This is a genomic window from Salinibacter grassmerensis, from assembly GCF_947077765.1.
GTDB classification, from domain to species: domain Bacteria; phylum Bacteroidota; class Rhodothermia; order Rhodothermales; family Salinibacteraceae; genus Salinibacter; species Salinibacter grassmerensis.
Genome location: NZ_CAMTTF010000001.1, coordinates 346,030 through 807,402, shown reverse-complemented (window position 1 = coordinate 807,402; position 461,373 = coordinate 346,030). Strand labels below are relative to the sequence as shown.

The window sequence follows — 461,373 nt, the reverse complement described above, 5'->3', positions numbered from 1 at the left end:
TATCATGAAGACTGGCGTCGGTGCCACCGTATCCCCGCCGGTTTCGTCCATCACATGGGCGAGACGAGACCGAGGAGAACTGTTCTGCACCGGGCCCGTCGCGACCATCAGCAGCGGTGGGCCCCGTACGGCATTTTCATGACGTGCGCTGTCGGCTTCCGCCCCTCTCGTACAGAACATTCGGGCATACTGCAACGACTTCGACACGGTGTGGCACCTGAGAACTGAAGGACCGTATTGGAGACCTAGGATAAGATCCCTTTGACCTTGGAAAACCGTTTTCAACTCTAATCGTGCTTTTTGCCATAATCCCCTGACAGCCATGAAAGCCACCTGGAACGATGTTGTCCTCGCTGAGAGCGACGATACCGTCGTCGTTGAGGGCAACCACTATTTCCCGCCCGAGTCGCTGAACAAGGACCACTTCAAGAAGAGCGAGCACCGCACCACCTGCCCGTGGAAGGGCAAGGCGCACTACTACGACCTGGTCGACAATGGTGATCGCGCAGAGGACTCCGCGTGGTACTACCCGGATCCGTCCGACGAGGCGTCTGAGCTCAAGGACCACGTCGCCTTCTACGGCAGTCAGGTGGAGGTGACAGAGTAGAATTGCTCCTTGCGGTCCGGCATCGCCGGGCCGCTGCCGATCGTTCTCGTGCACGACCGCCTGCCTCAGATGTCTTCTCCCGCTTCCTCCACCACACCCGCGGCAGATAAGGCCGAACACTACGACGACGCCCGTCGTCGCATCGGCGCGCTGCTGGACGGCCCGACCGACTGGATGTCGGCGATGGCCACCGTGGCGTGCGAACTCCACCACTCGTTCGACCACTACGACTGGACAGGCTTCTACCGGGCGGTGTCCGACGAGGAACTGCTCGTGGGTCCGTACCAGGGCCCACACGGCTGCCTCCACATCGATTTTGACCGCGGGGTGTGTGGAGCGGCGGCGCGGACCCGCGAGACGCAGCTGTGGCCGGACGTGTCCGAGGCCCCGGACCACATCGCGTGCCAGTCGTCCACCCGGTCGGAGGTCGTCGTGCCCGTCCTTACACCAAGCGACGATCTACTGGCCGTGCTCGACGTCGATTCCGACACGCTCGGTGCATTCGACACGACCGACCGAGAGCACCTGGAGGCGCTGTGTCGGGACCTCGGGGAGCAGTTCGCCGACACAGCGCTGAGGTAGTTCCGTGGAGCAGCCCTCCTTCCTCAGCGGGCGTGTGCACCTCGGCCACGATGCGCAGCCCCCGGTTCCGCACATTGGGCCTCCCCCGACTGTCGTGCTACCGCCTCCGCCTTCCCTCCTATCCTCCTTCTGACGCTTCTCAAAGCCCGCATGAGCGAGAACGTCCCGTGGATTCTCAAGATGGCCTGGCGCGACAGCCGCGGCAGCCGCGCACGACTGGCCCTCTACCTCTCCGCCATGGTGCTGGGCGTGGCGGCCCTCGTGGCCATTCGCGGCTTTGGGGAAAACCTGACGCGGACGGTCGACCAGGAGGCGAAGACGCTCCTGGGCGCCGACCTGAAAATCGAGAGCGACTCGCCGTTTCAGGACTCCACCGAGGCGCTCCTTGACTCGATTGGGGGCACCCAGTCGCGCCGCGTATCGTTCGCGTCGATGGCCTACTTTCCCGCCACCGGCGGCACACGGCTCTCCGCCGTGCGGGCCGTGGAGGGGGGCTTTCCGTTCTACGGCACGCTGGAGACGCAGCCCGACGACGCGGCGGCCCGCTACCGGAGTCAGGACGGGGCTCTCGTGGACGGCGCGCTCCTGCGTCAGTTTGGGGTCGAGGTGGGCGACTCCGTCCGCGTCGGGGACACACAGTACCCCATCCTCGGGGAGCTGAAGCAGGCCCCGGGCGAGTCGAGCTTTACCTCGGCCGCCAGTCCCCGCATTTACCTGCCTCGTGCCCGGCTCGATACCTCCCTCTTCGGCCGCGGGAGCCGTGTGGAGTACGAGGTGATGTTCGAGTTTGAGGAGGCCCGAAATCTGAATGAGCTCATCGCGGGGATCGACCCCTATCTGGACCGGCACGATCTCGACCTCGATACCGTCGAGGAGGCCGCCTCGGGCTGGCAGGATGGCCTCAGCGACCTGTATCGCTTTCTGGGCCTTGCTGGATTCATAGCGCTGCTACTGGGGAGCCTCGGCGTAGCGAGTGCGGTGCACGTGTACGTCCAACGCCGCCTCACCTCGATCGCTGTCCTGCGCTGCCTGGGGGCGAAGGCCGGGCCCACGTTCCGCATCTACCTTGCTCAGGCCGGTGTGCTCGGCCTGATCGGGGCCGGGTTCGGCAGCCTTCTCGGCGTGGCACTGCAGGCCTTCGTGCCCCGCCTCCTCGCCGACTTCCTGCCCGTCGAGGTCACCTTCGCGGTGTCGTGGACCGCTGTGGGCCTGGGGCTGGTCGTAGGGCTGGGCGTGACGCTTCTCTTCGCGCTGTGGCCGCTGCTGGAGGTACGGGGCGTCTCGCCGCTCCAGGCGCTGCGAACCGAGGTGGAGCCCTCGACCGGCGGCTGGCGCGACCCCGCCCGGTGGGCCGTGGCGGCCGCCGTAGCGGCCACGGTGTCGGGCATCGCCGTGCTCCAGGCCCCCACCTGGGAGATTGGGCTCGGCTACGCCGTCGGCGTGGGCGCCGTGTTCGGGGTGCTCGCCCTCGTGGCCCGCGGGATCATGGCGGGGGTGCGCCGTTTCTTTCCGACCTCTTGGTCCTACCCCTGGCGGCAGGGCCTGGCCAACCTGTACCGGCCCCATAACCAGACGACGGTCCTGTTGCTTACCCTGGGCCTGGGCGTCTTCCTCATCACGACCCTCGTGCTCGTCGAGCGCACGCTCCTGGAGCAGATCCAGGTGGCGGGGGGCGAGAACCGCCCCAACCTCGTGATGTTTGGCATCCAGAACGACCAGATCGACGGCGTCCGCAGCGCCGTGGAGGAGGCGGGCGCCCCGGTTCTGGCCAGCGAGCCCATCGTGACGACGCGCCTGCAGGCCCTGCAGGGCCGCCCCATTGAGGCCCTGCGGCAAGATTCGACGGTCAACGTGAGCTGGGCCTACGAGCGCGAGTACCGCGTCACGTACCGCGACCACCTCACCGAGAGCGAGACGATCGTGGCGGGCGAGTTCGTCGGTGCCGTCGAGGGCAATCCGATGCAGTCCGGCGAGGCCGTTCCCATCTCGATGGAGCAGGAGATGGCCCGGGAGGAACTGAACGTGGGCGTCGGCGACACCCTCACGTTCGACGTGCAGGGCCGGCCGATCACGACCTACATCTCCAGCCTGCGCAATGTGAACTGGCAGCGCATCGGCACCAACTACTTTGTGGTCTTTCCCGAGGGCGCGCTCGAGGCGGCCCCACAGACCCACGTTCTCCTCGGGCGCACCCCGAACGACGACGTGGCGGCCGCGGCGCAGCGGAACGTCGTGCAGGACTACCCAAACGTGTCCGCCATCGACCTGTCCCTCATCCTCTCCACGTTCCAGGACCTCTTCGGGCGCCTCGCGTACGTGATCCGGTTCATGGCCCTCTTCAGCGTGTTCACGGGCCTCATCGTGCTGGCCGGGGCGGTGGTGGTAAGCCGCTACCAGCGGGCCGAGGAGAGCGTCCTGCTAAAGACACTGGGGGCTTCGCGCCGCACCGTACAGACCATCATGACGGTGGAGTATCTCTTTCTCGGGGCCTTCGCGGCGGCGACGGGCCTGCTTCTGGCCCTGGCGGGCGCATGGGGACTCTCGTACTTCGTCTTCGAGGGGCCCTTCGTGGTCGCGCCGCTCGTGCTTCTCGCGGCGTTCGTGCTTGCCGTGATCGTGACCATCGCCATTGGCCTCTGGAACAGCCGCGGCCTCTACGACCGTCCGCCGCTCGACGTGCTCCGGACGGAGACGTAGCGGCTTTGCATCGGCTCCGACGACAGCACCGGTCCGGCGGCCTTCCACGGCCCACCCGGCCGGGTGAAGCATCAGCCCCGGACGGGCGAAATAATGAGGACCAGAGGTTCTGCCCCGCGCCGCGGTGCTGACGGAGCAAGCTAAGATCGAACCGACGACGGGTGGAAAGAACCTGGACAGCAGAGCCCCAGGAATCCGCCCGTAGCCTCCCACTCGCTATTTTCTCCTCAATGTCCCCTACGCCGTGAACGTCCGCGAGCAGACATTTACGTGCCCGCACTGCTGGGAAACAACCGCCGTGCTCGTCGACCCGTCGGTCCGCGAGCAGACCTACATCGAGGACTGTGGCGTCTGTTGTCGCCCCCTGCGCGTCCACATCGTCGCGCAGGGCGGCCGCGTCGTGTCGTTCGACGTGCAGCCGACCCAGTAGCCGCTCACCACTCTAAACGGAGCAGGGTGTGCGTGGGCTCGTCCGGCCGCAAGGACTGCCCGCACCGGATCATGTGCGCCCACACCGAGATACCAATACCCGGTTCGTAGACGCTTCGCAGCACGCAACTTTGCCCCGCACATGAGCAAGATTCCGGATGCTACGCCGGAGGTGGAAGCCCAAATCCGCCCCGAAGTCGTACAGGAACGAGTCGAGTCCATCCGTGGGCGCATCGCTCAGGCCTGCGACCGGGTCGGGCGGTCTCCCGATGAGATCACGGTCGTCGCCGTCTCCAAGACGTTTCCGATGCAGGCCATCGAATCCGGCACGGGCGTGGGCCTGGAGCACTTCGGCGAAAACCGGGCCCGGCAGCTCCGCGACAAGGCGAAGGCCCGCCCGGGCGCCTTTGAGGACGGCGACGTGAAGTGGCACATGGTGGGCCACCTGCAAAGAAACAAGGCCAAGTTCATTGCCCGCCACGCCGACTGGTTCGACGCGCTCGACAGCCCTCGCCTCGCGGAGGAGCTCAACAAACGAGCCGCCAAGAACGACCGCGTACTGCCGTGCCTAGTGCAGGTCAACGTCACGGGCGACGAGCAAAAGTACGGGCTCGCCCCGTCCGAGACGCACGAGTACCTCGACCACTGCGCGCAGTACGATCACCTTGCCATCGAGGGGCTCATGGCCCTCGGCTCGTTCGTGGACGACCCCGAGGACGTCCGGGGCGAGTTTCAGGGGATGCGGGAGCTGTTCGACACCTACGACGCGTCCGACAACCCGCAGGTGGAGATGAACGAACTCTCCATCGGAATGAGCAACGACTTCGAGGTCGCCATCGAGGAAGGAAGCACCATGATCCGGCTCGGCACATCGATCTTCGGGCCGCGCGATTACGACTAGGCGATCTCCCGGCGGCCCAGCCCCCTCGAAGACCGCGTTGCCCCGAAACAGTGTTGGGGCAGCCCGGTGAACACACGGTAAACCTGTGGGTCTCGCTGCCTCGCACGACGGACCGCAAAGGACCGTCGACTCGTCTGAGGCCATCGGTCCACCCGCTGTTGTACCCGTTTCCAGATCCAAGCCGCAGACGCCATGAACCTCACGCCGCTCGACATTCGAAAGCGAGAGTTTGACCGCAGCCTGCGCGGGTACGACCCCCAGGAGGTCGACGCATTCCTCGACATGGTGGCCGAGCAGTGGGAGGACCTGGAAGACGAACGCCGCCGCCTGAAAAACAAGGTGGAGGAGCTGCAAAGCCGGATGGACCACTACCAGGAGGTCGAAGAGGCCCTCCAGCAGGCTCTGGACCAGACGCGGAAGAACGCCGAGGAGACGCTCGAAAATGCTCGCGAGAAGGCCGAGCGCATCGTGGAGGACGCCAAGGCGGAAGCGGCAGACATTGAGCGTGAAGCCGAGCGCATCGTGGAGGACGCCCGGGATCAGGCCGAAGAGATCAAGCGCGACGCGGAGAGCGAGCGCGAGAAGCTGAAGGCCGACGTCCGTCATCTCCACAATCGGCACACCGAGGCCGTTGCACGGCTGCGGGCCTTCCTCAACTCGGAGCTTGAGGTGCTGGAGGCGCACGAGCAAGAGCGCGACCCGTCCGGCCCGGCGTCGGCGACGCCCCCGGAGCCGCCGACCGACGAGACTCCTCCATCGCCGTCCAGTTCTGGCTCGCCGTCCGGCCCTGGAGCGCCGTCCGACGCCCCCTCTGCTCCGGGTTTAACACAGGCGGACGACGATGCTCCCGATCCCGCCACGGAGTCGGCCTCCGACGCAGAGCCGGCCCGCCCCAATGCGTCGTCGTTTGAGCCCACAGACCCGGCGGACCCCGATGCCTCTTCCGCCTCGGGCCGCGTCGATGACGCTGATTCGTCCGAGACGGACCCGACTGCCGATTCATCTACGGAGAGCCCCCCGGACACAGACGACCCGGCCTCCCCCGAGGAGGACGTTCTCGCCGAGACCGAACCGCTGACTAACGCCGCCCCTTCGACCGAGGGGTCATCTGCGGACCGCACCCCGTCGGAGGTTTTCACGGACGACGTCGCAAGCGAGGCCGCCCCCACTCCTCGCCCTTCTTCGGAGCAGGACACCCCGTCGGAACGGCCTCCTTCCGAGCCCGAGGTCTCCGACGATCGTCCCCATGAGCAGGACGAGCCGTCCTCTTCACAGGCCAACGCGCCGGATCAGCCTACCGATGTCCCGGCCCCATCGGAGCAGGAGGTAGGCGATGTCTCCGATCCCCAGGCGTCCAATGCCGAGCAGACGGAAGAGCCGGAAAAGAGAAATCGCTCCGGGGACGACCAGGACGACACCTCCGAGGAGATCGAGAAAATCTGGAGCATCCTCGAAGACATGGAGGATTAGTCTCGGGTCGTCTCGCTCCCCTCTACGTCACGCGTTTTCCAACCCACCCTCCGCATGTCTACGGCCTCCGACGCCTCCGCCCTCACCGCCGACGGAACCGCCGCGTATAAACAACAGGTCGACGCGGCGGCGGCCGCCCTCCCCGATCTGGACACCTCTTCCTCGACGGTCGCCGTCATGCGCGACATGGATCTCGACGGTGTCCTTCAGGCAGGGACGGTCGAGCACACGATTCCATACACCAACCTCCCACACTATCCGGCGTCGGATGGTGCGCTCACGGTCGGCACCCTTGGCGGGACGCAAGTCGTCGAGTTGGACCAGGAGTCCCATCTCTACGAAGGGCACACGCCCCGGGAGGTTGTCTTTCCCGTCCGCATGCTCGCAACCGCGGGTGTTGACTCGCTTTTGTTGGCGGCCACGGCCGGCAGCGTCACCGCACAGGCCAGTCGCGGGGACCTGATGCTGCTGACCGACCACATCAACTTTCAAGGCCAGAACCCGCTCGTCGGGCCCAACGTGCCCGACTGGGGGCCGCGCTTTCCCGACATGACCACCCCTTACGACCCGGCGCTCCGGCGACGAGTCAGCGGCGCGGCGCGGAATGAGGGCATCTCCCTGCGAAAGGGCATCTATCTGGGCCTTCTTGGCCCCCACCACGAAACGACGGCCGAGCACCGAATGGCCCATCGGCTGGGGGCCGACGCCGTGGGGACAAGCGTGATACCCGAAGTGATCGCGGCCCGCCACATGGGGGTGGATGTGATGGCCCTTGCGCTTCTTACCGCGCAACACCTGACAGGGGGACAGGCCTCTCCTTCTTCCGACGGCACCTCCCTGCAAACAGGTCGCTCGCAGATTCACCGCCTTCTCACGGCGACCGTCGCTGACAATGCGCAGGCGGAGCCCCAATAAAGGCCTTCCGCCTGCCCCGGCCGCACGGAAGCGACCGGCGCCGTTCTTCTCCGGGTCGAGATTGACACCGTCACCCGTCACGGGTCCACCCCCCTAACGCTCCTCCTCCTCCTCGCATGGAATCGTCCGAGTCTGCACCCACCGACTGGCGGGTTCATAAGTTCGGCGGCACCAGCCTTGCCGACCCGTCCCGCATCCGGCACGTGGCCGACCTTCTCGAGACCCGCTCCCCTCCGGTTGCGGTCGTGGTCTCCGCCATGAGCGGGGTGACGGACCGCCTGCTTGCCCTCGCCGAGAAGGCCCACACCGATGCCGACGGGCTGTCCGATCGGCTTCAGGCCCTCCGCGACGATCAGCGGGCCGTGGTCACCGATCTGCTGGACGGAGACGCCGCCGCCTCCGTGCTTCGCACACTGGACCAGGACATGGACGACCTGGCCGATGTGCTCCGGGCCACCCGCCTCATGGGCACGGCCCCCAATACAACCCGCGACCTCGTGGCCGGGTACGGCGAGCTGTGGTCCGCCCGCGTGCTTGGGGGGGTGCTGCGTAGCCGGGGACTATCGGCCGCCGTGTGCGACGCCCGCGACGTGCTCGTCGTCACCCACGAGGAGCTGGGCCCAGTGGTCGATGAGGCGGCCACCCAGGCACGCTTTGCCGACTGGCGGGCCGCGCACGACGACCCCGACGTGATTGTCGCCACCGGCTTCATCGCCACCACGCCCGACGGGGTGCCCACGACCCTCGGACGGAACGGCTCCGACCACTCCGCCGCTCTCTTCGCCGCGCTGCTCGAGGCCGACGCCCTCACGATCTGGACGGACACCGACGGGGTTATGAGTGCCGACCCGCGGTACGTCCCCGACGCCCGCCGCCTCGACGCCCTCTCCTACGAGGAGGCGATGGAGATGGCCTACTTCGGTGCCGGTGTCATTCACCCGCGCACGCTGTCACCGGCCGTCGAGCACGAGATTCCGATCACGATCCGCAACACCTTTGCGCCGGACCGGCCCGGCACCCGCATCCACCTCAACGACGACGGCGCGTCGGTCGTGAAGGGCTTCTCCACAATCGACGACGTGGCCCTCCTCAACCTGGAGGGCAGCGGCATGATTGGGGTGCCCGGCATTGCCCGGCGCCTCTTCGACGCGCTGGAGGATGAAGGGGTGTCGGTCATCTTGATCTCGCAGGGCAGCTCCGAGCACTCGATCTGCTTTGCCGTGCCACAGGCCCAGGCCAAGGTCGCCCGTGAGGCCGCCGAGCACGCCTTCTACGCCGAGTTGGACCGCGGCCAGCTCCGGACGGTCGAGCTGGTGCCGGACTGTAGCATCCTCGCCGTGGTGGGGGACCAGATGGCCGGCACGCCCGGCGTCGCCGCCACCTTCTTCGGGGCCCTTGGGGAGGCCAGCGTCAACGTGCGGGCCGTCGCTCAGGGCTCCTCAGAGCGCAACATCTCGGCCGTGGTGGACGGGGACGACGCCCGCCGTGCCCTCAGGGCGGCCCACGCAGGCTTCTACCTCTCGAAGCGGACCCTGTCGGTCGGTATTATCGGGGCCGGCAATGTCGGTGCGGCCCTGCTCGACCAGATTCACACTGAGGCCGACCGGCTCCGCGACGAGCAGGACATCGACCTCCGTGTGCGCGGCATCGCCGCATCGTCCCGCATGCTCCGGGCCGAGCAGCGCCTCGACCTCGAGACGTGGCGGGCCGACCTGTCTGCGGGGGAGGCGACCGACCTCGACGCCTTCGTCGACCACGTGCAGACCGACTACCACCCGCACACGGTGATTGTCGACTGTACCGCCAGCGCCCCCATCGCCCGGCGCTACCAGGGCTGGCTGGAGCGCGGCATCCACGTGGTGACGCCCAACAAGAAGGCCAATACCGACGCGTGGGACACGTATCAGGCCCTTCAGGCCGCCAGCCGCGGGCCCGGGCCCCAGTATTTGTACGAGACGACTGTGGGGGCGGGCCTGCCCATTCTGCAGACCCTGAACAGCCTTACCGAGACGGGCGACCAGGTGCACCGCATTGAGGGCATCCTCTCCGGCACGCTGTCGTATCTCTTCAACGCATTCGATGGCGACCGGCCCTTCTCCGCCATTCTCCGTCAGGCCAAGGACGAGGGCTTTACTGAACCCGACCCCCGCGACGACCTCTCCGGCATGGACGTGGCCCGCAAGGTCGTCATCCTAGCGCGCGAAATGGGGGTGCCGCTGGAGCTGGACGAGGTGTCCGTGGACGGGCTTGTGCCGGAACCGCTCCACGACGGCACGGTCGAGTCGTTTCTCGACCGGCTTCCCGAGCACGATGCGGACATGACCCAACTCCTTCGGGACGCCCAGGCCGAAAACAAGGTGCTCCGGTTCGTAGGTAGCGTCACGCGGGACGGCGACGCATCGGTGCGCCTGCGCCGCTACCCCGCCGACCACGCCTTCGCCCGCATCAACCACACGGACAACATCGTCCGCTTCCAAACGGACCGGTACAACGAGACGCCCCTCATCGTGCAGGGCCCCGGTGCTGGTCCCCAGGTCACCGCGGCAGGCGTGTTTGCCGACCTGCTTCGGCTGATGTCGTAGGTCCCAAGGAAGACGAAACGGCAGGCCACTGGTTCACAGAGCTGCCTTGCAAGAGGGCGCCTCCCCGTTGGAAGCACTCAGAAAACGAACGAGATCATGAGCGATGCGGTCACTGTCTTTGCTCCCGCCTCGATGGGCAATGTTGCCGTGGGGTACGACGTCCTGGGGGGTGCCCTCGACGGCCTCGGCGACCGGGTGACGGTGCGGTGGCTCGATGAGCCTACGGTGCGGATTGGCTCTATTACGGGCTGCGTCACCGACCTGCCCACCACGCCCGCCGACAACACGGCCACCGTCGCCCTGCAGTCCCTCCGGGATGCCGCGGGCATGGACGGGGGGTTCGAGGTTTCCATCGAGAAAGGGATCCCGCTCGGGTCCGGGCTCGGGGGCTCGGCCGCCTCCGCCGTGGGCGCGGTCGTGGCCGGGGCCGAGTTGCTTTCAACGTCCTGGTCGCAGGCGGATTTGCTGCCCCACGCGTTGGCCGGGGAGGCCGTGGCAAGCGGCGACCTGCACCCCGACAATGTCGCCCCGTGCCTGTTCGGGGGCCTCGTGCTGACCCGCGAGATGGCCCCCCCGGACGTGGTGCCCATTCCGGTCCCGTCCGGCATCCGCTGTGTCCTTGTCCGCCCGGACCGGGTCATTCCAACCCGAGAGGCACGGGCGTGCCTGCCCGACACCATTCCGTTGTCCGAGTCGGTTCGGCAGACGGCCCATCTGGGCGCGTTCGTGGCGGGCTGCTACCGCGACGACCTCGCACTCATCGGACGCGCCCTGCGCGACCTCATCGTGGAGCCCCACCGGGCCGCGCTCGTGCCCGGCTTTGCGGACGTGCAGGACGCAGCACTGGCAGACGACGCCCTGGGCTGCTCCCTCTCGGGCGCCGGCCCCACGCTGTTCGCGTGGTGCAAGGGCCCCAGTCATGCCGAGCGTGTGCGGGACGCCATGATCGAGGCCTTCGCGCAGCACGACGTGTCCACCGAGGCCTGGATCTCTCCCATTTCCCCTGAGGGGGCCCGCGTCGCCGCCCCCACGCCCGCGGACTCGCAGTCGCCATAGGCGCGGCGATGCAGGAAATCACCCTGCGGCTAGACTTCTTCACGCGGTTTCTCTCTGCCTCACCTCCCGGTAGATGCCCCTCACGCAGAACGCCCCCGCCAAGATTAACCTAGGGCTGCACGTCCTCCGTCGGCGCCCAGACGGATACCACGACGTCGAGACGGTCCTGCACCGGATCAACTGGGCCGACACCGTCACGGCGGCGCCCGCCGACGCCCTCTCCCTCACGTGCTCGGACCCGGCGCTCCCCACGGACGCAGACAACCTGTGCCTCCAGGCGGCCCACCGGCTCGCGTCGGCATTTGGCGTGACTGCAGGCGCCGACCTCCACCTTGAGAAGCGGGTGCCGTACGGCGCTGGACTGGGCAGTGGCTCTAGCGACGCCGCAGCCACGCTCCGGCTTCTCACGCGGCTGTGGGACGTCGACCCATCTCCCGAGACCCTCCAGGAGATCGGACGTACGATCGGGGCCGACGTGCCGTTTTTCCTCCAGGACGCGCCGGCGGCTCATGCCACCGGGCGTGGCGACACGCTGTCGCCACTTTCCAAAGACGGCGCGCCCTACCAGTTGCCCGGCCCTCTTCTCGTCGCCGTTCCGGCCGTCGAGGTCTCCACCCCCTGGGCCTACGACCAGGTGACGCCCACGGAGGCCGACCGCCCCAATTTGCGACGTCTCGTACTCTCGAATGACCTGTCTCGCTGGAAAGAGGACCTCACCAACGACTTTGCCCTTCCGGTGACGACGGCGGAACCGGCAGTCGATGCGGTGCGGACGGCCCTGCGGAAAACAGACGCTGCGTACACCTCCCTCTCCGGATCCGGCAGTGCCGTGTACGGGCTCTTCGAGGAGACAGGTGCGGCCAGGGCGGCGCAGGAGACGCTCCAGTCACGGGATCTACTGAACATCCGGACTCACCTCACACCGGCACCAAATTGACTTCGGTCACAATCCGAAGCGCCGTGGTTCACCTCCGTCCAGAGCAGGTACGGGTAAGGTGTTCCCTCGGAAGCACTCCCCCCAGAGCGGTACAGCGAACGGCGTGGGACCGGGACAACAAAGGGCGTCAACTGCCGTCAGATGCGGCTGTAGTACTGATCGTCGTCGTCCCCTTCATCGTCGACCATATAGTCATCCGAGGGAACCTCGAGGTAGGCCATGAGCCAGTCGAGGGCCCAAACCTGCTTCTCGACGCCGTCCCAGTTGTACCCTTTCTCGATCCGGTCGGTCACTTCTTCCCAGTCGACCGTCCAGTCCTCGAAGACCTCAAAGGCAAAGTGGTGATCGTCGGTCTCGAAGTGAAAGGCTCCCTCGCCGGGATCGTAAATGGTGGTAGAACCGTCGTCCTCGCGGGCGAGTTGAGCTCCGAGCACGACCAGGGGGACCTTGAAACGATAGTCCATCTTTTCGACCTGCTCGGCCTGGCTAATCAGGAAGTTGGCCAGGGTTGCACAGCCGTCGCTCACCTCCATGGCCGCCTGGGCCGCCTGGTAGGTGGTCGGGTCGGCGTCAACCTTGTCGAGGGCCGCCTCAACCAGCGGCCACACTTCGACGGGCTCTTCCTCCTTGGTCGTGTCTTCCTTTCGCGGGACGACTACGGTGCGATTTTCGATATCCACGGGTGTTTGATGCGTTGATTGCGAAACTGTTCGTACGGCTTGCGGAGCCGTACGTCCCCAGCTTCGAGCACGGAATGAATGATGGGATGCGCATAAGATGGAGGTAGGTGGGCGAACATTCAACCGTGCCTCGGCACGACGGCGTCAATTACAGATTTCGCACGATCGGCTCAAGGAGAGGACGGGCTCAGGAGTCGCCCTGTGGGCTCCTCGGGGAATGATTCTCACCCAGGGTTCGTCTCGTCGGCGTCCAGCTCTGCCTTAAGTGACAGGGCCGTCTCCACGAGGTCGTCCTCCAGTCCCGACAGCTCGTCGTGCTGCCCTACGTACTGGCGCACCGCTTCCTCGAGCCCGGACTCGCGCGTGACCGCCGTCCGTCGTTTGCGATCGGCCGGGTCCACCGTGCGTTCGATTCCGGCGACCGTATCGGCGTCTGCCAGGGCCTCTCGAACCTGTTCGGGGTCGACCTGCGCCACTTGCTCCTCTCGCACGCGGTACCGAACCCGCACGATGGCGTCGGCGACATCTCGTTCGTGGATCGCCGCCAGAACGCGCTCGGTCGGGGCGTCTGCGTCTCGGGCGTCGACCGACACGGCGACGAACGGACGGGCGGGGGTTTCGACGAAGGTCGTGTGGGTGATCGGGTCGCGTCCCGGCTCGATGTCTACCAGTTGAACGCCCTTGCTCTCGTCGGCCTCGTTGAAGGTCACACGCTCGATGCTACCGGAATAGACGACGGGCGGGTGGCCCTCCTCGTTGCGGTTCTGGGGCCGGTGCACGTGGCCCAGGGCCACGTAGTCGATGGGCTGCACGGCGAGTTGCCCCACGGTAAACTTCGGCTCCGACGCGATCGTGGTGGTGTGCTCCGAGCCGGACAGGGCGGCGCCCTGCACGGTCACGTGTCCCGCCAGCACGGTGGGCACGTCGGGCGACAGGGCGCGCTCGGTGCCCCCCGGCGTGACGCCGGTCTCCTCATCCACAATCTCGGTGGCCCGGCGCTGAACGTAGGTCACGTAGTGCTCCTCCACGAACTGGCGAAGCTCATCCGGCGACATGCGGCGGTACTCGTCCTTCGCCAGGATCTGGCTGCGGATGGGCCAGGGCAGCGGAATGACCTGGAGCGGCCCGCGTTTCGTGTCAAGGACCTGGACGCTGGACGCCGGCTTGCGGTAGCAATGAACCTCGCCGGCGATGTGGTCGAAGATGTCAAGCGATGAGGCGCGGCCGAACGTGACAGGGTGGTCGTGATTGCCCACGATCAGCACGACCGGGATGTCCGCGTCGGCGAGGGGCCGGAGGCACTGAACAAAGATGTCCTGCTGCGTGGGGGTGGGGTCTGCGGTGTGGTAGGCGTCCCCGCAGAACAAAAACGCGTCCACGTCGGCGTCGAGGGCACGCTGGACGACGGCCTCCAGTGAGCGCCGCACGTCGAGGAGCCGTGTGTTCAGGCCCGTGTCCGCGTCGCGCTGTCCGTGTGTCTTGAATCCCAGGTGGATGTCGGCGGTGTGGAGCAGCTTCACGACGTCGGGCGACCGGATTCGAGAGACCGATGAAAGGGACCAGGATGGAAAAAGTCGTTCGGGCGTCGCGATGCAACGCCCATCGGCCCGCTCCTACCACCCGACGCGCCCGCCGTTCTGGCTGCCGGTCGTGTCTTCCGGGGCGCCGTATCCCTGCACGAGCGGGAAGGACGTTTCCGCGAGCGACACCTCGTCCGCCTCGGTTATGCGCCGGTAGTAGTCGCCGACGAGGAACAGCGCGGTGTGGGCCCCCTGCCCCCAGAAGCCCGTTCGGAAGGTCAGTCGCTGGTCCTCAAAGCCCACCCAGGAGCCGCTCACCAGCTCGGGGTGCATGAGCATAAACCACGTGTCCGCCGCCCGGTCGGTGGTTCCCGTTTTCCCGCCCAGGTCGTACTCCCCAAGGTCGAACTGCGTGCGGATCCGCACGCCGGTGCCATAATCGATTACCCCGCGCATCATGTCGACGACCGTGTAGGCCGTGCGCTCGGAAAGGGCCTCCCGCGGACTCGGGGAGGCCTCCCAAAGAACATTGCCGTACCGATCCTCCACCCGAGTAATCGCTACCGGCTCGTTGTAGAGCCCTCCATTTGCCAGGGTGCTGTAGCCCGCAGCCATGTCGAGCAGCCGCACGTTGCTGGTGCCGAGTGCAATGGACGGAACCGCCCTCAGGGTTTCTTCCGGAATGCCCATTCGGCGTGCGTACGTGGTGACCGTCTGCGGATTCAGGTCGAGCGCGAGCCGGGCCGTGATCGTGTTTTTGGAATTGGCCAGCCCCTGGCTCAGGGTCAGCATCTCCCCGGAGGACTCTCCGTTGTAGTTCTGGGGCGACCATGTCGTGTCCGCCCCCGCGTCCTCCCAGGTAAACGTGCTGTCCAGAAGCGTGTCGTAGGGGGAGTAGCCGTTGTCGATGGCGGCGGTGTAGGTGAACGGTTTGAACGTCGATCCCGGCTGGCGCCGGGCAATGCCGACCTTGTCGTACTTCTCGGTCTCAAAGTCGCGTCCCCCGATCCACACCTTCACGTGCCCGTTCCGGGGGTCGAGGGAGATGAGGCCCGCCCCCAGTCGACTCTTCGTTGTCTTCAGCGAGTCGAGGAACGACGGGGCGCCACGAAGCCGGTCCACCGCCGCCTTTGGCCCCATCCCGCGGGCCCGCAGCGTGTCGTAGCGGGTCGTCTGGCGGATGAAGTCGTCTAGGACCTCAGGGTTCGACTCCCAAAAGTGGGCGAACGGCTCGTAGTCTTCGCCCGGCGTCAGCGACCGGTAGTCCGCCAGCGAGCTGCTGTAGAGCCCGGGCGAGGGCTCGCTCCACTGGTAGCCCACCACCTTCTGGAGCGCGGTCATGTTGTGCTTGACCGATGCTCGGGCCAGCTTTTGCAGCTTGGAGTCGAGGGTCGTGTACACCCGCAGCCCGTCGCCGTAGATGTCGCGGCCGTGGAGGGGGTGGTCGCTGTATTTCTCGTTCGTGGCCCAGTCCGACAGGGTGGTGCGCACGTGCTCGGCAAAGTACGGAGCGAGGCTCGCAGAGAGGCGCGAGGAGTGGTAGTCGGCCCGCACCGGGTCGTCGACGTGTTCGCGGTAGTAGGCAGCGCCGATGGCGCCCTGCTCCTGCATCAGCCGCAGGACCACGTTGCGCCGTTGCTTCGCGTTTTGCGGGTTTCGGACTGGGTTGTAGTAGGAGGTCGCCCGCAGCATGCCCACCAGGGTGGCGGCCTGAAGGGGATCAAGCTGCGCGGCGCGCCGGCCAAAATACGTCCGGGCCGCGGACTCGATGCCGTATACGTTCCCCCCAAAGCTCACGGTATTGAGGTACATCTCCAGAATCTCCCGCTTCGTGTAGCGCCGCTCGAGCTCCACGGCGGTCACCATTTCTCGGACCTTTCGCGGGATGGTGACGGCCCGTCCCACCTCCTCGTTGTACAGGTTGCGCGCGAGTTGCTGCGTGATGGTCGACGCCCCCCGGAAGCCCCCGGTTAAGATGTCGGCCACCGCGGCCATGATGGCCTTCGGGTCCACGCCCCAGTGCCGGTAAAACCGCCGGTCCTCGGTCGCGATGAGCGCGTCGGTAACGTGGGACGAGATGCTGTCGTAGGGAGCCCACGAGCGGTTCTGTCGGGCGTACCGGGCCAGTTCTTCTCCGTCGGCCGTGTAGGCGATGGTGGCCAGCTGCATGGTGGGGTCTTCCAGGCGCTCGGTCGACGGGATGTCGTCGGTCAGGGTCCAGACGTACGTTCCTGCCGCGAGCATCCCCATTACCAACAGTCCCGTGAGGACGGAGAGCACGGCGGCGGCCTGCGCCATCCACGGGTCCGAGATGTGACGGTGAAAGAAGCCACGGACACCGGTGGTCGGGCGCTCGTGGCCGTTCCCTTCGTCCCCCGATGGGCCGCCCCCTGAACGATTATCTTCTCGAGCGGACCGGTCGCGAAAGTACTGATCGAGCTCCTCGTCGGAATAGGACCACTCAGACATAGACCCGCAAGCCGGTGCAGGAAAACAAGCGAAAGGGGGAGGTTGCGCCTCGTCACAGCGGAACGGATTCAATGCCCTGAGCGCGCGTGCCGTTCCAGCGCTGGAGGTGCAGCCCCCCTTCGTCCAAACGGGCAAAGGTCCGTCGTTCGTACCAGTTGCCGGTGTTGAGATACACCCCGTCCGGGCCCCGGTCCAGGACCGGCACGTGGCCGTGTCCCAGGACGACCCCGTCTAGCGTCTCGTGCCGGAGGAGCCCGTGGGCCTGCGTTCGAAGGCGTGCAGGCGTGGCCGCGTCCTCCTCGTCCGGATCATGGAGCCGCCGGCTCACCCAGCGGGCAAGGCCAAGCCCGATGTCTGCAGGCAACAGCGACCGGTAGAGCCACACCGGCACCGGGTGGCGGAACAGGGCCCGCACCCAGGAGCGCGGCGGGTCGGTCGCCACAAGGCCGTCTCCGTGCGCGAGGTGGAGGCGTCGCCCGAAGTGCGTGGCCTCGACCGATTCGGGAACGAGCGTAACCCCCAGTTCCTCCGAGAAGTGGTCCTGGTGCCACGGGTCGTGGTTGCCGAGCAGGTACGTCACCGGAATTCCCCGATCGGTCCAGCGCGCGAGCAGGCCCTGAAACCGGACGAACCCTTTCGGGACGAGGTGGCGATATTCGATGTACCCGTCGAACACGTCCCCGAGCAAGTACAGATGGTCGATGTCTGAGGCGTGGGCCTTCAGACACTCGACGAGCGCCGCCTCCTTCGTTCGCTCTGTCGAGCGGGCCCCGCGCCCAAAGTGCATATCGGAAACAAAGAGGACCACGGGACCGAACAGGAAAACGACGAGTGATGCAGTGGTAGTAGGAGCTTGTCTTCCCCAGCCGCCCGAACGCACGGACTCGCAAGTCGTACGATTGCTAAGTAGAGTTGTGTTGCTGTACAGACCCCTTCCCCCAAACAAGACGCTCCGAGCGCATGCCGCGACGCACTCAGTACCGGCCGCCCACGCGGGTCTCGATGATGCCGCCGGTGATTAAGAACCTTCTCATCCTCAACGGCCTGTTCTTCCTGGCCCAGTTTGTGGCGGCCGAGACGCTGCCGCCATCCTCGATGCTGGCGAGCGTGCTGAATCTCATGCCGCTCTACCCACCCGGCACCGCCGGTCCCGACTTTTGGCCCTGGCAGCTGGTGTCCTACGGCTTCCTACATGGGAGCTTTGGCCACTTGTTCTTCAATATGTTTGCCCTTTGGATGTTTGGGGTTCAGGTCGAGAATCGATGGGGCTCCCAGCGGTTCGTATTTTTCTACTTCGCGTGCGTCATCGGCGCTGCCCTCACGCACCTCGCGTTCGTGAGCGCGGCCATCCCGACGGTGGGGGCCTCGGGCGGGGTGTACGGTATCCTTCTGGCCTTCGGCATGATGTTTCCGAATCAGCCGATCTACATCTGGTTTCTGTTTCCAATCAAGGCCAAATGGCTCGTCGCCGGGTTTGGGGCGCTGGAGCTCTACTCGGCGGTCACGGGCACGCAGGCGGGGGTGGCCAACTTTGCGCACCTCGGCGGCATGGTGATTGGCTTTCTCCTCATTCAGTACTGGCGGGGCAAGCTGCCGATGCAGCCGGACCGCGTGATGCGGTGGTAGCCAGCCCTTCTTGAGCGGGGCCGCACAGGCACGCGTCGCCCGCCACGAACTTGAGCATTGCCCCTCAGCCCCGACTTTCCCAGGCATTCCATCCGTCGAATCCACTCCGGCAAACCTTGCCCCCACTCCGTGGTATAAGCCGGCGTATCCGGCGGACGGACCGTCCGAAACGGTGCGTTCTCCTCTTTTGCCTTTGATTGGGGCCAACAGCCCAGCAATCGACCGTGTACGACTTCAAGACGTGGTACTACCAGCAGCCGTCGGCGCTGCGCACCATCATCACAATCAACGTGGTGGTGTGGGTGGCCCTGCAGTTTCTGAACCTGTGGAGCACCGGGCTCTTTTTCGTCCGGTCGCACTTGGCGCTGCACCCGGTGTTTCCGGACATCCTGCTGGAGCCCTGGCAGCTGGTGACGTACAGCTTCATGCACACCGGGCTGTTCCATATCGGGATCAACATGCTTCTGCTCTTCTGGGTGGGGCGCGAATTTGAGCGGATGCAGGGGTCGGAGCAGTTCTGGAGCGTGTACCTCACGACGGCCGTCGGCGGCGCGCTCATCTGTCTGCTCCTGAGCCCGATCGCGCCCGGCATTTCGGGCGGGATGCAGGGCGGACAGAGCATTCCGGTGCTGGGGGCCTCTGCCTCGGTGCTCGGCGTGCTGACGACCGTGGCGATTCTGTACCCGTACAAACAGATCCGACTGCTCTTCTTCGGGGTCGTGCCCCTGCTGTGGGTCGTCGTCGGGTTTCTCGCCATCGACGCGCTGATGGCGCTGCGCCCCGGCGGCAACACGGCCGTCGCGGCCCACTGGGGCGGCGCCCTCACCGGCTTCCTCTACGCCAAGAATCAACAGGGTGCCCTCGGGACGCTCCCGGGAATCGGCGTTCTGTTTCGGGGCCGCTCCTCCCGCCGCTCCGGCTCCGGACTGGTGGCCCGTGTCACGGGCTGGTTTCAGTCCTCGTCTTCCTCTTCCTCGGACCCCGCCCCCACTCAGCGTCCCGGCGACACCAATGGGGCCTCGGGCACGTCCGCCGGCCACACCAAAGAGGTCGACCGCATCCTCGACAAAATCAGTGAGGAGGGATACGATGCGCTCAGTGAGGAGGAAAAGCGGATCCTGTACGAGGCCAGCGAGTCCTGATGCCCCTAGAGCATGACGGGCCGCGCCATGTAGCGGTCCAGGCCCGCCAGGATCGACCCGAGAGCCATCCCGGGACGTGCCGATACAGCGTCGACCGCGGATGCGCAACGTGACTCCCCTTCGCCTTCACACCTACTTTCGCTACTAAATTCGCTTCGGTCTATGGAACGTCCTCGTCGCTCATCCCGCCCCGTCCAGGTTGGTGATGTCCAAATCGGAGGAGAAGCGCCGATCTCTGTACAAACCATGACCGTCTCGAAGACGCACGAGGTGGAGACGACCCTCGAAGAAATTGAGCGGGTGGCGGACGCGGGCGCCGACGTGGTGCGCGTGGCCGTGCCCCGTCCCGAAGACGCCGACGCACTGAAAGACATCGTGCAGGGCGCGCCCGTGCCCGTCGTGGCCGACATTCACTTCAACTACCAGTACGCCCTCAAGGCCATCGAGGCGGGCATCGACAAGGTGCGCATCAACCCCGGCAACATTGGCAAGCGCGAGTGGGAGCGCGAGGTGCTGGAGGCCGCGAAGGAGGCCGGCGTTCCGATCCGGATTGGCGTCAACTCCGGGTCTCTGGAAGAAGATATTCTCGACAAGCACGGCTACCCAAAGCCGCAGGCCCTCTTCGAGAGTGCCATGCGCCACGTGGAGGTCTGCAGGCGCAACGACTTCGAAGACATCGTGATCTCGGTGAAGCACTCCGATCCCTACATGATGATTCAGGCCTACCGCAAGGTGGCCGAGGAGACGAACTACCCGCTGCATCTGGGGGTGACGGAGAGCGGCACGCTCGACACCGGCACGGTCAAGAGCTCGATCGGGATTGGGTCGCTGCTGGCCGACGGCATCGGCGATACGATTCGCGTCTCCCTGGCTGCCGATCCGGTGGAGGAGGTGAAAGTGGGACACCGCATCCTCAAGTCGCTGGGGATCGGGCGGCCCGGCGTCAACATCATCGCGTGCCCCACTTGCGGGCGGCTCGTGGGCGACCTCTTCACCGTCGTGGAGGAAGTAGAGCAGGCCGTCGCGGAGCGGGGCTTCGACAAGAACCTTGACGTGGCCCTGATGGGCTGCGCCGTTAATGGCCCTGGGGAGGCCGAAGGGGCCGACCTCGGCGTCTCTCTGGGACGAGGCCGCGCCCACTTCTTCAAGCACGGCGAGGTGGTGGACACGGTCCCGGAGGACGAGATCGTGGACACCGTCCTGGAGGCCATCGAAAACTGGGACGAGGAGGACGAGGCGGGCAACGACGAGCCTGCCGCGGCCACCACTGGGGACGGCGCCCCCACCGACGACGAGGCCGCCGCGGATGAGGACGCCTCGGAAGCGTCGGGCGTGACCAAGCCGGACCTCCCGACGTCGTAGATTCTGGGCGCCAGTTCTGTTCGCCCCGGGTCTCTCACCGGCGGTCGCTACGTCCCCACCTTTAGATCGGCACGGCTCTCGCGGAGGGCTTGAGCGGATTCGCGGAGGGCCTCTCGCTCCCCGTCGCTGAACTCCGGGTCCACACGCTTCTCCATGCCCTCCAGTCCCACGACGCACGGGACGCTCAGGCACACGTCATCGATGCCGTACGCACCGTCGGTCCGTGTGCTGACGGGCAGCACGTTCTGCTGATCCTCAAGCACGGCGCGGACGATGCGGGCGATGACCAGGCCAATGGCGGTGTCTGTATGGCCCTTCCGGTCGATAATTTCGTAGGCTGCGTCGCGCGCCTGCTCGAAAATCGACTGCATCGTCCCTTCGTCCCACTCCTTCCCCAACACGGTCTCTCCGTGGATCTCTTGCCCCCCAATTGTGGCGTTGCTCCAGATGGGGACCTCGGAATCACCGTGCTCCCCAAGAATGTACGCGTGCACCGAGCGGGGATCCACCCCGTAGTGCCGCCCCAGTAGCGCCCGGAAGCGGGCCGTGTCCAGCAGCGTGCCGGTGCCCAGGATGCGTCGGTTTGGCCGGCTGCTCATCTCCTGGCAGATGTAGGTGAGCACGTCGACGGGATTCGTCGCCACCACGAGGATCGCGTTCGGCGCGTGCTTGTCGAGCTGGATGATGATCTCGCGGAAGATCTTCGCGTTGCGCTGTAGCAGATCGAGACGCGTCTCGTCCGGCGATTGCTGACTCGCCCCCGCCGAGAGGACAATGATCTGGGCGTTGCTGAGGGCCGAGTACTCGACCGCGCGGCACGTGATGCCTCCCACCAGTTGCTGGCCGTGCATGAGGTCCATGGCCTCCCCCTCGGCCCGGCGGGTGTCCTGGTCGAGGAGCAGGATTTCACTGGCGAGGCTCTGGTTGAACATGGCATAGGCGGCCGCGGTGCCGACGTTGCCGGTGCCAACGATGCCGACGGTGCGTCGCTGAATCATAGAACAGGGGCATTGTGAGGGTGAAGTGAGAACGCTTCGCCGGGCTATCCGGCGAACACGATGAGCGCGATGGTGGCGATAAAGCTCAGCACGGCGAGCAAAGACACCGCGAGCGAGAGGGTCGTGCTCGTTCGGGCCTGTGTGGCCGGCCCCGCGATCCGGGCCGACGCCCGCGGGCCCTCGGCCTCCGGGGTCTGCTCCTCGTCGTCTGCCGGCGGCGCGACGGCGAACGGAACCGAATCGCTCCAGGGCCCCGGCTCGGCCACGCGGAAAAGCGGGCGCACGCGCCAGTGAAACGACGTGCCCTCTCCGGACAGCGTGTCGTAGAGGGTGACCGACGTGGTCTGGTCAACCGTGAGGTCGACGATCGGGTCCTCGGGAGTCTCGGCCGGAGCCACCTGCAGTTGGTAGCCCGTGGCCTCCGGCACGGCCTCCCACGTGAACGGAACAGCACTCTGATCGAGCGGGGGATCCTGGTCGCTCGTGGGGTGAAGCGGCACCGGCGGCGCCTCCACCCGGACTGTGCCGTCGGCGTCCTCCAGTCCCGCCGACGGAACCGAGAAGCGGGCCGGCTCGCCCCAGTCGGACCGGGCTTCGTCCGCCCCCTCCGCCCGCACACGCCAACAGGCCGTGGCGACCTCGTCGGGGAGGACGGCCCCGAGGGACACGGCGGTTCCGCGATCCATTGTCTCGTCGTAGTGGACGGCCTCGAAGGCCTCCGTGCCCGCGATCTGGACCCGATAGCGGGTCGCGTCGGGCACCGGTGTCCAGTCGAACGCCGGCGCGTCGGTGTCGACCGGGCGGCCCGCCACGGGCTGAGTGGGAGACGGCGCCGGAAGCGTCGCGGGGGGCGAGTCCGGGGACGAGGAGGGAACGGTTGTGGGCATGAATGTGCAAGCTAATGCAGAAGGTCAGCGAACGGTGGGAATACCAACGTAATGAAGGCGGCCGACGGCGTCCATCCCGGCGGCGAGTGGCGATCGTTCGACCACGGACTGCGGGCACGACTACGCCACCTCGTCGGGCGGGGTGAGAAGCGACGGCCCGGAGGCCCGCAACAAAAACAAGGGACAGGCCACTCGCCCCAGCACCCGCGTGCCGACCGGCCCAAACGGGCCTACTTCGTCGTCGTTGCCATGGGCCGAAAGCACCATTAAATCCACGTCGGCCTGGTCGGCAAAGCGGCTGATCTGATCCGCGGCGTCACCGTGCGTAATGTGGGGCTGCACCTGCACGTCCGCCGCCTCTCCTTCCTGGAGAAAGGCGCGAAGCCGGCGGCGCCCCCGGCGCTCCGACAGCGTCGTGGCTCCTAGCGAGAGCCGATCCGTGGGCGTAAGGGCCACGTACGGAAGGGACTCAATCACGTGTAGGGCGTCGATGGTGGCATCGTACAGGCGTGCCAGCGCTACGGCGTACCGGAAGGCACGGAGGGCGCAGTCGGACAGGTCGGTGGGCACGAGGAGACGCTGAATTGCGTCCGGGTCGCCCTGTCGCTCCACAACAAAAACGGGGCAGTCGAGGCGCCGAGTGAGCGCCTGAGACACGTCGGTGGCAAACGGCGGAACCGGCCCACGGTCGCGCGGGGTGTCGGCCACCACGAGGTCGATGTCCTGGTCGCATGCATACTGGAGCACCGCCGCCACGGAGCTGGGCTGCGTCTCGACGATTCGTTTCGGTATCGCCGCCTCTTTCACAGAGGCTGGGGTCGCTCTCGTCGCCCCGGTGGCGGCCGGGTCGGAGGATGGGGGAGACATTATGTGAAGCGTCGCCCCCAGGCGACGGGCCAGGTGCGCGGCCTGCGTACCAACCGCCGACGTGGGCGACCCCAGACACAGAATGTGGGCGGCGTGGAGCATGGCGGACCGGAACGGGTAACAGGAAGGCACTACCGCCAACAACGACAGACGAGACGAACTCTGCCCCGCAAAGAACATTAACAAAAAGCGCTGTGCGGACTGCTTCATCGGTCCGGTGGTCACCCCATTCCGTCGTAGGAACTCCCAAAAAGCGACCGTGGGGACATTTCCCACGCCCACTACACCACGCCGCAGTTTCCTCGTCGCTCCCGGCGCCCCTGTTCTCCGCCCGCCCCCCATTTCCCCGCATGCCCCTTCCCTCGCGACGTGTTCTGCTCTACGTCGGCCTCGGCCTGCTGTCTGGGGCACTGTTTCTCCTGGATTGGATGCTGCCGATGGGGGCGACCGTAGAGATGCTTCAGGTCGCGGTCATCCTGCTGACCCTCTTCCTCGAAGGACGGGGCCCCGCGATCGGATTTGGCCTTCTGACGACAGTGTTCGTCGGACTCGGGTATGCCCTCCAGTTCGAGGCCTCCGTTCCGGCCGAGGCACTCATGGAACGCGGCCTGGTGCTGGCCGGCCTCTGGACCGCAGTAGCGGTGGTGCTCCGCCACAAGCGCGTGCGGCAGGACCAGCGCGAGAGCGAGGCGAAGGCCCAGGCCGTCCTCGAAACGACGGTCGACGGCATCATCACAATCGACGCGGATGGGCACATCGAATCGTTTAACGAGGCCGCCGAGAACATCTTCGGGTACGACGCCGAGGACGTGATTGGGGAAAATGTGAAGGTGCTCATGCCGCCTCCGTACCGCGACGAGCACGACGAGTACCTTCGAAACTACCACGAAACCGGGCGTAGGCGCATCATCGGCATCGGGCGAGAGGTGTGGGGCCGTCGCAAGGACGGATCGACCTTCCCAATGGACTTGGCCGTGAGCGAGGTGGAGCTGGGCGATCGGCTTCTCTTCACCGGCATCGTGCGCGACATTAGCGAGCGGCGCCGGCTCGAGAAGGAGATCCTGGAGATCAGTGAAGGGGAGCGCCGCCGCATTGGACAGGACCTGCACGACGGCCTCGGGCAGATGCTGACGGGCATCGGCCTGCTGAGCCAGGACCTGGCCCGGCAACTGGAGGAGGAGGGCCACGAGCGCGCCGAGGACATGGCCGAAATCACCGATCACGTCAAGGAGGCCGACCAGTACGCCCGCGACTTGTCGCACGGCCTGATTCCGGTGGACGTGGAGGGCAACGGCCTGACCGAGGCCCTGCGTCGCCTTTCCCAAAATGCCGTGCGGATGTTCAACGTGGGGTGTTCGTTCCGGGAGGTCGACACCGTTCTCGTTCACAACAACACGGTCGCGACGCACCTCTACCGCATCGCGCAGGAGGCCGTGAGCAACGCCGTGCGCCACGGCGAGGCCGACGACCTCAAGATCGTTTTGGCCTCCGGCGACGAGCAGATCCGCCTCCAGGTGCGGGACGACGGCACTGGCTTCGACCCCGACGTGGCGGACAGCTCCGGGATGGGGGTCCACATCATGCAGTATCGTGCCCGCATCATCGGGGGCGGCCTCGAAATCAAAAGCGAGCTCGGGGACGGAACGGTGGTCACCTGCACAATCCCCCGGACGGCCGACGTGGTCGTGGACGAGGACCGGGCTCCTGTACCGGCCGAGTCGTAGTGCGCGTCGAGAACAGCCTCTCGTCGGGGGATCCCCCACAGGGAAAAACGACAGCCCCCCGATACAGATGACCGGCCCGACTCGATACTTTCCGTTCCCCGCAATACACGTTATCCTGTTTGCTGCCTGCACGAAGCCACGTGAATTGGAGCAGGGATGCACGTCCTCCTTCTTTTGCCACCGCACCGTGCCCTCCCATGAAAGACATCGTACTGGTCGACGACCATCCGCTCCTGCGAAAGGGCCTGTCCCGCACCATTGAGGCGGAGGCCGACCTCAACGTGGCCGGCCAGATGGACAGTGCCGAGGAGGTCCTCAGCGAAATTGAGGACCTGTCCCCCAGCCTCGTCATTGTGGACATTTCCCTGCCCGGCATGAGCGGGATGGAGCTGATCAAGCACCTCCAGTCGCGGGCCCCTGACGTGCAGATTCTGGTCGTCTCCCGGCACGATGAGACCCTCTACGCCGAGCGCTGCATCCGGGCCGGGGCTCGGGGCTACGTGATGAAGCAGGAGGCCGGCGACGACATTGTGCAGGCCATCCGGAAAGTGCTCAACGGCCGCATCTTCGTAAGCGAGGAGATCAACGAGCGACTGCTGCAGAGCATGGCCGAGGGCGGGCGCGAGCGCATCATGCAGTCGCCGCTCGAAGTGTTGAGCGACCGCGAACTAGAGGTGTTTGAGCTGACGGGGCAGGGCCTCTCGACGCGCGACATCGCCGAACGGCTCCACCTGTCCGTCAAGACCGTCGAGTCGTACCGGGCCCGGATCAAGAACAAGCTCAACTTCGACTCCGCCAACGAGCTCATGAAGCACGCCGTGCAGTGGGTGGAGAGCGAAGAGAGCACATAATCTCGTTTCCTCACCGTTTCGTCTCTGATTCTGTACCCCTTCCGATGCTCAACATTGACACCATTCTGTTCCCGACCGACTTCTCCTCGGTGGCCGAGGACGCGTTCGCCCACGCCGCGCACCTAGCGCTGCGGTCCGGCGCCACCATCTGTGTGTTCAACGTGGTGACGCCCGACGAGGGAGACGCATCCAACCCCATGGACTTTCTGCCGGTGACGCCCGTGGAGGGGGATGCGGTTGACAGCGCGGCCCCGCAGCGCATGGAGGTCCAAACCGTGACGCAGGAGCGCGGCACGGTGCCGGTCGTGTACGCCCAGACGGACAGCACCGCGCCCGAGACGGCGATCGTGGAGCAGGCCACCGAGCAGGATACGGACCTCGTGGTAATGGGCACCCACGGCCGGAAGGGCATGGACCGGCTGCTGAGTGGGAGCGTGGCCGAAGAGGTGGTACGCCAGGCACCCTGCCCGGTCTTCACGGTCCTCGCGGACGACGGGGACGCCCCCGCCCAAACCCCGATCGACCGTGTGCTCGTGCCCGTCGACCTGTCGGAGCAGTCGCCCCTCGTGGTGGACCACGCCACGGCCCTAGCGGATGCCTACAGCGCGTCGATCGATCTCCTGCACGTGGTCGAGGAGGCGACCTTCCCGACCGCGTACGGCATCGATCCGCTCGCCCCTTCCCAGCCCGACGTGCAGGAGCGTGCCCGGGAGGCCCTCGAAGCGCTGGTCGCGGACCTCGACGACGTCGACGCGCCGATCGACATGCACGTGCTCGCCGGCTACGCCGCCCGCGACATCGTGGACTTCGCCGAGGATCATGCCGCCGACCTCGTCGTGATGGCGACGCACGGCCGCACGGGGCTTCAGCGCTTCCTCATCGGGAGCGTGGCGGAAAAGGTGACCCGGAGCGCCTCCTGCCCCGTCTTCACCGTGAAGAGCTTTGGCAAGTCGCTCGTCCCCGCTCGCGATGGCGAGGACGCGTAGCGCACACGCGGACCGGCACGCTGTCTCGCCGGTGGAGGAACGGGCGGCCCTCCGCGTCGAACAGCCCCCTCACCCTCGGAACTGCCGCCAAGCCCTCTGCGCGCGGCTAAGCAGAGACTGTGCCTGACCACGCATCCATGACGCAAGCGGCCCAAGGGCATCCCCGAGCCGCCGGCGCAACTCTTCGCTCGCCAGCATCAGCCGCGCGCGTCGCCACGCCACACTGTCCCGAAACTGCTTCGCCACCTCCTCCTCCGACATGGTGGTCGGCAGGTGAAGGGATCGGCGGACACGACGGGCAATCTCCGCCTCCCGGTCGGTGAGAGGACGAGGACCGTTCGGGCCGGAGGGGCGGGGCCTCATCGGTGGAGGAATTGGTTGCGAGTGTACCAGGTGGGAACGCGGCGAAGAAGTATATCGTGGTCCCGAGAACGTTCATTGGTCTCCACCGAGCCCCCCAAGATGTTGGGGGATGGTAACGCTTGTGAGGAGACACTGCCACGACCCGAGAATTACAGAAGGTAGGTCTGGTGGCATCACCAGTACCTGCGCTCTCTCCTCTCTTCCAACTCAATTCTACACCCAACCATGGCCAACGAACAGAAGTCTCTTCTCGCTCGCCTGCACGCAAAGCCCGACAAGGTGGAGGAGGTTCGCACCTTCCTCGAGGACGCCCTTCCGCTCGCGGAGGACGAGGAAAAGACCGTCTCCTGGTACGCCCTCCAGATCGACGATACCACCTTCGGCATCTTCGATACCTTCGCGGGCGATGAGGGCCGACAGGCACACCTCGACGGCGAGATCGCCGCGGCCCTGATGGAGCATGCCGACGAGCTTCTTGAAGAGCCGCCCCAGATTGAGCACGTAGACGTCCTCGCAGCCAAGTAGCAACGTTGGTGGCTGGACCCCGGCGGAGACCTCTCGGAATCGCGACGGACCGTCGGAGCTCAGCCCTCAACTTTTGATTTCACCTGCGCGCGAGCCGGCGACCGATGCGCAACCGACAGCGTCCCCGTGCCTCTTCCATCTCCGAGCGCGGGCACCCATTAGAAAACAGCCCGCCTCTCCTTCAGGACACCGACACGCGCGAGAGCTCATCCCAAAAGCCCGGGAACGACACGCGGGCGCACTCCGCATCGGAAATGGTGGTGGTGCCGTGCGCCACGAGGCCGGCCACCCCCATCGCCATGGCAATGCGGTGGTCGTCGTGGCTTGTCACCGCGGCCCCCAGTAGATTGGGGCCGTTGCCGTCGATGATGAGGCCGTCTTCTCGCTCCTGCACGTCCGCCCCCAGCGCCTCCAGGTTCTGCGCCATGGCGTGGAGGCGGTCGGTTTCCTTCACGCGTAGCTCTTCGGCGTCCCGAATCTCGGTGCGCCCCTCCGCGCAGGCCGCGGCCACGGCGATGACGGGAATCTCGTCGATGAGATTGGGGATGAGACTTCCCCCAATGTCGATGCCGGAGAGCGACGCGGAGCGGACGGTGATGTCCCCAACCGGCTCGCTTCCCTGCACCCGCTCATTCTCGACCGTGATGTTGGCCCCCATCCCGTCCAGCACCTCAAGCAGGGCTGTGCGCGAGGGGTTCAAGCCCACGTCGTCGAGGCGCAGCTCGCTATCCGGCACCAGCGTGCCGGCCACGAGGAAGAAGGCCGCCCCCGAAAAGTCGCCGGGCACCGACCAGTCGACCGCCGGCACGGTGTGATCCTCCTCCACGATGATGCGGCGCTCGCCGCCCACCTCCTGCACCTCCAGGCCCAGCATGCGTTCGGTGTGGTCGCGCGAGGGGGTCGTCTCGATCACGACGGTGCGCCCCGACGCGTACAGCCCGGCGAGCAGTACGCACGACTTGACCTGAGCGGAGGCCACCGGCAGCCGATACTCAAGGGGCCGCAGTCCCTCCGGGCGCTGCGGGCGGATGCGGATGGGCGCGTGCCCGCTCCGCAGATCAATTCGCGCGCCCATGGCCTGCAGGGGGTCGGCAATGCGCTCCATCGGCCGCTGCTGGAGGGACTCGTCCCCGGTCAGAACGCTGCCAAACTCCTGCCCGGCCATCACGCCCGAGAGTAGGCGCATGGTGGTGCCGGAGTTGCCACAATCGAGCGGCTCGCTCGGGGGGTGCAGTCCGCCCAGCCCACGGCCGTGGATCGCAAGCACCCCTTCGTCGTTGCGGCCGGCTTCAATCCCGAGGGTGCGCACACAGTCGAGTGTCGACTGCGGATCGGCCGAGTTGGGAAAGTTATACACCCGGGAGCGCCCCTCCCCGAGCGCCGACAGGATGGCGGTGCGGTGCGAAATCGACTTGTCGGCGGGCAGGGACACGGTGCCGCGCAGGGAGGCGGCCTGATCGATTGTCTGAACCATGGGCGGTACGGCAGTCAAAGCGGGAAACGAACAGGGTGCATGATAGGCAACAGGACGCTCCCCGACAATCCTGCGCTGGAGGCTTTGGATGTCCTACACACAGGAAACCGCCGGGATGGGAAGCAATCGGTTCGCACTCTCGCGCGCCGCCTTCGCTCCTACCACAGCGGCGTCTCCGAGGTCTCCGCCACCGGAAAGTCGTCCGTGACCGACCGGAGGAGGTCCTGCTTTTGCTGGTGCGGCAGGAACCCGTACCGGAACCCATTGAGAGCGATCTCACGGAGATGACGCACCTCCAGGTTGCAGTGCTGGTACACGCGCCAGAGCTCTTTCGTCACTGAGGTGCGGCTGAAGAGGCGATTGTCGGTGTTGACGGTGACCGGGATGTTGGACCGCACGTAGGTCTCGATGGGGTGGGCCTCCAGGCTCGGCACCGCCTGCGTGTCCACGTTGCTCGTCGGGCAGATCTCGAGCGGGATGCGGTGGTCGGCAAAGTACTGCATGAGTTCCGGGTCCTTGCGCAGCGAGATGCCATGCCCGATGCGGTGCGCCCCGCAGTAGAAGAGCGCCTGGCGGATGGAGTCGGGTCCCCAGGCCTCCCCGGCGTGGATCGTGAGGTTGAGGAGGTTGTTGCGGGCCCGGTAGAACGCGTGGAGGTGCCCCTTCGGCGGATTTCCCGCCTCGCCCCCTGCTAGGTCGAACGCCACGACCCCTTCATGCTGGTACTCGATGGCCAGCTCCGCCAGCCGCATCGACGCGCTCTCGAACCGATCCCGAAGGCCACAGATGATGAGAGAGGTCGTAAGGTCGAAGTCCGCCTCCGCGCGCCGGAGGCCGTCGATCACGGCGTCGTTTACCGCTTCGAGGGACAGATCCGACTCAACGTGCAGTATGGGCGAGTACCGCACCTCTAGGTACCGCACGTTCTCCGCCGCGTTGTCCGCCGCTAGCTCGTAGGCGGTCCGGCGGAGCGCCTCTTCGGTCTGAAGCAGCGGAATCGTGTAGTCGAACCAGGCAAGGTACGCCTCCAGGGTTCCGGACGCCTCCACCTGCCGAAGCTCGTCGCGGAGCCCCTCCACACTGTCAGCGGGGAGCACATTCATTTTGCCCTGCTGCTTCGCCAGGTCGAGCATCGTCTCCAGCCGCACCGAGCCGTCGAGGTGGCAGTGCAGTTCGGCCTTCGGCCAGCTCCGGATGTCGTCTTGGGTAAGCGTCTTGGCGTCGGGGGCGGTCGTCGAAGACATCGGCGTGGGGAGGAAGATGGCGAAGAACAAACGAGCCTCGCCGGTCCCGGAGCGAGCGGACAGGGGCGCACGGCGAAAAAAGTTTTCCACCGATACATGACCGCACGGGGGGCTGTTTCGGGAAGCGCGTTCATCTTTGCGGAGGCCACACAGGGCTGGAACCCCCATTCCCCCACCTCGTTTGCGTCGCGTCCAACTGAAAGTTGCTCATCTGGCACCGTCGGCAGTGCCTGCTTGCCTCAAGGCAGCCGGCAGTCCGGAGCGCGCTCTCTTTTTCTTCCCACCAAGCTCTCCACGACCCCCATGGGCGGCATCGGCTTTCCCGAACTGATTATCATTTTCCTGGTCCTGCTGCTCGTGTTCGGGGCAAAGCGGATCCCTGAGATCGCGCGCGGCATCGGCAAGGGCATCCGGGAGTTCAAAAGCGCGACGAACGAGATCTCCCGCGAGATTGAGAACGAGAGCCAGGGCCGTCAGATCAACGAGCCGCAGGCCCCGCAGCAAGGCGCTCCCCAGCCCCGTCAGGACCCCCAGCAGCGCTCCCAGGAACAGACCCGGGCGCGCTCCTCAGAGCCGGCCGCCGAAGAGTCTGCCGACAACGGCTCACAGTCTCCGGACGCCGCCGGGTCGAACGTCCAGGAGCAGGAGAAGGAGGCCTCGTAGCCGCCGCCCGAGCGTGCCTGATCCGGGCCGCCCCATCCACATCTGTTTCCCCCCTCCGCTGCGCTCCCTTCTCCGCAGAATTTTCCCGTCTACGCATGGAGTACCCGACATTTGCCGACGCCCGTCGCGCCCTCGACGCCGGAGAGACCAGCTGCGAAGCCCTGGTCTCTTCTTTTTTGGAGCGCATTGACGCGCGTGACGATGAGATCAACGCATTTACGAGCGTCGACCAGGACGGCGCTCTCAACCACGCCCGATACCTCGACAGCCAGCGTGAGCGCGGCAACCCCCGCCCCCTTGCGGGCCTCGTCCTGGCCGTGAAGGACAACATTTGCATCCGGGGCTACCCGGTTAGCTGCGGGTCGAAGATGCTCGCAGACTTCTCGTCGCTCTACGACGCGACGGTGATCGACCGCCTGCGCGACGCCGGCGCCATCTTCATTGGCAAGACGAACTGCGACGAGTTTGCGATGGGCTCGTCGAACGAGACCTCGCACTTTGGCCCCGTGCGCAACCCACATGCCCCCGAGTACGTGCCGGGCGGGTCGTCGGGCGGGTCGGCCGCGGCGGTGGCCGCCGGCATGTGCCACGCCGCCCTCGGCAGCGACACGGGCGGCTCGGTGCGCCAGCCCGCCGCGTTCTGCGGCACGGTGGGCCTGAAGCCCACGTACGGCCGCGTCAGCCGCTCCGGCCTCGTCGCGTTTGCGTCGTCGCTCGACGTGGTCGGGCCGTTGACCCGGAGCGCGGAAGACGCAGCGACCATCCTCAATGTCATTGCGGGCAAGGACGAGCGCGACGCCACCAGCGCCTCGGTCAATGTGCCCGACTACACGGAGGCCCTCGGCGACGGGGTGGAGGGCCTTCGCCTCGGCCTTCCCGAAGAGTACTTCGCCGAGGGCCTCGACGCGGACATCCGCCGCATGGTGACGGAACAGGTCGACCAGCTCGAAGACGCCGGCGCGACCGTCGAGGAGGTGTCCCTCCCCCACACCGAATACGGCGTCGCCACCTACTACCTCGTTGCCACGGCGGAGGCCTCTAGCAACCTCGCCCGCTACGACGGCATCCGCTACGGCCACCGGGCCGACCTGCAGGAGACGAAGCAGGCCCTCCAGGAGCGCCGCGAGGAGCTGAAGGAGGATCTCGCCACCGCCCGCGCACAGGGCGACGAGGCGCGCGTGGACACCCTCGAGGCGCAGCTCGACGACGAGCAGAGCACCCTCGACGCCCTCTACACCCGCAGCCGCACCGAGGGCTTCGGCGAAGAGGTGAAGCGCCGCATCATGCTCGGCACCTATGCCCTCTCCGCCGGCTACTACGATAAGTACTACGAGAAGGCCCAGCGCGTGCGCACCCTCATCCGCCACGACTTCGAACAGGCCTTCGAGGACGTCGACGCCCTCGTCACGCCCGCGACGCCGACCCCCCCGTTTCGGCTCGGCGAGAAGACCGACGATCCGCTCGAAATGTACCTGAACGACATCTACACCGTCACGGCCAACCTCGCGGGCCTGCCCGGCCTCACGGTGCCCATCGGCGAACACCCCGACACGCCGGGACTGCCCGTGGGGCTGCAACTTCTCGGGCCCCACTTCGACGAGGCGCTGCTCCTGCGCATCGGCGAGACGATCATGGAGTGAAGAGCGAGACGTAATGCATGAGACGAGGTGCGTGACACCACGAGCCTGAGGTTCACAGGGCACGTTGCATAAATCACGAACCCCAGCCCCGCCTTGCTTCACGGCGGATGGCGACCACCGCCGACGGGTCCCCTCCGTAGAACCGTTCCGTCGATTTTGGCTTTTTTTCGTCCTCGCCCCTAGCAGTTGTTGGCGATGCTCGTTAGGCTGCGGGTGACGCTACGGCCGGGCACAGGCCCTCCCTTCCACGCTGAGACCTTCCATTTCAACCTTCTGGACGCATGAGTATTCTCGTCGACGACGGCACGCGCGTAGTGGTGCAGGGCTTTACGGGCTCGGAGGGCACCTTCCACGCCGAACAGATGATCGACTACGGCACCAACGTGGTGGCGGGCGTTACCCCCGGCAAGGGCGGACAGACGCACCTGGACCGGCCGGTGTACAACACCGTCGCCGAGGCGGTGGAGCAGGAGAACGCCAACACGTCCATCATCTTCGTTCCGCCTCCGTTCGCGGCCGACGCCATCCAGGAGTCCGCCGACGCGGGGGCCGAGGTCATCATCTGCATCACGGAGGGCATTCCGGTGGCGGACATGAAGCCCACCTACCAGTACGTCAAGAAGAAGGGCGCCCACCTCATCGGCCCAAACTGCCCGGGCGTCATCACGCCGGGCGCGGCCAAGGTGGGCATCATGCCGGCCATGATCTTTGAGCCCGGCTCCATCGGCATCATCTCGCGCTCCGGGACCCTCACCTACGAGGCCGTCGACCAGATCACGCGGGCCGGCTTTGGGCAGAGCACGGCGGTCGGCATCGGGGGCGACCCGGTGATCGGCACGCGCTTCATCGACGCCCTCGAGCTGTTCGAGGACGACCCCGACACGAACGGCATCGTTCTGATCGGCGAGATCGGCGGCACCGACGAACAGGAGGCCGCCCGCTACATCCAGGACCACATGGACACGCCTGTCTTCGGCTTCATCGCGGGGCGCACGGCGCCTCCGGGCCGCCGCATGGGCCACGCCGGGGCGATCGTGTCCGGCGGCTCCGGCACGGCCGAGGCCAAGTTTCAGGCGCTCGACGAGGCCGGGGCGACGGTGGTCAAGAATCCCGCCCTCATTGGCGAGACGGTAAAGGACGTCCTGTAACCCAGTGCAAGGCACGCCGTTTTGCCCGACGGTGCATCCCTGCCATCATGGAGACCGAAGAGCCGCCGCGTCTACAGGCCCGGCGGCTTCTTCTCTGGTGCGCCCCTCGTCCAGAAACGTGGCCCGTTTTTTACGGATGTGCCCTGCACGTAGCAGGGGCTTCTGTTGTATTTAGTTGATCTACGCCCGCCCAGCCTCCACTGCTTCAGCGACCGAAACGTCCATACCATGGAGTCTCTACAGACGCGCTTCCTCAACGATCATTTCGAAAAGGCCCTGATCTTGGAGGAGCCGGACCCGAGCCTCGACACGCTCCTGCGCGAGCAGGGCATCGAGCCGGATCGGGTGCCCAAGCCGGAGTGCTACGACCAGGACGCGATGGTCGACCGGCTGCGCGAGGGGCAGCACGATCTGATCTACAAGCGAAGCAAGTTTGTCGTTGACGAGCCCGTGGTGCAGGCCTCCGACAACCTGGCGGGCGTCATGCTGTGCTGCATCGGCGACGACACGGTCGACAAGCAGGCCTGCGCCGACGAGGGGGTGCTCGTGCTCAACGATCCGGTCAGCAACGGCCGGTCGGTCGTGGAGATGGTGATGGGCGAGATGGTCGTGCTGGCCCGTCGGCTCTACACCGCCAACGAAACGGGGCGCCGGCACCTGTGGACGAAGGACAGCACCCGCCGCTACGAGCTGATGGACAAGACCCTCTCCGTCATCGGGCTCGGCAACATTGGCAAGCAGCTGGCCCGCCTGGCCGACGCCTTTGGAATGAACATTCGCTTCTACGACGAGGCGGACGTGGCCCGAGAGGTGGGGACCACGCTGGGCTGGACCTCGTGCTCCAGCCTTGCGGAGGCGTTCCGGAAGGGCGACTTCGTGACGGTGCACGTCTCGGCGGAGGACCCGCAGGGACAGCCCAACAGCGGCCTGCTCGACTACAGCCACTTCCGCCAGCTCGGCGCGGACCGGCCGGACAACAGCCCGCGCGCCTTCATCAACGCGGCCCGCGGCTTTCTGTACGACCCGGGCGACCTCAAGCGGGCCATCGACGAAGATCACGTGCGCGCTGCGGCGGTCGACGTCTTTCCCGACGAGCCGGGCAGCGCGGACGAGGACTGGACCAATCCGTACGCCGAGATGGACAACGTCTTTACCACGCCTCACATCGGCGCCGCCACCCAGGAGGCCCAGCCCCGCATTGCCTCGCGGATGGGCACCTCTACCCGGCTCCTAAACGAGCAGGGCACCGTCCGCGATACCGTCTTCGGGCAGGGGCACACGATCGGCGTGAACGCCGAGCTCCCACACTGGGTCTTGGCCGTGGTGCACAGCGACGTGCGCGGGACGAAAAAGGCCATCGACGACACCATCTACGAGGCCGGGGCCAGCAACCTCCAGTCCAGCCACCGCGACTTTCCCGACCTCGGCATCGCCTACGACGTGAACGCGATCGATCAGCCCCTGAGCGACGACCAACTCCGTCAGATCATCGACGCGGCCACCTCCCTTTCCGATGACCCCAATGCCATCCGGGCCCTCCGTCAGTTCAAGGTAAACGACACGGCGTAGCGCCGGTCAGCGGGCTGTCTTTTCGGCAGGACAGAAGGCGTTTTGCGGACAAGCCCCCCGTCTCGGCCTCAGAACGAGTGATGCGTGTAGCGTACGGAATTCGGTCGCGCCGCAGCACTGCTTAGGACGGATGGTCAAGCATCGGGCACCACCCGGATGCCAGTCGCCGCAATCTGAACCTCCTGGGCGGGTGCCGGCGGGGCTCCGTCCTCGGCAAGATGCTTCTGCGTGGCGGCGTCGAACTCGACGGTCTGCAGCGTGCCCGTGACCGTGGCCCGGCCAGATAGTGTCGTCGGCACCGTGAAGTCGTATCCGTCGTCGGTACGCGGCACGAGCACGCGGATCGGCGGCGCCGTGCCCGTATCCAGCGCGAGCCAGCACCCTTTCTTCTGGCACACCGTCGAGATGCGTCCCTGAACCGTCACGGTCGTGTCGTCAAGCTTCGACGGCTTCGCCGCCACCTCCGCCACCGTCCGCGCCGACGCCGCATCGACGGGCGCCCCGTAGGTTTCTGCGTCCTGTGCTTGCGCAGCCGCGTCCCGGGACGACGCCGGCTCCGGCTGGCAGGCGCCAGCAAGTACGGCGAAGCAGACAAGCGCAGAAAGGAAGCAGAGACGAGCCGGTGTGGACATTGCGTTTCCACGTTCGGCGAGATGAGCGAGGGAAAGTTGCGCCCGAGAAATGCGTGTTTTCGGAATGGGGTTCCCGGTTCGGGCAAAGCGACGGCCGCGCCGCTTCTGAGAAAAGCCGTGCCTGCCCCTGCTGTCCGGAGGCCGAAATTGGCTAGACGCCTTCCCCGATGGCCTGCCGAGCGCGGGTCCAGGCCCGAGGCGAGCGATGCGTCCAACGGGGACGATGGCCCGTTTCCTTGCACGGTAAGGTTTTCGCTTCCCACGCCGCCGAAGGACGAGCCTTGGGGACCCCTGGTCCAGGAGCGTTTCGCGTCGGGAAAGCTATTCCCATCAGGCGAGAGATGCGCGCGACTGGGAACGCAACACCGTGTCCCTTCCGCACGCCATCTCCCCTTGGGCACTACACCACGGCGGGCTCGGTTTCGAGCGTGGCAGCGATGTGGTCCGTGATCTTCTCGGCGTGGACGCGGCCGTTCTCAATGAACCACCGGCTCGTGTCGCAGCCGCCACAGATGGTGCCGGCGAGGTACAGGCCGTCCCGGTTCGTTTCAAAGGTGCCTTCCTCGTCGTGCACCGGCGTGCGGGCCTCGTCGTTGCGGATGGCAATGCCGAGCCGCTCCAGGAAGTCGTAGTTCGGCCGGTACCCCGTCATGGCGAGGACGAAGTCATTGTCGATCGTCTGCGGCCCGTCGGGCGTGTCGAGGTGGAGGGTGTCCGACTCGATGGCCGAGACCGTCGTATCGAAGTAGGCGTCGATGGAGCCCTCCGCAATCCGGTTCTCCACGTCGGGCCGGAGCCAGTACTTCACCCCGTCGTCGATCTCCGAATCGCGCACCACCATCGTCACATTCGCCTCGTGGCGGTAGCAGTTGAGGGCCGCCTTCACCGCCGAGTTGGCCCCGCCCACGATGGCCACGTCCGTGAGGGCGTACGGGAATGGCTCCTTGAAGTAGTGTCGCACCTTGTCACGGTCCTCCCCCGGCACCCCCATCTGGTTGGGCACGTCGTAGAAGCCGGTGGCCACAACCACCTTGCGGGTCTCGTACGTGTCCTCCTCGGTCACGATCGTGTAGTGCCCGTCCTGCCCTCGGAGGTCCGTCATCGGCTCGTACAGGCGCAGGTTCAGGTCCTCCGTCGTGGCGACGCGGCGGTAGTAGTCGAGCGCCTCCTCGCGACGCGGCTTGTAATCGCGGGTCGGGAACGGGTGTCCGCCAATCTCCAGCGGGCCCGGGGTGGAGAAAAACTCCATTCGGGTGGGGTACCCGATAAACGAGTTGCAGAGGGCGCCCTTTTCGATGAGGAGCGCATCGAGGTCGCGGCGCTTGGCCTCAACACCACAGGCGAGCCCGACGGGGCCGGCCCCGATAATGATTACGTCACGCATAGGCACCGAGGGGTGGATTCAAAGGCGATACTCAATATTCAAACCTGTCGGCGCAAACGGCAGTTTCGGGGCCCGCGTTGGAGAATGGAAGAATGGGGGAACGAGCGCGGAGAGCCTCCGGGCACAAGGGGCTTGTCGATCAGCTTGTCCCGATGCCGCTACTCGTCTACGCTGCTACTCGTGTACGGAGGCGTCGCCCGAGGGCGTGGCGTGGCGCGCGATCGGGAGCGTCATGCAGCGCGGCCCGCCCCGTCCCCGTGACAGTTCAGTTCCCCCCAGCTGGATTGCGACCTTCTCTCGACCGGGGTGAAACTCGCCGGACTCGAAGTAAGACAGAAAGCTCTCGGCGGACACGATCCGGTAGCCGTGCTTCCGCAGGCGCTCGAAGGTGCGACTGTTGCGCTCGTAGCCCAGGATCGCCCCCGGCGCCGCGGCAAACACATTCGCCCCGTCCGTCCACTGCTCGCGCTCCTGGTGGAGTCGCTCCGTCCCGCCGCAGGGGATAAACGTCAGGTCGCGGTCGAGCAGCTCGTCGAGCACGTCGCGCAGGTTGCGGCGCATGTCGGTCACGAACCGCCCCGTCTCGTCCGCGGCGGTGAAGTGCATCGCGTACCCGAAGCCGTGGGTCTCAAGGAGCGGGGGGAAGACGATCACCTCCTCCGGCGACGCGAAGGTAAACACCGTGTCGAGGTGCATGGTGGCCCGCCGCTTGGGCAGGTCGACGGCGAGGACGTGCTCGATCGACGTGCACTCGAACAACTCGTGCGCGATCGCCATGATGGCCCCGAGTGAGGTCCGCTCCGAGTGGCCGATCAGCACCGTGTCGGGGCTCGCCACGAGCAGGTCGCCCCCTTCGAACGTGACACCCGGGGGCAGCTCAATCACCTTGTCGCTGTGAGGGGCAAACCGGGGGTGATGGTGCAGAATGACATTAATAATGATGCTCTCCCGCGTCCGTGCCACCGTCGCCGCGTGGCTCAGGATAATGTGGTCGTGCACCACCGCCGCGAGGTCCCGCGTGAACATAAGGTTCGGCACCGGCTGGGCGCGAATGGCCAAGTCCGACTCGCCAGTAAGAGCGAACTGCTGAAGCGCCTCGGGAGAGAATCGCTTCAACTCGTCCTCCACCGCCCCCAGATTTTGCTCCGGCAGGCTTCGGCATAGCTTCTCCACGAAGGCGTGCCGCGCCTCCTCCGCCGCCTCGAAGGTTTCGAGCAGAAGGTCCTTGATTTGGAGCACCGCGTCGGGACGGCCTACGATTTTCTCGAAGACCGAGCACATGAGCAGGTGCTCCTGCCGCGCATGGCCCACGAAGAGAATGTCGTCGAAGAGCAGGTCCTCCCGGTTGGCCGGCGACACAAGCTCCATCTCTGACCCAGGGGTGTGGACGATGACCTGTTCGAGCAAGTGGGCCTCGGCGGGAATGCTATAGGCCGATGATTGCTCGACGGAAGGAGTAGAGGGCGCCTGGAGCGTGTCCACGGGAAACGGGGCTGGTTCGAAGAGTGTCGACTATTCGCAAGGTCGAAACCAACCCGGAGAAAAGCCACCTACCCCGACCGCACGCCCTCTAGTACACGAATCACGAGAAGCACCACGAGTGCGACGGCGCCCGCCTTCAGAACGAGCTGGAGCAGCGCCCCCGCCACATCCACCAGTACGCCCACGAGGCTGAGGCCGATGAGCGCAATCACGCCAATGATAAGCCAGCGAAGAACGGTGCGGATGTCGAGATCCATGGAGACACGGTCTTTTGTGAGAAACTGGGTCTCAAATAACGCGCCGCACCCCCGTCTTTGTTACACCTTCGCCGGATGCATTTCTGTCGGGACCGGAGTGTCCCGATGAGGTTTTGTAGGCGATCTGGGGTGCCGTTTCCGTCATATTTTCTTGATTCTCATTTTATTTTTTCTTTCTTTGATGTACGCTAAAGTCGCCTCAGTGGGCCCGAACGGATTCCGTTCTGAGACACAAGCGTTCTTATTTTTTCGTTAAGCCCCAACGTTCTTCATGGTACAAGCACCGTACCAGAACGGGCTTACCGTTGTCACCCCCGTCCGGTCGGGGCACGACACCCCCCTCACGGCCGTCCTGGAGGAAATTAGCGAAGCCGTCCCCGAACACAAGGATGTTCCGTTCGGGAAGCTCACGCGCGTGCACTTCATCCGATGGGTGCTGCTGCCCGCTACCACCGACGACCTCGGGCGCGAGACCTCCACCCAACTTGTCCTATCGACCAACTACGACGAGCCGCGGGACGCGCACCTGGAGGAACTCGTGGACGTGGGCGGTTCGGCGCTCGACCGCGTATACCAGCATTGTGAGGGGTACCCTGCCCCGGACGAGCGCTCCCCGGAACCCGTGATCGCATACTTGAACGCCCACGACATCGGGTACGACACGTTTTACGTGGGGACTCGGGGACGAACCGTTGAACAAATTCACCGCGAGGCCGACCTGCGAACTGCCATCCAGCAGTTTCTGGATGAGAAAGGCCGGACGGACCCGTCGTTCCGCGACCAGGCACCCAAAGCGATACGGGCGTCGATTCAAGACTTCGTGTGGTCAGATCCAGATCTCGACCCGGAGAATCTCCTGCGGTCCCATTCGAGCTTCGCCTGGGCCTCCTGTGCTCCGCCGAACGTGCCCTCGCGGTGGCCACAGCCGTGGGACAGCACCTTCTTCGCCCTCCTGGCAACAGCCGTCCTTCTCCTCGGGGTCGTTCCGTGGATCTCCAACGCAGGATGGGCGGTGCTGGGCCTGGAGGCCGCTCTTCTCCTGGCTGGCGGTGGGGCCTACAGGGCTTGGCTCCGGCGGCGCGAGCGGCGCGACGACGAGCACCCGCCGGTGACGGACTACGAGCACGTCCGACGCCTTGCGGAGAAGGAGGACCGGATCGTCCAGAACCAGATGAGCAGCGTTACGACCGTGAAAGCGGGCCTGCTTCGTCGGGCCACGCTATACGCCGTCCTCTGGGCCATCGACTTTTTTGGGCGGTACGTGTACACCGAGGGCCGGCTCGGAGGCATCTCGTCCATCCACTTCGCCCGCTGGGTCGCCATCGACGACGGGCAGCGGCTCGTCTTCTTCAGCAACTTCGACGGGAGCTGGGAAAACTACCTCGGCGAGTTCATCGACAAGGCGGCCAGTGGCCTCACGGCCGTGTGGAGCAACACCGTCGGGTTTCCCAAAACCCGCTTCCTGGTGGGGGCTGGAGCACGCGACGAGAAGCGATTCAAGGCCTACGCCCGCAACAGCCAGGTGCTCACGCAGGTCTGGTACAGTGCCTACCGGGACCTGACAGTACAGAACATCAACAACAACTCGGCGATCCGCGCCGGCCTCTTCGGCGAACAGACTCCGGCGGAAACCCGGATGTGGCTCCGCCGTCTTTGAGGCTGATTCACTCTCCTGGACCACCCTCTCCCTCCCGACATGGCGTCTCTAGAACTTACAGACATGCAGGGGTTTCTGGCCCGGGGCTACGGCGGGCTCCCCGAGGCTACATTTCTTCTCCTCCGCATCGAGGACGCGACGGCCGCGCAGGCGTGGCTACGAACCATCCCCGGTGACGTGACGCCGGCCGCCCCCAAGCCGTCCGACTCAGCCCTGCAGGTGGCCTTCACGGGCGACGGCCTGCGGGCACTCGGGCTTGAGGCGGACACCCTTCAGACGTTCGATCAGGCTTTCTGGGAAGGGATGGATGCGCCCTACCGGCAGCGCATTTTGGGAGACGATGGGGAGAGCGCGCCCGAGGAGTGGCGCTGGGGAAACGAGGAAAACCCCGCTCACGCCCTGATCATGCTGTTTGCGATCGACGCTGAAACCCTGGAGGCCCGCATTGAGTCGGTACGCGACGGCCTGCAGGGCCTTGCGGAGACTCGGCGGCTCGACACGACCTCGTTCGAACCGGCCCGGGAGCACTTCGGCTTTCGAGACGGCATCAGCCAGCCGATTGTGGAGGGCCTAAGTCGGTCCGGGTCACCCGACAATACAGTGCCCCCTGGCGAGTTCTTTCTCGGCTACCCGAATGCCTACGGCGAGCGCCCGGTCCGCCCCTCCGTGGATCCCGCCCGCGACCCGGAGACGATCCTACCCCGCACGGATACGGAACGCGACGGCGTCCGGGGCGACCTTGGGCGCAACGGCACCTATGTCGTCTTTCGACAGCTCAGCCAGGACGTGCAGGGCTTCTGGAATTTCGTGACCGAGGCGAGCGAGGACGTTTACGGCTCCGACGAGGAGCGGCATCGCCTGGCGGCCAAAATGGTTGGGCGCTGGCGCAACGGCGCGCCACTGGCCCTCTCCCCGGACGACCCCGAGGCCCCCGCACGGGACGACTTCGGCTACCACGAAGAGGACCCCGACGGTATGCGGTGTCCGTTCGCCTCCCACCTGCGCCGCTCAAACCCGCGCGACTCGCTCGAAGGCGGCCCGGAACAGTCCACCATAGTCTCCAACCGCCACCGCCTCGTGCGGCGGGGGCGCCCCTATGGCTCCCCCCTCGCCGAGAACTTCGATGTGGACGAGATGGTGGCCGCGACCGACGGCGCCGAACGGGGCCTCCACTTCCTCTGCCTGTGCGGCGACATCGCCCGTCAGTTTGAGTTTACGCAGCAGACCTGGATCGAGAGTCAAAAATTCAGCGGCCTCTACGACGACCCCGACCCCCTTATGGGAAGTCCCCAGGACGAGAGCACCACATTCACGATCCCCGACACCCCAGTGCGGCGGCGCGTGACGGATATGCAGCGGTTCGTGGAGGTGCGGGGCGGCTCGTACTTCTTCATGCCGGGCCTCACGGCACTCCGGTTTTTGGGCCAGGCCGATCTTTCCGCATGAACATCTTTTTCCTTCCTTTTCGCTCCAGCCCATGACCCTCGACCGGCTCGACTTTAAGACGGACGTGTTCCCGTTCATCATCGCCACGGCGGGGGAGTTCGCGGCACTGTATTTTTGGCTCCAGTTTTTAGACGCGGGCCAGTTCGTACAGGCCAACGTCGTGCTGTGGGCGGGCTTCGCCGTGGAGCGGATTTCGGTGTATCTGTGGATTCGGTACATCTACCGGTCGCGAGGCGGCGGGCCCGTCGAGCAATCCCTCTGGGTCACCGTGGCCGGCCTGTTCGTCATCACCCTGAGCGAGGTGCTCATCTGGATCCTCTGGATCGCCCTCGCCGACGGAGAGATCGGGGCGATCGCGGCGGCGCCCGCGACGAACATGGCCGTGGCGGGCGTCGTCCTCATGGTGCTCATGACCATCGAGCACAGCGTGGAGATGGGGGTGCTGAAGCGCACCAACCCGCTTGCGTACGTCACGAGCCCGAGCACCCTGCTGTTTACGTTCATGGAGGTGGCGGGGGCCGTGGGCTGGCTCGCTTTCGTCCGTGCCGATCGGCCCCTCGTCGGCGCTCTCGTTCTGCTCGCGGGCCTGTCGATCGAGCACGTGCTGCAAGGGAGCGACCTTCGCCCGGATACCGGTACGGAACGCCCGGCGCCCGCTCCGGCATAGGCCGCCAGACTACGACGCCCGTCCCTCTTCTACAGCCGGCACGAGCGGGGAACCCTGCTCGTCTTCGAACAGCGGCTGCTCGTACCGGACGGCCTCCAGCACCAGCCCCTCCGGGGGCATCGACGGGCCGGCGACCCGCCGGTCTTGCGCCGCCAGCACGGCCGGAAGGCTGTCGGCAGCGCGCTTCTCGTGCCCAATTTCTACCAGGGTCCCAACGAGGGCGCGCACCATGCCGTGCAGGAACCGCGTGCCGACCACCTCGAACCGCCAGCACCCGCGCCGGGCCTCGTCGACCCACCGCAGATGCGTAAGGGTACAGACGCGGTTCTCCGTCTCGGATTGCGTCAGGCAAAACGAACTGAAGTTGTGCCGCCCGAGCAGGTCGGGGGTGGCGGCCCGGATGCGCCCAAAGTCGGGCGCGGGCCGCACCGGGGTGCGCACTCGCCGGCCCAGGGCGCAGGGCTGGGTGTGCAGGTAGTAGTGGTAGCGACGCCGGCGGGCATCGTAGCGGGCATGAAAGTCGCCCGGCGCCCGCTCCACCCGACGCACCGCCACGGCGTCGGGCGTGAGGCCATTGAGCGAGCCCCGCAGCCGATACGGATCACGCGCCTCCGGCAGGTCGACGTGGGCCACTTGATTGCGGGCGTGCACCCCGGCGTCCGTGCGTCCGGAGCCGGTTACCCGGCATGCCGCTCCGACGACCGTTTCTACCGCCTCCTCCAGCGCGCCCTGTACGGTTGGCACGGTCGGCTGGATCTGCCACCCGTGGAAGTCGGTTCCGTCGTACTCGATAAGCAGTCGATACCGGGGCATCGTTGAGCGGGGAAGCCTGGAGGCGCGTGCAGGAACGTGCCGTACGACGTCGGGCGTTGAGTGGTCTCCCTCAGGAGACGACGCCCTCGCTCACAGCCCCTTTTTCCTTCCGAACTTCAGACCTTCCTCCATGCGCGTTTATTTGACTGGCTTCATGGCAAGTGGCAAGTCCACCGTGGGCCCGGAGGCCGCGGCCCGGCTTGGCCAACCGTTTCTGGACCTCGACCGCCTCATCGCCGCCCACGCCGGGCGCTCCATTCCCACCCTCTTCGCGGAGGACGGGGAGGAGCACTTCCGCGAGCTCGAACGCGACCTGCTCCGCCGAACAGCCGCGACCGACGACCTCGTCGTGGCACTCGGAGGGGGGGCCCTCGTGGACGACGAGAACCGGGCCTTCGCGAAGGAGCATGGTCTCGTGCTGTACCTGAACGCTCCGGTCGACACGCTGGTGGATCGCGTGGCGGACGACGACACCCGGCGGCCCCTCCTTGAAGACGACACCGGCACCCGGCTGCCGCGAGACGAGCAGCGCACCCGCATCGAAGCGATGCTGGAGGAACGGCGGTCCACCTACGAGGCGGCCCACCACACCCTCGACGCCGACCGCCCGGTCACGGAGGTCGTCGCCCAGGTCGTAGAGGTTGTCTCCGAGCAGGCCGAACCCGCATGAGGACCGCGTACCAACGTTAACGTCACGCATCTGCGGAAACCTCGGCTGGCTCCCTTGTTTGAATACAGTTGCTTGTCTACTGCACCTCAGTCTTTGCTCCCTCCCCCATGAGTGCCCTCGCCGACGCCGATTTTGCCGACGTGGCGGCCGGCGACGCCATTCGGTCACTCGACCCATCGATTCGGTCCATTTGGACGATCAAGATGGCCGCCTTTTCGATGTTTCTCTTTCTTCCCGCGCTGTTTTACGACCTCACCCACCTGTTTTCGCCTGACTCCTGGCTTCCCTTTGGGGCGCTGTCGGGAACGGTACTCGTGGGGGGGGTGCTCTACTGCGTGGCCTGGCCGCGCCTTCGCTACCGGGCATGGGGGTTCGTACTGCGGCCCGAAGAGCTCTACATGGAGCATGGGGTGCTGCAACACGTCCGCACGATCGTGCCGCTGCGTCGCATCCAGCACGTCGACGTGTCCCAGGACCTGATCGAGCGGGAGTTCGCGCTCGGCCGCCTGGTGGTGCACACCGCCGGGTCGCGCAGCAGCGACGTCGTGATTCCCGGCCTGCCCCTGTCGGAGGCCGAGACCATTCGGGACAAGATCAAGCGCTTTATCCTCGAAGACCCGCTCACTGAAGAGCCGGTGTAATGCCGCCCTCTCCCCCCGCGGAGCCCAATTCCGATGGGCGCCCGGATACGCCCCCAGCGCCGGACCGCCCCGCGGACGATGCGGAGGCTGCCTCAACCGATACGGCAGAGGATGCCTCGGCAGAGACTGCCTCGACGGACGCGGCGGAGGACGCGGCCGCGACGACGCTCGGGGCCGTCCGTGAGCCGCAGCGCCTGCATCCGCTCACGCTTCTCCTGCGGGTGGGCGCCAGCCTGCCCGCCCTGGTGATCATCCTGCTCCCGATTCTCCGCAACCCTGGCTCCACGGAAAATGTCACCTCGCTGGTGCTCGGTGCGCTGTACGGCGCGTTTGCCCTGCCGGCCATCCTGCTCCAGTACTGGCGGTTCAGCTACCGCATCACGCCGAAGCAGGTCGTCATCCAGAGCGGCGTGTTCAACCGGAAAAACCGGAGCATTCCCATCGAGCGCGTCCAGAACATCCAGATCGAACGCAACCTGTTCGCCCGGCTGTTCGGGATCGCAAAGGTAAAGCTCGAAACGGCCGGAAGCACCAGCACCGAGGGCAGCCTGGAGTACGTGCATCAGGACGAGGCCCGCAAGATCCGCCAGGTCGTCCGGTCGTTCCAGCGGGACTCGCAGGAAGCCGACGCGGAGGCGAACGCAGACGCGGAGGACGCTACCGAGACGGATACACTGCTCGACATGCCGCTGCGACGGGTGCTGCTGTCGGGGGCCTTCCGCTTCTCTCTGCTCTACCTCGCCGTGATTTTCACGGTGCTCGAGCTGTTCAACCCGGAGGCGCTGGTCGAACGGGTGCTTCGGGCGCGAGGCCAGATGGAGTGGGTGTCGGAGGTCATCTTTAGCCATCCCGCCCTGGCCATCCTCGCGACGGTGGTGGCCGCCATCTTTCTGGGGTGGGTCAGTGGCATCGGGGTCCACGTGGCGCGCTACTACAACTTTCGGCTGTGGCTCGACGGTGACAAGTTGCGCAAGCGCCATGGCCTGTTCACGGTGACGGAGGGCACGATCCCGCTCGACAAGGTGCAGGCGCTGATCCTCCGCACCAACCCGTTCATGCGGGCCTTCGGGTGGTACGAACTGAAGGTCCAGACGGTGGGACTGGACGTGGAGGAGCAGGGCCACCGGGTCATCGCGCCCTTCGCCGGAGCAGAACGCATTCTCGAGCTGGCCCGCCAGGTACGCTCCGTCAAGCTGCCCGAGTCGTTCACGCATGTCTCGCGCCTGACCATCCGGCGCCGGTTCATTCGCTACACGGCGGTGCTCTCCGCCCTTCTCCTGCCCACCATTTACTTCTGGCCGGCGGACTGGCTGCGCCTGGGCGGCGTCGTCCTGCCCTGGTGGGGCTTCGGGCTCGTGCCGTTCATTCTGGGATGGGCCGTCCTTCAGTACCGCAACCACACGTACGCCAGCGGCGAAGACGGCTTTTACATCCGCCGGGGCGTGCTGTCGCACTACCTGTGGATTCTGCCGGTCGAGAAATTTCACGTCTTCAACGCCACCGCGTCGATCTTTCAGCGCCGGCTCGGCCTCAAGACGCTCTTCGTGGACACCGCCGGGGCCGCAACGTTTGAGTACCCCGAGGTGATCGACGTGCCCGCCGCGGAGGCCGACGCCCAGTTCGACACGCTCTACCGCCGCTTTCGGCGGCTGTACCGGGGCCGGGTGGAGGCCGCCACCGGCGCCCCCGACACACGGCTCGCCCCCGACGAGCGGCCCCACCTTCCAGTCGACGAGGATCTCGAGTGAGCCGCGCCGCGGACTTCTCCCGGACGCCGACGCGCCGTCTGGACATTTTCGTCTCTGTTCCGTTGACTGGAACGGCGTGCCCCAATACTGACGCCCCCCTCACCAACTGTTCCCCTCCGTGGATTCTCGACGCACGAGCGGCCTTCTCCTTCCCGTCAGCGCCCTCCCCAGCCGGTACGGCATCGGCGATCTTGGCCCGGCCGCGTTTCAGTTTGCCGACCTTCTCACCCGCACCAACCAGCGGCTGTGGCAGGTCCTGCCGGTCGGGCCCATCGGGCCCGGCGCCTCGCCCTACTCCAGCCCGTCCACGTTTGCCGGCAATCCGCTTCTAATCAGTCCCGAACCGCTCGTGGAGGACGGGCTGCTCACAGAGGACGACCTCGCCCCCCTCACGGAACTGCCCGACGACCACGTCGACTACGCGCGCCTCATTCCCCGCAAGCGGGAGGTCCTTCGCACGGCCTTCCGCCGATTTCGCGCCAACGTGTCGACCCCGGAGGCGACGCGCGTGCAGCAGTTTCGGAAGTCCCAGTCCGCCTGGCTCGACGACTACGCGCTCTACGCCGCCCTGAAGGACGCCCACGGCGGGTCCGCCTGGACCGAATGGTCCTCGGCCCTCGTGCGCCGCGACCCGGAGGCCCTTCAGCGCGCCCGCGATGAGCACGAGACGGCGATCGAGCGGCATGTCTACTGGCAGTACCTCTTCCACCGCCAGTGGACGGCCCTGCAGGCCTACTGCCACGCCCGTGACATCCGACTGTTTGGGGACCTTCCGATCTACGTCGCCCCCGACAGCGCGGACGTGTGGGCGCACCAGGAGTTTTTCCGGCTCGACGACGACGGCACACCAACGTCGGTGGCCGGCGTGCCGCCCGACTACTTCAGTCCCGAGGGCCAGCGGTGGGGCAACCCCCTCTACCGATGGGACCGGATGGCGGAGCACGGTTTTGAATGGTGGACGGAGCGGCTACGGCGCGCGTTCGAGCTGTTCGACCTCGTGCGGCTCGACCACTTCCGAGGCTTCGACGAGTACTGGTCGATTCCCGCCGGGCACGACACCGCCATCGACGGCTCGTGGGAGGATGGGCCGGGGGCCGCGTTCTTCCACGCCATGGAGGACGAGTTCGGAGAGCTGCCGGTCGTTGCCGAGGACCTGGGCATCATCACCGATTCGGTGGGGGCGCTGCGCGACACGTTCGACTTTCCGGGCATGGCCGTCCTGCAGTTTGCCTTCGGCGGCGGCCCCGACAACGACTTTCTGCCGCACCATCATCGCCGCAACCTGGTCGCCTACACCGGCACGCACGACAACAACACCCTCGTCGGCTGGTGGCGGAAGGACCTCTCCGACAAAGAACGAGAGTTCGCGCGCTCGTACCTCAACCTGCCCGACACGGACCCCGATGACGGTGTCCACCGGCAGGCGCTCCGGGCGATGATGGCGTCGGTCGCCGACCGCGTGGTGACGCCGCTCCAGGACGTGATTGGGCTGGGCAGCGAGGGCCGCATCAATACGCCGGGGACCATGGGGGGCAACTGGGCATGGCGCTTTACCCCTGACCAGATCACCGAGAAGGACAAGAAGTGGCTTGCGGAGCTCACGCACCTGTACGGCCGGGCGTCCGGCTACAAGTAGTCCCTTGTCACTTCGAGGTCGCAATGCCTCAGGCGTGACTTCGTTGGGTGGGGCCCTTCCGGTCTCCCTTGCACAAAGATGACCTCTGGAAAACGTGGAGTGAACGCCGCTCTTCCCCAATACGGCCCTCTCACCGGCCGTTGATATCCGTACCACCAACGACGTTTTGCCTCCGTCTCGCATGTCTTCGTCCTTTCCCGTCCATGGCGCCCACCCCCACGACGACGCCGTCACGTTCCGCGTCTGGGCCCCGGCGGCGGACGCCGTCACCCTGGCGATCGACGGCGGGCCGTCCCTCGCCCTGCCGGAGACCGAGGACGGCCTGTTTGCGCGGACCACCGACGCGGCGGCCCCCGGCACGCGCTACCGGTTCCGGCTCGACGATGACGGCCCACTTCCCGACCCGGCCTCGCGCCACCAGCCGGATGGCGTGCACGGCCCCTCGGAGGTCGTTGACCCGGATGGCTACGAGTGGGGCGACACGGGCTGGGACGGAATTTCCCGGGAGGACCTCGTGGTGTACGAGCTGCACGTGGGCGCCTTCACCGAGGCGGGCACCTTCGACGGCGTCCGTGAGCAGCTCGCGTACCTGCGGGACCTGGGCGTCACGGCGATCGAGCTGATGCCGGTACACGACTTTCCCGGCAGGCGCAACTGGGGCTACGACCCGGCGGCCTGGTTTGCCCCGGCACACACCTACGGGCGTCCCGACGACCTGCGCCGCCTCGTGGACGCGGCGCACCAGACGGGCCTCGCTGTGATCCTGGACGTTATCTACAACCACCTGGGGCCGGACGGCGCCTACGCCAACGCCTTCGGCCCCGTCCTCACCGACAAGTACGAGACGCCCTGGGGGCCGGCCATCAATCTCGACGATGCGGGGGCCGAGGGGGTCCGGCGCTTCTTCGTCGACAACGCGCTGCACTGGCTCCGGGAGTACCACATCGACGGCCTCCGGCTCGACGCCACCCACGCCCTGCACGACGAGAGCGATCCGCACTTCCTGGCCGAGCTGTCCGCCGCCGTGGAGACACACGTCGATGGGCCCACGCGCCACCTTATCGCCGAGGACCACCGCAACCTGAACACCCTGGTGCAGCCGCGCGATGCGGACGGCTACGGCCTCGACGCCGTCTGGAGCGACGACCTGCACCACCAGCTGCGCGTGCTCACGGCCGGCGACACGGAGGGCTACTACCGCGACTACCAGGACACGACGGCCCCCGACATCGCCACGACGATCCGGGACGGCTGGTTCTTTCGGGGCGGGTACTCCGAGCACCTCGACGGGCCCCGCGGCACCGATCCGGACCCGGTGGGCCGCGCGCAGTGCGTCACGTTCATCCAGAATCACGACCAGGTGGGCAACCGCCCCACCGGCAATCGGCTCACCGACGATGTGTCGCCGGCCATGTACCGCGCGCTCTCGGTTCTAATCTGTGTCGTGCAGGAAATCCCCCTCCTCTTCATGGGCCAGGAGTGGGCGGCGTCCACCCCGTTCCAGTTCTTCACCGACCACAACGAGGAGTTCGGCCCGTCCGTCACCGAGGGACGGAAGGAAGAGTTTGCGGACTTCTCCGGCTTTGACGGCGAGGTGCCCGACCCGCAGGCCCCGGCCACCTTCGAGCGAAGCGTGCTGGACTGGGACGAGCCGCGCCGCCCCCCGCACGACGGCGTGCTGGCCCTCTACCACGACGTGCTCGCCCTGCGCCCCCGGCTCGGCGATGAGATGACCGTGGCGGCCCCGAGTGACACGACGCTGCGGCTGGAGCGCCCCCCGTTTCACGTCGTCGTGAATCTGGGAGGGTCGGCCCAAGTGGAGACGCCGTCGGGGCTTACAACGGTACTTCACACCGAGCAGGGCGGGTACACCCTTGCCCCGCGGCCGCCGGCGTTCACGGACGACGCGGTGTCCTTTTCTCGAGCAGGGGCCGTCGTGTTCGGGGCAGGATAGCAGCGCCTCTCTCAGCTCCGACCCATCTCATGACCGCTACCTACCGACTCCAGCTCACGCCCGACTTCGGGTTCGCCGAGGTGGAGGCCCTCGTACCGTACCTGAAGGCGCTCGGCGTGAGCCATCTCTACCTCTCTCCCATCACCGAGGCACGGCCCGGCAGCACGCACGGCTACGACGTGGTCGACCACACCCAGGTGCGGGCGGCCTTCGGGGGACGCGAAGGGTTCGAGTCGCTACGCGAGACGGCCGCCGAGGCGGGCCTTGGCCTCGTGCTCGACTTCGTGCCCAACCACGCCGGGGTGGGCCCGGACAACGAGGAGTGGCAGGATGTGCTCGCCTACGGGCGCCACTCGGCCTACGCCCACCACTTCGACATCGACTGGGCGCCGCTCAAGCCGGAACTCCAGGGCAAAGTTCTCCTCCCCTTCCTCGGAGACACCTACGGCACAGTGCTCGACGACGGCGGCATTGGGCTGTCGTACGAGGACGGAACCTTCTACGCCACCTACTACGAGCACCGCTTCGCCCTCAGCCCACGCACCTACCCGACGGTGCTCAACGCGCTTCTGCCCCAGTTCGAGCGTACCGAGGCGTACTTCGACCTCCAAGACGTGCGCGACGCCCTGGCGGAGCTCGCCCCCGACGCGCGGGACCGGGCCGCGGCCCTCTGCCGCCGCCTCGACGCCGTGGACGTCACGTTTGACCCGGAGGCGCTGAACGATCTCCTCGACCGGGACACGCTGCACGAGCTGCTGGAGGCCCAGCACTGGCGCCTTGCGTACTGGAAAACCGCCGGGCGCGAGATCAACTACCGCCGCTTCTTCACCATCAACGACCTCGTGGGCCTCCGAATGGAAGACGAGGACGTGTTCTGGGAGACCCATCGCCTCCTCGGCGACCTGCTGGCAGAGGAGGCTGTGGACGGCGTGCGCATCGACCACATCGACGGCCTCTTCGACCCCCACGAGTACCTCGGCCGCCTCAAGGACCTGGGCGCCGATCGGATCTGGGTGGAAAAGATCCTGGCGCCCCACGAGACGCTGCCGGAGGAGTGGCCCGTAGAGGGCACGACGGGCTACGACTTCCTGAACGACGCGATGGGGGCGCTGCTGTACCCGAAAAACGAAGAAGCGCTCCGCCGCACCTACCGACGCGCCGTCCCCGACGCTCAGGACTACGAGACTGCCGTCTACCACAGCAAGCTGCTTGTCATCGAGCAGATGCTCTCCAGCGAGCTCACGCGGCTGTCGCAGGAGCTCGATCGCCTCTCGGAGGCGGACTACCACACGCGGGACGTGCCGCGCGCCGCGCTTCGCGAGGCGCTCCGGGAGGGGATCGCGGCCCTCGACCGCTACCGCACTTTTCTTCCCCACACCCCCGACACGGCGCGTGAGGTGATCGAAGAGGCCCTCCACCGGGCCCTCCAGCGCAACCCCGCCGCCGAGCCGATCGTCTACGCGTTTGTGGAGCACGCCATTCTCGGCGAGTTGCGGGCGGACCTGCACGGCGGGCAGCGCGACTGGGTGGGCCGCCTCCAGCAGTACACGGGCCCGGTGGCGGCGAAAGGCATTGAGGACACCGCCCTGTACCGCTACGTCCCCCTCACGGCCCTCAACGAGGTCGGGAGCGAGCCCGGTGCGTTCGGAACGCACGACCACGCCGTCCACGCTCGCAATCGGTTCCGGGCGCGGGAGTACCCGGAGACGCTCCTCACCACCGCCACCCACGACCACAAGCGGGGCGCCGACACGCGCATGCGGCTCCTGGGGATCGCCGAGAGGCCGGAGCGCTGGGCCGAAGTGGTGGCATCGCTCACGGAGCTCGGAGACGACCACCGCGGCCCACACGGGCCGTCAGACAAGGACGCCTACCTGTTCTTCCAGACCCTGGCGGCGCTCTGGACGGACGCACGCGGCACGCCCCCCGCCGCGGGGGCCCGTGACGACCTGGCCGATCGGATCGCGGCTTACATGGAAAAGGCCGCCCGGGAGGCAAAGCAGCAGACGAGTTGGATCAACCCGGACACCGACTACGAGGCGGATCTGAAGGCCTTCGTCCGCGGCGTGACGACGGACCCGGAGACGCCGACGGTGCTCAACGACTTTGCCGTTCGGCTCGCGGAGGCGGGCTTCGCCAACCGGCTGAGCCAGCTCGCGATGAAGTGCACCGCCCCCGGCGTGCCGGACGTGTACCGGGGCACTGAAGGTGCCGACCTCTCGCTCGTGGACCCCGACAACCGCCGTCCGGTCGACTGGGAGGCCCGCCGGTCGGCCCTCAACGCCCTCGGCCCGCTGCTCAGCGACCCCAGCGTGGCGGCCGTGCAGGACCTGTTCGCGGACCCGGACCCGCGCGCCTACCTTTACCTCACGGCGCGGCTGCTGCGGTGGCGCCGCTCGCATTCGGCCCTCGCGGCCGCCGAGGGGTACGTCGAACTCACGCCGGAGGGCGACGGCGCCAGCAACGGGTTCGCATTTGGCCGCTTCACGGGCCCCGAGGATGACCCGGACGCGGCCCTCTTGACTGTCGTGGCCCGCTACCCGCTTGCCCACAACCGCGACGCGCCAGCGTCCTTCCCCCTCCCTGAAACGCTTGCCAAACGCTGCTGGACGGACGTGTTGACGGGCACTTCCATCGACGCCGTCGATACGATACGTCAACAGCACATGCCAGCAGCTCCCGTAGCGGTTTTGGCCTCTGAGTAGTTTGACTTCCGAGTGACCAGGCTTCAGGCCGAGTCGCTTGCGCTTCGGGCCAGGGTGCTTGCCGGCACGGGCCCGCGCATCGTAGACCGCCACTTTCACACCGAGAACGAAGACTTGCGCCGGCCCATCGGCCGCCCCACCACGCCGCGAGGCGGGGCGGTTACGGACGCGTTCGACATGCGGGGCCAACGCGAACCGGTCTCCGACCAATCCTACAATCCAACCCGACGTTTTGCACCTGTGAACACCTACGCCGCCTTGATCCTCGGCGCCCTTCTGGCCGAGTACGTACTCAACCTCGGTTCGGACCTCTTAAACCTCCGCCACCTCCAGCCCGAGTTGCCGGCGGAGTTTCGGGACACGTTCGACGAGGCGGAGTACGAGCGCGCCCAGGAATACACCCGGGCCCAGACTCGCCTCGGGCTCTTCTCGTCCACGTTCGGCCTTGCGGTGCTGCTCGTCTTCTGGTTCGTGGGCGGGTTCGAAGGGCTCGACACGGTCGTGCGCGGCTGGGGGTTCGGGCCCGTCGTCACGGGGCTGTGCTACGTGGGCCTCCTGGTGCTCGGCCGCGGGGCGCTGTCCCTGCCGTTCTCGCTCTACTCCACATTTGGGATCGAGGAGCGATTCGGCTTCAACGAGACGACGCCCCAGACCTTCGTGCTCGACCTGCTGAAGAGCGTCGCGCTCGGCGTGGCCCTCGGGGGGCCCCTCTTGGCCGCGGTGCTCTGGTTCTTTCAGTCCACCGGCCCGTACGGCTGGGTGTACGCCTGGGTCGTGGTGACGGCAGTGATGCTGCTGCTCCAGTTCTTCGCCCCGCGCTACCTGATGCCCCTCTTCAACGACTTCGAGCCGCTGGAGGAGGGCGAGCTCCGCGGCGCCATCTTGTCGTACGCCGACCGGGTCGATTTTCCGGTCGACGAGGTCTACGTGATGGACGGGTCGCGCCGGTCGAACAAGGCGAATGCCTTTTTCACTGGTTTCGGAGCGAACCGGCGCATCGTGCTCTTCGACACCCTCGTGGAGCAGCTGTCCGTGGACGAGCTGCTGTCGGTGGTGGCCCACGAAATGGGGCACTACAAGCTCAACCACATTCCTCAGCGCATCGCCACCAGCGTGGTGCAGACCGGCGTCCTCTTTTTGATGCTCTCTGTCTTCCTGCAGGTGGAGGGCCTCTTCCACGCCTTCTACGTCGACCAGCCGTCCGTCTACACGGGGCTGCTGTTCTTCGGCCTGCTCTACTCGCCGGTGGACCTGCTGCTCACGGTCCCGCTCAATGCCTGGGCACGCCGCCACGAGTTTCAGGCCGATCGCTTTGCGGTCGAGACCACCGACCGGGACGGGCCGCTCGTGGGCGGGCTGAAGCGCCTCGCGGAGACGAATCTCTCCAACCTCACGCCCCACCCCCTCAAAGTGGCGCTGGAGTACTCGCATCCGCCCCTCTCAAGGCGCATCGAGCAGATTCGCGCCGCGGCCCGCTCGGCCTCCACGACCGGATAGCCAGGCGGGCCCCTCAGTCCCGCTCCGCGACGAGGGGAAGCCGGATCCAGAACGTCGTCCCCTCGCCCTCCGTCGTCTCGTAGCCGATTCGCCCCCCAAGCTCGTCGATGCTCTTCTGGGCGATGGCCAGCCCGAGACCCGTGCCGCCCGTCTTCGTCGAGAAGTTGGGTTCGAACACCTTGTCCTGCACCTCCGGCGGCATCCCGGTGCCGTTGTCGATCACCTCGCTGTAGACCGACGGCCCGTCGCCCTCGTGATGCTCGCTCCGCGCGGTTACCCGAACTCGCCCCTCCCGGTCATCGGGGAGGGCCTGCAGGGCGTTTTTGAGGAGGTTGATGTAGACGCGACGCAATTCTTCGCGGTCGGCCTCCACCACCAGCGGCTCGCCTGGCAGGTCGAGGGCCAGGGCCTCGGCGTTGGCCGCCCCCTCCTCCATGAGCGACGCGGCCTCCCGAATGACCTCGATCAGGTCGATCGGCTCGGGGACGCGGGTGGGCAGCCGGGCAAAGGTCGAGAACTCGTCGGCGATGCGCACGAGCGACTCGACCTGCGCCACGAGCGTGCTCGTGATGCGGTCGAACACCTCCGCGAACTCGTCCGCGCCCGTAGCGTCATCGGTGCGCTTGAAGGCCCGGCGCAGGTGCTGGATGGACAGCTTCATGGGCGTGAGTGGGTTTTTGATCTCGTGGGCGACCTGGCGGGCCATCTCGCGCCACGCCAGCTCCCGCTCCTGGCGGGCCAGCTTGCGCCGGCTCTCGGCGAGCTGGTCGCGCATCTCGTTGAACGTCTGCACGAGGTCGCCAATCTCGTCTCGCGTGCCAACGGAGAGGGAACGCGTGAACCGGCCCTCCCCCACGGCCTCCAGGCCCTGTCGGAGCTGGGCGATGGGCCGGGCCAGGGCGTTGGCCAGGACCACGCCCGTGAGCATAACCACCACGACGAGCAGCAGTAGCGCGCCGAAGAGGTAGGCAAGGGTGCGGGACTTTTCTTCCTGCAGCTGCTCCTGCTGCGCGAGCGTGGGAACGCCAACGACCACTCGGGGACGTCCCGCCTCGTCGACCAGCGCCCGGTACCCGACCCGGTACCGAAACTGCCCGATGGACGCCTCCGCGGTGACAAACCGGTAGGCCTCGTCGTACAGCTCGTGGTACACGCCCCCCGGCAGGCGCTCGTCCACCAGCCCGTCGCGGCGGAGGCGGGGCTGACTCGTGCGCGTGAGCTGCCCTTCGTCGTAGAGGTGCAAGTCGAGCCCCACCCGGGCGGCAAGGGTGTCCACGTCCATCCGCTCCGCCGCCCGCCACAGGGGCTCGTCGGGGCGGGCCTCCAGGGCCAGCGTCTCTTCGACGCGGGTGAGCTGGTCGTACATGCGCCGCTCGATGGCCCGCTCGTTCTCGCCCGTCACCACGCGCACTCCCACCACGCCCACGGCCACCATCGAGACGATCCCGACGACCAGGAAGGCGTTGAGAACCTTGTCGCGGAAGCGCACGCGCGAGGCCGGCAGGCGCCCCCGTCGGTGCCGCACGTAGAGGCCCAGCAGGTAGACAACGAGCCCGACACAGAGGCCGGCGACGGTGAGCCGGAGCAGGTAGTAGAGGTGGTCGAACGCCAGGATGGCCGGGATGCGCACCGCCACGGTCGAGGGGGTCGTCTCGCCCGTGGGCACGAAACGGCGGTAGTGGGTCAGGTACTCGCGCCCCCGCACCGTCTCGTTCCGCCACACGCCCGATTGCCCACGGAGAGCATCACGCTCAGTGGGCTGCAGGCGCGCCCGGCCGAAGGCCTCGCCCGCGCTCCGCACGAGGCGCCCCTCCCGGAACTCCGCGAGCGACAGATCGGCGTACAGGTCCCCAAATGAGCCGTCCGGCAGTAGGACCCGAGACAGGCCGAACCCCGTCCCGGGCAGCACGGACTGCGGCTCGATCCGGACCAGCACCCAGCCCTCCACGAACTCGCCCTCCGCCGGCATCCCCAACAGCCCGGCGTACTGCACGCGACGCGTCTCGGCGGTCTGGACGCCCCCCCTCGACGACAGCTGCTGGACCACGGGCCCCGGGCGCTGCCCGTAGCGCGACGAGAGGCCCTCGAACGCCTGTCGGGCCGCAGCCTCCGTCCGCTCCCCCGCCGCCACGGGCCCGTCGGCCGTGTACTGGCGGCGCACCGTCCCGTCCCACTCCAGCACACTGAGGCGCACCTCGTACGTCGCGAGGGACGACAGCAGCGACTCCCGCACGACCCGGGTCGCGGCCGAGTCGGTCCGGGCCGCGGTCGCGAGGTCCTCGGCCTGGATGGACGGGCCCAGTGCCTCTGACGCCGACCGGAGCACCCGGCGCACCGAATAGAGGACGCGGGGGTCCTGGCCTTGTTCAAACGAGCGCGCGGCGTCGACCATGTGCTCCTGCCGCTTCGCGTCCATCCCGGCATGCAGCAGCGGATAGAGCAGCAACGTGACCGCAAAGAGCCCCCCAAGCAGGCCCCGAAGCGTGAGGGCCTCATCCCCATCCTCCTGCCCGATGAGGCCGTACGTCGCCATCGCGGCGACGCCCCCGAGCAGGGCCAGCACGTACGGCAGCGACACGAAGGCCTGCACGTCCGTCCCGAGGTACAGCGCGGCCAGTGCCCCGCCGTATAGCCCCGTGCCGAGCACGAGCCCGATGCCCCGCGGCCAGCTGCGGGGGCGGTGGTGCAGGAGGCGGCGCAGGGCCACCCACGTGCCCCCGACCCCCACGAGGATGCCGGCCGCCACCAGAAGAAAAAGGCCGCACAGCACCCCCAGCACGAGCGGCTCTGGAAGCAGCCCGGTGCGGGCGAAGAAGTCAAGGGTGCTGTCGAAGACCGCCCGGCGCACGATAAAGGCGAGGGCTACGACCGCTCCGAGGCTTCCCGCCACGAGCCCCAGCAGGGTTCCAAGGTAGCGAGCGGCGTGCGGCCGCTCCGGCATGTATCGGCGAAAGGCCGCCGGAAGCCCACTCAACGCCTCTGCCTGCGGGCGGTAGTGCCGTGCCAGGTACACTCCCCCAGCGGCGAGCGCCCCTGCCCACACGCCCGAGAGGAGCAAGTCTCCGATGGACCGAAAAAGTCCACCCCCGAGGGTGGAGGCAAAGTACGTCGGGTCGAAGAGGGGATCGAGGCCCGAGCCGGGCTCCGCCCATCGGGCCGGCACGTCAAGCCCCAGCATCGCGTAGCGTGCCCCGACCGCGAGGAGCGCGACGAGACCAAGTCGTCCCGCCGCCGCCCGCCGGGCCCGCCAGTGGCGGCGAAGCCCCGGTCGCCGGGCGAGCCGGAGGTACCAGTGCCCACCCAGAATGAGAACCCATCCAATGAGCCCAACGGCCCCGGCCGCAAGGAGATCTGTGTAGAACGCGGACGTTCGGTCCACCAGCCGGTCGGGAGAGGGCGGCTCCACGGACGCGTACCCCAAGACGGCGCCGTCCCGGCCCCGAAGCACCCGATGAGGCGTCGCGGGCGGGGCCCCGGTCCAGCGCACCCGCACCAGCTCGCCGGTCGCGCGGCTCCACTGGGCCTCCAGGCTCGTCCCCTGCACGTATCGGTTCTGCACGGGCGGCTGGTACCGAACGACGCGCGCAACCCGTACGCCCCCCAGCTGCGTTCCCCCACGCGTCACCGGTGCCCAGGCCGCCAGGGCCCATCGGCCGCTTTCGTCGCGGACGACGGTCGTGCGGGGCCGGGCGACCTGCCCTTTCTCCACCCGTGCGCTGTCGATGGGCACCTGCGGCCCCGCCCAGGCAAGGGCAGCGCCGTCCGGGGCGTATACCTCAATTGCCGTGCGAGCCTCAGGCGGGCGGGCGGCCACGTAGTGGGCAAGCCCCGATGGGCGTGTGCCCTGCTCTCGCCAGCTCCGTAGGTCCATTCGGATGCTCGAGTCGGCGGCGAGCCCCTCCGCACGGTCGTGCAGGCGCCCGCGAAGCCTCGCGAACCGCTCCTCGATCGTCGTGAGGGCCGCCTCCATCGCCGCCTCCTGGCGGGCCGTCGCGTCGGCCTCAATCTTCTGCACCGCGTACATGCGGAGGCCGGCCGTCACCAGGATCCCTGCGCACAGCCCAAGGCCCACGCCCCAGGCCCACGGGCGACGTCGGAGCATGCGAAGCAGGCGATCCATCACGCGCACCGGAGACACGAATCCACAGACGAGCGAGCACGGGCACAGTCGGCGTAGGGGCCCACGACAGGCCTTCCCTCAAGGGGTAGCGTTTGCCCCCCATCACTCAGCATGTTCGATCCGAACCTCGTGCAGGTTCCACAGGTCTTCGCCCTGTGGCTGGTCGAGCCGAACATAGACGTGATGCCGGCGGGCCATGCGGGCCTCCTCGTACTCCCCCCGAACGAAGAAGCTCGTCCCGGCTGCCATCACGTCCCCCATCGCAAAGCGGCCGGAGGGATGGCGCCGAAAGAACTCCCGCAGCACGTACACGGCCTGCGAGTCGCTATAGAACGTGCGGTTGCCGAAGAGACTGATCTCGACCCGATCGGCCGACGGCGTGAGGAGCCGACGGGCATCCCCCTCCGCGAACGCGGTTGCCACCCGCCGTGCCACCGCGGGCGTGTCTTCGGTCGTCGAGTCCGGGACCGACGCAATCGAGTCTGCCGCCTGTCCCTGAACGACGGATGGGGCCCCTCCAATTCCAACTACCAGGAGCACCATCAACGATTTTGGGACGGACATGGGCGCAGGAAGCCAACCGGCAAGGAATGAGTGACAGTGCGGTGGATTTAGGCACAAGTGTGCACCCGCAAAAAACGAACCGATGCCACCCTGCAGGCTGATGGCCCGATCCCCCGCCGCCAACTGTCCGCCGCCCCACACAGGGACGTCCACCGGACCGATCAGTCCAGAAGACACCGGCGGCCTACACGAGGCGATGCGGCACGCTCTCGGCCCCCTCTAGAAACGCCGTGATGGAGTCCACGCACATCTGGGCCATCTGCATGCGGGTGTCGGTGGTGGCACTGCCCAAGTGGGGCGCCAGGACCGCCCGGTCCTGCTCCACCAATCCCGGGTGCACGTCCGGCTCGTCCTCGAACACATCGACCCCCGCCCCGGCAATCTCGCCATCCGCGAGCGCATCGACCAGCGCCTCCTCGTCGACGACGGGGCCGCGGGCGGTGTTCACCAGCAGGGCCGACGCCTTCATTTTCGCGAAGGCCGCCGCGTCGAGAAGGTGATGGCTCTCGTCGTTGTGCGGGCAGTGCAGCGAAACGACGTCGCTCGTCTCCAGCAGCTCGCCCAGCTCTACGTACCGGGCGTTTACCTGGCGCTCCACGGTCGGGTTGGCCCGCGTTCGGTTGTGGTAGACCACCTCCATGCCGAAGCCGAGGGCGCGCCGCGCCACCGCCGTTCCGATCCGCCCCATGCCGACGATGCCGATGGTCTTGCCGGACAGCTCCGTGCCCATCAAGAGGGTCGTCTCCCAGCGCTCGAAGCGGCCGTCGCGCACGTACCGGTCGGCCGCCGGCACGTGCCGGGCAGCGGCCAGCAGCAGGGCCCACGCCTGGTCTGCGGTCGCGTCGGTCAGCACGCCGGGCGTGTGGGTAACGGCCACGTCGTGGGCCGCCGCCGCCTCCAGGTCGATGTTGTCGACCCCGACGGCGTACTGCGACACCATCTGCAGCCCCGGGCGGGCCTCGAACAGCGCCTCCGTGATCGGGTCGGCGAGCACGGACAGCAGCACATCGGCCCCGTCGGTCAGGGCGACGAGGTCGTCAATGGAGCGCGTGCTGCCGTCGGGCGGGTCGCAAACCGTGAGGGTGTGCTCGCCTCGCACCCCGGAGAGCCCCCCGTCGATGAGAGGACGCGTCGAAACGATATGGGCCATCAGTGGACGTGCTGTTGGGAAACGTCGTCGAGGGGATGTGTCGTCGATTTGGGCTACCGCCCACGAAGCTACAAACCGGCGGGCATTTCGTCCAACGCGGAGCATTGGAGGCTGGCGTCCGGTGCGGGTGCGAACGGCGTGCCGCTTCCCGGTCGATGGAGCCTCCCCGACTCAACGTCAGAGGTCCACCTTCGTCACGCCCGCTCCGCCCTCCTCGATGGGGGCCTTGCGGTAGTCCGCCACATCGGGCCGGTCGGCAAGCATCTCGTGGAGGGCGGAACGGAGGGCCCCGGTGCCCTTCCCGTGGAGGATCTCAACCGTGTCGAGGTTGGCCGCCACGGCGTCGTCGAGGAAGTGCTGCACCTGCCGCCGGGCCTCGTCCACCCGCTGGCCCCGCACGTCGATCGAAGGGCTCGCCTCCAGCGCCGCCATGTCGGTGCTCCCGCCCGTGTCTTCGTCCTCGGGCTCCGGCCCGCCGACGCGGGTCAGGCGGCCGAGCGGCACGTGCATGTGCATCGAGCCCATCACGACGAGCGCCTCCCCGTCCTCGATTTCCTGCACCTCCACGGCGGTCGAGCCGTCGTCCACCACCACCTGATCGCCCTCGTTGATGGGGCCGACGGAGGCCTCGGAGGAGGTCCCGTTCGCCTCGGCGGGCGCCCGATCCGGCTCCGCCTCGGCCTCTTCGCGCCGCGTCTGGAGACTCTGCTTGTAGTCCTCAAGCTGTTGCCGGGCCTCCTGGGTGGTCTCCGAGTCGGCCTGGGCCTCCTTGATCTCGCGGATCGTGTTCTCGATGCGGGCATTGGCCTCCTCCACGATGCGCTCGGCCTCCTCCAGGGCCTGCTGGCGAAACTCGTCGCGCTCCTTTTCTAGCTTCTCCAGCTTCTCTTCGTACCGCTGCTGCTCCGCCTCGGCCTTCTCGCGGGCCTTGCGGGCGTCGTAGAGCTCATCCTCCAGCTCCTGCGTGCGCCGCTCGAAGGTGGTGATGAGGTTCTCCATCTCCGTCTTTTGGGTCCCGGCCAGGCCGCGGGCCCGGTCCAACAGGTCGCCCGACAGGCCCATACGCCGGGCAATCTCGAAGGCGTAGGACGACCCGGGCACGCCCTCCTGGTAGCGGTGGGTGGGGCGCAGGGTCTCCTGGTCAAACTCCATCGACCCGTTCTCCACGGCCTCCGCCTCGTGGGCGTACGTCTTGAGCGTCCCGTGGTGGGTGGTCGCGATCGTGCGGGCGCCCGCCTCCGTGAGCCGCTCGAGCACCGCCTGCGCCAGCGCCGCCCCCTCATCCGGGTCCGTGCCGGTGCCCGCCTCGTCGATCAGGACGAGCGCGTTGTCCCCGGCCGCGGAGAGCATGTGCCGGAGGTTGGAAACGTGCGAGCTGAAGGTCGACAGGTCGTCCTCGATCGACTGCTCGTCCCCGATGTCGGCCACGATCTGGTCGAAGAGCGGAAACGAGGAGTGGGGCGCCGCCGGGACGGGCAGCCCGTAGGCGAGCATCAGCGAGAAGAGGCCAACGGTCTTCATCGTCACCGTCTTGCCCCCCGCGTTGGGCCCGGTGATGACGAGCGTGCGGAAGTCGGCGCCAAGTTCTATGTCGAGCGGCACCACCTCCCGCGGCGGGAGGGCCTCCTCCTCCCCTGGAGCGCGCCCGTCGGTCTCGTCGTCAAGCCCTTCGAAGTGCAGCTGCAGGACCGGGTTCCGGCCCTCGTAGATCTCGACGTGGCCCTCGTCGTTGAGCTTGGGCACCACGGCGTCCAGGCGGTTGGCGAAGCGGGCCTTCGCCCGCAGCAGGTCGAACTGGGCCAGCACCTTCAGATTCTCCTCGATCGCGTCGCTCTCGGTCCGTACGTGACTGGTCACCTGGCGCAGGATGCGCTCAATCTCGTCCTGTTCGGCGCTCTGGAGCTCGCGCAGCTCGTTGTTGAGCTCCAGGCAGGCCGCCGGCTCGATGTAGACGGTCTGCCCGCTGGCGGAGCGGTCGTGCACGAAGCCCTCCACCTTTCCTTTCGCGCTGGCGCGGACCGGGATCACCATGCGCCCGCCGCGGAGCGTGGCCTGCTCGCCGGTAGCGTGGCCCTCCTGGACGGCATGGCGGAGGGCCTTGTCGAGCGTTCTGCGGAGCTCCTTCTCCTTCGAGCGAATCTGCTGGCGCAGGCGCCGCAGCTCCGGCGACGCGTCGTCTCGGATGGAGGCGTCCTCGTCGAGGATGGACGCGACGTGCTCCTCGAGGTCCGGGAGCGGGGTGGCCCGCGCCACGGCGTCGGCCAGCCGCGGGTAGTCCTCGCGCCGCGCCTCGAAGTGCTTCTTCAGCCGGCGGAGCGTGACGAGAGTCCGTCGGGTTGCCATCAGGTCCTCCGGGTCCACGTAAGCCTCCTCCGGGGCGGCCCGGCGGAGGGCATCCCGCAGGTCGTACATCGGGCTCAGCGGCACCGAGTCGCCGTACTGAAAAGCGCCCTGCAGCTCCTCCACCCGGCCGAGTTCGCCCCGCAGCCAGCCCATCGTCCGGGCCGGCTGCATGGACGCAAGGCGTTCCTTGCCCAACGGGCTCTGCACGCGGGCCGCCAGGCGGTCGCGCACGACGTCGAAGCCGAGCTTCTCATCCAGCGAGTCAGGGTACGTCTCCATGAGGGCGTGCGGCACGCGAGAGTGAGGGGGACATTCGGGAGCCCGTGAACCGGGGCGTGAAAACGACCTCTGCCCTTGAAGAGGGGCATTCGCCTTTCACACACTTCCGTTCACGGCGGGACCGGCCCGTTGCTTCGCCGACCCGACGGGCCATCCGGTATATGGTGTGGGGGCATAAACAATTGGCCGGCTCGCCTGCTCCAAAACCACGCGGCACAGGCGCCCTCAGCGCCGCCAAATGCCATAGTCCACCCAAAATCCACACGCTTGCGTCGCGCGCAGGCAGTGCTTTTAGACCCTGCACGGTCGTTCGTGGGGCTGGCGCCCCGCATGCGCCCCAGGCTGCGCAAACGCGGGTCTAGCTGCGCAGCTCCACGTTGATCTGGGAGTGGTCGCCCACGTTGATGCTCTGGACCTGCTGGTCGACTGCGGCGTGGCGCCCCACGACCGAGTCGGCAAGCACCGCGTTCTCGACCGCGCCACCGGCGAAGACAATGCTGTCCCGCACCACCGAGTCGGAGACGGTCGCCCCCTCTTCGATCGAGACGTGCGGGCCCACGACCGCGTTCTCGACGGTCGCGCCTGGGCCGATGTAGACCGGGTCGTGGATGACACTGTCCTCGACGGTGCCCTGGTGCCCGTCCTCCGACTCCCGCTCCAGGACGCGCCCGGTGGTCTCCAGCAGGGCCGGAATCGTGCCGCAGTCCATCCACGCGTCCACGCCCGCCGTGGTAAACACGTCGCCCTCCTGCAGGCGGTGGTCCAGCGCGTCGGTAAGCTGGTACTCGCCGTCGGCGCCCTTCATGTCGGTCTCGATGACGTGGTCGATGCCGGCCTTTAGGTCGGCCAGCTCGCGGAGGTAGTAGATCCCGATCAGGGCTTCGTTGGACACCGGGTCATCCGGCTTCTCAATGAGCTCGGTGACCTGCTCCCCATCGCGCACGGCGATGCCGAACCGGCGCGGGTCGTCCACCTCGCGGACGAACGCCACCACGTCGGCGTCGCCGAGGGTGACCTCGCCCGATAGGCCGAAGAGCGTGTCCGCAAACACCACGACGCCTTCGCCCTGAAGGTGCTCGCCCGCACAGCCGACGGCGTGGGCCGTGCCGAGGGCCTCCTCCTGCACGGGAAAGTGCGGCGTGATGCCCCGCTCGTCGCAGAGCGCCGTGAGCTGGTCGCGGATCTCGTTGCCGAAGTCGGGCCCCAGGACGAACACGCCGTCGTCGGGAGGCTCCGGGAGGACGCGGGAAAAGGTATCGACGATGCGCTCGACGATGCTCCGCCCTCGCACCTTGAGAAGCGGCTTGGGGGTGACGTGCGAATGCGGGCGGACGCGAGTGCCCCGGCCCGCCATGGGAACGATGAGCTTCATAGACAGAAATGATGCGTTGCGCAGAAGACGAGAGGAATATCCGTGGGCGCCCCGATGGATCACCCGTGTGTCGAGTGCTGCCTCGGCGCGGCGCCCACATAAACATATAGCCACATAACAATAACGAGATCGGGCGCCGAATGCCAGCGCGCCCGCCGCGGTCTGCGCCTGCGCCGCGCTTCTTTCTCGCCGGGGAGGAGATGTCCTCCATTCTGGACAGCGCTGCGCAGTGCCGCCTACGGCCCACTCCCGCCGCGCCCCGTCCCATTTCGCCGACGTCATCTTCACACTTTTGCTCGATCCAGTCGGCTGAAGCGGACTGGGCTTCCTTCATCCGGCAGGAGGGCCCCGAACGCAGGGGCATGTGGAACGGGGGGGCCGCATGATCACCCTGCTGGCTGGCCCGACTGCGCCTCCGGCACAGACGTTGTACCTCTTGAAAATTGAGACTGAAACAGCGGGCTGCATCCCACACACCCGCTCATCCCCCGTCGGCACCGGGCCGTCGGTTCTGGAAACAAAAGTCCGGGGCACTCCTATCTCACTTGGTGTTTGATATCGGCAGTTTTTTCATCCTTTCCCGCAACCAGTCCTTCACTCATGACCACCCCCTGGTTCCCTCGCGCTCTCGTCACTCGTTGGACGGTCGTCGCACTCGCTTGCCTGCTCGGGCTCCAGCTCGGCATCGGGAGCGTGCGCGCCCAGAGTGAGAACTCCCTGTCCGCCGAACAGCAGAAGAAGCTCAAGAAGGAGCTGCAGCAAACCTACAAGGAAGGCGCACAGGCCGGAAATTCGGAGAACTACGAGGTGGCCGCCACGCGGTTTGAGGAGTCCATTGAGCTGGCCCAGAAGCTAGGGGTCGACGACCTCGTCGGGAAGATTGAAAACAACCTCATCGAGAGCCTGAAGGGCGCGGGGAGCGCTGCGCTCAAGCAGGAAAACTACGCCGAGGCCCTGTCCCACTTCAAGGCGCTGCAGGAGTACACGGACGCCGACCCCACCGTCCAGTACAACCAAGGCCTCGCTCTCATCAACATGGAGGACAGCACGGAGGCCGGCCTGCAGTCGCTTCGCCAGGCGATCGAGGTCGGCAACGAGGTGGGCAACACCCGCGTGGCGGGCCTGGCCACCGAGCGCATCCGGGACGAGTTTCTCGCCCGGGCGTCGGAGGCCCTGCAGGGCGACAGCCCGTCGCAGGCTCAGATCAATGAGGCGCTCGGCGCCCTCGACGAGATGGAGGAGTATGTGGAGCCGAACGCCAACGCGATGTTCTACCGCGGCACGGCCCTCTACGAGAGTGGACAGTTCCAGTCGGCGATCCAGGCCGCGCGGCAGGGACTGGACCTGCACCAGGGCAGTCGCAGCGACGCCGCGAAGTTCCACTTCGTGATCGCCGAGTCCCAAATGGAAACCGGCAACAAGGCCTCCGCCTGCGAGACGTTCAACAACGCCGCCTACGGCGACTACGAGGCCCGCGCCAACCACTACCTGGAGAACGAGTGTGACGACGTGTAGCGCGCCGTCTTTACGCCATTCCGATTGCCTCCTAGAACGCCCGTGCCCGCTCCCGGCACGGGCGTTTCGTGTGGAGCGCGGGCCGTCGCGTTTCCAACGCTGACCAATCAGACGAGGCAGGAAGGGATATATGCCTCCTTCCCACGGCGTGAGACGGGCGGCACGCGCGTCCGTCAGCAACGTGGCGCCCCCTGCCACGGGAGAGAAGGCCCATCAACGGCGCCCTGAGCGGAGCGGGGACGTGCAGTTGTGTTTCGGCCTGCACTCAGAGCGGGGCGGGAGCATGCCTCCAGGTCCCCTCGAAGCGGGGAGAGGCTGGGGCTACACCGTCTCCTGTGCCCCCCAGTAGACGAGCACGACGAGGAGCACGGCGGGGACGAAGATGGCGGCTAAGGTGAGCCACTCAATGCCCGTTCCGACCGGCGCGTCGGCCTGGAAGGAGGCGGCGCGTTGAAGAAGGGCGACGGGAGGCATCATGGGGAGGGTTGTGCGTTTCGTGGGAGAGAACGGGCGGCAGGAAGCCCGGCGTCCATGCCAGCGCGAGTAGCCCGTGGGGCCTCGCGCTCGCTGGGGCCCTATTCTTTGGGCCAGGCCGTGTCCCCCGGCAACTCCGCGTCGGGGGGCTGCAGGACGAGCTCGTCTGGCAGGTCGTTGACCTGATCGTCCGGGTTGACCACCGACACGAGCGGCAGCGCCAGGGCGGTGAAGAACTTGCCCATGGCGGCGAGGAGAAACTCCTGCTGAAGCTCTACCATGTCCTCCTCCAGGCGCCCGTCGTCTCGGGCATGCCCCTGAATATCGAGGTACAGGACCCGTGGCCAGTCTGGAAACTCCGCCTGGGCTTCTTTGAGCAGCGCAAACACGTCCTGCGCCGCCGCCTCGAAGTCGTCCTCCGGCCCTACGACGTGGTAGAGCGAGACCGTGTTGTCGAAGTTCATGTGCAGGCCGGGCGCATCCGGCTTGTTGTACTCCGGCACGAAGTCCGGGCGGTCCGAGGACGTGCTCATGCGGGGCAGAAACCAATTTGCGAGAACAGGCTCGTCTTGTAATGCCCGTTCGCCCCGAGAGATTCAGCCCTTACGCCCGGGCCCGTCGCCGGACGCCCTGGGCCTACGCCTGCGCTCCACACGTGGAGACGGCACCGGTCGCCTCTGTCGCGGCCTCCTCGGCAGGCGTCTCTGCGGCCTCGTCGGCCCGCTGGTGCCGCTGGCGCTCCACGGAGTGGGCCAGGATCTCTTCGAAGAGGGTTTCGGCGAGGTCGGGGGGCAGGCCCGCCTCGCCTGCCACCGACCGGACGTGGGCCAGCAACTCGGCCTCGCGCTCCGGATCGCGCACGGTGCGGCCGGCATCGGCCTTCATTTCGCAGAGGGCATCGACAACGGCCTGCCGCTCGGCGAGCAGCTCGACGACCCGCTCGTTGATCTCATCAATGCGGGTGCGCGCCTCCTGGACAGTCGTTGGGCTGGTAGACGTGGGCATGGGTGGGTCGCTGGAGGGTTGAGAATGCGTCGGGGACCCACCGGACGCGGCGCCATCGACCCACACACGAGAAAACCCCGCCGGGGCCGAGGGCGATCGGCCGGCGGGGTGCAACAACAACGTGGTACGCGCGCTCTACGAACCGCTGGCCGTTAGGGGGTAAAAATAGGTATACACATAGCCCAGATAGAAGCGGGCAAAAGCGCAGAAGCCCTCGGGCGCGCCGACGTGGGTGTCGGCCGCGGAAAAATCAGCGGATGTGAGAGTGCGTCTGTTCATGACTATTGCACGGTACGGTACACGGGCAGGGATGTCAATGTCCGCCCAACTCTACCCAAAACCTTAACATTTCTCCTCTCCGTTTCAGCCAATATTGTTTCTCTAGACCGGTAGAGAACACAAATCCTGAGCACCGACCGGTCCTCAAAAGCGATTCGGAATGTCCAGTATTACCTCGGACGTGTCTCGTTCCTCATCGGCAAAGAAGCGGATGCTTCTCTCTTCGGTGACGATCCAGACCTCCTTGGCCCCCGCCTCGCGATAGAGCGCACGCTTCTCGTCCATCTCGTCCAGGTCGTTCGACTCGGACATGACTTCGATGCACACCTCCGGAGCCAGAGTCGGAGGATCCCCCGTCTCTTCCATCTCGTCCCTCCGCGCGGCCGTGCACCAGACGACATCGGCGACCTTTGTCCCCTTCGCCGTCACGACGGGGAACTCCGGCCGAACGCGTCACCCATCCGCATGCTCGTGCAGAAGAGCGATGAGGTCGCCCTGCGTGTCGGAATGCGAAGCGGAGCGTGGACTCAAAATCAGCTGTCCTCTACGGTTGGTTTCGACCTTATAGGAAAGCTCACGGAGAACGGGATCCGAGCGAATTTCCGCCCACCGCTCTTGCCGATCCTGTTCTGCGGTCGTGGATGCAGACATGGCTGTACAATTGGGATCTGTATGTATGCATATACCGGAACGCTCAGCTCCGCAACAGGATCCGTTCCCTTCCTCTGTTGTCCACTCCACCCGGCCGTTCATTCCTCCAGCCTAGGGGCCCAACGGATCGTACAGACCCCGCCACGTAAGGCCGACCCGCACGCCCACACTCTCCTGTCGAAAGTCACCGGTATCCACGGCCACTCCTAAGTCGTAGGAAAGCTGCTCCATTCCGGGCACCCGCCCGAACGCCTCCACCAGGAACGACCACTGGCCGGTCCGCGAGAAGCGGTCGTCGAGCAGGCGCGTGCAGTCGGAATCCGAGCACAGGCTCTTCGAGCCGCTGTTCTCGCTGTAGGTGCCCGTCAGTCGGTAGGAGAGGCCCGGCCGCACCGTACCCTCCACGGCGACGTGGTGGGCCACGACGAGGCTGTTGGCGATGCCGGGGCGATCGTTGGGGACGCCCGGCGTATTGGCGGGAGGCGTCACGAGCGGAAGGCCCAGCGTCCGGCCCCGGTAGGTCCAGCCTGACCGGTAGAGGCCCTGGCTGAAGTTTCGGTCGGCCCCCGGCCGCTGCCCCTCCGCGTACTTGGCGTTCTGGCGGATGAACCGAAAGTGCTCGTACAGGACCGCTTCTAGAAGGGCTGACCCGTCCGTCCGCCGCAGACTCGCGCCCCAGAGCCCGTCCCACACGTTCCGGAACCAGAGGCCGGGCTTGTCCTCGAAGAAGAACTGGCGGTAGACCCGCCCTTCTACAGGCCCGGCCGTTACGTCGACGCTGAAGTCGTAGTTGCCAATGTGATCGGGACCGACCTCACCGGAGCCCCGCAGCGCGAAGAAGACGCGGCCAAACTGCCGGAGCCCGTCCCGGAAGGCGCCCGCTTCCTCTCCGGCCACCGCCTCCGTAGGCGTCCCGCCCCAGAGCGCATGGTGGATCAGTCCCGCGTGGAGCGTCACCGGCCACTCGGGCGGCAGGAGACGCAGGTACCCGTACTTCTCGTGCAGGAACGCATTGCGCACCACCCGGCCGCTCCCCATCCAGCCGTGGCCTAAGTAGCCCTTCACACCCAGAAACCCATCCGTGCCGGGGACCGGCACGTAGCCGGGCGTCGACACGCTCACACGGGGCAGGGGCGTCGCGTTTTCGCTGCGCGTGATGCCGCCGAGCGAGCGGGCCGTGTCGACGCGTCCGACGGTGCGCTTCTTCCACCCGGCCGTTATCTGAATGGAACCGTACCGGAGCTGCCCGTAAAGCTCCTGCACGTGGAGCGTGCTGTTGGAAGAGGCCCGTCCTAATAGATCTATTCCGACGGCGTATTCTAGTCTCCCGTCCGGGCTCGGAAAGGGACGCCGGGCCGCGAGGCGTGCCCCGAGGGAGCCCCCGGTTCGATCGTACCGTCCGAATTGATTTGCGTCCAGCCAGAAGGGCAACGCCTCCGTGCTCGCCCCCGCCCCGAAAACCGACACCTCCGACTGAATCGGGCCCCCGCTCTGCCCCTGCGCGGGCCGGGCGGACGCCCCCATCAGCAAGGCGCAGAGGCCCGCCCAGACGATCAGCCCGGCCGGGAGGGTCCCTGTGCACCAAGTTGTGCATCCAGGGTGGGCACGTTGGGAAGAAGCAGTCATGGGGGCGGACGGAGTGTTCGCAGTCGGCACGGTGAGGCGACGCGTAGAACGCCCGTGTCCATCGGCGTGGACGCTCCTTGTTCCGACTCGTCGCCCGAAGCACTCACCGTAGGCAGTGCCCCTCGATCGTCCCCAATCCATCAGGACACGGTCCCATGGACGATTGCCCCCTAGGAACAGGGGCATCGTGGGCGTGCAATGGCATCATTCGACGTGCCCTGTTCGAAAAGAGTGCAGTCCATGCACCTATCTGCCATCGCACCGACGTTCTGGGGGACCCTCGCAGTGGGATCTGTACTACGCTCCAGTGCTGCCACGTGAGCCTTCGGTCCTCATCCCGACTGAGCATCTACGCAACCCTCTGGACGCTCAAGTTTCCGCATCAGGGCCGCGTACGCCTGGACTGCGACTGGGTCCGCGTACGAGCCCAAAGGGTTCCCTCGCACATTGGCTCTCCCGCGCCTGACCTCGGCTACGAAGACAGTGATCCTTACGGCGCGTTTCTCCTGCCCCCGCCCGAAACCAACAAGCACGGGGAGCACGAATTCATGCGTGCGGTCGTGTTCGTAACGGAACAGACGAGCAAGGGGACCAAGCGAATTCCCCAAGAGTGTGTCGATCCACTGCTGGTGCTGACGGGAAAGGCGCATGCCCGCCTCACGTTCGTAGAGCTTCATCGGCACCTCTGCGACGCTCTTCGAGACTATGTGCCTCAGAGACATTCGAGAGACTGAGTCCCAACAGAGTTGATCGGACCTACGTCCCGGCCCTTGACAACAATGGCTTCCGTCTCCAGATCGACGGACTGGACAAACGGCCGATCCGCCAACGCATCCAGCAGCGAAGGGAGGAAGGTCGCTACGTCCATTCCGCTTGCACCTCTTGGTAGTGGGCCTTAAGCGTTTCGGCCTCCTCCCACTCCCAGAGGTCCTGTTCCGCCAGTCGGCGCTTGAAGGCAGAAAACTCCATGCCCCACTTTTCTTCCTTACGCCTAATCGAACGCTCAAGACTGTCGATCTTCAGAGACAAGTACTCCGAAAAGACCGTTTCGAAGGCCGCGTCGAGATCTTGAGAACTCGTCGCCTTCAGCAGGTGGGCTCCTCGGGGGAAGACTGGGCATGGTCAGGCGGCGATCTCGTGACGACCTTGGTGTAAAAGCAACGTGCGACACTGTTTTGCCCCACGTCGCACAACAGTCGATACATCGCCAGATTCTGCCCCCGGACTCCCCTACAGAAACTGAATCTGTTGGCGCAGGTCCTCCCCCTCCCTCGCGGACGTCCGACCGGCGCTCCATTCTCACTCCAAGCCCCGGGCGTGGGTCAGCTCCCGCGACTGAACCGGGCGCACCTCCTCCCGGTCGACGGTCAGCACGGCAACGGGGTCTCCCGTGAGGGTGACGAACTCAACCTCAAAGGCCTCCCCCTCAGAATACACGTGGACAACCGTTCCGACGTCCCCCGGCTCCAGTCCCGCATCGGATTCTTTCGTCGTAAGAACCACTCGATTGTGTTCTTCGATCATCTGCCTACCGGTCCGTTGAAGAAAGAGGATACGCCGTTACCAATCGAGGCCCCGGCTCTGATTGATTCTGTTCAACAATCCAAACCGTCCGCACCTCCAGGCGGTTTCCCGTCGGAGTTTCGATTGCCCCCTCGACCACATAGCGCGTTCCATGGGATGACTCTCGAACTGTCGTCACTTCCGAACGCCGGGCCTGGTTTCGCAGCGCATTTGCGAGCCGACGCCACTGGGACCGTCGAAATCCACACTGCTTGAAAAATCGCGCTTTGCTCTGCCCGTCGGGATGTTCCTGATTGAGGAGGTACCCCAAAATCTTGGTGCGTTCAACCCGAGCCTGATCCGGGTTCGGAATGTGCATGGGAGACCCTCCCTATTTGGCTGATACAATCAGATTCGTCCTTCTATATCTACCGGCTGCTCGATCCTGAACGCAGAGCGCTTAACCTCTCATACCTATACTCTCACCGCTCGTGCACCCTCCCCTCTCACTCAACTCACACGTCCAGCACCGGCCAGTCCGCATAGCAGGCGTTCACCCAGTCAGCGAATTTTTGGAGCCCTTCGTCGATTGGCGTCTCCGGTGCCCAGTCTAGCAGAGCCTTCGCCTTCAAGATGTCCGTGGACGTGCGCCTCACGTCGCCCGGCTGGGCCAGCAGCCGCTCAATCTCCGGCGTGACGTCCATCGCCTTTGCAGTATCAGTAATTAGGCCCTTGAGCCATGTGATCTACACTCCGGCAAATTTCACGCTCGGGGGCGTCGAGCCCTTTGGCGCGGCACAGGCTGCTCGCGATGCCGTCGACGATGTTGGCCACGTAGGTGTAGTCGCGGCGGGAAGTGCCGTCGCCGCACATCGTGATGGGCTAGGGCGCACTCTAAAAGCACCTCCTCGTTTCACTCAGGGTACAGCCAGGGGCCGTAGACGAGGAAAAAGGCCAGGCCGTGAACGATGATGTCGTAGAGGAGGTAGAACACACGCGTCAATAGCCCACCGGGTCTTTTCATCGCGGCGTACAAGGAGATGTGTTCGCGCACCGCCCCTCTCTTCGACAGGCCTCCCCCCAGCAGTCGTCGGAATCAGGACCGGTTCCCATTCCGCACATCGGCCTGGCATGAGGGGTAAGAACCAGGCGAGAGACGGCGGGAATGCCGACCGGCTAGGTTGTCCGGGAAATAAAGGACCTATCTGTTCACATCCTCCAGCATGGCCTTCACCGTTCGCTTGAGCCGCGGCAGGTCCTTCTCGATCACGTTCCACACCTCATCAAGGTCAACGCCCATGTAGTTATGGATGAGCACATCCCGAAATCCCGCCACTCTGCGCCATTCCACATCAGCATACCGGTCTCGAAGATCGGGAGAGAGCTGTTTCACTGTCTCCCCGATCACTTCGAAGGTGCGCATGGCCGCATCCTGAAGAATTGGCGATGCGTCAAAGGCCTCTCGCCCCTCCTGGGCGCACGTTTCAAGACGTCTAATACCAAGTGCTGAGGATCACAATGCAGATTTGTTAATTCAGGAGGTTTGGAAAGTGCTTTGCAAAAAACGCCTCCTGCCATGTACAACCTTCCAGAGATCTCCGAGTCCGCCGAGCGGCTCGAACGCCTTGTTCGCAAGGAGCGAGACGCCCAGATCCAGCGCCGCTTCCACATGTTGTTGCTGTTGAAGACCGGAGAGGCCTTTGGGCCCTAAGCGGAGCGGCCCGCCGGTTGGGCGCCTGTCGCAACACGATTGCCGATTGGATCGGGCTCTACGAGGAAGGTGGCCTGGAGAAGCTTCGCGAGATTGGAGAACCAGGCCCGGAGCCTGGCCAGCAGTCGATTCCCCCTACTGTAATGGAGGATCTTAAGGAACGCCTCTCTAAGCCGGAGGGCCCAAAGCAGCTACAAAGAGATCCAGCAGTGGCTTGCTGAGGAGCAGGACGTAGACCTCTGCTATTCGACGGTGCATGGCATCGTGCGGTATGATCTCGGGGCCAAGCCGAAGTCGCCCCGGCCGAGCCATCCCAAAAAAAACGAGCAGGAGCAAATAGACTTTCAGGAAGGCCTTCCCGGCCGCCTTGACAGCGTCAAGACGGAGGCGAGTCGGCCTGTTCGATTGTTCTGCCAGGACGAGTGTCGGTTCGGACTGATGCCGGTAAAAAGGCACCGGATTACTCTCCCTGGCGTGAAGCCGATTCAGGAGGCAAAGCCCGGCTACGAGTACTTCTACCTCTACGGAGCAGTCGAGCCGGAGACGGGACAGCGTTTTCCCGCAGAACACGACCGACTCAACAGCGACTGCTTTCAGGTATTCCTCGACCGGTTTGCAGAAGCGTTTCCTCGCAGCCACGGGCGCCAGTCGTCCTGGACAATGGCGCATTCCATAAGGCGAAGAAGCTCTCGGTTCCAAGGAACGTCCGGCTGATTTTTCTCCCGCCGTACAGCCCAGAGCTAAACCCGGTCGAGCGGCTCTGGCAAGACCTGAAGGATCAAGTGGCGTTTGACCTCTACGAGAGCCTGGCCGCCCTTCGACAGGAGGTTCGGAGCGCGGTTGCCACCTACACCGAGAAAGCGGTTGCCTCCCTCACTGGGTACGGATATTTGGTTGACGCCGCAGGTGCATTATCATCCTAGGCAATTGGTATAATGCGCTCTTGAATGTGCTCAAGGTACAGTGCGTCCGACTTATCGGCACTCATTGAAGGGAGACGGCCTCTCGAAGCACCCGATCGCGAAGCCCCGGGTGCAACGACGCTTCCGTGACGACATCAACGTCTCGTCCCAGTAGATCTTCGAGGTCTTGTTTCAGGGCGACGTGATCTAGTAAACTTCGGCCGGACTCCATTTTGACCAAGAGGTCAAGATCACTGTCCGGATGATCTTCACCGCGGGCGGCCGACCCAAAGAGCCGCACATTGTACGCCCCGTGCTCGCGAGCAAGCTGCAGGATTTCGGTCCGGTGTTCGCGAGTGACTCTCGCCATGAACACGTTCCACCTGGTTCGTGCGGTTCTGCACTGTCCCCGCCAGGCAAGTCACCGTCGGCTATAGATTGAAGACTCCACCTGACATATGTCTATCCGGTTGTGATCGACACTACGCCCCCTGCGGGGCGTCGTTTCTTCCAGCCCAATAATAAGTTCGGTTCTCTCTCACCCTGCCCGCGTCTCGAAGCGACCGGTGCGGTTTCTTTCACGTCCCCACTCCCTCCACACCTGCGTTCCAGTCACACATCCAGCACCGGCCGGTCCGCGTAGTAGTCTTTTACCCAGTCGGCAAACGTCTGAAGGCCCTCGTCGATCGGCGTCTCCGGCGCCCAGTCGAGCAGCTCCTGCGCCTTCGAGATATCGGCGTACGTCCGCTTCACGTCGCCCGGTTGCGTCGGCAGCTGCTCAATCTCCGGCGTGATGTCCATGGCCTCGGCAATGCCGGAAATCAGATCCTTGAGCTGCGTGGTCTCCGATCCCCCGAGGTTGATAATTTCGTACTCGGGCTCGTCGAGCCCTTTTGCACGGTGCAGGCTGCACACGATGCCGTCGACGATGTCGGCCACGTAGGTATAGTCGCGGCGGGAGGTGCCGTCGCCGTACATGGTGATCGGCTGGTCCATGAGGAGCTGCCGGGCAAACCGGTGGATCGCCTGGTCCGGGCGCTGGCGCGGGCCGTAGACGGTGAAGAAGCGCAGGCAGTGGACTGTTAGCCCATAGAGGTGGTGGAACGTGTGCGCCAGCAGTTCCCCGGACCGTTTTGTGGCGGCATACGGTGAGATCGGCTCCCGCACCGAATCACTCTCCGCAAGGGGGACCGTGTCGTTGTTGCCGTACACGGACGAGGAAGACCCGTAGATGAATGTGTCGACGCCAAGCTCCTGGGCTACCTCCAGCATCGACCGGGTCCCCCCGACGTTCGTCTTTTCGTAGGCCCCTGGCGCTTCAATCGACGGGCGCACGCCGGCTCGGGCGGCGAGGTGCACGATCGCATCCACGTCGCGGGCGTGCAGGGCCTGCAAGAGGGTGTCGGTGTTACGGATATTCGTCTCGATGAGCGTAACTCGCTCCCGCGGGACGTCCGCAATGCCCTCCTCTTTCATGCTACGGGGGTAGAAGGGGTCGAAGTTGTCGATGGCCGTGACGCGATGGCCGTCGTTCAGGAGACGGCGGCAGAGATGCCCTCCGACGAACCCGGCGCCGCCGGTGACGCAGATGTGCATAGGTTTTCAGGCGTGAGTGACGAGTGAGAAGTAGGCAGGGCCCAACCCCTGCATCTCGAGCTGTGACAGAAGACGAGCAATAACCATAGCAATGATGGGAGTCATTCCCCATAGAGGTTATAGTCCACCTGACAGAGACTCACTATACTCGTGCTGGAGATGCCAATCGACCGTCTTCCGAAGCGCCTCCCTGTTTGACACCGATTGCTCAAATCCTTCTTTCCGAATCTTGCTGGCGTTGAAGTTCGTCGATCGGTTGAACTTTTCAATTCGGGCAGCGGTGATCGGAAAGTCTACTCCAGTGAGGTCCGCCGCCCAGTCAGATACCGTCGCGATCGGTGACGCGACACTTAGCGGGATGTGCCACGACGGCGGTGATTTTCCAAGTAGCTTATAGATGCGTTTGACCAGCGTCCCAGTCGTGAGAGCAGGATCGTCGACGTAGATGTAGGTTTGAATACCACATTCCATCCGATCCATCAGGAAGAGTGTCGCTTCCAGTAGGTTTTCGATGTATGAGGTCGACTTGATGGCATCGCCCGATCCCACCATCGCGAACCGGCAATTGTAGATGGCGTCGACGAGGCGATAGATGTTCGTGCTCGGTGGATTACCCGGACCATATACAACCGATGGGCGAATGACCAGAACACGGGCCTCCGGATTGTCCCTGGCGAACTCCTGAAAGAGCTTTTCGGCATCGGCTTTGGACGCACCATAGGGGTTGATGGGATTGAATTCTGCCCTTTCTCCAACCGCCCGTCGATGAGGACCCAGAGTGGAGACCGTACTGTAGAAGACCCAGTCTTTCACCCCAGCTTCCACCCCAGCCTCAATGACGTTCCGGGTGGCCTCCAAGTTATCCCGGTAGTACTCTTCTTCGGAGATTCCCCAGTCTCCTTTCGCAGCCGCAAGATGGAGAATCGCATCCGCCTGGTCGGCCATTCCTCTCAGGCTTTTATCCTCAACGAGATCAGCCTGCCGAAACTCGTCAACGTCCTCTCCTTCGTATGAAACGCGATCAACTCCGAGGATCGCATGGCCTCGTTCTTTCAGCGCAGGAATCAGGAAGCTTGCGATATACCCACTACAGCCTGTCACCAGAATCGTCATTGCAGAGACCCCGATCATGAAGCAGAAAACAACACGACGACACCCAACACATGCTCACCCTCTCTCAGGTACGGGCCTCATATCATTGGGCTCTCTCCCATAGATGTAACGGGAGAGCACCGCGTCATATCGTTCGGCGGCGGCTGAAAGTGTGAAGTTTGCTTCGAACGCTTCCCGACCTCGCGTGCCCATACCTTCAAGAAGATCGGGCTCGTTCAAGAGGGTTTCTAAGCTCTGTGCAACTTCGGTTCCCGACGGATCTTCCAGGACATACCCGCAGTCGTTCTCCTGGATGGTTCGTCCGATCTCACTTTCTTTGTCGAGGAGGCCCAGAAGAGGCGTTCCGCTGGCCATAATGCCGTAAGTCTTACTCGGAACGGACATCCCGGTAAATCGACTCTCAAGGCAGACGACCGCAATGTCCGCTGCAGCCAGGACTGTGTCGAGCTTCTCCATGGGCTGGTACGGAAGAAACATCACATTTTCCAGACTCCGTTCTTCTGCCATGCGCTGCAACTTCTCTTTCTTATCCCCCCCCCCGATGAATTGTAAGAGGACCGGCCGATCGGTGAGTTGGCTCGCAGCTTCAATTAATGGCTCTAGATTGTGCGTCTTACCATGCCGTCCGGCATACTGCACAAGCATCCGATCTCCAACGTCATTCTCGCGCCGAAATGGATTTTCATTTCGTGGAACCGGCTCAACGACTGTCTCATCCGACCAGTTCGGAATGAGCTGCATGCTCCCGTAATTCTTCCGCCTCATCTTCTTTTGAACCAGCTCGGCCATATCTCGACCAATGACAACCGTGCTGGTTGCCTCGTTAAGGATGAGACGCGTCATCTGCTCCCATAGCCCCGACAGCACTCCATTTTCGGCAATCACACCGAGTTGTTCGGCGATGTCGGGGTATACGTCATAGACAAGTTGAACGTACGGTTTCCCAAGCACCTTCGAGGCAAACCACCCTGCAAGCCCGATGAAGGGAGGATTCGTAGTGACTAGTAAGCCGTCGTACTCGTCCCGATCCTGAATAAGAGCCCGCGTTGTCGACGCAACGTACGTGAAAGCCAAAAATAGTCGCGACACTGTGGACTCTCGTTGGTCACCGACTGTAGGCATTCTCTTAATCCGTATGCCTTGATGCGTCATTATAGTCGGCACCTCTTCTTCCCCTTCTTCAAGAGCCGGCTGCGCACAATATACGGTGATCCCCCATCCGTGCTTTCGGAGCCGACGAGCCAACTCCGTCATGTGCATTCCCGTTGACACCATCTCCGGATAGAAATGCTGACAGACCAGGGCGAGATGCTTTTTTTCCATAAGATGAAAGCTGGATTGGAGCAAATGAGCAAAAAACTGGGCCAAAGCAACAACCAATCATTAGTGCGCCACGGCGAACCGGCTGGTCGTCTCCTTCTCGATGTGGTGCCGCATCTGCTCCTCGATCCACTCGGCGGTCACCTCCATCCCGTCCCGCAGCTTCGTCGGCGGCGCCCAGCCCAACTCCTGTTGGATCTTGGTGTTGTCCGAGTTTCTACCGTCCACCCCTTGCGGCTTGGTCAGGTCATACTCCCGGCCCAGGTTTACCTCAACGGCCTTCTCGATCACGTCGACTAATCCATTGATCGTCACCAGCTCGTCGGAGCCGAGGTTGATCGGCTCTGTAACAGAAGAGTGCATAATTTTCTGCGTCCCCCTCACGCAGTCGTCGATGTACATGAACGACCTCGTCTGCGTCCCGTCGCCCCAGATCACGATGTCTCCGCCCCCGGACAGTTTGGCTTCGACGGCCTTCCGCGTCAGCGCCGCCGGGGCCTTCTCCCGCCCGCCATCGTAGGTGCCGAACGGGCCGTACACGTTGTGGTAGCGGGCCACACGGGTGGTGAGCCCGAAGTCCTCCCGGAAGTGCCGGCACATTCGCTCGCTGAAGAGCTTCTCCCACCCGTAGCCGTCCTCGGCGAGGGCCGGATACGCGTCCTCCTCCGAGAGCGGCTCCACGTCGGGCGTGTCCTGCTTTTCCTGGTTGTAGACGCAGGCGCTGGAGGAATAAAAGTATCTGTCGATATCGTTGTCCCGGGCAGCCATGAGCAGGTGCGTGTTGATCCGCACGCTGAGCATGCAGAGGGCCTTGTTGTTCTCAATGAAGCCCATTCCGCCCATGTCGGCGGCGAGGTTATAGACCTGGTCTGCGCCCTCCAAAGCCCGGTAGCAGTTTTCCTTCTCCCGGAGGTCCAACGACCGGTTGTCCGCCTGATCGAACTTCTGGAACCACTGGCTCGGCGGCTTGATGTCGACGGCCCGGACCGTAGAAAAGCCCTGGCGAAGCAGGTCGGCGACGAGGTGTCCGCCAATAAAGCCGCCCGCGCCGCAGACGACGACCGTGTTTTCCGTATCGACATCGCCCTCGAAAATCGGATCGGCGGCAATCCGCTCGTCGGGATCCGAGGAGAGAAAAGAGCCGTGATCGGAACGGCCGTTTCTAGAGATGGTCATAGGACGAACATAGTCTATTTGACAAAAGCTACCATTTCTTTCCCTCCTCATACCCCAACTCGATCAAGAGATCTCCTATTTCTTCCTTGTACAAAGTCTTGGTATCACTTGTAAAATGGGATCGCCAGTCTCCAGCGATCCCCTTTCGCACAAAGCTCTGGGCATCTTGCTCTCCACGCGAGCGTCCGCCCGTCACATTTTCAAAGCGGTGAGCGTCAACAATCTCCCGAACCATTTCTTTTGAGTTGTCTAACCCAAAATGTGAGGCAGCCTTCCAAAAGTAAGTTTCAGTATCGTCCAATAGATCCTCATATCGGAGTGCGAGGCTCAACCTGGCATCTCTATTTGCGTTCCAGGAGCGGATCCAGTTTCCGAACTCCGGAAGAAGAGTTTTTCCGAAACGGCGGATTCCCTCAGTTATGGACAGTTCCTTATATTCTGGATATTCCGGATGCCACGGTGTGCGGCGCACGTAGAAGTAATGGCTGACCGCCACATCCCGAAGATCCCGGTACATGACCAAGTAGGGAATCTCTTGTTGCCTTAAGATATCAATATTGCGAGGCGAACCGGGGGCGTGTAGCTTCAAAACTGTGAGCGCATTCTCAAATCGTGACGCAAGATCTGAGGGAAGCTCGTAATCGTGACTTCCGGCTGCCTCCAATTCATACTCGACAGCCTCCGGAATCATCGTGTGGTGAAATCCAGGATAACTGGCGAGCATACTTTCCATCCAACTCGTCCCGCTTTTCGGAAGACCTGCCACAAACAGCAGGTTATGTGGATATCTTTCTCCGTATTTCCGGTATCCTGCGTGAGAACGACGTTTTTGACGCCAGTAGCGCCAGTAGGTAAATAACCTTCTGGCGTACTGCGCCCCTGTAGGAGGAGCATATGATCGTGCAAAATTCTTGAGGAGATGTTCTAAGCTCACCACAAAAGCATACCATTCGACGTCATAGCGAAATGCAAGACCCCCTACGCAGAATCCTCTCGACGCTGCTGTATTGCTTGAACCATTTGCTCAGCAACCGACTCGGGTCGGTAGCTCGACCGCACGTGACTCGGCCCATTTCTCCCCATTTTCTCTTGCAAAGAGGGCGAGCTCAAAACCTTCCCGAGGTACTCCGTGATTTCGTCTTCTTCAAGCGGAACAGAGATGCCTGCTCGTACCGCATCGGCATTCTTTGCTACGCCAACCTCTTCGGAAAGCAACACTGGCGTCTGGGACGCCATCGCCTCAACCGCTGCCATCGCGAAGTTCTCTGTATACGAAGTCAAGATAAACATATTTGCATCAACAAGCGCTTCGAGGCGCTCAGCAGCATCCACAAAACCAGTGAATGTCGTTGCTTCTCCAATTCCCAACTCAACTGTAAGCTCCTGCAGCTGCTGTACATACTCCTCTTCTCCTGGTCCAGCAACTATGAAGTGAGCATTTGGCACATTGCTTCTGACTCGCGCAAAAGCACGAAAGGAAAGTTCAAGTCCTTTTCGAGGCTCAATTCGACTCAGAAACAACAAAAGAGGGGCATCCTCCGAGATCCCATATCGTTTTCGGAAGTATCCTGCATCAGGCAACTGATCAAACTCCGAAAAATCCATGCAATTTGGGACGACAAATCCCGGGACATCAAACTTCAATTGCTCCGATTCTCTCTTTTCAACCTCCGTGGTATAGTGAATGGCCCAGGCTCCTTCAAGATACTGGTATCCGAAAAGCCAGAGATATGCCTTTTTTCGAAGCCACCCCTGCTGTAAGGGCCACTCCATAAGCCCAGTTCGCGGAGATATGATATACGGCACGTTTTTCTCTCGACAGGCTGCCCCTGCCGCAATTGCTGGGTAGTTCCAAATTCCGTAAACATACACGTAGTCGAACTCCTCAACTCTTCTCCGACAAGCGTCTCGAAGATCGGAGGACCAAAAAAACTGATCTCGTATCGTGGATTGATCGAAATAGGTGACAGGCACTCCATCCTGATCAATGGGCTGCCCCGTTTCCACATTAAGCTTATCCTCCCCATTCGCATTGGTCGTCATCACTTCCACTTCGCATCCGCGCTGCGCCAATCCCTCACATAAGCCGGGTATACTCCGAGTCGGCCCCCCGTAGACGTGAGCGGGCTTGTAGAATGGCGTAATGAAGAGCAGCTTCACAACGACGTAGGGAACTGATTAAGAATGTGTTTTCGCCAAAAGGACTTCGTATACATCTAGAAACTCCCTCATGGTGGCCTCTTCAGAAAACTGGTTAACAAGGAGTTTCCGTGCGTTCTGTCCGTACTCTCGAAGTAGTGAGGGATTCTGCAAAAGGTCTACCGCTTCACTTGCTAGCCTGTCGGGATCCCGTTTCGGAACGAGCCGTCCCGTTTCCTCCTCTTGAACCACGGTGGACGGCCCCCCGCAGTCCGTACTCACAACGGGGATTCCACAAGCCATGGCTTCTAAGATAACGAGACCAAGGCCTTCTTCATCCGAAGAAAGGAGAAACAATTTTGCCTCCTGGTAAAGCTCGACGAGCCGATCATACGAGACGTCTTCTATAAAGGTAACGTGTTGACGGACATCGCACTGCTCGGCTACCTCCCAAGCCTCGCTTGAGGGCCCCGTCCGGCCTGCAAGAATAAGTGGAGGCGCCTCATCACCCAGAGCCTTTCGGATCCGAGTATACGCCTCGAATAAAAGAGGTGCGTTTTTTCGGGGGTCACCAAATCGTCCGACCGAGAGGATGTAGTCGCGCTCCGTGAAAGATGTTGACGACGGTACGAAGGTATCGACATCCATCCCAGGAGGGGCAAAGACCGCCTCTGTCGATGGAGCGGTCTCTTGCACGTAATCGTACATCCAGTCATTTTCGACAAATACCGCATCGACCTGATGGAGGGCTCGGTCTCCTATCCACGTCGCAACTTTCGTCATCCATGAGCGCCACGTTCCAATGAGTCCTCCTCCCTCTTGTCGCTTCATTGCCCGCTCAACATTTGCAAGCGTGGCAACCTGCAGAGCAACTGGTTGATCTACATTTCCGGCCACTAGTGCCCAGGCCGGATGTCCCGCTACGACCTGAACCAAATCGTATTCGTCGAGAATACGCGTGAGTTCGGGTCGAGGTCGATATCGTTGAAACTCGAACTCTGTGAGAAACGCACCGACGTGACGGTAGGGATTACTCTCATCCGTTCCATTCTCAATCTGAATGCCAGAGGTCCATGTTGCGGGGTCTACGATTCGCACGCTAGCGGAGTCATCCCGTCGGGTTGCAAGAGACACATACTGTGGATTGTATCCGGGCTGACGTTGAAGGCCTCGGTATAAAAATCGAGCAACGTTTGAAACTCCTCCCCCAGTTGGCAGAGAAGGAACTACAATAGCAATGCTGAAATCCATCTATCAGGACCGATCAGAAGAAAGAAATACCAACGAAAAGAAAAGCCAGTATCCTAATACTGAATAAACATAATATGTTGAACCAAATACTCCGGAGGCTGCCGTTATAATAGCAAAAACTACGCTCAAAATATACGCTTCGTAAGATTTTTTATCGATGGAATACCAAGAAATAAAAAGGAATAGAAAATGAAAAAGAATCCCAAAAACCCCATGCTTTGCCAGTACCTTCGTGAAGAAGGACTCGTTGGAGGCAGTTAGCTCCCTTCCGACGGTATCTCCTGCCTCAGTTACCATACTCGTCTCTGCTCCAGTCCAAAAATTTTCAAAGAACAACTCCAGGTGATACAGCCAGGTTAAAAAGCGCCCCGCCGTGACGTCCTCCTGGCCAGGAGAGATTTTCAAAAGCCTCCCAAGAAATCCCTCAGTCCTCAACGACTCAAATATTACAATTGGAGCAAGATACATGGAGAGCCCAGCCAAGAATGTTATCAAGACGCCCAAGTATGGGCTTCGCATTATCATACGACGCGCTGTTCCCGAAAACCAGAGCGCGACTGCCGCTAATGCTGCTGCAATAGAGCTCCGACTACCCGAAAATATAATTAGATACCAACCTATCAAGAACAATTGGAAATATCTTAGCCCCCACCCCCTCTCTTGTGAAAGAAGAAGGCTCACGAAAAGAAAAAATAACCCTCCCCATCCTGTAAAGTGGGGCGACTTGATCAGTACTTTCCAGCTTTCACCTGAGAATGGAATCAACCCAAATTCACCACGAGTACCAGGTGCTCCTGTTACTTCGAGTATCACCCCAGATATTAACACTGTTGCCGTAAAGACAAAAACATCTTTTTTCTTCAAGGGATAACGCTCAGCAATCAGAAAGTAACCCGCAACCCCCCCGAAGAACGCAACAAAGTCAATGAATTTCGAGATTTCTCCGGATCCTAAAGCGTTCGTAACCGCAACAGTAGACAGTCCAAAAATGAGCAGTGTTGCTTTTAACGGCATTCGCCTTTGTAGAAAGCGACTAACAATCCTTTTCGCAAGAAGACCAACCCCAAACAAGACGATTGCAATCCGCGCAATATATCCCGCTATCGACGCGACGTCGAGCATGGGTACCAACAACGAGTACCACAGCGCAACTCCTACAACCAAAAGACCAGACTTCCTCACCTTATACCAAGATGTGTTCTGATGAGCATACGTGGTATTCATCTCCGAATCTGGGATTGACCCACTTTAAACGACAGTTGACGGCTTTCAAGCCGCGACGGGCAATCGAGGTCCCTCGCGAGTGGTCTCGGGAGTGGTACTCTTCTTCGTAGCGCTATGACGACCAATAGCCAAGATCGGGGTGCAAACATTCGGGATTGTACCGGTCCTCGATTAACTCGAACCGAGAAACGAACCTTCCATTTTGTAGCAAACGCTCGATCAGTTTACATTCGATCTTCGTGGAGACGAGCTTGCACATAGCATTGGATAGTAGTCTTTAACTGCCCCCTCGAAGTCGCACGCCGGCCTCCTTACAGCGCTTGACGAACCGATCGCTTTGTAGTGAGCCCGTGGTGCGTTTTCTCTTGATTGAGGTGGTGAACATCTCGCCTGAACGTCACCGCTTAGCGATCATACCCAGTGCTTCGAGGGCCAGTTCAGCCTATATATCATTGGTGACAACCTTACCGCTTTTGGCATCGGGAACGACTGCCGTGTACAAATAGCCCTTATACCTCGGCACGTAAGTGACATCTGTTACCTAGGGCCTGTGGGTGCTGTCAGCAACAAAGTCACAATCAGAGATTAGGAGCAGGGCGCCTACGGTCACTTCTGAAGGTCATGGAAGGCCGTCCTCTCCATCAAGACTACACAACGCAGATTGAAAGTTTGGCCTAAGGGATGCACATCTCGAATACGACGATTTAAGATGTACTTCTTCCTTCTACCGGGCGAATTAGGACGTCGCCTTAAAAAGTTATGTTCTGCTCCTGGTCCAACTCATGCGGCTGTTTCACTCGTCTGTAGAGAGCCACTCATTCCTCTTATTGATAAGCTCGACTCAGCCAGGTTCGAATTGTTGTCTCGGTGGATTCAAACTCCTCGGCCAGGTTTGAAGGCATTCGTACATTTGAGGCCATATCGACGATCTGAAGTCTAAACTTCTGTGACTGTCGAGAACGTGTAGTTGGGAAAGTAAATTTACATCATTTCAGGTGAAAGGACGTCCACCAAACACTTTCCAAATTTGACTACTGGATGAGTTGTCTTTAATACTTTCCCAGAAATAGAGAAGTATTAGGCACCAACACTACATGGGGCAATAGTACATTTTGGAACTGGGAACCTGCACTCAATCCGAGTTCTGGTTATTGCCGAAAAGACGCAATCGCAATCGACTCAAAGCACGTTGCGGCTCAGTAAGAAACAGGGAGCCTTGATCTTTGAATAAATGTGTAATGCCAGTGAATGTAATACTCAAGACTTTGGTGAGTGTCTCAATGGTACCTACATCCTTCCCTCCGGAAAGGTCAGGATACACCTTTTGAAGAAGCTCTTCGTCCACCAGCCATCGAACCGATGCCGCCTCCTCGGTTGTCAGTTCGTTAACAAAGTAAAAGACACGATCACTATTCAGGCCTCTTTCATCACTCTTCTTGTTGTACGGAGTCTCTGACCGGTTAACATGGGGGATATCTAGGAACGAGTCGGTATAATCTATGTCTAAAAAAGACGATACTTTTTTTAATTCTCTATTTGGTTTTTTTACTATATCTTCGTACTTTACTATCAGTATTTTTTTATCAAGTTTGTCTCCAACGTTATATGCTTTTCGCACCCCTCTAGACCAGCCCCAAAGGGTACGAAACCATTTCTCCTCATCGCCCCTTCGCTTTTTAGATGCCGCAATGTCCATCGGGTTTCTTACGACAAATATGAATTTTGAACTTGGCAACCTATCTATTATATCATCTACGTAGAATATATATGATGTAGCTTTCTGGGCCCACCTTTTGGAATTCTCTTTTTTTGCAAAATAACGTTTTCCTTCTTCATAAACCTCATGTATGGATTTACTTTTAATACCTTCTGAATTAAACTCTGTGTATATATTGCTACCTCTTCTTTCGCTAGCCTCTGAGTCCATTCCTCCTATTACTTCTTCGATTATTCTATCAAACTTCTTTTCATTATTTTCTATTTTTTTGATGGAATTATATTTTTCGAAAAAGTGATCTTCTCCTCGATATGAACGTATATCTGGATGCCTTCCTAGCATATCTGTAAGCATTGTATTCCCACTATGTGGGCGACCTATTATAAAAATCGGCCCATTACTGCCTTCCATTATATTTTATTTTTTATTTTACGAAACTGAAAAAAGCACTTAGCAATGCAATCCAAATTTAGTCACCCCCTTATTATTTCGTCAATGGTTGCTTCAGCTTATTCTCCATTTTTAAAAGCCGTGACCAGTAAATTTTGGCTCATGGCGAGGCTCTCGGCTCCAGGAGACTCCACGAGTAATAACAGTTTCAGAACGGGAGTCATCACTTCCCAGAGCATCCTTCTGCCCAAGCTCGGAATACCGTGAACAACAGGCTTATCCTCAAAGACGCTCACGTTCGTAAAGCCTGTTGTTCGCAGCAGCTGCCGAATGGATTTCGGAGAAAAGGCCCGCTCATGGGTCAGGTCGCCATAGCGAACACGCATCCCGAAAATCCCCTGAGCGTTTGGAACATGTATAATACACTTCCCCCCTTTCCGTAAAACCCTGCATACTTCATCCATGACTGAAAATGTCTTCTCCTTGTTCATATGTTCTATTATGTCTATCATAAGCACTACATCAACGGATTCATCTTTCTCTTCTTCAAGAAAACTCAAAGCCTGTTTTCTTTGTATATTTTTTAGACCATTTTTTTTGGCCGCTTCTACCTGCTCTGAAGATACATCCACTCCCTTTATTTTTTCGTAGCCCCTCTCTTTTAGTTCTTTCAAATATATTCCATATCCACACCCTATGTCTATTACCCTACAACTTTTATCTTTAGGTACGTGCTCATCTATTACTTTTTTTACCTCAACTAGTCTACCCCCATCTATACTTACATTACCTGCTTGCCCAGAAGATACATATTTTTCGTATACTCTATTTTTTTCATTATTCATATTTTAGTAATCTGTCTTTTCAATTTCTTTATTTATTTCCTCGTTTATTATACATTTAGCCTCTTTACTTATTTCATTTTTGTATTTTTTGTTTATTGTCTTTCTTATAGGGTGCCACTTTTTGGATGCTTTCGAACCTAAAGGAATTTTATCATTCTCGCTTGGCAACATATTATCCTTAAATTTCAACCCACAAAGAACTGACATTTCCCTTATCTTTTCTTTGGGTTCTTCCAGAAACTTCTCAAACTTAATTCTGATCCAGTCATCCCTAGCTCCCAAATCATCGAGTGCGATTCGGTAAGTGTTTCCCCAGTGCTGTGCGGCCAAGCGAAGCCCTTCTTCGAAAGATGGCCGCTTGTTCCATAGACGATATTTATGATCTGGGCGGCGAGTCACTTCACGCCAGCACATCACATAGGGATTTCGAGTCACAACAATGAACTTTGCCTCAGGAAAGAATTCTCGCAGAAGGGGGACCTTCAGCGAGTAGCTCTGTGACATATCTAGGAAACGCGACTCCCTTCCGTCCTCCGAGTACGCCCTGATACTACGCCGAATGAAGTTTTTGAACTCCCGCTCGAGTTTCTCCGAGTAATCGTCGCGAGTCATCCGGTAGCGCGGAAGCAACTCGTCCGTGGCGTATGCCCAGCTACGCTCCAATCCGAATATGGGGTGATCCTCCTCTCGGCCTGTCATGTTGTGGTAGCCTGGACTTCGTAGGGCCATTTCGTCGGGCAGTGATTCATGTCCAACGTGAAATTTATCCATCTCGTCATTGCCCATCCAAAAGGCTGATCCACCTCCGATCATGACGAACTGGCCACTCCGACGCAGTGTCCGAGAAACAAGAGTAAGTCCCCCTCCTTGAGTGCCCAGAAAAAAGACAGGACGCTCGATACTCACGGAGTCGAGGGGAATGTACGTCCGGCGTGGCGTCCAAACCGGCTTCCAATTCTGCAGGGCCCTCACCCCACGATTGAGCAGAAATTTAGCTGCGCTCGCTATGCCCTCTTTTTTCGCCTTCTCAACTAAGAATGACATCCATTGTCGTTATTTTTGTACTTTACTGTAGTGGTAATGTATGACTCCCCAAGAGGCAATAGCCCCTCCAATAAAGCCCGCTGAAAGACCTGCCGAGAGAAGAACTCCTGCATTCAACAAGTCGATCGCTGCTAAGGAGGCCGCTATTATAATCATAGTGTACTGAACACCCCTCCCCCATACTATAAAGGTTGTGACTTTATCTATTGCTTTCAAATATACCTGTACTGTTCCGAAGATTGGCATTCCTATAATGACCCCTATCATGGCAATAAGCATAGGTACAACGGAACTCCATTCCTCCCCAAAAAGCCACGGGACAATGGGATCAGCTAGTAACCAGCATGCTGCAGCCAAAATGGCAAGGACCCCCCCTTCAATGGCGAGTCCCCTCCAAAGCGTCGAATATCTTTCATCCTCGGATATCCGATTACTGAAATAGTTAAAGGCCATCCTGTAAGAAAAAGGACGGAGGATCTGATTCGGAATAATGGCAAGCCTTCTCGCTTGATAAAAGTATCCTGTCGTTTCCTCCCCCGCAACCCTTCCAAGGATCATCACGGTGACTCGGTCAAACATGCGTTCCAAAAGCCCGTCAGCCCAGAATCCACTCAATCGACGAATATGTATTTCCCAGTCTTTCAACGAAAGCCAGCGGAAAGGCAGTGAAGTGAGGCCACCAAGTTGGCGAAGTCCCTCAAAGACGATGGTCTGCTTAATAGCTTTTCTCAAATACAACACGAGAGGCCCCATTCCGAAAAAAGCACCCAGAACAGCGAACGACCGACTCAGGACGTGAGCGGTCGTTTCAACGTAGGTAATGTTTTTATACTCGAAGTTCCGCTCGTAGAGTTTGACCTCCGTATCGATCCAAATAGACATCAGTGAAGAGCCGAGGAGTACCACTGCCCCCAGCGTAATTAGGTCTAAGACCCATAAGGTTATAATCCCTCCACCTGTAATGAGCAAAGTTTCGACAATCAAAGCACCGGTATAGCGGCTCAATTGGTAAGGCTCCAAGTGTTCTTCTGGAGCTTGTACGATCAGAGGACCCGTCTGAAAGTTTACAATGGCCGCCACAAGACTGATGTCTGCTTGAATAATCGCAAATCGACCAAAGTCCTCTGGTGAAAGAAGACGAACAAGAGCAAGATTGGCTAGAAAAGCAATTCCTGCCCGAAGTACTCCTCCACTCACCAACCAGTTGGCGCTCCTGGATGCCTCACTCGAGAAGAACTCTTTTAAATCGCGGAAATTTTTCTGCACCTATCTCTCGTATCCGTACAAAGTTGCAAGCCAGCCCGCCACAAACCATACCATATTTTTTTCGTTCTCAGATAGGTTCCTCTTCCATTTCTCGTCCAGCTCTATTTTTGTATCCTCCCACCTCATTTTGTTACCTGATACTGCATGGTTTTTATACCCTCTTATCAATCCTTTTTTCTCATCACGGCTGAGCTGGCCGGGCACGTCCAACCATTTCTTGATATCAGACAACATTTCCGAGGGATGGGTTGCAATGTCTTCGTATCGACGGTGAAGGACTGACGCATCCCCGAAATGAATCTTCGTAAGTGCCGACTGTATGAAGTTATCAACAGCCCAGCGACCAGCCCATCGTATAACGTCGCGAACCGAATACGAGTCATGCCCGCGTGCCATCGAATAAACGTACGCTCTAGGATCTTTCGTCAAATGTACGACCCGGAGGTTGAATCTTCCGGAGTAAAGAAGCCAATATAGACGGTACGGATCCTTCGAGGCATCTATCAGCCATTCGACTGTGCTGCTACCTTCAACCGATGCCTGTGCTCTGACAGCAGCAAAATACTTAGCATTTACCGCTCCATACTCTCGAGCTGCCCGGGCCTGAACTGAGGTGATACTTCCACTGAGTATGGAGGTCACTTCACGCCATCGGAGTGTTATCCGTCTAGAATAACTTTCTCGGAAGTACCCGATCGGATAAGGTCTATCCTCGTCAAGAGAAATCCGTGGAACCACCTCATCCCAAAAGTCACACTGCGAAATCGGATTCCCACACCCGCATGGTGATCTTTCATCGCGAAGTTCATAAGGCAGCATCGAGGCCTCTCCCAGCGTCCAAAAGCCGGGAAGGGAACCAAGAAGCAGATCAGTCAGCGTGGACCCGCTTCGTCCACTACTCAAAATGTATACAACGGAAATTTCCTTATCTCTCATTATTATTTATTATTTCAGAGTATTTTTTAAAAACTCGGTCCCCATAATCGTCCCAGGTAAAGTTACTGTGTATCCGATTCTTTGCCCTCCTCCCCATTTCGGTACACTCGCCACGGTTCTCGTAACACCATTGTATTTTTTCTTTTAAAGCTTTCACGTCACGAATAGGGATAACAAATCCTTCTTTCTCTTCACGTATAAGGTCACTACCCCCAGTGTTAGGAGTGCAGATGAGTGGAAGTCCGCAGGCCATCGCCTGCGGTTGCACCATCGCCAACCCCTCTTCAATCGAGCACATAGCAAAAACTGTCCCTTGAGAATAGTACTTATAAAGCTCTTTTTGGGGTTTGTGACCAACAAACCTGAAGGAGCCTTCATATTTTTTAAAATAAGGATCTATCTCAGGTCTCTTGGAGCCAATCAACAATAATTCCGAATTTGGCAAGTCTAACTCGGAGAACGCCTTCAAAAGGTAATGAACTCCTTTTCGTAGCATCATTTGGCCAGCAAAAACCACCCTAAATATATCATCTTTTTTCTCGACGGGGCTAAACTCCTCGACATCTACACCAAAAGGTATATTATGTACTTTCGATTCTTTAATACCTTTATCTAAGAATGATTTTTTTACGAACTTAGAAGGAACAATTATCAAGTCAGATTTTTCGTACTCTCTTTTTTCTTTTTCTACATATTTGTTACTAGGCATATCTATATCTATACCCTCTCTCTCTACCTCTTCTTTGAGCAACCTTTTTTGATATTCTACATGCGACGAGCCTCGCTCTAGTATAGGTATAATATCTAACTTTTTCGCTCTTTTCAGTCCCCTCTCCGATACACCAGATAGACCAACAAATATATCATCATTTTCTGATATATGACGTGCTGCAGCGTTTTCAAACCTCTTTTTTACCCAATACTCAAACTTATGGAGCTTAGGTATCCATCCTGAAAAGCGTCCCAAAATTCGTTGCAGCGCCTCGTAGTGTGGAAGTGAATGTATTCGATCTTTTGGAACGCCAAACTTCTCTGCCTCACTTGCAGGATAGCTTGTAACGAGACTACGTAGACAACCTCTTTTATGAAGTTGATTAGCCAAATTAAATGACCAAAACCTTCCAAAAAATGAAACCGTTACGTCCATCATCACAATATTCTATCCTTTGCTCTTTCGATTATCTTCTTCATAACATCCTCATTAAAGTGCCCATTCTCAATGCATCGTCGCTGTCCTTCCTGTGCAATCGCTTGACGTCGATCTTCATCGGCAAGCAACTCGAAACAGCGGTCCGCACACTCGTCGGCGTCGTCCCAGAAGACTGCCTCTTCCCCTTCCTCGTAGAGATAACGGTGTTCCTCCGTCCGTTCGGCACAGAACAAACTTCCAATATATGGAATCTCAATTGAACGCTGTGTGTGGAGATCTCGATTCCCTTTCGAGAGGAGCCCCAAACAAATCTCCGCACACTGCAGAGCCTTCGTATAGTCTTTTCCCTGCACTGCTGTCCCGGCCCAGTGGGGCTCAATGTCTTTCCATTCGTCCGCTTTTTCCCAATCGTTTCCACGAATCGTAAGAGGGACACCTCGATCAATCAATCGCTTCATAAAGGGCCCACGTTCAGGGAACCAGGTTCCTATGAATGCAACCTTACTCTCCCATTTCTTCTCCTCCTCCTTACTTAACTCCAATGGGGCGTGCACAACCTCATCGGCGCTGCGGTAGACGCGAAGCACATCCTTCGCTCCATGATCGTAGGCCTCCTGCACGTTGGGCTCTCGTACTACGGTAATCAGATCATATTCTGGCACTGCCTTTAAAAAGAGACGCCACTTCCAACCGTCGCGGTCTCCAAAAGGATCGTCGATAACATAGCAAGAGACTCGCCCGAATTTTCGTCTGAGGGCTTCGACTGCTGAGGGACCCACAGCAGCAATGTCGTCCACGTGAACTAGGTCGAATTCTCCCTCCCACTTCTCGCTATTCTGCATTGCTCGCAGAAACAGCCTCTCCAAGAGAAGCGCCCCTGTGTACCGGATCCACCGCGATAGCCAAAACTGTGTAAGGCCAGGAACCTTATTCACGAGCACTCGACGCGGATTGAGAGTTCTCACCTCATGCCCAAGACGGCGCAGGGCTTCCGCTCGGTGGTAGGATGTACCAGTCCGGCGTCCTAAATAAAGTATTCTCATATTGCTTTTCATTCAGAAGGAGAATCCCTATTCCCATTCTCGCTTCAACGCGTTGACAACCCCCCTGGCTGATTCTTCTATGCTATAGTTTCCCACATAGCTGCGTATTTTTTTCCTCATTTCTTGTCCTCTTTCGTGCTGAGACTTTACTTTCACCATTGCCTCTCGCAACTCACCCACGTCTCCGCTACGAAAGACTTCACCGGTGGTCCCTTCGTCAATCAAATCGGGAGCACATCCCACCTGGTCGGAAACTATGGCGGGGACACCGTGGTGAAGGGCCTCGTTCACAACTAATCCCCACGTTTCCCCTCTCCTACTTGGAAGCACAAACGCATCCGCAGCGTGGTAGAAGCGACTCAGACGACTTTGCTTCTGAAAACCTGCAAAGTGTGTATCAACTCTTCTCTCCTGGGCCTCTCGACGGAGGTCGTCTTCCATCTCCCCCTCTCCCACAAAGAGAATAGTCCATTCCTGCCGTTCCTGATCACTAAGGCCCCCAGCGGCCTTAATGATCAAATCGACGCCTTTCCTTTCGGAAATCTTTCCGACATACAGAAGCACAAACTGATTTCTTGATCCAATTTCTCTCCGAACCTCTCTTCGTAACTCTTCTCTTTCTTTTTCGCTTTCAGAGAAAACATCAGTGTTGACACTGTAGGGGGAGAATGAAAGAGACTTTTCGTCCATCCCGAGCCTTTCATAATGATTTCTTGACCTCCTCCCAATGTAGGCAAAGTGATCACAGAAACTATATAGAAAAGAGAGTAAAAAATCTCTCAAAATTTTCGTTAGTTGACCTCGGTTTTCGGCGTGGTCGGTCGTCTCTGCACGAAGGAGTAACTTGGGGTCTTGCCCGAAGGTGTAAGCGATCGTGATCAAAAAGGCAAGGCTATGAAATTGGGGATAATAGGCTGACAACATTATCGCGTCTGGCTCCACCTCCGACAAGACTCGCCAGAGATCTCCTACGCTCGCTTCACTCACCGAACTCGCCCCTTCTTCCTCACTTCTCTCAAGAAAGCGCACCTCATACCCAGAAAGCAGGTCCGTTTCCCAAGCGACCGACGTTCCGAATTCTTCGTCCTCATAGCCTGCTATGCTAAAATCCGACGCGTATATCGCCGTGACCGGAATCCCCTGTCGCTGCACTTCTCGATAGAGGGGGGCCAGGTACTGGATTGGATGGGTATGGATTACCGCAAGTCTTTTCTCTTCCTTCACGCTAAGCTTTTAACAAGGATTATACATTGAGAATCACTTATACTTTCTCATGCCACCGTTCCGGAACGAGATTCCTTTTTACCTCCTCGATTTTCTCACGCTCTTCGGAGCTCTCTTCAGTCTGCTCGATGAACGATTTTCCGAATGCTCCACCGATTCCAAGAGCTCCACCTAGGGCAAAAAAGATCAAGACAATCTGAGTACGCTTCGGCGCACTCCGTTGCATCGGGGGTACCGACTTCTCGACCACCGTTACCACGGGCTGACGACGCTGAAGATCGAGCCGTGTCTGCGTCAGTTGACTCTGAAGACTGCTATATAGTTCTTCTTTAAAGCGGACCTGCCGCTGAAGACGATCCCGGCGAAACTGGAGAGTTGCCGTCGTCGGGTTCTGATTGCGCTCCAAAAATTGCGCCAGCTCGTCCTCCGCTGCTTCCAGCTCCTGCTCAGCTTCCACAAAGCGACCCTCCACAAACTGCAACCGCTCCCGCACCTTTTCCGTCCGAATCTCCCGCACCCGCGTCGTGAAGTGATCGAGGAAGCTTTCCGCGAAGGCCGACGCCAGCTGCGGCCCCCCAGCCGTCACCGAAATGGTCATCAAACCCGTCTCCTCATTCACCGACGCCGATATTTTCTCGGAGACGGACTTTAACGCCGCATCCTCGTCCTCACTCGGAATCATCGGCTCCCCCGCGTCCGTCGTTCCCGCCGGTGCCGGAGATCCCGAGATGGCATCCCTGAGCGCACTCTTGAGCGTCCAGGGCAACCAGAGTGTGTAGTTCATCACCGTGCTCAGCGGCCCCGCCGGGCGGTTCATGTAGTCGACATACGTCATCGGTTGCCCGGCGTCCGGAAAGCGGAACGTATCTCGCACCACGGCCAGCCGTACCTCGCGGCTCTGCAGCACGTCCGGAAAAGCCGCCGGCGTGAGACCACTCGCACTCCCTCCCAGACTAATGCCAAATCCCGAGAGCGCCCCTGGTGAAATCCCCCCTGGCAGATCACCCCCCCCCTCCGTTTGCGCTTCCCGCACCACCCGCGCTTCCGACTTGAATTTCTCCGGCGCCAGCAAAGCATAGGTAACGCCCAGCAATGCGAAGACAAGCACCGTCCGCACGATGAGGGGCTTATGACGGGCCAGGACGAGCAGGATGTCCAGCAGGGACACCTCGTCTTCTTTCCGAGGACCGTAGCCCGGCTGTTCTGCAGGTGACCCATCACCAGGTGGTGTCCCCGGAGGACCATCTGTCTGGTTTTGGTCGTCGGCAGTGCTCATCCCAAAAGCGAACTAAATCAATGTCTACAGCAGCACAGAGCGGCGCGTCCTTAAGACCACCGGTCGGCCTTCTTTACGCAGATAAAAACAGATGAACCGTGACGTTCAGCTCGTCGGTTCTCGCCCAGGTTCGTATCGCCCCCTTCCTCTACACACTTTCCTCTCCTCCCCCACGCCCATCCGCTCACCCCGCCCCCAGCAGCGTGATCTTCTCTCGCAGCACCGGAGTTTCAATCTCGCCGAGCGCGTTACGGGTGTCGACGATGGCCGGCGCATGCTCCGCGACAAGGCCCGCGTCCAAAGCGTCGTGGTCCGTCACGATCACCGTCGCCTCGTGGTGTCGGAGCGTCTCGGGCGTCAGGTCGATCGACGGCACCTCTTCGGCCGGTCCGTTCGTACCCTCAGACACATTATGAGCGTCGACGTGGGGATCATAGTACCGAACCTGGCCGATGTCTTTCGCCCGGAGCAACCGGATAATTTCATTGGCGGGGGAGCGGCGCGTGTCGGATACGTTGCCCTTAAACGCCACGCCGAGCACCAGCACCTCCGCGTCCTGCAGGCGCACCGGCTCGCGGGCAATCGCCTCGATCACCGCGTCGACCACGTGCCGCGGCATCTGCTCGTTGACCTGGGCGGAGAGGGTGATGAAGCTCGTCTCGAAGTCGTGCGTCTTGGCCACTTTTGCCAGGTAGTGCGGGTCGATCGGGATGCAGTGTCCCCCCACGCCCGGCCCGGGGTAGAACGGCATGAACCCGAACGGCTTCGTCGCCGCCGCGTCAACCACCTCCCACATCGACAGGTCGTCCACCCGTTCACAGAGCTGGGCTAGCTCATTGGCCAGGGCGATGTTGACCGACCGGAAGATGTTCTCCAAGAGCTTTTCCATCTCGGCCACCTTCGGGCCGGAAACCGTATGCACGTCGGCAATGATCTGCCCCAATGCCCGTCGGGCCAGGTCCGTACAGGCCTCTGTCACGCCCCCCGCTACCACGGGCGTGTTTGCGGTCGTGTACTCGTCGTTTCCCGGGTCGATGCGCTCGGGGCTGAACGCGAGAAACACATCCTCCCCCAGTGTCAGGCCGCTCGGCCCCTCCTCCCGCAGAATCGGCGCGACGACATCTTCCGTCGTGCCCGGGTAGGTGGTGCTTTTCAGGACCACGAGCTGGCCGGGCCGAAGGTGCGGCGCGATCGAGCGGGTGGCCGCCTCGATGTAAGCGGAGTCCGGCTCGTTGGTCTCCGTCACGGGGGTTGGTACGCAGAGAAACCACACGTCCACGTCCTCGCTCTCGTCGTAGTGGGACGTGGCCCACAACCGTTCCATTTCCACCAGGCCCTCGATCGCCTCGTCGTCGAGGTCCTCAATATAATTATCGCCCGCGTTGAGGCGCTGGACGCGGTCCTCGTCCAGGTCCACCCCCCGCGTCTCGAAGCCTTGCGTGGCGTACTCGACCGCCAGCGGCAGCCCCACATACCCCAGCCCAACGACCCCGATGGTCGCCTCGGTCGTATCGAGGCGCTGGGCCAACTGCCGGGCCGCGGCGGACCCGGACCGAGTCGTCTTCGCGGCGCCGTTGGAGGAGAGGTCCTCCGAGGGCGGCGGGTCGAGATCAGGGACCTCCATGTTGTCAGGAGTCGCCATTTTGGGAAAAGAGACGCTGAATGATTGGAGGAAATGCGTCTTCGGCGTTGATTACGCAGCAGGCGGGGTCGCACGGCCAGAGTAGTCGGCCGCCTCGCGCTCCGGCTGGAGCGGCGTAAGGCGCACGTCAAATGACCGGCACTCCACACCGGCCTCTGCACACTGCCGGGATACCTCCTGTTCGGGACCTGGGGCGTCGGTCGCCACGATCACCTCGTCGACGTCGTGTTCCCGGCAAAGGTCGCCACAGGCGTCGATTCCCCCGAGAACCGGGAGCCCCTGGACTACTCGATCCTGTTTCGAGGCGTCCGGGTCCACAAACCCGACCGGCACGCGGTCTATTTCTTCCGCGTCTCGGAGCGCCCGTAGGGCGAGTATCCCTTGCTCTCCTGCTCCGCAGAGGAGCACGTTGGAGGCCGCTTCGGAGGACTCAAGACGAGATTTGTAAAACGAGATACCCTGGCGCAGCCCCCGAAAGCCTAGCCGAGTACCAAGCAGTCCCACGATAACGATCAACCCGTCAATCGTCAACAGCGGCCCGGCGAGTGCACCGGATCCGTACACGAGCGCCAGTCCCCCCGCAGCCGCTCCCTCGGCCAGAAGCGCCGTCCCAACGATCCGCGCGATGCCCGGGGTGCCGGCGTGTCGCCAGAGGCGCCGGTAGAGCCCCATCGCGGCAAACAGGGCGAGCTTTCCCCCGCCGACGAGAAGAAGCCCCTCGACGAGCGGAACCACCGAGGCACTGTCCGCCCCGCTGAGGGCGTGGGCGGCCGCGAAGGCGCCGCCGACCAGAAGCCCGTCGCCAATTAGGCTGATCGATTCTTTCGGCCATGCTTCCAGTCCGCTCTGCGCGTCTCGTGACGAGCCCGGCGCGCCGTCTCCGCCCACCCGGACCGCCGTCTGCACATCGAGCCGGCCCAGGTGTATCCCCAGGATCCCCAGCGCCACCGTCCCCAGGGCGCACGCAGCGTAGAAGAGCGTCGGATCCACGACCAGCGCCAGCAGTCCGAATCCACCAGCGCCTACGCCGATCCCGTGGAGCGCGCCGACGGACGCCTGTTCCGGGAGCCCGGCCGAGACCAGCCGGTGCGACGTATGATCCTGTCCCCCATCCGCCACCGAGCGACCCGCCCGCATTCGCGTTACGGTGACGAGGGTCGTGTCGAGGATGGGCACTGCCAGCGCACAGATCGACGCGAGGACCGCCACGCCGGGCCCCGTCTCCACCGCCCCCTGCCCCATGACCGCCAGGGCGGCCACCCCGTACCCGAGGACCAGACTCCCGCAGTCGCCCATGAAGATGCGGGCCGGCTTTGCGTTGAACCACAGAAACCCCAAGGCCGCCCCCCCGATCGTTCCTCCTAGAAGTACGGCCGGCAGCGACCCGCCCGCCGCCGCAAAGGCCGTCAGCGCCACCGCCGCAATGCCTCCGATGCCGGCCGCGAGCCCGTCCATGTTGTCGAGCAGGTTCACGGCGTTGGTGATCCCGATGACCCAAACGAGCGTGACTGGCCCCGACACCCACAGCGGCCACTCGGGGCCAAACGTATAACCAGCGGCCATCAGAAGACCGGTCGCTCCGACCTGCGCCGCAAGCTTCGCGGCGGGCCCCATCCCCCACAGGTCATCGACCAGTCCGACGGCGAATAGCAGCGACGCCCCGCCCCAGATCACCCCCACGTCGGCGCCCGCCCCTGACAGGGATCCCAGGAGGAACAGTGCAATCGTTCCCGCTCCATACATGGCCATACCACCCATCAGGGCGGTCGGGGTAGTGTGCCAGCGGTCTACCTGCGGGTAATCGACCCAGTCAAACGTGTACGCCACCTTGATCATGGCGGGCGTGAGCAGCAGCGTCGCTGCGCCCGACAGGCACGCGGCGGCGACCGCCCAAACGCTCACCGACAAGTGGGATAGACTCGAAAGCACAGTCCGTCTTCAGTTCTTGATCGAAAATCTTTCGTGTCCACACAGGCAGGTTTCGGGATGGACGGTTCCCCGCCTCAATCACATAGAGTTTACGCGACAGCCCCAGCTTCCTCGTCTTTCGCTGCTCCCACCTCCTCGATCACGTCACGCAGGATGTCGTCGACGGTGCGTTGGGGTTCGTATCCGGTGAGGTCAGCAAGCTTTGAGCAGTCCGGCGTCCGGCGCTTCATGTCTTCGAACCCGTCGCCATAGACCTCTTCGTAGGGCACGTGCCGGACGTCCGCGTTCGAACCCGTGAGCGCCAGGACCCGCTCGGCTAGGTCGTTAATGGAGATCTCCGTCGGCTGTCCGACGTTGACCACCTCCCCCTCAGCCGCCGGCGTATCCAGGAGTTGGACGACCGCCCGAACCGCATCGTCGATGTGGGTAAAGCAGCGCGTCTGGGTGCCGTCTCCGTGGATATCGAGGGGCTGTCCGCTCAGGGCCCGTTCGACGAACGTCGGGATCACCATGCCGTACTGTCCGGACTGCCGCGGGCCCGCCGTGTTGAAGAAGCGGACGCAGGTCACCGGAAGGCCGTACTCGTCGTGGTAGGCCTGGGCCAGAAACTCATCCATTGCCTTCGTGCACGCGTATGCCCAGCGCCGTTTGCCGGTCGCCCCGAGGGTCCAGTTGTCCGTCTCCGAAAGGGCCTCGAGGTCTTCGTTCTCCTGCATGGCCTTCCCGTAGACCTCGGAGGTGGAGGCCGCCAGAACCTTTTTGTCCTCCTCGGCGGCCCGCTGGAGCACATTTTTCGTGCCATCGACGTTGGTGTGGATCGTCTCCACCGGCCGATCCAGAATGCGCTTCACGCCCACCGCCGCCGCCAAGTGGACGACCCGATCAGCAGCGCCGATTTCTCGGTCCAGGACATCCTCGTCGAGAACGCTCCCGGTCGTCAGCGTAAACTCGTCGCGGCCTTCCAGGTGGGCAATGTTTTCTCGGCGCCCCGTCGAGAGGTCGTCGAGGACCCGCACACGGTGCCCGTTTTCGATGAGGCGATCGGCAAGGTGGCTCCCGATAAATCCGGCGCCCCCCGTGATTAAATATGTCATGCAGAGACGGCCTGAAGTGAAAAAGTGAGCGTCGGAAGACGCGGAGGAACGATGCCGCCCCGGTAGATCCGGGTGCGTTCGAGCTCCTTCCTTACTGTAAACGTAAAACCCGCAGTGGGATGAAATGACCAAGATGTCCCCTCGCCCAAACACTTTAATCAAACTTCGTTCCACGTATCAGTTGAAGGCCCGGCCCGCAAGCACCAGCACGGAAAGCGCACTCGACAGGATCTGGGTCACGTTGGAGGCAATCTCGGTGTAGTTGATCTCCTGCTCCTGCTCGGGCTCGGGCTGCACCCGGATCACCGCCCCGTCGTCCACGACCGGCGCGCGCCGGAACCAGCCCGTGTTGACCTTGAACGTGGCACCGGATGCCTGGGTGAGGAACACATCCTGCGTGTTCTCGCGCGTGCCGCCGGCGCGACTGAGGTAGTAGTCCACGCGCCGCCCGTCTTCGTGCTTGATGAGCCCCTCGTTCGCCACGTTGCCCCGGATGGCCACGGTGTTCGGCTGGGTCGGGATGACAATCTCGTCGCCCGGGCGCAGGATCACATCCTCCGCCGGGTTCCCCCGCACGGCCCGCTCCATCTCAACGATAACCTGCTCGCCCTCCCGCTGCACCCGGAAGTCCTGGTCTGCCTGTGCCTCCGGCCGGACGAGCCGCCCGCCCTTTAGGTAGCCGGTCGGCAAGATGCCTCCGGCCCGCTGGATGACGTTGGAGAGCCGCTCGTTGTCGCGGAGCAGCGTGTACTCGCCCGGGTACTGCACCTCTCCCTGGACCGAGACGGTTTCCTGCGGCTGAAACGAGGGGTTCTTCCGGATGAAGATGCGGTCCCGGTGCTGCAGGTCAAAGTTGTCGGCGGCCTCCAGCGCACGGGCCGTATCCCGCACCGAGAAGTTCACGCTCTTGGGGTCCACGTCCCGGTCGACCAGGGGCACCTCCACCGTGCTGGCGCGCCGTCCCTCTCGCCCCTCCCGCTCTACCATCCGGGTCACACTCACCTGCCGGAGGGAGGCCCCCTCGGTGAACCCGTTCGCCTGCAGGATGGCGTCCTTGAGCGTCATGTTGTCCCGGAACGCGTAGCGGCCGGTGTCCTGCACCGCCCCACTGATCTGCACGAATTTCTCCTCCAGGCGCTCGAGGGTCGCCGGGTAGATGCGAATCTCATCTTCGGGGCGCAGTTTGCGATCCGCCATGCCTTCTCCCGCCAGCGCGTCGCCGAGGTGAAACGGAATCACCCGCTCCTCGTCGCCGTCGCTCGACACCCGAAACAGATCGGCCCGGCCCAGAAAAACCTTCTTGAGGTACTCGTCGTCGGTCAGCCCGCCGGCTTTGAGCAGAAGGTTCTGCACCGTCATGCCGGGGCGGTGGCGGTACGAGCCCGGATCGCGCACCTCTCCGGTGATGCGGACCTGACGGTCCGCCTCCATCTCACGGACGGACGCCACGTGCAGGCTGTCGCCCGGGCGGAGGACGACGTTCGACTGGGGTCGATCCTCCATCGCAGACTGGAGGTCGAGGGACTGACTCGTCTCGCGTAGGCTGTCGTTGATGCGCACGAGGGTGGCCTGCTCGCGGTAGGCGTCGCCCGTCAGCCCGTCCGCCTGCTCGATCAGGTCCTTGACGGTGCGCACCTGGCCCCCAATCTCGTACTGGCCCGGCTGGAGGACCGCCCCCGTGACCTCCGCGGCGTCAACGCGCGCCTTGACGGCCGGGGCCTGGGCCTCCGAGATGGACAGGACCTTGACGCGGTCGCCGTCGGCCAGGGGGACCTCCGCGGTGTCGGCGCGGGCCGCCTGTAGGTTGGCGTCGAGTACCTCACGGGCCACAGACGGGTCCTCCCGCTCGGCAAACGGCACGATGCGCTCGATCTGGAAGCGTTTCGTGTAGGCGTTCGGCTTGAGGCCGCCCGCGTAGTCGAGCAGGTCCGCCGCCGTCTCGTCCTCCCTCATCTCGTAGTACGCCGGGCGCTTCACGGGCCCGGTGATGGCGACGGTCTCTCCACGGGGTGGCACGAAGATGTAGTCGTTGCTCTGCAGCTGCACCGGGTCGGGACTGTATCCCCGCAGCAGGTAGTCGTATAGGTCAACGGTTTCGACGACCTCCCCGTCGCGGATGACGCTGATGTTGCGCAGGCTTCCGCGGCGCAGGGGCCCGCCCACGCTGTAAAGGGCGTTAAAGACGGTCGAGTAGCCGCTCACCACGTACCCGCCGGGTTGTGCCACCTCGCCGAGCACAAAGACCTGCGTGGGCCGCACACGGGTGAGCGTGAGGTCCATGAAGACCGTCGGCGGGTCGCTCGTAAGCCCCGAGTAGCTCTGGGACAGCCACTCCTTCATCTCCGTCCGCAGTTCCTTCAACGATTTGCCCGAGACCGTAAACTGGCCCACATTGGGCACCGTCACGCGCCCGCCCTGGTCGACCGGCAGCTCGTACGTAAACTCCGCTCCCCCCCACACGGTGAGGCGCAGCTCATCGTCCGGCCCCACGACGTAACCCCCATCGGCGGGCCCGCCCGGCTGGGGCGTAAAGGCCTCCGGGATGGTCTTAAACGTGTCGTAGCCGAAGTACGTGAGCGTATCCCGGTCCGCCCGGGTCGTGTCCCGGTCCGGAAGCTCCCCCTCCGGAAAAATCGTAAGGCGACGGCCCGTGGCCAAGGTCACCGTCGTGTCTCGGGTGGAGGCCCGTACGAAGAGGCTCCACGTGCCGTTGCTCGTGTCCTTCGGAACCGTAAAGTCGCCCCGCCACGTGCCGTTGATCACCGAGCCACGGACCCGCTGAACATTTTGCGCCTGCACCGAGTCGCCCCCCGCCGTAAGGAACCCCGGCTGGACCCGCCGGATCTGATTGCTGCTTCGCAGCGGCACGCGCACTTCGATGTCGCGGGGCAGCTGTCCCACTGAGATGCTGTCGGGGTCGATCTCGGGGGTGCCGGCCAGAACCGGGTAGGGTGGGTTGCGGGGAACCTGGCGCTGCCCCATTCCGACCCCCGTGGTATCTTGGCTTTGCCGCTGGCGGGCCGCCTGCAACAGAGACTGGATGCGCGCCTCCGGCACGCCCAGCTGTCGGGCCCGGCGGGCCGCCTGCTCTGGGTTGTTCGGGTCGATGCCGAGCTGGCGCAGGCGCTGCCGCGCCTCGTCGATCGTCATGCCCCGTTCCTCCAGCTCCTGTCGCGCCTCCTCCGGCAGCTCCTCGCGCTGCTGGGCCTGGGCCGGGCCGGGCGTAACGGCCAGGGCCGTCAGAAGAACACAAAGCACCGAAAGGATCCAGCGCATCGCAACGGCGATCGAATGATAGGGAGACCGGAAGGAGCCGAACAGCAGCCGCCGCACTATAACCGCGACGACGGCAGCGGGAGTAACCCGAAGGTAATTGGTAAGTGGCGCCGGGCAGAAAGGCGAACGCATCCGCGCCGTCCCCGACAGCTTTTTCGAATATTCGCCTCTACGCCGCTTCGTAGGCCGCCGGGCCGTCGCGCTTTGGGGCCGCCACCGATGGGAATGCCACTGCGGTTTTGAGCACGCTTGCCCGTCGTGCCGAGCACAAAGGGTAGTGCGCCACCGCACGGACACTGCAATGGTTCCTTCGGGGGGTTCTTTTCCGACGGATACTGCCCGGTCGACGGCCAACCACGGGCGGCACCCGAGAATTCCCCTGTCTTGACCTTTTGCTGCAAAAGAGTCGCGGGGCGTCCGGTCCACCTCTCTTGGCGAGAAGTTTCCGTCTCCCAATGCAGGAGGGAGTTGTCCCTTCACACGTGCCCCATGCTTCGAAGTCTAGCTACATGAGGTTCAGCTATATCTCATCCGGGAAGTCCGGAGCGAATTCCGAACGCCCCAGCTCTTCCGGCCCGAAGAACTGGACACGGTCGTTTTCGTCAACGACCCACACCTCTTCGGCCTCAGCCTCCAGGTACAACTCTCGCTTGGAGCGCATCTCGTCCCAATCATTCGAGCCGCTCATCACCTCGACGCAAACCTCCCGAGCAAGGGTCGTGGGGTCTCCGGTCTCTTTCATGTCCGTGAGCCGACCGTCGGACGCCCAGACCACGTCGGCCTGTTTTGTGCCCCCGCTGGTAGCAATTGCCAGTTCCTGGAACGCCTCGCCACCTGCAAGCAACCGGTCCAGCTTCTTTTGAACGGCCTTCTGCTGAAATGTGTGACGGTTCTTGCGTAGGCTCAGGGCGACCTGGCCTCTGTGGTTGGTCTCAACTTTGTAAGGGAGCCTACCGAGCAACGGGTCGCCCGCGATCTCTTGCCATCGCTTCTGGTGATCTTCAGCCTGCGTGGCTGCATGGGGCATGTTGACTTCTCCCCCGGCTAATCCAGCTGTCGCTTTGCGGGGGATTCTACCGTTCATCCAGCGGTGCCGACGACTTCAAACGCGTCGGTCTTATCCAGCTGTCCGGGTGCTTGAATTCGGGTCTGCCCGACCCTACTCAGGTTTTTTGCTGCGTTAACATCTCTGTCGTGATGAGCGCCGCATTCGTTGCACGTCCAGTCTCGCACGTCGAGAGGCTTCTTCCCGTCGACGTGGCCGCATTCAGAGCAGCGCTGGCTAGATGGAAACCATTTGTCAGAAACCACAAGAGTACGCCCGTACCACTCGCATTTATCTCGGAGCCGTCGGACAATCTGGCCCCATCCCGCCTGAGAGATATGACGGGCAAGGTTCTTGTTTTGCTGCATACTCTTCACCGACAGGTCTTCGACCACGATTATGTCAAAATTCTCCACGAGACGTGTGGTCAGCTTCTCGATGAAGTCCTTGCGTCGGTCTTGAATGCGCTGGTGGACCTTCGCCACGCGCTTTCTCTGCCGCTCCCAGTTGTTCGATCCTTTCTCTTTGCGGGAGAGTTTCTGTTGTTCGCGGCGAAGCCGCTCCTGTTCGTTCTCGAACCAGCGCGGATTCCCGACTTTCTCGCCCGTGGAGAGCGTCACGAGACTCTCGATACCAAGGTCCACTCCGACTGGCTTTAGGTCGCCATCCTCTCCGTTGACTCTCGGGAGAAGTTCGACTTCCTCGGTGCAGACGAAGCAGACGTGGTATTGGCCTGCGGCGTTTTTCGTGACGGTGCAACTGCTCGGCTGAGAGGGAAGCTCTCTGGACCACCGGATGTTGATCAGTCCGGGCATCTTCGAAAGACGGAGCTTCCGCTTCCCGTTCTCTTCTCGGATGTCGAACGCGGTGCCCACGTACCGAGCAGTCTGATCTCCTTTTTTCGACTTGAATGATGGGTACTCCGCCCGGCCCTCAAAGAAGTTGGTGAACGCCTGATTCAAGTTCCGAAGGCTTTGTTGGAGCGTGACCGCACTGACCTCCGACAGCCACTTGGTCTCGTCCTCCTTCTTCTTGGAGGTGAGTCGGCTGGAGAGACCCGTGAACGAAAGGGACTCTTCGTCCTGATAGTACGCCTTTGTTTTGGTCTCAAGCGCCCAGTTGTACACCCATCGGCTACACCCGAACGTACGGGCGAGTTCAGCTTTTTGCGCCTCGCTTGGATACAGGCGGTATCGGTATGTGCGCTTGATCTCGTTTCTCATTGTTTTATCAACAATAACCGTGGGTTGATAGGGTTTCGAAGAGCGCGTGTCCGGCCCGCTCTTCGCCTACGAGAAGGGTTTTCTGCAGGCCGGCTAAAGCCGGGAATCCTTGTAGCGACAGCTTCCTAGCCCTTCCCGCGCTCTACCTAATACTATAGAGTAGCTGACTGTTTGAGGCACTGCGGAAACGCAAGCGTAGCGGGCTGGGTTCTCAGTCAGCCCCAGGTCTAAACCCATTCCCCTACGCAGAAGCTCTACGGCCAAGTCAGCGCCAATGGGTGCGCCTTCGCGGTTGGACACGAACGCACCGCAAGGTAGTCAGAGACCCCTGACGCGAAGACAATGCTGGCGGCCGGTAAGCTGCTCTCGTGGGAGCTCGTTGGGGGATCAGGGTCAGTCCTCCACGACCGCTGTCAGAATGCGATCAGCCTCGGAGGGGCCAGGAGGCGCGACGAAGATAATGGATCAAACGGACGCAAATGGCGCCTTCGGGGTGCCCTTCTCCGTACCAATCCGCTCGCAGAACCGATCCAGCTGCGCCGTCCACGTCGTGGCCGGCAGGTCAAAGGCGGCCCGTGCGCGGCTGGAGTCAAGCACGGTGTAGGCCGGACGGGGAGCGGCCGTGTCGTACGCGTCCGACGAGACGGGCTCGACCGCCACGTCCGTACGGCCAAACTGCGCGAAGACCGCCCGGGCGAAGCCGTACCAGCTCGTCTGGCCGGTCCCGGCAAGGTGGTAGCACCCTGCCTTGGACGCGCCCTCGGCCCCAAGAAGGGAGTTGCAGATCGTGGTCGTCGCCTCGGCGAGCCAGCCCGCCCAGGTCGGCACGCCAAGCTGGTCGTCCACCACGGTCAGCCGGTCGGTGTCGTCGGCCAGGCGCAGCATGGTCCGCACGAAGTTCGAGCGGCGGCGGCTGTACATCCAGCTCGTGCGCAGGATGACGTGGCGCCCGCCGACCGCCTGGATGGCCGCCTCCCCGTCCCGCTTCGTTCGGCTGTACACGTTGATGGGGTTCGGGGCGTCGTCTTCGGTGTACGGGGCACGTTTCGTCCCGTCAAACACGTAGTCCGTGGAGTAGTGCACCAGCCAGGCCCCCGTCGTCTGGGCCGCCTCGGCCAGCACGCGGGGCGCCTCGGCGTTGATGGCGGCGGCGCGGCGCGGCGCGTCTTCGGCCCCGTCCACGTCGGTGTAGGCCGCCGCGTTCACGATGAGGTCCGGACCGATCTCGTCGACGGCCCGACGGATGGCGTCCGGGACCCTGAGGTCCACCGCGGCTCGGCCTGGCGTGTGCACCGCGCCGAGCGGCGCGAGGGTGCACCTGAGTTCGTGGCCCACCTGGCCGGTGGCGCCGAGCAGTAGAATGGAGGCGGTCGCGTCGGGCATTGCGGGTCGAACTTATCGAACGGCGTCGAACCGAAGGGCCTCGCGGGGCATCGCGTCCAGCGTGGAGGCCCCCGCATCCTTCTCCGAGAGAACGGGATCGTTCACCGGCCAGTCGATGTCGAGGGCCGGGTCGTCCCACCGAATCGTCCGGTCGGCCTCCGGGTGGTAGAAGTCGGTGCACTTGTAGTGGAAGAGGACGTCGCCGCTCGTCGCCACGAAGCCGTGGGCGTACCCCTCCGGCACGTACAGCTGCCGCGCGTTCTCTGCCGACAGGACCTGCCCCTCCCACGCCCCAAACGTGTCCGCATCGGCCCGCACGTTGACAACGACGTCGTAGACGGCCCCCTTCAGCACCGAGATCAGTTTTCCCTGCGGCCGGGGGTTCTGGAAGTGCAGCCCCCGGAGCACCCCCTCGCGGGACCGGGACAGGTTGTCCTGAACGAAGGTGACGTCGAGGCCCTGGTGCCCGTAGTCTCGAGCGTTCCAGAGTTCGGCGAACGAGCCGCGATCGTCCGTGTAGACGTCCGGTTCGATAAGGCGCACGCCGGGGAGGGTGGTCTCGGAAACAGTCATCGGACGGCAGGGCGAGACAGAAAGAATGCTAGGTGGAAGTGGGCGTGGTGTCGCTCCGGACTCGCTCCACGAGGTCGAGCAGGTACTGGCCGTAGGCGTTGTTGTCCATCGATCGGCCGATCCGCACCACGTCATCGGCCTCGATCCAGCCCTGGGTCCAGGCCACTTCCTCCGGACAGCTGATCTTCAGGCCCTGGCGCTCCTCGATCGTCTGCACGAAGTTGGCCGCCTGGAGCAGCGAGTCGTGCGTGCCGGTGTCGAGCCACGCCATGCCCCGCCCCAGGGTTTCGACCTGGAGCTCGTCCCGCTGGAGGTAGTGCCGGTTCACGTCCGTAATCTCCAGCTCGCCTCGACCCGAGGGCTCCAGGCCCGCAGCGACGTCGACGACGCCCGCGTCGTAAAAGTAAAGCCCGGTGACTGCGTAGTTGGACGGGGGCACGTCGGGCTTCTCCTCTATAGCGAGAGCCCGGCCCGCCTCGTCGAAGTCCACGACCCCGTAGCGCTCCGGATCGTTCACGTAGTAGGCAAACACGGTCCCGCCCGACGGCTGCCCGGAGGCGCGGCGCAGCTTCTCGCCCAGTCCGCCCCCGTGGAAAATGTTGTCGCCGAGGATGAGGCACACGTCGTCGCCGTCGATGAAGTCCGCTCCGATCGTGAACGCCTGCGCGATGCCCTTCGGCTCCGGCTGCTCGGCGTACCGGAGGTTGAGCCCCCACTGCGCCCCGTCGCCCAGCAGGTCCTCAAACCGGGGCAGATCTTTGGGCGTCGAGATGAGCAGGATGTCCCGGATGCCCGCCCGCATCAGCGTCGAGAGCGGGTAGTACACCATCGGCTTGTCGTAGACGGGCAGCAGCTGTTTGCTCACCGCCCGGGTGGCCGGGTATAGCCGCGTGCCGGCGCCGCCGGCGAGGAGGATGCCCTTCCGAGTGCGGGCCGTGTTGTGTGCGTCGCTACTCATGTCGTTCACGCTATTCAGCGATGAGAAGACCTCTCGTCACGGCACGTGATGCGCGAATGTCCGGAGCGGCTTTTCCCCGTCTCACAATACACGGTTCCCATGTCAACTCACGTCTCCTGTCGACTCCTCGTCGGCGTTTGCCCCAACAGCCTCCACCCAGCCCCGGTGCTCCACGTACCAGTCGACCGTCCGGCGCAGGCCCTCTTCAAAAGGCACCTGCGGCGCCCACCCCAGGTCCGACTCGACCTTGCTCGCGTCGATGGCGTAGCGCCAGTCGTGCCCCGGCCGGTCCTCCACGAACGTGATCAGGTCGTGGTGGCTTCTGGTATCAAGAGCGCCACTCGGGGGCCGCGCCTCGTCGAGAATGTCGCAAATCTGTCGGACGACCGCAATGTTCTCCCGCTCCTGATCGCCGCCGACGTTGTACGTTTCTCCCACCTCTCCATCTGTTAGCACGCGCAGTAGCGCCCGCACGTGGTCCTCCACGTAGAGCCAGTCGCGCACGTTCTCGCCGGTGCCGTAGACCGGAATGGGCGCCCCGTCCAGCGCGCTGCGGATGACGACCGGAATGAGCTTCTCCGGGTGCTGACGCGGGCCGTAGTTGTTCGAGCAGTTGGTGATGAGGACCGGCAGGCCGTAGGTGCGCTGCCACGCCCGAGCGAGATGGTCGGCCCCGGCCTTGCTGGCCGAATACGGGGAGCTCGGGTCGTAGGGGGTCTCCTCGGTAAACGCGCCGGTCTCGCCGAGCTCCCCGTACACCTCGTCGGTTGAAACGTGGAGGAAGCGAAATCTCTCGGGCCTGCCCTGGTCCTCCCAGTAAGTCCGCGCCGCCTCCAGTAGCACCTGCGTGCCCACCACGTTCGTCTGCACGAAGGCGGCCGGGCCATCGATGGAGCGGTCCACGTGCGACTCGGCCGCGAGGTGAATTACCCCGCCGGGCTCGTGCTCGCGGAAAAGGCGGTGCATGGCCGGGGCGTCGGTGATGTCCTCCACCTCAAAGTGGTGACGGGGGTGGCCTGTGACCGGCGCGAGGTTCTCGCGGTGCCCGGCGTAGGTGAGGGCGTCGACCGTGACGACGGTCGCCTCGGTCTCTTGGATCAGGTGGCGCACCACCGCCGAGCCGATAAAGCCGGCCCCGCCGGTCACGAAGAGAGTATCGTTCATGCGAGCAAAATGGTTATGGGGATGACGGGTCGACCCTCTACAGCCAGACTAGCGAAATGATGCCCACCGACGTGCCCATCACCAGCAGGGTGACCGGCCAGCCCACGCGGGCGTAGTCGCTGAACCGGTACCCCCCCGGTGCCATCACCATCAGGTTCGTCTGGTACCCGATGGGCGTGAGGAAGCTCGCGGAGGCCGCCACGGCCACGAGGACCCCAAAGGCAATGGGCGGAGCCCCGAGGCTCGACGCCGCGGCCATCGCGATGGGTAGCATCAGCACCGCCGCGGCGTTATTCGTGATGATTTCGGTCAGGAGGTTGGTCAAGAGGTAGAGGGCCACGAGGACGGCCACAGGCCCGATCGGCTCGGCGACGGAAAGCACGCCCTGGGCCGCCGCCGTCGCGAGGCCCGTGGTCTCGATGGCCGTCCCAATGCCCAGTGCCGCCGCAATCACAACCAGCACCTGCACGTTGAGCGCCCGCTGCGCCTCCGCCACCCGGATGCACCCGGCCAGGATCATGAGGAGGGCCGCGATGAAGGCGGCCGTGACGATGGGCACCAGGCCCGTCGCCGCCGCGAGCACCATCGCGCCCGTCAGGCCCAGGGCGATCGGCGCCCACCCCGACCGATCCGTCTCCTCATCATCTTCGGGTGCCCCGCTCCGGCGCGCCCGGCCGTCGCGGGGCGCCACGAGGTAAAACTCCTCCCGGCTCCCGCTGCTCCACCGCTCCTCGAAGTCGTCCGGCGCCTCCACGATCAGCAGGTCGCCCGCCTGCAGCTCCGTCGTGCCCACCGGGCTCGTCACCGGCTCGTCCTGGCGCTGGATGCCGAGGACGACGCCCTGGTATTGCTCGCGGAAGTTCGCCTCCCCGAGCGTGGTGCCCACGAGGTCCGAGGACTCGGCAATGACCGCCTCGTAGAGCGGCAGGGTTTCGTAGCGGGCCGGGGCGCCGTGGGCCCCGTCCGGGTGGGGCAGGGTCCGCGTGAGGCCCCGGCGCCCCAAAAGCCGCTCGCGTGCGGCCAGGCTGCCGTTGAAGGCCAGGATGTCGCCCTGTTCGAGGGTGCGGTCCGGGCGGCCCTGCAGCACCTCCTCTCCCCGGCGGACGTGCGTCAGGTAGGCGTCGCCGAGGTCGCGCAGGCCCGCCTCGGCCACCGTCTGGCCCACGATGGAGGACGGCGCGGTCACCGTGACCTCGAACATGTTCTGGCCCAGCTGCCGCTCGGCCGCCGGGGCGGAGGCGCCGCGGTCCGGCAGCAGCCGATGACCCCCCAGGACAAAATAGGCAATCACGACCAGGGCCGCGGGGACGCCGACCCAGGTAACATCGAACAGGTGGAGCGGCTCGTAGCCCTCCGCCTCCATCAGGCCCGCCACGATGAGGTTCGTGGAGGTCCCGATGAGCGTCATCATGCCCCCGGTGATGGCCGCATAGGAGAGCGGGATCATCAGCTTCGAGGCGGGGATGTCCTGCGCATCGGCCCATTCCTGCAGGCGCGGCGTGAGCATCGCCACGATGGGCGTGTTGTTGAGCAGCCCGGACAGGACGGAGGTCGGCACCATGAAGCGGGCCAGAACGGGGCCGAGCCGCGTGGTGTCGGGAAAGAGCACCCGGTCAAGCCTCGAGAGGGCATTCGTCTGTTGCACGCCCCCGGCCACCACATAGAGGGCGCCCACGGTGAGGACGGCGGAGTTGGAAAACCCGGCGAAGGCCTCCCCCGGCGACACGACGCCCGTGACGAGCAGCACCGCGAGGCCGCTCAGCAGCACGAGGTCCGGCCGTCCCACATCTGCCATCAGTGCCCCGACCAGTCCGACCACCACGGCAACGGTGATCCAGGCATTGAGGCCGAGACTGCCAAGCGAACCCACGAGAAGGACTATCGAATGAGAAGCGAAACGCGGTCAGTTTCTCAAAGAAGTTGAAAAAACCTTTTTGGTCGAAGTGGTGTGCTTCTCAAAGAAACTGGGAGAAGACGGAGCGGAGCTGTTCAATCTCATCGAGTCGGTGTTGAATCGCCTCGTATACAATGTCACGGTCAATGTCGAGGTAGTCGTGCACGAGCGCGTCCCGCAATCCAACCATATCGGTCCATTGCTCGCGCATCTCCTCCCCGATCAGTCCTTCGGACTCGAAGATGTCGGGCAAATCCTGAGCCCGTTCCACGGCCCCGAGGTTCTCATCGACGACCACGTGGCTGGCTATATCGTTGATAGATTCAATCGACAACTGCAGAAATCGCTCAGCACTTCCGTAGAGGCAGGGGTCTTCGACGAACTCCGAGCGCGAGTACTATTGCGTCGTCCTCAGAATATCGAGGTACTCGCTGAGCTTCTGCAGCCGGCGCCGGATCACGTTTGGGTCAACCATGGGCCTTCTCTCGCAGGCGTTCTTTGAGGGCCTTGCGCTGCCGCCGGAAGTGGGGCTCAAAATCCCAGCACATGCGAGCGACCTTCGAAAAGAAGCGACCGTGATGGAAGTCGTCCCGGGCATAGAGAAGAACATTCGGCCGCACAGCCTCAAACTGCAGCACGAGGGGGGCGCCGTTGAGCACGACGAGGTCGATCCAGTCCCGCTCCGCCGCCTCCATGCAGTCGGTGACGAGCGGGACCTTGTCGTCGGTGACGAGCGGGACCTTGTCGTCGGTGGGCTTCCACCGATCGGAATCGACGACGATGCCGAGATCAAGGTCGCTGCGGTCTCGTTCGCGATCGCCCGCGACGAATCCGAAGACGTATGCCGCCCGCACGGCAGGGTGATCCGCAAAGACATTTCGGAGCCGATCCGCAGTGGTCTCGGAAAGCATGACGGCGGGGAGTCTGAGACAAGGGGGAGTCTGTCGACCTGAACGAAGCGTCCCCAGGAAAGATCACTGCCCCGTCCGTCCCCCCCCCAGTCGGTTAGACAATGCCGCGCGCTTCGAGGGCCTCGACGATCTGATCGGCGCACGCGTCCACGTCGTTCTCGTCGGTATCGACCACCACGTCCGGGTCCGCCGGGGCCTCGTAGGGCGCCGAGACGCCGGTAAAGTTGGCGATCTCGCCGGCCTCGGCCTTCGCGTAGAGACCCTTCGTGTCCCGCTCTTTGCACACCTCCAGCGGGCAGTCGACGTGCACCTCCAGGAAGCGGTCTCTTACGTCCTCCGGCAGCAGCTCCTTCGCGCTGTCCCGGTCCTCCTGGTAGGGCGAGACGAACGAGCAGAGCGTCACGTTGCCCTGCTCGAAGAAGAGCCGCGCCACCTCGCTCACCCGGCGGATGTTTTCCTTCCGGTCGGCGGGCGCAAAGCCGAGGTCGCCACTCAGGCCGTGCCGCACGTTGTCCCCGTCGAGCATCATCGTCTGCACGTCCGCATCGAACAGGCGCTCCTCCACCGCCTTCGCGATGGTGGACTTGCCGGCACCGGACAGGCCCGTCAGCCACACGACGCCGGCCTTGTGGCCGTTTTGCTTCTCGCGCTCCTCCCGCGGAATCTGGAGCCCCTCCCACACCACGTTCGGGGAGCTCTGCGGCTCGTCCTCCGTCTGCGGCTCCGCGTGCTCGCCGAACGGCGTCACGTCCTCGGCCACGCCCCGAATCATGCCGGCGGCCACCGTGTCGTTGGTGTCCGGGTCGATGAGAATGAAGCTGCCCGTCGCCCGGTTGAGCTTGTACGGATCGACGAACAGGGGATCGGCGGTCTCGATCTCGACCCGTCCGATGTCGTTAAGCTCAAAGGTGTCGGCCTCCTCCCGGTGGAAGGTCTCCACGTTCGTCCGGTACACAATCTTCGACACGTAGGCCTGCGTGCGGCGCGTGGTGTGCTGCAGGACGTAGGGGCGGTCCTGGCGCATACCCTCCTCGTTCATCCAGCAGAGGTCGGCGTCCAGCTGCCGCGTCACGTCCGGCTTGTTGCGGCTCCGCACGATCATCGACCCACGGCTGACATCGATCTCGTCTTCCAGCGAGAGGACCACCGACTCGCCGGGCCCCGCCTCGTCGAGGTCGCCATCCAGGGTCGTGACCGCGTCCACCTCCGAGGTGTACCCGGACGGGAGCACTGTAATCTCTTCTCCCGGCCGCACCTTTCCGGACGCCACCTGCCCGGCGAAGCCCCGGAAGTCTTGGTGGGGCCGGATCGTGGTCTGGACCGGGAACCGGAAGTCCACCTGGTTGCGCGTCGATTCCGTCCGGACGCTCTCCAGTCGGTGCAGGAGGGTCGACCCCTCGTACCACGGCATGTTATCGGAGTGGTGCACCACGTTGTCGCCCTTCAGGGCCGAGATCGGGACGAAGGTGATGTCCTGCACGTCCAGGTTGTCGGCGAAGGCCTCATACTCGGCCACGATCTCACGGAAACGTTCCTCGCTGTAGCCGACCAGATCCATCTTGTTAACCGCCACGATGACGTGGGGGATCTGCAGCAGCGAGGTGATGAAACCGTGCCGCCGCGTCTGCTCCAGCACCCCGTTCCGGGCGTCGATCAGCTCCACGGCCAGCTCCGCCGTCGAGGCGCCGGTGACCATGTTGCGGGTGTACTGCTCGTGCCCCGGCGTGTCGGCAATAATGAACTTGCGCTCCGGCGTGGAGAAGTACCGGTAGGCCACGTCGATCGTGATGCCCTGCTCGCGCTCCGCGCTAAGGCCGTCGGTCAGGAGCGCCAGCTCCAGCTCTTCGTCGTCCCGCTGGGTGTTGCGCTCGATCTCCTCCATCTTCTCCTCGAAGATCTCCTGCGTGTCGTACATGAGGCGCCCGATGAGCGTGCTCTTGCCGTCGTCGACGCTTCCCGCGGTCGTAAACCGCAATACATCCATGTCCTGCGTCTCCATCAGATCAGTGTCGATTGTCGAGATGCGAATGTCGAGTTGTGGGGTCGTGCCTTCGGGCCGCGCGCACTGGCCGATGCATGAGACCGGCCGATGCCACCTGGCCCTCCCAACGCCCAAATTAGGCGGTGGCCGTAATGTCCCGGGGCCTAAAAGTAGCCTTCGCGCTTGCGTTCTTCCATGGCCGCTTCCGCGCGCTGGTCGTCGGCCCGGGCCCCGCGCTCGGCCTGCTGCGTCGTGGCCACTTCCGCGATCACCTCGTCGAGCGTCGTCGCCGTCGACTCCACCGCGCCGGTGCAGGTCATGTCCCCAATCGTCCGGAAGCGGACCATCTTCTCCACGTAGTGCTCGTCCGCCCGCAGATCATTGTAGGGCGACTTCGGAAGCAGCACGCCGTCCCGCTCGAACATCGTGCGCTCGTGGGCCAGATACAGACTCGGAATCTCAACGCCCTCCTGCTGGATGTACTGCCACACGTCCAGCTCCGTCCAGTTACTGAGGGGGAAGGCGCGGAAGTGCTCGCCCTGCCGGCTCCGGCCGTTGTACAGGTTCCAGAGCTCCGGGCGCTGGTTCTTCGGGTCCCAGTTCCCGAATCGGTCCCGGTGGGAGAAGAAGCGCTCCTTGGCCCGCGCCTTCTCTTCGTCCCGGCGCGCCCCGCCCAGGGCCGCGTCGAAGCCCTGCTCTTCAATCGTGTCGAGCAATGTCACGATCTGGAGCTTGTTGCGGCTCGCATCCGGCCCCTGCTCCTCCTTCGCCCGGCCCGACTCGATGGTCTCCTCCACGCTGCCCACGATCAGGTCCAAGCCATGCTTCTCCATCAGGTTGTCCCGGAATTCGATCGTCTCCGGGAAGTTGTGGCCCGTGTCCACGTGAAGAATCGGAAACGGCACCTTCGCCGGATAGAACGCCTTCCGGGCCAGGTGGATCATGGTGAGCGAGTCCTTCCCCCCACTGAACATGAGGACGGGATTGTCGAACTGGGCCACAGTCTCCCGCATGACGTGAATCGCCTCCGACTCCAGCCAGTCGAGGTGCTCGGAGGTGTCGTTGGAAATGGGCATGATGTGTAGCGCAGGGCTTCTGAAAGAGTCAGGCGCGAGGGGACGCGCCGTACAGAAAAGGGCGTACCGGGGCACATTCGGGGACGTCCGTCCCTCTTACCCCCCAGGAGCATCAAGGCCTATGCCGCAGGTGGGTTTTTCCGCGGTGCAGAGAGCGTCCCATGAGGTACGAAATATACAGGGCGCGTCGGGCGTGATGCCATTGGAAATGATACAAACCACGCGTGAACGTCGGGAACACGATCCGGAAAAGCAATGCCTACCTTGAGTCATTGATGCCTCACACTGCCCACGACGCGGGCCGAACGGGCCTTGATCCGTCGTTTTTTCACGTGGCGACGCTCCCAACGTCCAGTTTCGACTTTGCCGGACACTTTTTTATGTTACGTTTAGATACCCAAAAATTAATTTTCCATTCACCCAACCCGGCGTGTCTAAAGACACAGCCCATTCTGCATCTACACTCCCGCTCGCGCGGCCGGACGTGACGAGCCACGAACGGGAGCGGGTGCTGGAGGTGCTGCGCTCGGGCCGCCTCTCGCGCGGCCCCGCCCTTGAGGCCTTCGAGACCGCAATGGCCGACCGGTGCGGCACCGCCTACGCCGTCGCGGTCAGCAGCGGGACGGCCGCCCTTCACTGCATCGTGTCGGCCCTCGACCTGGCGCCGGGCGCCGAGGTCCTCACGACGCCGTTCAGCTTCGTCGCGTCGAGCAACGTGCTGCTGTACGAGGACCTGCGGCCCCGCTTCGTCGACGTGGCCCCGTCTACCTACGCCCTCGACGTGGACCGCGTGGCGGGGGCCCTCACGCCGCGGACCGAAGCGATTCTCGCGGTGGACGTGTTTGGCGTGCCCGTCGACTGGCCCGCCCTCGCCACCCTCGCCGACGCGCACGACCTTCGGCTCATCGACGATGCCTGCGAGGCAATCGGGGCGTCGGTGCGGGGACGTCCCATCGGGGCGTGGGGGGACGCTGCGTCCTTCGGGTTCTACCCGAACAAGCAGGTCACGACCGGCGAGGGGGGCTGCATCACGACCGACGACGCCGACCTGGCCCGCCGGTGCCGCGCACTCCGCAATCAAGGACGGTCTCAACAATCGTCGGGCCGGATGCGCCACGACCGACTCGGCTACAACTACCGGCTCGACGAGATGTCGGCGGCCCTCGGCTGCGCCCAGCTCGACCGCCTGGACACGCTCCTCGACCGTCGCGCCGCCGTCGCCGCGATGTACGAGGAGGCCCTCGCGCCCCTGGCCGACGGTGTGGCGCGCCCCGAACCGACGGACGACGCCGAGCGAAGCTGGTTCGTGTACGTCGTCCGCCTGCGCGATGACTTCGCCCCCGGTGCCCGCGACCAACTGATGGACCGCCTGCAGGCCCGCGGGATCGGCTGTGCACCGTACTTTCCGCCGATCCACCTGCAGCCCCACTACCGAGACCGATTCGGCTTCGCGCCGGGCGACTTTCCGGTGTGCGAGTCGGTCTCAGCGCGGACGCTGGCCCTGCCCTTCTTCGGAGACATGACCCGCGCGGACGTCGATCGCGTGGCCGAGGCCCTGACCAAGATTCTTCCGACCCTCCCCCGCCAGCCCTGACGCCCATGCCTGCACCGTCCTCTGCATACTCAGTGACCACGCGGATCCTCGACGCCATCGGGGCGGGCCTGCTTCTCATCGGGCTGTCCCCGCTGCTCGGCCTCGTTGCCGTAGGCGTCTGGCTGGACGACGGCCGACCCATTCTGTTCACCCAGACCCGGATCGGCCGCGGCGGCGTCCCGTTTCGGGTGCTCAAATTCCGCACGCTCACGCACGAGCCCGACGACCCCACACGGCCCGCGGCCCACACAACCGGCATCGGACGTGTCCTCCGGCGCTGGGCCCTCGATGAGGTGCCGCAGCTCTGGAACGTTCTGCGCGGCGAGATGAGTCTCGTCGGCCCCCGGCCCACCGTTCCCGATCAGGTCGCGCAGTACGGCCCACGCGAGCGGCGGCGGCTCCAGGTGCGCCCCGGCCTCACCGGCTGGGCCCAGATCCACGGCCGCAACGCCCTCTCGTGGCCCGAGCGCATCGATCTGGACGTGTGGTACACGCGGAACCGCGGCCTCCTGCTCGACCTGCGGATTCTGCTCCACACGCCTCTCATTTTGATTCGGGGGGTGGGCGTGTACGGGGTTGACGCGAAGAATCCTTCGTTCCCTTCTGGCTCTCAGTTGCATGTCTGATCCTGTTCCCCTCCTCCTCGTCGGCGCGGGTGGATTCGGACGCGAGGTGGCCGCGCTCGTGGAGGACCTGAACCACCAGGCCCCAACATGGAACCTGTGCGGCTTCGTCGACGACAACACGGCGCTCCACGACACCACCGTCATGGGCATCCCGGTTCGGGGCAGCGTCGACTGGCTCGTCCGCCAGACCGACTTCTCCGTTTCCCCTACCATCGGAAACGGAGCGGCTCGCCGGTCCGTGGCCGACCGCCTCGCCACCGCCGATCTCCAGCCTGCGACGCTCGTCCACCCGGCGGTTTCGGTGCACCGCACTGTCACCCTTGGGCCGGGCGCCATTCTCTGCCAGGGGGCCGCCCCGACCGTGGACGTTCAAATTGGCCCCTACACGGTTCTTGACCAGCACTGCACTGTGGGCCACGACGCCGTGCTCGATGCCTTTGTCTCGCTTCGCCCTGGGGCCCGGGTTTCCGGATCGGCGCATTTAAAGCAGGAGGTCACTGTGGGCGCGGGGGCGGTTGTGCTGCCCAATGTGACGATCGGCGCCGGCACGACAGTGGGGGCCGGGGCGGTCGTCACCAACGACCTCCCTCCCAACTGTACCGCCGTCGGGAGGCCCGCTCGTCCCCAATAGGCTTGCTCCTATGCACATCGCCGTTTTCCTCCAGCACTACCACACGCCGGACTGCCCAACGGCGGGGCGGCCCTACGCACTGGTGGAGCGGCTGGGGCGGGACCACGAGGTAACCGTGATCACGACACGGGCCTGGGAGGACACGCGGACGGCCCACCGGTTTCCGTGGGCGCCCTCGGGCGTTGACCTTGTGCGGTTCGACGTGCCCTACGCCAACACAATGTCGGCCCCGAGACGACTGGGCGCGTTCCTGCACTATGCCGCCCGGGCCGTCCGGAATGGCCTACAGATGTCCCGACCGGACGTAATTCTCGGGTCCTCGACGCCCCTCACCGCGGCCGCCGCCGCGGGCCTCGTGGCCCGGACACGCGGCGTCCCGTGGATTTTTGAGGTGCGCGACCTCTGGCCCGCCTTTCCCATTCAGATGGGCGCGGTGCCGGACGTCGGCCTGCACGGGCTGCTGCGGTGGGGGGAATCGAGACTGTACCAGAGCGCGGCGCACGTCGTGACGGTGTCCCCGGACATGGAGCGACACGTTCGCGTCCGGGCACCCAACGCGCCGGCGACGACATTGGCGTACGGGGCCGACCCGACGGTTCTCGAGACGGTCGGCGAGGAGGCACGCCGAAGCCTGACGGAGCACCTCTCCCCAGAACGACGCTTCTTGGTGCTTTACGCCGGCACATTTGGCCGCGCCAATGCCATTCCGACACTGCTCGACGCGGCCCGCCGCCTCGTCGACGCCCGCTCGGACGTGCTCGTGGCCCTGACCGGGCGGGGCCACCACGCCCCGCTGGTGGAACAGGCCGCCCGTCGGCACGACGCCATCCGCCGCCTTCCGCCCCTTCCCTATCCCGACACCCTCGCACTGTTCGAGCGCGCCGACCTCTCGCTCGTCCCCTTCCTCGATCGCCCCGTATTGGCCGCCAACGCGCCCAGTAAATTTTTCGACAGCCTCGCCGTCGGGACGCCTGTCGTGGTGACGAACCCCGGGTGGACACGACGGTTTGTGGAGCGGCACGGGTGCGGGTGGTTCGTCCCGCCCGAGTCCCCCGAAGCCCTCGCCAACCGCGTTCGAACCGTCCTGACGTCTCCCGCCGATGCTCGCACCCGGGCCGTACACAATGCCCGCGACGCGGCCCGGCGGCACTTCGATCGGGACGTAATGCTCGATCGGTACACCGCCCTGGTAGAGGACGTCGCCGAGGGACCACCAAGCCGGGAGTAGCCTCACCCCAACGACCAGATTGGATTCCAGAACTAAACGACCAGATTGGATTCCAGAACTACCGGTGCTTGCGCGTTTGATGTTCTCTTTCGACCCGGACATAGAGCACACCACAGGCGGAACGTGGCTCCGCGGTTGGGGGCCGCTCCTGCTGGCCCTTCCGGATGCGCTGCTCCTGTGCGGGGGCCTACTTCTCGGCTATACCGTTCACTTTGGAGGCGCGGTGTTCTCACACGCAGCCGAATGGGACATGGCCTCCCTTCTCATTCTGGGCGCATACGGAACTGCGCTGGCCGCGAGCGGCACCTACTGCCGCTCGCCCCGACGGATGAACGTGTCGGACCTGTTGCGCCTGGGGGCGTGGCTCGTCGGCGCGTGGAGCGGTACGGTTGCACTGACCTACGCGGTCGACCCGGCCGCCATGCCGCCCCGACGCGTCCTCACAGTGCTGGGCGTCGTCGCCCTCATCGGCATTCCGGGCGTCCGGGTGGGGGTACGGGGCCTTCTCGCCATGCAGTCCGCTCCATCCGTTGGTCCGGATCCCGACGTGTCGCCCCCGAGCGTGTGCCTGAACGACCTCGTGCCCCGCGAACCGGTGGCCGTGGACCGGGCTGCCCTGCACACCGTGCTGTCCGACCGCACGGTGCTCGTCACGGGGGCGGGCGGCGCCATCGGATCGGAGCTGAGCCAGCAGCTGCTGGCCCTGGAGCCGCTCCGAATCGTGCTCGTGGACATGAGCGAGCGCAATCTCTACCGGCTTGAGCAGACCCTGCGGGCCGACGGCTACCGCGGCGACCTGGAGGTGTGCGTCGCCGACGTGCGCGACGCCCCCTTGGTAGACAGTCTTCTTGCCCGCCACCAGCCCGACGTGGTGATCCATACGGCGGCCTACAAGCACGTCCCCCTCATGGAGCGTCATCCCACCGAGGCATTCCGCAACAACACGCAGGCCTCCGTCCAGCTCCTGCAGCTCTGCGAGCAGCACGCGGTGGACCGGTTTGTGTTTGTGTCAACCGACAAGGCCGTCCACCCATCCAGCGTCCTCGGGACGACCAACCAACTGGCCGAGTGGTACGTGCGCACAGGACCGGATTCGACGCAGTGTACGACGGTACGCTTCGGAAACGTCTTCGGAACGGACGGGGGCGTCGTGCCCCGGTTCGAAGAGAAGCTTGCCGCGGGCGAGCCGCTCCCCGTCACGCACCCGGACATGGAGCGCTACTTCATGAGCCCGGAGGAGGCCTGCGGGCTCGTCCTACACACCCTCCTCCTCGACGCCTTCCCGACCTACAGTTTTCGCATGGGCGACCCCATTCGGATTCAGTGGCTGGCCGAGCGCCTCATCCGACGCCGGTACCCGCACGTCGCCCCCGAGACGATGATCACGTACGTGGGGCGGCGCCCCGGCGAAAAACTCAGCGAGCGGCTCGTACGGGACGACGAAACGATGCGCGACACCGAGCACCCGAACATCCTCGGCCTGGACGGGCCGGTGCCGCACACGCGTGCCGTGCTCAACGCGCACCTCCAGCGGCTGCGGTCGGTGGCGGCACGCGAGCCGCCGGCCCGGCTGCGACATCTGCTCTTGAAAACGAACCCCGGCATCCAGCCCCGGACGAACGGCGCCCGGTCGTCCCCTCTCAAATCGTAGATGCCACGCGTACTGCCTCATAACGTCGCCCGACCCATGTCTTTCGCTCCCTCGACCCGAGAGACCACTGCGTCATGGGCGCCTTCTCTTCTCTCGAGCCTCCGTGTGAAGCGATATCACCGGAGGGACTCAGAACGGTCAAGGATTCCGGGTTCGTTGAGATGCGGCCGAACAATATCGATTTGATTACGATCTGCCGGAACCATGCTTTCGCGACGGCGGGTTCTGAAAAGCGTTGTTGTCACTTCTGGAACCTGTTCACCTCACCGTGATCCCCGATTTTCTGCTGCCTGAGTGGGTGCCGAACGCACATCCTCTCATTGTGCACTTCCCCATTGCCCTTATTTTTGTTTCCATTGCCGCCGACGCACTCGCCCTGTGGCTTGGGGAGCGATGGGAGACGGGCCAGGAGGTAGCAACGGGGCTCTACGCAGCGACGGGGCTGAGCGCGATCGCGAGCTACTACAGCGGCACCTGGGCAATCGACACGGTTCCGATCGTGACGCCCGGCGCCGCCCAGACCCTGTCGACGCACTCATTCTGGGCGTGGTACACAATGGTGTCGACGAGCGGATACGCCCTCCTTCGGACCGCCGGGCTCTTCATCCCCTGGGTCCGAGCTCGGCGCTCCGCCCACGTCGTCCTGTTCCTTCTTGGACTGGGGACCCTGGTGCCGATGCACGAGACCGGAGAGAACGGAGGGGCCATGGTGTACAAGCGCGGCGTTGGCGTCACGCGCACTCAGGAAGTGCCGTCCACGTCCTCTCCAGCCGCGGACTCCACACAGCGAGACACCACGGCGCAAGCCTCCGAGTCCGCTGCAGGCTCGTCTTCCTCCGACGCCGAGAGTCCGTAGCACCCTCGATGCCCGTGGGTCGGAGGGGAGCGTGGGCCCAGGGCACTCCTAAAAGGCAGCGAGGTCGCGGGCCGCTTCCAGAATGCCCTCGTCGCTCGGGAGCACGCTCCGCTCGAGGGAGTGGGCGAACGGAATGGGCGTAAACTCGCCCGCGACGCGGCGAACAGGGGCGTCGAGGTGCGTGAACGCGTCGTCGGCAATCTGGGCGCAGAGCTCGGCCCCAAAGCCGATGAACTCGTGATCCTCGTAGACGACGAGCGCACGGTTTGTCTTCCGGACCGACTCCAGGACCGTTTCCGAGTCGAGCGGCACGATGGTGCGCAGGTCCACGACTTCCACGTCCACGCCCTCCTGCTCCAGCTCCTGCGCCGCGTTGAGCGACTTCGGGGTCATCATGCCGTAGGTGACGATCGTCATGTCCGACCCCTCGCGGGCAATGCGCGCCTCGCCGAAGGGAAGGGTGTAATCCTCCGGCGGCGTGGGGGTGCGGGCCGACGCGGCCCGGTAGAGCGCCTTGTGCTCCAGGAAGAGCACCGGGTCCTCCGAGCGGATGGCGGTGGCGAGAAGTCCCTTCGCGTCGGCGGCCGTGGAGGGGAGGGCCACCTTCAGGCCGGGCGTGTGGCCGAAGATGGACTCGACGTTCTGCGAGTGGCAAAGGCCACCGTGGATGTAACCCCCACAAGGCACGCGAACGACCATGGGGCAGCCCCACTCCCCGTCCGAGCGGTAGCGGAAGGGCGCCACCTGGTTGCGCAGCTGCTGCATCGCCGGCCAGATGTAGTCGGCAAACTGGATTTCGACGACCGGCGTGAAGCCGCTCGCGGCGTACCCCACCGCGGTGCCGATAATGGACCCCTCGGCCAGCGGCGAGTTGAAGCAGCGATCCCCGCCAAATTCGTCGGTGAGGTTTTTGGTTGCGGTAAAGACGCCGCCCTTGTCGCCCGCCACGTCCTCGCCGTAGACGATGACCGACTCGTCACGCGCCATCTCTTCTTTGAGCGTGCGGTTGATGGCGTCGACCATCACCATCGGCTCGGCGTCTTCGTCGAGGTCGTCTTCGGAATTGTAATCGAGGTCGAGGTCGCCCTCGAAGAAGACGTGATCGTTGGCGGTCTCGGGGGACGGGTCGTCCTGCTGTTTCGCCCACTCGGTCGCCTCGTCGACCTCCTCGTGGACCTCGTCTTGCAGGGCCTCCGCGTCCTCCGCTGTCAGGATGCCCTCGTCGATGAGGGCCGCCTCCAGGCGGTCAATAGGGTCAATTTTGCGGTCGGCCTCCAACTCGTCGGGCGTGCGGTACTTGGTGTGGTCGTCGGAGGAGGAGTGAGGCAGCAGGCGCACCACGTCGGCCACGAGGCAGACCGGCCCCTTGCCGTCACGGATGTGCTGGATGGCGGCCTGTGCGGCAGAGGCACTGGCAAAGAAGTCCGTTCCGTCCACCCGCATCCGGCTGAGTCCCTCGTAGCCCGCAGCCAGCTTGTACGGGGTGCCGCCCGCGGTCTGCTCCTCGATGGGGACGCTGATGGCGTACTTGTTGTCCTGTACCAGGAACAGGGCGGGCGCCTGCTCCCGGGCCGCCCAGTTGAGGGCCTCGTGGAAGTCGCCCTGTGAGGTGGCGCCGTCGCCGCACGAGATGTACACGTAGTTGTCCTCCCCGCGCTGCTGGATGCCAAACCCGAATCCGACCCCAGGATTGAACTGTGCCCCGACCGAGGAAGCCGTCGTCATCACGTTGAGGTGCTTTAGGCCGAAGTGCTCCGGCATCTGGCGCCCCCCTGAGTTCGGATCGTCGGCCTTCGCGAGGTGGGCGAGCAGGGCCTCCTTCGTCGTCATCCCGAGGGAGAGCGCCATGCACAGGTCTCGGTAGTAGAAGCAGAACCAGTCGTAGCCGGGGCCCTCTCCGGGTCGTGAGTAGCGGCTGATGGCCGACTGCATGGCCTCGTGCCCGGCACACCCGATGTGAAAGTGCCCCTTGCCCTGCTTGAGCAGCGTCATCATTTTCTCGTCGAGCCGCCGCGAGAGCATCATCGTGCGGAGCCGCTGCCGCAAGTCATCGGGCTCGAAGTCCGCGGGGGACAGCTCGTCGACCTCGATCGACCCGTCCGAGGTGATGGACGGGATCTGGGGAATGGCCGCGTGGCCGTCGCCGTGCATGAGGTTCTCGGCCGGAATCTCTTCGGCGGCCGTCTTCACAGCCTCCTCCGCGTCGGGAGATGCGGACGGGGGGCCGTCCGACGACGCATTCGTCTGGGTGTCAAGGTCCGAGTCGTTCGTATCTTGCATCTCGGGTGTAGCCATTGGTCGAAGCCAGCTAGATAAGTCGACACGGCATCGAGCGCCAAAGGATCCCCTCGCTCATTCGCACATCGACCGTCCCCGCACGTGCTTTTTTTCAGACGCCGTCACGTCTATGAGGGTGGTCGTTGCGTCAGTCAGCCTTTTGAAAGCGCTTCCGAAAGGTCTGTTCTCCAAAAAGTAAACGGCTGAACGACTGACACCCCCATCATACAAAATTCTCTGGACTCCAAAAAGGATCTCCCACAAAGACCTGGCAAGAACGTGGGGCGACGAGGCAGGGGCGACCGGAGGCTGCACGACGGGCTACGCCTCAATGGCCTCCGGCTCGGGCTCAGGCTCGTAGGGAAGTTCAAACCAGAAGCGGGTCCCTCGTCCCTTGGTGCTCTCAACGTGGATGTCTTCACCGTGGGCCTGGAGGATCTGCTTGACGATGCTGAGCCCGAGCCCGGTCCCGCCACTCTCGCGGGAGCGGTCCGGGTCCACCCGGTAGAAGCGTTCGAAGATGCGATCGAGGTGATCTTCGTCGATGCCCTGTCCCGTATCCACGACCTCTACGCGGACTTTGTCGAGGCGTCGCTGCACCCGGCACCGCACCGATCCGCTGCCCGTGTACGCGATGCCGTTCTCAATGAGGTTGGTCAGCACCTGGCGGACGCGGGAGCGATCGGCGTGGACGAAAAAGCGCGATACGTCGGCCTCGAGGTCGAGGCCTTTTTCCTCGGCCTTGGGCCGCAGCATCTCGGCCACCTCGTCGACTAGGTCCTTCAGGTCGAACGCCGACCGATTGATGAGGTCCTCCTTGTATTCGAGCCGGGCAATGTCGATGAGGTCGTTGAAGAGGTTCTGGAGGCGATTCAGGTTGGTGAGGGCCTTCTCGGAGTACATCTTCCGCTGCTCGTCGTCGAGCCCGGACGTCCCGAGGGCCTCCAAGTACCCGCTAATGGAAAAGATGGGGTTGCGGACCTCGTGGGAGACGTTGCCGATGAACTCGCTCTGCAGCCGGGTCATGCGCTCCAGCTCCTCAATCTTCTCCCGGAACGTGTCGGAGGCCCGATTGAGGCTCTCGGCGAGGTCCTGAAACTCCGCCGCGCGGGACTCGACCTGGATTTTGCCGGTCAGCTTCCCATCGGCCACCCGGCGGGCCGTTTTGCTGATGTGCGTAAGGGGGGTGGTGATCTGGTAAGCCGCGATGAAGCTCCCGATGAGGGCCAGCATGAGCGCCAGAATCATACCCAGTACGAGCACGACCTGGGAGCGTTGGGCAAGCCAGTACAGCGGCGGGGGCGGCTGGCCCACCTGCACGACTAAGTCAGAGGATGGGCGGTAGAGGGCCGCCAGGAAGAACTGCTGGCCGTCCTCAGGCTCATACCGGGCAAACCGGACCGTCTCGTCCGCCATGTCCTGGAGGGCCGACGCCTCGACCAGCGTATCGGCCGGGAAGGGATAGGCCGTCCGGGGGGACGGGCGGTAGGTTGTATCGGGGGTGACGAGGGTAACGTGCAGGTCTCGCAGCTCCGTCAGGTTGTCCACGATGCGCCCACGCCGCACCGGATCCGGCTCCTGCTCCACCTGCACCGCAATCCGGTCGGCCTGCTCACGGAGCGTCTCCTGCATGGCCGTCCGCATCTCTCCGCGGAGGACCAGCACCACGTAGAGCCCCACGCCTACGACAGCCGTGCCCACGAACAGGGCGAACGTCAAGACCATCCAGGTCTGCGTCGAGGCCCGGCGGGGCAGGAGCGCGTCTCGAATTGACCGAACGAAAGACATACGGCGCAAGAGAGAGACAACTCCCGCAAATCAACACGGAGTGCGGTGGGGTTATGCTTCGGCCGACTCCTCCTCCTGTACGAATCGGTACCCAACGCCCCGAACTGTCTGGATGTGCTGGGCGAATTCGCCAAGCTTCTCGCGCAGGTTCTTGATGTGTGCGTCCACGGTTCGCTCGGTCACCATCATCGCGTCCTTCCAGATGGTTTCCAGCAGCTGCTGGCGGGTAAAGGCCTTGCGCGGGTGACGCACCAGGTAGCGAAGAAGCTCAAACTCCGTCAGGGTCAGGCCAAGATCCTCCCCGTTCAACTCCGCACGGTACTCGTCCTCGTAAATCTTGAGGCCATCCACCTCGAGGATGCTGCTCTCCTCTACCCCGGAGCGTCGCAGCACAGCCTTTACGTGCGCCACGAGCACCTGCGGCGAGACGGGCTTGGTGAGATAATCGTCGCCCCCGAGCATGAGGCCCTCAATCTGGTCTTCCTCTTCGGTCTTCGCACTCAGAAAGACAATGGGAATCTCCTCGGTCTCGACACGGTCTCGGAGCTCTCTGCATACCTCGTAGCCGTCTACGCCCGGAAGCATGATGTCCAGGACGATCAAGTCGATTTTTCCCGAGGCCGTTTCGAGGGCTTCCTCTCCGTCGAACGCCGTGTGAACAGTGTACCCTTCTTCCTCAAGAAAGTGACCTACAACTTCGACGACATCTTTCTCGTCGTCAACAACGAGGACATCGATGTCACTGGGGTCGGCAGTAATAGGCATTGGTTACAAGTAGATTAATGAGTAGAAATAAAGCTCTACAGATCGTTCTGATCGCGGATCGGTGAAGAATGGTTCATTCGCCACCTTACATCCTATGCGACAGCCATAGGACGGGATGCAGCATCCGCATCGTGACTGCCGACTCAATTGTAAAGATTTCGTGTATCGTTCATCCGCCTGGCGGGGCGGTCCGTGCCGGAGAGGACAATGCCGGGGCTTCGTCCTCGCAATTTACGTGCCGCCGGGGCACGCGGGGAGACACCCCGCACAGAATCTCGTACGGGATGGTGTCGCTCCACTGGGCCACGTCATAGACAGTGGGGCCGGCGGGGCCAAACAAGACGGCGTCATCGCCCCGGTCGACACGCGTGGCCGGGGCCTCGTCCGGCGGGCCAAGGTCGACCATACACATGTCCATGCAGATGGTGCCCACGATGGGACACAGGGCGCCCCCGATCCGCACGGAGGCGTGGCCGGAGCACCGGCGCGGATAGCCGTCGCCGTATCCGACTCCCAACGTCGCAATGCGGGTTCGACGGGGGGCCTCCCATGTCGCCCCGTACGAGATCGGCGTGCCGGCCGGGACCGTCTTGAGGTGGGTGACCCGGGCCGTGAGCCGCATGGCCGGGCGCAGGTCGAGACGGGCGCTCAGCTCCGGGGTCGCCGCCAACCCGTACAGCGCAATGCCGCTCCGCACGAGGGACGCGTCGAATTCGTAGGTGGGCGTCCCGATTGTGAGAAGTCCTCCTGTGTTGGCTGCGTGCACGTGCTCGACGTCCACGTCGACCGCGTCCACCACCTCCCGAAAGCGATCGAGTTGGGTCTTCGCAAACGAACTTCCGGGGGCATCGGCCGTCGCGAAGTGGGTCCACAGCCCAGCGAGGCGGACGCCCGGCGCGTCGGCCAGGCGCGTCATCACCGCTGGCGCGTCGTCGGGGGCCAGCCCAAGACGTCCCATGCCCGTGTCGACCGTGACGTGAACTCGGAGCGGGGCCGTCGGCGATGCGTGCCGCACGACTGCAGCCGCAATGTCGGCCGAGGGGACGGTCAGGTCGAGATTGTATTCGGCGTACTGCGGCAGTTGCGCTGGGGCCGGGGCCCCAAGGACGAGAATGCGGCCCTTGTGCCCGGCTTCTCGCAGGTGAATGCCTTCGGGCAGCCGGGCCACGCCGTAATGGCGAATCCCTGCCTCGCATGCCGCTCGGGCCACCGGACGCGCCCCATGCCCGTACGCGTCGGCCTTAATGATGGCCATCACGTCGGCCTCCCCCGCCCGCTCCTGCAGGACGCCCGCGTTGTGACGAATGGCCGCCAGGTCCACGGTGGCGGTCACTGGCGCCTCCTCGACTGTGTGTGTCGGCCGATCGATGGCGAAAGGGAAGGACTGCGCGTGAAAATAAACGAGCAAACGCATGATAGGCGTCTGTCTGCACGATGGTTCCCCAAAGTCCCCACCAGTCCCGACGACATAGCAAAGCGGCTCGCCGGGGCCGCTGGCCTCGCAACCCGAGTGCCCTCGACCAGTTGAGACAAGCAACGTTGCAAATTTCCCGCAAGACGAATATGTTCTCGGCGATTGTGCCGGTCGTTTCTCCCCCACCAGTTCACGTTCCTTGATGACTCGCCGCGTCACCCTTTCGCTCGTTGCTCTTCTGGTGCTCTCCGTCCCCACGGGTCCGGCCCAGGGCCAGGACGGCCCCGAGTTCACCCTCGAACGCATCCACGCCTCGACCGCGCTTCGTGCTAGCACCTTTCAGGGCGGAAAATGGGCGGACCAGGGCCCGGTCATCACGTATATCGAGGCCGCCGACTCCGCCGACGCGACGCACCTCATGCGATACAACCTGCGGACGGACGAGCAGACGCGGGTGATCGACGGCACCAACCTGTACGCAGGCGACGTAGACCGGACCGTGCCAATTGAGGACTACACCTTCAGCCAGGCGGGCGACAAGGTGCTGATCTACACGGACTCGGAGGAAGTGTGGCGCGCCAACACGAAGGGCTACTACTACGTCTACGACCTCGACGCGAAGACGCTCACCCCGGTCTCGGATCGCGAAAAGGGGTATCAGATGTTCGCGAAGTTCAACCCCTCGGCCACGAAGGTGGCCTTCGTCCGGAAGCGAAACCTGCACGTCGTGGACCTGGCGACGGGAACGGAGACGGCCCTCACGACGGACGGCAGCGAGGGCAGCATCATCAACGGCACATTCGACTGGGTGTACGAGGAGGAATTCGGGCTGCGCGACGGCTGGCAGTGGAGCCCGGACGGCCGGCGCATCGCGTTCTTCAAGCTCGACGAGTCCGAGACCCGCTCGTTTCCGTTGACGAACAACACCACGCGCTACCCGGAAACCACGGAGTTTCGCTACCCGAAGGCGGGCGAGCAGAACAGCGAAATCAAGATCGGGGTGGTCGACCTCGCGGCGGTCGACACCACCGCCCAGGGCCAGCCGCAGGCGACCCAGTACTTCGACACCAACACGTGGAATGCCGGGGGCCGGACGCACGAGTACCTGGCCCGCATGGGGTGGACCCCCGAGATCGACGGCACGCACCGGGTCTGGATGTATCGCCTCAACCGAAACCAGAATGTCCTCGATCTGCTGTACGGCCATCCCGAGACCGGAGACACGGACCAGGTGCTCCAGGACACGCAGGACACCTACATTGACGTCACGGACGACAAGCTCACCTACCTCGACGGCGGCGAGCACTTCGTCTTCCTGTCGGAACGGACCGGATACAATCACGCCCACCTGTACCGTACCGACGGCACAGAGGTGGGCCCTATCACCGAGGGGAAGTGGGAAGTGACGCAGTTCCATGGCGTGGACGCGGAGGCCTCGACGGCCTACGTCACTGGCACCCGCGACACGTCGTTGGAACGGCATCTCTATACGACCGGCGTGTCGTTCAGCCCGCACGAGGAGGCCCAGCCCGCCCGCAAAGTGACGTCGCGACCGGGCTGGCACTCCATCAACCTGTCCGCGGACCGCGACTACTACATTGACCAGTACTCGGCCGCGGGCACCCCTCCCTCCTGGTCCCTCCACGAGGCGTCCGGCGACCGCCTCACGACTCTTCAGGCCAACGACACCCTCGAAGAGCGCCTCGACAGTCTCGACCTGCCCCCGAAGCAGTTCACGAGCCTCCCCGGGGCCGACGGCACCGCCCTCAACGCATCCATCATCAAGCCCAACGACTTTGACCCCTCGCGGGCGTATCCGGTACTGATGTACGTCTACGGCGGGCCCGGCGTGCAGACGGTAACCGACCAGTGGGGGAGCAGCCGACAACTCTGGCACCAGTACCTGGCCCAGGCCCACGACGTGGTCGTCGTCAGCGTCGACAACCGGGGCACCGGCGGGCGCGGAAAGGCGTTTCAGGACGTGCCGTACCAGCGCCTCGGCCAGCCGGAGTCGGCCGACCAGATTCACGCGGCACAGGCCCTGGCCGACTCCGCGTGGGTGGACGACGCCAACATCGGCATCTGGGGCTGGAGCTACGGCGGATACATGACCCTCATGTCCATGCTGACCGACGAGGGCCCGTCCACGTTCGACACGGGCGTCTCGGTGGCCCCCGTAACCGACTGGCGGCTCTACGATACCATCTACACCGAGCGCTACATGTCGACGCCCGACCGGAACGCAGACGGCTACGAGAACGGGGCCCCGCAGGCCTACGCCGACCGCCTGCACGAAGACCAGAACCTACTGATCGTGCACGGCGACGATGACGACAACGTGCACTTCCAAAACAGCGTCCAGATGGTGAACCAGCTGCAGTCGGCCAATAAGCAGTTCCAGTTCATGATGTACCCGACCCACGAGCACGGCATTGCGGGGGGACGGACGCGACTGCACCTATTCACCATGCTCACCAATCACATCACCGAACACTTGTCCTCGGACGAGCCCGCACAGCACACAGAATAGCCTTCCTCAGACGGAGTCTCCCTCTTCAGGATGACGCCTGCCCTACTGCTCTGCCTTCTCGCCACGGTCGGAATCGGGATGCCCGCCGCGACACAGGCCGCCCCTCCCCCCGACTCGATGGCCCCACCGGACACCTTCGACCTGCAGGGCCACCGGGGGGCCCGCGGCCTCGTCCCCGAGAATACAATCCCGGCGTTCCGTCGGGCGCTGGCGATCGGCGTGACGACGCTGGAGATGGATGTCGTCGTGAGCGCCGACGGGCAGGTCGTCGTGTCGCACGAGCCGTGGATGAACCCCGACATCTGTACGCTCCCGTCCGGGGACCCGGTGCCCGAAGGCAGCGCCCGCGAGCACAACCTCTATCAGCTGTCGTACGCCGAGATCGAGCGCTACGACTGCGGCCGACGGCAACACCCGGACTTTCCCCAACAGGCCTCCCAGCCGGCCGCCAAGCCCCGCCTCCGCGACGTGATTGCGATGGCGGAGGCCTACGCGGCGGAGCACAATCGCCCCCCCGCGTTCTACAACATTGAGATCAAGTCGCGGCCCGAGGGAGACGGGACGTTTCACCCCGAACCAGAGGCCTTCGCACAGCGTGTCCTGAAAGTGGTCCGTGAGCACGGGGTCGCGGCCCGGACCACGATCCAGTCGTTCGACGAGCGGGCGCTCCGGGCGGCCCGGCGCCTGCGCGAAGACCGGGACGCGGACACGGCCGTGCAGTTTTCTCTCTTGGTGGCGGACGGCACGGCGGAGTCCCTCCCCGACCAGATCGACGCCCTCGGCTTTACGCCGGCCATATACAGCCCTGCCTATTCTGCGGTCGACGATGCGCTGCTGCGGGCCGCCCGCGACCGTGGGCTCCAGGTGGTCCCCTGGACCGTGAACGAGCGCGACGCGATGCGCCGCCTGATTCGTCTCGGGGTCGACGGCCTCATCACCGACTACCCGGACGTCGGCGTGGACGTCGTGGAAGCCCTGTCCGCTTCAGACTAACGTCCTTCGGGGCTGCCAACACCGCCCTTCATCGTCAATCCGTTTCTCAACCCTCCTTTCCTCATGGCACGCGATGACACGGACGCGCTCGCGGATCAGCACTATCGGAACTGGAAGGTCCTCGCCCCCCTCGGTCTCTTGGCCACCGGCCTCGGCGCCAGCGGCGTCGGGCAGTCGACCCTCCTCAAGGGCCGTGACGAGCCGACCTGGAAATGGGTGGCCGCCGGCACGGCCAGCCTCGTGGCGCTCAACGCCGGCCTGTGCCTCTTCGGCGACGCCATCAAGCACCGCGCGCTGTACGAGCAGGCGCGAGAGCAGCAGGCCGGGGCCGATGATTCTGAACAGACGGATGCCCTCCGGTGAGGAGGTGACGGAACGAGCCGTCCATCGCAGGGCATCCGGCGTGATCAAAGACACCCGTCGTTGATCTTGCCTTCGTTCGCCCGCACCGGTATGCTGGTAACGCTCCCCACCGTGTACGGCGCCCGCACATGCCCCGACCGTCGCCCGGGGCGGACCCAGTGCACAATCACTGCTTCTCTGATCATGCAGCCCCCATCGCCTTGAGCCTGACTGTAGTCGCGAATCGTGTTCCCATTCGGCAGACCGACGACGGCTGGGAAACGTCGGTGGGCGGCCTCACCACTGCCCTTCTTCCCGTGCTCGAAGAGGAAGGGGGCATGTGGGTGGGCATGGGCGAAGACCCAGACCTGCCCGAGCGCCAGGAGTACCCGTCCGACGACCCTGACTTCCTCGTGCGGCGCGTGCCCCTGAGTTCGAAGGAGCTTGAGGGGTACTACTACGGCATGGCCAACCAGATTCTCTGGCCCCTCTCCCACTACCTCATTCAACACCTCAACCTGGACGACGCGTTCATCGAGACGTACCGCCAAGTGAATGAGCGCTTCGCCGAGGCCGTCCTCTCAGAAACCGAGAAGGGCGACGAGGACGTCATCTGGATCCAGGATTACCACCAGATGCTGTCGCCCAACCTCATCCGGCAGGAACGCCCGGAGGCCACGATCGGGCACTTCTGGCACATTCCGTGGCCCGCCATGGAGATCTTCCGGATCCTGCCGTGGTCGCGCGAGCTGCTGCGCGGCATGCTGGGGTGTGACCTCATCGGGTTCCACGTGCAGGAGTACGTCGACAACTTCATTGAGAGTGCCGAGGTGCTGCTCGACGCCGAGGTGGACGGCCACCGCGTCCGGTACGACGGGCAAGAGACCCGGGTGGAGGCCCACCCCATCGGAATCGACGTGGACCGCTTCAAGGAGATGTCCCAAGACGAGTCCATCGAGCAGGACGCCCGGAAATTTCGCGAGCGCCTCGGCTCCGACCACATCGTCATTGGCATCGACCGGCTCGACTACACGAAAGGCATTCGGTCGCGCATGCTGGCCTTCGAGAAGTTTTTGGAGGAGAACCCCGCGTATCACGGCAACGTGAGCTTCTTTCAGATCGCCACCCCGAGCCGTACGGAGCTGGAGTCGTACCAGCAGATCCGGCGTGAGGTGGACGAGGTGGTGGGCCGCATCAATGGCCGCTTCGCCCAGGAGAACTGGGTGCCCGTCAACTACCGCTACCGGACGTACACGCAGTACGAGCTGTGCGCCTTCTACCGGGCGGCCGACGCGGCGCTGATTACGCCCCTCCGCGACGGCATGAACGTGGTCACCCAGGAGTTCGTCACCGCCTCGCAGGACGGCGTGCTCATCCTCTCGGAGCTCACCGGGGCCGCCTACCTGCTGCCCGAGGCCGTGCAGGTCAACCCCTACGACCACGGCGGCGTGGCCGATGCCATCCGCACCGCCCTCGAAATGCCGACCGGCGAGCGCGAAGAGCGGCTCGCCGGGCTCAAGGACACCATCGAAACCCTCGACGTCCACAACTGGGCTGGAAACTTCCTCAGCTCCATTCAGCGCGAGGCATGAGGAATGATGCGGGCGCAGTGGCAACAGACGTGGGTCGTGGACAACACCCCTCACGCAACACGGGTCGCGACCCGGAAAGGACACGAGCAGACGAGACGCACCATCCCCGCAGTCCAATGCCTCCTGTTGTCGAACATCCGCTTTTCTTCCTTGACTACGACGGGACACTTGCCCCCATCGTGGACGACCCGGACGCGGCGGTGCCCCACCCCGAGGCCCCGAACCTGCTCCGGAAACTCGACGCGCAGTTCCCCCTCTGGATCGTGACGGGGCGCGATCTGCAGGCCCTCTCCTCATTTCTCGATCGCCCGTACTCGGCAATTGGGCTGCACGGGGCGCAAGAGGGCGTCGTGGGCCGCGACGCCCGCAGCCTCATGTCGGACGCCGCCGCCGAGGCCCTCCGTCGCCTCCGCGAGTCCGTGCCGGCGGTCGACGGGCTCCGGATCGAGGACAAGGACCGTTCCTTCGCGGTCCACTACCGCGCGGTGGCGGACGAGCAGGACGCACGGGCGCACCTCCGGGACTGGCTCGCCAACCTGCCGGAGGTTCTCGACGCCATCTGGGGCAAAAAGGTGGTGGAGCTCCGCCCGGACGGATTGACGAAGGGCACCGCCGTGCGTCGCATCGCGGACCAGCACCCCGATCACGTGCCCGTCTACCTGGGCGACGACGTGACGGACGAGGACGCATTCGCGGCGCTCCAGGACATGGACCGGAACGCCGTCTCCGTGAAGGTCGGCCCCGGCGACACGCGGGCCGATGCCCGACTCGATGGCCCCGACGCCGTCATGGACTACCTGCGTCGGTACGTGTAGGCCGTCGCGCCGAATCGGGCGGTCGGGCATGAAAGACCGGAGACCGGCGACGACCGGACGCCGCCCTGGTCACACGTATTCCTCAAACTGGTGGGCATGGAGGTACTCCACCACCTGCTTGACCTGCTGGGCACTCTCACGGTCACACACCAGCACCGCATCGCCGGTGTCGACCACCACCTTGTCGTGGATGCCCACGAGCACCACCAGCCGATCTTCGGTCTGGACGTAGCAGCGGCTGGAGTCCTGCATGATGACCTCTCCCTCGATGACGTTGCCGTGCTCGTTCTTTTCGCTCAGGTCGTAGACGGCCCGCCAGTCGCCGACGTCGTTCCAGTCGAACGTGCCCGGCACCACGTGAACCGTCTCGGCCTGCTCCATCACCCCGTAGTCGATGGAAATGCGCGGGCTCTGTCGAAAGGCGTCGGTGAGCGTGTCGGGGTCGGCGGCGCCGTCGGCCTCGCGGACCGGGGCAAACGCCTCGTGGGCGTCGGGCAGATGCGTCTCGATCTGGTCGAGGATCGTGTCCGCCCGCCAGATGAACATGCCGCTGTTCCACAGAAAGTCGCCGGAATCGATGAACCGCTCGGCCGTGGACTGGTCCGGCTTCTCGGCGAAGGTGCGCACGGGATAGGCCTCCAGGGCCGGGTCGTCCGCCCCAGGTCCGTCGTACTGAATGTAGCCGTACCCGGTGGCCGGGTAGGTGGGATCGATCCCGATGGTGACGAGGGCCTCACGCTCCTGGGCGGCGTCAAACGCCACGTCCAGCGTGTCGTGGAACCGCGCCACGTTCCCGATGACGTGGTCGGCCGGGAGGACCGCCATCGTCGCGTCCGGGTCCCGCTTCGCGAGCGTCGTGGCCGCATAGGCGATACAGGGGGCCGTGTTGCGACTGATCGGCTCTGCGAGGATGTTCTCCTCCGGCACAGCCGGCAGTTGCTTCTTCGTCTTCTCCACGTACCGCTCGTGGGTGACCACCAGGCAACGCTCCGGCGGCACGAGCCCCTGAAGCCGCGCGATGGTGTTCTGAATGAGCGTCCCATCGCCGAAGATGTCCAGGAATTGCTTGGGGTGCTCCTTGCGACTGACGGGCCAGAAGCGCGTGCCAATGCCTCCGGCCATGATGACGGCGTACTTCATAGATATGCAGCGTCGGATTGGAGGGAACGGAAGAAGAGGAATTGCCTCAGCGGGTGGTGCCCCATACGAAGCCGTGGGGACCCGCAAGAGGGACTCGCAAGAGGAACCCTAAACATAGGTCTCGACGCGGGAAGTTGCACACCTCCAGTCAGCCGTCGCCCGCCTCTTCACCGAGAAGCGGATGTGCACGAGTCCACGCCTGTCGGAGTCCTCGCACGTGCCCCTGGAGGGCCGCCCGGCTATCCGGCCTAGAAGACGTGACGAGGGCGATGAGCTGGCCCAACACGCTCCACCAAAACGCGAGGCGGTTCAACGGTTGATCCATGTTCTTTTGGACAAACCAGTACCGCCGGACGAGACGCTCCCGCGTCGTGTCCGCGGTGTCGCGACGGTTCCGGTCGGAGACGCGATGCACACACCGCGCCTCCGGCACCACGGCAAGGGGGCCGTCCCGCGCCACCCGAACCGAAAAGTCGAGGTCCTCGAGGCGGGGGGATGGTCCCTCCACGGCAGGATCAAAGCGGTGCCGATCGAACACCTCGGCCCGGTAGCTGGACGCACACGTGCTAAGCCACGCGGCGGGTTGCACGTCTTTTTTCCCGGTCGGCCACGCCGGCGTCGTTTGGCCGGAGGGGAGCACACGACTGGGGTGGTTCGTCCGCAGGAGAAATAGGCGGTGTTTCCAAGTAACCCGGGGGCGCGGGGAGGTGTCTTCGGCTTCTGCAATGATGCCCCCGACCCCGAGGAGATGCCGCCGTTGATTCAGGACCTCGCACAGGCCCTCGAAGTAGCCGGGCCGCAGCGTCACGTCGTCGTCGATGAAATGAACAGCACGGATCGTCGCCGGCAGCAGGTCGACGCCGGCATTTCGCTGGCGCGCGCCGGCCGGCGCCTCAGTGTAACGGTGGTAGTAGAATGGCAATTCTCGACCGAACCCGTGCCGGACAACGTGGGCCGTTCGGCGAGCCTCGTCCGGCTCACTTCCGTCTACCACCACCACCGGGCGGTCGTGGGCTCGGCGCTGTTCAGCAACACTCCCAAGGGTTCGGGCAAGGGCCTCGGGACGGTTTCGGGTGCAGAGCACGACCGCCTCGGACGCCGAAGAGAGTACGTCCGGACGAGATTCTGCAGAGCCGTCTCTGTTGTCACGCACGGGACCATCTCGTTTCTCAAACTCCACGACCCACGTCTCCGACCATCAAAAGTCTACGGTCCTCCACCTTTCTGGGATGATGTCGGAGTCTCTCGCGCGGCCAGGCAGCCACTGAGCGGGCGCGAGGACCGTCTTCCTCTCATTGCGGTTCAGCCACGCCCCCCACCAGCTAAAGGTGCTATTGGAAATGATGTTGTGGGAGCAGGCCTTCATGAGGCGAAGGTCTTCGCACGCCCTCTCTTCATTTCCCTCCACGAATCGGACATTTTCATGACTGATCCCGTCCGGAAGAAGCGCACCGATGTGCGCAGTTACCCAATCCATTTCGTCCGAGAAGAAAAACAGACGCGGACGCTCAATTGTGCGTCTCATTTCTTGGATCGCCGACCGGTAGTACGCTGGGGGCAAGGTCCACCCTTGCCTCGTGTAATCGCCCCGGCGAACGTGCACGCTCACTGATTTCTCCTCTTCGATCCGCGATTTCCATCTTTGGTTCTCTCCGTCCGGCCCGTCCCGCAGCGTTAGCTCCGTCCTCAACGTGTCCGCAACCGGACGGAAGTATCTTTCGGACTGGTAGTATCCGTATAGCAGCGACGAGCCAGGGGCCTCCAGCACGTGCGGGGCAAAGTGGCGCGGACATTCCAGGTCCCGGTGCACCCTGCATGTCTGTAGGGCAAGCCTGGGACTTGCGCGCCTCAGAAGCGTATACAGTTTGAATCGTCCTTCCAAAAGAGCCCGGTCTTCCACCGAGTCTCGGATGAGTTGCCCCTGTACAGAAAATCGAGGGAGACGAAGCGTACGTGACACACCTCCGGAGGCTGAAGAACGGGCAAACGTGGACGTTTCCAGGTAGAGCCTAGCCCCCGTTTTGAGAGACAGAGCCCTGCCGGCCGCGTACTGAAACAGTTGATTCCCCACTCCTCCGTGCACAATCACTGTCGGCATTGCTGGGCGTCTTGGGCTCAGAAAGTTCGGCTTAGACCCTCGATTAGGGAGGTGCAAGTACGGAGGATCTGCTGCCACGAACCGCCCGGTAGGCTCCAGGTTCAACGTTCCCGTTTCCGGCACGTCCCTCTCTTCTCGATCCGCAACAGTTCTTGGCCTCACGATGGGACGAGAGCACGAGCGCAACGTCCGAGCCCGGATCGTGCACATGACGACGGTGCACCAGCCGTTCGACCCGCGCATCTTCTACAAGCAGCTCGCTTCGCTCCACGACGCCGGCTTCGACACGCACCTTATCGCCCCGCACGGATGCGACGAGGAGGTGCAGGGCGTCTCGATTCATGCCCTCCCCCAACCGGACACCCGCTGGTCCCGGGTTGCCCTCCAGCCGCAACTCTTTCGAGAAGCTCGGGAACTGGACGCTGCCTTGTATCAGATTCACGACCCGGAGCTTTTGCCTCTCGCTTTGCTCCTGAAGAAGACGACCGGGGCCCGAATTGTCTACGATATGCACGAGAACTACCGGGCGAAGGGCGCCGTGTTGGGGCGGGCGCTCCGAGCGCTGGAGCGCTGGGCGTTCCGGTGGCTCGACCACGTGCTGATCGCGGAGGCGAGCTATCGGTCGATCCTGGACGGCCACGCGGTGCCCCACACCTACATCGCAAACTATTTCCGTCCAATCGGGGACGAGCGCCCGGACGAGGCCCCGGCGATCCGAACACCCCCGACGCGACTGCTCTACACCGGCACCCTCTCGTCCAGTCGCGGCCTTCATGCGATGATCGATCTGGCCACGTCAATCAAATGTGAGAACCGCGCGGGGACGATCCGACTCGCCGGCATCTGTCGCTACCCAAAACAGCGCGCCCAGGCGGAGGCCCGACTTCGAGACGCGGGGCTCCACGAGGTCGTCGAGCGCATCGGCTGGGACGCCTACATGCCCCCCTCGACCATGCCTTCGCATCGCCGCTGGGCCGACGTAGGACTCGCTCTCTTCCACCGACACCCCAACCACGTGGGCTCGATCCCTACGAAGTTCTACGAGTACCTCCACCATGGCCTGCCTCTCATCTGCTCGGACATTCCCCTGTGGCGACGCTTCGTGGAGCGGCACGAGTGCGGGGCCGTAGTGCCACCGGGCGATGCGGGAGCGGTGCTCGACGTGCTCGACACATGGCAGACCGCCCCAGACCAGTATCGGCGGTGTGCCGAGAATGCCCGGGCCGCCGCGTCGCAGTATCGCTGGGCCGAAATGGGCGAGCGCCTCGTCACCCTCTATCGCCGGATGCTGGGCGCCGCCACTGTCTCGGTCACCGGATCACGCTGATTTTTTCGACGTCGCCCCGGAAGGTCGTCTCGGATCCTTCGATGTTGACCCGATAGAGGTACACGCCGGTTGCCACCCGATCTCCGTCCTCGTCCCGCCCGTTCCAGCGCAGCGTATTCCACCCAACGCGCAGGGGACTGTCGAGGTGGCGGTCCTCCAGTTGGCGCACGAGGCGGCCGGACAGAGTGTAAATGCGTAGAGAAAAATCACGAAGTGCCTCATTCCGTCCTCCCTCCACCCGGAAAGCAAACGTTGTGTGGGTGTTCATCGGGTTCGGGTAGGGGTACACGTCCCGAATCACCTGCTCCTGCTGCACGCGGAAACTGCCCTGGTAGGGCTCCACGGCATTGCCGCGTGTGTCCTGGGCCTCTACCTTCAGAGTATACGTCGAGTCCCGCGGGGACAGTTTGGGAGAGAACTGGAGCCGGAGCGGGTCGGTCGTGCCGGAGTCCGGCGGCACGAACGTCAGGGCGTCTTCGGCAAAGGAAATTCGGCGGAAGTCGCTCTCCAAGCCTGGCCCGCGACTGGGAAGCCCACCCTTCAGATATACGTCGACGTAGCTCGTGTCGTCGAGGGCAAGGTAGGGATTATCGTCGCGCACGAGAACCTCAAGCGTCGGCTCCGTAGAGACAAACGGCAACTCGGGGGCCTGAAGCCTGGTCACGTCGCCGGAGGTCGGCGGGAGTTTCCGTCCGTTGGCAAGTACGCGGAGGGACGGCCCCTCCTCGTCCGCTTGCACGTAGAGGTTTCGGACCACGGTGTTGTTGCTCGGCAGGCGCTCCGGCGGCCCGTCCGTCGCGGCCTCGGCCCGGAGCACATTGTCGCCTGGGAATTCTGCGCTCGACACGGCGAGGGTGCTCGTGTCTCGGCCCCCGTTTGGAGGGAGGGCCGGAAGGGTATCGGTGAGCACGGTCGTAGCTGCATTCGAGGCGTCCTCTAGGGACGCACGGACGCGGACGGGACGGCTTTCCACGGGCCCGAGGTTGACGATGGGAAGGGCGGCCGTGGCGCGCTCGCCCTGCCGAACCGTATCGGGCAGTGTGGCCGGGCCGGATGGGTCTAGCACGAGTTCGGGAACACCCGTGTACGACACCCCCCATCGGTCGAGCTGTGGGGCAGTCCGGGCCGTCGTGTCCGACAGCGTGGCGCGGAGGTACAGGTAGGGGTGCGCCGCCGCGTCAATCGCCCCGAGGGACTGCCCCCCCGACGGCCCGGTGAGATTGTCGATGAGAACGGTCGAATCCGCGGCGAGCACGTCGATCTCAAGTGCGTCCGCCGCGTCTGAGACTGCCCCGTCCCACTGAACCATTCCCCATTCGCTGGCGGGACCGATCCGGGGGGAGAGAGTGACCCCAGAAGCATGTGGGAAGTCCGGTTCTGATTCGATCGTAACCTCATTCACCTCACCCGCCTCCGAGGGTGGAGAGACCCGTTCGACGGTTTCGCCCGATTCTCCCTTCCGGGTCTTCAATGCCCAGACGTGGTTGTACGTGAGTGTGTCGATGGCCGACGACCCCAAGTTTTGGAAGAGGGACTTTACCTCTTGCGGAATCGATGCGTTGCTCTGCCGAGCAAGGTGTCGGGTGCGGACGAATATGTAGTCCCCTCGTTCGGGTACTTGGTCGAGGAAGGTCGAGAGCGCATCGATCGCCTCTTGCTGATCGCCGATAAATTCTCCTCTCTCTTTTAGATAGTTCTCCCACTGCGTCGGAAGATCATAAGTCGGGAACGACTCGTTCCCCTGTACCTCTCCCGTGAGACCGTCTACGACAAGCACTCCGAATCCGAACTTCAGATACTCGTAGTCAGAGGTCCCGTCCACGATGAATCCATCTGTCCTGGAGCCCTGTCCTCGTTCGGAGAAGACCAGCACATTTCGGGCGTACTCCTCAAATTTCCACGATCGATCTGTGCGTTGAAGCCGGGTGTTTGTGTTCGCCGCGAAGAACCGCTCTCGCTGGAGCCAGGAGCTGTTGCTCTCCTCGGGTTCCACGGTAAATCGAGACGTGCGCCACGCCTCCGCGTCAGTGTCGGCCAGTCGGGCGCGCCAGTAGTAGGTTTCGTCGGCGGACAGGCCGGACGGCCTCCACGTACCGCGCAGCCCGTCCACCGCACGCCGCACTTCCCGCCGGGCCGACGACGAGAAGTCGGGCACCGTGTCGAGCTGGAGGACGACCGCCCCCCGGTCGATCGCCGGGCCGGACACGATAAACTCCAGTGACGGCTGCTCAGCCTCCACCGTCCCGTAGTCTCTCGGGGCGAGGAGCGAGACGCCCGCGTCGAACACCACCTGGCTCCGCTCAGCCGTGTTGTTCGTCTCGTTCGCCTCCTTATACTCGTTCGACGGATCGGCCGTGACGCGGAACGTATTGGTGCCGATGGCGCGCTCGTCTAGGGAGTCCGAGAACGAGAGCGTCCGCTCGAGCGCAAACCGGTCGAGGCGGCGCGTGCGGCGGGTCGTGCCCCCGTCCGGTTGCTCCCAGGTTAGGCGGGTGCCAACACTGTCGGCGGGAATGAGGCCGCGATTCTGCACCCGAACCGTGGTGGTGAGCTCGTCGGAGGGCACCGGGGCCGTGGGCTCCGTCGCGATGAGGTCCGGCGACACGTGCAGGTCGGGCTTGGCGGGCAGGGCCAGGTTCGTAGCCGGGTCTCCGATCAACCCGTACTGCAGGAGGTGCTTCACGTAGAAGTCGCTGCTGCCAAAATCGGCGTCGATCTCCGCCTTGGCCGACCGGATGGCCTCACCGAGCACGCGCATCGTGTCGACGAAGACGCGCCGCACGAGGGCGTCGTTGAGCCGGGCCGAGGGGACGAGGTTGCCGAGGGCCGATTCCCCAAAGTGGGCGATGCCGCCGTTGAGCCCCCCGTCGCGCGGGGTGCCGTCGGGCCGCACGGACCCTACGACGAGCTGCTCCCCCAGCGACGGCGCGCTCTTCTCCTCAAAGCGCCCCCCGGCAAACGAGCCGGTGCGACAGCCGAGGGACACGACGACCGGCAGTCGCCCGGCGTTGTCAAACTCCGCGGGCGGGTCCGTCACGATCTCCCAGGTCTGGGCGGCGGAGTGGCCAAAGTAGTTGAGCCACCCGGCGCCCCGCTCCAAGTCGACGGCCAGGGAGTCCTGGAAACTGGCGTCGAGGGGATCGTTCGCGCGCTTGTAGTACTGAAGGGTGTCCGCCCCCGTATGCACAGGGCCCGTGTACCCGCGAGTATCCGCCGCCGTGCCCGCCGCGATTTCCCCCCACCAGTTCGACCAATCCTGTAGGTCCTCCTGCTCCCCCTCGTCGGTGCCCCCCGCAAGGAGGAGCATGCGCTTCTGCCACCGCTCCAGGGGCGCCGCCTCGTAAGTCTGGATCTTGTCGACGAAGAGCTCGCCCTGCGCCACGGACCGAACCGGGATGCGCCCCACGGCGAGAAGCTCCGACCAGTCGTCGGGGCCGTCGCCCTGCATGGCAAACCAGCCGTCGGAGGGGGCGTAGCCGAACGACGGCACGCTCCACTTCGGATAAAGCGTGTCGACCGAGCCGTCGCGGATGGGATACTGCGCGTCGGCAAAGATGGCGAGAAACTCAGGAGCGGTGGCCCACGCCTGCGTAGACCGCACGAAGCGCCGGATGGCGATGGGGGTGGGACGCCCATAGTCGAACTCATCGAAGACGTTCTGGACGAGGGCCACCTCCACCTCATAGCCGTCGTGCGCCCGGCGGTAGTCGGCCAGCTGCTCGGCGGCGGGACGAAGGGCCTCGGTGGTAAGCAGGAGGTAGTCGGCCGCGTGGGCGTCGGGGGTTGACCAATTGCTGGACGCGTCCGTCTGGATAGCGGCGGGCGTCCTGTACCCGTCCGCCCCCACGGCCCAGTGTGGCGCCGGCGCCGCCAACGGGTTCGCTCTCACAAACGTGGTATCTTCCTCGATGGGCACCTCGTACCGACGGGCGTCGACGGGGCTGTACACGCGCACCGAGTCGCCCGTATGTCCCGTCAGGGCAACAGTTCGGGCGTCGGGTGTCGGAACCACGAAGCGCTGCTCGTCGCCCTGGGCCGTGAGGACACGCGTGTAGGCCGCCTCCGCCCAGTCGAACAGCACATAGTTGGGGGTGTCGGACGGAGGGGGACAGTTTAGATCGCCCGAAAACCCGTCGTTGTAGGAGGTCAGGCGCAGCTCTAGTCCCCCGTCGGGGACGCGGTCCTGCGCGACGGACGCCTCGATCGTTCGCCGGGCGAGGTTCTTCCACTCCGCGGTCTTGAGCGACTCAAAGGCGCGCGACCCGCCCGGCTGCCGGAGCCGTCCCTCTACCTCCACACGGTGGCACGAACTGGAGGCGGCGTCGACCCGCACCCGCAGGTCAAGCGACGCGTCCGTGTCCGCACGCCGCCCCACCGGGAGCGTGTAGGTGGCCGACCGGGGCGACGTGTCGTTGTGCCGAAACTGGCGCCAGTAGTACCCTTCCGACTCGGTGTAGAGGGGATTGCCGGTGCTGCTCGGGCGCCCGAAGTAATACGTCTCGTCCCGCTCGATGCGCGCCGTGTCGCGAAGGGCCTGCGTTACGGCAGACGCGCCCGGTGCCGCCTGCGCGTACCGGCGCCCGTCGCTCCCGCCCCACGTCATCCAGTAGTGGGTCGTGTCGCTGTAGAGGCTACGGTGGGTGCTGCTCTGTGCCGAGGCCTCTCCGTCGTAGGCCCAGAGCTCATCCGCCCCCCGGTTGCGGCGCCCCACGAACGTGATTGTGTCCGACGGGTCGATCGTCCCGTCCGCCGCTCCCTCAATCTGGATCGGAATCTCCTCGCCGTTCTCAAGGAGCCGGATGGTTTTCGGGGAGATGTCGGCCAGCCTCGTCCCGTCCGGCAGCGCCTCCGTCAGTGCACTGGCCGACACGCGGTACACCCCGTCGGTGGTGACGCTAATTTGGAGATGGGGCGCTTCCGGGTCGTACCACTCAGAATCAAAGCCGTCGCTCGTCTGCCCGGTGGCCGCCACGGGCACCAGAAACAGGAGGCCCCACCCCACCCACCACACGAAACCACGGAGGTCGACCATGACGAGAGCAGAAAAAAGAGCGAGGTCGCCCCGATCAGGCAGCACGGGCACGACGGTAGAATGATTGCGTGCGCCGAACGAAGGGGGCCGGTCCGTAGCGGGTCACCGCGTGTGCCCGGATGCACTCAGCGTCGTACGCGCCCCACCGGTTCCGAATTGTGCAGAGGGCCTCCGCCAGGGCGACCGGAGCGTCGGGGGGCACGAGAAGGCCCGTCTTCTCCGTCACAATGTCGGCGGGCCCCCCGCACCGGGTCGCGACGACCGGAAGTCCCGTCGCCATCGCCTCCACGAGCGCCACGCCGAACGTCTCGTGCCGGCTCGGCAGCACGAAGGCGTGGGCGCCCCAAAGCGCCTCGCGCACGCCCGACCGGCCTTGTTGTCCCCGAAAAGCGACCTGGTCCTCAACGCCAAGCCTGCGCGCTCGCGCCTCCAGCGCCGCCCGCCGCGGGCCGTCGCCCAAGATGGTAAGCGACGCTCCGTTCGAAGCCTCAAAGGCCTGCGTGAAGGCATCGATCAGCCCACCGATGTTCTTTCGCGAGTTCAGCCCGGCGACCGTCACGAACCGGAACGGCGACTCTGACGGACGCCCCTTGGGGGGCCGCGTGAAGAACGAAGCCCGGACTGGATTCGGATGGACCGCCACGTCCTGGGGCACAACGCCTTCTCGACCCGTGAGTGCATCTTTGAGGCCCGCACTGACGGCCGCCAGGCCGCTCGCCTGACGGAGTCCCCGGTCCACGAGCGGCCGGCGCCACGGCAGAATGCTCCCGCGCTGGAAGCCGCTAAAGTGCTCAGTTAGCACGTACGGCACCCCGAACGCATCGCTCACCCGGGCCGCGGCCGCGCCGGCCCAGCGGGCGCTGTGGGCGTGAACTACATCGGGAACGCCGCGTCGGTCCACGTACTTGCGCGCGAGGCGCACGGCACTGCCGATTCGGCACCGCAGACCAGGGGGAACCTGCCACCATACGTTCCATCCGTACCGGCGGAGCGTTGGGATGCCGTGGTCCGTCGTCCATTCCGTCTGGAAGTGCTTGTGCCCGAAGGTCGTGGCCGCGAGTCGACGCAGGCTCTGGTGCTCCGGATACACCACCCCTACGTCCATCCCGTGTGCCTGCAGGCAGCGGGCCTGCTCCGCAAAGTAAATTCCGTCCAGCGGCGCCTCCGTGGTGGGATACCAAGACGGAACCACGAGGACGTGCACGAAAGTGGAACGGTTTATTTTGGACCTGAACAATGATCACACGATGAAGATACACCGCGGCCTGGTCGGTGTTCGGATAGAGGCCCTGGCGTTTAGCCCTTTCCAACGAGATGCACTGGGCGCAATTCGGAGCGGCGTGAAGGGCAAAACTGAACCTTCCCAAGCACTCGCATTTACAAGGGGCACTGCCTTGGAGAGAGGCGGTGTCCTCGTACGCTCCCCCATGCACCGGGCCTCGACTGTGCTTCCCGAACGGATTCCCATTCCCGAGTCTCTTTACTCCACCGAGACCGAGGCCCCGATCGCCACGTGCCTCGCCTGCGATGCGCCCCTGCTGGAAGGGCCCACCGAGTACCTGATCGAAAAGGGCTATCGCCAGTACGAGGCCTACGACGTGCAGGAGACCGTCTTCGAGTACGCCATCTGCATGGACTGCCACACCGAAATGCGGCAGTCCTTTTCCGACCCCTCGAAGCGCCGGTGCCAGGCGTACCTGTCCGAGCACGTGGACCTGGCCGCTCGCACTGGGCGGCTCCTTGACACCGACTCACAGGACCCGGCCGACTGGACGCGCCAGTGTGTGGTGCACGGCACGCCCCGGGAGGAGCTCGAGGAGTATCAGGTCATCGCGCACTGTCAGGGGGACGAGCTGCTGCTTACCCACCTCCCCCTCTTGATGGGCGGCCCCGCGATCGACGCCCTCGTGCAGCGTCTCTCCAGCGAAACGCTCGACGACCTGGGCGGCTTCCGCGACGAGCACCTTGGGCTCCCGCCCGAACTGAAGCGCGACCTCCAGGGCCCAATTGTCGCGTAGTCCTCCCTTGCCCTTCATTTCTTCAGGACCTTCCCCTCCATGAAGCCCGCAACGACCCTTTCAACACTCGTTCTGGCCCTCCTGCTGGCTGGTTGCGCCGGAACCCGCCCCTCCAGCACGTCGCCGGCGTCCGACACCACCGCGGTATCGAGCTCGGCGGACCCGGATACGGCCACTAAGGCAACCGCCCCACCGGCTCCCTCTCGCGCCCCGCGGGACTGGTACCACCTCGATCGCGTCCCACGAAGCGGCCCCGGCCTTGACACCCGGGCGGCCTACCAGGAGGTGCTCCAGGGCCGAGCGCCGCAGGATACCGTCCAGGTCGCCGTCATCGACTCCGGCCTCGACATTGACCATGAAGACCTCGCGGCCACGACGTGGACCAACGCCGACGAGACTCCCGGCAACGGCGTCGACGACGACGGCAACGGCTACGTCGACGACGTGCACGGGTGGAACTTCATTGGGGGGCCCAACGGCAAGAACGTGGAGCAGGACACGTACGAGCTGACCCGGATCTACGTGAATCTTCAGGAGCGCTTCGCCGGGGTCGACTCGGCGAGCATCGGCCCCGACGCTCGGGACTCGTACCGGCGGTATCAGGAAATCAAGCGCGCGTTTCAGAAGAAGCGGCGCGAGGCCCGCAAGCGGCTCGCGAGCGTTGGGAAGGCCCAGAAGGCCGTGCAGGCGTCCGTGGACGTGTTGAAGTCCCACCTCGACACCGACAGCCTCACCCAGTCGGCCGTCCGGTCGGTAGCGAGTCCCCGCCAGGACGTGCGCCGGGCTCAGCAGACCCTCCAATACTTCTACGACCAAGACCTCTCCCCCTCCGACCTCAAGGAGTACAAAAACCAGCTGGAGCGTCAGGTCGAGTACAACTACAACCCCGATTTTAACCCGCGGTCCATCGTGGGCGACGACTACGCGAACAAGACCGAACGGCGGTACGGAAACGGGGACGCGGAGGGCCCCGACCCCGGACACGGCACGCACGTAGCGGGCATCATTGGGGCCACCCGCGACAATTCAATCGGCGTCGACGGCGTCGCCCGGGGCGTCCGCCTCATGTCCGTCCGTGCGGTGCCGAACGGAGACGAGCGCGACAAGGACGTCGCCAACGCGATTCGCTACGCGGTCGACAACGGGGCCGACGTGATCAACATGAGCTTCGGCAAGTCGTACTCGCCGCACAAAGACGTGGTCGATGCCGCCGTACAGTACGCCGACTCGATGGGCGTCCTGATGGTCCACGCCGCCGGAAACGATGGGGCCAACGTCGACTCGACCGACAACTTCCCGTCACCCTACTACGCAGGCGGCGGCCAGGCGCAACGGTGGATCGAAGTCGGTGCCTCCTCCTGGAAAGGAGGTGAGAAGCTGGCCGCCTCGTTCAGCAACTATGGCGCCGAGCGCGTGGACGTCTTTGCGCCCGGGCACTCCATCTACTCCACCGTCCCCGGCGACGCGTACGACCGCAACGACGGAACGAGCATGGCGGCCCCTATGGTGAGCGGCCTCGCCGCCCTGATCATGGCCCACTACCCGTCCCTGCCCGCCACGGATGTCCGAAACATCATCCTCGAGACGGCAACGTCCTACCGGGACCGACCGGTCGCTCGTCCCGGCGACGGCGAGACCGTGCCGTTCGGCACGCTCTCCGACACCGGCGCCATCGTGAACGCCCGTGCGGCCCTCCGGCGGGCCGCCGACAGGGTCGCCGCGCAGTAGGGGCACGCCGACTCGTTTGGGGCAAGCGCTCTCTCGCGAGCGGGCGCTCCGCAAGATGGGCTCGGGCTTCTCCTTGACCGCCCATCGCCCCCATCAAACACGAAAAGCCACGCGCCGGCGCAGGGCCGGGCGTGGCTCTCGCGTGCAACACAGAAGCCACCGGGGAATTCTCGGGGCCTCTCGTGCACAACCACAGCACCGCAGCGCTGCTCAAACGCTGCGATCAGGTGTCCGGGTGGACGGCGGGCTGAGACCCGACAGGACCGGGCCTGCCCAGAATGAGGGCAGTGCCCCGCCGTGGCACCGAACGACCTGTGGTGGGGCTGGAGGGCCCACTTTTTTATGCGGTCGAGTGTCGGCGTTCGAAAAAAGCATGGGGGATCGCATCGTGGTTTGCAGCGGTCTGTCCCAGATCGACACTCAACGCACACACGTCAACGCTACGTAGTCTCAATGCTACGTAGTCCAGTGTCTCAGTCCATCATCTTGCGGAGGAACGCGGGCGTGTCGGTGTCGTCGTCGGGTTCCTCGTCGTCGGAGCGGGAGCGCTCGTCGCGATCCGTCCGCTCGTTCAGGTCGTCAGCCTCCAATCGGCGAATGTTGGGGTTGTCCTCTTCCCCCTCTCCGTCCGTCTCCTCGCTCGGCTCGTCCTCCGACGGCTCTGAACGAAGGGGCGCGTTGCGGCGCTCATAGGCCGGCGTGTCGAGCTGGCGGAGATTGGTTTCGCCCTTGTAGTCCGCCGGGTCGTCGTCCTCACCCTGATCCTCGAGCGGTACCGTGCGCCGCCCGTCGTCGCCGTCGTCCTCCGGCTCTTCGTCGCGGTCGAAGCCCGTGGCGATGACGGTCACGCGGAGCTTGTCCTCGATGTCCTCCTCGATGACGGTCCCGAAGATGACCTCCACGTCCTCGCCGGCCTCCTTTTGAATGACGCTCGTGGCCTGTGTGGCCTCGCGAATGCCGAGCGACGGGCCGCTGGTGATGTTGACGAGCACGTTGGTGGCACCGGCGATGGAGAGGCCGTCGAGCAGCGGACTGCTGATGGCCTGCACGGCGGCCTTCTCCGAGCGGTTCTCGCCGGTGGCCGTGGCCGAGCCCATCAGGGCCGTGCCGCCGTCCTTCATCGTCGTCTGCACGTCGGCAAAGTCAAGGTTGATCAGGCCGTGGACCGTAATCAGGTCGCTGATGCCGCGGGTGGCGTTGTAGAGCACCTCATCGGCCTTTTCGAACGCCTCGATGAGGCTCGTGTCCGGGTCGGCAATGTCGAGCAGTCGCTCGTTGGGGATGACAATGAGCGTGTCGACGTTCTCGCGCAGCAGCTCGATCCCCTCGAGCGCCGTGTTCATGCGCCGCGATCCCTCGCAGTCGAAGGGCTTGGTGACGATGGCGACGGTCAGGATGTCGAGGCTGCGGGCGATGGCCGCCACCACGGGCGCGCCGCCGGTGCCGGTGCCGCCCCCCATTCCGGCCGTGATGAAGGCCATGTCGTAGCCTTCGAGGGCCTGCCGGACTTCTTCACTGCTTTCTTCGATGGCCTCGGCGCCGACGCTCGGCCGCGCCCCGGCCCCAAGGCCGCTGGTCAAGTCCTCGCCCGCCTGGATTTTCTGGGGCGCGCGATTCTCGTTGAGCGCCTGGGAGTCGGTGTTGACGGCGATAAACTCGACGCTGCCGTGGATGCCTTTCTGCACCATGTTGTTGATGGCGTTGCCGCCTCCGCCGCCGACCCCGACGACGCAGATCTTGGCTTCCTCATTCGCGGCGTCGTCGAACGAAAATTTTGAGCTAAAGTCTTGGTCCATGGTCCCTCCAGTGGGTCTGTGGTTTTGAGAGTATGAGAGTACAGCCCGGCGGGCCTGAAGTGAGCGGCTCCAAGCGCGTGCGTGCCGGCCTGTCGAAGTGGTCTTGTGCTAGCTAATTGGGGAGTGAAGGTCTGAATGTGGAGGGCGAGCGGTGTGCGTGAGGGTTGGCGGAACGAGGGACCGCTCCGTCCTGCACCGTGCCCGTCGTCGTCGATTTACAATTCGTCGAACCAGGCTTTCATGCGGTTGGCGATGCGGGCCATGAGCGTTTCCCCACCGGCCTGCCCGTTCTGATGGGAACGCACCTCCTCGGAGAGCGTGGTGCCGCCGATAATCTCAGGGCGCATGCCGTAGAGGACGAGGCCCACCCCAGTCGAAAATTTCGGGTCGCTCACTTCCTCCACGAGCCCGCCGCTCAGGCCCATGGGGCGCCCCACACGGGCCTCCATGCCGAGCACCTCGGCGGCCAGTTCATCGGTGTAGGGGACCAGCGCCCCGCCCCCGGTCAGCACGGCGCCGACGCCCAGGTGCCGCCCGTAGCCGCTGCGCTTGATTTCCATCGCCGCGATCTCCAGAATCTCTTCCAGGCGTGGCTGGATGATCTGGGCGAGGGCGTCGCGCCCAATCGTCTTCTCGTCCCGCCCGCCGATGCCGGGAATCTCGATTTTCTCGTCCGAGTCCGCCTCCCCAGCGAGGGCCACGCCGAACTGTCGCTTCAGCTGCTCGGCCTGGTCCCGCATTACGCCGAGGCCTTTTCGGATGTCGTCGGTCACCTTGTCGCCGGCCACCGCGATGACGGCCGTGTGGCGGATCGTGTGGTCCTCGAAGACGGCAATGTCGGTCGTCCCGCCCCCGATATCGATCAGGGCGACCCCCACCTCCTTCTCGTCCTCGTGCAACACGCTGAACGAAGAGGCGAGCGGCTCGAGCACCAGGTCGGACACCCGAAAGCCGGCCTTCTCGATGCAGCGGTAGATGTTCTTAGCGGCGGAGACGAGCCCCGTGATGATGTGCACGTCCGCCTCCAGGCGCACCCCGCTCATGCCCACCGGGTCGGCCACGCCGTCCTGCCCGTCCACGATGAACTCCTGCGGGATGACGTGCAGGATCTCGCGGTCGGCGGGCAGGGCGACGTGCGTCGTGTCCTCCAGGAGGCGCTGCACGTCGTTCTGTGTAATCTCGTTGGCGTTGATCGTCACCACCCCTCGCGTCTGGAAGCTCTGCACATGATCGCCCGCGATGCCCACGACCACGCTCTGCACCTCCACGCCGGCGGCCCGCTCGGCCTCCTCCACCGCCTCCCGAACGGCCGCCACGGTGCGGTCGATGTTGACGACCACCCCGCGGTTGAGGCCGTCGGAGGGGGCCATGCCCACCCCAAGAATGTTCACGCGGTCGAGGTCGTCCTTGCCGGCGACGACGGCACAGACCTTGGTCGTGCCGATGTCGACTCCTACGACGATGTTTTCATTCATGGCAACTTGGGGGTCAATGTCAGGCTGGATCGTGATTCGTGACGCGTGATCGCGCGGGCCGTCTCACGACGCACGCATCGCTCATCACTGAGCAGAGCACAGCGCACTATGGGGAATGGCTCGCATGCATTATCCGTCGAGCGGTTGCGTTCGGGTTACCACTTGTCCGTCGAAGCGAAGGTCAATGTGTTCGATCGGCTCATCGGGGGACGATGTGAGTACCTGCCGTGCAAAGGCGCGGAGCGTACGCAGCTTTTGGGGCACGTCGCCGCTCCCGAGGTGCACCGGCAGGGCGTCATGCGGGCCGATCGGGGTCGTCGTAAGTCGGATGGTGTCGCCGGCCTGTATCTCGATTTCGGCCACGAGATCGGCCACCCCCGCCTCGGGGAGGGCCCTGAGCACCCGGCGCAGCGACGAGGGACTCTCTGCGGTGTCGGGCCGCGTCCAGGGGGCCTCCGCCTCGAGGCCCCGCACGAGCGGCACGTCGTACCCGGTGCTGTCGGGCAGCGGCATCGCGTGGCCGTTCCGGTCGAGGTAGTAGGCCGGCCGGCCCTGCGCGTCCACCGCGAGTGCCGCGGGCGTGCGCTCGGTCACCGCAAGCGCCAGGACGCCGCGCATCCACTTGGGCTCCACGGTCGCCCCCTTCACCCACGGATGGCGGGCCACCCGATCGGCCACGAGCGTCGGCTCCACGGCCGTCATTGCCGCGCCGCGGTCCACGCGGGCCAGGCGGCGCAGCGTGTCGGGCGGGGCGTGCCGCGTTCCGGTCACCGCCACGCGGTCCACCGTCACGTTCGCCCGCCACTGCCAGCCTAGCAGGCCTAGGGCCACGACGCCCGCCACGAGGAGCCCAATCCCCGCAGCGCGGCGGGCGTGGCGTCCAAATGTAGAAGCCTTGTCGTGAGCCATCCGTGTGGAAAGACGGTCGTACCTGTTGAGTGGGTCGAGACAATCGCAGTGTGCGAACCGCGAGTCGTGCTCGCGGCCCGAACAGCAGTTTCGCGGGATGCCCGTCCCGTCGTTCGTCGCGTTCAGTTGGTCACATTCTCAGTGCTGTTTCCGAGCAGGTCCACGAAGGCCTCGCTTTCGCGCCAAATGTCACCCGCCCCCAGCATCAGGACCACGTCCCCCGGCTCCGCGAGCTCTTGCAACCGGTCTGGGAGGTTGGTCTCGTCCGGCACGTAGTGCACAGCCCGGTGCCCGAACTGCTCGGCCCGCTCGGCCAGGCGCCCGCCGGTCACCCCCTCAATCGGCTCTTCGCGCGCCCCGTACACGTCGGTCAGGACGAGCATGTCGGCATTGAAGAAGGAGCGGGCGAACTCATCCATAAAGTTCTGGGTGCGGGAGTACATGTGCGGCTGAAAGACCGCGACGACACGGCGGTCGGGAAAGCCCTGATGGGCCGCGTCCAGGGTCGCCTCGATTTCGGTCGGGTGGTGAGCATAGTCGTCGAGCACCGTGATGCCGCCGACCTCCCCCTTCTTCTCAAACCGGCGGCGGACCCCAGTGAAGGTGCTGAGCCCGTCGCGCACCCTTTCGAATGAAATCTCGAGCTCCTGCCCCACCGCCACGGCGGCGAGCGCGTTGCGCACGTTGTGCATGCCCGGCACGTGGAGCTCAAGGGTACCGAGGCGCTCTCCGCGCACCACCACGTCGAACCGGGTCGTCATGCCCTCGCGCCGGATGTTCTCGGCCCGCACCTCGGCCTGGCGTGTCGTGCCGTAGGTCACGACGCGGCGCTCCACCTCGCCGACAATGGCCTGCACGTTTGGGTCGTCGAGGCAGAGGATGGCCGCCCCGAAGAACGGCACGCTGTTGGCGTACTGGGTGAAGGCCGCTTTGATGTCGTCCAGGTCCTCGTACACGTCGAGGTGGTCCTCCTCGATGCTCGTGATAACGGCCAGCGACGGCGTGAGGCGCAGGAACGTGCGGTCGTACTCGTCGGCCTCAATCACGAGGACATCGCCCTCCCCCGTGATGGCGTTGGAGCCGAAGGCCGTCACCTTCCCCCCCACGATCACGGTCGGATCAAAGCCGCCCTCGGCCACGACGAGCCCCGCCATCGAGGTCGTGGTGGTCTTGCCATGGGTGCCGGCCACGCCGACGCCAAACTTCATCCGGATCAGTTCGCCCAGCATCTCGGCGCGCGGAATGAGCGAGATGCGGCGGCGTTCGGCCTCGCGGGTCTCCGGGTTCTCGTTGGGGTCGACGGCACTGGAGTAGACCACCACGTCGGCCTTGCCCACCTGTTCGGCGGCGTGGCCCTCGTGGATGGTCGCCCCCTCCGCCTCCAGGCGCTCGGTCACGTCGCTGCGCTCCAGGTCCGAGCCCGTCACGTCGTAGCCGCGGTTGAGGAGCACCTCGGCGATGGAGCTCATGCCGATGCCGCCAATGCCCACCATGTGGACCTGGCGGATGCGGCCCAAAGCCGGTTGTGTTCGGAGTTCAGCCATCGCGTCAATTTGGGTTCGGTCGGATCGTCGGCTCCGTGGGGCCCGGGCAGGTGCCCACGGGCCGGTGAGAAAGAATACGAATTAGTTCGCGCGGTAGCGATCAGCAAGGGCAAGGACGTCGCGGGCGATGGTCTCCGCGGCGTCGGGGCGCGCCCGGTCGTGGGCGGCCTCGGCCATCTGGGCGCGCCGGTCGGAATCGCCGAGTAGGTCGAGCAGCACCGCATCTAGTTGGGCCTCAAGGTCCGCCTCGTCCAGCCGGACGGCGGCGCCGGCCTGTTCCAGGCTCCGTGCGTTCTTGGTCTGATGGTCGGCCGTCACGTTGGGCGAGGGCACGAGCACCGCGGGCGTGCCCGTGACCGTCAGCTCGCTGCAGGTGAGCGCCCCCGCCCGGCACACCACGAGGTCGGCCACGGCGTAGGCGTGTCCCATCTGGTCGATGTACTCGACGACGCGGAGTCGCGGGTGCTCGTCGAGATCCGCCATCAGGTCGTCGTAGTACCGGGTCCCCGTCTGCCATATCACGTACACGTCGTTCTCGGCCAGTAGGGTGTCCAGGGCGTGCTGGATCGCCCCATTGATCGCCGCACTGCCCAGCGACCCCCCCATCACCAGCAGCACGCGCCCGTCTTCCGGAACGTTGAAGTCCGCCCGGGCCGCGGCGGGGTCTGCGTCCCGCAGCGACTGGCGCGTGGGGTTTCCGCTCACGACCGCGTGCTCGGTGGGCACCCAGCCCTTCGCCTCCGGAAAGGCGAGGTGGATGCGCAGCGCGAGCCGCGCGAGCACCCGGTTGGTAAGGCCCGCGTAGGCGTTCTGCTCCTGAACCAGAAGGGGCCGTCCGCGCAGCCACGCCGCCATCAGCACCGGGGCGGCCACGTACCCGCCCGTGCCCACCGCCACGTCCGGCTCGATGGCGCCCACAAGCCGCCAGCTCTGCATCAGGCCCTGCGCCACGCGGATCGGCAGCAAGAGGTTGGACGCCACGGCCCGCCGCTGAAGGCCCTGCGCCGTGATGGGGTGGAGGGCATACCCCGCCTCCGGCACGGCCCGCGCTTCGAGCCGGTCCTGCGTGCCCGCAAACACGATTTGGGCATCCGGGCGGAGCGCCCGCACCGCATCGGCAATGGCGATGGCCGGGTACACGTGTCCCCCGGTGCCGCCCCCAACCATCAGTATGTGTGGCGCACGCGTGCTCATGGCAACTCGAAAATCGTCAGCGGGCCCAAAGGCCCAGAAAGATTTTGAAACGGAGCAACTCAAACCTGCTCGGCGGAACGCTGTCCCGCGTGGCGGGAGATATTCAACAGGACTCCAATCATGATGCCGTTGGCCAGTAGAGACGTACCTCCGTACGAGACAAACGGCATGGGCAGGCCCGTCACCGGCAACAGCCCGCTGGCCACCCCGGCGTGCACGAATCCGTACGTCACGACGAGCGTGGTCACCCCGACGGCCAGAATAAGCCCGAGCGGGTCCGGGGCGTCCCGCGCAATGCGAAGGTATCCACGAAAGAGCAGTACGAAGAACCCGGCCAGCAGGGCCAGGGCCCCAAAGACGCCGTACTCCTCCGCGATGATGGCGAAGATAAAGTCGTTGTAGGGCTCCGGAAGAAAGTCGCGCTGAACACTCTTTCCCGGCCCCACCCCGGTAAGCCCCCCGGCCGCAAAGGCCATCCGGGCCTGCCGAGACTGATACTGCTCCCCCCTCACGTCCATGACCTGCTCCGGGTTGGTATTCGGAAACAGGTCCATGCCGAGGTACGCCTCCAGGCGGGCGGCCCGGTCGGGCGACGTAGACAGGACGCCGAACGCCATCACGCCTCCCAGCACAGCGAGCCCCCCGATCTGCAGGACACTCACGCGCCCTACGAAGCTCATCAGCAGCACGCCAAGCAGCAGCACGAGGGCCGTCGAGAGGTCGTCGACCGCAATGAGTCCCACCGTCAGTCCCACCCACACCAGCACCGGCAGAAACGTGCGGCTGAAGCTCTTCACGTAGTCCTGCTTCTTCACCAGCAACACCGCCACGTAGAAGACGAGCGCCACCCGCGCGAGCTCCGACGGCTGAAACCCAACCCCGGCCACCTGCAGCCAGCGGTCGGCGCCCCCCGAGAAGAGGCCGACGACCTTGACGGCGACCAACAGGAGCAGGGCCCCCACCAGCGCCACCCGGCTGTACCGGGCCAGCGTGCGGTAGTCGATGAGGCTCACCACGCCCATCGCCCCGAGGGCAATCCCCACACGGGCCAGGTGCCGGAGCAGGAAGTGCACCGGCTCGGTCCCGGCCCGCACCTCGGCCAGGTACGTGACGGCGCTATACACCGCCACCACGCCCACGGCCGACAGCGCCAACACGACCCACACCACGTACTTGTCCGCCGGGGCGCGGTCGGTCACCTTCTGTGTGAGAAATTGGACGATGCTCATCGAACGGTAGTGATGGAAATAATGGGTCGAAAGGTCGAGTCGTCGGTTCGGATGTGGTGCGTATTTCGTGTTGCGCACGCCGCCAGAGAGACGACCGGATGCGCGATACACAGCACGTGATGCGTTATGGCAGCGTGTCCACGAGGCGGCGGAAGGTGTCCCCCCGTTCCTCATAGTTCTCGTACATGTCGAAGGAAGAGCACGCCGGGCTCAGCAGCACCACGTCACCCGGCTGGGCCGCGCGCTGGGCCTGGCTCAGGGCATCCTCCATGGTGTCGGCTCGGCTGTGCGTGCCGGCCTCGTCCCCGAGCTCCCGAACCACCGTCCCGGCACTTTCCCCGAGGGCCACCACCGCCCGCACCTGATCGCGAACGAGCGGCTTGAGGTCTGTGTAATCGTTTCCCTTGTCTCGCCCCCCGGCAATCAGCACGACGGGCCGGTCGAAGCTCTCCAAGGCGTACCAGACCGCATTCACGTTGGTGGCCTTCGAGTCGTTGACGTACAGCACGCCACCCACCGTGCGCACCTCCTCCAGCCGATGCGGCACGCCCTCAAAGCCGGACAGGCTCTTGCGAATGACGTCATTCTCGACCTCCATCACGCGGGCCGAGACCGCAGCCGCAAGCGAGTTGTACATGTTGTGGCACCCTCGAAGGGCAAGCTCGTCCTGAGGCATAAGTGAATCGTCTTCGTCGTCGGCTCGGAGCACGACGCGACCGTCTCGCAGTCCGGCCCCGGTCGCCGGCACCCCTTCTCCGGTGATGGCCATCGGGCGGACGCCCTGCTCCGCGGCCGCCTGCTCCGCGGCGTCCCGCACGTCCCCGTCGTCCCGATTGTAGATCACCACGTCGCCTTCGCCCTGATTGCGGAAAATACTGTGCTTGGCCTGTGCGTAGGCCTCAAAGTCGTGGTCGTAGCGCCCCAGGTGATCGGGCGTGATGTTCAGCAGCACGCTCACGCGGGGACGGAACGTGTCCACGTGGTCGAGCTGGAAGCTGGACACCTCCAGCACCACCACGTCCGTCGGCTCCGTATCGAGCACGTAGTCGGAAAACGGATACCCAATGTTGCCGGCCACGATGGCCTCGCGGTCCGGGTCGTCCGCGAATGCCGTTCGAAGAACATGCCCGGTGAGGCTCGTCGTGGTCGTCTTGCCGTTGGTGCCAGTGATGGCCACAATGGGCGCGTCGCAGAACCAGGACGCCGCCTCAATTTCGGAGTACACGTCGAGCCCCGCCCGCAACGCCTGTTGTACGATGTTCGACTGCGTCGGGACGCCGGGACTGAGCACAAAATAATCTGCATCGAGAGCCTCCACCGTATGCCCCCCAAACTCGTACTCGACGCCAGCCTCCTCGAGGGCCGCCGCGGCCCCGTCCGATGAGGCGTCCTGCTCGGTGAGAAACACCTCGCCTCCAGCCTCGGCCAACAGCCGGGCCACGGCGCGCCCACTTCGGGCGCCGCCCACTACGGTGGCTCGTGCTGTACGGACCTCGTCCGGGGTCATTGGGGGGGAAGCGTCGGTTCAAGTGAAGGAAGGTCGAGCCCACGCCGCGGCGTGGGATTCGTCATCGAATGCGAAGGATGAGCAGGGCGGCGATCACGGTAATGGCGGTCACAATCCAGAAGCGCGTTACGATTTTCGCCTCGTGGAGCCCAAGCGCCTCGTAGTGGTGATGCAACGGCGCCATCCGGAAGACGCGCTTGCCGGTGCCGGTGCGGCGTCGTGTATACTTGAAGTAGCTCGTCTGCACGATGACCGAGACCGCCTCGGCGAAGTACACGATGCCCAGCAGCGGCAGCAACAGCTCTTTGCGCACCATGAGGATCGTGCTCCCCACGGCCCCACCGAGGGCGAGAGCGCCGGTGTCGCCCATGAAGACGGTCGCCGGGTACCCGTTGTACCAGAGAAACCCAAAGCAGGCCGCCGTGACGGCCGCCACGAACACCGTCAGCTCCCCGGTGCCCGGCAGGTACATGACGTTCAGAAACGTCGCAAACTCCGCGTTGCCGGAGACATACACCAGCGCAACGAGCCCCAGCGATACAAACGCTGTGACGCCGGTCGTCAGGCCGTCGAGCCCGTCGGTCAGGTTCACGGCATTGGAGACCGCCGTCACGATGAAGACGACCACCGGAAGGTAGACGGCCCACCCAAGGTCGACGCCCAGTTCTAGAAACCGGAAGAGGTCATAATCGAGTACCTGGTCTTTTAGGAAAGGAATGAACGTGAACGTGTTGTAGGCCGCAAAGTCGGGATGGAAGTACAGCACCCCCCCGACGAAAAGCCCGACGGCAACCTGTCCCACCACCTTGTACCAGGCATTGAGGCCGTCTTTTTGCTTCTTCACCGTCTTCACGTAGTCGTCGGCAAAGCCCACCACGCCGAGCCCACCCATTGCCACGAGGGAGAGCCATACGTACGTGTTGGCGACGGCCCCCCAGAGCAGCGTCGCCCCGCCCACGGACAGCAAAATGATGATGCCGCCCATCGTGGGCGTGCCCGCCTTGTGGGCGTGGCTGATGGCCCCGGCGGCCTCGCCCTCCCGCACCTGTTCCCCGAGCTGCTGCCGCCGCAGCCAGCGGATGATGCCTTGGCCCGCCCCCATCGCAATGCCGAGCGCCGTAATGGAGGCCAGCGCCGCCCGCACGGTGATGAACCGAATCACCTGAAACCCCGGCGGGTGGTAGAGCCGCTCAATGTAATCGATGAGGTAGTAGAGCATCGTGTGTGGGCACCTGGGCGTGCACCGGACCCCGGTCGCACTCGTCCAGGCGCGTCAGCCAAAGTATTGTCGTGCCATCTCGCGATCGTCGAAGGGGCGCGTGTCGGTGCCGATGGTCTGAGTCGTCTCGTGGCCCTTGCCGGCGATCACCACTACGTCGCCCGGCATCGCCTCGTCGGCCGCGGCCTGAATGGCCTCCTCCCGGTCTACAATCCAGCGCATCGACTCCGGCCGCTCCACCCCCTCGCGGATGTCTCGAAGAATCCCCACCGGGGCTTCCGTGCGCGGGTTGTCACTCGTCACGATGACGCGCTCGGCAAGCCGCTCGGCGATGCGGCCCATCATGGGCCGCTTGCCCGGGTCGCGGTCTCCCCCGCAGCCAAATACGCACCAGAGCGCAGCGTCCGCCGGCCTCGTGTCGCGCACGGCGCGGAGCACATTCTCCAGCGCGTCGGGCGTGTGGGCGTAGTCGACGATGACCGTCGTGCCGTCCTCGAAGCGCAGCGGCTCGACCCGGCCGGGCACCGGCGGCGCATCGGCCAGGGCGTCGGCCACAGCGTCCGGCGCGTGGCCGAGGGCCGTGCCGGCCCCATAGGCCGCCGCCAGGTTGAAGGCGTTGAAGCGCCCCGCCAGCCGAACGGCGCGCTCCCGCCCGTCGAGGCGGAGCCGCAGGCCGTCGAGCCGGGCCTCCAGCACAGTTGCCTCAATGCCCGCAGCCGCCTCCACCGCAAAGGACACGACATCGGCGTCCGTGTCGGCCACCATCGTGGGGCCGGCCTCGTCGTCGGCGTTGTACAGGGCCGTCGCGTCAGGCCCGAGTGCGTCGAACAGCCTCTTCTTCGCCGCCCGGTAGTCGTCCGGCGTGTCGTGGTAGTCGAGATGGTCGACCGAGAGATTGGTGAAGATTGCCACCTCGTAGTTGAGCCCGTGCACGCGATCCTGGTCGAGGGCGTGGGAGGACACCTCCATCGCACAGGCCGTGCAGCCCCGGTCTACCATACACCGCAGACGGCGGTGCAGGACCAACGGCCCCGGCGTCGTGAGCTCCGGGGCGGTCGTCCCGCCGCCCGTCCGAACCTCGATCGTGCTGAGCAGCCCAGCGGTCCCCCCAAGCGTCTCCAGCAGGTGGTGGACGAGATAGGCGACCGTGGTCTTTCCGTTCGTCCCCGTCACGCCCACGAGGGACAGCTCGTCGGCCGGGTCGCCGTACAAGGCCGCGGCGCCCTCAGCCAGGGCCGTCCGCGTGTCCGTCACACGGGCAAACACGACCCCGGGGAAGCGCTCACGCGCCTGGGCCGGCAGCGCCTCGCACACGACGAGACGCGCTCCGTTTTCTACCGCCATGTCAATGAACGAGTGGCCATCGGCGTCCACGCCGCGAATCGCAACGAAGCCGCCGCCCGGCGTGACCGCCCGACTGTCGTCCGTCAAGCCGTCAATCGCAAGCGTGTCGGGATCAGGAGCCTCCGTCCCCACAATCGTTTCGTTCAACAGACTCGTTTCCTGCAGCCGGCGCCGGAGCGCCGACCAGGAGAGGGGATCGGGCTCCAACTCCGAAGTTCGCTCAGTTTGTGCAGACGTGGGGCCTGGCATCGGCTCACTGGGCCGCCGTGAGAAGGGCACGAGTCTTCGGGAGCGGGGCCCCAGGACGAGGCCGCTGGCGCACAATCTCCCCTTCTCCATCGAGCTGCGGCTCAATGTCTCGCTCCCGCAGCCACGCCACCGCCCGGCGTGTGCTGAGTCCAGTCAGGTCGGGCATCGCGGCCGGCCGCCCCGACGGAAGCGTGTCCGCCGACGGGGTGGCACTCGTCGGTGCCACGGTCGAGGCGGGCGACGAGTCCGGCGTCATGCGGTCCACCACCGCGGGGAACGTGCCCGCCCACCGGCGCGCCACCCGCCGAAATACCGGCGCGGCCACCTCACCGCCGTGGGGGCCTCCCTGGGGCGACCCCAGCACCACAAGCAGCGCCACCTCCGGCGCGTCGGCAGGGAAAAACCCAGCAAAGGAGGCGCGGGTCTCGTCCGCAGAATACTCCCCGTCCGCGAGCCGGAGGGCCGTGCCCGTCTTCCCCGCCACGCGGAGGCCGTCGATCTGGGCGTTGGTGCCCGTCCCGTCCTCGACGGCGCGCTCAAAGGCGGAGCGGAGCGTATCGGCTGTCTCTTCCCGAAAGGCCCGCCGGATGGTCTCCGGCTCGTTCTCCCAAAGGGTCTTCCCCGTTACGTCCCGCCGCTCGGCGACGACATAGGGGCGCTTGATGAGGCCACCGTTCGCCAGCGCGCTGTAGGCCGTGATTAGTTGCAGCGGCGTGATCGATACCTCGTAGCCGATGGCCATCGAGGTCTGAGTCGTGGCGCTCCACTGAGGCGGCCGCTTCAACACGCCCCCCACCTCCCCGGGAAGGTCGATCCACGTGGGCTGACTGAAACCCATGTTGCGGGCGTATTGATAGTAGGTGCCTGGGTCGAGCTCCTTCACCGTCTTGGCCATGCCTACATTGCTCGACTTCGCAATGACGTCGGCAAACGAGATCGTCCCGTGCGCCTGCACGTCCTTCATCGTGTAGCCGTGGAAGACGGCCCAGCCGTCGCCGGTCTCTACCGAGTCGTCGAGGGACACGAGGTCCTGCTCGATGGCCGAAACGGCCCCGACGAGCTTGAAGGTGGAGCCCGGCTCGAACCGATCGGTGAGGGCCCGATTGCGCCGCGCCCCGCTGGGGGCTCGGCCGGGACGATTGGGATTGTAGGTCGGCACATTGGCCATGCCGAGGATGGCGCCGGTGCTCGGGTCCATCGCCACGGCCGTTCCCCACTCGGCCCCGCTCTCCCGCACGCCACGGCGAAGCTCATTTTCGAGCGCCGCCTGACGCGTCAGGTCAATCGTGAGCACGAGGTCGTCGCCCCGCTCCGGCTGCACCACCTTCCCCCCCACATGCGCCTCGATGCGTCCGCTCCGGTCCCGTCGCACGATGCGGCGCCCGGGCGTGCCGGTCAGCGTGTCGTCGTACGCCAGCTCCAGCCCGGCGAGGCCGTTCCCGTCGCTCCCCACGTGTCCGGTCACGTGGGCCGCCGTCGACCCGTAGTTGTAGCGCCGGCCGAACTCCGGCGTGAGAATCACGCCCGGCACGTCCCACCCCCGAATGGTTTCGTACTGGCGGGGCGTGAGCTCTTCCCGTAGCTTCACGTACTGCGGACTGTGCCGGTCGCGCACCTGCCGCCGGTACTGCGACGCCGACGCGTCGGTTAGGCCGGCCAGCTTGTCAAAGAACGTCCTCGCCTGCTTCTGAAACCCGTCCACCGTGGGGTCCACGGCCAGGTCGTACCGGGCCGTGTTGGTTGCGAGGCCCCGCCCGTCCCGGTCCAGAATGGCACCGCGCATGGCCGGAATCGTCACCGATGAGCGGGCCTGCGCCCGCACCTGATCGCGGAGCGCGTCCGTTTCGGTCACCACAATCTGGCCCATCTGCACCGCGACGGCCAGCGGGGCGAGGCCCAGCAGCGTCAGCGCCACGTACATCCGGGCCAGAATCTGGTCTTTGGGCTTCATGGGCATTTGCGGTTGGGGTGGAAAAGAACGCAGGCGCGTCAGGGCGCCTCCGTGTGCCGTTCGGTATTATTCGACGGGTTCGACAGTAATGGGCGGTCCGTACGTGACGCTCCCCTGTAGTCCAAGTTCGCGGGCACGCTCGTAGATGACCGACGGGCCGACGCGGCGTCCGAATTCGCCCTGGAGGCGGTTGTGCTTGAGGTGCAGGCGCTGGTTTTCGGTCCGGGCTTTCTGAAGCTGGTTGTACAGATCGGTCGTGGCGTGCACGTGCCCTACGTAAAGGGTAAACACCGCCGCGACCGCAAGGATGAGGAGCGAAAATCGAAGGGTCGACACGTTTTCCAGGAATGCCCCCTCGGGCGTGTTGCGGCGGCGATTCTGAGAGGGCTCGAGGTCGGTCCACCCCGGAAGCGCCGTGCCGTGCCGCACCCAGCCGTCGGACGCGGCGCCGGAGACCGCACTCGACGCGGCGGAGTCGCTCGGGGCCCCGTCCCCACGGCCGTGCCGCAGGGGGGACCCAGTAGAAGATCGTCCTGTACGTGCGGAGCCGTTTCGTCTGCTCATGGTGCTGTGTCGGATCGAATGTTGCGAATGCGAGTTCGCCTCACGAGAGCGGCGGGACCGGAGACCCGGCCTCATCGTCGTCCCGTCGCTCGGCCACCCGGAGGTGCGCGCTCCGTGCTCGGGGGTTGGCCTCCACCTCCGAATCATCGGCCTCGATGGGACCGCGGGGCGTCTCGGCCCAGGGCGCCACGAGGGTGCCATACAGGTCGCGGCGCGGCTTGCCCTCAAAGTTGCCGTAGCGGAGATATCGCTTCACCCGCCGGTCCTCCAGCGAGTGATAGCTGATTGCCGCGATGCGCCCCCCCGTGCGGACCACCTCCGTGGCCTGCTCCAGCACAGTCTCCAACTCGTCGAGCTCGGCGTTCACCGCGATGCGGAGCGCCTGGAAGACGCGGGTTAGGGTCTTGACCGTGTCGGGGGGCGGCACGCAGCCCTCCACGACCTCCGCCAGGGCCCGCGTCGTGCTGAGCGGGCGGGCGTCGCAGAGGGCCCGGGCAATTTGTCTCGCCCGCGATTCTTCCCCGTACTCGCGGAGTACATCGCGCAGGTCACGCTCGCCCCAGTCGTTCACGATTTGCTGCGCGGTGAGACCACGCTGCGGATCCATCCGCATGTCGAGCGGGCCCTCCTCCCGGAAGCTGAAGCCCCGCTCGGGGGCGTCGATCTGATGGGACGAGACACCGAGGTCCAGCAGCAGCCCATCGATGGGAATGAGGTCCTCGGCCGCCAGCACATCCCGCAGATTTCCAAAGGTGCCATGCACTGCCTGGAAGCGCTCCCCGTCGCGTTCGTCGGCGAGGCGGTCACGGGCCGTGCCCAACGCCTCCGGGTCCCGGTCGATGCCGAGGACAAATCCGTCGGGGCCGAGCACGTCGAGCAGGGCGCGGGTGTGCCCTCCCCCACCGAGGGTCGCGTCTACGTAGCAACCGGACGCGTCGGTGACGAGTCGGGCCTGTACGTCGTGTGAAAGAACAGGTGCGTGAAAGTCAGTCGCGTACCGGCGAGGGTTCCCCGCCGGAGCAGAATCGTTCTGAGAATCGTCGTCTGACATCGGTTCGTGGCCGGGTCCCTGCGGGAAGTCGTCTCTACCTCATAACGCTCTCGGCAAGCGTTTCGTAGTCGTTGGTCTGCTCGTTGAGGTACCCGTCGAACTGCCCCGGGTCCCAGATCTCAATGTGGTCGAACGCCCCCAGAATGAGGGCCGAATCGTCGAGCCCGGCAAAATCGATCAGCGAGTTCGGGATGCTGATGCGCCCCTGTCCGTCGAGGGATACCTCGTTGGCCCATCGCATGATGAGGCGCACGAAATTTCGAACCTCTCGGTCGTACATGTTCAGCTCGTCGATCTCCTCCTCAATATCAGCCCATTCGTCCATCGGGTAGAGGAAAATGCAGTCTTCGAACCCCCGCGTAACGGTAAACGTCTCATTCGCGGCGGGCGACAAGGACTTCCGCATCTTGGCCGGGATGGCGACCCGGCCCTTGCTATCGACGGAATATTCAGCCTGTCCTTTGAACGCCATGACTGGAAACGCCCCACGAGTGGCCCGGCGGAACGGCAAATGAGAACAGAGAAGCGGAAGACATCTTGGGACGGTTCCCCACATTTCCCCACGCGCCCCACAATGTACGCGGTTCCGGGCCAATGTCAAGGCTCAGCGGCGCCAAAAGGCGATTATCGCCCCCGTTTTCCCTCGACTGAGCCGCCCGCACATGTGGAAATGCGGACCAACTCCGTCGTCTCGACGACGTAATGAAAACATTTTCACCCACTAAAGAAAATATTTTCACCTCTTTTTTCTTGCCCCGCCGGGGCGGGCGCACATATGTTTGCAGTCCCTCGCGATGACATTCCTGCACGCCCCGCACGCTCTCCGCCCGTCCCCCCAGCTCTTCTCGCTCTCATGAGCAAGGCCCCCCTTACCCAACGCCAGAATCAGGCGTACGACTTTATCGAGCAGTACCTCGACCGCCACCGGAAGCCCCCCACCCTTCAGGAGATTGGGGACGCCCTGGACATCGCGTCGACGAATGGCGTCTACAAGCTTCTCCAGAAGCTTGAGGAGAAGGGCTGGATCGAGCGCGAGAAGCACAAGGCCCGGAGCATCCAGCTTGCGGAGCAGGAGCAGGACCCGCTCGGGCGGGGCGGAGGCCCTCCGAACCTTCCCATCGTGAGCCGCACGCCCAGCGACCACCCGGAGCGGCTCCGGGAGCGGCCCGCCGGCACCCTGTCCGTCGATTACCAACTCCTGCGCAATGCCCGAACGCCCGACGACTGTCTTCTTGGGCGGGCCGGCGACGATGGAATGACCGAGACGGGCGTCCAGAAGGGGGACCTCTTGCTAGTTGAAGAGATGGAGTGGGACGACCTGGACAACAGGACCCTGGTGGCCGTTCTCCTCCAAGACCAGTTGCTGGCGCGCGAGTTCGAGTTCGCCAACCGAAAGATTCACCTTCGTCCCACCGCCCCCCACTACGCCGAAGAAACGTTCTCACCGACGGATTCCGACTACTACGTCATCGGCCGCGTGCTGGGCCTCATCCGTACACTGTAGTTCTCGTTGCAGGGCCATCCATCCCGGCCGTGGAGGACCTTCTCGATGCGGGCCTCATCTGTGTCCCGCGCGGCGGGGCAGACGACGTTCGGCCCTTCGTGCCCGAGAGACGACGCACGTGCTGGTTGGCAGTTTGATGTGCCGATCGGGGCCCCCGCTCGTTTCGTTCAAACCACAGCGGTGTGGTTCGCTTTTCGGGGGGCCCTTGTGTCCCTCTGCCCTCCGTCCGCACACACCTGGCGACTACATGTCGACCGACGCGAGGGGGACCGCCTTGCGCTCGGGCGGCTGGGGTGCGGTGACGAGGTCCTCCTCGTGGGCGTAGGACGTGCAGGCCCGCACGAACGATTGAAACAGCGGGTGCGGATCCCCCACGGTGGTCCGGTACTCCGGATGGAACTGCACCCCCAGGAACCAGCGCTTGTCGGGCAGCTCCATAATCTCGACCAGGTCCGTATTGGGGTTCACGCCGCTGAAGCGCATGCCCTCCTCCAGCAGCTTGTAGCGGAGAACGTTGTTCACCTCGTACCGGTGGCGGTGCCGCTCCTGCACCATCTCGTCTTCGTAGATCTCGCGGGCGCGCGAGTCCTTCTGAATGCGGCAGTCGTACTGTCCGAGGCGCATAGTGCCCCCCTTGTCGGAGATCTCCTTCTGCTCCTCCATGAGATTGATGACCGGGTAGGCGGTCTCCTCATCGAACTCGGTGGAGTGGGCCCCGTCCCATCCGCATACGTGCCGCGCAAACTCGACGATGGCGCACTGCAGCCCCAGGCAGATGCCGAAGAAGGGAACGTCGTGCTCGCGGGCGTACTGGGCTGCCAGAATCTTGCCCTCTACACCCCGGTCCCCAAAGCCGGGGGCCACGAGAATGCCCGCCACGTCCCCGAGCTGCGACTCCACATTGCCCGGCGACAGGTCCTCCGAGGGCACGTACTTGACCTCCACCTGGACCTCGTCGGGCACGCCGGCGAGGATGAAGCTTTCGGTGATGGACTTGTAGGCGTCCTGGTGCTCCACGTACTTCCCCACGAGGGCGATGGGAATCGTTTCCTCCGGATTCTTCAGGCGCTTCAAGAACCCAATCCAGTCGCCGAGGTCGGGCGTGTCGCTACACCCCTCATCGTCGTCGCCCCTCTCGGGGTAGAAGCGATCGACGACGAGCTCCCCCATGCCCTCGTCGCGGAGCAGGAGCGGCACCTCGTAGATCGACTCTGCGTCGAGCATCTGGATGACGGCCTCCTCCTCGACGTTGCAGAAGAGGGAGATCTTGCGCCGCACCTCCGTGGTGATGGACCGCTCCGACCGGCAGACGATGGTGTCCGGCTGGAGGCCGTGGGCGAGGAGCTCCTTCACGGAGTGCTGCGTCGGCTTCGTCTTCAGCTCGCCCGCGGCGCGCAGGTGGGGGATGAGCGTAAGGTGGGCAATCATCGTGTTGCGCGGGCCCAACTCATTGCGCAACTGGCGGATGGCTTCTAGGTAGGGCTGCCCCTCAATGTCGCCCACCGTCCCCCCGATCTCGGTGATGACAACGTCATAGTCGCCCGTCTCGCCGAGCTTCAACATCCAGTGCTTGATCTCGTCGATGATGTGGGGCACCACCTGTACGGTTTTGCCCAGGTACGCCCCCTCCCGCTCTTTGCTAATCACCTCCATGTAGACCCGCCCGGTGGTAACGTTGTTGGCCTGGCTGGTGGGCTGGTCGAGGAAGCGCTCGTAGTGCCCAAGGTCGAGGTCGGTCTCAGCCCCATCGTTGGTCACGTAGACCTCGCCGTGCTCGTACGGGTTCATCGTCCCCGGGTCAACGTTGATGTACGGGTCGAACTTCTGAATCGTCACGTCGAGCCCGCGGTCGGAAAGCAGTCGCCCCAGGGAGGCGCTGAAGATGCCCTTGCCGAGAGAAGAGGTGACGCCACCGGTGACGAAGATGTACTTGGTCTGCACGGCACGAAAGAGGATTGGAGGGGGGAAAGACGACTGGGACTTCGATCTACGGGAACTACTTTTAAGATAGGGGGCCCCGCAGGGCTTTATCAATTCGCCCCCTTGGCCTCGGGCACACACCGTACAATCATGACCTAGTTTTCTTCGTTTGGGACCAGGGCCTGGTGGTCGAGGGGGGAGACCATATACAGGGACATTCCGGTGGGATCGATTCGAAACCCCGTGTCCCACCGGCCCTGCGCATCCGCCAGGACGTGACATTCCCCTAGGCCCGTCTCGTCTCTCGGCACGTGACCGGTTTCACCGCGCACCGTTCTTGCCTGTGGGCCACGGATGAGTCCCAACGGAAGCCGCCTCGCCACGAAGCGCCCGCAGAGGGGTCCGTATCCAGCCCCCATTCCGCCGTCAGGCATTCGCTTGGCGACGAGTGTGGCGCCCCTTCGCGTTGACTGCTCCGGGCATCATCCCGGTGAGGGCAAACGCAAACGGTCCCCACTGCTTCACGCCGACGCGTCCATCGAACTCACGGTCGTATCGCTCACGCCTCCTCCGACACGTAATACTCCAGCATGTCCTTCCCGGTGACGATGCCCAGGAGGTCGCCCTCCTCCACCACCGGCAGCGACGACACCCGGTTGTCGAGCAACGTCTGGGACGCCTCCTCGATTGGCGTGCCGGGCGCGACCGTGATGGGGTCTCCCTGCATGATTTCCGACGCCGGCCGGCTGAGCGTCTTCACGTCGCGATGCTTCTCACTGTAGGTGTCGAGAAAGGGACTGATCGCCTTCAGAACGTCCCGGTCCGAGATCACACCACAGAGCGCTTCGTTCTCGACGACGAGCATGTGGTTGAATCCGCCTTCCTGAAGGCGCTTTCGGATGTCGATGAGGGCCGCGTCCGGAGCGACCGTGACGACGTCGCGGCTCATGATGCGGTCTATGGTCATGGTCAAGCGGGGGTCGGGGTCAGGAGAACGTGATCGGACGGCCGTTCGATCGGCGTGCGGGTGGAGGAGTCGCCCGTCTCATGACAGAAGAACAGGAGAGGCGTGTGAGGGTGCGGGATGACACTGGGCCCTCCACAGCGCTTTGTGTACCGCCGTCCGCAACCGGCCAATCGTGCCGGTGTTCGCCGGAGGCGGGGCGTGCAAATTCAGTGTTTACAAAGGAGATATGAACACTATGTGAGGCTACGGCCCGCCCAGTCCCCCGTTCCGCTACTTGGACTCTGGCGGGCGGCGGGCGACCATGAAAAGCCCCGTTCCGCGTGCATTGTCGCGGGTCACGTCGGTGGCGTTGAGCAGCAGGCCCACGGGCAGTGCCGCGGCGTAGTAGAACGGAAGCGCGAGGAGCGACGCCCAGGTGGCCCCCAGCATCTGCATGGGCCACTTGATGAGCCCCCGCCATGCCGCGGAGCCGTACGGCCCGTAGGTGTAGAGGCCCCGCACCGGCTCCAGCCCCGCCGCCCGGAGTTTGTCCGCGAGCTCGGCCCGTCCGTAGCCTTCCCGCACATGCTCCCCGATGAAGCTCTCGTCGGCCTCGTCCTGCACGTCCGAGCCGCCCCGGTCCGACGGCGTGTTGATGATGACGTGCCCCCCCGGCCGCAGCACGCGCTCGAAGTGCTCGAATACCGTCTCGTCCTCGGGAATATGCTCCATCACGTCGACCGCCAGGATCAGGTCGAACGGCCCCTCCGACTGCAGGTCCGTCAGATCGTCAATCGCCCAGTCCACCTGATCGGCCTGCGGGGTCTGATCGACAAATGTGCGGGCCCGCTCCAGGTACTCGTGCTTCACGTCGACGGCTCGCACCTGAGCAGCCGGGAACGTACGGGCCACAAAATAGGCGTACTGCCCGAACCCTGTGCCGGCGTCGAGCACCCGCACCGGGCGGTCGCCCGCCTGGGCGCCGAGGAGCCGCCGCACCTCCCGCCGCACGTACCACGCCCGAAGAAAAAGCAGGTTGAGGAGCCCGAAGAGCAGTCGCTGCAGCACGGGGTGGCGGCTCGCAAGGTCACCGAGCCGGTCCTTGATTGGGTCGTACTTCATGGGGGCGGTGGGGCGCGCCTGAACGGAGGGGAGCGCGGCTGATCACAGGAGAACGAACACGACGAGGATGTGAGACTACAGTCTGTACCCTGAAGCATCAACTCTGTTCGTCCCTGCGCTCGTCGACTCTCCCATAGTCGCCCCCATGACGCACGTGGAAGCCGGTGTCACGATCGAACTGACAACGGGCGACATCGCGGAGCAGTCCGACATGGAGGCCGTCGTCAGCGCGGCGAACGCACAGCTGCGGACGGGCAGGGGCGTGGCCGGCGCCCTCCAGGCGATCTTCGACGCGGCCCCTGATCTCGCATCGGTTGCCCACGTCCGATTCGTCCTCTTCGACGAAGACGCCCTTTCGGTCCACGAGCAGATCCTGGCCGCCGTCCAGGACGAGACCGACTCATAACACGGGTTCCATTCTCACCATCGCCCATGCCTTCTCCCATCACCTGGACCGAGACCGTCCCGGTCCGCTCTTCCGACCTCACCCCACACGGCACCGCGTCGATGCCCGCCCTGTGCGTGTACCTACAGGAGGCGGCGGGCCATCACGCCGACGCCCTGGGTGTGTCGATGCGGGACCTACGCGAGAAGGAGCAGGCCTGGGTGCTCTCGCACATGTACCTCCACCTTGACCGGCTGCCGCAGGAAAACGAGACGGTAGCCGTCGAGACGTGGCCGTCGGGGCTGGACGGCCTCCACGCCACACGCGAGTTCGTTCTTTCCGTCGACGACACCGAGATGGGGCGGGCCACGAGCCGCTGGTTCGTCATCGACACCGAGCGGCGACGCCCCGTACGCCCACCCCGCCTGCTTTACGACCTGGACATGCCCGACCGCCCGCGCCCGCTCCGCCAGGCATTCGATGACCTGCCCACCCCGGACCGTACCGACCACGAAACGACCTGGACGGCCCGGTACCACGACCTCGACCTGAACCGCCACGTCAACAGCGTCCGCTATCTGGAGTGGGCCCTGGGCACCCTCCCCGACGCGCTGCTCGACGCCCACCGGTGCACGGGCCTCGCCCTGCAATTTCGGGCCGAGGCCACGGCCGGCACGCCCGTCCACACCACTGCCCAGGTTGACACGGCCGACGACGGCCCAGCGGCCCGCCATGCGCTTCACCACGCCGAGACCGACGACCTCCTGGCGGCGGCCCGGACCACATGGGCGCCCCGCGACTGACGCGCCGCCCTATCCCTGAAACAGACTGCGCAGGACGAACCAGACATTCTCCTTCTTCTCGCGGAGGCGACGGGTGAAGTACGGAAACCACTCGGTGCCGTAGGGCACATACACGAGCATGTTGTATCCCTCCTGGGCCATCTCGCGCTGCGTGGTGCGGCGCAGGCCGTAGAGCATCTGAAACTCAAAGTCGTCCCGGTCGATGTCGCGACGGTCGACGAACGACTTGGTCGCCTCGATGAGCTGATCGTCGTGGGTGGCGATGCCGGAGTAGTCGGTGTGCTGCAAGAGCCGCTCCGTGTAGTCGAGGTAGCGCTCCCGGATCTGGCTCATGTCCTGGTAGGCGGCCGCCGAGGGCTCGGCGTAGGCCCCCTTGCAGAGGCGCACGCTCACGCCGAGCTCGCACATGCGGTCGATGTCGCGGTCCGTCCGCTTCAGCATGGCCTGCAGGACCGGTCCCACGTGGTTGGGGAAATCGGGATAGACGGCTTCAAAGAGGTCGAGTGTCGACTGGGTGAGATCGCTGCCCTCCATGTCCAGCCGCACGAACAGGTCGTGCTCGGCGGCCACCTCCAAAAGCTGCCGCAGGTTCTCCTCGCAAAAGTCCTCGTCGATGAGTTGGCCCATCATCGAGAGCTTGATCGAGATGCGGTTGCGCTGCCCATGGTCGCCCCGCTCGGCCATCGTGCGGACGAGGTCGATGTAGGCGTCTCGGGCCGCGATCGCCTCGCTCCGGTCCTGAACGTGCTCGCCGAGCTTATCGAGGGCCACGTGGAGCCCGTCCTGATTGAGATTGTCCACGACCGGGAGGGAGCTCTCGAGCGTCTCGCCCGCCACGAAGCGGCTCGCGAGGAAGAAGGGCAGTTTCATACAGCATAGAGCAACGATTTGGAATGGAAGCGCTATCATCCTCAACACCCCGAAATCAAAGAAGTTGGAGGGACGACGTAAAGTGGCCCGCAATTTCCCAACTGCTTCTTTCGATGTCTTCCTCTACGGAAACCGACGCCTGGGTGGTCGGCGCGGACGGCTTTCGGGACGGCTGGGTCGTCGTCCTCCACCGCCCCCGCACCGGCACGACGCGGTGCCGCACCGTCGACGGCGCCGATGCCTTGTTCGACCTGCCCGAGGCCCCGGCCGTGCTTGGTATCGACATGGTAATTGGCCTGCCCGACCGGGCCGTTCCCGGCGGGCGCACGTGCGATCAGGCCGCCCGACAATTGCTGGGCCACCCGCGGGGTGCCAGTGTCTTCTCGCCCCCGGCGCATGCCGCCCTCGGGGCCGAGACCTACGACGAGGCCCAGCGCCGCAATCACGCCAGCGGCCCCGACGCCCCGGGCCTTACGAAGCAGGCGTTTTACCTCCTCCCCAAGATGCGGGCCCTGGCCGACCGCATGACGCCTGCCCTACAGGACCGCGTCCGTGAGGTGCACCCCGAGCTCGCCTTCTACGCGATGAACGGGGATGCGCCCGTCGAGGACAGCAAACACACCGAGGCGGGGCGGGCGGCCCGCACGACGCTCCTCGCCGCCCGCGGGTTTCCGGAGGTGGAGACGGTCGCCGCGCACCTGTCGGGCGGCCCGGTCGGCGCCGACGACGTGCTCGACGCCCACGCCGCGTGTTGGACAGCCCGCCGCATCCACGAGGGCACGGCCGAGCGGTGTCCGTCTCAGGATGCCTCCGCGCCGCGCAACGACCGCGGCCTGCGGATGGAGATCTGGCGGTAGCCCCGCGTGGGGACCGGGCGGAGAGACGGCCGTATTACACCCCCGCAAAAGATGCAGCGCGGCCGAAACGAGGGGCTACACCGGGGCGTTTTCAGCTTGTTGCTTTCTACCACAACTCGTCTCACACATGTCCAAGCTCGCTGATTTACGCCAGGAGTACGCCCGGGCCGAGCTCTCACGCGACCACGTGACCGACGACCCGATCGAGCAGTTTCGGGCCTGGTTCGACGAGGCCGAAGACGCGGAGCTGGAGGAGCCGAATGCCATGACGCTCGCCACCGCCGCCACGGATGGCACACCCTCCGCCCGCATCGTGCTGCTAAAGGGCCTCGACGACCGCGGCTTCCACTTCTACACGAACTACGAGAGCCGCAAGGGCACCGACCTGAGTCAAAACCCGCACGCGGCACTCGTCTTCCTGTGGAAGCCGCTCGAACGGCAGGTGCGCATCGAGGGCACCGTCGAGCGCCTGCCCGCCGAAGAGTCGACCGAGTACTTTCATCGCCGTCCCCGCGGGGCCCAGATGGGAGCTTGGGCCTCCCCCCAAAGCCGTGTGGTGGACAGCCGGACCGAAATCGAAGAGAACCTGGCTACCGTAGAGGCCGAATACGGAGAAGAGGACGAGATCCCCCGGCCCTCCCATTGGGGGGGTTACGTGGTACGCCCCACAGAGATCGAGTTCTGGCAGGGCCGTCCGAATCGCCTCCACGACCGCCTCCGCTACCGCCGCCCCGCCCCGGCGGACGACTGGACCCTCGAACGCCTTGCGCCCTGATCGAAGGGAAGAAGTAGTTTCAGACTGCGTCCTAACCGAAGAGAAGCAGTCTCGGGGTGCGCGGCGACCGACGGGCACAATCAGATCGCACGTTTCACCGGATGTCGCTGCGTTCCCACGCCGACCGGACTCTCTGTGTGGGGACAGCGGTGCGGGCTACGCCAGCAAGAAGTAGAGGATGATAAGCAGGACCGCAGCGGCCCCGAGCACACCCGCCACGCCGCCCGTCGACATCGTGAGGTCTGCCGAGCCGGTCGCCTCGTCGGGCTCGGCCTGTCCCTCCACCGGCTGCGGCAACAGGTCGGCGACATCAAGCGCCTCGTAGGCGTCCTGGGCCGCTCCGCTCATGCCCACCAGCTTCACCCCGTGTGGGCGCTGCATTTGCGGGTGCATGCCGCCGGCGTCGTCGGCCTGCACGAATGCCTCGATGTCCGACTCCCGCAGGTACTCCTTGGCCACCTCCGCGTCGCGGCGGGTCGAGTAGATGGCAAACACAGTTGTCTTTTCGGTGGAGCGGTCGCGGGGCACGGCATCCGAAGAGGCTGATGAACGAGGACTGCTGCGGCGTCGGACCGGCTTGAGTCCTATGTTATGATTAACCGTTTCTTTGCAAAACGTCAACTCCACCGACGAAAAACCCCGACGGCCCGCTCGCCTCGGGACGCGGCCCCTTTCCCCTACTGTGTTTCTCCGCCGAACTTCTTACGTTGAGTCTGTCCCGGCGGGGCGACGCACGCTCGATTTGGTTCAGACGCACTCACTCCGATGACGGTCTACTTCAACGGCAGCTACATGGACAGGGCGGACGTGTCCGTCTCCCCCAACGATCGGGGGTTCGTGTTCGGGGATGGGGTCTACGAGGTGGCCCGGGCCGAGGACGGCGCCCTCTTTCGGCTGGACGCCCACCGGCGGCGCCTCGCCCGCAGCCTGGAAGCGATCCGGATCACCGACATCGACACCGACGTCCTTTGGGAGCGCGTCCACGGGCTGCTGCCCCGAAACGGTCTTGACGAGGGTCCCGCAAAGGTGTACCTGCAGATCACGCGGGGGGCCGCGCCGCGACAGCACGCTTTTCCCGATGCCTCGACGGAGCCGACCGTCTACGCCCGCGCCGCGGCCCACGAGCCGCCGCTTGAGAAGTGGCGCGACGGCGTCAAGGTCATCCTGCGGCCCGACCAGCGCTGGGACCGCTGCGACATCAAGTCCCTCAACTACCTCCCCAACGTGCTCGCCAACCAGGCCGCCCAGGAGGCCGGGGCCTACGAGGCGCTCCTGGTCCGCGACGGGTTCGTGACGGAGGGCTCCCACTCCAGCGTGGGGGCCGTGTTCGACGGGACGGTCGCGGTCCACCCGTTCACCAACCGCACCCTGCCCGGGATCACGCGAGAGGTCGTGCTGGAGCTCTGCGAGGACCTCGGCATGCCCGTCGAGAAATTTCCGGTGGCCGTCGACGACCTGCCCGACGCCGATGAGCTCTTTCTGATGGGCACCACGACGGGCGTCATGTCCATCGTGCAGGTGGACGACTGGACGGTGGGCGACGGCACGCCCGGGCCGGTGGCGCAGGAGCTGCTGGCGGCGTTTCGGGCGCTGGAGGCGGGGTGACTCCGTCCTTTGACCACCTTGAGCGCATCGTGGAGATCTGGGTGGCGGACTAAAACCGGCGCTGCACGGACCGCCTGGCTGCACTGTTTGAAGCGCGCGCCGAATTCGTGACCGTAATCGGCCCGCGACGGCACGGCCGTGAGGCGATCCGACCGATTGGACTTGCTTCTCCTCCGCCCGCATTCCCAGGCTCCTCTTCTTACCCGATCACCCGCAGGTTCGCGTATTTGAGCTTCAGCTTCTTGTTTCCCACGTCCGCGCCGAAGAACACGACCGCGGTGGCCTTCTCACCTTCACCCTCGACGGACTGCACCTTGCCCTGCCCAAACTTCTGGTGCTCCACCCGGACGCCGGGCACGATGTTGCCCTGGCCCTCGTCGTAGACCACGCGCCGCCCACCGCCCCCGTCGGTCGACTCGATGCGCCGGAGGCCATCCGATGAGCCGCCCGAGTTGCGGTCGCCGCTCAGGTCCTGGCGGTAGTAGTGCGGGTCCATCTCGTCGTACTCCTGATCGCCGCCGGACCCGTTGCCCGCGGAGAAGCGGTCCGTCTCCTGCTCCAGCTCACCGCCCGCCTCGGTGCGCACCACGTCGGAGTCGACCTCCTCCAGGAAGCGGCTGCGCGTGTTGGAGGTCTGCTCGCCGTAGCGGTAGCGGCTGCGCGCCCAGCTGAGATAGAGACGCTCCTCCGCCCGCGTGACGCCGACGTAGAAGAGGCGCCGCTCCTCCTCCAGCTCCGCCTTCTCCTGGGTCGCCTGCTCCAGCGGGAAGAGGCTCTCCTCCAGGCCCGCGACGAACACGACCGGGAATTCGGTCCCCTTCGCGGCGTGGAGCGTCATCAGCGTCACCTTGTCGTCGCCCTCCTCGGCCTCGTCCTGACCGGTCATGAGGGCCACCTCCTGCAGGAACGTGCTGATGGTGGCGTCCTCGGTAGACTCGACGTACTCGGCCAGCGCGCTGATCAGCTCCTGCACGTTCTCCCAGCGCTGCAGGTTTTCGCGGGTGTGCTCCTTGCGCAGCTCGCTGAGGAGGCCGGCGTCCTGGATCAGGTCGCGCGCCAGTTCGTCGGCCGGCACGCTGCCGGTGCCCGCCTTCGAGGCGTAGCGGGCGATGAGGCGCCGAAACGTGCCGACCGCCCGCTCGGCCCGCGTGCCCAGCGTCTCGATCTCCTCCACCCGCTCGACGGCCTGCCACAGCGAGAGGCCCTGCTGCTGGGCGTAGCGCTGAAGGCGCTCCTGCGTCTTGTCGCCGATGCCACGCGTGGGGTAGTTGATGATGCGCTGCAGGCTGGCCGTGTCGTTCGGGTTCACCAGCAGCTTTAAGTAGGCGAGCACGTCCTTGATCTCCTTCCGCTCGTAGAAGGACGTGCCCCCGATCACGCGGTACGGCACATTCTCCTTGCGCAGCGCCTCCTCAATGGCGCGGCTCTGCGCGTTGGTGCGGTAGAGGACCGCAAAGTCGCCGTACTCCATCCCGTCGCGTAGGTGCAGGTCCCGGACGCGGCGCTCAATCTTCTGCGCCTCGTCCTTCTCGCTGAGCGCCTCCATGAGCGCCACGTACTCCCCCTTCGCGTTGTCCGTCCACAGGCTCTTCTCAATCTGGTCGTCGTTCTCCTCGATGATCGAGTCGGCCAGGCGGATGATGTTCTCGGTGGAGCGGTAGTTGCGCTCCAGCCGGATCGTGGTGGCGTCCGGGTAGTCGTTGTCGAAGTTGAGGATGTTGGTGATGTCGGCCCCGCGGAAGGCGTAGATGCTCTGCGCGTCGTCGCCCACCACGCAGAGGTTGCTGTGGCCCCCGGACAGCTTGCGGGCGAGGACGTACTGCGCCTGGTTCGTGTCCTGATACTCATCGATGTGGACGTACTGCCAGCGGTTCTGGTACTTCTCCAGGACGTCTTCGTGCTGCTCGAACAGATCGATCGGCTTGAGCAGCAGGTCGTCGAAGTCGAGCGCGTTGGCCTGCTTGAGGGCGCGCTCGTAGGCGGGATAAACCTCCGCGACGATCTCCTGCTGGTCGCCCCGCGCCAGGTCCGCGTACTTCTGCGGGTCGATCATTTCGTTCTTGGCGCTGGAGATCATGCGCTGCACCGACCGCGGCTTCACCACGTCGGTGTCGAGGTTGCGCCCCTTCATCTGCTGTCGGATGAGGCGCTTCGAGTCGGAGGTGTCGTAGATCGAAAAGTCCTCCGAGTAGCCGATCTTGTCCCCCTCTATCCGCAGCAGCCGGGCGAACGAGGAGTGGAAGGTGCCCACCCACATCCCACGGGCGTCGTCGCCCACGAGGGACTCCACACGCTCCTGCATCTCGTTCGCCGCCTTGTTGGTAAAGGTGAGGGCCAGGATGTCGCGCGGCTGCGCCTTGCCCGCGGCCAGCAGGTAGGCGATGCGGTGGGTCAGTGCGCGGGTCTTGCCGGAGCCCGGCCCGGCAATGATCATGACCGGCCCCTCGGTGGTCGTCACGGCCTCGCGCTGCTTGTCGTTGAGGCCGTCGAGGATGCGCTGCTCGGCCTCCGGGTCGGGGTCGACCTGGGTCGAGGACGAGGATCGGCGAATCGGAATGCGGCGCATGCGGCGGAGCGGGGATCGGTGTGAGATGGATACAACGACACACTTCTGTACGCCCGGGGCGCGGTGGCGTTCGGGCGCCGGGTCCGTGTCGGGCCGGCCGTTGTGTCCGGCCCTAACCATGCTTTAACGTTTTCGTCATTCAAATTCGCCCACAGAGGGATTACGTTACGTAGCACTGATGCTTTTCTCATCAACCCCTCCCCGTCATGCGTCTCCGTCCTCGCCTGCTCACCAGCGTCTTGGTTGCGGCGCTCGTCCCCATGCTGTGGGGCACGGCCCTCGCCCAGCAGTCCCCCGACCAGGTGCCCGAGCACAACCTTGAATCGTTCGAGCCGGTCGACTTTCCCGATCCGAACCGGTACCGGGACGCCGACGGCAGCCCTGGCCGCGCGTACTGGCAGAACGCCGCCGACTACCAGATCGACGTGGCGCTCGACACGGCCAGCAACCGGGTAACCGGGACCGAGACGATCACCTACACCAACAACGCCCCGGAGGCCCTGGAGCGGCTCTGGGTGCAGCTGGAGCAGAACTACTTCAAGACGGGCAGCCGCGGCAACGCCGCCGTGCCCGCCGACGCCCGCTTCGGAGGCTTCTTTGAGGAGGCCGGGTACGACCTCTCGAACCTCCAGATCCAGCACGGCGGCGAGACCACGACGCCCGACACGCTCGTCGACGGGACCCGGATGCGCGTGTCGCTCGACACCCCGCTCGCGTCCGGCGACAGCCTCCAGCTCTCGTTTGACTTCGCCTACACGCTTCCGGAGGACGGCGCCGACCGCCACGGCCGGATGCAAATGGAGGACGGCACCGTCTACCAGTTCGCCCAGTGGTACCCGCGGATGTACGTCTACGACGACGTCAACGGCTGGAACCCGCTTCCCTACCTGGGCCAGGGCGAGTACTACCTGGAGTACGGCACCTTCAACGTCAACATCACCGTGCCGCGCAACATGATCGTGGGCGGCACCGGGCGCCTCCAAAACCCCGACGAGGTGCTCACAGAGACGCAGCGCGAGCGGCTGGCCGAGGCGCGCCAGAGCCGTGAGCCGGTCATGATCATCGACAGCACGGAGGTGGGCGCCCCCAACACCCGCCCCGAGGGGGAGGGCCGCCTGACCTGGCGGTACGAGGCCGACCGGGTGCGCGACTTTGCGTGGGCGGCCTCCAGTGCCTTCATCTGGGACGCGGCGCAGGCCAACGCCGGGGACCGCACGGTGCTTGCCCAGTCGCTCTACCCGAAAGAGGGGCTCGGCACCGACCAGAACCCCGGCTGGGAGCGGTCGACCGCGTACACGCAGCACTCCGTCGAGTTTTACTCCGACTTCGTGGCGCCCTACCCCTACCCCAACGCGATCAACGTGGCCGGGCGGGTGCAGGGCATGGAGTACCCACAGATCGTGTTCTGCGACGTCAATTCGCGCGGCCGTTCCCTCTTCCAGGTCACCGACCACGAGTTCGGCCACGCCTGGTTTCCGATGGTCGTAGGGTCCGACGAGCGCCGCTGGGTCTGGATGGACGAGGGCCTCAACACCTTTATGAACCAGTACTCGGCGCTCGACTTCTACGGCCAGGGCCGGGTGCCGCCGGCGAAGGTGATGGGCGGCCTCTCGAAGTACGTGACGAAGCAGATGGACTCGCCCTTCGGGGATCAGCCGATCATGACGTACGCCGACCGCATTCGAGACGACGCCCTCGGGTTTCTCGCCTACCTGAAGCCGGGCTACGGCCTCATGGTGCTGCGCGAGCACGTGCTGGGGCCCGAGCGCTTCGACTCGGCCTTCAAGGAATACTTCGACCGTTGGGCCTACAAGCACCCGAAGCCCGCCGACTTTTTCCGCACCATGGAGGACGTGAGCGGCGAGGACCTGGACTGGTTCTGGCGCAGCTGGTACTACGAGACGGACGCACTGGACCAGGCCGTCGACTCGGTCGCCCCCGGCGACACGACGATGGTGACGGTCTCGCAGAACGAGGAGCTGATGCTGCCGGTGACGGTGCAGCTCACCTACGAGGACGGCTCTACGGAGCAGCGGCGGGTCCCCGCCGAGGCCTTTTTCACGCAGGACACCAACACCCTTCGCGTGACCGACGGCCCTCTGCAGCGCATCGCCCTCGACCCGAATCAGATTCTGCCGGACATGAACCGGGGCAACAACATTTGGACGCCGTCGGACGCCACAGAGTCGTCCACGGGGTCCTCTTCGGACTCGGGTCGCTAGAAGAATGACGCTCCGTTTCGGCAGTCTTCCTCAAGGGCACCGGGCTTGCGCCGGGTGCCCTTGATTTTTTGGCGCGGCGAGTACGCAGGCGGGGGCGACTTGTGTTCGCGTCCATGGTGGTTATCTTACGCCCGGTTCGGAGGGAGGGCTCTGCCGTACTCCCCTCGTCTTACAGTCATACGCGCCTCCATGTCGTTTCCCGTCGCCCTGCTTCGCGGCCTCATCGGCCTGACCGTCTTCATCGGCATCGCCGTGCTGTTCTCCACCAACCGCAAGGCCATCAACTGGCGGCTCGTGGGCATGGGCATCGGGCTGCAGCTCGTCTTCGCCCTCCTCGTGCTGAAGACCGGTCCGGGGGAGGCCCTGTTCGACACCCTCGCCACCTTCTTCGACACGCTGCTGTCGTTCACGTACGAGGGATCGGAGTTTATTTTTGGCGACCTGGGCAACCCGGACGAGGGCAACAACTTTGCCTTCCAGGTGCTGCCGACGATCATCTTTTTCGCCTCGCTGATGGGGGTGCTCTACCACCTGCGCATCGTGCAGCCGCTCGTGAACGGCATGGGATGGATCATGCAAAAAACCCTGCGCATCTCCGGGGCCGAGTCGCTGGGCGCGGCGGCAAACGTCTTCATCGGGCAGACCGAGGCGCCCCTGGCCGTGAAGCCCTACGTGGAGGACATGACGCGCAGTGAGATCATGACGCTCATGACGGGCGGCATGGCCACCATTGCGGGTGGGGTGCTGGCCGCCTACATCGGGTTCCTGGGCGGGGACTCGCCCGAGTCGCGGCAGCTTTTCGCGAAGCATCTCCTGTCGGCGTCGGTGATGAGCGCGCCCGCGGCGATCGTGATGGCGAAAATTTTGGTGCCGGAGACCGAAACCCCTGAGACCAGCGGCGGGGCCGAAGTGCAGGACACGGAGGAGGCGGACAACGTCATCGAGGCCGCCGCCAACGGCGCATCCGACGGCCTGCGCCTCGCCCTCAACGTGGGCGCCATGCTGCTCGCCTTTCTGGCCCTCATCGGCACCATCAACGCCGGGTTCGAGTGGGCGGGGGCGCCGGTGGTGTACGGCGTTGAGCTCTACAACGTGAATGAGCTCGTGGCGCAGGCGTCCGGCGGCCGCTTCGACGCGCTCTCGTTGGAGGCGGTGTTCGGGTTCCTCTTCGCCCCGCTGGCGTGGGCGATGGGCGTGGGGACGGCCGACATCCTGCAGTTCGGCACCCTGCTCGGCGAGAAGGTGGCCGTGAACGAGTTCGTGGCCTACGCCTCGCTGCGCGACCTCCAGGGGGCCATCAGCGAGCGGTCCACGATTATCGGCACGTACGCCCTGTGCGGATTTGCCAACTTCTCGTCCATCGCAATTCAGATCGGCGGCATTGGGAGCATCGCGCCCTCGCGCAAGAGCGAGATCGCGGCACTCGGCCTGCGGGCCGTGCTCGGGGGCGCGCTCGCCTCGTGGCTCACCGCCACGGTCGCCGGTGTCCTCGTGGCCTAGTAGGCTGGGAGAGGGCCTGTCTTCCGGCCGTGCGTCCCTAAACACACTCGGCCCCTCCACGCGAAGCAGAGTGGCCGAGCATAGAGGTCGGTGCCGGGCGGGCCGCGGGTCGGAAACCGATCCTACCGCATCTGGAACGGAATGTCGAACTGGACCCAGCTCTCAGTCGGGGTCCAGCTGCCATCTTCCAGAACGTAGGCGGGCTTCCACGTGGCCTGCGTAGCGGCTTTGAGGGCGATTCGGTTGAGCGTCGGGTGCGGCCCCGAGAGCACCTCCACGGCGTCGGCCCGGGAGGTCGCATTTTCCCCCTCTCCCTCAACGCCAAGGTGTACCTGCAGCTGCACAACGCCGGAGTACTCCTCCGACCGCAGGCTGTCGGGCCAGGTAATGTTGTCGGGCGACTGATCCCGCTGGGGCTCACGGAAGTACTCAGTGATCGCCTCGTAGGCCACCTTCTGGTTCTTGTTCAGCAGGTCCGACTGCAACTCTCCGTTGCTCTGCAGAACGTTTCCGCTCAGGTCCACCTCCTCCAGTTGCGGAGTGGCGTACTTCCCGAAGAGGGAGTCCACGACCATGGGGTTGTTGCGGTAGAGCGGCAGGAGGCTGCGCTTAATTGCTGACTGGAACTGCTCCTGGTTGACGTCACCACTCGCTGACAGTTGCACCTTTGCGTTTTCAACGCCCATGCCGGACAGGCTGTCGAGGTTAATGAACACCGCCGAGGTGTCTACCCCCTCCGCCCACCAGTGCATGTCCGAGTTCTGCCAGCCGTCCGGCGGCGCCGTGGGGCTGCTGCCTCCACCACACCCGACGACAAAAAAGAAAAGAACGCCGACGAGCGCTGTGGCAATGTTGCGGGTCGAAAACATGATACGATCTTGTAATCGGTGAGATGGGTGAAATTGTGCTACGGTGTTAGGAGCCCGGTCCGGAGGCGTTCCCGGTCCGTGGCCGTACTCGGGCGGTCTCAGGCGGTTGCGGTCACTCGACGAGCACCGGCGTCCCGACGCGCACCTGCTCCCAGATCACGTCCATGGCCGCGTTGCGGATGGCCACGCATCCCTGTGTCCAGGCGGTTGCGTCCCCCGTCCCGTCGCCGTGAATCTCAATCCACCCGCCCAGGTCCGTGCCCATGGGCGGCATCCGGTGCTCTTGCTGGGCCTGCCTGATCGCCTCGTACTGGGAGCGGGAGATGAGCCCCGCGTCCAGCCCCCGGCGTGCGTCCTCTACCTTCGGGTAGTTGAGCACGAGGGCCTTGTAGAACTCGCTCTGCGGGTTTTTGTGGACCACGTAGAAGGTCCCTTCGGGCGTGCGCCAGTGGTCGGGACGGTTCTCGCCACCGTTTCGCTTCTTGTCGGCGAAGGAGTTGTAGGCCATGTCCGCCTGGAAGGCGTGGACGAGCTCGGCCCCGCGGTACACGTAAATGCGCCGCTCCCTCTTCGAGACGCGGATCCACATGTTGGACAGGGCCTCGGCGGCAACGTACCCGGTCGTGCCCCCGTCGGTCCGCACCCGGCACCAATCTGCCTCGCACGACAGGCGTCGGACGGGCGTGCGCATCGACAACCGGGTCACCGGGGTGTTCAGGCCCGAGCGGTTGTGAAGGGTCGCCGTCTCCCCGGCCACGTAAAACAGCGGCGTCGACCGGAATACGCCCCTCCGCCCTTCGAGAACGTCCGGGCTCGGGGTCGGCGATCTTGGCGAGGCGGACGTCCGCGTCGTGTCGGACGGGGCACTCGGTTGGGCGGCGACCGAACACAGGCCGCTCGCCAGTCCCGCGGCAAGAAGAAGCACCCATCCTGTCGTGCGCATGACACGTCGGCTAGCAAGGGGGGCACGGACACCCGGAGCGATGCCCGGCGGGATCCGAATTATGAGTCGTTCTGGGCCCGACAGTATCGGTAGGCCTCCAGGGTGCCGTCAAGAACCGTCCCCTCCGTGACATGGTCCACCTGGGCCCGCACCGTCGCGTCGGCGTTGGCCGGGGCGAACGACGTTCCCACCGCGTCGAGGGCCTCCAGGTCGGTCTCGGCGTCGCCGATGTACGCCATCTCGGTCAGCGATAGGTCGAGGCGGTCGGCCAGCCACTCGACCCCATCCCGCTTCGTAATGCCGGGCGGGACGACGTCCACCGAAATGTCGGTCGCAAAGACATGGAGGCCGGGCGTCTCCTCGGCCACGAACTGCTCGGTCCGGGGCTGCAGAGCCTGAATCTCTTCCACCTCCGGCGAGACGACGCCGGTCTGCGTGCGCTTGGCGTAGTCGATCGAGATTTGGGTGCCCGGGACGCACTCCGTCGCGAACCAGCGCTCCACGGCGTGGAGCTTGGCCTCCACCTCGTCGGTGAGGTGCGGGCTCCAGGCGGTCTGGGCCGCCACCGGATCGAACTGCCCCCCACCGGCCTCGAATAGCACCGGGGTGCTAAGGTCGAGCGCCTGCGTCATGGCCTCGACGTACGGGTAGGACCGGCCCGAGCAGATGGTGAGGGCCGGGGCCGTGTCCGCCTCGTCCGGGAGCCGCCGGAGCGTATCGAGCCCCGTCAGGTCGTACGCCTCGTAGGGCGCGGCCAGGCACCCGTCGATGTCGGTGATGAACAGTTTGATCATGTGGGCTGGGTGGAGCATGCATCGGAAGTTGGGGCACCTGACGGGGATCGGGCCCGTCGGCACCGTTACGTCTCCGTGTCCTCCCCCGAGAGCGAGTCCTCCATCGCCTCCACAATCTTGTCGGAGATGCCCATGCTGGCGAAGCCGCCGTCGTGGTAGAGCGTCTGCATAGTAACCATGCGCGTGAGGTCGCTGAGAAGCGTCACGGCGTAGTCCGCGCAGCTGTCGGCGTCGGCGTTGCCGAGGGGGGCGACGCGCTCGGCAAACTCGTACATTGCGTCGAAGCCGTCGATCCCGGAGCCGGCGGTCGTCTTCGTAGGGCTCTGGGAGATGGCGTTGATGCGGATGTCGCGTTCGCCCAGCCGAGAGCCGAAGGAGCGGACGATGCTTTCCAGCAGTGCCTTCGCGTCGCCCATCTCCGAGTACTTCGAGAAGATGCGCTCGGCCCCGATGTAGCTCATCGCCAGGATTGACCCGCCGTCGTCGATCGCTTCGGTATTGAGGGCGTGGTTGACGATGCGGTGCAGGCTTACGGCCGACACGTCGAGCGTCTGCTCGTACCAGTTGTAGTTAAGGTCCTCGTAGGGCACGTCCTTGCGCACGTTCACGCCCATCCCAATGGAGTGGACGATGAAGTCGATGGAGCCGTGCTCGTCTTTTACCTCCTCGAAGAGCTCGGCGAGCTCCTCGTCGTCGGTGGCGTCGGCCCAGATGATGGAGCTGTCCGTCTCGTCCGCCAGCTCGTCGAGCGAGCCGAGGCGGCGGGCCACCGGGGCGTTGGAGAGGACAAAGTCCGCCCCTTCGCGGTGACAGGCCTGGGCGATCGACCAGGCGATGCTGTCCTCGTTGAGGGCCCCAAAGATGACGCCCGTCTTTCCGTCGAGCAGGTCGTAACCGTCCATGTCAGTCGAAGTCGTAAGTTGGAAGAGAGTGAGCAAAAGAAGGCTCCGCGGGCCGCCTACAGTCGCACGTCGTCCATCGGGGCCAAGTGGCCCAGCAGGTCGGCGTGCACCGGCCCATTGGTGGCGCACATCTGTTGGTCGAATACGGGCGTGATCCCGGCGTCATCGTGGTAGTTTGTGACCCGCCCGCCGCCCTCGCGCACGAGCAGAACGCCCGCCGCAATGTCCCAGGGACTGAGTCCAGTCTCGAAGAAGCCGTCAAACCGGCCACAGGCCGTCCACGCCAGGTCAATGGCCGCGGAGCCGTGCCGGCGCACCCCCTGAGCGTCACGGAGAACCTCAGCCAGTACGTCCAGGTACTGGTCCGTGTGGTCGAAGCGGCGATAGGGAAGCCCCGTCGCCAGAAACGCGTCCCCGAACGCGTCCGTCGCGCTCACCCCTGCCTCCGTCCCGTCCACCTGAAGCCCGTGCTCCGCCACGGCCGTGAAAAGCTCATCGTGCGGCACGTCGAGCACCACGCCGACCACGATCTCGCCCTCCTCCTGCAGCGCGATGCTGACGGCGTAGGGCGGCACCTGATGCATGAAGTTCGTCGTGCCGTCGATCGGGTCCACAATCCAGCGCCGCCCCGACACGACCGGCGCGTTCTCGCCGCCTGCCGCTCCCTCTTCGGCGAGGATGGCGTCTCGGGGGAAGGTCTCGCGGAGATACTCAACGATGACCGCCTGGGCTCGCTCGTCGGCATCGGTCACGAAGTCGTTGCGCCCCTTGTCGCGCACGTCGCCGGGCCCGCCGGCCTGCTCCCGAATCACGGCGGCGGCCCGGCGGGCCGCCTGTACGGCCGTGTCGAGGAGCAGATCGTACGGCGAGTCGTGCGTAGGGGAATCCATCTGTGCACGGTCGATTGCGAGCATCGGAGGCCGAACGCCCCGAAGACTTTACGAAGCCCGTTGCGCGGGCCGAAACTTTTGGCCGGTTTCGGGCTAGCGGTACCGGAATCCGCCCCAACATATAAATCGACGATGAGTGATGCAGCCCGCCCCCTCCAAACGCGCCCGTTTTTTACATGTCATTGTAGGCGGGTGGCTCCTGGTGGTTGGGGGCCTGGGCTGTACTCAACCTGTCGCGTACGAGGGAGAGTACGCTGCGTTCGGCGCCCTCGACACGATTGAGGCCGTAGACGCATCCCGCGACTCGGTCCTCACCGTCCTTGCCCAGCTCAACCGGACGGCATTCGATTCGGCCTTTGCCCGTCTCGACGCGTACGCCGTCACCCGGGACGTACGGACCGAGCAGTTGGATACGACCGGGGCGACCACCGCCTATCGGACGCGAACGCTCCGGTATCCGCCCGGCACGGACCCTGGGATGATCCAGCGGGCCGACTCGACCGGCCAGTTCCAGTCTGGGGGGCTGCTGGCGGGCCTTGCCCCTTCGCAGTCCCGCCGCGCCCGCCCCAGCAACCTGGCGGGACAAGTCCTTTCCGATACCTCGGATAAGCCGGCGTACCTCGCCCCCCGCACACAGGAGTCCTACCGGTACGCCCTCCGCCGCGACTCGCTCCTGGACGGCACGCCGACCCACGTGGTGGAGGCGAAGGTGCGCTCGGACGAACGGGGCGCCGACCGGAGCATCCGGTACGCCCGCCTTACGATCGATCGCGCGTCGCACGCACTGGTGGGCCTCACCACGACCCGGGCCAGCCAGATTCTGCTGTTCCGCGAACGGAGCCAGATCACGCTCCGCCTCCGCCGGGCACCCGACGAGGCCTGGGTGCCGCACCTGACCCGCGTCCGGGCCGTCGTGGACGTGCCCCTTCGCGCCCCGCGCCAGTTCCGCACGGTGTCGGCGTACCACGGGTACGCCCCCCGTTAGCAGGGCGTCCCCGAAATAACGTCCGCACCTTGTCTCTATTTTTCCACATCGACGCTTTCGTCTCATGCCCCTCTCTCTCGTCGAGGACACGCAGGGGCGGCTCTCCACCGACCGCCTCGGCCGGTCGATGCGCGGATTTGAGGAGGTCGGTTCGACGAACGAACGGGCGGCGCAGTGGGCAGCGGAGGGCGCACCGGAGGGCGCCACGGTGCTTACCGAATACCAGACGACCGGGCGGGGACGGCACGGGCGCGACTGGACGGCCGACAAGGGCCGCAATCTTCTCTTCTCCGTGGTGCTACGTCCCACACTGCCGCCGGACCGGTTCGGTCTCTTCACCGTGGCCGCGGGCGTGGCCGTCGCCGAGGCCGTTGAGAGCTTCGTCTCCCCCCATTCGGCCGCCCTCAAGTGGCCCAACGACGTTCTCCTGGAGGGCCGCAAGGCCTGTGGCATCCTGCTGGAGTCGTCCCTTGCCCCGCCCAACACCGACGCCGTGGTCGTGCTGGGGGTCGGCCTCAACGTAAACCAGACCAACTTCCCCGACGCCCTCGCCGACACGGCCACGTCGCTCCGCCTCGCCACCGGCCGCCCCGTGCCGCGCCCGCCACTCCTGGCCCGGCTGCTCGAGTCCCTCGAACATCGGTACGACGCCGTGCAGCGCAACGGGGCCGAATCGGTCCGCAGCGCGTTCCGGGAGCGCCTCGCCTCCCTCGGGTCGTCCCTGTCTCTACGCCTTCCCGGCACCGACGAGGTCCTCTCCGGCACCGTGCAAGGCATCACGGAGACTGGAGCCCTGCGGCTGCACACGGCGGACGGTGCGGAGAAAATCGTGCACGCAGGCGAGGTCACGACCCAGCGCTGAGCCCCAAATCCCTCTTCTTCCCAGGCATGCTTCTCGCCCTCGACGTCGGCAACAGTGCTGTGAAGGCGGGCCTTTTCTCGGGCGACGAGCTCGTCCGCGCGTTCACCGTTGCCCCTCCGGACGACGACGCCCCGGCCCCCGCTCACTGGCGGGCCGGACTCGCCTCGGCTCTCGCCGACGTGACCGTCAGCCACGTGGGGCTCGTGTCCGTCGTCCCCGCCCGCACCGACGCTGTGACGCGTGGACTTCGGGGCTTCGTGGACGCCCCCTTGACGATCGTTGAACCCGGACTGGCACTCCCCTTCGCCCTCGACTACGACACCCCCGACACGCTGGGCACCGATCGGCTGGCCGCGGCCGCCGCCGGGTGGGCCCGGCACGGGCGCGATGCCTCCCGCAGCGTCGTCGTGGTGGACGCCGGGACGGCGGTCAACTACGAGGTGGTGCACCAGAACGGCACCTACCAGGGCGGGGCGATCGGCCCGGGGCCAGTCCTGATGCGGAATGCCCTTCAGGGCGGCACCGCACAGCTGCCGGACGCCCCCTTGTCCCTTCCGGAGACACCGGTCGGCGCCTCTACCCAGACGGCCCTACAGAACGGCATCCTGTGGGGCCTCATCGACAGCGTTCAGGGGATGACCACTCGCCTCGCGGACCGGCTTCCCGACACGCCCCAGGTTGTCCTTACGGGCGGCTGGGGCGGCCTCCTCATCGAGCGCCTCAGCATCGAGGCCACGCACGCTCCTCATCTCGTGCTGCGGGGCGTGCGGCTGCTTGCGGAGAGAAATCGGACGTAGCTCCCCGCCTGGCGGGTTTTCAGGGCGCCGGCGCTATGCCTGCAGCGTTCCCTGCTCCACCAGTCGGAGCAGTTCCTGAATCCGCGACATGACCATCTGGATGGCGACCTCGTTGTGTCCGCCCCGTGGGATAATGATGTCGGCCTCCCGCTTCGAGGGCTCTACAAACTCGAGGTGCATCGGGCGGACGGTCCGCTCATACTGGCGCAAGACGCCTTCGATGGACCGGTCCCGCTCCTGCATGTCTCGACGAATGCGGCGCATGAGCCGAATGTCATCGGCCGCGTCGACGTAGATCTTGATGTCCATCCGCTCCTCAAGGGCCGACTCGGCCAGCACGAGGATGCCCTCGATGATGATGACGGGGCGGGGCTCTACGGTCTCGGTCTCCTCCTGGCGGGTGTGTGTGGTGAAGTCGTACACCGGCTTCTCGATCGCCTTCCCATCGATCAGGCGATCAAGGTGCTCGCGCATGAGCGACGTCTCCAGCGCGTCGGGGTGGTCAAAGTTGAAGCGTGCCCGCTCCTCCGGAGAAAGGTGGGCGAGGTCCCGGTAGTATGCGTCGTGGTCGAGGATTGCGATTGGGTCCGACCCGAACTCCTCAATGATGTGGTTTAGGACCGTCGTCTTTCCCGACCCGGATCCACCGGCGATGCCAATAACGACCGGAGGATTCATAGACATCGGAACACGGGGGAGGGACATGCGCGGGCGGTGTGCGAGTCAGAACAAGACCTGAGGGGCTCGCGGACGCTTCGGGTTACTCTTGTACCATGACGATCCTCCAGGTTTTCGTGTCCTCGTCGTAGGTGGAGGCGTCCTCGTCGAACGTGAGTTCGTCGGACTCCTCTTCCGACCACTCCCGGAGGTCTTCCATCTCCTCGGCCGTCTCCTGCACGATGAAGTTCACGAACTGGCCGCGCTGCACCTCCAGGTCTTCCCCGGTGATGGGGACTCGCTCCCCGTCCTCGACACGTTCGAACTGCACCTCGACGCGGGCCGTGTAGGTGTGCTCGTCGGTCCAGGCGTTCCGGTGCACCTCAGGGAGCAGGTCCCACACCCACCGGTCTTCGAGGCTGTCGTTGAGCATGGGGCTGATGATGGGTCCCCAGTAGTCGGCCACCGGTCCCACGTCCGGCAGGGACGCCCCCATGCCGAGCTGGTAGTTCGGGATCAGGTCGTCGGGACGCAGGAGCCCGAACAGCCCCGACAGGATCACCCCGTTTTCGAGGAGACGACGCTGCGCCCCCGTTGGAAGGTTCGCGAAGTCCATGGCGGCGTACATCACGCCTGGGCTGAACCGGTCAAGCGCCGACATGAGCGGGGCATCGTAGATTTCACCGTTGACGCGGATGGCCTCTTCCAGTTCGTAGCCCTCTACCCCAAACACCTCGCCGAGCGCCTCCTCGTCCTCCGCGTCGACCACCTCCTGCAGGGTGTCGATTAATTCGCGCCGGTCGGGATTCAGATCGTCGAAGTAATTGAACGTCCCCGATGTGCGGTAGTCGAACATGTCCGGGGCAAACGGATTTCCGCCGGGCTGCTTCTGGTCGGCGGGGGAAAGCAGGACGGTCAGGTCTGGCATGTAGGGGTCGGTCGGTCAATCGATGGCGACAGAAAGGAGAGCGGGGGCGAAGAGAAGGTGTGCCCCGACACGAGATGCGAGTCAGTCTGTGTCGTCGGCCTGCGACGCCTGGCGGAGCTCGTCCATCAGCGCGTCAATGTCATCGCGGATGTGGTCGGCTCGGGTTTCTGCGTCTTCCACGACGGCGGCGCTGTTGCGGCGCCCTTCGCTCTCCCCCCCAGACCGAAGGAGCCGACGGAACAGCATTCTCGTCTGCGCCGACAATTGTTCGAGCTGGTACGCGATGCGACGGCGTGCGTCGGGGCCCCGCTGCGGGGCGAAGAGCATGCCTAGGGCAAATCCGACGGCCCCTCCCGCCAGCGCACTGCACACCCCAATTCGAGTCATGCGTTTCCGTGACGTCTCCTTCATGAACAATCGGCGTACTGGGCGAGAAAACGTGTGAGGGAATTGAGCTTTTTTCTACCGTACAGCAGCGGTCCAGTTTCTCTCAACCGAAGATCCTGCATGGCTGCACGGTTCTCATCCGTCCCCCGGCCGAATCACGGCTCTTCCCTAAATCTTCGCTTCGTTCGTCGTTACGCCCGGGCGGGGCGGGGAGAAGAACGAACCCTTTTACATTCAGGGCTTTGAATATTACCGACCTCGTGCGTTTCTTGCAACACGCAACTGGGAATCTACACGGCCTTTGCCTACGCGCGTCGGCTGATCTTGCTGTTCCCCACCGACCGGGTTGGGGCTTCCCCACCCGTCTCTGTGACGGTACCCCGCAGGTCGTACGCGTCGCCCTTCGTTGGGGCCTGAGGGTCGTTCCGGGCGCTTCGCCGCCGGGAGCGATGCTCGGCGCGGCCTCGAACTGCCCCGCCCTCATTGACGACGAGTCTACGACGTATGCACGAAACCCCCTTTCCCATCCACGAAACGGGCTCCTTTCGGTACAATGCGGAGGGCCCCGCCGACTCTTCCCTGCCTCCGGTCGTTCTCCTGCACGGCATGCTGGGGGACCTGAGCAACTGGGTCGATACCGTGGAGGCCCTCTCGGACAACGGCTACCGGGTGCTCGCCCCAGTTCTTCCGGTGTACGACTTCCCGCTGTCGGAGACGGGCGTGCCGCGCCTCACGACACACGTCCGGGACTTCGTGGACACGCTCGACCTCGACAGGATTGTCCTCGTGGGCAACTCCCTCGGGGGGCATGTCGCTCTCCTGTACGCCCTGAACCACGTGGAGAAGGTCCACGCCATGGTGCTCTCCGGGTCGTCCGGCATCTACGAGACCACGATGGGCTCGTCGTTCTTTCGGCGCCAAGACCGCGAATTCATCCGGGAACGCACCGAGATGACATTTTACGACCCGGTCCACGCCACCGAGGAGCTGGTCGACGACATGCTTGAAATCGTGAACGATCGGCCGCGGGCCTTTCGGCTGCTCAAAATTGCCCGCTCGGCCGATGAGGAGACCGTCACGGAACAGCTTTCGCAGCTTGACATGCCGTCGCTGCTGGTGTGGGGCCGCGACGACATCGTCACGCCGCCCGAGGTGGGGGAGGAATTTCGGGATCGGATGCCGGACGCTCGTCTCGAGTTTATCGACAAGTGCGGGCACGCCCCGATGATCGAGCATCCGGATACGTTCAACGCGCTCACGCTCGAGTTCTTGGAGGAGCTCGCCGAAGAGGCCCCCCTCACGTCCCCGTCTGGGCGGTAGACGCCCTGCGCTGTCCAATCGGCCGGACAACTGTGTGACGAAGCGCACGCCGCCCCCTCCCGCAGGCGGCGCTCGTTTGCGGATGCGCCGGCTAACGCCTGCCTGGCACACACATTGCACGTCATCTGTCATACAGCGTCGGTCGCGTGCGCGGTCACGTTGTGCGGGACGTCACAGTCCCCAGGAGGCCTCCATCCTTGCCGGGCAGATGCGTCTTTGGGTGAGCGCATCTGCCCGGTTTTTTTGTTCTGAGGATTCGCCGTGGGGGGCCAGAATGCCTGAAGACAGCGGGCCTTGCTCCCTTCCTTTTACGCCCGTTCTCTTCGAATCTTGGCCCCACTCCGGGCTGTTCTGCGCGTTTGCCTCAGGGGTTATGCTGCGGACCATCCGTGTGTCTGTGGAACGAATCAGGGCCCGCGCTCTTCTTTTGGCGTTCGCCTGCGCCGCGGCGTCGTCTCGGGACACTTTTCGCGACTCGTCGTATAGAGAACGGAACCACAAAAAGAGCTCGGGCGCTCATCGATCTTCGAACAACACGGCTAGGTGGTCATCATGGCACGCGGAGTCAACAAAGTTATTCTTATCGGCAACCTCGGCGACGATCCTGAACTCCGGTACACCGGCAGTGGGACGGCCGTCTGCAACATGTCGATCGCAACCAACGAAACCTACACCGACAACGACGGCAACGAGGTGCAGAACACCGAATGGCATGACGTAGTGGCGTGGGCCCGGCTCGGCGAGATCTGCAACGAGTACCTCAGTAAGGGCTCTCAGGTCTACTTCGAAGGAAAGCTCCAGACCCGCTCCTGGGAGGACCGTGACAATAACACGCGCTACTCGACGGAGGTGAAGGCCCAAGAGATGATGTTTCTCGACAGCAACCGCCAGGGCGGGGCGGACATGGACGGCTTCGACCAGACCCGTGAGGACGAGGCCCTGGACCAAACCCGCCAGGAACAACCCGCCGGCTCCTCCGGCCCGCAGCCCGGGCAGCAGGCGTCTTCTGGAAGCGAGGACGAGGACACGTTCGAGCCGGACGATGATCTTCCCTTCTAGTCCTGGCGCTTTCCGACACAGCTCCATGCGATCTTGTGTCTCGAGAGGAGGAAGGCCGAGTGCACCTCGGTCTTCCTCCTTTTGTGTATCTTCCCCTCTTTTTTTGCGCCTCGCAGGCGCACACACGCGGAAGTTACATCTTTTCCCGATCTAACCCGGGCGATTTGTTGCAGCTTCGTTTGCAGATCCCTTCTCTGCGGTCGATCTTCTCCATTGTATGCTCGTTGCGATAGAGCGAAAACACGACAATCATATTCCGTCACGGCCCTTAACTTGGGCTCGCTGTCTCCCTGAGACCCCAGTACAATGAGCATCGCCTCTTACCTGTCCGAAGACCTCGGGACCTCCGTCGAATTCGACACGTTCCGGGACGCCTTCCAGAAGAAGCTCCACAAGGTCTTCCGAATGCGCGGCGACTTCGATGCGGTCAGCACGCAGCGAGGCCTTCCGCCGTTCATGATGCGGGAGATTCAGTCGATGACCCCGCTCTCGGTCTTCATCCCTGAAGAGTACGGCGGACGGGGGGGCCACGTACACGAGTGCCAGTCCATTTTGGCCACGGCCTCGTACGAGTCGCTCGCCCTCTCTCTCACCCTGGGCATCAACGGCGCTCTGTTCCTTCAGCCCCTCACGAAGTACGGCGCCGAGTCCATCAAGCCCCCAATTTTTGAGCGCTTCATCGAGGAGAAAAACCTGGGGGGGCTCATGATTACGGAGCCGGACTACGGGACCGACGCCCTCAGCATGGAGACCTCTTACACGGAGACGGGGGACGGAGACTACCACCTCACGGGCACCAAGCACTGGGCTGGCCTCACGGGCTGGGCCGACTTTTGGCTCGTGACGGCCCGGCGTCAGGGCGCCAACGGCGACCTGGGGCGCGACATCGACTTCTTCGTCGCCGACATGAACCAGCCCGAGCAAATGATCGAGGTCGAAGAGTTCTACGAGAACCTCGGCCTCTACATGATTCCGTACGGGCGCAACCATGTCGACATTCAGGTCCCCGCGCAGCATCGCCTTCAGCCCGAGAGCACGGGCGTCAAGATGATGCTCGACACCCTGCACCGGAGCCGGATCGAGTTTCCAGGCATGGGCATGGGCTTTCTCCAGCGCATTCTCGACGAGGCCCTGGCGCACTGCAAGGAACGCTTCGTGGGCGGCAAGTCGCTGCTCGAGTACGACCAGGTGCAGCGCCGGGTCGCGGACATCCAGGCCGCCTACACGGCATGCTCGGCCATGTGCCTCCACACCAGCGAGCACGCCCACACCGACAACAACCTGGCCGGCAGTTCCCTCTCGGCCAACGCCACCAAGACGGTGGTCACGGACCTCATGCAGAACGCCGCCCAGTCGCTCCTGCAACTGACTGGGGGCAAGGGCTACCGGCTCGACCATGTGGCCGGCCGCTCGGTGGTCGACAGCCGCCCGTTCCAGATCTTCGAGGGCTCGAACGATGTCCTCTACCAGCAGATCTCGGAGTCGATTCTCAAGTCCATGCGTCAAGCGAAGGAGCGCAACCTCCGCTCATTCTTGGAGGACCACGACCTGACGGCCCGCGCAACCGACTACTTCTCCGGGGCGCTCGACTTTGAGGTCGACCAGTCGCTCTCGCAGCGCAAGCTCGTGGACCTGGGCCGCGTTCTCGGGCGCGTCGTCACGATGGAGATGGTCATCGAGCTCGGCGACCGGGGCTTTCGGAGCGACCTGATCTCCAACTGCCTCCAGTCATTCCAGGAGAAGGTCGAACGCCTGCTCGCGTCCTACGGGCGCTCACAAACGCCGTCTGTGATTGACGACTACGTGGAGGGGAGCGCGTGGCTCGACTTTGTGGAGGCGTAGCCCTGGACCTCTGGGTTCACGGCACGGATTTCGGGGCCCCTGCGAGCCGTTCTCTTCAGGTCCAGAACCTGTTTTTTGACCATCCCCCTACCGTCTCATGCCCGCCCGCTTCGGTGTCATTGTCTTTCCGGGGTCGAATTGTGACCACGACGCCTACCACGCCGCCCACGACGTCTTCGACCAAGAGACGCGCTTCATCTGGCACGAGGAGGAGACGCTCGGGGACGTGGACGTGGTGATCGTGCCGGGTGGGTTCTCGTACGGCGACTATCTGCGGTCCGGTGCCGTCGCCCGCTTCTCGCCCATCATGCAGGACGTGATGCAGTTTGCTGAGGACGGGGGGCCTGTGTTTGGCATCTGCAACGGCTTTCAGGTTCTCTGTGAGGCGGGCCTCCTCCCCGGCACCCTCATGCGCAACGAGTCACTCCGCTTCGTCTGCAAGGACACGCCGCTCCGGGTCGAAAACGCCGACACGCCCTTCACGAACGCCCTGACGGAGGGCCAGGTCGTCACGATCCCCGTTTCCCACGGCGAGGGCCGCTACTACGCCGACGAGGACGTGCTCGCCCGCCTCGAGGCCAACAACCAGGTGCTCTTCCGCTACTCTACGGCGGACGGTGAGATCACCGACGACGCCAACCCAAACGGCTCGGTCCGCGGCATTGCCGGCCTCGTCAACGAGGCGGGCAACGTGTGTGGTCTCATGCCCCACCCGGAGCGGTGCGTGGAGTCACTGCTCGGGGGCGACGACGGTCGGCTCATCTTCGAGTCGCTCCTGAACCACGTCTCGGCCGTCACGGCGTGACGCACACACTGCGACGGCCAGCACAGAAGAGGCGTAGCCGCTCCCCCGTTTCCGTAGGTGCCACGCGTCTCGTGACGTGCAGAGGATCCGTCTTCGGGGCCGTCCCCGTTCTCCCACTCGCCCATCTACAAACGGAATGGAGCGTCTTCTTCAGGCCCCTATCACACTCGCACTACTGGTCTCCAACCTGGGTGTGAGTCTATACGCCTTCACCGACCCGTCCCTCCTCCGCGAGCTGTCGTTCCGGCCCCACCGCATCCAGACCCACCGGGAGGGCTACCGGTTTCTCACGGCCGGCTTCGTGCACGCCAGCGGCGCGCACCTGGCCTTCAACATGATCACGTTCTACTTCTTCGGGCCCCTGTTGGAGGGCATCTTGGGGATCGGGGCGTTTCTGATGCTCTACTTCGGCTCCGAGCTCGCGGCCCATGCACTCACGTTCGCCGCGCACCGTGACGATCCAAACTACTCGGCAGTGGGGGCGTCCGGTGCCATCAGTGGGGTCGTGTTCGCGTTCTGCGTGTTCTTTCCACTGCGCAACCTCTACCTGTTCTTCGCGCTGCCCATTCCGGCCATCCTCTTCGCGTTCGGGTATGTGTTCGGATCGATCTACGCAATGGGGAGCAGCGACCGGGGCGGCGCGCGCGGCAGCGTGGGCGACTGGATTGCACACGAGGCCCACGTAGGGGGGGCGCTCGCGGGCGTCATACTCACGATCCTCCTCGAGCCGCGCTCCGTACAGGTCTTCCTGGAGTCGTTCCGGCAGCTTCTCGGGTAGGCCCTCAGAGCACCCGGTCGCGCAGCTCGGCCCAGTCCGAGAAGGTGAAGCCCCGCTCATTGGTCGAGTGACCATTGGTGCCGTTCCGGGTGTACCACGCCACCCGCCATCCCACCGGCTCTGCGCCCTCCACGTCGGACCGGTAGGAGTCCCCCACGTAAAGCACGTCTTCGTAGGACACCCCCACCGTCTCTGTGGCGTGATCAAACACCTCCGGATCGGGCTTGAGGGCGCCGACGTCTTCACAGATTACGAGGGCGTCGGACCGCTCGCGAAGCAGGGGGAACTGGTCGAACTTCTTCTCTTGCACCTCGGCGAAGCCGTTCGTGATCACGCCCACCGGGTGATGGTCGGCGATGGCCTCGAACGCCTCCCGTGCCCCCGGAATAAAGGCCCAGTGCTCGGCGTAGCGCTGCATGTAGTACCGGGCGATCAGTGTTGCGTCGGCGTGGGGGGCATCCACCGCCTCCAGCAGCCCGTCGAAACGTCGCTGCTGCACCGTCCGCTTGTTGATCTCCCCATCGGCGTACCGGCGCCAGAGCGGGGCGTTGATGGTGTGGTAGGTCTCCTGCAGCTCGTCGACCGATCGGGCCCCGAAGATGGTCAGGTAGCGGTTCCGCACGTCGGCCAGGGCCTTCCGCTCGGCCTCCTGGTGGTCGAGCAGTGTGTCGTCGAGGTCGAAGTATACGAATTCGGGATCCATCGTCGTGGGGCAGCTTTCGAAGGGCAGGCGTCAGGGTGCAGTCGGTCGGTCGCGTCCTCAGTCGTTCTCGGAAAGGGGGGTCTCGAACATTGCGTATTCCTTGTCGACGACGGCCCCCAGGGACTCGACGTGGTTTTTCAGCCGGTCGTTCGTGTCGAGCACCCAGCTCATCTCGCAGGCCGCGTAGCCGTTCGCCGGTCCATTCTCGATGGTGGCAAGGACGAGCATGCTGTCCAGTCCTTTGCCCTGGTAGTCCTTCCGAACGCCCATGAGCGGCATGCGACACTCGTGGACCCCGTACTGCGTGTGGAGGAGCAACTTCACGAGGCCGGACGGCACGCCGTACGGAAAGAGGCGCCCGTCGGGGACGTGCTGTAGCGCCTGATTCATGTCCGGGAGCGCCACGGAGAAGCCGACCGGCGTACCCTCGTGCTCGACGAAGAACACGATCTCCGGGTCGACAATCTGCTTCAGTTCGTCGGCGAGCTGCTGGAGCTCCCCCTCCGTCATGGGCGCAAACCCCCAGTTGTCGGACCACGCGTCGTTGTAGATGTCGCGAACGGTGCGCACCTCCTCTTCGAGGCGATCCATGTCGAGCGTGCGCAGCGAGAGGCCCGGCGTGCGCCGCTTGACGAGATCCACGCCCCGCTGCAGTCGTTCGTACTCCGCGTACTTCTCGTGGAGGTAGTACGCCCACATCGTCATCGCCCGCTCCAGGCCGTAGCGCTCCAGGAAGTCCTCGTGGTACGGCGGGTTGTAGGGCATGAGCAGGGACGGCGCCCGATCGAACCCGTCCACCAGCAGGCCGGCGGTGTCGTTGAGAGACGGATTGGCCGGGCCGCGCATGCGGTGAAGGCCCTGCTCGCGGAGCCAGTCGGCGGCGGCGTCGAAAAGCGCCTCCGCGACGGCGTACTCCTCCACGCACTCGAAGAAGCCGAAGAAGCCGGTCGCGTCCTCGTGCTTCTCCAGATGCATCCCATTGACGATGCCCGCAATGCGCCCGACGACCGCGCCGGAGGCATCCTCGGCCAGAAAGAGCTGCATGTCGCCGTGCTCGAAAAATGCGTTCGAGGACGGGTCGAGCGTGTCCTTCACGTCGCGGCGCAGCGGCGGTACCCACTTCGGGTAGCGCCCCGGATAGAAGTCGTACGGAACGTCGATGAACCGGGCCCGACCGCGCCCTCCATCGACGGGGCGGACGGTCACGGTGGAGGTCGAAGCCGGCATGCGAGGCGGACAGAGACTGTGGGGAACCATGCGAAAACGCCGCCGCTTTCCGACGGCAAGCCGGAAAACGACGGCGTCATTACGGACCGAATGGGGCCGCTGTTCGGGGGCCAACTACACGCTCACGGACACGCCGTGGCCGTTTGTCGCGATCACGCCCAGCTTCTTGCCCACCCTGTGAAAGGCGTCGAGAATCTGGTCGAGTTCTTCGTCGGTGTGCGTGGCCATGTAGGAGGTTCGCATAAGGGCCTGCCCCTTCGGCACGGCGGGCGGCACGACGGCGTTCACGAATACGCCCTCGTCGATCAGCTCCCGCCAGAAGCGGAAGCACAGCTCCATGTCGCCGATGACAACGGGGATGATGGGCGTCTCGCTCTCCCACACGTCGAAGCCCAGGTTGCGGAATCCGTCGCGCATGTAGTCGGAGATCTCGTGCAGTCGGTCGAGCCGCCCCGGCTCCTCCTGAAGGATCTCCAGGGACTTCAGAACGGTCGCCACGGTCGACGGCGGCATGGACGCACTGAAGATGTGGGTCGACGCCTCGTGCCGGATGTACTCGACTACGTCGCGGTCTCCTACGCAGAAGCCCCCGATGGAGGCAAAGCTTTTGGAGAAAGTGCCCGTGATGAGGTGCACGTCGTCCTTGCGGCCAAATGTGGAGGCCGATCCACGCCCGCCGTCGCCGATGACCCCAATCGCGTGGGCATCGTCGAGCATGAGGGCCGCGTCGAATTCGTCCGCGAGGTCGAGCAGTTCGGGCACCCGCGCAATCTTGCCACTCATGGAAAAGACGCCGTCCGTGGCAATGAGCTTGCCCGCGTCCGGGCGCTCCTCATGGGCCCGCTTCAACATTTTCCGGAGGTGATCAAAGTCGTTGTGGCGGTACCGCTTGGTCTCCGCAAGGCTTTTCTGCGCCCCCGCATTGATACAAGCGTGGTTGTCTTTGTCCGAGAAAATGATGTCGCCACGGCCCGCCACGGCTTCGAGCACGCCTTCGTTCGTCATGTAGCCGGTAGAGAACAAGACAGCTTCCTCCTTCCCCATGAACGTGGCGAGCTTCTCCTCCAGCTCCAGGTGCAGGTCGAGCGTTCCGTTGAGGAAGCGGCTGCCGGTGCAGCCGGTGCCGTACGTGGCTGTTGCCTCCTGCGCCGCCTCCTTCACACGAGGGTCCGCGGTGAGCCCAAGATAGTTGTTCGACCCTGCCATCACGAGTTCATCGCCGTTCATGACGGCCCGGGACCCTTCACTCTCCTCAATGGGCCGGAAGTAGGGGTACAGGTCCGCTTGCTTCAGCTTGGCGTAGTCGCCCGACGGGTCGAAGAAGCTGTGACACTTCTCAAACAGAGAGGGATCCTCCTCGGTGGACGACGTCTGCTCGGGCTCGTCGGGACGGGTGGACTGGCGGGGGGGACGATCAGGTGTCGTCATAAAAGCGGGAACGCAGTGCGTAGTTCAGGACGCGAAGAACGTAAGGTATGCCGCGCGTTGATGGGTGCCCGCGACTAAATACATAAGTACAGTCTTTCTGCACTCGAATGATGCCGCACTGCCCCGAACGAAAGTAACACGCGACGCCCGGGGTCTCCCGCTGTGTGGGATGCCACAGTTCTCGGGTCCGGGTACTAACTAAACGTGATTGATCAGTACGTCTCTCGGCGCAGGGGTTTCGCCGATTCCCGAAATCGAAGCGCTTCCACCCCTCTCCCTGACTGATATTTTGGGGCAGTTTTACATCTCGTTCGCCGCGGGCATAGGTCCCTCGCCACTAAAATTGCACGTGGAGGCGAAGCCCAACCCCATTAAGACTTCGGAAAGACAATTCCTCGGGGGCGCGGCCGCGTCCGCCCTGCCGTCCCGCAAGCACGGGCTCACCTCCGCTCGGGCGCACGTCGAGCGCGACATCCCCGACGTTGAAGCTCAGCAGGTGTGCACTGACGTACGCGTCCAGGACGGTTAGCGCGTAGAACAGGCCCGTGCCCAAAATTGACAGGTCCCGCCAGCGTCGATACTGATCACGCTGATCTCGGAGTTCGCGCCCCCCAACGCTGCTGCTCTGCGGGTCCCCCCCTAGTCGCACGACGGCCTCGTCGTACTCTCCTTGAAACTGCCCGTACGGATTGGCGCCGCCATTCTCCTGTGCTCGGCCCCTCCCAATCACGTAGAGGTTGGCGTCCCGGAACAGGCGATAGCGCTGGGTCAGGGTGTAGATGGCATACCCACCGCCCGCCAGGCCCGCATAGACGAACGGCGTTTTGTAGTACTGACGGTTGTAGAATTGCCCCCACCCCGGCACGGCGGCTGCCCGCCAGAGGGCCCCGCGGGGAGAGTGATCCGGTGAAAATCCCTGCTCCTCCAGGATGGAAGCGCGCACGCTGTCCGGCTGCGCGGAGGCCGTGCCGGTGACCAGGCCCGCTCCCAGCGCCACGATCAGCAGTCCCAGGCCGACTCCAACACGGAGCATCTGGATCGTAGGCACCCGATCGACGAACGAAATAATGTGGTCCTTCACCAGGGGAAGCGTCTTCTCTCCGACAGTGTGCGTCCCTCGGTCTAGGGAATGTCTGCACTCTCTCTTGCCTCTACCTCCGGACGACGGGCACCCGCCTATTCGTCGGCTAGGAGCTCCACGAGGCGGTTCAGGTCCTCCTCCGAGTAGTAGGAGATTTCGATCGTTCCCTCGCCGTCCTTTTGGTGCTGAATCTGCACCTGGGTACTAAACCGGGAGCGGAGCCGATTTCGAAGCTCCTCGAACTGGAGATCGTCCCGATCGGGGGTTGCCTCGGGGGTCGAGTTCTCATCGGACGATTTCTTCGCGGTCGGGTCGTCGTCCTCCTCCTCGTCCTGGTGCCATTGGCGGGCCCGACGCTCCACCTCACGCACCGACAGGTCTTCCGCGATGGTTTCCTCGAGCAGCGCCACCTGGGCCTCATCGTCGTCCATCGCGATGAGGGCCCGGGCGTGGCCCATGCTCACTTGCTTGTCCCGTAGCGCGGCCTGAATGCGAGGCGGCAGGCGAAGCAGGCGGAGGAAATTGGACACCGTCGCCCGGCTCTTGCTCACGCGCTCGGCCACCTCCTCCTGCGTCAGGTCGCACTCCTCGACGAGGCGCTGGTAGCCAAGGGCAATCTCGACGGGGTTCAACTCTTCGCGCTGGACGTTTTCGACGAGGGCCATCTCGAGCATTTCCTCCGAGTCGGCCTCGCGGATGAATGCCGGCAGGCGCTCCATGCCCGCCCGCCGGGCCGCCCGCAGGCGCCGCTCACCGGAAATGATCTCGAACTCACCGTCCCCCAGCGCCCGCACCGTGATGGGCTGGATGATGCCGATCTGCTCTATGGACGCCGCCAGTTCGTCGAGCGCGCCGTCCTCGAACTCTTGCCGCGGCTGGTACGGATTGGGCCGGATGCGCTCCACCGCCACCTCCGCAACGCGCCCCAGCAGCCGGGTCCCGTCCTCGAACTGATACAGCTGATTCTGCTCTTCCGGCGCCTCGTCGGATTGCTCCTCGCCGTCCCCGGACGCCTGCTCATCCCGGTCTTCGGGCAGGAGCGCGTTGAGGCCTTTGCCTAGTGCTGATTTCTTACCCATGCGAAACCGGGGATCGACGAAAAAGGAGAACGAAGCAATCAGGTGCGACGATCGCAGCGTGCAGGGCTACATGGAGAACTCGTCGGCCGGCGTGGCGGCGTCCTCATCGGCCTCGGATGACGCCCCGATCGCATCCGACAGGGTTTCTTGACCGTCGGCGGACGGCGTCTCGATGGTTTCCGCGTCGCCCCGGCCATTTTTGTCCGGTGTAGACTTCAGGTACTCCTGGTTGTTGTCTAGGATCTCACGGGCAAGGGCCATGTAGTTTTGGGCCCCGGTGCTGGAGGCCTCGTACAGCAGGGCGGGCTTTCCGAAGCTGGGCGCTTCCGAGAGGCGCACGTTGCGCTTCACGATGGTCTCGAAGACCCGCTCGCCGAAGTACCGGCGCACCTCGTCGGCCACCTGGTTGGACAGGCGGAGGCGCGTGTCGAACATGGTCATGAGCACGCCTTCGATGTCCAGGTCCGGGTTCAGGTGCTGGCGCACAATCTTGATCGTATTCAGCAGCTGCCCCAGTCCCTCCAGGGCGAAGTACTCGGCCTGCACCGGGATGAGGACCGAGTCCGAGGCAGTGAGCGAGTTGAGCGTAAGCAGACCCAGCGAGGGGGGGCAGTCGATGACGATGAAGTCATACTTGCGTCGAATGCGGGGCAGGGCGGCACTCAGCAACTCCTCGCGCTGGGTTTCGTCGATAATTTCGACCTCGGCGCCCACAAGGTTGATGTGGCTCGGCATCATGTCGAGGAACGGCATCGCCGTGCTCATCACCGCGTCGGAGGCATCCACCTCTCCGATGAGCACCTCGTAGATGGAGTCGTCGACCTCGTCGGACTCGATGCCAATGCCGGAGGTGCAGTTGGCCTGCGGATCGATGTCCAGCAGGAGGGTGGGGTGCTCCGTGGCCGCCAGGGAGGCGGCTAGGTTGATTGCGGTGGTCGTTTTGCCCACGCCGCCCTTCTGGTTCGCGATCGCGATAACTTTTCCCATAGTAAACTACCGAAGACAATCTCGCTCGCAAAGAGGTTCATTTGGACCCATGTTTGACGGAGGGCCCACATCGGATAATCAGTAACAGCAACCTACGAACCATGCCCCCCCAATGTCCACCCCTCGTCACCGGATCACTCGTCCCGTTACGAAGGTTTAGTACACGGCTTTTGCTGTTCGGGCCCTCATCATAGGACGGTCTCCCAACCGGCCGCTGCCGGTCAGTGTTCTGCCCACCGAGGGGCCCCGAGCCGTGCCGATCCGGCTTCTCTGCCCCGTCGTTGTCTCGCCCATCCCCCGCTCCCCACCATGGCGCGCCGCATTGTACTGTCGTCGGACCGGGACGAACCGTCGGGGTCGACCGAGGACCTCACGATCGAGTACGCGGAGGACCTCAACGATCAGCAGTACGCAGCGGCGACGGCGGGCGAGGGGCCGCTCCTCATCGTGGCTGGGGCGGGCACCGGCAAGACGCGCACCCTCATCTACCGCCTCGCCTACCTGGTCGAGACGGGCACACGCCCCCGGCAGATCGTGCTGCTCACCTTCACGCGACGGGCGGCTAAGGACATGACGGCCCGCGCGTCTGATCTGCTCGACGGGCGCTGCGAGAAGGTGCGTGGCGGCACGTTTCACGCCTTCTGTTTGGAGGTGCTGCGACAGCACGCCGAGGCCCTCGGCTTCCCGCGCAACTTTACGGTCCTCGACGCGGCCGACGCCGCCGACGTGCTCAGCGTCATTCGCGCCCGCGGCGAATACGGCGACGGAGAGGAGCGCTTCCCCCAGAAGAACACCCTCTACTCAATGTTCTCGTCGGCCACGAACCGCGACGAGACGCTCAACGAGACAATTACGAAGCGCTACCCCCAGTTCACGAGCCTGCACGCGGAGCTGAAACGCCTCCGCGACGAGTACCGGCGGTACAAGAAGGAGCACGGGCTCATGGACTTCGACGACCTACTGGAACGCACGCTGGAGCTCCTCGAAACGAACGACGACGTGCGGCACCAGGTGGCTAGCCGCTGCCGGCACGTGCTGGTCGACGAGTACCAGGACACCAATGCTCTCCAGGCCGAGCTGGTCAAGAAATTCTCGTCGGTCCACGGCAACGTGACCGTGGTGGGCGACGACGCGCAGAGCATTTATAAATTCCGGGGCGCCGACTTCCGCAACATCTTCCGCTTCCCCGATGAGTTCAACGACACCGAGGTCTTGAAGCTAGAGCGCAACTACCGCTCGACCCAGCCGATCCTGGACCTGGCCAATCACGTCATCGAGCAGGCCGAGCGCTCGTACGACAAGACGCTCTTTACCGAGAAGACGGAGGGGGAGCTCCCGGCCCTGGTCCCGGCCGCCGACGGCGACATGGAAGCCCGATTTGTGGCCGAGATGGTGTTGCGCCTGCGCGAGGAGGGGGTGTCCCTCAGTGACGTGGCGGTGCTCTTTCGCAGCAGCCACAACGCATACGACCTAGAGGTGGAGCTCAACCAGCGCAACATTCCGTTTGTAAAGTACGGCGGGATGAAGCTTAACGAGGCGGCCCACATCAAGGACGTGCTGGCCCACCTGAAAGTGGTGGAGAACCCGCAGGACGCCGCCTCCTGGAACCGGGCGCTCCAGCTCATCCACGGCATCGGGCCCAAGACGGCCCAGTCCCTCATTGAGTGGACGACGGAAGCGGCCGAGGACCCACTGACGCTCGGGGACGGCGCCCCGTTCTCCGACCGGTACGCGGCCCGACTCAAACAGCTCTTCTCGACGCTCCGCCACGTCCGCTCCGACGATACGTCCGTCACCGAGCAGGTGGAGGCCATCCTCGACTACTACCAGCCCCTCTTCGAAAACAAGTACGCCGACGACCATCCGAAGCGCGCTCCGGACCTGGAGCACCTGGCCGGCCTCGCCGCCAACCACGAGTCGCGCCAGCGCTTTCTGTCCTCGCTCACGCTCGACCCCATCGAGCTGACCGCCCTCGATCAGGAAACCGGGGAGGACGACGAGCCGCCCCTCGTGCTGTCGACCATCCACTCGGCGAAGGGCCTCGAATTCCACACCGTCTTCCTGATTCGGGCGCTCGACGGCACCATTCCCTCGCGCCACGCCCTTCGTGAGCCGGGAGGGGTCGACGAGGAATTGCGCCTCTTCTACGTGGCCGCGACGCGGGCGGAGGAAGACCTCTTCATCTCCTACCCGATGACGCAGTACCGACGGGGACAGGGCGAGTACATGACGAGCCCGAGCCGCTTCGTCGAGGACGTGCCCGAAGATGTTCTCGAACCGGCGCAGCTTGTGGAAGAAGACGCCGTAGACGGGGAGGCCCCGGACGCATCAAACTCGTCCGGGGCGAACGACGAAATGCCCGCCTTCCAGAACGGAGAGGCCCCGGCGTCCACCGAATCCGCCCACGATGACGGTCCCCCCGAGGACCCGACTGACGTCGACGGCCTCCCGTTTTAGCCAACCCGCTTCTGACCGCCCCGATCGCTTCATCATGAGGACGCCGCACGAGCACTCTACTTCGCCCGAGGCGCACGAGGTGGCCGAGGTTCCCCTCGAAATCGTGGAGGTGGGCATGGAGCGGATTGATGCAATCCGCCGCCTCAACGTCGCTATCTTCGACGACGCCCACATCATCGAGACGTTTGAGCGAGACGACCTGCTCATGCTGCTCGCCCGGTCGGGCGGCACCAACGTGGGCTTCAAGCTGGGCTACCGGCTCAACGAGGCCGCGTTCTACAGCGCCAAGGGCGGCGTCCACCCCGCCCATCGTCGCAACGGCATTGCCCGGGCCCTTCTCTACGACATGCTCGACGTCGTGGCCCGCCGCGGCTACGAGCGATTCGTGTACGATACGTTTCCGAACAAGCACCCCGGGATGACGGTCCTCGGCCTCGACGAAGGGTTCGAGGTGATTCGGGCCGGCTACAGCGCCAAATACGAGGACTACCGGCTTCGCTTCGCCTGGACCTTCGACGAGGCGTAACCCTTGGGCGGGTCCGGCCCCGCGTCGAGGACATCAGGTCCTAGGCAGCGCGCGGGCCTCTCCACAATACATCTCCGTAACTATACTCCCACCACTCACCTCCGCTTCTATGGATCGCGACACCGCCAAGCAGGCCGCCGCCGGGGCCGCCGTTCAACTCGTCCGTGACGGCATGTGCATAGGCCTCGGCTCCGGCTCTACCACCGCGTACGCCCTCGAATTTCTCGGCCGCCGCATCCGGAAGGAGAACCTCGACGTGCGGGGCGTCCCTACGTCGTTTGCCACCGAGCGTCGCGCCCGCACCCACGGCATCCCACTCACCTCACTCGACGACACCCCGACCCTCGATCTTGCGCTCGATGGAGCCGATGAGGTCGACGGCGCCTTCCGCCTCATCAAGGGGGGCGGCGGGGCACACGCCCGCGAGAAGGTGGTGGCCCACCAGGCCGACCGGTTCGTGGTGCTGGTCGACCCGACGAAAGAGGTGGACCGGCTCGGCACCCAGTTTCCGGTGCCCGTGGAGGTGCTCCCCATGGCCGCGACGCCGGTGATGAACGCGCTGGAGACAGCCGGGGCGACGCCGACGCTCCGCACGGCCCACGCAAAGGATGGCCCGGTGGTCACCGATCAGGGCCTGTGGATTATTGACGCACGGTTTTCTGACGGCATCGATAACCCCGGCGACCTCAACCGCCAGCTCTGCGACCGCCCGGGCGTGCTCGACCACGGCCTGTTCCTAGACATGGCCACCGACGTCCTTGTGGGACATCCCGACGAGTCGGTAGATCACCACTCGGTGTCCTAGCCCGTGACCGTGACGACCCGCGTCAGTCACGCAGCCCCCAACAAAAACGCGCACCGCGGGCATTCCCACGGTGCGCGCTCAAACGGATTAACCGAAAGTCGGGGGACGCGCTACTGAAGCCGGAACGTCACGGGAAGTGACATCTGGACCTTCACGGCCTGACCACGCTGTTTCCCCGGCTTGAAGCTTTGCTCCTTGACGGCCTTGACGGCTTCCTGGTTGAGAAGCTTGTGGACACCACGCGTCACACTCGGGTCCCGCACGTTGCCCTGCTCGTCTACGACAAACTGGACGATTACGCGCCCCTCGATCCCCGCCTTCTTCGCGAACTCAGGGTACTCGACCGACTGTTGGAGTGCCCTCATGCCGCCGACCAGCTCTGGCTGGTTCTCAACGACCATGAAGATCTCCTGCTCTTCCTCCTCCTCTTCTTCCTCGTCGTCGGGCGGGCCTTGACTGGTATCCAGCCGCTCGTCCATGTCGAGCGAGGCGTCGAAGTCGGTCTCATTTTCGATTACCTCATTGTTTGGCACCTCCTGGGGAACCGGCGGCTTCGGCGGCGGCGGTGGCTCCTTCTCCTGCTGGGTCTGCTGGATCTGCTTCATGTCCACGGTTTCCTGCTCCTCCATCTGGACCTGGAACGAACTCTCGTTCGAGAAATCGGCCCGAAAGGCCACGATGAGGAGCGTGAGCGAGAGAACCAGGCCGATCTCTACGTACAGCGGGTACTGTTTGCGTAGATCCGCCCCTTCTTTCTTGCGCAGGGCCATGGTGGATTACCTTATTGTGAGACAGTGCAAACGCCGCCGCGCGGATACACGGCTGCTTCATGTGATAACGCGTGTCACAAGAAGAGCTACATCGACCCTTCCTCGATGTTTCATCTTTGAGGTGCTCTTGGTAATGGGTGTTTACCACCTCAGAGGACTCCGACCAGCCTGCCCCCAGCGTATCGTCACGGCTCAGGCCGATGCTCGGTCAGTCCGGCGCACATGGTAGACGTAGTATCCTAGAAATGCAACGCCGAATCCAAGGAGGTCCGCTGTGACGTCGTAGGGGTCCGCCATCCGCCGGATGGGCAGCAGTTGTTGGTAGACCTCCGTCCCCACCGCAAATAGCAGCCCTCCGACAAAGAACAACCCGCCGCGCCGACGGAAGCACGCCGAGAGCCTTTCGGTGTCCGGTGGGCACAGGCCCCGCAGCCAGAGAATCCCGAATCCAGCAAAGAGCCCTGCGTGCACGACCTTGTCGAGGCCAGTGGTCTGCGCGTCCGGCATGCTGCCGGTGGGGAGGGTCAGCGCAACGAGAATCCCCACCGTCCAGAGCGCCGCAAGTAGGCGGTAGTGAACAGTTCGGAGCGACGACAAAATACGCATCGGGCGGGAACGTATGAGTGCAAAGGGATTGCAGGAGAAGAGATCGATTCAGTTCTGCCGATGCCCGTCCCCAAACCGTTCGGCGGCCACACGGGGAATCGTGTCGAGCAGATCGGTCGCCACCATCGACCGGGGATCGTGGGTGGCCCCGTAGCGCTCGGCCGCAGCCCCCCCTACGTGCAGGGCCGCAGCGGCAGCGTTGAGCGGCGACACTCCCTGGGCCATGAGCCCCACGCACTGACCGGCCAGGACGTCGCCCGTGCCCGCCGTCGCCAGGGCCGGCGTGGTAATGCTTCCGAGGAAAGTCCGACCGCCCGGCCCGGCGACGACGCTTGGCATGCCTTTCAGCAGGCACACGGCGTCCCACCGCTCTGCGTAGGTTTGCGCGACGCGCACCCGGTCCGTGAGGGTCCCCTCCTCCCCGGCAAGGCGCCGAAATTCACCGGCGTGCGGCGTCAGGACCCACGGGGCCTGCCGCTGACCGGCCAGCTCGTCGATGTGGCCGGACAGTGCGTTGAGGCCGTCGGCGTCGAGGACGAGGGGCGTGTCGGCCGTCCGCACCAGTCGTCGCACGAACTGCGCCGTTCCCGGGGCGCGCCCAAGGCCCGGCCCCACGAGAAGGGCATCCGCAGTGTCCGCGGCGTCGGCCAGTGCATCAGGGGCCGCGTCGGGATCGATGCCGTTGCCGTCCGCGGTCGGGAGCGGGAGTGTAGGAATCGTCGTGAGGGCACCGGCAAGCGTTGAGTGGATGGTCTCCGGCCCGGCACACCGCACGTACCCGGCGCCGCTGCGCCCCGCCGCCTTCGCCGCCATAACCGGCGCCCCTGTAAACTGGGGCGCTCCCCCAATGACCAGGGCCGTGCCGACACTGTACTTGTACGCGTCGTCTTCCCGCGCCGGCCACCACGCCTGCACGGCCGCGTCCGTTGTCTCTCGCGCACAGCCGGTCTTCTCCGCGGCACGGTCGAGCACGAAGGGAGGCATGCCAATGTCGACCACCTCGACTGTGCCGGCCCGCGTGGGTCCCTCCCCGACCCGCAGCCCCACCTTTGGCGCGGCCATCGTCACCGTACGGTCGGCCCGGACGGCCACGCCGAGCACCGCTCCGGTGTCGCTGTGGAGGCCAGTGGGCACATCGAGGGCGACCGTGGGGACCTCACGCTCATTAACCCACGTGACGAGGCCCCGAATAGGCTCCCGCACGTCACTCGTGAGACCCGTGCCCAGGAGCGCGTCGACATAGAGGCACGGCCGAAGCGGCGCCACCGCCTCCGTCAGCGCGTTTAGGCCCTCCAGGGTGCCGATCGTCAGTCGCTCCCCGGCCGTCCCATTCGCCTCAAGTTGTCGCAGCAGCGACAGGTTGTGGGCCGCGTCGTCGCTCAGTGCATCGGGGGCACTCGCTAGGACGACGTGCACCCGCGTCCCCTCAATCAAGAGGTGCCGCGCCACGACGAGCCCGTCCCCCCCGTTGTTGCCCTTTCCGCAGAGCACCACCACGGCCTCATTCTCCAGGGGCCCATAGGCGTCCTGAATGTGCTCGGCACAGCCGCGGCCGGCCGTCTCCATGAGCGTAAAGCTGGGCAGGCCGTACTCGTCAATCGTGTAGCGGTCGGCCGCCCGCATGGCATCGGCCGTGAGGGCAGGCGTGCACAGCGATTCAGCGTCGGACGAAGCCATCATTTCGAACAGCGAGTCGCATTCAATCGATCGTTCAAAGGTCGTCTCAGCGGGTTTGCCCGGCGGGTCCGGACGTGTCGGGCGCCGGCGCGAGCACCGGAATCCGCAACGGGGCCGGTAGCTCCGTCGTCCATCGGGGGCGCGCCTCCAACGGCTCTCGCAACCAGGTTGCCGGCTCCGCGGGCACGTACGGCTGAATCTGGCCCCTGTCCCACCGTCCATTCTCGTTGCGGTCCAGATACGCCCGGAACCGATACCGCCCCTTCGGCAGCTCTGTAAACTCAAACAGACTATCGGGCAGCGTGGTCAGTCGGCGGGGCGCCACCGGAATAGAGGACTTGACCGCCGTCAGGTCAACCGCGACGGGGCCGCCATCTAGCAGCGAATCCGGGGGCGTCTCGTCCCGCTGCGCCTTTAGCGAGTCCTCTGAGGCGGTGAGAGAGTCGGCCCGAACCGAATCGGCACGGACGGGGGACGGGCGGGCCGCCGGGGGGTCTGCCTCCACTCTCCCCGCCTCTTCCGATGCACGCGTCGTGTCGGCAACGCGGACACGACCCGCAAGCCCACCGAGCACCCGGCCGGTGACGCGCCGGAAGCGACGACGAACGGTCGTGTCGGGCTGGGCAAATACGCCCCCCACCACCCTCACGTCAATGACCTGCCCCGAAGAAAGGGGCGGGTCGAGCCGAAGTCGGTAGGTAGTGCCATCGTCGGTCGCAAACGAAAATGACCGGGGGGCGCCGGTGGTGTCCTGGACGCTGATCCCCTCCCGCAGCGCCGCACTGTCCGGGGCCTGATTAAACCGGACGCCCGGCCGCACACTCGGCAGGACCGGGCGGGCGCCCGTCGAATCTTGCCCCAGGCCGGTCGGCACAAATTCTCGGAACCGTGTGCGCAGGGTATCGGCCTGCGTGGCTGCTCCGAACCGGACCGTGTCCGGCTGCAACGGCTGCCCCAAAGTATCCACCACCGCTCCCTCTCGCAGCGGCAGGACGTGGCGTGCGTCGGGCATCGAGTCCGTGCGCACCACGACCGCAGTCGGGCGGTTGGGGGCGTTGTACACTCCCTGGACCGGCACGGGCGCGCCGGTGGCCGAGTCCTGCGGGGCCCAATCCCCTGGCGCCTGCGTCCCGAGTCGCACCGGCTCGTCAAAGCGCAGGCGCAGGCGCCGCTGACTCACCGGCCGTACCTGCTGGAGTTGCGGGCCAGTCGTGTCACGTCGAGCCAGAAGCCAGGGCACCGGCACCGCCGCGGCCCCACTGTCGGCCCGAATCGACAGCCGGGGCGGTACGGCAACGGGCTCTTGGAAATCGGGCTGGCGGTTGCGGTTGTTGTCACGGAGGGCCAGGACGTAGTAGGGCCCTTCTCGCATGTAGTCGAACGAAAAGCGCCCCCCCTCGCCCGTCTGCGTGCGGTAGCCGGGCGCATCGGGCAGCGGCCGAACGGCCCCCGCTCCCGATGGCAGGGCGTACGCGAACACATCCACGCCCTGCTGGGTGGTGCCCTCCCGGCCATCTACGACACGTCCTTCAATCTGGCCCCGATTGATGCGCTCCCCCGTCGAAAACGCCACCGTGATCGGGGTTTCGAGCGAGACGCCGCGGGCGTCGCTCAGGTTCGTATCGAACGTAAAGATGTACGTCGTGCTGTCGCGAAGGGCGGACGGAAATTGAATTTCGACCGCCTGTCCGTCCCAGCTAAACTGGGGACGTTGCTCGAAGGTCGGGGTGATCGAAAGCGACTGCGAGAGGGTGCTTCGCTCGACGTACTCCGAAAACTCGACGCGCAGCGCCTCCGCGTCCGTGGACACGTCAACGGTGTCGCGCACGGGGCGCGTCTCGACGACCGAGGGCGGCGTGCTGTCTCTCGGCCCCCCACTTGGGGCCTGCGGATTGGCACAGGACACGAGAAGGCCAACCAGCAGTCCCAAGACACTCCCAACGGCGAGCCGCCCCCTCCCGATGTCTCCACTCCAGCAACACCCGCTACTACTCGACACCGGCGGTCCGTCTATCGTCATCACGCCCATCAATCGAGGCCAGAGAACTGCGCAGTTGGGGGATCGGTTCGTCCTCTACGCGTAGATCCCGCGCATCCGAAGCGCCTCGGCCACCCGTCGGATCCCAACCACGTACGCCGCGATGCGGAGGGACACGTCGTATTCGTCCGCCGCCGTGTAGACCTTGTCGAACGCCTCCCCCATCATCCGGTCGAGGCGGCGATTCACCTCCTCCTCGGTCCAGAAGAAGCCCTGTCGGTTCTGCACCCATTCGAAGTACGACGCCGTCACGCCCCCTGCATTCGCCAGGATGTCCGGGATGACGAGCACCTCCTTTTCCGCCAGCACTTCGTCAGCTTCGGGATGGGTGGGCCCGTTCGCCCCCTCCACTACGATCCGGGCGCCAAGGCCCTCGGCGATCTCGCGGTCAATTTGATCTTCCTTAGCCGCCGGCACGAGGACGTCCACGTCGAGCGTCAGAAGCTCTTCGTTGGTGATGTGCTGCGCCTCCTCGTAGCCCGCCAGCGTGCCCCCATTCTGCTGCGTGTAGGCCTGCATCGCCTTCAGATCAAGCCCGTCCTTGTTGTAGTACCCCCCCGTAATGTCGCTGACGGCCACCACGGTGCAGCCCTGCTCGCCCAGCAGGTCAGCAGCCGTGGCCCCGACGTTGCCGAAGCCTTGGACGGCCACGGTGCAGTCGCCCGGCGCGAGGCCGATCTGCTCCATCGCGGCGAGCGTCACGGTCATCACGCCCCGGCCGGTGGCCTGCCGACGCCCCTTTGACCCCCCGAGCCCGACGGGCTTGCCCGTCACGACGGCATTCTCGGTCCGGCGGGCATGCATCGAGTACGTGTCCAGCACCCACGCCATGATTTGCTCGTTCGTGTTCATGTCGGGGGCCGGGATGTCCTTGTCCGGGCCAAACACGTCGAAGAGATCGGCGGTGTAACGGCGCGTGAGGCGTTCCAGCTCCCCCGGGCTCATCTCCTCCGGGTTGCACGACACGCCTCCCTTCGCTCCGCCAAAGGGCAGGTCCACCAGCGAGCACTTCCACGTCATCCAGCCGGCCAGCGCCTTCACCTCGTTGAGCGTCACGTCCGGCGCGAAGCGGATGCCGCCCTTGCTGGGCCCCAGGACGTTGTTGTGGATGACCCGGTACCCTTCAAAGACCTTCACGCGGCCCGAGTCCATCTCCACGGGGATCGACGTCACGTGCATCCGTGCCGGGCGGCAAAGATAATCGTAGAAGCCGGGACTGAGCTCAAGGATTTCGGCAGCCACGTCAAACCGCTCCATCATGGACTGGAACGGGCTGTCGTGGTCGATCGGGGCCGGCTCACGGTACGCCGATCGTTCGTATACGTCGAAGTTGAACGGCATGGGACTGTGGGACGAAGTGCGACGATGGTGAACAGAAGGCCCATTTGCCTCCTTGGTTCAAGCGGGATGGAGGGGTATAAGGATCCGGATTCTCCGCCAAAAAGTCGAACGACCGGTCGTCGCCCCTGGAAAGAACGAACGATTTGCGACGCCCTCAGTTGCTCCGCCGTCCGCCATTCTCTTTCCCTCTTGTCGATCAATTTTCATGCCCACGTCCCTGTCCAACCGCCGACGCAAGGCCATCGCCGCCCTCACCCGCCGCCGGGGCCGCCGCCGCCACGACCGGACGCTCGTGGAGGGGCCCCGCGCCCTTCGGGCCGCCCTCGACGCGGACGCCCCCCTCGTGGAGGCCGTCGTTACGCCCGAGGGGCTCGGCGACTCGACCGTGCAGGTTCTTCTAGAGCAACTGTCGGTCTCTGTGTACGAGACGGACCCCGATACGATGACGACCCTCACCGACGTGGAGACGCCTCAGGGCGTCGTGGCCGTGGCGGAGCGTCGTCTTCGGGATCCCGATGCAGTGCCTGAGCACCTCGGCGAGACCGGCACCGTCCTCATACTGGACGGGGTGCAGGACCCGGGCAACGTGGGCACACTGCTCCGGACGGCGGCGTGGTTCGGCGCTCGGGCCGTCGTGGCCGGGCCCGGCACCGCAGGGCTGTACGGCCCCAAAGTGATGCGCGCAGGAGCCGGCAGTCACTGGGCCTTGGAGCTGGCCCGTACGGACTCCCCAGGCCCCCTCCTCGACCGCCTTCGCCGCCATGGTGCGGCCCTCTACGGGGCCGACCTCCAGGGCACCCGCGCCGATACTTGGGGGCCCGACCGCCCCTCTGCGCTCGTACTGGGCAGCGAGGCCCACGGCCTCAGCGCCGCTGTCCTCGACCGCCTCGACCTGACGGTTTCCCTCCCCGGCGCCCCCGGTCGTCCCGCCGCCGAATCGCTCAATGTAGCCGTCGCCGGCGGCATTCTTCTGTACGAATGGCTCGGCCCCTGACCTCATGCCTGCTGAACGGGATAAACATTAAGAAATAAGAAACGACGTTAGATCATCGGACACCCGCGTGTCTACTAGGCGCATTTCTTTTGGGATGCATTTCTCCCAAAGCCCGGTCTCTTGGTGGGGGTCCGGGCTTTTTCTTTACCGGTACGGGATTTTTGCTCTCCCTTCCCGAACGATTCGTCTCTCGCGACGGCCTGGTCGACGGGGCACCGGAAACGGCGACGATCCGCACGCATTGGGAGTCGATGACTGTTCGCTTCATATCCGTGTCTCTCATTCTTCCTTCGCTCCTATGCCCACCTATACGATCATCGGCTTCGAGAAGGACGGCTTTGATCCATTCTCGAGCGTCGCGACCGCCGATACCCCCACCGAGGCGGCCCAGAAGGCCATCCAGGATACGTTCATCAAGACCCAGGGCCGGCGCCCCCCCAACACCGAGGCGCTCGCCCAACTCGAAAACGAAACGGGCCTTTTCGTCGTCGGCATCGTCGAGGGCGAGCACGACAATCTGAACGAGATCGTCGATCATTACGAGCAGTGGGACTAGGGCCTTGTGACGGACGACTCGGACAGTGAGGACCGTCCTGCTTCGTGAACCGCGTCCCGTGGATGGAATCGCCGGGAGCGGGACACTACCCCGACGCGAGAAGACTGTCCAGAGCTGCGCTGATCTCTTCGAGGCACCATCGGTAATCGGCAAGGGATCCACCGTAGGGATCAGGGATGGCCCAGGTAACCACCGCATCCGAGGCCAGGTCGTGATCGTCGCAGAGCCGGCGCGCCACCGCTGGACTCATGGCCACGACCCGCTCGGCCGCCACCAGATCCGCCTCGGACACATCGCGGGGCGTGTGGGAACGAAGTGACAGGCCCCGTGCCTCACGCAGGGCCCGATCCGCATTGGGCGCCGCCCCGTCGCCCGCAGCCGCAGATACCCCTGCACTCCCGGCCGACACACCTCGGGCCTCCGAAAGGGCTTCGGCCAGGGGGCTTCGGCATGTATTGCCGGTGCAGACGAAGAGAAGTTGTACGCTCATAGAAGTTGTATGCTCGTAGCAGGTCGTCAGGGATCTGACTCGGCGTTGAGCGGACAAGCGAGCGGCTGACGTGTGGCACCTTACGCCCCCCGGATCGCCCACCCGACGCGGACCACGGACGCCGCGAGGTATCCCCCGTAGACCAGGAGTCCAATCGTGGCAGCATCCCCGAGGGTTGCCGGGTCTACCGACGGATGGAGGGCACGATGAAGCTTCCGCGGGGGCTCCAGCCAGGCCGCACAGACAGGGTTCTCAGCAGCATCCCAGCCGCACCGGAGCGCGGGCACCGTGAGTAGCAGACTCGCGCCACAGAAAGCCGTGGCCCCCGCTCGCCACCGCCGAAACCAAGTCGCTGCGGCTCCCTCCCCCAGAGACATCGGCCCGGGCACGGAAAGAACGTCACCGGCGTGGAGCGCGAGCGGGATCGCAACGAGGGCTGTGTTGCCCGCCACGAAGGCCCCTGGGCGACCGTCTACCATCAAGTACACCGTCACCATCAGCAGCGACGAGGCCCGCCAGTAGGCCAGAAGACGTCCCCGCACCGCGGGCTGCCGCACCGACGCAAGCAGGAGCCCCAGCGGCGCGACGACCAGAAGCGCCGTGGCGAGAACAAAGTCAAGACGGATGAGGAGGGGAAGCACGGCGCAGCGTACTGCATCAAACGGTTGGCCACGAATGGTGCGCTGTATTCATGACAGCGTGGATCCCGACCGCCAGGTAGGGCGACGAGACGTCACGCGCGCCATTCGTCTTTCACACATCCCGGGCTCTGCGGGCCGAGGGACATCAGAAATACAACAAGCCTCCGGATGTCCGGAGGCTTGGGAGAAAACAGTGGGCCCTCCTGGATTTGAACCAGGGACCTCTCGCGTGTGAGGCGAGCGCTCTAAACCGCTGAGCTAAGAGCCCGTGTAGAATCGAGGTACCCAAACGGAGATGGTTGAGCCGTGTTCAACCAAGATGGGGCAAAGTCCTCCGCATCGACCTCAGCGCTCCCCAACCGTCATGAATGTTGGCACCGCGCGGCCCGTGTCGGCACTCGGTGCCAGGGCGTCCATCGGAAGCGTGAAGAGACGGTCGCCCGACGAGAGCGACGAGGGGCGCGACGTGCGGCTCCGGCCCACTCCACTTCGTCGCGGCGATGCTTCTTCTCGCACCTCCGATGGCACGGCCTGTCGCTCAACCGCGGTGGCCGGCCCAGACGAAAGTGTGGACGGCTCCACGAGCATTGATCCGGCGAGAAACCCCACGACGAGAGCAACAGCGATGGACGACGCAAGCCCCAGGGCCACGACGGGCCGGCTGGCCTCCTCCGCCGAGAACAGTTGTGGGGCGGAGTCTCGGCGAAGATCCCCTTCGACCTCTCGTGTAGCGTCCTCCATTGTGGAGGTCTGCGGCGCTACCCCTGCGTCCTCGCTCCCGCAGAGCAGCTCACGCGTCTGGCGGAGGCGTTCTATATGGGCTTTCAACTCAGGGTTGGCCTCCACATACTGCTCAAACACGGCCTCGACCGAGGGATCCATCGTTCCATCCACGTACTCGCAGAGCCACTCGTCGAGCCACTCGTAGGAAGAGGCCCCATTGCCGGACGCCTCTCCGTTAAAGGGTCGCTCGGGGAACTGCATAAGGCACTGATCGGCCGGATGTACGTTTGCGTTGGGTGCGTCAGTGTAAGGTTCTTCACTGAATTACCTCCCCGTCCTGCAATTCGGGGCGGGCGAGGTAATCCCCCTGTGCGATGCGGGCACGCGCCATGAGTTCGTAGCGCGAGCCGTCGTCGGTACATATTCGAGTTGCGCACTCCTTGTTTCCGTGAATTCCGGTCCTGACCGGCGTAGACGGATCCGAGTGGCACCCTGGAGACGACGGGGCGGCGATCGGGCCTCTTGCCCCCCTACGCCGCCACCGGACGAGAATCTGGCGGAAGCAACCGCCGCAACAGGAGCGTCATCACGAGCGAAGCCTCGCGGGACGCCCCGCCTTTGAGCTCGTAGTCCGCCGCTACGAGAGCTGAATAGGCGTCGGCAATCGCCGAACGGTCGTAGCGCTGGGCAGCGTGCTTGTACTCCTCTACGAAATAGGGGCTCACCCCGATGTAACCGGCAAGGTCATACTTGTTCTCGCGCAGGGCCCCGGGCTTCTGCAACTTCCAGAGCTTGTCGAAATAGCCGTTGAGCACGGCCACCATCATGATGGACTCACTGCGCGGGTTGGACGCCTGCTGCAGAATGCGGTCCACGATGCGCTGCGCATCGGCGGGACGCCCTTCCCCGAGAGCACTCTGTAGCTCGAAGACGTTGAACTCGCGCGTCTGGCCGCTGGCGGCGAGCACATCGTCGGCCGTGAGCTGCGTGGTGTCACCGGCAAACGTGATGAGCTTCTCGATCTCGCTGGCCGCCCGTTGCAGGTCGGTGCCCACGTAGTCGGCGAGCATCTGTACGGCCTTGGGTTTAATCTCGTACCCCTGTCCCTGCACGTAGTCTTGAATCCAGCCCGGCATCTCGTTGTCGTACGGCGACTCAAACTGGGACCATTCGGCGTGCTCCTTCAACGCGCGGTACGGATGGGCGCTCAGGTTCGGTTTGCTGGTGCAGGCGAGCAGGACGATGGCCTGCGGATTGGGCTGTGTGGCGTAACTCTTAAATTGCCGGTTGTTCTCGAGCTTCTCGAACTCGCGCACAACGACAACCCGCTTGGGGGCGCCCGCCGGGAAGCCCTGGCACAGCCCGATGACCTCCGAGGCCTCGGTCTCCGACCCGTACACCACGTCGAGGTTGAAGTCGTGCTGGCTCGGCGCGAGCGCCTCGCTGATGAGCAGTTCCTGCAGCTCGTCGATCAGGAACGTCTCCTCTCCGAAGAAGAAGTAGAGGGGGTCGAAGTTTTGGTGCCGAAAGGCCGTGGCCAGATCATCGTAGGACGGGCCCGTGTCTTTTGCCATTGGCGAGGGTCGACTGCCGGATTACGAATGAAAACGCTCGTGCGCCTCCCCTCGGCGCGCCCCGTTCGAGGGTCGCGCTTGCTAGGTCGGCAGGGGCTCGTCGTCCTCGGAGAGATGAGCCCCGTGCAGACGGTAGCCCAGGTCACGAAGCCGCTGGAAGTCGTCCTTCGTCATGCGGTGGACCAGCCCGAAGAGGGTGAGCGTCTCATCCCCCAGCGTGGCGGCGCGGTGCCAGGCGTCGAGGGGCAACTCGTCCAGCCGTTCGGTGAGGGCGCGCCGGGCCGCCTTTACCTCCTGCAGAATGTCGTCGATGGCACGTTCATTCCAGTCCGCGTCGTACACCTCCGCGTCAATGTCAACTGGCGCCAGGACCGGCTCCTCCTCATCAACAATCCGGTCGACCCGCGTCCGACGCACCTCTGCGTCGAGCGTAGCGATGGCGCCGTACAGCTCCTTCATCGTAAGGGCGTCGGGCTCAGGGCGCCCGCCGAGAATCTCATCGGGCAGCCCCCCCGCCACCGTCCGGAGTGCCGTAATCTCGTCGACGAGGTACCGAAACTGGTCCACCAGGGCCTCTCGCAGGGCCTCAGGATCCTCGGCCCGTGCCTCAGCAATGTTAATGGTCTCTTCCATCTGCGTGTGGGGGATCTCCGTGTGGAAAGGGGAAGGAGTGGTGAGGGGAGGGCATCTGTTCCACCCCGACCGTGACGACCGTTCCGGCTTCACAGTTGCCGCCTGTCCAGCCGGCCCGCGCCTACTCCGCGGCGTGCTTGGTCTCCGGCGGGCCCTGCCGGTCGGCGCCCCAGCCTTGATCGCCCTCCGTAGCCATACGGTCCTCACGCTGGTGAGTGGTATCCAGGTCGTCCATGCCCTCCTCGGCCAGCCAGTCCAGGAAGTGCTGGTCCTTCACGCTGTGGAGGTTGTTCTCCTTCTTAAAGTCCCACTGCTGCCCAAACTGCTTGTTCTTGTACTGATCCAGGTACTCGAGGCGGTCCTGCATCTGCTCGCTCGGCCGCAGCAGGTCTTCGAGGTCAAAGACGGCCTCGTCACGGCTCTGGAACGTGAGGTCGTGCTCCTTCGACATGACGATCGCCTCCTCCGGGCACACCTCCTCGCAGAAGCCACAGTAGATGCAGCGGAGCATGTTGATTTCAAACCACTCCGGCTCCCGCTCCTTCACGTTGTTCACCTCCTTCGACTGCATGGAGATGGCGAGCGGCGGGCAGGCCCGGGCACACAGGTTGCAGGAGACGCACCGCGGCCGATCGTCCTCCTCCACGAGCACCGGCCGCCCGCGGTAGCTGTCCGGCGGGTACCACTGCTCCTCCGGGTACTCGAACGTGTAGGTCGGTTCGTTGGCCATCCGGTCGAACGAGTAGCCGAGCCCCTTGAACAGCTCCGGAAGGTAGAGGCTCTCCCAGAAATTGAGGTCCCGCTCGTTCTCTTTCTTCGTGTTCTCAGGGGTACCAGGCATGGGCGTGTTGCGTCGTGAGGGAGTGCTGCGTCAGAGCAAGGTGGACAGTCCAGCCATGCTGCTATAACGTATGCGTGCTGCGGCACGAAGGATTCCACCCCGTAATCTCCGGCCCGTCAAGAGCCGATTCATTCCTTCAGTCCGCGCCTCAGTTCATGCGGGGGTCGTCGGGAAAGTTGGCGAGAACGGCGTACTCGCCACCCATCTGCCGCAGAATGGTGCGCCAGAGCTGATCGGGATTGGTGTCAAAGACGAACTCGGCGGCGCCGGGCGCCGGAATCCAGGCCTCCTCGCCAAGCTCTCCCTCGAGCTGGCCGGGCCCCCACCCCGCGTAGCCGAGGAAAAACCGCAGGTTCTCGGGCGCGGCGTCCCCGCCCTTGGCAAGCTGCTGAACGGCCTCGAAGTCGCCGCCCCACGTCATGTCGCCGGGCAGCGCCACGCCGCCCGGAATGTCCTCCCGTGTGTGCAGGTAGTGCAGCGTTTCGCGCTGAACGGGCCCCCCCATGTACAGCGGCGGGTCGTAGGTGACGTACTCGTCGAGCACGTCGCCGAGCTGGACATCGAGCTCGCGGTTCAGGATGAGCCCGAAGGTGCCCTCCCGATCGTTGTGCTCACAGAGAAGCACCACGGACCGGCGGAAGTTCGGATCCTGCATCATCGGGGCCGAGATGAGCAACGTACCGGGGCCGAGGTCGACCTCGTCGGAATCAGGCATCGAACGAAAAGAAGACAAGTTGGCCGAAAACATCGCGCTACGCGCTACTGAGCAGGGTGCTACTGATGCCCCAGGCGCGTGGTTCACACCCCGCAAATCTGCGGCCATCTTTGCCCTTCTGTCCCGCTCCCCTCGACGTTACCCGAAGAACCGCCGCGTCCAGGCCTCGATTGCACCGACGCCGAGGCCCCAGGCCGCCCCGAGGTAGACGGCCGCGTACGCCGCCACGACGATCGGCGCCACAACGAGCACATGCCAGTTCGGGAGAAGCCCCCACACAGCCGCCCCCGGCCCAAGCGACACGAGCGCGAGGCCCAGCATGCGCCCGGCGTTTCCCCACGGAATGCGGGCGTCGGGGAGCGGTCCCTGGAGCCAATGCCGCAGCGCCGCCACCTCGACCCATGCCCCGACTGTTGCCCCTAGGCTGAGCCCGAGCGCCCCCAGGAACAGCTCGTCGCCTGGGAGCGGCCCGACGACGGCCGCGAGCGGAATCGTGTCGAGCCAAAACATGGCCGGCACCGCCACGATCGTGGAGACCGTGACGCGCAGGACGGCGATCCAGGCCGGCGTCGTGGTGTCGCCAATCGCGTAGAACGCGTTTTGGAGGAGGCGCGACAGCGTGGTCGCCAGGATGCCGAGGCTGTATCCGCCGAGCACGATCGCGACGAGCCATGTGCTCCCGGCCTGAAACTGCCCGGTCCGGAAGAGCGCCCCCACCAGCAGCACGCCGAACACAAGGTAGCCCACCACCGTGGGCACCGTGAGGAACGCAATCTGCCGCAGTGAGCGACGCAGGCGCGCCGAGAAGGCCGCCGCCTTTTCCTGCGTTAGGCGCGAGAGCTCCGGCAGCTCCGAGGCGGCCACCGACATCCCGAAGAGGCTAATCGGCAGCATATACAGCAGCTGGGCGTAGCGGAGCGCACTGAGGGCCCCCACCGCCAGCCACGACGCCAGGAAGAGATCGAGGTACGCCGAGAGCTGCGCCACCCCGCGGCTGGCCACCACCGGCCCAAACGCGCTCAACGCCTCGCGCACCCCCTCCACGCGGATCGACAGCGAGAACGAGAAGCCCTTCATCTGTCGCACCACGAACGGCAGCTGCACCCCGAACTGAAGAAGCCCACCCCCGAAGGCGCCCACACAGGCAACGAGCAGCAGGCGCGTGAGGGCATCGCTCGACAGGGCGCCCGGCACGCCGGGCATGCCCGCCAGCATGTACCCGCCGCCGAAGAGGGTGGCGATGATGGCCACATTCCACAGCGCCGGGGCCACGTACGGGACGAAGAACTGCCGGTGGCTGTTAAGCACTCCTAATGCCCACGCCGAGAGCACGAGCACCCCGGCCATCGGAAAGATAATGCGCACCGCCCGCACCGCGAGGTCGAACCGGTTGAGCGACAGCGTGCCCGCGGCCACCTGCGCCGCGTCGTCCAGAAAGCCCGGCGCCAACACCGTTACGATCGGCTCCGCGAACACCACGCCGAGCAGCGCTACGCCCGCCGCCGCGGCCAGGAGCAATCCAAAGATGGCCCCGGCAAAGCGCCCTGCCGCTTCCGGCCGCTCCTCGTCGATGAGGCGGCTGTAGATGGGGATGAAGGCCGCCGAGATCGTGCCCTCCCCCAGCAGGTTCTGCAGCAGGTTGGGCGACTTGAAGGCCACTTGGAGGACATCCGCGTGGGCCCCGACCCCAAAGAAATAGGCCACCGTCCGCTCCCGCAGCAGCCCGAGAATCCGGCTCAGGAAAATGCCGCCGGCCACGGACCCAGCCGCACTTTCCTCGCCCGACTCCGGCGCCTCCTCCACCGCCGACGCTGTCTCCGACTCGTCACTCATCCCGTGCCTTCGTGTGTTTGTTCTACCACAGCCGATCCACGACGAGGTGGCTCAGATACCCCACCACCGCCGCCCCGTAGAACGGCAGCCCCACGAGGGGGCGCCCCGGCACGTGCAGGTACGGCAGGATGAGCAACGGCGACGGCACCAGCACCATCGCCCACCAGGTGTGCGTCCACCCCCGATGGGTGCTAAGCACCAGCAGCACCGCCACGAGCCCCAGGTAGGCCGCCGCTCGAAACTGCTCCGTGACCACCAGGAACAGGTCCACGGCGAAGAAGATCGAGTAGAAGATCTCCTGTCCTTTTGAGTCGGTGTCCACGTCGGGCCAGAGGCCAAACAGGAGCGCCAGCGCCAGGAGCGCAAGGGGGTATCCCACCTGCTCCAGCGCTGTAAATTGTCGGTAGGCCGCGTCGACGGAAAACGCGTACCCGAGGGCCGCCAGGTACCCGCCCCCGAAAACCGTCGCGCCCGCAATGTGACCCTTGTAGCCCGCCATCTGGTCAGGAACGAAATGCAACTGTCTAACGACGAACGAAGCGGTTGGAAAAACGCTCCCTGCGGAAGTGGACACCCTCTCTCTTCTTCACCCCCTCAGGCAAAAGCTCTTACCAAAACTGGCTCCGTCCGCACAATCTGGAGTACGCGCTGCGCACCGCTCTCTATACATCACGCTTCACGGCCCACGAAGTACCCCACCGCCAGCCGATACCCGTCCGCCCCAAAGCCGCTCATCTGCCCCACGCAGGCCGGGGCGATCCGTGACGTGCGCCGGAAGTCCTCTCGGGCATGGACGTTCGAAAGGTGCACCTCCACCACCGGTGGCTCGATCGCGGCGACCGCGTCGCGCAGGGCGACGGACGTATGGGTGTACCCGCCCGGATTGAAGACCACACCGTCAACTTCGTCCTCGTGCGCGGCGTGCAGATGGTCAATGAGCGCGCCTTCGCTGTTCTCCTGCGCGAAGCGGAGCGTGACCTCGGGAAACGACTCGGTGAGATCGGACTGAATGTCGGCAAGCGTCGTGGTGCCATAGGTCTCCGGCTCGCGGGTGCCGAGCAGGTTCAGGTTGGGGCCGTTGAGGACGAGGAGGGGCACGGAGCGCAACAGGTCGTGATGGATAAAACTCTCCCCAATCAATTGCCGACCGGGCGGAAAGATTCACCGTTCGTCTTGCCCAGCAGAATCGTAGGCCGGCACCTCTAGGGTCAGCCCGTCGTGGGCGAGGTGGATGTCGTCGGGCAGGGCCGCCTCTGCCTCGGCGTGGCGCACGTCGTGGGTCATATGGACGAGGTACGTCCGGCGCGCCCCGATGCGGCGGGCGGCGGCCACGGCCTCGTCGAACGAGAAGTGGGTCGGGTGCGGCCGGGGGCGAAGGCCGTCCAGGACGAGCGTGTCGATGCCCTGCAGCTGCCCGTAGCTGGCCTCCGGGATGGCACTCGCGTCCGTCAGGTACGCAAAGCGGCCCAGGCGATAGCCATGCACCGGCACGTCGCCGTGCTTCAACAAGATGGGATCGACGGGGACCGCGGTGTCGTCGGCGGCGCGGCTCGGCACGCGGAACGGGCCGTCCACGACCTCCAACTCCACGTTCGCGGCGCCGGGGTACGGGTCCACGCCGAAGACGTAGTCGTAATTGCCCCGAAGCACCGCGGCGGTGTCGGTGTGGGCGTAGCACGGCATCACCCGCCGGTTGTCCCGGAAGAAGGGACGCAGGTCGTCGAGCCCCACGACGTGATCGAAGTGGTGGTGGGTGTAGCAGACCGCGTCGATGCGGTCGATGTCCTCGCGGAGCGCCTGCGCCCGGAAGTCCGGGCCCGTATCGATCAGGAGGCCCATGTCGCCCACCTCTACGTAGCAGGCGCAGCGGGTGCGCGTGTCGCGGGGATCAGTGGAGGTGCACACCTCACAATCGCACCCGATGACGGGCACCCCGGTGGAGGTTCCTGTCCCCAGCAGGGTGGCAGTGACCGGAGGCGTATGGGCGTGGCGGTCGGCCGGCGAAACGTCTGTGGACACGCTGGGGCTAGTCGTCATGTGGAGCCTCCGCCGACACCTCCTCCGTCCAGGCCTCTTCGAGGGCCCGCCGCACCGCCGGCTTTAAGTAGATGGTATCGAGCGGGGCGTCCCGCAGGGCCTCGGCCAACACCACCAGTTGCGTCTCGGGCAAGTCGTTCGTGTTGAGCATAATCACTTCCTCCCCCTCCACGACACAGCGCCCCCCGCGGAAGTTGCCGGGCTCGGCCCGCACCTCGATCCCCAGCCGGCCCGCAACCCCTTCCAACTCGTCGATGATCGTAGCAGTGTCCATACCGCACAGTCACACTCCAACAAAAACGCACGCCACTTCATCCCAGGCCGCCCCCCAGTTGTTTCGCCATTGCCAGCCTCCGCTATGGCGATTCCGGCAGGGGGTCGCCGGACTTGTCCGTCGCCCGGAAGGTGTGCGGCGGGACCTCTGCGTCCTCCTCGACGTGGACCCGCACCAGGTGGTCCATGAACCAGCGGGTCGTGTACGTGGGCACGGGGCGCCGCAGGAACGCCGCGACGAATGGATGCACCTGGAGCGTCACGGCACGGTGGGCATCGCTGTGTGCCACGAGCCACTGCTCGATGTCTTCGACAAGGTCCTCGGGGACAGCGTCGTCCCCTGCCGACGCGGTGGATTCCTCCGCGGGGGACGGACGAGACTCTGCGCTCTCCGCCACCTGCTGGGCCCGGGCCGCTTCAAGCTTGTCTTCGAGCGCCTGAATTTTCTGCCGCAGGGCCGTCACCTCTTCGTCCGGCGTATCGTCCTCTTCCTTCAGGCGCTTCACCTCACGCTCGCGCTTCTTCACCTCCTTCTCCAGGCTTTGAATTTTACGCTCGGCCTGGCGAAGCTCTTTGGGGTCGGCCCCGTCACCGCCGCCATCGTCGGACGGCGTCCCGTTGGCCGACGAGAAGGTCGTCGTGATACTGGGGCGGAGCCGCTGGCGGGTGATCTCGACGAGGCCGAAGTCGCTCATCGGCAGCACCTTCGTCACCGCCCGGTCTTCTTCGAAGCCCTTCTTGACCTCGTCGTAGACTTTTTTCTTGTCCTTCTCGCCGCGCAGGTCGATAAAGTCGACGACGATAATGCCCCCCAGGTCGCGGAGCCGAATCTGCCGCGCAATCACGCGGGCGGCCTCCAGGTTGACGTTGAGCGAGTTTTCGGCCTGCGATTTGCCCTTCCCGGAGCGCCCCGAGTTGACGTCGACCACATGCATCGCCTCGGTCTTCTCGATAAAGAGGTAGCCCCCGGAGGGCAGCTCCACGCGGTCCTTGAACGCGCGATCGGCCCCGTGCTGGATGCCCACCGACTCGAAGACCGGCTGGTTGCCTTTGTACAGCTCCACACGGTCGACCAACTGCGGCCCCACAGCCCGCACGTAGCTCTGGATGCTGCTGTGCAGTCCCTCGTGGTCCACCAGGATGCGATCGTACTCCTCCGAGAACTCGTCCCGCACAATGGAGGAGGCCATGTCCACGTCTTCGTGCACAAGCTCCGGGGGGCTCGGCTTGTCTTTGAGCCGCTTCTCCACGCGGCGCCACCGTTCCATCAGCAGCTTCATGTCCTTGTCCAGCGACTTGGCGTCGCGGTCCTGGGCAACGGTGCGCACGATGACTCCCACGCCGTCGGGGACGAGGCTGCTGGCCAGGGACTCAAGACGGCGGCGCTCTTCGTCGTCGGTAATCTTGCGCGAGACGGCAACGTAGTTCTGGAGGGGCACTAGCACCAGGAAGCGCCCCGCAAGCGAGATGTCCGTGGAGATGCGGCTGCCCTTGTTCGAGATGGGCTCCTTGGTGACCTGGACGAGGATCGTCTGCCTGCGATTGAGGATGTCGGACGGGCGCTTGTCCCAGTCTTTTTTGCCCGTAGGCACGTCGATCGCCTCCACCTTCGGCTTTTCGAGCCCGAGGAAGTCGAGCAGATACGGCAGGTTGTCGGACAGGTCCGAGAAGTGGAGGAAGGCGTCCTGTTCCTGTCCGATGTCGACGAAGGCCGCCTGAATGCTGGGCATCACCTTTCGGATCTGCCCCAGGTACAGGTTGCCGATCGTACGCTTGTGCTCGGCATTTTCAATGTAGAGCTCGACGGGCTTGCCATCTTCGACGATGGCGATGCGCGTCTGCTCCTTGCCGACGTTGAAGACAATTTCTTTGGACATATGTGGGGTCGGGGTGTGCCTGCCCCTGTGCCGGCTGGCGGGTGTGGGCCCAACGGGAACTTCGCAACATCAGTACAAACGGAACAACGGCGAAGGGACCAAGCGGAACTGCCACCAGGGTCGTCCAGGCGTGATGCCACGACTGGCTGCGGGGCACCGCCGTGCGGCGCCCAACAAACCCTGAACCGGCACCGAGTGCTCGGGCACGGATTGACTCGTGAGCAATGGGTTCGAACGGGGCTGTCTCCCGGCGTCAGGACACAGCCAAATGGAATGGGATGCGGGCCAGCAGGCGGAGCCGAACGGAGGCCGCGACGGGGCGTAGACCGCGACTCTGCTGTGCAGAGCGTCCGGCCCGCGCGTCATCGTACCTCGGCTCGCCCCGCGAGCCATGCCGTTTTCTGTTGTGTGTTTCCGACTGCTCGCGTGCATGGATGCATCCCTTGACACCCCCGGGAACGCTTCCCGTGAATGCCGAATGTCACCTAAGAGTATTGTCTTTCCGGCTCGAATGATCCCCAGGAGGGCATGAGGCAACTGATGGAGCCCCAGGACCTCCCTTAAATCAAAATTCGTGGGGCCATCGCGCCGTCGTTTGTATAATGGGACAACTCCAAACGTTGCTCTGCAGTGGGAAGAACCCTGCGCCGACGGCACCTTTGGGGCTTTTTGCAGAAGCGCCCCCACGAGAGATCGCGAGGCGGGGTACTTCCGCCCCGCTCTCCTGCGTCCTGCTTCCCAGCGCCCTTGCCCGTCTGCGTCCACGTCCCTCCGGCCGTAACGGCCACGCTGTCTCCCTTCCACTTCGGCTCTCAACACATACGACACTCGATATGGCTGACCAAGAATCTGTAACGGAGTTGACAACTGACGAGGCTCCCATCAAGGCTCGGGGGCTCGAAGGCGTCATCGCTCTCGAATCGGAGCTGTCCTCAATTGATGGGGACAAGGGCCAACTCATCTATCGCGGCTACGACATCCACGACCTCGCCGAGCATGCCTCGTTCGAGGAGGTCGTGTACTTGCTCCGCCACGGCGAACTTCCGACCCAGACCGAACTCGACGACTTCTCGTCTCACCTGCGCAGCGAGCGGGCCCTCCCCGCGCCCATCCTGAACCTCCTGCGCGAGACGCCCGCGGACGCCCACCCCATGGCGGTCCTCCGCACAGCGGTGTCTGCCCTCGCCCTCTACGACGAGGAGGCCGACACGATGGGGGAGGCCGCCAACCACCGCAAGGCCGACCGCATCCTCGCCCAGATTCCGACGATCATCGCGGCGTTCGACCGCCTTCGGAAGGGAGAGGAGCCGGTCGCCCCGCTCGACCACGGGTCGATGGCGCACAATTTCCTTTACATGCTGAACGGCGAGAAGCCCGGTACGGCCGCCGAAGAAACCTTTGACGTGTGCCTCGTGCTACACGCCGACCACGGCCTGAACGCCTCCACCTTTACCAGCCGCGTCATCGGGTCGACCCTCTCGGACATGTATTCCGCGGTTTCCGGGTCGATCGGCGCCCTCAAGGGGCGGCTGCACGGCGGGGCCAACCAGGAGGTCATGCGCATGCTCCTCGACATCGACGAGAAGGGCGCGGACCCGGCGCCGTACGTTCGAGACCGCCTCGAGGCCGACGAGCGCGTCATGGGCTTTGGCCACCGCGTGTACAACACCATGGACCCTCGCGCCGCCATTCTTCGCACCATGGTGAAGGAACTCAGCGAAGAGGCCGGCGACATGAAGTGGTACGAGTACACCACGAAGATCCACGAAACGATGGAGGAGGAGACGGGCATCGACCCCAACGTCGACTTCTTCAGTGGCCCCACCTACTACCAGCTCGGGCTCGATCCCGACCTCTTCACGACCATCTTTGCGCTGAGCCGCACGGCCGGCTGGACCGCCCACCTTCTGGAGCAGTGGGCTGACAACCGCCTGATCCGTCCACGCGCCCAGTACGTGGGGGCCCGCGACCGGACTGTGGCGCCCATCGAGGAGCGGTAGGGACTGTTCGGGGACGGGGGAAATCTTCGGTTTCCGAAACCTCTGCCTCTCCCCCTCCATTCTGACTCTTACCACGGGTGCTTCCATGCGGGGGACGTACGAGACCCGCCACGGGCACCCGTTCACCCCGGCTGTTTTGCCACGTCACAATCCCCATCAGGCCCATGGCCGTTGACACCAAAGAACGCCCCTCGGCGACCCAGGAGACGGACGCGACCGCCGAGCAGGAAAGTCGGTTCCAGTCCTATCGCATCCGGACCGGCATGTTTGCCTGGATGATGCACCGCCTGACCGGCGTGGGACTGGTCGTGTACCTCATCGTCCACATCTGGGGCCTGACCGCGCTGACGGACCCGGAGACCTTCAACGCGCTCATTGCGAAGTACCACAGCCCCATCTTCAAGGTGGGTGAGTTTGCCCTCCTGGTGGCGGTGGCCTACCACGCGATGAATGGCCTTCGCCTTGTGCTCATCGACTTCCTGGGGTGGAGCCCGAAGCAAAAGAAACTGTTCTGGACGCTGGGGGCCGTCACGGCCGTCATCATTGCCGTGGGCGGCTGGCCGTCGATTTACGCACTCGGCGAGTGGCTCCTCGGGCCCGGATCGATGCCGACGCTGTTCCTCTAGCGTCCCCGGCCCGCCTTCTCATCCCACCGGCTCACCCTCAGGCCCCCGTTTGCCATGGCTCAGACCAACGCCCTAAACTGGTTCCTGCACCGCATCACCGGCACCTTCCTCATCTTCATGCTGATCACCCACTTCTGGGTGCAGCACTACGATCACCAGGCCGCTTCGGTGACCCACGAGGTCGTGACGGAGAAGAATGAGATGCCGGACTACCCGGAGGAGGCGAAGGAGGGCGTGGAGGCCCGCTTCGGCCCGGACGCCGAGGCCACTCCGTACCAGGTGGTGATGCAGCGGCTGGCCGATCCGGTCTACGCGGTGCTGTGGAAGGGGTTCAACATCCTCTTTCTGGTTGTGGCCCTCCACCACGGCTTCTACGGCCTGAACAACGTGATGACCGACTACATCCGTGACCCCATGGGGCGACTGATTGCCAAGTCTCTGTCATGGACGGTGGCCCTGGGGCTGCTCATCATTGGAACCTACTCGGTGCTCACCGCCGGGTGGTGACGCGCCACCAAGAGACGAGAATGGGGTGGAATGAGGCTGATTTGCCCCACCAGACACGACACGTCCATCGTGAGACGCAAGGGCGACAGCCTGTAGCGGGATTCTTCCTACGTCCTACGTGTCATTCATCATGCATTACGCATCACACACCACGAACCATGAATTTTGAGCACGACGTCGTCGTTGTTGGAGCGGGCGGATCTGGCCTGATGGCGGCTCTCTATGCCCGCGAGGGCGGGGCCGACGTGGGGGTTGTCTCGAAGCTGCACCCCCTCCGCTCCCACACCGGGGCGGCGCAGGGCGGCATCGCCGCGGCCCTCGGCAACGAGGAGGAGGACCACTGGCTGTGGCATGCCTTCGACACGGTGAAGGGCAGCGACTACGTGGGGGACCAGGACGCCATCGAGGCGCTCTGCAAGGACGCCCCCCGCACGATCGTGGAGCTCGAGCACTACGGGGTGCCCTTCAGCCGCAACGAGAAGGGCAAGATCTCGCAACGGCGGTTCGGGGGCCACACCCGCAACTTCGGCGAGGCGCCCGTCAAGCGCTCCTGCCACGCCGCCGACCGCACCGGCCACACGATCCTGCACACGCTCTACGACCAGTGCACGAAGCAGGGCGTCCGGTTCTACGATGAGTTCCAGGTGCTGGACCTCATCATGACGGAGGACGGAGAGTGCGCCGGCGTGGTGGCATACGAGATCCTCACCGGCGAAATCCACACCTTCCACGCCAAGCAGGTGTGCTTCGCGACCGGCGGCTACGGCCGTGCCTTCGAGACCACCTCCAACGCACATGCCGGCACAGGCGACGGCATGGGGATCATGCTGCGCAACGGCATCCCGCTGGAGGACATGGAGTTTGTGCAGTTCCATCCGACCGGTCTCTACCGCCTTGGGATTCTCATTACGGAGGGCGCGCGCGGAGAGGGCGGCATCCTGCGCAACAGCGAAGGGGAGCGCTTCATGGAGCGCTACGCCCCGACGGTGAAGGACCTCGCGCCCCGCGACCTTGTGAGCCAGTGCATCTATCAGGAGATCCGGGAAGGGCGGGGCGTGCAGGGAGAGAACTACGTGCACCTCGACCTTACCCACCTCGACAACGCAATCCTCGACAACAAGCTGCCGGAGGTCACGGAGTTCTCGCGCACTTACATGGGCGTAGACCCGAAGGAGGAGCCCATTCCGGTGGTGCCCACCTGCCACTACGCGATGGGCGGGATCCCGGCCAACGAGGACGGGCATGTGGAGGTAGGCGAGCGGGGCGAGTACGTGCCGGGCCTCTACGCAGTGGGCGAGTGTGCCTGCGTAAGCATCCACGGCGCCAACCGCCTCGGCACCAACGCCCTCTTGGAGCTTGTGGTGATGGGGCGGCGCACCGGCATTGAGATGGCCAAGCAGGTGCGTCAGGGCAAGGACTACGCTCCGCTGCCCGATAAGCCAGAGGAGGACACGCGCAACATGCTCGACGACCTGCTCTCTAACACCCGCGACGAAGGCGAACCCATCGTCAACGTGCGGAGCGAACTGCAGGAGACGATGATGGAGAACGTGTCCGTCTTCCGCAACGACGATACGCTCTCTACGGCCCTCAACGACCTGCAGGGCCTTCGGAAGCGGGCGAAGAACGTCGTCGTGGACGACAAGAGCAAGCGGTTCAACACCGACCTGATGGACGCGGTGGAGGTCGGCTTCATGGTCGATTACGCCGAGGCCATCGCCGCCGGCTCCCGTCACCGCACGGAGAGCCGAGGGGCCCATTCCCGCGAGGACTACGAGGAGCGCAACGACGAAGACTGGCTCAAGCACACGCTCTTCCATAGCGACGGCAACGGCAACTACGAGTTCGACGACAAAGACGTCGTCATCACCCGGTTTGAGCCGAAGGAGCGCAGTTACTAGGGCGCCTGACTCAAAGGCGGGCCCGGCCGATCCGGCCCCGCACCCTGTCTCCGCAGATGTCTCCACACACGCACAGCGTTTTTTGGACTTATGGCTGAGATGCAGCTCAATCTTGAAATTAAGCGATACAACCCCGAAGAGGACGACGAGCCGCACTGGGAGGCGTACGAGGTGCCGGCCGATCCGCTCGACAGTGCCCTGTCGCTCCTGCTCCACGTAAAGTGGCACATCGACGGCACCCTCTCGCTGCGCAAGAGCTGCGCGCACGGCATCTGCGGGTCCGACGCCATGCAGATCAATGGGGAGAACAAGCTCGCCTGCTCGGTGCTGGTGCAGGACTTGGTGGAGGAGGACGGCGACACGATCACGTACGCCCCGCTTCCCTCCGCCCCGGTGGTCAAGGACCTCATCATCGACCAGAGCCGCTTCTTTGAAAAGTACCGGGAGGTCAAGCCCTGGCTCATCACCGACGGACCGGCCCCGGAACGCGAGCGGGAGCAGAGCCCGGAGGAGCACGCCATGATCGAGGACGCCACGAAGTGCATCATGTGCGGGGCCTGTACGCACGCCTGCCCCTCCACCTGGGCCGACCCCGACTATCTTGGTCCCGCGGCGATGTTGAAGGCATACCGCTACACCTTCGACAGTCGCGACGACGGGGCGGAGGAGCGCCTCGACGTGGTCGACTCTCCTGACGGCCTTTGGAAGTGCTACACCATCTTCAACTGCAACGAGGCCTGCCCCAAGGACATCGACATTACACGCTGGCTCTCGGCCCTGAAGCGCCGCGCCGCCACGTCTCAGGCATCCACGAAGGCGTGATCGCTCTTGGCTGAGTGGCCTGGTCGTTCTCAAGGCCGTGCCGGTTTCTTGTCTCCTTCGACGCCCCCTGCTCCCTCCCGAGCAGGGGGCTTTTTTCGTGTCCCTGCTTCTCTGCACCGCCGCTCCCACCCAGGGACGACCGGAGGGCACGCTCGGGTCCCCGGAAATGGCTCCGAGGACGGAGTGCCTCGTTTCGGTCGATCTTTTCTTTTTGTAGAAGTCGCGGGCCAGGCCGCACCTTTAGACGGTTCTCGCACGATTTTTGTATCTGATTTTTCATAGTTCCACACTTGTCTGGTAGTGTCTCGGGCCCCCCAGGGGACATCGCGCCATTGTGTCGTGGCCCTTCGCATCTGGGACACTTTTGTATGCTGTCTGCCGGTCTGGTCGGCACCGCCAATAACACCCTTCCAACTCTCGTGCCGTCGTGCTTGCTCAAGCATTTTCCACATATGGCTGGGTCGGCCTGCTCGTCACAGGTTTCGTTGCCCTAGGGTGTCAGTCCGACTCGCCCCCTCGCACTCTTACCTCGGCAAGTGCGGTCGAGACCGCGGCGGAAGACGAGACGCTCTACGGAGAGCCGGTCACACTGGACGGAATTGTCACGTATTCGGACTCGTCTCGGGGACGCCTCTTCGTGCAGGACGAGACGGGAGGGCTTGCACTTAATCCGCGGCAGGCGGTGCCCCCCGTGGGCCACCGGGTTCAACTCACGGGCGTGGTGGGGACTCCGGGCTCCAGCATCGACTCCCTCCACATTGAGGCTACAAGTCCGGACTCGCTGCCCTCTCCTGCCCCCCGCTCTCTCAGCACCATCACACTGGCCCAGCACAGCGGGGACTGGATTTCGACGGAAGGAGTCGTTCGGTCGATAGAACGGCAGTCCGGTCGGCTTGCGCTCACGCTAGAAGACGAGACTGATCGGATCCCCGCACAGGTACTCTCGTCCGTGGATTCCAGCTTTGCGTCTCTCCTTGGGGCCCGCATTCGAGTGCGTGGCGCCGTCGGGGCCGAGTGGGATCCGGCGGCCGAACAAGTCCGCGGGGTCCAGCTCCAGCTCTCCTCCCTGGACTACGTTGAGGTGAAGCGGAGCCCGCGAACCAAGCCCTTGACGTCGGTTCGCGCCGCACAGACTATCCAGCCCCCATCCGGTCCTATGGTACGGACGCGGGGCGTCATTGCCGCTAAGACCGCCGGGGCGGTCTTACAGCTGCGGGACTCGACGGGGCAGATTCAGGTCCAGCCGCGAGCGCCCCCGTCGGTCGGGGTGGGCGACTCGGTCGAAGTGATCGGGATTCGTGCCGAGAGTTCGGACGCCGCATATCTCCGCAACGCCGTGGTCCATTCCCTCGATGGTGCCTCCCAGCCCGCGGACACAGCAGCTGGGACGCCCCCTCTTCTCACCCGGGCATCTTCCATTCTTGAGCTGCCGCGTGAGGAGGCCCGCCAGGATGCCCCCGTTCGTCTCGAGGGCGTCGTCACGTACGCCGATCCGTCATGGAAACTTTTATTCATACAGGACGAGACGGCCGGTATCTTTGTAAAGACGGATTCGGTGGCGTGGGGCCGCCTCAAGGCCGGTCAGCGCGTGGCCCTGGACGGCACGAGTGGCGCAGGCGCCTTTGCCCCCATCGTGGAGGCGGAAAACATTCGCCTCCTCGGAGAGGGAGCACTTCCGGACGCTCCTTCTACCCCCCTTCAGCGATTGCTCTCCGGCCAAGAAGAAGCCCAGTGGCAGCAGGTACAGGGGCTGGTCCGGGCCGTCCGGAAAAGCACCCGGGGGCGCATGTTCGTCAAAGTGGACCTGGGCCCCGATCAGTTCGAGGCACAAATCCCCCCTCATCTCGCCCAGGATTCCCTTCCAGATCAGATCGTGGGGGCCCGGGTGGAACTCCAAGGAGTGTGGAGCACGGTCTTCAATGACCGCGGCCAATTCGCGGGCACGAAAATGTTTGTGCCCGGCTGGTCATTCATCGACGTCCGCACACCCGGTCCGCCCGACCCCTTTTCCATCTCGGCGGTCCCGATCGAGGCCCTTCTCCGCTTCCTCCCCGGCGGAAGACCCCGATCAATAACCCGGGTTGACGGCATCGTCACCCACCGTACTGACGATGGCACGCTACACCTTCAAGACGAGACCGGCGCCGTTCTCGTGAGGACGCAGGACAGTGCGGCTGTCAAGGTGGGCGACCGGGTATCCGTCGCCGGGTTCGCGACCTCCGGGCCGTACCATCCCATCCTGGAGGATGCGCTGTACCAGAAAGGGGAGGCCACGACGCCCCCTGCCCCGCTGTTGTTGTCCACCGAGGATGCACTCGACGCCGCGTACGACGAGCACCTTGTGCAGCTGACGGCCGAGTTGGTGGACCGCACCTCTCTGGGAAACCGCCAGATCCTCACCCTGCGAGCAGGCCGCCATGTGTTTGATGCCATCCTCCGTCGAAACACGATGCCCGCCTCCCTGGACGCGATTCGTCCCGGGAGCCAGCTTCGGATCTCCGGCATTTACGACGTAGAGCTCGACGAGAAGGGGGGAGCCATTTTGCCCCTGTCTTTCTCGTTGACACTCCGCGATGCCTCGGACGTGGCCGTGGTGCAGGCGGCCTCGTGGTGGAACTGGGAGCACACCGTCGGCCTCATTGCGGTATTGGTGCTGCTGGGGCTCGGCGCCACGGCCTGGGGCGTCACGCTTCGCCAGAAGGTGCGCGCCCGCACCGAGGCCCTGCGTGAACGGGAGGAGATTCTGCGCACCCTCATCGACCACCTCCCGCAGGCCATTTACGTGAAGGACGCGGACGGCCGCTTCGTGGTGGCGAACGCGTACACCGCACAGCTGGTGGGGGCCGATGCCCCGTCCAACCTGACCGGCAGGACCGACTTTGACTTCTACCCTGATGAGTACGCCCCGGAGTACTACGCCGACGAGCAGGAGGTCGTCGAGACGGGCAGACCGATTATCGATCAGGAAGAGACCATCGTTCCCCCGTCCGGGGAAGAGCGGGTCGCTCTGACCACAAAGGTGCCCCTCGTGGGCGACCACGGCGACGTCCACCGCATTGTGGGCATCACCTACGACATCACAGAGCGCAAGGAGATGGAAAGAGAACTGCGTGCGGCTCGGCAGGAGGCCCTCTCCGCCGCACGGGCCAAGAGCCGGTTTCTGGCCAACATGAGCCACGAAATCCGCACGCCGATGAACGGGGTCATCGGGTTTGCCGACCTGCTGGCCGGTACGGACCTGTCGGCCGAGCAGGAGGAATTCGTTGCTGCCATTCAGAACAGCGGCACCGCCCTGCTCTCGCTCATCAACGACATCCTGGACTTTTCGAAGCTGGAGGCCGGGGAGATCGACCTCGAGGCGCGCCCCGTCCGGCTCCGGTCGGTAATTGAGGAAGCGCTCGACACCCTGTCCACGAAGGCGGCGGAGAAGGGGCTGGAGATGACCTACCTGATCGATGAGGCGGTGCCCCCCGTGGTTGAAACCGATGAGACCCGCCTCCGGCAGGTCCTGCTCAACCTACTCTCCAACGCCGTAAAATTCACCGAAGAGGGCGAGGTCACCGTCCGGGTCACCCCGGCCACTGTCCCCGATTCCGGCATCGCACACGCATTGCAGTTTCGGGTGTCGGACACCGGAATGGGCATTCCGCAAGACGAGCAGGAGGAGCTGTTCGACTCGTTCACGCAGGCCGACGCCTCCACCACCCGAGAGCACGGCGGCACGGGGCTGGGGTTGTCCATTTGCCAACAAATCGTCGACGCGATGGACGGAAACATCTGGGTGGACAGCAAGGTCGGCGAGGGATCAACGTTCGCGTTCGCCATCGAGGTGAACGCCGCGGAGGGGCCTGCCGAGGCGGCCCCGGATGTCCGGGACGATTATCCATCGCTGGAAGGGACACGTGCCCTGATCGTGGACGACACCGCGACGAACCGGGACCTGCTGCTCCAACTGTCCCGCCGGTGGGGGCTGGACGCAGAGGCCTTTGCCTCCGGCCCGGACGCGCTTGCGCACCTGAAGGAGGCAGCCCCCTCGTACGACCTAGCCCTCCTAGACATGCAGATGCCGGAGATGGACGGCCTCACCCTCACGGAGCACCTTCGCGATGCGCTCGGCGCACTTCCGGTGGTTGTCCTCAGCTCGGTACACCGCCCACAACGACAAATGGACGCGGGCGTCGCCTGGATGCACAAGCCAATCAAACAGTCAAGCCTGCAGAACGCCCTTTTCGATGCCCTCGGCCGGGACACTGCCTCCTCATCTGGGGAGGAAACCGAGGCCCCTCGTCGGGACATCCTTCTCGTGGAGGATGACACGGTAAATCGGAAGATGGCCACACAGCTCCTCAAAACGATGAACCATGAGGTGGAAACGGCCGAAAATGGAGAGGAGGCCCTCTCGGCCCTCCGCGAACACTGCTACGAAGTGGTGTTGATGGACGTGCAGATGCCGGAGATGGGCGGGCTGGAGGCCACGCGTCGCATCCGTGCGGATTGGCCGGCGGACGAGCAACCGTACGTGGTGGCCCTGACCGCGGCGGTACTGGAGCAGGATCGTGAGCGCTGTCAGGAAGCGGGGATGGATGCGTTTCTCAGCAAGCCCATCCAGCAGGACGACCTGTCGGGCGTGCTTCGGTCGGTCCCCAACGGGTCGTCGTAGGCGCCAGCATCCCCTCGGCCTGTGTATGCATCTATGATCCGGCTTGGCTGTTTGGCCCCCGGCGTCTCATGCAACCACCGGTACGAGTCTCGCCGAGGGCAACCGCCGGAGGGACCGTATCGATTTCCACGGGCGCGCCCCGGGAACTTATCGCTATGACAATCGGGCCTCTGGGGACGCAAAATCTGCCACGTGCAGGTAAGAATGGTGCACATGTACATACATCTGCCGCGTCACCTTGCGCGGTTTCGCATCCAGCTCTGTTTCGCCTACAGTCGAGGTGGAGCCCAGGCCTGCTGCGTTTTACGGTTGAAATTTTTCTTTCCAGAAATATCTTCGAATGACGTCGTCGAAGAAGTCAGTCTGGTCTCGTATTTGTTGACAATACATATTTTGGACGCAGAACACACCAGAATATCTTCGGCGAATGTCTCTTCGCCGTGCACCGAAAAACGTTCTTTGTGCGAATGCATCGACAACTGCCGCTGAGGACCTACAGAGCCCTCCTGGCGTGTGCAGCCGTTTTCGGCCTCGTTCTGCTCTCGGGCCCGGCGACTGCTCAGGGTCAACGCGTCACCACTTTCGAGACGGAGGACGGCCTTCCGAAGATGCAGGTATGGGATGGGCTTCAGGGTCCGAGGGGATACCTGTGGCTGGGGCTCTACGGTGGGGGGCTAGCTCGCTTTGACGGCCACGAGTTCAAGCGCTTCACGATTGAAGACGGCCTTCCGGGCAACTTGACCACAGCCGTCCACACCGATTCGACGGGCGCGATCTGGGTCGGGACACTGAGCGGACTGGCACGCTACGATGGACAGGAGACGACAACGTTCACGGCGGAAAACAGCACGCTCGCCCAGAATGACGTTCAGTCGATTACTGGGGGGAACGACGGCACGCCAGTGTGGGTGGGCACCACCGACAACGTATATGCCCACGATGGAGACGGCTTTCGTGCTCTCGCCCCGGACCGCCTCCAGAACCTCTACCCAGGTAGTCTCGCCAGCCGAGGCGACACGCTGTGGGTAGGGACAGACAGTGGCCTGTACCGGTACACCGATTCTACACTCACCTCCCTGTCCATCGCAGGCGGTGAGACCACAGCGTCTGTCACTACGCTTGCCGCCCCTGCAAACGGTCGCCTCTGGGTCGAGACAAAGCAGGGACTGTTTCGGCGCGATGGTTCCCGCTTCGAGAAGCTCCCCGGCACATCGGACCAAGATGTGCTTTCCATCCTGGACCCGTCGGGGCGGGCCCCCTGGCTCGGAACGCGTACCGGTCTGTATCGCTGGCAGAGCGGGCGGCTCCAGTCTACCGCCATCGACGATGTATCTGTGCAGGGGCTTTTCAGGGACCAGGAGCAAAATGTCTGGGTCACCACCGATTCGGACGGCCTCCACAAGTACCCGCATACCCCCTTCGACTACTTTTCTACGGCCGATGGCCTGGCGGCAGACATCTCTTGGAGCCTCGACGAGGGGCCGAATGGGGACTTATGGATCGCGACACACGACGGACTAAGCCGCTACGACGGCACCACCTTCACCGACGTGCCGGGGCCCGACAATCAACTGCAGCAGGAACTCATCTCAATCCATTGGGCGCAGAACGATGTCCTCTGGATCGCAGCCCGGTCGACGCTCTTTCGGTACGACGGACGCACCTACACCTCGTACGATCGGGTCGAGGGGGACCCCATCGGAACAGTGACCACCATCCAGGAGGCCCCCTCCGGCACGCTCTGGTTCGCAACCACCGAGCGGGGACTTCTGCGCTACAACGGTTCCGGCTTTACTCGTTTCACGACCGCCGACGGGCTGACGAGCGACCAGGTCCGGAGCGTCACGATTGACAGCACAGGCCAGGTATGGGCTGGCAGAGGCGTGAGCCGCTTCGATGGAAAGTCGTTCCGCCCTACTCCGGCCGTTGAAAGCGCGGGGCTCGGGGCCGTGCTGAGCCTAGAGGTTGACCCAGAAGGCCATCTGTGGATCGGGACTCAGCACGGCGTGTCCGTCCACTCGCCCCCGCAGCAGGGACGAGCAGACTCGCTCCGACACATAACCCCCGAGGATGGGCTCAACGGCACAAGCTCGGTCGCCTTTCATCTCGACCAGCAAAACAACCTCTGGGTCGGGAATGAAGGAGGCTTCAACCGGATTGACCTGGACAGGTACCACCGGACGGGGAGCGTATCGATTCGCTCGTACGACAAGGACGTCGACCTGCGAGGAGGCGTGGCGACCGAGCACGCGACCTACGAGGACGACAACGGCCTGCTCTGGTTCGGGACGAGCACGGGCCTCGTGCGCTACCACCCCGCCCGGGACCGGGGGCAGACGGCCCCTCCCCAGACCCACCTGACGGACCTCCAGCTCTATCCCGAAGATCCGGACTGGAGCCAATACGCGGACGGCACCACCCCTTGGGAACAGCTCCCGACCGGCCTGTCGCTCCCGTACGACAAGGACCACCTCATTTTCCGCTTCGTCGGCATCAACCACACCGTTCCGGAGCGGGTTACGTACAAGTATAGGCTAGAGGGGCTCGATGAGAGGTGGTCGAAGGCCACCAAACGGCAGCGGGCCACCTACTCCAACCTTCCCCCCGGCTCGTACACCTTCGAGGTCAAAGCAGCCAACAGCGATGACGTCTGGGGGCCAGTGGAGGCCTATTCCTTCACCATCACGCCCCCATTCTGGCGGACGACGTGGTTCTACCTCCTGTGCGCCTTGGGCCTCATCGGGCTCGTCGCCGGCGCCATTCGCTGGCGCACCCGTGTCTTGGAGACACGGAAGCGTCGACTGGAGGACCAGGTCGCCCGGCGCACCCAGGAGCTCAAGGACGCCCAGGAGGAGGCGCTTGCGGCCTCGAAGGCCAAGGGCGAGTTTCTGGCCAACATGAGCCACGAGATCCGCACGCCGATGAACGGGGTCATCGGCTTCGCCGACCTGCTCTCCGACACTGAACTGACGCCCGAGCAGCAACAATTCGTGGACGCCATCCAGAGCAGCGGGACCACGCTCCTTTCGATCATCGACGACATCCTCAACTTTTCGAAGCTGGAGGCCGGAGAGGCGGAGTTGGAGGAGCATCCCATCCGCGTGCAGACCTGCGTCGAGGAGGCACTGGATCCACTCGCCGCCCGGGTAGCGGAAAAGGGCATCGAGTTGACCTACCTGATCGACCCGGCGGTTCCTTCTGTGATCCACGGCGACCGGACTCGGCTTCACCAAATTCTTCTCAACCTGCTGTCCAATGCGGTCAAGTTTACCGAGAAAGGGGAGGTCACGCTCCGGGTCCGGGTGGCGTCGTCGCCCGCCACGCCGAGGGGGAAGTACGAGCTCCACTTCAGTGTGCAGGATACCGGCATTGGCATCCCAGAAGAGGAGCGCGACCGGCTCTTCGAGTCGTTCCGTCAAGTTGACGCGTCGAAGAGCCGAGAGTACGGGGGCACCGGGCTCGGCCTCTCCATTTCCCAGCAACTGACAGAGGCAATGGGAGGAGAAATGTGGGTCGAGAGTGCGGTCGGTGAAGGGTCCACATTCCATTTTACGATTGAGGTGGAGAAAGGCGAGCGGACCGACAGAAATGTGGGTCCCACCGGGTCGTCTTCGGCCATGCAGGGAGTGCAGGTTCTCATCGTTGCGCCCAACGACACCAACCGTGCACTCCTCCGGCAGCAGACGGAGGCGTGGGGCATGGAGGCGAGCGTCTTCGCATCGGGGGACGAGGCGCTCCAGCAGTTGGACACGGGCATTCCCCACGAGGTGGCCGTGGTGGACGAAAAACTGCCCCAGATGAGCGGACATGCCCTGGCGTCTCAGCTTCGAGAACGAGCATCCGGGACGGATCTTCCGGTCGTTCTCCTCGGGGTGGGGCGGGCCGCCGCATCCGACCTCTCGGCCCCTACCTCTCGGCTCCACAAGCCGATCAAGCAGTCGGGGCTCCACGACACGCTGACCGCGCTTCTGGACGGTCGTGAGGACGACACCTCAGGTAAGGACGGCGACCAGTCCGACCCCGAGGTTCGGTCCCGTCGTGTGCTCCTCGCGGAGGACAATGCCGTGAATCGGGAGATGGCGACACAGTTGCTGGAGAAGATGGGGCATGAGGTTCACACCGTGCCCAACGGGGCGGACGCCTTGACGGCCGTCCACGATCAGACCTACGACGTTGTCTTGATGGACGTGCAGATGCCGGAGCTGGACGGACTGGAGGCGACGCGGCGCCTCCGCGACGACGTGCCGTCCGGAGAACAGCCCTACGTGGTGGCCCTCACCGCCTCCGTCACGGAGGAGGACCGCAGGCGCTGCCTGGAGGCGGGAATGGACGCCTTTCTCAGCAAACCGATCCGGAAAGACGAGCTGTCCAGGGTCTTGGCCCCTGGCACCACGCCCGACGAGGCAGGGACGGCGGCTCCTTCGTCTGGAGACCGCGCGGGCCCCGATGCGTAGTCGCCGTGGGAAGGTGAGCGGTCGGTCCGGTCCACGAGAACGTGCACGCGACTCGGGTCCCAACTCGAAAAGTAGCGCATCGCCGGACGGTGGGAGAACGAGGGCGCACGGCGGGCCGATCAGGGTCAGCGGATCCGAACCGATTGCGGCCTGCTCCCTGCACAGAGGCCCGTCTACGTCGGGGGCAACGACGATCCGGCCTCCCGCGCCACCGTGAGCACGTCGGCTAGCACCCCCGCGGCCGTCACGGATGGGCCCGCACCCGGTCCGCGCACGACGAGAGGGACATCGGCGTACCGGTCCGTCGTGATTTCGAACAGATTCTCTTGCGCCCCCAGTTGCCCGAAGGCCGTATCGCCCGGCACGGACTCAACCCCTACCTCAATCCCCTCCGGCGAAAAGTGGCCCACGTACTGGAGGACCGCGTCCTCGACCGCCGCGGCCGTCGACCGCTCCCGCCAGTGCGGGTCAACCGTAGAGAGACGATCAAGAAAGGCGTCGTAAGAGTGATCGGCCAGTGGGTCCGGCACCAGCGACTCGACCTGCACGTCCGAGGGTTCGACGGCGTAGCTGGCAGTGCGTGCCAGGATCAGAAACTTCCGCGCCACGTCCGTCCCGGAGAGGTCGTCGCGCACATCGGGCTCGGCGTACCCCCGGTCGACGGCGGCCCGCACGGCCTCGCTGAAGGAGGCCCCGTCTCGCAGCGCGCTGAACAGAAAGGTAAGCGTCCCGGAGACGCCCCCACGGATCGAGTGAACGCGGTCGCCGGTGGCGACGAGGTCCCGCACGGTCTGGACCACGGGCAGCCCCGCCCCGACGGTCGTCTCGTAGCGGTACTGCACGCCCGCCTCCGCCGCCGCGGCCTGCAGCTGGTCGAACGTGGACTGCGAGCGGGTATTGGCGAGCTTGCTCGGGGTGACGACGTGAACTCCGCCCCGGAGGAGAACCTCGTAATGGGCCGCTACGTCGGGGCTGCCGGTGGCGTCCACGAAGACGAGCGGGCGCGGTGTCTCCTGCGTGAGGCGATCCACGATGGCCGGCCAGTCGGGCGGCGCGGCCTCTTCCAGGCCGGTGAGCAGGGCCTCCGGGCCACGATCGGGAGCGACCCATGCGGCCCGACGCGACGTGCAGGCCCCAATGAGGCGGAGATCCTGCCCATTCTCCTCCCGAGCATCGATCTGTCGTAGTAGGGCGGCCCCAACGTCCCCCACGCCCGCTACATACACGCGGATCGGGGGGGAGGATGTCGACGGGGCGGCGGAGCGGGAGGTCGAGAACGAATGAGAGGTCATCGTGTCGGCGGATCAGTGAAGGGTCACCCCTGAGCGAGAGTCGGGGCTGGAGCGATTCGGGTTCCCGGGGCCTCGGGGCGGTGCGTGCACCGGACACGGAGCGGAATGCCGGCGTCGATCAGGGGATCGAGCGTGGACGGATGCATGCCGAGCCGTCCGGCTTTTGTCCAGGCGCGTGCCTGCTCGAAGTCGATGCGTTGAAGGTGCTGCGCGTCGCTGTGCTCATCCGGGTCACGGGTGTACAGGCCATCCACGTCGGTCCAGCGTTCCATTCGGTCCGCCCCCAGTGCCCAGGCAAGAACGGCGGCGGATAGGTCGCTCCCCCCTCGGCCGAGCGTGGTGGTCTCGCCGTCGGCCGTCCCCCCGACGAAGCCCGTAGCGACCGGCAGGCCGGCGGCCCGCCCCCGATGCCAGTCCCGCACCTGTCGCCGGGTGGCGTCCCACTGCACCGTCGCGTTGCCGTGGGCGGCGTCGGTGCGGATGAGTCTCGCCGCATCGACGGCCCGTGATGCACACCCGCAGGCGTCGAGCGCGGCGGCCACCAGCGGCACCATCAGCCGTTCGCCAGCGGCCAGCACGACGTCGCGGGCCGCGGCGGCATTCGGCCCCGACATCCTCTGCAGTGCACGGCGTAGCTCCGAGAGCTCTGCCTGCAGGGCGGTGGCGTAGCGGGCCCGCAGCGCCTCGTCGCCGAGGGTGTCCGCGGCGAGGGTGCGGTAGCGCCGCCCTACGCGCCGTGTCCAGGCCTCGACAGGGACGCAATCGGACTGGGCTTCCGCGGCGGCCTGTGCGAGGTCGTCCGTGGCCCCTGCCGCGGCGGACACCACGACGACCGGCCGGCAGGTCTCGGTGGCGGCGCGCACAAGGCGGACCGCGTTCTTTATGCCCTCGGCGGAGCCGACCGACGTGCCGCCGAATTTGAGGACACGAACGGGGAGCGACGTGCATTCCGTCGACGAAATGGGGGAGTCCGGCATGACAAGTCAGTGCCCTGTCGTGGTGAATGGTGCGTGAGGAGGGAGGGATACGGCGGCATGCTACACCGCGGGGGCATTTCCGTGTGGTCTGTCGGCCCGGCGGCGAGGGGCTGCCTCTCAGTGTCCGCGTTCGGAATTCGGCTCAGGCCGCGACGGACGAACAGATGTTGGCCCGCCACGTCGTCACGAGGTCATTGAGGGCATCGAGCTCAATGAGGAACGTGTCGTGTCCGTGCGGCGCCGATAACACCTCCAGGGTGGCGCTGGGCAGGTGCTCTACGAGCTCCTCCTGCTCGGACAGCGGATACAGCACGTCCGAGTCAATGCCCACGACCAGGCTCGGCTGCTCGATGCCCCCTAGCACCTCTGCGTAGTCGCCACGACCACGGGCCACGTCGTGGGTGTCCATCTGCCGGGTCAGGGTGACGTAGCAGTTTGCATCGAAGCGATCGACGAGCTTGTCGCCGTGGTGGTGCAGATAGCTCTCCACGGCGTAGGGCGTGCCGTCCTTCTCCGGCATTGCATCGCGGCCGAACCGCCCCTCAAGGGACGGCTGCGAACGATACGACACCATCGCCATCATGCGGGCCGTGGCAAGGCCGTCCTTCGGGGGGTCGTCCGGCGGGTATCCTCCGTCTCGCCACTTCGGGTCGGCGAAGATGGCCTGCCGCTGCGCCTCGCCCCACCCGATCTGCCAGGCCGTATGGCGCCCCCCCACGGCAATGGGAACGAGCGACCGCACGAACGGGGCTCCGCCATCGGTCGTCTCGAAGGCCCACTCCAGCACGTGCATGCCGCCCATCGACCCGCCCATGGCGCACGCCACCTGCTGCACGCCAAGGCTCTCCAGCGCGCGCCGGTGGAGGCGAACCGTGTCGCGGATCGTAAACGACGGGAAGTCGGCCCCGTAGCGGTCGCCGGTCTCCGGATTCGCCGTTACCGGCGCCACCGAGCCGTAGGGAGACCCCGGGACGTTCAGACACACCACGAAGTCTTCCATAGGATCAAGGGCGCGGCCGGGCCCGAAAAGCCCGTCCCACCAGTCGGCCACATCCGTATCGCCGGTGAGGGCGTGGCACACCAGGACGGCGTTGGTGCCGGTTGCGTTGAGGGCGCCCCACGTCCGGTACGCCACGGGCACATTCCGCAGCGTCGTGCCATCGTCGAGGGTGAACGCAGGAAGGGTAAGGGTCTTTGACATCGGAGCAGACGGATGGACTCGGCGGAGCACACGAGGACCTACACAGGGCGCGTAGTGCGTGCCGCGTCGGGGCACCTGGAGAACTTCCCCAGGGACGGATGCGCAACGCGGAGTACGCACTACACAGGACTACGCAGCCGTCGTCGACGGAAGCGCCGAGAACGCCTGCGCGAAGTCCGCCTTGATGTCGTCAATGTGCTCGATCCCGACGGACACTCGCACCATGTCGGGCTCGACGCCGGAGGCCTGTTGCTCCTCCTCGGTCAGCTGCTGATGGGTGGTAGAAGCGGGGTGGATGACGAGCGTCTTCGCGTCCCCCACGTTGGCGAGGTGACTGGCCAGCTCCACGTTCTCGACGAAGCGCTTGCCGCCCTCGACGCCCCCCTCGACCCCAAACGTGAGCACCGCGCCGTACCCATTCTCCAGGTACCTATTGGCCCGCTCGTGGTAGGGGTGGTCCTCCAGTCCCGGGTAGCTGACCCACGATACCGCGTCCTGCTCCCGGAGCCACGTCGCCAGCTCAAGCGCGTTGTCGCAGCTCCGCTGCACGCGCAGGGAAAGCGTTTCGAGGCCCTGCAGCAGGAGGAACGAGCCGAACGGGTTCTGGGCCGGGCCGAAGTCGCGCAGGCTTTCCACGCGGGCCCGCATCGCAAAGGCAACGTTCGTATCGAGCACGCCGTCCGGGCCGAAGGTTTCCCAGAATTTGAGGCCGTGGTAATTGGGGTTCGGCTCGGTGAACTCGGGGAAGCGGCCGTTGTCCCAGGGGAACGTGCCCGCATCCACGATGACGCCACCGATGGTGGTGCCGTGCCCCCCGATCCACTTCGTCGCACTGGCCGTGACGATGTCGGCCCCGTGCTCAATCGGGCTGCACAGGAAGCCCGCCGCGCCGAACGTGTTGTCCACCACGAGGGGCACGCCGTGGTCGTGTGCGATGTCGGCGATCCGCTCGAAGTCTGGGATGTTGAAGCGCGGATTGCCGATCGTTTCCAGGTAGACCGCCTTCGTATCCTCGTCAATCAGGCTTTCGATCGAGTCCGGGTCGTCGCCGTCGGCAATGTGGACGTCGAGGCCGCGACGGGGAAAGGAATTCTTGAACTGGTTGTAGGTCCCGCCGTAGAGGTAGCTCGTGGAGACGATGTTGTCGCCGTGCTCGCAGAGCGTGTTGAGGGCCAAGAACTGGGCAGACTGCCCACTGGCGGTGGCGACGGCCGCGACGCCGCCTTCGAGCGCGGCCACCCGCTTTTCGAAGACATCGTTCGTCGGGTTCATGATGCGGGTGTAGATGTTGCCGAACTCCTCGAGGGCGAAGAGGTCGGCCCCGTGCTCCGCATCGTCGAAGGTGTAAGAGGTAGTCGCGTAGATGGGCACGGCCCGGGCGTTGGTGGCCGGGTCCGGCTCCTGCCCCGCGTGGAGTTGGCGGGTTTCGTAGCGGGGCACCTCGGGGGCGTCCGGCTGCTCAGGATTGGAGTCGTGCTGTCCGTTCTCGGTACTCATAGAAATATCGGCTCTCTGGATGCAGAGGACTAGAACGCTCATCCAGAAGAGCCGAGGACAGGCCCGGAGGGCAATCCTTTATGCGCCAACACGACCGAGGACAAAAGAAAATCCCCAGCCGCCAGGAAAGCAGATGGGGATCAGCAACCAGAAGGGTCGCGGGTCCCACTCATCTTTCCTCGACAGCGGTCGAGGCAGGATGGGGCACCTTTCCGTCGGAGGGGCCGATGGCGGTTGCCAGGGCTTCAGAGGGCCTGCTCCCTCCACCCTTCTGGATGAATGTAGTGCTACCAGTGGTATATCGTAGCAGTATAAACGGTACGCGCTGTCTCCGGCGATGTCAACGCTCGATTGTGAAGAAGCCGACAGGCCGGTTTCCGATGCGTCGCCCCCACTACTGCTTTTGTAGTGCTGCTTTTTGCGCTACTGCTTTTCAACAGTGACACTCTTCAGCATGTCGCTCTCCTCAATTGCATCGACCACGTCCTGGCCGTCGGTCACATCGCCGAACACGGTGTGCTTGCCGTCAAGGTGCGACTGCGGCGCCCGCGTGATGAAGAACTGACTGCCGTTCGTGTTGGGGCCCGCATTCGCCATCGAAAGGACGCCCGTCTCGTGTGTGAGCGGATTGTCGTCGATCTCGTCGTCGAACTCGTAGCCGGGTCCGCCGCGGCCCGTCCCAGTAGGGTCGCCGCCCTGCACCATGAAGCCCTCGATGACGCGGTGAAACGCAATCCCGTCGTAGAAGCCCTCATCGGCGAGGAAGGCAAAGTTGTTGACCGTGTGCGGGGCATGCTCGGGGTAGAGCTCAGCGTGGATCGTGCCCTCACTGGTCTCGAAGGTCGCCTCGTAGACGGCATCGGTGTCGATTTGGAGTTCGGGAGGAGAGTCCCACTGTTGATGATCGGCCATGACAAAAGAGGAAATCAGCAAAAAGGCGCACGCAATTGCTCCTGTCCGACGGCAGGCACAGGGTGGTGTTTCGGGGCCGACGTCGTCTTTCCGGAAAGCCAATTGCCGCGCTGGAGGACGACTGGGCAGTCTCTCCCCCTCCGGCTACACCGCAAATCCCCCTCAGCTGCCCCCCCAGGCGACGTTCCTCATTACACAACAGTTAACCATTTGGTTGAACCAGGCGGTTGCCCCGCGGTTGCAGTGGGCGTTCTTGCACCAGATGCCTCCCTCATGGCCGACGTCTCCACCTCCCTTTCCGAGTATTCCGAGACAGAGCGGGAGATCTTCGACGCAGCCCTTCGGGTATTCGCCCAAGAGGGGCGGCGGGGCGCCCGGATGCAGGCCATCGCCGACGCCGCCGACATCAACAAGGCGATGCTGCACTACTACTTCCGCAACAAAGACACCCTCTACGAGGAGGTCTTCGCCTACACGACGCGACAGTTCATGGCGTCGTTCGACGAGTCCCTGAAGCAGGCCCCGACGTTTGCGGAAACCCTCCGTGCGTTCATCGACGGGTACATCGACTTCGTCCGCTCCAACGAGGCGTGCATGCGGCTGATGGTGCAGGAAAATCTCGCTGGTGGCACCCTGCTGGGTGAGCACATTCGCGAGGCCGCCACCTCCGGAGAAGCCCCCCCGAAGATTTTGGTGGAGACCATCGCGTCCGCTGCCCGGACCGGCGAAATTCGTCCCGTGGACCCCGACCAGGCGGTCCTCTCGGTAATATCGACCTGCCTCTACGCCTTCGTGGCGCAGCCCACCGTACAAATCATGCATCCCCCGGCAGCGGATGATTGGGACGCGTTCGTCGAGTCCCGGAAGGAGCATGTGTTCGACCTGATTTACCACGGCCTCGCGCCTCGTTCGGAGGGAGACAACGATTCTCAGGCTTCGCCCCAGCCGGAATGAGGCGATGGTCTCGGAGCACGCTCCACGAATAATCGTCCGACGTTCCAGTTTAACGCCAAGCGTTCTCAGATGAAGACTTCTCGCCGCACCGCGGCCGCGCTCCTGACGGCCGTACTCGCAATTGCGGGCTGCTCGATGACCCCGGAGATGTCTACTCCGGACGCCGAACAGGAGCTCCCGGACCGGTTCGAGGCGCCCCCCAGCGACACCACCCTGCCCGCCGCGGCCGCCGACACGACCGCGTACGACGCCACACGGTGGTGGACCGCGTACGAGGACTCCTCCCTCACGGCCCTCGTCGACACGGCTCTCGCCGCCAACCTCGACCTCGAGTCTGCCCAGGCCCGTGTCGAGGAGCTGGCAGCACAATTCCGGATTGCACGGGCTCCATTGTTTCCGAGCGTCACGGCCAACGGGCAGGGCAACTACCAGAACCAGCCCGCCAACACCGGAATCGGGGGCGCCATCGGCGGGGGCCAGGGCCCGGACCGCTTCGAGTTTACCGACTACCAGGCCACGCTCGGCCTCTCCTACGAGCTCGACTTCTGGGGGCGCGTGCGGAGCCAGCGCAAGGCGGCCCTCAGCCAATACTTCGCCACGGCCGCGGACCTGCAGACCGCCCGCCTCTCGGTCATCGGTCAGACGATCTCGACGTACGCCCAGATCGCGTCTCTCCGGCGGCAGGTGCGTCTCGGGGAGCGCACTGTCGATCTCCTGGAGGAGCGGGTAACGGTGACCGAGGACCGGTATGCACGGGGCCTCGTGCCATCGTTTCAGCTTTACACCGTCCGTCAGAACCTGCAGGCCGCCCAGGCTGAACAGCCGGATCTGGAACGCCAGCTCTACGAGGCCCAGAGTCGCTTTGCGACGCTTCTCGGCCGCTTTGCCGGGGAGCAGCGCGCGCTCCTTCCGGACTCGATGACCGTTCCCCTTGCCCCTGAACCCGTGCCCGCGGGCCTGCCCTCGGACCTGCTCATGCAGCGGCCCGACGTGCGCGGGGCGGCGCTCCGTCTGGAGGCGGCCCGCCAGGAGATCGGCGTGGCGCGGGCCGAGATGCTACCGAGCCTGTCGCTGACCGGGCAGGGCGGGACACAGAGCACCGAGCTGGCCGACCTGGCGGACCCCGGCCAGGTGTTTGCCAGCTTCGCCGCCCAGCTGACGGCGCCCCTGTTTCAGGGCGGCCGGCTCCGCGCCAACCTGAACGTCGCCGAAGCGCGTTACAAGCAACAGGCCGCTGGCTACGAGCAGACGGTCCTCACCGCCTTCCAGGAGGTGAAGGCGTCCTTGGTGGCCTACGAGAAGCAGCGGCGGCGGTACCGCGAGGTGGAGCGGCAGGTCGAGACTGCACGAAATGCCTTCCAGACCCAACGCGGCCGCTACGAGCGCGGCGTCGGCAACGCACTCGCCCTGATCGACGCGGAGCGCACCGTCGTACAGGCGCGAACGCGGCTCGCCGGGGTCGGGCTGGCCGTCGTGAACGCGCGCCTCGCGCTCCACCGCGCCCTCGGCGGGCCATGGACAGATGCGGAGTCGCCCGACGATCCGCGCCTCTTCCAGTAGCCTGGGCATTCCAGATTCGTCATCGTCCGGCTCTTTCTGACTGACTTCCTCGACCTATGGACATCAGCACCCTCAAGTGGCCCCTCATTGGGGGCGGCCTCCTTCTCGGAACCGCCGCCGTTGTGGCTCTCCTTACCGTATTTGCCCCGGAGCCGGAGACGAGCGACCCACCGCCGCAGTCCCCGCTGGTGTCGACGGCCCCTGTGGAGGTGCGTGCCGGCAGCCTGCTCGTGCGGGGCACCGGGACCGTGCGGCCCGTCCGCGAGATTGAGCTGACCGCCGAGGTCGGAGGGCGCCTCGTCGACGTCTCCGACGCGCTCGTGAGTGGCGGCCGGTTCAACGCCGGGACGACCCTGGCCCGCATCGACCCCGCCGACTACCAGAGCGCCGTGCAACAGGCCGAGGCGCAGGTGACACAGGCCCGGGTGCAGCTCCTACAGGCTGAGGAGGAGGCGGGCGCGGCCCGGGAGGACTACGAGCGCCTCCAGGGCCGCACCGGGGAGACGCCCGCCCCCGACAGCACCGAACTCGGGCGGCTCGTCTTTAACGAGCCCCAGGTGGCACAGGCACAGTCCGCCCTCGAGAGTGCCCGGGCCGCCCTCCAGAACGCGCGCACCAACCTCGAGCGCACCCGCCTCCAGGTGCCCTTCGCCGGCATGGTGCGCCAGAAGCAGGCCGACCTGGGCGCGTACGTGGCCCCTGGCACGCCCGTCGCCACGGTCTACGGCACGGAAGAGGCCGAAATCGTCGTCTCGCTCCCGTCCCAAAAGGCGGCCCTGATCGACAATCTGTGGGCGACGGGCGGGCAGTCCCGCGACGCCGGGCTTCCGGCCACCGTGACCAGCACGTACGGCGGGCAAAGATACGCGTGGGAGGGGCGCGTCCACCGGGTCGAGGGCGCCATCGACGAGCAGACCCGCACGGTCGACGTGGTGGTGCGCGTGCCAGATCCGTACGCCCAGGCCCCGACCGTACAATCCCGTCGCCCCGAAGAGCCGACGGAGCCGCGGGGCCGGACGCGTCCCCCTCTGGCCATCGGCACCTACACGACGGTCAATATCGAAGGCCGTCAGAACGGCACCTACCACGTGGTGCCCCGCCGGGCAGTCCACACCCGCGAGGCCGACCAGCCCCCGGTGGTCTGGACGGCGGTCGGGGACTCGATGTTGGCCGAGCGCACCGTCGAGCCGATCCAGACGGTAGAGGAGAAGACCTACCTCGCCCCGACGCTCGACCCGGACACCCGTGTGATCACGACCGACCTCCGCGTGCAGACCGACAGCATGACGGTTCGCCTGGCCCAGTAGTCCATTTGTGGATCGAAAACGTGGGGCCGACCTCTCTCAATCTGCACACCTGGAATTTCCCGATTCTCAACCGATGAATAGAGCAATCGACTGGTTCGCCCGCAACGGCGTGGCGGCCAACTTGCTGATGGTTCTGCTCCTCATAGGGGGTGGGGCAGCGGCCTTTACGACCGTCCAGGAGGTCTTCCCCGAGTTTAGTCTCGACTCGGTGCAGATCCAGGTCACCTACCCCGGCGGCTCGCCCGAAGAGGTGGAGCAGTCCATCGTCCGCCGCATCGAGGACCGCATCGAGGGCGTCGAGGGCATCGACCGGATCCTGGGCACCGCCACGGAGAACGCGGGCGTCGTGACGGCGGAGCTGAAGCGGGGCACCGACCTCTCGCGGGCCCGCACCGACATCAAGTCGGAGGTCGACCGCATCACCGCATTTCCGGAGGAGGCCGAGCAGCCGATCGTCACGGAGGTCACCAACCGCCAGCAGGCCCTCCAGATTGCCCTTTACGGCGACGCGAGTGAGCGCACCCTGAAGGAGCTTGCCCAGCGCGTGAAAGACGACCTCACGCGCAATCCGCAGATCTCCTTTGTGCGCATCGGGGGCGTCCGGGACTACGAGATCTCCGTGGAGGCGTCCCGCGAGGCCCTTCGCAAGCATGGCATGAGCTTGGCCGAACTGTCACAAATCGTGCGGGAGGGGAGCCTCGATCTGCCGGGCGGAAGCGTGGAAACGGATGAGGAGGAGATTGTCATTCGGACGGAGGGGCAGAACTACACGAAGCAGGACTTCGAAGACATCGTGGCTCTCACCCGCGACGACGGCACGAAGGTGCGCCTCGGGGAAATCGTAAACGTCCGGGACGGGTTCGCGGAAAACTCCGACCTCATCACGCGCTTCAACGGCGAGCCGGCCGCCATTCTCAACGTCTTCCGCACGGGGCAGGAGCAAGTACTCGAAATCGAGGAGACGGTCAAGACGTACCTCGATGGGGACCTTCAAGCCTCCCTGCCGGCCGGGATTGAAACCGCCATCTGGCAGAACCAGGCCGAGAGCCTCCGCAGCCGGCTCAACCTGCTGATCGAAAACGGCATTCTGGGGCTCATCCTCGTCGTGGTCACGCTCACGCTCTTCCTGGCGCCCCGACTGGCCTTCTGGACCTCGGTCGGCATCTTCCTGTCGTTCAGCGGCACGTTCATCCTCATGCAGTACCTGGACGTGTCGATCAACCTGCTGTCGCTCTTCGGCTTCATCCTCTCCATCGGCATCGTGGTCGACGACGCCATCGTGGTCGGCGAGAACGTGTACGCCGAGCAGGAAAGCAAGGGAGACCCCTTGGAGGCATCAATTCGGGGGACGCAGCGCGTCGGCATCCCGGTCATCTTCGCCGTCCTGACGACTGTGGCGGCCTTCTCGCCCCTGCTCTTCATCGGCGGCACGATCGGCAAATTTCTCGGGGACATTCCCACGATTGTCATCATCGTCCTGCTGCTGTCGCTCGTGGAGGTGCTTCTGATCCTCCCCTATCACCTATCGGAGCGACCGGACCAGGAGCCGGGCACCCCCAATCTTGCAATCCGCACCCTCAACCAGGTGCGGCGGTGGGTGGCCGCTCAACTCTGGGCCTTCGTACGCGGCCCGCTCACCACGGCCCTCCGGTTTGCCACCCGTCGCTACGGCATCACCATCGTGGCCGGCGTGTCGCTGCTGTTCATCTCCTTCAGCTTCGCCAGCAACGGGTACATTGGCTTCTCCTTCTTCCCCAGCGTGCAGGGCAAGCTGGTGGCGGCCCAGCTGGAGATGCCGGTGGGCACCACACCGGAGGCCACCGAGCGCATGACGGCTCGGCTGCAGGAGACCGGATACGAGGCCATCGAGGAGCTCGAGAGAAAGGCCGGGCAAGACCTCGTCGAGAACGTGTACGTGGCCGTGGGCCGGCAGCCACAGGCCAACAGCGACCCCGGCGCGGGCGGCTTCACCGCCACGCAGGCGAACGTGGCCGAGGTGAGCTTCGAGATGATCGACCCCGAAGAGCGCGACATTACCTCCTCGCAGTTCGAGGAGCAGTGGCGAGAGGAGACCGGGCGCGTGCCCAGCGCACGCTCACTGTCGTTTACCGCAAACGTCGTGTCGGTGGGCAAGCCCGTCTCGGTGGAGCTGTCGGCCTCTACCCCCGAGAAGCTCGACCGGACGGTGGCCGCCGTGCAGGACTCCCTGGCCCGCTTCGGGGGCGTGTTCGACATCAAGTCGGACCAGGAGCAGGGCAAACAGGAGCTGGAGCTGGCGATGAAGCCGGGCGCTCGGACGCTTGGGCTCTCGCTCAATGACCTCGCCGGCCAGGTGCGCGCTGCGTTCTTCGGGCTTGAGTCCTACCGGCTCCAGCGCGGGCAGAACGAGGTGCGCGTCTACACCCGGCTGCCCGACGACCAGCGCAACTCCATCGAGGACCTGAACGACTATCGCATTCGCACGGCCGCCGGGGCACAGGTCCCCCTGGAGGAGGTCGCGGACGTGTCGTTCGGGTATAGCCCCTCGCAGATTAACCGGCAGGACGGCCGCCGGGTCGTCACGGTGACGGCCGACGTGGACCCGGGGGTTACGACCGGCAATGCAGTCAAGTCGAGCTTGGAGAACCGCGTACTCCCCAACATTCAGCGCGAGATTCCGGGGGCGACCTTCGGCTTCGGCGGGCAGCAGCGACAGCAGCGCAAGGCGCAGAGCGCCCTCGTCATCGGGTTCCTACTCGCGCTGTTTGCGATCTATGCCCTGCTGGCCATTCCCTTCCGGTCCTACCTCCAGCCCCTGGTCATCATGAGCACCATTCCGTTCGGCTGGATCGGGGCCCTGCTGGGTCACCTGATGCTCGACATCCAACTCGGCCTGCTTAGCATCTACGGCATTGTCGGGCTCAGCGGCGTCATCGTGAACGACGCCCTCGTAATGCTGGACTTTGCCAACGAGGAACGGGCCAAGGGCCGCGACTGGCCCGAATCGCTTGTCCGGGCCGGGCAGATGCGCTTCCGCCCCATCCTGCTCACGTCCCTGACGACGTTCCTGGGGCTCTTCCCCATCATCATTGAGCAGAGCGTGCAGGCCCAGTTCCTGATCCCGATGGCCGTGAGCCTCGGGGTCGGCATCGTCTTCGGCACCGCTGTCCTCATGATGATTGTCCCCTCGATCGCCATGCTGCAGGACCGCGCCGTCGGGTGGGTGCAGACCCGCCTCCTCGGCTACGACGAACCGGTGAAGCACTTCGGGCCGTACGAGGAAAAGGCCTTGAACGAGTAGCTCTCCGGGAACAGGGAGCGGCAAATGTTTCCGTCTCTCGGTTCCCACTTCCGGACTGGACTGCGCAGGTACCGGCCGGCCCTCGGATTATCCTATGAGTGTCTTAGTGAGTGCTGGCCCGATGTCTGAGGACGTGCCCCTGGCCCAGCCAGGGAGGACCTGGAGATGGTACGGTCATTGCGGAGATGTCTTTGGTAGAATCGAGTACGTTTCCGCTCCGCCCCACCCGGTTCTTCGAGCGCATGATCTCCTCCACCGTGCAGCACCTCGACGACGACGAAGCACTAAAACGAAGCACCGTCCTTGAGCGCGTGAGCGAGGGCATCGTGGCCCTCGATACGGATCTCCGGTATACCTACGTCAACGACCGGGCCGAGCAGATCCTGGATGCCGACCGGACGCAATTGATCGGCCAGCACGTGTGGGACGCCTTCCCGGAGTCGCGGGGAACCGCCGCGGAGAATGCCCTCGACGCGGCGATGGCAACTCAGGAACGGCAATCCTTTGAGCGATTCGACCCGGGCCTAGACCAGTGGTTCGAAGTACGCGTCTATCCCGACAAGAGCGGACTGTCGCTCTACTTCACCGACATCACGGACCGGAAAACCTCGGAACAGGAGCTCGCGCAGAAAAACCGTCAGCTTAGCGCGCTCGTCGAGAACACCGCACAGGCCGTGTACCTCAAGGATCGTGCGGGGCGCTACCAGTTCGTGAACGAGGCGGCCGCCGATCTTGTCGGGCTCACCCCCGAGGAGGCCGTCGGGAAGCGCGCCGAAGACCTGTTCGACGCCGAGAGTGCCGCCGAAATTCGTAGGGTCGACGAGCAGATCCTCGCGGACGGGAACGCAGAATCCTACGAGGCCACCCGGTTCATCGACGGTGAGAAACACGTCTTTCTGGAAAATAGGTACCCGCACCGCGACGAGGACGGCACCATCGTGGGCATCGTCGGCATCAGCCGAGAGATCACCGAGCGGAAGCGGCGTGAGAAGACCCTCGAGGGCAGTCGCCAGCGCCTGAAGTCGCTGTTCGAGGATCTTCCCGACTCTGTCGTGGTCCACGACGCGGAGGGAAACATCTTAGACGTCAACGAGCAAACGGTCGACGAGCTCGGCTACACGTACCGGGAGCTGCTGTCCATGAACGTGGCGGACTTCGAGGTCGGCCTGTCCCAGGAGGAGCTGCGGGAGACCTGGACAACCATGGAGGTCGGCGACCGCGCGAAGAAAAGCGGCCGCCACCGCCGTAAGGATGGCTCCTCGTTCCCAATCGAGGTGTGGGTGGACAAGACGGAAATCGGCGGCGAGAAGCGTTTCATCGCCCTCACCCGAGACGTGACGGAGCAGCTCCAAAGAGAACAAACCCTCAAGGCGCTCAGCGAAGAATACCACGCACTTCTCGAGAACGCCGAGGACGCCATTTTCTTCGTCGACGTGGAGGAGGAGGAGGCGGGCATGGAATTTCGCTTCGAGCGCCTCAACCCGTACCACGAGGCCGCGACGGGACTCGACTCGGAATCCGTCCGGGGAAAAACCCCCCGGGAGGTTCTCGGCCCGAACCTCGGCGCCGAACTCGAGGCGAACTACCACCGCTGCGTAGAGGCCGGGGAGCCCATTTCCTACCAGGAGGAGCTCGACATGCCCGCGGGGACGCAGATCTGGCAGACCAAGCTCGCGCCCGTCATCGTTGACGACGCGGTTACCCGCATCGTCGGGATTGCCCGCGACGTCACTGATCAGGTTCACCGCGAAGAGGAACTTCGCCGCAAGAACGAACGACTGGACGAGTTTGCGGGCATCGTGGCCCACGACCTCCGCAACCCGCTCAACGTCGCGCAGATGCGCACCACGCTTTCCGTCGAGGATCCTGCCTACGAGGAGCTCCACCGCGAGAAAGTACACCAGGCCCTCGACCGGATGGAGGATATCATCTCCGACACACTGGTCCTCGCCCGGCGGGGCAACGAGGCTGAATCCCTCGAGCCCGTTTCGGTAATGGAGATCGCGGAGCAGTGCTGGGACATGGTCGAGACCGACGGGGCGTCCCTGGATGTCAACGACGAGCGCACGATCGAGGCCGATCCGGACCGCCTCCGACACGTCTTCGAAAATCTCTTCCGGAACGCCGTGGAGCACAGCGAGGGCGATGTGACGGTGCGGGTGGGGCGTGCCGACGACTCCACCCTGTACGTGGAGGACGACGGGCCTGGGGTGTCGCCTGAACGCCGCGAGAAAGCATTCGAGCCCGGGGAAACGTCGCGGGAAGAGGGGACCGGCTTTGGTCTCTCAATCGTGAAGCGCATCGCCGAGGCACACGGCTGGACCGTCCGCCTCACGGACGCGGACAACGGGGGCGCCCGGTTCGAATTTACCGGGGTAAAGATCATTTCGTAGCTCTCCCGATCCCGCAGAAGGCGGGAGCGCCTCCGGGCCCCCTGCACATGACCAATTCTGGGCCCAGTCTCTTCATTTCTCTATTCCTCTTCGTCTCTCCAGTGAGCAACAAGCAAATCTATATTTTTGCGCAAGTCGGCATGTTTTTTGCAAAAGGTAATCTAGAAGATTATAAAGCCTTTTCCAGAGTTCCGATACGGAGCGTCTGGCCCGCGTCCTCCCGCACCATCCCATAGGCTCGTTCGCATTCACCTGACCGTCTCACTCCGGCAGACCGAGGAGTTCCCCGATCCGTCTCTTCCCCCGGTGACAGACTGGTTCTGCGTGGTGGACCGGGCCCCCGCGACGACCGAGGGGCAGTGCACACTTGCCGACGGAAGCGTCGTGCTGAGCTTCTCGGCAACTCGTTCCGACGCGGCGGCAGTAGCTGACCTAGAAGGCATTGGCATTATCCGGTACACCCAACTGTCCGGTCCCGACCGGTCGGCCTTTCGCAATTACCTCGCCCACTACAGCCAGGGCGACGACTAGAAAACACCTTGCCCGTGCAGACCAGAGGCTGTTTTTAGGTCAGAAGCACTATCAGCGAGGGCGCGCCGCCTGGTCATCCTGTCTTTTTCTCGATCCCCCAGCACTTTTCTCATAATGGCCAGTTCCTCTAGCTCATCGACGCCGTCTCCGAGCAATGACAAGAAGAAGTATGTGAGCCTGGACCCCAGCCGACTCCAGGCCCTGCGCCGCTACGAGATCCTCGACAGCCCACCGGAGGAAACGTTCGACCGCATCTCGGACCTCGCGGCGGCCCTGTTCGACGTGCCCGTAGGACTCATCACGTTTGTCGAAGACGACCGGCAGTGGCACAAGGCCTGCGTGGGCTTCGACGCCCCGGAGCTTGACCTGGACTCCTCTTTTTGCGTCCACACTCTCGAGGATGGCCAGCGGCTGGTCGTGGAGGACGCCACAGACGACGAGCGGTTTGAGGGAAACCCCCTCGTGACGGGCGACCGCCACATCCGCTTTTACGCCGGCTCCCCGATGACGACACCGGACGGCCACGTGCTGGGCACCGTCTGCGTACTCGGCACCGAACCTCACTCGCCCTCGGAAAAGCAGCTCGCGGGGCTCGATGAACTGGCACAAATGGCGGTCGACCAGCTGGAACGGCGGCGGCGCCAGAAAATCCGTGCAGCCGGGCAGACTAGTGGCGCTGAGTTGGACGAAACGCGGCTGAACGAGCTGCTTGCCTCACTCGACGATGTGGTCTGGGAGGTCCAGGTTTACCCCGAAAGCTCGGCCGCCACGGGCTCTCGCCGCAAAGAGCTGCTTTACACCAACAGTTCGGAAGAGAACATCTTCGGCCGACCGACCGATGCGCTCGTCCAGGACCCGATGCTTGCGCTGTCGGCGGCCCATCCACGGGACCAGCCGGACCTTCCCGGTGTCGACGCCCTGCTCGAACGCGGCAGTTGGCGCGGGGAGTACCGAATTCTCCAGCCGGACGGATCCCCTCAGTGGGTGGAAACCTCTGTGCAGGTTGTTGGGCGCACCTCGTCTTCACCAGGGGAAGACGAGACGCTGACGTCCCCCGTCAAGCTGGCCGGCGTCACCCGGAGTGTCCACCGCCGCCATCAGGCGGAAGCGTCTCTTCGAGAAAAGAGCACGGCGCTCTCCGAGGAGAAAGCACGTCTCCGCGTGGCTCTCGGGGCCGCCGATGCCGGGGTGTTCGAGTGGTCCGTTCCGGAAGACCGGCGCACGTGGGATGAGCGGGCCCGGCAGCTCTTCGGTCTCGACGCAGCCCCCCGCACAACCGGCGAGCTCATCGAGCACGTCCACCCGGATGATCGGGGACGTCTCCAGGACGTGATGGCTCGCGCACTGGGCGACCCCGACCGGGAAACCTGCCAGTTCCGCTACCGCGTCCAACACGCCGACGGAGACACCCGGCGCGTCCATGCCCGAGCGAAGATTCTTCGGGACGAGAAGGGAGAGCCAGAGCGGCTGATTGGAATCTATCAGGACGTGACTGAGCGGTGGAAACGGACCCGGCAGCTACGTCGCAGCGAGCGGCAGTTCGAGGCGGTCTTTCAGGACCCGAACATGTTTGTCGGCCTCCTCGACCTGGAAGGGACACTCCGGGGGGTCAACGACACGGCCCTGTCTTTTATCCAGGAGGCCCGGGACGACGTGCTGGGCCAGCCCTTCTGGGAGACCCCCTGGTGGGACCACGACGCCGCGCTTCAGGCGGACCTTCAGGAATGGATTCAGCGGGCGGCCGGTGGGGAGTACGTGGCCTACCAGTCCCAGCACGTGGACACCGATGGGCTCGAGTATACGATCCGGGGTAGCATCCGTCCTGTCACGGACGAGGACGGTGCGGTCACCGCCCTCATCGCCTCGGGCCGCGACGTGACAGCCCGGGAAGACCAGCGGCGGGAACTGGAGGTGCTTCATCAGGCCGTCGAGGACGCCGCCGACGGCATGGCGGTGTTGGCCGGGGACGAGTATGTGTACGTCGACCAGACCCACGCCGAACTGTACGGCTTCGACGACAAAGAGCAGCTTCTCGGCAACACCTGGCGGATGCTTTATGGGGACGAGGAGGTCGAGCGCTTAGAGGATACGGTGTTTCCGGTTCTCGAGGAAGAGGGCCACTGGCAGGGGCTCGTGACCGGACAGCAGCCGGACGGTAGCACCTTTCCGGCGGCACTGTCCCTTACGCTCACAGAGGCAGGGCGGCTCGTGTGCACCGTGCGGGACATGACTGGGCGCCAGGAGCGAAGCCGGAGGCGCCAACTCCTGCTCACTGCGAGCGAGACCGGCATTGCCGAGTGGGACCTCCGCACCGGCCAGGTTCGGTGGGACGGCATGCTCCGCGATTCCTTCGGACACGCGCCTACGAGTACCGAGGAGTTTTTCGCACTGGTCCCCCCGGACGACCGTCCATGGGTGCGGGAACGGTTCGAGTCCGTTGCCGAAAGCGCGTCTTCCTGGAACGGCGAGTTCCAAATTGAGGACGGGGACGGGCGCACCCGCTGGGTCGAGGCCCTGGTGGTTCCCATCTTCGACGACGGGGAGGTGGCACGCCTGCTCATGGCGGGGACGGACGCCACGGAGCGAAAGCGACACGAGCGCGAGCTCCGGATCAAGGAGCGGGCGATGAACGAGGCCAACGTGGGCATTCAGATTATCGACCCCACTCAGCCCGAACACCCACTGGTCTACGTAAACGAAGGCTTCGAGGAGCAGACCGGCTACCACCGAGACGATGTCTTGGGCCGGGGCCACCAGCTTCTCCAGGGCCCGGACACCGATCCTGGCACGATCGAGACAATCCGATCGGCTATCGACGCCGAGGAGCAGGCCACCGTCGAGGTCAAAACCTATCGGGACGATGGCACGCCGTACTGGAGCCGGCTCTCCCTTGCCCCGGTGTACAGCGAGGAGGACACACTCCAGAACTACGTGGGCATCCGCCAGGACATCACCGAGCAGCGCCGTCAGACCGAGATGCTCAGGGAGCGTCAGCGGAAGCTCGACCTGGCGCTGGCAGAAACCAGCAGTGGGCTTCTGGAATGGGACTTTCAGACCGGGGAAGTGCGGTGGGACGAGACCCTCCAGGACCGATTTGGGCATGCTCCAACAACCTTCGACGCCTTCACCGATCTCGTTCACCCCAATGATCGTTCTCGCGTGGAAGCGGCCCTGGAGGAGATGATCGATACCGGCACGCCGTGGAGCGGGGAGTTTTGGGTTTTCCACCCCGATGAGGCAATTGCCCGGATGAAGCTTCGAGCGACGCCAATCTACGAGGATGGGGAGGCGATCCGTGCCCTGGGCATCGCGACCGACGTCACGACGCAGCACAAACGCGATCGGGCCCTGGCGGCCAGCCGCAAGCGCTACGAGGAACTTCTTCAGGCAACCCCCGACCCCGTCTTCCTGGCCGACGCAGACACAGGCCGGATTGTAGAGGCGAACGCAGCGGCCGCGGATCTACTTGGGCGTCCCCTTGAGGAAATTGTGGGAATCCACCAGACCGATCTTCATCCGTCGGGGCAGTCCGAGGCATATGCCTCTTTGTTCGAGAGTCTCGAAGGGAACAGTCCGATGCGGACCACCCCCGACGGGACACAGATAGAGGTCGTGACCGACGACGGCACGACCGTCCCCGTTGAGATCAACGCCACCACCGTAGATCTCCCCGACGGCCGCGTGGTGTATGGTGTTTTTCGGGACATCTCCGATCGGAGGACCATGCAGGAACACCTGACCCGCCGAGAGCGCCGGTTCCGAATGATGTTCGAACACCACAGCGCTCCGATGCTGCTGATCGACGAGGACACGGGGGCAATCGAGAGGGCCAACGCGGCGGCCGTCGAGTTCTACGGCCACGACCCGGCTACACTGACGTCCATGTCGATTCAGGACATCAACCAGCTCCCCGCGGAGGAGGTGTCCCAGGAGCGACGCAGGGCGGCGGCCGAGGGCGAGGAGTTCCTGTTCGAACACGAACTTGCCTCCGGGGAGGTCCGGACGGTGCGGGTCCTCTCCGCACCGGTTCCGGACCTGGACCGGGGCGGGACGCTCCTCTTCTCGGTGATCCACGACGTGACCGAACGTGAGACCCACCAACAGGACCTAGCCGACCAGAAGGCGTTTCTGGAGCAGATCCTTGACACGATCGACGACGTGTTCTACCTGCTCGACGAGGACGGCGACCTCGTTCTCTGGAACGATAGCCTGAGCGCGGTCACTGGCTACACGGATGCGGAGCTCGAGACCATGACCGCCCTTGACTTCTTCGGAGACGACGCGACCCGCGTCCACGACGCCATCGAGGCAGCCGACACGGATGATTCCGTCCGGGTTGAGGCATCGATGACAACGAAGGACGGACGAAAGGTGCGCCACGAGTTTACGGGAGATGTCTTCCAGGACCCGGAACGGGGCCGGGTGTTGTGCGGAATCGGGCGTGACATTACCGAACGAGAAGACCGGCGCCAGGCCCTTCGGCACGCCAACCAGCGGTTCGAGCAGTTCGCGGAGACCGTGCCGAATGCACTCTTCATCGTCTCTCTCGAGTACTCAGAGCTTTACTACGCCAACGGCGCGGTCGAAAAGCTATACGGCGTGAACCGGGACACCCTCCACGAGCACCCCAGTGCCTGGACCCGCCACGTGCACCCTCAGGACCTCTCTGCCCTCCGGGCGGCCATGGAGGCGCAGTCCACGGACGAAGCACGCTGGCCGCAGCATCAGGAGTTCCGGGTGCTGCACCCCACCCGCGGCCGCCGGTGGCTCTCGGTACGGCTGGACGTCATTGACAGTGACGATCCGCTCCAGCGGCTTGCCGGTGTGGCGACCGACGTGACCAAGCGCAAAACTCGGGAGCAGCGCCTCCGGGTGCTCCACCGCACCACACGGGATCTTCTGGACGTGACCACGAGGGCGGGCGCCGCGTCCATCGTGGTCGACGCTCTCAGCGGCACCCTTGGGCTCCAGGAGGCGGCCGTGTATCTCCGAGACGGCGACCTGCTCAAGAAAAGCGGCGCGGCCAACGGCGGCGAGGTCGGAGCGGTGCCTCAGGTTGAGAAGGGACACTCCCCGCTCTGGACCGCTTTCGAGACCGGAGAGCCCCAGGTGTACCCTGATCCCGATACGATCGACGATGGCATCGACCGGTCGAGCCTGAAGGCCTGTGCGTACGTTCCGGTGGGAGAGCACGGCGCTCTCGTGGTGGGCACAAAGGCCCAGAACCGGCTCGGCGAGGGGGAGGTGCGCCTTCTGGAGATCGTGGCCCGGACCCTTCGGGACGCGCTCAACGGGCTTGGCAAAAAGCGTGATCTGGTCGCGCGGGAGCGCCGCTACCGCACCCTCGCCGAGAACATCCCCAACGGGGCGGTCTTCCTCTTCGACGACGACCTCACCTACACGCTGGCAGTCGGGGAGCTAATCGGCACGTATGAGCTGGAGGAGTCCGACCTCATCGGCGCGCAGGTCGGCACCGTTCTCATTGGCATCGAAGGGGGACGACACCCCATCGTAGACCGCTTTGAGGCCGCCCTGGATGGGGAGCGGACGGACCGGCGGGTCGGGGTCGGGGGGCGCACGCTCCGTGTTCAGATCGTGCCCCTACAGGGCGAGGCGGAGGCAAGAGGCCTCCTGCTGGCCCAGGATGTGACCGAGGAGGTCCGTCGCGAGCGCGAGCTTTTTAACGCCAAGGAGGCCGCCGAGGAGGCCAATCAAATGAAATCGACCCTGCTGGCAAACATGAGCCACGAGATTCGCACGCCCCTGACCTCGATTCTCGGCTTCGCGGAGGCGATTGAGGAGGAAACCCAGGACCTGACGTCTCCGGTGGAGGCGCCCCTCCTCTCGTCCCTCGAGGAATTTGCGGGCCTGATCCAGCACAGCGGCCAGCGGCTCATGGACACCTTTACCGATGTGTTGAATCTCTCCCGACTGAAGGCCGGAGACATGGACCTGCCCGCCGAGGAGACCGACTTGTCCGAGCAGGCCCGGGCGGCCGCCGAGGAGCTCCGGCCCCAGGCCGAAGAGAAAGGGATCGGGCTGGAGATCGAGACCGGCGAGGAGCCGATCCGAGCCCGGGCCAACGCCGACGGTGTGCAGATTGTGCTCCGCAACCTGGTCTCCAACGCGATTAAGTACACCGACGACGGGAGTGTCTCCATCCGTGCTCGTCGGGAGGACGAACACGCTCTTCTAGAGGTCGAGGACACCGGCATCGGGATGGACCCTGAGGTGGTGCCCAGCCTCTTCGAAGCGTTTCGGCAAGAATCCGAGGGAATGGGGCGCGAGTACGAGGGCGTGGGGTTGGGCTTGACGGTCACGAAGAGGGCCGTCGAGCGGATGAACGGCTCGATCGAGGTGGAGACGGAGAAGGGAGTAGGGAGCCGGTTCATCGTCCGGCTTCCACGGCCGACCACGTCTCCTCAATCTTCATCTCAAGGACAGTCCCTGGCCGCGTAGCTCTCTCTCCAGCACCGGACCGGGTCGGGAAAATTGGCCCGCAGGACGATGCCTCCAGCGTCAGGGACGACGCCGGCGTCATCACGGGCCTCCGTCATTCGGATCGGGTATATTGTCCTGTACCCGCGCCCTGTATTTGGCCCGTCCGGAACCGTCCTCTGCTCAGTATGAGCAGGAAACTTGCTCTTCGAAGACCACCTATGTCCGCAACCCTACCGATTGCTTTGTTACAATCGCACAGAAGGTGGACTCTTTGGAGGGCGGGTCCTTAAAGGGATGTCCTCTAGGGACGATATATACTACAAGCTCGATAAGCACACGTGCGTCCTGCATCGTTCTGCACCTGCAGTGGACAGCTGCTTCGCTAGACGCCATTGCCCCTCAGGCTCCCAGCCGGCACACCTGCATCCCCCGACTCTCCTGGACACGGCGCCCTTCGTTGCCGGCATTTCCTGCGCCAACGCCCGCTGCCGGTCAGCGACCATGATCGCGGCCCCGTCGCCACGTGGCCGGGGCCGCAACCACCGACGGCGGGGGCGGGGAAATTGCCGTGAAGGAAATTGCCGTGAAGGGATGCCGCATGCGCAGGACGTACGCTTGGACAACCGGCACCAAAGGCCGTCGTCCCCGCTTCACTGCTGGTGGCTGCCAGACACGCAGGGCCCGACCAGGGCAACCAGGCTGTTTCTTAAACCGGGCCGCCCTGCGTCTTCTCACACACAGAACCGAGGCGCGAACACCGTAGGACTCGGGGACGCGGCCAGCAGGCCGAGAGATTCTTAGTTCCGGGGATGGGACGACGGGCTTCGCCTTTGAACCAGTTGTTTTAAGAATCGAAGATGGTCGTCGTGCATTTTGCCCCCAGATAACCCCTACGCTGCCGTGGCGCCCACATCCCCCATGCCATTCTCTCTGCTCCGCCCGGACGACGACGCGCTCTCCTCACGGGAGAAGGCCGTGGTGCAGACGCAACGCGTCTTTTGCCTCTTGGGCGCCGTGCTGGTGTTCTTGACCGGGCTTCTTTCGACCCAAATCCATCCTGAGGCCACGGCGCTCTACTGGGGACGATTCGTGATTGCCGGCGGGCTTGTGGGACTGGTCGTCGGCTCCTTCACGTGGCGGTTCGTTCGGCACACCCATTCGACCTGGATAAAGGGGGTCCTGTATCTTCTGATGGGCTGGTACGCCCTGCAGGTCGTCCAGAACGGACTCGGGGGGGCACGGGACACCGGGCTGCTGGTCGTGTGCGCCATTCTCCCAATGGTTGCGGCCATCGGTGCAAAGTCCGCCGGTCCGATCCTCCGCTTTCTGAGCATCGGGGCAGTGGTAAGCATCGGAAGCCTCGCACTGGGCCCAATTCCGCCCGCCGAGGCCCTCACGTTGGGAATCGGCATCGTGACGATCATGCTCATGGAGGGGGTCGCGGCCATCGCACACCTTTCGATGCGTGGCCGGCTCCACGAGAAGAATGAGCAGTGGCAAAGCCTTCTCGACAACCTTCAGGAGGCGGTCGTCATCTCAAAGGACCGCGAGGTCGAGTACGCCAATGCGCGGGCCGCGGATCTATTTGGCGCATCGACGACAGACGCCCTCCAGGACTACTCGGTGTCCGCCCTCGTGGCGGAGGAAGAAGAGGAGTCCCCCCAATCGCTCGACGCAATCGACGGCTTCACCTCGTCGGAGCCCTTTGAGCATCGCACCTCGGGGCTCGACGGGAAGGAGCGCATTGTCCAGTCCCAGTCCGTACCGGTGCAGCGCCACGGAGAAGACGCGGCGCTGACCATTGTTCACGACATCACGGACCAACGGACGGCCCAGAACCAACTCCAGAGACGGGCCGAACTCGAGCGCCTGATTGTCGAAATCTCCACTGGGTTCATCGACACGCCCCTGGAGAACCTCGACGAGAGCATCGAGAACGCACTGGGGAAAATCGGATCCTTCGTCGAGGCGGACCGGAGTTATGTATTTCTATACGACGGCGACCCGGAGAACGCCCCCCTGAGTGAAGTCACAACCACCAACACCCACGAGTGGTGTGCACGGGGCGTCCGGTCGGAGAAGGAGAGCCTGCAGAAGACTCCCTGTTCGGAGCTTCCGTGGTGGACCGAACAGATGTGCGGGGGGGAACCAGTCATTGTCCCGTCGGTCGCCAACCTGCCGAAGGAGGCGGCCGCGGTGCAGGAGACCCTGGAGGCGCAGGACGTCCAGTCCCTCGTCGCCCTGCCCATGACGCAGGACCAGCGCTTAATCGGCTTCGTGGGCTTCGACGCGGTGACGTCCGGGGACGAGTGGGACCCGGAGACCATCACGGTCCTTCGGGTGTTCAGCGACGCGGTTACCAATGCCCTCCACCGCAAGAAGGTCGGGACGCGCCTCCAGGAGACGAAGAACTTCTACCGAGAGGTTCTCGACCAACTCCCGATCAAGTTGGGAATCTTCGACACGGACGCCCAGTGCAGATACATCAACCCGGAAGGCATTAGCGACCCCGAACGGCGAGACTGGGTTCGGGGAAAGACCTACGATCAGTATTGTGACCACTACGACTTGGCCCCTGAACTCGGCCGTCGCCGCGACGAGGCCATCCGGACGGCGGTCCGTGAACGGAGGACGGTCCGCATCGAAGAGACGGTGGAGGCGGACGACGGTCCACAGCATTACGTGCGCTTCTACAAACCCGTGAGAGGCGCCGAGGGGGACGTTCGAAGTGTTGTCGGCTGCGGCCTCGACATCACCAGCCGTGTCCAGTCGGAGGAGCGCCTCCGGGCCGCGAAGGAGGCGGCAGAGACTGCCCAGGCCGAAGCCGAGAAGGCCAACCAAATGAAGTCGGCGTTGCTCGCAAACATGAGCCACGAGGTCCGGACGCCCCTCACCACCATCATCGGTTTCGCCGAGGCCATCGAGGCAAAGGCCAGTGCGCTAAATCTCCCCGACTCCTGTTCTCTGGCGAAGCATGCTCATCTTATCGAGACGGGAGGACAGCGGCTGATGAAGACCCTGGAGGGCATCCTCAACCTGTCCCGATTGGAGGCCGGCCAGATGGGCTTCTCTTCAACGGAGATTGACCTGTCCGAAAAGACGAAGGAAGTCGCCGATGAGCTTCGGTCGCGTGCCTCAGAGGAACACGTCGGCCTCCAGGTGCACGCCGAGGGGGCGCCCGTCTGGTCCGAGGCAGACCGCGGAGGGGTGGAGATCGTCGTACGCAACCTCCTTTCCAATGCAATCAAGTACACCGGCGACGACGGGAAGGTCTGGGTTCGGGTTCGCCGCGGCGCGGGACACGCAGTACTGGAGGTCGAGGACACCGGCATCGGGATGGAGCCCGAGGTTGCCGAGAAGCTGTTCGAACCATTCCGCCAGGCCTCGGAAGGCTTTGCTCGACAGTACGAGGGCACCGGCATTGGATTGGCCGTCACCAAGAAAGCTGTCGAGCAGATGGACGGCTCGATCGAGGTAAAGACGGAGAAAGGGATGGGGAGCCGGTTCATCGTCCGGCTCCCACGGCCGAGCGCGTCTCCGCACCCTTCGTCGCAAAAACTGTCCTTGGCTGAGTAAATTCGTCTCCAGCGTCAGCGACGCCGCCGGCGTCGCCACGGGCTCGAACCGACCGACCCGTCACCCGACGCGATCGTAGGCGCTTCCTCCTCCTGCGCCTGACGGTAGTAGAGCGTCGCCGCCAGGGCCGCCAGCTCGTCGCGCCCCGGGTCTTCGAGTTCGAGGGCCGACGGATCGAACTCTTCGTCCACGAAGTGGGTGGTAAACTCGCCGTTCCGGAACCCTTCGTGCTCCATCGCGAAGCGGCAGAAGGGGATGGTGGTGGCCATGCTCGCCACTTCGTACTCGTCGAGCGCGCGGATCATGCGGTCGATGGCCGCGGTGCGGTCACGGCCCCAGGTGGTGAGCTTCGAGATCATCGGGTCGTAATGGATGAGCACCTCGCCGCCCTCCTCCACCCCGGCGTCGACCCGTACCCCGAAGCCCGAGGGCGCGGAGTGGCGCTTGAGCGGGCCGGGATCGGGCAGGAAGTTCGAGGCCGGGTCCTCCGCGTAGACGCGGCTCTCCATGGCGTGCCCGTTGATCGACAGGTCGTCGGTGGTGTAGCCCAGTTCCTCGCCCTGCGCCACGCGCAGTTGCTCGGCCACTAGATCGACGCCCGTCACCCACTCCGTCACCGGATGCTCCACCTGGAGGCGCGTGTTCATCTCCATAAAGTAGTAGTTCAGGTCCGTGTCCACCAGAAACTCCACCGTCCCGGCGTTCCGGTAGCCGCACGACTCGGCCGCGGCCACGGCGGCCTCACCCATCTCGCGGCGCACCTCCGGGGTGAGCACCGATGAGGGCGCCTCCTCGATCACCTTCTGGTGGCGGCGCTGGATGGAGCACTCCCGCTCGAAGAGATGGACCGTATTTCCGTGGTGGTCGGCCAGGATCTGAAACTCGATGTGGCGGGGCCCCTCAATGTACTTCTCGACGAAGACGCGCCCATCGCCAAACGAGGACTCGGCCTCCCCCTGCGCCCGGTCCATGGCCCCCGCAAAGTTCTCCGGCTCATGAACGATGCGCATGCCTTTGCCGCCGCCCCCCGCCGCGGCCTTGATGAGCACCGGATAGCCAATGTCTTCGGCAATCTCTTCCCCTTCTTCTGTGCTCGCCACAGCGTCGGTGGTCCCGGGCGCCATCGGCACGCCGGCGTCCTTCATGAGCTGACGGGCGGCCGTCTTGTCCCCCATCGCGCGGATCGCCGCCGCCGGTGGCCCCACAAAGTGGACGCCGGCATCGGCGCAGGCCTCCGCGAAGTCCGCGTTTTCGGAGAGGAACCCGTAGCCGGGATGGATGGCATCGGCCCCGCTGCGGCGCGCCACCGCCAGGATCGCGTCCTGATCGAGGTACGACTCTGCGGCCTCCGCCGGGCCAATGTAATACGCCTCATCCGCCCGCCGCACGTGGGGCGCGGAACGGTCCGGCGTGCTGTAGACGGCGACCGTGTCGAGGCCCTGCTCGTGACAGGTGCGCAGGACCCGAACGGCAATCTCGCCGCGGTTGGCGACTAGGACTTTATTGAAGGGACGGGATGTCACGGTCGGATCCGTCATTTCGTCTTGCTGAACGTAATGGCATGAATTCTGTTATGAGGATTCCGCCCACCGGAGCCTCTCCACCTGTTCTTAGGTGCAGGCCCCGGCTCGCCGACTGGTTTCACAGCGCCCCAACCGCCGTTATGCCGCAGACCGAAGATCTCTACGACGTGCTCGGCGTCGATGAAGACGCAAGCCAGGAGGAGATCAAGAAAACGTACCGCACACTCGCGCGCAAGCACCATCCGGACCGCAATCCGGATGACCCGAATGCCGAAGAGAAGTTCAAGGAAATCCAGAAGGCGTACTCCGTCCTCTCGGACGAGGAGAAGCGCGAGCAATACGACGCCCAGCGCCGCTTCCGCGGCGGGGGCGGAGGGGGCCGCGGGGCATGGGGCCGATCTGCCGGCGGCGGGCCCGAGGTTCGGTTCGAACAGGGGGGCTTCGACGAGGCCTTTGGCGGCCGCGGGGGCGGAGGCCTCGGCGACATTTTCGAGAATTTCTTTGGCGGGGGCGCCCGCACCCAGCGCCAAAATCCCTTCGAGGGCGGCCGTCAGCAGCAGCGACAGCAACGGCAGCGGGGGCGCCAGGGCGGGCAGGACATCGAGACGACCCTCCGACTTTCCTTCCGCGAAGCCCTGGAGGGCGGCCGAAAGCAGGTAGAGCTTCCCTCCGGCGAGTCCATCCGCCTCAAGATCCCGAAGGGGGTACGGGACGGTTTCAAGATTCGCCTGAAGGGGCGGGGCCGGCCCGGTCCTACGGGACAGCGTGGCGACCTGTACGTGACGTTCGAGGTGGGAGACCACCCTCACTTCGACCGCAGGGGCGACGACGTTCACCGGACCGAGACCATCGATATGTTCGAGGCCGTCTTCGGGACGGAGATTCGCGTTCCCACCCCCTACGGACAAAGCCTCAAGCTCTCCGTGCCCGCCGGCACGCAGCCGGGCGAGAAACTGCGCCTGAAGGGTCAGGGCGTGAAGACCGACGACGGAGCCGGCGACCTGTACGTTGAGATCGACGTGGACATTCCCGAAAACCTTTCTCGAAAGCAGCGCGCTGCCCTCCGCGAGGCGGCCGAGGACGCAGATTTGATGTGACCCCCGCTCTTCGTTTCTCCGCTCTGAAGCAGGGCAGATCCACCTGCAGACCGCAGCGACGGTATCGGTTGCACTTCTCCGATGCTGTTTTGCATATTTGAATGCCGCAATGCCCGCATCAGACGGAACCGCCTTCGACGCCACCCGGGGACCTTCGTTTCAAGAGTCCGCCCTGCGGACCCCATCTCAGTGCCTCTCTTCACTTGGGCACTGAGCCTCTCTCCCGGCCCGGCGAATGCTCGCTTCTATGGCCTTTTGCTATCTGGATTCCCGTCGCCCCTTCTCTCGGGTTTCACCCCGGCAGGGAGTCCTTTCTCTAAGTGATGGCTTTCGGCGTCGGAGTCTCTTTCTTCGTCCGCACTGCGGCGATCTCGGGCCCGGTCTAGGCCCATCCCACCACCACAAGATGATCGCCCTGACTTCTATCACCCATGACCGATAAGCCGAAGAACGTTTTTCGCATCGACATCGAGCCCACCGAAGAGAACCCCGACCGGCATCCCACCCACGGCTGGCAGGTGCGCATTAAGCGTCAGAAAGAGCAATACACAAAGTACTTCTCCGACAAGCGACACGGCGGCCGCGAGGAGGCCCTCGAGAAGGCCGTCGAGTACCGGGACGAACTGCTCGATGAACTGCCCGAGCCGATGGACCCGGTCCAGCGCTCGGCGGAGGCCCGCTCGACGACCGGCGTGATTGGCCTCAACTTCTGCTGGAAAGACGATGGCAGCGGCACGCCCAAGCCGTACGTGCAGCTCAGCTGGCTCGAAGACGACGATACGCGCCGCAGTGCGGCCTACTCCGTCCGCAAGTGGAACCTGCGTCGCGCGGTATGGAAGGCTTGTGCTCGTCTGCACGAGGCCCGTGCGGAGCACGACGGCGAGGCCGAAGAGGTGAACGACATGTTTCAGACGGCCTTCCCGAACATCCGAGAGCAGTACGAGGACGGCCCGGACGGCGAGGGGTTGCCGGAGGAGGACGAGGAAGTCATGGAGGCCACCGCGTAGCGTGGCGTGCGGGGCGGGGGCCGACCTCCGTCCCCACTACACTCCGACCTATCCCGCGGCGCGCTCCTCCTGTGCGCGGCGGCGGGCCTTCGGCTTGCGGTGGCGCTTGCGCAGCCGGTAGGCTTCGGGCGTGACCTCCACGAGCTCGTCCTCGCGGATGAACTCGATCGCGTCTTCCAGCGACATTTCGCGGGGGGGCGGGACGTGCTCCAACTCATTCCCTGCCGCGGCGCGCATGTTGGTAAGCTGCTTCTCCTTCGTCACGTTGAGGTCGAGGTCCTGGGGCTTGTTGTTCTCCCCCACGATCATGCCCTTGTAGACGGCGTCGCCGGGCGCTACGAAGAAGTCGCCCCGGTCTTGAAGCTCCATAAGGCCGTAGGGCGTGGTTTCGCCCTCCCGGTCGGCCACGAGGGCACCGGAGGTGCGGTGCGGAATCTCGCCCGCCCACGCCCCAAACTCCTCGAAGCGGTGCGTGAGGAGTCCCGTCCCCTTCGTGTCCGTGAGGAACTTGGACCGGTAGCCAATGAGGCCACGGCTCGGCACCCGGAACGTGAGCCGCACGCGCCCGCTGTCCTGGTGCACCATGTGCTCCATCTGCCCCTTGCGCTCCCCAAGGCGCTCCATCACCACGCCCATATACTCCTCCGGAATGTCGATCTCGGCGGTCTCGTAGGGCTCGGTCACCTCGCCGTCTACCTCCTTCGTAATCACCTGCGGCATCCCCACGCAAAACTCGTAGCCCTCGCGCCGCATCTGCTCGATGAGGATGGCCATCTGTAGCTCACCGCGCCCGTACACGCGCATGACGTTGGCCGAGTCAGTCTCCTCCACCCGGATGGCCAGGTTGTTGCGGGCCTCGTCGAAGAGGCGGTCTTGGAGCTGGCGCGAGGTCACGAACTCGCCCTCCTGGCCGCTGAAGGGCCCGTCGTTGATCCGAAACTCCATCGACATGGTTGGCGGATCCACGTCGAGGGGCGTCATCGGCTCGGGGTGCTCCGCGTGCGAAATGCTTTCGCCCAGCCCGATGCCCTCAACCCCGGCAATGGCAACAATCTGGCCGGGCCCTGCCGAGTCGGTCTCCTCGCGCTGAAGCCCTTCATATTTGAAGAGCGCCTTCACCTCTGCCCGCTCTGTGCTGCCATCGCGATGGCAGAGGGTCACGTTCTGCCGGTCCTGTAGGACGCCCTGCTCCACGCGCCCGATGGCCACCGGGCCTAGGTAGTCATCGCGCTGCACGCTGGTGACGAGCACCTGGAGCGTGCCGTCGGGGTCGCCGGTGGGCGGCGGGATCTCGTCGATCATGGTCTCGAAGAGGGGGCGGAGGGTCGTCCACTCCTCGTTCTCGAGATCTGTTGTACAGCGCCCCTCCGTGGCGACGGTGTAAAGCACCGGAAACTCCAGCTGCTCCATGTCCGCCCCGAGGTCAATAAAGAGGTCGTAGATCTCATCGAGCGATTCCTCGGGCCGGGCGTCCTTGCGGTCAATCTTGTTGAGGACAACGATGGGCGGGAGGTCTAACTCCAGCGCCTTCTGCACCACGAAGCGGGTCTGCGGGAGCGGCCCCTCCGCCGCGTCCACCAGAAGCATGATGCCGTCGACCATGCGGAGCGTGCGCTCCACCTCGCCCCCAAAGTCGGCGTGGCCCGGCGTATCGACGATGTTGATCTTCGTGCCCTCGTAGCGGACGGCCGTGTTGTTGGCCATGATGGTGATGCCCTTTTCCCGCTCCAGGTCCATCGTGTCCATCACGCGGTCCTGCACCTCCTCGTTGTCTCGAAAGGTGCCGCTCTGCCACAGCATCGAGTCCACGAGCGTGGTCTTGCCGTGGTCAACGTGGGCAACAATGGCGATGTCGCGAAGGTCATTCTGCTTCATGGCAGGGGGCAACGGTTGGGATGGACCTGCGGGGCACTGCGCCGAATCGTAAAGGTGCTCCCGCACAAAATGGGTTTGAAAGATAGATGTGTAGTACCCACGCATTGGACAGACGTTCGTCGTACAGGGTGCCCGGGCGAGGCTTCACGGCCAAATTGCCGTAGACTTCGTAGGCGGCGGGTCCATCTCCACGCCCGCCGGGATGTCTCTAGACGTGCGGGCGCCCCGCTGCACCTGCTCCACAAGTCCTTCGGCCTTCCGCTTCGCACAGTCGAGTCCCGTTCCGGCCCTGTCACGCGCCCGCCGGCGAACGACAGAGCCAGCGAACGAAGAGATAGAAAGCTCCGACAGGCAGCAGAGCGCCCCGTCGGTGTCCTCGAGGCGGTCGTGCGAGAGGGCGGGCGTCTGCGCCTCGTCCGGCGTCGTCCCTTACGTCATCTTCCAATCTGTGGGCACCGCCCTGTTGACCGTCCGGGCCTGGAGAACCATTTTGCGAACCGCTTCCAGCCCCTTATTCGATCTTCTTATCCGATGCCCGACGATAAGCAGACCAAGTACCTTCTCTCCGAAGCGGAGCTCCCCACCCACTGGTACAACCTGAACGCCGACCTGGAGGCGCTTGATGTCGACATGGCCCCGGTGCTCAACCCCGAGACGCACGAGCCCGCCGGGCCGGCCGACTTTGCGGACATCTTTCCCGAGCCGCTCGTGCACCAGGAGATGGGCACCGAGCGGCACGTTCCCATCCCTGAGCCGGTGCGCGACGTGTACCGCCTCTGGCGCCCGACGCCGATGTACCGGGCTCGTCGTTGGGAGGAGAAGCTGGGCACGCCGGCCAAGATCTTCTACAAGTACGAGGGCGTGAGCCCCACCGGCAGCCACAAGCCCAATACGTCTGTCCCCCAGGCCTACTTCAACGCCGAAGCGGGCACCACACGCCTCACCACCGAAACCGGCGCCGGGCAGTGGGGCAGCGCCCTCAGCTTCGCCACACAGATGTACGACCTCGACTGCGAGGTGTACATGGTGCGCATCAGCTATGAGCAGAAGCCCTACCGCCGCGTCATGATGGAGACGTGGGGCGCGACCGTCACGCCCAGCCCGAGCGACAAGACACAGGCCGGACGCGATGTGCTGGCCGACGACCCGGACACAAGCGGCAGCCTCGGCATCGCCATCAGCGAGGCCGTCGAGCGGGCCGTACAGGACGAGACGGCCAAGTACTCGCTCGGGAGCGTGCTGAACCACGTACTGCTGCACCAAACCGTGATCGGGCAGGAGGTCGAGAAGCAACTCGCGCAGGCCGGCGCGGGGCAGCCGGACGTGCTCGTGGGCTGCACCGGCGGCGGAAGCAACTTTGCCGGGTTCTTCTACCCGTTCCTCGAACGACACGTGGACGGCGACGCGCCGCTGCCGCGCATCGTGGCCGTGGAGCCGACCGCCACGCCCACGCTCACGAAGGGCCACTTCGGGTACGACTTCGGCGACACGGCCCAGATGACGCCGATGATGAAGATGCACACGCTGGGTCACGACTTCGTGCCGCCCCCCATCCACTCCGGCGGCCTGCGCTACCACGGCATGAGCCCGCAGATTAGCGCGCTCCTGGACGCCGGCGTCATCGAGGCCACGAGCACGCCGCAGATTCCCATGTTCGAGAGCTGTGAGGAGTTTGTGCGGTGCGAGGGCATCCTGCCCGCGCCGGAGGCCGGGCATGCCGTCTGGGGCGCCCGCAACGAGGCCCTCAAGGCCAAGGAGGCCGGTGAGGAGAGAACAATCGTCTTTAACCTTTGCGGCCACGGCCACTTCGACCTCAGCGCGTACGAGGACTTCCGGAACGGTGAGCTGGCCGACTTCGAGCTCCCGGATGAGGAGATCGATCAGAGCCTGGCGGCGGTGCCGAACGTGGAGTAGCGTGTCGGCGCGTTGGGATCAGGGCCGTTCTGCCTCTTCCTGCCCGACGGCGCGAATCTGACACAGGGCGTGGAGGCGTGAGACGGTGCGGTCGAACTTTTCGGCCACGGCCCGTGCAAGGCCGGCGTGCCGGTCGGGGTCGAACCAATCGTCCGGCGGCCGCACGGCGGCAAAGTGGAGCGTGGGGGCGTCCTCGTGGAGGTACAGTGCATCGACAACGCGGAGGAGGCGAAAAGCGTCGTCCGTGTCCGCGATGGCGACGCCCTCGATGAAGAGATGATCGAGCCCCACTAGGTCGTCGATGAGGTCGGTGTGAGCCGTTTCCGTCGTCGCCCGGCGTAGGTCCGCAAATGTCCACCACCGCGCCGCCCCCCTCGCGTCCGCCTGTGCCTGACGCATGGCGCGTCGTGTGGCATCGGGGGGCCCCACCCAGCCCCGCCCAGCCCGCTCCACCGCTCGCGTCCGCCGGTAGTCGTCCCCCCGGACCCCAACCACACGATACGCCTCTCGCACCTCCGTTCGCAGGAACCGCTGGACGCGGCCGTCCCCAAGCTGAGTCGCCAGGTACTCCTCCGGTGCCACATTGCTCGTCGCTAGGAGCGGGATGTCCCGGGCTGCTAGCGTCTTCATTACCCCCGCGAGGCGCATCTCGTTTGCCGGGTCGTCGATCTCCACCTCGTCGAGACAGCAGATCTCGTGCTGGTCGGCCAGCTGGTGCGCAAACGCCTCCGGTGGCTCGGTCTGTCGAAACAGCGTGCTGGAGTGCAGGAAGGCACAAGTCACCTTGGGCATCAGGGCGTTGCACACCGCGGCCAGCAGGTGCGTCTTGCCCGTGCCCGCCGGCCCCACCAGATACAGCCCCTGTGGCAGCCGCTCGTCCGTCGCGCCTAGGAGCGCCGTAAGCCGCTCGGCCCACGACGGGGTCCGGCGGAACTCAGCCACGAATTCGCGTACGACGCGGAGGGCCTCGGCCTGGCTCGGCGTCTGCGGCTCGTAGCTCTCGAACGTCGCGTCGCGGAAGCGCTCGGGGAGGGTCATACGGAAGCTAACAATTCGCGCGACATCAGCTCGCCGGGCCGTTTATCGCCCTGAACGGTCTTGGGCCCGGGCCATGAGCCGCTGGGCATCGTGGGGCGCGTGGCCCTCGCCCGCCGTGTTGTTGAAGTAGACGTACACGTCCCGGCCGTCGGCCCGCCAGCCAGCAATGGCGTCGGCCCAGTCGTCAAGCTCGGCGTCCGTGTAGCGGCCGTGGTACGCCTCGCCGGTGCCGTGCAGACGGGCGTAGACGAAGTCGGTCGTCACCGTGCGGTGGGTCGACCGGCCGCCAAAGTCGTAGATGCAAAACGCCGCATCGTGGGCCGCGAGGGCCTCGTTCGTCTCCTCGGTGAGCCATGTGGGGTCCCGAAACTCGAAGACGTGGCGGTGATCATCATCGAGCTCGTCCAGAAAGCTACGCAGCCGCTCCAGGTTCTGGTGCCAGTTGGGCGGACACTGGAACAGGATGGGGCCGAGCGCATCGCCCAGCGGCGCAACGTTCCGGTACAGATTCTGAACCGGTTCCTCGGGATCCTTCAGCTTTTTGAAGTGGGTGATGTACTGGTTTGCCTTGACCGCGAACGTGAAGCCGTCGGGGGTCTGCCGCCGCCAGGCGCGGAGCGTGTCCGCCTCGGGGCTCTGGTAGAAGGTATTGTTGACCTCGACGGTCCCGAAGGCCTCCGCGTGGAACGCAAGGCGATCGCCCTGCGACAGGTCGTCGGGGTAGAAGCGGCCGGCAAAGGTGTCGTGCTGCCAGCCGGAGGTGCCGATGTGCGTAGAGGACACGGGAGTAGGGGCGTTGAGGGCGTGGGGGGACGCGAGCAAGTGTAGGCAGTGGGGACTCTATCCGGGCGGCGACTGGCGGACGGGGGAGTAGTAGGCGGTGCGGCCGGCGACCGTCTCGGTTTCAAGGGGCACGCCGGTCTTCGGGCAGTGCCCGTCCCCGTACCGGTGGGGCAGCATGAACCGGTCCGGGTCCAGGGCCTCGGGATCGGCGCCGACCGCAATGGCGGCGTCGAGGACCGTCTGGATCGCATCGTACAGGTCCCGCAGGTCGGTTTCGGACAACTCCGGCACGGTTGTCCGCGGGTGGATGCCTTCCTGGTAGAGCGCCTCGTCGGCGTAGATGTTGCCGAGGCCCGCCACGACGCTTTGGTCCAGCAGCCGTCCTTTGATGGTGCCGCGGCGGGACGCGAACGGCTCCAGAAACGTGTCGGTGTCGGCGTGGTGCGCGTCGGGGCCAAGGTCTTTCGCCTCGACGAACGCCTCGGGCGCATCGATCAGCCGCACGCGGGCGAACTTGCGGGGGCACTCGAACGCCAGCGCCCCGCCCCCCTTGAAGTGAAACTGGACGTACGCGTATTCGGGCATCTCGCCATCCGGAACGAACTGCACGCGCCCGGTCATGCCGAAGTGAAGGGCAAGCCATCCGGTGTCCTCGCCGTACCGGGCGAAGACGTGCTTGCCGTGGCGGTGCGTGTCCGTCAGTGTGCGCCCCCCGAGCACCTCCCCGAAGCGATGTGGCTCCAGTCCGTCGCCCAGAATCAGTGGATCAATGACCGTGGTGTCGGCGATGGGGCGGTCGAGGGCCACGTCGGCGAGGCGCCGCCGGTAGACGACCGCGTCGGGCAATTCGGGCATTCGCGCGTGGGATGTGAGACGTGGGACAACGGACAGGGAGTACGGATTCCTCGACACGATCACTCAAGAACCGTAAGGCGGGAGACCCGACAGTTTTCCTTGAGACGGCAACCCATTCGGCTCACCACGAGGAGGGTCTCGATCGGATCTTGGGCGTCCTCCGACACGAACGCGCCATGGTGCGCCCCCGCACGAAGTGTGCGCTCCAGGGGCGTCACGACTGCCTGCTGCCCGTCGTCCAGGCGCAGGGACTCGTTGTACTGAACAACGTACGCCCCCGTCTCCAGCGTCCACCACCCGTAGTCGTCTTCCGGATCGTCGAGCGTCGGCTCAATCCGCTTGCGGGGCACAGCCCGGAACTCCCCGCCGCCGAAGTCAAGCTGGCCGTGTCCGGTGACCCGAAAGACCGCACCCACCGTCAGGTCAATGCCGGTAGAGGCCCGCTGGGTATCGAGGTGAACGAGCCCGTCGAGTTGGGCAGCGAGTGCATTCGCGGTGTCCATTGTCTGCGGACGATTGAATGAAGGCAAATAGAGTGGACTTTGAACCAGCCTCTACGTCCTCAGGTTCGGCTGTTCAGTCCCACATGGGCCTTGGGATACGGCTCCTCGTATCCATATCTTGTATTGCCCGTTCGCGAATGACCCCCTGTATGTTTTCTAAAGAATGACTTGACGCACCTAGGTCGGTTTGCTATCTTGCCACAAGACAAAATAGAAGACTTCTTCCTATCGTACTGGAGCACACCCACGAAATTCTGTTCGCTCCGCCGTACAGGGAAAATTTTCGTTCTTCAGTCCCGTCGTCGTACTACCGTTGTATCGCGGGGTAAAAAGACAGCGTCACGCGCGCCCGTCCTCCTCTTTCGCCACCGCCAACGTTCCCCGGTGTCCATCATGTCCACTCAGTCTGCACCCTCCGTACCCCGCCCCGAATTTGGAAGCGCTTCCGAAAAGAAGGGGTCGCCACATGCCCCGATGCTTTACCTGGACCGCAGTGGCACAATTCAGCGGGTGAACGAGCCGGCCCGCCGCGCCCTCGGATACGGGGTCGAGGACACGCTCGAGCCCTGCTTCTTTTCCCACGTCCACGGCCGCAACCTGCACCGCGTGATGCGGGACCTGGCACACATGGTGAGTCACCGGACGCAGCGGACCCGATGGCTCCTGCGCCTCCGCACCGGAAACGGGCGCTGGCGCTGGTACCGCGCCAGGGCCCGCAACCACCTTGACTGCGCGAACGCCCGCATCCACGTGCAGCTTCGTCCCCTGTAGGACCAGCGTCCTCTGCGCACCGACGTGGGCGGAGCTACTCGGGTCGCTATCGCCTTCGTTTGGGCCGCGGCTCGGAAGCGACGCCCCCTTTGTTCGCCTTTCCTCTGGGACGTGTCCACGGGGGCCTGCACATTCGGTTACACCTCATTGAGGGCGCTTACCGAGGTCTCGGTGTGAACCGCCTGGATGGCGGCGGCGAATCGGGGGGCGGCATTGCAGATTTGTAGGCGCTCGGCGGCTGCGCCCGTGAGCCGAGGCGCCACCGTGTTGGTAACAAAAAGGGCGTCCAGAGGCGTCGTTTCCAGCCGCTCGTTTGCCTCACCAACGAACAGGCCGTGGGTGGCCGCGGCGTACACGGACTCCGCCCCCTCTTCAGCGCACGACTGAATGGCCTGCGTCATTGTCCCCGCTGTGCTGACCATGTCGTCCACCACGATGGCCGTGCGGCCTTCCACCGACCCGACCAGCGTGCCCCCCGTCACGCCTTCGTCCTTCCGCGTCTTCTCGACGAACGCCGTCGGCACCTCGCAATTGAGGACCGCCCCCAGTCCCTCGGCAAATTTCCCGGCCCGCTTCACGCCGCCCTCGTCCGGCGACACCACGGCCATCTCATCGTCCCCAATCACGTCGGCGAGCCGGTGTACAAACAGCGGATGGCCTAACAGATGCTCGGTGCGTGCCTGAAAGGCGTTCTGGAGGGCCGCAAGGTTGTGCACGTCCATCGTCAGGACGCGGTCGACCTCCACCGCCTCGAACATGCCCGCCACGTAGCGGGTGGTGACCGGTCCACGGGGACGCGTCTTGCGGTCCTTGCGCTGGTAGCAGAGATAGGGGATCACCGCCGTCACGCGCTCGGCCGAGGCGTCGCGCAGGGCCCCGAGCATGAAGAGCAACCGGCACAGCTTGTCGTTTACGCTCCACGTGTCGTCCGCGTAGAGGGACTGAACGACGAAAACGTCGCGGCCCCGCACGTTCACCTCCGGGCGCACCTCGTGCTCCCCGTCCGTGAAGGTCTGTTCGTGGTGGACATCGAGCTCCGTGTCGAGCGCCGAGGCGATCGCCTCGCCAAAGCCCTGACTCTCGGAGAGCGCAAAAAGGCGAAGGTCGTCGGACATGGGGGAAGTGAGAGTTCGTCGGGAACGGTGGGACGCGTTATTCTTGGTCCGCCTTCAGGGCCCGCTGGACCAGCTCGTCGGCCGACTGGATGCCGGCGTTGTCGCGCAGCACCTGACGGATGGACCGTTCGGCGTCGGCCTTGCTAATCCCCAGCTCGGTGAGGGCCTCCAGGGCGTCGGCTCGGGCCTCCGCCCGGGCATCCGACCCGCCACTGAGGGGCGACGTGTCTTCCAGCACGTCCAGGTCCGCGAGGCGGTCGCGGAGCTCGACGATGAGGCGGTCGGCCGTCTTCTTCCCGACCCCCGAAATCTGTGTCAGGCGGCTCTTGTCCCCCTCCATGACATGGTCGCGCAGCTCGGTCGGGCTCATCGACGAGAGGGCCGACAGCGCCAGCTTCGGCCCCACGCGCGACACGCCGGTCATCGTTTCGAAGACGGTCCGCTCCGCCTTGGTGGCGAAGCCGTACAGCGACTCATCGTCTTCCCGGAGGTAGTGGTACGTGTGGAGGGTCACCTCCTCGTCGGTGTCCGGCAGACGCTTGTAGGTGGAGGTGGGAACGTGCACCCGGTAGCCAAGCCCATTCACGTCCACGAGGGCCGACTCCGGCGTCTTGTCGACGAGTGTGCCAGAGACGTAGTCGATCATGTCTGTGGTGGGGCGTTGGAAGAGCGGACGGGCGCACAGGCTTGGGCGTCCGGCCGTGGTCACGTCCGGCGGTTGATACGACACTGAAACCCTCCCCACGGCAGTCTCCAACGACCCGGCAACACCCCGGCAGGCTGCTCGGCCGTCGGAGGCAACACGCCCTACGCCGCGCCCCCCTCGGCATTCTCCTTGCGCTTCGCCTCGATGGAGATCTCAGTGTGGGGTACGGCCTCCAGCCGTTCCTTCGCGATGGGCTCGCCCGTCACGCGGCAGACACCATAGGTCTTGTTCTCAATCCGCTCGAGGGCGCGGTCGAGGTAGCCGACGTACTTCTGCTGGCGGGCAATCATGAGGTGGAGCTTCTCCCGCTCCATGGCATCGGTCCCCGCATCGGCCATGTGGATGCCGTAGGCGGTGTTGTCGTCGGACTGCTCTTTGGCCTGGTCGACCTGCTTTCGCATCTGTTCGATCTCGGACTTGGCCTCCTCACGGCGCTGGAGGATCAGCCCACGGAAGTGCTCCAGCTCCTCGTCGGAGAAGGGCGTTTTGCGCTCCTCTCCGTCCTCGTCCGTGTCCGACTGTGCATGAAGCGGGGCATCGGGCGCGTCCCCCTCGGGCTGTGTATCGTCGTTCGCCATGTCGTTCAGAATTGGCCTCTCAGTGGACGTGATGCGGGGTGTGCACTCCACAGGCCTGCGTCCGGCCGGGGGAGCACCTATGCATTCAGCGTTTCGTCGGCCTCAACGCGGCGGACCCCGATCGTGAGCCGCTCATCGCCGACCTCAAAGGTCTCGACCGCCTCCCCCGTTGGCTCATTGGACGGCTGCAACTCCAGGGCTAGGGTCTCGTTCCGGATCCAGTCCGCGTACTCGGCCACGGCGTCGGCGATCTGGGACGAGCCGTCGTAGGCGACCACGATGCGATCCGTGACCTCAAAGGCCGCCTCTTTGCGAAGGTCCTGAATCCGCTTGACGCCTTCCCGGGCAAGCCCTTCGGCCCGGAGCTCCGGCGTAATTTCGGTGTCGAGGGCCACAGTCACATCCCCCTCCTGCTCCACGAGCCATCCCTCAATGCCCTCGCTCTGAATGATAAGGTCGTCGGGGCCGAGCTCGACCTTCTCCCCGTCGACCGTTAGCGTAAGCGCTCCGGTCTCCACGTACTCGTCGATCGTCTCGTCGTCGAGTTGACGCACCTTCTGATTCACGCCCTTCACCAGGTCGCCGAGGCGCGGGCCCAGGCGGCTGAAGTCGGGCTTCGCGGAGCGGCTCACGACCTCGCTGCTGTGCTCCACGTACTCGATGTCCTTGACGTTCACCTCGTCGAGGATCACGTCCCGAACCTGCTCCACTTCCGATTCTGGCACGCCGGTGCCGGTGACCACGAGAAGGCGTGGCAGCGGCTGGCGCACGTTGATCTCGGCCTGGTTGCGGAGCGAGAGCGTGCTGGACGCGATGGAGCGGGCCAGGCCCATGCGGCGCTCCAGGGCCTCGTTGCGCTCCTCCTCGCGGACCTCGGGGAAGAAGGCCAGGTGCACCGAGTCGGCCTCGCCGCCGGTGACGTCGCTGAGCGTGCGGTAAAGCCACTCGCCGAAGAAGGGCGCGATGGGGCTCATCAGCTTCGCCGTGGCCTCCAGGCACTCGTAGATCGTCTGGTACGCCGCCTCCTTCTTCGCCGCAGCGACCGTGCCGCCCTGTCCGGCCTGGCCGTTCTGCTCACTTTTCTTCGACGCCCAAAACCGGGGCCGCGAGCGCCGCAGGTGCCAGTTCGAAAGCTCCTCCACGAAGTCCTCGACCGCCCGGGCCGCCGTGGTCGGGTCGTACTCGTCGAGCGCCGCCTCTACCGTCTGCGTCGTGGTGTGCAGGCGGCTGATGATCCACTGGTCCAGCTCCGGGCGCTCCTCCACCGGCATCCGGTCGCGCTCGTAGGCAAACCCGTCGATGTTGGCGTAGGTCGCGAAGAAGCGGTAGACATTTTCCAGGGTGCCGAAGAACGTGCGGCGGAGGTCTCGCAGGCCGCGCTCACTGAAGCGGATGCTCTCCCATGGGGGCGCGTTGCTCATCATGAACCAGCGCGCCACGTCGGCCCCGTAGTCGTCGATGACCCGGAAGGGCTCGACGGTGTTGCCCTTCGACTTCGACATCTTGTTGCCGTCCTCGTCGAGCACCAGCCCGTTGACCACGACGTTTTCGTAGGCGACCTCGTCGAAGACAACCGTGGCGATGGCGTGCAGCGAGTAGAACCAGCCGCGCGTCTGGTCGACGCCCTCGGCGATGAAGTCGGCCGGGAAGTTGGCCTCGAAGTCGTCCTCGTTCTCGAAGGGGTAGTGCCATTGCGCGTAGGGCATCGCGCCGGAGTCGAACCAGACGTCGATGAGGTCGGGCACGCGGCGCATGGTGCCGCCGTCGGGGCCCTCCCAGGTAAGATCGTCCACGAAGGGGCGGTGCAAGTCGATGTCCTCGTCATCTTCGGGCAACTGATCGCCGCACTTCTCGCGCAGCTCCTCGACGGAGCCGATGACCTCGTAGTGGGTGGAGTCCTCCTTGTCACTCTCCCACACCGGCAGCGGCGTGCCCCAGTAGCGGCGGCGGCTGAGCGCCCAGTCGACGTTGTTCTCCAGCCACTCGCCGAAGCGCCCCTCGCCGATGGCCTCGGGCTGCCAGTTGATCGTGTCGTTGAGCTCCACCATCCGGTCCTTGAGCTTCGTGGTCTCGATGAACCAGCTCTCGACCGGGTAGCTCATCAGGGGCGTGCCCTTGCGCCAGTCGTGCGGGTAGTTGTGGAGGTACGTCTCGTGCTTGTAGAGGCGGCCACGGGCCTTGAGGTCGTCGGTGATCGCCTTGTCGGCGTCCTTGAACCACGTGCCCGCCACGAGGGGGGCCTCGTCGGTAAACTCGCCGTCCTTGTCGATCGGGTTGAAGAGCGGCAGCCCTTCGTCCTGCGCCACCGCGTGGTCTTCCTCCCCGAAGGCCGGGGCCATGTGCACCACACCCGTGCCCTCCTCCGTCGAGACGATGTCGGCCCCGAGCACGTACCAGGCCTCTTCGCCCGGCTCCGCCCGGTCGGTAAAGTAGTCGTAGGGCGGCTCGTACCGCTGCCCGATGAGCTCGTCGCCGGAGTACGTCTCTTCGATCGTGTAGTCCTCGTTGATGACCTCGTCCACCAGCGCCTCCGCCAGAATCAGCGTCTCGACCCCCTGGTGCGGGTCCTCGTGGTGGATCTTGACGTAGGTAAGGTCCGGCCCCACCGCGAGCGCCGTGTTCGAGATGAGCGTCCACGGCGTCGTCGTCCACGCCAGAAAGTAGGTGTTTTCCTCCTCCGCGACCGGGAAGCGAACGTAGACGCTCGGGTCCTGCGTCTCTTCGTAGCCGAGGCTCACCTCGTGCGACGACAGCACGGTGTGGGAGCCGGGGCTGTACCACTGAATCTTGTGGCCCTTGTAGAGCAGGTCCTCCTCCTCGATCTGCTTGAGGAGCCACCAGACCGACTCGATGTAGTCCGTCTCGAACGTGACGTACGGGTCGTCCAGGTCCACCCAGTACCCCATCCGCTGGGTTAGTTTGTCCCAGAGGTCCTTATATTCCAGAACGCTCTCGCGACAGGCCGCGTTGTACTTCTCGATGCCGTACTCTTCAACCTCCGCCCGCGTCTCCAAGTCCAGCTCGTCCTCCACCTCAATCTCGACGGGCAGGCCGTGGGTGTCCCAGCCGGCCTTGCGGTCCACCTGGTAGCCCTGCATCGTCTTGTAGCGGCAGAAGATGTCTTTGATGGACCGGGCCAGGACGTGGTGGATGCCGGGCGTGCCGTTGGCCGTGGGTGGACCCTCATAGAACGTGAACGTCGGCTGGCCCTCTCGCTCTTCGATGCTGCGCTCGAAGATGTCCTGGTCCTGCCACCAGTCGAGGACGTCCTCTTCGAGGTCGGGGAGCGAAAGTTGGTCGGGCGTGTCGAACTGCGCCATGGGGATCGTCGGGGATGCGGAAGTGAAACGTCAACAACAAAACTTAACGCCACGGCACAGGCGGATGTTCGTTTGAAGCCAGCGCAATGGGATTAGACTACGACCCTCGTTTCCCTCGATGAAGACCGTCCCACGTGTCTTCCTTTGTGGGGGCGTCCGACGACTTGTCGACACGGAGCCGTCCCCGAGACCGACTGATTTCGGGCGTCATGCCCGTCTGCGGGACACCACCACGGCGGCCGCCGGCCACTTCGTCAGCCCGTACTCACCTCTTCGGCGAGCCCGAGGCGGTCGCGCAGCAGGGCGTCGAGGCGGTCGTGCGTGTCGTTGTCGCGGATGTTGAAGGCTGGCAGGTCGGTGAGTTGGTTGAGGAGGTCGATGCCGCCGGCCGTGTTGGTGGCGATGCCCGTTACGAGGTCGGGCGCCAGCATGTCGAACGCGGTCTCCAACCCAAGGACGGCGTACGGGTCAGACGCGCAGAGAACCGTCATGGCCAGGGCCTCCTGCATCTCCTCCACGGCGATGGCCCCGTTGTACGGCTCCAGGGGCGACGCCCCAATCTCTACCACGGCTACGTCGGCCGCCGGCTGGGCCATTCGGGCAAGCAGTTGGCGCACGGCGGTGCGGTACTCGTCCTCCGGGATGACGGTGGAGGGCAGCCCCGCGTCCACGAAGTCGAATCCCCAGTCGGCCCCGGCGTCCTGAATGGAGAGCACGTCGCGATAGCGCCCGGCCCCGCTCACCTTGGCCCCGAGCACGTCCAGCCCCATCCGCTTCAGGCGGCGGGTCACGATGCGGGCGGCGGTGGTCTTGCCGGCGGACATCGACGTGCCGGCAAAAAGGACGGTGGGCGTGGTGTAGGTCTGCTCGTCGACCGACGGCGTGGCCCCCTCCATCGTCACCTTGGTGGCGTCCCGGCAGACGTGTCCGTGGTATCGGAGTTCGAGGGGCGGCTGCACCAGGGTCGACCGCGACTCGGCATGCCCGAAGAGCCCCGCCCGGGTGAGGGCGTGCATGACCTGGTCGTCGCCAATCGTACGCCACGAGCCCGTCATCTCCAACGTCGCGTGCCGCGTTCCGAAGGCGCCCACGACGGCGTCGCCCTCGGCCACCTCCATATTTCGGCCGCTGGGCAGCTCGATTGCACGGTAGCCCGACGTGTCGGTGACGATGCCCACAACGTAATCTCCCGTGTCCCACTCCGACGGGACACGGGGCTCAATCTCGAAGGGCCGCGCGCTGAGGTCCGTAATGCGGGCGAGGGAGCCAAAGATACACCGGTCGAAGATGGGAGAAACCATGGGGTCGAGGCGAGTCGAGTGGGCGAGAACAGTGGGAGCAGTCTTCGCTCAGGGCGTTTGCGTGGAAGAGGAAGTATCGGCCGTCTCTGCTGTGGGGGCCGCATCGTCCGGCCTCGGCGGCAGAGGCGGCTGGGCGAGCAGAAGGGCCAGAAGGGCACTGCGTTCTACCATCCGGTCTACGTAGCAGAACTCGTGGCGGGCGTGCGCCCCGTCCCCCACCGCCCCGAGGCCGTCGAGCGTCGGGGTGTACTGGCTGATGATGTTGCCGTCGGAGACGCCGCCGGAGCGACCCTCCTCCAGGTCGAGATCGAGGAGCGCGGCGGCCCGGCGCGCCCGCCTCCACAGCCGGCGGGCATCGGGGGTTGGCTCCATCGGCGGGCGCCCGACGCCGCCTTCGATGGTGAGCGACGTGCCGGGCGTGGTTGGCTCCAGGCCCCGAATGGCTGCCTCCACCTCGTCGGCCTGCTCACGGGTCGCGACGCGCACATCCACCTCGGCGGACCCGGCGTCGGCCACCACGTTGGGGTGCGTGCCGCCCCCGATGGTTCCCACGTTCACAGAGACGCCGGCCTCCGGGTCGTTGAGGGCGTGGAGGTCCTGCACCATGTGCGAAAGCTCCAGGATGGCACTCGATCCCCCCTCCGGATCGAGGCCTGCGTGGGCGCTCGTCCCCTGAATCCGGACCGTGAACCGCCCCGCCCCCTTCCGGGCCGTCTTGATCTTGCCGTCGAGCCCGAGGGCCGGCTCCAGGACGAACGCCCGGTGCGCACAGCGGGCCAACCGACGAAGGTGACGCTGCGACGTGGGACTGCCCTGCTCCTCGTCGGAATTGATGAACACGACCGGCACGACCTCCGGCTCAACGGACGCCGCCCGCAGGGCCGCGAGGGCGAACAGCATCTGCACCAGCCCGCCCTTCATGTCGAAGACACCCGGGCCGCGCACCTCGTTGCCGTCCACCTCGAACGGCATGTCCTGGAGGGTGCCACGGGCCCACACGGTGTCGCAGTGCCCCACGAGGAGTTGCACCGGCCGGCCGCGCGGCCGCTCAACGGGACAGGCATAGAGGTGCCCGCGGTCTTCCTCGGCCGCGGGCAGATACCGCACCTGAAAGCCCAGCGTCCGCAGAAGACGGGTAAGCATGTCCTGGACCTCGCCCTGTGCCTCCGGGACATCGGTGGGGGACTCGGCCCGCACCAGGGCCTCCAGTGCCGCCAGCATTTGCTCGCGGTGGCCCGCAAGGTAGCGGCGGAGAGCGTGGGCCAGTGTGGACTCAGAAACAGATTCCATACGCGAATTGGATTGCGCCGTCAAGGGGCGGAGGGTCGTGCCCGCCTACTTCTCAAAACCAGCGGGGAAGGGAAAGGCGCTGGTCTCGTCAATGGCCGCGTAGCGGTCGGGCGGCAGGTACGCGAGAAGGGGGTTGTCGCAAATGACGGCCTCGTCCTCTTTTCCCGAGACGCGGAGCGCCTCCTTTTCTACATGCACCGCCTCCACTGCCCCGATGAGGAGGCTGTTCTCCCCCAGGTCGTCCACATGCCGCTCCATCGTGCACTCCAGGAGCAGGTATGCATCGTCGAGAAACACCCCATCCACCTCCGCCGCCGCCCGCATGGGCAACTGGTTGAGGGCCGGCTTGCGCCGCGGTCCCTCCGGGGCGCCGACCCGGGGCGAGGCCGACAGGCTCGCCAATACCACCTGAGACGGCTTGGGGTAGCTGACCGTGAAGACGCCGGTGCGGACGGCGTTGCGGTACGTCTTGTGGCGCGGCGTGCAGACGAACCCAAAGTAGTCGTCCCAGCCCATGGGCGCGGCCATGTGCTTCGGGGCCAGGTTGTAGGAGGCGTCCTCGTTCTGGGTGCCCACCACGATCAGTGGCGCAACCATGTAGAAGCGCTCCCAGAATGACTGCTCGGGGTCAAGCGATACGATGGCGTCGGGGTCTAGGGGCTCCATAGGACCGGGGGACTTGAGGAGAGTAATGTATACTTTTAATTTCGTATATAGCAAACGGGTTCTGCGTCCGCGTAGCTCCCGTATGTGTGTGGGGCCTGCTGCGACACCTGTGCGGGGAGAACCCCGACGTTTTCTGTTCTCCGCCAGCAAAGCGGGGACGGCCGCGGCCGCCGATGTGCCACTCTTTCACGTCTCCTTCGGGACTGGACCGAGCGACAGACCTGAATGGCCCTGTTAGATTGTCTTCGCCGAGGTCCTTCTCTGTAGAACACATGAGGACCAGCCATCCTGCGCGGGCCTTCAAACAATGAGTTTACGGGGCTTTCGCACGCAGGCGGTCACTTCGTCTGAGAGACCCTGCCAACCGCCCAATTCCGAGACAGGCGACGTCAGACGCAGGGCACAAACCAGCCAGGATGCACCGGCAATGGGATCTCCCGCTCCGACATGGCAGTTCTGACTGGCTCTGCTCTCCATGACGGGACTGGGCGGCGGTGCTCCTATTCCTCCTCAGCGTCGTCGGGCTGCGCGAGTGGGACCGAGCGCGCGAAGTTCCCCCCTGCAGGGCCGAAAGCTAGCTGCGCCCCCGGCGCGTACGTGCTTTTCGCTCACCTGAAGCAGGAAAGCGCAGGGGGGCAGCTGGGCGATTCCGTCTCGACCGACACTCGCCCCGGACAGGTTGGAAACAGCGACAACAGTTGAGAACCACGGCTCCGTATCGGCGCCTAGGACTCTCTAGGCGCGTCCACCTCTCCAGACGCCGCCCCCCGCCGGACGGCCGTCCGCCTCTCGGTGCCGGTCGCATTCCTGATGGCCCTGTCGTCGGGGGCGGGCCTGTTTGCCCATGACCTGTACCGGGACGACACGCGGATCGGGGGACGCTCGTCGTGGCCACCCTGCTGGGGGGTCGCCTTGCTGGGGGCGGGGGGCGGACCTCAACGGGCCCTCCCCGCATGGATGGGAATGCTGTCGTACCCGCTCCACAATTCCGCGTTCTACCTCTTGAGGGCCGCGTTCAACGCCCTGTTTCTCGTCTACGCCGCCCGGAGTGCGCTTTTCGGCGCGGCACTGGGGATCGGCCGATCGATACAGTGGGCCGCCCGCACACCTGATTGCGGTTCTTTCCACTCGTTACTCCACCGGCTCCAGCCGGTAGAGCGCTCCCTCCGGCGCGTCGGTGAGGAGGTAGAGGTAGCCGTCCGGCCCCGTCGCCACGTCGCGGATGCGGCCCAGCTCAGCGCGCAGCAGTTCCTCCTGGTCCGACACGCTCTGGCCGTCGAGCTCCACGCGCATCGCTTTCTGGTGGGCGAGCGCGCCCATGAAGAGGTCTCCCTGCCAGTTCGAAAACTTGTCGCCCGTGTAGAACGCCATGCCGGAGAGGGCCGGCGAGGGGTCCCAGTACTCGACCGGGTCGGTGATGTCGGGCGCAGTGGTGCCGCCGATGGGCGACTGGTCGGTGTAGGTGTCGCCGTACGAGACCGCGGGCCACCCGTAGTTGTTGCCGGGCTCCACGAGGTTGAGCTCGTCTCCGCCGTGCGGCCCGTGCTCGTGCTGCCAGATCGCCCCCGTCTCGGGGTGGATCGCCATCCCCTGCTGGTTGCGGTGTCCGTAGGCGTAGACTTCATCGAGGCCCTCGTCGCTCCCCACGAACGGGTTATCCTCCGGCACCGAGCCATCCATATTGAGCCGGACCGTCGTGCCGACCGACGTGGTCGGCGTGGGGATGTCCACGGTGCGCTCGCGGCGCTGCCCCCGCTCGCCCATCGTCACGACGAGCGTGCCGTCTCCGGGAAACGCGATGCGGGAGCCGAAGTGGTAGTCCGTTGACAGAAAAGGCGTCTGCCGGTAGACCTCCTCCACGTCGGTCAGCGAGGTTCTATCGAGACGGGCCCGCGACAGCACCGTCCCGCCCGTGTCGCCGTTTTTCATGGAGTGCGTGAAGTAGATCCAGCCGCTGTCCTCGTAGTTCGGCGCGACGCGCACATCAAGCATGCCGCCCTGGTTTTTAGCCCACACCTCCGGGACATTGGAGAGTTGCGTGGGGCCGTCGTCGCCGACGAGAAGCATGCGGCCGGGCCGCTCGGTGACGAGCATCCGCCCGTCGGGGAGCCAGTCGATCCCCCACGCGTGCTCCAGGTCCCCAACCGCTTCGACGACCCGAAACGTCTCGTCCTCCGACTCGACCCGCTCCAGGACGACGTCCTCGTCTGGGGATGACGAACGGGGTTCGGATGTCTCCGAACCGTTCCCAGGGGTGCAGGCACAGAGAACGAACGCGAGGAGGCCGACGAGGGTACGCATCGCAGTGGCGGGATTGATAGACATAAACGGCCGGTAGGAGAGTGGTTTTTGCGACAGTTTCTTCACGCTTCCCCCTTCTCGCCGTTCCCAGCCGTTCCGTGAAGGGCACGATGGTTACGCAGATCTCATCTCAATGCGGACGGGCAGGCATCAATCCCTGCTGCATGGCATATACGATTTGGCAAAGCTTCCCTCAATCACGACCTGACGGAGCCGCGTCCCCGCGCTGCCGGACCGCACACCGGCCCATGCCTTTCTTGACAAACGCCCACACGCCTCAGACGAGAAATGCCCACCACCGAACGCCTTCCCACGCAGGACCCCGTCATCGCCAACGCGTCGGTCACCGCCCGCGAGTCGGCGCAGGACCACATCGTCATCCGCGGGGCCCGGCAGCACAACCTGAAGGACGTCGACCTGGACCTGCCGCGCAATGAGCTGATCGTGTTTACCGGCCCGTCCGGGTCCGGCAAGTCGAGCCTCTGCTTCGACACGGTCTACGCGGAGGGCCAGCGCCGCTACGTAGAGAGCCTGAGCGCCTACGCCCGCCAGTTCCTGGAGCGGATGGACAAGCCGGAGGCGGACCTCATCACGGGCCTCGCCCCCGCCATCGCCATCGAGCAGAAGACCTCGGGCAAGAATCCGCGCTCGACGGTCGCCACGCAGACGGAAATCTACGACCACCTCCGCCTCCTCTTCGCCCGCATCGGCACCACCTACTCCCCGGTGAGCGGCGAGCCGGTGAGCAGGGACACACCCCACGACGTGGCGGACCGCCTCGACGACGAGCTGGACGACGGCGCACGGTTTTACCTTTGCGCCCCCGTCCCGGAGCACACGGACATGGCCCTGCGCGACGAGCTCACGGGCCTGCGGGAGCGCGGCTTTTACCGCATCCTCCTGCTGCCCACCGAGCGGCAGGCCGGGAAGGGCGAGGAGCCCGAGATTCTCGACCTCAACGACACCCCGCCCGACCGCGTCAACAACTATGGCCGCGACCGCCTGCGCATCCTCATCGACCGCCTCAAGGTGAAGACGGGCGACGAGGACACCCGCTCCCGCATCGCCGAGTCCGTGGAGCAGGCCTTTGACGAGGGCGACGGGTACTGCACCGTCATTCCTGCCCCCCGCGGCGGCTACGACGAGGCCTCGTACCCGGGGGCGAGCCAACATCAGGGACCCATCCCCCTGTTCGAGTTCAGCGCACACTTCGAGCGCGACGGGATGCGCTTCGAGGAGCCGACGCCGCAGCTCTTTAGCTTCAACAGCCCGGTCGGCGCCTGCCCCACGTGCCAGGGCTTCGGGCGCGTGCCAGGGCTCGACGAGGATTTGATTGTCCCGAACAAACAGCTCTCCATCCGCGACGGGGCCCTCGCGCCGTTCCGTGGCGACAAGTGGGGAAAGCACTTCAAGGACCTGATCGCCGTGGCCGCGGACGTGGGGCTCGACATCGACTGCCCCTACCACGAGCTGGCAGACTGGGAGCGGGACATCGTGTGGGAGGGCAAGGACGACTACATCGGCCTGAACGGCTTCTTCGAGTTCCTAGACGAGAACTCGTACAAGCGCCACTACCGCATCTTCCGCGCCCGCTTCCGGGGCTATTCCGAGTGCCCCGACTGCAACGGCCACCGCCTGTGCGACGACGCCCTCTACGTAAAGGTGGGCGGCGACGCCGTGGAGCAGAAGCACATCGGCGGGATCTGCGCGATGACGACGCGGGAGGCCCGCGACTACTTCGAGGCCCTGGAGCTTACCGACTACGAACAGGAGGTGGCCGGGCGGGTGATGGAGGAGCTGCGTGAGCGGAGCCGCTACCTCGTGGACGTGGGGCTCGACTACCTCACGCTCGACCGCCTCGCGCAGACCCTCAGCGGCGGGGAGACGCAGCGCATCAACCTGTCGACCTCGCTCGGCTCCTCGCTCGTCGGCTCCCTCTACGTGCTCGACGAGCCGACCGTCGGCCTGCACCCCCGCGACAACGAGCGCCTCATCGACATTCTGCAGCGCCTGCGCGACCTCGGCAACACAGTCCTCGTGGTGGAGCACGACCCGGTCACCATGGAGGCCGCGGACCAGCTCGTGGACCTCGGGCCGGCCTCCGGGGCCTTCGGGGGCGAGGTGGTCTTTCAGGGCACCTACGACGAGATTCTGGAGGACGCGGACTCGCTCACCGGCCAGTACCTGAGCGGCCGGAAAGAGGTGCCGGTCCCCGACGAGCGCCGCCCGATCGACCCAGACAACACGCTCGTCGTCGAGAACGCCCGGCAGCACAACCTCAAGCACATCGACGTCGAGATCCCGCTCGGCCAGATCGTGTGCGTCACGGGCGTCTCGGGCTCCGGCAAGTCCACCCTCACGAACCAGACGCTCTTTGAGGGCCTGCACCGCCTCAAGGGCGGCAGCGGGGACGGCAAGGTGGGGGCCCACGACACGATCCGCGGCCACAACAACGTCGACGCCGTGGAGATGGTCGACCAGTCGTCCATCGGGCGCTCGCCCCGCTCCAACCCCGCCACCTACACGAACGCCTTCGACGGCATCCGCAAGCTCTTCGCCAAGACCCGGCAGTCGCAGGTGCACGGCTACGACCGGGGCACCTTCAGCTTCAACACGAAGGGCGGGCGCTGCGAGGAGTGCGAGGGACAGGGCGTGGTGAAGGTGGAGATGCAGTTCCTCGCCGACCTCTACCTGGAGTGTGAGGCCTGCAACGGCCAGCGCTACAAGAAGGAGGTGCTCAACGTCACGTACGACGGCAAGAACATCGCCGACGTGCTGGACATGACCGTCGACGAAGCCGCCGACTTCTTCGAGGGCGAGCGGGCGGTCACCAACAAGCTCGGGGTCCTGCAGGACATTGGCCTCGGCTACCTCACGCTCGGCCAGCCGTCGACGACGCTGAGCGGGGGGGAGGCCCAGCGCATTAAGCTCGCCAGCCACCTCAGCGGCCGCGCCTCGGACCGCACGCTCTACATCTTCGACGAGCCGACGACCGGGCTCCACTTCGACGACATCAAGAAGCTGTTGAACGCCTTTGAGCAGTTGGTCGAGAGCGGCCACTCGGTTCTCATCATCGAGCACAACCTCGACGTGGTGAAGTACGCCGATTACGTGGTCGACCTCGGGCCGGAAGGCGGCGACGCGGGCGGGGAGGTGGTCGCGGCGGGCACGCCCGAAGAGGTCGCAGCCTGCGCGGACAGCCACACCGGGCGGTTCCTACAAAACGTGCTGTAAGCCTCCGGGCTGGCCCTCAGACACGTGATGACCTCAGGCCTCCCTCTGTAACAACTGGACTCTCGGGGGCGTCGTACTTTTCGGAGGCTCTCCCCGCGTCCTATCTGTCGGCAGGGATGACGTGCAGGAGTGGAGGCGCTCCCAACCCCGATTTGCACTACCACGTTGGGGGCTCTGCCGATGAGAGGGAACCAAAAATGAGCCCTCCGATTGGTCGGTACGGGTTTGTGAAAACAGGTATGGTGACGCGCGTCCCGCCTGTTGCTCCGGCGCTGTATCCGGAGGTGCTCACGTCACACCGTCCCGCCGTTTTTTGCATTCCGTGGCGCGCTCTCGCCCTTCGTCGTCTTTTCCCGCACTCTGTTTCCTCAACATGCGATTCCGCACGACCCTCTGGGTCCTCCCCCTCACATTCCTCCTCATCATTGGCTGCAGCAGTTCGGCCCAGATGTCGGACTCGTCCACTCCGGCGCAGAAGGCCGAGCAGCAGGCCGGCGACGAGAAGAGCGACTTCGAGAAGGCCGTGGCTGAGAGCGATTCACTCGGCGGCCTCTTTACCGTCTACCGCGATACGACCGACGGCTCGCTTCAGATGGCCCTCAACTCCAGCCAGATCGGCAAGGAGTACATCTACTTTACCCATACCGTCGACGGCGTGCTGGAGGCCGGCACCTACCGCGGGGCCTACCGCGACAACACCATCTTCAAGGTCCGGCGCCACTACGACCAGCTTGAGTTCGTGGAGGTGAACACCAGCTTCCACTTCAACGACGAGAGTACGCTCAGCCGCGCCTCGGACGCCAACGTCAGCCCGTCGGTTCTACACGTTGAGAAGATTGTGGCCGAGGACGACTCGACCGGCCGCCTTCTCATCGACGCCGACGGCCTCTTCCTGACCGAGTCGCTCACACAGGTGAAGCCTTCTCCCACGCCCGGCCAGCCGCCCACGGCCTTCAGCCTGGGGCGCCAGAGCAAGGAGAAGTCGAAGGTGGAGGAGGTCCACAACTATCCGAAAAATACGGACGTGGTCGTCGACTATGTCTTTGAAAACCCCCGCCCCATCAACCCGGGCTCCGACGCCGTGACCGACGCGCGCAACGTCACCATCACCCTGCGCCACAGTCTTATCGAGGTGCCGGAGAACGACTTTGAGCCGCGCTTCGCGGATCCGCGCGTCGGATACTTCACTCAGCAGAAGGACGACCGCACCACCACCAGTGCCACTCCCTACCACGACCTCATCAACCGCTGGCACCTGAAGAAGGAAAACCCCGACGCCGAGCTCTCCGAGCCGGTGGAGCCGATCACGTGGTGGATCGAGAACACGACCCCAGAGCGCATCCGGCCCATCATCCGCGACGCAGTGCTGGGATGGAATACCGCCTTCCGCGAGGCCGGCTTCAAGAACGCGATCGAGGTGAAGGTACAGCCGGACACGGCATCGTGGGACGCGGGCGACATCCGCTACAACGTGCTGCGCTGGACCTCGTCTCCCAACCCGCCCTTCAGCGGCTACGGGCCGAGCTTTGTGAACCCGCGTACGGGCCAGATCATGGGCGCAGATGTGATGCTGGAATACGCGTTCTTGACCAATCAGGTCAACCAAAACAAGCTCTTCGAGGAGACCGGGCTGCCGCTCCAGGCCGCGAGCGAGAGGCCGAAGACTTTGCCCAAGCACGCCTGTACGCTGCCCGGCTTCCTCCACATGAATACGCTCTTCGGCAAGGCCGCGCTGGCCCCCACCGCCCCGACCCCGAGCCCTGAGCAAAGCGGCCCCTCGGACCTCAACGGCGAGGTGACCCAGCTCATGGAGGAGGCGCTCCACTATCTCGCCCTGCACGAGGTGGGCCATACCCTGGGCCTGCAGCACAACATGAAGGCGTCCCAGCTCCACCCGACCGATGAGGTGCACAACGCCTCGATCACCCGGGAGGAGGGGCTCGTCGGTTCGGTCATGGACTACCCAGCGGTGAACGTGGCCCCGCCCGACGACGATCAGGGCCAGTACTACACGACCCGCCCCGGCCCCTACGACATATGGGCCGTCGAGTACGGCTACACGCCGGACGCCTCCGAGTCGGAGATCGACGCCATCCTGTCGCGCTCCACGGAGCCGGAGCTTGCCTTCGGAAACGACGCGGACGACATGCGCGCGCCAGGCAAGGCCATCGACCCCGAGGTGATGATCGGCGACCTATCGAACGAGGCGCTCGACTACGCCGAGGGGCGCATGCAGCTCGTTGAGGACCTGATGGGGGACCTCCTGGAGAAGTACGAGGACCCCGGGCAGTCGTATCAGGAGCTGCGGAACGCCTTCCTGAGCGTTACCGGCCAGCACGCGCAGATGGCGACCGTCGCCTCCCGCTACGTGGGCGGCGTTCACGTCGACCGCGCGCTGATCGGGCAGGAGGGCGCCACGGAGCCGTACCGCCCGGTCCCTCTCGAGAAGCAGCAGCGGGCCCTCGACCTCCTGAACGAGTACCTGTTCGCGCCGGATGCCTTCGAGATTATTCCGAACGAGCTCTACCGCCACCTCCAGCCGCAGCGACGCGGATTTAACTTCTTCGGCGCGTCGGAAGACCCGAAGGTCCACGCCCGTGTGCTCGGCATTCAGGAAAACGTGCTGGCCCACCTCCTGCACCCGAATGTGCTGGAGCGCATGACCGACACGCGCCTCTACGGCAACGAGTACACGCTGGCCGAGTACATGCGCGACCTTACCGACGCCGTCTTCGCGGCCGACGCGCAGGGCAACGTGAACACGTTCCGCCAGAACCTCCAGGTCTCGTACGTGGAGTCCCTCGCGACCGTAGTGGGCGAGGAAGGCGACGCCCAGTACGATAATGTGGCCCAGAGCGCGGCCTTCCAGAGCCTGCAGGAGATCGAGCGCATGATCGAGCGCAAGCGCGGGGTCAATGCCGAGACTCGCGCCCACACCGACCACGTGCTTCACCTGATCAACGAAGCCACTGCCACGGAGTAGTGCGTGGACGCCGTGCGGAGGAAGCTTTCCCCAACGGCAACGTACAAAAACCCAGGGCCCCAGGGACGTTCGACTCCCTGGGGCCTTTTCGGTGTCGATTGCTCTTTTTGAGTACCTGGGAGGAGGGCCTGCGTTACTTTCCTCTGGCTGAGAGCGGCTTCACAGTCTTGAGGATCCTTCCCAGGCTACAGACGCAGCGTGGGCCTTCCACCCATGTCCTGGACGCCGTTTTGCGTAGAGCTCTTTGCCCTCGCCTTCGACTCACATGCCCCCCACCCCCGATTTGTCTTCTTCACGCGCCGATCGTCCCGCCCACCGCTCATCCAGGCGCATCGCGCTCTTTGCCGGGGCCTACACCCACATCGCCGACGGGGTGTCGCTCACGCTCAACCGCCTCGTCAGGCACCTCGAGCAACAGGGTGCTGAGGTGCGCGTCTTCGCCCCCACGGTTGACGACCCGGCCATCGAGGACCACGCCGGCACGCTCACGTCCGTGCCGTCCCTGCCGGTGCCCGGCCGCTCGGAATACCGGCTCTCGCTGGGCCTCACGCCCTCCGTCCAGGACGCGCTGGACGACTTTGCCCCGACGTTGTACCACATCGCCACGCCCGACCTCCTGGGCCACAACGCCCTCCAACACGCTCAGGACACCGGCACGCCCGTGGTGGCCTCCTACCACACTCACTTCAGCTCCTACCTGAAGTACTACCACCTCGACCTGCTGGAGACGCCCGTCTGGAGCTATCTGCGCTCGTTTTACAACCAGTGCCGGCAGGTCTACGTCCCCACCCACGCCATGGCGGAGGTGCTTCGGGGACACGGCATCGACAGCGACCTTCGGCTCTGGCCCCGCGGGGTAAACACCGACCGCTTCGCGCCGGGCCACCGCTCCGGCGGGTGGCGGCGGGCCCACGGGATTGGCGACGACGAGGCGGTCGTCGCGTTCGTGAGTCGGCTCGTGTGGGAGAAGGGGCTCGACGTGTACGCCGACGTCATCGATCGGCTGGAGCGTCAGGACGTCCCCCACCATAGCTTGGTCGTGGGCGACGGCCCGGCCCGGGAGGAGTTGGAAGCCCGCCTGCCGAACACCACCTTTACCGGCTTCCTCGATGGCACCGACTTGGCGGAGGCCTACGCCTCGTCCGATGTCTTTCTGTTCCCGAGCGACACCGAAACGTTCGGCAACGTCACCCTGGAGGCGATGGCGTCCGGCCTCCCGACCGTCTGTGCCGACGCGGCCGGCAGTCGCGACCTCGTGAACGACGGCACCACGGGCCGGCTCTGCTCTCCTGGACGTGTCGATGCGTTCACCGAGGCGGCGCGCACCCTGATCGTCGACGATGTGCGCCGCGACCGGATGGGCACCGCCGCCCGCAAGCGCGCCCAGGACTTTACCTGGCCCGCCGTCCTCAACCGCATGAGCCGGTACTACGACGAGGTGCTTCCCCATCATCCGTCTCCCTCCCCGCAAGACCCAGCCCCAGCGGGGGCCCCTGCGTAACGTCTTCCCACCTGTCGGCCCGCCCCCGTGCGTCTCCTGTTCGTCTCCCATTCGCTCCCGCCCGAGGGCCGCCCACTGGCCAACGTGGGCGGCATGCAACGCGTTGCCCTCAAGCTCCACGAGACCCTGCAGGCCCGCGCCGACGCGGACGCGCTCGACTACGACGCCCTGCTGCTGCGCAGTGCCTGGCGCACGGTTCACCTGAAGACGCCCCTGTTTCTCGCCCGGGCCGGCTGGCAGATTGCCCAGGCCGCCCGGCAGAACGATGTCGACGTGGTGCTTTTCTCATCGATGGTGACGGCCGGCCTCGCAGTGCCCCTGCAGGGCCTGCTCCGCCAACACGGGGTACGGACCGCCGCCATCGTACACGGACTGGACGTGACGACTCCGTTTCCGCCCTACCAGTGGTTCGTTCCGAAGGTGTTCGGCGCCCTCGACGCGGTGCTTCCCGTCAGCCGGGCCACCCGCCAGGCCTGCCTCGACCGCAGGGCCGCCCCCGACCAGCTCCGCGTCGTGCCCAACGGCATCGACACGGACCGCTTCGAGCCCCCCCCCGACCGGCCAGCGGCCCGCCAGGCGCTGGACGAGAGCGTGGACGTATCTCCCCCTTCTCCCCCGCCCGACGGGCTCCTGCTCTGCAGCGTGGGGCGACAGGTTGAACGGAAGGGCACAGCCTGGTTTGTCGACACGGTGATGCCCCGTCTCCCCGACGACGTTCACTACTGGGTTGCGGGCGACGGCCCCGAGCTCGACACGATCGAGACCGCCATCGCGCGACACAACCTATCACCTCGCGTCCGCCTCCTCGGTCGCATTCCGAACAGCACGCTGGGCCATCTCTACCGCGGGGCCGACCTGTTCATCATGCCGAATGTGCCCGTCGAGGACGACATGGAGGGCTTCGGAATCGTCCTGCTCGAAGCGGGCCAGTGCGGCACCCCCGCCATCGCCGCCCGTCTCGAAGGCATCCAGGACGTCATCACTGACGGCGTCAACGGCCATCTCGTAGCCCCACAGTCGCACAGGGCGTTCGTGGACGCCATCACGACGTACCACAACGATTCTAACGCCCTGGACGCCGCCGCGCAACGCGCCCTGCGCCACACCGAAAACACCTTCGGGTGGCCCGCCGTCGCCGACACGTACCTGTCGGTGCTGCGCACCGTGTGGAGACAGGGCACACCGCCCGACGCCAGCGCGACGGATCGCTCCTCACCCCCCTTCATACGAAGCAACGGTTCGCCGACCAGGCCTGCCTGATGCCTGGGCCGGCCTGGGGGCCGACAGCGCTCGTGCTTCCGCAGTTCGTCGGCACATTCTTCTCCCCCGATCGTACAGGAGCATTCGAATATTACCTGACGACCTGACCGGGACCTTCATGCCCAACCGCCTCGCCCGCGAACTTACTGAGCTTCGCAGTCGCCTGCTCGACATGGCCACCATCGTGGCCGAGCAGTTTACCGATGCCGTGGACGCCCTGCTTGCCCGCGACGTGGACCAGGCCGAGCGCGTCATGGATCGCGACCGCGAGGTCGATGCCCTAGAGCTGGAGGTGGACGAGTATTGTCAGCGCATCCTGGCCCGCCACCAGCCGGTGGCCACCGACCTTCGCACCCTGCTCACGGCCGAAAAGATCAATACCGACCTGGAGCGGATCGGGGACCACTGCCGCAACTTGGCCAGCAACGCGGAGCACGTGACCGAGGCGCCCGGGGTCCTGGACGCGGTCAAAATCCGTGGGATGAGCCAGGCAGCCCGCCGCATGCTCGACGAGGCGAAGCAGGCCTTCCTGGACCAGGACGCGGAACTGGCCCGCAGCATTCCCGATCTCGACGACGAAGTGGACCGCCTCCACCACGAAAACTTTCGGGGGCTGGTGGACTACATCCAGAAGAATCCGGAGCACGCCGAGGTGGCCGCCCACCTGATCACCGCCAGCAAGGCCATCGAGCGGATCTCGGACCACTCGACCAATATCGCGAAGGGCGTCGTCTTTCTTATTGAGGGCGTCGACATCCGCCACACCAGCGTGCAGGAAGAGATGGACCCCGGCAGCACATCGCCCCTCCGCTCGTCTTACTCCTCGTAGTCGTCCCGCCACCGGACCTGGGCGACGACGGGACGGTGATCCGAAACGAAATCTATGGCCTCGAGCTCTGGCACGGTGGCCGAGTCGACGCGCCACTCCGGCCCGGCCAGGACGTGGTCGATCTGTACGAGGGGCCACCCGGCCGGGAAGGTTGCGCCCCCACCCGCCGCCTGCAGGCCCTGCAGAAGGTGCCGGTAGGCCCACTGGTGCGGGGTGCTATTGAAGTCGCCCGCCACGAGCACCGGTCGCGTTTCCTGCTCGATGTGCCGGCGGATCCGGCGGGCCTGGTCGGCGCGGTGAAGGGCCCCCTCTCGATACGTCCGCAGGAAGGCCCACCAGCGACCAAGCGATGGGACCGTCCCCCGCAGGTCCCAAGGACGGGTGCCCACCGTGTGGAGGTGCACGTTGTAGAGCACGGCGGGGCGCCCCTGCCAGGTGAAGTGGGTGCGCGTGTAACGAGAACGGGGATTGGACCCGCCGGACGGGGGCAACGGGTGCACACTCATTGAGTCTAGTCGCACCTGCCCCAGTACCGGCCGGTAGATCATGGTCTCGGGGGGCCAGGCACGTGGCAGGGCGTACCCCACTGAGTCCTCCAGGAGCACCCGGAGCGGCCAGGACACCAACGGGACGCCGCCGTCCGACGCCGGCCGTGTTTTCATCCACGTCTCCTGGACACTCAGCACGGCAGGGGCCTCCCGATGGACGAGTTCGGCCAGCGTACGCTCACGGTCCGGCCCGCGGGCAAATACAGGAGACAGATTGAACGTCATCAACCGCAGCGCCGCCGCCTCTCCTTCCGATGCCTGTCCCGTCGGCACCGTCCCAAACCGCACCGCGACGAGCAGGAGCAGCACCGTACCCACCCCCACGCGCCCCCATGCTTGCCGGTAGGCCCCCTGCCCCATCAGCCCGACGCTCAGTAGTCCAACCGCCCCGGCAAGGACGGGGAGCAACACGGCAAACAGATCCGTCCACCAGAAGCGGGCCGGCGGAAGATACGGCGCCGCGTAGCCGACCAGGAACGCAGTGACCAGCAGCCCGGCCCCACTCCACGATAGAATCCGCAACACGCGTCGGAGCCCCATGGCCGTTCCCTCAGTGCGAAGGTTCAAAGGACAGACGGGCCCCGCCTCGACGCACATCCACGCCCAGTCGGACCGGGCCGGCTCAAGAATGTTCGACGCCCCCGTTCCACCGGCACGCGGCGTCGCATCCCGCATCAGGCCGCCTCGAGAATTCGCTCCGCCACCGGCGAGACTGGGGGCGCGGCGACAGGGTGCCGGGCGGCCGCCTCGAGCTCTCGGACAAACCGGCGGCGCCCCTGCCGCACCCACTCTTGGAACCGGCCGTCCTGGGCGGACCCGCGGTCCAACGCCGCCCGGAGGCGTCCGATGTTGAACTGCGTGCTGCACACCCCTGCCCCGGCCCGTACCGCGTCAACGGCGTTGCACCGCTGCTCGTAGTGCCCCTCGACCGGCACCACCTGGACCGGCGTCTTCAGGTACATCGCCTCCGCGATCGACTCGAAGCCGGCAGTGGACACGAAGCCGCGGCTCCGGGCCATGAGGTGCAGGAATTTCTCGTCGTCGAGCTGGTGGAAGGTGAGCGTCTCGTCGTAGGCCTCCACGGGGGCCGCGCCCGGCCGGTCCCAGAAGCAGTGGAGCGGCACGTCCGGGTGCTGCTCGTGCCACCGGATTACCTCGTCGGCGTACCCGCTGTTCAGAATGTAGGCGAGGATGAAGGGCTCGCGTCGGTCCTGCGGCTGCCGAAACACCCCGGGCCGCAGGAGCGGCGGCAGCACGGCCAGGTCATCCCCCGACCGATCGGGGGCCGGATAGAGCGAGAGCGCAAGGCGCCGCGACGCCCCCCAGGCCGTAAGCCGGGCAAACGCGCGGGCCGCCCACCGTCGTCCCGGACGCCCCGGAGGAAACTGGTAGTCGGGGTGCAAGAACATGTACTGGTGCGCCACCGCCACCACCGGCACGGACGGCGCATGCGTTGCGGCGTAGAGGCCCACTAGGGGCTCAAAAAAGTTCACCACCACATCCGGCTCGTGGCGCTCGATCGCGTCGTCGAGGGTCGACAGGCTGCGCCAGAAGGCGGGCGTGCGCCCGAGCGCCCGGCGTAGCGTGGCCCAGGGCCGCACCGAGCGGTCTGCGTCGTCCGACACGAAGCCGGGGCTCTCGACGTCTGTGACGGGGGCCTCAAACGCCGCGCGGAAAAAGGACGGAACGGCCTGGTCATCGCTCTTGCCCACGACGACCGCCTCCACCCGGTGGCCGGCGTCTCGGAGCATGCACCGCAGGGCCATCGCCTGCGTAAGGTGGCCGCGGCCCTCGCCCTGGACGACAAAAAGACAGCGCAGCGCCATTGGGGGGCCGGTGCGTGGTGCGTGGGAGATTTCGACTAGACTACCACACGCACACGAGCCCCATGTGCTCCGTTCCCCGCTCCAGTCGGAGGCCGGAGTTCCTTACATAACCTCGGGGTCCCCAAATAAAAAACGCCGGACGCCCGACAAACGGCGGGCGCCCGGCGCGTATGGGATTAGGGATTGCTCTCTGAGAGGCTGCTACTGGAACATGCCAACCTCATCACTGAAGGTCCACCCTGCGGCCCAGTTGCTTCCACTGGGATCGAAGGCGCCCCGGTAAGACACGTCTTCAAAGAACGACCCGCTCGGCGTCTGGCCACCGCTCACGTCGTTCGTCGGAATGACTCCCACTGTCTGGAAATCACCCGAGAGATCGCGCGAGAGACCCGGGTTCTCGTAGGTTACGTTGTAGCTGTTTTCAAGATCGTCGGCCACTGTAGTGCCCCACGACCCGCCATTCTCGACGAGATCCTCAAAGGGAGTGCTGGCATCCTGCACTGATCCAAATTTCCAGGTGATGCTGCTTTCAACCGTCAACTCGCCGTTCTCCCAGCGTGCCCGACTGTCCGGTCCCGAGGCTTCTTCCACCTCGATAAACTGCACCGGGAAGTCGTAGAAGATCGAATTGAAGTAGTTGCCTCCAAAGTTATCGCGGAGCTTCAGCGCGATATCACCGTCTCCGTCTGGTCCAGAGCCGATGTAGGTGGCGTTGTAAATCTGCGGATTGGCGACCGGCGTATCTCCCTCGTCGCCTCCGCCGTAGCCGTCGTCTCCACTGTCGTGCTCGCCGGTGCGGTCGCCGCGCGTCGGCGCCTGGATGGCAAGCAGGAACTGCAGGTTGCCGCTGAAGCCCTGGTCAATGTCGAAGGAGTCATCCCCGACGCGGCTGGCGAAGAGGTAGCGGGCATTCACGTTGCCGCCGAACCACTCGAAGCCGTCATCCTGGTTATTGAAGACCTCTACCCACTCGATCGTGGTTCCGGAGCCAACCGCGCCCATCGTAAGGCCGTTGATCTCATTGCCAGCCCCGATGGAGATGCCACCATAGCGGATGTGGGCGAACCGAAAGACGCCAGAGTCATCGTTCGGATCGGGACTATCGCTCCCGAACGACGCACGATTCACGTCCGACGGGATGCCCTCGACATTGCGGGATCCAGGGAAGTTTTTCGGTCCATTGCCGAGAATGATCACGCCCCCCCAGGCCCCATCAAGATTCGGCTTCAGATCGTTCGGGTCGCTCACGTCATCTTCCCGAGTGGTGAAGATGATCGGGTCGGCCTCGCTGGGGGTGTTGCTCCCCGGATTGCCGTCGGCCAGAATCGTCGCCCCTCGTGCCACGACCAACACGCTAGCATTATTTGGGTCCTGGTTGGGAATGCCCTTCACGACCGTACCGGGTTCAATCTCCAGGGTATCGCCCGAGTTCACAAAAGTTCGTCCGTCGAGATGGTACGTGTGATCGCTCGTCCACTTCACGTAGTTCTCCCGCACGTTCTCGTTGTCTGACGCGTCGTCCGGGACAACGCCTAGATCATTGCCGGACTGCTCACCAAAGACAACCGCTGCTTCGGTCGTGTCGTAGTTGGCGTAGTTAGCATCAGTCGCCGAGGTGCCCCCCGGCGGGCCATCGTCCATGTCGTCGTCTATTCCACTGTCGTTATTGTCACAACCCGTGAACAGGATCATGGCCGGGACGACCAGTAAAGCGAGTCCGATCCGAAGCCACGATCGTGCACTGATGGTGTGTTGATTCACGTTGGTCATGCCGTTGTTGTTGAGTTCATGAAGAGACGTTGTAGGTGCGTGTCCCGAGCCCACACTGCAGTCCCCACAGCCGCATAACACTTCCATAACGGGGGGCTCAGAAATGCCAAAAGGCGAGCCGCGATGGCTCGCCTTGTCTTCGCTGGATGCCAGCAGGGACATCCGAGGTCGAAATGTCCAGTCGTAGAGCTAATCGTAGATTACTGTTAGAGGCTATAAGTGAACCCAACGGAAATTGTACGCCCCTCCTTGTATCGGACCGTCGTAAACTCCGCGCTCGGAAAAGACTGGTATACTTCGGTGTCCTCATTGAGCACATTCTTGACGGACACCTTCATCTTGACGCCGAAGGGCAGGCCCTGAGAGGCCACGACGTCGACCGTGTGCCGCCCACGCTCAAACTGATTGGGCTGGTTCTGGCGCTCGATGGTGTCGAGGCGATCGTCGAAGTAGTTGTAGAAGACGGAGACAATGGTCTCACTATTCGGATTGTCGTACGACAGGTCTGCGTTGATCAGGTAGGACGACTGCCCCTCGAGCGGACGTCCCAGCGCCTGCCCCGACGTGTCCGTGACCGTCGATTCAGTAAGCGTCAGGTTTCCTCCTAGTTCGAAATGACGAAGTGCGTTCGACACGAACCCAAGCCGCTTCCGCGCCTCAAACTCGGCCCCATATATCTCCGCGCTCCGCTGATTTTGGTATGTAACCTCACGATTGATGGCCTGCTCCACGACGACCCGCTCGATCGGGTCCTGGAACGACTTTGCGTACCCGGTGACCGCAAGCAGCTCCCCCGGCCCCGCAAACCACTCCCAGCGGAGGTCCACGTTGTCGACAAGGGTTCGCTTCAGCGTTGGGTCGCCGTCAAAGATCTCTTGTCGCTTAAAGTCGTAGTAGGTCGCCGGCGAGAATTCTCGGAACGTCGGACGCGCCAGTGTGCGTCCATAGGCCGCCCGCACGTTCATGTCTTCGCGGAGGGCATACACCAGATTGGCCGAGGGCAGAAGGTCCGTCTCTGTAATCTGTCCGGTCTGCCCGTCCCTCGTTTCGATGGATTGATCCGTGTGCTCTATCCGAAGTCCCCCGATGAATCGGAGGGCCGGCAGGCCCGGCACCTCCGTATCGACCATTGCGAAGCCGGCCCCCACGGTACGGTCCCCGACTAGGTTGTTCTGGTTGGAGGTCTGCTCCTGAATCACGACCCCGAGGTCGGAGGGAGCAGTACCCTGATAGGGGCCGCTATCACACTCGCCTTCGTCAATGAAGCCGGCACATTTGCTAAAGTATGTGTTGGGGGCGCCTTCATATCCTGGAGAATTTAGATTGTCGTAGATGAATCGACGCTCGTTGAGATCTCGCTCCCGATACTGATAGGTCCCTCCTACCTTGAGACTTCCGAATCCGAACGGCACCGATACTTCCAGATCGTTGCCCCACGTGTACTCCGAGAGGTTTCGGAAATAGCGCGTCGGAAACTCGTAGATCGATGTCGCAATGCGGTGCACGTCCCGGTCGGGGAGACGATCGTCGGTAAAGAACCGAACGTCCGATTCATCCTGCGTCGTCTTCGAGTACGACGAGTTCCATGTCAGTCGTGGGCTGTCGCTGCCACCGCCCAGTAGGTGTTCTCCCTTTCCCTGCACGTTCCAGACCGTTCGGTCGATGGGCTCCAATCGGCGGCGGTCAAAAATTCGATTGTCGTCGTCCCGCGGAATAGAGCCCGTCAAGAAGACTGCCGACTGCTCATTCGACTGGTTGTACAGACTGTTGAGGGAAATTTCGTGGTCGGGATGGGGCTTGAACGAGAAGTTGGCAATTCCACCAAGCACTTCTTCAGTTGACCCGCTCTCGCCACTGAATTGGAAGTCGGGCGTTATGCTTTCGTCGGACACAGGCCCTGCACTAGCGGAGCGACGATTCCGAGATGCACTCGTACTCCGACTGTAGGTGATCCCCGTTACCACCCCAAGGGGCATTCCATCAAAGATTTGAAATTGGTCGCCAAACGACGCCGAGTAGCCCTGGTTGATGGGCCCGGCCTTTCGCTGAGGCGTGATTTTGCTCTGACTGAACGCGTTGGTTACGTCGTTCAGAAACTGACGCTCCTGCTGATTGGCCCCGAAGTACGGAGGAATGGGCTGATTCTCAGCCCTGAGATCGCCCTCGGGCAGCGACGGGACTACGCCGGGCACCCGGTCCAACCCGCCGTTCTGGCGGAGAATATCGTCGAAGCGGGCCTCACTGTGGTAGGTGACCGAGCTTGAGAAAGACAGCGTCCGCCTTTCAGGGAACGACTTAGTACTAAGATCAACATTCCCCCCTGTAAAATTGCCGGGCTCGTCTGGCGTGAAGGTCTTGCTCGTCACAATGTTGTCGAGCAGCCCAGCTGGAAAGAGATCGAGCGGGACCGAATTGCTGTTGGGGCTGGCACTGGGAAGCTCCGCGCCGTTGAGCTGAGCGTTGACGTACCGTCCCCCTAGCCCACGCACATTGACGAATTTTCCTTCCGTGATGGAGGCACCAGTCACCTTCTTAATGGCCCCCGCCGCCGTCGAGCTTCCCGACTTGCCGATGGCCTCGGCACTGATCGCGTCCACGACCGACGCAGCCTTCGCCCGCTCCTTTAGCAGGCCTGCTTCGGAGTCCCGAGCCGCCTGTGCCTGAACCACAACCTCTTCGAGCTGCTCGGTCTCTTCGGCGAGCGCGACGTCGAGGGTAGTCGACTCTCCGGCCGCCACCTCTATGCCCGTCACGGTCTTCTTCTGAAACCCGACGAACGAGACGACGAGGTCGTACGTCCCCGGCTCAAGTTCGTCGATGCGGTACCGCCCGTCGAGGTCTGTCGAGGTGCCCGTCGAGGTGCCCTCGATCGTGACGTTCGCTCCCGGGAGGGGCGCCCCACGCTGCTCCTCCACGACCACCCCTGTGACGGCTCCGGTCGGCGCCGCGTCCTGCGCCACGGCCGCATCGGGACCGACAACCATCAGCGCGACCAGGGCGACCGTGAGCGTGCGTCGCATCCAGGGCTCAGGCATCAAGATGAGCGAAGTTATGAAGGGAAATCAGCGAAAGTGCCAAGTTCGTGGCGCACTGTGGGTACAGTGGGCGAACTGGAACGCAGGCTACACAATACGAATTGTGCGTAATGTCACTATTACGCACAGATCACCGTTACATTAACTAATCTGTCTTCTCCCTTACTCGGCTGCGTCCGGAGGTCTCTTTCACGCGCACTGCCCACAGAATGCTGGCTGGTCCACGCATGGATCTCCCCTGTACCATCTAGCATCCACCGCCGTAGGACGACGGCGAATTTCGTTGAATATTTCGGTCTGCGTTCTGCATGTGGCCCGCTTCCTCCTCAGTTTAAGGGCTTACATTTCAAGCTTCTCCACCTCTTTCATCCACCGCCTTCCTTCGTGCCCGACACGAAAACTTCGAACCCGTACCTGATTCTCTTTGCGCTCTGGCTGATGATGTTCTCGGCCAGCAGCCAGCTGATCATCATGGTGCCCATTCTCCCCGAGATTGCGGCGACGCTCGGGGTGAACGCGTTCTGGCAGGGCATGCTGCTGACGGCCTACGCGCTGTCGCTGGGGGTGTCGGCCCTCATTACGGGCCCGGCGTCCGACCGCATTGGGCGCCGCCTCATCCTGCTGTACGGGACCATCCTAATGGCCGTCACGCTCACCCTGCACACAGTGGCGGAGAGCTACGTCCTGCTGTTCTCCATGCGCCTGCTGGCGGGCGTCGGGGGCGGCATGCTGACCAGCGGCTCGGTGGCCTACGTGGGGGACTACTTCCCGTACGAGCAGCGCGGGTGGGCCAACGGATGGGTGATGAGCGGCACGGCCTTCGGGCAGGTGGCCGGCATCCCGATCGGCAAGGTGCTCGCGACTGGCTTCGGCTATCGGTGGCCCTTTCTCATGTTTGCGGTCCCCATGGCCGTGTCGGCCGTGCTGATCTGGCTGTTCGTCCCGCAGCCGGACGCCGACCTCGACGACCAACGGCTCACGCCGGCCCGCCTCGTCGAGAAATACCGGGCCGTGCTCCAGGGCTCCGACGCCGTGAACGCCGTGGCGTCGTACCTCCTCATGTTCTCCGGCTTCGGGCTCTTCACGTCGTTCCTCCCGAGCTGGCTCGAGTCCACGGTGGGCGTGTCGAGCTACGAGATCGCCCTCCTCTTCGCCATCGGGGGCACCGCCAACATCCTCGCGTCCCCGCTCGGGGGGCGGGTCTCCGACCGCATTGGGCGCAAGCCGATCGTGGTGTGGGCGTCGCTGATCCTCGGCCTGCTGATGGCACTCGCCCCGCTCTACATCACAGGGTTCCTCATTGCGGCCGTACTCTTCTTCCTGGCCATGGGCCTCATCGGCATTCGCGTGGGCCCCCTGCAGTCGCTCATCACGGCGCTCGTGCCGGATCGCCAGCGCGGCCTCCTCATGGGCCTCGCCATGAGCGTGGGCCAGGCCGGGTTCGGGTTCGGCAGCTTCGTGGCCAGCATCACGTACGGGCCCTACGGCTTCCTCAGCAATGCCGTCGGCGGCGCGCTCGCAATGATCGGCATGGCCGGCCTCGTGCACTGGGGCCTGCCGGAGCCGCCACTCGCCTCGGTGGACGAGGCCTCGCCCGAGTCCCCGAGCGTGGCGGAGACGCCGTAGAGCCCCCGCAGCTTTTTCCCGGGATGCCTTCAGGGGAGCGTGTCTCTCAATCAGGCGAACTGCCAGAGAAGAAGGACAAGCACAACCAGGGCGCCGCCCCAGAGCGTAAGGGCGGTGCGGGGGGAGGTGCGCGCCTGCTCCATGTCGCGCCAGTCGCGGGGCCGCACACCGAGCAGCAAGAACGTGCACACGGCCGCTAGATTGAGGGAGACGACGTTGGTCGCCGTGAGCAGCCCCGCCCGGAGGGCCGGGTCGGGATGCCCTGCTCCGAACAAGAGCCCTGTGGCCACGGCGGGGGGCAGCAGCGCCACCGCCACCATCACCCCGACGAGGCCCGTCGCGCGTCCCCGGGGTACCGCCAGGGCCTCGGCCGCCCCCGCCGCGCCGGCCAGCGCGATGTCGGCGATCCCAATGACCGTCCGCCCCGCCAACTCACCCGTCGTCGGGTCCACCGTCATGACGATTCCGAGGCCCAAGGCCCCGCTGAGGGCCAGCCCCACGCTCGTCAGGTTGGCCCAGGCGGACTGTCTGAGCAGATCCAGGTCCCCAAGGGTGGTGCCGAGCGCAAGGGCCAGGTTGGGCCCGATGAGGGGCGCGATCACCATCGCCCCGATCACCACGGCGGTCTGGTTCCGCAGCATGCCCCCGGCCGCAACGACGACCGACAGGGCAATGAGCGCGTAGTAGTAGCCGGAGACGTCCGTGGCGTCGCGGGCGTACTCGTAGAGCTCGGCCCGTCCCACCCGCGCGGAGCGTCCTTCTGTGTCCTCCTCGTCGGCGTCTCCGCCCTCGTCCTCTTCGCCTTCGTCCCCGTCCACCTCGGGCCGCGGCAGCGTCGCCTCCACGGCGTGGATTACCACCCGGTACTCCGTGATCACGGCATCGTCGACCCAATCGAGGAACGCCTCGGTGTCCTCCACCTCCATGAGCACGCGGTCCACGCGCTGGTCGTCGTCGATCGCGTAGGTCCAGTGCCCGAGCACGTCGTAGGGGGCGTCGGGCACGTCAAGGGCCTCGTCGGTGTCCGGGTGATAGATGTCGATGACGCGGAGGGCCATGCGGGCGGCATACGCAGGGTAAAGGGGAAACCAATCGGGTGCTGTCTCTGGAGGGTAACCACGACGACGCTGCACATCCAGCCGAGCCGGTTTGGGCGGAGCCCTCGGACGCGTGCGCCCCAACAAAAAAGGGACGCAGGCGGCACCGGATGCCCGGTCGCCTGCGTCCCTGTACGGAGGTCTCCATGTCGCCGAACTGTCGGCGGGGATCGGTTAGAAGTAGATCCCGATGTTCAGGTTAAAGGCCGTCCGCCACTCGTTATCGTTGTTCTCCGCCATCACACTCGCGAAATTATCGGCGGGGTGGTTGAACGGATGACCCTTGCTGATATTCAAGTCCGTGTACACGAACAGCGGTCCCGCCGTCGTGAGGAAGCCGATGTCGTGGGTGGCGTTGTCGTTCCACGCGTCCACGTTCTTTGTGACGAGACTGAAGTCATAGTACGGCTTGATCTCCGAAATCGGGCCGGCGTTCACCGGAATGTGGTACGCCAGGCTAGACGAGTACACCGTGTGCTCGGCCGCCACACGCTGCGGGAAGGCATAGGCTCCCATCACCACAAAGTCTTCCGCACCGTAGTTCACGTCGGCCAAGTCATTGAAGGTGGACTTTTCCTCTTGCGTGAGGGGCGCATTCAACTCTTGCTGCGAGAACTGGAGCTTGGCATCAAATCCAGCGTAGCGACCCCGGAAGTGAGCGGCATACGCGGCGTGCCAGTCCGTGTCCCCCGTGTCCAGGTTTTGAAGCTGACCGCGCTGTCCGGAAACGCCAATCTTTGTCGAGCCAAGATCACCGTGGTCGAAGGTATACCCCACCTTCACGTTGAATTGGTGCTGTTCCGTAATATCGGAGCGCAGGTTACCTATGACAGCAGGATTTTCTGCTGCGTCTTCAGGAGTTAAGACCTCTCCGTCTTCAGTGAGACGGTTGTCACCCGGCACCACGTGATAGTTCGCTGAACTGTTCGGTGCCACGTCGTAGGAGTAGCGGGAGAAGTTCTGGCCGGCGAAGAAGTCCGTCTGCTCGGCGTTCATGTAATAGGCACCCTGGATGTCCCAGTTGCCGGGCGTGAACATCGCCTTGACACCAGCGTCGTAGTCGTCCTCCAGGCCGACGTAGTACGAGCTATTGAAGAACCAGCTGCTGGAGGCGTACGGCTGGATGCCAAAGGGCACCTGACTCACGCCAACCTGAACCTGACGGGCGTCGCTAAACTCATAACCGACCCATCCCTTCTGGAGAAACACCCCACCGAAGGATTCCGGGTACACGGCAAGCTCAGAGTCAAAGATCAAGCCTCCGTAGGAACCACTTCCTCCAATGCGGAAGGTGTCGAAGGTGAATCCACCATCACCGAGCACACGGTCATTCCCTCCTTCTAATGCCGTGCCGTACGAGCGGAAGAGGGCATTGAAACGGATCGAGCCGTTGACACTCACGTCGAGCGTCGGCTCGTCCTGCTGGGGCGCCGCCGTCGTGTTATCGCTCTCCCAGGCGTTGGCGACGAGGGAGGTGGCGTTGGTGCTGTCATCAGCGGGCTCCGGGTCGTCGGCGAGGGCCGAGCCGGGGAGCATCAATCCAGCGGTGAGAAAGAGCGCGAAAACTGCAGTACAGTACCGATTCATGTGGTTCATATGGGAAAATCGCGCATTGTGAGAAAGGGTTGCAGAGGGTAGCGTAGTGCTACAGAATAAACCGGAGGTGATCCGGTCACGGCGTGTAGATCGGGGAAAGAGATTGCGATAATGTTATCAGGGCGGGGCTTAAGGCACGGCCGGATGCAGAGCTTCACGCACCCTGGTCGCGCGAGTGGGTGGCATCGTTAAGGAGGGGCGTCACGGCCTTGTCCGCGGTCGCACACGCCTCGGCCTGGCCGAGCCACTGCGTGACGTGCTCGGGGTGGTTCCGCACCCACTGCTCAGCAGCCCCGCTCTTGCTCATGTCGCCCCGGGTGCGAAACGTGTTCATGAGGCTGCCGACCTGCTGGTCGTCCACCTCAAACTTCTGCAGAAAGCAGACGGCCTCTTTCGGGAATTCGTCGATAAACTGGTTGTCAACGACCGTGAAGCCATCCTCGGGCGGCCTGTAGGCGGGCGGCTGATTCGTCTTCCCCTCCCTGGAGGTATCGGAGGCGAACGCGCTCCACGTCCAGTGCGGCTTCCATTGGCGCCATGTCCATCCATAAAATACCCCCGACCGCCAGACAGCGATCGGGGGTAGTACGTCGTCAATTCCAAAGCCGGTCTCCTACGCGCCCTGCTCGCGCGAGTAGGTGGCGTCGTCCGGGAGCGTCTCCACTGCGCCGTCGGACGCAGCGCACTCCTCGGCCTGATCCGTCCAGGCGTTGACGTCCTCCGGGTGCTCCTCAATCCACTGGCTGGCAGCCTCCCGCTTGCTCATGTCGCCGCGGTTGCGGAAGTCGCCCATGAGGCTCTCGATCTGCTCGTCGCTGACCTCCGATACCTTCAGGAAGCACGCGACCTCCTTCGGAAACTCCTCCGTGAACTCGCTGTCCACGATCTTGAAGACGTCCTCAGGATTTCCAAAGACGGGCGACTGTCCCGTTTGCGCTCCCTCGATGTACTTCAGGTCGAACGAGCCCCACTTCCAGTGTGGGTACCAACCCGTGACGACGATGGGCTGCTCGTTGTTGACGGCGTTCTCCAGCGCCTGCCACGTCGCCGGGCCGCTGGACGCCACGACCGAGAACCCGTCGATGTTGTTGTTTTCGAGAATCTGGCGCGTCTGGTCGTTGATCGCCGCACCGGACTCAATGCCGTTGATTTCGCCGTTGAGCTCATCGCGGTAATTTCCCAGCTCCGAGACACTGGAGATGTCCATGTATTCCGGCACGGTCAGTCCGACCGACGTGCCCTTGTAGGTGTACCCCAGCTTGGAGGCATTTCCCTGCGCCTTGCTCCAGGGGTCCTGGTGGGTGGTGGGGAGCCAGGCCTCGTTGAAGTAGTCGCGGTCGCCGTCGGCCACCGACGAGAAGGCGAGGCCACCGCCCGAGACCTCTCGAACGTCAACCTCCATGTCGTACTGGTTCTCCATGATCTGCTCCTGGACGTAGGTGAAGGCCATCCCCTCAATCCAGTTTACTGTGACCATGTTCATCTCGCGCGATACGTCCTGGCTGTCCCCGCTCCCTCCACAGCCGGCGAGCCCGGTCCCAAGGAGACCAACGGCCGCGACAACGGCAATGAACGAGCGAAGTGGTGTCGAAGAAAGATTCATAGCGTTAAGGCTTTTGCTTGTGATGGTGAGTGTCTAGGTCGTGCGGCAAAGCGAAGAAGAGTGCCCGGACAAAGGGTATTCAGGAGGCCCTTCTCCGAGCCGTGTTGTGTGCGAGTTGTGTGCGGATGTCTCGCCCCCTCAAGAGACGGCACGCGTGAATCACCCTGTCGTGGGCTGGGTCGACGCGCCTGCCTTCTCCCCCACGGCCTGCGTAATGCGGTCCAGGAAGATGGCCAGAATGACGATGGCCAGCCCCCCCTCAAACCCGACCCCGATGCGCAGCTGCTGGATGCCCTCCACGACCGGATTCCCCAGCCCGCCGGCCCCGATGAGCGCAGCAATCACGACCATCGACAGGGCCAGGAGCACCGTCTGATTTACCCCCGCCAGGATGGTGGGCAGCGCCATCGGCAACTCTACCTTGAAGAGCATCTGACGCGGGGTGGACCCGAAGGACTCCGCCGCCTCCACGGCCTCCTCCGACACCTGCCGAATGCCGAGGTTGGTCAGGCGCACGCACGGAGGCGTGGCGAAGATGAAGGTAGCGATCACGCCCGGCACCTCTCCCAGCCCGAAGAGCACGACGGCCGGAATCAGGTACACGAACGCCGGCATCGTCTGCATGAAGTCCAGAATCGGCCGGACGATGGCGTCCACCACGTCATTTTTGGCCGCCCAGATGCCCACAGGAATTCCGATGAGGAGCGAGATCAGCGTCGCCGTCGCGACGAGCGCCAGGGTCTGCATCGTGGGCTCCCACAGTCCCATGCCGAAGGCAATCTCCATTCCGAATAGGGCGAACTCCACGCCCTCAAGGAGGGTCAGCCCAACCGCCGTAAAGATGGCCACACCGCGGGATGCTACCCACCACGCAAGGAGGGTGAAGAGCAGAATCATTGCCCAGCTCGGCAGAAAGAGTAGCACCTCCTCCAGTCCTTCGATGGTCGCCCCAATCACGAAGGTTACCCCGTCGAGTAACGGCCCAAGGTTATTCTGAATCCACTCGATGAGGGCTGCAAAGGCGCCGCCAAGGTCCAGTCGCATGCGCACTCAGGTGTCTTCGTTCAAAACGATAGGCGTGAAGGGAAAGACGGACCGTCGCCTGGGACTAGGCCACCGCTGCTTCGGGGTCTTCGTCGGTCCGGCCGGCGCGGGCGTCCCGCCGCCGCGCCCCATCGGCGTTCTGCACCACCTCTTCCATGACGGCATCCTGGCTCACGACGCCCTGGAGGATGCCGTCCGAGTCGCGGACGGCCAGGACCCCATCGGCGTCGATCAGCACTGGAAGCAGCTCGGCAATCGGCGTGTGGGGCGAGACGGACGGCCCGTCGGCAGACACGGTCTCGTCATCGCCAAGGTCCCGCATCACGGTCCGGGCGGGGACAATTTTCGTGCGGTCCACGTTTTCGACGAAGGAGCGGACGTACTCGTCGGCGGGCTGGGTGAGGATCTCGGTGGGGGTGCCAATCTGGGCAATCCGGCCGTCCTTCATGATGGCGATGCGGTCGCCCATCTTCAGTGCCTCATCGAGGTCGTGGGTGATGAAGAGGACCGTACAGGCCGGGTCCCACTGCTCCTGCAACTCCAGCAACTCGTTCTGCATATCGGCCCGAATCAGGGGGTCGAGGGCGCTGAACGCCTCGTCCATGAGTAGAATTTCGGGGTCGTTGACGAGGGCACGGGCCAGCCCCACTCGCTGCTGCATGCCTCCACTCAACTGGTTGGTCTGGCTATCCTCGTAACCGTCCAGTCCCACGAGATCCAGCGACTGGCGGGCCTTCTCGCGCCGCTCCCCCTTGTCCATGCCCGCCACCTCGAGGCCGTATTCCACGTTTCCGATGACCGTCCGGTGCGGGAACAGCCCAAAATTCTGAAAGACCATCGACATCTTGGTCCGGCGCAGCTCGCGGAGGCGATCCTCGTCGAAGGCCGTCACCTCGTCGTCGTGGACGTGGACCTTTCCAAACGTCGGCTCGATCAGGCGATTGACGCACCGGAGCAGGGTCGACTTGCCACTGCCCGAAAGGCCCATCACCACGAAGATCTCCTGCTCCTGGACCTCAAAGTTGGCGTCGTCAACCGCGATTACGGAGCCGGTTTCCTCCTTTACCTCCGCCTTCGACATTCCCTCCTGGGCAAGGGTGCGGGCGCGCTCCGGATTTCCCCCAAAAATTTTCCAAAGTCCCTCTGCCTCGATAACAGCCATGGCGTGTGTAGCTTGGCTTGTTCGCTAGGTGCGAGCGTAGTGGGGACGGCCTTGGCCTATCAGGTGGGCACGACGTTTTTGCTCTGTTGCCAAGACTCTACTTAATTAGCTTCTTGGAAGGAACATGTTTAGGAAACGGAGACGGTTTCCCCCATTCTCCCTCTCTTTCATACAACCTTATAAAGAATACTGCGGACGCCCCCCTGCTCTCAGGCCTCTCATTTTTTTGGATTCATTAATCTTCACAAGAGAACGCGAAGTGCACACCCCGACAAAAAATGCGGAAACGTTGGGGCAGCCGCTTCCCGGACGACCAGACGGCGCCGGGTCCGAACGCCCGGGGGGTCGATTCGTAGACCGATTGCTCGATATTTCGAATCAACCAGTTTGTCTTCCATGCCCGACGATCGCTCCGCGAAGGTCATCGAAACCGTCGCCGACGGTCTGCGCCTGCAGGTGGGCGACCTGCCCGGCGACTACGCCCCCACCCTGCTGAAGGCCAAGCCCGCCGCCTACGTCGTCGGCTTCACCGCGGGGGTGAGCCGCGCAATGGACGTCCCGGTGGGCAACCACACGGTCCGTACTCTGGAGCGGGGCTGCCGGCAGGGGCTCCCCCGCGACGGCGACCTCGGGCAGCGCCTCGCCGACATCGCAGCGGGCATCGTCTTCGACGGAAGCGTCACCAGCGACCCGGACCTCACGACGGTCCGGGAGGACGGAGAAGAGGAGGGCCGGGCCTTCGTGGAAGACCGGTCGCCCCCCTCCCTGCTCAGCGACATAGTTCGCGGGTGAACGGACTCGACCGCAGCCCATGGAGACGTGGTCGTCTCTGAAACGGCGTTAGAACCAGCCACTCACGCTCAAATAGGGGGTTTATCTTCGGGCCCTTTTGCCCTGCTGCCCGGAGGAGGCTTCAGCCCCAGGCCCCTTTCATCAAAAAGGAGCGCCGGCCTCAAAAGAGCCGACGCTCCATATTCGTCGAAGAGGCCGCTATTGTGGGGCCACTGCGCTAAGCCGTAACCGGCTCGGCGTGCTCAATGCGGGTGCCGAGCACATCCAAGAACTGACGAATCCAGGCCGCGTGGGCGGGCCAGGCAGGAGCCGTGACGAGATTTCCGTCGGTCACCGCCTCGCTCATCTCCACGTCGACGTAGCTGCCGCCGGCCGCCTCCACCTCCGGGGCACAGGCCGGGTACGCGGAGCAGCGACGGCCGTCGAGCACGTCGGCGGCGGCAAGCGTCTGCGCGGCGTGGCAGATGGCCGCGACGGGCTTGTCCTCCTCAAAGAAGTGCCGCGTCATCTCAATCACGCGGTCGTTCGTGCGCAGGTACTCCGGCGCGCGGCCCCCTGGCAGGCAGAGCGCATCGTAGTCGGCCGCGTCGACCTCCTCGAAGGTGGCGTTCAGGGCAAAGTTGTGGCCCGGCTTCTCGGTGTAGGTCTGATCGCCCTCAAAGTCGTGGATGGCGGTCTTCACCGTATCGCCGGCCTTCTTCTCCGGGCACACGGCGTGCACCTCGTGGCCCGCCAGGTCGAGCATCTGGAAGGGGACCATCGTCTCGTAGTCCTCGGCAAAGTCGCCAACGATCATCAGGATGGTTTTGGACATGGCGACGTAGGGGGTTTGTGAAAAGGAGCGTGATCGTGCGTGCTTCTGTGCCAGCGCAGCCGTCACGAAGATCGGTCTGTCGCTGACGAAGGCCCCAACGCACGACCAGCATGAAGGCTCCGTCAACTGCGGGCCAGTCTGGCAGGACGTGGAAGCCGGCGATGTACGATCCTGGGCCGGCCACGGCGCGTGGCGAGGCATACCCGGCCTCGGTCCGTCCGCCACGCTACGCCAGCGTGAGTGCGGCACGGCGGCCCGCCTCGATGGCGCCGTCGAGATAGCCCGGGTGCTCGGTGGCCGTCTCCGCGGCGGCAACGTGCAACCGCCCCTCCCACTGCGGGCGCTGAAGGATTGGGGCCGGGTCCGGAGGGGCGTGCGGGCCCGGCTTGGGCCCCGTGGGCGGCGTCGTGGCCGGGTCGTGACGCCAGTCGGCCGTTGCGACGCCGGTGGGCGCCCCGGCCGCCTCGCCGAAGCAGTGCACGAGCTGCCGAACGAGGGCCGCCCTCTGCTCGCCCGAATCGCTCGGCGTGGGGGAGTCGGGGCCTGGGGGATGCATGAACCCGACGAGCGCGGCGTGGCCGTCGGGCGTCGTGGCGTCGTGCCAATCGTGCACCGGACCGGCCGCACTCCGCACGCGCCCGGCGAGGCCCTGCTCGCGCCAAAACGGACGGTCGTAGGTCACGGCCGCCTTGGCCGAGGGGCTCATCCAGGTGGTGGTGCCGCGGAGGGCCGAGGACAGCGCGTCCGGAAGGGCAGGTTCGAACTGAAGGGTGTGGCCGGCCAGCCGGGGCGGGACGGCAAGCACGACCGCGTCGACCGACGTGGCCCGCGGGCCATCGGGCGTCTGGGCGGTGGCCTGCACCGCGGGCCCCGTGTGCCGGAGGGCCTGGAGCCGGTGGCGAAGACAAAGGGCGGCATCCGGGAGCCGGGCGGCAAGGCGCTCGTGCAGCGCCTGGGTCCCCTCCACGAGGCGCCAGGAGGGCGGGGGAGTTTCGGGCCACTCGAAGGGCTCGACAGGCTCGTCTCGGGCCCATTCCTGGACCGCCACGCCCGGCTCGTGCTGGCGCACCCGTTCAATGCCGAGGCGATCCGCCAGTGTGCGCACCCGTTCGTGCTCCTCCCAGTGCCAGGCGGCCCCTAGGTCCAGGCGCACCTCGTCGGGGCCGACGGCCGGGCTCCGGCACCGTCCCCCCACGCGGCTATGCGCCTCCCAGACACAGACCGACACGCCCGCCGCGTGCAGCTCCGTGGCCGCCACGAGGCCCGCAAGCCCCGCCCCCACGACGAGAACGGACGGGGACTCAGGCACGCTCAGCCTCCCCCGGCCCCGTCGACGACCGAAAATACGCGTCTACGCTGTACCGGCCGGGCCCTGTCAGCAGGAGCGCCACGAATACCGTCGCCATCTCCATGGCGTGCCAGGGCCCCTCACCGGCCGCGACGTGGCTCGAAAACGCGACCGTCATCACCACGAGCAGGAGCCCAAGGACGGGCCGGAAGAGCAGGCCGAGCAGGAGACAGATGCCGCCCACAAACTCCGTGGCCGCCGCCATAAAGCCCCAGAACGTGGGCCAGAAGGTGATCCCAAAAATTTCCATGGTGCTTCCGAGATCGCCCCACGTTCCTGGGCCACCGGCCATTTTGTCCCACCCGTACACGAAGACGAAGGTGACGCCAATGCCGATGCGGAGCACGAGCAGTGCAAGATCGACGGAGGTCCACCGGGAGGAATCCATATTTGGGGCTGCCTGAACGTCTGTAGATGCGAGTGGCCGTCGTGGACAGTCGCGTTGCCCACTGGGGGCGACGCGGGCGCTACCCTGCGACCTCGTCGACGCTGTATTTGCCGGGGCCTACGAAGACGAGGCTCAGAAACACAAAGCCGTAGACGAGCGCACTCTCCGGACTGCCGTCGATCATGCCGGTCATGTGCGCGGTGGCCGCAACCCCCATGTTGACCGCGAGCAGAAGGGCGGCCGGGCGGGTAAGCAGGCCGAGGGCGACGAGCAGGGCACCCGCGAACTCCGCGAAGGCGGCCATAAAGCCCCAGAAGGTAGGGACGAAGCCGAGCCCGAAGAGCTCCATGGTGCCGCCCAGCCCGGCCCATTGTTCAGGCCCCCCCATGATTTTTCCCCATCCGTGTCCGATGGCCATGTACAACCCAATCGTCCCCCGGAGCAGAAGCAGGCCCAGGTCGCGAAACGTGCTGAGGTGCGTCCAAATCATAGCTCGACGTGCGATTTTAAAAGGCTGGGTGAATCCGCCTCAAGTATAGAAAACGGCAGGCGGTTTGTCGAGCGGGGGCGTCTGGCCGAGCACAGGGTAGAGAGAGGGACGGCCCGTTGCACGTCGAAGAGGCCCACGGCACGGAGGACCCTACTCAATCGTCCACGTTTCGCCGGCGCGGAGCAGCGCGTCGAGGTCTCCCTCCCCTCGCTCTTCAGTAACGGCGTCGAGCTGCTGGTGCACACGCTCCGCGTAGGTGGGTCGCTCGGTGCGGTGGATCACGCCGAACGGGCGGGGCAGCTGCGTGCCGGTCTCGTCGAGGCGGGGAATCGGGTCGCCGTCGTCGTCCTGCCACGACATGCGCCCGAGGATCGTGGCGAGCTCCGGGGAGGTCTCGTCGTGCACGAGGCAGTCGTCGACCGACCAGTCGTCGTCCTCCAGATCGATCACCTCGGGCTGGAGGGTGTCGAGCCGGATGCCCCTCGTGCCGTTGGCGAACGTCATCGGCTCGCCGTGCTCTAGGAAGATCGCACGCTCGTCTTTCGTCTCCCGCTCGGTGAATTCGAAGAAGGCCCCGTCGTTGAAGATGTTGCAGTTCTGGTAGATCTCCAGGAAGCCGGTGCCGTCGTGGGCGTGGGCCGCACGCATCATCGCCTTCATGTGCTTCGGGTCGCGGTCCATCGTGCGCGCCACAAACGAGGCGTCGGCCCCCAGCGCGACAGAGACGGGGTTGAAGGGGCGGTCGACGGAGCCGTGGGGCGTGCTCTTGGAGACGGTCCCCGCGTCGGAGGTGGGGCTGTACTGGCCCTTCGTGAGGCCGTAGATCTCGTTGTTGAAGAGCAGGATCTGGGTGTCGAGGTTGCGGCGCAGGACGTGAATCAGGTGGTTGCCGCCAATGGAAAGCGCGTCTCCGTCCCCGGTCACCACCCACACGTCCAGCTCCGGGTTGCTCGTCTTGAGGCCTGTAGCGATAGCGGGCGCACGGCCGTGGATGCCATGCATGCCGTAGGTGTCCATGTAGTAGGGAAACCGCCCCGCGCACCCGATGCCACTGATGAACACAACGTTCTCCTTGTCCACCCCCAGGTCCGGCAGCAGGCGCTGCACGGTGGACAGGATGGCGTAGTCGCCGCAGCCGGGGCACCAGCGCACCTCCTGGTCGGACTGAAAGTCCTCCCGGGACAGGGCCTCGCCTGCTCCGTCGCCGCCGTAGCCGGGTGGCAGCGTGGGGCCGTCGTCCTCATCGCCGTCACTGCCGGGCGACGGCGGGCCCGCAGGCTTTTTCGCCCCCGGCGGCCCCGCCGGCTTCTTGGTGCTCGGATCATCCGATTCGCCGTTTTCGCCCCCAAGCCCCGGCGGAAGATCCGGTTTTTTCGTTCCGGGCGACGTCTCCTCGTCGGATGCGCTCTGGTCCTGATCGTCGCTCCCGCCGGCAAGGCCGGGCGGAAGGTCCGGCTTTTTGGTGCCATCCGGGGTCTGTCCGTCCTGGTTGGCGTCTGCCATGTCGTCGCTCATGAATCGGTGGGTACTGGAGTAGATCGTGCGCGTCGCGCGGTTCGTGCCTCGTGGATCTCGTGTTGCCGGTCCGCCCCCTCGCGCAAAACACAACCTGCGCGACGCCCCGCACGGAGACGCACGCGGACCAAGGCCGTCGGGCGTCACGCCGGCGTAGGCGTGCCGAGGATCGTGTCGATCGTCTCCACGATCTCCTCCGCCCGGAAGGGGCGGCCCTGAATCTTGTTGAGGGGCGTAAAGTCGCGGCGGTACTGATCCCGGAGGACGCGAATCAGCTGGCCGTTGTTCAGCTCGGGGACGAGCACATGGTCGAAGCGCTCAACCACGTCGACGAGGTCCGCCGGCAGGGGCCACACGTGGCGGAGCACGACGCTGCCGACACGGAGGCCCTGGTCCACGGCCCGTTCGGTGGCCTCCTCAATTGCGCCCTTCGTGGAGCCCCAGCCGAGCACGAGCAGATCGCCGTCGGAGTGGCCGTACACCTGCGTCGGCGGGATGTCCTGAGTCACGTTCTGCACCTTCTGTGCCCGGATCTCCACCATCTTCTGGTGGTTCTCCGCGTCGTAGGAGACATTGCCGGTCTGGTGTTCTTTCTCCAGCCCCCCGAGGCGATGCTCCAGATCGGGCGTGCCGGGCCGAGCCCAGACACGGGCCAGCGTCTCCGGGTCGCGCACGTACGGCAGAAACTGGTCGTTGCCGTCCTGGTCCTTGTGGATCGTGCGCTCGGTCGCCTCCGTCTCGAAGTCGACGTCGAACGCCGGGAGCGCATCGGTGTCTGGGATGCGCCACGCCTCCGAGCCGTTGCCGAGGTAGCCGTCGGCCAGCACGAGGACGGGCGTGCGGTACTTGGTGGCGATGCGGCACGCCTCGTAGGCGGTGTGGAAGCAGTCGCCCGGCGAGGTGGCCGCGAGCACCGGAAGCGGGGCCTCCCCGTTGCGGCCGTAGACCGCCTGCAGGAGGTCGCCCTGCTCCGGCTTCGTGGGCAGGCCGGTGGAGGGCCCGCCGCGCTGCATGTTGATCACGACAAGTGGCAGCTCCGTCATGACCCCGAGGCCGATCGTCTCCGTCTTGAGGGCCACGCCCGGACCGGAAGTGGCGCACACGCCGAGGTCGCCCCCAAAGCTGGCGCCGAGTGCCGAGTTGGCGGCCGCAATCTCGTCTTCGGCCTGGAAGGTGATGACGCCGAAGTTCTTGTGCTCGCTCAGCTCGTGGAGGATGTCCGACGCCGGCGTGATGGGGTAGGAGCCGTAGAAGAGACGGAGGTCGCTCTTTACGCTCGCGGCCACCAGCCCGAGGGCGAGCGCCTCCGCCCCCCGCACAGCACGGTAGGTCCCGGGCTCCATCACCGCCTCGTTCACCTCGTATCGCGTCCCGATGGCGTCGACGGTCTCCCCGTAGTGGAACCCTTTCTCGAGGACCGTGAGGTTGGCGTCTCGGATCTCCGGCTTGTCGCCAAACTTCTCCCGAATCCACTCCTCCGCCGGTTCCACGGGCCGGGAGTACATCCAGAGGGCCAGCCCAAGGGCGAACATGTTTTTCGACCGGTCGACCTTCTGCAGCGACAGGTCCGTGTCGGAGAGGGCCTTGCGGGTGATGTCGGTCAGCGGCACTTCCTGCACCTGATAGTCGTCCAGCGTGCCGTCCGTAAGCGGATTCTGGTCGAGGTCGGCCTTCTTCAGGTCGTTCTCCTCGAAGGCGTTGACGTTGACGATGATGGTGCCGCCCGATCGCACGCGGTGGAGGTGCACCTTGAGCGCCGCCGCGTTCATGGCAACGAGCAGATCCACCTTTTCGCCCGGCGTGCGCACCTCTTCGGCGCCGAAGTGAAGCTGAAAGGCGCTCACGCCGAAGGTGGTGCCGGCCGGGGCCCGAATCTCGGCAGGATAATCCGGCAACGTCGCCAGGTCGTTCTGGGCGTAGGCGGAAGCGAGGGTAAACTGCGACCCGGTAATTTGCATCCCGTCCCCGGAGTCCCCAGCGAAGAGAACTGTAGCCTCGGGAATTTCTTTCGTGTCCGTAGTGTCGGCGGGCGCGCTCATCCGTATCGTTTAGATCCGTTCTAAATTGGCGACAGTCCCAACGCTCACCCCCACCCAAAGGTTCAGGCGTGGGGCGTCGCGCAGTGTCCTCCCCCTACTGCTTTCAACTGGGGTTCACGCCGCCGGGGCGCGCCGGTCGAGATCGCCTCTGCCGGTCACGACTCCGTGGCCTGTGCCTCCTCATCCTCGTCTGGCGACGTGTGAAGCCCACACTCCGTCTTGTCCCGATCGCCCCAGCGCCCTTCCCGCGAATAGCCGTCGGACTGGTCCACCGGCTCGGTGCACGGCACGCAGCCGAGGCTGGGATAGCCCTGGTCATGCTTCGGGTTGTAGGGAAGGTCGTGCTCAAAGAGGTACTTCCACACCTCCTTCTGCGTCCAGTTGGCCAGTGGGTTGATCTTGAACACCCCGTACTGCCCTTCCCAGGACAAGATGTCCGTGTCGGCGCGGCGCTCGGACTGATCGCGCCGGACGCCGGTGATCCACGCCCGGCGGTCGTCCAAAAAATTTCGGAGCGGCTTTACCTTGCGGAGGAAGCAGCAGCGGTTTGGGTCTCGGTTCCACAACTCGTCCCCCTCCTGCTCGGCCTGCTCGTCGAGCGAGAGCCCCCCGTGGACCCGCGTCACGTCCACGTCGAGCCGCTCGTCCAGGTCGTCGCACAGCTCGTAGGTCTCCGGGAAGAGCAGGTCGGTGTCGAGGTAGAAGACCGTCGTGCCGGGCCGGAGGTCGGCCAGCATGTGCATGATGACGATCCCCGATGGCCCGAACCCCGTTCCCTGCGCTAAGTCGTCGCCGAAGGTGTGCGTGGCCCAGTTGAGAATGGCCTTCGGGCCGTGGGGTTCAAACTGCGCGTTCAGGGCCGCCAGCCGCGAACTCGACCAGGGAGAGGCGCTTTCGTCGGAAGAGAAGGCCATTGCGGCGAGGAACCGTGGACGCAGAGCACGAAGGCTTGGGTTGGCACCCGATTTGCACCAGATTGATTCAAAACAAGGGCCTGGCGCAATGGTCGTCAACCGCCCGGGCTCGCGAAAGCGGTTCTATGAAATCCAGGGGGCCTCCGTTGCACAATTCTTTGCTGGCCGGTAACAATGTGGCTGTGCATTTTTCGGGGACACCCTCCTTCTTTTGCTTTGGCTTGGACCTTCTGGAAGCTGCCCTCAACGCCATGATTAGTTACGCCTCCACCACACGTGGCATCACGATCACTGTACGGCCCATCTACCTGGACGAGCCGTCCGATCTTCTGGAGCGCGAGTTTACGTTCGGGTACGCCGTTCATATCGAAAACGACAGCACGAACGAGGTCCAGGTGCTCCGACGGCGATGGATCATTGAGGAGGGCAACGGCGGCCGACAGGACCTGACCGGCGACGGCACGCTTCGTCCCCACCCGGTCATTGCGCCCGGTGAGACCCATGTCCATGACGGGTCCTGCACGATCAAATCGTTCAACGGGACCGTGGAGGGCAACTACCTCGTGCAGCGGTCCGATGGGGAGCAGTTCCGCGTCTCGGTTCCGCCGTTCCCCCTGCACGCCGCCGCGAATTGAAAGGGTGAGGGGCTCGGCAGTCGCCCCCCAGACACATTGACCGTCCCCCTCTGAGCCTTCGACGTTTTCTGATCAGCTCGCCACGACCTCGATCTCGATGTCGTAGTCGTCGGTCGTGAGGGTGATCGTCTGGTTCTCGTTAGTGAGCCCGTAGTCCGTGATCGCGTCCGGAAAGGTGTCGTCCGGCGCGTTCATGTTGAATAGGGCGTCGGCCACCACCTGCCAGTCTTCCGGCGTGAGGTGTACAGTGGCCTCCCGGCCTTCAGCAACCATGGGGGCGTATTCAAGCACCTTGCCGAGGTGGTTGATCGCCTGCTTGAGGTGCTTGTTCTCGGGGATGTCGGAGTCAATGTCAGCCATGTCGGAGGCAGCAGCGTCCGTGGAATACTGAGTGGCTGCGCTCAACGAGGGGCCTCGGCGGCGCGTTCCCGCTGAGAGGGGTGGAGCATGGGGGATCGGAAGCAAAGGTGCAGGGCAGAGCGAAGCGTGGACCAGTGGTTCTCGTAGAAGAGCACACTGCCGGCACGGCTCGTACCGACGGGCGCGTTCACCTCCCGCTCCGTCCTACAACCTGCGTCCCGGTTGCCGCGTTAGGGGCTCTCTAGAAATGCCTTCCGCACGATCCTCTGTACTCGCGCGCCCTCGGCCCCATGCAGCAGTACCTCGACTACCTCCAGGACATCCTCGACCACGGCACGCGGCACGAGGACCGCACCGGCACGGGCACCATCCGCGTGTTCGGGCGACAGCTTCGATTCGACCTGACCGACGGCTTCCCGCTGCTCACCACAAAGCGAGTGTGGATGCGCGGGGTCACGGAGGAGCTGCTCTGGTTCTTGCGAGGCGAGACCAACATCCAGTCGCTCGTGCAGGCCGGCGTGTCAATCTGGACGGACTGGCCGCTCCAGCGGTACCGCGAGGCCACCGGCGGGGAGATCGACCGGGAAACGTTCGAACAGAACATTGCCGAGGACGACGCCTTTGCCGAGCGGTGGGGCACCCTCGGCCCTGTCTACGGCAAACAGTGGCGCGACTTCGAGGGCCCGGACCGACGGGTGGACCAGATCGAGCGGCTCGTCCGCGGCCTCCGCGAGAAGCCCCACTCGCGCCGTCACGTCGTGAGCGCCTGGCATCCCGCCCAGATTGAAGACGCCGCGCTTCCGCCCTGCCACTACGCATTTCAGTGCTTCGTGGAGGGGGAGCCGGGCGACGGGCGGCTGTCGCTGATGTGGCAGCAGCGCAGCGTCGACAGCTTCCTCGGCCTTCCGTTCAACATCGCCAGCTACGCGCTGCTCACGCACATGCTGGCCCAGCAGGCCAACCTCACGCCACACGAGCTCATCTTCAGTGGGGGCGACTGCCACATCTATCGCAACCACGTCGAGCAGGTTGAGAAGCAGCTCAGCCGCTCCCCCCACGACCGCCCGACGCTCCGCCTTCGCGAGCGCGACTCGATCTTCGAGTACACCGCCGACGACGTGACGATTGAGGACTACGAGCACCACCCCGCCCTGACGGCCCCAATCGCCGTGTAGAACATGCGGCCTGCCTCAGAACGAGATCTGCATCCGCGTGAGGAGCAACGTCTCGGCGTCACGGGCCGGGGCCGCCCCAGGGGCCTCAAACCCAGTGCGTTCCATTCCCAGCATAAAGCGCACCATGGTGTTGGGGTACCAACTCAGGGTGAGCCCCCATGCCGTTGCCCCCGACGCCGCGGTGGGTGCCGCAAAGGCCGGAAACGCCTCGTCGTCGAACGTAACCCCGTGGACACGTCCTCCCAGTTCGATCGCGCCCGTCCCCCGCTCGGCACCGAAGGGATCGTCGGGGACCACCTCGCCCTCTCGGGCGTCCTCCCCCGTCAACACCACGGCGGCGCTGGCCTGCCACGCGCGATGCGTGAGGGGCTCTTTCCCCGACCCGCGCCGTGCCGTCTCGGTCGTCACCGTGTACTCCCCGAGTAGCTCCACCGGCCCCGCGTAGAACCGCGCCTGCGGTGCCACCCGCCACCGCCGGCCGTCCGCCCGCACCCCGTCTCGATACCCAAAAATCGACTGCCGGCCGGTCGTGCGAAGCCCCGTGAGCGCCGGCGTTGCCCCCGTGCCGGTCACCGTCCCCACCGTCCCGGCTAGCCCCACGCCGAGGCCTTCCCATACTTTATTCGTGCCCGCGAATGGAACGGCAAACATCCGTCCTGCGACCTCTTTCGCATCGTCCACGTCGTCCCCCGGCTCCGTAGCCCCCGGAACGCCGTTGAAGAGCCCAAGCGCGTACTGCAACCGTCCCGTCCCCGCGTCGCCGGCAAGCATGACGCCCACGTCACGCTCCGGGACGAGGCCCGATGGAAACCCCCGCTCAACATGCATCAGTCCCGTCGACGACGCCAAGACTTCCAGCCCCACCGGCACGTTAAACCGGCCTATGCGCAGCCGGAGGGCCGGTGCAAATCGAGCCTCGACGAACGCGTCGTCGATCTCAGGGCCGCCAACTCCGAAGTCGCTCCGGATACTGAACGCGAACCGATCGTAGACGCGTCCCTGGAGGCGCGGTCGGGCGCGCCGGAGAAAGAAACGGTCGGCCCCCGCCGGTTCAGTGGTGCCGGGAAGGAAGCGCGCGTCGGCGTAGAGGTCGCCACGGAGACGAAGTGCAAACGCACCGTCGCCGGAGACGACCCGAAACCCCTCCTCGCCCGCCTGCACCTTACCACTCGCCTCCGACGCCGGGCCCGTCTGCGCCATCCCTGCACTTCCTACCCCGACGAGGATCAATGCCGCGAGAAGAACGACGAACAGACGCAGGGGAGCGGCACTCATGGACGACGACGGTCTGGGAATTCGGGTAGCAGCTGCAAGATTACGAAACTGTTAACCGAGTCTACCGATCGCACCCAAGAGTGTTACCGGCCCGCGACTACACGTAAAAATTCCGGAGACTGCTCGGGGTCAGAACGGCAGCGCCGTCTGCACACGGTAGTAGAGCTGCACATCGTCGCGCGTCCCCACCTGGGCGGCCGGCTGTGCTACTCCCAGGGCGTGCCCGATGCGCACGCCAAACAGGCGCAGGGCATTTTTGACCTCCACGCCCGTGCCGAGCTGCCGCGTCCCTCCTCGAAGATCGGTGTCCCGCCACACCATGCCCCCATCCACAAACGCCGAGAGCGTCGTGTACCCGAGGCCGACGAGCCCGAGCACCTCGGTCTGCAGACTGGGCGCAACGGGCACGCGGTACTCGGCACGGCCAAAGGCCACCCGGTTGCCCAACACGTACTGCCGAAAGCCGCGCACCCGCTCGGCGTCGCCCAGCGAAAACGGCACGGCGCCGGGCAGGGGCAGGTCGATCGCGTCGTAGCGCGAGAAGCCGACGTAGTCTTGGGGAAACGACGCTCCGGTCTGGGCCTGCAGCCGCCCGTGGAGGTAGAGCCGATGATTTCCGATGCTCGGATACACGGCGTATCCCGCCACGTCCCCCCGCAGGAACGAGCTGTCGCCCCCCAGCACCTCGGCCGCCCCGGTGGCCCGGAGCCGCAGGCCCCATCCGTCCAGCGGATGCACAAGGGTGTGGCGGTAGGGCGGCCGCTTCCGACGGGTGAACTGGAGGCGGAGGCTGGCCTGCTGACCGGCCTGCGGGGGCGCGAGGCCGTCGGGGAGCGCCGCGAACACATTCGGGGTGAGCGGGTCAAGGTCGGCGTAGCGCAGCCGCGCCGACACCGACGTAGACACGTACGGGCGGACCCGCCAGTCGAGCGGCCACCGCGCCGTGAGGTCGCCCCCGGTCCGGTCTTCCACGAGCAGGTTGCTCCCGTAAATGCGGGCCGAGGACGAGGCGCTGAACACCGTGAGGCCCACCGTGGGCTCGAACTGCCGATTCAGGTACGACGCTACGACCTCGCTTCGTGTCCCAGTCTGGGTAAGGGAGAGGCTGCCCACCGCGTTGAGGGTGTGTGCGCCCAGCGGCTCGGTCCAGGAGGTGACGCCGGAGAGGCCGATGTCCCCGTTCGACGGCGTGTAGTACGGCAGCGCCACCGACGCCCGGTGCGCAACGTGGCCGAGGGCGTCGTAGTCGCTCCGGGCCTCGATGAGCGACGGGTCGGGGGCCATCGCCCGTGGAATGGTTCGGGGCGGCTTCGTGGCGGTCCAGGCCGCGTACGCCTCGGGCACCGACGGGGCGGCGGACCGGGCCGTGCGGGACGCCGGAACGCGGAAGGCACCGTCGCGCGCCTTCGTCAGGGCCGTGGCGGTGACCAGGGCCCCACCCGACCTGGAGGTTTCCGGTCCGAAGGCCGAGTCGGCCGGCACCCAGTCGTGGACGGTGGCGCCCCGGACGAGGTGGGTGGCCCGGCGGTGGGTGTCGGTCGCCGCGTCGTAGACGAAGGCGTTGGGCACGCCGTCGCGGAGCGAGGTATACGCTAGGTGCGCCCCGTCGGGGCTCCAGACCGGGCGCCGATCATCGGAGCCGGGATCGGTGAGGGGCGTCAAGGCCTCCGTCCCCAGGTCATGAAGCACGAGCTGGCGGCCGCCGTCGTCGTCGACACGGGCGAGGGCCAGGGTGTCCCGCGACGGGTGCCACCGGGCAGCCGTGATCTGCACGTCGCCCTCGTAGTCGGTCACCGGCGTGGTGCGGCCGGTTGCGTCGGTTCGCACGTGTACGTTTGCCGTGCCGTCCTGGGTCGCGACGAACGCGAGGCGCTCCCCGTCCGGGCCATACGTGGGGGCCGAGGTCCGGCGGCCGTGCGTGAGGCGGCGCTCGTCGGTCCCGTCGGCGTCCACCACAAACAGATCGTCCACGAGCGAGCCGTGCTCGGCCCGCGTCTGTCGGCTAAACGCGATCCGCTCGCCGCTGGGGTGCCACGCCACGGACGGTTCGATCGCCCCCTCCGCCACGACCTCTACACGGCCCGACGAGCGATCAATGACGTGCAGCCGGCGCACCGGGCGCTCCGGCGATAGCTGCGTGAGCGCGGCGATGCGCGACGTGTCGGGGCTATACGCCAGGTCGTCCACGTACTGCCCCGGCACCGCAAGCGTGTCGGTGCGAAGGGAGTCGAGCGTTTCGAGCTGACCGGCGAGCGTGTTGTAGTACACGTTCACGTCCCGCCGCCACTGCTCGTGGAACGTCTCGTAGGACTGTCCCACGGTCGCCCGGAAGGCATCGTCGAGGTCGTGGGCCTCCGCGAGGCCGAACAGCACGTCCTTCTTGTGGTGGAGCAGGGCCGTGAGCGTCGAGTCGCCGTGCTGCTGGGCGAAGTAGCGCACCTGGCTGTGGCCGGAGGCGTACAGGAGCCGTCCGTTCCGGAGCGACCGCCCGTCGTTGTAGGAAAGGGCGTCGTCGAGGACGGCGGCGCGGAGCCAGCGCTCGCCCCGCTGCGCGTTCCACGTCTCCGCCTGGTACTGCGCGAGCCCTTCCGTCCAGACCCGTGGAAACGAGCCGCCCAGGGCGAGGGCCCAAACCCCCAGGCCCGACCGCACCACCTTGTAGTGGAAGATGTGGGTGAGCTCATGGGCGAGCACGAGGCGGAGCCAGGAGGTCGCCCCGGAGAAGGAGGCGGCCCAGTCGTTGGTGTTGACCCAGATGTCGGTGTAGCCGGTGCCAAACGGAACCGCAAACCCGTTGACGATGGCGTCCTGGTCGCTCAGATAGACGCGGATCCGCTCGTCAAACGTCACGTCCAGGTTGGCCGACAGGGTGTCGTAGGTCGTCTCCGCGATGGGGGCCGCCTCCGCTGCGATGCGATCGAGGCGGGCGGGGTGTACGATCTCGAAGTGCTCCGTCGTCGCCACACGCCAGTCGATCTCAGGGTGGTTGCGGCCGGTGACTGTGCTGAAGCTCTGGGCTTGTGCGGGAAGGCCGACCGCACCGCAGAGCAGGAGGACACAGAGGACGTGACGGGGCGTCATCGCGTGGTTGTGTGTCGGCGTTTGAGCATTGGGGAGAACGCGATCCGCTGCGCTCAGCGCGTTGGGAACCGCTTCTCCGATGGGAGCCTGTGTCCGACCGCACCGGCAGCGGTCGGCTGTTCGGCGGTCCACATGGGCTGTGTCGAGACCTGCCCTCCTGCGCAGGCGGACGGGCTGGGCGGAGCGCCCGCCGCTTGGGATGGAAACGCGTTCACAGACTGAGCTGCTCGCGGAACGCACGGGACCGACGACGCGACAGCTCCACCTCGGTCCCGTCGCTCAACGTGGCCTTCAGCTTGTCTTTCGACCACGGCGTCACGTCGTCGACCCATCGCAGGTTGAGGATGTGCTGGCGGCTGGCCCGAAAGAAGCGGTCGGGGTCGAGTCGGTCCTCGAGGGTGCTGAGGGAGCGGTGGATGAGCGGCTCCTCGCCGTCGAAGTAGAGCCGCGTGTAGTTGCCCGCCGCCTCGAACAGGCGGACGTCCGCCAGTTGCACGAACCAGCACCGCTCCCCGTCTTTGACGAACACCTGGTCCTCGGCCCTGAGGGGCGTCCGGGGCTCTTCGTCGTCCGCCGCCACGGCCTGGGGCCGGCTCTCGGTGGCCCGTTCCTGCACCGTCTCAATCGCCTCCTCCAGCCGCTCCGGCTCCACCGGCTTCACGAGGTAGTCCAGCGCGTTCACCTTGAAGGCCCGGATGGCGTACTCGTCGTAGGCGGTGACGAAGACGACGTGCGGCACCGCGTCGAGCCGCTCCAGCAGGTCGAACCCGCTGTCCTCTGGCATCTGCACGTCGAGCAGGAGCAGGTCCAGATTGTTCTCGTGGATGGCGGCCTCCGCCTCGTCGGCGTTGGCGGCCTCGCCGGCCACCGTCACCGCCTCCTGGGGCTCCAGCAGGCGCCGGAGCTCCCGGCGCGCCAGGCGCTCGTCGTCAACGATGAGGGTGCGGAGCACAGGGGGGGACGCCATGCCGGATGCTGCAGGGTTGTGCGGTTGAATGGCAGGTTGGGACCGGGCTTTGTTCTCCGGTCAGTCGCGGGCCAAGACGGAGGCCTCCCCCTGCACCACAGGCGGTTCGGGGACGGCGCGGACCGGGAGCACCGCGGTGGCGGAGACGGTCTCGGCGTCCGCATTTTCCACGGTCAGCGACGCCTCCGTTCCAAAGAGCAGTTGCAGCCGTTCGCGGGCGTTGTCCAGCCCGGTTCCGCCCTCCTCCGTGTCGAGGGTGCCGGGATTGGTCACGCAGATGTGGAGGGCCTCATCCACCACCGTGCCCCCGACCGTGATGACGCCGCCCTCCTGACAACACGCCACCCCGTGTTTGATCCCGTTCTCCACGAGCGTCTGCACCAGCATGAACGGGACCGGGTGCGACCGTGCCTCGTCATCTACCTCAATTCGGTGGCGGAGCCGATCCTCGAAGCGCACCTTCTCGAGCGCCAAGTACGTGCGCACGGTCGACAGTTCCTCCTCGAGGGACACGGTTTTCATGTCGTCGGCCTGAAGGGTGCTCCGCAGCAGGCGGGCCAGGCGCGTCACCATGCGCTGTGCACGGTCCGGGTCCTCGGCGATCAGGGCCCGCACGCTGTTGAGGCTGTTGAAAAAGAAGTGGGGGTTCAGCTGTAGCTTTAGGGCCTTCAGCCGCGCCGTCTCGGCCTGGGCCTCCAGCTTCCACTTGTCCACCTCCGCCCGCCGGTAGTTCCAGAAGTAGTGGACGCCGAAGTAGATCAGCGACCACAGCATGAGCAGAATCCACCCGTTCACGACCGAGGCCAACAGCATCCCGGTCTGCGAGTCGATCTCCTCGTAGAGGTCCAGTTCCAGCACGTAGCGCCCCATGCCGTCCACAGTCAGGTACAACAGAGCCGCAACCCCTAGGGTCGCCCCCACGACCCGCGGTGCCAGCTGCCCCAACGACATCTGCATCCATCCTCTTCGCTTGGCGGCGTACCGGTAGAGATGGGTGTACAGCACGCCGGCCACCACGAGGACGGCGTAGGAGGCAGCCCGCTCCCACGTGATGGGCTGGAAGAAAGAGATCAGGGTGATGCGCATCACCGCGTATCCGGCCCACCCGCCGAGCTGACAAATCCAGTAGGCGTATGTCCGAGACATCGGCAGAAAAAACCGTTGGCCTGAGTGTAGAGGCCCCAAACGGGTCAAGTGGGGCGTCAGGTTCAGGGAAAACCCGTACTGTGTGATGTCGCCGGTACGCCGGTATTCACGAGGACCGCCTGCTCCGAGACGAGGGCTCACGGGCGGCGGCTTTGCCCACCCTCATCGCTCGTCGAACGCATATCCCGCTCATCGACCGTAGCTCCCACTCGTCAAAGATCCCTTGCGCCGACCGGAGACGGTTCATAGACTTGTTAATGTTATTCTCGTAGTCCACTTTGCGTCTTTGCATTCCCCCAATGCAGACGGGCGGTACGGAATTGAGCAAGGGGGACCGAACCATACCCTATACGGATTTTCAGAGCGGTGGGGCCCCGAAGCGTCCCGGTCGAGCTGCGACCGGGGCCTTCGGGTCCTTATTTTTTGTCCCCTGTCCGGCGAGTCGGAGATCGAACTGAATCCCACCGCTCGTCCCACCGTACGAGCAGGCGTTCGTCGCTTACTGCCTCCTCGTGTCTCACAACGTGCTCGACCTCACGTCCTGCTCTGCCGTTGAGCTGGCCCGCCGCATCCGTGCCCGCAAGGTCTCTGCCGTCGAGGTGCTGGAGGCGCATCTGGACCGCATCGAGCGCCGAAACCCGGCCGTGAATGCCGTGGTGACGCTCAACACGAACCGGGCGCGGGCTCGGGCGGACGCCGCCGACGCGGCGCTGGCGCGGGACGAGGTGTGGGGCCCGCTGCACGGCGTGCCCTTCACGGCCAAGGATCAGTTCTCGACCGCCGGGCTGCGCACCACCTACGCCCTACCCAGCTACGAGGACTTCGTTCCCGACACCGACGCCCCGCAGGTCCACCGCCTTAAAGAGGCGGGGGCGATCCTGATGGGCAAGACCAACCTGCCGTTTGCGGCCTACGACTGGCAGTGCCAAAACCCGACATTTGGCCGCGCCAACAATCCGTGGGCCCTGGACTGCACGCCCGGCGGAAGCTCGGGCGGCTCCGCGGCGGCCCTGGCGGCGGGCCTGTCGCCGCTGGAGTTGGGGGCCGACGTAGGGGGCTCCATCCGCGTGCCGTCCCACTTTTGCGGGGTCGCCGGCCTGCGCCCGACGGAAGACGCTCCCCTGCGCGGCATCCGCCCGCCCGACCGCCCCGCGACGGTGCGCCACGTCGCCGTGGCCGGCCCGATGGCCCGCACCGTCGAAGACCTGCAGCTGGCCTGGACCGCCCTCTCGGGCTCGGCGGCCCCGACCGACATCCCCATTCCCCCGGCCGATGCCCTGCGCATCGCCGTGACGCCCGAGTTGGGCGGCGTGCCCGTCGACACCGACACCCAGCGCGTGCTCCGCGACGCCGTCGACGCCTGGCGCACCGCCGGGTGCAGCGTGGCGCACCGCCCTGCTCCGATCGACACGGAGGACGCCCTTGACACCTGGGCCCGCATCCAGGGCTTCGAGATCACGGCGGGACTGCCCGCCCCCCTGCGGACGACGCCATTCCGGCAGCTGGTGTGGCAGGGCTACGTACGGTCGCAGTACGGCTTTCTCGCCGGGCAGATGGCCACGGGCGCCAACCTCGGGCCACGCGGCTACTTCGACGCGCTCGACCGGAAGGACGCCCTCACCACCACCCTCAATGCCTTCTTCGGCGACTGGGACCTGTGGGTGACGCCCGTGGCCGCTACGCCCGCCTTTGCCCACCGCCGCATCGGGGCCGCCCTCGACATTGAGGGCGTCTCGGTTCCCTACGCGCTCCCCATCGCGCCCTACAACTGCCCCACGGCCGTCACGGGCCATCCCATTCTCACCCTGCCCGCCGGCCAGTCGTCGGACGGGCGCCCCATCGGCCTGCAGGTGCACGCCCGGTGCGGTTCGGACGCCGAACTGCTCGCGGCCGGGCGCCGTCTCGAAGCGGCGCTGGGCCACGACCCGGAGCCTACCTCTTTTGCCGAGACATCCCGTTTCGCAGACAACACATGAACGGTTTTCTCTTTCTTTTCCCTCCCAATCTCTTCTTCTTGCCACTGATCTCATGCCTGAACTCGTCCTCATCGCCGCTGTCGCCGAAGAAAACCGGGTCATTGGGAAGGACAAGGACCTCCCCTGGCACATCCCGGAGGACCTGCAGCACTTCAAGGCGCTCACCACCGGGCACCCGCTGCTGATGGGCCGGCGCACGTTTGAGTCCATCGTGCACCAGTTCGGCGGCCCGCTGCCCGACCGGAAGATGGTGGTCCTCACCACGAAGGACGGCTACGAGGAGTACCCCGAGGTAGAAACCTACGCCTCCGTCGACGCGGCCCTCGACGCCCTGCCCGACGACGACACCGTCTTCATCGGCGGGGGCGAGTCGGTCTACGAACAGTTCCTCCCGCACGCCGACCGGCTGGAGCTGACCCTGGTGGAGGGCGAGTACGCGGGCGACACCTTCTTCCCTCCGTTCAGGCACCTCATTGGGGACGTGTTTGAAGAGACTGCCGTGGACGCACGGGACGGCTTCCGCTTCGTCACCTACGAACGGAAGGACACGGACGCCGACTGATCAATCGGCTCTCGCGCAAAGAAGGCCTCGATGCGGTCGTGCTGGCGCTGCGCGTCGTTGTAGCCGATCTCGAGGAGGCGGTCCAGATAGTCGGGCTGGAAGAGCAGCATGCTCCACCAGTCGGGCGGGGGGTCGGTGCGCCACTGCACCGCGGACAGAAGGCGTCCCATGGCCCCGCCGAGGTCCATCTGGTAGTCCCCCGCCAGGGCCCCGAGGTCGACGGACGGCCGTAGGACGAGCAGGTCGATGGGCTGGAGCGGCTCGTGCTCCTCCGGGCGCAGCTTTCGCACGAGGCGGTTGATGCGACGCAGCACGGCGGCGTCGTGCTCCAGCACGTCGAGCATGAGCACGTTGGCGAGGATGCCCATCATTTGGAAAAGCGACGGATAGGCCGGCGTGCGGGCCGACCGGTTGGCCTCGGCCTGGGACCGCTCGTAACGGGTCGAGACGACGAAGAGACGATCCGCCCCCAGGTGGACGGCCGGCGCGAGGGGATCGAGCATGCGGAGCCCCCCGTCGCCGTACCAGGCGTCGCCGAGGCGCACCGCCGGAAACACCATGGGCAGGGCCGTGGAGGCCATGACGTGGTCGAGGCTGAGGATCGTCCGCCGACCAATTCGGTTGGGCCGCTCCCAGTCTCGCATCGAGCCCCCCTGTACCCACGTCACCGTCTGGAGCGTGGCGTAGTTGGAGGTAGAGATGGCGAGGCCCTCCAGGCGCCCGGCCTCTATGTTATCGGCCACGCCCGTGAGCCGGCCCGTGTCGTCCGTCGGGAGGCGCCGGTCGAGGTAGGCACGGAGGGGTGCCGTGTCCAGAAGGGTCTGCCTTTTGCTCGGCCGCCGCCCCCACAGCATCGACCGCGCGATCGTCCAGGGAGAGCGCGGCGCAAACACGTCGTCCGCCGTCAGGTCCTCCCAGTAGCGCACGAGCCGCGCGGTGCGGTCCTTCCACGGCCCGGGGTCGGCCGCGAGGTGCGCGGCGTTGATGGACCCCGCCGACACGCCCGTCATGAGCGGCACCGACGCCTCGGGAAACGCCTCCCCCACGTAGTGAAGGACGCCGGTCTGGTATGCGGCCCGGGCTCCGCCCCCACCCAGCACGAGCGCCGCGGGCGCCTCCGCCGGCCCACCGGAGTCCGATTCCACAGTTCCGTCGGCCGACTCTCCGCTCATCGAAGAAGGAGGGGATGCGAGCTTGTGTTGATGCGCCGCGTCGTCCGTGGTCAATGACCGCGATGCCCCCTCCCACGCCCAACCGCCCTCAAGGTTCAGGACGTGTGCCAGCGGTACCGCCGAAGGAGTTCGGCGTCTCGCGTGCGCTTCATCACGGTGCCGCACTCCTCGCAGTAGAACACGACCTCCTGCAGGGGCGCCGAGACCCCAAGCATGAAGAAGAAGCCGGCACTCCACCCGTACTTCGGCTCCACAGCCACCCGGGGATGGGACAGGTCGTGGCCACACGCACACGGCTCCTCGTCCACGCGCTCAGCGAGAAGCTCTTTTGCGCTTGCCGCTGACGCCGACGCCACGGCCACCCCGTTCTCTCCCCCTGTGGGCTCCGGGGTGGGCGTCGGCTCAAAGTCTTCGTCGCGCCACCAGAGCTCCGGGTCTTCGTCCTGCAGCTCCGGCTCTCGCTCAAAGACGTACTGGTCGGCGGCCCACTCCCCCGGCCCAAAGATGAAAACCACTACGAGCAGGACAAGGACGAGGGCCGAAAACTCAAGGGACTGATCGGCGGTCAGGAGCCCCTGCTCCAGGTGCACCAGAAAGACCGCCCCGGCCAGGATGGGGATCTGTACGAGCGCCGCGAGGCGGGTGAGCAGCCCCACGGCCAACATGAGCCCGCCCATCAGGTGCGCGAACGTCACGTAGTGGGCAAGCACCGCCGAGCCCACCGAAAACCCGGACAGGTCCACGAGGACGCTCACCCCCTGGCTCTCGTAGGCGAACAGCACGCCGCGGACGAACAGCCCGACGCCAAGATAGATGCGGACGAGATCGAGGGCCACCGCCCGATGCTCATTGATCCAACCGACGACATCACGATAGCGGGACATGGGCGGAGCGGGGCGGATTTCTGCAGAGGCACGAACGGCATTCGGGAGGCGCCCGAACCCGTCAGTTCAAGCTCACTTCTCTTTTTATTTTCTTCACATACCATATCACGACGGCCCGACGTCCTCGTTCCTCGGTTCGTTGCGGCCCTCGGCCCTGTTGTGGCGGTCCGGCGCCAGCCAGCGGCCTGTCGACAAACAAACGGCCGGAGCCGGCTTACAAGAAAGGACGTTCGACGCTTCTCCACCTGTCGCTCCGTGCCCCATGGCCGACGCCTCCGCCTTCTCCGCCCTTCCCGACGACGCGCGCCTTTGGATCCACGCAGCCGCCGCGCCGCTCGATGACGCCACGCAGTCGGCGCTGCTCGACCGGCTCTCGGCGTTCATGGACGAGTGGACCTCCCACCAGCGCCCCGTGGAGGGGACCGCGACCATTCTCGACGACCGGTTTCTCGTCGTCGCCGCCGCACCGGTCGGAGGGGGCGACATTTCCGGATGCGGCATCGACGATCTGGTTCACGCGATCGACGACGCGGCGTCCGCCCTGTCCATCGACTGGGTCCCTTCGCTCGACGTGCTGTACCGCACCGCCGACGGGGAGGTGGCCGCGGTCTCCCGCCGTACTTTTCAGCAGCGCGCAGACGACGGCGCCGTGACGGCCGATACGCCGGTGTTCGACCCGAGCCTCACGACGCTGGACGCCCTTCGCAACGGGGAGTTCGAGACGCCGGCCCGTGAGTCGTGGCACGCCCAACTGCTGAGCACGCCGGCCGGCGCTTAGCACCTCGTTCGCGCCGGTCCGCTGATCGCCGCTTTGTATCCTTCTCCTCGTCGCCTCATGGCCTTCATCCGGACCCCATGGGAGGCCCTGATCGCGTGGCTGGCCCGGATGGACCCGTCCCGCCGCGAGATCTTTCTGGCGGTTCTGGCGCTACTGCTTCTGTTTGCCGTCGGCACTGCGGGCTACGTCCTGCTCGAGGAATGGTCGGTGGCCGACGGGCTCTACATGACGTTCATCACCCTCTCGACGATCGGCTTCCAGGAGGTAAAGCCCCTGTCGGACGCGGGGCGGTTCTTTACCTTTGCCCTCGGGAGCACCGGCATCGGGATTCTCAGCTTCGTCGCCATCCGCTCCGCCCAGCTTCTCCTCGTCAGCGACCGCCTCCGCGAACGACGCATTATGAAACGGATCGACGCGCTTTCGGACCACTACATCGTCTGTGGGTACGGGCGCGTCGGGGAGCGACTCACGGAGGACCTGCTCCGGGAAGGGAAGTCAGTGGTCGTCGTCGACGTCGATGACGACATTGCCGCAGACCTGTCCGAGGACGAGCGCCTCCACGTGCAGGGCAACGCCGAGGACGAGGAAACCCTCCGCGCCGCGGGCATCGAGCGAGCCCGCGGGCTGATCCTCACCCTCCCCGAAGACAGCAGCAACGTCTTCGTGGCCCTCACGGCCCGCGAGATGAACCCGGACCTCTATATCCTGGCCCGCACCATCGACCACGACAACCTCAGCAAGCTGCGCAACGCTGGGGCCGACAAAGTCATCGCCCCGAGCGAGGTGGGCGCCGACCGCATGGCGCAGGTCGTGCTGCGCCCCCACACCGACGACTTTCTGGAGCGCGTCCTCCACACCAGCGCGCTGAGCCGCCAGATCGACGAGGTGCAGGTGCACCGGAACGCCCCCCTGGCCGGCCAGACACTGGCCGAGAGCAACTTCCGTCAGGAGTTTGAGGCGATCGTCATCGGCATCATTGACGCCGACACCGGTGCAATGACGTTCAACCCCTCCCCCACCGAACGCATCGATGCGGGGGACATTCTCATCGTGCTGGGGGAGACCAGCGTCATCGACGCCCTCCGCGAACGCGTATGCCTTCCGTAGTCGCCGAGCGCGCCGGCCGAGAAACGGACCCTTCCCACACGGGTACACGCTCTCGCCTTTCCGATACAGTCCGTCACTGATCCATGCGCACGTACAGGACGCTGCTCCTCGTCGGTCTCGGCGTGCTCCTGCTCCTGCCGGGCATGTCCTCGCCCGCCGCGGCGCAGGGGTACTTCGATCAGTACGCCATCGAGAACATCCTGGCCCGGCAGGCCGATAATCTCAACGACCTGCCCGAGGTGTACTACGAGTACGCCGTGCTCAACGCCCCGAGCGGCAACAGTGTGGTGGCCCGCGACCGGTTCTACCAGCGCATCGGGAACGGAAACTCCGAGACGGGCCGCGAACGGTCCCAGCTCGTCGAACTGCTCAACCGACAAACGGTCGAGAACACGCCCCTCGGCGACACGCTCGTCGTGCCCACCGAGTTTGGCCTCGACTTTCGGGCCTACTCCCCGTTTCCCCGCTACTACCCGGAGGCCCACCGCATCCAGAAGCTGTTCGTCATCCACAAGACAGTGCAGGCCTTCGCCGCGTACGAGTACGGCCAACTCGCGCGCTGGGGCATCGTGAACACCGGCAACCCCGACTCCACGGCCACGCCGACGGGCCGGTTCAACTTTAACTGGAAGGAGAAGGAGCGCGTCTCGACGATGAGCCCGCCCGGCGAAGAGTGGACGATGCGCTGGGTCTTTAACTTTCACGCGGCCCGCGGCATCCACGTCCACCAGTACTCGATGCCCACGGGCGGCCCTACGAGCCACGGCTGTGTGCGCCTCGTCGACGCCGATGCCAAGTGGATCTACGACTGGGCCGAGCCCTGGCAGACGACGAAGGGACACATGGGGCCTTCATCGGGCCAGGGCAGGCTCATGGAGCCGGGCACCATGGTGCTCGTGGTGGGCGACGATCCGGAGGGCACCCCGAAGCCGTTCGAGTACAAGGCCCGGTACCCGGTGCTGAGGCGCGTGGGGCTGCCGAGTAGCCCCTACGATGTGCCGGCCGGTACCAACCAGCAAGAGATGTGGGACCGGCTTCGAGAACAGCGGGCCTCCCGTTAGCGAAATCCCCATCTCGGAACGTGCGGGGGCAAGAGGCGGGACTAGGGCACGTCCCCGAGCTCCTCGACGCGTGGAGACCGATCCGTAACCACCGACGGGCGGGCCCCGGACGACGAGTCGGGACGGTGGCGGCCGGCCGTCTGGCCCTCAGGTAATTGGTTCATGACCGTCTGTTCGCGGAAGATGCCGTCGTCCGCGATGGGCCGCATGATGCGCCCGAAGCGCGGGAGCCACTCCTCGTGATCCCACGAGAAGTACGTGAGGACGGCCTTGCCCACGACGTGATCCATGGGCACGAAGCCCCAGAACCGGCTGTCCTGCGAATTGTCCCGGTTGTCCCCCATCGCGAAAAAGTAGTCCTGCTGAAACGTGTATGTGGTCGTGCGGGCCCCATCGATGGCGAAGGTGGAGTCCGTCATCTGCCGAGCGTCGTGGTCCTCATACCGCACGATGACCGGCCTGTAAAGGGCCCAGTTCTGGTCCGTGAGCTCCACGGTGGTCCCCTTCGCCGGAATGTGGACGGGCCCGTAGTTGTCCGGCGTGTACCCTCGTCCGGAGGGGTACATGAGATCGCTGTACTCGTCGCTGTTCAGAACGTAGGGCTCGATGGAGCGCACCCACGACCGCTGACGGATTTGCTTCGCCCCCCTGGGCGTCGCCAGCACGCGTACCGTCTCGGCCCGGTCGGTCCGCCGCACCTCGCTAATGCCCATTTCCTCCATGCGTCTCCGGGGGATCTGGTAGCGCGCGTCGCTTTTGGTAACGGTCCAGTACTGCTGCATGCCGCGCCCGATGGGCAGGGGGCTCCCATTGATGTTCACGAGCTTGTCCTGTACCGACAGGGTGTCGCCCGGCATGCCAATAACCCGCTTTACGTAGTGCACCTTGCGGTCGATCGGCTCGTCGTCGGGCGGGTAGTTGAACACGATCGGGTCTCCCCGCTGCACCTTCGAGAACCCGGGCAGGCGGTGATACGGAAACGTGACGCCCGGGAGGTGAATGGACGTCAGTGGAATGCCCAGCGAGACCGGCGTTCGGGGCCCGTAGTGCAGCTTCGATACGACGAGGTAATCCCCCACGAGGAGGTTTTCTTCCATCGAGGGCGTGGGAATGCGGAAGAGGTCAAACAGCAGCGACCGCACGATGAGGACGATCACGATGGCCACGACGAGAGACTCGCCCCACTGTCGAAGCTCGCTCTTGTGCGCGTCGGCGTCCCGGCTCGAATCGTCGGTCGACATGCTAGTGTGTAGGTGGAATGAGGTGGAGTGCGGTTCAGCCTGCCCGCCTTTGGGCTACGGCGATGATGGGCGCGAGGACGCGGAGGCCTTCGAGGTGCGCACCGTATCGAGACGGGGGCGGCGCCCCGGCACGATGTCGCCACGCGAGATTGGTGTCAAGAAGAACGACTGGCCGTCGAACCCGGCGCGGTACCACCGCTCGCGGCGCTCATCGTAGTAGTAATCAACATGCGGCGCCGTTCCCACATTCCGGAGGGGGGCAAGCAGGGTGTCCCGCAGTCCCCGAAGCTGGTCCCGATACGCCCGGTCTGCCGCTACGATGAGGCCGCGCCCCTGCGGGCCTCGTCCATCCGTGACCTGCACGGGGATGGAGTCGTTGACTACGAACCAGTACTCGAACTGGGGCCGGTCCGTTGGGGGATCATCGAGCGGAGCGTCGGCGAGCGTCTGGGTCGGATCCCCAAACTCGGCCTGCAGGCGCGCCCGGAGGGCGGGGGTCCGGGTCGTATCGAGGAACGTGTGGTCGGAGGTGTCGCCAAGAAAGGACCACTCCGCATCCGCGAATCGCTCCCGAAACCACCCACGCTCCAGGTGCCGCACCGGACGCACGTCCTCGAGGGGAAACGTTGGGGATTGGGCCGCTGGGGGGGCGGAGGTGGGACGGACGAGACGGAGCGAATCGGTGGGGGTGGGAATCGCCATAGGGGGGTGCGTCGGCCATGTGCCCTCCCGGCGCAGGTGACGACGCGCCAGGGCGCGGTACCGCTCGTCCTGGTAGCGCTCGATGAGGCTCTCATCTCCCCCCGTTGTCTGGGCGGCGGCCGGCCCGGCCAGTCCCATCGTCAGGAAGGCCCATCCCAGCAGATAGACGGCGCACAGGGCGCCGGAACGAAAGCCCTCCTGCGGGTGCCATCCGGGCGGGTGTCTCATGCTCGGGTCGTCGTTCCGGGGCGAAAAGAAGCGTGGCGCTTTACCTCCCCCTGCACTCCGTCGGCGGCTTCGCGCTCTGAGTGGACGCCTGCCTAGTCTTCGTCGACGGAGAGAATGGCGAGGAAGGCCTCCTGCGGGACGTCGATCTCTCCCATCTGTTTCATGCGTTTCTTGCCCTCCTTCTGCTCCTCCAGCAGCTTTTTCTTGCGGCTCACGTCTCCGCCGTAGCACTTGGCCGTCACGTCCTTGCGCTGCGCCTTGATCGTCTCGCGGGCCACGATGCGGCTCCCGATCGACGCCTGAATGGGCACCTCGTAGAGCTGTCGGGGGATGACGTCCTTGAGCTTCTTGGCGAGCTTGCGCCCCACCTCGTGGGCGGAGTCGCGGTGGACGATGGTGGAGAGGGGCTCGGCCGGCTTCTCGTCGATCAGGATGGTCAGCTTTACGAGGTCGCTCTCGCGGTACTCCAGCAGCTCATAGTCGAACGAGGCGTAGCCGCGGCTCGCGCTCTTGAGGTTGTCGTAGAAGTCGAAGACAATCTCTGCGAGGGGCAGCTCGTACTCGAGCTTCACCGTCTGTCCGTCGAGCCAGCGCTGGCTCCCGTACTCCCCACGCCGCTTCTCACAGAGCTCAATGACGTTGCCGATGTAGTCACTCGGCGTAATGATGTCGGCCTTCACGTAGGGCTCGTGGACCGCCTCGATGTCGCCGTAGTGCGGCATGTCCTCGGGCTTGTCGACCGCCACGGCCTTGGGCTCCCCCTTCTCCTCGACCTCCACCTCGTACTCCACGTTGGGCACCGTGGTGATGATGTCCAGGTCGAACTCACGCTCCAGTCGCTCCTGGATGATTTCCATGTGGAGCAGGCCCAGGAAGCCCACCCGAAAGCCGTACCCGAGCGCGGAAGAGCTCTCGGCCTGGTACGTGAGCGAGGCGTCGTTGAGCTGCAGCTTCTCGAGCGCGCCGCGCAGCTCCTCGAAGTCGTCGGTCTCGGTGGGATAGATGCCGCTGAAGACCATGGGCTTTACCTCCTCGAAGCCCGGAATCGGCTCCTCGGCGGGGTCACTGGCCGTCGTGATGGTGTCGCCGACGCGCGCATCCTGAATGTCCTTGATGGAGCCGATGATGTAGCCCACGTCGCCCGCCGTGAACGTGTCGACCTTCTGCCGCCCCATCCGCAGGATGCCCATTTCCTCGGCGTCGTACTGCTTCTTGTTGGACATGAACTCCATCGTGTCCCCCGCCTCCAGCGTGCCGTCGAAGACGCGGGCGTAGACGACAGAGCCCCGGTACGAGTCGTAGATGGAATCGAAGATGAGGGCGCGCAGCGGCGCGTCCGGGTCGCCGGACGGGGGCGGCACCCGGTCGATCATAAGGTCGAGCATCTCGTCGACCCCCTCGCCCGTCTTGGCGCTGATCTGGAGGATGTCCTCGGCGGGCTCCCCGATCAGGTCCTCCAGGGCCTGTGCCACCTCGTCGGGCCGGGCCACCGGCAGGTCAATCTTGTTGATGACGGGGATGATCTCCAGGTCCTGCTCCAGGGCAAGCCACAGGTTGGAGATGGTCTGGGCCTCGATGCCCTGCGCCGCGTCGACCAGCAGGATGGCCCCCTCGCAGGCCTTGAGCGCGCGGCTCACCTCGTAGGTGAAGTCGACGTGCCCGGGCGTGTCGATGAGGTTAAGCGTGTACTCCTCCCCATCCGGGGCGGCGTGCCTCATGCGGACGGCGTGGCTCTTGATGGTAATGCCCCGCTCCCGCTCCAGGTCCATGTCGTCGAGCGTCTGCTCCTTCATCTCGCGCTCGGTGATGGTCCCGGTGCGCTCCAGGAGCCGATCGGCCAGGGTGCTCTTCCCGTGGTCGATGTGCGCGATGATGCAGAAGTTGCGGATCGTCGAAAGGTCAGGCATGAGGCACGAAGGGCCATCGGATGGGCGTCCAGTGAAGGGCCGCGGCACGGCCGGGCCGGTGCGCCAAACCCGGACCGGGCCCTCAGTTCACAGGGCGTACAACGGGCCACCGTTCCTCGCGTTGCACGGCCGGTGGCCCGCTCCGCTCGCCGGAGCGGCTAGAGCTGCGTCTCCGAGACGGCCGACGACCGGGAGGAGGCCGAACCGTTTTCGGAGGCCGCCTCGTCGCGCGGCGCAGGGGCGTCTGCCTGCGTCAGGGCCGACGGGGGCGGCGGGGGCGCCTCCAGGCCCAGGTCCGAGAAGACCGCCGCGGGCCGTCGCCACGTTCGCCCACCGGCACTGGCCGCCCGGCGCTTCGCAATCCGGCGCTCGTGGAAGGCCTGGTGGAAGATCATGACCCCGACGACCCCGAGGACAATCGACATGTCGGCCACGTTCCAGATGGGAAACAACTCCATGTACGCCCCCCCAAACACCGGAATAATCCGGGGAATGAAGCCCTGCCAGAGGCTCACGTGAATGAAATCGACCACGCGCCCGGTGAAGTATGGGCCGTAGTCGAGCAGCACGCCGTAGAAGACACGGTCGACGATGTTGCCCAGCGCCCCGCCCAGGATGAAGGCCAGGCTCCATCGGTAGGGCGCGTAGTCGTTGCGCACCTGGTAGATGTACGCCCCGACAAGCACGGTCGCGAGGAGTGAGAGGATGGTCACGGTCCCGGGCGGGCCGATCGTGATGCCGAACGCCATGCCCGGGTTTTCCGTGAAGGTCAGCCGCAGCCAGTCCCCGAGGAGGGGGATGGACTGCTCGCGGTACATGAACTGGAGGACCGTCGCCTTGGCGGCCTGGTCGAGGAGCAGGACGGCGCCAGCAATCCAAAAGACACGCATCAGTCAGGGGGGAGGTATGAAAGGAAGAGGAGCCCGTCCCGGCGTCGTGACGGCCCTCTAACGCTACAGGTTCGATACAGGCTCCTCGGCGGCGAGCGCCTCCATGGCCTCGCGGTCCCATTCCATAACGATCGGAATGCGGCGGCCGATGCCGAAGGCCTTCTCGGTGACCCGGAGGCCGGGGGGCGCCTGGCGCCGCTTGTACTCGTTCTGGTCGACCTGCCGCAGCACACCACGCACGAGGTCCTCGTCGAGGCTTGTCTCCCCGACGATGGTCCCCAGTTCTTTCTTCTGCTCCACATACCGCTCCAGAATGGCGTCGAGCGTCTCGTAGGGCGGCAGCGTGTCGGTGTCCTTCTGGCCCGTCCGCAGCTCCGCGGAAGGGGGCTTGTCGATGGTGTTCTGTGGGATCACGTTCTCTCCGGCCCGCGCGTTGATGTGGCGGGCCAGCTCGTAGACGCGCGTTTTGAGCACGTCGCTCAGCACCGCCAGCCCCCCGTTCGTGTCGCCGTAGAGCGTCACGTAGCCGATGGCCACCTCGCTCTTGTTGCCCGTCGACAGCAGCAGGTGACCGAACTTGTTCGACAGCGCCATGAGCGTGACCCCGCGGGCCCGGGACTGGATGTTTTCTTCGGCCACGCCGGGCTCGGTCCCCGCAAATTCCTCGGCCAGCATGTCGTCGAACGCGTCGACCGCCGGCTCGATCGGGATCTCCTTAAACTCGATGCCCAGGTTGTCGGCGAGCGCCTGGGAGTCGGTGATGGACCCCTCCGACGAGATTTCAGAGGGCATGGTCACCCCCACCACGCGCTCCGGGCCCAGCGCCTCGACAGCCAGGGCGCAGGTGACCGCCGAGTCGATGCCCCCCGAAAGGCCCACGAGGGCCTTGTCGAAAATGCCGGTCTTCTCGTAGTAGTCGCGGACGCCAAGAACGAGCGCCTCATGCAGGTCTGCGGTCGCGTCGCGCCCCGTCGTGCAGGCCTCGTTGGAGGCCTCGGTGTCCCAGAAGAGCAGGTCTTCCTCGAAGGAGGCCGCACATTCGACCTGGGTGCCGTCGGCGGCGTGCACGCGGCTGTCGCCATCGTGGATAATTTCGGTGTTGGCGCCCACCTGATTGCAGAGCAGGAACGGGCGCTCGTGGCGGCGACAGATGTGCTCCACGAGCTTGTCGCGGACCTTGTGCTTCCCGATCGAGAACGGGGAGGCGCTGATGTTTACGAAGAAGTCCGGGTCCAGGGCCGCTAGCTCCGCGACCGGATCGTGTTCGTACTGCTCGCTCTGGTCGATCCCCTCGGGCTGATGCACGTTCCACATGTCTTCGCAGACGTGGAGCCCGATGCGCACACCCCGCCATTCGAGCAGGCGTCGCTCCTCGGCGGGCTCGAAGTGCCGGTCCTCGTCGAAAATGTCGTAGGTCGGGAGCAGGGTCTTGTAGACACGGTCCTGCACGGCCCCGTCCTCCAGAAGCAACGCGGCGTTGCGGAGGGGCTTGCCGAACCGGTCGCCGTTGGGCACCGGCGCCCCGATGATGACGCCGAGGTCCGACGGCAGGGCCTGGGCCAGGTGGTCGACCGTGCGCTGGACGGCCCGTTTGAAGAACGGATTTTCGAGCAGGTCCTCCGGGGGGTACCCCGTTACGCAAAGCTCGGGGAAGACGACGAGGTCCGCCCCGCGGTCATCCCCTCGCCGGGCGTAGTCGAGGATCAGTTTCCGATTGCCCTCCAGGTCCCCGATGGTGGGGTTGATCTGGGCCAGAGCAATGTTCATGGGCGCGAGCGACGATGGATTCAGGCAGTATGCAGGGCATCTCACACGACTGGTGCTAACAGTGCGTTCCGGACTTGGGGCCCCGTTGCTACCGCGGAACGCCCTGCACATCTTCGAGCAGGGCATCGTCGAGGGCCGGTGCGTCCGGAGGAGCGTGCAGCACAGACACGTCTCCCGTCGACTCCATGACCACGGCGCGCACCTGCACCAGTCGTGTCACGTTTGCTTCGCGCAGCTTGGCGTGCAGGTCGGCCTCGGTCATGTTGGCACGGCGCAGGTTGTCGGACAGCACCTCGGGGCCGTCCATGAGGAGGAGCGGCGCGTTGTCGACGAGGGTCTTGACGCCGGGAAGTCGCTTGCGGAGCGTCCCCACTACAAACTGCAGCCCAAAGAGCACGGCGAGCGCAACCGCTCCCTCCCACAGCGTCGGCTTCTGCCAGAGCGTGACGCTGGCAAGGATCGACCCGATGGCAATGGTGATGGCGAAATCGAACCCGCTCATCTTCGAGAAGCTCCGCAGCCCAACGAGGCGGGTGTACAGGATGAGTAGTGCGTACAGCGCCACGGCCGAGAAGACGATCATGAGCGGTGCATCTTCCGCCGCGCGGATCCAGGTCCAGTCGATCATCGGTGGGTCGAGACGAGACGAAGAGACGCAATGAGACGCTATGGCGCTTTGTCGTCTAGCGCTACCGAGGTGGGGAACCTGAGCTGATTCTGACTTGCGTCAAAAACAGCTCACTGGCATCTTCGGTCCGTAACGGTCCGATCCCGGAGCGTACGGCGGGATGACCCTCACAATCGTTCTGCAAGACAGCGATGAGGGCAACCAGCCCCTTCCTGCCTGTTCGGATTCGAGTTTGAGACAGGGGCCTAGCGCCCATTTTCTCGGGATGCTCTTCAGGGGGTAGGGAATCCGCTCCTCCCATCTCCCCCCCTGTAGGTACCACCTACTTAGCCGTCCGGACTGTGCGGGCGCAGGCGGAGCAAACCGGATCGGTGTGGACAGGCCCTCGGGCTCAAAATCATCGTGCTGGCAAGCGCCGGCCGCAGTGTTCTTCTCTGCGACTGGAACCTGCTGGTGCGTTTAGCCCAGCGGGGGGATCTGGGTCGCTAGGGCATAGACGATGGCGGCGAAGAAGAGCACAGCGACAGTGGCGTGCAGCCACCATCGCCTGCTCACAATCAGTCCGAAGAGCAGACCCGCAGACAGCAGGCTGGGGAAGGCCCCTCTGGCCCGATCCAGCGCGTTTAAAGTCATTTCGGTTGAGAGCGCACTGAAGGAGATGTTGACTACTTGATTGAGGATCAGCAAGGCGATGAACGCGCCGAAGAACCACCGACGGTGGGCCGCCGAGAAGTAGAAGGTTTTTAGGCTAAGCGCGGAGCTCTCCTCCGAGGCGGTCTCCGAGTCGAGCCCTGAGGCGGGCGATGACTCCCAGTCCGGATCCGGCAGGGCAAACGCGCAGATCAGATACAGCACCAGAAACATCAGCAGGAACGGAAGGAAACCTAGAACGTGGCCGAAGATCTCGCCCTGCAGGACGCCGAACGAGGCCCACCAAAATTGCAGGACCAACAGGAAAACGGTCGTGGCCCAGAGAAGGGGTAGCCAGTGCCAGCGGACAGCGCGGTCGGGGCGGACGAGCTCCCGGACGCTCTGGAGCATGTCGGCGAGCGCCAATCCGATGATGATGGAGATGAGGGCGACAAGGTATTCGAGCTGGCTCATCGGACGGCAGCGACTGGCCGTGTGGAAAGCAATCCGAGAAGGCGTCCGCGGAGCGTGTTCGCGCACGCGGGTTCCGCCTTCTTAGAACGTGCGGCGTTCTGCTATCGACAACAGGCACCTCCCCGCCCTGCATCCGATAGTGGCGGCTCGCTGATCGATGGCGCGTCGGTGGCGGCGCGTGACCGGGCGCCGGGGCATCACACCGCCTCTCCCGTCTCCACGTCCTCCAGCTTCGTTCCCTTCATCCCCATCGCCTCGTAGGTGGCGCCCGCGAAGGCATCGAGCGTGGACTGGACCTCGTCCATGATCTGCTCCGGGCCCTTCGGGTAGTTCATGTCTTCGCCGAGCTTCGCCGCGACTTCGGGGAGAATGTCCCAGCTGGGCTTGCAGTTGATGCGGTTCTCGTCGTTGTGCCAGCGGTCGAACGGTGTGCCGTGCTCATCCTCCCGGTTGGTGCCCATCTCCATCATGAGCGTGCGGTTGACACCCTGAATCTCCTTCGCCGGACGCACGCGCTGGGCGTGGCCGTCCTGATTCACGTAGGTGCCCACCGTCTCGACCACCATTGCCGCGGGCAGGGCCGCGGTGGCGCGGGGCAGCGTTTCGTTCGTCGTGTTGTAGTAGTGGAGCACCACGTCCGTGTCGGCCAGGGCCTCCGCGTCGCAGAGCCCCGACCCGACGGGGTCGTCTTCCAGGACGTACACCAGGTCATACTCGCCGCTCGCGATGCGGGAGCCGACCAGCTCTTCGTCGACCGGGCGGATGCCGAGGCGCTCGCATCCCTCGGCGTTGGGCGTCTTGTCGTCGGTGATGAGCCAGTCGTCGCCCGCACCCGGCTCCACGTGCGGGATGTATCGCGGCGCGTCGGCGCCCACCGCGTCGGCCAGCTGCGTGAGCAGGTAGTTGTCCTCCACCGTCGCGTGGGCCGAGCCGAGGAACAGGATGCGCTCCGGATCGGCACTGCCCAGCAGCGAGGCGGTCCGGGCGTAGGCCTGCTGCCAGTTGCTCTGCGTCCGCGTGTCGTTGCGCCGGATGTGCGGGCCCTCCGGGCGGTTGTCGTTGAACTGGTTGTAGACGAGCCGATCCTCGTCGGGGAGCCAGTACTCGTTGACCTCCATGTTTTGCCGGGGCGTGATGCGCAGCACCTGGTTGTCGCGCACCCAGTAGTGGCAGCTCGCGCCCGTGGCGTTGGTCGTCGTGATCGACGGCGTGGAGCTCATCTCCCAGATGCGCGCCTTGAAGCGGAAGTCCGACGACGTGAGCGCGCCCACCGGGCAGATGTCGATCGTATTCATCGAGTAGGGGTCGTCGAACGTCTCGCCCGGGGCAGTGATTGGGTGGTTCTTGACGCCCCGGTTCGCAATGGTGAGCTGGTTGCTCTCCGACACCTCGTCGGTAAAGCGGGTGCAGCGGGTGCAGTTGATGCACCGCTCGGCGTCGAGCGTCACGCGGGGGCCCAGCTTCACACGCTTCGGCTTGTGCACCTTGCGGAACTCGAAGCGGGAGCCCTCCGGCCCGTACTTGTAGGACTGAATCTGGAGCGGACAGTGACCGGCCTGGTCACAGATCGGGCAGTCGAGCGGGTGGTTCGTCAGCAGGAACTCCAGGTTGTCGGTCTGCGCCTGCTCCACCTCCTCACTGGTGCGGTGCGTCTTCACGACCATGCCGTCCCGGAGATCGACCGTGCAGCTGGCCTGCAGCTGTGGGAAGTACTGAATTTCGGGCTCCCCGTCGCCGTTGCGCACCACCTCGCCGGTCTCGCGGTCCTCCTTCGGCATGCCCACCTTCACGAGGCACTGCCGGCAGTTGGCCGGAATGGACATGGCGGGGTGGTAGCAGAAGTGGGGCAGCTCAATGCCCTGGTTCAGGCAGAACTGCAAGAGCTTCTGCTCCCCCTCGTACTCGTAGGTCGTTCCGTCGACAGTGACGATGGACATAGCGGTAGACAATCAGCGTTCAGGGTTGAGCGGAAAACATCAGGGGGTGTTCGGGGCCCGACTCCAAAGCCCCCTGTTTTTCGAGGGCATCACGGTGGGCCTTAAGCGGCGTGGCTAGGGCATTACGGTCGCCACGACACTACGGGTTCGACGGGGAGGCTGGGCTCGTGGGGCGGATGGGCGTGACCCGCACGCCGTCTGCAGTCAGGCGGAGTGTGTCGTCCGTGGTACGCAACGTGCCGGTGGCGACCGCAAATCCCTGCGCGTCCCCCGGCACGGTCCAGGCACAGCCGCTGGCCTCAGTGGCGGGGGCCGCCACGACGAGGGGCCGACTGCCGGCCGCGAGTGTGACCTCGCACCCGGCTGTCCCGACGGCGGCGATGCGCCCCTCCACGGCCACCGGACGCCCCTCATAGGCGCTCGCCTCTGCCGCAACGGCCGAAGCCAGGACGGCCTCCGTCGCGTCGACGGATGTACCCCAGGTCTCTTCGGCCCCGGTGACGTCTGTCTCGCCTGTGCTACAGGCCCCGAGCAAAACCCCTCCGAGAAGAATCGCGGCGCATCGGAGCATAAAGCAGCAACGGGGCGGCACTGAAGCAACTCGTCTTCCCAACGCGTGGCTGTGGCCTACTCCGTCGCCGCCACAGCCGACTCTGCGCCGGCGGACACCTCGGTGCTCACGGGGTGGACGGACGCCTGGCACTTCGCCACAAACTCCTCTCGGAACCGCTTGACGGTGGCCCGTACCGGCCCCACGGCGCCGTCCGCGAAGGCACAAATGGTGCGCCCCCCGTCCATGTTGTCGCAGAGCTCGAGAAGAAGGTCAATGTCACGCATGCGCCCCTCCCCCTCGTCGATGCGGGCGAGAATCTTTTCGAGCCAGCTCGTTCCCTCGCGGCAGGGCGTGCACTGACCGCAGGTTTCGTCCTGGTAGAAGTGCGCCACGCGGCGGAGGAACGAGACCATGTCGGTCTCTTCGTCGAGGACGAGCGGGCAGAACGTCCCCGTCCGCGAGCCCACCTCGCCGAGGCTCTCGTCGTTCATCGAGATGCCATCAATCTGGTCGGCCGGCACCGGCGGCACCGAGGACCCGCCGGGCACTACGGCCTTCAGGCCCTTGTCGCGGGCCATTCCGCCGCACACGTCGTAGATCATGTCGGTCAGCAGCATCCCCGTCGGGAATTCGTAGACGCCGGGGTTCTTCACGTGCCCGGACATCCCGTAGAGGGCCGGTCCCGGCATGTCCCCCGCCCCGATGTTTGCGTACGCCTCGCCCCCCTGCTCCATGATGAGCGGAATGTGGGCCAGCGTCTCGGCGTTGTTGATGGTCGTGGGGCACCCAAAGATGCCGCTCTGCGCCGGAAAGGGCGGCTTGTAGCGGGGATACCCGCGCTTGCCTTCTATGCTCTCCATCAGGCTCGTCTCCTCCCCACAGATGTAGGCCCCGGCTCCCTTGTGGAGGACGATGTCCATCGTGAAGCCCGAGCCCATGATGTTCTCGCCCACGTAGCCCGCCTCGTAGGCCTTCTCCAGTTGCTGCTTCAGGTGCACGATCCAGTCGGTGTACTCGCCCCGGATGTAGACGTAGGCCGTGTCGATGTGGAGGGCGTACCCGGCCAGGAGAATGCCTTCGAGCATCAGGTGCGGGTTGTACTCCATCACCTGCCGGTCCTTGAAGGTGCCCGGCTCGCTCTCGTCGGCATTGACGCCGATGAAGCGCGGGCGGTCGTCCGGCTCCGGCATGAAGGTCCACTTGATTCCCGTGGGGAAGCCGGCCCCACCGCGCCCGGTGAGCCCGGAGGCTTTGACCTCGTCGGTGACGTCGCCCGGCTCAAACGCGTCGTTCTCCAGGACGCGGCGGAGGCGGCCGTACCCCCCGTGCTCCTCGTACACGCCCAGCTTGTGAAGGTCTTGGATGGGCGGCAGGAGCATCCGCTCGTACGAGCGCCAGTCGCCGGCCGGACTTTGGGGCGTTCCGTTCGCTTCCATGTGCAGTGTTGAATTTCGAGGGGTCGAATAGCGAATGACCCGTGGACGGGAAAACAGCCTCGCGCCTCACGCGTCCCGATTCATTCCGTGTGCTCCGCCCGGGGCTGCGTCTGGTACGTCTCTGTGTTTTCGACGTCGGTGCGGCGGTTGCCGTCCAGCTCCTCTTCGTCCTGGGGCAGCGTCATCGATGTGAACGAGGGGACCTCCCCCGCGCGCAGGCTCTCAATGAGGTCGTCGATCTTTTCGGGGGTCAGGTTGTGGACGTAAACGCCGTTCGTAATTTCCATCATGGGCGCCGAGCCGCAGGCCCCGAGGCACTCGGCCTCCTGGACCGTAAACATCCCGTCGTCGGTCGTCTCGCCCGCGTGGACGCCCAGCTTTTCTTCCAGGTAGTGCAGAATGTCGTACCCCCCGCACACCTGGCAGGTGAAGCAGGTGCACACGTCGAACACGTAGGTGCCCTTCTCCTCCTTGAAATACTGGTGGTAAAAGGTCGCGACGCCGTAGGCCTGCGTGAACGTCATGTCGAGGGTGTCCGCGCAGAGCTGGATCACTTCTGGGGCCAGGTACCCAAACTTCTCCTGGGCCAGCCACAGCACCTTCATGATGGCGCCCTGGTCTTCCGCGTACTGGTCCTTCCAGGCCTCAATCTGCTCTTCTTCCTCGTCGGTCCACACGAGCTCGTCCTCCGAGAACGCCGGATCGGGGTCCTGGTCCGGAAGCTCGACAATGGGCTGTTGAACGTCGAAACTAGACATGTTCGAGTGTCAATGTTCGAATGGCGAATGCCTGCGAGCGAATGCGATGCCGGATGCCAGGCTCCTCGACACTCGACAGTCGCCGGTTGAACGCGGACTACTTGTCCGCCTCCCCCATGACCGGATCGAGCGAACCGATGATGACGACCGTGTCGGCCACCATTTCTCCCTCGAGCATGTGCTCCATCGCCTGCAGGTTCGTGAACGACGGGGCGTTGATGCGCACGCGCCAGGGCCGCCCGGTGCCGTCGGACGTCAGGTAGAACCCGAGCTCGCCCTTGGGGGACTCAATGGCGTGGTAGGAGTGGGCACCCTTCGGCGGCACGGTGCCCACGTCGGTGTACATGAAGTCGTGGATCATGCCCTCCATCGAGTAATAGACCTCCTCTTTCGACGGGTAGGCCTCCTTCGCGTCGTCGGAGCGGATGGGCCCCTCCGTCATGCGGTCGAGGCACTGCTCGATGATGCGCACGCTCTGCTTCATCTCGTCGAGGCGCAGGAAGTAGCGGGCCAGGCAGTCGCCCTCCTCGCGCACCGGGATGGTGAAGTCGACCTCGTCGTACTTCAGGTACGGCTCGAAGCGGCGCACGTCGTAGGGCACCCCGGAGCCGCGCAGGTTTGGGCCCGTCAGGCCAAGCTCCAACGCCTCCTCCTTCGTCACACGGCCCACCCCCTTGTTGCGCTCCACCCAGATGCGGTTCTTGTTCAGCAGGCCCTCCCAGCCCGCGATCCGGTCCGGAAACGTGTCGACGAAGTCACGGATCATCTCAATCGAACGGGGCGAGAAGTCATTGGCCACCCCGCCGATGCGACTGTGGCTTACCGTGAAGCGGGCCCCCGCCACCTCGTCCATGATCGAATAGATTTCCTCCCGCTCCTGGAAAGTCCAGACAAACCCGGATACGGCCCCTGCGTCCATCATTCCCACCCCGAGCCAGAGGCAGTGCGAGGAGATGCGCGCCAGCTCGCTCATGATCATGCGGATCCACTGCGCCCGCTCCGGCACTTCAATGTCGGCCAGCTTCTCCACGGCCAGGCACCACGCCACATTGTTGGAGTAGGGCGACAGGTAGTCCATGCGGTCGGTGTACGGCATGAACTCCTGGTACGTCTTGTGCTCCGCGAGCTTCTCGATGCCGCGGTGCAGGTACCCAATGTCGAGAACGGACTTCTCGATCGTCTCTCCGTCCATCTTCACAACGCAGCGCAGCACCCCGTGCGTGGCCGGGTGCTGCGGCCCGATGTTGAGGATCATCTCGTTCTCCAGTGGGTCCACCTCCGATCGCTGCGTCGTCGGCGGCTTCCCGTCCCCCTGCGCGGCGGCCCGCTTCTCCTCGAGCCAAGCGTGCTTGTTCTCCAGCCGCTCGTAGATCTTTTCGTTGTGCTTCGGCCAGAACCGAAACTGGTCGCCGAGATCGTTCCCGGGAAAGTCGGGCTTGTGCGTCTGAGGCATGCTGGGTGTGCGTCTGTGCGTTAGGGCGTCCGAGCGGTCGGCGGTGCAGCGCCTACTCCGAATCGGCGTCGGTGGCGGGCTCCTCGTAGCTCTTGACCGGCTGGGAGCCGTGGGCGGCGGCAAAGGGATCCATCGTGAGCTCCCCGTCCGGCGTCTGCGGCGGAAGCGGCAGCGAGCCCGGAACGCCCAGCTGCGGAAACTCCTTGCGCAACGGGTGATAGTCGAAGTCCTCCGGCATGTACATGCGCCGGGGATCCGGGTGGTCGACGAACGTGAAGCCGAACATGTCGTAGGCCTCCCGCTCGTTCCAATTGGCCGCCCGGTATACCTCCGTCACGCTCGGCACCCGCATGTCCTCCTCGTCGACCTGCACCTTGAGGCGAAGGCGCTTCTGCCGTTCGGTGCTCACCAGGTTGTAGAACACCTCGTAGCGATCCTCCGCGGTGAACCGGTCCATGCCCCCAAGGTCGACGAAGTAGTCGAAGCTCTCTTCCTCCTTCAGAAAGCGGCAGATCTCCCGGATGCGGTTCTTCTCGACGTAGACGGTATCCTCGTTCGCGTAGCGCTCAACGTCGAGAACGGCCGCCCCGAACTCCTCCCGCAGGGCGTCGATGACCTCCGGGACGCGGGTCGTGTCCTTCGCGTGGGTGTTCTCGGTTTCCTGCTCGGGCCCAGGCTCGTCGGTCGGGGTGTAATGGAACCGAAGCTCCTCGGGGTCTTTGGGATTCGAGTCGCGGGGGTTGTCGGGGTTGCTCATCGGCACTCCGTCGTGTTGGGGCGTCGCGGACGCTCGGACGCCGGCTTGCAAGAGGAAACGCAGCGGGCGGAACGGCGAGGTGCCTACGCGGCAACCGGCTCCGGCGTGGAGGTGCTCTCCGCGTCATCGGCGTCCGGGGCCTCCAGGGTGAGGTTCGAGGTCTTCGGCTTCTCGAGCTGCCCCGGGAACCTGCTTGTGTTCTCCGGCATGATCGGGGCGCGCTCCCGGGCCTTCCCAAACTCATAGTCCTGCACCACGGAGTACTCGTTGCGGATCTTCTCCTGAATGTCCATCAGCGCGTGCAGCACCGACTCGGGGCGGGGCGGGCAGCCGGAGATGTAGACGTCGACCGGCAGGAAGTTGTCCACGCCCTGCACCACACCGTAGCAGCGATGCATGCCGCCGGTAGAGGCGCAGGCACCCATAGCGATGCACCACTTCGGGTCGCCCATCTGGTCCCACACGCGGCGGATGGCGTGACTCATCTTGTAGGAGCACCAGCCGGCCACGATCATGAGGTCGGCCTGGCGCGGGGAGAACCGCATCGCCTCGCTCCCAAAGCGGGCCGAGTCGTACTTCGGTCCCGCGAAGCCCATCATCTCGATGGCACAGCAGGCCAGCCCCATCGGCATGGGCATGAGCGAGTTTGAGCGGGCCCAGTTCAGGAAGTCGTCCACGCGAGTCGTGAAGAAGCCCTGCCCGTTGGTTCCGGAAGATCCAGCCATAGCAGTGAAGAGTCGGGCGGTTCAGAAGGGTTTGGAAACGGAGCGTACGACCTTCCCAGGTGGGATAATGTAGTCGTATGCTTTTGGTACACCGCATTAAATGATACGGGTCCCCCCCTGTTTCACCCCCGCCCCACCCCGCGCGAACGTACAGAGGACGTCACGTTCTCGTTGGCCGCCCCGCTGGTCTCTGTCCCTACTGCTCGAAGTCCAGCCCGCCCTTCTTCACATCGTAGAGCAGGCCGACGAGCAGGATGAGCGTGAACAACGAGATGACGGCGATCACGCCCAGGCCCGCGCCACTGTCGACGAAGCTTTGGAAGCTGGCGGCCCACGGCCACATGAACACAACCTCCACGTCGAAGACAATGAAGATCATGGCCACGAGGTAAAACTTCACCGAGTACCGCTCACGGGCACTTCCCACCGGGTCCATGCCGCTTTCGTAGGGCATGGTCTTCGTGTCACTGGGCCGACTGGGCCCGATGTACGCGGCCGCCGCCAGCAGGGTGAGGGCCAGCCCCAGGGCCAGCGCAATCATGATAAACAGCGGCACAAAGTCACCAAACATGGCCGGTCGCGGTCAGACGGTCCGAGGAGGGGCGAATGTTCTTTGCAAAGGATGCATGGGAACAATGTACGGTACAGAACAGCCCCTACGGATGCAACGATGCGCCCGCTCCGCGGCCCAAAGAGCGAGTGAAACCACCGTGGCACGACCAATCGGGCTCCTGTTTGTTCTCTCTTCCGTCTGGGCTGGTTACGGAAGCTCATACACGAGTCGCGCAATGATCATGCGACCCAGGGCCGGCGCCCCCACAAACTCCCGGTGCTTGGTGCCGAGTACGTTTTTGGCGGTGATGTTCACACTCAGGCCCGGCACCGACGGCATGGCGGAGCGCAGCCGCACGTCGAGCAGGGTGTAGGCGGGACCGTGCCCGTATGGGGGCCGAAGCGGAGAGGAGGTGGAGAGAGCCGCTCGCATGATCGAGGCCAGCGCTCCAATCTGGGGGATCGACTACGAGTTTATTTTCAGTCTCTCGATGCACCTGGACGCCCTGCCCTGGCCGAACAGGCCGAGACCGACCGGGAGAAGGCAGCCGTGCAGGAGGCCCGCACGCAAATGACGGAGGCCTGGGGGCGGGCCGGCCGTCGCAACGGCGTCCCCCTCGGCCCTCCGGTCGCTTCGGACTGCCTTCGAGCCGCGCGGCGACGAAACGACCCTCGCCCGCATCGACGCACTTCTGGAAAGCAACGCGGTCTACGCCCCATACGTGCGGACCGACGGGTCTTTCCTCGAGAGCCGGACCGCCGGGAGAGCCTCATGAAGGAGCAGTTGATCGACTACATCTGGTAGTGGGAGGCCGAGCATGGCGAGGTGCCCAAGGTCGTTCCCAAAGACGCCCACACCACTAAACACACCTCGGACGGGTTCTATATTCCACTCGGGGGCTTCATGGCCGAGTGGGGCCGTGCGCGCGACGAAGACACCTTCCACGTGATGGCCGACTGCAACGGCGGGCAGGTCCGGAAGACCTGACAGGACGGGGCGGGGCGTGCACCACCTGGCTGGGCGGTGAGGACGGCCCCTTCCAAAAGCACCTGCGTGACGATGCGATCACGGTCATCGACCTGCGGGCCCTTTGCCCCCCGATACTTCGACTGAGACTTCCTCCCCGACAAGCTCCGCAAGGCCCTCGTGTCGATCGACGCCTACATTGCGATTCCGGACGTGCAGCACTCCAGGCCCCTGAATCCAGTTCCCCGGGGACAGTAGCTCCCGTTTGCGGGGGGACGTCCTACTCCGCGGGCGGCAACGTGCGTCGCAGCACCCGCACGACATTCTTCCCCATGATCTGCTCGGTCTCCTGGGGGGTAAACCCTTCGTCGAGAAGGGCCTCCGTGAGAAGCGGCAGGCCGGTGGCGTCGAACGGCACCGAGACCGTCCCGTCGAAGTCGGTGCCGAGTGCCACATGCTCCACCCCCACACGGTCAGCGACGTACCGCATCGCCGCGGCCGTGGCGGCGGGGCCGGTGCCGCACACCGCCGTCTCCCAGAGCCCCACGCCAATGACGCCGCCCCGGACGGCGACGGCCTCGATGTGCCGGTCGCTCAGGTTGCGCGGGCTGTCGCAGGTGGCCCGCACACCGGTGTGGCTCACGACGACGGGCCCGCTGGTCCGCGCCAGCACATCGTCGATGAGCGCCTCGGACGCGTGGGCGAGGTCAATTGTGACATCGCGGGCCGCGAGCCGATCGACCACCGCGGCGCCGAAGTCCGTCAGACCGCCGTGCCTTAGCCCCGTCGACGATCCGCCGAGGGCGTTGTCATGCAGATGGGTGAGGCTCATCATGCGGTAGCCGTCGTCGGCGAGCGTATCGACGTGCGCTGTCTCTCCCTCCAGCGCGTGCAGGCCCTCGACGGCGAGCAGGGTCCCCATCGCAGCCCGATTTTCGTCGCGCCGCGCGAGCAGAGTATCCAGGTCGGCCCGACTTCGGAGGAGCATCAGGCCCTCATCGCGGGCCGCGGCGCGACGGAGCTTCTCGGCCTGGTATCGGGCCCGTTCCAGGCGGCTCGTCCAGGTGCGGACGGGCCAGCGCTGGGCGGCAGCAAGAAACGGAATTTGGTCGAGGGCATCAGCGCTCGTTCCCTCGTAGCTGCGTCCCCGCGGCACCTGCGTGACGGCGGCCAACACCTGTAGGCCCATCCCACCCTCCCGCAGCCGCGGCACGTCGGTGTGGCCGCGGTCGTGGCGCTCCAGCGGATCGCGGCCCCACAGCAACAGGTCGTTGTGGAGATCCGCGACCATCAGGGTGTCGTGCAGGGCCTTTGCCCGCCCCGAAGGGGCATAGGGCGGCTCGGCCTGAACGGTGTTATACCGGGCGTCGGCAATGGGAGCGGCCCCCACGAAGTAGCCGAGGAGGACAAGGACGAGAAGCCCAGCGAGAATGTAGAGGCTGAGGCGGAGCACAGGCCCGAAGCGAATTGCAGAGAGTCGCAAGGCCGGTTGAGGCCTCTACCTGTGCTTCCTCGTAACGTTCATCCGGGGGCGGAACATCCCGTGCCGCATCGCACAGTTCTTACAGCAACCCCCCGCCCCCGAGCGGATAGAAAAGCCCGAGGAGAATCCCGTAGAGGATGTGCCCCACGATCGTCAGCACCGGGGTGCTGCGGCCGTAGTTCAGCGCCAGAAAGCCGGGCGGCTCCAGTTGCCGTGTGGGCGTGGGCCCCTGGTGGGTGCTCGCCATGCGCGGATGGAGATCCGGCAGTGCGGGCATCAGCACGGCGAGCAGGAACAGTCCGTGGAAGACGCCGAGCAACCCTCCAAGCCACCACGTGGCCCACTGCCAACTCTCAAAGACCAACGCGTAGAGGAGCGCGAAGCTCATTCCGAACGCGAGGTGCACCAGGAAGCCAACTCCCATTGCCCGGCCCCGATGAGACGTGAACATACTCCCAATCATGTACGGAAAGCTGATCCGGGACCACCCCAGACCCTGGCTCCCCGACATCAGCAGCGTGAGCATGCCCGTGGCGAAGAGACCCCACAGCAGGGCCGAGCCAAAATTGAGGGCCAGTAGTGACGTCATTGTGGGTCGGGATGTTCGTACAGGGCAGTGGGGGCCTCCTCCTCGGCCTTCGTGAGGGTGATGGCGGCGTTGATGAGCCCGACGTGCGTAAACGCCTGTGGAAAATTCCCCAGGAACGTCCCGGTCTCCGGATCGATCTCTTCGGCGAAGAGCCCAAGGTCGTTCGCGTACCCGATCGTCTCGCCGAGCTTCGCACGCGCCTCGTCGAGCCGCCCCAGCCGGGCAAACATCTCTTCGTCCCAGAAGCTGCAGAGGCCGAAGGCCCCTTCCTCGGACGTAAATCCATCGTCGGTGTCGGGCGGGTACCGGTGGAGGAGCCCGTTCTGGGCCAGCTCCTCATGGATGCGGGCAAAGGTGGATTTCATGCGCGGGCTCGTCGCCTCCTCGTACCCGTAGGTGGGAAGCAGAAGCAGGCTTGCGTCCAGCCGATCCCCGCCAAACGTGGCAACGTAGCTCTCCCTCTCCTCGTTGTAGCCCTGTTCCTCCACCGCGGCGCGAATGTTGGCGGCCTCCGTCCGGTAGCGGTCGACCGGAACGGTGACGTACCCCTCCTCGTGCAGCGCCAGAAGGCGCTCCAGGGCGACCCAGCACATTGCTTTCGAAAACGTATGGTGGTGGCGCCCGGAACGCACCTCCCAAATGCCCTCGTCCGGCTCCGTCCAACGCTCGCACACCTCGTTGCCCAGGCTGACGAGGAGGCGCCGGTGCCAGGCGTCCAGCTCGTGCTCCCGCTGCACGAACTCGTAGGCCGCGCTGATGAGCTCCCCGTACGTGTCGAGCTGGAGCTGATCGTGCGCGCCATTGCCCACCCGCACCGGCGGCGACTGCCGATAGCCCTCCAGGTGTGACAGCGTCTGCTCCGTTAAGCTGGTGTTGCCGTACACGTCGTACATGACCTGCAACTTCGGCGCGGTCGGTCGGGTGGTATGCAGGAGCCACGAGAAAAAGGCCCGCCCCTCATCTTCATAGCCCAGTTCGTAGAGGGCCCGCAGCGTCAGGGCCGCATCGCGGAGCCAGCAGTAGCGGTAGTCCCAGTTCCGCTCGCCCCCAATCGCTTCGGGGAGGGAGGTGGTGGGGGCCGCCACGATGGCGCCCGACGGGGCGAAGGTCATGAGCTTGAGGGTGAGGGCGCTCCGCACCACGGCGTCGCGGTAGGGCCCGTCGTACTCGCACCGCCCCGCCCAGTCACGCCAGTAGTTGATCGTCCGGGCCAGCTTTCGCTCGGCGTGGTCTCCCAGAAGCGGCAGCGTGGCGGGGGCATCCTCGTCGTACGCGAGGGACAGGAACCGGCGGTCGCCCGCCTGAAGGGTCTGTTCGCCCCGAAGGACGTGCCGGTCGGTCGACCGGCGGAGGGGCACCTCGCTCCGCACGACGAGCACGGCCCCGTCGTGGTTGCAGAAAAACCCGTGGTCGCCCCGGTCGTCAAAGACAGGGTCGGCCTGCGCGTAGTCGAGGCGCGGCTCGCAGACAACACGGGCCGTCACCGTTCCCTCCACACACTCCACCCGGCGAAGAATCTCGCGGGTCGGCCACAGCTCGCGCCGGTACGCCTCGGGAGGCCCCACCGGCATCAGGTCCGTCAGGCGAAGCACGCCCGTCTCCGTCGTGAAGGTCGTTTCCAGTACGTTCGTATCGCCCATGTACCGCCGTTCCACCGAAAACTCCTTCTTCGGCCGCACCTGAAATCGCCCCCCACGCTCCGCGTGCAGCAGGGCGGCGAAGACGGACGGGCTGTCGAACCGCGGCCAGCAGAGCCAGTCGATTGCGCCATCCGCGCCCACAAGGGCGGCACTCGCACAGTCGCCAATGACGGCGTAGCTTTCAATGGGGGCGTAGCGGTCGTCTGTACGGCGCATTCAGAAAATGGTGACCTACACGTGGGGCAATTCGTCCAGAGGGTTCTAGGGACGGAGGCGATTCACAAAGATCCGCGTATGTCCTGCGCACAAGATCCGTACCACCGAGTCGGAATCAGGAGGTGGGCTGAGAGGGACGTCTGTTCCTTGCGGGCCGGACAAAGCGGACACCGAATTTCCAGTGTAGCGGGCGATCCGCGGAATGCCCAAAGCGGCGTGCCCGTGTGCTGCCGGGACCGTTGGATGTTGCAGGAGAGTTTCGTCTTCAATCGTTCCGTGCTCCCACGTGTAGGGATCGCCGAGGACAAAGGCGGCGGGCGCAACCGGAGGTCAGGCTTATTCTGTACGGATTACAGCACCGGTTCTGTACGGATTACAGCACCGGCTCCGTTTCCAGTTGTGGCACCCGCAGGGCGTCGTCGAGCAGGTTATGTTGCGCGCGGATCCCTCCAGAGCATACCCGGCGTTGTCGCGCGCTCATGGGCGGTACGGAGCGTCTAACGCTGCACCGCGGCGCGGCGGACCGTCAACTGACCGTCATCGAGGCTGGCGAGGGGCGGGTTCACCCGGACGTACTGGGCTTCTCCACTGGGGATGGAATCGATACGCTTTCCCGCACAGAGCACGGCCATGGGGCCTCGTTCTCAGGCTCCGGCGACGCGGCACCAGTCAGATGGGCGGTTGCCGCTTCTCTCGACGAGCTACGAGGCCGGCCGTGCCGACGCCTCAATCGGGACGATCCGGTCATCACTGTCCTGCACAAAGAGCGGCGGCACATCCACCTTCCGCAGGCCATCCTGGAAATCGGCAGTGCCGAAGTGGCTTCACAGGCCCCGTCCAGCATGTCCTCAACACCATGCTCACTCTTCCAGCCCCACCCGTCGGAAGATGCGGTCCACGTTGCGGACGTGGTAGGTCGGGTCGAACGCCTCCTCAATCTCGTCCTCGGACAGCACCTCCGTGATGTCGTCGGACGCCGCCACGACCTCCTGGAACGGGCGCTCCTCCTCCCACGCGGTCATGGCGAGGGGCTGGACCCGGTCGTACGCCTCCTCCCGGCTGAGCCCTGTGTCGATTAGCTTCAGCATGAGGCGCTGGCTGTTGTAGAGGCCGTAGGTCTCCTCCATGTTCTCGCGCATGGTCTCCTCGTAGACCACCAGGTCGTCGATGATGCCGCGGAAGCGGCGGAGGGCGTAGTGCAGCAGCGTCGTCGCGTCCGGCAGCACGATGCGCTCGACCGAGGAGTGGCTGATGTCGCGCTCGTGCCAGAGCGCCACGTTGTCGAACTCGCTGTTCATGTAGCCGCGCAGGAGCCGCGCGCAGCCGGTGATGTTTTCGGAGCCGACCGGGTTGCGCTTGTGGGGCATGGCGGAGGAGCCCTTCTGGCCGGCACTGAACGCCTCTTCCGCCTCCCGCACCTCGCTGCGCTGGAGGTGCCGCACCTCCACGGCCATCTTTTCGAGCGTGGCCCCGATGCCCGCGATCACGCTCAGGTAGTTCGCGTGGCGGTCGCGCGAGAGAACCTGCGTGGAGATGGGCGCCGGCTTGAGGCCAAGGCGCTCGCACGTGAAGCGCTCCACCTCGGGCGGGATGTGGGCGAACGTGCCCACGGCCCCAGAGAGCTTGCCCATCCGCATCTCTTCGGCGGCCCGCTCGAAGCGCTCCTTCTGGCGGGTCATCTCGTCGTAGTAGCGGGCCATCTTGAGGCCGAACGTCGTGGGCTCGGCGTGCACCCCGTGCGTGCGCCCCATCGTGAGGGTGTGCTTGTGCTCCCGCGCCTTGTCCGCCAGCGTCTCGATCATCCCGTCGAGCTGGGTGCGGATGAGGCTGTTTGCCTTCTTGATCCGCACCATGTAGGCGGTGTCCACCACGTCGGTCGAGGTGAGGCCGTAGTGGATCCACTTCTTCTCCTCCCCCAGCGTCTCGCTCACCGCCCGCGTGAACGCCACCACGTCGTGCTTCGTCTCCTTCTCAATCTCGTGGATGCGATCGACGTCGAAGTCGGCCTCGTCGTACAGGGTCTCCACGTCCTCGGGCGGAATCGCGCCGATCTCGCTCCACGCGGCACAGGCGGCCAGCTCCACGTCGAGCCAGGACTGAAACTTCTGCTCTTCGCTCCAGAGGTCGCCCATCGGCGGGCGGGTATAGCGGTCAATCATTCGGGGCTGGGAAAGACTCGGTACAGGATGGGTGTGAGGTTGCTTCTGCGTGCAAGGTAACGGTCCGGAGGCGGAGAATGCCAGGACGATAGGGCACGCCACTGCGCGGAGGCGAAAAATTGGCGGGCCTTCAAAATTACCGCGCCGCGGGTTGGCCGGCGAGCCGGGGGTTCTTCGGGCTGCGAGGAATTGAAGACTGGGCCCCAGCACGAATTTGAGCGCCACTTCAAACCCCACGAGCACCGTGGGCGTGGCACGCTGGTCTTTTTGAAGTGGCAACATCCGGGCCTGACGCATACGACGGGGCACATGTCCTCCATTTCCGAAGAGGACACTCGAAGGACCACTCCCACGCCGAACGACATTCCTGCGTCTGGCGGGTCCCTCTACGCCCCGTAGAAACGGCCGATGCCCCGCTCGGGACACCGGCCGCTTCGGCGTTTGCTATGGGCTCCAGATGTCTTTTCGTTGGAACCGTTAGAACGTCTCCAGGTAGCGGTCGAGCTCCCACTGCGAGACCGACGCGAGGAATTCGGTGTACTCCTGCGTCTTGGCCTGGGTGAACTTCTCGCTCACGTGCGGCCCCAGGGCGTCGAGGACCACGTCATCCGCCTGCAAGGCCGTTACCGCCTGGCCGAGCGTGCTCGGGAGCGTCTCGATGCCGCGCTCCTTGCGGTCCGCCTCGGTAAACTCGTAGATGTTTTCGCGGACTGGATCGGGCGCGGAGAGCCCCTTCTCGATGCCGTCGAGCCCGGCGTGCAGCATCGTCGCAAGCGCGAGGTACGGGTTGCTGGACGGGTCCGGCGAGCGGAGCTCAATCCGCGAGGCCGCCGGGATGCGGGCCGCCGGCTTCCGCACGAGGGCCGAGCGGTTGACGTCGCTCCAGGCCACGTAGATCGGCGCCTCGTACCCGGGCACGAGCCGCTTGTACGAGTTGACGGTCGGGTTGCAGATAGCCGTCAGGGCCGGTGCGTGCTCGAGGATGCCGCCGAGGAAATCGTACGCGGTGTCGCTCAGGTCGAATTCATCGTCGCCGTCGTGGAAGGCATTCTCCCCGTCCTCGAACAGCGAGAGGTGCGTGTGCATGCCCGAGCCGTTGATGCCGGCGATCGGTTTCGGCATGAACGTGGCGTGTACGTCGTGCAGCTCCGCAATTGCCCGCACGACCGACCGGAAGGTGGCGATGTTGTCCGCCGTGGTCAGCGCGTCGTCGTACTTGAAGTCGATCTCGTGCTGGCCCTGGGCCACCTCGTGGTGGCTCGCCTCCACCTCAAAGCCCATCGCCTCGAGCGTGTAGATCACCTCTGCTCGGATCTCCTGCGCGAGGTCCTTCGGCGCGAGGTCGAAGTAGCCGCCTGCGTCGTGGGTCTCGGTCGTGGCCCGTCCATTCTCGTCTTTCTCGAAGACGAAGAATTCGGGCTCGGGCCCCGCGTTCAGATCGAAGCCCATGTCGGCGGCCCGGTCGATGGCGCGCTGTAGCACGTAGCGCGGGTCCCCCACGAAGGGCTCGCCGGTGGAGGTGTCGATGATGTTGCAGATGAGACGGGCCGAGACGGTATCGTCCCCGCGCTGGCTGCGCCAGGGGAGGATGGCGAAGGTGTCCGGGTCCGGGTCCAGGCGCATGTCAGACTCCTGGATGCGGACGAAGCCCTCAATGGAGGAGCCGTCAAAGTAAATGCCCTCTTCGAAGGCCTTCTCGGCCTGGTGGGCCGGTACGGAGACGTTTTTGACCGTCCCCAGAATGTCGATGAACTGAAGGCGCAGGAAGTCCACGCCTTTGGCCTCAATTTGCTCAAGGACGTCGGTTTTAGTCGGCATTGATGATCGGGAGGATTGATTTGGGGAAACGAGGAATGGGGGAGACCCGAACCGCACCAGTCGGGCCCCGAAGAAATCCGCCGTCCAGGGGCCTACTCGCCGGACGACGCGTCGTAGTCGTACAGCTCCATCGGCTCGGTGCGCACGGTGCGCTCTTCCTCGAAGGTGCTCAGCACGATGCTCGTGGTGGTCCTGCTGACGCCGGCAATGGCCTGGATGTCGGAGAGGAACCCTTCCAGGGCAGTTGTGTCCGTCGTGCGTACCTTCATCAGGTGCGAGCCGTCGCCCGTGATGGAGTGCAGCTCCAACACCGGGTCCATGTCCTTCACCTGATCGACGAAATCGGGGTAGTGCTCCGATCCGTCGACGGACACGCGAATGAACGCCGTGATGTCGAGTCGTAGTCGCTTGGCATCGACGACGGCCCGGTACCCCTCGATGACGTCTCGCTCTTCGAGCTTCCGCATGCGCTCGCTGACGGCCGAGATGGAGAGGTCCACCTCCTCGGCCACGTCGCTGCGCTGCATGCGTCCATCGCGCTGGAGCAACTCCAGAATCTTCGCGTCGATTTCGTCGATGCGGTGCGGCATGGCCTCGCTGCTTCTATCTCTTTTTGTTACGACCCTACCTTACGCTACTTTCTTTGGTTTGTCAAGCATCTCGGACAAATAATTTTACAGAACCCGTAAAAATTTTCGCTGGAAGCGCTTCGCCCATCCCCGAGAACGGCGGCAGTCGGGTGAAAGCGGTTCCGAACGGACAGGCGCACGGCCCGTAGAGTATCTTCGTCGTCGCAACGTCTTCTCGTTGCAGGGTTTTCCAACCTGTCTCGAATAGCGTTTCTGGAAAGGGCCACACTGAACCCGCGGTTCGGGGGCAAGTACGACACGTCTCGCATGGGGGCTCACTCAATTCTCACCGCACACGTCCGAGTACATGCGCATCCTGGTCACTGGCGCCAACGGCCAGATCGGTAGTGAACTCGTCGAGGCACTGCGCGGGCGTCATGGGCCCGGGCAGGTGGTGGGCCTGGACTTGAACCCGCCCTCGACGGCCAATGGCCGGTCCGCCGCCGCGCCCTTTGAAGTGATGGACGTGCGCGACCGTGAGGCCCTGGCCGATGTCCTCGACCGCTACGAGATTGGCACGATCTACCACCTGGCGAGCCTGCTCTCCGCCACTGGCGAGCAGGACCCCGACCGCGCCTGGGACGTCAACATGAACGGGCTCAAAAACGTCCTGGACCTTGCCCGCCGCCGCCCCGTCGATACGGTGTTCTGGCCTAGCTCGATCGCCGTGTTTGGCCCCACTACCCCGCGGAAAGGTACGCCCCAGAACACGGTGCTCGACCCCACCACCATGTACGGGGTCACCAAGCGGAGCGGAGAGCTGCTGTGCCGCTACTACCACCAGCGCTACGACCTCGACGTGCGGAGTCTCCGCTACCCGGGCCTCCTCAGCTACAAGACGGCCCCCGGCGGGGGCACCACCGACTACGCCGTCGACATGCTGACCCAGGCCGCGGCGGGCGAGGACTACAGCTGTTTTCTGGCGCCCGACACGCGGCTGCCCATGATGTACATGCCGGACGCCATCCAGGGAACCCTCGCCCTGATGGAGGCCGACGCGGACGCCCTGTCGGTGCGGGACAGCTACAACGCAGGCGCCCTTAGCTTCTCTCCGGCGGAACTGGCCGCGGCGATCCGGGCACGCGTGCCGACGTTCAGCTGCAGCTACGAGCCGGACGAGCGGCAGCGCATCGCCGCGAACTGGCCGTCCTCGGTCGACGACGAGGCGGCCCGAACCGACTGGGGCTGGGCCCCGGAGTACGACCTGGAGGCGACGACCGACGACATGCTCTCTCACCTGCGGGCGGAGACGAGGGAGAGTGGAAGCGTGGACGCATGAGGGAAAAGGCGCATGCGGGAAGGCATCGGTCCTTGACGGATCGCATGCAATCTCCACCCCCATAGCATCCACGCCTGCACCACCTCGGCGGCCCCACGACTGCTCACCTAGATTTCAACCCAACCCTCCCACACCGCCATGCCTATGACCGACGACGTTGCGGCCGACTTTCGGCAGACGCTGCAAGAGATCAAGAACGCCGGCACCTACAACGAAGAACGCGTCATCACCTCCCAGCAGGACGCCGACATTGAAGTTGAGGGCGGTCAGCACGTCATCAACTTCTGCGCGAACAACTACCTCGGCCTCGCCAATCACCCGGAGATCATGGACGCCGCCAAGCGGGGCGTCGACCGGTACGGCTTTGGCGTGGCCAGCGTCCGCTTCATCTGTGGCACCCAGTCGGTGCACAAGGACCTGGAGCATGCCCTGTCCGACTTCCACGACACAGGCGATACGATCCTGTACAACTCGTGCTTCGACGCCAACACGGGCCTCTTCGAAACCATCCTCGGCGAGGACGACGCCATCATCAGTGACGCCCTCAATCACGCCTCTATCATCGACGGCATCCGGCTCTGCAAGGCCGACCTGCATGTCTTTGACCACAGCGACATGGACGACCTGGAGGCAAAGCTACAGGCGGCCCAGGACGCGGAGACCCGCATGATTGCCACCGACGGCGTGTTCTCGATGGACGGGGACGTGGCCAAGCTCGACGAGATGTGCCGCCTGGCCGACGAGTACGACGCGCTCGTGATGGTCGACGAGTGCCACGCCACGGGGTTCATGGGGGAGGAGGGCCGCGGCGCCAGCGAGGCGAAGGGCGTGCTCGATGAGGTGGACATCATCACCTCTACGCTCGGCAAGGCGCTCGGCGGCGCCACTGGCGGCTTCACCACGGGCCGGAAGGAGATTATCGACCTGCTGCGGCAGGAGTCCCGCCCCTACCTCTTCTCGAACGCCATCGCGCCGATGATCGCCAACGCCAGCCTCAAGGTGCTGGAGATGCTGCAGGAGAGCGGCGGGCGGCGGGAGCAAATCTGGGAGAACGCCCGCTACTTCCGGTCCGAAATGGAAGACCGTGGCTTCGAGATCAAGCCGGGCGAGCACCCGATCGTGCCCATCATGTTCTACGACGCGAAGACGAGCGGCGCCATCGCCGACGAGCTGCTCGACCGCGGCATCTACGTCATCAGCTTCAGCTACCCGGTCGTGCCGGAGGGCGAGGCGCGCATCCGCGTGCAGATGTCCGCTGCGCACTCGAAGGAGCAGCTCGACCGCGCCATCGACGCATTTACGGAGGTGGGGCGCAAGCACGACGTCATCTAACGCAGTGTACGGCCAAGACGGCAAGGGGGAGGGGCGGCCCCCCGTCCCCCTTCTTCTTTTTGATCCATCCCCTGTCTTCTCTCCTCAACCTGCATACCGAGTTCATGACTGACGCATCTCCCCTTCGGTGGAGCATTGCCGCTGTTCTCCTCCTTCTGCTCGGCGGGACGGCTCCCCTGGCCCACGCTCAGAACATGGAGTCGTCCCCGCTCAAGCGCAGCCTTCCGCCCGACACGGCGATTACAGCGACCGATCGCGTGACGGTCAAGGGCGAGGAGGTGCCCTACGAGGTTACGACCGGCACGCAGCCGGTGTACGGGGACGACGACACGGCCGTCGCCTCGCTCCACTACACCTACTACCGCCGCTCGGACGTCGACGACCGGGCGGAGCGCCCACTCATGGTCTCCTTTAACGGCGGTCCCGGCTCCGGCTCCCTCTGGATGCACCTCGGCTACACCAGTCCCAAGCACCTGCTCATCAGCGACGAGGGCTACCCCGTGCAGCCCTACGGGGTCGAAGACAACAACCAGTCCATCATCGACGTGGCGGACATCGTATACGTCAACCCCGTCAACACCGGCTTCTCCCGCGTGATCGACGACGACACGGACGCGGAGCAGTTCTTCGGGGTAAACGCCGACGTGGACTACCTGGCCGACTGGATCGACACGTTCATCTCGCGGCACGGCCGGTGGCGCTCCCCAAAGTATCTGATCGGGGAGAGCTACGGCACCACCCGCGTCGCGGGCCTGGCCGGCGAGCTCCAGAACAGCCACTGGACGTACCTGAACGGCGTGATCCTCGTCTCCCCCACCGGCCTCGGGATGGAGCCGGCCGGCCCCTCCCCGCGCTCCGAGGCGCTCAAGCTGCCCTACTACACGGCGACGGCCTGGTACCACGAGCAGCTGCCCGATGCCCTTCAGGACCGGGACCTCCAGGACCTGCTGTCCGAGGTGGAGAACTACACCGTTGAGGAGTACATTCCGGCCCTCACGCGAGGGGGCTTCATCGACGACGACCGGCGGCAGACCGTGGCCCAACAGGTGGCCCGCTACTCGGGGGTCTCCGAGCAGTTTGTGCTCAACCACAACCTCGCCGCGCCCGCGGATGCCTTCTGGAAAGAACTTCTCCAGGAGGAGGGCCACACAGTGGGCCGCCTCGACTCCCGCTACGAAGGGGTGGACGTGACCAATGCCGGAAGCGAATACGACTATCCGGCGGAGCTCACGTCCTGGAACCACGCCTTTACCCCGGCCATCAACCACTACCTCCGCGACGAGCTGGGCTTCACGACGGACCTGCAGTACAACACGTTCGGCAGCGTCTACCCGTGGGACGACGAGAACAACGAGACCGGCGCACATCTCCGGGAGGCGATGGCACAGAACCCCTACCTCCATGTGATGGTCCAGTCCGGCTACTACGACGGGGCCACGGACTACTTCTCGGCCAAGTACGTGATGTGGAACCTCGGGACGCGGGAGACGATGCGTGACCGGCTCCGCTTCGAAGGCTACCGGAGCGGCCACATGATGTACCTGCGCTCGGAGGATCTTGCGACCTCTAACGAGGACATCCGCACGTTCATCGAGGAGTCGATCCCGGACGAGGGCACGCCTGCCAAGTACGGCCGGGACCAGTAGGGGGGACGGAGAGCAGGCGGGCAGGCGGTCGCGTGCTGGACACGCCCCGCCCTTCCCCCCTACATCGTCGCCACGACCTCCAGCATGTCGAGCGCCGTGATGACACCACGGACCTCTCCGTCGGTCGTCACGAACACCCGGTGGATCCCCCCACGATGCATCACTTGTGCCACCTGCTGGACCGAAGTGTGCTCGTTCACATCGTAGACCTGCGGGGTCATGACGTGCTCAGCGGTTGTCTCTCCTCCCTCGCTAATCTGAAGATCCTCCAGGTCCTCCTCGGCGTAGTCGGTTTCAAGCTCTGATCGGTAAAACGAGGCGGGGCGGTCGGAAGCCGGCTCGCCCGCCGTGCCATTGTGCCGCGCGATGTCCGTCAAGGAGATTACGCCCACGAGTTGGTCATCCTTTACGACGGGTGCACCGGAAATGCTGTGGTCGGTCAGGAACTGGGCAACCCGGTCAATCGGCCAGTCGGCGTCGACGGTCTGCACGTCCGCCGTCATCAAGTCCTTGGCGCTTTTCAACTTCATGAGGGGCGAAAGGACGGTTGTGGGAAAGGGATCGAGATGTGAATCGCAGTACCTCTATTGGTCACCCGAATCCGTGTTGCATGGGTCGCGTGGATCGGCGGCGAATTCTCGCGGCCACCACGCATCTCTCCGTCCGGGAAACGGAACCCGATGGGTCTCCACTTCGTGGGCACAGCTACGTCGGTCGGGCCCGTAGCTCAGTTGGTTAGAGCCGCCGACTCATAATCGGCTGGTCGCAGGTTCGAGCCCTGCCGGGCCCACCTTTTTGTGCCCGGTCGGGCCACGACGCGTCCCCGGGCACGAGGTCCCTCCGGCACTCTTCCTGCATCAGTCCGGTTGCCCATGACTCGGTCTATCCAACAAGTCGAGTGGCAACGGGCGTCGGACGACGTCTACACCGACATTACCGACGCCATCGACGAGGGCGTGGTCTCGGCCACGCCCCATCCGGATGACGCCATCGACCGCCCGAAAGGCTACTCGGTTCGCCTGACCCTGCTCCCCGACAGCACTGTTCTTGCCGATGCCCTCCAGGACGCCCTTCTGGACATGGATCCGGCCCGAATGACGCTCCACCTTGAGGGGGTCGACGAACCCGTCTCGTCACTCCCCGTCAGCGTGAGCAAGGTGCCACACCTGGGGACTCAGAACACGGCGGAGCTCGGCGTTCCGTCGGAGGGGCATGACAAGCTCCACGAGCACTTTTAATCGCCGCCTGCACTCTTTGGGCCTGCGGCACGCGGGCCGGCCAGAGCTACTTCTTGTGTCTGCTCGCGCCGCCCTGCCTGTTTTCTCTAACCCCCTCTTCTGTTATGGAGCCTCCTGAGAGATCTTCGACCGGCGACGGGTCTGCGCGGCAGCCCTTCTCGTGTCCGGAGTGTGACCGAACCGTCGGGCACGCCAATGTTCTCACTGGGGACTTTACCTTCGACGACGTGACGCCCAAGACGACCCGCCCGGACGGCTCGCCGGAGTTTCAAAAGACGGGCATGGAGGGCGGCCCCCAAAAGGCCATCGAGTTGCGATGCGACTTCTGCGGCGAAGAGTTCATGCTTGGGGTCGAGACCGGCGACGCGGACTAACGCCTACCGTGGCGGCTCGTCTGGTCTCGACCGCCGGCCGGACGGGCCCTGGGTTTCCGACGGCAGCTCGGCACTGTAGAACCAGGAGAACCCCCCTGCGATCACGATAAATGCCAGGGCAAGCCCTCCCATCTCGCCGAGCGAGGTCTCCGGCGCCCCAATCTCGGGAAGAGCTACGAGCCCCCCTACGAAGACGACGAATGCGAAAATGAACATTCCGAAGTACTCGACGAGTACCTTCATTAAGCAGCGGCGGTCTCGGCCTGGTCAACGAGATCAGCTAAAATCCAGAGCGACGGGACCCATAGGCCCACAAAGATCGCGGCTTGATCGCTGCCGCTGAACCAGAGATAAAGGGAGAGGGCGAGCGCCACTACGCCAGCGGCAAAAATCCACCCTTTGCTGTTGGTCATGAACCGATTGGGATTCTGGGAGACGCAATGCGCGGGGAGCAGGCGGGAAAATCAGCCCACTGCTCTTGGGGAGTGTTCTCTTTTCCACATCTCGTTACGTCAGCCGGTGCACACAGGATCCGCCCCCCGAAGATTATTGCAGCGGTTCCACATTGTGCCGGTCCACAGCCGTTCTACTCGGACTCCCCCGCCGCAGCGTCCCGGTGGCGGAGGGCCAGCACGCTCCCAATCACTAAGTTGACGGCGGTGCCCAGGGCCGTGTACCAGGGCCAGCCAATCGTGCGCAGGTTCGCCGCCTCCACGCGGGCATCCGACGGGTTCAGCACGAAGAGCCACCCCTCCGCGGGACTGTGCCACACGCCGAAAATGACGAGCACCATCCCCCCAATCGAGACGACGAACGCCACCAGCGCGTCGGCCTGACGCGTGCCCCCGTGGCACAGGCCGAGCAGGAAGGCCCCAAGCAGGCCCCCGTAGGTGAACGAGGCAATCGAGAGCCCCAACTCCACGACGGGGTTGCTGCTGTCCTGAAAGAGGCTCGCGAAGCCAATGAAGACGCCCCCCCAAAACAGTGTGAGCAGCCGCGAGACGAGCAGCCCACGGTCCCCGCTCATGGAGTGGCCCGAGATGCGCTCGTAGAGGTCGTTGACCGACGACGAGGCCAGTGCGTTGAGCGACGAAGAGAGGGAGCTCATGGCCGCCGCCACGATGCCGGCCAGGATGAGGCCCGAGAGCCCGGCCGGCAGACCCTCGATGATGTACTTGGGAAAGACCTCGTCGCCCCGCTGAAGCCCGAGCGCCTCGACGGATGCACCGCCGTAGTGTGCCCACAGGAGCAGGCCCACCCCCAAAAACAGAGCAAACTGCACCATGACGATAAGTGCACTTCCCACGACCGCTTTCCGGCTGTCCGCCTCGTTGCGGCAAGCCAACAGGCGCTGCACGATGAGCTGGTCGGTGCCGTGGGAGGCCATCGAGAAGATGGCCCCGCCCACCACGGCCGTTCCCAGCGTGTAGGGCTGCGTCCACCAGCGCCCGAACGACTCGTCCAGGCCGAGGTCGATCAGATTGGTCTTGCCGGCCGCCCCCGCCTCGCCCCACCAGCCCGGGGGCACATCGCCCAGCAGGAAGCCGATGGCCGCGAGCGCCCCGCCCACGTACAGCAGCATCTGCACCACGTCCATCCACACGACCGCCCGAATGCCGCCCACCAGCGTGTAGACGGCCGTCACGACGCCGATGACCAGGATGATCTGGAAGTAGCTGACGTCCAGCCCCGACATGTTCGCAATCACCTTCAGTGGGATGGCCGTGGCGAAAAGACGCACGCCGTCCGCCAGCAGGCGCGTCCCGAGAAACGTCACCGACGCGGCGCCCTGCATCACGGAGCCGTAGCGGTCGCCGAGGAACGCGTAGGCCGTCTCCAGCTGGCCCGCGTAGTAGCGGGGCAGGACGTACACCCCAACCAGGATGCGCCCCACCAAGTACCCGAGCGTAATCTGTAGGAAGGTCAGCGTGCCCCCGTACGCCACGGCCGGCACGCCCACCACCGTAAGCGTGCTCGTCTCCGTGGCCACCACAGAAAAACACACCGCCCACCACGGCAGGTCCCGCCCCCCAAGAAAGTAATCTTCGGTGGACGTTTGTTGCCCGCCTGCCCAGACGCCAAAGGCCGCTACGCCGAGCAGATACACCGTCAGAACGACGAAGTCGAGCGTCGTAAGCATGGGCCAGGGCGGCAATTGGGGACGCAGGGGAAATAGACGCGGGGCTCTTCTCGCATCGAACAACGTCACGGCGAGAGCGCAGAAGCGCGAACACGGCCTCCCACGATCTCGACGCCGGCGCAACCGGCGGGCCATGTGATGAGCCGTGGGCCTCGTCACCTTGCCCCGCCCCAGCACGGGTCCCCATGGTGACAGCCCCTCCCGCGTGCCGGCGTCACCATCGACTCGTTCCTGCCGGGGCGATGGGAAACGAGCAGGCGTGTCCGAGTTTCTTACTCATCCAAGCGGCGCGCACGGCGCAGGGCCCCTACGGCCGGCTCATGCCGGAGCACCTCCACCGACCAGTCCGGGATCTGGTCAACAAGGGCGCGTCGGAGTGCCGCTGCGTAGTGCTCGTTCTGGAGCATCCCCCCGAGCAGTGCAATTCGGGGCGCCACGTCGTCCGTTTCACGAAGCAGCCACTCGACCTGCCGCACCAACTCGGCCACCTGGGAAGTCAGAATGTCCGTTGCCACCGCGTCCCCGTCCGCCGAGGCTTCAATCACAAGCGGAGCGACGTCCTGAAGGGGGGGACGGTCCCGATACACCCAGTGAAGGAGAGCGGCCCGTTCATCGACGCCGTACTCCCTGGCGATGCGCGGGCGGAGGGTCGTATCGGCCCCTCCGTCGAAGGCCTCCGCGACGGCCCGTAGGCCCGCCTGTCCCATGGCGTACCCGCTGCCCGGATCCCCAAGAAGGTGCCCCCACCCTCCGACCCGGTGGGCGGTCCCTGCCCGCGTCCGGGCAAGCACGACGGAGCCGGTACCCGCGATGACCACGAGCCCGCTCTCCGAACCAAAGGCCGCATCCAGGGCAATGTAGGCGTCGTGGACCACCTCTACAGCGACCGACTTTGCGTCGTCCCTCAGTTTCCGGCGAAGCCGGTCGGCCAGGGCCTGCTGCTCGTCGGGGCGGCCCGCGCCGGCCACGCCCGCACAGACCGACAGCTGGTCGACGGGCCGTTGGGACCGAAGGGTCTTCCGTACCAGCGTGGACAGCACCTGGACCGACTGGTCCATTCCGACCCGTTGCGGGTTGGCGGCGGGTCCATGACGATCAATCCGTTCCGGGCATGCTTCGCATTCGGCGAGCAGCAGCGTCTTGGAACCGCCGGCGTCAAGGCCAGCGAAGAAGTGATTTTCGGACACGGAGGCAGGGCCGGTGTCGAGAATAAGATGCGGGATGCGTGCGGGCTCTCGGCCCACGACCGCCGATTGGTCAACGGTGCTGTTACGACGAGGGTCAGTATAGGAACTGGAGAACAGAACTGGAACGCTCCCCTAGAAGATGGAAGCGGTTCCACCCCCCCCTTGGTGCCAGTGGGCCGTCTTGAGCGGTCTGCGCGGGAGAGAGCGACGAGACAGGGACCGGTTCCAGAAGATTCCCCTCTGGCCGAATGCCCTTTTCCGCCACTCAGCCCCGTCGGGCGTCCGTGCGGCACGGGCGTCGAGCTCCTTGATTGCACTCGCCATGGGATCTTTTCGGGCATGCCGTCACTGCCCCGGTGCGGGTCCGGGAAGCAGCGGACGGGGCGGCCCTTCAATCGCGCGGTGCACGATGTCGGCCGCCCGTGGACGAACCTGCGTAATCTGATCAGAGGTGTCGTCCGGGTACACGCGGTTCGTGAGCAGGACGAAGAAGAGATCCTCCGCCGGATCGACCCAGAACGAGGTCCCCGTGTAGCCGGTGTGCCCGAAGCTCCCCGCCGAGAAGTCCTCCCCGGCCGAGGAGTACCCCTCCGAGCTCTTGGTGTCCCACCCGAGGGCCCGGGTGCTACCTGGCACGTCGGTCTGTGCCGTAAACGTCTTGATCGTCTGCGGCTCTAGAAACTGTCGCCCGTCGATTCGGCCCTCGTGGGTCAGCATGTACCCGAAGCGGGCCAGGTCGGCAGCGGTCGAAAAGAGCCCCGCGTTCCCCGAGACCCCGTTCATATCGCGGGCCATCGGGTCGTGGACGCCTCCTTGACGCTGCGTGCCCGAGGTATCGGTCGTCGGCGCCACCCATTCACGGGTGACGTCGGCGTCGTAGAACCCCGTCTGATCCATCCCGAGCGGCTCAAAAATGTGCGCCCGGCAGAACGCGTCGAACGACCGGCCGCTAATCGTCTCCACGATGCGCATCAGCGTAATCGCGTTGAGCCCACTGTAGGTGGCCTGGGTGCCGGGCGTGTACGTGAGCGGCTGGGCCATGACGGTGTCGAGGAGGGCCGCCCGGGTCGGGCCGCGCTCGTCGGGATCCAGGTATGGCTTCAGGCCCGACGAGTGGGCAAGCAGCTGGCGCACAGTGACCGCCTCCTTGCCGTTCTGGGCGAAGTCGGGAAGGTAGCGGGCCACCGGGGCGTCGAGCGCGAGGGAGTCGGCCTCGTAGAGCTTCATGACGGCGGTGGTTGTAGCCACCACCTTCGTGAGCGAGGCGAGGTCGTACTGGGTGCCCGTCTGTACCGGCTTCGTCTCGTCGTAGGTATGGTAGCCGTAGGCGTCGAGCTTCGCGAGGGCCGGTCCGCGTCCCACGGCGACGGCGGCGCCCGGAAACGCGCCGTCAAGCATGGCCGAGCGGAGCAGCGTGTCGAGGCGGGCAAGCTGCGCCCCGTCCATCCCCACCGATTCGGGAGTCCCCTCACGGGGCGAGACGGGATCGAGCCGGCGCCCCTCTCCCTTCTCGGCCACCCCCGGAATGGTGACCGGCAGGCGCCCCGGCGTGCCGGCGCCCCCGCCAAGCGCCTGCGCGGCGGCCCGCTGCGAGGCATCACCGGAGCCGTAGGCGGCCAGAATGGCGTCCGGGGCGGGCGCCAGCCCCGTCGGGGCGTAGGGGTTGCCGAAGGCCACGAACGCGACCGGCGTGTCCGTACCCGCCAGGTCCTCGAGGAAGTCGTGGTGCATGTCGCTCAGTCCGATCGACCCGCTCCACGCCTGGACGCGGAGGAAGGACGGCACGACCACGACATCGTAGTCCGACGCGTCCGCCTGGTGGTCCTGCACGTCCGCCGAGTCGGAGCGCGGGTCGAGGCGGCGCGTGTCGAGAGTTTTGATGGCGGGCTGGTCCCGAAGTCGATCGACGAATGTATCGCCCGTCCCCGGATACTCACTGTCGCTGAGCGTAACAACGAGGACGTCGTGCTGCTCCGGCGGCGTGAGGGGCAGAAGAGAGTCCGCGTTGGCAAGGAGCGTGAGCGACTCGCGGGCCACGGTGTGGGACAGCACCTCGTGGGACCGCCGTGCCACGCGGTGCCGGGTCGTGTCGAGCGAGACCCGTCGGGCCTCGTGCAGATTGAGGTTCTGTTTCACCTCAAGGAGCCGCCGCACCGAGTCGTTGATCTCGGTCGTGTCGATGCGCCCGGTGGTCACCGCCCGCCGGACCGCCTGGTGCGCCGCGTGCGGGTTGGTGGACATGAGCACGAGGTCCGCCCCCGCCTCAAGCACGCGCACCGCCGTCTCGCCAACGCCGAACGTGCGGGTGACGGCCTGCATGTTCAAGGCGTCGGTCACCACGAGCCCGTCGAACCCAAGCTCCTCTCGAAGAAGATCGTGGGTCAGGGGACGAGAGAGGGTGGCCGGCACACTGTCCGCCGCAATCTTGGGAAGGGCGAGGTGGCCAGTCATGACGCTCTCCACCCCCGCGTCGAGGGTCTGCCGGAACGGCATCAGTTCGAGGGAGTCGAGACGGCTTCGGTCGAACCGAAGGATCGGCAGGTTGATGTGCGAGTCGACGTCCGTATCGCCGTGGCCGGGAAAGTGCTTCACCGTCGCGAGGGTCCCGCCCCGCTGCGCCCCCCGAGTGAAGGCCGAGGCCATCGTCCCCACCAGGGAGGGCGACTCGCCAAACGAGCGAACGTTGATGATGGGATTCTTGGGGTTGTTGTTGACGTCCGCCACCGGCGCGTAGAGCTGGTGCACGCCGAGCGCCCGGGCCTCCCGGGCCGTTGCGTAGCCCACCCGGTAGGCATGGGACGCATCCCGCGTGGCCCCAATCGCCATGGCCGGCGGGAACGAGGTGGCCTCGTCGATGCGCATGCCCACGCCCCACTCCGTGTCCTGCGCCACGAGGAGGGGCCGCTCGGCCTTCGCCTGCAGGTCATTGGCCATCGCGATCTGGGTCATCGGCGTGCCCGGCCCAAAGATGAGCCCGCCCGCCCCAAACTCTTCGACAAGCGCGACCGTCTCGCGGTACGAGGGGGTGTTCGCGTTCTGGAACTCCCCGTCGATCCGGACCACGAAAAGCTGCGCGATCTTCTCGTCGAGGGTCATGTCCCGGAACTGCCGCTCGGCCCAGGCCGCCGTCGCCCCGTCCGTCGTGTCCGGCGTCTCGGACGGCGCGCCCATGAGACTCGCCGCAAAGGGGGTGGTGCCAGGCGTACTAAACGCGACGGAGACAACGACGGCCGCCACCGTGAGGCCGGCGGCCGTGAGAAGGTGGCGCAGGGAGGTCGTCATCATGGGTGCAGCCTTCAGAACGTGCAGACATCGTGCTCCCCCCGGTTCAGGTTATTCCTCCCCCATGCCAATCAGCGAGATCTCGTCCCGCTGCAGGTCCCGCCACAGATACGTCGCCGCCGTCAGGGACACCGCGATACAGGCCAGGCCCCAGAGCGTCCATCCCAGGATGAGATACCCGGTGCCAAAGAGGGTGCTGTACACGAGCACGACCCCCACGAGCCAGTCCAGTGCGAGGCGGCCCAGTCCCGAGTCCGCCGTCACGTCGGGGTGCCGCTCCGCCACCGGCGTCCAGCCGGGCCCGCCGGGATGGACCTTTCGGTAGAACGCATCGAGCGTCTCCTCGTCAGTCGGGCGTGTGAGAAAGGTTGCCGCGAGCCAGACGACCGTCGTAAACCCGACCACCGAGTAGAGGTTCAGGGGAAAGTCGGCCTGCAGGCCCGGCACCTGCACACCGAACACGTTCAGCACGAGGGCCACCACGGTCAGCCCGATCGGGGCCAGGGTGGCCGCCATCTCGCTCCATGCGTTCACGCGCCACCAGTACCAGCGCAGGATGAGCACGAGCCCCAGCCCGGCGGAGGCGGACAGCAGCAGGCCCCACGCCTCGGCGATGGTGTTCAGGAAGAGGGTGACGACGAGGCTCAGCAGGGCCACCACGAACGTGAGGATCCGCGAGACGAGTACGTAGTGGGCCTCGTCTGCGTCGGGCCGCACGAAGCGTCCCCAGAAGTCGTTGACGAGGTACGAGACGCCCCAGTTCAGCTGCGTGGAGACCGTACTCATGAACGCCGCCAGGAAGGACGCAAAGAGGAGCCCGAGAAGGCCAGGGGGAAGTACGTCCTTCATCACCAGCACGAACCCGGCGCGCGGCTCGTTGAGGTCCGGGTAGAGCACCAGTGCGGCCAGCGCCACGATAATCCACGGCCAGGGCCGCAGGCAGAAGTGTGCGATGGTGTACCAGAGCGTGGCGAAGAGGGCATTCGGCTCGTCCTTCGCGCTCATCATGCGTTGGGCGATGTAGCCGCCGCCCCCCGGCTCAGCCCCCGGATACCAACTGGCCCACCACTGCACCCCGGCGTACGCCGCAAACGCCAGCGCCGAGAGCGAAAAGGTCGCCGCCCCCTCCGCCGCCCCGCCGATCGTGGGCAACAGATTGAACGTCTCATCCGGCAGCTGCTCGCGGAGGCCCGCCACTCCTCCGATCTCCGGCATGTCGAGCACGAGCACGGCGAGCGTGATGGTGCCCCCCATCGCCACCACGAACTGGAATAGGTCCGTCACCATCACGCCCCAGAGGCCCGACAGCAGGGCGTAGACGGACACCAGTAGGATGAGCCCGCCCGTCACCACGAGGGCCGCGCTCATTTCCCGCCCCAGCACCGAAAAGGCCGCCTGTCCAAACAGGGTCAGGTCGGGGAAGAGCCGGTCGATGACCGTCTCCATCGCCAGCGACACCCATCCGATAATGAGGATGTTCAGCAGGAGGCCAAAGAAGAGCGCCTTGAGACCGCGCAGCCACGCGGCCACCCGCCCGCTGTACCGGAATTCGACGAACTCCACGTCCGTCATCACGCCGCTGCGGCGCCAGAGGCGTGCAAAGAAGAAGACCGTCAGCATCCCGCCGATGGCGGCGTTCCACCAGAGCCAGTTTCCCGCGATGCCGTTCTGGGCCACAATCTCCGTCACCAGAAGCGGCGTGTCGACGGCAAACGTGGTGGCCACCATGCTCGTCCCGGCCAGCCACCAGGGCATCGCGCGGCCTGACAGGAAGAACTCCGAGGTGTCCTCGCCAGCCCGCTGGTAGAAGTACAGCGCGATGCCGAAGGAGAAGATCAGGTAGGTGGCGACAAAAAACCAGTCAAAGCTTGTCACGGGCGGGGGCGGGGCCAACCAGGAAAAGGCGAGCAGGAAGCGGCGGCGGCGAGCGGGTCAGGCGGGCCTCAACGCAAGCCCCGCAATTGGGGACCACCCGCGCCGGCACAAGGAGTGTCTTTCGGGCGACGCCTGCGATTCGACATCTCGTCTCTCCACCTCCATTTGCGTGTCCGGGTCAGGTTGAAGTCCAGAATCCGTGTCTGCGGCTGGGACCACGGGGGACTCGAAAGACCGATGCTGATTAGCCATGGCGGGTGGCGAAACGGCTGTTCGATTCGGTGTGTGGCTGCGTGTCCCCACGTCCAGGGGCAATAGCCTCAGCAAAACCTAGTGGCGCGTGCGCTTGCCACCTCCACGTTTCGTCACTCTCCGGTCACCCAGACCCTTCCGTCCTGACGGATGTGAACGGTGGTCCCCCTTACCCCGGGCGCCGAGATTTCGTACATCGTCTGGGTCGTTCGGAGCGTGGGGGCAAAGTCGCGCTCAGGAAGCTGAACGTTCGAGGCATTGAGGGCCGAGAGGGCCGTGGCGTACGTGCCGTGTTCGTCGCGGTGCGCCTGCTGGCGATGGTAAAGGCGCCGTAGCGCCTCTTTCACGCGCCGATTGGGACGCTCCTCCACGGACACGGTCGCGGTCCCGACCTCGGCGTCCGCAAATTGCACGATGCCCCACCGTTCGGGCCGGTGCATGTCGATGGCCCCCTGCGGCGACCACACCCAGTTGCTCTCCGGATGCGCCTTCGTGGTGTCGAGGTCTTTTTCGTAGGTCCCATTCTCGACGGCAAGGGGCCAGTCGACCCGCGAGAAGTTCAGGCGCCACTGGTCACCGGCACGCGGGGGCCGCCCGCCCGGTGCGGCCTCCTCCAGCGCGCCCCAGGGCAGCACCATCTCCACCGTCCACCCCTCGTCGGTGTCCGAGGGATCGTTGAGGGTCCCCTTCACGTCAACCGCCGCGTCGATGCCCCGCACGTCCCAGGCGTCGACGGCCGGACCGCCGTCGCGGTAGGGGCTCAGGAGCATGAGGTCCCACACGGTCTCGAGGGCATTCACCTCGACCTCGTAGTAGTTGTGCGTCGTCCCGTTGGGATCGATGAAGACCTCAAAGTCGTCGTCGTAGTAGACCACCGTGTCCCGCTGTGTGAGGGTGCCCCACACGTCGGGCTCCTCGAGATGGGCCGCCACGTAGAGGGCCTCGTCGTCCCACAGCATCTTGGCCCGGGTCCGAAACCGTGGCGTCGGGGCGTCGCGCCCGCGGATGTCTACGAAGTCGGCGGTCCACGGCGCCGCGCCCCAGTCGTCTTCGTCGAGTCGTCCGTCCACCGAAATCGAGTCGGTCGTGCGGTAGATGGCGTAGGTACGCGGACCCGCTTCGGGCACGGGATTCTCCTCCGCAGCGTATTCCGACTGTGCCATCGCCGGGGAGACCAAGCCGCCCCCCACGAGAAAGGGAACGAAGACCCCAAGGATGATACGGGAGAGAGTGCGTCGCATGGGACCGCGGACCGACTGGAAAACAATGCCTCGCTGAACAGCGCCTCACAGAATAGAAGGCACAGGATCGGTCCGCAACGGGGTCGAAAAATCGGAACCGCTTCCAAACCCTCGGTGGAAGAATAGGCGGAGATCGGCGTCACGAGGCGATGCGTCGTTCGACCGCTCCCCCTCTGCGCCCCCCTGGTGGAGCCGCCGGCCGTGTCGGAAGCAGGGGCGTTCGTCGCAGAGCCCCTCGGGGTCTAGGCCCTACCGGGCCCCGCAGCTCTGCCGCACCACGAGCTCCGGCTCAAGCTCCGTGTGGACGGGATCGGTCTCGTCGTTCTCGATGTGATCGATGAGCAGGTCGATCGCCGCCTGGCCCTTCTCATACACCGGCTGGCGGACCGTCGTAAGGGGGGGGATGGTGTACTGGGCCGCGGGCAGGTCGTCAAACCCGACGATCGCGACCTCGTCGGGGACCTCGTAGTCGGCCTGGTTGAGCGCAAGCAGCGCCCCCATTGCCATCGTGTCGCTCGCACAAAACAGGGCTCGGGGCATCCGCCCCTGCTCCGCCCACGCCCGGACGATGGAGTGCCCGCTTTCCTGCGAATAGTCCCCCTCGGCGACATGCCGGTCCGACACTGCAATCCCGGCCTCCGACAGGGCCCGCTCAATGCCCTGCCGCCGATGCGCAGACTCCTCAAGGGCACGGCTCCCCAGGATCAACCCGATCTCCTCGTACCCGAGATCGCAGAGGTGACGCCCCGCTTCGTAGCCCCCCTGCTCGTTGTCGATGTCGACGGAGCTAAAGGCGTCCCAACTCGCGTCCTGTCCGATGAGCACCGTCGGGGCCCCGTCCGCTTCGAGCGTGGACGCGACGAGGTCCGTGACCTCCGTGGTGACCAGGACGTATCCGTCGAACCGAGAGTCTCGAGCCCGGTCCTCCACCTCGTCCTCCATCCAGTCGGACACCATCGACAGTGACACGAAGTACCCGCGCTCTAGGCACCGCTCGAAGAGCCCCGAATACAGCAACGGCCAGTAGCCGTTGGCCAGGGACTCGTCTCCTCGCCGGGGGGTGAGCACACTAATCTCGAAGGATCGGTCGGTGGCGAGGCTCCGGGCGACCGAGCTGGGGCGGTAGTCGTGCTCCTCAACCACGCGCATCACCCGCTCTCGGGCCTCCTCACTGACGTTTGGGTGGTCGTTCAGCACGCGGGATACCACCGATCGGGACACGTACGCCAGCTCGGCCACCTGATCGATCGTCATGTCGTCTTCCATGGCGGGATGGGGGCGAATGTTCAGGAATCGACGAACCCGTCGCGCAAACAGACCCGAGGGGGGCGGCACCGCGCGTTTGTGGACAGGCATTTTGCCGCATCCACAAGGTAGGACGTCAGACCGAGGGAGACAACCTTCGCGACGTCGGAACGGCCGATCCTTCCTCCCAGCCTCTACGGGGACGTGGGGACCGTGACGGTTCGCCCGCCCCGCCCGAGCGTGTCGAACGTTCGCAGCCGGACGGTGGCCCCCTCGGGCACCGACACCGGACCGGTGTATCGGGGCGACGCGGCGGTCGGACGGGTGCCGTCGGTCGTGTAGCGGACCGACAGCCCCGGGAGGGCCACGTTTGCCTTCAACGTTCCCTTCGCCACCGTGCCCCCGGGTGGGGGGAGCCGGTACGACCAGTCCGGATGGCGACTGCTCAGGCGAGGCAACTCACGGTGCCCGAGCCGATTCGCAAACGCCGTCCAGGCCTCGGCCCGCCGGGCCCGGAGCGCCTCGCTGTCGTCGAGTGTTGCCCAGCCGGGCTGCCGGGCCCACGCCCGTTCGGCAAGGCTCAGGAGCCGGGGGACGGCCATGTACTCCATCCGGTCGGTGCTTCGAAGCGTCTCGCCCCAGAGCTGTCCCTGCAGGCCCCGGATGTTTTTCCGTGCGGTGTCGGCGAGCCGCACCTGATCGGCAAAAGCCGTGTCGGGGTCGATGGGCTGCCCCATCCCCGTGCGGTCGGCACTCTTGTAGAGGTCGAACGGCACGAAGGCAAAAGGCGCGTTCGTGTCGACGAAGCCGGCCCAGTAGTAGCCGTTCTCGCCCGGGTGCTTGCTGTAAGCCATGTCGAAGTAGAAGTTGGTGGCCTGCGACATCACCACGTCGTAGCCCGCGTTAGCGAGCCGGTAGGCCCGGTCCTCAGTTCCGCCGCCCCAGATGTTGCTCCAGACGTAGGGGCGAACGCCCTCGTCGACCAAGGATTCGTTCGGCGTCGTGGTCGTGGACTGGTGGTCCGCCTCTTCCAACCCCACCTCCTCCCACCCCGCCATGGTGAGGTCTCGCGTGGCCAGCGTGTCCTGAAACCGACTCAGGAAGTGGCCGAAGAGGTCCTCGGCGCCGTCGACCCCTTCGGTGCGCGCAATGTAGTCGTCGCACATGGGGGAGCCCGCCCACACGCCCTCCGGCACCTCGTCCCCGCCCACGTGAACGGCCGGAAGCGGCGCCCCCGCCGTCGCGTGCAGGCCCCGAAGCTCATCGACGACAGTCGACAGGAACCGGTAGGTAGACGGCCGGCACACGTTCATCACGTTGTCGTCCCACCCCTGTACAGACTCGTAGGTCGACGTGTCGGCCGGATCTCGAAGCCGGTACGCGTGGGCCGCCGCCGAGTCCCCCGCCGCTCGAAGCCGGCGTGCTCGCGCCTCCATGGCCTGAATGGCGGCACGGGCGTGGCCCGGCACGTCGATCTCGGGCAGGACGGTAATGTGACGCTCCTTCGCGTAGCGCAGAATTTCGAGGTAGTCGGCCCGACTGTACCAGCCACTTCCGGCGGAGGCATCTGGGGCCGGACTCGGCCCCGACCCGTAGGACGGCATCAGGTGCTCGTGCTCGTCGAGCGTGTGGCCGCGGCGGCCGCCCACACGGGTCAACTCGGGCAGGCCCTCGACGGCGAGGCGCCATCCTTCGTCGTCGGTGAGGTGAAAGTGAAAGGTGTTCAGCTTGTAGAAGGCCATGACGTCGAGAAGCCGCTTCACCGCCGCCACCGGCTGGAAGTTGCGGGCCACGTCGAGATGCAGGCCCCGATACCCGAACCGGGGCGCGTCCACGACACGGGCGGCGGGCACGTCCACCGGCGACGACGGCGCTCGGTAGGCCTCCACGGGGAGCCACGCCTCCAGGCTCTGCACGCCATAGAACACGCCCGTGTCGGTGGCGCCCGTGACGGTGATGCCCGTATCCGGATCGACCGTGAGCCGGTAGGCCTCGGCCGACGCCGAATCGGTGGCGGGCGGCGTCCCCGCGGCCCGGCGAAGCGTGATGGCGGCGGCGGAGTCTGTCGTCGTCGTTTGGGGACGTCGCCCCAGCACCGCGGCCAGCCCCTCCGCGAGCTGCCGGGCCTCGGCGGCCAGGCCCTCCTCGTAGCGGATGGTCGCGTCCGCCCGGAGCGCAAACGTCCCGGGCCGCCGATGGATAGAGTCCGGCGTCGGGACGATGCGTCCCTCTGCGCCGGGCGGGCGGTTCGTCAGGGAGGCGTTGTCCGCGTACCGGGTCGCAGGGGTCGGCGTGGGCCAGACATCGTCTGGGCCTCGGGTCGTCTGGGCGGGACGGGTGAAGGGCTCGACGGTCACGTCCGACACGGCGGCCGGCGGCCGGGGCCGCCCCTCCGCGTCCGTAAACACAACGTAGAAGCCGGCCGGGGCGTCGACGCGCTTGATGACCGACCCGGGTGCCTCCACCGCCACCCGCAGCTGGCCACCGGGCTCAATCGGGGTGAAGTTTTCATCCGGCGTCAGCTTATAGAAGTCGCCATTGACCCGTGTGATGCGCACCGGCGCCGTCACGCTCGCCGGATCGATGGAACGCGCGAAGTTGAAGTAGAGCGCCCAGTTGGTCGTCCCCAGCGCCTCGTCCCCGTGGTTGGCAATCGTGAACGACGACCGAAACCGCCGGCCGTCGTCGACCCGATTCGTCTCCACGCCCCAGCGGATCGAGAGCTCATCGGCGGACGGGTGCGCGGGGGCAGGCTCGGTCTGAGCGTGCGCGGCCACGGCCCCACCCAGGACTAGAAGAAGGGAAAGTACAATCTGACGCATGGAGCGGGCGGAGCACGGTCGTAGTTCAGACAAAGAAAAAGGAGGGCCTGGGTCGGCCCTCCTTTGTAGATTTTCTGGTGGAAGAGAGATGCCCTCAGATTTACTCGGCGCACTGATCGGCGTACGCCCCACAGTCCCACCACACGCGCGGCGTGAGACGGTTGGACTGCGTAATGTTCTGGCGTTCACGGGCCTCCTGGTAGTTCTCACCATTGAGGTCCCTCTCACCCTGCGGATAGTCCAGACGGCGGATAAACTGGCCGCCCGTATCTCCCTGCTCCGGGGCAGGAGTCAGCTCCGGGTAGCCCGACCGGCGCCAGTTCGACCAGGACTCGATCCCATTGAGGAAGGTCGCCGCCCAGTACTGGTTATTGATCACCCGCAGGCGTGCTTCCCGCCCACTCGGGAGAGGATTGTCGGAGAGATACTGGGTGATCTCCGAATCGCTCACTTTGGTATTGTCTTCATCGTACCTGGTTATATAGTTCATGGCTGCCCGTACCCCATCCTCGTAGTGGGCCTCCACCGACCCAGGCACGTTCCATCCCCGTACTGCTGCCTCGGCGAGCATCAGCTCCACCTCCGCGTAGGTCTGGAAGAACATCGGGGCATCGAGCCCCCGAAGATTGGGATGAATGCGCGTGTACTGGTCCAGATCATCGGTGTACTCGTCGCTATCAGCGAGTTCGTTGTTGTCGAAGCCATTGGGCATGCCGCGCTGCTGGACTGGATCCTCGACCAGCGCACTGTCGAGGCCGCCCGGAGCAAGCGCCCCGTACTCCGTGAGACGGGGGTCATTCTTGTCCTTCATCCAGTCTACGAACGTCTCGCTGAGCCACTGCCCCGCAAATGTTTGCATGACCTCGCTATTGGCGTTCGTATTGAAGCCTGCCGGGCCGCCCGACGGCCCCGATTGATGAGACACATACGCGTCATCGTCGATGCCCTGCATGACACCGCCGTCGGCATTGACTGCCTCCTCGGCCCAGCTCTGCGCCAGGTCCGGCCGCACCTTTACGAGACGAAGGGCCAGGCGCAACTGGAGCGAGTTGGCAAATCTTTTCCACTGGTTAATGTCGCCTCTAAAGAGTAAGTCTTCGTCTCCAAGCGCTGGCTGCGACGCATCGAACTGATCAACCGCCGCCCGGAGCTCGTCGTGCAGGTCCATGTAGATGCTATCCTGACGTGTGTAGTGGGGCGTAAATTTCCCCTCCAACGCGCCCTTCCCCGCGTCGAAGTACGGAATGTCCCCGTAGACATCAGTGAGGCGCTGAAATGTGAGCACACGCATAATGCGGGTGGCTGCAAGCAAATTGACCTGCTCTGGCTTTCCCTCAATCTCATCGATGAGGGCGTTCGCATTCATGACGGTACGGAGGAAATTCGACCCGTTGGTTCCTCCTCCGTATCGAGTTTCGAAAAAGGAGGCCGAGTAGCCAGGGGAATACCCGTTAAAGTTGCCTACATAGGTGCCTGCCGGGTTTGCGATATGCTGCACCATCGGCATTGTGTAGATCAGGTTCGTGCGCCACATTTCGTACCGACTTCCCGCAACCCCGAGTTGAAGGGTCGTCAACTCAAGATTTGGGGTTGACTCTTCGGCAGTCGTAGGATCTTTGTTCATATCTCCAAAGTCTCCTACTCCATCACAGGACAGGAGGACGAGCGTCAGTACTCCGACGGAGACGAGGGAGGCGACGTGAGCAATTCGCGAGCGAGTCAGAAACGGCATGGCGGAAGGATGTAGAGGTAGATGGGAGAGCAGAAGAGGTCGGGACGGACCCGTAATCAGAATCGGAGATTGACCGACGCACCAATGCTTCGCGACTGCGGAACGCCCGCCTGCTCGAAACCCGGCGCGGCCTCGCTGTTGTAACTCGACTCGGGACTAACATTCGGCACCGAGTCGTACAGGTAAAACAGATTTCGCCCAACCACCGAGACACTCGCGCTGCGTACCGGCACCCGGTTCATCACACTGCCCGGCAGGTCGTAGCTCAACCGGAGCTGGCGGAGCTTGATGAAGTTGGCGTCGTAGACAAACTCCTCGGCAATCTCCCCCGAGATCCGACCGTAGTACTCGGAAGGTCGAACGCCGACGTCATTCTCGCGGTCGACGGTCACCTTCCCCTCACTGTTCACACTGCCAATCACGCCCTCTCCGACGAAGCAATCTTCCGGGTATTGCCCATCCGGTCCGGCCTGCTCGTCACAAGCAGCTCGCCCATCGAGGGTCGCCTTGTGAAGTCCGTTGCCGTAGGCGTTGGCGTTGGTTCCGGAGAAGACCTTGCCGCCCCACTTCGCGTCGATCAGGAAGTTCAGACTAACGTTCTGGTAAGAAATAGTATTCGAGAAGCCGAGCGTCCAGTCGGGCGCGCCGGTCCCCAGCACTTCTTTTTCGCCCGACAGGGGCAGCCCGTCCTCCCCGTGGACGATGCGACCCTGATCGTCGCGGACGTACGTATTTCCGTAGATCGCATTGACGGGCTGGCCAGCAACCTGAGCGATGCTGGCCACCCCGTCCGTGCTCTCCGCACCGATCCGCACGTCGAGACCTGGTGCGAGGGATTTAACTTCACTCCGATTCGAGCCGAAGTTGACCCTCGAATCCCAGGTCCAGTTCTCCGTCGAGAATGGGATCGACGTCAGGAGCAGCTCGACGCCCGTGTTCTGAACTTCGCCACTGTTGACCGTCCGCGCCGTGTACCCAGAGGTCGAGGAAACGGTAACGTCCAGGATCTGGTCGACCGTGCTGCGGCGATACCAGGTGAAGTCGACCCCAAACCGATCATCGAAGAACTGCGTCTCGAATCCGAGCTCCACCTCCCGCGTAGATGTCGGGGTCAAATCGCGCTCCGGGACGCTCAGCTGCGAAATTGCCTCCAGCGGCTCAGCAACGTCGCCACCGTTTTCGTGCCGCCCGAGCACCCTGTAGGTCAATCTTGTCCGGTACGGGTCCGTGTCGCCCCCGATCTCCGCCCAAGACGCCCGGACTTTTCCGTAGCTCAGTACGTCCGGCAGGTCGAAGGCATCCGAGAAGACAAAGCTTCCACTCACGGACGGGTACACGAACGGGTTGTTGTCCTCCGGGATGGTCGAGGACCAGTCACTGCGGGTCGTCAGCGTGAGGAACAGGTAGTCTCGGTAGGTGAAGGACGCCGACCCGAAGACGGAACGAATCTGCTGCTCCGAAAAGTCGTAATTCCGAGTAGGATTGGCTGTATTTGAGATGGTCTCTAGGTCAGGAATGCCGAAGTTACGACCGAACGTACCCACTTGCTCGAACTGGCGGTGCCGCAGGCTGCCCCCGACGTCGAGTCGGAGGGAGAGCTCATCGGTGAGAGAGGGCGTTGCGGTCGCCAAGAGCTTCGAGTTGCTCTCCCAGACTCGATAGGTATCCTCGGTCATAGACCCGCCAGGTTCGAACGCGGATCCGAATGCATCTACGTTTGTGCGTCGGAGCGAGTACCAGTCAAGGCCCGTTTGTCCCTGCAGGGAGAACCAGTCGTTGACCGAGTAATTCAGATTGACGTTTCCCAGGATGCGGTCCTTGTCGTCGTCGGACTCCTGCTCATTGACGGCCCAGTAGGGGTTGGTCGGGAGCCCATTGGACGTGAATTGCTTCTCGACGCCCTCTTCAGTTGCCCCCGGCTGAAGGGCGCTTTTCGGAACGTTGTTTGGCAGAAACGAGATCAGGTAGTTCGGATTCCGGGCCCCATCGTTTAGAAACGTCCGGTTGTCTGTGAGTTCGTTCTGATACGTGACGCTCGCGTCGGCCGTTAGTCCCCCGAGCTGGGTCTTCCCGCGAAGACTGACATTGGTCTGCTCGTAGCTCGAATTCGGGACGACGCTTTCGGTGTTCTGATGCGACGCCGACATGCGGAGTGATGCGTCTTCAAAGCCCGCATTGATCGAGAGGGAGTGCTTCTGTGAGAGTCCCATTCGATAGAATCCCTGTCGATTGGCCACGTCGCCGTACGGGCGCACCGTTCCGTCAAACTGAGGGGCCTCGCCTACTGCATCGAGAGGCGCTCCCCAACTCGAAAGGCCGGCGCTCAGCGCCGCGTCCTGGTTCGACGGCGCTCGGCCCTGCGTGCCCTGGCCGTACTGACTCTGAAAGTCCGAGAAGCCACTGACCACATCCTTGGCCGTGACGGTGGAGCTGTACTGTACGTTCACCTCTCCCGGAGCCGACGTACGGCCCGTTTTTGTCGTGATCAGCACCACCCCGTCTCGGGCCCGTGTCCCGTAGAGCGCGGCGGCTCCAGCCCCCTTCAGGACGGAGATGTCCGAGATGTTTTCCGGGTTGACCACCGATAGCGCACTTCCCCCGTCCCGGCCGCCAAACTTTCCGACCTCTCCAATGACTGTGTTGTCGATGGGAATCCCGTCCACGATGAAGAGCGGATCGTTATTTCCCGCGATCGACGAGACACCACGGATGTTGATGTTCGAGGACGCGTTCGGACCAGACGCGTTCGAGCTGAGAACCAGCCCCGGCACATTTCCCTGCAACAGGTTGGCCGGGTTGGATTCCGTGACGCTCACGAGGTCTTGAGCCTCAATGCTACTCGTCGCGTAGCCGACGGAGCGCTGCTGCCGTTCGATGCCGAGCGCCGTCACCACGACCCCCTCGAGCTCCTGCGATTGGGTCTCGAGCACGACACGAATCTCCGAACGCCCATCGACCGGGACCGTCTTTGTTTGGTATCCGATGAACGAAAACGTGAGGGTGTCCTGGGGACTGTCCACCACGAGACTGAAACCGCCGTCCGGGCCCGTGACGGTCCCCCGGCTGGTGCCCGCGACTCGAATGTTCACCCCGGGAAGTGAGGACTGGTTGTCGGCGGACACGACGGTACCGGTCACCTCAAGGTCTTGTGCGTGCACGGCCCGTGTTCCCCCCAGCAGTCCACAGGCGAGCAGTGCCCCGAGCACAGCCACAAATATGAGCGTGCGGGGCGAACACGAAGGGATGGCGTTGAGCATGGCAGTATGACCTGCGGTCCGTGAGGAAGGCACAATGGAGACGGTGTCGGTGGAAACCAAAGTCATCGACCGCCGGACGGTTTGGCTTTTGACGCCGACGGTTTTGCGGTTTCTTTAGCAAACACGTTTTTATGATACCCCGATTTCCCCTATCAGGTCAAGGAACTGTTACCTTTTGGGACCGCTTCCACACGTTTTTTGGAAGCGCTCCCAAATGAGAGAAGCTGGCCGCTGGCCTGCCATGGACCCGTCGTCACGGCGACCGGTCTTCGCCCTCTTCCGGCCCGGCTCCTTGGCCCCGCCGCACGGCGAGCCCCGCGCTCAGGCCCGCCCCGAGCAGGGCGATGCCCGCCAGGACGCCAAAGAGAAGCGAGGGGCCCGTAATCTGCAGCAGTCCCCCGGACAGGGCCGCCCCCGCCGCCCCAATGCCGAAGACGGCGAGGTACGTGTAGCCGTAGGAGAGCCCACGCGTGTCGGGCGGGGTATACTCGGCCACCGTGGCCTGGTAGAGCGGCTGCACCAGGAACAGCAGGAAGCCCAGGCCCGCGCTCGCGATGAGTAGCGCGCCGGTCCCCCACCCCGCCACTGGCAAAAAAACGGCGGCCACCGCGGCCAGCAACCCCAGCGCGCCGGCGAGGATCCACTCCGTCCCCGCCCGGTCCGACAGGCGCCCGCCTACGTACTGCCCCGCGATGCCCACCGTTAGGAGGCCGGCGTAGACGTACCGGCCCGCCGACACGTCGATCGGCAGGTCGACCGCCACCAACGGCGTGAGCAGGTCCGGCAAGAAGGTGAGCATGCCGCGGTAGTACAGCCCCGACAGGGCCACGAGCACAAACACCCCCGCAAATCCCGACGCGAAGAGCTGTCGGGTCTGCCGCCACAACGCCGTGCGACGCGCACTCTCCGCCGGGGCCGCCGACGTGCCGTCCCCCGTCGCGCCGTGGGCGCCCACAGCCGCACTCTCGTCGACGGACGCCCGCCACGCCGCGGCCGCCGCGACGAGGGCGGGCAGGCCAAGTAGGACGGCCACCGTCGCCCAGTCGAACGCGAGCAGCAGGAGGGCCGTGACGAGTGGCCCGCCCGCAATGCCCACGTTGCCTGCGATCCCGTGGTAGGCCAGCGCCCGCCCTCGCTGCCGCACCCCCGTACTGATGAGGGCGAGCCCGGCGGGGTGGTACACGCTGGCCGCCGCCCCCCACGCCAGCAGTGCCGCCCCGAGGCCCCATAGCCCCGGAAGAAGCCCCAGCAGCACGAACGCCGCCCCCATCCCCGCGAGGCCGCCGGCAATGAGCCGCCGCGATCCGAAGCGGTCCACGAGAATGCCGCTCGGCAGCGCGCCGGCCCCAAACAAAAAGTATCCGGCCCCCACGACGGCCCCGAGGGTCGCTTCCGCAATCCCCAGCTCTGCGAGCCAGACGGTCATGAAGATCGGGATCGACAACTCGTAGGTGTGGACCAGTCCGTGACCCGTCGTCACGAGCGCGATGATGGAGCGGTCGTTGGCGTTCATGGAAGGGTCGGTGCGGGATGGAGGGGTCGGGCAAGGAGCAGTCCAGCCGTGGATTGAGCGCCTCATATTTCCCATTGCGTCTTTCGTCCCCCCTTGCGATCCCCCACACGCGATTCCCCGCACGAAGTGCGCTCCTATCCCCGAAGCTGCCGAAGGACGGGCATCTCCTCCAGGTCCGCCTCCGAAAGGGCCGTCCAGTCGATGCCCGTCGGCGGCGCGGGCGAATCCGTAGCCTCGATCGTCTCCTCCGGAGTGACAATCTGGGAGAGCGGCAGGTCGTGCGGGTCGGTCGGGACCGACGCGACGCATTGGAGGGAGTGTACCGTCGTGGCCACCGGAACCGGATCATGCCCGAGCTCCCGAAGAATTGCGTACTCGAGGTCGCTGTACCCCTCGCCCTTCCCGCAGCGATGCCCTTCCCGCGTCACGGCCACCGAGCCGGTCACAATTGCATCAAGTTGCGGGAGGTTGTTGAGGGCCACCGGCTCCGCCCAGCGGTCCATCTTCGAAAGACTCACGGCCGGCTTGATCTCATCGTCGGGAATCGACGTCGGGTCGAGCTGCTTGAACCCGCCGCGCAGGCGCGGCGTCGGCACAAACACGACGCACCCGCGCCGCAACGCCTCAATCCGTACGTGGCGCTGGGGAGCGTCGGGGTTGACCTTGAGGCGACGGGCCTCCGCCAGGGGCGGCTGCTCGAACAGTCGTTCGGCCGCGGCGGGCGCCCCCTCAAAATTGGGAATGCGGCCGTGCGGGGGAAATGGAAAGCGCGCGATTCCTTCGTTCTCCAGCGCATCCCATACGGCCTCTCGGGCCGCTGATTTGGTGTCGAACCGCGCGTCCATCGAGGCCATCCAGGATTGGTGGGAGAAGAGGCGAAGGTTCGGGTCGAGGTCGTACGCTCCCGGTCACGGGGCGTTCACGGCCCCACGATGGGACCCAAACAAGCAGGATATCATAAAGAGAGCCACATTCGGCTCAACTGTGCGTTCAATTGCCTCGAGCGTTCGTCACCAACCCAGTCCCCCGTCATGCTACACCGCCTTCTCATTCTTCTGGCTGCCGGGACGGTCGCCCTTCTCGCCCCCACGGCCGCTGCGCAATCCTCTAACATCGAGACGGTCGGAGGCTCAAATCCCGGGGAGGAAATGACCCTCACGATTACGCCCCACGTCCTGAACGACGACGTGTCGGCCCGGGCCGTCGGCATCGAAGGCCCGTCCGGCACCCGCTGGGCCCTCACCCTCATCGGCATCAGCCGGGCGGACTCCGTCGGGCTTTCTTTGGGGGACGAGGCTCTTCCCATCGAGGACATCAGCCGTCCCGGCGAGGACGAGGTGGGCCCTACTCGGGTGTACCTGTCGCAGAAGACGTTCCTGACGGTGGCCGAGCAGGACGGGGCCCGTCTCCAGGTAGGGGACGCGTCTGTGTCTCTCCCCGCCCCGATGCGTACCGACATGCAGCGGATCTTCGACGCCGTCCTGTGATCCATGCCCGGGCGCGGACAGACAGCTTCGCACATACCTGAATCTCGGCGCCTTCTTTTTGCCCCTGCCCCCTACGTACCGGGACGCAGGGCCACCCCGGTGTGGCCCGGGACCTCCAGAAGCAGTCCGGTCTCGTCCTGCTGGGGTCGGGCCGCGGCGCAGGGCCTCATGGTCGCGACGCAGCGCGATGAGGTCTCGGTAGGTCGCGAACAGATCGTCGTTGAAGGCCACTGGGTCGGCCGGTCGGTCGTGGCCGTACGGATGGTTGTCCTCCACATCGCAGGTTTTGTCGGGCCACACCATCGGCTTCCGGTCGTCGGGGTCGTAAGCGCCCCACATCCCGGCCTCGTCGCCGTGGTAGACCATCGGCGCGCCGACGTACGTCATTTGAAAGAGCACCGCGAGCCGCTGGAGGCGCCGCTCCGAGGCCGTGGGGGCCCGGACCTTGTAGTCCGGGTTCTGGCGCACGTCCACGATCGCACCGTTGTCGTAGTCGAACCGCTCCGGCTGGGCATAGCCCGTGTCGGCACGGTTCACGACCATGGTGGCGAGGCGGGGCGTGTCGTGCGACCCGATGAGGTTTTGCAGCCCCCGTCGCACCCGCGGCGGATAGGCCGCCCGGGGCTCGCGTAGCAGTTCGGCGAAGCGGGACAGCTCAATTGCGCGGTCGACGAGGAAGCCTTTCACGGGGCAGGCAAACCCGTGATAGTTCATCGTCGCCGAGAAGCCTCCCTTTTCGAAGCCTCCCTTTTCAAGGTATCCGGATGCGTCCTCCCACACCTCGGGCACCGTGTACGCCGCCGGGCTCAGATCACGGACGTGTGCATTCCACTCCTGCCAGAACCCCACCGGCACCTCCTCCGCCACGTCGAGCCGCCAGCCATCGACGCCGTCGGACGGGTCGCCATTGCCGTTCGGGTCCATCCACCGCTCGGTGGCGTCCAGAATGTACTGCTTCGGCCCGGACTGCAGGTTGGTCCCGGCCTCGTTGTTAGCAAACTCGGGGAGGGACGCCACGCCCCACCAGCCCGTATAGTCGAACTCGCTGGTGTCCGACATGGCGGGGTCGTCAAACGAACTGACCGCGTACCAGTCGGCGTAGCGGGACTCGGCTTGATCCTCGACGAGGTCCGCGAAGGCAAAAAAGTCGCGCCCCGTGTGGTTGAACACCCCGTCGATAATCACCCGCAGGTCACGGGCGTGGGCCTTCTCTACCAGCGCAAAGAACAGTGAGTCGGCCGCGGTCGTGCGCCAGGTAGACGGGTTCGTCGGATCCTCCTGGGCGATCAGCTGGCGGTCGCCCGACGGGTCTGGGCCGAAGTTGGGGTCGATATGGTGATAGCTCGACCCGTCGTACTTGTGGAGCGAGCGGGCGGAGAAGACCGGATTGAAGTAAAGTGCCGTCACGCCGAGGGAGTTAAGGTACGGCAGGCGGCCGATCACGCCCTGCAGGTCGCCGCCGTAGCGCCGGTCGTACACGCTGCCGTAGACCCCGCCCATCTCCGTCTCCCAGTCGGCCTGCTCGTACCAGTCGCGCGTCCAGCGCGTCGGATGACAGGAGGGTGGGACGTCCGCGACCGGACGCTGGAGCGTCTGCCGGGTGGGGTCGTTCGAGGGGTCGCCGTTGCGGAAGCACTCGGGAAAGATCTGGTACCAGACCGCGTCCTGCGCCTAGTCCGGCGTGCGCTCAGCAGGCGTCGTTGGAGAAGATCCCGATTCAGACTGACAACCCATGAGCCCGAGCGTCGACGCCACGACCGCCAGTGCGGTGGAGAAAGTCGTCTGATTGAATAAGTGAACCGCTCTCTCGGATGTGGATCGTGATAGGTCTCAGAGGTGGGTCACAATACCAGGAATGTGGTGCAACGGCCTGTGGACATACACATCAGGGACGCCCCGGTGGATCAGCGAAAACCATCACGGCAAAGCCATCGGTGGCCTCCCCGAAGTCATTGGTGGCCGTCACGGCAACGTCCGCCTCTCCACCCTCCTGCGGGATCACGCGCAGAAGGGCCTCAGACGTCTCGACCTGCACGACGCTCGAATCGGACGACGAAGCACTGTAGGACAGACTTGCCCCTGAGGGCGAGGAGAACACTGGGGAAAGGTCAATCTCAATGATTTTCCCGCCGGCTGTAGCGTCCTGATCCTGAATCTCATTTTCCACGCGGGGCGATTCATCGCCGTCGCCCGACGTTCCACCGCCATCGCAGCCCGTAGCTGCGAGCAAGAACATGAGCAAAAGAGGAAGCCCCCACTGAAGATGCACCGGACTCATTTGAGTGATCCCAGGCGAGCGCATAGCAGGTACGCAACAGGCGTGAGTGAAGAAGAAAAGAGAGGTGCTACCGAACGAACGTGACCCGTCTCGATCGCACTTTATCTCCAGCTTTCAGACGGAGAAAATAGACTCCGCTTGCCAGAGTCTGCCCCTCATCGTCTGGCGCCCACGTCACCGAGTATCGTCCTGGGCCCTGGTCCCCACGTGCAAGGGTCGCCACGCGGCGTCCCAGAACATCAAACACCGCGAGGCGCACTGACGATTGCTCCGGTACGTCGTATTCAATGGTGGTAGTGCTGCGGAAAGGATTGGGATAGTTCGGACGGAGCCGAACCTCATCGGGGGATAGGTCTCCTTTGTCTTCCGGGCCTTTTCCAATTCGGAGCCGTAGCCGCGTGGTGGATGTAGAGGGGGTCAGTTGGACCGTCTCGCCGGATCGAAATTCGTAAGTCTTCCCTGTTTCACGGTTAACCAGGATTGCGGGGCGATTGGTGAACGAGTCGAGCTGCAGGGCCCGCAGAGACACCTGCTGTTCTGCCTCGGTGGAGAGGCGGAGATCGAATGTGAGCTGTTCGGCCGATGCCGTATCCGATGCCAACGATTGGATGTAGGTGACAAAGCCCTCCTGCTTCGCATCAGTGGCCACCAGTTGCACGTCACTGAATGCAGTGCGAGGCGCGGAATGCTGGACCGACGCCCCTGTCTTCTTGTAGCCGAGTTGAACCGCAGACACGGCGCTGTCTCTCCGGGCCTGAAGTTGAAACGTCATCGCCTTCCGTACGCTCTGCACTTCCGACGGCAGGGCGGACTGGGCTGCCTTTCGATCGGCTACGCTACCGGGATACGGGATGGATAGTGAGTCCAGGTTGGTCTCATTTTTGAAGTAAAATGCCTCTCCTGTAGCTGCGGTCCGAAAGGTATCAGCAGTCACGAAGCTTCCGTTCTCCCATCGGTGCAGAGGAGCACTGATCTCGTTGCCGGCGCGCACACGGTCCCAGGACACTGTCAAGCCCAACGGGTTGCTGATGATATTCCACCCGTTATGCAGATCGATGTGGGTACGGCCGTTTCTTACCGACATGCTTGCCACCGAATCTTCGTAGGCGAACGAGCGCTCACTGAGAACCCAGAGCCCACGCCCCTGTCCCAGTGCAAACCGGTCGTCTTCAGCACTGTACCCTACCAGATAGTCTGAGTCTGAGCCATCGTCATGGAAGGCGCGCCAGGTGTCGCCAGGCGTTCCGAACGCTGCCTGAGAGAGGGGCACCCGCGTGGAACCGGGCACAGCCACGAGCTGGTAATTACTGCGGTCCGTCACCGTCCCAAACGACTGGTTAATGTCCACAGGAAGGCGGGAGGGCGGCGTGACAGTGCTGGGCACGAGCCCCTCTTCTGGATTCACCGCCGGGGGCTCGGACGTGTACACGCGGAACTCTCCGGGACGGAGTGGGACAGTTTTCGTGGTGTCCTGAATGCGGACGTCCTCGTTGGCAAAAACGTTGTACCAGGTGCCCGTCTGCGAAAACGTGACGTCGGCGTTCCGCTGCAGGAGCCCAAAGTTGCCCACCACCAGCGCGTCCATCGAGGGATGCGTGAGGCGGATAGACCGAATGCGTTCCCCGCTGCCCACCTGCATGTCGACCTGTGTCTCCGCACTTCGGAAGACCTCGTGGGCCTGCCGCAGGCGGAGGAGTGTGGACCAGGTCTTGTAGAGGCGTACGCGGTCGGGGTGGGTGTCGGGGTCGCGGTACTCCCAGCGGACGGGCTTAGGGCCGGTGCGTCCTGGGTCGCCGGAGTCGCAGGCGCCCTCGGCGTCGCCGTCCTCTTTCAGGCACTCGTCCTCTCCCCAGCCGTAGCCCAACTCGCCGAACTGCCACATCATGCGCGGGCCCGGTACAGTGAAGAAGAACGCCCCCACCAGCTTTTGGCGATTTAGGGCTGTCTTCAGGTCACGCGTACTGTAGCCGTTGCGCTCATTCCCGAAGGCCTTCTTGCGGCGCATAAGCCACTGCTCGTCGTGGCTCTCCATGTAAGTGAGGTTGCTGGGCTGGTCATATCCTGATCGGTTTCCATAGTAGGTAGTCGACAGACCGCTATTATCCTGGTACCCCATGTCGGCCTGGCTGTAGGGACGGTTCAAAGGTTCCCAGGTCATCATCCCGGCCGTGTTGCCGACTCCGCTGTACCCCCCAAGCGCATTTTCCTCGCTGGTGGACCCGAAGAATTCCAGAATCACATGGGTCTCCGGATGATCCGCCCATATCTCATCCGCCACGTCCTTCCAGCCGGCTCGGATTTTGTTCGAATAGTTCTGGTCGCTGATGGGGAGGCCATCGTCGGCTACGCACTTCGCGAGGTCGTAGCGGAAGCCGTCGACATTGAAATTCTCGATCCAGTAGTCGTTGGCCCGATCGATGTAGTTTTTAATAAACGGACTTTCGTGATTGAGCTCCTGGAAGAAGTCGTCACAGAAGCCCCGGTCCGCCGACGGATCTTCTCCCGGCTGCGGCTCCAAGAATGGGTTGTCAAGGTTCGCCCCGTACAGCTGCGAAAGGGGAGACTGTGCGGTAATGTGATTGTAGACCACGTCCATGAACACCGCAATGCCCCTTCGGTGTGCTTCCTCCACAAATTGCCGAAACCCGTCCGGCGTGCCGTACGATTTGTCGAGCGCCAAGTGGGCGTTTGGGTTGTACCCCCAGCTGTTGTTGCCTCCGAAATTCGCCACCGGCATGAGCTCCACGGCATTGACCCCCAGGGAGTCGAGGTAGTCGAGCGTATCGGCCAGTACTTGGTAGGAGCTTTGTTCGACAAAGTCCCGTACGAGGAGCTCGTATACGACCAGGTCCTCTCGCTCCGGCGGCTGAAAGTCCGGGTATGCAAACGACGGGTCCTGCTGCCCCGGCCGGATGACCGACACGAGGTTCTCGGTCTGGTCGTCGGGATAGGGCTCTAGGCCCGGATAGATGTCTCCACCGATGCCCTCATCCTGCGGCGTGCGGATTTTGTGCGCAAACGGGTCGGAGGTCCGAATCTCCCCGTCCACGAAGTACTGAAAATCATACTCTTCTTGGCCCGACAACGCCGAGGACGGTATCGTAATCCACCAGTGATCTCCATCCCGGTTCATGAAATAGTCCGCGTCGACCTCCCAGTTTGAGAAGTCGCCAATGGCGTAGACGAAGTTCTTGCCTGTCGCATACAGCGAGAGTGTGACGCTCCCGTCTGCATTGTAGGTGATGCCGTCGTTCTCCCCCGGCGCCCCCTGGATGTCGGACGGCCGTGCTACCTTCTCTACGGTGGGCGCCCGAATGATTCGGGTCTCGGCACTGTCGGTGAGCATGCTTCCGTCGGCGGTGGCCTCCGCTCTCACACGGATTTTGGATTTGCTCGGCGACGACGTATCCAAGGAGTAGGTGAGCGAGTCCTCCGCCGTCGAGGCCACCTGCGTACCGTCCACGAAGAGTTGGAGACCCGAGAAGGACTGAACGTTGGCCGTATCCGCCGACACAGTCACATCCACCGTACTATTCTGCGTGATGAATGGATAAAGCGGCGGGTTCGACTCGGGCGTCTGCACGAATGCCCGCAGTGAGGGATCGTCTCCTGCGTCGAACACATCCACGTAAATGTCACCGCTGCCTTCCGCCTTCCCTTCTCGGGATCCGTCGCCGTTTCGGAAGACCAGATTCAGGGTCTGGATACGCTCGTCGCCCCCCAAACTGCACTGCGTGCTGGTCTCCTGGTAATACGACCGGATGTCGTCAATCTCCAGCTTGTAGCGGTTCGGATCTCCTTCGATCGGGGCGAGGCGGGTATCTTTTCGGTTTCCGGCAAAGGCGTCCTCCGTCGGCCAATTGTTCTTCACGCACTTCCACTCCCCTTCAGGGTTCTGGTTGGTGGAGATGCCGGTGTGGGCGTAGATGTCCCCATCGTATCCCTCCAATCCCGCATCACCTGCCTCCGCGTTGAAGTAGAGCGTCACCGGCTGGTCGGTGCGGGGCGGACTCGGGGTCGTCTCCACGACCTGCCCAGCCGCGGACGGGGCCAGCAGCAGCGCGAAGCCGACGGCAAGAAGCGACCAAAGACGGGACATGCCGTGCGCAAACATGGGTGGTAAGGGATGTACAGAAACGTATGCTTCAAATGATGGAGGCGCACCAGCAGTCGAGCCAGTGCGCCTCCGATGCCGTCAGGCGAAGGAAAAGGTGAGCAATCAGCGACGCAGTGCTACTCCTTAGGCATGATCTTTACGTCGTCGAGGAGGAAAGTCCCGCGCGCATTGAAGCCAATGTTGTTGATTCCAGGATTCTGTAGCGCCGATGGGTCGCTCCCCAAGTCGCTCACAGGTATTTCGAACTTCTGCCAGCTTCCGTCGGACGCCGTCCGACTCACCGTACTGCCAAAGCCACCAGCTCCACCTGTGGTCTCGAGGAAAACCTCAATCTCGTCCGCTCCTTCTGTCTCGGTGCTACCCTTGGCTCGAAAGGAGACGACGTCATTGCCATCCACATCGAGGTAGAGTTGCCCGTAGTTGTATCCGAAGAAGCTCTCTCCGCTGATGCGACGAGAGGTCAGCCCATCGCTCTGTGCACTAATGGAGTCGGCCCCCATGGCGAAGCCGAAGGTATTACTTCCGAAAGGAGGGCCGTACGCGAGAGTTGTCCGTTCAAAGTCGTGAAATTCGGCCCGTCCCCCGACCCCGTCTTTCCCGAATACCAACTCATCGATGGCGTACGAGACATTTTGATCCGCCGCGAAGTTGACGCTTGTGAGAGGCCCATTTCCACCGGCTCTGGTTGCTACGGGATTGAATCCTTCGAAGAACTCGAACGGGATACCAATCTTAAGCCAATCTCCCCCAGCCGGGATTGGCAGTTCGAAATCGTAGCTGGCGGTGCCATCCTCCGTTTCCTCAGTCAAGGTAATGGTCAGGTTGAATGATGTCGCGGCAGGCCGTACCAGAAACGTGAAGACATCAGAGTCTGGAACGCTGATCCAACGCTGAATGGTGACGGATCCAGAACTGCTGCCGTCAATCTCCAAGAAGCGAACCCCGTTGCTTCCACTGGGCTGATTATCACCCTGAGAAAAGGAGCTGTTTGCGAGAGTTGTAGTCGTCCCACCTGACACTTCGATTTGCCGCTGCGACCCGGAGTACGCCTCAGTATCTACCTCATTTTCTCCGTACGTGTCGCTCGTCACATCTCCTTCGTAATCGGCAACGGTTGCGTAGCTGCTTTCAAAGTTTTGCTCCACCGCCAAAGTTGTGGTCGCGGCAACCGAAAGGGTGTCGGTGATAGTGTTGCCCTCTCTGGTGGTCCCTTGGATGCGCAACTCTTCTTGACGCAGGATCTCATCGAGACTTTCCGTGGCTAGACTCAACTGCCAGCTCCGCTCCCCTCCACGTGTCGCGTCGCCTTCTGTGGAGAGGGTTTCAACGGAGAGAATGTCGGAGGAGGCCTCCACCAGAGGGGGCTCAGAAAGTCCCTGGTAGCTCACAGTGAACTGTGGGCTCAAATCAGGCGTGACAGTTCTGGCCGTTGGGGTTATCATGTTCTCTTGGATGTCGAAGTCCTCCACCTCGGAGGGACTGTCCTCGAAGGTATCGCATCCCGCGAGTCCTCCCAATGAGAGAAGGAGAAGGCCGGTAAAAAGTACAGCAGAACGTCGCATATCAAACACAAGGGATAGGAAAAACTCAGTGTATAGCTCTCAATGCATGAGCGGGAGCCGAGTCATGAACCAAGCGTGGCGGTGCCCCTGGTCCTTCGGCGGCTACGGCTAATAGCCCGCATTTTGCTCCAGATTCGGGTTCACCTGCAGCTCAGACTCGGGGAGCGGGTATAGGGCTCGATAGTCCGGGATGGAGGCCCCTGCCTGGTCGTTGCCCTTCCAGGACCATGTGTATTCGCTTCCAGTGAACCGGCCGAAGCGAATCAGATCCGTCCGGCGTCGGGCCTCCCAGAAAAGCTCGCGCCCACGCTCCTGCAGCAGGAACGGCGTGCCCGACTGATCAAGGTCTTGCAGGTCCGAGGCCGCCACGTCGCGGCCCAGACCGGCTCGCTGCCGCAGATCATTTACCAAGGAGACGGCCCGACCAATATCGCCATTGCTGGCACCCCGTACGGTCGCCTCGGCATAGATGAGATAGGCCTCCGCGAGGCGGAACATCGGGTAGTCAGTGTCCGGGAAAGTAGGGTTGTCGCCTGCTTGGCCACTCGACGTCACGTTCTGGTATTTCGGTACTGCGTACCCATCCTGGAAGTCGAGCAGGTCGTCGACCTCAAGTGACTGTCCGTCGGTGAAAAAGATGCGCCGGTCATCACTGGTCTCTCCTCCGTAGAGATTCACCCCTTCTGGTGTGGTTCGGAGCCCATTGTAGCCGAAGTCGATACCGTAGTTGCTTGGCTCCATGTTGCCTCCCACAGCCGCGTGGGTCAGAAACTGCGTTCCTCCGTAATGCTGAGTGGACTCCCCATCATTCGGGATAGCAAAGACGACACCGTTGGCAGTGTGGTTGTCGGCCAGGAACAGGTCTTGATAGTTCGACTCAATGCTGAATGCATCTGATTCAATCACACGCCCAGCGTACTCCGCGGCACGGTTCATCGGGTCCTCGCCGACCACCTGCTGCGGATTGTCGAGATAAACCGGAGCGTTGAGATAGAGATTGGCGAGCACCATGCAGGCGGCCGCACGGTCAGCCCGGCCGTACGGAGCAGCACCGGTGGGCGAGAGGTTTTCTTCTCCCTCATCATCGGTGATGGCCAGGAGTTCGCTCTCCACAAACTCAAAGACCTCCTGACGCGTGTTGGCAGAGGGCGGCGCCCCCCCACGGGGCTGTTCCTGCGTCACCACCGGAATGCCGCCGAAGAGATCTGCCCCATGCCAGTAGCTAAGGGCGCGCAAAAACCGCGCTTCGGCACGCCACCTTGGCATTTTATTCTGCACCTCTGGGCTCACCCCACGCGAGTTGAGCTTCCCCGACGTGGACTCGCGCAAGAACTCGTTTATCTGCATCACCTGAAAAGAGATGCGGGCGTACATTGCCGAGAGAAAGCCGTTGGTTGGCCCCCAGTTGGTTTTCTGGAGGGTCTGTGGAGCGCCTCCAGCATCCTGGAAGGTAATCACCGCTTCATCGGTCGGAAGCTCCTGCATCTGCCACCAGAGCCGCACGTACTGAGAAAACCCCTCATCGATGCCTTCAATGTCGGCGTCTCCGGCCGGTCCCGACTGACCAGTCACATTCAGGCCAGCGTATAGCTTCCCAAGGTACGACTTGTAAGACCCATCGTCCTGAAAAATATTCTCTCCAGAGGCCAGGCCCTTCGGCTCCGTACCAACCTGGTCACAGCCAGAGAATCCAATCGCTACGGCGAATAGGAGTGTGAGTCCCAGGAAGGCTCGTCCAATCGTTGTCGTCATGGAAGTACGCATGGTAGTTAGTTCGGTATGGGAGATTTGAGAGACCAGTGGACTTGCCGTGACACTAAAGCCGGATGTTCAAACCAGCGGTCCAGGTGCGGGAACGCGGGTACACAGTGTCGTCGATGCCGACCCCCGAAGAATAAACCTCCGGGTCGGGACCACTATAACCAGTCAGCACGAGAGCATTGCTTACCCGACCGTAGATTCGCAGACGATCGACAGACGGTATTGACCGGACGGTATACCCAAGGGTCACGTTGTCGAGACGCAGGAACGAGGCATCCTCCACGTACTCATCGGAGAGGTACTGCGGGGATTCAAAGTTCGTCTCCAATACCGACTCATGTACGTTGGTTGGGACCTGGTTGGTGGCAATCCGGTCGTAGTTACCGAAGTTAGAGGCCACGTTGTTGTACACCTGCTGGCCGAGTTGCGCCCGCAGTGTGAGACTGAGGTCGAAGTTTTGATACCGCAGGTTGGACGTGTGCCCAAGGATGACGTCCGGACGTGGGTTGCCGGTAATCTGTCGGTCCTCCGCATTAATGTTGCCGTCAGCATTGACGTCCACGAACTGCGTGGTATCCATCGCGGCAGCCTCAGCCTCTGTGAGTGGTGAACCGTCACCGTCGCGCACATGCTCGTAGGTAAAGAAGGAGTTGATCGGTTCTCCTTCTTTCAGAACTTGGACCTGATTGCCGATGCCTCCACTGATGCCTCCGGTGAGAATCTGTTCGGCAGCCGTGCTGATGCTGAGCAGTTCGTTCTTGTTGTACGAAGCGTTGAACTGCGCGTCGTACGAGAAACTCTCCGAGTTTACTACGCTGCCATCGACGGAAAACTCCACCCCCTGATTGCGCATCTCACCGACGTTCGTAAGCACAAAGTTGCTGAGGTTCGAGAACCCAGCAGCGGTAGTGTTGAAGAGGAGATTATCAGTGTTCTTACGGTAGAACTCCAGAGATCCACTGATGCGACCATCCAGTAGCCCATAGTCGATTGCCGCATTGTAGGTCGTCGTCTCCTCCCACTGAATCGTCTGATCGGCAGCGCGTGGTCGAATAGTCGTGGTAGCACCATCGCCAAAGAGTGCCTGGGCACGACGCCCACCTGTGGTGTAAAATGGCGCGTAGTTAAAGTCTCCAATCTCTTGGTTGCCGGAGGTGCCAGCGGAAAGTCGAATTTTCAGCGTCGAGATCGAGGAAATGTCCTCCATGAACGGTTCTTGATGAACACGCCATCCAATGGCCGCAGACGGAAATGTCCCCCATCGGTTAGTAGGGCCGAACTTTGAGGAGCCATCTCGTCGTACCGTGGCCGTCAGGAGATATTTCTCTTGAAACGTGTAGTTGACACGAGCGAAGACCGATATCAGTCGGCTCGGGATCTCCGAGACAGTCGGACTCACCTGACTGAGCGAATCTGCCTGGAGCACGTCCGTCCGATTTGATCCGTAGATGTTTGTGCTTAGCCCGTTGACACTGTACTCCGGATACTCCTCGTTGAACTCTTGCCAGGAGTAGCCGAGCGTTCCCTCGACACTGCTGCTGATCTGGTCGATGTCACGATTGTAATCGAAAAATGCGTTGACTCGCGTATTTAGCTGCCGGAAATTGGCGCGTGTCACTGAGCCTGGGAAGGTGCTTTCAGCCTGTCCCTTCAAGAACGTGGGCGCGAAGAACTCTCGCTCGCCCGTCGTGATGTCGGCTCCTACGTTGGCCCGCAAGCTCAATCCGGTGAGGAATGGCACTCGGTACTCAGCCTCGACGTTACCGAGGCCGCGGAAGGTCTCACCGCTATTCTGTTCGTAGACGTATGAGGAAACTGGGTTATTCTCCGGCAGGGAGTTTTCCCACTCGAAGAACCCGCCGAATGGGCTTCCAGGATCGCGGACCGGTTGTGTGGGGTCGAAACTAGCAGCGTTGCCGACCATCGATCCAGGCTCGAAGTCGTCAGTGGTTTTTGAGCCTTTTAGGTTGGTCCGTACCGTCAGAACGTTGTCCAGCAGGTCCTGATTGTAGTTCAGCGAGAGGTTCAACCGCTCAGTTGATGACGATTGGAGAATACCCTCCTCATCGAGGTAGCTGAGGGAGAGCCGAACATCGGAGTCCTCATACCCCCGTGAGAAGCTCAGAGAGTGATTCTGCCCCAGAGCCGTGCGCTGCACCAGATCTTGCCAGTCGGTGCTTGTATCTCCAAGGCGAGAAGATACGCTAGGAGCCTCTCGACGCACCACGCTGCGGAAACGCGTGGGACCGAGCATGTCGATCTGATCGGTCACGCTGCTCGACGAGATTGAGCCGCTGTAGCTGACAGTCGCCTCTCCCTCTTCAGCGTTTTTGGTCTCAATTAAAATCACACCGTTCGCACCACGCGAGCCGTAGATAGCCGTAGCGGAAGCGTCCTTCAGCACTGTGATGTTCGCGATGTCATTCGGACTCAGAAAGTTCAGTGGGTTGCGCTGAGCCGTATTCCCGTCGTTGGTAATGGGCACCCCATCGATCACGAAGAGAGGACGGCTGCTCGCATTTACCGACGAAGGTCCCCGAATACGGATGAAGGAGCCAGCTCCCGGAGCTCCGCTGCTTGAAGAGATTTGCACCCCAGACACCTTTCCAGAAATGAGCTTTTCAGGACTTACATTGGATGACTCGTTGAAGTCGGCCGCGTCAACCCTATCGACTGAACCTGTCACGTCCCCGGCCTGCTGCTCGCCGTATCCAACAACAACCAACTCGTCAATCTGCTGCGCGGCCGGGGCAAGGGCCACATCGATCGTCGTACGGCCCGCAATGGCCACGGTCTGTGCCCGGAAGCCCACGAAGGAGAAGCGCAGCGAGTCCGCATCTGCGGGGACGCGCAGCGAGTACTGGCCCTGGGCGCCGGTGGCCGTCCCGACAGTGGTCCCGGGAACAGACACATTGGCCCCCGGAAGCGGCGCAGCGTCATCGGCGCTGGTGACCGTACCATTGATCGTCTGCCGGTCTTGTGCCTGAACCGCCCCCACGCAGAGGGCCATGCCCAAAAGCACGAGCGTCAGGATCGAGTGTCGGTATTGCATAGGTCAGATTGCTGTGTCGATGATTTAGAATCGGATCGGGAACCGCTTCGTAGGGCGGCACTTGACGTGCGCTGCGAAGGCCATCGCACGGCATCATGCGGTGTCCCCTTGCTCTCATGCCCTGCTGAGAAAGCGCTTACATGCAGAAAATAAATAGTGAACGCCTCTTTTCACTGGTCCTCCAGCATGAATCCGGGCAAGGCCCCTTCGGACTCGGGGCGCTTCCCGCATGTCCGGCGAACGACGAGTTCCGGGGCAAATACGGTGCTTGAGACCGGGGCCGAGTCGGCGTTCTCGATGCGTCGAAGCAGGGTTCGCGTCGATCGGGCCCCCATCGTGTGGGCGGGCTGGCGAAGCGTCGTGAGGCCGGCACACCGGCTCAGCTCGAGATCGTCGAACCCGACGATCGCGAGATCCTCCGGCACGCGAAGATCTTTCTCCCGGACTGCCTGCATCGCTCCCAGGGCCTGCATGTCCGACGCGGCGAATACCGCGTCCGGTCGGGGCTCGCGTTCAAGAAGGGCTTTCATAGCTCGGTACCCGCCTTTCTCGGAGAACGCAAACGGCCGCTCGTCACTCGCGGCGATCAGTTTATCTCGCACCATCCGGTCGTCGTCCCGGAGCGCCTGCTCGTAGCCCTCACGGCGGTAGCGAGCAGGGGGGGGATCGTACTCGACGGTAATGTGCCCGATGCGCTCATACCCTATGTCAATCAGGTGCTGCGTCGCCTTGTACCCCCCGTCTCGACTGTCCACCGCGAACGATTCGAACCGTGAATGCTCGCCGTCTACGAGGACGACCGCCCGGCTGGTCTCCGCTAGTCGATCGGCCCACTCGTCCGTCAGCGGCATCGAGAGCAAGAGGATGCCGTCGTTTCGGCCCGGCTGGAGAGCCCGGGCCATGTAGGTGTTCAGGGACTCCGGATCGGGCTGCTCGTGGATGCGATCCTGCGGGTTCGCCGGCGCATGCACCATAAGGTCCATGCTCCGGTCCGCAAGGGCGTGTTGAATGCCCCGCATCACGTGCATGTAAAAGTAATTTGCCACCACCGGCGCCACGACGGCGATCTGGTTCGTGTGCTGTCGCGCCAGGTTCTGCGCCGAGGCGTGAGGACGATAGTTTAGGGCCGCCGCCGCGTCGAGCACATGCTGCCGCGTGTCTTCACTCACCCCGGATTCGTCGTTGAAGACCCGGGACACCGTCGCCGTCGACACGTCTGCCCGCTCCGCTATGTCATAGATGGTAGTCGACACAAGTAGGTAGAGCGGAGGCGCGACGAATTTCTGTTACGTAAGCGCTTACACGGTAACACCAGGGTAATACAATGTCAAGTCGAAGCGCTTCTACGATTCTGTGGACAGCGCCCAGGTTGTCTAGTTTTTCGAGGGCATGACCACGGCCTTACTCCGGCGCGTTTGACTCGCCGACCGCCCCGTGCGTGTACTTCTCAAACACATCCAGTGCGGGAAGGGCGTTGCCCGCATCGTCAAACATTCCGCGGGAGCGAATGGGGCCTTTCATCACGGCGGGCTCCCACCAAAGAATGCCCTTGATCTGACGGCTCGGGACGCTCAGGAGCGTCTCGTGCACCGAACGCAGAAATTCGCGCTGTCCTTCTGGGGTCTCTGGGTAGGGCGCCGGGACGTTCTGGTACTCGCTGGGCCGCCAGTTGTAGGCCGTCTCGACGAGGACGATGTCCTTGTCGTAGTTGTCGGTGAGCGACAATAAATTCTCCCGCAGTTTCAGCAGGTTGCCGTGCCACCAGGGGTAGTAGGACAGCCCAATGAAGTCGTATCCGATGTTGTAAGAGTTGAACGTATCGTAGTACGCTCTGGCCCCAGCGGCATCGGCCCCCTGATCGTAGTGAGCATGATGAGGGGCCGTGGCGCCTGGCCGCGCCCGGCATCCACGCCGTCGACCCCAGCCTTCACGAGCGCCGCGAACTGGTCCCAGTGGTCCGGCAATTTGCCAGTGGGCCAGAGCATGCCGTTCCGGGTCTCGTTCCCGATCTGGACCATTTCCGGCATTACGCCGGCCTCGCGGAAGGCCGTGATGGTACGCCGGGTGTATTCGTAGACCGAATCAGCTAGAACCTCGGGGGAGAGCCCCTCCCAGGCGGCAGGAATGGGCTGCTTGCCCGGATCAGCCCAGCTATCGGCGTAATGATAGTCGAGCAGAAACCTGCCCCCCCGCTCCTGGGCCGCCTTGGCGAGGTCGATTGTGTAGTCGAGGTCGTTGGGCAGCTCATCGGGCGAGTGAAAAAGGCGCAGCCGAACCCAGTCGTACCCGTGCTCCCGGAAGATTTGAAGACCGGGCTTCGCCGTTCCCTGTTCCCGGAACGTGGTGCCCTGCTGCTCCGCCGCTTTTAAAAACGACAGGTCCACGCCCACCGCGTAGGTGAGGTCCGGGGCCCGCAGGGAGTCGGACGGCTGTCCCGGCGCGGCGGGGGCGCCAAAAAGGCTCCCCAGAAGGCCAACGACGATGCTGACTACTAGACGGGCGCTGAGACGCATGAGGCGGAGGGGCCGCCGGGGCGGCCGCTGTGTCCAGAAGAACGGGGACGGTCTTCTCTACCTCCCGAAATCCTTTCGGGAAGAGAAATGAGTCGCAATTCTACCGCCCACGCCCAGAACGGTGTTCTTTGCCTGTCCATAGACCCGTTCTTCTTGCGTCCCTTCCTCGCCCTTCCTACTTTCTCGTAACCGCTTACATTCAGCGGTCGCGAAACACCACGGCTTCTTGTAGACGCTCCTACGTTTCTTCAAGCCCATTCCGCCTCATGTCCCCCGACTTTCCCCTCGCAACCCTAGACCTGGCCATCATTGTCGGGTATTTCGCCGTCGTCGGGATCATTGGGTACATCGTGGCCCAGCGCATCGAGAGCGGAGAGGACCTTTTTCTCGCCGGGCGCACACTCGCGTGGGGCACCATCGGGTTCTCGCTCTTCGCGTCGAACATTTCGAGCACGACCTTGATCGGGCTTGCCGGCGATGCCTACCGGACGGGCATCGCGGTGTCGAACTACGAGTGGATGGCCGGGGTGGTGCTCGTGTTTATCGCCGTCTTCTTCGTCCCCTTCTTTATCCGGTCGGGCCTCACGACCATTCCGGAATACCTAGAAAAGCGGTTCGACGCCCGCTCCCGGAAGTACTTTTCAGGTCTCACGATCTTTACGAGCGTCATTATCGACACCGCAGGGGGCATCTACGCGGGCACCGTGGTGCTGCGCACGTTCTTTCCGGAGTTGCCGTTCGTGCCTACGGCCCTCGCCCTGGCCATCGTCGCGGGGGTGTACACGGCAGCGGGCGGCCTCGCGGCGGTCGTCTATACCGACATCTTGCAGGCCATCATCCTGCTCGTCGGCTCCACGTTCATCGCCGGCATCACGTTTGCCGAATTCGACTTCTCGTGGGCGAAGGCCACCGCGCAGTTGCCGGAGAACCACCTCTCGCTTATGCGACCGATGGACGCAGAGGGACTGCCCTGGCTCGGCACGCTGATAGGGGTTCCCATTCTCGGCTTCTACTATTGGGGCCTCAATCAGTACATCGTGCAGCGCATTCTGGGCGGGCGCGACCTGAACCACGCCCGGTGGGGCGCCATGCTCGGGGGCTTCTTGAAGCTTTTGCCCCTCTTCATCATGGTGCTGCCCGGGGCGTTCGCGCTGCAGTTGTACCCGGATCTCGGCAATCCCGATCAGGTCTTCCCCACACTCGTGACGGACCTGCTGCCGGTGGGCGTCGTGGGGATCGTCATGGCCGGGCTCATCGCCGCCATCATGTCCACCATCGACTCCACACTTAACTCGGCCTCCACCCTCATCACGATCGACTTTATCAAGCCGCGGCGGGAGAATCTCTCGCCCGAGGAAACCGGACGCGTCGGACGCATCGCGACGATCGTGCTCATGCTGCTGGCGGCGGCCTGGGCGCCCATGATTCGCTACTTTCCAGGCCTCTGGAGCTACATCCAGTCCGTGCTTTCGTACCTGGTGCCGCCGGTCGTGGCCATTTTCCTCCTCGGTGTATTCTGGCCACGCACGAACGGGAATGGCGCATTCGCCACCCTGATTGGCGGCCACGCGCTCTCACTGACCGTCTTTGTGTTGAGCCAGATGGGCGTCATCGAGTTGCACTTCACGATCATTGCCGGCATCCTTACGGCCCTCTGCATCGGCATGCTCGTGGTCACCTCCCTCACCCTGGGCGACGCCCCCCCCGAGGAGAAAGTCGACGACCTCACCTGGGCGAACCGCGTATTTGAGACGGGCCCCGCAATGGCCTGGCACAAGAACTACCGGGTCCACGCGGCGGCCGTGCTCGGCCTGACGGCAGTGATGCTCGTCGTTTTTTGGTAGTGGCCGTCGTCCCTTTCGCCCTCTCACCTTCCGAGGCAGGCCGCAAGGCACGGGGACGCGATTGGCCTTTGCGTCCGCCTGGACGCATTCTGGGGGAGTGGACTGTGCCGACACTTCCGGCAGCAGACGTGGCTGTCGAGAATGCGGACCGTCCATGCCGTTCATCACTAGCTCTAACCTCGGATGTCGGCCTTATTCTGCCGCGAGCCCTTTCCATTGCGCAACTCCAATACCGACAGTGTGGGCATCGGTGTGGGTCATAGAGCAGAAAAGAGCAGGCTCAGGTAGCACAGAGCGCATCTGTGGCGCGCATTCGGTAGCTGAGAAACCCGCAGGCATCGATCCAAGACACTCCGTTCCAGAGGGCGGACAAGACAGAACGTCGGAGACTGCTCTGCCTGGCTCGTTATCACCGTCGTGACGAAAGTGACGACCCCTCGTCAGAAAAGTCAAGAAAGTAACTGTCAGATTATCTGAACTGGTCGACCCCCTGGAGCAAACGGCAGGTAGTCTCACCACCCCGATTAGGAGTCCCTCGTTCTGGGCGTCCCGTCTCCGTTCTCGCTCCGTGCTCCTTTAGCCTCCGGAAGCCGCACAGTGAATCGGCTCCCCTCTCCCTCACTGGTGTCCACCTGAACCGCTCCGTTCATCTCCTCGATCGCGCGCTTCGTCACCGCAAGCCCCACCCCAGTGCCTTCGTACTTGCGGCCAAATCCCTCGGAGGCTTGCCGGAACGGCTCGAAAAGATCATGGACCGCTTCCGACTCCATCCCGATGCCCGTGTCCTCTACTTCTAGCACCGCGCGTCCCTCCTCCTTGTAGCTCCGAACCCAAACGATTCCGTCGGTCTCAGTGTACTTGATCGCGTTGGAAAGTAGATTTCGCGCGACGATCCGCACACCCCCCTCGTCGGCTTCCGCCCAGACGTTCTCCGTCTCCATCCGAAGGTCGATGTTTTTCTCTCGTGCCTTCGAGCTCAGCTCGTCGGCGGCCCGCTGGGCCTCGGTGGTGAGGGCAACCGGCTCGGCCCCAAGCTCCATTTGCCCGGCCTCCAATTTCGAAAGGTTGAGCACCCCCTCAAGCGTATCGAGCAGTCGCTTCCCTCCCCGTTCAATCCGGTCGGCAAAGTCGGGCAGCGGGCACCCTGTCGGCAGGTCGAGTTCGCTGGCCTCCGTGCCCGCCACCTCGGCAAACCCGATGATCGAGGTCAGGGGCGTCCGGATCTCATGGCTCATGTTCGCGAGAAGGGCCGACTTCATCTGGCTCGCCTCTTCGGCCTCCTCCTTCGCTTCGCGCAGATCCGCCTCCCGATCCAACCGGTTGAGAACGAGGGCGGCGTAGCCCGACAGCACCTCAATCAGGCGAAGATTGAATGCGTCGAAGGCCTCCACCTCTGTTTTGCCGACCACCACAACGCCCCGCTTTCCGATGGGCACCGCCGCGGCGGTGCGAAGCGCCCCGTACTTCACGTCGTTGTCCAGAGAGTTTATATCGTCGATCACGACCGTATCGCCGGCCTGCAGGGCCCGGGCGGAAAGACTGTCTCCGTCTTTCGGCCGGCACTCAGGGGGCGGCACGCCCAGCGCGGGTTTGGCCGTGGTTCGGTCCGGCACGATGCGCTCACCATCCACGAACTCTGTGTTTCGGAGGGGATAGTCGAAGATGTTCTCGAGCAGCGCGTGGATGCGCGTGGAGACCGACTCAGGCTCCTCGGCGGTGAGCAGGCGCTGGGTTGCCTCGTAGAGGGCCTCAATCTTGTCCTGGCGTTCCCGAAGGGTCTGCTCCTGTCCAAGTTGGTCGATCACCACTGCTGCGTAGTTTCCGAGCACGTCAATCAGGTGCCGATCGAACGGCCGGATTGCCTGCGGTTCCTGAGAAGCAACCGCGAGGGTGCCGTGCCCCTCTACCGGCACCACGACTCCGGATCGCAGATTGCCGTAGTAGTCTGGGGGATCGATCCCAATGTCTTCATCCTCAACCTCTTCTTCTACATCTCTGATCACGAGGGTCTCACCGGATCGATACACCTCAGAGATAGGATTGTCACCGTCTACACTGAGATCGGGACGCTCGGGCATGAATTCGAAGTTTGTCTCGGACACCTCACCCACCACCAGGCGTCCCTCTTGGGCGAAGCGCACCGCCACGGCTTGGTACCCGAGGGCCGTCCGTATGAGCCGGACGAGAACCCTGCCAACCGCCTCTTTACTGGTGGCCCGAATGAGGCGATCGGCCGTCTTGTAGAGGGCCTCGATCTTGTCTTGTCGCTCGCGGAGGATTCGTTCGCGCCGCTTTTGATCCGTCACGTTGGTCGCGTGCCCCACAATCTGCTGTACGCCCCCCTCCATAGTCACCGGCGCAATTCGGGTCTGCCAGTAGGTGATCTCTCCGTCGAAGGGAACTTTCTCCTCGTACTGGATCGCCTCCCCCCGACGGACGCACTTCCTGCACTTCTCTTCCATGAGGCCGCCAAACTTTTCCCCGTAGATGTCCCGCGGAGATCGCCCACGGACCCCTTCCTCCGTGCGTCCAAACTTCTCCTCGTAGGCCGGATTGACACGCCTGAGGTGAAACTCTTCGTCCGCCTCCTGTACATCAAGAAGAAAGAGCGGCTCCTGGGCGTTCTGGAACAGCGTCTCGGTCTGCCGAAGCCGCCGCTCCCGCTCTTTTCGCTCACTGATGTCTCGACCAATGCCGACCACCTGTCGGCCGCCCTCCGGGTGATCGAGGGAACTCGCCACAAACTCGTAGAGAACCGTCGTTCCGTCCCGGCACAGAAGCGGAATTTCGACCCGCGTACTGTCGGCCGAAAAGGCCTCCGTGATCTTGTCCGCCAGTCGGTCCTGCTTGCTCGCGGGCACAAAATCGAAGGCGGTCATCTCCGCAATCTCCTCGTCCGAGTAGCCGGTCACCTCGGACAGACGATCATTCCACCGTTGAGACTGAGCCTCCTCGTCGAGCGCGAAGAAGATGTCGTCGATGTCGTCGAGGAGGCGATCGGTGTAGTCCCGGTATAGCTCGAGCGTCCGCCGGCTTCGTTCCCGCTCCGTCACGTCGCGGGCCGACACGACGAGTGCCTCCACCTGCTCGTCGCCCTTTTCTCCGCTCTTGGTGACGGGGCGGATCGTTCCCTCGACCCAGTATTTGCGGCCCTGTGCGTTGGTCGACGTCGTTTCGTACTTCACGTACTCCCCCTCGGCGGCTCGTTGAACCCACCGGCGAACGGTCTCCCGGTCTTCTTCTCGCCACCATGGGGTTTCCCAGATCGGGCTTCCGATGACCGTCTCCCGGTCCTCCTCGATGTAACGAAGGGCCGTCGCATTGGCGTCCAGGAGCGTCCCGTCAACGTCAAGGGCACCAACCATCATGTTGGGGTCCTCAAGAATGGCCTGGAACCGATGGGACATCTCCTTCCGCTGCCGGGTGAGGCGCTTCTGAGCATCGGCCTGGCGGCGTCGCTCCAGCTTCTCGCTAATCATCTGGCCTACATCTTCAAGCTGGCGTCTCTGGGACTCGGAGACGGGCCGTGGCGTTGAATCGACGATCGCACACACACCGATACACGTTCCTCCTGAGACGTGAACTGGCACTCCGGCGCAGAAGCCCATTTCCATCTCTTTGGCGTGCGAGCCCAGACCGTCATCTTCTGGTGTGCGTTCGACCACGAGAGGGGCGCCCTCCTCAACCACTCGGGGGCACCAGGACGCCAGGGCACGGCGTTCCGACGGTTCAAGGCCGACGTTTTTCTCGATCCACTGCTGGCTGCTGTTCAGGAAAACGACAAACGCCGCCTCCGCGTCGAACAGATCGGCGGCGATCCGGGTCATCCGGTCGAAGGCTTCTTCGAGCCGGCCCTCACGTACATCGTATCGGTGAAGGACCTCCAACTGCTCCTCCGCCCCATCCATCCTAAAAATAGGCGCCTCCACGCCTTGCTCTGAACTCGGGGATGAGGCATCGCTCATGCGTATTTACTTGAAATTAGGAAATAGGCGCCGATGCCCCTAACACATCGGTTCACTGAACGTTAATTTCACCCAAAAGCCGAAAGCCGAGGGATCGGCAACCTTTGTACGGAAGCGGGACGCACTTCCCGGTCGCAATCGAGCGAACCGATGTCCAGAGAGGAGTGGGGGGTCAGCAGACGGGCCTCGGCCTCTTCGTGGAGTCCTGGTTTTCCATCCGTGATTTTGTGAGTGCGAGGCCTCAGCACTGTGAAAGCCGGGGCGTTCGACGGTCTTTATTGGGGCAGATGCTGTGGCGCAAGTCTCGTGCCACAATTTAGTTCGTGTGAAGCCCCCCCCCCTCCACGCGGCAGAAAACGGCATGCCCAGGCTGACGGGGGGCGCACTTTCGACCTCCAGAAAGGGCGATATTTCCCTCGCCTTACTAAAAATACCCAGGCGACGGCGCGTCCAAGGAGAAATGCGGCGAACGGGCCGTCAAAAACTCATTGGAAGCCCCGTGCGGTGTCCCACTCAGGTCGTCGAAGAACAGAAAGGTGGTCTCCCCCTCGACCGTTGGGATCTGGGAAGGAAGGCATGATCCTTCCCGGGCGGTTGCCATCCCCCCCACGGGCACGCCAGGAGTAGGAGCACTCGTATCCCAGCGTGTTTCCGTGCGTGCGCTCACTGGTGTTGACCGGCGAGCGTGCCTTCACGCCCTGCTCCACGTTCTCGGAGCGCCCTCGGGCAGCCACTGGTCGGGGGGCAGTCGACGGCCACGGTGCGCCGGTCGTTGTGTACCGCGTGGCAGGCCCCCTGCCCGAAGCCGCCGAAGGAGTGCTCCGTGGCGAGGATGCCGTCGGTGCTGGCGATCGTCTCGTCGCGGAGCGTCCCGACCTGCGACAGGGTGGCGCAGTCAACGATATGAAAGAGGCGCTCGCTTCGGCCTGGCCGGCCGTGAGCCCGTACCCGTCGCCCCCTCCACACACGTGGGACATGATCCCTGCGCCTCGCCCTCTTTCTCTTCTGCAATCAGGGGGTCAGGATCTCGGTGCCGGCCAGGAGCCGCAACTCTCATTTTGAGGAGCGCGTACGGCCTCCCGCGTGGACTTTTGCCCTCTAAATACCGTCAGCCCCATGAGCGACGAGACGACGCTGCTCGTGTACTTCCGGCAGCCGTCTGATGAAAGCCCCGGCGACATTGTCGGCGCCTTCACGGACGAGGCGGACATGGCACCCGACGCCATCAGGGCCGTCGATATCGGCGACGGCACGGCGACGGTGGACGTGCCCACTGGCGTGGCCGACCGCATCGTGCAGGCACTCGACGGCGGCCGCATCGGCACCACGACCGTGTCGGTCGCCCCCTTCGACGAGGAGACCGCGGCGGCCTGTGAGTACGCCGACGCCCTCGCCGACCTCGTGGAGCGGGAGCGCGAGGAGGAGATGCGCCGCCACGAGGTGGAGATTCAGACCCTCTCGGGCCGGGAGCGCGAGGACCGGGGCCGCGCGCTGCTCCGCATGCGGGGCCGCGATGAGGGCGAGGCGCTCAGTGGTCACCACGTCAAACTCATGCGCGAGCAGAAGGGGCAGCCCCTCCCCGACCACGAGATCCGCGTGGGCGACCTCGTCATGGTCTCCAAGCAGGATCCCCTCCGCGACGACAACCCCACGGGCACGGTCACGCAGGTCACCAACTACTCCCTCACCGCGTCTTTCACCCCAGCGCCCGACGGATGGGTGCTCGGGGACGGCCTGCGCGTGGACCTCTACGTGGGCGACACCACCTACCAGCGCATGCAGGACGCGCTGGCCCGGCTTCCTACCGCCGACGGCTCCCTCGAGCGCCTCCGCGACGTGAGCACCGGCGCCGCCTCGCCCATCTCCACCGAGCCCGCCCCGATCGACGACTGGCACAATCCGGCCCTCAACAACGCTCAGCGACGGGCCGTCCGGAGGGCCCTGGCCACCGAGGACGTGCACCTCATTCACGGGCCGCCCGGGACCGGCAAAACCACCACCGCCATCGAGGTCCTGCGGCAGTGCGTGGACCGCGGCGAGTCGGTGCTCGCCACCGCCGCCTCCAACACGGCCGTCGACAACATCGTGGAGTTCCTAGTGGCCCAGGACACCGACCTGGTGCGCCTCGGCCATCCGGCCCGCGTGACGGAGACGCTTCACGCCCACACGCTCGACGCCCGAATCGAAGACCGCGAGCCGTACCGGCGGGCGCAGAGGAAGCGGGAGAAGGCCTTCGCCATGCTCGACCGACAGGAGGACCTGACGCCCCCCTCCGGCCGCTGGCGGCGGGGGATGTCCGACCGCAGGATCAAAGCGCTTGCCGAGGAGGGCCGCGGGTCGCGGGGGGTGCCGCCGGAGCGCATTGCGGAGATGGCCGACTGGCTGGAGCTGCAGGAGCGGGCCGACGCCTTGTTCGACGAAGCGGAGGCGCTGGAGCAGGCGGCCATCGACGAGGTTGTGGAGGCCGCCGACGTGGTGTGCAGCACCAACTCAACCGCCGGCAGCGACCTGCTGGGCGGCCACACGTTCGACACGCTCGTGGTCGACGAGGCGACGCAGGCCACGGCTCCCTCCTGCTGGATCCCGATGACGCATGCCGGCCGTGCCATCCTCGTGGGCGATCACAAGCAGCTGCCGCCCACCATCTTGAACCAGGAGGCCGCCCGGCGCGGACTCCGGCGCACTCTTTTCGAACGCCTCGCCCATCACCACGAGACAGGTCCGGAGGCCGCCGGCTCGATCCGGAGCCTGCTGCGCACGCAGTACCGGATGCACGAGACGATCATGGGCTTCTCCGACCAGACCTTCTACGACGGGCGGCTGGAGGCGGACGGCACGGTTCGTCACCATACGCTCGCCGACCTTGGGGCGGCCGGACGCACCCTCCCCGATGATAAGCGCCGCGATATTCTAGACCCGGGGGCGCCCCTCGTCTTCGTGGACACGAGCAGAATCGATGCCCCCGAGCACCAGCGCTCCGGCTCCCACTCCCGTGAGAACCCCCGCGAGGCCGCACTCATCACTCGACTGACGACCGCCCTGCTGGAGGCGGGCGTCGCCCCGTCCGCCATGGCCGTCATTTCTCCGTACGACGACCAGGTCGACCGCATCGATCGCACCCTCGCCCTGGACGGGCTCGAGGTGGACACGGTCGACGGCTTCCAGGGACGGGAAAAAGAGGTCGTCTTGATTTCACTCGTCCGCAGTAACGACCGCGGGGAGATCGGCTTTCTCGACGAGCCGCGCCGCTTCAACGTGGCCGTCACCCGCGCTCGCCGAAAGGCCGTCGTCGTGGGCGACGCCGGCACCGTAACGGCCGGCGACGTATTTGATATGTTCACTCGCTACGTCGAAGCGAGGGGACGTGCCGTCTGGCTCTAGTATTCTCGTCTCCTCTCAAGGCACACGGCCATGGGTACACTGGGGACAGCAGCGTGCGAGGCCGAACAGACGAGAGCCGGAATGTCGAAGGTCGCTCTTTTACGAGCGATGGGGGGTCGCTCAGGAGCTGACTACCGTGCACTCTACAGGCCCTATTGCATGAAACTTATCCCGTTTCCCCGACGCAGCTCGACGATTCCGCCGGGCGTATGGATCAAAAAGTTAAATTTTATTTAATACGTTCTCCTGGTACCCATGAAAGACGCTTAATACTAGTCTTTTTTTATCAATGGCACACCCTTTGTGAAAAGAAAAACTAACTCTTTCGGTCTGCCCCTGTCCGGCCGGACTGAAACAGCGGTTGGCACTGGACAGTCGTTTTGTCCAGCCAAGCACGAGGGGTCCGGGCGATTTGGCAGGGGGCGCAGCTGGAAACGGCGTGAGACTTCAGACTCTCTCGGCGCGGGGCGAATGCCTTGTGCATGCGTCGCATGACCGCTTGGACCTCGCCTCAGGGCCAATAGGAAGCATTGAGCTCCGAAAAAATTGTCAACTCGCAAACTATTCGGCTACTTTAACATCTAAATTAAGACCCCACCGGCCGCCAGCTTCTGAGCTGGCATTCTTCATCATCGTTCCCGTTAGAAAAATGAGCGAATCGACACCTCCCTCCCCCATCGAGCAAGAACTGATCGAAAAGTTCGGCAACATCTATGAGTCCTACGGCCTTCGGCGCCTGCAGGGACTAATCGTCGGCCTCCTGCTCACGAAGAGTGAGCCGGTGTCCCTCGACGACATGGTTGAGATTCTTGACCGCTCGAAGGGTCCCATTTCCATTTCCGTGCGACGACTCGACGACATGGATTACGTCCGCAAGGTGGAAGGACCGAACAACCGGCGGAACTACTACGAATCTCACCCTAATATCTTCTTTAACAATTTCAAGTTCAACATGCAGACGGTTCAGGAGAATCGCTCGCTCGCCGAGCGCTTCCTGACCCGGATCGATACCGAAGGTGACGAGACGGAAAAGACCAGACGAAGTCTCGAGCACATGGAGGCGTTCTACGATCTCATGGAGTCATTCCTCGAAGACTTCGCCGAACGCTGGTGGGAGGTCAAGCAGGAGCAGCTCGACGAAGAGTCTAACCAGGAAGCCGTGACCTCCCGGTAGCCTCTCCCCATCCTAGCACACTTTCCCCCGCTCCTCCCATTTGTGTGGAGCTCCGGGGACGCCGTGGGGGAAACAGGCACGTTCCGCCGTTCTGGACCATTGCGACCGGGCGACTGAAAACGTAGACCGAGGCCGGTTACGTTACCCCTGGCTCCCCCACACAGGTTGTCTTTCGATTGTGGAGGACCTCTTCCCTGAGGAGCGTTCTCTTCAGTCCCTGGCCGCACACCACTGAGGACCGGTCCCATGGGGACCGTGCGGGCCGCCGCACCCAAGCGGCTCGTCCGTTCCCCTGGCCACTGGTCCAGGCGGATCGTCACCGCTTTCCAGTGGACGCGGCCTCACTTGCCCCTTCTATGTTTTCACGTCTATGCGCAGTTCCCTTCTCCTTGTCCTCGGCGTCCTCTTTTTTGCCGCGTGCACGACCGTGAACGTTCGCCCAGGGGACACGGGCGAGACGGCCGACGAGCCGACCCCATCCTCGACCGAGGCTCCCTCGTCCACCGCTGATAACAAAGAGGAAGACCCAGGCGATAAAGAGGAGGATCCGTTTGACCCCTGGGACGAAACGCTCGAGGACACCCGAAAAATCGACGGGTTTCTTCCCCTGCACGAGAAGGACGACGGGACGCTCTACGCCGAGATTCCGTCGGAACGGATGGGCGACCCGTTTGGGCTGACCCTCCACATCAGCCAAGGCGTAGGGGTCTTCAACCTGCACGACGGGCTGCCCCTCAGCGACACGCGCCTGATGCAGTTCCGCCGTGTGAATCGCTCCGTGCACCTCGTCCACCGCAACGTTCGCTTCCGGGCGGACGCGGGGCCGATGCGCGCGTCCCTAGATGACAACACCGGGGACTCCGTGGTTGAGGCCTTCGACATCGTCAGCCGCAACGACTCAACCGGACACTTCCTGATTGAGGTGTCCGATTTTTTGGCGTCGGACTATCCTGAGATCGGCGACCGGCTCAGCCTGTACTTCGGCGGCGCCCCGGTCACCCTCCAGCGGGAGAAGAGCTACGTGAAACAGGCCCGGGGCTTCCCCGAGAACACGGAGATCGACGTATCGCTTACCTATCAGGGCTCGTCCGCCCCGCTGATCGGGGGCGAGGCCATCCCCGACTACCGGGCCGTGCCCGTGGGGGTGCGGTACTCGCTGTTCGAGCTCCCAGAGTCGAAAATGCAACGGCGCCTCGCCGACGACCGGGTGGGCTACTTCGTCGACGCGGTGAAGGACTTTTCGCGAGACCGGGCGTCCAGCCCCTACGTCCGCTACGTGCAGCGCTGGCGCCTGGCGCCCCGCGACACCGCGGCCTACAGGCGCGGCGAGCTTGTGGAGCCGGTCGAACCGATCGTGTACTACGTGGGCCGCACGGTGCCCGACCAATACCGCGAGTACGTGAGGCAGGGCATTGAGGCCTGGAACGAGGCTTACCGCGCCGCCGGATACAAGAACGCGGTTGAGGCCCGGATTGCCCCGAACGACTCCACGTGGAGCGCCGAAGACATTCGCTACTCGACGGTCCGGTGGACGGCGGCTCACCAGATGGGCTACGCCATCGGCCCGTCGCAGACGGATCCGCGGACGGGCGAGATTCTGAACGCCGATGTCCTCATCTCGTCCTCGTTCGTGCGCGGCTGGCAGGACAGCTACAGCCAGATCACCCCGGGCCCGAACGCGGACACAGAGACCACCGCCCACGGGCCGGTGTCGTCCCGTACTTCTCAGGCTCTCCGCAAGGTACTCTCCCCGGAACTGGCCCGGCGGGCCTGCTGGGCGGAGCGCGGCATGGCCCAGCAGGTTGGCCTGCAGCGCACCCTCCTCCTCGCCCGGGGCACCATCGCCCCCGGAGACACCATGCCGGAGGAGTACCTCGGCGCGGCCATCAAAGACCTCGTAATGCACGAGGTCGGCCATACGCTCGGCCTGCGGCACAACTTCAAGGCCTCCTCGGGCATCCCCAACGACGAGCTCCACGATGAGAGCTACACAGACGAGCACGGGGTGAGCCTCTCGGTGATGGACTACGCCCCGGTCAACGTTGCCCTCGACGAAGAGGAGCAGGGCCACTACTGGAATCCGAACGTGGGGCCCTATGACGAGTGGGCCATCAAGTACGGGTACATGCCCATCGCCGAGCAGTCCGACGACGGTGCCCTCACACGGAACGCCGCTCTCGCCGACACCGCGACCGCCGAGGCGGCGGGCCTCAACAAGATTGCCGCCACGTCGAGCGCCCCGACACACCGCTACGGCACCGACGAGGACAACTGGCTGGGCGGCTACGCCGTTGACCCGCTGACGAACGCCTGGGAGTTGGGCAGTGACCCGAAGGCCTTCGCCGAGACCCGCGCGGACCTCGTGCAAAAGGTGATGCCGAAGCTCGAGGACCGGCTCGTCGCGGAGGGCGAGCGCTACTACCCCCTCCGCCGAGCCACGACGGCCCTCCTCATGGAGCGGTACCGGTCGCTTCGCCCCGTTACGAAGACCGTGGGCGGCAGCTACGTGGCCCGCGACCACAAGGGAACGCCCGACGCCCGCCCCCCGCTTCGGCCCGTACCGGCAGAGGAGCAGCGCGAGGCGGTGCAGCTGCTCGTAGACGAGGCCTTCGCCCCCGACGCCTTCCAGTTCGACCCGGAGCAGCTCAACAAACTAGCCCCGAACCGGCGCTCGCACTGGGGCACCTCCCCGAGCCTCCCCCTCGACTACCCTGTCCACCGCCGCGTCCACACCATGCAGAGCAACCTGCTCCGCGAGCTGCTCCACCCGGCTCGCCTGCAGCGCATGATCGACGCCCAGGCCCGCACCCCGGACGGCGCGGGATATTCACCGGGCCCCCTCTTCCAAACGATGACCGACGCCATCTGGAGCGAGATCGACACGGCCGGCCCTCAGCCCGCCCCCATCAATTCATTCCGGCGGCCGCTGCAGCGCACCTACACCGACATGCTGATCGAGCTCATGATGGGGACCACCAGTTGGATCACCATCACGACGGCCGGCATCGACCAGATCGACGCCCCCGAGGACGTCCGCTCGGTGGCCCGGCTGGAACTGACCGAGCTGTCCACCCAGATCGACGCGGCCCTGGAAGCCTCCGATCTTGAGACGGAGACACAGGCCCACCTGTCCGAGACACAGGCCCGCATCGACCGGGCCCTGAACGCATCGTTGGACCTGAGCCCCTAGAACCAAACTACGGGGCGGTAACAGTACCGGACGGCCCGGTTCCCAGCGCCCCTTGCACGTCCGAGGAGAGCCGTCCATCGGCGAAGGTGTAGGAAAACAGGTCTCCCATCTTCCCAGCGTGCTTCTTCGTTCTTTCCGGCCGGAAAACCACCGGCCGGGGGACTCGTTAGGTGCGTGCAGTTGATCCTCCGGGCACTTCCACGAGCAGCGCACGGCGGCGGCTCCCCAACCACACGACCGCCGTCTCGTTGCCCTGTTCACCGCGTGCCGTGCGTTCCTGCGGGGCCGCCGCTCACCCGTCCCATCACTAGGCCCTCCGCTCATGCCGTTTGACGACCAGCTTCGCCCCGATACGTCCGCGCTGTATACGGACCTCTATCAGCTCACCATGCTGCAGGCCTACTGGCGGGAGGACATGGACGAGCCAGCGGTCTTCGACCTCTTCGTGCGCCGCCTGAAGGACCGCAACTACCTGGTGGCCTGTGGCCTCGAGCAAGCGCTGGAGTTTCTGGAGACGCTCTCGTTTTCGGAGGAGGCACTCGACTACCTCGCCACGCAGGACCCGTTCGAGCCCGCGTTCCTCGACTGGCTGGCCGACTTTGAGTTTACCGGCGACGTGTACGCCGTGCCCGAGGGCACACCAGTCTTCCCCGACGAGCCGCTGGTGGAGGTTGTGGCCCCGGTTGGGGAGGCCCAGCTCGCGGAGACGTTTCTCCTGAATCAGATTACGTTCCAGACGACAATTGCCTCAAAGGCGAGCCGGATCGTCGAGGCGGCCCAGGCCGGCGAGGCGGACCGGATCGTGGCCGACTTCGGCATGCGTCGGACGCACGGCACCGATGCGGCGGTGAAGGGCGCCCGTGCGGCATACGTCGCGGGGATCGACGCCACCTCCAACGTAGCCGCCGGCCAGGCCTACGACCTGCCGATCACCGGCACCATGGCCCACAGCTACGTCGAGGCGCACGACTCGGAGGTGGAGGCCCTCCGCGCCTTCTCGGCGCTCTACCCGGAGACAATTCTGCTGGTCGACACCTACGACACGCTCGACGGCGTGCGCAAGGTGATCGACCTGATGGACGAGACCGACGACGAGGTGCAGGTGCGCGGCATTCGGCTCGACTCGGGGGACCTTGCGGAGCTGGCTCACACCTCCCGCCGCCTGCTCGACGAGGCCGGGCTCACCGACGTCATGATCTTCGCCAGCGGGGGGCTCGACGAGTACACGATCGCAGACCTCCTCGACCGCGGTGCCCCGATCGACGGCTTCGGGGTGGGCACCAAGATGGGCACTGCCGCCGACCAGCCCGCCCTCGATACCGCCTACAAGCTGGCCGGGTACGCCGGAACCCCCCGCATGAAGCTCGCCCCCAATAAGTCGAACCTGCCGGGGCGGAAGCAGGTCGCCCGCCAGTACGAGGACGGCACGGCCGTGCAGGACGTCATTGCGACCGAGGACGAGCAAACGAACGGGACGCCGCTGCTGGAGCAGGTGATGGCCGACGGGACACGGACCGAGGCCGGCACCGCACGCCCTCTATCGGCGATCCGGGAGCACGCGGCGGCGCGGCTGGGCGAGCTGCCGTCCCGCCTCCGCTCTCCCGCCGCCCCCAAGAAGGAGGACTACGACGTCGTCCTCAGTGACGCCCTGGAGAAACGACTCGCGGACACCCGCAGCGCCCTGGCGGAAACGATGGCCGCCGAGGCCACGTAGCGGTGATCTTGCGCTCTCTGTCTCACTTCTGCCCGCGTCCCCATGGAGGCCTCCCCCTCGGACTTTCGACCCTCCGACCCGGAGGCCGCCCGCCTCCGCACGCTCGAGCAGTACGACGTGCTCGACGCCCCACCCACGGACGCGTTTGACCGCATCACGCGCCTGGCCGCCCGGCTGTTCGGGGTGTCCGTCGCCATGATTAACTTTATCGATCAGGAGAACCAGTGGTGTCTGTCCTCGCATGGCCTTACCCTGGATCGCACAGACCGGGAGGTTTCGTTTTGTGCTCGTACCATCCAGCAGACGGAGGTCATGGTGGTTCCCGACGCTCGCGAGGACGACCGGTTCGCCGAAATCCCCCTCGTCACGGGGCCGCCACACATTCGGTTTTACGCCGGCGCCCCCCTGACGGCCCCGAATGGATACCGCCTGGGCACCCTCTGCCTCATTGATGACACGCCCCGCACCTTCGCGGAGGAGGACCGGGAGACCCTCACGGACCTGGCCGGCGTGGTCATGGACGAGCTTACCCTCCGCCACTACGCGTCGGACCTGGACGCCTCACGCCGGGCCCACCAGGAGACGAGCGAGCAGCGGCGCCGCATCCTCGAAAGCATCACCGACGCCTTCGTCGCCCTCGACGAGAACTGGACCCTCACCTACGCCAACGCCCAGGCCGAAACGCTCCTCGAACGTCCCCGCGACGAACTTTTGGGGCGGTGCGTATGGGACGAGTTTCCCGAGGCCGTCGGGTCCACGTTTCAGAACAAGTACGAGACGGCCGTCGAGGAAGAGCGCACGGTCGAGTTTCTCGAGTACTACCCGCCCCTCGACCGCTGGCTGGAGGTGAAGGCGTTCCCGTTCGACGGCGGCCTCTCGGTATACTTCGACGACGTAACCGATCGGGTGGAGGCCCAGGCCGACCTTCGGCGCGAGCGCGACCTGACCGAGGCCATCCTGGACACGAGCGTGGCGGCCCTCGTCATCGTCGAGGCCGACGGACACATCTCCTTTGCCAACGACCGGGCCGGCGAGATTCTCGGCAGGTCGACCGAGGCCCTGCAGGGAACGCGCCACGCCGACACGGGCACCCTTGCCGACCTGGAGGAGAACGTACTCTCGGCGGAGGAGTGGCCGTTTCGCCGCATTCTGCGGGAGGGCACTCCAATCTCGGACGAGCGGTACGTATTTGAGCGGCCCGACGGCACCACCCGCTCTCTCTCCGTCAACGGGGCGCCCCTCTACGATCCGGATGGCACGATCCGGCAGGTTGTCTTCTCGATCGAGGACGTTACCGACCGGGTCCAGTACGAGCGCGAGCTGAAGGCCGCCAAGGACGAGGCCGAGCGGGCCAACGAACTCAAGGCCGCGTTCCTCGCCAACGTCACCCACGACCTGCGCACGCCCCTCTCCTCCATTATCGGCTCGGTGGAAATGCTGGCCCAGTCCGCCCCGGCGGAGTGTCAGGACAGCGTCGACCGCATCGAGCGCAGCAGCCGCCGCCTGCTGGAAACCATCAACTCGGTCCTCGACCTATCGAAGCTGGAGGCCGACGCCGTCACGCCGGAGCCAACCTCGGTCGACGTGTCCGACGAGGTGCTGGGCACCAGTGAGATGTTTCGGCCGCAGGCCCAGGACCAGGACGTTACGCTCACCACGGAGGTGGCAGGCGACACCCTACCGGCCGAGCTCGACCCGACGATGCTCCACCGCATCACCGACAACCTCGTGGGGAACGCCCTCAAGTTCACGGACCCCGGCGGGACGGTCGTGCTCCGTGCCCACGCCGACCCCGAGACGGTTACGATTGAGGTCGAGGACACCGGCCCCGGCATCGACGAAGATTTCCTGCCCTACCTGTTCGAGTCGTTCGCCCGGGGCGAAAGCACGGCTCAGCAGACGGGCAGTGGGCTCGGGCTTCCCATCGTGAAGCGCCTGACCGACCTCATGGACGGAACCATCGCGGTGGACAGCGAACAAGGAGTCGGCACGACGTTCACGGTCCAGCTTCCACGGTGAACGCCCCCGGCGTGAGCGGACAGCGAACCAGACGCGAGGAAGGTCTTTCCCTGGCGCCCCGGTGCCGGCTTCGAAGACAACGGGGCCCGATCGCCTCGATACTTCATCGTCCCCTCTTCTGCCAGAGACATGACCATCCGCTGGGGCATCCTGGGCACCGGAACCATCGCCCGTCTCGTTGCCGACGACCTCGGCCTTCTTCCCAACGCGGAGCTGGCCGCCGTGGGCTCTCGGGCGCAGGCCCGGGCCGACACGTTCGGAGACACATTCGACGTCCCGCATCGGCACGGATCCTACGAGGCCCTCGTGGCCGACCCGGACCTCGATGTGATTCACGTAGCCACCCCGCACTCCGCCCACCTCAAGCACGCCACCATGGCGCTAGAGGCCGGGCACGCCGTGCTCTGCGAAAAGCCGCTCGCCCTAAACGCCACGCAGGCCGAGCAGCTGATCGATACCGCCCGGCGGCACGACCAGTTTTTGATGGAGGCGATGTGGACCCGCTTCCTCCCTGTCATGGACGACGTCCACCGCCTCGTCCACGAAGAGCGTGCCCTTGGCGACGTGCGCCTGCTCCGGGCCGACATCGGCGTGACGCAGCCCTTCGACCCCGACCACCGTCTCTTCGACCCCGCCCTCGGCGGCGGGGCGCTCCTGGACCTTGGTGTGTACCCCGTCGCGTTTGCCTTCGATCTGTTCGGTGCGCCGGACGCCGTCACCTCCTCGGCCGTTCTCGCCGAAAGCGGCGTCGATGAGCAATGCGCCGCCGTCTTCCGCTACGACGACGGGCCGCAGGCGATATGGCAGGCTTCACTGAGGGCCGACGCCGGGCGGACTTGCATGCTTGCCGGCCCGGAGGGGCGCCTTCAGGGCACGCGGGCGTGGTGGAAGGGAGCACCGTTTGAGCTGACCCGGAGCGACGGCTCCACGACCTCCTGGGCCCGCCCGTACGAGGGAAACGGCTACCAGTTTGAGGCCGCCCACGTCATGACCTGCCTCCGCGAGGGGCGAACGGAGAGCCCCGTGATGCCCCTCGGCGAAAGCCACGCCCTCCTCCAGACGATGGATGCCCTCCGCGCGGAGTGGGGCGTCGCGTATCCCCAGGAGGCGTAAGGGACAGTCCGTCTGCGTCCCCGCAGCCGTCGGCAACGCTCAGCGGCAACTTCGAGTCCGGGCCGTCGTTTGTAGGCACCCATCATTCCGATTCTCTCTTCTTTCTGTCATCCCTTCTTTCCTTTCCGCACACCCATGTTGTCTGTTCGTCACTCCGCACCACTGGTTCTCCTCATCACGGCCCTCCTGCTGGGCGGATGCTCGTCACTGAGCAATACACAGAAAGGGGCCATCATCGGGACAGGCGCCGGGGCAGCCGGCGGGGCGGCCGTGGGCAAGGCCGCCGGGGGCACCGCTGAGGGGGCGATCATTGGCGCGGCCGTGGGCGGCGCGGCCGGGGCCATCATCGGCAACCGCATGGACACCAAGGCCGAGGAACTCGACGAGGAACTCGACAACGCCGACGTGGAGCGGGTCGGCGAGGGCATCAAGGTGACCTTCGACAGCGGCATTCTGTTTGACTTCGACTCCTCCACCCTCCGTGACGAGGCCCGTCAAAACCTTACAGAGTTCGCGGAAAGCATGGAAGAGTTTGAGGAGACTCGGATTCTCGTCGTGGGCCACACGGACGCGAAAGGCTCCGAAGGATACAACCAGAAGCTATCGGACCGGCGCGCAGAGTCGGCCACGAGCCATCTGGTGGACCGCGGCGTCGATCCGAGCCGCCTGACGTCCGTGGGGCGGGGCGAGACCGAGCCCGTCGCTTCCAACGACACGGAGGCAGGCCGTCAGCAAAACCGGCGCGTCGAGGTTGCCATCTACGCCAACGAGGAGTACCGAGAGCGCGCGCAGCAACAGGCGGAAGGCAGCGGCGGCCGGTAACAGTGGTTACTAGGCCCCGAGACCCTTGGCCCCAGCGCTAATTCATCTGCAGGCCCTTTCCATTGAACCACGAGGGGGTCTCCGGGATCAGGAGGGCACCACGGCACCCCCGTTCTCACCGACGCTCCCTCGCTTTTCTCGACGCCCTCGAGTTCTGAGCAGCCCGAGCCCCGCCGGTTGCTCGCCTACATGCGCAGACCCCGCATGGTTTTTGCATATCGATAGTGGTCACCATAGTGCCTGCATGCGATCTGCTTCGGTCGCCCTCCACGTCCCCTCCTGGTGGTTATGCACATTCCGCCCCCAGCCCTCGCGCTGCTTCGCCCTCTCGGCGGAGATCTATCCCCGGCGACCGAGACCACCGTTCAGCTCCATCGGCTGCTCTGCCTGCTGAGCACGGTCCTCGTGCTTGCACTCGGGGCGCTCTACGACGCCACCAGCCTTTCTGGGTCCATCAACCCGGCGGGAGCACGGCTCGGGGTGGCTGGACTATTCGTCGGTCTCTTCGGGGCCTCCTACGCGTCCGCCTGGGTTCGTCGTCGCTTTCCACAGTGCCTGCGGGGCGTATTGTACGTCTTCCTGGTCTGGTTCGCCGTCGTCGCCGGCCTGAACGGGTTTGCCGGGGACTACGACATGGGATTTTTACTGGTATACGCAATTCTTCCGGGCATGGTGGCGATCGGCAGCCGGGGAATAGGCCCTGTCCTCTGGTTTTTGGGACTCGGGATGCTATTGGGCGCCGTCAGTGCCGGACTCGGCCCCGCGTCGATGACCAAGACGGGCGCCGTGCTGGCGAGCCTCACCGCGGTGGCACTCGTGGAAGGCATCGCCATCCAGACCCACCTGTCCACCCAGAACCAGCTCCGCGGCTTTGCCCACAGCATTCCGGGCGTGGCTTTTCAGGGCTACACCCGTCCGGAGGATTCCCACGGGACCTACTTCGTCAGCGATCACGCTGAGTCTCTTCTGGGCCTCCCGGCCGACCCCGATGTCTTCCACGACCGCTTCATCGAGCAGATTCCTTCGTCTCACCGCGAGGGGTTTCGGGCCTCTCTCGCCGAAGCAGCCGCAACAAGAACCCCCTGGCAGCAGGAAGTGCCCTTCGATACGCCTTCGGGCGAGCGCCTCTGGCTCCTCTGTGCGGCGACCCCGGCGGGGCAGGGCGGAGGGGGGACGTTCAACGGCGTCATCCTAGACATCACCGAGCAAAAACGGGCTGAACGGGCCCTCCGGGACGAGCGTGACCGGTTCGAGACCCTTTTTGAGAGCCTTCCCACACCGGTGGTGCGCTGTACCATCGAGGAGGACGGCGCGCACATTGCCGACACGAACGGGGCCTTCGAGAAGGTCTTCGGGATCGACGCCGCCGCGGCGGAGGGACAGAAAGCCGCCGACCTGCTTCTCTCCGGCGAGGATGTGGCGGAGGCCGACACCCTGAACGGAATCCAGACCGACCGCTCCACCCTCGGGGCCAAGTCCCTGCGAACCGAAGTGCACCGGACGGTTGAGGAGGGGCCTCGCGACTTTCAATTGCAGGCCGCCGGGCGGGCCCCTGCGGATGGCCCACCGGAGCTCTACGCCATCTACACGGATATCACCGAGGAGAAGGAGTACGAGCGCGAACTCGAAAAGCTGACGACCCGCCTACAGCTCGCCCTAGAGGCCACCGACATGGGCTTTTGGGAATGGAACCTCGACGCCGACACCATCTTCTGGGACGAGGCCTGCGAGCAGCTCTTCGGCTACGAGCCGGGCACATTTCCCGGAACCTACGAGGCCTTCACCGACCAGGTACATCCGGCCGACCTGGAGGCAGTCGAGCAGCACGTACAACAGGCCCTCGAGACAGACGAACGCTACCAGGCGGACTTCCGGGTCCCGCAACGAGACGGCACCGAGCGCTGGATCCAGAGCCGCGGGACGGTGGAGTACGGCGCGGACGGAGCGCCGCAGCGAATGCGGGGCATTCACACCGACATCACCGACCGCAAGAGACGGGAGCAGGACCTCCGCCGCAAGGAGCGTCGGTACCAGGCCATCTTCGGGGACCCCAACATTCTGGCGGGCTTGCTCAACCCCGACGGGACCTTCCTCGCGGTCAATGACACCGCCATGGGGTACATTGAGGCGTCCCGGGACGAGGTGCTCGGGGAGCTATTCTGGGAAACACCGTGGTGGGCCGAGGACATGCAGCGCACCATCCGCCAAAAGATTGAGCGGGCCGCCGATGGGGAGTATGCCCAGTTCGAGGCCGAGCATACACATCCGGACGATGACATGCGGATGGTCACGGGCAACATTCGCCCCGTGACGGACCGGTCCGGTCGTGTCGTCTCACTGGTCGTCTCTGCCCGAGACGTTACTGAGCGGAAGAAGCGCGCGGAGGAATTGCGCGCGGCAAAAGAAGAAGCGGAGGATGCCAATCAAATGAAGTCCGCGTTCCTGGCCAACATGAGCCACGAGATTCGCACGCCCCTGACCTCCATCATTGGATTCGCCGAGGCGATCGGCAATGAGGTGGACGCGGACGCCGAGGGGCCCGTCCCCCACTTTGCGGGGCTCATCGAGAAAAGCGGACGGCACCTGCTTGACACCCTCAACGCAGTCCTGAACCTGTCGAAGCTGGAGGCCGGAGAAATGGCCCTTCGGCCAGAAGCCTTCGACCTGGCCGACCAGGTTGAGGAAATGGTCTCTCAGCTCCACCCCCAGGCCGAAGAGGCGTCCGTCAATCTTCACGCCGACACGAGCGCGGCCCCGGTTCGGGCCGACGAGGGCGGCACACAGGTCGCGCTGCGCAACCTGGTGTCGAACGCGATCAAGTACACCCCCGAGGGAGGACACGTGAAGGTGCGTGCGCGGACCTCCGACGACGCGGCCGTGCTAGAGGTTGAGGACACAGGCATTGGCATGAATCCCGATCAGGTACCTACGCTCTTCGAACCATTCCGGCAGGCGTCCGAGGGCACCAGCCGGGAGTACGAGGGGACCGGCCTGGGCCTATCGGTGACGAAACGGATTGTCGACCAGATGAACGGCGACATTGCTGTGGATACGGCCGTGGGCGAGGGCACCTGCTTCACCATCCGTCTCCCGAACCTGGGTGCCCCCCCCGCCCCACGGGAGGCCGACGTCGCCAACTAGTCTTCCTCCCTGCAGAGGTGCCAGCGCCCAAGTCGCCGCTCCAATTCTTCCATTACGAACGCCGAAAACCGCTGTCCCAGACGGGGGCACAGCGGAAGAGGCGTGTCTGCTCCCTCGGGGCGGCTATAGGTGAGTTGGGACGACGCGCCCTCTTCGATCGTGCAAAACACGTCGTACACGTTGCCACCGACGTGCTCCACTGTGACTCGGAGACGCAGCTCGAACCGGTCCTCGCAGTGCACCCGCACCTTCATTGGCGGCCCCGCATCGACGCGGGTTACCCTGACGTCCATATCGTAAAGGTCGGCACACCGCCGGGACAGGGCCGACGTAAGGCTACGGTAGGTTGCGTCGGCGATCTGGGTCACGGGCGCGGCCTTGTCTGCAAGACGCGAGTGGGCATCGGGCATGGCTCGGCGGGGTCTCGTGGCACGTAGGCATGGTCGGAGGCCAGGCACCCGGATGGGCCCTTCCCCTCCGATGCATCACGTGTATCCTACAGGGTCCGCTTTCGGTCGAACGAGGGAATCACGCCCAGAAGGCCCCGTGGAATACATTTCCTTTACAATTGTGTACTTTGTATAAATCAGATTCCGCGCCAATGATCCCGGGGACGTCCTCATTTCGTCTTTCGTGGGTCCACCGACGGCGCCACGGGGCCTCCACCGGATGTCCCACTCGGTCTCTCCCTACCGCTGCCCACGCGGAGCCGGTGTGGGCGGGGCTGGCTCGGGCCGAACCGGCTCTCCGGCGGGCAGGCGATCCAGGGCGGCCTCCACGGCCCGGTCGAGTTGCGGATCGGCCCCGTTGATGACCGCGCGGGGCTGCTGGACGACCTGGATGTCGGGCGTCACGCCCTCATTTTCCACGGCCCACTCGCCGTTCCGGTCGTAAAAACCGCCGCGGGGTACAGTGAGATAGCCGCCGTCGATGAGCGGCGGCGTGTCCCAGATGCCCACGAGGCCGCCCCACGTGGTGCGTCCCACGGTGGGACCCAGGTCCTCTCGCTTGAACATGTAGGGCAGGAGGTCGCCCCCGGAGCCGGCCGCCTCGTTCGTCACCATGACCTTGGGGCCCCAGATGCCGGCGCCGGGCGTGGTGAACGCGTCCCGGTCGCCGATGGGGTTGTTAAAGAAGCCGTGCAGGTCGCGCGCCATCACGTCGATCATGTAGTCGGCCGCCGAGCCGCCGCCGTTGAACCGCTCGTCGATGACGATGCCGTCGCGGTCCTGCTGCGAAAAGTAGTAGCGGTTGAAGTTCTCGTAGCCGGCCTGAGAGGTACTGGGCACCCACACGTACCCCAGCCTCCCGTCGGACGCCTCCTCCACGCGGCGGCGGTTCTCCTCCACCCACGCCTGCGTGCGGAGTCCCCCCTCGTTGCCCACCGGCACCACGGTCGCCTCGCGGGCCCCCTCGCGGGCCGGCTCATCGTTCACGAGGAGCGTCACCTGCCGGCCCACCTGCCCTTCGAAGAGGCGATACGGATTCATGTCGGCCGTCAGGTCGGTGCCGTTCACGGCAATCAGGTAGTCGCCCTTCTCCACGTCGAGGCCCGGCGCGCGAAGCGGGGCGCGGAGGGTCGGATTCCAGCTTTCGCCGTCGTAGATGCGGGCGATGCGGTAGCGTCCCTGGTCCGCCTCCAGATCGGCGCCCAGAAGCCCCGTGCCCGGCCCGTCAATCTCGGGCATGTCGCCGCCGCCCACGTAGGTGTGGCCGAGCGACAGCTCCCCGATCATGTTGGCAATCAGGTAGTTGAGGTCGGACCGGTGGTGGACGTCCTCCAGCCAGGGCTCATACAGGCCCCGCACCTCGTTCCAGTCGAGCCCGTGGTAGTTATCCACGTAGAGGTAGTCGCGGTAGAGGCGCCAGGCTTCATTGAAGAGCTGCGCCCACTCGGCCGTCGGGTCGACCGTCATCTCCAGCCCGGATACGTCGATCGAGCCGTCTCCGACGGACGGATTGCCGGCCGTCCCGACGATGCCCCACTGCCCGCGGGCCTGGTACAGGGCCTTCTGCCCGTCGTGGGACACGGCAAACTGCGTAACGCCGCCCAGGTACGGCTGCGCCTCGTCCGCGTCGAGTTGGTACTGATGAATCTGTAGGCCCGGTGAGTCGTCCCCCGTTTCGCCAAAGAACAAGGTGCCCTCCGTGGCAGCGTGGAGGCCACTGTACGTGCTCACCGGTACGTCGAGGGACAGGATACGCTGGTCGAGTCCGGCCGTATCAATCTGTACGTCCACCTCCTCATCGCCGCCCGCTTCCGAGGCCTCGCCGTCGTCGCTGCTGTCAACGGGCTCCTCGTCGCTCTCCGGGAGAAGGGGCGACGGCGTGTCGTCGTCGAGCACCGCGAGGTACAGGCCGCGCTCCGCCTCCCGCTCGTACGAGCTCATGTCGAGCCAGCCGGTGTTGAGGCCGTAGTCGGTGCTGGCCGCGAAGTAGAGGTAATCCCCGCTCTTGTCCCAGGCCGGATGCACCGCGTCGGCCATGCCGTTGGTGAGGGCGATGCTCTCATCGTCCTCCAACGAGTAGGCGTGGATGGTGCGGAACTGGTTGTGCATGCGCTTCGCGTAGGCGATCCAGTCGCCGTCGGGCGACCACTCCGGATTCAGCGAGCGCTGCGGATGGGCGTAGAGGTCGTAGTCGACCTTCGTCAGCTCCTCGCTCTCCACCTCCAGCACCCAAAGATTGCGGTCGGCGTCCGTAAAGAGCAGGTGCGACCCGTCCGGTGACCACTGCGGGCGGTAGTAGAACGACGGCGGAAGGTCGATCGCCCGCGGGGCCTCCTGCCCGTCCTGAGGGCCGATCATGAGTTGATACTCACCGCTCCGGTCCGAGAACCAGGCCACCTGTCCCCCGTCCGGCGACCAGGCGGGAAAGCGGTCCGCCTGGGCCGGCGTCCCCGACAGGTTGAGCCAGCCTCCCTCCTCCGCGGGCACCGTAAAGATCTCGCCCCGGGCCCCAAACACAGCCCGCACGCCGGTGGGGGATAGATTGGCGGTCATGATGTCGCCGCCCACCGCTTTCCACTGCGTCTGCGTCCACGGATAGTCGCCCTGGACCGTGATGTCGAGCGGCGTCGACGCTCCCGTATCGGGGTCGAGCCGGTGGAGACGCCCACCCTGCTCGTAGACGACCGTGCTCTCGGTAGCGCCCATCGTCTTTACATCGAAGTCGGTGTGGGCGGTGAGTGCCCGCACCGTGTCCCCCTCCACGTCGTAGGCGTGGACGTTGCGGACCCTGTCCGTGCGGTCCGAGACGAAGTAGATGGTGTCTCCGACCCAGAGGGGCCGCGTGTCGATGCCGCCCTCGAAGGGAATGTTCGTCGTGCCGTAGTCCTCGAGGTCGATGATCCAAAGCGGATGCGTCTGGCCGCCCCGGTAGCCGCGCCAGTGGTTTTGCCACCGCTCGATGGGCTGGTAGACCATCCGCTCGCCCTCGGGCCCATAGCGCCCGACGTCGGCGCGGGGGATGGCGAGCGGGGACGGCTTGCCGCCCGCCGTGGAAACCGTCCAGAAGCGGCTGTAGGAGGCCGGGGCGCTGTCGCGCCCCGACGCAAAGAGGACCCGGTCCCCATTCGGCGCCTACCCCTGCACCTCGTCGGTGCCGGGGTGCCAGGTGAGGCGCTCCGGCGTGCCCCCATCTACCGGTACCACGTAAACATCCATCTGCCCGTTGTATTCTCCGGAAAACGCCACGTGTGCCCCGTCCGGCGAGAGGCGCGGGTGCGAGGCGACGCCGGGGAAGCTGGTGAGCCGCTCGGCGTCGCCGCCGTCGTGCCCCACGCGCCACAACTCCCCCGCATGGGCGAACACGATGTGGCTCTGGCTCACGGTGGGCTGGCGGAGGAGCTGTGTGGCGTCCTGGGCCGCCGCGGGGCGCCCCAGAGCCGCCGCGAGGAGAACGAGGAGACAGGAGCGAAGGGCGGAGCGCAGCATGAAACAGTCCGTGTGGTGTGAAGTGGGCATGGAGGGTGCGATATTATAAGGTGGCGCGGCAACGGCCAGAATGCAAGGAGGTTGCCTTCATGCCTCGCGCCTAGCATCTTAAGAATGTTCGGCGCTTTTGCCCTCTCGTGAACCGGATCTGCCGCGATGCAGGTCGAGACGCACCATACCGACGACACGCTGGTCCTCGCGCCCATGGGCGACTGGACCCTCGACCGGTCCCTGCCCGACGTGCAGGCCGTCATGGTGAACGCGGCCCCGTCGAGTCCGGTGACGACGGTCGCGTTCGACACCTCCGGGGTGGGCGACTGGGACAGCAGCCTCGTTGCCTTTCTCTTCGAGGCCGCCGAGTACGGCCGGGCCCACGACCTGGACGTCCGGACCGACACGCTCCCCACCGCCCTTGAACGGCTCGTTTCCCTCTCGCAGGCCGTGCCGGAGGAGGACACGACGCCGGAGGCGGAGGACTCGTCTCTGCTCGCTCGCCTCGGCCACCGGGGGCTGGACCTGTACGACGAGGCGCACGCGCTCGTCACCTTCCTTGGACGGGCCGTCCGCAGTGTGGGCGCCGTCCTCACGGGGCGTGGGCGGATGCGCTGGCGCACGTTCGGCGTGGCCCTGCAGGAGAGCACAGCGTCGGCCCTGCCCATCGTCACGGTCATCAGCCTCCTCGTGGGCCTTATCATCGCGTTTCTGGGGGCCGTGGTGCTCCAGCGGTTCGGGGCGGACTACTTCGTCTCCTACCTCGTCAGCTACGGCATGCTGCGGGAGTTGGGCGCCCTCATGACCGCCATCATCATGACGGGGCGCACTGGGGCCGCGTTCGCCGCCGAGCTCGGGAGCATGCAGGTGAACGAGGAGATCGACGCGCTGGAAACGTTCGGCATTTCGCCGATCGACTTTCTGGTGACCCCCCGCATCCTAGCGGTGGTGCTGGCCCTGCCGATGCTCACCCTCTACGCCGACGCGCTGGGCATCGTCGGTGGCATGGGCGTGGCCGTCACCATGCTGGACCTCAGCACCACGCAGTTCCTTACGGGCCTCTTGGAGCCGGTCGTGCTGTCCGACGCCCTCGTGGGCCTCTTCAAGGCCGTCGTGTACGGCGGCATCATTGGCCTCGCCGGGTGCATGCGGGGGCTACAGACCGGCGACGACGCCTCGGCGGTGGGACAGGCCACGACGTCCGCCGTCGTCACCGGCATCCTCCTCATCGTCTTCGCCAACGCCGTCATCGACTGGGCCGCCGCCGTTCTCCAGATCTGACGCGCGTGGGCGGCGGGGCCCGTCCTCCCGCTCTCGCTCCTTCCGGCTTTCTGCTCGCATCCGTTGCTTCGCCGTGTCTTTCTCTCCCCCCGCCATTTCGGCCGAGGACCTCGTGCTTGCCTTCGGGTCCTTCGTGGTGATGAAGGACCTCACGTTCGAGGTGGAGTCGGGCGAGGTTTTTGCCATCATGGGCGGGAGCGGGTCGGGCAAAAGCACCCTGATCAAGCACCTGTTCGGCCAGATGCGCCCGTCGGCGGGCACGATTCGGATTGGGGGGCGTGACCTGTGGGACATGAGCGGGGACGAACGCGCGGCGATGCTCCGCGAGGTGGGCATTCTCTACCAGGCAGACGCGCTCTGGAGCACCATGACGCTCGCCGAGAACGTGGCGCTCCCTCTCGAGGAGCACACGACCCTCACGGCCCCGGACATCGACCGGATCGTGTCGCTCAAGCTCGCCCTCGTGGGCCTGCGGGGCTTCGAAGACTTCCGTCCCCACGAAATCAGCGGGGGCATGCGGAAGCGGGCCGCCCTCGCCCGGGCCATCGCCCTCGATCCCGACCTGTTGTTCTTCGACGAGCCGACCTCCGGCCTCGACCCGATCAGTGCTCGGCGCCTCGACGACCTCATCCTGCAGCTCCGCGACAGCCTCGACACGACCGTCGTGGTGGTGAGCCACGACCTCGAGAGCATTTTTACCATCGCCGACCGCGCGCTCTACCTCGACATCGAAACCAAGACCATGACGGCCCTGGGGCCTCCTGAGGCCCTGCGAAGCAACCCACCCAACGAGCGCGTGTACCAGTTCTTGACTCGGTCCCTCAACAACGAATAGTGCCGGGCCCTCGCCCGCTCGACGACCCGTTCTATGAGCCAACGTGTCAGCCCGACCCTTATCGGCCTCTTCGTCGTCGGCGCCCTCGTGCTGGCCGTCGCGGGGGTGGGGGCCTTCGGCTCCGGGCAGTTCTTCGAGCGACGGACGACGTTCATCAGCTACTTCGACGAGTCGGTCAACGGGCTCGACGTGGGCGCCCCGGTCAAGTTCAAGGGCGTGCCCATCGGCGAGGTGACGGATATCAACCTGCGCGTTGATCTCGAAAACGAGACGTTTCAGGTGCCGGTACAGTACGCGATCAACCTCGATCCTGTGACCGATACCACCGGAACGCGCCTCGACCTGGACGACCCGGCCCTGCTCCGCGACCAGATCGAGGATGGACTGCGGGCCCAGCTGCAGCTCGAAAGCATCGTCACCGGCAAGCTGTACGTCGAGCTCACGTACATCTCCACCCCGGATTCGGCCGTCTACGCCCAGGGCCCGCCCTCCCGCCTCTCCATTCCGACCGAGCTCTCCCCCCTGGCCAAGCTCGGCGAGGGCGCGTCCGGGCTGGTGACGAACCTGCGCCAGTTCGACGTGACGCAGATCAACGAGAACCTCGTCACGTTCCTCGTCAACGCCAACGACAAGCTGGAGGCCCTCGACGCCGAGGCGATCAACCGCTCGGCCCTCGCCACCATCGAGTCGGTGCGGGAGGTCGTGGAGTCCGAGGAGGTGCGCACCACGCTGCAGGACATGCCGAAGGCCACCGAGCGGCTCCGGACCACCATCAAGGACGCGCAGACCCTGATTCAGCGGCTCGATCAGGGCGTGGAGCCGACGGCCGACGAGCTCGAAAAGACGAGCAGGCAGCTCCGCACGACCCTGAAGCGCATGCGCCGCACGATGGACGAAGTGGATCAGACCCTCTCCACCGATTCCGGCGTCGGCTACCAGATGAACGAGGCCCTCTCGAATCTCTCGGAGGCGACGGAGGCCCTGCGGGTGCTCGTGCAGTCCCTGGAGCGCAACCCCAGCATGTTCCTCCGCGGCCGCGAAGAGCCCCCTCCTTCAAACCAGCAGTAGTCGCATGACTGTGTCTTTCCCCTCGGTCCTTCTCCGCCGGCTCGGGTGCTGCGCCGCGCTCGCCGGCCTGGTCGCGCTCTCCGTGACCGGGTGCGTGCGCCTGCTGGAGCCGCGCAAGAGCGACGCCACCTACTATCTACTCGATTCCGCGTCCGCCCCGGATACCGTGGCGACGCAGGCCCCGTCCGCAGACACGATGGGCCTGCGGGTTGGACTGCGCGCCCCGCGCCTGGCCTCTTACCTCGACGAGACGCGCATCGTGACGCGCCACGGGCCCAATGCGATCGAGTTTTCCGAGTTTCACCGCTGGGGGGAGGACCTGGACCAGGGCATCGGCCGCACTGTGGCCCGTGCGCTGGAGGCTCGTCCGGGGATCCGGTCGGTGGAGATGGTGCCGTGGCCGCGCGGAGCCACATTTGACTACCTCTTGCAGCTGCACGTCTCCGGCTTCGAGGGCGTCGGGCCGCGTCCTCCCGAGCCAGAGGCCGACGACGATGCCCCGCCGCCGGACGGCCACACTCAGATGACTGTGCAGTGGACCATCCGCCAACCAGAGGTCGATACGGTGCTGGCCCAGGCGACTGCCCATCACCGAACGGAGGAGTGGCGCGTGGACGACTACGGGGGGCTTGTTGCCCGGCTCGGCCGCGGCCTCGACGTGCTCGTGGACGACGTTGGCACACAACTGCAGCGCCTCCACCGCCCCTAACTCCGGCGCAGGGACACACTCGCAACCCTGTCCTCTCCCCGCAATGTCATGGATGCCGCGTCGGGACCCCCAAATCATCCGCCGCGTGTACGTCCGGCCCCATGTGTTAAGAAGAAAATAAGGATGGCAAACCCTGGCACGACACCGCAACATCTTTCGGCCTCGTGATATTCAGGGGAGTGGTTACCGAAGTCTTCTCTCCCTAACCCCCTTGTTCGTGCAGACGCTTTCTCCGTCCATCCAGCGCAGCCGCCGCCACGGCATGCTGTGTCTGTGTTGTGGTGACACATGTATGTGTCCCCCGGAGGAGCCCGTGCGCGCTGTGGAGTGAGAGGTAACCGTCGTCCCATTCTACTACGCTTATGCCTGTGCTCCTGCCGCCGGAGTACAGGCTTTTTTTGTGACTCCTTCGGCAGGTGCGCGGCGCTTTCCACCCGCATTCCCTTACCCGAAGGAGCGTTCACACCATGGATACCACATTTGCGTACTGGGTCCCCAACGTTAGCGGCGGCCTCGTCATCACCGACTGGCCGATGAAGACCGACTGGAAATGGCCCTTTAACAAAGAGATCGCGCAGACGGCCGAAGAGATTGGCTTCGAATACGCCCTCGCCCAGGCCCGCTTTTTTGGCAGTTACAACGCTGAGAAGCAGCTGGAGGCCCTTTCGGTCGCCAATGCACTGGCCTCGCACACCGAGAAACTGCGTCTCATCGGGGCCGTGCACCCGGGCCAGTGGAAGCCTGGGCCCATCGCCAACTTTGTCTCGACGGCGGACCACATCAGTAACGGCCGCTTCCACCTCAATGTAGTCAGCGGCTGGTTCAAGGGCGAATATACCCGCTTCGGCGAGCCCTGGCTCGCCCACGACGAACGCTACGAGCGCAGCGAAGAGTTCATTGAGGTCCTGAAAGGCCTCTGGACCGAAGACCTCTTCAGCTACGACGGGCGCTTCTACCAGATCGACGAGGCCCCCTGCGAGCCCACGCCCGAGACGCCCCCCGACATCTTTCAGGGAGGCAACTCGAAGCGTGCCCGGCGCATGGCCGCCCGCGCCTCCGACTGGTTCTTCATCAACGGCGGAAGCCTCGAAGACCTGAAGGGCATCATCGACGACGTGAACGGGTACGCCCGCGAGTTCGGCGTCGAGCCGCCCAAAATCGGCGTCAACTCGTTCGTCATCGTGCGCGACACGGAAGCCGAGGCCAAGCAGGTGCTCGAAAACATCATCGAGCACGCCACCGAGGAGGCGGTCGAAGGCTTCAAGGAGCAGGTCAAACAGGCCGGACAGGCCTCCCCCGAAGGCGAGGGCATGTGGGACGACTCCGAATTCGAAGACCTCGTCCAGTACAACGACGGCTTTCGCACTGGCCTCATCGGGACGAAGGAGCAAGTCGTGGAGCGCATCCGCCGGCTCGACGCCATCGGGGTGGACCTCGTCCTGACCGGCTTCCTGCACTACGAGGATGAACTTCCCCACTTCGGGGAGGAGATCATCCCGGCCGTGCGGGAGGCCGAGCCGCTGGATCGCCCGGAGGAGGCGGTGCCGGCATAAACCAGCGCGTGAGGAGTAATGCGTGAGGGGGGACCTGAATCTGCGGGTCCCGCTTCCCGCATCACGCTTTACGGACCGCAGCGCCAGCTTCGTACAACGTTCTGCCCCCCCGACCCACCCCGATCTCATGAGTGACATCCTGGGCATTGTCGGAAGCCTCTCCGCCCCCTCCAACACCCGTGCTGCCGTCGAGGTGGCCCTGGACGCCGCCGCGGCGGAGCGCGAGGTGGACACGGAGGTCCTTCACCTGGCCGAGTATGACCTCGATCCTGCCGACGGACGGTCGCTGGAACACTACACCGGTGATACGGCCGAGGCCCTAAAGCGCATCATCGACGGTTCGGCCTACATCATCGGCACCCCGGTGTACCGGGCCTCCTACGCGGGCACTCTGAAAAACTTGTTCGACATGATCCCCCGTGGCATGTGGCAGGCCGATGTGGCCCCGTTGGCAAACAGTGCCGCGGGACTCGTGGGGACGGGGGCAACCCCGCACCATTACCTCACGGTCGAGAAGGAGCTTGCCCCCGTGCTTTCCTTCTTCGGCGCTCACCTGGTCGGCAGCGGCACGTACGTCCACGGCGACCACTACGGCGACGACCGCACCCTGACGGACGACACGGTACGCGAGCGCCTCCGCACCCTCGGCGTGGCGACGGTCGACCTGCACCGGGCCATCGAGGACAGCGGTGCCCTGTCGGAGTTGGGCCCACAGTTTTAATGCTCGTCCCCACAAGATAAGCCCGTCCCCCACAGGTTCTTTTTCCCTCTCTCAACAACCTCTTCCCCCCACATGCCCACAGGACCTTCCATTGCCGGTGAGGACCTCCGCAGCGTGATGCAGCGCGTCCCATCCCCCGTGACGGTCGTTACCGCCGCGGGGCGCTCGGAGGCACGCGGCGCCACGATTGGCTCCCTCACCAGCGTCTCATTGGATCCTCCGCTCGTTTCGTTCAACGTCGAGAAGGACAGCCAGATGCACGCAGTGCTGGCGAAGGCCTCCCATTTTGCCGTCCACCTGCTGGCCGACCGGCAGTCCGAGCTCTGCCAGCACTTCGCCGTTCCGGACCAGTCCGGCCCCGACCAGCTCGCAGCGGTGACGTACCACACCGACACGCACGGAACCCCCATCCTCGAATCAGCTCCGGCCGTTCTCCAGTGTCACTGGCACGAAGCCTTTGCGGCCGGGGACCACGACATCGTCGTGGGCCGCGTAACTCAGCTGGAGGAGCGCGACGAGGCCCGCCCGCTCCTGTACTACGACCAGGACTATCGGAGCGTGAGTGCCCCTGCCGACTCCCACTCCACCGGTTGAAGCCCGACGGGGAATGGGCCGTATGTTGTCATCCGTCGCGAAATGCCGGGGCGCCTCCCCGACACCCATCGTTGAAATTCCTACAATCACCTTCCCATCCTCGAATGCCCCCCGATTCCGACACATCACCCGCCTCCTCGTCCCCTCCGTCCAACGGGGCCCCGTCTGCTGCCGGGGCCGGACGCGACTTCGGATTCGAAACCCGGATGCTCCACGCCGGCCACGTCCCCGACGCCGAGACGGGATCGCGGGCCGTACCCATCCACCAGACAACCTCGTACGTCTTTGACGACACCAACTACGCCGCCCAGCTCTTTGAGCTGAAGGCGTACGGCAACATCTACACCCGGATCAACAACCCGACGACGGCGGCCTTCGAGGAACGGGTCGCGTCCCTTGCAAACGCCGTGGGGGCGGTGGCAACCGCCAGCGGGATGGCGGCCGAACTCGTGGCCCTGATGACGCTGCTGGAGCCCGGCGACGAGATCGTGGCCTCCGCGCACCTCTACGGCGGCACGCGCACCCTCTTCACGAACACGTTTCAGAAGCTGAGCGTCGAGGCCTCGTTCGTGGAGCCGAACGACCTGGACGCGTGGGACGCGGCCATTACGGACGACACGAAGGTGCTCTACGGGGAGACGATCGGTAATCCGCAGGGGAGCGTGTTGGACTTTGAGCCGCTCGCGGAGCTGGCCGACGCCCACGGCCTCCCGCTCCTTATCGACAACACCTTTGCGACGCCCTACCTCTGCCGCCCCCTCGACTGGGGAGCGTCGCTCGTCGTCCAGTCCGCAACCAAGTTCATCGGCGGCCACGGCACCTCCATCGGGGGCGTCGTGCTGGACGGAGGCTCGTTCGACTTTACCACCATCGACACGGTGGCCGAGCCTTCGGACTCCTACCACGGCCTCCGATTCCCGGACACGTTCGGCCACCAGGGCTACCTCATGAAGGCCCGGGCCGAGACACTCCGCGACACCGGAGCCAGCATGTCCCCCTTCAACGCGTTCCAACTCATCCAGGGGCTGGAGACCCTCTCTGTCCGCATGGAGCGGCACGTGGACAACGCCCAGGCCGTGGCCAAGCACCTCGACGAACATCCGCTCGTCGAGAATGTGGCCTACCCCGGGCTCTCCGACAATCCGTACCACGCCCTTGCCCAAAAGTACCTGCCCAAGGGCCCCGGCGCCATCTTCACCTTTGAGCTAAGCCCCGACGGGCAGGACCCACGCGCCGCGGGAACGACCTTCATCGAGAACCTTCAGCTCTTCTCACACCTCGCCAACGTGGGCGATGCGCGGAGCTTGGTGCTGCACCCGGCCTCTACGACGCACCAGCAGCTCTCCGAGGAGGAGATGCGGTCGAGCGGCCTCTCGCCGGGAATGATTCGCCTTTCCATTGGACTCGAAGACACCAACGACCTGCTATGGGATCTGGATCAGGCCCTACATGCGATCTCGCAATGAACTCCTCGCTCTCCCCGGAGCAACAAGAGCAGTATCAACACCCCGACACGATTCGCCGCCTTCTTCGGGAGGCAGACACCATCGCGATGGTGGGACTGTCCTCCAACCCGCAGAAGGCGAGCCAGTTTGTGGCGACGTACCTGCAGTATCAGGGGTATCGCCTCATCCCCGTCCATCCGAAGGCGGACTCGATTCTCGGCGAGACCGCCTACCCGGACCTGGAGAGCGTTCCCGTTCCGGTCGATGTGGTTGACGTCTTCCGCCCCCCGCACGAATGCCCCACGTACGCGGAGCAGGCGGCCGCGATTGGGGCCGACGCCCTCTGGCTACAGCTCGGCATCGCGAGCCCGGAGGCGGCCGAGATTGCCGACGGCCACGGGCTCGACGTGGTGATGGACCGCTGCATGAAGATGGAGCACGGCCGCTTCCAGGGCGGTATGCACTGGATGGGCATGAATACCGGCGTCATCACCGCCAAGCGAGGTCGGCGACAGATGTGACCACGGACGCGGGGCAGCCGACGGCCTCGTCTGAACGGGCCCCTTCGGAGCGGCCTCGCTTCGCTACGACTGCCGGCTCGTCCAGTCCAGCCAGCCGGAGAGGCCGAAGTAGAACACGGGGTACACGAACGACGCCCAGAGGACCCAGTCGCCGCCCCACGCCGGCAGCCCGGGAAAGGTGGGCAGCAGCGCCAGCAGCAGCCCGAGCCACGCAACGCCCCCCACCGTCACGATGGCGCGCCATGGCTTCGGGGCGGCGTTCGGGTAGACAAACCGGACCGGCACCAGCGTCAAGACGGTCAGGGTAAGAACCGACCCCAGCGACATGTAGGACCCAACGCCCCCGTACTCGACGGCGAGCAGGCCCACGTAGTACGCCACCACGTTCCAGTACGACGGGAAGCCGAGAAAGAAGCCCTCCTGACTCTGCTTCGCTGCGGTGTTGGCAAACCCCAGGAGGCTGGCCACCATCGCGAGCGTGACCCAGAGGCCGTCCCACCCCGGGAGCCAGTCCATCCGCCACACGAGCACGAGGGGAATGAACGTGAACGTCAGGTAGTCGACGATCAGGTCGATGGTCTTGCCCAGAATGCGGGAGGCGTAGAGCTTCACGTCCCAGAGCCGTGCCAGGGGCCCGTCCGCCGCGTCGATGAAGACGGCCAGGGTCAGCCAGGCGAAGACCCACCGCGGATCCAGGTCGACCCGCACGACCTCCCGCATTGCCAGAAACGCGAACGCCACCCCGGAGGCCGTAAACAGGTGCACGAAGTAGGCGCGCACCTTGCGGCCCAACCGGATCCGTTCGGACCGGTCCTTCAGATCGCTCAAGTCAGTGGATCCCATGCGGGTCGTGGCCTCTGCGGCACCGGTCGCGGCGGCCGCACATGCGCGGAGGTGGCGATGAATGCTTTTTTATTTACAGATTAAGCCCCGCAGGTGTCCATGACGAAACCGCAACATAAGCATGCTCCGACCTCCGTGCCGCGGGGCCGGACGCGACGATCGTCCACGCTCACTTCTCCTTGAAGACCAGCGTCAGCGGCACGCCTTCAAACCCGAGCGCGTCCCGCAGCTTCCCCTCCAGGTACCGCTCGTAGGAGGTGCGGATGCCCTCCGGGTGATTGGCGAAAAAGACGAAGACGGGTGGGGCCGTGCGCACCTGCGTGGCGTAGGTGATGTTGACAAATGCCCCACTGCTGGTGGTGGGAGGGGGCTTTTCGTCGAGGGCTGCCTGGACCACGTCGTTCAGGTCACTCGTCTGTACGCGCTTCTCCCGCTCCTCCGCCACCGCCAGGGCTTTGTCGAGCAGCTCGTACACCCGCTGCTTGGTGACGGCCGACACATACACGATGGGCACGTGGTCGAGCGTGCCCAGGTACTGCTGCAGATACTTCGTGTACTGGTCCATCGTGCCGTCGTCCTTCGGCACGAGGTCCCACTTGGTAACGGCCACCACCATGCCCTTCTTGTGCTCGTTGACCTGCGAGAGCACGCTGAGGTCTTGGTTGTGCAGCTCCTCGGTGGCGTCGAGGACGAGCACGCACACGTCGCCCGCCCGGATGGCCCGCTCGCTGCGGACGGTGGCGTAGAACTCGACCCCGTCGGTCTTGGAGCGCTTTTTCATGCCGGCGGTGTCCACGAGCATTAGGTCGCGCCCCTCGTACTGCACAACGGACTGGACCGTGTCGCGGGTGGTGCCGGGCTTCTCGGTGACGATGGCGCGGTCAAACCCCAGGGTGGCGTTGACGAGGGACGACTTGCCCGCATTCGGCTTCCCCACGAGCGAGACGCGGACGCGATTCTCCATCTCCTCTGTTTCGGTGCCCGGCACCGTCTCCACCAGGGCCGCCATCATGTCGTCGACGCCCCGCTTGTTGGTGCTGCTCACGGGGAAGACCTCGCCGAGGCCCAGCTGATAGAACTCACTCGCCGCCCACTCACGCTCCTCGTTGTCGGCCTTGTTGGCAACGACCATCACGGGCGTCTCGGCGGGACGGAGCACATTCGCAATCTCCTTGTCCATCTCCGTAATTCCGGTCATCACGTCCACCACGAAGAGGATCACGTCGGCGTCCTCGAGCGCAATCTCGGCCTGCTCGCGGATCGCCCGCTCGTAGGGGTCGTCCGAGCGGGGAACGTAGCCCCCGGTATCGACGAGGGGAACGGTGTGCCCCTCCCACTCGGCCTCGCCGTAGACGCGGTCGCGCGTGACGCCGGGCGTGTCCTTCACGATGGCCTGGCGCGAGCCGGTGAGGCGGTTGAAAAGGGTGGACTTGCCGACGTTTGGCCGTCCGACGATGGCTGCTAGCACGACGAGAGAGGGAACATGGGGAAGAGATGAGAGGCGAGCGGAGGAGGCCTGCGACGAACGGGAGAAGGACGGGTTACAGTCTGCGGTCGCCCTGCGGGTCCAGCTTCATCGCGTGCGTGCCTACCGATGTGCGACGAGCGTCCCGCACCTCCAACAACAGGCTACAGGCTCGTCTCGGACAGTACACGCACTGATCGCGCGGACTGTATCCCCGTCCCTCGGCAATATTCGATGGAATTGCTCCCGCGGCCGACGGCCCTTCCGGGAGCCCCGACCAGGCCTGACAGGCGCCCCGCGGCGAGCCGGGCAGCCGGTGCCCGTTCTGCTTCCCCAACGCCTCGGGCTCAACGCCGCTCCTTCCAGTCCAGGTACAGCGCCCGGGTGCACATGAAGGCCGACTCGGCGGTCTGCGTCGTGAACCAGTAGTTGACGCCCGCGCCCACGGCGGCCCCGGCCAGTGGAACCGTCTGTCCCAGCTTGCGCTCCAGGAGCGTCTTCGCAATCTCGCGCGGCACGTGGCGGTTCTGGTCGCGGAAGGTGCCGGACACGCGCCCCGCGTAGTCGAGGTCGTCGGCGAACGCAGCCGCGGCCACGCTCACCTCGCGCAGCGCCTCGTTGCGCGCCTCGCGCCCCCCGGACGCCGCCACGTTGAAGATCGAGAGCACGAGCGGCCGAAACATCGGCCCCTCCAGCGAGAAGCCGTAGCTGGCCGCAATTTGTTGGATCAGGCGCAGGTTGATGGTGAAGAGAAGCGGGATGTCGGCGGCGACGAAGGCCGCTCCGGCGAGCCCCGTCCCGCCCCCCTCCAGTGCGGCGAGGAGGGTGTTCTGCCGGAAGCGGCTGCGGGCCAGCGCGTCGAGATCCGCGACGGGCCGGTTGCGCAGGTCCTGGACGGACTCGGCGGGGAGGCCGCGGTCCTCCGCGGCGGCCAAAATGTCGTCCGACGCGTGTGTCCACTCCGACGCGTCACTGAGGGTAGAGAGAAACTGCTCGATCCGGTCGGCGACCTGATCCATCTGCTCGGCCGGCACGACCTGCTCCACGGCCCAGTCTACCGGCCGCATGGCCCAGTCCATGGCCTGCGACGCCACGGAGGCGTCCGCGTGCTGCCAGTCCTCAATCTCGCGTCGAACGGCTTTTTCCTCGTCGGTGAGTCGCATGGCGTGGGGCGTGAGGGAGTAGATGGCGACCGTCTCTACAACGGGAGCTCCCCCGAAAAGATGCAGACGGGTCCTCGGTACGGTGCCGCGCTGAAGACGAGCGGGTCGACGCAATTGTTACGAACGGCCCAGCCCCTCCGTCGTCGACACAGGGTGCGGCGGCGTGGCCCCCGCGATTTGCGATGGGACCCGCTCTCCCAGGCACTTTTGTCGTTCTTGCCCGTCCCCCGCGCTCTACAACAGCCACACCCCAAGCCCCCCGACGAGGAAGCAGTAGTACGCGAAGTACTGCAGATTTCCCCGCCGCACCACGTCGAGCACCACGTAGATGGCCCCGATGCCCGAGCCGTACGCCGCCACGGTGCCCAGCAGCAGCGGCCCGCCCGCCGTTCCAAGGCCCTGTTCTGCAAGCTCCAGCCCCTTCAGAATCGTCGCCCCCATCACCACCGGAAGCAGCATCAGAAACGAAAAGTTCGCCGCCCGCTCCGGCGCCACGTTCTGGTAGAGCGCGACGCAGATCGTGGCGCCCGACCGCGAAATGCCCGGGATCATGGCGAATGACTGCGCCACCCCCACGACGACCGCCTTGAGCCCGCTCAGGTCCCCCTCCGGGCGCGGGCCGATTCGCGTGAGGAGCAGAAGGAGGCCCGTTACCAGCAGCATCGCACTCGTGAGGAGTGGACTGTTGAACATCTGCTCCAGCGGCTCCCGAAAGAGCACGTACGCTACGCCGGTGGGCACGAGCGTGACGAGGATGAAGACCCCGAGCCGGAAGGTATCGTTCTCCGCGAAGCGCGCAGGGGCGGCCCACGGCGCCCGGAGTCCGGCCCAGGCCTCCTTCAGCAGCTCCGCTACGTCTTCCCAGTACACGGTGAGGATACTGAGCACGGTGCCGAAGTGCACAAAGACCTCGAACGTTACGTCGGCCGCTTCTTTGTCGAGCCCCAACAGGTACTGCCCCAGCACGAGGTGGCCGGAGGAGGAAACGGGAATAAATTCGGTCAGGCCCTGAATGAGGCCGAGGAGCAACGCTTCCCACCAGGTCATCTCGGGATGGGGGTCGGGGAGGGAGTACAGTTAACGTCCCGCCAATCTACAAAGCAGGGACGCACGGGCCCAAGCCCGAGCCTTGAAACCAGGATGAGGTTGCGACGCCTGCCTCCGTTTCGCCCCCGTTCCTACGAAAGCGGCAGGCGGCACTCCACCACCGTATTCTCGTCGCCGCTCGTGAGGGTGAGCGTAGCCCCGATGAGGTCGGCTCGGTAGCGCATCAGGTGCAGGCCGAGTCCCTCCTCCTCCGGGGCCGCTCCGTCCCACCCGTCCCCGTCGTCGCGGACCGTAAGGACAAGGTCTGCGTTCTCCCGGCCCAGATCGATCGAAATGCGGGTCGGGTCGGCGTGCTCGCGGGCATTGGCCACCGCCTCGTGGGCGATTCGGTACAGGTTCATCGCGGTGGCTTCGTCGTTTAGGTGCGTCTCGCCGGGGTCCCCCACGAAGGCACACGAGACGTTCGAGAAGTCTTCCTCCTCTTCCGCCAGGTCGGCGAGGGCGCCGGCCAGGTGGCCGTCCCGAAGCGCCTTCGGGACGAGGGTGTGGGAGAGAGCCCGAATCTGGTCGGCGGCCTCCTGGATCTTGTCCGTGACAGGTCGGAGATCTTCCGCCTCTACCGTGCCCTCTTCCCCCTCCATCTCGTGAATCAGGGTGTCCACGCGCATCGTCACGTTGGTCAGCCCGGAGCTGATCACGTCGTGCAGGTTTGCCCCGATTTGGCGGCGCTCCCGATCGCTGATCTCGATCACCTCGCGCTCCAGTTCGCGGTGTCTGGTGACATCGGTGCCGCTCACGATGAAGTACTGCACGCCCCCGGACTCTCTTCGGAGAGCCGTGAACGACCCTCTGACGAGGCGTGGATCGCCCTCCGCCGATGCCCATCGCATCTCCAGCTCGGCCCGGTCGGTCGTCCCGTCGGCGAGGGCGTTAAGCCGGGTCGTGACGGCGTCCCGGTCGCTGGGATCCACGAGCAGGTCGCGGAGGTCCTCCCCCTCCGCCTCCGAGGCGTCATAGCCGGTAAGGCGCTCGCAGGCCGTGTTGAAGCGCACGATCGCTCCGTCCTCATCCAGTACCGCGATCAGGGCACCGGCGGTGTCAATTAGGGCGGACACGAGATCACGCTCTTCTCGGAGGATCTCCGCGGCGCGTTTCTGCGCCGTAATGTCCACGAAGGTCACTACTACCCCCTCCACGTTCTCCGCCGCGCTTCGGTATGGCCGGAGGCGCATCAGGTACCACACTCGGCCCTCCTCGTTCTGCACCTCGCGCTCGATCGGGGTGTGGTCGCTCAGCACCCGCTCGGCGTCTTCCACGAGGGAGTCGTATTTAATCTTCGGCGTGAAGTCGGTGATGGGGCGCCCCATGTCGGAGCCCCGAAGGCCGTAGATGTCCGTGATCGGTGGGGTATAGCGCTGGATGTCCAGGTTTTGGTCCAGGAACAGGGTTGCGACCTCCGTCGCCTCCATCAAGTTCTGGAGGTCATTGTTGGCCCGGTCCAGCGCCTCCACTTTGACGTTGAGCTGCTGATTGGTGGTCGCCAGTTCCTCATTGACGGATTTTAGCTGCTCCTCGCTGGTCTGCAGTTCTTCGTTTTTGGCCTGCAGCTCCTCGTTCATCGACATGAGCTCCTCGTTGGCCGTCTCCATCTCCTCGGTAACCGTCTCATACTTTTCATTCATGATGCGGAGCTGCTCCTTCGTGTCCTCCAGTTCCTGCCCGAGGTCTCGCTCCCGCGTCGTCGGCCCGGCCTCGGGCTCCTGATCTACTTCGTTCTCCGGGACGGCCGGAAGGAGCTCGTCGGTCTCTACGAAGCGCACCTGAGCGAAGGGTCGGTCCACATCGGGATCGTCGACGGGGCTGACACGGACGTGCACGGACCCCGACACACCGGCCGGACCGGACACGGAGAGGGTCCGCTCGGTCGTCTTGCCCTTCCGGAACGCCTGGTGCAGGGCGTCGCGCAATTCCATCCGCAGCGACGGCACTGCCTTGTCCAGGAGGTTATGGGTGGGCGTTCCGCTCTCGTGCTGCAGAAATGCCCCGGCCTGTTCTGTGAGATGGACGATTTCGTAGTTCTCGTCGACGATGACGCTCGCCACCTGTTTCTTCAGCAGGCGCTGATGGAGACCCGCCAGGTCTTGCCCCTTAGTCACAGGAGACGCGGGCCGTGGACGTGGCTCCATCGCAGTCTCCGACGACGGGAAGAGGGGAATAGGGCGGTTGTCGGCGGACCCGGTCGTCCTTCTCAGAATGCTTTTCGTCTCGCCGTCCGCCGAGAAGAGCGACTGTGCGGGCCCGGTCGCCTCCGACGGCCCAAGGAACAGAATGCCATCGTCGTTCAAGGCGTAGTGGAAGAGCCGGAACACGCGCTCCTGCATCTGCTGGTCAAGGTAGATGAGCAGGTTTCGGCAGCACACCAGATCCAGGTTCGAGAAGGGGGGATCTTGGGTTACATCATGCTCGGCGAAGACCACCGAGTTGCGCAGCAACGGGGTTATGCGGTACTGGTCGTCCTCGCGTCGAAAGAACCGGCCGAGGCGCTCCTCGGAAACGTCCGTCTCAATGGTCGGGGGGTAAATGCCCATCCGGGCCGTGTCGAGGCCTTCAGGATCGACGTCGGTCGCGAACACCTGGAGCTCGGGCGGTCGGTCCAGGGCATGGGCATGCTCCTGCAACAACATGGCGAGCGAGTAGGCCTCCTCCCCTGTTGCACACCCTGCCACCCACGCGCGAACCTCTTCATCGGGGGACTTTTCATCGAACAGGGACGGAATGACGGTCTCCTCCAACGCCTCGAAGGCGTCCGGCGTCCGGAAAAACCGCGTGACACTGATGAGCAGTTCCTCGTAGAGGGCCTGGGCCTCCCCGGGCTGATCGTGGAGGACCTGGAGATAGGCGTTCAGGGTCTCCACGTCGGTAACCTGGAGCCGCCGCTCGAGCCGGCGCAGCACACTGGATCGTTTGTAGTGGCTAAAGTCGTGCCCGGTCCGGGCCTGGAGCTCCACAAAGATCTTCTGGAGGATGGTCTGCTCGTCGGAGGGGAGGTCCTCCTCGGACTCTGGAAGTTGGATGACGCGGGCATTCTGCCGGTAGATCGACAGGCGGTTTGCAAGCTCGTCGGCGGGGGCCACGAGGTCGATCACCCCTGCGTCCAGCGCATTGCGCGGCATCTCCTCGTGGTCGGCATCGGCCGGCTCTTGAACCATGGCGATGCCCCCGTGGGTCTTTACCGAGCGGAGGCCGAGGGTGCCGTCCGCCCCGGTCCCCGACAGCACGACCCCGATGGCCTCGTCCTGATATTCCTCCGCCAGGGAGCCCAGCAGGACGTCGATGGCGTTGGGGCGATGGTTGGGGGAGCGCTCCGAGAGCCGAAGCGTCGTCCCTTCCACCCGCATCTCGTGCTGGGGCGGAATGACATAGACGTGATCAGGCTGGAGGGGGCACTCGTCCACCGCCTCCTGCACCGACAGATCCGTCTCGTGCTGAAGGATCTCAGTGAGGTTGCTCTCGTGGTCGGGCGAGAGGTGCAGTACGACCACGAAGGCCATGCCCGTGTCGTCCGGCAGATGCCGAAAGAAGCGGCGAAGCGCCTCGACGCCGCCGGCCGACGCGCCGATTCCGACAACGGAACCGGTGCTTTTTTTCGTAACGGCAGTAGGGGCAGGCACAAATGAAGACTGGGGAGTCTTATTGAGGAGGCTCACAGAAAAACACTAATAATGATTATTGAGGGCCAGTTGCACTTTTGTAAAGAAAAGATGATTCAAGCAGTATCTTTGCAAAACCCGAAATCGAATGTCGAGCTGCCGTGGCTGCCGGTATGCCCGTGCACTGAGGGGAACGTTCATCTCGTCGCCCCCCGGCCGTTGCGCGCCCGAATCGACCACGCGTCCTCGGCGTTGTATCCGCAGGTGATTTGCTCATTTCTCCCTTTCTGCCCATGCCCCGCTGCACCTACTGCGATGCGCCCACCGACGCCCCCGTCACGGGCGACGACGTGGACGGCGTGTTCTGCTGCTCCGGCTGTCTGGAGGCCCACCGCGTCGCCGACCATGACGAGCACGACGCGTGCTGCCACCACGGCGACGGGCACGGCCACGCGGGGCACGCCCCCAACGGGCCCGCCGCCGAGACCGAGACGGCCTTCCTGCACGTCCGCGGGATGCACTGCACCAGCTGCGAGGACTTCATCGAGACGGTTGCCGCGTCGACGGACGGCATCCACGAGGCGGAGGCGAGCTACGCCTCCGACATGGCAAAGGTCGCGTACGACCCGTCCCGGCACCGTGAGTCCGACCTCCCGGCCCTCCTCAGCCAGGCCGGCTACGAGGCCCACCTGACGGCGCCCGACGAGGAGGCCGCCGACCAGAACACCGCCGCACGCCTCATCTTCGGCGGCTTCTTCGGGATGATGGTGATGGCCGTGTACATCGTCCTTCTCTACCCTGTCCACCTGGGCGGGGAGGGGCTCGTGGACCTCAGCGCGGAGGGCGGCACCTACGTCCTGGCAAACGTGTGGGCCTTCACCACCTTCGTTCTTCTCGTCACCGGCTGGCCCACCCTGCGGGGCGCGGCGGTGAGCCTGCGCGTACTTCAGCCCAACATGGACCTGCTCGTGGGCCTGGCCGCCGTGAGCGCCTACCTCTACAGCGGCGGGGCCGTGCTCATGGGACAGACGGACGTCTACTTCGACGTAACGGTCGTCATCATCATGGCCGTGTCGCTGGGGCACTACTACGAGGACCAGGTCAAGCGCCGCGCCACCGACCTGCTGAGCACGCTCACCCGCGAGCAGGTGGACGAGGCCCGGCGGGTCGCCGACGGCGGAACGGAGACGGTCGCCGTCGACGACCTGACGCCGGGCGATCGGGTGCAGGTGCGGGCCGGGGAGCGCGTCCCCGTGGACGGAACGGTGGTGGAGGGCCGCGCCGCGGTCGACGAGTCGCTGGTCACCGGCGAGTCCCTCCCCGTGACCCGCACCGAGGGCGACGACGTGATTGGCGGCGCCGTGGTCACCAACAACGCCCTCACGATCGAGGTGGGGGAGGCCGCCGAGAGCACGCTCGACCGCCTCGTCAACCTCATGTGGAACATCCAGTCGAGCCAGCCCGGGGCCCAGCGCGTGGCCGACCGCATCGCGGCGGTGTTCGTGCCGCTCGTGCTGGTCCTGGCGGCCGTCGCGTTCGGCTGGCAGTGGGCCAGCGGCGCGTCCGCCACGACGGCCCTGCTCACGGGACTGTCCGTCCTCATCGTCTCGTGCCCCTGCGCGCTCGGCCTCGCCACGCCTCTGGCCGTGGCCTCGGGGCTGCGCACGGCCCTGGAGCGCGGCATCGTCATCCGAGACGTGTCGCTCTTCGAGACGGCACCGGACGTCGACACGCTGGCGGTGGACAAGACCGGCACCCTCACCACCGGGGCCATGCAGGTGGTAGACGCCGCGGCCGACGCGGCGACGTGGCGACGGGCCCGCGCGGTGGAGCAGCACGCTGCCCACCCGGTGGCCCGCGCCATCGTCGAAGACGAAGAGGCAGCCCCCACCGGCGACGGGGCGCCCGCCACGGCCACCGACGTGCGCAGCTACCCCCGGGGTGTGGAGGGCCGGGTGAACGACGATCGGGTGCGGGTGGGCCACCCCGAGTGGCTCCGGACGGAGGGCCTGCGCATGGACGACACCCTGGCCGAGCGGGCCGCGGCCGCGCAGGAAAACGCCCAGGTGCCCGTCGCCGTGGGGTGGGACGGCGCGGTGCAGGGCCTCATCGTGGTGGGCGACACCCTGCGGGACGAGGGCCTCGCCGTGATGGACGCGCTCCGGGGCGACGAGCGCGAGGTCGTCGTACTCACCGGCGACAGCGCCGCGGCGGCCCGCCCGCTCCGCGCGCACGACGCCATCGACCGCGTGATCGCTGAGGTGCAGCCCGCCGAGAAGTCCGACCTTGTCCGCGGGCTGCGCGACGCCGGGACCGTCGCCATGATCGGGGACGGCAGCAACGACGCCCCCGCCCTCGCCGAGGCCGACGTGGGTATCGCCTTCGGCCCCACCGCCCTGGCCGCCGACTCCGCCGACGTGGTGATCCTGCGCGGCGACCTGACCCACATTCCAGCGGTGTTTTCCCTGGCCCGGGCCGCACGACGCCGCATTCGCCAGAACCTGGCCTGGGCCTTCCTCTACAACGCCGTGGCCATTCCGCTGGCCCTGGTCGGCCTCATCAACCCCCTCTTCGCCGCCCTCGCCATGGCCGCCAGTAGCCTCGGCGTCGTCGGCAACTCGGCCCGCCGGCTCAAGACCGACGCGTAGACCTCCGTTCACAACATCCTCCGACGACCCATGACCCACGACGACTGGACCTGCCCCAAATGCGACAGCGACACCTTCGACACCGCCGAACTCCGCGCGTCCGGGGGCGGCCTTTCCTCAATGCTCGACGTTGAAAATCAACGGTTCACGACCGTCACCTGTACCCAGTGCAAGTACACCGAGCTCTACGCCACCGACGCGGGGTCGATCCAGCAGGTCCTCGACTTCCTGACGACCTGAAACGTGTTCAGCGGACCCCAGGCGCTTCAGCCCGAACGCTCAACGCTCCCCCCGATGGACCTCCTTCTCTTCAGCGATGTGCACAGCGACCGCGACGCCTGCCAGCGCCTCGTCGACCGCGCCCCGAAGGTGGACGTGGTGGTCGGCGCCGGCGACTTTTGCGTGGCCCGCCGCAACCTGCAGGCGCCCATCGAGACGCTCTCCGCCATCGACACGCCCACGGTCCTCGTGCCGGGCAACGCCGAGACGGAGGACGAACTGGAGGCCCGGGTCGACGCCGTCGGCTGGGACGCCGCGCACGTGCTGCACGGCGGCGGCACGACGATCGACGGCACCCCGTTTTTCGGCCTGGGCGGCGGCGTGCCCGTGACCCCGTTCGGCCCGTGGAGCTACGACCTGACCGAAGCGGAGGCGCGAGCCCTGCTGTCGGACTGTCCAGAGGGAGCTGTGCTCGTGTCGCACTCTCCGCCGAAGGGCGCGGTGGACCGTGACTCGACGGGCCAATCGCTCGGCAGCGCTGCGGTCCGCGAGGCCATTGAGGCCCACGCGCCACGGCTCACCGTCTGCGGCCACATCCACGGCAGTTGGGGAAATACCGCCACCATCGGGCCCACCCGGGTCGTCAACGCCGGCCCCGACGGACTCGCTTGGAACCTTTCTGGGGCGGAGGAGGCGTAGTCAACACGCAGGTGCCGGAACGTTCATTGAAGAAAAATTTAACAGGACAAACATATACACCTCGTCTAGTACCGATATTCCCCCTCAAGGGATCGTTCTTCTCACGTCTCGGGGCCTGAGCATCCGTAAAGAGGCGCGTTGAGGGGACGCATCTGTGCCCACGTAGCAGTGCCCTGATCGCATATGAATGACCCCGACCAACCTTCAGGGATGTTCTTCTCCCTCAACGGGGATGGCATTTCCCTGGACCCCGCGACCGACAATCAAACCTATCGAAACCGGCTCCGCGGCCTCCGGAACGACGAGAGCCTTCCGTTCGACGAAACGCTGCGGGCGCTCCTCCGACTCGGTGCCGAGTGGCTCAACGTCGAGCTTGGGTACCTTTCCCGCATCGACACGGCGGCCTCCACCTACGAGGTGATGGCGGTCAGCGAGTCCCACCCCACCGTCGCCGAGGGCGACACGGTATCATTAGCCGAAACCTATTGTCGCTGCGTGATCGTGCGCGAGGACGCCCTGGCCCTAGAGGACGCGCCGGAGCAGGGCTGGGATGCCACCCCTGCGTACGAAGCATTTCAGTTGTCCACGTATCTGGGGGCGAAGATTGTGGTGAAGGGGGATCTGTACGGCACCCTCTGCTTCGTCGACCGGGCCTCACGACAGACCTCGTTCACCGAATCGGACGCCGCGGCCGTTGCTCTCCTCGTGCAGGCCGTGGAGCAGACGCTGGAGCGCCGCCAGCACGAGACCCATCTCCAACAGGCCTCGGCCCGAATCGAGGCCCTATTTGAGGAGGCGCCCAACATGATCGCCTTCCACGACACCGACGGGCAGCTTCTCCTGCCCAACCCGCACCTCTGCGAAACGACCGGGTACGACGCCGACACGCTCACCCGCAGACACATGTGGGACCTCGATGTCTCCCTGGACCCGGACGAGGCCCGGGACCGATGGGCAGGCATGGCCCCTGGCGACCAGTACCGACGGGAGGGCCGGTACCGACGAAAAGAGGGCTCGACGTTCCCGGTCGAGGTGGACGTGCGGTGTCTTGTCGTCGACGGGACCCGTCAGTTCGTGACAACAGGGTGGGACATCACCGAGCACAAGCGGGCACAGGGGGCCCTCCGCGAGAAAGAGGCTCGGCTGCGCGGGCTCGCCAACAGCCTTCCGGGCGTAACCTACCAGTTCTACGCCCGCCCCGACGGGGAGTGGGGCAATCACTTTATTGGGGAGAAGGCCGAGGCCATTCTGGGCCTCTCCGGCAACCCGGACGGGTTTCACGACCGATTTGTGGAGCACATCCCGCCGACGCACCGGGAGCAGTACTTGACCAACGTACAGGAGGCAATCACCGAGCAGCGACCCGCCCGCTTCGAGGTGCCATTCGAGCGGCCCGACGGAACGCGCATCTGGCTGCTCTGCTCCGCGATGCCTGAGCAGAGAGCGGACGAGATCCTCTTCAACGGGGTGCTCCTCGACATCACCGAGCGGAAGGAGGCCGAGCAGGCCCTGCAGGCCGAGCGCGACCGGTTCGAGGCCCTCTTCCACAACCTGCCCACGCCGGTCGTACACGGCTGGCCCGACGAGAAGGGCCACCTCCGGGTCCAGACCGTCAACGATACCTTCGAGTCAATCTTCGGGGTCGGTGAAGAGCAGATCCGGACCGAGAATCTCCAGGGCCACATCGTGCCCCCCAACGCCCAGGACGAGGCGGACTCCATTCGTCGCTGGTTGTTGGCCGGCGAACCCGTGGACCGGGAGGTACGACGGGAGACGAGCGACGGCGTTCGGGATTTTCGGGTCCAGGTGACCCTCCGGGACGAGGGCACGGGCCCAACGGAAGGGTACGCCATCTACACCGACATTACCGAACGGAAGGCAAAGGAGCGCAAACTCCGCGAGCGCGGGCACCTGCTGAAGCAGCTCCGCGAGAACATTACGGACGTGGTGTGGATGAGCCCGGCGGACAAGTCGGAGATTGAGTTCATCAGTGACGCCTACGAGGAGATCTGGGGCCGCCCGACCGAGCAGCTCCAGGATCATCCAAACGCCGTCGTGGAGGCGATCCATCCGGACGACCGGGAGCGCGTCCAGGCGGCCCTGGAGACCCAGCGCGACGACCCAGACGCCTACGAGGAGACGTATCGGGTCGTCCAGCCCGACGGCACTGTCCGATGGGTGCGCGACCGGGCCGCGGGCGTGTACGACGAGGACGGACGGCTCGAACGCATCATCGGGGTGGCCACCGACATCACGATGCGGAAGCGCCGTGAGCAGGGGCTCCAGGACCGTCAGGAAAAGGTGGAGGCCCTCTACACCACGACGAGCCAAGTTCTCCGTGCCGAGAACAAAACTGCGGTGGGCCGCTGCATCGTCGACCTCGTGAACGAGGTGTTTGGATACCCCTTCGTCATTGTCCGCTTCCGTGAGGGCGACCGGCTCGTTCCCGTTCAGGCCTCGCCCGACGTGTCCACGCATCTTCCCGACCCGCCAACCTTCGACGTGGCGGGCGAAGGCGTCGTGGCCACGGCCTTCCGGGAGGGGGACACGGCTGTGTTCGACGACCTGGAGGCCCTCGACAATGCCGTCGACTACGGGGCCGTACGGGCCACGGCCGTCGTGCCAATTGGGGGGCACGGCACCATCTCGGTCGCGTCCCTGGACGCCGGGGCCATCGCGAACTTCGACCGCCGCCTGATCGAGATTCTCTCGACCTACGCCGCCCTCGTGCTCGGGCGGATCGAATACGAGGGCGAGCTTGTCTCGGCCAAAGAGGAGGCCGAGCGCCTGAACCGGATGAAGAGCGCCTTCCTCGCCAACATGAGCCACGAGATCCGGACCCCACTGACCTCGATCATCGGGTTCGCCGAGGTGATCGGGGACGAGGCCACGAGCCTGTCGGAATACTCGGGCTCGCCCTCCGACGCCGTCACCACTCTCGATCAGTTTGCCAGCCTCATCGAAGAGAGCGGACACCGCCTGCTCGAGACGCTCGACACGGTGCTCAACCTCTCGCGGCTGGAGGCCGGGGAGATGGAACTCGACTGCAGCCCACTGGACCTGGCGGACGAGGCGATGGAGGCCGCCGATCTATTCAAACCCGAGGCACGCACAATGGGCATCGACCTGAACGTGGAGACGTCCGGCGCCCCTCTTCGGGCCTGCGTCGACGAGGGCGGCCTGCGAATTGCCCTCCAGAACCTGATCTCCAACGCGCTGAAGTATACCGAGGAGGGCGGCGCGGTCCACATCCGGGCCGGCAGCGAAGGAGAGGACGTGGTCCTGGAGATCGAGGACACCGGCGTCGGCATGGACCCGGACCGTGTGCCGGAGCTCTTCGAGCCGTTCCGCCAGGAGTCGGAAGGCCCCGGGCGGACGTACGAGGGCACGGGCCTCGGCCTGGCCGTTACGAAGCAGGCGATCGAGCAGATGGGCGGCACCATCGAGGTGGAGACCGCGAAGGGGGAGGGCAGCTGCTTCACCGTGCGGTTTCCCGCGGCGGACTCCCCGGATCGGGCTTAGCGACGCGTCCGTGAGGGCTTCGGAGAAAGGTTTTGGAAATTTACCCGACACAGGCGCCGGTCGGTGCTCGCACGGTAGATGCTCTCCACTCTCCTGCGTATCGTTGAGAACGAAGCTAGGGGTGTTCGGCGCCACACGGCGGCCGGGCTGAGAAAGTCCCTCCGAACCTGATCCGGGTCATGCCGGCGCAGGAAAGCACACATCTTTTCCGTCTTTCCGTGGGCGTCGTTGCCCCTGGCTTCGCCCCCCTTTCGTTCCGCACCCACCCTGCGAAGCCATCGTCATGGACCTGACTGCCCCTCTCGACACCCGTGCCTTCTCGGTGCCTCCCTTTGCGGCGGCCTGCCTAGACCACGCCGACGACACGTGGACGGAGGCCTTCGACCACCCGTTCGTCCACGCCCTGGCCGAGGGCACGCTGGACCCGGACACCTTTAAGTTCTACCAGATGCAGGACGCGCGCTACCTGGAGGCGTTCGCCGACGCCACCTCCCTCCTTTCCACCCGCTGTGCGGACCCGGACGACAAGCTCTGGTTCATTGACGCGGCCCGCCTCGCGATCGTCGTCGAGGGGGAGCTCCACGAAGGCTACGGCGAGGAGCTCGGGTACGGCCCGTCGGACATTCGCCAGCTCCAGTTGACTCCAAACAACCGTGCCTACCAGAACCACATGATCGATCGGGCCCAGCGCGGCACGCTCGTGGAGGGGACGGCCGCCATCGCGCCCTGTCCCTGGCTGTACATAGAGCTCGGCCAGCGCCTCGAGCGCGAGATGGGCGAGATTCCCGAGGATCACCCCTACGCCGAGTGGCTTGCCATGTACCGCGATCCGGAGTTCAACGAGTACATGGCCAACCTGCTAGGGCGCCTGCAGCGATTCGCCGACGCGGCCGACGAGACCGCCCGGAGCCGGGCCCAGACGGCGTTCACCACGAGCGTCCGCTACGAGTGGATGTTCTGGGACCAGGCCTGGAATCGGCAGGAGTGGCCCGTGTAGTGGGGACTCCGTCCGCGCTGGGGTCGGAAGCAGACAGAAGATCAGAGAATAGACGTTTGCGGAGACCAGCGCGCGCCCATCCAAGGGCGAATCCACTCGACGCGAACCGGGCGGGGTTGGCAGGGCACCAGCGTCCGGGGCGGGACTCCTGGGTCGCGACTCGCCCTACACGTGCAGCACGAAGTGCTGGAACGCGAAGAGGGCGGCGAACGACAGCGTGACGGCCGCCCCCGCGGTGGGCCCGGAAATGGAGTCGAGCGCGTCCGGGATGAGCTCGGCGAACACCATCCAGATCATCGCGCCGGCCGCCAGCCCGAAGCCGATCGGCAAAAACGGCTCGAAGACGAGGACGAACAGAAAGGCGGGGACCGCCATGAGGGGCTGCGGCAGGCTCGTAAAGATGCTCCACCCCGCCGCCTTCCAGACGGGCGTGCCGCGCGGCACGAGCACCAGGCTGATGGCCAGGCCTTCCGGAATGTTGTGGATGGCGATGGCCGCGGTGATGAACGCCCCGAGTTCGTCGCCGCCCCCGTACGAGACGCCCACCCCCACCCCTTCGGCAAACGAGTGCGCCGTCATGATGCCCAGAATGAGGAGCGCCTTCCGGGCGTCGGCCCCCGCGAGCTCGGCCACGTCGTGGTCGTCGCCTCGACTGATGAAGGTATTGGCCCCCAGAATGAGGGCCAGCCCGACCAGAATGCCAATCAGGGTGCGTCCCGTACCCACCGTGGACCCCTCGGCGATGAGACTGTGGCTGGCCGCCAGCATGAGCCCGCCCGCGGCGGCATTGAACACGCCGAGCCACCAGTCCCCCACCTCCCGGACGAACAGAAAGGGCACCGCCCCCAGTCCGGTGGCGACGGCCGTGATGGTGGCCCCGAGGAGAACAACCCAGACACTGGTGTCGACAACCATTGCCGGTGGTATGGAGAAAGATGGATGAGGCTAAGAAACAGGACGGGGGCGCACCCTGAACGGACGCCTCATGCCCGGATTGGGGCCGCACGCCGTGCGGTCCCTTCGTTTTTGGTGGCTGTTGGTTCCCCAGCCCCGTTCGCGGCGAGGCCGAGAGCAATAGAGCTAGGACCTGGGCATCCTCGGTCCTTCGAGGGACGAATCTTGCGCGTCGGTACCTCGCGCGGCGCTCCGGAACGAGGCGGCGGCGAAGCACGGGGCTGCGCTCGTCGGCACGACCACCCCCGCTTTATTCCGGGACAGAGCTCGGGCAGACCTCCGTGGTAGGCCTGCCTCTCCTCTGGGCGGGTGCCTCCCTCCACCATAGGGACGAGGACCGCATTAGAGGGAAGCGCCGCGGCCCCACGTCCTGCCGATTTACCCCTCAGAGGTGTGTGGGCTCCTCTCACTCGACCGGCACAGGACTCCTACCGTGGTGAACCGCCCCTGCAGTGGTTGGTGACTGACGGCCAGAGCAGTATCCGCCAGGCAGCAGAAGTGGGGAGCAGCAAGAAAGGGTTGGGCAGTGATGCCACCAGCGGTGAGGCAGGCAAGTGTCATTTTTGCCGCCGCCCCACTGGGCACCATTCATCGGAGCCGACCAGAGGGGAGGACTTGCACCGACGAGCATCCCTGCGGCGTTCGTCCCAACGGGCCCGATCGAGAAGACACGCGGGGCCTACTGCCCTGCCCCCTGCCCGGAGAGGACGCCTCATTCGAGAAGGCGAGCCCGCATCTGTGCCAGCGTTTCCGGCCTCACGCCCATGACCTCTTTGATGAAGCCCGCTACGGAGCCGTGCTCTTCTTCGAGCGTAGCAAACATTGACTGGATATACGCCGGATCCGACTCAAAAAGCGGGGCCCGGACCTCGGGGGAGAGCCGCGCCAGTTTGGCGACGATGCCCCCCTCCTCCTGAGGGTTTTCGAAGGCGTCGCTGTACTCCGCCTCGTAGTCGACAAC

General features: G+C 64.9%; 354 protein-coding genes, 2 tRNA genes, 5 pseudogenes and 2 riboswitches (2 of these 363 cut by a window edge). Of the genes and pseudogenes, 134 read left to right on the top strand and 227 right to left on the bottom strand.

Annotated features, from left to right (window positions below; genetic code table 11):
• Positions 1 to 54 carry the 5' end (the start) of a hypothetical protein gene (locus OJB03_RS03065; protein ID WP_263785155.1) on the bottom strand. The gene continues 201 nt to the left of window position 1, outside the view, so the window shows 54 of its 255 coding nt (coding positions 1-54); it begins with the start codon at positions 52 to 54; its stop codon lies off the left edge, out of view.
• Positions 55 to 322: 268 nt separating this feature from the next.
• Between OJB03_RS03065 and OJB03_RS03060 the strand changes: the two genes are divergently transcribed.
• From OJB03_RS03060 to ispE, 10 genes are all read left to right on the top strand, one after another.
• Entirely contained in the window at positions 323 to 607 is a 285-nt protein-coding gene (locus OJB03_RS03060) for a DUF427 domain-containing protein (RefSeq protein ID WP_263785153.1), read from the top strand.
• 69 nt (positions 608 to 676) lie between these two features.
• Complete coding sequence (locus tag OJB03_RS03055) at positions 677 to 1,189, top strand: GAF domain-containing protein (protein WP_263785150.1); 513 nt, start codon at positions 677 to 679, stop codon at positions 1,187 to 1,189.
• Between the two features lie 150 nt (positions 1,190 to 1,339).
• Positions 1,340 to 3,886, top strand: a complete 2,547-nt coding sequence (locus tag OJB03_RS03050) for an ABC transporter permease (protein ID WP_263785149.1) — start codon at positions 1,340 to 1,342, stop codon at positions 3,884 to 3,886.
• A 244-nt stretch (positions 3,887 to 4,130) separates the two neighbouring features.
• Complete coding sequence (locus OJB03_RS03045) at positions 4,131 to 4,316, top strand: CPXCG motif-containing cysteine-rich protein (RefSeq protein ID WP_263785147.1); 186 nt, start codon at positions 4,131 to 4,133, stop codon at positions 4,314 to 4,316.
• A gap of 141 nt (positions 4,317 to 4,457) precedes the next feature.
• Entirely contained in the window at positions 4,458 to 5,216 is a 759-nt protein-coding gene (locus OJB03_RS03040) for a YggS family pyridoxal phosphate-dependent enzyme (protein WP_263785143.1), read from the top strand.
• A gap of 192 nt (positions 5,217 to 5,408) precedes the next feature.
• Positions 5,409 to 6,686, top strand: coding sequence for a DivIVA domain-containing protein (locus tag OJB03_RS03035; protein WP_263785141.1), 1,278 nt, complete (start codon positions 5,409 to 5,411; stop codon positions 6,684 to 6,686).
• Between the two features lie 54 nt (positions 6,687 to 6,740).
• Positions 6,741 to 7,601, top strand: a complete 861-nt coding sequence (locus OJB03_RS03030; RefSeq protein WP_263785139.1) for a purine-nucleoside phosphorylase — start codon at positions 6,741 to 6,743, stop codon at positions 7,599 to 7,601.
• Positions 7,602 to 7,717: 116 nt separating this feature from the next.
• Positions 7,718 to 10,183, top strand: coding sequence for a bifunctional aspartate kinase/homoserine dehydrogenase I (thrA, locus tag OJB03_RS03025; RefSeq protein ID WP_263785135.1), 2,466 nt, complete (start codon positions 7,718 to 7,720; stop codon positions 10,181 to 10,183).
• Positions 10,184 to 10,279: 96 nt separating this feature from the next.
• Complete coding sequence (locus OJB03_RS03020; RefSeq protein WP_263785133.1) at positions 10,280 to 11,239, top strand: homoserine kinase; 960 nt, start codon at positions 10,280 to 10,282, stop codon at positions 11,237 to 11,239.
• Between the two features lie 73 nt (positions 11,240 to 11,312).
• Complete coding sequence (gene ispE / locus OJB03_RS03015; protein ID WP_263785131.1) at positions 11,313 to 12,176, top strand: 4-(cytidine 5'-diphospho)-2-C-methyl-D-erythritol kinase; 864 nt, start codon at positions 11,313 to 11,315, stop codon at positions 12,174 to 12,176.
• A 137-nt stretch (positions 12,177 to 12,313) separates the two neighbouring features.
• Here the strand turns inward: ispE and OJB03_RS03010 are convergent, their stop codons facing one another.
• The 4 genes from OJB03_RS03010 to OJB03_RS02995 form a co-directional block, all read right to left on the bottom strand.
• Positions 12,314 to 12,856 (bottom strand): hypothetical protein, encoded by a 543-nt coding sequence (locus tag OJB03_RS03010; protein ID WP_263785129.1) that lies wholly within the window; start codon positions 12,854 to 12,856, stop codon positions 12,314 to 12,316.
• A gap of 224 nt (positions 12,857 to 13,080) precedes the next feature.
• The gene (locus OJB03_RS03005; protein ID WP_263785127.1) at positions 13,081 to 14,376 is read right to left on the bottom strand and encodes a metallophosphoesterase family protein; all 1,296 of its coding nucleotides are present in this window, start codon (positions 14,374 to 14,376) and stop codon (positions 13,081 to 13,083) included.
• 93 nt (positions 14,377 to 14,469) lie between these two features.
• On the bottom strand, positions 14,470 to 16,845 hold the full coding sequence (locus OJB03_RS03000) for a penicillin-binding protein 1A (protein WP_263785126.1): 2,376 nt from the start codon (positions 16,843 to 16,845) through the stop codon (positions 14,470 to 14,472).
• Positions 16,846 to 16,897: 52 nt separating this feature from the next.
• A complete protein-coding gene (locus OJB03_RS02995) occupies positions 16,898 to 17,653 on the bottom strand; it encodes a UDP-2,3-diacylglucosamine diphosphatase (protein WP_263785124.1) in 756 nt (251 codons plus the stop codon).
• Between the two features lie 152 nt (positions 17,654 to 17,805).
• Here OJB03_RS02995 and OJB03_RS02990 point away from each other — a divergent pair, with 152 nt between their 5' ends.
• The 3 genes from OJB03_RS02990 (at position 17,806) to ispG (ending at position 20,975) form a co-directional block, all read left to right on the top strand.
• On the top strand, positions 17,806 to 18,471 hold the full coding sequence (locus OJB03_RS02990) for a rhomboid family intramembrane serine protease (protein WP_263785122.1): 666 nt from the start codon (positions 17,806 to 17,808) through the stop codon (positions 18,469 to 18,471).
• Positions 18,472 to 18,695: 224 nt separating this feature from the next.
• Positions 18,696 to 19,613, top strand: coding sequence for a rhomboid family protein (locus OJB03_RS02985; RefSeq protein ID WP_263785120.1), 918 nt, complete (start codon positions 18,696 to 18,698; stop codon positions 19,611 to 19,613).
• A 162-nt stretch (positions 19,614 to 19,775) separates the two neighbouring features.
• Positions 19,776 to 20,975 (top strand): flavodoxin-dependent (E)-4-hydroxy-3-methylbut-2-enyl-diphosphate synthase, encoded by a 1,200-nt coding sequence (ispG, locus tag OJB03_RS02980; RefSeq protein WP_263785116.1) that lies wholly within the window; start codon positions 19,776 to 19,778, stop codon positions 20,973 to 20,975.
• Positions 20,976 to 21,022: 47 nt separating this feature from the next.
• Here ispG and OJB03_RS02975 read toward each other — a convergent pair whose 3' ends face one another.
• From OJB03_RS02975 to OJB03_RS02965, 3 genes are all read right to left on the bottom strand, one after another.
• Positions 21,023 to 21,973, bottom strand: coding sequence for an L-lactate dehydrogenase (locus tag OJB03_RS02975; protein WP_263785115.1), 951 nt, complete (start codon positions 21,971 to 21,973; stop codon positions 21,023 to 21,025).
• A 44-nt stretch (positions 21,974 to 22,017) separates the two neighbouring features.
• Positions 22,018 to 22,860, bottom strand: coding sequence for a DNA-binding protein (locus OJB03_RS02970; RefSeq protein ID WP_263785112.1), 843 nt, complete (start codon positions 22,858 to 22,860; stop codon positions 22,018 to 22,020).
• 120 nt (positions 22,861 to 22,980) lie between these two features.
• The gene (locus OJB03_RS02965) at positions 22,981 to 23,829 is read right to left on the bottom strand and encodes a universal stress protein (protein ID WP_263785111.1); all 849 of its coding nucleotides are present in this window, start codon (positions 23,827 to 23,829) and stop codon (positions 22,981 to 22,983) included.
• A 248-nt stretch (positions 23,830 to 24,077) separates the two neighbouring features.
• Between OJB03_RS02965 and OJB03_RS02960 the strand changes: the two genes are divergently transcribed.
• The 3 genes from OJB03_RS02960 to OJB03_RS02950 all read left to right on the top strand — a co-directional run bounded on the left by OJB03_RS02960 (position 24,078) and on the right by OJB03_RS02950 (position 27,288).
• Positions 24,078 to 25,451: a sensor histidine kinase gene (locus OJB03_RS02960; protein ID WP_263785109.1), complete on the top strand. Its 1,374-nt coding sequence runs from the start codon at positions 24,078 to 24,080 to the stop codon at positions 25,449 to 25,451.
• A 197-nt stretch (positions 25,452 to 25,648) separates the two neighbouring features.
• Positions 25,649 to 26,302 carry a response regulator gene (locus OJB03_RS02955; RefSeq protein ID WP_263785106.1) on the top strand — a complete coding sequence of 218 codons (654 nt, stop codon included), beginning with the start codon at positions 25,649 to 25,651 and terminating at the stop codon, positions 26,300 to 26,302.
• A gap of 44 nt (positions 26,303 to 26,346) precedes the next feature.
• On the top strand, positions 26,347 to 27,288 hold the full coding sequence (locus OJB03_RS02950; RefSeq protein ID WP_263785104.1) for a universal stress protein: 942 nt from the start codon (positions 26,347 to 26,349) through the stop codon (positions 27,286 to 27,288).
• Positions 27,289 to 27,357: 69 nt separating this feature from the next.
• Here the strand turns inward: OJB03_RS02950 and OJB03_RS02945 are convergent, their stop codons facing one another.
• Positions 27,358 to 27,651 carry a hypothetical protein gene (locus OJB03_RS02945; RefSeq protein WP_263785101.1) on the bottom strand — a complete coding sequence of 98 codons (294 nt, stop codon included), beginning with the start codon at positions 27,649 to 27,651 and terminating at the stop codon, positions 27,358 to 27,360.
• 225 nt (positions 27,652 to 27,876) lie between these two features.
• On the opposite strand from OJB03_RS02945, the gene OJB03_RS02940 reads away from it, so the two are divergent.
• A complete protein-coding gene (locus OJB03_RS02940) occupies positions 27,877 to 28,176 on the top strand; it encodes a putative quinol monooxygenase (protein WP_263785098.1) in 300 nt (99 codons plus the stop codon).
• A 181-nt stretch (positions 28,177 to 28,357) separates the two neighbouring features.
• Here OJB03_RS02940 and aroA read toward each other — a convergent pair whose 3' ends face one another.
• Both aroA and add read right to left on the bottom strand, forming a co-directional pair.
• The gene (gene aroA, locus OJB03_RS02935; RefSeq protein WP_263785095.1) at positions 28,358 to 29,650 is read right to left on the bottom strand and encodes a 3-phosphoshikimate 1-carboxyvinyltransferase; all 1,293 of its coding nucleotides are present in this window, start codon (positions 29,648 to 29,650) and stop codon (positions 28,358 to 28,360) included.
• Positions 29,651 to 29,808: 158 nt separating this feature from the next.
• Positions 29,809 to 30,894 (bottom strand): adenosine deaminase, encoded by a 1,086-nt coding sequence (gene add / locus OJB03_RS02930; RefSeq protein WP_263785094.1) that lies wholly within the window; start codon positions 30,892 to 30,894, stop codon positions 29,809 to 29,811.
• Positions 30,895 to 31,128: 234 nt separating this feature from the next.
• Here add and tatA point away from each other — a divergent pair, with 234 nt between their 5' ends.
• From tatA to OJB03_RS02910, 4 genes are all read left to right on the top strand, one after another.
• Positions 31,129 to 31,557 carry a Sec-independent protein translocase subunit TatA/TatB gene (gene tatA, locus OJB03_RS02925; RefSeq protein WP_263785092.1) on the top strand — a complete coding sequence of 143 codons (429 nt, stop codon included), beginning with the start codon at positions 31,129 to 31,131 and terminating at the stop codon, positions 31,555 to 31,557.
• 95 nt (positions 31,558 to 31,652) lie between these two features.
• A complete protein-coding gene (locus tag OJB03_RS02920; RefSeq protein ID WP_263785091.1) occupies positions 31,653 to 33,197 on the top strand; it encodes an amidase family protein in 1,545 nt (514 codons plus the stop codon).
• Between the two features lie 281 nt (positions 33,198 to 33,478).
• Complete coding sequence (gene sucD, locus OJB03_RS02915) at positions 33,479 to 34,345, top strand: succinate--CoA ligase subunit alpha (protein WP_263785089.1); 867 nt, start codon at positions 33,479 to 33,481, stop codon at positions 34,343 to 34,345.
• A gap of 228 nt (positions 34,346 to 34,573) precedes the next feature.
• The gene (locus OJB03_RS02910) at positions 34,574 to 35,914 is read left to right on the top strand and encodes an NAD(P)-dependent oxidoreductase (RefSeq protein WP_263785087.1); all 1,341 of its coding nucleotides are present in this window, start codon (positions 34,574 to 34,576) and stop codon (positions 35,912 to 35,914) included.
• Positions 35,915 to 36,048: 134 nt separating this feature from the next.
• On the opposite strand, the gene OJB03_RS02905 is transcribed toward OJB03_RS02910, so the two are convergent.
• From OJB03_RS02905 to OJB03_RS02890, 4 genes are all read right to left on the bottom strand, one after another.
• The gene (locus OJB03_RS02905; protein ID WP_263785085.1) at positions 36,049 to 36,546 is read right to left on the bottom strand and encodes a DUF4920 domain-containing protein; all 498 of its coding nucleotides are present in this window, start codon (positions 36,544 to 36,546) and stop codon (positions 36,049 to 36,051) included.
• 400 nt (positions 36,547 to 36,946) lie between these two features.
• Positions 36,947 to 37,930 carry a YpdA family putative bacillithiol disulfide reductase gene (locus OJB03_RS02900; RefSeq protein ID WP_263785083.1) on the bottom strand — a complete coding sequence of 328 codons (984 nt, stop codon included), beginning with the start codon at positions 37,928 to 37,930 and terminating at the stop codon, positions 36,947 to 36,949.
• A 174-nt stretch (positions 37,931 to 38,104) separates the two neighbouring features.
• Positions 38,105 to 39,412 carry an arginine deiminase gene (locus tag OJB03_RS02895; RefSeq protein WP_263785081.1) on the bottom strand — a complete coding sequence of 436 codons (1,308 nt, stop codon included), beginning with the start codon at positions 39,410 to 39,412 and terminating at the stop codon, positions 38,105 to 38,107.
• 68 nt (positions 39,413 to 39,480) lie between these two features.
• Positions 39,481 to 39,669, bottom strand: a complete 189-nt coding sequence (locus OJB03_RS02890; protein ID WP_263785079.1) for a hypothetical protein — start codon at positions 39,667 to 39,669, stop codon at positions 39,481 to 39,483.
• A 271-nt stretch (positions 39,670 to 39,940) separates the two neighbouring features.
• On the opposite strand from OJB03_RS02890, the gene OJB03_RS02885 reads away from it, so the two are divergent.
• The 3 genes from OJB03_RS02885 to OJB03_RS02875 are packed head-to-tail and all read left to right on the top strand — an operon-like array spanning position 39,941 to position 43,439.
• Positions 39,941 to 41,326, top strand: coding sequence for a hypothetical protein (locus tag OJB03_RS02885; protein ID WP_263785077.1), 1,386 nt, complete (start codon positions 39,941 to 39,943; stop codon positions 41,324 to 41,326).
• A gap of 39 nt (positions 41,327 to 41,365) precedes the next feature.
• A complete protein-coding gene (locus tag OJB03_RS02880) occupies positions 41,366 to 42,772 on the top strand; it encodes a Dyp-type peroxidase (RefSeq protein ID WP_263785074.1) in 1,407 nt (468 codons plus the stop codon).
• A 31-nt stretch (positions 42,773 to 42,803) separates the two neighbouring features.
• Complete coding sequence (locus OJB03_RS02875; RefSeq protein ID WP_263785072.1) at positions 42,804 to 43,439, top strand: hypothetical protein; 636 nt, start codon at positions 42,804 to 42,806, stop codon at positions 43,437 to 43,439.
• Positions 43,440 to 43,448: 9 nt separating this feature from the next.
• On the opposite strand, the gene truA is transcribed toward OJB03_RS02875, so the two are convergent.
• Positions 43,449 to 44,252, bottom strand: a complete 804-nt coding sequence (gene truA, locus OJB03_RS02870; protein WP_263785070.1) for a tRNA pseudouridine(38-40) synthase TruA — start codon at positions 44,250 to 44,252, stop codon at positions 43,449 to 43,451.
• 130 nt (positions 44,253 to 44,382) lie between these two features.
• Between truA and OJB03_RS02865 the strand changes: the two genes are divergently transcribed.
• From OJB03_RS02865 to OJB03_RS02835, 7 genes are all read left to right on the top strand, one after another.
• The gene (locus OJB03_RS02865; protein WP_263785068.1) at positions 44,383 to 44,922 is read left to right on the top strand and encodes a shikimate kinase; all 540 of its coding nucleotides are present in this window, start codon (positions 44,383 to 44,385) and stop codon (positions 44,920 to 44,922) included.
• A 107-nt stretch (positions 44,923 to 45,029) separates the two neighbouring features.
• Positions 45,030 to 45,563, top strand: a complete 534-nt coding sequence (locus OJB03_RS02860; RefSeq protein ID WP_263785066.1) for a PH domain-containing protein — start codon at positions 45,030 to 45,032, stop codon at positions 45,561 to 45,563.
• A complete protein-coding gene (locus tag OJB03_RS02855; RefSeq protein WP_263785065.1) occupies positions 45,563 to 47,311 on the top strand; it encodes a PH domain-containing protein in 1,749 nt (582 codons plus the stop codon). The genes OJB03_RS02860 and OJB03_RS02855 overlap by 1 nt, the downstream gene beginning before the upstream one ends.
• A 118-nt stretch (positions 47,312 to 47,429) precedes the next feature.
• On the top strand, positions 47,430 to 48,947 hold the full coding sequence (gene malQ, locus OJB03_RS02850; protein WP_263785062.1) for a 4-alpha-glucanotransferase: 1,518 nt from the start codon (positions 47,430 to 47,432) through the stop codon (positions 48,945 to 48,947).
• Between the two features lie 181 nt (positions 48,948 to 49,128).
• A complete protein-coding gene (treZ, locus tag OJB03_RS02845; protein WP_263785061.1) occupies positions 49,129 to 50,901 on the top strand; it encodes a malto-oligosyltrehalose trehalohydrolase in 1,773 nt (590 codons plus the stop codon).
• A gap of 29 nt (positions 50,902 to 50,930) precedes the next feature.
• Entirely contained in the window at positions 50,931 to 53,606 is a 2,676-nt protein-coding gene (treY, locus tag OJB03_RS02840) for a malto-oligosyltrehalose synthase (protein ID WP_263785059.1), read from the top strand.
• A gap of 240 nt (positions 53,607 to 53,846) precedes the next feature.
• Positions 53,847 to 55,103: a M48 family metallopeptidase gene (locus tag OJB03_RS02835; RefSeq protein WP_272507112.1), complete on the top strand. Its 1,257-nt coding sequence runs from the start codon at positions 53,847 to 53,849 to the stop codon at positions 55,101 to 55,103.
• A 13-nt stretch (positions 55,104 to 55,116) separates the two neighbouring features.
• On the opposite strand, the gene OJB03_RS02830 is transcribed toward OJB03_RS02835, so the two are convergent.
• The 5 genes from OJB03_RS02830 to OJB03_RS02810 all read right to left on the bottom strand — a co-directional run bounded on the left by OJB03_RS02830 (position 55,117) and on the right by OJB03_RS02810 (position 64,931).
• Positions 55,117 to 59,205: an ATP-binding protein gene (locus tag OJB03_RS02830; protein ID WP_263785053.1), complete on the bottom strand. Its 4,089-nt coding sequence runs from the start codon at positions 59,203 to 59,205 to the stop codon at positions 55,117 to 55,119.
• Between the two features lie 120 nt (positions 59,206 to 59,325).
• Positions 59,326 to 59,787, bottom strand: coding sequence for a DUF4783 domain-containing protein (locus OJB03_RS02825; RefSeq protein WP_263785051.1), 462 nt, complete (start codon positions 59,785 to 59,787; stop codon positions 59,326 to 59,328).
• A gap of 184 nt (positions 59,788 to 59,971) precedes the next feature.
• Positions 59,972 to 60,937, bottom strand: a complete 966-nt coding sequence (locus OJB03_RS02820) for a 2-hydroxyacid dehydrogenase (protein WP_263785050.1) — start codon at positions 60,935 to 60,937, stop codon at positions 59,972 to 59,974.
• Between the two features lie 177 nt (positions 60,938 to 61,114).
• Positions 61,115 to 63,559 carry an endonuclease MutS2 gene (locus OJB03_RS02815; protein WP_263785048.1) on the bottom strand — a complete coding sequence of 815 codons (2,445 nt, stop codon included), beginning with the start codon at positions 63,557 to 63,559 and terminating at the stop codon, positions 61,115 to 61,117.
• Between the two features lie 358 nt (positions 63,560 to 63,917).
• Positions 63,918 to 64,931, bottom strand: a complete 1,014-nt coding sequence (locus OJB03_RS02810; RefSeq protein WP_263785046.1) for a sugar phosphate nucleotidyltransferase — start codon at positions 64,929 to 64,931, stop codon at positions 63,918 to 63,920.
• A 600-nt stretch (positions 64,932 to 65,531) separates the two neighbouring features.
• On the opposite strand from OJB03_RS02810, the gene OJB03_RS02805 reads away from it, so the two are divergent.
• Positions 65,532 to 66,446, top strand: coding sequence for a tetratricopeptide repeat protein (locus tag OJB03_RS02805; RefSeq protein ID WP_263785044.1), 915 nt, complete (start codon positions 65,532 to 65,534; stop codon positions 66,444 to 66,446).
• 321 nt (positions 66,447 to 66,767) lie between these two features.
• Here OJB03_RS02805 and OJB03_RS02800 read toward each other — a convergent pair whose 3' ends face one another.
• From OJB03_RS02800 to OJB03_RS02755, 11 genes are all read right to left on the bottom strand, one after another.
• Positions 66,768 to 66,923 carry a hypothetical protein gene (locus tag OJB03_RS02800; RefSeq protein WP_263785042.1) on the bottom strand — a complete coding sequence of 52 codons (156 nt, stop codon included), beginning with the start codon at positions 66,921 to 66,923 and terminating at the stop codon, positions 66,768 to 66,770.
• A 98-nt stretch (positions 66,924 to 67,021) separates the two neighbouring features.
• On the bottom strand, positions 67,022 to 67,453 hold the full coding sequence (locus OJB03_RS02795; protein WP_263785040.1) for a hypothetical protein: 432 nt from the start codon (positions 67,451 to 67,453) through the stop codon (positions 67,022 to 67,024).
• A 103-nt stretch (positions 67,454 to 67,556) separates the two neighbouring features.
• Positions 67,557 to 67,925: a chorismate mutase gene (locus tag OJB03_RS02790; RefSeq protein ID WP_263785038.1), complete on the bottom strand. Its 369-nt coding sequence runs from the start codon at positions 67,923 to 67,925 to the stop codon at positions 67,557 to 67,559.
• Between the two features lie 135 nt (positions 67,926 to 68,060).
• On the bottom strand, positions 68,061 to 68,204 hold the full coding sequence (locus OJB03_RS02785) for a hypothetical protein (protein ID WP_263785036.1): 144 nt from the start codon (positions 68,202 to 68,204) through the stop codon (positions 68,061 to 68,063).
• Positions 68,205 to 68,348: 144 nt separating this feature from the next.
• Positions 68,349 to 68,633 carry a Uma2 family endonuclease gene (locus tag OJB03_RS02780; RefSeq protein WP_263785034.1) on the bottom strand — a complete coding sequence of 95 codons (285 nt, stop codon included), beginning with the start codon at positions 68,631 to 68,633 and terminating at the stop codon, positions 68,349 to 68,351.
• A 24-nt stretch (positions 68,634 to 68,657) separates the two neighbouring features.
• Positions 68,658 to 68,855 (bottom strand): hypothetical protein, encoded by a 198-nt coding sequence (locus tag OJB03_RS02775; protein WP_263785032.1) that lies wholly within the window; start codon positions 68,853 to 68,855, stop codon positions 68,658 to 68,660.
• A 111-nt stretch (positions 68,856 to 68,966) separates the two neighbouring features.
• Positions 68,967 to 70,481 (bottom strand): capsule assembly Wzi family protein, encoded by a 1,515-nt coding sequence (locus OJB03_RS02770; RefSeq protein WP_263785030.1) that lies wholly within the window; start codon positions 70,479 to 70,481, stop codon positions 68,967 to 68,969.
• 1,299 nt (positions 70,482 to 71,780) lie between these two features.
• On the bottom strand, positions 71,781 to 72,005 hold the full coding sequence (locus OJB03_RS02765) for a DUF4926 domain-containing protein (RefSeq protein ID WP_263785028.1): 225 nt from the start codon (positions 72,003 to 72,005) through the stop codon (positions 71,781 to 71,783).
• 4 nt (positions 72,006 to 72,009) lie between these two features.
• Positions 72,010 to 72,363, bottom strand: a complete 354-nt coding sequence (locus OJB03_RS15735) for a DUF6883 domain-containing protein (protein ID WP_423816352.1) — start codon at positions 72,361 to 72,363, stop codon at positions 72,010 to 72,012.
• Positions 72,364 to 72,499: 136 nt separating this feature from the next.
• Positions 72,500 to 72,688, bottom strand: a complete 189-nt coding sequence (locus OJB03_RS02760; RefSeq protein WP_263785026.1) for a hypothetical protein — start codon at positions 72,686 to 72,688, stop codon at positions 72,500 to 72,502.
• A gap of 497 nt (positions 72,689 to 73,185) precedes the next feature.
• On the bottom strand, positions 73,186 to 73,482 hold the full coding sequence (locus OJB03_RS02755) for a HepT-like ribonuclease domain-containing protein (RefSeq protein WP_263785530.1): 297 nt from the start codon (positions 73,480 to 73,482) through the stop codon (positions 73,186 to 73,188).
• Between the two features lie 78 nt (positions 73,483 to 73,560).
• Here OJB03_RS02755 and OJB03_RS02750 point away from each other — a divergent pair, with 78 nt between their 5' ends.
• Genes OJB03_RS02750 through OJB03_RS15720 form a run of 4 tightly spaced genes read left to right on the top strand, consistent with a single transcriptional unit; the run spans position 73,561 to position 74,618 of the window.
• Positions 73,561 to 73,695, top strand: a complete 135-nt coding sequence (locus tag OJB03_RS02750) for a hypothetical protein (protein ID WP_263785024.1) — start codon at positions 73,561 to 73,563, stop codon at positions 73,693 to 73,695.
• 17 nt (positions 73,696 to 73,712) lie between these two features.
• Positions 73,713 to 73,916 carry a hypothetical protein gene (locus tag OJB03_RS15730; protein ID WP_423816351.1) on the top strand — a complete coding sequence of 68 codons (204 nt, stop codon included), beginning with the start codon at positions 73,713 to 73,715 and terminating at the stop codon, positions 73,914 to 73,916.
• Positions 73,846 to 74,409, top strand: a complete 564-nt coding sequence (locus OJB03_RS15725; RefSeq protein ID WP_423816356.1) for a winged helix-turn-helix domain-containing protein — start codon at positions 73,846 to 73,848, stop codon at positions 74,407 to 74,409. Before OJB03_RS15730 ends, OJB03_RS15725 begins: the two co-directional genes overlap by 71 nt.
• Positions 74,295 to 74,618 carry a transposase gene (locus OJB03_RS15720; protein WP_423816355.1) on the top strand — a complete coding sequence of 108 codons (324 nt, stop codon included), beginning with the start codon at positions 74,295 to 74,297 and terminating at the stop codon, positions 74,616 to 74,618. Before OJB03_RS15725 ends, OJB03_RS15720 begins: the two co-directional genes overlap by 115 nt.
• Positions 74,619 to 74,679: 61 nt before the next feature.
• Here OJB03_RS15720 and OJB03_RS02745 read toward each other — a convergent pair whose 3' ends face one another.
• From OJB03_RS02745 to cysD, 33 genes and pseudogenes are all read right to left on the bottom strand, one after another.
• Positions 74,680 to 74,967: a nucleotidyltransferase family protein gene (locus OJB03_RS02745; protein WP_263785022.1), complete on the bottom strand. Its 288-nt coding sequence runs from the start codon at positions 74,965 to 74,967 to the stop codon at positions 74,680 to 74,682.
• A gap of 242 nt (positions 74,968 to 75,209) precedes the next feature.
• On the bottom strand, positions 75,210 to 76,193 hold the full coding sequence (locus OJB03_RS02740) for an NAD-dependent epimerase/dehydratase family protein (RefSeq protein ID WP_263785020.1): 984 nt from the start codon (positions 76,191 to 76,193) through the stop codon (positions 75,210 to 75,212).
• A 117-nt stretch (positions 76,194 to 76,310) separates the two neighbouring features.
• Positions 76,311 to 77,306: an NAD-dependent epimerase/dehydratase family protein gene (locus OJB03_RS02735; protein ID WP_263785018.1), complete on the bottom strand. Its 996-nt coding sequence runs from the start codon at positions 77,304 to 77,306 to the stop codon at positions 76,311 to 76,313.
• Between the two features lie 54 nt (positions 77,307 to 77,360).
• Complete coding sequence (locus OJB03_RS02730; protein WP_263785016.1) at positions 77,361 to 78,629, bottom strand: glycosyltransferase family 4 protein; 1,269 nt, start codon at positions 78,627 to 78,629, stop codon at positions 77,361 to 77,363.
• 60 nt (positions 78,630 to 78,689) lie between these two features.
• Complete coding sequence (locus tag OJB03_RS02725) at positions 78,690 to 79,802, bottom strand: NAD-dependent epimerase/dehydratase family protein (protein WP_263785015.1); 1,113 nt, start codon at positions 79,800 to 79,802, stop codon at positions 78,690 to 78,692.
• 28 nt (positions 79,803 to 79,830) lie between these two features.
• Positions 79,831 to 80,568, bottom strand: coding sequence for a sulfotransferase domain-containing protein (locus OJB03_RS02720; RefSeq protein ID WP_263785528.1), 738 nt, complete (start codon positions 80,566 to 80,568; stop codon positions 79,831 to 79,833).
• 212 nt (positions 80,569 to 80,780) lie between these two features.
• On the bottom strand, positions 80,781 to 81,962 hold the full coding sequence (locus OJB03_RS02715) for a glycosyltransferase (protein ID WP_263785013.1): 1,182 nt from the start codon (positions 81,960 to 81,962) through the stop codon (positions 80,781 to 80,783).
• Between the two features lie 18 nt (positions 81,963 to 81,980).
• Complete coding sequence (locus OJB03_RS02710; RefSeq protein WP_263785011.1) at positions 81,981 to 83,039, bottom strand: glycosyltransferase family 4 protein; 1,059 nt, start codon at positions 83,037 to 83,039, stop codon at positions 81,981 to 81,983.
• Between the two features lie 156 nt (positions 83,040 to 83,195).
• Positions 83,196 to 84,206, bottom strand: coding sequence for a hypothetical protein (locus OJB03_RS02705; protein WP_263785010.1), 1,011 nt, complete (start codon positions 84,204 to 84,206; stop codon positions 83,196 to 83,198).
• Between the two features lie 1,342 nt (positions 84,207 to 85,548).
• The gene (locus OJB03_RS02700; protein ID WP_263785007.1) at positions 85,549 to 86,544 is read right to left on the bottom strand and encodes a sulfotransferase family protein; all 996 of its coding nucleotides are present in this window, start codon (positions 86,542 to 86,544) and stop codon (positions 85,549 to 85,551) included.
• Positions 86,545 to 86,642: 98 nt separating this feature from the next.
• Positions 86,643 to 87,368, bottom strand: a complete 726-nt coding sequence (locus OJB03_RS02695; protein WP_263785005.1) for a class I SAM-dependent methyltransferase — start codon at positions 87,366 to 87,368, stop codon at positions 86,643 to 86,645.
• Positions 87,369 to 87,371: 3 nt separating this feature from the next.
• On the bottom strand, positions 87,372 to 88,412 hold the full coding sequence (locus tag OJB03_RS02690; RefSeq protein ID WP_263785003.1) for a sulfotransferase: 1,041 nt from the start codon (positions 88,410 to 88,412) through the stop codon (positions 87,372 to 87,374).
• A gap of 9 nt (positions 88,413 to 88,421) precedes the next feature.
• On the bottom strand, positions 88,422 to 89,678 hold the full coding sequence (locus tag OJB03_RS02685) for an oligosaccharide flippase family protein (protein WP_263785002.1): 1,257 nt from the start codon (positions 89,676 to 89,678) through the stop codon (positions 88,422 to 88,424).
• Positions 89,679 to 90,614 carry a sulfotransferase gene (locus OJB03_RS02680; RefSeq protein WP_263785000.1) on the bottom strand — a complete coding sequence of 312 codons (936 nt, stop codon included), beginning with the start codon at positions 90,612 to 90,614 and terminating at the stop codon, positions 89,679 to 89,681.
• Entirely contained in the window at positions 90,604 to 91,716 is a 1,113-nt protein-coding gene (locus tag OJB03_RS02675; protein WP_263784997.1) for a glycosyltransferase family 4 protein, read from the bottom strand. Before OJB03_RS02675 ends, OJB03_RS02680 begins: the two co-directional genes overlap by 11 nt.
• 47 nt (positions 91,717 to 91,763) lie before the next feature.
• Positions 91,764 to 92,699: a CgeB family protein gene (locus OJB03_RS02670; RefSeq protein ID WP_263784995.1), complete on the bottom strand. Its 936-nt coding sequence runs from the start codon at positions 92,697 to 92,699 to the stop codon at positions 91,764 to 91,766.
• A gap of 135 nt (positions 92,700 to 92,834) precedes the next feature.
• A complete protein-coding gene (locus tag OJB03_RS02665) occupies positions 92,835 to 94,031 on the bottom strand; it encodes a glycosyltransferase family 4 protein (protein ID WP_263784992.1) in 1,197 nt (398 codons plus the stop codon).
• A 37-nt stretch (positions 94,032 to 94,068) separates the two neighbouring features.
• Positions 94,069 to 95,199, bottom strand: a complete 1,131-nt coding sequence (locus OJB03_RS02660; protein ID WP_263784990.1) for a Wzz/FepE/Etk N-terminal domain-containing protein — start codon at positions 95,197 to 95,199, stop codon at positions 94,069 to 94,071.
• Between the two features lie 292 nt (positions 95,200 to 95,491).
• Entirely contained in the window at positions 95,492 to 96,949 is a 1,458-nt protein-coding gene (locus OJB03_RS02655; RefSeq protein ID WP_263784988.1) for a nucleotide sugar dehydrogenase, read from the bottom strand.
• Between the two features lie 51 nt (positions 96,950 to 97,000).
• Positions 97,001 to 98,878: a hypothetical protein gene (locus OJB03_RS02650; RefSeq protein WP_263784986.1), complete on the bottom strand. Its 1,878-nt coding sequence runs from the start codon at positions 98,876 to 98,878 to the stop codon at positions 97,001 to 97,003.
• A gap of 89 nt (positions 98,879 to 98,967) precedes the next feature.
• Positions 98,968 to 99,972 carry an NAD-dependent epimerase/dehydratase family protein gene (locus tag OJB03_RS02645; protein ID WP_263784985.1) on the bottom strand — a complete coding sequence of 335 codons (1,005 nt, stop codon included), beginning with the start codon at positions 99,970 to 99,972 and terminating at the stop codon, positions 98,968 to 98,970.
• Positions 99,973 to 100,149: 177 nt separating this feature from the next.
• The gene (locus tag OJB03_RS02640; RefSeq protein ID WP_263784983.1) at positions 100,150 to 103,248 is read right to left on the bottom strand and encodes an SLBB domain-containing protein; all 3,099 of its coding nucleotides are present in this window, start codon (positions 103,246 to 103,248) and stop codon (positions 100,150 to 100,152) included.
• 520 nt (positions 103,249 to 103,768) lie between these two features.
• Entirely contained in the window at positions 103,769 to 104,275 is a 507-nt protein-coding gene (locus OJB03_RS02635) for a Uma2 family endonuclease (RefSeq protein WP_263784981.1), read from the bottom strand.
• A gap of 53 nt (positions 104,276 to 104,328) precedes the next feature.
• Positions 104,329 to 105,516, bottom strand: a complete 1,188-nt coding sequence (locus OJB03_RS02630) for an RNA-guided endonuclease InsQ/TnpB family protein (protein ID WP_263784978.1) — start codon at positions 105,514 to 105,516, stop codon at positions 104,329 to 104,331.
• Positions 105,517 to 105,981: 465 nt separating this feature from the next.
• The gene (gene rfbD, locus OJB03_RS02625; protein WP_263784977.1) at positions 105,982 to 106,899 is read right to left on the bottom strand and encodes a dTDP-4-dehydrorhamnose reductase; all 918 of its coding nucleotides are present in this window, start codon (positions 106,897 to 106,899) and stop codon (positions 105,982 to 105,984) included.
• 12 nt (positions 106,900 to 106,911) lie between these two features.
• Positions 106,912 to 107,472, bottom strand: coding sequence for a dTDP-4-dehydrorhamnose 3,5-epimerase (gene rfbC / locus OJB03_RS02620; RefSeq protein WP_263784975.1), 561 nt, complete (start codon positions 107,470 to 107,472; stop codon positions 106,912 to 106,914).
• 28 nt (positions 107,473 to 107,500) lie between these two features.
• Complete coding sequence (rfbA, locus tag OJB03_RS02615; RefSeq protein ID WP_263784973.1) at positions 107,501 to 108,430, bottom strand: glucose-1-phosphate thymidylyltransferase RfbA; 930 nt, start codon at positions 108,428 to 108,430, stop codon at positions 107,501 to 107,503.
• Positions 108,431 to 108,532: 102 nt separating this feature from the next.
• Positions 108,533 to 109,594 (bottom strand): dTDP-glucose 4,6-dehydratase, encoded by a 1,062-nt coding sequence (gene rfbB / locus OJB03_RS02610; protein ID WP_263784972.1) that lies wholly within the window; start codon positions 109,592 to 109,594, stop codon positions 108,533 to 108,535.
• A 37-nt stretch (positions 109,595 to 109,631) separates the two neighbouring features.
• Entirely contained in the window at positions 109,632 to 111,464 is a 1,833-nt protein-coding gene (locus OJB03_RS02605) for an SLC13 family permease (protein WP_263784970.1), read from the bottom strand.
• An 85-nt stretch (positions 111,465 to 111,549) separates the two neighbouring features.
• A pseudogene (hepT, locus tag OJB03_RS02600) lies at positions 111,550 to 111,870 on the bottom strand (type VII toxin-antitoxin system HepT family RNase toxin); the annotation flags it as partial.
• An 85-nt stretch (positions 111,871 to 111,955) separates the two neighbouring features.
• Positions 111,956 to 112,399, bottom strand: a complete 444-nt coding sequence (gene mntA, locus OJB03_RS02595; RefSeq protein WP_263784968.1) for a type VII toxin-antitoxin system MntA family adenylyltransferase antitoxin — start codon at positions 112,397 to 112,399, stop codon at positions 111,956 to 111,958.
• Between the two features lie 94 nt (positions 112,400 to 112,493).
• On the bottom strand, positions 112,494 to 114,413 hold the full coding sequence (gene cysN, locus OJB03_RS02590; RefSeq protein WP_423816354.1) for a sulfate adenylyltransferase subunit CysN: 1,920 nt from the start codon (positions 114,411 to 114,413) through the stop codon (positions 112,494 to 112,496).
• 131 nt (positions 114,414 to 114,544) lie between these two features.
• Positions 114,545 to 115,456, bottom strand: a complete 912-nt coding sequence (cysD, locus tag OJB03_RS02585) for a sulfate adenylyltransferase subunit CysD (RefSeq protein ID WP_263784965.1) — start codon at positions 115,454 to 115,456, stop codon at positions 114,545 to 114,547.
• A gap of 430 nt (positions 115,457 to 115,886) precedes the next feature.
• Here cysD and OJB03_RS02580 point away from each other — a divergent pair, with 430 nt between their 5' ends.
• From OJB03_RS02580 to OJB03_RS02555, 6 genes are all read left to right on the top strand, one after another.
• Entirely contained in the window at positions 115,887 to 117,050 is a 1,164-nt protein-coding gene (locus tag OJB03_RS02580) for a DegT/DnrJ/EryC1/StrS family aminotransferase (protein ID WP_263784962.1), read from the top strand.
• Positions 117,051 to 117,055: 5 nt separating this feature from the next.
• Positions 117,056 to 117,676, top strand: a complete 621-nt coding sequence (locus tag OJB03_RS02575) for a sugar transferase (protein WP_263784960.1) — start codon at positions 117,056 to 117,058, stop codon at positions 117,674 to 117,676.
• Complete coding sequence (locus OJB03_RS02570; RefSeq protein ID WP_263784959.1) at positions 117,669 to 118,307, top strand: acetyltransferase; 639 nt, start codon at positions 117,669 to 117,671, stop codon at positions 118,305 to 118,307. Before OJB03_RS02575 ends, OJB03_RS02570 begins: the two co-directional genes overlap by 8 nt.
• Before the next feature lie 10 nt (positions 118,308 to 118,317).
• Positions 118,318 to 119,535, top strand: a complete 1,218-nt coding sequence (locus OJB03_RS02565) for a glycosyltransferase family 4 protein (protein ID WP_263784957.1) — start codon at positions 118,318 to 118,320, stop codon at positions 119,533 to 119,535.
• A 79-nt stretch (positions 119,536 to 119,614) separates the two neighbouring features.
• Complete coding sequence (locus OJB03_RS02560; protein WP_263784954.1) at positions 119,615 to 121,186, top strand: polysaccharide biosynthesis protein; 1,572 nt, start codon at positions 119,615 to 119,617, stop codon at positions 121,184 to 121,186.
• A gap of 268 nt (positions 121,187 to 121,454) precedes the next feature.
• Positions 121,455 to 122,042 (top strand): DUF2231 domain-containing protein, encoded by a 588-nt coding sequence (locus OJB03_RS02555; protein ID WP_263784952.1) that lies wholly within the window; start codon positions 121,455 to 121,457, stop codon positions 122,040 to 122,042.
• A gap of 48 nt (positions 122,043 to 122,090) precedes the next feature.
• On the opposite strand, the gene OJB03_RS02550 is transcribed toward OJB03_RS02555, so the two are convergent.
• The 4 genes from OJB03_RS02550 to alr form a co-directional block, all read right to left on the bottom strand.
• Entirely contained in the window at positions 122,091 to 124,322 is a 2,232-nt protein-coding gene (locus tag OJB03_RS02550; RefSeq protein WP_263784950.1) for an alpha-ketoacid dehydrogenase subunit alpha/beta, read from the bottom strand.
• 318 nt (positions 124,323 to 124,640) lie between these two features.
• The gene (locus OJB03_RS02545; RefSeq protein ID WP_263784948.1) at positions 124,641 to 126,107 is read right to left on the bottom strand and encodes a sensor histidine kinase; all 1,467 of its coding nucleotides are present in this window, start codon (positions 126,105 to 126,107) and stop codon (positions 124,641 to 124,643) included.
• Positions 126,108 to 126,158: 51 nt separating this feature from the next.
• Positions 126,159 to 126,872: a response regulator transcription factor gene (locus OJB03_RS02540; protein ID WP_263784947.1), complete on the bottom strand. Its 714-nt coding sequence runs from the start codon at positions 126,870 to 126,872 to the stop codon at positions 126,159 to 126,161.
• Positions 126,873 to 127,041: 169 nt separating this feature from the next.
• Positions 127,042 to 128,286, bottom strand: coding sequence for an alanine racemase (gene alr / locus OJB03_RS02535; RefSeq protein WP_263784945.1), 1,245 nt, complete (start codon positions 128,284 to 128,286; stop codon positions 127,042 to 127,044).
• A 202-nt stretch (positions 128,287 to 128,488) separates the two neighbouring features.
• Between alr and OJB03_RS02530 the strand changes: the two genes are divergently transcribed.
• The 5 genes from OJB03_RS02530 to otsB all read left to right on the top strand — a co-directional run bounded on the left by OJB03_RS02530 (position 128,489) and on the right by otsB (position 134,558).
• A complete protein-coding gene (locus tag OJB03_RS02530) occupies positions 128,489 to 130,816 on the top strand; it encodes a S9 family peptidase (RefSeq protein WP_263784944.1) in 2,328 nt (775 codons plus the stop codon).
• Positions 130,817 to 130,846: 30 nt separating this feature from the next.
• A complete protein-coding gene (locus tag OJB03_RS02525; protein WP_263784942.1) occupies positions 130,847 to 131,809 on the top strand; it encodes a glycerophosphodiester phosphodiesterase family protein in 963 nt (320 codons plus the stop codon).
• 63 nt (positions 131,810 to 131,872) lie between these two features.
• Entirely contained in the window at positions 131,873 to 132,172 is a 300-nt protein-coding gene (locus tag OJB03_RS02520) for a hypothetical protein (protein ID WP_263784939.1), read from the top strand.
• Between the two features lie 200 nt (positions 132,173 to 132,372).
• Positions 132,373 to 133,743 (top strand): alpha,alpha-trehalose-phosphate synthase (UDP-forming), encoded by a 1,371-nt coding sequence (locus OJB03_RS02515; protein ID WP_263784937.1) that lies wholly within the window; start codon positions 132,373 to 132,375, stop codon positions 133,741 to 133,743.
• 116 nt (positions 133,744 to 133,859) lie between these two features.
• Complete coding sequence (gene otsB, locus OJB03_RS02510; protein ID WP_263784936.1) at positions 133,860 to 134,558, top strand: trehalose-phosphatase; 699 nt, start codon at positions 133,860 to 133,862, stop codon at positions 134,556 to 134,558.
• Between the two features lie 69 nt (positions 134,559 to 134,627).
• Here otsB and OJB03_RS02505 read toward each other — a convergent pair whose 3' ends face one another.
• From OJB03_RS02505 to OJB03_RS15715, 3 genes are all read right to left on the bottom strand, one after another.
• A complete protein-coding gene (locus OJB03_RS02505) occupies positions 134,628 to 135,698 on the bottom strand; it encodes a mannose-1-phosphate guanylyltransferase (protein WP_263784934.1) in 1,071 nt (356 codons plus the stop codon).
• A 148-nt stretch (positions 135,699 to 135,846) separates the two neighbouring features.
• On the bottom strand, positions 135,847 to 136,851 hold the full coding sequence (locus OJB03_RS02500; RefSeq protein ID WP_263784932.1) for a glycosyltransferase family 2 protein: 1,005 nt from the start codon (positions 136,849 to 136,851) through the stop codon (positions 135,847 to 135,849).
• Positions 136,852 to 136,896: 45 nt separating this feature from the next.
• A complete protein-coding gene (locus OJB03_RS15715; protein WP_423816350.1) occupies positions 136,897 to 137,796 on the bottom strand; it encodes an alpha-1,2-fucosyltransferase in 900 nt (299 codons plus the stop codon).
• Positions 137,797 to 137,959: 163 nt separating this feature from the next.
• Here OJB03_RS15715 and OJB03_RS02495 point away from each other — a divergent pair, with 163 nt between their 5' ends.
• Entirely contained in the window at positions 137,960 to 139,123 is a 1,164-nt protein-coding gene (locus tag OJB03_RS02495) for a glycosyltransferase (RefSeq protein ID WP_263784930.1), read from the top strand.
• Here OJB03_RS02495 and OJB03_RS02490 read toward each other — a convergent pair.
• Positions 139,107 to 144,206: a C25 family cysteine peptidase gene (locus OJB03_RS02490; RefSeq protein ID WP_263784928.1), complete on the bottom strand. Its 5,100-nt coding sequence runs from the start codon at positions 144,204 to 144,206 to the stop codon at positions 139,107 to 139,109. The genes OJB03_RS02495 and OJB03_RS02490 overlap by 17 nt on opposite strands.
• On the bottom strand, positions 144,190 to 145,359 hold the full coding sequence (locus tag OJB03_RS02485) for a glycosyltransferase (protein WP_263784926.1): 1,170 nt from the start codon (positions 145,357 to 145,359) through the stop codon (positions 144,190 to 144,192). The genes OJB03_RS02490 and OJB03_RS02485 overlap by 17 nt, the downstream gene beginning before the upstream one ends.
• 241 nt (positions 145,360 to 145,600) lie before the next feature.
• On the opposite strand from OJB03_RS02485, the gene OJB03_RS02480 reads away from it, so the two are divergent.
• Positions 145,601 to 146,173, top strand: coding sequence for a hypothetical protein (locus OJB03_RS02480; protein ID WP_263784925.1), 573 nt, complete (start codon positions 145,601 to 145,603; stop codon positions 146,171 to 146,173).
• A 39-nt stretch (positions 146,174 to 146,212) separates the two neighbouring features.
• Entirely contained in the window at positions 146,213 to 147,901 is a 1,689-nt protein-coding gene (locus tag OJB03_RS02475; protein ID WP_263784923.1) for a S8 family peptidase, read from the top strand.
• Between the two features lie 473 nt (positions 147,902 to 148,374).
• On the opposite strand, the gene ftsZ is transcribed toward OJB03_RS02475, so the two are convergent.
• The 13 genes from ftsZ to mraZ all read right to left on the bottom strand — a co-directional run bounded on the left by ftsZ (position 148,375) and on the right by mraZ (position 164,405).
• On the bottom strand, positions 148,375 to 149,697 hold the full coding sequence (gene ftsZ / locus OJB03_RS02470; RefSeq protein ID WP_263784922.1) for a cell division protein FtsZ: 1,323 nt from the start codon (positions 149,695 to 149,697) through the stop codon (positions 148,375 to 148,377).
• A gap of 215 nt (positions 149,698 to 149,912) precedes the next feature.
• Entirely contained in the window at positions 149,913 to 151,172 is a 1,260-nt protein-coding gene (gene ftsA, locus OJB03_RS02465) for a cell division protein FtsA (protein ID WP_263784921.1), read from the bottom strand.
• A gap of 129 nt (positions 151,173 to 151,301) precedes the next feature.
• Positions 151,302 to 152,081, bottom strand: coding sequence for a cell division protein FtsQ/DivIB (locus OJB03_RS02460; RefSeq protein ID WP_263784920.1), 780 nt, complete (start codon positions 152,079 to 152,081; stop codon positions 151,302 to 151,304).
• A 122-nt stretch (positions 152,082 to 152,203) separates the two neighbouring features.
• Positions 152,204 to 153,625, bottom strand: a complete 1,422-nt coding sequence (murC, locus tag OJB03_RS02455) for a UDP-N-acetylmuramate--L-alanine ligase (RefSeq protein WP_263784918.1) — start codon at positions 153,623 to 153,625, stop codon at positions 152,204 to 152,206.
• Between the two features lie 81 nt (positions 153,626 to 153,706).
• Complete coding sequence (gene murG, locus OJB03_RS02450) at positions 153,707 to 154,819, bottom strand: undecaprenyldiphospho-muramoylpentapeptide beta-N-acetylglucosaminyltransferase (protein WP_263784915.1); 1,113 nt, start codon at positions 154,817 to 154,819, stop codon at positions 153,707 to 153,709.
• A 59-nt stretch (positions 154,820 to 154,878) separates the two neighbouring features.
• Positions 154,879 to 156,048 (bottom strand): FtsW/RodA/SpoVE family cell cycle protein, encoded by a 1,170-nt coding sequence (locus OJB03_RS02445; RefSeq protein WP_263784913.1) that lies wholly within the window; start codon positions 156,046 to 156,048, stop codon positions 154,879 to 154,881.
• 124 nt (positions 156,049 to 156,172) lie between these two features.
• The gene (murD, locus tag OJB03_RS02440) at positions 156,173 to 157,555 is read right to left on the bottom strand and encodes a UDP-N-acetylmuramoyl-L-alanine--D-glutamate ligase (RefSeq protein WP_263784911.1); all 1,383 of its coding nucleotides are present in this window, start codon (positions 157,553 to 157,555) and stop codon (positions 156,173 to 156,175) included.
• Between the two features lie 61 nt (positions 157,556 to 157,616).
• Positions 157,617 to 158,774: a phospho-N-acetylmuramoyl-pentapeptide-transferase gene (gene mraY, locus OJB03_RS02435; RefSeq protein WP_263784908.1), complete on the bottom strand. Its 1,158-nt coding sequence runs from the start codon at positions 158,772 to 158,774 to the stop codon at positions 157,617 to 157,619.
• A 54-nt stretch (positions 158,775 to 158,828) separates the two neighbouring features.
• Complete coding sequence (locus OJB03_RS02430; RefSeq protein WP_263784906.1) at positions 158,829 to 160,325, bottom strand: UDP-N-acetylmuramoyl-L-alanyl-D-glutamate--2,6-diaminopimelate ligase; 1,497 nt, start codon at positions 160,323 to 160,325, stop codon at positions 158,829 to 158,831.
• 46 nt (positions 160,326 to 160,371) lie between these two features.
• Positions 160,372 to 162,318: a penicillin-binding transpeptidase domain-containing protein gene (locus tag OJB03_RS02425; RefSeq protein WP_263784904.1), complete on the bottom strand. Its 1,947-nt coding sequence runs from the start codon at positions 162,316 to 162,318 to the stop codon at positions 160,372 to 160,374.
• A 66-nt stretch (positions 162,319 to 162,384) separates the two neighbouring features.
• On the bottom strand, positions 162,385 to 162,882 hold the full coding sequence (locus OJB03_RS02420; protein WP_263784902.1) for an FtsB/FtsL family cell division protein: 498 nt from the start codon (positions 162,880 to 162,882) through the stop codon (positions 162,385 to 162,387).
• Between the two features lie 40 nt (positions 162,883 to 162,922).
• Positions 162,923 to 163,933, bottom strand: a complete 1,011-nt coding sequence (gene rsmH, locus OJB03_RS02415; RefSeq protein ID WP_263784900.1) for a 16S rRNA (cytosine(1402)-N(4))-methyltransferase RsmH — start codon at positions 163,931 to 163,933, stop codon at positions 162,923 to 162,925.
• Between the two features lie 34 nt (positions 163,934 to 163,967).
• Positions 163,968 to 164,405, bottom strand: coding sequence for a division/cell wall cluster transcriptional repressor MraZ (gene mraZ, locus OJB03_RS02410; RefSeq protein WP_263784898.1), 438 nt, complete (start codon positions 164,403 to 164,405; stop codon positions 163,968 to 163,970).
• Between the two features lie 381 nt (positions 164,406 to 164,786).
• On the opposite strand from mraZ, the gene OJB03_RS02405 reads away from it, so the two are divergent.
• The gene (locus OJB03_RS02405; RefSeq protein WP_263784896.1) at positions 164,787 to 165,437 is read left to right on the top strand and encodes a LexA family protein; all 651 of its coding nucleotides are present in this window, start codon (positions 164,787 to 164,789) and stop codon (positions 165,435 to 165,437) included.
• A gap of 243 nt (positions 165,438 to 165,680) precedes the next feature.
• Here OJB03_RS02405 and OJB03_RS02400 read toward each other — a convergent pair whose 3' ends face one another.
• The 3 genes from OJB03_RS02400 to OJB03_RS02390 form a co-directional block, all read right to left on the bottom strand.
• Complete coding sequence (locus OJB03_RS02400) at positions 165,681 to 167,378, bottom strand: CTP synthase (RefSeq protein WP_263784894.1); 1,698 nt, start codon at positions 167,376 to 167,378, stop codon at positions 165,681 to 165,683.
• Between the two features lie 538 nt (positions 167,379 to 167,916).
• Positions 167,917 to 168,324, bottom strand: a complete 408-nt coding sequence (locus OJB03_RS02395) for a CBS domain-containing protein (RefSeq protein WP_263784892.1) — start codon at positions 168,322 to 168,324, stop codon at positions 167,917 to 167,919.
• A 270-nt stretch (positions 168,325 to 168,594) separates the two neighbouring features.
• The gene (locus OJB03_RS02390; protein ID WP_263784890.1) at positions 168,595 to 169,425 is read right to left on the bottom strand and encodes a class I SAM-dependent methyltransferase; all 831 of its coding nucleotides are present in this window, start codon (positions 169,423 to 169,425) and stop codon (positions 168,595 to 168,597) included.
• Positions 169,426 to 169,570: 145 nt separating this feature from the next.
• Here OJB03_RS02390 and OJB03_RS15710 point away from each other — a divergent pair.
• A pseudogene (locus OJB03_RS15710) lies at positions 169,571 to 169,702 on the top strand (RNase III inhibitor); the annotation flags it as partial.
• 155 nt (positions 169,703 to 169,857) lie between these two features.
• Positions 169,858 to 170,613 carry an acyl-[acyl-carrier-protein] thioesterase gene (locus OJB03_RS02380; protein WP_263784885.1) on the top strand — a complete coding sequence of 252 codons (756 nt, stop codon included), beginning with the start codon at positions 169,858 to 169,860 and terminating at the stop codon, positions 170,611 to 170,613.
• A gap of 9 nt (positions 170,614 to 170,622) precedes the next feature.
• Here OJB03_RS02380 and OJB03_RS02375 read toward each other — a convergent pair whose 3' ends face one another.
• Complete coding sequence (locus OJB03_RS02375; RefSeq protein WP_263784883.1) at positions 170,623 to 171,483, bottom strand: proline dehydrogenase family protein; 861 nt, start codon at positions 171,481 to 171,483, stop codon at positions 170,623 to 170,625.
• Positions 171,484 to 171,596: 113 nt separating this feature from the next.
• Here OJB03_RS02375 and OJB03_RS02370 point away from each other — a divergent pair, with 113 nt between their 5' ends.
• Together OJB03_RS02370 and pdxH are read left to right on the top strand one after the other, a co-directional pair.
• The gene (locus tag OJB03_RS02370; RefSeq protein WP_263784881.1) at positions 171,597 to 172,340 is read left to right on the top strand and encodes a DUF429 domain-containing protein; all 744 of its coding nucleotides are present in this window, start codon (positions 171,597 to 171,599) and stop codon (positions 172,338 to 172,340) included.
• 127 nt (positions 172,341 to 172,467) lie between these two features.
• Positions 172,468 to 173,115 carry a pyridoxamine 5'-phosphate oxidase gene (gene pdxH / locus OJB03_RS02365; RefSeq protein ID WP_263784880.1) on the top strand — a complete coding sequence of 216 codons (648 nt, stop codon included), beginning with the start codon at positions 172,468 to 172,470 and terminating at the stop codon, positions 173,113 to 173,115.
• A gap of 156 nt (positions 173,116 to 173,271) precedes the next feature.
• Here the strand turns inward: pdxH and OJB03_RS02360 are convergent, their stop codons facing one another.
• Positions 173,272 to 173,643 carry a hypothetical protein gene (locus OJB03_RS02360; RefSeq protein WP_263784879.1) on the bottom strand — a complete coding sequence of 124 codons (372 nt, stop codon included), beginning with the start codon at positions 173,641 to 173,643 and terminating at the stop codon, positions 173,272 to 173,274.
• A gap of 237 nt (positions 173,644 to 173,880) precedes the next feature.
• Here OJB03_RS02360 and OJB03_RS02355 point away from each other — a divergent pair, with 237 nt between their 5' ends.
• Positions 173,881 to 174,720 (top strand): aminotransferase class IV, encoded by an 840-nt coding sequence (locus OJB03_RS02355; RefSeq protein ID WP_263784878.1) that lies wholly within the window; start codon positions 173,881 to 173,883, stop codon positions 174,718 to 174,720.
• A 199-nt stretch (positions 174,721 to 174,919) separates the two neighbouring features.
• Here OJB03_RS02355 and OJB03_RS02350 read toward each other — a convergent pair whose 3' ends face one another.
• The gene (locus OJB03_RS02350) at positions 174,920 to 177,286 is read right to left on the bottom strand and encodes an ATP-dependent helicase (protein ID WP_263784876.1); all 2,367 of its coding nucleotides are present in this window, start codon (positions 177,284 to 177,286) and stop codon (positions 174,920 to 174,922) included.
• 206 nt (positions 177,287 to 177,492) lie between these two features.
• Here OJB03_RS02350 and OJB03_RS02345 point away from each other — a divergent pair, with 206 nt between their 5' ends.
• Complete coding sequence (locus OJB03_RS02345) at positions 177,493 to 179,508, top strand: M1 family metallopeptidase (RefSeq protein WP_263784874.1); 2,016 nt, start codon at positions 177,493 to 177,495, stop codon at positions 179,506 to 179,508.
• A gap of 189 nt (positions 179,509 to 179,697) precedes the next feature.
• Entirely contained in the window at positions 179,698 to 181,008 is a 1,311-nt protein-coding gene (locus tag OJB03_RS02340) for a NupC/NupG family nucleoside CNT transporter (RefSeq protein WP_263784872.1), read from the top strand.
• Between the two features lie 122 nt (positions 181,009 to 181,130).
• On the opposite strand, the gene OJB03_RS02335 is transcribed toward OJB03_RS02340, so the two are convergent.
• The 5 genes from OJB03_RS02335 to OJB03_RS02315 form a co-directional block, all read right to left on the bottom strand.
• Entirely contained in the window at positions 181,131 to 181,877 is a 747-nt protein-coding gene (locus tag OJB03_RS02335; protein WP_263784871.1) for an energy transducer TonB, read from the bottom strand.
• A 112-nt stretch (positions 181,878 to 181,989) separates the two neighbouring features.
• Entirely contained in the window at positions 181,990 to 182,820 is an 831-nt protein-coding gene (locus tag OJB03_RS02330) for a L,D-transpeptidase family protein (RefSeq protein WP_263784869.1), read from the bottom strand.
• Between the two features lie 59 nt (positions 182,821 to 182,879).
• Positions 182,880 to 183,632, bottom strand: coding sequence for an HAD family hydrolase (locus OJB03_RS02325; protein WP_263784867.1), 753 nt, complete (start codon positions 183,630 to 183,632; stop codon positions 182,880 to 182,882).
• Between the two features lie 47 nt (positions 183,633 to 183,679).
• Positions 183,680 to 184,516, bottom strand: coding sequence for an enoyl-ACP reductase FabI (locus OJB03_RS02320; protein ID WP_263784865.1), 837 nt, complete (start codon positions 184,514 to 184,516; stop codon positions 183,680 to 183,682).
• A gap of 56 nt (positions 184,517 to 184,572) precedes the next feature.
• Complete coding sequence (locus OJB03_RS02315; RefSeq protein WP_263784863.1) at positions 184,573 to 185,406, bottom strand: inositol monophosphatase family protein; 834 nt, start codon at positions 185,404 to 185,406, stop codon at positions 184,573 to 184,575.
• Positions 185,407 to 185,545: 139 nt separating this feature from the next.
• Between OJB03_RS02315 and OJB03_RS02310 the strand changes: the two genes are divergently transcribed.
• The 3 genes from OJB03_RS02310 (at position 185,546) to OJB03_RS02300 (ending at position 188,050) form a co-directional block, all read left to right on the top strand.
• Positions 185,546 to 186,391 carry a hypothetical protein gene (locus tag OJB03_RS02310; protein WP_263784861.1) on the top strand — a complete coding sequence of 282 codons (846 nt, stop codon included), beginning with the start codon at positions 185,546 to 185,548 and terminating at the stop codon, positions 186,389 to 186,391.
• Positions 186,392 to 186,455: 64 nt separating this feature from the next.
• Positions 186,456 to 187,253, top strand: a complete 798-nt coding sequence (locus OJB03_RS02305) for a biotin--[acetyl-CoA-carboxylase] ligase (protein ID WP_263784859.1) — start codon at positions 186,456 to 186,458, stop codon at positions 187,251 to 187,253.
• A gap of 26 nt (positions 187,254 to 187,279) precedes the next feature.
• Entirely contained in the window at positions 187,280 to 188,050 is a 771-nt protein-coding gene (locus tag OJB03_RS02300) for a type III pantothenate kinase (RefSeq protein WP_263784858.1), read from the top strand.
• A 33-nt stretch (positions 188,051 to 188,083) separates the two neighbouring features.
• Here OJB03_RS02300 and udk read toward each other — a convergent pair whose 3' ends face one another.
• The 3 genes from udk to OJB03_RS02285 all read right to left on the bottom strand — a co-directional run bounded on the left by udk (position 188,084) and on the right by OJB03_RS02285 (position 190,046).
• Positions 188,084 to 188,728 (bottom strand): uridine kinase, encoded by a 645-nt coding sequence (gene udk, locus OJB03_RS02295; protein WP_263784856.1) that lies wholly within the window; start codon positions 188,726 to 188,728, stop codon positions 188,084 to 188,086.
• Positions 188,729 to 188,810: 82 nt separating this feature from the next.
• The gene (locus OJB03_RS02290; protein WP_263784854.1) at positions 188,811 to 189,635 is read right to left on the bottom strand and encodes a YaaA family protein; all 825 of its coding nucleotides are present in this window, start codon (positions 189,633 to 189,635) and stop codon (positions 188,811 to 188,813) included.
• Between the two features lie 81 nt (positions 189,636 to 189,716).
• Entirely contained in the window at positions 189,717 to 190,046 is a 330-nt protein-coding gene (locus OJB03_RS02285; protein ID WP_263784853.1) for a YtxH domain-containing protein, read from the bottom strand.
• Between the two features lie 480 nt (positions 190,047 to 190,526).
• Between OJB03_RS02285 and OJB03_RS02280 the strand changes: the two genes are divergently transcribed.
• The 5 genes from OJB03_RS02280 (at position 190,527) to OJB03_RS02260 (ending at position 195,826) form a co-directional block, all read left to right on the top strand.
• Positions 190,527 to 191,342 (top strand): alpha/beta fold hydrolase, encoded by an 816-nt coding sequence (locus OJB03_RS02280; protein ID WP_263784851.1) that lies wholly within the window; start codon positions 190,527 to 190,529, stop codon positions 191,340 to 191,342.
• Between the two features lie 552 nt (positions 191,343 to 191,894).
• Entirely contained in the window at positions 191,895 to 192,401 is a 507-nt protein-coding gene (locus OJB03_RS02275) for a single-stranded DNA-binding protein (RefSeq protein ID WP_263784849.1), read from the top strand.
• Between the two features lie 306 nt (positions 192,402 to 192,707).
• Positions 192,708 to 194,243, top strand: a complete 1,536-nt coding sequence (locus OJB03_RS02270; RefSeq protein WP_263784847.1) for an acyl-CoA dehydrogenase family protein — start codon at positions 192,708 to 192,710, stop codon at positions 194,241 to 194,243.
• A 97-nt stretch (positions 194,244 to 194,340) separates the two neighbouring features.
• Positions 194,341 to 195,048 (top strand): phosphoribosylformylglycinamidine synthase subunit PurQ, encoded by a 708-nt coding sequence (gene purQ, locus OJB03_RS02265; protein ID WP_263784844.1) that lies wholly within the window; start codon positions 194,341 to 194,343, stop codon positions 195,046 to 195,048.
• A 136-nt stretch (positions 195,049 to 195,184) separates the two neighbouring features.
• Positions 195,185 to 195,826, top strand: coding sequence for a rhomboid family intramembrane serine protease (locus OJB03_RS02260; RefSeq protein WP_263784843.1), 642 nt, complete (start codon positions 195,185 to 195,187; stop codon positions 195,824 to 195,826).
• A 4-nt stretch (positions 195,827 to 195,830) separates the two neighbouring features.
• Here the strand turns inward: OJB03_RS02260 and OJB03_RS02255 are convergent, their stop codons facing one another.
• The 6 genes from OJB03_RS02255 to OJB03_RS02230 form a co-directional block, all read right to left on the bottom strand.
• Complete coding sequence (locus OJB03_RS02255; RefSeq protein ID WP_263784840.1) at positions 195,831 to 196,529, bottom strand: HAD family hydrolase; 699 nt, start codon at positions 196,527 to 196,529, stop codon at positions 195,831 to 195,833.
• A gap of 57 nt (positions 196,530 to 196,586) precedes the next feature.
• Entirely contained in the window at positions 196,587 to 197,756 is a 1,170-nt protein-coding gene (locus OJB03_RS02250) for a GNAT family N-acetyltransferase (RefSeq protein WP_263784838.1), read from the bottom strand.
• 114 nt (positions 197,757 to 197,870) lie between these two features.
• The gene (locus OJB03_RS02245) at positions 197,871 to 199,184 is read right to left on the bottom strand and encodes an aminotransferase class I/II-fold pyridoxal phosphate-dependent enzyme (RefSeq protein ID WP_263784836.1); all 1,314 of its coding nucleotides are present in this window, start codon (positions 199,182 to 199,184) and stop codon (positions 197,871 to 197,873) included.
• Between the two features lie 337 nt (positions 199,185 to 199,521).
• Positions 199,522 to 200,265 (bottom strand): DUF5683 domain-containing protein, encoded by a 744-nt coding sequence (locus tag OJB03_RS02240; RefSeq protein WP_263784834.1) that lies wholly within the window; start codon positions 200,263 to 200,265, stop codon positions 199,522 to 199,524.
• Positions 200,266 to 200,360: 95 nt separating this feature from the next.
• Complete coding sequence (locus OJB03_RS02235) at positions 200,361 to 201,344, bottom strand: ParB/RepB/Spo0J family partition protein (protein WP_263784832.1); 984 nt, start codon at positions 201,342 to 201,344, stop codon at positions 200,361 to 200,363.
• A 66-nt stretch (positions 201,345 to 201,410) separates the two neighbouring features.
• Positions 201,411 to 202,331 (bottom strand): ParA family protein, encoded by a 921-nt coding sequence (locus OJB03_RS02230; RefSeq protein WP_263784829.1) that lies wholly within the window; start codon positions 202,329 to 202,331, stop codon positions 201,411 to 201,413.
• A 309-nt stretch (positions 202,332 to 202,640) separates the two neighbouring features.
• Here OJB03_RS02230 and OJB03_RS02225 point away from each other — a divergent pair, with 309 nt between their 5' ends.
• The 3 genes from OJB03_RS02225 to rpiA all read left to right on the top strand — a co-directional run bounded on the left by OJB03_RS02225 (position 202,641) and on the right by rpiA (position 206,119).
• Complete coding sequence (locus tag OJB03_RS02225; protein WP_263784828.1) at positions 202,641 to 204,788, top strand: ATP-dependent helicase; 2,148 nt, start codon at positions 202,641 to 202,643, stop codon at positions 204,786 to 204,788.
• 34 nt (positions 204,789 to 204,822) lie between these two features.
• Positions 204,823 to 205,314, top strand: coding sequence for a GNAT family N-acetyltransferase (locus OJB03_RS02220; RefSeq protein ID WP_263784826.1), 492 nt, complete (start codon positions 204,823 to 204,825; stop codon positions 205,312 to 205,314).
• Between the two features lie 109 nt (positions 205,315 to 205,423).
• Entirely contained in the window at positions 205,424 to 206,119 is a 696-nt protein-coding gene (rpiA, locus tag OJB03_RS02215) for a ribose-5-phosphate isomerase RpiA (protein WP_263784825.1), read from the top strand.
• A 110-nt stretch (positions 206,120 to 206,229) separates the two neighbouring features.
• Here rpiA and OJB03_RS02210 read toward each other — a convergent pair whose 3' ends face one another.
• The 5 genes from OJB03_RS02210 to OJB03_RS02190 form a co-directional block, all read right to left on the bottom strand.
• Positions 206,230 to 206,889 carry an energy transducer TonB gene (locus OJB03_RS02210; protein WP_263784823.1) on the bottom strand — a complete coding sequence of 220 codons (660 nt, stop codon included), beginning with the start codon at positions 206,887 to 206,889 and terminating at the stop codon, positions 206,230 to 206,232.
• Between the two features lie 192 nt (positions 206,890 to 207,081).
• Positions 207,082 to 207,495 carry a VanZ family protein gene (locus tag OJB03_RS02205; RefSeq protein ID WP_263784821.1) on the bottom strand — a complete coding sequence of 138 codons (414 nt, stop codon included), beginning with the start codon at positions 207,493 to 207,495 and terminating at the stop codon, positions 207,082 to 207,084.
• Positions 207,496 to 207,543: 48 nt separating this feature from the next.
• Positions 207,544 to 209,175, bottom strand: a complete 1,632-nt coding sequence (locus OJB03_RS02200) for an NAD(P)H-hydrate dehydratase (protein WP_263784818.1) — start codon at positions 209,173 to 209,175, stop codon at positions 207,544 to 207,546.
• A 43-nt stretch (positions 209,176 to 209,218) separates the two neighbouring features.
• Positions 209,219 to 211,192 carry an Ig-like domain-containing domain gene (locus tag OJB03_RS02195; RefSeq protein WP_263785527.1) on the bottom strand — a complete coding sequence of 658 codons (1,974 nt, stop codon included), beginning with the start codon at positions 211,190 to 211,192 and terminating at the stop codon, positions 209,219 to 209,221.
• 54 nt (positions 211,193 to 211,246) lie between these two features.
• A complete protein-coding gene (locus OJB03_RS02190; RefSeq protein ID WP_263784815.1) occupies positions 211,247 to 212,551 on the bottom strand; it encodes a Glu/Leu/Phe/Val family dehydrogenase in 1,305 nt (434 codons plus the stop codon).
• A 205-nt stretch (positions 212,552 to 212,756) separates the two neighbouring features.
• On the opposite strand from OJB03_RS02190, the gene OJB03_RS02185 reads away from it, so the two are divergent.
• Together OJB03_RS02185 and OJB03_RS02180 are read left to right on the top strand one after the other, a co-directional pair.
• On the top strand, positions 212,757 to 213,545 hold the full coding sequence (locus OJB03_RS02185; RefSeq protein WP_263784813.1) for a TrmH family RNA methyltransferase: 789 nt from the start codon (positions 212,757 to 212,759) through the stop codon (positions 213,543 to 213,545).
• Positions 213,546 to 213,843: 298 nt separating this feature from the next.
• On the top strand, positions 213,844 to 214,101 hold the full coding sequence (locus OJB03_RS02180; protein WP_263784811.1) for a hypothetical protein: 258 nt from the start codon (positions 213,844 to 213,846) through the stop codon (positions 214,099 to 214,101).
• Positions 214,102 to 214,186: 85 nt separating this feature from the next.
• Here OJB03_RS02180 and OJB03_RS02175 read toward each other — a convergent pair whose 3' ends face one another.
• From OJB03_RS02175 to OJB03_RS02110, 14 genes are all read right to left on the bottom strand, one after another.
• On the bottom strand, positions 214,187 to 214,591 hold the full coding sequence (locus tag OJB03_RS02175) for an arsenate-mycothiol transferase ArsC (RefSeq protein WP_263784809.1): 405 nt from the start codon (positions 214,589 to 214,591) through the stop codon (positions 214,187 to 214,189).
• Between the two features lie 80 nt (positions 214,592 to 214,671).
• Positions 214,672 to 215,232, bottom strand: a complete 561-nt coding sequence (locus OJB03_RS02170) for a DUF3177 family protein (protein ID WP_263784807.1) — start codon at positions 215,230 to 215,232, stop codon at positions 214,672 to 214,674.
• Between the two features lie 194 nt (positions 215,233 to 215,426).
• Positions 215,427 to 215,500, bottom strand: a tRNA-Val gene (locus OJB03_RS02165).
• 77 nt (positions 215,501 to 215,577) lie between these two features.
• Complete coding sequence (locus tag OJB03_RS02160; protein WP_263784805.1) at positions 215,578 to 216,216, bottom strand: anti-sigma factor; 639 nt, start codon at positions 216,214 to 216,216, stop codon at positions 215,578 to 215,580.
• Positions 216,217 to 216,485: 269 nt separating this feature from the next.
• Positions 216,486 to 217,529, bottom strand: coding sequence for a DNA polymerase III subunit delta (gene holA / locus OJB03_RS02155; RefSeq protein WP_263784803.1), 1,044 nt, complete (start codon positions 217,527 to 217,529; stop codon positions 216,486 to 216,488).
• An 81-nt stretch (positions 217,530 to 217,610) separates the two neighbouring features.
• Complete coding sequence (locus tag OJB03_RS02150; RefSeq protein WP_263784801.1) at positions 217,611 to 218,162, bottom strand: DinB family protein; 552 nt, start codon at positions 218,160 to 218,162, stop codon at positions 217,611 to 217,613.
• Positions 218,163 to 218,283: 121 nt separating this feature from the next.
• Complete coding sequence (locus OJB03_RS02145; protein WP_263784800.1) at positions 218,284 to 219,003, bottom strand: NuoI/complex I 23 kDa subunit family protein; 720 nt, start codon at positions 219,001 to 219,003, stop codon at positions 218,284 to 218,286.
• 148 nt (positions 219,004 to 219,151) lie between these two features.
• Positions 219,152 to 219,718 (bottom strand): YqgE/AlgH family protein, encoded by a 567-nt coding sequence (locus tag OJB03_RS02140; RefSeq protein WP_263784799.1) that lies wholly within the window; start codon positions 219,716 to 219,718, stop codon positions 219,152 to 219,154.
• A 138-nt stretch (positions 219,719 to 219,856) separates the two neighbouring features.
• Entirely contained in the window at positions 219,857 to 221,551 is a 1,695-nt protein-coding gene (murJ, locus tag OJB03_RS02135) for a murein biosynthesis integral membrane protein MurJ (RefSeq protein ID WP_263784796.1), read from the bottom strand.
• 22 nt (positions 221,552 to 221,573) lie between these two features.
• The gene (locus OJB03_RS02130; protein ID WP_272507111.1) at positions 221,574 to 222,050 is read right to left on the bottom strand and encodes a metal-dependent hydrolase; all 477 of its coding nucleotides are present in this window, start codon (positions 222,048 to 222,050) and stop codon (positions 221,574 to 221,576) included.
• A gap of 170 nt (positions 222,051 to 222,220) precedes the next feature.
• A complete protein-coding gene (gene aroQ / locus OJB03_RS02125; protein WP_263784792.1) occupies positions 222,221 to 222,649 on the bottom strand; it encodes a type II 3-dehydroquinate dehydratase in 429 nt (142 codons plus the stop codon).
• 63 nt (positions 222,650 to 222,712) lie between these two features.
• Positions 222,713 to 223,570: an MBL fold metallo-hydrolase gene (locus tag OJB03_RS02120; RefSeq protein WP_263784790.1), complete on the bottom strand. Its 858-nt coding sequence runs from the start codon at positions 223,568 to 223,570 to the stop codon at positions 222,713 to 222,715.
• Positions 223,571 to 223,577: 7 nt separating this feature from the next.
• Positions 223,578 to 223,862: a hypothetical protein gene (locus OJB03_RS02115; protein ID WP_263784788.1), complete on the bottom strand. Its 285-nt coding sequence runs from the start codon at positions 223,860 to 223,862 to the stop codon at positions 223,578 to 223,580.
• Between the two features lie 82 nt (positions 223,863 to 223,944).
• Positions 223,945 to 225,738 (bottom strand): Rne/Rng family ribonuclease, encoded by a 1,794-nt coding sequence (locus OJB03_RS02110; protein WP_263784787.1) that lies wholly within the window; start codon positions 225,736 to 225,738, stop codon positions 223,945 to 223,947.
• A gap of 833 nt (positions 225,739 to 226,571) precedes the next feature.
• Here OJB03_RS02110 and OJB03_RS02105 point away from each other — a divergent pair.
• From OJB03_RS02105 to OJB03_RS02075, 7 genes are all read left to right on the top strand, one after another.
• Positions 226,572 to 227,738, top strand: coding sequence for a citrate synthase (locus OJB03_RS02105; protein ID WP_263784786.1), 1,167 nt, complete (start codon positions 226,572 to 226,574; stop codon positions 227,736 to 227,738).
• A gap of 164 nt (positions 227,739 to 227,902) precedes the next feature.
• Positions 227,903 to 228,364, top strand: a complete 462-nt coding sequence (gene sdhC, locus OJB03_RS02100; protein WP_263784785.1) for a succinate dehydrogenase, cytochrome b556 subunit — start codon at positions 227,903 to 227,905, stop codon at positions 228,362 to 228,364.
• A 54-nt stretch (positions 228,365 to 228,418) separates the two neighbouring features.
• Positions 228,419 to 228,871 carry a succinate dehydrogenase hydrophobic membrane anchor subunit gene (locus OJB03_RS02095; protein WP_263784784.1) on the top strand — a complete coding sequence of 151 codons (453 nt, stop codon included), beginning with the start codon at positions 228,419 to 228,421 and terminating at the stop codon, positions 228,869 to 228,871.
• Between the two features lie 158 nt (positions 228,872 to 229,029).
• Positions 229,030 to 230,772 (top strand): succinate dehydrogenase flavoprotein subunit, encoded by a 1,743-nt coding sequence (gene sdhA / locus OJB03_RS02090; protein ID WP_263784783.1) that lies wholly within the window; start codon positions 229,030 to 229,032, stop codon positions 230,770 to 230,772.
• A 90-nt stretch (positions 230,773 to 230,862) separates the two neighbouring features.
• On the top strand, positions 230,863 to 231,594 hold the full coding sequence (locus OJB03_RS02085; RefSeq protein ID WP_263784782.1) for a succinate dehydrogenase iron-sulfur subunit: 732 nt from the start codon (positions 230,863 to 230,865) through the stop codon (positions 231,592 to 231,594).
• 427 nt (positions 231,595 to 232,021) lie between these two features.
• On the top strand, positions 232,022 to 236,254 hold the full coding sequence (locus tag OJB03_RS02080) for a response regulator (RefSeq protein ID WP_263784781.1): 4,233 nt from the start codon (positions 232,022 to 232,024) through the stop codon (positions 236,252 to 236,254).
• A 467-nt stretch (positions 236,255 to 236,721) separates the two neighbouring features.
• A complete protein-coding gene (locus OJB03_RS02075; RefSeq protein WP_263784780.1) occupies positions 236,722 to 240,708 on the top strand; it encodes a hybrid sensor histidine kinase/response regulator in 3,987 nt (1,328 codons plus the stop codon).
• 173 nt (positions 240,709 to 240,881) lie between these two features.
• On the opposite strand, the gene OJB03_RS02070 is transcribed toward OJB03_RS02075, so the two are convergent.
• The 5 genes from OJB03_RS02070 to OJB03_RS02050 all read right to left on the bottom strand — a co-directional run bounded on the left by OJB03_RS02070 (position 240,882) and on the right by OJB03_RS02050 (position 246,587).
• The gene (locus OJB03_RS02070; RefSeq protein WP_263784779.1) at positions 240,882 to 242,000 is read right to left on the bottom strand and encodes a homoserine dehydrogenase family protein; all 1,119 of its coding nucleotides are present in this window, start codon (positions 241,998 to 242,000) and stop codon (positions 240,882 to 240,884) included.
• A 23-nt stretch (positions 242,001 to 242,023) separates the two neighbouring features.
• Entirely contained in the window at positions 242,024 to 242,977 is a 954-nt protein-coding gene (locus OJB03_RS02065; RefSeq protein WP_263784778.1) for an aspartate kinase, read from the bottom strand.
• Positions 242,978 to 243,119: 142 nt separating this feature from the next.
• Positions 243,120 to 244,178, bottom strand: coding sequence for a homoserine O-acetyltransferase MetX (gene metX, locus OJB03_RS02060; protein ID WP_263784777.1), 1,059 nt, complete (start codon positions 244,176 to 244,178; stop codon positions 243,120 to 243,122).
• 129 nt (positions 244,179 to 244,307) lie between these two features.
• Positions 244,308 to 245,717: an O-acetylhomoserine aminocarboxypropyltransferase/cysteine synthase family protein gene (locus OJB03_RS02055; RefSeq protein WP_263784776.1), complete on the bottom strand. Its 1,410-nt coding sequence runs from the start codon at positions 245,715 to 245,717 to the stop codon at positions 244,308 to 244,310.
• Positions 245,718 to 245,841: 124 nt separating this feature from the next.
• Positions 245,842 to 245,957: riboswitch (SAM riboswitch) on the bottom strand.
• A gap of 141 nt (positions 245,958 to 246,098) precedes the next feature.
• Complete coding sequence (locus OJB03_RS02050; protein WP_272507088.1) at positions 246,099 to 246,587, bottom strand: peptidylprolyl isomerase; 489 nt, start codon at positions 246,585 to 246,587, stop codon at positions 246,099 to 246,101.
• Between the two features lie 273 nt (positions 246,588 to 246,860).
• Here OJB03_RS02050 and OJB03_RS02045 point away from each other — a divergent pair, with 273 nt between their 5' ends.
• The 8 genes from OJB03_RS02045 (at position 246,861) to OJB03_RS02010 (ending at position 266,629) form a co-directional block, all read left to right on the top strand.
• A complete protein-coding gene (locus tag OJB03_RS02045; protein ID WP_263784775.1) occupies positions 246,861 to 247,541 on the top strand; it encodes a TetR/AcrR family transcriptional regulator in 681 nt (226 codons plus the stop codon).
• Between the two features lie 69 nt (positions 247,542 to 247,610).
• Entirely contained in the window at positions 247,611 to 249,101 is a 1,491-nt protein-coding gene (locus OJB03_RS02040) for an efflux transporter outer membrane subunit (RefSeq protein ID WP_263784774.1), read from the top strand.
• 56 nt (positions 249,102 to 249,157) lie between these two features.
• Positions 249,158 to 250,408 carry an efflux RND transporter periplasmic adaptor subunit gene (locus OJB03_RS02035; RefSeq protein ID WP_263784773.1) on the top strand — a complete coding sequence of 417 codons (1,251 nt, stop codon included), beginning with the start codon at positions 249,158 to 249,160 and terminating at the stop codon, positions 250,406 to 250,408.
• Positions 250,409 to 250,481: 73 nt separating this feature from the next.
• A complete protein-coding gene (locus OJB03_RS02030) occupies positions 250,482 to 253,688 on the top strand; it encodes an efflux RND transporter permease subunit (RefSeq protein ID WP_263784772.1) in 3,207 nt (1,068 codons plus the stop codon).
• 242 nt (positions 253,689 to 253,930) lie between these two features.
• Positions 253,931 to 256,081, top strand: a complete 2,151-nt coding sequence (locus tag OJB03_RS02025; protein ID WP_263784771.1) for a PAS domain-containing protein — start codon at positions 253,931 to 253,933, stop codon at positions 256,079 to 256,081.
• Positions 256,082 to 256,387: 306 nt separating this feature from the next.
• Entirely contained in the window at positions 256,388 to 256,612 is a 225-nt protein-coding gene (locus OJB03_RS02020; protein WP_263784770.1) for a hypothetical protein, read from the top strand.
• A gap of 114 nt (positions 256,613 to 256,726) precedes the next feature.
• Positions 256,727 to 263,071, top strand: coding sequence for a PAS domain S-box protein (locus tag OJB03_RS02015; protein ID WP_263784769.1), 6,345 nt, complete (start codon positions 256,727 to 256,729; stop codon positions 263,069 to 263,071).
• A gap of 882 nt (positions 263,072 to 263,953) precedes the next feature.
• Complete coding sequence (locus tag OJB03_RS02010) at positions 263,954 to 266,629, top strand: ATP-binding protein (protein WP_263784768.1); 2,676 nt, start codon at positions 263,954 to 263,956, stop codon at positions 266,627 to 266,629.
• 14 nt (positions 266,630 to 266,643) lie between these two features.
• Here OJB03_RS02010 and accC read toward each other — a convergent pair whose 3' ends face one another.
• Entirely contained in the window at positions 266,644 to 268,167 is a 1,524-nt protein-coding gene (gene accC, locus OJB03_RS02005; RefSeq protein ID WP_263784767.1) for an acetyl-CoA carboxylase biotin carboxylase subunit, read from the bottom strand.
• Positions 268,168 to 268,292: 125 nt separating this feature from the next.
• Here accC and OJB03_RS02000 point away from each other — a divergent pair, with 125 nt between their 5' ends.
• Both OJB03_RS02000 and OJB03_RS01995 read left to right on the top strand, forming a co-directional pair.
• On the top strand, positions 268,293 to 269,249 hold the full coding sequence (locus OJB03_RS02000; protein WP_263784766.1) for a J domain-containing protein: 957 nt from the start codon (positions 268,293 to 268,295) through the stop codon (positions 269,247 to 269,249).
• Between the two features lie 431 nt (positions 269,250 to 269,680).
• A complete protein-coding gene (locus OJB03_RS01995; protein ID WP_263784765.1) occupies positions 269,681 to 270,256 on the top strand; it encodes an AP2 domain-containing protein in 576 nt (191 codons plus the stop codon).
• Between the two features lie 48 nt (positions 270,257 to 270,304).
• On the opposite strand, the gene typA is transcribed toward OJB03_RS01995, so the two are convergent.
• Positions 270,305 to 272,131 (bottom strand): translational GTPase TypA, encoded by a 1,827-nt coding sequence (gene typA / locus OJB03_RS01990; protein WP_263784764.1) that lies wholly within the window; start codon positions 272,129 to 272,131, stop codon positions 270,305 to 270,307.
• Between the two features lie 531 nt (positions 272,132 to 272,662).
• Between typA and OJB03_RS01985 the strand changes: the two genes are divergently transcribed.
• A complete protein-coding gene (locus tag OJB03_RS01985; RefSeq protein WP_263784763.1) occupies positions 272,663 to 274,045 on the top strand; it encodes a TrpB-like pyridoxal phosphate-dependent enzyme in 1,383 nt (460 codons plus the stop codon).
• An 18-nt stretch (positions 274,046 to 274,063) separates the two neighbouring features.
• Here the strand turns inward: OJB03_RS01985 and zapE are convergent, their stop codons facing one another.
• Genes zapE through OJB03_RS01965 form a run of 4 tightly spaced genes read right to left on the bottom strand, consistent with a single transcriptional unit; the run spans position 274,064 to position 277,224 of the window.
• Entirely contained in the window at positions 274,064 to 275,083 is a 1,020-nt protein-coding gene (gene zapE, locus OJB03_RS01980) for an AFG1/ZapE family ATPase (RefSeq protein WP_263784762.1), read from the bottom strand.
• A 42-nt stretch (positions 275,084 to 275,125) separates the two neighbouring features.
• Positions 275,126 to 275,866, bottom strand: coding sequence for a DUF72 domain-containing protein (locus tag OJB03_RS01975; RefSeq protein ID WP_263784761.1), 741 nt, complete (start codon positions 275,864 to 275,866; stop codon positions 275,126 to 275,128).
• A gap of 57 nt (positions 275,867 to 275,923) precedes the next feature.
• Complete coding sequence (locus OJB03_RS01970) at positions 275,924 to 276,721, bottom strand: Fpg/Nei family DNA glycosylase (protein ID WP_263784760.1); 798 nt, start codon at positions 276,719 to 276,721, stop codon at positions 275,924 to 275,926.
• A gap of 59 nt (positions 276,722 to 276,780) precedes the next feature.
• A complete protein-coding gene (locus OJB03_RS01965) occupies positions 276,781 to 277,224 on the bottom strand; it encodes a dCTP deaminase/dUTPase family protein (protein ID WP_263784759.1) in 444 nt (147 codons plus the stop codon).
• A 393-nt stretch (positions 277,225 to 277,617) separates the two neighbouring features.
• Between OJB03_RS01965 and OJB03_RS01960 the strand changes: the two genes are divergently transcribed.
• Positions 277,618 to 277,995: a PAS domain-containing protein gene (locus OJB03_RS01960; RefSeq protein WP_263784758.1), complete on the top strand. Its 378-nt coding sequence runs from the start codon at positions 277,618 to 277,620 to the stop codon at positions 277,993 to 277,995.
• A 137-nt stretch (positions 277,996 to 278,132) separates the two neighbouring features.
• On the opposite strand, the gene OJB03_RS01955 is transcribed toward OJB03_RS01960, so the two are convergent.
• The 8 genes from OJB03_RS01955 to OJB03_RS01920 form a co-directional block, all read right to left on the bottom strand.
• Positions 278,133 to 279,110, bottom strand: a complete 978-nt coding sequence (locus OJB03_RS01955) for a ribose-phosphate diphosphokinase (protein WP_263784757.1) — start codon at positions 279,108 to 279,110, stop codon at positions 278,133 to 278,135.
• Positions 279,111 to 279,147: 37 nt separating this feature from the next.
• Entirely contained in the window at positions 279,148 to 279,756 is a 609-nt protein-coding gene (gene ruvA, locus OJB03_RS01950; protein WP_263784756.1) for a Holliday junction branch migration protein RuvA, read from the bottom strand.
• 161 nt (positions 279,757 to 279,917) lie between these two features.
• Complete coding sequence (locus tag OJB03_RS01945; RefSeq protein WP_263784755.1) at positions 279,918 to 280,394, bottom strand: TraR/DksA family transcriptional regulator; 477 nt, start codon at positions 280,392 to 280,394, stop codon at positions 279,918 to 279,920.
• 77 nt (positions 280,395 to 280,471) lie between these two features.
• Positions 280,472 to 283,714: an isoleucine--tRNA ligase gene (ileS, locus tag OJB03_RS01940; RefSeq protein ID WP_263784754.1), complete on the bottom strand. Its 3,243-nt coding sequence runs from the start codon at positions 283,712 to 283,714 to the stop codon at positions 280,472 to 280,474.
• Positions 283,715 to 283,968: 254 nt separating this feature from the next.
• Positions 283,969 to 285,015, bottom strand: a complete 1,047-nt coding sequence (locus OJB03_RS01935) for a P-loop NTPase family protein (RefSeq protein WP_263784753.1) — start codon at positions 285,013 to 285,015, stop codon at positions 283,969 to 283,971.
• Between the two features lie 48 nt (positions 285,016 to 285,063).
• On the bottom strand, positions 285,064 to 286,305 hold the full coding sequence (locus OJB03_RS01930) for a M20 family metallopeptidase (RefSeq protein ID WP_263784752.1): 1,242 nt from the start codon (positions 286,303 to 286,305) through the stop codon (positions 285,064 to 285,066).
• 45 nt (positions 286,306 to 286,350) lie between these two features.
• A complete protein-coding gene (locus OJB03_RS01925) occupies positions 286,351 to 286,971 on the bottom strand; it encodes a flavin reductase (protein WP_263784751.1) in 621 nt (206 codons plus the stop codon).
• A 1,131-nt stretch (positions 286,972 to 288,102) separates the two neighbouring features.
• Positions 288,103 to 289,272 (bottom strand): PQQ-dependent sugar dehydrogenase, encoded by a 1,170-nt coding sequence (locus OJB03_RS01920; protein WP_263784750.1) that lies wholly within the window; start codon positions 289,270 to 289,272, stop codon positions 288,103 to 288,105.
• Between the two features lie 288 nt (positions 289,273 to 289,560).
• Between OJB03_RS01920 and uvrA the strand changes: the two genes are divergently transcribed.
• From uvrA to phoU, 5 genes are all read left to right on the top strand, one after another.
• Positions 289,561 to 292,506 (top strand): excinuclease ABC subunit UvrA, encoded by a 2,946-nt coding sequence (gene uvrA, locus OJB03_RS01915; protein ID WP_263784749.1) that lies wholly within the window; start codon positions 289,561 to 289,563, stop codon positions 292,504 to 292,506.
• A gap of 373 nt (positions 292,507 to 292,879) precedes the next feature.
• Positions 292,880 to 295,489, top strand: a complete 2,610-nt coding sequence (locus OJB03_RS01910) for a zinc-dependent metalloprotease (RefSeq protein ID WP_263784748.1) — start codon at positions 292,880 to 292,882, stop codon at positions 295,487 to 295,489.
• A 265-nt stretch (positions 295,490 to 295,754) separates the two neighbouring features.
• Positions 295,755 to 296,990, top strand: coding sequence for a glycosyltransferase family 4 protein (locus OJB03_RS01905; RefSeq protein WP_263784747.1), 1,236 nt, complete (start codon positions 295,755 to 295,757; stop codon positions 296,988 to 296,990).
• Positions 296,991 to 297,017: 27 nt separating this feature from the next.
• Positions 297,018 to 298,250, top strand: a complete 1,233-nt coding sequence (locus OJB03_RS01900; protein WP_263784746.1) for a glycosyltransferase family 4 protein — start codon at positions 297,018 to 297,020, stop codon at positions 298,248 to 298,250.
• A 118-nt stretch (positions 298,251 to 298,368) separates the two neighbouring features.
• Positions 298,369 to 299,079: a phosphate signaling complex protein PhoU gene (gene phoU, locus OJB03_RS01895; RefSeq protein ID WP_263784745.1), complete on the top strand. Its 711-nt coding sequence runs from the start codon at positions 298,369 to 298,371 to the stop codon at positions 299,077 to 299,079.
• On the opposite strand, the gene OJB03_RS01890 is transcribed toward phoU, so the two are convergent.
• The 4 genes from OJB03_RS01890 to OJB03_RS01875 all read right to left on the bottom strand — a co-directional run bounded on the left by OJB03_RS01890 (position 299,067) and on the right by OJB03_RS01875 (position 306,258).
• Entirely contained in the window at positions 299,067 to 300,152 is a 1,086-nt protein-coding gene (locus OJB03_RS01890) for an endonuclease/exonuclease/phosphatase family protein (RefSeq protein ID WP_263784744.1), read from the bottom strand. The two genes, phoU and OJB03_RS01890, sit on opposite strands and share 13 nt — an antisense overlap.
• 149 nt (positions 300,153 to 300,301) lie before the next feature.
• On the bottom strand, positions 300,302 to 301,453 hold the full coding sequence (locus OJB03_RS01885) for a glycosyltransferase family protein (RefSeq protein WP_263784743.1): 1,152 nt from the start codon (positions 301,451 to 301,453) through the stop codon (positions 300,302 to 300,304).
• 201 nt (positions 301,454 to 301,654) lie between these two features.
• Complete coding sequence (locus OJB03_RS01880) at positions 301,655 to 303,223, bottom strand: T9SS C-terminal target domain-containing protein (RefSeq protein ID WP_263784742.1); 1,569 nt, start codon at positions 303,221 to 303,223, stop codon at positions 301,655 to 301,657.
• 206 nt (positions 303,224 to 303,429) lie between these two features.
• Positions 303,430 to 306,258: a TonB-dependent receptor gene (locus tag OJB03_RS01875; RefSeq protein WP_263784741.1), complete on the bottom strand. Its 2,829-nt coding sequence runs from the start codon at positions 306,256 to 306,258 to the stop codon at positions 303,430 to 303,432.
• A gap of 384 nt (positions 306,259 to 306,642) precedes the next feature.
• Between OJB03_RS01875 and OJB03_RS01870 the strand changes: the two genes are divergently transcribed.
• The gene (locus tag OJB03_RS01870; RefSeq protein ID WP_263784740.1) at positions 306,643 to 307,884 is read left to right on the top strand and encodes an MFS transporter; all 1,242 of its coding nucleotides are present in this window, start codon (positions 306,643 to 306,645) and stop codon (positions 307,882 to 307,884) included.
• Positions 307,885 to 307,934: 50 nt separating this feature from the next.
• On the opposite strand, the gene OJB03_RS01865 is transcribed toward OJB03_RS01870, so the two are convergent.
• The 6 genes from OJB03_RS01865 to OJB03_RS01840 all read right to left on the bottom strand — a co-directional run bounded on the left by OJB03_RS01865 (position 307,935) and on the right by OJB03_RS01840 (position 314,386).
• Positions 307,935 to 308,942, bottom strand: coding sequence for a TIGR00341 family protein (locus tag OJB03_RS01865; protein ID WP_263784739.1), 1,008 nt, complete (start codon positions 308,940 to 308,942; stop codon positions 307,935 to 307,937).
• A 213-nt stretch (positions 308,943 to 309,155) separates the two neighbouring features.
• Complete coding sequence (locus OJB03_RS01860; RefSeq protein WP_263784738.1) at positions 309,156 to 310,577, bottom strand: hypothetical protein; 1,422 nt, start codon at positions 310,575 to 310,577, stop codon at positions 309,156 to 309,158.
• 154 nt (positions 310,578 to 310,731) lie between these two features.
• Complete coding sequence (locus tag OJB03_RS01855) at positions 310,732 to 310,938, bottom strand: hypothetical protein (protein ID WP_263784737.1); 207 nt, start codon at positions 310,936 to 310,938, stop codon at positions 310,732 to 310,734.
• 252 nt (positions 310,939 to 311,190) lie between these two features.
• Positions 311,191 to 312,180, bottom strand: coding sequence for a glycine betaine ABC transporter substrate-binding protein (locus OJB03_RS01850; RefSeq protein ID WP_263784736.1), 990 nt, complete (start codon positions 312,178 to 312,180; stop codon positions 311,191 to 311,193).
• 159 nt (positions 312,181 to 312,339) lie between these two features.
• A complete protein-coding gene (locus OJB03_RS01845; RefSeq protein ID WP_263784735.1) occupies positions 312,340 to 313,224 on the bottom strand; it encodes an ABC transporter permease in 885 nt (294 codons plus the stop codon).
• A gap of 64 nt (positions 313,225 to 313,288) precedes the next feature.
• Positions 313,289 to 314,386, bottom strand: a complete 1,098-nt coding sequence (locus OJB03_RS01840) for a quaternary amine ABC transporter ATP-binding protein (protein ID WP_263784734.1) — start codon at positions 314,384 to 314,386, stop codon at positions 313,289 to 313,291.
• A gap of 396 nt (positions 314,387 to 314,782) precedes the next feature.
• Here OJB03_RS01840 and OJB03_RS01835 point away from each other — a divergent pair, with 396 nt between their 5' ends.
• Complete coding sequence (locus OJB03_RS01835; RefSeq protein WP_263784733.1) at positions 314,783 to 315,178, top strand: hypothetical protein; 396 nt, start codon at positions 314,783 to 314,785, stop codon at positions 315,176 to 315,178.
• Positions 315,179 to 315,395: 217 nt separating this feature from the next.
• On the opposite strand, the gene OJB03_RS01830 is transcribed toward OJB03_RS01835, so the two are convergent.
• The 7 genes from OJB03_RS01830 to OJB03_RS01800 form a co-directional block, all read right to left on the bottom strand.
• On the bottom strand, positions 315,396 to 315,992 hold the full coding sequence (locus tag OJB03_RS01830; protein WP_263784732.1) for a DJ-1/PfpI family protein: 597 nt from the start codon (positions 315,990 to 315,992) through the stop codon (positions 315,396 to 315,398).
• Positions 315,993 to 316,218: 226 nt separating this feature from the next.
• A complete protein-coding gene (locus OJB03_RS01825; RefSeq protein WP_263784731.1) occupies positions 316,219 to 317,301 on the bottom strand; it encodes a flavin monoamine oxidase family protein in 1,083 nt (360 codons plus the stop codon).
• The gene (locus tag OJB03_RS01820; RefSeq protein WP_263784730.1) at positions 317,294 to 317,728 is read right to left on the bottom strand and encodes a DoxX family protein; all 435 of its coding nucleotides are present in this window, start codon (positions 317,726 to 317,728) and stop codon (positions 317,294 to 317,296) included. The genes OJB03_RS01825 and OJB03_RS01820 overlap by 8 nt, the downstream gene beginning before the upstream one ends.
• A gap of 79 nt (positions 317,729 to 317,807) precedes the next feature.
• Positions 317,808 to 318,218, bottom strand: a complete 411-nt coding sequence (locus OJB03_RS01815) for a DoxX family protein (RefSeq protein WP_263784729.1) — start codon at positions 318,216 to 318,218, stop codon at positions 317,808 to 317,810.
• A 150-nt stretch (positions 318,219 to 318,368) separates the two neighbouring features.
• Positions 318,369 to 319,733 (bottom strand): thiamine pyrophosphate-dependent enzyme, encoded by a 1,365-nt coding sequence (locus OJB03_RS01810; RefSeq protein WP_263784728.1) that lies wholly within the window; start codon positions 319,731 to 319,733, stop codon positions 318,369 to 318,371.
• Between the two features lie 143 nt (positions 319,734 to 319,876).
• On the bottom strand, positions 319,877 to 321,772 hold the full coding sequence (locus OJB03_RS01805) for a 2-oxoacid:acceptor oxidoreductase subunit alpha (protein ID WP_263784727.1): 1,896 nt from the start codon (positions 321,770 to 321,772) through the stop codon (positions 319,877 to 319,879).
• A gap of 155 nt (positions 321,773 to 321,927) precedes the next feature.
• Complete coding sequence (locus OJB03_RS01800) at positions 321,928 to 322,686, bottom strand: phosphoadenylyl-sulfate reductase (protein ID WP_263784726.1); 759 nt, start codon at positions 322,684 to 322,686, stop codon at positions 321,928 to 321,930.
• 251 nt (positions 322,687 to 322,937) lie between these two features.
• Between OJB03_RS01800 and apaG the strand changes: the two genes are divergently transcribed.
• On the top strand, positions 322,938 to 323,321 hold the full coding sequence (gene apaG, locus OJB03_RS01795) for a Co2+/Mg2+ efflux protein ApaG (protein ID WP_263784725.1): 384 nt from the start codon (positions 322,938 to 322,940) through the stop codon (positions 323,319 to 323,321).
• 72 nt (positions 323,322 to 323,393) lie between these two features.
• On the opposite strand, the gene OJB03_RS01790 is transcribed toward apaG, so the two are convergent.
• Positions 323,394 to 323,681, bottom strand: coding sequence for a hypothetical protein (locus tag OJB03_RS01790; RefSeq protein ID WP_263784724.1), 288 nt, complete (start codon positions 323,679 to 323,681; stop codon positions 323,394 to 323,396).
• A 290-nt stretch (positions 323,682 to 323,971) separates the two neighbouring features.
• Here OJB03_RS01790 and OJB03_RS01785 point away from each other — a divergent pair, with 290 nt between their 5' ends.
• Entirely contained in the window at positions 323,972 to 324,856 is an 885-nt protein-coding gene (locus OJB03_RS01785) for a thymidylate synthase (RefSeq protein ID WP_263784723.1), read from the top strand.
• Positions 324,857 to 324,871: 15 nt separating this feature from the next.
• Here OJB03_RS01785 and OJB03_RS01780 read toward each other — a convergent pair whose 3' ends face one another.
• The 4 genes from OJB03_RS01780 to OJB03_RS01765 form a co-directional block, all read right to left on the bottom strand.
• Positions 324,872 to 326,131: an OprO/OprP family phosphate-selective porin gene (locus tag OJB03_RS01780; protein WP_263784722.1), complete on the bottom strand. Its 1,260-nt coding sequence runs from the start codon at positions 326,129 to 326,131 to the stop codon at positions 324,872 to 324,874.
• 129 nt (positions 326,132 to 326,260) lie between these two features.
• On the bottom strand, positions 326,261 to 329,212 hold the full coding sequence (locus tag OJB03_RS01775) for a BamA/TamA family outer membrane protein (protein ID WP_263784721.1): 2,952 nt from the start codon (positions 329,210 to 329,212) through the stop codon (positions 326,261 to 326,263).
• A 211-nt stretch (positions 329,213 to 329,423) separates the two neighbouring features.
• Positions 329,424 to 330,179 carry a LytR/AlgR family response regulator transcription factor gene (locus OJB03_RS01770; RefSeq protein ID WP_263784720.1) on the bottom strand — a complete coding sequence of 252 codons (756 nt, stop codon included), beginning with the start codon at positions 330,177 to 330,179 and terminating at the stop codon, positions 329,424 to 329,426.
• A 60-nt stretch (positions 330,180 to 330,239) separates the two neighbouring features.
• On the bottom strand, positions 330,240 to 331,325 hold the full coding sequence (locus OJB03_RS01765; protein WP_263784719.1) for a sensor histidine kinase: 1,086 nt from the start codon (positions 331,323 to 331,325) through the stop codon (positions 330,240 to 330,242).
• A gap of 524 nt (positions 331,326 to 331,849) precedes the next feature.
• On the opposite strand from OJB03_RS01765, the gene OJB03_RS01760 reads away from it, so the two are divergent.
• The gene (locus tag OJB03_RS01760) at positions 331,850 to 333,301 is read left to right on the top strand and encodes an amidase (protein WP_263784718.1); all 1,452 of its coding nucleotides are present in this window, start codon (positions 331,850 to 331,852) and stop codon (positions 333,299 to 333,301) included.
• Between the two features lie 52 nt (positions 333,302 to 333,353).
• Positions 333,354 to 333,863 (top strand): dihydrofolate reductase, encoded by a 510-nt coding sequence (locus tag OJB03_RS01755; protein WP_263784717.1) that lies wholly within the window; start codon positions 333,354 to 333,356, stop codon positions 333,861 to 333,863.
• On the opposite strand, the gene OJB03_RS01750 is transcribed toward OJB03_RS01755, so the two are convergent.
• Positions 333,833 to 335,035 (bottom strand): patatin-like phospholipase family protein, encoded by a 1,203-nt coding sequence (locus tag OJB03_RS01750; protein WP_263784716.1) that lies wholly within the window; start codon positions 335,033 to 335,035, stop codon positions 333,833 to 333,835. The two genes, OJB03_RS01755 and OJB03_RS01750, sit on opposite strands and share 31 nt — an antisense overlap.
• 95 nt (positions 335,036 to 335,130) lie before the next feature.
• Positions 335,131 to 335,919 (bottom strand): DoxX family protein, encoded by a 789-nt coding sequence (locus tag OJB03_RS01745; RefSeq protein ID WP_263784715.1) that lies wholly within the window; start codon positions 335,917 to 335,919, stop codon positions 335,131 to 335,133.
• A gap of 262 nt (positions 335,920 to 336,181) precedes the next feature.
• Here OJB03_RS01745 and OJB03_RS01740 point away from each other — a divergent pair, with 262 nt between their 5' ends.
• The 3 genes from OJB03_RS01740 to OJB03_RS01730 all read left to right on the top strand — a co-directional run bounded on the left by OJB03_RS01740 (position 336,182) and on the right by OJB03_RS01730 (position 338,865).
• Positions 336,182 to 336,697 (top strand): hypothetical protein, encoded by a 516-nt coding sequence (locus OJB03_RS01740; protein ID WP_263784714.1) that lies wholly within the window; start codon positions 336,182 to 336,184, stop codon positions 336,695 to 336,697.
• A 57-nt stretch (positions 336,698 to 336,754) separates the two neighbouring features.
• The gene (locus tag OJB03_RS01735; RefSeq protein WP_263784713.1) at positions 336,755 to 337,804 is read left to right on the top strand and encodes a potassium channel family protein; all 1,050 of its coding nucleotides are present in this window, start codon (positions 336,755 to 336,757) and stop codon (positions 337,802 to 337,804) included.
• Positions 337,805 to 337,887: 83 nt separating this feature from the next.
• Positions 337,888 to 338,865, top strand: coding sequence for a L,D-transpeptidase (locus OJB03_RS01730; RefSeq protein ID WP_263784712.1), 978 nt, complete (start codon positions 337,888 to 337,890; stop codon positions 338,863 to 338,865).
• A 41-nt stretch (positions 338,866 to 338,906) separates the two neighbouring features.
• On the opposite strand, the gene lepB is transcribed toward OJB03_RS01730, so the two are convergent.
• The 16 genes from lepB to OJB03_RS01650 all read right to left on the bottom strand — a co-directional run bounded on the left by lepB (position 338,907) and on the right by OJB03_RS01650 (position 355,936).
• Complete coding sequence (gene lepB / locus OJB03_RS01725; protein WP_263784711.1) at positions 338,907 to 340,106, bottom strand: signal peptidase I; 1,200 nt, start codon at positions 340,104 to 340,106, stop codon at positions 338,907 to 338,909.
• Positions 340,107 to 340,160: 54 nt separating this feature from the next.
• Positions 340,161 to 341,036 carry a hypothetical protein gene (locus OJB03_RS01720; protein ID WP_263784710.1) on the bottom strand — a complete coding sequence of 292 codons (876 nt, stop codon included), beginning with the start codon at positions 341,034 to 341,036 and terminating at the stop codon, positions 340,161 to 340,163.
• 92 nt (positions 341,037 to 341,128) lie between these two features.
• Entirely contained in the window at positions 341,129 to 342,943 is a 1,815-nt protein-coding gene (gene lepA / locus OJB03_RS01715) for a translation elongation factor 4 (protein ID WP_263784709.1), read from the bottom strand.
• A gap of 158 nt (positions 342,944 to 343,101) precedes the next feature.
• A complete protein-coding gene (locus tag OJB03_RS01710) occupies positions 343,102 to 343,833 on the bottom strand; it encodes a signal peptidase II (protein ID WP_263784708.1) in 732 nt (243 codons plus the stop codon).
• A gap of 63 nt (positions 343,834 to 343,896) precedes the next feature.
• Complete coding sequence (locus tag OJB03_RS01705; protein WP_263784707.1) at positions 343,897 to 345,600, bottom strand: NAD+ synthase; 1,704 nt, start codon at positions 345,598 to 345,600, stop codon at positions 343,897 to 343,899.
• A gap of 88 nt (positions 345,601 to 345,688) precedes the next feature.
• A complete protein-coding gene (locus OJB03_RS01700) occupies positions 345,689 to 346,228 on the bottom strand; it encodes a DUF421 domain-containing protein (RefSeq protein WP_263784706.1) in 540 nt (179 codons plus the stop codon).
• Between the two features lie 459 nt (positions 346,229 to 346,687).
• Positions 346,688 to 347,332, bottom strand: coding sequence for a hypothetical protein (locus tag OJB03_RS01695; protein ID WP_263784705.1), 645 nt, complete (start codon positions 347,330 to 347,332; stop codon positions 346,688 to 346,690).
• A gap of 197 nt (positions 347,333 to 347,529) precedes the next feature.
• The gene (locus OJB03_RS01690; RefSeq protein ID WP_263784704.1) at positions 347,530 to 349,269 is read right to left on the bottom strand and encodes an NADH-quinone oxidoreductase subunit G; all 1,740 of its coding nucleotides are present in this window, start codon (positions 349,267 to 349,269) and stop codon (positions 347,530 to 347,532) included.
• A 139-nt stretch (positions 349,270 to 349,408) separates the two neighbouring features.
• The gene (locus tag OJB03_RS01685; RefSeq protein WP_263784703.1) at positions 349,409 to 349,840 is read right to left on the bottom strand and encodes a hypothetical protein; all 432 of its coding nucleotides are present in this window, start codon (positions 349,838 to 349,840) and stop codon (positions 349,409 to 349,411) included.
• Positions 349,841 to 349,896: 56 nt separating this feature from the next.
• A complete protein-coding gene (gene nuoF / locus OJB03_RS01680; RefSeq protein WP_263784701.1) occupies positions 349,897 to 351,258 on the bottom strand; it encodes an NADH-quinone oxidoreductase subunit NuoF in 1,362 nt (453 codons plus the stop codon).
• 80 nt (positions 351,259 to 351,338) lie between these two features.
• Positions 351,339 to 352,016, bottom strand: coding sequence for an NADH-quinone oxidoreductase subunit NuoE family protein (locus OJB03_RS01675; protein WP_263784699.1), 678 nt, complete (start codon positions 352,014 to 352,016; stop codon positions 351,339 to 351,341).
• Between the two features lie 97 nt (positions 352,017 to 352,113).
• Positions 352,114 to 353,469, bottom strand: a complete 1,356-nt coding sequence (nuoD, locus tag OJB03_RS01670; RefSeq protein WP_263784697.1) for an NADH dehydrogenase (quinone) subunit D — start codon at positions 353,467 to 353,469, stop codon at positions 352,114 to 352,116.
• A 52-nt stretch (positions 353,470 to 353,521) separates the two neighbouring features.
• Positions 353,522 to 354,226, bottom strand: coding sequence for an NADH-quinone oxidoreductase subunit C (locus OJB03_RS01665; protein WP_263784695.1), 705 nt, complete (start codon positions 354,224 to 354,226; stop codon positions 353,522 to 353,524).
• Positions 354,227 to 354,309: 83 nt separating this feature from the next.
• The gene (locus tag OJB03_RS01660; RefSeq protein ID WP_263784694.1) at positions 354,310 to 354,951 is read right to left on the bottom strand and encodes an NADH-quinone oxidoreductase subunit B; all 642 of its coding nucleotides are present in this window, start codon (positions 354,949 to 354,951) and stop codon (positions 354,310 to 354,312) included.
• Between the two features lie 196 nt (positions 354,952 to 355,147).
• Positions 355,148 to 355,522 carry an NADH-quinone oxidoreductase subunit A gene (locus OJB03_RS01655; RefSeq protein ID WP_263784692.1) on the bottom strand — a complete coding sequence of 125 codons (375 nt, stop codon included), beginning with the start codon at positions 355,520 to 355,522 and terminating at the stop codon, positions 355,148 to 355,150.
• A gap of 189 nt (positions 355,523 to 355,711) precedes the next feature.
• The gene (locus OJB03_RS01650) at positions 355,712 to 355,936 is read right to left on the bottom strand and encodes a hypothetical protein (protein WP_263784690.1); all 225 of its coding nucleotides are present in this window, start codon (positions 355,934 to 355,936) and stop codon (positions 355,712 to 355,714) included.
• 393 nt (positions 355,937 to 356,329) lie between these two features.
• Here OJB03_RS01650 and OJB03_RS01645 point away from each other — a divergent pair, with 393 nt between their 5' ends.
• Positions 356,330 to 356,491, top strand: coding sequence for a hypothetical protein (locus OJB03_RS01645; protein WP_263784688.1), 162 nt, complete (start codon positions 356,330 to 356,332; stop codon positions 356,489 to 356,491).
• A gap of 259 nt (positions 356,492 to 356,750) precedes the next feature.
• Here the strand turns inward: OJB03_RS01645 and OJB03_RS01640 are convergent, their stop codons facing one another.
• The 7 genes from OJB03_RS01640 to OJB03_RS01610 all read right to left on the bottom strand — a co-directional run bounded on the left by OJB03_RS01640 (position 356,751) and on the right by OJB03_RS01610 (position 364,965).
• On the bottom strand, positions 356,751 to 357,953 hold the full coding sequence (locus tag OJB03_RS01640) for a dipeptidase (RefSeq protein WP_263784687.1): 1,203 nt from the start codon (positions 357,951 to 357,953) through the stop codon (positions 356,751 to 356,753).
• 79 nt (positions 357,954 to 358,032) lie between these two features.
• Positions 358,033 to 358,542 (bottom strand): hypothetical protein, encoded by a 510-nt coding sequence (locus OJB03_RS01635; RefSeq protein WP_263784686.1) that lies wholly within the window; start codon positions 358,540 to 358,542, stop codon positions 358,033 to 358,035.
• A complete protein-coding gene (locus tag OJB03_RS01630) occupies positions 358,539 to 360,398 on the bottom strand; it encodes a glycoside hydrolase family 15 protein (protein WP_263784684.1) in 1,860 nt (619 codons plus the stop codon). Before OJB03_RS01630 ends, OJB03_RS01635 begins: the two co-directional genes overlap by 4 nt.
• Before the next feature lie 497 nt (positions 360,399 to 360,895).
• A complete protein-coding gene (locus tag OJB03_RS01625) occupies positions 360,896 to 361,030 on the bottom strand; it encodes a hypothetical protein (RefSeq protein WP_263784682.1) in 135 nt (44 codons plus the stop codon).
• Positions 361,031 to 361,258: 228 nt separating this feature from the next.
• Positions 361,259 to 362,557, bottom strand: a complete 1,299-nt coding sequence (gene purB / locus OJB03_RS01620) for an adenylosuccinate lyase (RefSeq protein WP_263784680.1) — start codon at positions 362,555 to 362,557, stop codon at positions 361,259 to 361,261.
• A gap of 477 nt (positions 362,558 to 363,034) precedes the next feature.
• Positions 363,035 to 364,375: a type I glutamate--ammonia ligase gene (gene glnA / locus OJB03_RS01615; protein WP_263784678.1), complete on the bottom strand. Its 1,341-nt coding sequence runs from the start codon at positions 364,373 to 364,375 to the stop codon at positions 363,035 to 363,037.
• A 92-nt stretch (positions 364,376 to 364,467) separates the two neighbouring features.
• Positions 364,468 to 364,965 carry an Lrp/AsnC family transcriptional regulator gene (locus OJB03_RS01610; protein WP_263784676.1) on the bottom strand — a complete coding sequence of 166 codons (498 nt, stop codon included), beginning with the start codon at positions 364,963 to 364,965 and terminating at the stop codon, positions 364,468 to 364,470.
• Between the two features lie 346 nt (positions 364,966 to 365,311).
• On the opposite strand from OJB03_RS01610, the gene OJB03_RS01605 reads away from it, so the two are divergent.
• The 3 genes from OJB03_RS01605 (at position 365,312) to OJB03_RS01595 (ending at position 369,261) form a co-directional block, all read left to right on the top strand.
• The gene (locus OJB03_RS01605) at positions 365,312 to 366,283 is read left to right on the top strand and encodes an NAD-dependent epimerase/dehydratase family protein (protein WP_263784674.1); all 972 of its coding nucleotides are present in this window, start codon (positions 365,312 to 365,314) and stop codon (positions 366,281 to 366,283) included.
• A 138-nt stretch (positions 366,284 to 366,421) separates the two neighbouring features.
• Positions 366,422 to 367,615, top strand: coding sequence for a glycine C-acetyltransferase (locus OJB03_RS01600; protein WP_263784672.1), 1,194 nt, complete (start codon positions 366,422 to 366,424; stop codon positions 367,613 to 367,615).
• 104 nt (positions 367,616 to 367,719) lie between these two features.
• Positions 367,720 to 369,261 (top strand): S10 family peptidase, encoded by a 1,542-nt coding sequence (locus OJB03_RS01595; RefSeq protein ID WP_263784671.1) that lies wholly within the window; start codon positions 367,720 to 367,722, stop codon positions 369,259 to 369,261.
• Positions 369,262 to 369,320: 59 nt separating this feature from the next.
• Here the strand turns inward: OJB03_RS01595 and OJB03_RS01590 are convergent, their stop codons facing one another.
• Positions 369,321 to 369,791: a CBS domain-containing protein gene (locus tag OJB03_RS01590; protein WP_263784669.1), complete on the bottom strand. Its 471-nt coding sequence runs from the start codon at positions 369,789 to 369,791 to the stop codon at positions 369,321 to 369,323.
• 186 nt (positions 369,792 to 369,977) lie between these two features.
• Here OJB03_RS01590 and OJB03_RS01585 point away from each other — a divergent pair.
• The 3 genes from OJB03_RS01585 to OJB03_RS01575 all read left to right on the top strand — a co-directional run bounded on the left by OJB03_RS01585 (position 369,978) and on the right by OJB03_RS01575 (position 370,873).
• Positions 369,978 to 370,051 (top strand) — tRNA-Ile (locus OJB03_RS01585).
• An 82-nt stretch (positions 370,052 to 370,133) separates the two neighbouring features.
• A complete protein-coding gene (locus tag OJB03_RS01580) occupies positions 370,134 to 370,499 on the top strand; it encodes a hypothetical protein (protein ID WP_263784666.1) in 366 nt (121 codons plus the stop codon).
• 104 nt (positions 370,500 to 370,603) lie between these two features.
• Positions 370,604 to 370,873 (top strand): hypothetical protein, encoded by a 270-nt coding sequence (locus OJB03_RS01575; protein WP_263784665.1) that lies wholly within the window; start codon positions 370,604 to 370,606, stop codon positions 370,871 to 370,873.
• Between the two features lie 3 nt (positions 370,874 to 370,876).
• Here the strand turns inward: OJB03_RS01575 and OJB03_RS01570 are convergent, their stop codons facing one another.
• The 22 genes and pseudogenes from OJB03_RS01570 to OJB03_RS15700 all read right to left on the bottom strand — a co-directional run.
• Positions 370,877 to 371,116 carry a hypothetical protein gene (locus tag OJB03_RS01570; RefSeq protein ID WP_263784655.1) on the bottom strand — a complete coding sequence of 80 codons (240 nt, stop codon included), beginning with the start codon at positions 371,114 to 371,116 and terminating at the stop codon, positions 370,877 to 370,879.
• Entirely contained in the window at positions 371,116 to 371,286 is a 171-nt protein-coding gene (locus OJB03_RS01565; RefSeq protein WP_162862933.1) for a hypothetical protein, read from the bottom strand. The genes OJB03_RS01570 and OJB03_RS01565 overlap by 1 nt, the downstream gene beginning before the upstream one ends.
• Positions 371,287 to 371,459: 173 nt before the next feature.
• Positions 371,460 to 373,013 carry a sodium:solute symporter gene (locus tag OJB03_RS01560; protein WP_263784652.1) on the bottom strand — a complete coding sequence of 518 codons (1,554 nt, stop codon included), beginning with the start codon at positions 373,011 to 373,013 and terminating at the stop codon, positions 371,460 to 371,462.
• Between the two features lie 272 nt (positions 373,014 to 373,285).
• Positions 373,286 to 374,200, bottom strand: a complete 915-nt coding sequence (locus OJB03_RS01555) for an N-acetylglucosamine kinase (RefSeq protein WP_263784650.1) — start codon at positions 374,198 to 374,200, stop codon at positions 373,286 to 373,288.
• 345 nt (positions 374,201 to 374,545) lie between these two features.
• A complete protein-coding gene (locus tag OJB03_RS01550; RefSeq protein ID WP_263784648.1) occupies positions 374,546 to 377,485 on the bottom strand; it encodes a serine hydrolase domain-containing protein in 2,940 nt (979 codons plus the stop codon).
• Between the two features lie 48 nt (positions 377,486 to 377,533).
• The gene (locus OJB03_RS01545; RefSeq protein WP_263784647.1) at positions 377,534 to 379,357 is read right to left on the bottom strand and encodes a sodium:solute symporter family protein; all 1,824 of its coding nucleotides are present in this window, start codon (positions 379,355 to 379,357) and stop codon (positions 377,534 to 377,536) included.
• Positions 379,358 to 379,722: 365 nt separating this feature from the next.
• Complete coding sequence (locus OJB03_RS01540; protein ID WP_263784645.1) at positions 379,723 to 380,850, bottom strand: carbohydrate-binding family 9-like protein; 1,128 nt, start codon at positions 380,848 to 380,850, stop codon at positions 379,723 to 379,725.
• A gap of 249 nt (positions 380,851 to 381,099) precedes the next feature.
• Positions 381,100 to 382,116: a LacI family DNA-binding transcriptional regulator gene (locus OJB03_RS01535; RefSeq protein WP_263784642.1), complete on the bottom strand. Its 1,017-nt coding sequence runs from the start codon at positions 382,114 to 382,116 to the stop codon at positions 381,100 to 381,102.
• 173 nt (positions 382,117 to 382,289) lie between these two features.
• The gene (locus OJB03_RS01530; RefSeq protein WP_263784640.1) at positions 382,290 to 384,917 is read right to left on the bottom strand and encodes a family 20 glycosylhydrolase; all 2,628 of its coding nucleotides are present in this window, start codon (positions 384,915 to 384,917) and stop codon (positions 382,290 to 382,292) included.
• Between the two features lie 100 nt (positions 384,918 to 385,017).
• The gene (locus tag OJB03_RS01525) at positions 385,018 to 386,541 is read right to left on the bottom strand and encodes a SusD/RagB family nutrient-binding outer membrane lipoprotein (protein ID WP_263784638.1); all 1,524 of its coding nucleotides are present in this window, start codon (positions 386,539 to 386,541) and stop codon (positions 385,018 to 385,020) included.
• Positions 386,542 to 386,705: 164 nt separating this feature from the next.
• On the bottom strand, positions 386,706 to 389,906 hold the full coding sequence (locus OJB03_RS01520) for a SusC/RagA family TonB-linked outer membrane protein (RefSeq protein ID WP_263784636.1): 3,201 nt from the start codon (positions 389,904 to 389,906) through the stop codon (positions 386,706 to 386,708).
• A gap of 253 nt (positions 389,907 to 390,159) precedes the next feature.
• Positions 390,160 to 391,419, bottom strand: a complete 1,260-nt coding sequence (locus tag OJB03_RS01515) for an MFS transporter (protein ID WP_263784633.1) — start codon at positions 391,417 to 391,419, stop codon at positions 390,160 to 390,162.
• A 134-nt stretch (positions 391,420 to 391,553) separates the two neighbouring features.
• Entirely contained in the window at positions 391,554 to 392,264 is a 711-nt protein-coding gene (locus tag OJB03_RS01510; RefSeq protein WP_263784631.1) for a 5-formyltetrahydrofolate cyclo-ligase, read from the bottom strand.
• A gap of 285 nt (positions 392,265 to 392,549) precedes the next feature.
• Entirely contained in the window at positions 392,550 to 394,553 is a 2,004-nt protein-coding gene (locus OJB03_RS01505) for a glycoside hydrolase family 13 protein (protein ID WP_480919087.1), read from the bottom strand.
• Positions 394,554 to 394,791: 238 nt separating this feature from the next.
• On the bottom strand, positions 394,792 to 395,208 hold the full coding sequence (locus OJB03_RS01500) for a hypothetical protein (RefSeq protein ID WP_263784627.1): 417 nt from the start codon (positions 395,206 to 395,208) through the stop codon (positions 394,792 to 394,794).
• A 43-nt stretch (positions 395,209 to 395,251) separates the two neighbouring features.
• On the bottom strand, positions 395,252 to 399,283 hold the full coding sequence (locus OJB03_RS01495) for an alpha-amylase family glycosyl hydrolase (RefSeq protein WP_263784626.1): 4,032 nt from the start codon (positions 399,281 to 399,283) through the stop codon (positions 395,252 to 395,254).
• Positions 399,284 to 399,417: 134 nt separating this feature from the next.
• Entirely contained in the window at positions 399,418 to 400,872 is a 1,455-nt protein-coding gene (locus tag OJB03_RS01490; protein ID WP_263784624.1) for a hypothetical protein, read from the bottom strand.
• Between the two features lie 99 nt (positions 400,873 to 400,971).
• Positions 400,972 to 402,615 (bottom strand): RagB/SusD family nutrient uptake outer membrane protein, encoded by a 1,644-nt coding sequence (locus OJB03_RS01485; protein ID WP_263784621.1) that lies wholly within the window; start codon positions 402,613 to 402,615, stop codon positions 400,972 to 400,974.
• A 64-nt stretch (positions 402,616 to 402,679) separates the two neighbouring features.
• Positions 402,680 to 405,676, bottom strand: coding sequence for a SusC/RagA family TonB-linked outer membrane protein (locus OJB03_RS01480; RefSeq protein WP_263784618.1), 2,997 nt, complete (start codon positions 405,674 to 405,676; stop codon positions 402,680 to 402,682).
• Positions 405,677 to 405,846: 170 nt separating this feature from the next.
• Positions 405,847 to 406,929, bottom strand: coding sequence for a LacI family DNA-binding transcriptional regulator (locus tag OJB03_RS01475; protein ID WP_263784615.1), 1,083 nt, complete (start codon positions 406,927 to 406,929; stop codon positions 405,847 to 405,849).
• A 148-nt stretch (positions 406,930 to 407,077) separates the two neighbouring features.
• Entirely contained in the window at positions 407,078 to 407,629 is a 552-nt protein-coding gene (locus tag OJB03_RS15705) for a glycosyl hydrolase 53 family protein (protein ID WP_423816353.1), read from the bottom strand.
• Positions 407,605 to 408,189, bottom strand: a pseudogene (locus OJB03_RS15700) (glycosyl hydrolase 53 family protein); the annotation flags it as partial. The gene OJB03_RS15705 and the pseudogene OJB03_RS15700, both read right to left, overlap by 25 nt.
• 266 nt (positions 408,190 to 408,455) lie before the next feature.
• Between OJB03_RS15700 and OJB03_RS01465 the strand changes: the two are divergent.
• Positions 408,456 to 410,033 carry a sodium:solute symporter gene (locus OJB03_RS01465; RefSeq protein WP_263784613.1) on the top strand — a complete coding sequence of 526 codons (1,578 nt, stop codon included), beginning with the start codon at positions 408,456 to 408,458 and terminating at the stop codon, positions 410,031 to 410,033.
• 524 nt (positions 410,034 to 410,557) lie between these two features.
• Here OJB03_RS01465 and OJB03_RS01460 read toward each other — a convergent pair.
• Together OJB03_RS01460 and OJB03_RS15695 are read right to left on the bottom strand one after the other, a co-directional pair.
• The gene (locus OJB03_RS01460) at positions 410,558 to 413,512 is read right to left on the bottom strand and encodes a PAS domain S-box protein (protein WP_263784612.1); all 2,955 of its coding nucleotides are present in this window, start codon (positions 413,510 to 413,512) and stop codon (positions 410,558 to 410,560) included.
• A 51-nt stretch (positions 413,513 to 413,563) separates the two neighbouring features.
• Positions 413,564 to 413,860 (bottom strand): annotated as a pseudogene (locus OJB03_RS15695) (GAF domain-containing protein); the annotation flags it as partial.
• A gap of 1,254 nt (positions 413,861 to 415,114) precedes the next feature.
• On the opposite strand from OJB03_RS15695, the gene OJB03_RS01450 reads away from it, so the two are divergent.
• The 8 genes from OJB03_RS01450 (at position 415,115) to OJB03_RS01415 (ending at position 430,552) form a co-directional block, all read left to right on the top strand.
• The gene (locus tag OJB03_RS01450; protein WP_263784608.1) at positions 415,115 to 417,379 is read left to right on the top strand and encodes an IGHMBP2 family helicase; all 2,265 of its coding nucleotides are present in this window, start codon (positions 415,115 to 415,117) and stop codon (positions 417,377 to 417,379) included.
• A 649-nt stretch (positions 417,380 to 418,028) separates the two neighbouring features.
• Positions 418,029 to 418,553: a GbsR/MarR family transcriptional regulator gene (locus OJB03_RS01445; protein ID WP_263784606.1), complete on the top strand. Its 525-nt coding sequence runs from the start codon at positions 418,029 to 418,031 to the stop codon at positions 418,551 to 418,553.
• 370 nt (positions 418,554 to 418,923) lie between these two features.
• Positions 418,924 to 421,743 (top strand): zinc-dependent metalloprotease, encoded by a 2,820-nt coding sequence (locus tag OJB03_RS01440; RefSeq protein ID WP_263784605.1) that lies wholly within the window; start codon positions 418,924 to 418,926, stop codon positions 421,741 to 421,743.
• A gap of 322 nt (positions 421,744 to 422,065) precedes the next feature.
• Positions 422,066 to 423,457 (top strand): nicotinate phosphoribosyltransferase, encoded by a 1,392-nt coding sequence (locus OJB03_RS01435; protein ID WP_263784604.1) that lies wholly within the window; start codon positions 422,066 to 422,068, stop codon positions 423,455 to 423,457.
• Positions 423,458 to 423,499: 42 nt separating this feature from the next.
• A complete protein-coding gene (locus OJB03_RS01430; RefSeq protein ID WP_263784602.1) occupies positions 423,500 to 425,476 on the top strand; it encodes a sensor histidine kinase in 1,977 nt (658 codons plus the stop codon).
• A 129-nt stretch (positions 425,477 to 425,605) separates the two neighbouring features.
• Complete coding sequence (locus tag OJB03_RS01425) at positions 425,606 to 426,589, top strand: Gfo/Idh/MocA family protein (protein WP_263784600.1); 984 nt, start codon at positions 425,606 to 425,608, stop codon at positions 426,587 to 426,589.
• 135 nt (positions 426,590 to 426,724) lie between these two features.
• Positions 426,725 to 427,411 carry a YiaD family glycine zipper/OmpA-like lipoprotein gene (locus OJB03_RS01420; RefSeq protein ID WP_263784598.1) on the top strand — a complete coding sequence of 229 codons (687 nt, stop codon included), beginning with the start codon at positions 426,725 to 426,727 and terminating at the stop codon, positions 427,409 to 427,411.
• Positions 427,412 to 427,699: 288 nt separating this feature from the next.
• Positions 427,700 to 430,552, top strand: a complete 2,853-nt coding sequence (locus OJB03_RS01415; protein ID WP_263784596.1) for a PAS domain S-box protein — start codon at positions 427,700 to 427,702, stop codon at positions 430,550 to 430,552.
• Here OJB03_RS01415 and OJB03_RS01410 read toward each other — a convergent pair.
• The 3 genes and pseudogenes from OJB03_RS01410 to OJB03_RS15815 all read right to left on the bottom strand — a co-directional run.
• Positions 430,549 to 430,962 (bottom strand): hypothetical protein, encoded by a 414-nt coding sequence (locus OJB03_RS01410; RefSeq protein WP_263784594.1) that lies wholly within the window; start codon positions 430,960 to 430,962, stop codon positions 430,549 to 430,551. The two genes, OJB03_RS01415 and OJB03_RS01410, sit on opposite strands and share 4 nt — an antisense overlap.
• Positions 430,963 to 431,241: 279 nt before the next feature.
• Entirely contained in the window at positions 431,242 to 432,240 is a 999-nt protein-coding gene (locus OJB03_RS15820) for a PDZ domain-containing protein (protein WP_480919086.1), read from the bottom strand.
• A gap of 51 nt (positions 432,241 to 432,291) precedes the next feature.
• A pseudogene (locus OJB03_RS15815) lies at positions 432,292 to 434,487 on the bottom strand (S41 family peptidase); the annotation flags it as partial.
• A gap of 156 nt (positions 434,488 to 434,643) precedes the next feature.
• Between OJB03_RS15815 and OJB03_RS01395 the strand changes: the two are divergent.
• The 9 genes from OJB03_RS01395 to OJB03_RS01355 all read left to right on the top strand — a co-directional run bounded on the left by OJB03_RS01395 (position 434,644) and on the right by OJB03_RS01355 (position 443,205).
• Positions 434,644 to 435,759 (top strand): ABC transporter permease, encoded by a 1,116-nt coding sequence (locus OJB03_RS01395; RefSeq protein ID WP_263784587.1) that lies wholly within the window; start codon positions 434,644 to 434,646, stop codon positions 435,757 to 435,759.
• 139 nt (positions 435,760 to 435,898) lie between these two features.
• On the top strand, positions 435,899 to 436,594 hold the full coding sequence (locus OJB03_RS01390; RefSeq protein WP_272507108.1) for an ABC transporter ATP-binding protein: 696 nt from the start codon (positions 435,899 to 435,901) through the stop codon (positions 436,592 to 436,594).
• 33 nt (positions 436,595 to 436,627) lie between these two features.
• Positions 436,628 to 437,662: an MlaD family protein gene (locus OJB03_RS01385; RefSeq protein ID WP_263784583.1), complete on the top strand. Its 1,035-nt coding sequence runs from the start codon at positions 436,628 to 436,630 to the stop codon at positions 437,660 to 437,662.
• Between the two features lie 4 nt (positions 437,663 to 437,666).
• Positions 437,667 to 438,371 (top strand): PqiC family protein, encoded by a 705-nt coding sequence (locus tag OJB03_RS01380; RefSeq protein ID WP_263784581.1) that lies wholly within the window; start codon positions 437,667 to 437,669, stop codon positions 438,369 to 438,371.
• Positions 438,372 to 438,838: 467 nt separating this feature from the next.
• Positions 438,839 to 439,924 carry a dimethylsulfone monooxygenase SfnG gene (gene sfnG, locus OJB03_RS01375; protein WP_263784579.1) on the top strand — a complete coding sequence of 362 codons (1,086 nt, stop codon included), beginning with the start codon at positions 438,839 to 438,841 and terminating at the stop codon, positions 439,922 to 439,924.
• A 127-nt stretch (positions 439,925 to 440,051) separates the two neighbouring features.
• Complete coding sequence (locus tag OJB03_RS01370) at positions 440,052 to 440,645, top strand: NADPH-dependent FMN reductase (protein ID WP_263784577.1); 594 nt, start codon at positions 440,052 to 440,054, stop codon at positions 440,643 to 440,645.
• 72 nt (positions 440,646 to 440,717) lie between these two features.
• On the top strand, positions 440,718 to 441,239 hold the full coding sequence (locus tag OJB03_RS01365) for a flavin reductase family protein (protein ID WP_263784575.1): 522 nt from the start codon (positions 440,718 to 440,720) through the stop codon (positions 441,237 to 441,239).
• A gap of 104 nt (positions 441,240 to 441,343) precedes the next feature.
• Entirely contained in the window at positions 441,344 to 442,705 is a 1,362-nt protein-coding gene (locus OJB03_RS01360; protein WP_263784573.1) for an O-acetylhomoserine aminocarboxypropyltransferase/cysteine synthase family protein, read from the top strand.
• Positions 442,702 to 443,205 carry a CoA-binding protein gene (locus OJB03_RS01355; protein WP_263784571.1) on the top strand — a complete coding sequence of 168 codons (504 nt, stop codon included), beginning with the start codon at positions 442,702 to 442,704 and terminating at the stop codon, positions 443,203 to 443,205. The genes OJB03_RS01360 and OJB03_RS01355 overlap by 4 nt, the downstream gene beginning before the upstream one ends.
• Positions 443,206 to 443,268: 63 nt before the next feature.
• On the opposite strand, the gene OJB03_RS01350 is transcribed toward OJB03_RS01355, so the two are convergent.
• The 5 genes from OJB03_RS01350 to OJB03_RS01330 form a co-directional block, all read right to left on the bottom strand.
• Positions 443,269 to 444,048 carry a CDP-alcohol phosphatidyltransferase family protein gene (locus OJB03_RS01350; RefSeq protein ID WP_263784569.1) on the bottom strand — a complete coding sequence of 260 codons (780 nt, stop codon included), beginning with the start codon at positions 444,046 to 444,048 and terminating at the stop codon, positions 443,269 to 443,271.
• A 169-nt stretch (positions 444,049 to 444,217) separates the two neighbouring features.
• Complete coding sequence (der, locus tag OJB03_RS01345; protein ID WP_263784567.1) at positions 444,218 to 445,516, bottom strand: ribosome biogenesis GTPase Der; 1,299 nt, start codon at positions 445,514 to 445,516, stop codon at positions 444,218 to 444,220.
• A gap of 344 nt (positions 445,517 to 445,860) precedes the next feature.
• Positions 445,861 to 446,676 (bottom strand): EcsC family protein, encoded by an 816-nt coding sequence (locus tag OJB03_RS01340; protein ID WP_263784565.1) that lies wholly within the window; start codon positions 446,674 to 446,676, stop codon positions 445,861 to 445,863.
• A 234-nt stretch (positions 446,677 to 446,910) separates the two neighbouring features.
• Positions 446,911 to 447,723, bottom strand: a complete 813-nt coding sequence (locus OJB03_RS01335) for an undecaprenyl-diphosphate phosphatase (protein WP_263784563.1) — start codon at positions 447,721 to 447,723, stop codon at positions 446,911 to 446,913.
• A gap of 131 nt (positions 447,724 to 447,854) precedes the next feature.
• Positions 447,855 to 451,394: a chemotaxis protein CheB gene (locus OJB03_RS01330; RefSeq protein ID WP_263784561.1), complete on the bottom strand. Its 3,540-nt coding sequence runs from the start codon at positions 451,392 to 451,394 to the stop codon at positions 447,855 to 447,857.
• 272 nt (positions 451,395 to 451,666) lie between these two features.
• On the opposite strand from OJB03_RS01330, the gene OJB03_RS01325 reads away from it, so the two are divergent.
• The 5 genes from OJB03_RS01325 (at position 451,667) to tenA (ending at position 459,458) form a co-directional block, all read left to right on the top strand.
• A complete protein-coding gene (locus tag OJB03_RS01325) occupies positions 451,667 to 454,021 on the top strand; it encodes a heavy metal translocating P-type ATPase (protein ID WP_263784558.1) in 2,355 nt (784 codons plus the stop codon).
• 30 nt (positions 454,022 to 454,051) lie between these two features.
• Positions 454,052 to 454,261 carry a zinc ribbon domain-containing protein gene (locus OJB03_RS01320; RefSeq protein WP_263784556.1) on the top strand — a complete coding sequence of 70 codons (210 nt, stop codon included), beginning with the start codon at positions 454,052 to 454,054 and terminating at the stop codon, positions 454,259 to 454,261.
• A 54-nt stretch (positions 454,262 to 454,315) separates the two neighbouring features.
• Positions 454,316 to 454,939, top strand: coding sequence for a metallophosphoesterase family protein (locus tag OJB03_RS01315; protein WP_263784554.1), 624 nt, complete (start codon positions 454,316 to 454,318; stop codon positions 454,937 to 454,939).
• Positions 454,940 to 455,122: 183 nt separating this feature from the next.
• The gene (locus tag OJB03_RS01310; RefSeq protein WP_263784552.1) at positions 455,123 to 458,461 is read left to right on the top strand and encodes a PAS domain-containing sensor histidine kinase; all 3,339 of its coding nucleotides are present in this window, start codon (positions 455,123 to 455,125) and stop codon (positions 458,459 to 458,461) included.
• 107 nt (positions 458,462 to 458,568) lie between these two features.
• A riboswitch (TPP riboswitch) is annotated at positions 458,569 to 458,672 on the top strand.
• A gap of 72 nt (positions 458,673 to 458,744) precedes the next feature.
• Entirely contained in the window at positions 458,745 to 459,458 is a 714-nt protein-coding gene (tenA, locus tag OJB03_RS01305; RefSeq protein ID WP_263784551.1) for a thiaminase II, read from the top strand.
• A gap of 165 nt (positions 459,459 to 459,623) precedes the next feature.
• Here tenA and OJB03_RS01300 read toward each other — a convergent pair whose 3' ends face one another.
• On the bottom strand, positions 459,624 to 460,373 hold the full coding sequence (locus OJB03_RS01300) for a ZIP family metal transporter (RefSeq protein WP_263784549.1): 750 nt from the start codon (positions 460,371 to 460,373) through the stop codon (positions 459,624 to 459,626).
• A gap of 751 nt (positions 460,374 to 461,124) precedes the next feature.
• On the bottom strand, positions 461,125 to 461,373 hold the 3' end of the coding sequence (locus OJB03_RS01295) for a tyrosine-protein phosphatase (RefSeq protein WP_263784547.1). It continues 891 nt past the right edge of the window; 249 of the gene's 1,140 nt are visible here — the last part of the coding sequence; its start codon lies beyond the right edge, outside the window; its stop codon occupies positions 461,125 to 461,127.

What these genes read in the sequence shown, in the direction of transcription:
- rsmH (WP_263784900.1), bottom strand. Translation starts at nt 163,933, where the DNA reads ATGTCAGACGACGATTCTCAGAACGATTCTGCTCCGGCGGGGAACCCT.
- OJB03_RS01775 (WP_263784721.1), bottom strand. Translation starts at nt 329,212, where the DNA reads ATGACGCCCCGTCACGTCCTCTGTGTCCTCCTGCTCTGCGGTGCGGTC.
- OJB03_RS15715 (WP_423816350.1), bottom strand. Translation starts at nt 137,796, where the DNA reads ATGCCGACAGTGATTGTGCACGGAGGAGTGGGGAATCAACTGTTTCAG.
- OJB03_RS01755 (WP_263784717.1), top strand. Translation starts at nt 333,354, where the DNA reads ATGCCTGAACTCGTCCTCATCGCCGCTGTCGCCGAAGAAAACCGGGTC.
- OJB03_RS02765 (WP_263785028.1), bottom strand. Translation starts at nt 72,005, where the DNA reads ATGATCGAAGAACACAATCGAGTGGTTCTTACGACGAAAGAATCCGAT.
- OJB03_RS01925 (WP_263784751.1), bottom strand. Translation starts at nt 286,971, where the DNA reads ATGGAGCCCCTAGACCCCGACGCCATCGTATCGCTTGACCCCGAGCAG.
- OJB03_RS01565 (WP_162862933.1), bottom strand. Translation starts at nt 371,286, where the DNA reads ATGACCAACAGCAAAGGGTGGATTTTTGCCGCTGGCGTAGTGGCGCTC.
- add (WP_263785094.1), bottom strand. Translation starts at nt 30,894, where the DNA reads ATGTCTTCGACGACCGCCCCCGACGCCAAGACGCTTACCCAAGACGAC.
- tenA (WP_263784551.1), top strand. Translation starts at nt 458,745, where the DNA reads ATGGACCTGACTGCCCCTCTCGACACCCGTGCCTTCTCGGTGCCTCCC.
- OJB03_RS01515 (WP_263784633.1), bottom strand. Translation starts at nt 391,419, where the DNA reads ATGAACGCCAACGACCGCTCCATCATCGCGCTCGTGACGACGGGTCAC.
- OJB03_RS01875 (WP_263784741.1), bottom strand. Translation starts at nt 306,258, where the DNA reads ATGCCTGAGCCCTGGATGCGACGCACGCTCACGGTCGCCCTGGTCGCG.
- OJB03_RS01780 (WP_263784722.1), bottom strand. Translation starts at nt 326,131, where the DNA reads ATGAGTGCCGCTCCCCTGCGTCTGTTCGTCGTTCTTCTCGCGGCATTG.
- OJB03_RS01830 (WP_263784732.1), bottom strand. Translation starts at nt 315,992, where the DNA reads ATGTCCAAAACCATCCTGATGATCGTTGGCGACTTTGCCGAGGACTAC.
- OJB03_RS01560 (WP_263784652.1), bottom strand. Translation starts at nt 373,013, where the DNA reads ATGCTTACGACGCTCGACTTCGTCGTTCTGACGGTGTATCTGCTCGGC.
- OJB03_RS02110 (WP_263784787.1), bottom strand. Translation starts at nt 225,738, where the DNA reads ATGTCCAAAGAAATTGTCTTCAACGTCGGCAAGGAGCAGACGCGCATC.
- otsB (WP_263784936.1), top strand. Translation starts at nt 133,860, where the DNA reads ATGCCTCCTGTTGTCGAACATCCGCTTTTCTTCCTTGACTACGACGGG.
- OJB03_RS02275 (WP_263784849.1), top strand. Translation starts at nt 191,895, where the DNA reads ATGGCACGCGGAGTCAACAAAGTTATTCTTATCGGCAACCTCGGCGAC.
- purB (WP_263784680.1), bottom strand. Translation starts at nt 362,557, where the DNA reads ATGATTGACCGCTATACCCGCCCGCCGATGGGCGACCTCTGGAGCGAA.
- OJB03_RS01570 (WP_263784655.1), bottom strand. Translation starts at nt 371,116, where the DNA reads ATGAAGGTACTCGTCGAGTACTTCGGAATGTTCATTTTCGCATTCGTC.
- OJB03_RS02815 (WP_263785048.1), bottom strand. Translation starts at nt 63,559, where the DNA reads ATGGAGACGTACCCTGACTCGCTGGATGAGAAGCTCGGCTTCGACGTC.
- ftsA (WP_263784921.1), bottom strand. Translation starts at nt 151,172, where the DNA reads ATGAATGAAAACATCGTCGTAGGAGTCGACATCGGCACGACCAAGGTC.
- OJB03_RS02205 (WP_263784821.1), bottom strand. Translation starts at nt 207,495, where the DNA reads ATGCGTATTTTGTCGTCGCTCCGAACTGTTCACTACCGCCTACTTGCG.
- OJB03_RS02370 (WP_263784881.1), top strand. Translation starts at nt 171,597, where the DNA reads ATGTCTTCCTCTACGGAAACCGACGCCTGGGTGGTCGGCGCGGACGGC.
- OJB03_RS01390 (WP_272507108.1), top strand. Translation starts at nt 435,899, where the DNA reads ATGAAGGACCTCACGTTCGAGGTGGAGTCGGGCGAGGTTTTTGCCATC.
- OJB03_RS02320 (WP_263784865.1), bottom strand. Translation starts at nt 184,516, where the DNA reads ATGGACGGTTACGACCTGCTCGACGGAAAGACGGGCGTCATCTTTGGG.
- OJB03_RS02405 (WP_263784896.1), top strand. Translation starts at nt 164,787, where the DNA reads ATGAGCAAGGCCCCCCTTACCCAACGCCAGAATCAGGCGTACGACTTT.
- OJB03_RS02630 (WP_263784978.1), bottom strand. Translation starts at nt 105,516, where the DNA reads ATGAGAAACGAGATCAAGCGCACATACCGATACCGCCTGTATCCAAGC.
- metX (WP_263784777.1), bottom strand. Translation starts at nt 244,178, where the DNA reads ATGTCAAAGACCCTTACCCTTCCTGCGTTCACCCTCGACGATGGCACG.
- OJB03_RS02460 (WP_263784920.1), bottom strand. Translation starts at nt 152,081, where the DNA reads ATGGCTCACGACAAGGCTTCTACATTTGGACGCCACGCCCGCCGCGCT.
- OJB03_RS01930 (WP_263784752.1), bottom strand. Translation starts at nt 286,305, where the DNA reads ATGGAATCTGTTTCTGAGTCCACACTGGCCCACGCTCTCCGCCGCTAC.
- OJB03_RS02030 (WP_263784772.1), top strand. Translation starts at nt 250,482, where the DNA reads ATGAATAGAGCAATCGACTGGTTCGCCCGCAACGGCGTGGCGGCCAAC.
- OJB03_RS01370 (WP_263784577.1), top strand. Translation starts at nt 440,052, where the DNA reads ATGAGTGACATCCTGGGCATTGTCGGAAGCCTCTCCGCCCCCTCCAAC.
- OJB03_RS01610 (WP_263784676.1), bottom strand. Translation starts at nt 364,965, where the DNA reads ATGCCGCACCGCATCGACGAAATCGACGCGAAGATTCTGGAGTTGCTC.
- OJB03_RS02505 (WP_263784934.1), bottom strand. Translation starts at nt 135,698, where the DNA reads ATGAAGTACGCCGTCATCATGGCCGGAGGCATTGGCACGCGCTTCTGG.
- OJB03_RS02055 (WP_263784776.1), bottom strand. Translation starts at nt 245,717, where the DNA reads ATGAGCGTTCTAGTCCTCTGCATCCAGAGAGCCGATATTTCTATGAGT.
- nuoF (WP_263784701.1), bottom strand. Translation starts at nt 351,258, where the DNA reads ATGGAAGCGAACGGAACGCCCCAAAGTCCGGCCGGCGACTGGCGCTCG.
- lepA (WP_263784709.1), bottom strand. Translation starts at nt 342,943, where the DNA reads ATGCCTGACCTTTCGACGATCCGCAACTTCTGCATCATCGCGCACATC.
- OJB03_RS01465 (WP_263784613.1), top strand. Translation starts at nt 408,456, where the DNA reads ATGTCCCCCGACTTTCCCCTCGCAACCCTAGACCTGGCCATCATTGTC.
- OJB03_RS02905 (WP_263785085.1), bottom strand. Translation starts at nt 36,546, where the DNA reads ATGTCCACACCGGCTCGTCTCTGCTTCCTTTCTGCGCTTGTCTGCTTC.
- OJB03_RS02045 (WP_263784775.1), top strand. Translation starts at nt 246,861, where the DNA reads ATGGCCGACGTCTCCACCTCCCTTTCCGAGTATTCCGAGACAGAGCGG.
- OJB03_RS01850 (WP_263784736.1), bottom strand. Translation starts at nt 312,180, where the DNA reads ATGAATCTTTCTTCGACACCACTTCGCTCGTTCATTGCCGTTGTCGCG.
- OJB03_RS01685 (WP_263784703.1), bottom strand. Translation starts at nt 349,840, where the DNA reads ATGCTCCGATGCGCCGCGATTCTTCTCGGAGGGGTTTTGCTCGGGGCC.
- OJB03_RS02920 (WP_263785091.1), top strand. Translation starts at nt 31,653, where the DNA reads ATGGAGTACCCGACATTTGCCGACGCCCGTCGCGCCCTCGACGCCGGA.
- OJB03_RS01600 (WP_263784672.1), top strand. Translation starts at nt 366,422, where the DNA reads ATGCCTATGACCGACGACGTTGCGGCCGACTTTCGGCAGACGCTGCAA.
- OJB03_RS02820 (WP_263785050.1), bottom strand. Translation starts at nt 60,937, where the DNA reads ATGGCCCATATCGTTTCGACGCGTCCTCTCATCGACGGGGGGCTCTCC.
- OJB03_RS01440 (WP_263784605.1), top strand. Translation starts at nt 418,924, where the DNA reads ATGCGCAGTTCCCTTCTCCTTGTCCTCGGCGTCCTCTTTTTTGCCGCG.
- OJB03_RS02380 (WP_263784885.1), top strand. Translation starts at nt 169,858, where the DNA reads ATGCCTTCTCCCATCACCTGGACCGAGACCGTCCCGGTCCGCTCTTCC.
- OJB03_RS01790 (WP_263784724.1), bottom strand. Translation starts at nt 323,681, where the DNA reads ATGGCTGACATTGACTCCGACATCCCCGAGAACAAGCACCTCAAGCAG.
- OJB03_RS02230 (WP_263784829.1), bottom strand. Translation starts at nt 202,331, where the DNA reads ATGGGAAAAGTTATCGCGATCGCGAACCAGAAGGGCGGCGTGGGCAAA.
- OJB03_RS01945 (WP_263784755.1), bottom strand. Translation starts at nt 280,394, where the DNA reads ATGGCGAACGACGATACACAGCCCGAGGGGGACGCGCCCGATGCCCCG.
- OJB03_RS02000 (WP_263784766.1), top strand. Translation starts at nt 268,293, where the DNA reads ATGCCGCAGACCGAAGATCTCTACGACGTGCTCGGCGTCGATGAAGAC.
- OJB03_RS02015 (WP_263784769.1), top strand. Translation starts at nt 256,727, where the DNA reads ATGGCCAGTTCCTCTAGCTCATCGACGCCGTCTCCGAGCAATGACAAG.
- OJB03_RS02350 (WP_263784876.1), bottom strand. Translation starts at nt 177,286, where the DNA reads ATGCGCCGCATTCCGATTCGCCGATCCTCGTCCTCGACCCAGGTCGAC.
- OJB03_RS02145 (WP_263784800.1), bottom strand. Translation starts at nt 219,003, where the DNA reads ATGCCTGGTACCCCTGAGAACACGAAGAAAGAGAACGAGCGGGACCTC.
- cysD (WP_263784965.1), bottom strand. Translation starts at nt 115,456, where the DNA reads ATGCCCATTTCCAACGACACCTCCGAGCACCTCGACTGGCTGGAGTCG.
- OJB03_RS01995 (WP_263784765.1), top strand. Translation starts at nt 269,681, where the DNA reads ATGACCGATAAGCCGAAGAACGTTTTTCGCATCGACATCGAGCCCACC.
- OJB03_RS02185 (WP_263784813.1), top strand. Translation starts at nt 212,757, where the DNA reads ATGCCCACGTCCCTGTCCAACCGCCGACGCAAGGCCATCGCCGCCCTC.
- OJB03_RS01750 (WP_263784716.1), bottom strand. Translation starts at nt 335,035, where the DNA reads ATGAGCGGAGAGTCGGCCGACGGAACTGTGGAATCGGACTCCGGTGGG.
- OJB03_RS02545 (WP_263784948.1), bottom strand. Translation starts at nt 126,107, where the DNA reads ATGTCTTTCGTTCGGTCAATTCGAGACGCGCTCCTGCCCCGCCGGGCC.
- lepB (WP_263784711.1), bottom strand. Translation starts at nt 340,106, where the DNA reads ATGTCGACCGACGATTCGAGCCGGGACGCCGACGCGCACAAGAGCGAG.
- OJB03_RS01340 (WP_263784565.1), bottom strand. Translation starts at nt 446,676, where the DNA reads ATGCGACTCACCGACGAGGAAAAAGCCGTTCGACGCGAGATTGAGGAC.
- OJB03_RS02700 (WP_263785007.1), bottom strand. Translation starts at nt 86,544, where the DNA reads ATGGAAGGCAGTAATGGGCCGATTTTTATAATAGGTCGCCCACATAGT.
- OJB03_RS02035 (WP_263784773.1), top strand. Translation starts at nt 249,158, where the DNA reads ATGGACATCAGCACCCTCAAGTGGCCCCTCATTGGGGGCGGCCTCCTT.
- OJB03_RS02285 (WP_263784853.1), bottom strand. Translation starts at nt 190,046, where the DNA reads ATGAAGGAGACGTCACGGAAACGCATGACTCGAATTGGGGTGTGCAGT.
- OJB03_RS01605 (WP_263784674.1), top strand. Translation starts at nt 365,312, where the DNA reads ATGCGCATCCTGGTCACTGGCGCCAACGGCCAGATCGGTAGTGAACTC.
- OJB03_RS01385 (WP_263784583.1), top strand. Translation starts at nt 436,628, where the DNA reads ATGAGCCAACGTGTCAGCCCGACCCTTATCGGCCTCTTCGTCGTCGGC.
- OJB03_RS02805 (WP_263785044.1), top strand. Translation starts at nt 65,532, where the DNA reads ATGACCACCCCCTGGTTCCCTCGCGCTCTCGTCACTCGTTGGACGGTC.
- nuoD (WP_263784697.1), bottom strand. Translation starts at nt 353,469, where the DNA reads ATGCCTCAGACGCACAAGCCCGACTTTCCCGGGAACGATCTCGGCGAC.
- OJB03_RS01710 (WP_263784708.1), bottom strand. Translation starts at nt 343,833, where the DNA reads ATGCGTGTCTTTTGGATTGCTGGCGCCGTCCTGCTCCTCGACCAGGCC.
- udk (WP_263784856.1), bottom strand. Translation starts at nt 188,728, where the DNA reads ATGAATCCTCCGGTCGTTATTGGCATCGCCGGTGGATCCGGGTCGGGA.
- OJB03_RS02180 (WP_263784811.1), top strand. Translation starts at nt 213,844, where the DNA reads ATGCCCACCTATACGATCATCGGCTTCGAGAAGGACGGCTTTGATCCA.
- OJB03_RS02475 (WP_263784923.1), top strand. Translation starts at nt 146,213, where the DNA reads ATGAAGCCCGCAACGACCCTTTCAACACTCGTTCTGGCCCTCCTGCTG.
- OJB03_RS01735 (WP_263784713.1), top strand. Translation starts at nt 336,755, where the DNA reads ATGGCCTTCATCCGGACCCCATGGGAGGCCCTGATCGCGTGGCTGGCC.
- OJB03_RS02860 (WP_263785066.1), top strand. Translation starts at nt 45,030, where the DNA reads ATGAGTGCCCTCGCCGACGCCGATTTTGCCGACGTGGCGGCCGGCGAC.
- OJB03_RS02160 (WP_263784805.1), bottom strand. Translation starts at nt 216,216, where the DNA reads ATGCAGTTCCCCGAGCGACCCTTTAACGGAGAGGCGTCCGGCAATGGG.
- murG (WP_263784915.1), bottom strand. Translation starts at nt 154,819, where the DNA reads ATGAGCACGCGTGCGCCACACATACTGATGGTTGGGGGCGGCACCGGG.
- OJB03_RS02890 (WP_263785079.1), bottom strand. Translation starts at nt 39,669, where the DNA reads ATGGATCTCGACATCCGCACCGTTCTTCGCTGGCTTATCATTGGCGTG.
- OJB03_RS02330 (WP_263784869.1), bottom strand. Translation starts at nt 182,820, where the DNA reads ATGCGCACGACAGGATGGGTGCTTCTTCTTGCCGCGGGACTGGCGAGC.
- murC (WP_263784918.1), bottom strand. Translation starts at nt 153,625, where the DNA reads ATGGCTGAACTCCGAACACAACCGGCTTTGGGCCGCATCCGCCAGGTC.
- OJB03_RS01495 (WP_263784626.1), bottom strand. Translation starts at nt 399,283, where the DNA reads ATGTCCCGTCTTTGGTCGCTTCTTGCCGTCGGCTTCGCGCTGCTGCTG.
- OJB03_RS02540 (WP_263784947.1), bottom strand. Translation starts at nt 126,872, where the DNA reads ATGCCTATTACTGCCGACCCCAGTGACATCGATGTCCTCGTTGTTGAC.
- OJB03_RS02260 (WP_263784843.1), top strand. Translation starts at nt 195,185, where the DNA reads ATGGAGCGTCTTCTTCAGGCCCCTATCACACTCGCACTACTGGTCTCC.
- OJB03_RS01985 (WP_263784763.1), top strand. Translation starts at nt 272,663, where the DNA reads ATGCCCGACGATAAGCAGACCAAGTACCTTCTCTCCGAAGCGGAGCTC.
- apaG (WP_263784725.1), top strand. Translation starts at nt 322,938, where the DNA reads ATGATTAGTTACGCCTCCACCACACGTGGCATCACGATCACTGTACGG.
- OJB03_RS01450 (WP_263784608.1), top strand. Translation starts at nt 415,115, where the DNA reads ATGAGCGACGAGACGACGCTGCTCGTGTACTTCCGGCAGCCGTCTGAT.
- OJB03_RS02910 (WP_263785087.1), top strand. Translation starts at nt 34,574, where the DNA reads ATGGAGTCTCTACAGACGCGCTTCCTCAACGATCATTTCGAAAAGGCC.
- OJB03_RS01540 (WP_263784645.1), bottom strand. Translation starts at nt 380,850, where the DNA reads ATGCGACGCACTCTCTCCCGTATCATCCTTGGGGTCTTCGTTCCCTTT.
- OJB03_RS02175 (WP_263784809.1), bottom strand. Translation starts at nt 214,591, where the DNA reads ATGAGCGTACAACTTCTCTTCGTCTGCACCGGCAATACATGCCGAAGC.
- OJB03_RS02965 (WP_263785111.1), bottom strand. Translation starts at nt 23,829, where the DNA reads ATGCTCCACGCCGCCCACATTCTGTGTCTGGGGTCGCCCACGTCGGCG.
- OJB03_RS02105 (WP_263784786.1), top strand. Translation starts at nt 226,572, where the DNA reads ATGGCTGACCAAGAATCTGTAACGGAGTTGACAACTGACGAGGCTCCC.
- OJB03_RS02290 (WP_263784854.1), bottom strand. Translation starts at nt 189,635, where the DNA reads ATGCCAGACCTGACCGTCCTGCTTTCCCCCGCCGACCAGAAGCAGCCC.
- rfbB (WP_263784972.1), bottom strand. Translation starts at nt 109,594, where the DNA reads ATGAACGATACTCTCTTCGTGACCGGCGGGGCCGGCTTTATCGGCTCG.
- OJB03_RS01485 (WP_263784621.1), bottom strand. Translation starts at nt 402,615, where the DNA reads ATGACGACAACGATTGGACGAGCCTTCCTGGGACTCACACTCCTATTC.
- OJB03_RS02645 (WP_263784985.1), bottom strand. Translation starts at nt 99,972, where the DNA reads ATGACATATTTAATCACGGGGGGCGCCGGATTTATCGGGAGCCACCTT.
- OJB03_RS02335 (WP_263784871.1), bottom strand. Translation starts at nt 181,877, where the DNA reads ATGTTTTCGACCCGCAACATTGCCACAGCGCTCGTCGGCGTTCTTTTC.
- OJB03_RS01410 (WP_263784594.1), bottom strand. Translation starts at nt 430,962, where the DNA reads ATGCCCGATGCCCACTCGCGTCTTGCAGACAAGGCCGCGCCCGTGACC.
- OJB03_RS02875 (WP_263785072.1), top strand. Translation starts at nt 42,804, where the DNA reads ATGACCCTCGACCGGCTCGACTTTAAGACGGACGTGTTCCCGTTCATC.
- OJB03_RS01965 (WP_263784759.1), bottom strand. Translation starts at nt 277,224, where the DNA reads ATGGACACCGCGAATGCACTCGCTGCCCAACTCGACGGGCTCGTTCAC.
- zapE (WP_263784762.1), bottom strand. Translation starts at nt 275,083, where the DNA reads ATGACCCTCCCCGAGCGCTTCCGCGACGCGACGTTCGAGAGCTACGAG.
- OJB03_RS02575 (WP_263784960.1), top strand. Translation starts at nt 117,056, where the DNA reads ATGCCTGCACCGTCCTCTGCATACTCAGTGACCACGCGGATCCTCGAC.
- OJB03_RS01525 (WP_263784638.1), bottom strand. Translation starts at nt 386,541, where the DNA reads ATGAACAAAGATCCTACGACTGCCGAAGAGTCAACCCCAAATCTTGAG.
- OJB03_RS15735 (WP_423816352.1), bottom strand. Translation starts at nt 72,363, where the DNA reads ATGCACATTCCGAACCCGGATCAGGCTCGGGTTGAACGCACCAAGATT.
- OJB03_RS01745 (WP_263784715.1), bottom strand. Translation starts at nt 335,919, where the DNA reads ATGTCCCGCTATCGTGATGTCGTCGGTTGGATCAATGAGCATCGGGCG.
- OJB03_RS02520 (WP_263784939.1), top strand. Translation starts at nt 131,873, where the DNA reads ATGGCACGCGATGACACGGACGCGCTCGCGGATCAGCACTATCGGAAC.
- OJB03_RS02975 (WP_263785115.1), bottom strand. Translation starts at nt 21,973, where the DNA reads ATGATTCAGCGACGCACCGTCGGCATCGTTGGCACCGGCAACGTCGGC.
- OJB03_RS01310 (WP_263784552.1), top strand. Translation starts at nt 455,123, where the DNA reads ATGAATGACCCCGACCAACCTTCAGGGATGTTCTTCTCCCTCAACGGG.
- OJB03_RS02960 (WP_263785109.1), top strand. Translation starts at nt 24,078, where the DNA reads ATGCCCCTTCCCTCGCGACGTGTTCTGCTCTACGTCGGCCTCGGCCTG.
- OJB03_RS02655 (WP_263784988.1), bottom strand. Translation starts at nt 96,949, where the DNA reads ATGGCGACTCCTGACAACATGGAGGTCCCTGATCTCGACCCGCCGCCC.
- OJB03_RS02200 (WP_263784818.1), bottom strand. Translation starts at nt 209,175, where the DNA reads ATGATGGCTTCGTCCGACGCTGAATCGCTGTGCACGCCTGCCCTCACG.
- aroA (WP_263785095.1), bottom strand. Translation starts at nt 29,650, where the DNA reads ATGGTTCAGACAATCGATCAGGCCGCCTCCCTGCGCGGCACCGTGTCC.
- OJB03_RS01320 (WP_263784556.1), top strand. Translation starts at nt 454,052, where the DNA reads ATGACCCACGACGACTGGACCTGCCCCAAATGCGACAGCGACACCTTC.
- mraY (WP_263784908.1), bottom strand. Translation starts at nt 158,774, where the DNA reads ATGCTCTACTACCTCATCGATTACATTGAGCGGCTCTACCACCCGCCG.
- OJB03_RS02990 (WP_263785122.1), top strand. Translation starts at nt 17,806, where the DNA reads ATGCCGCGACGCACTCAGTACCGGCCGCCCACGCGGGTCTCGATGATG.
- OJB03_RS02740 (WP_263785020.1), bottom strand. Translation starts at nt 76,193, where the DNA reads ATGCACATCTGCGTCACCGGCGGCGCCGGGTTCGTCGGAGGGCATCTC.
- OJB03_RS01785 (WP_263784723.1), top strand. Translation starts at nt 323,972, where the DNA reads ATGCAGCAGTACCTCGACTACCTCCAGGACATCCTCGACCACGGCACG.
- OJB03_RS01500 (WP_263784627.1), bottom strand. Translation starts at nt 395,208, where the DNA reads ATGCGCTCGCCTGGGATCACTCAAATGAGTCCGGTGCATCTTCAGTGG.
- purQ (WP_263784844.1), top strand. Translation starts at nt 194,341, where the DNA reads ATGCCCGCCCGCTTCGGTGTCATTGTCTTTCCGGGGTCGAATTGTGAC.
- OJB03_RS02570 (WP_263784959.1), top strand. Translation starts at nt 117,669, where the DNA reads ATGTCTGATCCTGTTCCCCTCCTCCTCGTCGGCGCGGGTGGATTCGGA.
- OJB03_RS02425 (WP_263784904.1), bottom strand. Translation starts at nt 162,318, where the DNA reads ATGAAGCCCAAAGACCAGATTCTGGCCCGGATGTACGTGGCGCTGACG.
- typA (WP_263784764.1), bottom strand. Translation starts at nt 272,131, where the DNA reads ATGAAGCAGAATGACCTTCGCGACATCGCCATTGTTGCCCACGTTGAC.
- OJB03_RS01835 (WP_263784733.1), top strand. Translation starts at nt 314,783, where the DNA reads ATGCCCGACGATCGCTCCGCGAAGGTCATCGAAACCGTCGCCGACGGT.
- OJB03_RS01355 (WP_263784571.1), top strand. Translation starts at nt 442,702, where the DNA reads ATGAACTCCTCGCTCTCCCCGGAGCAACAAGAGCAGTATCAACACCCC.
- sdhA (WP_263784783.1), top strand. Translation starts at nt 229,030, where the DNA reads ATGAATTTTGAGCACGACGTCGTCGTTGTTGGAGCGGGCGGATCTGGC.
- OJB03_RS02305 (WP_263784859.1), top strand. Translation starts at nt 186,456, where the DNA reads ATGCCCCTCTCTCTCGTCGAGGACACGCAGGGGCGGCTCTCCACCGAC.
- OJB03_RS02225 (WP_263784828.1), top strand. Translation starts at nt 202,641, where the DNA reads ATGGCGCGCCGCATTGTACTGTCGTCGGACCGGGACGAACCGTCGGGG.
- OJB03_RS02565 (WP_263784957.1), top strand. Translation starts at nt 118,318, where the DNA reads ATGCACATCGCCGTTTTCCTCCAGCACTACCACACGCCGGACTGCCCA.
- OJB03_RS03040 (WP_263785143.1), top strand. Translation starts at nt 4,458, where the DNA reads ATGAGCAAGATTCCGGATGCTACGCCGGAGGTGGAAGCCCAAATCCGC.
- ileS (WP_263784754.1), bottom strand. Translation starts at nt 283,714, where the DNA reads ATGGCGCAGTTCGACACGCCCGACCAACTTTCGCTCCCCGACCTCGAA.
- OJB03_RS01765 (WP_263784719.1), bottom strand. Translation starts at nt 331,325, where the DNA reads ATGTCTCGGACATACGCCTACTGGATTTGTCAGCTCGGCGGGTGGGCC.
- OJB03_RS01325 (WP_263784558.1), top strand. Translation starts at nt 451,667, where the DNA reads ATGCCCCGCTGCACCTACTGCGATGCGCCCACCGACGCCCCCGTCACG.
- OJB03_RS03060 (WP_263785153.1), top strand. Translation starts at nt 323, where the DNA reads ATGAAAGCCACCTGGAACGATGTTGTCCTCGCTGAGAGCGACGATACC.
- OJB03_RS02810 (WP_263785046.1), bottom strand. Translation starts at nt 64,931, where the DNA reads ATGAAGCTCATCGTTCCCATGGCGGGCCGGGGCACTCGCGTCCGCCCG.
- OJB03_RS02725 (WP_263785015.1), bottom strand. Translation starts at nt 79,802, where the DNA reads ATGACCATCTCTAGAAACGGCCGTTCCGATCACGGCTCTTTTCTCTCC.
- OJB03_RS01550 (WP_263784648.1), bottom strand. Translation starts at nt 377,485, where the DNA reads ATGATGACGACCTCCCTGCGCCACCTTCTCACGGCCGCCGGCCTCACG.
- OJB03_RS02830 (WP_263785053.1), bottom strand. Translation starts at nt 59,205, where the DNA reads ATGCTCCGACGTCGCCCGTGGGCCTGGGGCGTGGGCCTTGGGCTGTGC.
- OJB03_RS02955 (WP_263785106.1), top strand. Translation starts at nt 25,649, where the DNA reads ATGAAAGACATCGTACTGGTCGACGACCATCCGCTCCTGCGAAAGGGC.
- OJB03_RS01675 (WP_263784699.1), bottom strand. Translation starts at nt 352,016, where the DNA reads ATGTCTAGTTTCGACGTTCAACAGCCCATTGTCGAGCTTCCGGACCAG.
- OJB03_RS01510 (WP_263784631.1), bottom strand. Translation starts at nt 392,264, where the DNA reads ATGGACGCGCGGTTCGACACCAAATCAGCGGCCCGAGAGGCCGTATGG.
- OJB03_RS02790 (WP_263785038.1), bottom strand. Translation starts at nt 67,925, where the DNA reads ATGCCCACGTCTACCAGCCCAACGACTGTCCAGGAGGCGCGCACCCGC.
- OJB03_RS02730 (WP_263785016.1), bottom strand. Translation starts at nt 78,629, where the DNA reads ATGGAAAAAAAGCATCTCGCCCTGGTCTGTCAGCATTTCTATCCGGAG.
- mntA (WP_263784968.1), bottom strand. Translation starts at nt 112,399, where the DNA reads ATGCTTTCCGAGACCACTGCGGATCGGCTCCGAAATGTCTTTGCGGAT.
- pdxH (WP_263784880.1), top strand. Translation starts at nt 172,468, where the DNA reads ATGTCCAAGCTCGCTGATTTACGCCAGGAGTACGCCCGGGCCGAGCTC.
- OJB03_RS02855 (WP_263785065.1), top strand. Translation starts at nt 45,563, where the DNA reads ATGCCGCCCTCTCCCCCCGCGGAGCCCAATTCCGATGGGCGCCCGGAT.
- OJB03_RS02950 (WP_263785104.1), top strand. Translation starts at nt 26,347, where the DNA reads ATGCTCAACATTGACACCATTCTGTTCCCGACCGACTTCTCCTCGGTG.
- OJB03_RS02690 (WP_263785003.1), bottom strand. Translation starts at nt 88,412, where the DNA reads ATGTCATTCTTAGTTGAGAAGGCGAAAAAAGAGGGCATAGCGAGCGCA.
- OJB03_RS02270 (WP_263784847.1), top strand. Translation starts at nt 192,708, where the DNA reads ATGAGCATCGCCTCTTACCTGTCCGAAGACCTCGGGACCTCCGTCGAA.
- holA (WP_263784803.1), bottom strand. Translation starts at nt 217,529, where the DNA reads ATGGCAAAAGACACGGGCCCGTCCTACGATGATCTGGCCACGGCCTTT.
- OJB03_RS02250 (WP_263784838.1), bottom strand. Translation starts at nt 197,756, where the DNA reads ATGCCGGCTTCGACCTCCACCGTGACCGTCCGCCCCGTCGATGGAGGG.
- phoU (WP_263784745.1), top strand. Translation starts at nt 298,369, where the DNA reads ATGCCCAACCGCCTCGCCCGCGAACTTACTGAGCTTCGCAGTCGCCTG.
- OJB03_RS01970 (WP_263784760.1), bottom strand. Translation starts at nt 276,721, where the DNA reads ATGCCCGAATTGCCCGACGCGGTCGTCTACCGGCGGCGCCTCGCCGAC.
- OJB03_RS01865 (WP_263784739.1), bottom strand. Translation starts at nt 308,942, where the DNA reads ATGGCCCTCCGCGTCATCGACATCTATCACCCGGACACCGACGAGGCC.
- OJB03_RS02280 (WP_263784851.1), top strand. Translation starts at nt 190,527, where the DNA reads ATGCACGAAACCCCCTTTCCCATCCACGAAACGGGCTCCTTTCGGTAC.
- OJB03_RS02025 (WP_263784771.1), top strand. Translation starts at nt 253,931, where the DNA reads ATGATCTCCTCCACCGTGCAGCACCTCGACGACGACGAAGCACTAAAA.
- OJB03_RS01520 (WP_263784636.1), bottom strand. Translation starts at nt 389,906, where the DNA reads ATGCTCAACGCCATCCCTTCGTGTTCGCCCCGCACGCTCATATTTGTG.
- OJB03_RS02495 (WP_263784930.1), top strand. Translation starts at nt 137,960, where the DNA reads ATGGGACGAGAGCACGAGCGCAACGTCCGAGCCCGGATCGTGCACATG.
- OJB03_RS02705 (WP_263785010.1), bottom strand. Translation starts at nt 84,206, where the DNA reads ATGCCGTTAAAAGCAACACTGCTCATTTTTGGACTGTCTACTGTTGCG.
- ftsZ (WP_263784922.1), bottom strand. Translation starts at nt 149,697, where the DNA reads ATGGACCAAGACTTTAGCTCAAAATTTTCGTTCGACGACGCCGCGAAT.
- OJB03_RS02355 (WP_263784878.1), top strand. Translation starts at nt 173,881, where the DNA reads ATGACGGTCTACTTCAACGGCAGCTACATGGACAGGGCGGACGTGTCC.
- sucD (WP_263785089.1), top strand. Translation starts at nt 33,479, where the DNA reads ATGAGTATTCTCGTCGACGACGGCACGCGCGTAGTGGTGCAGGGCTTT.
- OJB03_RS02340 (WP_263784872.1), top strand. Translation starts at nt 179,698, where the DNA reads ATGTCGTTTCCCGTCGCCCTGCTTCGCGGCCTCATCGGCCTGACCGTC.
- OJB03_RS02900 (WP_263785083.1), bottom strand. Translation starts at nt 37,930, where the DNA reads ATGCGTGACGTAATCATTATCGGGGCCGGCCCCGTCGGGCTCGCCTGT.
- OJB03_RS01575 (WP_263784665.1), top strand. Translation starts at nt 370,604, where the DNA reads ATGGAGCCTCCTGAGAGATCTTCGACCGGCGACGGGTCTGCGCGGCAG.
- OJB03_RS02190 (WP_263784815.1), bottom strand. Translation starts at nt 212,551, where the DNA reads ATGCCGTTCAACTTCGACGTATACGAACGATCGGCGTACCGTGAGCCG.
- OJB03_RS02310 (WP_263784861.1), top strand. Translation starts at nt 185,546, where the DNA reads ATGCAGCCCGCCCCCTCCAAACGCGCCCGTTTTTTACATGTCATTGTA.
- OJB03_RS02560 (WP_263784954.1), top strand. Translation starts at nt 119,615, where the DNA reads ATGTTCTCTTTCGACCCGGACATAGAGCACACCACAGGCGGAACGTGG.
- OJB03_RS01380 (WP_263784581.1), top strand. Translation starts at nt 437,667, where the DNA reads ATGACTGTGTCTTTCCCCTCGGTCCTTCTCCGCCGGCTCGGGTGCTGC.
- OJB03_RS02390 (WP_263784890.1), bottom strand. Translation starts at nt 169,425, where the DNA reads ATGAAGTACGACCCAATCAAGGACCGGCTCGGTGACCTTGCGAGCCGC.
- OJB03_RS03030 (WP_263785139.1), top strand. Translation starts at nt 6,741, where the DNA reads ATGTCTACGGCCTCCGACGCCTCCGCCCTCACCGCCGACGGAACCGCC.
- OJB03_RS02785 (WP_263785036.1), bottom strand. Translation starts at nt 68,204, where the DNA reads ATGAACAGACGCACTCTCACATCCGCTGATTTTTCCGCGGCCGACACC.
- OJB03_RS02680 (WP_263785000.1), bottom strand. Translation starts at nt 90,614, where the DNA reads ATGAGAGATAAGGAAATTTCCGTTGTATACATTTTGAGTAGTGGACGA.
- OJB03_RS01350 (WP_263784569.1), bottom strand. Translation starts at nt 444,048, where the DNA reads ATGGGATCCACTGACTTGAGCGATCTGAAGGACCGGTCCGAACGGATC.
- OJB03_RS02345 (WP_263784874.1), top strand. Translation starts at nt 177,493, where the DNA reads ATGCGTCTCCGTCCTCGCCTGCTCACCAGCGTCTTGGTTGCGGCGCTC.
- OJB03_RS02745 (WP_263785022.1), bottom strand. Translation starts at nt 74,967, where the DNA reads ATGGCGAGAGTCACTCGCGAACACCGGACCGAAATCCTGCAGCTTGCT.
- OJB03_RS02150 (WP_263784801.1), bottom strand. Translation starts at nt 218,162, where the DNA reads ATGGAAGAGACCATTAACATTGCTGAGGCACGGGCCGAGGATCCTGAG.
- rpiA (WP_263784825.1), top strand. Translation starts at nt 205,424, where the DNA reads ATGGATCGCGACACCGCCAAGCAGGCCGCCGCCGGGGCCGCCGTTCAA.
- OJB03_RS02220 (WP_263784826.1), top strand. Translation starts at nt 204,823, where the DNA reads ATGAGGACGCCGCACGAGCACTCTACTTCGCCCGAGGCGCACGAGGTG.
- OJB03_RS02800 (WP_263785042.1), bottom strand. Translation starts at nt 66,923, where the DNA reads ATGATGCCTCCCGTCGCCCTTCTTCAACGCGCCGCCTCCTTCCAGGCC.
- OJB03_RS01885 (WP_263784743.1), bottom strand. Translation starts at nt 301,453, where the DNA reads ATGGCGCTGCGCTGTCTTTTTGTCGTCCAGGGCGAGGGCCGCGGCCAC.
- OJB03_RS01690 (WP_263784704.1), bottom strand. Translation starts at nt 349,269, where the DNA reads ATGTCCATCGTCACTGTCGACGGAACGACCTACGAGTACGAGGGGGAG.
- accC (WP_263784767.1), bottom strand. Translation starts at nt 268,167, where the DNA reads ATGACGGATCCGACCGTGACATCCCGTCCCTTCAATAAAGTCCTAGTC.
- OJB03_RS01300 (WP_263784549.1), bottom strand. Translation starts at nt 460,373, where the DNA reads ATGGTTGTCGACACCAGTGTCTGGGTTGTTCTCCTCGGGGCCACCATC.
- OJB03_RS01695 (WP_263784705.1), bottom strand. Translation starts at nt 347,332, where the DNA reads ATGAGCCAGCTCGAATACCTTGTCGCCCTCATCTCCATCATCATCGGA.
- OJB03_RS03055 (WP_263785150.1), top strand. Translation starts at nt 677, where the DNA reads ATGTCTTCTCCCGCTTCCTCCACCACACCCGCGGCAGATAAGGCCGAA.
- OJB03_RS01625 (WP_263784682.1), bottom strand. Translation starts at nt 361,030, where the DNA reads ATGGCCGTGCTCTGTGCGGGAAAGCGTATCGATTCCATCCCCAGTGGA.
- OJB03_RS02775 (WP_263785032.1), bottom strand. Translation starts at nt 68,855, where the DNA reads ATGTCTGCATCCACGACCGCAGAACAGGATCGGCAAGAGCGGTGGGCG.
- OJB03_RS02050 (WP_272507088.1), bottom strand. Translation starts at nt 246,587, where the DNA reads ATGGCCGATCATCAACAGTGGGACTCTCCTCCCGAACTCCAAATCGAC.
- OJB03_RS01420 (WP_263784598.1), top strand. Translation starts at nt 426,725, where the DNA reads ATGTTGTCTGTTCGTCACTCCGCACCACTGGTTCTCCTCATCACGGCC.
- treZ (WP_263785061.1), top strand. Translation starts at nt 49,129, where the DNA reads ATGTCTTCGTCCTTTCCCGTCCATGGCGCCCACCCCCACGACGACGCC.
- OJB03_RS01650 (WP_263784690.1), bottom strand. Translation starts at nt 355,936, where the DNA reads ATGCGAGCGGCTCTCTCCACCTCCTCTCCGCTTCGGCCCCCATACGGG.
- OJB03_RS02195 (WP_263785527.1), bottom strand. Translation starts at nt 211,192, where the DNA reads ATGACGATAGACGGACCGCCGGTGTCGAGTAGTAGCGGGTGTTGCTGG.
- OJB03_RS01720 (WP_263784710.1), bottom strand. Translation starts at nt 341,036, where the DNA reads ATGAGACACCCGCCCGGATGGCACCCGCAGGAGGGCTTTCGTTCCGGC.
- treY (WP_263785059.1), top strand. Translation starts at nt 50,931, where the DNA reads ATGACCGCTACCTACCGACTCCAGCTCACGCCCGACTTCGGGTTCGCC.
- OJB03_RS02375 (WP_263784883.1), bottom strand. Translation starts at nt 171,483, where the DNA reads ATGAAACTGCCCTTCTTCCTCGCGAGCCGCTTCGTGGCGGGCGAGACG.
- glnA (WP_263784678.1), bottom strand. Translation starts at nt 364,375, where the DNA reads ATGCCGACTAAAACCGACGTCCTTGAGCAAATTGAGGCCAAAGGCGTG.
- OJB03_RS02325 (WP_263784867.1), bottom strand. Translation starts at nt 183,632, where the DNA reads ATGCTCCACCCAGCCCACATGATCAAACTGTTCATCACCGACATCGAC.
- OJB03_RS02750 (WP_263785024.1), top strand. Translation starts at nt 73,561, where the DNA reads ATGTACAACCTTCCAGAGATCTCCGAGTCCGCCGAGCGGCTCGAACGC.
- OJB03_RS02640 (WP_263784983.1), bottom strand. Translation starts at nt 103,248, where the DNA reads ATGCGCTGGATCCTTTCGGTGCTTTGTGTTCTTCTGACGGCCCTGGCC.
- OJB03_RS01840 (WP_263784734.1), bottom strand. Translation starts at nt 314,386, where the DNA reads ATGGCTGTTATCGAGGCAGAGGGACTTTGGAAAATTTTTGGGGGAAAT.
- OJB03_RS01905 (WP_263784747.1), top strand. Translation starts at nt 295,755, where the DNA reads ATGCCCCCCACCCCCGATTTGTCTTCTTCACGCGCCGATCGTCCCGCC.
- OJB03_RS01960 (WP_263784758.1), top strand. Translation starts at nt 277,618, where the DNA reads ATGTCCACTCAGTCTGCACCCTCCGTACCCCGCCCCGAATTTGGAAGC.
- ispE (WP_263785131.1), top strand. Translation starts at nt 11,313, where the DNA reads ATGCCCCTCACGCAGAACGCCCCCGCCAAGATTAACCTAGGGCTGCAC.
- OJB03_RS01430 (WP_263784602.1), top strand. Translation starts at nt 423,500, where the DNA reads ATGGAGGCCTCCCCCTCGGACTTTCGACCCTCCGACCCGGAGGCCGCC.
- OJB03_RS02695 (WP_263785005.1), bottom strand. Translation starts at nt 87,368, where the DNA reads ATGAATAATGAAAAAAATAGAGTATACGAAAAATATGTATCTTCTGGG.
- OJB03_RS01365 (WP_263784575.1), top strand. Translation starts at nt 440,718, where the DNA reads ATGCCCACAGGACCTTCCATTGCCGGTGAGGACCTCCGCAGCGTGATG.
- OJB03_RS02635 (WP_263784981.1), bottom strand. Translation starts at nt 104,275, where the DNA reads ATGCCCCATGCAGCCACGCAGGCTGAAGATCACCAGAAGCGATGGCAA.
- OJB03_RS02885 (WP_263785077.1), top strand. Translation starts at nt 39,941, where the DNA reads ATGGTACAAGCACCGTACCAGAACGGGCTTACCGTTGTCACCCCCGTC.
- OJB03_RS02210 (WP_263784823.1), bottom strand. Translation starts at nt 206,889, where the DNA reads ATGGCCCTGCGCAAGAAAGAAGGGGCGGATCTACGCAAACAGTACCCG.
- OJB03_RS02070 (WP_263784779.1), bottom strand. Translation starts at nt 242,000, where the DNA reads ATGACCTCTCATTCGTTCTCGACCTCCCGCTCCGCCGCCCCGTCGACA.
- OJB03_RS03035 (WP_263785141.1), top strand. Translation starts at nt 5,409, where the DNA reads ATGAACCTCACGCCGCTCGACATTCGAAAGCGAGAGTTTGACCGCAGC.
- OJB03_RS01655 (WP_263784692.1), bottom strand. Translation starts at nt 355,522, where the DNA reads ATGTTTGGTGACTTTGTGCCGCTGTTTATCATGATTGCGCTGGCCCTG.
- OJB03_RS01635 (WP_263784686.1), bottom strand. Translation starts at nt 358,542, where the DNA reads ATGACGTCACTACTGGCCCTCAATTTTGGCTCGGCCCTGCTGTGGGGT.
- OJB03_RS01580 (WP_263784666.1), top strand. Translation starts at nt 370,134, where the DNA reads ATGACTCGGTCTATCCAACAAGTCGAGTGGCAACGGGCGTCGGACGAC.
- sfnG (WP_263784579.1), top strand. Translation starts at nt 438,839, where the DNA reads ATGGATACCACATTTGCGTACTGGGTCCCCAACGTTAGCGGCGGCCTC.
- OJB03_RS01845 (WP_263784735.1), bottom strand. Translation starts at nt 313,224, where the DNA reads ATGCGACTGGACCTTGGCGGCGCCTTTGCAGCCCTCATCGAGTGGATT.
- OJB03_RS03050 (WP_263785149.1), top strand. Translation starts at nt 1,340, where the DNA reads ATGAGCGAGAACGTCCCGTGGATTCTCAAGATGGCCTGGCGCGACAGC.
- OJB03_RS01880 (WP_263784742.1), bottom strand. Translation starts at nt 303,223, where the DNA reads ATGACCAACGTGAATCAACACACCATCAGTGCACGATCGTGGCTTCGG.
- mraZ (WP_263784898.1), bottom strand. Translation starts at nt 164,405, where the DNA reads ATGGCGTTCAAAGGACAGGCTGAATATTCCGTCGATAGCAAGGGCCGG.
- OJB03_RS01935 (WP_263784753.1), bottom strand. Translation starts at nt 285,015, where the DNA reads ATGGTTTCTCCCATCTTCGACCGGTGTATCTTTGGCTCCCTCGCCCGC.
- OJB03_RS01435 (WP_263784604.1), top strand. Translation starts at nt 422,066, where the DNA reads ATGCCGTTTGACGACCAGCTTCGCCCCGATACGTCCGCGCTGTATACG.
- OJB03_RS01800 (WP_263784726.1), bottom strand. Translation starts at nt 322,686, where the DNA reads ATGGCCTTCTCTTCCGACGAAAGCGCCTCTCCCTGGTCGAGTTCGCGG.
- thrA (WP_263785135.1), top strand. Translation starts at nt 7,718, where the DNA reads ATGGAATCGTCCGAGTCTGCACCCACCGACTGGCGGGTTCATAAGTTC.
- OJB03_RS01445 (WP_263784606.1), top strand. Translation starts at nt 418,029, where the DNA reads ATGAGCGAATCGACACCTCCCTCCCCCATCGAGCAAGAACTGATCGAA.
- OJB03_RS01480 (WP_263784618.1), bottom strand. Translation starts at nt 405,676, where the DNA reads ATGCAATACCGACACTCGATCCTGACGCTCGTGCTTTTGGGCATGGCC.
- OJB03_RS02760 (WP_263785026.1), bottom strand. Translation starts at nt 72,688, where the DNA reads ATGGACGTCACGCCGGAGATTGAGCGGCTGCTGGCCCAGCCGGGCGAC.
- OJB03_RS01955 (WP_263784757.1), bottom strand. Translation starts at nt 279,110, where the DNA reads ATGTCCGACGACCTTCGCCTTTTTGCGCTCTCCGAGAGTCAGGGCTTT.
- OJB03_RS02255 (WP_263784840.1), bottom strand. Translation starts at nt 196,529, where the DNA reads ATGGATCCCGAATTCGTATACTTCGACCTCGACGACACACTGCTCGAC.
- OJB03_RS01700 (WP_263784706.1), bottom strand. Translation starts at nt 346,228, where the DNA reads ATGATCGACTGGACCTGGATCCGCGCGGCGGAAGATGCACCGCTCATG.
- OJB03_RS01815 (WP_263784729.1), bottom strand. Translation starts at nt 318,218, where the DNA reads ATGATTTGGACGCACCTCAGCACGTTTCGCGACCTGGGCCTGCTTCTG.
- uvrA (WP_263784749.1), top strand. Translation starts at nt 289,561, where the DNA reads ATGCCCACCACCGAACGCCTTCCCACGCAGGACCCCGTCATCGCCAAC.
- OJB03_RS02300 (WP_263784858.1), top strand. Translation starts at nt 187,280, where the DNA reads ATGCTTCTCGCCCTCGACGTCGGCAACAGTGCTGTGAAGGCGGGCCTT.
- OJB03_RS02735 (WP_263785018.1), bottom strand. Translation starts at nt 77,306, where the DNA reads ATGACGATTCTGGTGACAGGCTGTAGTGGGTATATCGCAAGCTTCCTG.
- OJB03_RS03020 (WP_263785133.1), top strand. Translation starts at nt 10,280, where the DNA reads ATGAGCGATGCGGTCACTGTCTTTGCTCCCGCCTCGATGGGCAATGTT.
- OJB03_RS02065 (WP_263784778.1), bottom strand. Translation starts at nt 242,977, where the DNA reads ATGCCGGACTCCCCCATTTCGTCGACGGAATGCACGTCGCTCCCCGTT.
- alr (WP_263784945.1), bottom strand. Translation starts at nt 128,286, where the DNA reads ATGCGTTTGCTCGTTTATTTTCACGCGCAGTCCTTCCCTTTCGCCATC.
- OJB03_RS01535 (WP_263784642.1), bottom strand. Translation starts at nt 382,116, where the DNA reads ATGGAAGACGACATGACGATCGATCAGGTGGCCGAGCTGGCGTACGTG.
- OJB03_RS01425 (WP_263784600.1), top strand. Translation starts at nt 425,606, where the DNA reads ATGACCATCCGCTGGGGCATCCTGGGCACCGGAACCATCGCCCGTCTC.
- OJB03_RS01315 (WP_263784554.1), top strand. Translation starts at nt 454,316, where the DNA reads ATGGACCTCCTTCTCTTCAGCGATGTGCACAGCGACCGCGACGCCTGC.
- OJB03_RS02940 (WP_263785098.1), top strand. Translation starts at nt 27,877, where the DNA reads ATGGCCAACGAACAGAAGTCTCTTCTCGCTCGCCTGCACGCAAAGCCC.
- OJB03_RS01660 (WP_263784694.1), bottom strand. Translation starts at nt 354,951, where the DNA reads ATGGCTGGATCTTCCGGAACCAACGGGCAGGGCTTCTTCACGACTCGC.
- OJB03_RS01460 (WP_263784612.1), bottom strand. Translation starts at nt 413,512, where the DNA reads ATGATTAGCGAGAAGCTGGAGCGACGCCGCCAGGCCGATGCTCAGAAG.
- OJB03_RS01805 (WP_263784727.1), bottom strand. Translation starts at nt 321,772, where the DNA reads ATGAGCGCGCCCGCCGACACTACGGACACGAAAGAAATTCCCGAGGCT.
- OJB03_RS02130 (WP_272507111.1), bottom strand. Translation starts at nt 222,050, where the DNA reads ATGGCGGGCTACAAGGGTCACATTGCGGGCGCGACGGTTTTCGGGGGC.
- OJB03_RS01415 (WP_263784596.1), top strand. Translation starts at nt 427,700, where the DNA reads ATGCACATTCCGCCCCCAGCCCTCGCGCTGCTTCGCCCTCTCGGCGGA.
- OJB03_RS02115 (WP_263784788.1), bottom strand. Translation starts at nt 223,862, where the DNA reads ATGGACACTGCTACGATCATCGACGAGTTGGAAGGGGTTGCGGGCCGG.
- OJB03_RS01530 (WP_263784640.1), bottom strand. Translation starts at nt 384,917, where the DNA reads ATGCGTCAGATTGTACTTTCCCTTCTTCTAGTCCTGGGTGGGGCCGTG.
- OJB03_RS02530 (WP_263784944.1), top strand. Translation starts at nt 128,489, where the DNA reads ATGACTCGCCGCGTCACCCTTTCGCTCGTTGCTCTTCTGGTGCTCTCC.
- OJB03_RS02095 (WP_263784784.1), top strand. Translation starts at nt 228,419, where the DNA reads ATGGCTCAGACCAACGCCCTAAACTGGTTCCTGCACCGCATCACCGGC.
- OJB03_RS03000 (WP_263785126.1), bottom strand. Translation starts at nt 16,845, where the DNA reads ATGTCTGAGTGGTCCTATTCCGACGAGGAGCTCGATCAGTACTTTCGC.
- rfbD (WP_263784977.1), bottom strand. Translation starts at nt 106,899, where the DNA reads ATGCCCGACGCGACCGCCTCCATTCTACTGCTCGGCGCCACCGGCCAG.
- OJB03_RS01860 (WP_263784738.1), bottom strand. Translation starts at nt 310,577, where the DNA reads ATGAACCACATGAATCGGTACTGTACTGCAGTTTTCGCGCTCTTTCTC.
- OJB03_RS02865 (WP_263785068.1), top strand. Translation starts at nt 44,383, where the DNA reads ATGCGCGTTTATTTGACTGGCTTCATGGCAAGTGGCAAGTCCACCGTG.
- OJB03_RS01810 (WP_263784728.1), bottom strand. Translation starts at nt 319,733, where the DNA reads ATGAGCGACGACATGGCAGACGCCAACCAGGACGGACAGACCCCGGAT.
- OJB03_RS15820 (WP_480919086.1), bottom strand. Translation starts at nt 432,240, where the DNA reads ATGCCCGAGATTGACGGGCCGGGCACGGGGCTTCTGGGCGCCGATCTG.
- rfbA (WP_263784973.1), bottom strand. Translation starts at nt 108,430, where the DNA reads ATGAGTAGCGACGCACACAACACGGCCCGCACTCGGAAGGGCATCCTC.
- OJB03_RS01820 (WP_263784730.1), bottom strand. Translation starts at nt 317,728, where the DNA reads ATGGATTCCTCCCGGTGGACCTCCGTCGATCTTGCACTGCTCGTGCTC.
- OJB03_RS01590 (WP_263784669.1), bottom strand. Translation starts at nt 369,791, where the DNA reads ATGAAGTTGAAAAGCGCCAAGGACTTGATGACGGCGGACGTGCAGACC.
- OJB03_RS02795 (WP_263785040.1), bottom strand. Translation starts at nt 67,453, where the DNA reads ATGAGCACGTCCTCGGACCGCCCGGACTTCGTGCCGGAGTACAACAAG.
- OJB03_RS02825 (WP_263785051.1), bottom strand. Translation starts at nt 59,787, where the DNA reads ATGTCCGTCCCAAAATCGTTGATGGTGCTCCTGGTAGTTGGAATTGGA.
- OJB03_RS01730 (WP_263784712.1), top strand. Translation starts at nt 337,888, where the DNA reads ATGCGCACGTACAGGACGCTGCTCCTCGTCGGTCTCGGCGTGCTCCTG.
- OJB03_RS01705 (WP_263784707.1), bottom strand. Translation starts at nt 345,600, where the DNA reads ATGAACATTGCTCTGGCCCAGATCAACCCCACCATCGGGGACCTGGAG.
- OJB03_RS02235 (WP_263784832.1), bottom strand. Translation starts at nt 201,344, where the DNA reads ATGGGTAAGAAATCAGCACTAGGCAAAGGCCTCAACGCGCTCCTGCCC.
- OJB03_RS02525 (WP_263784942.1), top strand. Translation starts at nt 130,847, where the DNA reads ATGACGCCTGCCCTACTGCTCTGCCTTCTCGCCACGGTCGGAATCGGG.
- OJB03_RS02445 (WP_263784913.1), bottom strand. Translation starts at nt 156,048, where the DNA reads ATGAGCATCGTCCAATTTCTCACACAGAAGGTGACCGACCGCGCCCCG.
- OJB03_RS02075 (WP_263784780.1), top strand. Translation starts at nt 236,722, where the DNA reads ATGCATCGACAACTGCCGCTGAGGACCTACAGAGCCCTCCTGGCGTGT.
- OJB03_RS02140 (WP_263784799.1), bottom strand. Translation starts at nt 219,718, where the DNA reads ATGCCTGATTCCGACGAGGTCGACCTCGGCCCCGGTACGTTGCTCATC.
- OJB03_RS01630 (WP_263784684.1), bottom strand. Translation starts at nt 360,398, where the DNA reads ATGCGCCGTACAGACGACCGCTACGCCCCCATTGAAAGCTACGCCGTC.
- ruvA (WP_263784756.1), bottom strand. Translation starts at nt 279,756, where the DNA reads ATGATCGACTACGTCTCTGGCACACTCGTCGACAAGACGCCGGAGTCG.
- OJB03_RS02550 (WP_263784950.1), bottom strand. Translation starts at nt 124,322, where the DNA reads ATGCAAGATACGAACGACTCGGACCTTGACACCCAGACGAATGCGTCG.
- OJB03_RS01920 (WP_263784750.1), bottom strand. Translation starts at nt 289,272, where the DNA reads ATGCGTACCCTCGTCGGCCTCCTCGCGTTCGTTCTCTGTGCCTGCACC.
- OJB03_RS02085 (WP_263784782.1), top strand. Translation starts at nt 230,863, where the DNA reads ATGGCTGAGATGCAGCTCAATCTTGAAATTAAGCGATACAACCCCGAA.
- truA (WP_263785070.1), bottom strand. Translation starts at nt 44,252, where the DNA reads ATGCCCCGGTATCGACTGCTTATCGAGTACGACGGAACCGACTTCCAC.
- OJB03_RS01595 (WP_263784671.1), top strand. Translation starts at nt 367,720, where the DNA reads ATGACTGACGCATCTCCCCTTCGGTGGAGCATTGCCGCTGTTCTCCTC.
- OJB03_RS01740 (WP_263784714.1), top strand. Translation starts at nt 336,182, where the DNA reads ATGGCCGACGCCTCCGCCTTCTCCGCCCTTCCCGACGACGCGCGCCTT.
- sdhC (WP_263784785.1), top strand. Translation starts at nt 227,903, where the DNA reads ATGGCCGTTGACACCAAAGAACGCCCCTCGGCGACCCAGGAGACGGAC.
- OJB03_RS02420 (WP_263784902.1), bottom strand. Translation starts at nt 162,882, where the DNA reads ATGAGCAGACGAAACGGCTCCGCACGTACAGGACGATCTTCTACTGGG.
- OJB03_RS02395 (WP_263784892.1), bottom strand. Translation starts at nt 168,324, where the DNA reads ATGACCATAGACCGCATCATGAGCCGCGACGTCGTCACGGTCGCTCCG.
- OJB03_RS02970 (WP_263785112.1), bottom strand. Translation starts at nt 22,860, where the DNA reads ATGCCCACAACCGTTCCCTCCTCGTCCCCGGACTCGCCCCCCGCGACG.
- OJB03_RS01395 (WP_263784587.1), top strand. Translation starts at nt 434,644, where the DNA reads ATGCAGGTCGAGACGCACCATACCGACGACACGCTGGTCCTCGCGCCC.
- ispG (WP_263785116.1), top strand. Translation starts at nt 19,776, where the DNA reads ATGGAACGTCCTCGTCGCTCATCCCGCCCCGTCCAGGTTGGTGATGTC.
- OJB03_RS01665 (WP_263784695.1), bottom strand. Translation starts at nt 354,226, where the DNA reads ATGAGCAACCCCGACAACCCCCGCGACTCGAATCCCAAAGACCCCGAG.
- OJB03_RS02315 (WP_263784863.1), bottom strand. Translation starts at nt 185,406, where the DNA reads ATGGATTCCCCTACGCACGACTCGCCGTACGATCTGCTCCTCGACACG.
- OJB03_RS02880 (WP_263785074.1), top strand. Translation starts at nt 41,366, where the DNA reads ATGGCGTCTCTAGAACTTACAGACATGCAGGGGTTTCTGGCCCGGGGC.
- OJB03_RS01360 (WP_263784573.1), top strand. Translation starts at nt 441,344, where the DNA reads ATGCCCCCCGATTCCGACACATCACCCGCCTCCTCGTCCCCTCCGTCC.
- murJ (WP_263784796.1), bottom strand. Translation starts at nt 221,551, where the DNA reads ATGAGTGACGAGTCGGAGACAGCGTCGGCGGTGGAGGAGGCGCCGGAG.
- OJB03_RS02040 (WP_263784774.1), top strand. Translation starts at nt 247,611, where the DNA reads ATGAAGACTTCTCGCCGCACCGCGGCCGCGCTCCTGACGGCCGTACTC.
- OJB03_RS01770 (WP_263784720.1), bottom strand. Translation starts at nt 330,179, where the DNA reads ATGGCGTCCCCCCCTGTGCTCCGCACCCTCATCGTTGACGACGAGCGC.
- OJB03_RS02245 (WP_263784836.1), bottom strand. Translation starts at nt 199,184, where the DNA reads ATGACGACACCTGATCGTCCCCCCCGCCAGTCCACCCGTCCCGACGAG.
- OJB03_RS02770 (WP_263785030.1), bottom strand. Translation starts at nt 70,481, where the DNA reads ATGACTGCTTCTTCCCAACGTGCCCACCCTGGATGCACAACTTGGTGC.
- OJB03_RS01335 (WP_263784563.1), bottom strand. Translation starts at nt 447,723, where the DNA reads ATGACCTGGTGGGAAGCGTTGCTCCTCGGCCTCATTCAGGGCCTGACC.
- rfbC (WP_263784975.1), bottom strand. Translation starts at nt 107,472, where the DNA reads ATGACTGTTTCCGAGACCACCCTCCCCGGCGTGCGCCTTATCGAACCG.
- OJB03_RS01910 (WP_263784748.1), top strand. Translation starts at nt 292,880, where the DNA reads ATGCGATTCCGCACGACCCTCTGGGTCCTCCCCCTCACATTCCTCCTC.
- OJB03_RS02945 (WP_263785101.1), bottom strand. Translation starts at nt 27,651, where the DNA reads ATGAGGCCCCGCCCCTCCGGCCCGAACGGTCCTCGTCCTCTCACCGAC.
- murD (WP_263784911.1), bottom strand. Translation starts at nt 157,555, where the DNA reads ATGACCCCGGACGAGGTCCGTACAGCACGAGCCACCGTAGTGGGCGGC.